A 448467-nucleotide genomic window follows, 5' to 3' on the forward strand; every position below is an offset into this window, starting at 1 on the left:
TGGATGTGCCCTTGAAGCGGGTTGAATTGCTATCCATAACTTGCGCCGATAATCCGTTTGGCTTTTCGGGCGTCACTGATGGAGTGGGGTTTGTTTCTTGTCCCCAAAGTTCGATCAGGGCAGCTTTGTCGTTTGAGGTGTAATCATTGGGCCAGCGTCCATTGGCTGGGTTTCTATAGGCCATCACAGTGTCCTCTGGATAGAGACTTTTCCAGGGATCTGTGATTCCGTCTACCACGTCCCCGTCATTGTCTTCAAATGGATGCTCTAAGCCAAGCGTGTGGCCAATTTCGTGAATTAAGGCATAACGAAAATAGTCTTGATCACCATCAAACTTGGGCTCATTGAGAAAGATTTCCCAAAAATATCCATTGCTATTGTTCCGGTTGCTCACGGCCAATCCCAGCGTGTCTCCTCCGTCGTCCAAAGAAATCTCAGTGTCTAGAAATATTGCAACATCTGCTGTTGACTGATTCGACGTAAAGTTGAAGTCAAGATCAATGCTTTCGTCTATCCCTTCGACTACATCTCTCAAGAATTGTTCGTCTTGAGGGTCCCATTTGACTGTATTTATGTCTTGTGATCCAAAACTTCCACCCGATATGGTGACAGGTCCGGCATCATTATGGATATAAATATCAAGGATATCGTCTTCTTTTAGGATTTCTTTCGTGATGTTTGCGAGGTCTTCGCTGATCAGGAATATTGGTTCAATTATTCTCATTTCAATTTGTTAGTCTACTCAACTGATCTTACGTCTGCAAAAGCTAGTTTTGCTAAGAATTGTCTGAGAAAGGAAGGTGTCAAGCAGTTTTCTGTTGATCTGTGCCAGGTAGTGGGAGAACTTTTCCGCCGGTGTGCTCTTCCACCATTGACCGGGTCACGGTGAAGTCTTTCACCGATGATTGGGATGGAAGGTCGTACATCAAATCGAGCATGATTTCCTCGATAATTCCTCTCAATGCGCGAGCTCCTGTTTTACGGCGGTGTGCTTCCTGAGCAATGGCCGTGATCGCATCATCAGCGAACTGCAGCTGCACATTGTCCATGCTCAGCAGCGTGCGGAACTGCTTCACGAGTGCATCGCGTGGCTCAGTGAGGATCGATTCCAATGTCTTTTCATCCAATGGTTCAAGCACTGCACTCACTGGAATACGTCCAATAAATTCAGGGATCAGTCCGTATTTCACCAGATCGTCGGGTTCGAGATTTCGCAGCACTTGAGCGGCTTGCAGATCTCGGTTGGCGCGACTGCGGCCGCGGCTATCAGCGGGCGGCATGAAGCCGATCGCGTTTCGCCCCATGCGTTTTTGAACAACGTCTTCTAAACCAACAAACGCGCCACCGCAGATGAACAAAATCTGACTGGTGTCGATCTGAATGCAGTCTTGATAAGGATGTTTCCGGCCGCCTTGAGGTGGCACATTTGCCACGGTTCCCTCAAGCATTTTGAGGAGGGCTTGCTGTACCCCCTCGCCTGATACATCGCGGGTTATTGAGGGGTTCTCGCTTTTACGCGCAATTTTGTCGATTTCGTCGATATAAATGATGCCTCGCTGGGCTTGGTCCACGTCCATATCGGCTTTTTGGAGGAGCCGCAGAAGAATGTTTTCAACGTCTTCTCCGACGTAGCCCGCTTCGGTGAGAGTGGTGGCGTCAGCTACCGCAAAGGGAACATCGAGCATCTCGGCCAGGGTCTGAGCGAGCAGTGTTTTCCCGCAACCCGTTGGACCAATGAGAAGGATGTTGCTCTTGTGCAGACGCGTGGCGGTTTCTTCCGTCTCTCCTTTCCCATCCCCCTGCCAAGCAAGACGTTTGTAGTGGTTGTACACCGCTACAGACATCACCTTTTTGGCTGCGTTTTGACCAACCACCTGTTGGTCGAGAAAACTTTTGATCTCGAGTGGTTTGGGGATTGAAGCCAGCGTGGGAGCTGGCTTGTTGCTCTTGTGAGCCGCTGGGGTCGCTTTGCGACTTGGCTCGGCGCCTGCACGGGGATTGCCCTGGCTATCGACCAATTCCTCATCAAGGATCTCATTGCAGAGATCGATGCACTCATCGCAGATGTAGACGCCAGGACCGGCGATCAACTTGCGCACTTGATCCTGCGATTTACCGCAGAACGAGCACTTCAGATGGGCATCGAATTTGGCCATCGAACGCCGGTCACCTCAATTGGGAACTTCAGGACACGACCTGATGGATTGTCCTGGGTCCACAGCATCGAGAGCGGACGGCGTTCTGTCAGCCGTCCGTAACGATTCCTTCGTCCCCGGAACTGTCCACCACCCGATCGATCAATCCGTATTCAACCGCTTCTGCCGGGGAAAGGAAGTAGTCGCGATCGGTGTCTTCTGAAATTTTGTCGAGAGGTTGGCCTGTGTGTTCCGCCAACAGCCCATTGAGGGTTTCTTTCAGAAAAAGAATTTCCTTGGCCTGGATTTCGATATCAACGGCCTGTCCTTGAGCTCCTCCGAGGGGCTGGTGGATCATGATTCGAGCGTTTGGTAGGGCAAGACGCTTTCCTTTGGTGCCGCCAGAGAGGAGAAAGGCACCCATGCTGGCTGCCAAGCCATAACAAATGGTCACCACGTCTGGTGCGACCTGCTGCATCGTGTCGTAGATCGCCAAACCTGCGGTGACAGAGCCACCGGGGGAGTTGACGTAGATCTGAATGTCTTTTTCTGGATCTTCTGCCTCAAGGAACAGCATTTGAGCCACGAGGGCATCGGCGACCGCGTCGTCAACGCCAGTTCCTAAAAAGATGATTCGTTCACGGAGCAGCCGTGAATAAATGTCGAAGGCGCGATCGCCTCGACCGGACTGCTCAACAACGGTTGGTAAGGGGCCAGGGGCCGAGATAGGCATCTCGGACCGCCAGCGGTTTTGGATGGGGTGGTGACTGCGGGCGTCGATCACGCGCTCGGTGTCCAAGTGAGTGGACACAATCTATGGGTGCAGCTCAGCTCTTGGTGTCCGATTCCGGTTCTGGGGCTTTTTCGGTGAGGGTGCTGTTGGTTTCAAGCCAGCTCATCAGCTGTTCCTGCATGAGGTCGTCCATCACGGCCTGCCGAAGCCGCTCGGGATCCACCTTGGCGTCAGCAGACAAGTCTTTTTTCACCTCCTTCAGCTTGGTGTCGATAGCGCTGTCGTCCAACTTGATGTCTTCCGCCTCTGCTAGCGCGGTGAGCGCGAAGCTGCGACGGAGGCGCTCCTCGGCTTCAGGTCGGGAGTTCTGCATCAGATTGCGGATCAAGTCAGGTGTGAAAAGCGATTTCACATCCATGCCCTGTTGGGCAAATTGAGCCGCTGTCTGCTCCACCAAGTTGCGACTTTCCTGCTGGATTAGGGCTTCAGGTAGGTCTACCTCGAGTTGCTCTACCAATGCTTTGACCAAGCCATCGTTGCGATTGCTGGTTTGGCGGCGTTCGGCATCGTCCTTGAGGCGTTGCTCGAGATCTTTGCGGAGGTCAGCCATCGTGTCCTGCTCGCTGGCTTGCTTAGCAAAGGCATCGTCCAGTTCCGGTAACTCCCGGGTTTTTAGATCTTTGAGCTCAATCGCAAAGGCTGCCTTGCGGCCTCGTGCATCTTCCTTTGGATAGTCGTCAGGGAATTGGCAATCCACAGACTTGCTCTCGCCCACCTTCATGCCAATCACGCCTTCGATGAAGCCGGGGATCATGCGGCCGTTGTCGAGATCCACGTCCATCGAATCGGCGCTTCCTCCTTCGATTTCGGACCCGTCATCGCTGTAGGTCCCTTTGAAACCAAGAACAGCGATATCACCCTTCTCTGCTGCGCGTCCTTCGACGGGTACAACAGTGGCGAGTTGCTTGCGGGAGTCTTCAATCATGCTGTCGACCCGCGAAGCGTCATAAACAACGGCTTCGTATTCCGCCTTCAGGCCTTTGGTGCTTTTCAGCTTTGGCGTTGGGGCCACATCGGCCTCCAGCGTGAACGTCAATTCATCGCCGGGGTTGAAGCTTTCCAACAATCCATCGAAGCCACTGCTCAGGTCGGGCTGGCTGATGGGCTCAAGCGATTCCTGCTTAATGGCGTCACGCCAGGCGCTATCGATCAGCTTTTCTAAGGCGGTTGCTTTGATCCGGACGCCACCAAGCTGTTGCACCAACACCGAGCGAGGCACTTTTCCTTTACGGAAGCCCGGCAGGTTGATGCTGCGGCTCAGGCTTTTGATGGCCTCTTCATAGCTGGCTGTACAGCGCTCCCCAGGCACGGTCACCGTCACCGCCAAACGGCTGCTGGGGCGGGATTCGGTGGACACCTTCAGGGTGGCAGCGCTCATGGTTGTGTTGACGGCGGTTCTTGGCAGCAAACCAGCTTAAGAAACTGCCGCTCCAGCCTCTGCCCGGTATGGTGAAGGAGTGATGAATTGATGCACCGCCCTCTCTACAAATCGGCGGTAGCGATCAGTTGAGCCAACAGTTTTCAGTTCAGACGTTCGCATTACCGCTTGAAAGCAACTCTCCCTAATCGTCCGCTCAATGTTGCTGTCCTTGGCGCCAGTGGGGCTGTTGGACAGGAGCTGTTGCTCTTGCTTGAAGAGCGACAATTCCCAGTTGGCGAGTTGAAGTTGTTGGCTTCAGCCCGTTCCGCTGGGCAACAGCAAACTTGGAATGGCCGCCACCTTGTCGTGGAGGAAGTCACGGCCGAAGCCTTTCAAGGCGTGGATCTTGTTCTCGCTTCAGCGGGGGGTTCGGTGTCACGTCAATGGCGTGAAGCGATCACCAGTGCGGGAGCTCTGATGGTGGATAACTCCAGCGCCTTTCGTATGGAGGCGGAAGTTCCCCTCGTGGTTCCGGAGGTCAATCCCCAGGCGGCCCATGGGCACCAAGGGGTGATTGCTAACCCCAACTGCACGACGATTCTGCTCACGTTGGCGTTGGCTCCCCTCGCGGCGAAGCGAGCGTTGCGGCGCGTTTTGGTGAGCACCTACCAATCGGCGAGTGGTGCGGGTGCCCGCGCCATGGACGAACTCAAAGACTTATCCCGTGTGGTGCTGGATGGTGGTGTCCCCAACAGCAAGGTGCTTCCTTATTCCCTTGCTTTTAATTTGTTTCTCCACAACTCCCCTTTGCAGGACAACAGCTATTGCGAAGAGGAAATGAAAATGGTGAATGAGACACGCAAAATCATGGATCTGCCTGATTTGCGTTTTTCAGCCACATGTGTCCGGGTTCCCGTTCTCCGTGCCCATTCTGAGGCGGTGAACATTGAATTTGAACAGCCCTTTCCTGTGGATGAAGCCCGGCAACTGTTGGCTGCGGCCCCTGGCGTGGAACTGATCGAGGATCAGGCTGTTAATCGTTTTCCGATGCCCACGGATGTGACGGGAAGGGATCCCGTTGCCATCGGTCGAATTCGTCAAGACATCAGCGACCCCAATGCACTTGAACTTTGGCTTTGTGGTGACCAGATCCGAAAAGGAGCTGCTCTGAATGCCATCCAGATCGCCGAACTGTTGATTCAGAATTGATGACTCTTTCCGCCTCCTTGTCCCCTCAACCATTTGGCCGCATCGTGACGGCGATGGTGACTCCATTTGATTCCAGTGGAGCGGTTGATTTTCAGCTGGCGGCACGTCTAGCCCGTCATCTCGTGGAGCAAGGATCTGATGGTCTGTTGGTGTGCGGAACTACGGGTGAATCCCCCACCCTCAGTTGGGATGAACAGCTGAAGTTGCTGGAAGCCGTCCGAGAGGCTGTTGGTTCGAGTGCTCAGGTTTTGGCGGGTACTGGCAGCAATTCCACCTCTGAGGCCGTGAAAGCCACGCGAGAAGCGGCAGCCGTTGGTGCCGACGGCGCTTTGGTGGTGGTTCCGTATTACAACAAGCCTCCCCAGGAGGGCTTGGAAGTTCATTTCCGCGCCATTGCTGAGGCGGCACCCACGTTGCCTTTGATGCTTTACAACATTCCTGGACGAACGGGATGTCACATCGAGGCTGAAACGGTGGCCTGCTTGATGGATTGCCCCAACATCGTCAGCTTCAAGGCAGCGAGTGGCACGACCGAGGAAGTCACAGCCCTGCGCTTGGCCTGCGGCTCACGGCTCGCGATCTACAGCGGTGACGATGGACTCACCTTGCCGATGCTGTCGGTTGGTGCCGTAGGTGTGGTCAGTGTGGCCAGCCATGTGGCCGGTCCGCAGATTCGGGCCATGATTGATGCCTATGTCGAAGGCGAAGTCGGCGCTGCCCTCGCCCAGCACGAGCAACTAATTCCTCTGTTCAAGGCCTTGTTTGCCACAACGAATCCCATCCCTGTCAAAGCTGCCCTCGAGATCAATGGGTGGTCTGTCGGTGCTCCTCGTCCTCCTTTGTCCTCCTTACCTGAAGCCATGAGAACCACGTTGTCCAACACCCTGTCTGCCCTTCGTCAGACCTGACGGGTCCGGCTTAACGGCTTACGCAAACAGTTTTCCCTTACGTCTTTTTTTCATGGCTTACAACGCAAGATCCGGCAAAGAACAAGAGCCCTGCCTACGGGTGATCCCCCTGGGTGGTCTGCATGAGATCGGCAAGAACACCTGCGTGTTCGAGTACGGCGACGACCTGATGCTGGTGGATGCCGGATTGGCGTTTCCCAGTGACGGAATGCATGGTGTGAACGTGGTTTTGCCCGACACCAGCTTTCTGCGTGAGAACCAGAAACGCATTCGCGGGATGATCGTGACCCATGGCCATGAAGACCACATCGGTGGGATTGCCCATCACCTGAAGCACTTCAACATCCCCGTGATTCACGGGCCTCGACTGGCTCTGTCGATGCTCACCGGAAAGATGGATGAGGCGGGCGTCACCGACCGCACCACGTTGAAAACGGTGGCTCCGCGCGATGTGGTGAAGGTGGGACAGCATTTCTCTGTGGAGTTCATCCGCAACACCCACTCGATGGCCGACAGCTTTTCGCTGGCGATCACCACACCGGTGGGCACTGTGATCTTCACCGGTGATTTCAAGTTCGACCACACGCCGGTGGATGGTGAGCACTTTGATATGGCTCGCCTCGCCCATTACGGCGAAAAGGGTGTTCTCTGCTTGTTCAGTGATTCAACGAATGCCGAGGTGCCTGGCTTCTGTCCTCCAGAGCGCTCGGTGTTTCCCAACCTCGACCGCCACATCGCCAATGCCCAGGGTCGGGTGATCGTTACCACCTTCGCGAGCTCAATTCATCGCGTGTCGATGATTCTTGAGCTGGCCATGAAAAATGGCCGGAAGGTCGGACTGTTGGGCCGTTCCATGCTCAACGTGATCGCTAAGGCCCGTGAATTGGGTTACATGCGGGCGCCCGATGAGCTGTTTGTACCGATCAAGCAAATCAATGATGTGCCTGATCGTGAAACGTTGTTGCTGATGACCGGTAGCCAGGGTGAGCCCCTTGCTGCTCTAAGCCGGATCTCCCGCGGAGACCATCCGCAAGTGAAGGTGAAAACCACCGACACGATCATTTTCTCTGCCAGCCCGATCCCGGGTAACACCATTTCTGTGGTGAACACGATCGACAAGCTGATGATGCTTGGCGCCAAAGTTGTCTATGGCAAGGGCGAAGGCATCCACGTGTCTGGCCACGGCTTCCAAGAAGACCAAAAGCTGATGCTGGCTCTCACCAAGCCCAAGTTCTTTGTTCCCGTCCATGGGGAGCACCGGATGCTTGTGCAGCATTCCAAAACGGGCCATTCCATGGGAGTGCCCGTCAACAACACCTTGATTATTGAGAACGGCGATGTGGTGGAACTCACCCCCGACTCATTGAGAAAGGGAGATCCGGTGAAAGCTGGTATCGAACTGCTCGACCAATCCCGAAACGGCATCGTCGATGCCCGCGTTCTGAAGGAACGTCAGCAGTTGGCGGAAGACGGCGTGGTCACGATTCTTTCTGCGATCAGCACCGATGGCGCGATGGTGGCACCGCCTCGGGTGAACCTGCGTGGTGTGGTCACAACGGCGGATGCCCGCAAGATGTCGCTTTGGACTGAGCGAGAAATCACTTGGGTGTTGGAAAATCGCTGGAAGCAGCTTTCTCGCAATACCGGCGGTAATGCCCCTGAAGTGGATTGGATGGGTGTTCAGCGTGAGGTCGAGGTGGGCCTCGGCCGTCGCATGCGTCGTGAACTGCAGGTGGAGCCACTGATTCTTTGCTTGGTCCAGCCAGCCCCCGGTGGAACCCCCACTTACAAAGGCCGAGCCGATGCAGAGCCGGATGATCGCCCTGCCTCCCGTAATCGTGGTGGTGGTGCAGGCCGTGGTGTTGTCCGTCGCAATGGCGCTCCACCAGCGCCGGTGCGTACGAACGGCAGTTCGGTGGCCGCTCCTTCCAAAACTGCTTCCGTTGTGATTTCTTCGGATGTCGCAACGTCCACGGCTGTTGCAACACCTGCTGTGGCGGTTGCTGCGCCTGCAGCCACAACAGCTGTGGCCACCAAGGTGATATCAAAGGCTGAGAAAACTGCTGAGCCCGAGCAGGACATGCCAGCCGGCCGCACTCGCCGCCGTCGTTCAGCTGCGGTTTAGGCCCTGCCACAGTCGCTTCAATCGTGATTAGGGTTTGGCTCGATCCATGGGGATTGAGTCAGACCTTGTTCTGTTTGGAGTGATCGAAACCCTTAACCAGGCTCTTTCAAGGCTTTCCTCGGGGATGAGCAGAGGTAAGGGTTGCTCTTTGTGCGATGGCTCTTCATGTGCAGAGATCACCGGTTCTGAAGTGTCTGGGTTCGAACGAACCGATGGATCGGTTTGTTTTGGCTCAGGTGCTGGTGTCTCCCTGACTTGTGGAGGGGAGTTGACTTTTGTGAGCCATGGCATGGCCGTGGATTGGCTTGGGGCAGACGTAGATACAGGCGGAGTGTTGGTGAGGAAGGGATCTTGCAGCATCGATGGCAACGATCCAGTGGAGGATTCGCCATCGGATGAGGGTGGAGTTGTGGGCTCGTCAACGTTGGCGTTGAACGTTTCTTTTCGAGCGCTTTTGCTGCGTTTGAGGCCTTGTCTTGCCAATTCCGCCAGAGTGTCCTTGGGCTGGCAGTCCAGGGTTAGTTGGTAGTAGTTCGCTGCCTGATCGGGCCGCTGTCGGCCATGCAGTTCGATGTGTCCGAGCAAGAGGGCTACGAAGGCGCGCCAACCGAGAACGGCATCACGCAGTTGATCGTCATCGGCTCTCTCTTCAGTTTCCAGTTGTTTGAGAAGTCCGCTGGCCAGGTGGTGCGCCGTTTTGTAATCCCCTCCGCCATAGGCGTGCTCTGCCGCTTGGTAGGTCTGCTGGAAATCGGCGTCCAAGTCAGAACGTTGATGGTTCTCCTTTGTAATCGGGCCTTAGGTCTTTTCAAGCGGTGAGGCACTGCCTTGGGCTTGATGCCGTTCGTCGCCACCCAGTCCGAAGCAGGCATGCACCACCTGCAGGGCTTGAACACCGTTTTCCTCCGCCACCACACAGCTCGTACGGATCTCACTGGTGGCAATGAGGCCAATGTTGATTTGAGCGTCGGCGAGGGCCCGAAACATACGTCCCGCTGTGCCAGCGGTGGCTCGCATTCCGGCACCCACGGCACTCACCCGTGCAATGGCATCGCCGTCTTCCAAAGCTGCGCCTGGCCATTGGGCGAGTAGGGGGGCGAGAGCAACGTCAGCCCGGGCACGGTCTTCTTTGCGCAGGATGAAGCTGATGTCGCGGGAGTCATCGGCGTGTTGACGTTCCGATTGGACAATTGCGTCGATGCTGATGCTGTTGTCGGCCAACGAGGAGCAGAGGGCAGCAGCGGTGCCAGGGCGGTCGGGGACGTGACGCACGGACAATTGCACTTGATCGCGATCGAGGGCAACACCGCGAACTTCGGGTTCGTTTTCGCCGCTCAATGGGGGATTGATGGCGACCTGTGAGTCCGCCACTTCAAAGGCCTCACGGACGGCTTGCAAAGCCTTGCGTCCAGAGCTGGCTGCAATCACGCAGCTCACCTTCACTTCACTTGTGGCTATGAGGCGCAGGTTGATCCCTTGCTGGCAAAGGCAATTGAACAGACTCGCCGCAATGCCGGGTCGACCCATGATGCCGGCGCCGCTAATGCTCAGTTTGGTGAGGCCGCCCTCTGAGGAAAGTTCACCCCCCAGGCTGTTGAGGACGCGTTGTGTCACCTCACGGGCCTGGTCTAGGTCTGGTTCGTTCACGGTGAAGGTGATGTCGTTGCTGGTGCCTTCATGGGTGGCCTGAATGATTAGGTCAACATTGATCCCAGCATCTGAAAGGGTTTCAAACAGGCGGGCGGCAATGCCGGGTTGATCAGGTATCCGCGATAGCGCCAATATCGCCTGACCATCCACCTGCTCAACCCCGTCCACGGGGCTCCCGAGTTCCAGGCCGCCATGGCCAATTGGGCGAGCCGTGCGGCTGGTGAGTTTTGTGCCAGCAGCATCACTCCAACTGGATCGCACCACGAGATTCACCCCGTAATTACGAGCGATCTCCACGGCGCGTGGGTGCAACACCGAGGCGCCCAGACTGGCCAGCTCGAGCATTTCATCGCAGCTGATGCTGTCCATCAGTTGGGCATCCGCCACCTTGCGCGGATCTGTGCTCAGCACTCCAGGCACATCGGTGAAGATCTCGCAGGCATCGGCACCCAGGGCTGCGGCTAAAGCCACAGCCGATGTGTCGGATCCGCCTCGGCCCAGCGTGGTGATTTCATGGATGCCATCACTGCTGGTGCTGGTGCCTTGAAAGCCAGCCACCACGATGACTTTGCCCTCGCTGAGGCGGGTGCGGATCCGATCAGTACGGATTTCAAGAATTCGGGCTCGGCCATGGGTGGATTCCGTGGCGATGCCCACCTGGGGCCCCGTCATCGACACGGCAGCGACGCCTTCGCTGTGGAGAGCCATGGCGAGCAAAGCGCTGGACACCTGCTCACCGCTAGCCAGCAACATGTCCATTTCCCGTTGGGCGGGGGAGTCGTTCAAGGCGTTCGCCAGTCCGGTGAGTTCATCGGTGGTGTGCCCCATGGCGGACACCACCACCACGACGTCGTCTCCGTTTTCGCGGCAACGGGCAATGCGCTGAGCCACAGCCTGAATGCGTTCGACACTGCCGACGGAGGTGCCGCCAAATTTCTGCACCAGCAGGGCCATTTCAGCAGTCTCTAACAGCAGGGGATTGTCTCACTGTGACGGCTAGCCCAGCAGTCCGTCTCGAAAGGCATTGCCTGGAAGGGCACCCCGCTTGAGCAGCGCCTCCACCTCTAAAAGTCGTCCCAGCAGCGATAAAAACCGTTTTGGTTGGCGGCTTTGAGCTTCATGTAGTGGCGCAGCATCGGCGTGAGCTGCAGGGGTTTAGCTGGCTGTGGTGGGCCCAGGCCGGCTCGTCGCTCTTGGGTTCGGTATCGCTCGCAGCTGGGGATTCGCTGGTGGTCTCGCTTGGCGCGGCCGGCACTGGCGGGGTCGGACCGCGGCATCGGCTGCCTTACCTAGCTTTTGGGGTTGCTCCCTGCCTCAGCGGCGCAGCACCATCAACTGCTGGGGATTCGCATCTTGGAAACGCAGTTGCTGGTAACGGCCGGTGATTTTTGGTGGTTATCAGATAAACCCTTTCAACTCCAACCACGGGTGGGGTATGCAGGAGTTCTTCGATCACCCGGAGGCCAAATATGGCCCTGGAGATCGCCGGCCATTACTAAGTGCTTCGGCACGGCTGAAGCCATCGGAAGTTGCCCGGTCGAAGCCCTAGCCATTTGCCGCGCCAGAGTCTTACCACGGCGTCGTTGCCGACCGGCAACGGCCTCAACTAACAAAAGCTGCGGCTGCGGGCACAAAGCCATAGCGAACTTACAGTCTTTGCAGCTTCAGAATCGTACCCCAAAAGTTGAAAATCAACTGAACAAATTATTGATCATAAACCCTTCTGCAGGGGGAATTCCATTATACTTTTTCCAAATTTCATGGTACATATTTATCCTTTGTTTGTAAAAGTCCTGAAATCTTTCTGTATCTGAATTAATTTTTTTGAGAACAAAGTCATGATGCCATGCCATTATTACATGGGGGTACGAATATTCAAATTGCCAAAAATCTGATAAAGGGTAGTCCACCAAATTGGAAATTTTAGTATACCTATTTGTAGCTATAAAGTAAGAATTAATTGGCATTTGATTGATAAAGTTAAAGTATTTATTTAATTCGCTAGGAGGCATTTCCATCATTGATTTGAAGTTGAGTACAGCATCTACCTCCGTGTGGATATTTTGTATTTCAGTGCTATGAAAAAGGTTGGACGGGACAATTCTAACCCTTTTTAAAGTAGGTTCTGATTTCTCGTTCAGAGGGAATTTTATCCACTTTTCTTCTTCAAGAAGAACTTCAATGTCACAGCCCAGAATGTCTTGAATGCTTAGTAGTACAAAAAGTTGTATGCAAGATGCTTCAGGTAAATCGACCAATACATATTCAATTTCCTTGTTGTGGAGGAGGTTTAAGCAACATAGGCCGCCATAACCGCCACCGATTTCGACGATAGAGCGCTTTTTGTCATTATACTCTAATGTTTTGTTAAGTGTAAAATGACATAACGCAAAAGAGTAGAAGTTGTGCACATCTCTATTTCCAAACATTGTCGTTACTATCCGTTTATCTTTGAATCTCTGGTGCATTTTTATCCTTGTGTCATCATAATAAACCGGGTACTGTGGATCTCCCGGAAATATTAAAGGAAAATTGCTATTGAGCGCAGAAAATAAATCAAGTAACATTGGGCAGGCCTCAAAATTGTTTTTGAAAAAGCCCGAGAGTATTGTTTGCGTTAAAATGGAAATCGTTCTAAACAGATTAATTTGAGCTTGGTAATTCCCTTTTGAATATTTAATATAAAAAGGATTGTTGTGGTCACAAAATTCTTTGACATTCCATCTTTCATGGTCAAAAAATGATAAATAGAATTCAGGATCGCAAAATATTTCTTTGTTATTATTCCAGTATCTTCCCCAAAATTCTCCATATTCCATGTTGTTAGAATTAATCGCTTGCTTGGCCCAATCTTTATAGATTGAAGCAGCAATTTTAGACTCCCTTTGAAATAGCATTGTGATTGATAATGTTGTATTTGCTGATATTTGTTATTCTTAAAGAAGTAATCTCTTTTGCGTAAGTTTCGGTTTATTGAATTGCCATAATACTTGGCAGGCCTTTGTTGATCGGCCTGAGACGCTGACCGCTGCATCGATTGATCTGACGAATTTGGTTCCGCTGGGCCCTACAGGATTGAGGTAACTCATTTCCGCTGCACCATTAATTGCTGGGGATCGGCGTCCGGAGAGATCGTTGGTGGTAATGGGTAGGATTTCAGACTGTTTTAGTTAGACCCGTTCAACGCCGTCAAAGGTATCCGACTAATTGTTTCAGGTCGCCCATCGGCCATAGCAACTTGCGATCGCCAGTCCGGTGAGTTCATCGGTGGTGTGCCCCATGGCGGACACCACCACCACGACGTCGTCTCCGTTTTCGCGGCAACGGGCAATGCGCTGAGCCACAGCCTGAATGCGTTCGACACTGCCGACGGAGGTGCCGCCAAATTTCTGCACCAGCAGGGCCATTTCAGCAGTCTCTAACAGCAGGGGATTGTCTCACTGTGACGGCTAGCCCAGCAGTCCGTCTCGAAAGGCATTGCCTGGAAGGGCACCCCGCTTGAGCAGCGCCTCCACCTCTAACAGTCGTCCCAGCAGCGATAACAACCGTTTTGGTTGGCGGCCTTGCAGCTGTTTCCGCATCACATAGATCCGTTTGGGATTGCCGATGCCGGCGGCTTTGGCAATGACGGCCACATCGCGTTCTCCTTGTTGTTCGAGCAGGCTCACCCAAAGCCAGCCTCGGAGTTGCCCGGTGAGGGTGGCAACGATGCGTAAGGCCGGTTCGCCCGCATCGATCAGCGCATCCCAGCGGGCGATCGCTTCCCCAGCATTGCCATCCAGTAGGGCATCACCCACCGCAAGGGCATTGGTGGCTCGTCCGCCCACTAGCTCTTTGACGAGGGCGGCAGTGATCGTTGTGGTGCGCAGGGAGAGTTTGCGAAGCTCTGATTCCAATCGGGCGCTGTCGGTTCCAATCGCTTCCACCAGAGCATCAATCGCATCTGGTTCCACCGTGAGCGATAAAGCGTCCGCTGTGCGCTGCACCAGCTGGCGTTGGCCAGCGCCATCCCAAGCCGTTGGTAACGGGAAGCTTTGCTCCAGATCCAGCCCTTGTTTGATCCGCTTTTGCAGCGTTTTGGTGGTCCTCAGCCGTCCATCTGGCTTGCTGGGATTCACCAGCACGAGATGACTGCTGTTGGGAATCAGCTCAAGGGCGGCTTCGAAGCGGTCGGCGAGTTCGCTTGGGCAGCCATTGCAGAAGGGGCTGCGCTGTAGCAGCACCAAGCGTTCACCCGTGGCGAACGGTGGGGTTCTTGCCTCTTCAAGCGCTTGGATGGCCTGGCCCGTTTCGGCGCCATCGAGGCGGCTGAGGTTGAGGCTGCTCCAGCTGGGATCCACGCAGCTTTGGATCAAGCCATCGATGGCTCGATCCCGCGCTGCAGCGTCATCTCCCCAGATCAAATGGATCGGCATGGGTTGATGATGGCCGGGATGGCCCAAGACCACCCGATTTTTACCGAAAGCATCCGCAGGATTCGCGCGTTGCTGGGGGACACCGGGCTGCAGCCGTTGGAGCAGGAGGTGTTGGAGCGCCTCGTCCACAGCAGTGGTGACCCTTCCATTGCTGAGTTGCTCCGCTTTAGTCAGGGCGCCTGTGAGGCTGGCTTGTCTGCTTTGCAATCTGGCGCGGTGATCCTCACGGATACGGAGATGGCGGCCGCGGCGATTCGACCGATGGCGCAGCGAACGTTGGGCGTTCCCGTGCGAACGGTGCTCGAGTGGGCCCCAACTTTGGCTCCGTCAGGGTCGACGCGAACAGCGGCAGGGCTGTTGTTGGCTTGGCAAGAGCTCGCTGCTGAGCGACCTGCCCCTCTGGTGCTGATTGGCAGTGCTCCCACTGCGTTGGAGGTGTTGCTCACGCAGGTGGAGGCCGATGCACCGAAGCCCAGCCTGGTGATTGGCATGCCCGTGGGCTTTGTTGGTGTGCCCGAGAGCAAACGCCATCTAGAGCACAGTGGCTTGGCGCAGATTCGGCTGGAGGGCACCCGAGGCGGTGCAGGACTCGTCGCTGCGGCCGTTAACGCTCTGCTGCGGGCGGCTGCAAGATCAGATCAGAGCCCTGCCAGCTAACAATCCAGCCTTGGGGAAGGTGGGCTTCGCCGGCTGGGGCAGCTTGACGAAGCCGATGGCCTAGCTGTTCCAGGGTTGGCGCATCCAGGCCAGGAACGCCTTGCTGATTCAGCCATTGGGCCAACAGTTGCCGGCGCGTCGGCTGGGGCAATCGCCCGAGGGCTTTGCGATCCAGTCCTGCCTTGTTTTGCAGCGTTGTGAGGGCTAACGCCGCCAGGTTGTGTTGTGTGTCCCGCAGTTGGGACATTCGTTCCGCAAAGTCGGCGAGGCGACGGCTGCAGCCGGGGTTGAGCTCCTCCAGCACAGGCATCACCTCGTGGCGGATTCGATTGCGGGCGAAATCCGGGGATTGGTTGCCCGGGTCATTCCAAATGGGCAGCTGCAGATCGCTGCAAATTTGGGCTGTTTCTTTGCGTCTGAAACCCAAGAGTGGCCGACGCAGCTGGGGTCCTTCCGGAGCATGGGCTTGAAGCGGTCGCACCGCGCGCAGGCTGCCGAGACCGGCCAAATCACTGCCTCGGCTCATTTGCATCAGCAAGGTTTCCGCTCGATCGCTGGCGGTGTGTCCGGTCACCGCATCAGCTCGGTGGGTGTGGGTCAACTGAGTGAGGCAGCGGTAGCGCCAGCTGCGTGCATCCGCTTCCGTTTGGGGTACATCTTCTGGGGCCGTATCGATCTGCAATGGGAGGGTCTGGCCGTCACACCACTGATTCAGCTCTGAGGCGATTTGGCTGGAGTGTGGATGCCAATGGTGGTCGCCATGCCACAGCACCAACCTCCACTGATGCACGGGCATTAGATCCCGCAGCAGGCCCAATAACGCCATCGAATCTTGGCCACCCGATACCGCTACCACCAGTGTTTTGCCCTGGGGGAGCAGGTCTGGGGTGGTGAGCAGCTGCTGGTGCAGCCGGTGATGCCAGGGAGTCCAGGACAACGATTGAAGGTGACTTTCCTCCACGGTGTGAGAATTAGGGCATCGCTGTCCAGTCCCATGTCCCGTCTTCAGCAACTGCCCGTCGCTCTACAGCGCAGCCTCGAGCAGCGATCGACCCTCAAGGTGATCGCCGGCCTGATGAATTTTGATCCCGCCAGCGTCGGTCGTGTCGCTCGTGCCGCAGGCCACGGCGGGGCCGACCTCATCGATGTGGCTTGTGATCCTGCCTTGGTTGCCCTGGCCATCGAGGCGTCCGGTGGCGTGCCGGTTTGTGTGTCATCGGTGGAGCCTGAGCTTTTCCCCGCAGCGGTTGCAGCTGGAGCCGCAATGGTGGAGATCGGTAATTTCGATGCGTTTTATCCCGAGGGCCGCATCTTTGGTGCAGCTGAGGTGATCGAACTCACTCGCCGCACCCGTTCCCTCCTCCCCGAGGTGGTTCTGAGTGTCACCGTGCCTCACGTGTTGCCGATGGACCAGCAAGAGCAGCTGGCGATTGATTTGGTGGCGGCTGGTGCGGATCTGATTCAGACCGAAGGCGGCACCAGCGCCAAGCCGTTCAGTGCCGGCAGCCTTGGCCTGATCGAAAAGGCGGCCCCCACCTTGGCCGCAGCCCACAGCATCAGTCGTGTGTCGACAGTGCCGGTGTTGTGTGCCTCAGGGCTCTCCGCCATCACAGTGCCGATGGCGATCGCTGCCGGCGCCGCCGGTGTTGGTGTTGGATCTGCGGTGAACCGCCTCAACGATGAGCTGGCCATGGTGGCCGTGGTGCGGGGCTTGCGGGAAGCCCTCAGGTCCTCTGTGCGGGTCAGCGTCTAAACCACGCCTAGCCTGGCTTTAACGCTGTTAGGAGCTCCATGGGTCCGATTGGCTGGCTGTTTCAGTGGCCGGTTCGGGCTTTGGTGCTCCTTCTGGTGGCGGCGATGCCGTTGGGGGTGGAGTTTTCAGGCTTTTCAACGGCCCTCGGTTCTGCAGCGCTGATTGGTTTGTTGGGGACGCTGCTGATTGTTCCGTTAAAGCTTTTGTTGGCGTTGCCCTGGGCTGTGGCCAGCCTGGGTGGATTGCTGGCTCCGGTGAGCTGGCTGTTCAATTGGCTGATCACAGTGATCCTGTTCAGCTTGGCGGCGGTGTTGATTGACGGGTTCCGGCTTAAAAATGGCCTGTCCAGCGCTGTATTGGGGGCTGTGGCTTACAGCGTGTTGAGCACCGTGTTCATTCGTTTGCTTGGTTTGGGCGATGTGAACCTGATCCGAGCAGCGCTGGCCTGAGTGTTTTTTGAACCCCGATGCCGCTGTTGGTGGCTTTAACCTGACCAGCCGGCATTAAGGCTCGCCCGTTCATGCCCGCCTTCGATCTCACGGCGCCCTATTCCCCAAAAGGGGACCAACCCACGGCAATCACCCAACTCGTGGATGGGGTGAATGGTGGCGAGCGTTATCAGACCCTCCTTGGTGCGACGGGGACAGGCAAAACCTTCACGATGGCCAATGTGATTGCCCAGACCGGGCGACCGGCGTTGGTGTTGGCCCATAACAAGACGTTGGCGGCTCAGCTGTGCAACGAGCTGCGGGAGTTTTTTCCCGAGAATGCCGTTGAGTACTTCATTTCGTACTACGACTACTACCAACCGGAGGCCTACGTTCCGGTGAGCGATACCTATATCGCCAAGACCGCGTCGATCAACGAAGAGATCGACATGCTGCGCCACTCCGCCACCCGCTCCTTGTTTGAGCGGCGCGATGTGATCGTGGTCGCGTCGATCAGCTGCATTTATGGCCTGGGGATTCCGAGTGAATACCTCAAGGCGGCGGTGAAGTTTGAAGTGGGAGCCACCCTCAACATTCGCGGGCAGTTGCGGGAGTTGGTCAACAACCAGTACAGCCGAAACGACACCGAAATCGCTCGGGGCCGTTTTCGGATGAAGGGTGATGTTCTGGAAATTGGTCCGGCCTACGACGACCGGTTGGTGCGCATTGAGTTGTTTGGCGATGAGGTGGAAGCGATCCGCTACGTCGACCCCACCACCGGGGAGATTTTGCAGAGCCTGGAGGACATCAACATTTATCCGGCGAAGCACTTCGTCACTCCGAAAGACCGTTTAGACGACGCGATTAAGGCGATCCGCATGGAACTCAGAGATCGTCTTGAGTTTTTGAATGGCGAAGGCAAATTGTTGGAGGCGCAGCGGCTGGAGCAGCGCACCAAGTACGACTTGGAGATGCTCGACCAAGTTGGGTATTGCAATGGCGTGGAGAATTACGCCCGGCATCTGGCCGGTCGAGAGGCGGGCACACCGCCTGAATGCCTGATTGATTACTTTCCGGACGATTGGCTGCTGATCGTGGATGAAAGCCACGTCACCTGCTCGCAATTGCAGGCGATGTACAACGGCGATCAAGCCCGTAAAAAGGTGTTGGTAGACCACGGCTTTCGGCTGCCCAGTGCCGCCGATAACCGGCCGTTGAAGGGCTCAGAATTTTGGGAGAAGGCCCGTCAAACAGTGTTCGTGAGTGCCACGCCGGGCAATTGGGAATTGGAGGTGAGCACTGGTCAGGTGGCGCAACAGGTCATTCGTCCCACTGGGGTGTTGGATCCACTAATTGAGGTGCGGCCCACCACCGGCCAGGTGGACGATTTATTGGGCGAAATTCGGGATCGTGCTGCGAAGAATCAGCGGGTCTTGGTGACCACCCTCACCAAGCGGATGGCAGAAGATCTCACCGATTATTTGGCCGAAAACGGCACACGGGTGCGTTATCTCCACTCGGAGATCCATTCGATTGAGCGGATCGAGATCATTCAAGATTTACGGCTCGGTGAATACGACGTTCTGGTGGGAGTGAACCTGCTGCGGGAGGGTTTGGATCTCCCCGAGGTGTCGCTTGTGGCGATTTTGGATGCCGATAAGGAGGGTTTCCTGCGGGCTGAGCGTTCCTTAATTCAGACGATCGGTCGGGCGGCGCGCCATGTGGAGGGCAAGGCGCTGCTTTACGCCGAGAACATGACCGATTCGATGCTCAAGGCGATTGATGTCACCGAGAAACGGCGCAAGATCCAGCACACCTACAACGAGGAGCACGGCATCGTTCCGACGGCTGCGGGCAAGAAGGCGAGCAATTCGATTTTGAGCTTCCTGGAGTTGTCCAGGAAGCTGAAGCAAGACGGCCCTGATGCCGACCTGGTGGAGGTGGCGGGTAAAGCGGTTCGGGCCTTAGAAAAAGATGCCGATGCGGGATTGGCACTCGAGGCCTTGCCCGAATTGATCGATCAGCTCGAAAGCAAGATGAAGGATGCCGCCAAGAAGCTCGACTTTGAAGAGGCGGCCAACTTGCGTGATCGGGTGAAGCAACTGCGCCAAAAGATGGCCGGCAGCCGCTGATAAATAGGTAGAGGTTTAAAATTTTATGCTTTTATGAGATTAATTTCTTTCGGATTGTCCCTTGCAAAATGTTGTCAGTTCTTTGTTTTGCCTTTAATTCAAATCAAGGCCATTTTGGTAAGTCAGGCATATCATGATTCGTAGTTTTTGGCCTCTATTGATTCCATTCAGTGTCGCTTTGATCGGCAGTTGGAGGCTTTCTGCTGAATCAACGATTCCGACAGGAGGGCAGCAACAAGTCTTTTCCCGTCGCGATAAGCAAAGTTTCCCTAATTACACATTCCCGCCTTCTGGCAATCTCACAACATGCCAGCAAGATCCATCGCTGGATGAAGCGCTACTACGACAAGGGAAACGGCTTGGAGTTCGTGTGCTCGCTGGCCAGCCTGAATTAGTTAGCAAAGATGCAACCTATCGGGCAGAGCATGGCCGTCTCGGAACGATTACCTTGAAGCAGCGATCGATGAGTGCTGCCGTTCGCTGTATGTTAATTAGTCATGAATTTATTCATGTACTTCAGCATTTGCATGGCAATCTGAAGGGTGTGGACTCCTTGGAGTGGCAAATAGCCCCAGAGGATATACAGCGTTTCGGATCGATCCAGGAGGCGGAGGCTTATCGCTATCAGAATCGCGCTGGTCATGTGATTCACCTCTTGCGGCAAACGCCGATCCCGCAGTGATCAAACTTTTACAATTGAAAATGTTTGCTCATTTTAGATTTTATTCTGGGAAATTGTTAATTTTTCTCATTATGCTGTTTTCGCGAATAAGATTCAACTGCAAAATTAGTTTGCCCAACTCTCGTTTTGTTCAGCGGCGTAGCACCATCAACTGTTGAGGTTCAGCAGTCTGAAAGCCCAGTTGACTATAAAAACCTGCACTATTTGTCGTCATTAAATAAACACGTTCCACCCCTATTACGGCGGGCGCATGCAGCAGTTCTTCCAGCACGCGTCGACCCAAGCCATGGCCTTGTAAGTCGCCTGCCACCACGATGTCCCAGAGGACGGCTCGGCTGAATCCATCGGAGGTGGCTCGCCCGAAACCCACCAGACGCTTGCCGCGCCAAACACTCACGACTGCGTCACTTCCTGATAAAAGCCGCCGCAACTGCTCGAAGCTCCGGCCTCGGGCCCAGAAGGCATGGCGATCTAATAGCCGCTGCAGTTTGAGCAGTGCGCGGGATGGGATGAAATTCGGTCCTAGTCCAAAAAAACGGAGCCCGGGGGCACCTGGCGCGTGGTGAACCAACCGGATTGGAGCCATGGGTTTGGTGGATGGATGTTTGATTGCGTTCCTCTCCAAATCTCAAGGGGCTAGTGCCTGTTTCAAAAGGTTTGTTAGTGGCAAATTGCTAGGGGAAGCGACTGGGATGCTCAGGAGTGCCTCAGGGTTAGCAAAAAGATGTTGAACGAGAGCTTCTAGTTCGTCCAGTGAGTTGGCCCAGAACACATCAGGACGATCAGCAAGTTGGTGTAGGTCTCCCATCAGATTGCGGTCCCCGACAATCACCTGAGCGACTCCTGCGGCCATCACCTCAAAAAAGCGATGGTTGAGGTCGTTGTTGAGGGGCACATTCAGGACAAGAGCATGTTGGGCATAGAGGGTTGCTGCCTCTTCTGCACTGCGTGTTGTGGCATGTCTGAAGGGCACAGACTTCCTGTCGATTAAGGCTTCTACAAGCTCGCGACGATGGGGGTGATGGGGGCCAAGACTTCCCACATGCAGCAATTCCAAGCGACGTTGGCTGATCGGGGTGGGGGTGGCTGTCGGGTAACGAAAAAAGGTTGGAGCGAGGCAGCGCACCGGAACCTTGAGGCGTTGTTGAACGCCGTCGACCGATGACGGATTGAATGTGAGGAGTACGGCGTCGTGGGGTTCTTTCCTCAGATAACCCTCAAGGGTCTCGATCGGTGCTGGTCCGTGATGGAGATCTCCACATGCCAGCAACGTTGGCCCAGGCCAGGCGCGTACATCGCGCAATGGAGCGCTTCGCATAAGGAACGGGTCGCTGTAATGCAGCAACACGCCACGACTGTCCCAGCGCCGTCGAGCGAGAGCTTCGAGGAGTCTTGGCACTGTCGGCTCGTTCAGGTGGAGTGACTCAGGCCCATCAGGAATCCGGGGGCCGGCCTGCAGTAGTGATGCCTGCTGCCATAGCGGCTGGAACGTGCCGTAATGAAACAGCACGGTGGTGATGGGGTGTTTCAAGACGGCTCAATCTCCCAGTTGATCCAGCACTTGCTGAGCGCGCTGCACCACCGCCATTGGAACACCAGCGAGACGTGCGGCTTCGATGCCGTAGCTTCGGCTGGCTCCGCCTGGCCTCACCTGGTGCAAGAAGAGCAGATTGTCACCCGTTTCTTCCACCATCACCTGAAAGTTGGCCACGTTGTCGCGTTCGCCAGCCAAGGCGTTGAGCTCGTGATAATGCGTAGCGAACACGGTGCGGGCCTTGAGGTCGCCGGCCAGATGTTCACTCACAGCCCAGGCGATCGAGAGGCCATCGAAGGTGGCGGTGCCTCGCCCAATCTCGTCGAGCAACACCAGAGAGCGTGATGTGGCGTGATGCAGGATGTTGGCTGTTTCGGCCATTTCCACCATGAAGGTGGATTGGCCAGCGGCGAGATCATCGACGGCACCAACGCGGGTGAAAATCCGATCGGCAATGCCGATTTTCGCCTCTTTGGCGGGCACCCAGCTGCCGACTTGAGCGAGCAGTTGGATCAGACCGATTTGGCGCAAATAACAGCTTTTGCCACTGGCGTTGGGTCCAGTCAGCACGACTAAATCTCTGCCGTTGCCGAGGGCTACATCGTTCGGTGTGAAGGGAGTTTCCACCAGCAGCTGTTCCACCACGGGGTGCCGCGCTGCCGAGAGAGTCAGCTCACGGTTGTTGGTCAGTTCAGGCGCACAAAAGTTGCTGGTGGCGGCCACGTCCGCCAGGCCAGTCAGAGCATCGAGCCCGGCCACCGCCCGAGCGGCTTCGCGGATTGATGTGGCCATCAGTCCCACCTGCTCCCGCAACTGCACGAACAGCTCGTACTCGCGCTGGCAGGCACGGGCACGCAACTGGAAAATGTGTCCTTCCCGCTCCTTGAGCTCGGGGGTGATGAAGCGTTCTTCATTGGCGAGCGTTTGGCGTCGGATCCAGTGGTCCGGCACGCTTGATGTTTTGGCTTTGCTCACCGCGAGGAAGTAGCCGAAGGTGCGGTGGTGTTGAAGCCTCAGGGTGCTGATCCCGCTCCCCTGCCGCTCCTGTCGTTCTTGCTGCGCGAGCCAGGCGTCTTGATCATCGAGTTGGTTGCGCAGACCGTCGAGAAGAGGGTCGACTCCATCGTGGATGAACCCCCCTTCGCTGAGGGACAGTGGCGGCGCTTCCTTCAGTGTGTTGCTGACGGTTGTTGCCAGCTCCTGTAGCTGTGGTTGTGGATCAAACAGTGCCTGGAGCCATGCAGGCCCATCTGTGAGCTGGCCGTTGAGTTGAGCGGCGAGTTGCGGCAGTCGTTCCAGCCCGTCGGCGATGGCCACTAAATCTCTAGCACCGGCATGGCCGGCTCCGGCGCGTCCTGCCAACCGTTCGAGATCGCCCATGGGTCGCAGCAGTCGGCGCAGCGTTTGGCGCAAGGGCCGCTTCTCCACAAGGCGGCTCACCACGGTTTGGCGTTGCTGGATCGCAGAACGATCCATAAGCGGGGCTTCAATCCAGCGGCGTAGGCAACGCCCTCCCATGGCGGTGAGGGTGCGATCGATGGCCCATAGCAACGATCCCTGCAGTAGCCCATCCCGCTGGGTGGCGGTGAGTTCCAAGTTGCGGCGGGTTTGGGCATCTAGAACGAGGCTGTCGCCGTTGTGAACGATTGCGGGCACGTCCAGGGGAACTCGAGCGTTGTCTTCGAGCGGTTGGGTGTCGCCGACGTACTGCAGTAAACCGCCGATGGCCTGCAGGGCGAGCGGTACTTCCGGTAGACCGATGCCATCGAGACTGGCCAGGTTGTAGTGCTCCAGCAGCACAGCCTCCGCTTCAGGGCGGCTGAAGGGGGTGCTGCTCATTGGCGTGAGTCCGACGCGATCTGGGCACCAGGCCGGAGCAGGATCGTCGCCACTCCAAAGCAGTTCGGAGGCCTGAAGCCGCGCCAGGTGTTGATGTAAGCCATCACTGCCTTCCCGCTGCAACACCTGCACATCACCGGTGCTCACATCCGCTTGGGCCAATCCCCAGCGAAATGGCTGGTGTTGGGTGGCTGGCTCCACCACCACCGCGGCAAGCCAGTTGTTGCGTCGGGCCGTGAGCATGCCTTCCTCAAGCACCGTGCCGGGGGTGAGCACGCGGGTGATGTCCCGCTTCAGCAGGGCGCCTTTGGTGGGGGTGGTTTCGAGTTGATCACAGAGCGCTACGGAATACCCGAGGCGAATCAAATCGCTGCAATGCCGTTCGGCGGCGTGATGGGGAATGCCCGCCATCGGCACCCGCCCGATCGCTTTTCCGGCATCTTTTCCCGTAAGGGTGAGCTCTAGCTCACGCGACAAGGTGATGGCATCTTCAAAAAAGCATTCAAAAAAGTCGCCTAACCGGTAGAGCAGCACCCGCTCCGGGTGCGCCATTTTGAGTTCCACGTAATGGCGCAGCACCGGTGTGAGCTGCTCAGGTTTGAGTTGGCTGTGGTGGCCCCATGCCGGCTCGTCGGTGGACGTGGTGTCGTCACGGGTTTCATCTGCTCGGTCGTCTGGATCAACTCCGGCCGTTGGTGTTGATCCGCTGGTTTCGTTGCGTCGGCGCGGTCGAGCCAAGGCGTCTTTGCTTAGGTCTGCATCGCTGAGGTTGTGATCGGAGTTGAACGGGTTCGGCAGATCGCCAGTTGATGGTCTTGTGTTTGGGGCATTGACCGTTGGCTCAGGCGCGCCAAAGAGGCTGCCTTGCAGGGATAGTTCCATGGAGCTGTCGATGGATCTCGGCACAGGCTCCTGATCGAGGCTTCAAATCGTAGGGGCCACAGCGTGTGAAGACATCATCACTTCCTCGTCCACTCAGCAGTGCTGTTGTGTGAGAATTGCGGCCAGACTTACAGAATCATGCAGTTTCTAAACACTCTCACTGTATTAGCCCTGGTGGTGACGTCATTCGCGTTAATTGTTGCTGTACCTGTCCTTTACGCCTCTACTGAAGACAGTGGGCGCTCTAATCGTCTTATTCTTTTAGGGGGTGGTGTGTGGGTAGCGCTGGTATTACTTAATTGGGGCATGAGCTTTTTTGTCGTTTAATTCAGCGGAACTAGTACTTGGCCGCAAGCGTCATCGATCTCTTTGAAATGCTGCCTGCCTGTAGTTTTGTCTTGATTATACCACTTAACTTAGTGCAATAATAGCTGGTTCGACATGCAAATATTTTAAAAAAATTTTATTTATCACTGCATCCGCGCTGTTTGTTTTCATAAGAAAACGACATTAAAAAAATTTTTTGTTAAGATAATTCATTGGGATAATATAAGCCTCTTTGATATTGAGAGTTAAGAGGAATCCCTCAAAAAAAAATTTGAGACTCAGACAAATAAGCGGATGAAGAGATTCGAACTCTCGACCCTCTCCTTGGCAAGGAGATGCTCTACCACTGAGCTACATCCGCAAGGAATGGAATCAACCATTCACAGTTCTCATAATGCACCATGAGAGGCCTTTTGGTCAAGGCAACCGCTGCAGAGAAAACAATTACTTCACCTTGCAAAAATTTATCAGTGTAAATCTAGTAAAAAAGAAATAAAAGAAGACTCTACTCAAGATCAAGCATAGTTTAACCTCAGAATGAAAAGATGATCCGAAATGACTTGTTCCAACCAATCGCGGCCTAACTACGATATTTACATTGGAAATCTTATATTGCATGAGTGATGCTAAAATTGAAATAGAAGTTCCCAGACTATCGAAATTAGGTGATAGTCTGAGTAATTGTTCGATATCTTTGGAATAACATTTCATTCCAGATGTAAGGTCGTTGATACCAAGGAGATAATGAGATAGAAATGAAAAGAATAATTCTGAATTTCGCGGAAAAGACTTCCTACACCCAATTACCATGTCAAAGTTATTATCTTTCAGACGAGAAGCAAGAATTGGAATAAAGTCAACTATGTGTTGACCATCTGCATCTAGAGTTATCACAAGATCCGCAGAGTAAATATCAAATGCATATCGAATTCCCTTCATTATTGAATAATGATATCCAATATTTTTTGAATTTGAAATCACAACTGCTCCCGCTGTCTCTGAAATAAATGCGGTTTTGTCCTCACTGAAATCGTCGACTACAATTACATGATCGACATGACACAGTGCCTGGGAGACAACTGAATAGATAGTCTTTGCTTCGTTAAAAGCTGGAATTACAGCAACTTTCATAAATTAAAAAATATATTCTAATTTAATTGTCTCTCCTTTTGGAATAAATATAGATGTACGGTGGCCTACAACCAAAGACGATGAACTCGGTGCAAGAGCATCTTTAGGACAAGGACGAAGAAATTCAACCATTGATTCTTGAATTATCGAATTAGCTTCAATATCACAATTTGCTCTTATGGCCCGTCGTTGAACAATAGAAGGATTAATTTCGTTATCTTCTATACGTTTAACGCCATCTCCAATTGAACGATGGAGTAAATAAGAAGCTTCCACCATGCTTTCCCACGCAGAAGGAGACATTGAGAAGGAATGATCAGGACCTTTGCGGTTGTTATCATCAGTAAAGTGTTTTTCTATAACCTGAGCACCAAGTGTAATAGCTCCAAGCACTGAAATATGACCAGGTGTATGGTCAGAAATCCCAAGAGTAATTCCTGGAAAAGAATTTTTATATGTTGTCAATACTGAAAGGTTTAAGTAATCAAAGTTACTTAAACATCCTGTATAATTAGTATTGCATTGCATTAATATAATTTTTTTAGTATGTTGAAGTACGGTATTAACTGCTTGACAAACCTCCGTAAAGTTTGATGCTCCAGTAGCTATAGCTATTGGTTTACCTAGCTGTGACACCTTTGATATTAAATCAAGCCAAGTAATATCTCCGGAACCAATTTTCCAGCAAGCAACATATTGATTCAGAAATTCTAAAATTGATATATCATATGGAGTTGTCATATAGCTGATACCGCATTCCTTACAGTAAGAATGAAGTTCTTCAGTCCATTCGAGAGACAAAGATGCTTTGTCATATACGTCAAAAACAGACTCTGTCCATTCAGCTTGATGAGATAAAATGCTATTTGGTAGTTGTTTGAATCCTAAATCGGAAACAATAGAATGCGCAAAGAAATTTTGAAATTTTGCAGCATCTGCACCTGACTCAGCAGCAGTTTTGATTAATGCTTTTGCTCTTTTGAGAGAAGAATCATGGTTGGCACCAATGTCAGCTATGAAATATAAAGGATTATCAGAATCAAATAAATACATATTATTCAATCAGGAGAAATATTTGAAAAGGTAAGCGATTTTAACACATCGATAGTGTCTGGCATATTCTTTTTGAGAATACTTTCAATAAATGAACAGTCTAGGCCCAAACTATTTGATCTTCGTGGCAATAGCTTTACAACTGATCCAATAGAGACATTAGTGAAGTCAAGATTTAGGAAATTCGAAAGCTCAAGACCAAATTCGTATTTGGAAATACATTGATTGCTTGATAAGTTCAATAAACCTCTGAATTCACACTCTAACAAAAGAAGAGAGTTATGTACAAAGCAATCTGCATCAATGGTGGAGGTAAAGAAATCATCAAACAGTATAATTGGCTCATTATTCATCAGTGAAAATAGCAACCATTCAATAAATGTTGATGATGAACCGTTTCGATAGCCTGTTACGTTAGTTCTTAATACTATTGTGTTAGGAAATTTAAGAGCATTAAGTTCACCTAAGTGTTTTGAGTAAGCGTAGTTGTTATTAATTACAATTGGATGATCTTCAGGATGAAGATAATTACCGTCACCTGAAAAAAAATGATCTGTAGAAATATGCATTAGAATAGATCCTACTTTTTCACATATAGAAGCCAAACATAACACCAGATCTGAATTTACTCGCATAGCCAGAGATGGAAATCTTTCACAATAATCTAGAGAGACGATTGCTGCACAATTAATTACAGCACTATATTTATTGTCTATTATAAGTTTCTCTATCTCAGCAAAACTATGAAGCAAGTCAATGCAGTAAGACGATCCAATGTTGCGAGATATTGTATGGTAAGGTATATTATTTAAAGAGAGATGCCTAACATAAGAACTTCCTAGCATTCCCGTAGATCCTATTACAAGTATCATAATTAAAATAGGTACATGCTATAAAAGGCGTTATGCTATCATAATAAAACCAACTTATAGAATGTTGTGAGAGTTTTGCATATTGGTGCGGGGACTATTGATGATGAGATAAGAGATTATCAAAGATGTGGCGTAACCGATATTACTTATGTAGAATGTGAAGAAGAGCTAATTAATAAGTGCTTAGTGCAGTTTCAATTACTAAGAGACGAGTGTCTAAATATTGAAGGACGTGTCATTCCTTATGCATGTTCAGAATACTCATGGGAAAAAAAAATTTTCTACACTAATGGATTTGGACAATCGTCGTGTAAAAAACCAACTGATCTCACAAAAAGTTGGGCAAAAAGCAAAGATTTTCAAATCAAGGAAGTATATACTATTAATATAGCAAAATTAAAGTCAAAAGATCCATATGATTTTCTATCGATTGATATTCAAGGCGGTGAGCTTGATCTTTTGAGAGGCTTGAAAGATTTCGAACTCAAAACTCTTTCGCAGATAGTAGATATAGAAATACAAACGACCAACATGCAATATGATGTCACAGAAAAAGCATCGAAAGAAATCGAAACTATTCTTGAAAATCAGGGTTTTATACCATTAATTCATGGCTGCGGGTTGACGGAGTCATTTATTTTTGTGCATAAATCACTATTATTAAATAACTATATAAAATTTAGGAATATAGTCAAGCACGCAATAAGTGAAAATAATTTATTGGTATTACACCCTAATATTGGCAGATTAGGTTCAATACATGAAGATAACGCAGAGAATATTTTAAAAAATCGAGAAAATTTTCTGATTTCAAATTTTACTCCTGGATTAATCAAAGGTTCACATTATCCAAGAATAAGAGACAAGTTAATTCAGTTAATCTTAAAAGATATTAGCAGGAGTCAAAATGAAAATAAAAAATAATTCAATGCAGAGGATAACTTCACCATTAATGCATGAAAATGTTCAGTTGATAACTGATATAAATTTAGCTAATCGACAAAAAACTCAAAAAATAAATATTGTAGGCAACGGACCTTCACTTTTAAGTAGTTTTGATCTACTAGATCAAAGCAACGATACTTTGGGCTTTAGTGCTTTGATCTATAGTAAAATAAAGTTGCGATACTTTATATTTGAGCCATTATTTGCCCTTAATAATGATGATAAAGAGAGTTCAGAGTTCAAGAGGGTCAATAATTTATTGGATACTATATTCTGTTCACAAATAGGATCAATAATTGACAAGCATGAGGCTACAGACGTGACATACTTCGTAAATAATCAGGTCATTACTAATCAATATGGATATATATCCTTCCCAAAGAAGAAAAAACTGTATCTCCCTACGTATTTTTATATTAATGAATCTACTGATTCGGCAATGCTTTATTGTCTTAAAAAGTATATCGAAAGTAAAACTTCAGACCCATTAAATTTCCGAGGCAGCATGAATAGAGCTATCTCAATTGCCTATTTAATGAATTATCAATGCATAAATATTTTTGGTCTAGACCCAAGTACACCCCTTTCTTGGTATCACGAAGACGAAAGAGACAAAATCTTACAAAAGGAGATTGTAGTAACCGACTATTTTAATGCTTGGCGAGACATGCGCATTAAAAATCTAAAAGAGTTTGATGTTAGAAAATCCGAATTTAGTCTAATTAAAAGCTTATTTTATACAATATATGTAATGAATAAGCTATTCAAAGCAAAAGGTTTAAATATTCCAAAGATTAACATTGTAACCTCTGATCCTATCGTTATAAATTGCTGTTCCTTCTTTTGCGGTGATATTAGTAATGTGTCGATTAACCGTTTGTAGAAAAATGTTAAATCCTATATTAGATGACATGTTTTTAGGGATAGTACATTATACAAAATTATTGAGTCGAAAGAAAAACATATCTATTCTTGCTGAAAGCCTACTCTATAAAGACTATATGATCTCTATTGAACAGGAAGTTGACAATAAATCGGCTTTGAATTTAGATAATTTAAAAAAACAGACCCTCTCGCAAACAAATGATATCAGAGATTTACTATATAAAAATCTTGCGACAATCAATTTCTTTGAATGTACGTATATCGAGCAATTATACCAACAAGATTGGAAACTCGAATTGATAAAAAAACATCTAAATGGTATAGATTGGGGGAAAATAGCACTAAATAGTTTGTCGCATAAGAATATTGATCTAACACATCAGCATTATGCTATATTTGAAGCCTTTTTAAGAAGCAATTGTAATTACTGTTTGGTTTTAGAAGATGATTCTTATATAAACACAGGAATATCACATATCAACGAAAGTCTTTATCAGGTAGTTGAACATGCTGAAAATAATTTATATAATGAACCATTCTTTATTGATCTCAGTCAATCACTTGGTATTAAGCCACTCAATAAACCACCAGATACTTATATTTGGCAAGCTACACCGGGATTTTCGCAATGCACATCTGCATACATGATAAATAGAAATTGCTCACAAAAATTCCTAAAAGAATCAAAAACAAAGGTTTTACCAATTGACTGGCATATAAGCAGAATAATGAAGAAAAATAATATTTTGTGTTATAGTGTATGGGAATCTCTGTTTTTGCAAGGATCTATGACAGAAGTTTATCGAAGCAATTCACAATATAGGGCTAATGATTAGATCTAATATTATAAAACCTGGTGTTGATCCAAGTGGACGTCTCGGACATCAATTTTTTAATATCTTGCCAGCAATAATTTTAGCCGAAATAACCAATTCACATTTTAATGCATCTTTTCTAGGTGTTTGCACCCATTGGAACAATATTTTTAGTTTTCAACGCCTTAAGAATTTTTCAGAGATTGATAAGAAATATAATACTGTAAGTCTTCAAAAATTTGATCCTTTCGACATAAAAAAACTAAAAACATTGCTTGATAACTTTATATTTTTACCACCTCAGAAAATATATGAATTGCAATTAAATCAAGACCCAGGCAAATTATTAGCATTAGTCCCGTCGTTTCATGATGAAATTAAGAAATGCCTCAAAATTAGGATACCAAATAGTCAAGATGTTGTTGTACATATGCGAAGGGGGGATGTAACTCTTGATTATGCCAATAGCCTGTATTTAGACGATAAATTTTATCTTAAGATTATTACTACTTTGATTAATCAGGGCGAAAAAGTGACAGTTTTTAGTCAGGGTGAAAGAATAAGGTTTAATTTCTTGGACAAGCTAATAGAGACTGGAAAAGTTAAACTCGAACTTACAGAGAGTTTAATTATTGATAATAGAGATATTGACACCTTCATACGCTTTCTTGGTGCAAAGACATTTATTGGTTCGTATAGTTGCTTTTCAATACTTGCTATGATTCTCAGAGACCAATCAAAAAGGTCAATATTTCTAGAGGATGAAAGAAGTCTGTCTTCTCACCATTTTATTGAGATGCGTAGAATGCTAAGATTGATTGGTGTTAGTTTTTTAAAATATGATTTCGCATAAATATAAATGCATATTTTTGCATATACCTGGAACAGCTGGAACTCTCATTGAACGGTTAATTGTCGGACAGGATTGGTATAATATAGATCCCAATTCTAAACATCTAAACTATAAACAAAGTAAGCAACTATATCGTGATTATTGGGATCATTATTTTAAATTTACCTGGATTAGGAATCCTTCTGATAGACTTTTAAGTCTGACTAGATTTCCCAACGCATATTTTAATATTCAAAAATTTGATGCAGACTACCTATCAGAAGAGAATATTTATCAGTACTATAACTATTGCAGATCACATATGAACATTTCCTCTGAATATCCTCTAAGAGAATTAAGAGAAATATCTGTATATGAAGACTTTCTTGGTGAAGACTTCGATTTTGTTGGAAGATTTGACAAGTTGAATCTTGATATAAAAGTACTTCTTAACTTGCTTAATATCTCCACCTGCGGAATTAGTCAAATTATTCATTCAATATCAATTTCAACGCCTAAGAGTCGCAATAAGAGATTATTGCGATATAACAAATCTTCGCTACAGTTATTTCGATCCCTTTTCTTGCCTGATTATCTTTTATTTGAGTCATTCAAATAACCTATGAAATTATCTATCGGAACAGCTCAATTTGGAATGGATTACGGGATAACTAGTACTATCGGCCCTGTAAACATTAAAGAAATAAAAGAAGTTTTCTCGTTTGCACTAGAACATAAAATTATATCTTTGGATACTGCTTATTCATATGGAGATTCTGAGTACAAGATTGGTCAATGCATCGGTAAAGATAAGAGGATTAGGATAACCACAAAGCTCCCTTCTTTGCCAGCTATCGATCCAGTTCACTCAGCAACCATATATTTTCAAGAAAGTTTGGATAGGCTTGCAACCTCATCAGTCGATACATTATTGGTCCATAATCCGTCAAATCTTAAGGGCAAACACCCATCATCAATTCTAGATTGGATGAAAAACCTCAGATCAAATGGTATTATAAATAATATTGGTATATCAATCTATGATCACTCTGACTTGTCAGGCATTAATTTAGATGATATTGATATTATTCAACTGCCATTATCTCTTTACGATCAAAGGAATTACAAGGATATGCTTATTAGCAATCTTAAAAGCGAAGGCAAATATATTGTGACTCGAAGTTCTTTTCTGCAAGGCCTAATTCTTACTGAAGCAGAGAAATGGCCCACATTTCTTAGCCGAAGCTTTATCACACATCACCATAATTTTTTAAATTTAATTCAAAAAATGACAATTCAAAATCCTCTTTTCTATGCTTTAGACTTCATTTCTCGCATCAATGAAGTCGATCAAATTGTTGTGGGAATTCATTCATTAGACCATCTAAGAGAAATTTATAATTATTATTCAATGATCGAAAAATCTTGTGCTAGCAGGATAGATTATTCAACATTAGCATGGGATAATATGTATGATATAGACCCAAGATTCTGGAGATCAACATGAGCTCTGCATCTTATAAATTAACCGTATGTGCAATTGTACAGGCTCGCAGCAAATCAACTCGATTCCCAAATAAAGTCCTAAAAAATATCGGAAATGGAAACAATGTTATTGAATTTCTTGTACACAGATTAAAACTTGCCCAGTTAGTTGATGAAATAATCATCGCCATTCCAGATTCTGAAGAAGAAACTTTCTTGACTCAAATTCAATCAATAATGGGCATAAGTATTGTACTTGGTAGTGAGGATGATGTACTTGAGCGTTATTATCAATGCTTAGATGCAACAAATGCGGATATAATAGTACGTATAACTGCCGATTGCCCTTTAATCGATCCTGAAATACTTGACAACTGTATCAATCAACATATAACTACTCACTCTGAATTTACTTGTAATACGCATCCTCCCACCTATCCTGATGGTATGGACGTTGAGGTTTTTAATAGATCTTTACTCTCAGATGCATATAAAAATGCAGAAGGAAGGCATGAGAGAGAACATGTGACGCCTTGGATGAAAGCCAACGCTAAGATTTTAAATGTTACGCATTCTACTGACCTTAGCGATTTCAGGTTGACTATAGACGAGAAAGAAGATCTTTTACTTATTAATAAGCTTCTTGAGCATCTTCAATATAATATTCATGCAGATTTGATCTCTATTATTGATATTTTTGATAAATATCCCGAATTAAAATCTATTAATAGCATGCATAGTCGTAATGAAGGTAGCATATTGCCTAAGAGTTTGAAATTATGGAGACGCGCATTAAAGGTTATTGGTAAAGGTAACTCATTATTATCTAAAAATCCTGATATGTTTTTGCCGCAAGGATGGCCAACTTATTTTAGCAAGACTGAGGGTAAGTATGTATGGGGTATCGATAATCATAAGTATAAAGACATGGCATTAATGGGTGTTGGCACAAATCTGCTGGGATATTCTGATCCTTACGTTGATGAATCGGTATACGAAATAATTTCAGAGGGTAATATGTCCTCTTTAAATTGCCCCGAAGAGGTTTATTTAGCAGAAAAAATGGTTAATCTACATTCGTGGAGTGATAAAGTAAAATTTGCTCGTTCTGGTGCAGAGGCAAATGCAATAGCTGTTCGATTAGCGAGAGCGTGTACTGGAAAGGAAAAAATACTGTTTTGTGGTTATCATGGATGGCACGATTGGTACCTTGCGACAAATCTTACCTCTACAGATAATCTTGCCGGACATTTATTGCCTGGCCTAAATCCAACTGGCGTTCCTAAATCATTATTAGGATCCATTGATTCATTTCAATATAACGATATCGAAGAATTTAGAAAACTAGTCTCCCTTAATTCATACGCAGCTGTTATAATGGAAGTTGAGCGTAATTTCAAGCCTACTAATAATTTTCTTGAGACTATTGCATTCGAGTGTAAAAAGTTTGGAATAATTCTAATATTTGATGAATGCTCTTCTGGTTTTCGTGAAACATTTGGTGGTCTTCATAAAAAGTATCAAGTAGAGCCAGATATGGCTATGTTTGGCAAAGCATTAGGCAATGGTTATGCGATCACGTGCGTTATTGGAAGAGATTATGTTATGGAGTACTGTCAGGAAAGTTTCATAAGTAGTACCTTTTGGACAGAACGCATAGGTTTTACTGCTGCTTTGGCTTGTCTGGAACGAATGGAAATGCTTCGTAGTTGGGAAGTTGTTACTCAACTTGGTGAATATTTTAGGAGCAGACTTAACGATATTTCTACAAATAGTAATCTTCATATAACTAGTTCAGGGATTTCCGCACTCTCAAGTTATTCAATCATTTCTGATGATTGGTTGAAGTATAAAACATATATTACACAAGAATTTCTAAAGCAAGATATCCTCGCAACAAATTCCATCTATTTTTGTACTAAACATTCTATGTCAGATATTGATCAGTATATCGAAATTCTTGATAATTTATTTTCAGTAATTTCCGAGTGTGAATATGATCAAAGAGATATTTCATGTCTATTGGAGTTCCCTATTTGTTCAGCAGGTTTTCAGCGTACTAATTAAATGAAAATCGGCGCCATTATTGAGGCTAGAATGGCTTCCACAAGATTACCTGGCAAAGTTCTTATTCCAATCGAAAAGAAACTTGTCATTGAGCACCTATTTGATAGATTGCGCCATGTATCTCTTTTGGATGATATTATTGTCGCAACAACTACAAATAAACTTGACGATCAGATTGAAGATGTTTGTAGATGCAATGATGTCAACTTCTATCGCGGCAGTGAAGAAGATGTTATGTCCCGTGTATACGAAGCGTCAAAACATTTTCATGTCGATATAATCGTTTCTATAACTGCTGATTGTCCGTTGCTAGATCCTGAGATTGTATCTCAATGCATAAGCTTATTTGTGAATAATATTTGTGATTATGCAAGTAATACTGATGTTAGGTCTTTTCCTGATGGAATGGATGTGCAAGTATATTATCGTACAACTTTAGAGAACTCCCTTCGTCTTACAGACGATATACTTGATCATGAACATGTAACACTACATATTCGTAAACATCCTGAGTTATTTTCTATAATTCACTTCGTTGCTCCGCCTTCTTTGACATGGCCAGAATTAGCTGTTACTTTAGACGAAATACCCGATTTACAACTTATTGAAATATTGATAAAAAGACTTGGGACTTGTAATTCAATATTTGGATGCAGAGAAATTATTGAGCTGATTAGGAGTGATATGCAGCTCTATGAACTTAATTCAGATGTTAAGAGAAAGGGTGATACATAATGCGGACCGTTGGTATAGTTTGTCACGATGCTGGGGGAGCAAATGTTATTAATTCTTGGCTAATACGTCAATTAAACGCTATTTATCCGGTTTTTTTCCTTAGTGGACCAGCTAAAGATATTTTTTTTACAGATTCTTATCCTTCTGTGGATACAATTGAAGAACTTATTGCATCTACCGACTTTATTTTGACAGGAACCGGTTGGCAAACAAAATTCGAAATCGAGGCAATATCAAGATGTATTCAATGTGATCATTATGTTATATCTTTTTTAGATCATTGGATCGATTATCAATCAAGATTTATGATTAACGGTAGGATGGTTCTTCCTGATGAACTTTGGGTTGTTGATGATTATGCTTTTAAGCTTTGTCAACTCAATTTTAGTCATGATGTAAAGATCAAACAGATCGAGAATTACTATCTTCTTGATTGCACAAAAAATCTAATTATTGTTGATTCTTGTCCTGAACAAAAGAATGATATCGATCTTTTATTTTTACTTGAAAATCTTCAATCATACCTTTCTTCTAGGTCGATTAGTAATTCAATGTCTGAGATCGATGTGCTTCTCTGTTGGATATCACATTTAGAAAGCTCGGGCTATCATATTTCAAATATTCTTGTGCGTCCACACCCTTCTTCTCCATGCTTTTTATTATCTAAACAAGATAGCGATAAACTTGCCAATTATAGTGTTTCTGTCTCAAAAGCAACTTCATTAGTAAATGATATTAATAGCTGTGATTTCATTGGAGGTATAAATACAATCGCCTTGATTATAGCTGCTGAATCAAATAAGCCGGTTTATTCAATATTGCCTTCAGAATTAAATTCATTACTGCCGCGTGATAAGCTAAAAATGCTTTATTTGTAATACATTCAGTGTCCAGAAAAATCGGGATTGTTGTTATTGGATTGGGCTCCATAGGTATGTCTTACGACTACGATAATCATTCTAAACACATCATATTATCTCATTCTAAAGCAATATTCAACAGTTCCTCTTTTGAGCTACTGGGCGGTGTTGATCCATCTGAGCTCCTACGAAATAAATTTGAAGCTGCCTATGGTTCGCGTGCATTTGCTTGCACTGAGGATCTCTTGAATTCTATGCATCCGGATGTGGTGACGATTGCAACTCCATCAAATGTAAGAAGTGAAATTTTTAAAATAATTGTCAATATAAAATCTGTAAAGATAATCTTATGCGAAAAGCCAATATCCTTAAGTCTAGAAGAAGGGCAAGAAATTCTGGATATCTGCCATTCTCATAATATTCTATTGTTCATCAATTATATGAGGAGAGCTGATCCAGCTATATTTTCTATTAAGAATTTATTAGATTTTCACACAACAAAATTTGCTTTCGCAAATTGTTATTTCACGGGGGGACTTCTTAATAATGGCTCCCATCTCATTGATCTTAATTCCTACTTATTTGGACCAATAGAGAAAATCACTTCTATTCAACCTTCTTCCAGCATGCAAGGTAGTAGTCATTTTATATGTCAACATAAATCAGCAAGCATCTCTTATTGTGAACTCAAGCAAGAGCATTATTCTCACTTCACACTTGAAATACATTCTGATTTAGGCATGATTTATTATGGCTCCGAAGGTCATGATGTCAGTCATTATATCCCTATAGTCGACTCTTTGTATCCTAAATATTATGTACTTAGCCCTACAAAGACCGAAATTCCTAATCAAATGACATCTGTATTACTTCTTGTTTATGATGATATATATAAAAGTTTTTGTAACCGTTACTATGAATCCCCTCTCTGTACTGGTAAAGAGGCTTTTGCAACCCTCAAGGCTGTTAAAATAATTCAAAGTAAAATTTCTTCAATTCGTGAATAATTCTTCAGAACTTGCTATTAATGGCGGATCACCAATTATAACTCCCTCGCATAGTTTTTTGCCTTATAATACTATTGGGCATGAAGAGAAATGTGCAGTAAATGATGTCTTGAAAAGTGGAAATCTTTCAGGGTTTGTTGCATCGTCGGGCAAACAATTTTTCGGAGGTCCCCAGGTTCAACTTTTTGAGAACGATCTTCGAACCTTTTTTAATGTTAAACATGCAATTACAGTCAATTCTTGGACCTCTGGCCTAATTGTCATGCTCGGAGCTCTTGGTCTTGAGCCTGGTGACGAAGTTATCACTACACCTTGGACCATGTGTGCTACTGCTACAGCAATACTGCACTGGAATGCAATCCCTATATTTGCAGATATTAATTCTAAAACATTTTTGCTGGATCTAGATCTAGTAGAGTCTTTAATTAGTACTCGTACTAAGGCAATTTTAGCTGTTGATATATTCGGTCAATCTTGCGATATGGATAAATTGAAGTATTTACAGGATAAATATAATGTTTTTATTGTTTCTGACTCTGCACAAGCACCATATGCTCAGCAAAATCAAAGATTTGCTGGCACTCTTGGTGATTGTGGTGGTTTCAGTTTTAATTATCATAAGCATATCCATACCGGTGAAGGGGGTGCAATAGTAACTAATAATTCAGAGATTGCTCTTAGATGTCAGCTTATTCGCAACCATGCTGAAGCTGCTGTTGAATCGATGAATATACACAATCTCTCTAATATGATTGGCTACAATTTTAGACTTGGTGAGATGGAGTCTGCCATTGGCATTCAGCAACTTAAGAAATTACCTTCCCTTGTTAAAAATCGTCAATTAATAGCCTCACGATTAATAGATGGTCTTCGTAATTTAAAGGGTTTGATCCTACCAGAACTTCTTGATTCTAATACGCATGTCTTTTATATATTACCGCTCTCTCTTGAATTATCGATGTTGTCCTGTACTAGATCCGATTTGGTTGAGGCTTTGAGGTTTGAGGGTGTTCCAGGGCTGGAAGAAGGCTACTGTAATATTCATCTCTTACCTTTATTTCAGCAACGAATCGCTTATGGCTCTAAAGGATTTCCTTGGTCTTCACCTGATATCTGTTCCCATGTTCCAAATTATGAGAAAGGTTTATGTCCTGTTGCAGAATACCTTCATGATTCAAGCTTTTTCATGATTGAGCTTTGTCTCTATTCTTTTACAGATTATGATGTAGATTTAATTATAGAAGCTTTTCATAAGGTTTGGTCTAATTTGACATAACCGTATCGATTATCTGCTTCTCTAAGTTTTTATTTTAACTGTGGCCTTCATTCCATCCTCACTAAATCTAAAATTAACTTCGAACAGGGTATGTATAACCCCTTTTCGTTTATATAATATCAATCTAAAATATCTTTCTTGGCTGAATGATCCCAAGCTCATGTGTTATAGCAATCAGCAATTCACAACTCATAACATTTTTACTACACTTAAATATTTCTTTCGAATGCGCATGGAACGAAATCTCTTCTTGTCTATATATGACATAGATTCTACGACAATGATTGGTACTGCTACTATTTATTTTGATTTTAATCATCGTATTTCCGATATTGGTATTCTTATTGGTCATAGTAGATTCCTCGCTCGGGGTTACGGGACTGAAGCTTGGAATCTGCTAATCCAATATCTACTCTCTGATTCTTTCACTAGAAAGATTACTGCTGGTTGTGTTGAGTCTAATCTTGCTATGGTTCGAATTATTGAACAATCTGGCCTTTTGTTTGAGGCTAGACGTCATGATCATTTTTTAATATCGAACAAGCCAGCTTCTATCTGTTACTATGGTTTACTTACTCATCAGAGTCATCTCCACTAGTTATACCAATATAACTCTTTTCTAAGCATATACCTATAATTACTTGAAAGCTTTATTCGATTCAAGTATTTAACTCTAATGTGGTTGTTGAGCATAAAAGCATATTCAGCTGCAAGCTGTTGATGATTCTTACTTGGTGTTGTTTCAAAAATTTCCTTATTTCCTTTTCTAATTTGACTCGATAGCTCATGATTTTTTGTTAAACAAAAGTCTGGTATAAATGCTGAATAAAGCGATGGCGTCGTCGTAATTACTTTTTTTCCAATATGTATCGCTTCTATTAGTGCTAGGCTAAATCCTGAAACCACTATTTTACTATCCCTTATTAGGTTATACGTATTAGTTGTTGATGCTGGCTCATATATTTTTATGGAAGGAATCAGTTCGGTAAGTTTCGAACATAACTTTTGAATATATTCTTCATCTCGATTGCTACTGTTAGGATGTAGTCTAACTGCATAGCTTGCGTTAGGAAATTTTTCTGCAATTTCCATATATGCATCTAATTGTGTTCCAAGTGGACCTTTTGAGATCTTATCAAAACCTGCATACTCAAATTCCGACGTTGGCAATATCAGGAAGTCATACTTTTCATTCACTTTAGCTTTTGTATTATCTGATTTTTCAAATCTGCCACTAAACTGCGGATAGCTTCCTACCTGTTTTAAGGAATACACTCTATTATCTAGCCATTTACTAGCCCATTCTCTCGCAAATTTTTTCTTATCATCTGTAAAGCTGTTAAATTCATCTCTATATATTGCACTTCTTTCATCCAAATCCTGAATCATCGTATTCACCGCAAATGAATAACTTTGACTCTCTAAACCCCATTCCTCAGAGCATTCATATGTGTATACTTTCGAATTATTTTGAAGAAGTATATTCATTGGTATGTGAACGTTATGCATCCTTCCATTGAAGATAAATCCGGATGAAATATTTTCGATTTTGATTAGTTCTTTGTACTTCAGAAGTAGATTTATTGCGTCTTTCAGTATTATTGCTAGCTCTCTTTTATGTTTCGCTGGTGAGAACACATCGTAGTACGTTGTTATTATTGATGATTTTGATGCAGCAATACAGTATTCTACTTCATTTGAATTTATTTCACCAAAGTTATTCTTCTTGTGATTATTTCTATTCCACTTTTCATTTACTATTAATTCAACTAACTTATCGATCCACACATGACTCTGCATAATTTTGCTGGTGACATTTGCTATGACTATATTTACTTTTATTTCCTTAAGAAGATAATATAATGCAATCTGATTTTTATTACAAATTTTGCATGGATCTATAAATTTTGATATGTTTGCACTAGCCACTTCCTTTGAATGATGTAGACCTTTTCCTGTCAAAGGACGCTCTCCATATATATTTTCATAAAGACGATTGTATACAAAGCAGTATTCTAACTGGCCGCTACAAATCGCGTATACAAATCTATCATTAGCAATATCTGTATTTTCGATTATCAGCTCCGCACATCCTTTGTTTATATGCTCATATTGTGAACCAATTATTAGATGTGTTTTCATAGTAGATTCTCCAATTTTTTCAAATCAATTCTATTATTTACGTCGGATTCAATTATTTTGTAATCCAATGAACAATGTTTCGCTAAAGCAAATTCATGCAGTGGACAATATTCTTTTGTAAAAAGCTCAATCACTGAACCACTTTTCATATAAAGCATATTTACAAATGCTGAACCGTGTACTCCTACGACTTTTGTGCTTTTTCTAAATACCTCTATTTGTTCGAGTAGACTCATTTCTCCAGGATCAATTACACTATATCCTTTATCAATACATAGTAATTTTACTTCTTCGATATTATCAATTGTACGATTATTCTTTGCATTTCCTCGTTTAATGAATAACTTTTCTCCGACTTTTCCATTTTGTACTTTTTCTATATTGGACAACCCTGATAATCCCAATTGTTGATCTAACGCTGACTTAACAAGTTTTATTACTTCCTTTGAATTACTTATCGGCGATGGCAGAGAGATATTTAGTAATTTTTTGAATTTAACCTTTCTATTGCTAAATATAACCTGAGATCTTTTGATTCCGATTAAATCTAGACCGTCCCACTGAAAATTTTTCAATTCCGTATAACCTATCACATATAATCTTAGTTTGCTTATTTTTACTATTCCTAATTTTTTTGCAATTATTAGCTTTGTTAGACAATCAAAAGTCCAGTGCCAGTAATTAAAATGATCCACATGATTCATTAAAATTATATTATGACAATCATCATCAATCTCCATGATTTCCTTATTTGTAATTTCACGAATACACTTCTTATGCTTATTAATCTTTTGATTTTTAATTCTGATTCCTCTATTAGGGTATGAGAATCTATTTAATGAACCATCTTTGTTGAAGTAGCCATGCGTATCTTTATCAACAATAACTTCATGTATATAGCAACTATATAGTGATGTTGGTTCATATATTAACTCATCTGGTTTGCTTTGGATTATGTTTTTATCTAGGATATATCTTTCCAAGTAAAATTTAAAATCTCTTGCCCTACCATTTATATGTATTTGTAGATCCGAAAAATTTCTGTTACTCATCGATCAAGAGGGTGTCAAGGTCTTTAATGGACTCTAACCATATTGACTTTTCCCTAATATTGTCTCTCCCATATCCCCATTCTGCATGTATAAATGCAGTATGTGCTCTCTTAGCGCATTCATGATCGTAATCTGTGTCACCTATATAGATTGTCTGCGATGGGTCTACTTTTAAGTTAGTACAACACTCTAATAGAAAGTCTGGTGCTGGTTTTGGTCTAAGTTTATTTTCTTTTTCTGTTGCAGAAATATAGTCAAAATACTGAATCAAGTTATTCCTTCTAAGTACCTCAATAGTACGTTTTCGTGATTTGGATGTACATATACTTAATCCGAAGCCTGCATTTTTTAATCTTTTTAATACCTCTCTTGTGTTATTATAGACTTTAATTTTATATGAATTATTTAGAGATACCTCATTATAAAGTTTATAGATATCATCATGCAAATTTTTTTTAATTTCAATTTTTTTCAAAATTTCAAAAAATTCGATTCCTAAATGTGTGAAATATTCTTCGAATGTTTGTTCCAATTCAAATATTCTCATACACTCCTCCCATGCTATCTTCATCACAATCTTTGAATCTATCAAAACACCATCTAAATCAAAGCATATATGACTAATGCTTTCTTTCAAATTTGATTCTGGACTTATTCTTTTGATTAGATCAACAAAGTATTTCGAAGTCAGCTCATTTTCTGTTATATTATTATCATATTGCAACTTTGTCGCTAGCTCAAAGTCTTCAGGATTGTCAATATCTACTGCTTCTGATATGGGTATCTCTACTTTGAATGCAGGTTCAGTAGTCCTTGTATTACTTTCCAAAAAATCTCTTTTCCTAAAAACATAAAATCCTGATGTTTCATACAATACTGGTGATATTTTTTGAGTTTGTTCAAGCTTAGAAGGTGTAAAATTGACTGGTTTTCCATCACACCACGAATACTTTTGTATTTTATGTACACTATATGCCGATCTATATTCCCCTGAGATTACTGCTTGTAATCCTCTTTCTATTGATTCTGAATGTATCAATGGCGATGTAGCATGTGTAATTATCACAATATCCGTATCTATTGATTCTATTGCGTATCTAAATAGTTCAGTTGCCTCTATATTATCCCCATCTAGGTACGAAGGTCTCTGAAGGTACTTGACTGATTTTGGTAAAAAATTTAGTGGGAGACTTGAACTTGCATAACAATAAATGTTATGAATTCCTTCGACTTGTGTTAATGTTTGAAATATATATGAGCATAGTGGCCTTCCATTAAGATTCAGGAAATTTTTGTTCGGAAGTCTTCTCGAATTAAACTTAATCGGGACAATCGCTGAGATTTTCTTGTACATTATTTCTTTGTCAGTATTTTTATATTGGTGTGAAATCATGATCAATATTACTTCTGATTAGGGCTCTTATTTCACTTATATTGAGATATTGTTTATTATCTAATGAATTGTATGTAAATCCTTCTTTTACTCTTTCATAAGGCCTATCTTCTTTTTTATATTTTTCAATTACTCCACCTCCAGCAGGCGTAATTGCATAATATTTACCTAAGTCAAGTGTCGTTGTGCTGTCTGATGTTGTTATCATTTCTTCGTGAATTTTCTCTCCTGGACGTATTCCTATTACTTCGTGGTTCAACGAAGGTGCAATAGCTTCAGCAACATCAACAATACGATAACTTGGTATCTTAGGCACAAATATTTCCCCACCCATGCTTTGCTTTATTGCCCAATGTACCATCTCTACGCCTTCCTTTAGCACTATGTTGAACCTGGTCATCCTGGTGTCAGTTATGTTTAGTTTTCCTGAATTTTTGGCTTCTTTTAAAAAATATGGTATCACCGAACCTCTTGACCCCATTACGTTCCCATATCTTACTACTGAGAATTTTGTATTTTTTCCGCCTCTGACATTGTTTGCTGCGATGAATAACTTGTCTGAGCACAGTTTTGTGGCTCCATATAAGTTAATTGGTGCAGCAGCCTTGTCAGTGCTTAGGGCTACAATGTTTGATACTTCAGTATCTAGACATGCTTGAATTAAGTTGTTTGCACCAATTATGTTAGTTTTCACAAATTCGAAAGGATTATATTCTGCTGCTGGCACTTGCTTTAATGCTGCTGCATGAACTACAGTATCTATCCCTTCTAGTGCTCTTCGTAATCTGTTTTCGTCTCTGACATCTCCCAAAAAAAATCTAATTTGTGGATATTGTTTCTCTGGATAGATTTGCTGTAGTTCCCATTGTTTCAGTTCATCTCTACTATAAATGACTAATCTTTCTACATCTTGATATTTTGTTATTGTTTCTTTAATAAAAGCTTTCCCAAAACTTCCGGTTCCGCCAGTTAAAAGGATTTTTTTCATACCTATGTTCATCTAGTCTTATTCTACATTATTAGTTCTCTTAGGCATGCTTACGGCAATGCCCACCGCTTATTTTATTCTTCTCCAATGGTCTAGCTTGCTATGCCAGAAATCAGGGTATAGCACCAATCCCCTCGATAATATTCCAGTGCAGTATGAAAATGAACTTCTTGACAGCACTAATATATTAGACTCGACTAATGTATGAAATGATTTAAGTACATCCTCATTTAGCAAATAGTCTATATTATTATACCCTTGAAATTGCTTGAAATCCTCTTTGTTCCCTTCACTTACAATGCAAATATTTAATTTTTCACATCCTTTGCTTATATTGTCCAAAATTTTCTTGTAAAACTCGTTTGGTACATATCTAAACTTTTCTTCTGTCATGTTTTCATTCACATCTCCTCGTCGAATATGAATTGCAACATCATAATTTTTAACACCTGGTTTTTCTGTGCTGTAATACATTTTTCTTATCTCTTTTATTACTGCTTCAGTATAGTATATTGATGGCCTTTTTGACCACTGTACTTCTTTTATCATATTGTATGAGCTTAATTCAATGTTATTCGCCTCTTTGTGCCATTCGTCGGATTTTAGTCCAGTAAAAGCATTCATTTTATTTGGACATAATCCGTGTTGTATTTTCGAGAATGGTGTATGAATGTATTTTATTCCAATATTTCTTGCATATGAAAATCCACTTAAACACGATTGATACTGTGCACCAAATCCATCCTCCTTTCCAGCGATTGTTAACCCTTTTAATTGCGTTTCTTTCATTCTTTTTTTTAATAACTTAGCATATTTAAGAAGCCTATACTTCTTTTATACCTTGCTTATTTTCATGGCATTCACTAACGAACCCATTTCTAATGCTTGTAGAGCATAACCCCATCCAAGATTATTTTTAATTCCAGCCCTTTCCAATGCTTGCTGCATTGTATCTGTTGTCAGCACACCAAATATAATTGGGATTGATGTGTCCCTTGTAACCGACGCAATCCCCTTACTGGCTTCTGAGATTACTACATCAAAATGTGGCGTGTCTCCTCTGATCACTGCTCCTAGTGTAATAATTACATCGTATTTTTTCGTACGTGCCATCAGTTGAGTAATCAACGGCAGTTCATATGCTCCTGGTACCCAAGCTATATCCACTTTATTTTCATTCGTTTCTACATTCACACCATGTCTCTTCAGACAGTCAATACAGCCACTTAGCAGTTTATTTGTTATTAAATCATTAAACCGTGATACTACAATACCTATATTCAGGTCTTTACTATTTTCAAAATTTCCTTCGAAGACAGTCATGATGTTTCGAGCCAGCAACTTTATATATTGTACACCTTTTGATGCTAGGGTCACCCGTAGTGATTGTTGCTTGTTTTATATTCGTTCTTATTATGCTTTTTAAATACTACTTGTTAGCGTCTTCTCGCCTTTGCTTTCTTACTGCCATTATCTTTATTGTTATCATTTGTTTAGGGCAATTATGTCTTCTCTATCTGTATTCATGAATGGTTGTCTACTAATCTTTTCAAGTCTTCTTTCATTGTTTGTATAACATCTTCCCAATTTCCCCTTCTGTTTTGCCTATATAACTTCATATCCTCATACCACTCTGTTTTTTCATTTTCCAATCCCCAACGCCATTCAGGAACATAGTTCAATGCTAACCACACTTTTGTACCTATCGCTCCTGCTAGATGTACTACGCTGCTGTCCGCACTTATTAATAGGTCACAGTTTTTTAGTACAGCTCCCGTATCCATGAAGTTGTATGTTTGATCAAATTCCTTTTGTCCTTCGACCATTTTCAGCTTATTATTTTGCTCCAATTGTTCACTACCATAACCCTTCTGTATTGATATATATTCTACATTATCGATCTCTGCAAGATTGTTGAGTAGCTTGAATTTCATTGATCTTTCTTTTGTATATAATTTTTTTTCGAAGTTCGGATTTCCCTGCCAATGTATTGCTACTAATTTGTGCCCCGTTTTTCTTTTTAGAATTTTTTTCCATTTTTCTACGTCTTTCCCATTTATATTTATATATCTTTTCCTTTTTAATTTTCTTTTTTCCTCAATAGCCAACATATGTGGCAGACTCATGAGCGGACACCATCTCATATTTTTACTACTCGACGCTATTGATGATGTTACTTCTCCGATGCTATTAGATTCTCGAAGTAAATGCTTCAATTCTTCTTGGCAAAATAACGTTGTCGAATATCCTTTGTCTTTTAGATCTTGTACAAACCTACAGAATTGAAGTGTATCTCCGTAACCTTGTTCTGCCACTATTATTAATTTTTCACATATTCTAGTATCCTTTTCGCCTCTCCATCGTTCTCCATATAGCTTATTATATTGTTGGGACATTTTTTGAGATCTCCTTAATCTCTCCTCATAAATTTCAAATCCTTCTTTCCATTCTCCAGCCAGCAGCAAATCTTGTCCGAGATTATTTATTGCATCATCAAACGGTTCTTTGCTTAACTCTATAGCTTTTCTGTACGCTTTTATAGCACTTCTGATTTTTCTTTGCTGATGTAGTGCTATCCCTAAATTAAACCATGCTATTTTTTCTTCTGGAATATATTTAATGGCCTCTTTGATTATTGTCTCTGCTACATCTGGGTTTTTCTCTATTTCTTCTGACCCTTTATTTAATAAATTTCTTTTTTGACTATCTTTTATCATTTGCCTAATTGTGATCCCTGCTATCATCGCATTCGATCTAGCTTTAATTCTGCAATTTAGTTTTTATTTAATTATCTGTTTTTTGTTTATTAATTTTTCCGCTGTTGTGTTGGTTTTTATTTTTACTTCTATTTGGCTTAATTTCTCTTTTTTTATCCATTTTTTTTGAATGGTATTCTGTTGTGGTTTTCGTATTATTCTTGGTCGTTCATGACCTATAATTTCCGCTTCTTCCTTTTTTTCGTAATTTCCTCTTTAATTCCGTGTTATGTCTCTAAAGATTCTTGTTATTACTAATCTTTATCCTCCACAGGAATTAGGTGGTTATGGTCGTTGTATTTCTGATTTTGTTTCTGGCCTTTTAAAGCTTGGTCATTTTGTCCAGATCCTCTCAGCTGATGCGCCTTATCTCCATAATCATACTTGTTCCACTTTTGGACTTCATGGTGAGCCCATTTCCCGTATTTTAGAATTAAAGGGTAGTTATAAATCTGGTGTTTCTTTAATTAAGAATAGATCTACTTGTTCACATATTGACTTCTTTAATATAGATTCTCTCCGTAATCATTTAAATTGTGGATGGGATGCTGTTCTTTTGGGCAATATTGATTTAATTGGTACAGAGATTCTGCCTTTTTTATTAAAATATCAAATTCCAATTTTGCATCATATAGGTTTTATTGATCCACCTTATCCTGTTACAGAGTTTCCCTTTTCCCCCTTCTATCAAATTCTTCCTGCAAGTTGCGCTGTTCGAAAAAGTTTGGTCTCAGCTGGATTTCCTGTCTCTTCAGCCCCCGTAATATATCCTGGTGCTAGATGTGACCTTTTTAGACCTGCCTACGGAAACGTTTCACCTTCTCTACTGTCAGCAATTTCAACTCACAACAGTGGTTTTAGTCTTGGCTCCTTTGAAAACCCCCTTAAGGTGGGTTTTGCAGGTCTCCTTATGGGGTCTAAGGGTGTTCATACAATAGTTCTTGCACTTCTTCTGCTTTTTAAAAACGGTATATATTTCAATGTTTCTTTCGCAGGCTCTGAATATCAAGATTCCTATCGGTCTAGACTCGAAAATCTATTTGTTAATGCAGGTCTTTCTGATTCGTATTCTTTTGTTGGTCAATTAGATCGTCATCAGCTGTCCACCTTTTGGAGTCATCATCATGTTGGTATTTTCCCTTCTATTTATCCTGAGGCCTTTGGCATCTCTGCAGTCGAAATTATGGCAAGTGGGGTTGTACTTGTATCTTCCTGCGTTGGTGGTTCTGCTGAATTGTTTCAGCCAGGTTTGAATGGTCTACCGTTTACGCCTGATGATCCCGTTTCTTTAGCCAATGCCTTAATGGGACTAGTTCGTAATCCATCATTTATGTTTTCCTTGGCCTCTTCTGGTTCTGATCGAGCTTTTAGTAGTTTTTCAGTGGACTCGTCCTCTGCACGTATTGCTTCTCTGATCTACAATTTTAACATCAACTAGTATTTTTATGAATATCCTTATCGCTATTGTTCATTATTGGAATCCTGATGGAGGCGGTAGGCATCAATCTTTGCGTTCGGATCCTCAACCTCGCATTGATGCACTTCAACATCAATTAATGAATATTCTTCGAATTGGATCTAATCAGTCTGTTTTACATCTAGCGGACCGAGCAGTTTACCGTGCTAATGATTCATACCGAAATAACGTAGATATCAAAATTATTACTGATGGTACACATCATGTGCTGGATTATCTCGATCCTAGTTTTATGCATGCTTTTGAGGAAATACCAACTACACCATCTAACCCAAAGTTTTTAGGATTTGAAGTTCACAAAGTTCTTGCCGACCATCTTAACTCAAATTATGATTTATATTGTTATCTAGAGGATGACTTATTGATTCACGATCCAACCTTTTTTTCTAAGATTGCGTGGTTTAGTGGTTTCATGGGTTATCACTCCATTCTTTTGCCTCAAAGATTTGAATTCTCACCGTTGCCCCACGCTGTTGATCGTTTTTATATAGATGGTCCTTTGCCAGAAGATGAACTTCGAAAACTAGTCTCCTCCTCTCCGGTTCGTCTTGTCCAGTCTCTAGGCTTTAATATTCCCTTTGCTCCACCAGATAATCCTCATGCCGGATGCTTTTTTCTTTCACACCAGCAGTTGTCCTATTGGGTATCTCAAGACTATTGGTTAGATCATGATGTCAGTTTTATATCGCCCCTTGAAAGTGCTGCAACACTAGGCATAGCAAAGTGTTTTAGTATTTTTAAACCCTGTTTTTCTCATGCCTCCTGGCTCGAAATTCAACATCATGGAACCGTTTTTCATGAGTTAATCGGTGATAGTTTTGCCTAATTCCTCTCTTCAGCTTCTTTGGGGTTGTAACCCAGCTCTACAGTTCGAGAAAGCTTGGTTGCTTCACTTGCTTCGACACAATGTAAGCAGTCAGCTCGAGTGTTGGAGTCAACCTTCTCAGATTTTACTTCGCAATAAGTCCCTCTTTCCTGTACTTGTTGAGTCTGGTCTCTTGCGATTACATCGTACTCCTAGTGCTTCTGCTCTTGCCGCAGAGCAATCCAGCAGGATCTTTAGGATTAGTGCTCTTAAAGAATATGGTGAATTTGGTGTCATACACCTCTCTGACGAGGAAGGTTTGGATGCACTTACTTGGTATCATCTATGTCCTCATGGCACATCTATATGGCGTAATTTTACCCACCACTACTTTTCTGCTTCTAGTTATATCCATTCCTTTCCTATCGGACCACGTGATATTTTTCTATCTTCCGAATCTCCCTTGTTAAATAGTTCACTTTCTTCTACTAGACCTTATCCATGGACTTTTATGGGTACTCTTTGGTCATCAGGTTCTAGATGTCTTGCAGCATCTTTGTTCTTGCGTGCTCTTCCAAATGGATTTTTTTTCTCAGCATCATCTTTTAGCTGCGGTTTACCTCTTGATAAGTACCGAGATTATCTCTCTCACAGCGTTTTTTCACTTTGTCCTGATGGTGATCGTCATTTTGACACATTTCGTCTTTGGGAAAGTTTATCAACCGGCACTATTCCTTTAGTTATAGATAATCGTCATTCTCTTTCACTTATTTTTCCAGATGGACATCCCATCCCGACTTTCTCGTCTTGGAAGGATGCACTTTTTTTTGCTTCTTCTTATCTTGCTCGTCCCACGGCTCTTAATGCTCTTCAGTTTTCTATCTCATCCTGGTGGACTTCATCTCAACATACCCTTAGTCGTTCCCTGTCGTCATCTTTTTCTTTTAAGAGTTAATCTTTAATATTTCGCTTAATTTATCTATTGGTTCTTTCCAGTCACCATATCTTACCTGCTTTATTACTCTACAGTTTTTTCTGTATGATGAATTTGTTGTTAGCAAAACTTCCCATCTTTCATCATGATACTTATTTAACATTAGATTTGTTTGTACATCCATTGTTGCGCTCAAGTGAGCCAAAGCTGTGTCTATTGTAATAATATTTTGCGACTTAGTTATTAAATCGTACATATCCTTGATGTCACCTATCATGGGATTATACGTTTTTATTCCTTGTTTGCTTAAGTACTCTTTTTCCCAGTCCTTCCAAGCACTAATGTCTAGTATTTCTTCCCCTTTTATTCCATTTCTAAGGCATTTTTTATAGATCTCTATTGCATAGCTGAATTCTATTGATCTGCACCACCCTGATAGTTTATCTCCTTCTCCTTTCGCTGTCCAGCAGCACATAAGATTGTATTTCTTCCTGTCTTTCATTTCTCTCTTTTTAATTATTGATTTCGCGTATGGCAGCTCTTGCCCAAGCGCTCCTAAGAGTAAGTGGCTCGGTACAGATCTTTCGTTATGTCTTATTTTCATTATTGATTTAATGTTTAATTCATTCTCTTCTGCAAAACGCCTTAGTTGTGCATATCTTTCTCTCTCTACTATATATACCCCATTGTGTCCCTCGCGAGAGAACCATGGCTTTATTGTTGATATAATCTCAAGGCAATCTCCTATTCCTCCCGTTATGTATACGCCTTTGCTTAGTGCATCTTTTTTGTAACGTTCCTTTTTTATTTCTGACAGCTTTAATATTTTCTCGTATGGGTTTATATTCCTCATTTTCCTTGCCATTCGAAATCTTAATCCATTAATTAATTCGCCTTCTAGATTCGTCAATTCGCTCGAATTTAATGCTTCCGAGACTCGTGTATAATCTCCTAAGCTCATTGACCAATGCAAATAGGTCTTTTCTTTTTTCACTATTTCCCTAACCATAACCCTTGCCATTTCAAGGTCATAGGTAAATAGGCTTGCAATCATTTTTTGATTCTTCACTTATTGCTTTCCATGCGAATTCTGCTCATACACCAAAACTTCCCCGGTCAGTTTAAGCATCTTGTTCCATATTTATCTTCTTTTGGCCATGATATTATGTGTATATGTTCTCATGATAGGCCTTTTGCACATTGGATTCAAGGTTGGCGTTATAAACCACCCGAACCTCCTAAGGAACCAATGCCTCTTAGTCAGCATCTTTGGTTCGAGAGTCTTCAGAGAGCTGCTTCTGTCGCTGACATCTGTCATAAATTAAATACTCAGGGATGGGTGCCCGATCGTATTCTTGCTCATTCAGGATGGGGCGAGACTTTAGGTATCGCTGAGACATGGCCAAACATACCCCAAATAGTTTGGCCGGAGTTATGGACCCTACCTCAGCACGGTGGGTATGGATTTGACCCTACTTTGCCTGAAGTGTCTTTTTCCCAAACTATTGAGCAACTCGGTCGTAACTTAATGACTCGTTTAGCTCTAAATCAAGCAGCTGCCTGGGTTATGCCTACTCATCACCAAGCTGATAGTCTTCCAGCTTGTTTTCAAGATTCACGTCTCAATATTATTCATGAAGGGATTAATACCTCAATCGCTTCTCCCAATAAAAATGTTTCTTTCTATGTCAGAGGTCGGCATGTAGATGCTTCAGTACCGTCAATTACTTTTGTTAATCGTAATTTAGAACGTTTACGAGGCTTTGATTTATTTATGCAATCCCTACCTGAATTACAGAGAAATTGGCCAGATTTGTGCGTCTTCATCGTTGGTGATAATGGACCTGGCTATGGGAACGGACATCCAAGTGGTAAGACACTGCGCGAAGTCATGATTAATGAATTAGCCTCTGAACTTGATTTTAACCGGATTTTCTTTTTAGGTAGAGTACCTTATAATCAACTCATTACATTATTTCAAATTTCCTGGGTACATGTTTATCTAAGTTACCCTTTTGTGCTCAGTTGGAGCTTATTAGAGGCTATGTCCTGTGGCTGTTCTATTGTTGCTAGTGAAGGTATGCCTGTTGAAGAGGTGATCACTGATAATGTGAACGGCTTGCTTACTTCTATGGATAATCCTAAATTATTATCTGCACGTATTTCTCAGCTCCTTAGTGATCCTGAGTCTCGCACACGTCTTAGTAAAGCAGCACGTATTTCTGCGCTCTCCTATGATACTTCAATCACACTTCCCAAGCTTTACAAACTTATTATCGATTTATGATTAAGTATTCTTATTTGTCTCAATTTCGTCACTTTGTTGTTCTTAGTCATTGGAAAAGATGGCTCCTTCCTTTTGTGTGTTCGCTCCCGTACTTTTTATCCTTAATTTGGCTCTGCTCACAGAATGAACTTTGGATTGCTCAAATAATGTTAGCGCCAATATTTATGTCTCTTTCATTAGCCTTCCTTACTTTTCTTCTCGCTCGCTTTGAGTTCCGTCGTTAGCCCTTTTGACATTTGAACCCTTCTGGTTTATTTTTGTCATACAGCTTTAATTCCATGGTTCCTACGTCTTCCTGGTCACTGTCGGTTATCAATTCATCTTCAAGAGATTCTTTAGTCAACTTTTGGTTGTTTGCGCCTGAGGATCAGTTAGAAACTTTGTGGAACTCTGGATATGGCGAAGCAACATCACAGTTAGTTCGAGATTTGTCCACTGATTTTGTTTTTACCTCTCATCAAATCGAAGTTCGAACTTCAATAGGTAACTTCTTTAACATCCATGGTCTTTCTCATTCACTTAGTCCACAACTTATGATTGCAAATTTCTTGCTGTCTCCACCTGGACTTTTAGAAATCAACAATGTTGACTCCTTCTTTGATACTTGGTTGGTTAGTGTATATCATAAACTTTATTCTTCAACATCCGCTGCGTCTTCCACTAACGACGATTCTATAGGTGTTATGTCACCTCCTTCCCTTGATACTTTGGACTTTGGTCCTTTTCCTAATTCGCTACACGATTTAGTTAACAATCGTATTCATCTAAACCGCCTTTTAGGACTAGCAAATCTTTATTACATTGATCCCGACGATAGAGAAATCTTTTCAGAGTTGTCGGAAATTCGCTCCGCACTCTCTCAACTTATCCTAAATACTAATGAATCAGATTTACAGCAACTTTGGGCTTCTGACTTTGGAGAACGCTATTGGGCATTAGTCCGTTCCGGTATTCAAGCAGAGTCTTTGTCTGAATCTGATCAACATCTTAAAAGCTCTGTCGTCGAACATTTGTCTCCAACAAATGGTGGTTTTGGATCACCTCGTTCAACTAATGCATTTTTAGTTGCAATGCTATTTTTCCTTCCCGGCTCAATGAAAGTTGATGATGCTCAGTCTAAGATACCTTCCTGGCTGTATTCTAATTATTCTCAAATTTTTGCAAGTACGCAGCCTGGATAGTGCGCATACTCGTTTCTCACGTTAATTATCCAGCTCAATTTCGCCGGCTTATTTTTCACTGGTCACAATCTGGTCATGATGTAGTTTTTATTGCTCGTCAATCTGAATGGCATTCCCCTTCGCCGAAAGGATTCCGCGTTTATTTTTATGAGAATACCAGAAGTTCCAATACGATATCCTTACATCCTTACTTGAATAGATTTGAGTCCGCTATTCTTGAAGGCCAGTCTGTCTTTAGAATTGCACGTCAGCTTCGCGATAGCAATTGGATTCCTGATATTGTAATTTCTCATTTAGGTTTTGGTAATGGTCTTTTTTTAAGTGATTGTTTCCCGCATGCAAGGCGCATTGGTTACGCGGAATGGTTTTATAATTCTTACAATTCTGATGTTGACTTCTTATCCTCTGAGGTTGTTTCTGATGATCATAGGCTAAAACTTCGTTGTTGGAATTCGGAGATACTTTTAGAAATGTCTACGCTTGATTACTTGATTGTTCCCACCTGTTGGCAAAAATCTCAGTTTCCTTCAATTTATCATAATCAAATTTCCGTTATAAATGATGGTTTGAATTTGCCTTTGCTTTCAAATATTAAACATGCTAATTCTGTGGATTTTAATTTCCTTCCAAATGATCCTAATTTGGAAGTCTTGACCTTCGTTAGTCGTTGTTTTGAGGAGTACAGGGGCTTTCCTCAAGCCATCAGAACTATTTCTGCGTTGCAGAAGTTGAGACCTAATTTACATGTCATTATCGTTGGAGAAGACGGAGCAGCATATGGTCATCCCAGGTCTGATGGTGTCCCATGGTCTGTATGGGCTATTAAAACTTTGAACTTAGATCCTTTAAGAACCCACTGGCTTGGTCTTGTGCAAGAAAATGTTTATTTACAAGTGTTATCAGTGAGCGACGTTCACTTTTACCTTACTGTTCCTTTCATTCTCAGTTGGAGTCTACTTGAGTCAATGGCGGTAGGTTGCTCCATTGTGGCAAGTTCTACACCTCCAGTTATGGAGTTTTTAGAGGACGGGCTATCTGCACTTCTTGTCGATTTCTTCGATGTGGACGCTCAAGTTCAAGCTATTAATACGCTGCTTTCAAATCGAAAACTCGCATCCCGCTATGCTGATGCTGCTATGAACCGTGCCGAAGCACTATCCTTCGACAAGGCGACCGAATCGTGGGATACCCTGTTGAACGCTTGACTTGTTCCAGTTCCGATATCAGCATAAATCGGCACAACCCCCTATCCTGCAACCTTTCTTTCTGCTATAAGTTGTCTGCAGGGCTTTCTCTGCGCACACCGCCCCCTTGGTGGGTGCGGTAGTGAGGAACATCCACACCCACCACTCTCTTCCCTTAATGGCTGACTACAACGTAATCCTTGGAACTAGTACTGCCGATTCAGTTCTAGTAGGAAATACAACCGGTAATGATTCTCTCGCGTTACTCGCTGGTAACGACATTGTTACCGGTTCAGGCTTGAATGACGTCATCGATTTCGGTGCTGGTAACGATCTACTAACTAAGCCTGGTGATTACACTGCCGCAACCGTTTTGGGCGGCACGGGTAATGACTCCATCTTTACAGGAAGCAAAGTTTCGACATCTCTTTTAGATGGTGGAGGAAACAATGACTCCATTACTCTCGCTAAGAGTGCTACTTACACTTCCGTCACTATTAGTGGTGGTCTGTCTAACGACACTATCAGTCTGAACGGTTCGTCGAGTCTTGTCTCTTCGTCTGTTTACGGCGGATCTTCATCAGTTTCTTCTACTGACTCTCAGGACAGCATTGCTCTTGGAAGCCTCAGTGCAAGTTACATCCAGGGTAATGCTGGTTCAGATACCATCTCAGTTGCTGGAACTGTTTCTGACTCATCTGACGTAAAAGGTGGTCGCGGTTCTGACAGTATCTCCATCACCAAATCTGTATCTGCTTCAAATGTCACTGGTGGTCTTAATTCTGACACCATCAATTTAGTTGCAACCGCAGCTTCAGGTACCTCAGTTTATGGCGGTAGTCTACGAGACACTTCATCTGATTCTGCCGATAACATCCGTTTAGCTGGCGGTACAGCCGGGGCTTTCGTCCAAGGTAATGGCGGGAATGACACTCTCGATCTCGTTCTAACTACAGCTAACGAGTCAACTGTCAAAGGTGGTAAAGGTAACGATTACATCACTGCTGGTGGAATTGTTTCTCAATCAATCATCTCTGGTGACTTGGGTAACGACACCATCACCGTTCTGAGCGCTTCAAGCCAATCTTCAATCTATGGAGGTAATCTTCGCGATACTTCCACTGATGGTTCCGACTCCATCTTATTTTCAGGTGGTGCTACCCAGGGATACATCCAAGCCAATGCTGGCGCTGACACCATCGTCGTCTCAGTAGCTTCTAAGCAGTCAACCATTCTTGGTGGTGGTGGTGCTGACTCCATCGTTGTCACAGGTGGTACTCAGTACACTGTTAACTCCAATAAAGGTGCTGACACACTTAACTGGGCTGCTGCAACTGATAACTCATCATTCAATACTGGTGAAGACAACGACTACATCATTGGTACCGCAGCACTGACTTCAGGTTCTGTGTTTGGTGGTGCTGGTAATGACAGTCTTGGCATTACTACAAACGCTGGTAAGTATTACGGTGACGCTGGTAATGACAGCTTCACTGTTGTTATGTCTTCCACTTCATCAACTGTTTACGGTGGTTCTTCTGCTGGTGACACCGCCGCTGGCAACGACACACTTTCACTTACAAGCATGGCCGCTGGTCGTGTAGATATGGGTGGCGGCGCTAACAGAATGATTGCAGCTGGTGCAATCTCTGCTGGCACGATTGTTTCTGGAGCGGGTACCGATACCTTCTCTACTACCAGCGATATCTCCGCTGCTCGTCTTAATACTGGTGCTGGCAACGACAGCCTTAACTTCGGCGGTATGGTTTCTGCCACTACCATCATTAGTGCTGGTGCTGGTAACGACACCCTGACCTTCTCTAATGTTGTCTCTAGCGCCTCCATCGTTGGTGGTGCTGGCAACGACTCGTTGGCCTTCACAATGGGCGCTTCGATGCAGGGCTTTGTTGGAGCAGGTAGTCAAATGTTGGCTAACCAGTACTTCTACGAAGGTGGTTCTGATACCTTGTTCTTCAAGGGCACAACGACGCACACTGGCTTGTTGTTGAACATCAACGTTGCCACTGGCTCCTTCGATAGTCTCTCAGCAACTGCTGTAAGCGGTGGTCAGAACATCATCGGTTCGACAACCTCTGGCGGTACGACTACATCCACTACACTCGCTTATGTACTGGGTGCCACCAATACCGCCAACATCACTTCTGGATTTGTCAACCAGTCTGTGATTGATGGCGTCACCGCTATCGGCTGATCAGTCAAGGTTCATTACAAATAACCGGTGGGAGAGAAGCTTAGCTTCTCTCCTTTTTTTATGTACGAAATTCTTTTTGATTGGCCCGACCGTCTTATTAACTATGAGTACAAGGACAGTTTATATATCGCAGCTCGTCACTTGCGTCTTCAACAATTCTTAGAAGCTGAATCTATATTGTTGGCAAGACTCTCTCTTGATTTCGACAACCAGGATATCCATTTTTTGCTTTCATATTTATATTTACGACTATCTCGCTACGAGTCTTTTTTATATTCACTTTCTGAATTGAAGAGGCTTGATAAACCCGACGGAGCTTATTATTGTTTTATGTACTCTCAGTATCTTTTGCAGATAGGTGATATCTCTAAATTAGGTGAAAATCTTTCTTGGTTAATTTTAAGATCTAGTCAATTTTGGCCACTGCAGCTCATCGAAATTTCATATTATCTTAAAATTAATGATTTATCGAATGCTTATAAATTAGTATGCTCTTTATCGCAGCATCCCGCAACAGTTCTTGAATCGGTTCGTCTCAAAAGTAGTATCTTGGTCTTGAATGGCCAGTTTAATGATGCACTAGCTCTTCTATCAAATGCATCACTTCGTTTCCCCTCACATCTTCCTCTTCGAATTCAACTCCTGGATTGTGCTGTACTAGGCCGCTCTCAATTACATACTCTTCCTATATTAAATCAACTTCTGCAAGATTTTTCCTTAACGAAGGAGTCTCTTGCATCTGTTAGTCAGGTTCGTCTTATCCAGAATAGATCTGCAGAGTCACGCCAACTAATCCTCAAAAATCGTGTATGGAATACAATTACCCCTAATACTGAATATTATTCAACGAATCTCTATAATTGCTACGATCGCCTGGGTTTAGGTGACTGGCTGCTTCATAGCCCATTCTTTACTGATCCTTCTTCTTTTACGCAAATACTTGCTGTTAAAGAGAATTTGTGTATGTCAGCAGCAAGTCTTGAACACTATGATTATTCGTCTTCGGTCTCATCTGTTATGCAGGAATATTCTAATCGAATCGAGGCTTCTCCTATTAATAAATCTCCAGATTTTGTCAAAGTTAAATCGGTTTGCCGTATTCAAGAACCATTAACTATATTATGGCTTAGTTCTGATTTTTCGTATCACCCAGTTGGTAGATTTCTTTATGGATATTTTAGTGCACTCTCCTCCCCGATCCATAAGCATATTATTGTTGATTTAAATGATCATGGTGTTGAGTCTACTCGTTATTTGTTCGAGCCACTTACTTCTGTTGAATCTATATGTATACCTCGTTTAGATTTGCCTGATCGTGTTTCAGATATTCGAAATTTAAATGCTGATATTGCAGTTGATTTGTCCGGTTGGACATCGGGACACTTTATGCCGGGCTTCCTTTCCAATTTATCTCCTATCCAGGTTACCTACTTAGGTTATTTTGCATCTACTTTTAATCCATCAATTGATTATTGGTTAGGGGATTCCCAACTTTTTCCGGATACTATGCAGGAATCCCACACCGAATCAATCTGGCGTCTTGGTCGTTGTTTCTTGGCTTGGCAGCCGCCTTCTGCTTTGGTTGAATCATCTTTAGATGTGCCATCATCTCCATTTACTTCATCCACTGGCATTCGTTTCGGCAGTTTCAACCACCATCGTAAGTTATCAAATGAAACTCTCCAATTATGGGGAAAAATTATAAATTCAGTACCAGGATCCTCCTTAGTCTTAAAAATGGGTGAATCTGATGATCCAGGAACCTTTACTTTGTTATCAAAACGTATGCGTCGTGCTGGTCTTGACCCTGAGCGTATCACTTGGATTCCACGACCACGCGATACTGTTCAGCATCTAAATCAATACTCTTTGGTTGATGTTGCTCTAGATTGTTTCCCTAATGGTGGTTGTACCACAACTTGTGAGGCTTTATGGATGGGAGTACCAGTCATCACTTCTACTGGGAACTCGTACGTGAGCCGTATGAGTTCCGCTGTTCTACATGGTGCAAATCTCCCCAACTGGTGCTTGTCCTCAAAATCCCAGTATTTTGACTTTGCTGTTCTTCAAGCCGAAAATTTAAGCTGGTTACGTGCCAATCGGCATTATTGGAGACAGAAGCTGATTAACAGTCCACTTGGTAATGCTTCAGATCTCATGACTCATATCGAATTAGCCTTTTCAAAAATGGTCAAGGCTTCTAGATAAGCCTCCTCAAGTTGTTTTGATAGTCTTTTCTGGTTTGTTAGATCTGTTTTACTAAGTTTGGCTTTTAGTTGAATCCTTTTTTTCTCATCTCTTTTACCCTCTTTTCTTAATTTTACGCTTATATTTATATATTCTGTTTCGTTATTCCCAATCCACTCTTCACAACGTCCGTATTTTAAAATACTCGAACTTAGTCTTCCAACCATCCCTTCACCTTTCAAAGTTATTACCGGAACTCCCATCTCCAGTGCTTCACATGTGGTGGTTGCACCTCCATAAGGTATAGGATCTAGTGCTACATCTATTTCGTTATACTTTTCTTGATGCTTTATTTTGTCTGTTATATAAGGCATTAGTATAACTCTTTTTTTTGATATTCCATTTTTATTTAGCAAATTTATGATTCTTTCTTGTTCTTCTGTTTCACTGAAACTTATGCTTTTTAGTGCAATCTCAGATTCTGGATTTTCTTTCATCACCTTCGCGAATAGCCTGATTGTTTCGTATGTTAGTTTTCTCGAGTGATTGAAGCATCCAAATCTAAATTTCCTATTTAATGGCGTGTTTTTGATTACCGCCTCTGTCTTTAGTTCCATTGCCATATATCCATCTCTTATTTTGTATAGCTTGTGCACATCTCTTTGTGTCTTGTTTAACGATTCAAAAAGTATATCGTCACCTATCCAACCATCGATAGATTTTAGATACGTAGGTGCAAAATAGCCTAAATAACTCAATTGAATTTTTCCTGGTTTCTCTATTAATATCCCTAATCTGTTTTCTGCAGTGTATCCTCCTAATTCAATTAAAACATCTATTCCATGATTTGCAATTTTCCTTGCTGCTTCTTGGTCTGATAAATTGTTGACATCTATCCATCCATTGCACATTTCTTTTATTTCTCTATTATTTGCATCTTTTCTTGAACCACAGTCTATACCAATTACTTTTACTCTTTTTCTATCATGTTCTTTTATTATTGGTTTTATGAATCTTCCTACAGGATGATCGCAGAAATCTGCTGACATATATCCTACATTTATCCTTTCTTTATCTTTATCCTCTATCCTGTCACCCCACAAGGGTCCTATTCTCTTTTTGATTTTTATACTTTCCCAATCTTCTGCCATACACTTGAGTTTTTCGCTGTCAATTATTTGATACCCTTCTCCTATAAACTGTAAGTTATACAAATTTTGCTCCGATATCTTTTTTTCTCCTTCTATTTCTTCTCGCATTACTTTAATTGCTAACTCTGGGTTCCCTGTTTCTGCTAAACATTGACTCATTGCATGTCTTAGATTGTCATTAGATGGATTAATCGACAATCCTTTCTTTGATATCTGTAATGCTTCTATATTTCGCTTTAACTTTCTTTTGCAAGCGCACCAATTTAGCCAGTATATTGGTTGAAGTGGATCAATTCTGCATAATTCTGCATAGTCTATTGCTGCTTCGTATATTTTTTCTTCTTTTAGTTTTAAATATGCTATTGCTCCCTTTATTGCTAATTCCTCCTTTAGATTACATTCCGTTTTTTCTACTTCCTTATTTGCCTCCTTAAATCTTCCTTTCTCGCTTAGTATTGTAATTATATTTGCGGTTGGTCTTGGGTCCTTGTTATTTATTTCTTTTGCTGTTCTAAAACTAACTAATGCTTCATCTATTTCACCATTGCTGTTATAGGCTCTACCTAGTTCAATCCATGTATTTGCTTTTGCATCCTTTTGTGATGTGAGTTCTTTTAGTAATTCTATTGCTTCAACTTTTTTCTCCATTGCTTGGTATAGCCTTGCCTTAGCTTCTGTTAACCTGATATCATTGCTATATATCTCTGAAGTCTCTATTAGCCATTTATTTGCTTCTTTCAAACTATTAATTTCTATTGCTGCATTTACTGCATTTAAGCAGATATTAGGTGTTATCTCGACTCTTCCCCACCATGTCTTATACAACTTCATCGCTTCTTTTATTCTCCCTTGACTTCTTAGTAATGCCCCAAGATTTGCTATATCTTCCTCCTGAGCTCTCTCTTCTATAAGTTCCAAATAAATTTTTTCTGCCTTTATTAATTCGTTTTTCCTATGGTGCGTCCATCCCCTCTCTCTCTTTTGAATTCTATCTTCCATGACCTTTTCTAATTTTCAAAATTCTAAGACCAATGTGCGCCCTTTGATCTTTGAAGCCGAAAAAACTACAGATCCTGAACGTTTAGTTTCTTTGTTATCTCAGGTCTCTCTTAAATCAGAGCCAGTATACCGTTTTGTAGAAGCCCTTTTACTTTGGAAGCTGAATTATCTTGACGAATTATGTAATCTTTTGTCAACACTCCCTACATCCTTCCACTCAGATCCTCAGTACTGGATTTTTCTTGGTATGTACGAAAATGCGCAATCTAAAGGTTCTTCTAGATCTCTCTTTGCATATCAGAAAGCACTTTTACTTTCCCCTGGTAGAGCAGATATACATTTCAACTTAGCTAACTCATATTCGAGCTTTGAATCTTCTAAAGCACTTCATCACTATCTAGTTAGTTTGTCTATTGATTCACTTCAGAGCAATGTTTGGCATAATCTTGGTAATCTTCTTCGTGACGCTAAGTTCTTTTCTTGTTCGCTTACAGCTTTCAAGAATGCTCACTTCCTTTCCCCCTATGATGTAGATATTCTTTGTAATTTTGCGCTTTCACTTATTTTGAATGGTTCCTATAAGTCTGCTGAACTCACGTTAGTGCATTGCCTTACCCTTAATCCAAATCACTTTCAAAGTCATTTAAATCTTGGCTTTTTGTTTATTAAGCTTCGTCGCATTAATGAAGCAATTATAAATCTTCAAGAAGCTCTTCGCTTAGAGGGTTGTTCTCTTTGTGCTGATTTAAAATTTAATTTATCGCTATGTCATCTTCTTCTTTGTAATTATGTTATCGGTTGGGATCTTTATGAGAATCGTTTATATACCTCCATGGTGCCTTTATCATTACACCCAAGTCATGGACCGTTGATTGAATCACTAGATCAACTGTCAACTAATTCTTCTCCACCACTTCTTATTTGGTCCGAACAAGGCCTCGGTGATTGTATCCAGTTTTGTAGATACCTTTTGCTACTTGATGCGTTGTTTATTGATTATGACTTCTTGTGCCCACTTCCTTTAATAGCACTTATCAAAAACTGGCTTAACCCCAAAGGTAATGTTCTTGAGTTGGAAACATTCATGTTTTCATCTGATCGTTTACATTGCCCTCTTCTTTCTCTGCCTAGTCTCTTTTCTACAACACTTGATTCTATACCTTCCACATTGCCTTATTTCAGTACGCCTAAGAACATCCCTGGCCATTTAATTGCAGGAGATTCATTAGGGGGCTTGTCTGTTGGTATCGTCTGGTCAACAAGTCCTTCGAATCCAATTATGTATAAGAATAAAAGCATTCCGCTTAAACTTCTTATGCCACATTTAGTTAAGTTGATGGATCTTGATCTTGTTAATTTGCATACTCTTCAGGTTGGTCCCGATGCGTCACAGGTTAATCCATGGCTTCATCACCCCCGTCTGATAGATTGGTCCTCTAAACTTTCAAATTTCTCTGACACAGCGTTTGTGATTAGTCAATTCGATCTCGTCATATCAGTTGATACAGCTGTTGCTCACCTTTCAGCTGCTCTTAATATACCTACTTGGTGTTTGCTTTCTCATGACGCTGATTTTCGTTGGCTTATCGATCGATCTGATTCTCCTTGGTATCCAGGTGTTATGAGATTATTTCGTCAAGACACCCTTGATGATTGGTCTAGTGTTGTTAAATCTGTTAATACTGTTTTTGATGATTTATTCTTGCTTGATATTAGTTCTGTTTCCTCATCTATTTGATACCTTCTTGTCTTGACTTTTATGCATTCCAATCAAGTACATTTGTTTTCTGACGGTATTGATTCTGCCATTGAGTGTCAGAATCTTGTCCGCCGTATGCAAATTTTTCCCAAGCTTGTTCGGTTTCAGCAAGAAGAGTTAATTGCTTCGCAAATGAATATTGGTAGAGACTTTCTTGATCAAGAGCGACAAAAACGCCTTAACAACTTGTCCTTAGATGATTTCTTGCGAAGTAGTCATCTGAAGGAAGATGACCTGGATATTTGTTTCGCGCGGGAAGAGGCCTTGCTTCGTTTTGCCGAGAAACAGTTCGGTCCAGGTCTTGAGGAAGTCTTTCTGTCTTCCAAGGGCGCTCACGATCAAGTTATTTATTCCATTTTGAGGGTACGTGATGCCGGCTTGGCTCAGGAACTTTGGATCCGTCTCGAAGAGAATGAAGGCCCTTTTACGGAACTTGCCGCCTCTTTTGGTGAGGGTCCTGAGGCTTCGCATAAAGGTTTAATGGGTCCTACTGCCATGGGCAGTATTTATCCACAAGAGCTTGCTCAATTGCTTAGATCTTTACGTCCTGGTGAGATTCATCCGCCTCGTCAACTTGGTGAGTGGCTAATCCTTATTCGGTTAGAAGTGCTTACCCCTGCTAGATTCGACAAACAAATGCGTACATTTTTACTTCATAAGCAACTCGACACCTTTTTAGATGCCAGGGTAAAGCGTATTATGTCCGGTGAGACTGTCGACGAGCTCAATTTCGATTTTTAGTTATGTCTAGTACCTCAGAAACACTCTCCGCTCTTCTTTCGCGCTTTTCTGCCTTCCAAGATATTGATGATGCAGACTTACAGTGGTTAGCAACTCATTCTAAGCCCTTTCATTGCAGTGTTGGTCAAGCTCTTTTATTCAGTGATCGCTTGCCAGAATATTGTTATTGCATCCTTGAGGGGCGTGGACGTGTTCTACATCATGATCCTGCTTTACGTCGTCCCGTTACTCTTGCCTATGCACAACCTGGCGATCTTATCGGGTGGGCAGGTTTAGTTCGACGCAGCCCTTGTGAATGGATAACAGCCGCTATGCCACTTAAGCTTGTCGGTTTTCCTGCTGATATTTTTTATCAACTAGAGCTGCGTAGTGAACCTTTCAGAAATTGGTTAGATACTAATAATTCTCCTGCAGAGTTGATGACTGTCCTGTCTCATTCTCTCCGTTCGAGACCTTTGGCAGAACCTAACGAACGAGAGGTTTTACGTAGACTTCTTCCTTCTATGAAGTTGCATCCTGCAAGATCTTTGCGCTCCATAGCAGATTTTTCTGCTGAAGATACCTTATTACTGTGGAACTCAAAGCCACCCGGTTTCACCGTTCCTGTCGGACAACCTATAGATTCCGAAATATTAGATTCTATCCCTTCTGGTTTTCCTCTTCGTTTAATATCAGTTGATAAATCTTGTTGGTCACGTGAACTCTACCCTCCTTTAAAAGCTCCTCCTGATTCCGATATATCCCCCGCTAGTGACTTGTGGGGTAATGATCGTTATTCTGAGCTGCTGGTTCCAGACCCTCAAGGTAGCAAAGAATCACTTCCTGAAATAAACGCTACTCCATTATCAAATAAAAGTTCAAAATTCTTCTGGCGCGGACGCCAAATACCAGTTGTTACTGGTGTTGGTCCTATTGAGCAGACCATGGCATGTCTCGAGATGTTGTCTTTATTTCACAATGTTCCCTTCCGTCGGGATGTCATTGAGCGTGCTTGTAAGGGTTCCTTGAAAGGTGATAAGCCATCACTGGAGCTTACTGGTGATCTCTCTACCGTAATGGGTTTTGTCGGGACGATTAGTGATATTCCCACTGCTCAACTTCCTCGTCTTTCTTTTCCATGTTTTGCATTGCTTGATAAGCAATTAATTATGATTCATGATATCTCTCGTGATATCGTCCAAGCTGTAATTCCTGAGTATGGCCGTGTTGTTTTTCCATTAATTGAGTTATTGGAAAATAATCCTGGAGTTAGAGTATTGTCTTTGTCTCCAGGTCGCGATTCACAGCAAAAAAAGCTTACTTTCAAATGGTTTGTCCCTCAACTTAAGAAGTACCGTCGCAGTTTGCTTGAGGTATTAGCAGCTTCTCTTGTTTTACAACTCCTCAATCTTGCTCAGCCTCTTGTTATGCAACAGATTTTCGACAAAGTAATTGTTCAGCAGAATCTTGATACTCTTTATACTTTAGGCTTTGTTTTACTTGGCGTAAGTCTTTTCCAAGGCCTCATTGGTGCTGTGCGTACTTATCTTTTTGCTGACACTACTAATCGCATAGATATAGCACTTGGTGCTCAAGTTATACAGCATTTACTTCGTTTGCCATTGCGATATTTCGATAAGCGTCCTGTTGGTGAGTTGCAGACCCGTATTGCAGAATTAGGTAATATTCGCGGTTTCCTAACTGGTAGTTTGCTAACACTTGCCTTGGATTCAGTTTTTTCTGTTATCTATATTGCCGTAATGATCGTGTACTCCGGAGTTTTAACTGCTGTAACTCTAGGTGTTGTTCCTTTATTTCTTGGCCTCACCATTGTTGCTTCGCCCATTATTCGTGGTCAACTTAGAAAAGCAGCAGAAAAAAATGCTGTTACTCAAAGTTATCTCATCGAGTCCTTGAATGGTGTTCAGACCATTAAAGCTCAGAATGCAGAGAATAACGTTAGATGGCAGTGGCAACGACGGTATTCCGGTTATATGAGTGAATCCTTTCGAACTTTAATGATCGGTGTCTCCACTGGCACAATCGGAAGTTTTCTTAATCAGTTGACTGGTCTTCTTACATTGTGGGTTGGTGCCTATCTTGTCATTAAGGGTCAATTAACTATTGGTCAGTTAATTGCTTTCCGCATTATTTCCGGATACGTTGTTGGACCTCTTCTCAATCTCGCTACAAGTTGGCAAAGTTTCCAGGGAGTCGCACTTTCCATGGAGCGCTTGAGCGATGTTATTGATACTGAATCTGAGGGTGGCGAAGTTGACTTGGATTTACTTCCACTACCTCCTGTTGCTGGTGAAGTGGTTTTTCAAGACGTGGACTTTAGGTTTAATGATCTCGCACCATTAGTTATTAATCGGGTATCTTTCTCCGTAACTGCTGGCTCTTTTGTCGGAATCGTTGGTCGAAGTGGTAGTGGTAAAAGTACGATCATGAAATTATTACCCCGCTTATATGAAACTGTTAGTGGTAGAATTTTAATAGATGGTTATGATATCTCGAAACTTCAGCTTGGTTCTATTCGTCGACAGATTGGAATTGTTCCTCAGGAAAGTCTATTATTTGAGGGATCTATTCGTGACAACATAGCACTCACTACGCCTGAGGCGACTCCTGAAGAGATTGTTGCAGCTGCCAAAATTGCATGTGCACATGACTTCATTATGGAACAGCCTGATGGGTATGCTTCTCGTGTAGGTGAACGAGGCGCTGGCTTATCTGGAGGTCAAAGACAACGCATTGCTATCGCCCGTGCAGTCTTACAAGCTCCCTCTTTACTAATACTTGATGAAGCCACAAGTGCTCTTGATTATTTAACCGAACGTCAGGTTTGCGTTAACCTTAAAAGGCATTTTGAAGGTTCTACTGTTTTCTTTATCACTCATCGTCTTTCTACCATTCGCTCATCAGATGTTATTATTATGCTCGAATCGGGTCGTTTAGTTGAGCGTGGTACTCATGATGAGTTAATTAAGATGGAAGGTCGTTATTTCGCGCTTTATTCACAACAGGAGTCTGATCTTGACTGATAAAAAGTTACCGTCTGCTGATTCAAATAAGTTCAAAGTTTGGGAAGGTAGTTCTGTTTTTGTTTCGCAGGGTCGTCACTGGTCATCCGCATTTATCTGGCTATCTGCCGGTTTGTTAGGTGTAACTGTGATTTTTGCCTTCAGTTCAAAGATTGACCAAACTGTTAGCGTTCGCGGTAAACTATCTCCATCAGGAAGTGTTCAGGATATTGAATCTCCTTCTAGTGGCGTAGTACTTGATGTTTTTGCATCTGATGGTGACTTTGTTGAAGCTGGTGACATATTACTAACTGTAGAATCCAAGTCTCTATCTAGTCGTCTATCAGAGATTAATGAAAAAATTCAGCTTCTCTCTCTTGAAATTTCTGGCCTCAAGGACATTATAGAAAGCGGTGGAAAACCAAGTCTCTTTAAACCTTTGCCTCCTCTTCCGACAGGTATAGATGATGCACAGTTGGTTTCTCGAATGCTTACTGCACGTAATCAGGTCAATCAGATAAGGTCTGAACTCATTAAGGTTGATATTCGTCTTCAAAGTAAGAGTTCTTCACTCAACTACCAAACACAAATTACTAACGATTTGAAGCCTTTGTATGACAATGGTGCTATGGCCCGTAACGCTTATTTAGATCAAATAAATCGCCTTCAGGAAAATAAAGCAGAGTTTTCTACTCTGGTTACTGAACGTTCGCGCATAGTTGGATCTGTATCTTCCCGTGTCAATTCACTTAATCAGCAGCTTTTGTCTTTGCGCACCCAATTAACCTCTGTTAATGAACAAATTGGCTATCGCAATGTTAAGGCTCCTGTCTCTGGTAGGGTTTTTAACTTGATGGCTTCCCCTTATTCCGTTGTTTCCAGTTCGGAGAAACTACTCACAATTGTTCCTTCTAATAATCTTCAAGCTCTAGTTGAAATTCCCAACTCTGATATTGGTTTTATAAAAGTCGGTCAAGCTGTTAGTGTGTCGGTCGACTCTTTCCCTTCCGGTGAGTTTGGTTATATCCGTGGTTCACTCATCAGTATTGGTTCTGATGCTCTACCTCCTGATCAAGATTCACCTCAGCGCTATTTTCCAGGAACTGTTAAATTAGTACAGCAGTCTGTTGTTTCTGGTGATACTAGTCTCAACTTACAAAGTGGTATGAGTATTACTGCCAATATCAAGCTTAGGTCAAGACCAACTATTTCTATTTTGACTGACATCTTTACTCGTCAATTGGATGGTGTTAAGCGTTTTCGATAGCCTTTATGTAGATTTTTTCTGTCTGGTCTGCAGTTTTTTCCCAGTTGAAATCTGACAATATCCTTTTTTTTAGATTTTGTGATCTTTTATTGTTTCGACCAGCCGCCCAAGCGTCTAACACTGCTTCTTTAATACTTTCTGGATTACCAGGGTCGGCTAGCCACGCATCGTCCTTGAGATATTCGAGTTCATGACCAAATGTACTCCCTACAATTGGGGTTCCATTTATACCCGCCTCCAAACTTACCAAGCCACATGTATCCATCCAACTTGGTAAACAATGTACTCTTGCCGCAGCATATCCTGATGCCAAGACTTCTTGTGGCATATGCTTGATTAGCGTCAATTTATCTCCTGCAATTTGTTTGCACAACTTTGCATATGACGGCCAATGTTCATCTTTTCCTACTAGTACAATTGGGATGTCACAGTCTTTTAGTGCCCAGCAAAGCATCGCTTGATTCTTTCCTGGCTCTACTCTTCCAGCTTGTATTATAAAATCTCCTTTAATCCCTGTGTATTTTCTGAATATGCCTGGGTCAGCATCCATAAATTTTTGTGGATTAACTCCGTAATGCGCTACTCCATAATTTTTCCCTCTCCAATTTAGATCACTTTGTATTGCTTTCAATTCTAGCCAACTGTTTGGTAAGATTCCATTGCATGTTTGCAGTAGCTTACCTGCTTCCTTTATCCACTCTAAATTCATTGACCCGTTTCCCATCGAGTCAATAGTTCCTTCTGGTAGGTGTACTTTCAGTTCTCTATTACTAAGTAGCTTCAGCTTCTCGCTGATACTATTTTCACCGTTGTTTATTGCCTCTTGTAACAACATTGTTGTTGCCCTGCTCCCCCATAATGCTCTTCCAATTGAAATCCATATTGGTGATACTATTGCCGGAATTCCAGACTGTTGACATACTGATATTTGTTGTTTGAACGAATTAAATACTCTGCAATTGAAGATGTGTACGACATCCGCTCCTCTTATGTCGGGCCTATCACTATTTTGTATGCTTACTTCCCAACCTCTTGCTGCGAGTACTCTACCCGTCTCCTGTATTTGAATACTATCGCCCCCTCCCCACTCTGATGCAGTTCCATGGTTTACTAAGACGACTTTCATACTTTAAATCTTATCTTTGTTATTCTCTCATACCCCCCCCCTTTATAGATTCAGATTATTTCTATATTCCTTAACATGAATGTCGTTTCTCTTGGCATATGATTTTTAATTTCAATCAAAACTCCTCTTGCAATTATATTACCCTTTATTATGCAACATGAATTATGTCTTGATTCATCCATTTCTGCTGAATGACATGTTATTTTTTTCTCATTAAATAGCATTACTTTCTCTGCCATAACAATTTTTTTTGCATCGATGTATCCTTCGTCAATTCTCTCTATTGCAATGATAATATTTTTTATTTTGTAATGATTTAGCATGTCGATTACTATTGTCATCTTTTCTTTCTCTTTTAACTTTATCGATTTACTTTTGACAAAACACAGCTCTTCATTTATGTAAATCCCTGTATCTGATTTATCAAATACTATTGCGTATGGCTTGCCTTCAGCATAGTTTCTTTCTCTTTTTGCATAATTTTTAATCTTCTTTCTTTTCGAATATATATCTTTTATGAACTCCCCTATTATCATTCCTTGTACTATTTTTGACCCTTGCGGAAAGTTATCCAAATGTCTCCCATCTTTACTTAATTTCATTTCAGGTTCATACATATCATTTGTTACGATTTTATTTATACTACCAAAGTATACTCGCTTTTCTGTGCTCAAATTTTTCTCTATTTGCTCATTAAAATTCCTCATTATTCTATTTCTTTCTTCTTGTGTTCCGTGTGAATTGAAAGAAAACCCACTAAGCGCTGGTCCGTACACTAGTACTGTGTAACCTTCATTCTTGAGATTCCTTATATACTCTGTATACTTTACTGCCAGCTTTGTTGTTATTTCATCTATATTCTTATCCTCTCTGTATGAATTTTTCATTATATGTTCCATGCAATCTATTTCGCCATATACAAGTAGTATCGCATATTCATCTTTGTTTATATTTTCCAGTACTTTTTTAATCCTTTTGCCGCTTCCTGAAGTGCTTTTATCATTATTTAAATTATATGCAGTACCTGATCCTGTGTTATAGCAATTTATTTTCTGTATGTTGTTAAATACACTCCTATGCGAGTCTCCAAAACATACTATCCCCCTTTTGTTAATACTTTTTAGAAGAAGATCTAATATAATTTTTATTTTGTCATTTGATTCATGCTTCTCTATTGCTCTTTTTCTCATAACTTCACCAAATGTAAAGATATCGTCTGGTGTTATTAATGGACAATTTAGCTCAATTCTCTTTTTAATTATATTAACTGCTTCCTCTTTTCTATTATTTCTTGTTAATGCTTCGCATAAGTAGTAGTATGCCCTGCTTATTTCTGGATTAAGGTTTAACGCATCTTTTAGATACTTAATAGCTTTTTCATCTTGATTTTCCTGTAAATATATAAATCCAAGATAGTACTGAGCTTCACTATTCTCTTTATTTATTTTTGTTGCTTTTTTATAGTACTTTATTGCAATATTATGCTTTCCTAGATTGTGATATGTTAATCCCATCTTGCAGTATATTTTATCGTTCAACTTGTCTATTCTTGTTCCTATTTCATAGGCTCTTATTGCTTTTTCGTATTCAGCTTTTACGTGGTAATCGAAACCCATGTCTAGATAGTTTTCCGGTTTCAAAACTTCTTCCTCTTGTCCCTCTTTTATCCTGTTGTATATACTTACTTTATTCGAATTCATGATTCTTCCATAATTCATCTTGATGTCTAACCATAAAAAATCTATAATCCTCAGGGACTGTTTTAAATATTTTAAAATTCATTATTATCCTGCCGCTTGCTGCATGTTCTAATGGTCCAGATAGTTGATATTTGCTTTTCCAATTTTTTCTTGACCAATACTCATATAATATCTCGGCTTGTTCACTACCTATAAAGAAACACCCCGAATGAGGATTCGTCGCTCTGTAAATTGTTTTTTGTCCTGTTGGCCAATTTATATTGATTTTTTCTTTTGTATCCCAAAATAAATCTGGTCGCCCTCCATCAGGATCTCCTGAAAGTATAACATCTCCTTTATTTTTAATGTATTCGCACCTATGTGGTAATACTACATATTCTTTATCAAGGGACTTCAAAAAGAATCTTATTTTATTGAAAAATTCACCATCTTCTATTAGTATGTCGTCTTCTATGTAGCCTAATATATCATAACCTTTCCGTTGTTCTATCAATCTTCTTGATGCTATTGCTGGTACTTGCATGTAATCCTCTGTGTTTATATTTATAATTTCTAGTCTTTCATTCTCTTCTATCTTATTGCACAGACTTGCATTGCTATTTGTATATAGCTGAATCTTTATTTCAAAGGCATCTTTGACTTCAGATTTTCTGTTTACCACCTTACCATTTATTCCTAGCGATGAATGTATCCAGTGTTCTTTATTGTGCCTACATAAATTCTCAATTGTTGATTTTTTTAATGCAATCTCTTTTGATTTTCTTTTCTCCTCGTTCTGTGACGAATATTTCCCTTTTTCTTTTGGATGAAATATATGAGGTATGACGATCAAGCATTTCATTCCTTGCCATAACTATCGAATACTCTTGTATTCTACATTGCTTCTTGGGCTTCTTCCCTTTTATTATTGCTATTATTACTAATTTTTCGCTGTTCTCCTGATCTTCTTTCATGTTTCGTTCAACTAATTTTCAAGATGATGCTCCTGCTGCGCGTGTTCTATTCTCTCTTCGCAAATATGGTCTTTCTTCAGCCATCCGTCAATTAGATATTGAGATTTCTAATAATAATTCAGGTTTGCTTCTTGCTGAGCTCAATTTTCGACTTCGTGGCCACTCTTCTCCTAGGCTTATTATAGATACTATATGGCTTAAGTCTCAATATGGTGGTATCTCTAGGGTTTGGTTTAACTTGCTTAATTCGTTATCTCTTCCTGGTTTAGTTACTGATCAATCTCCTGTTGCGTTGATTTCGCGTTCCCCTAATTCTGCGAAATTTGTTGGTTTTGATATCTTTCATGGCTCTTCTATTAACCCTTTAGATTTTGCATCCTTAGACATGGCTTCATCTGAAAATCATACTTTTGCTTCTCATTGGAAGGCTGATGTTTTTTGTTCAACATGGATTACAAGGTCCTCTTCAGCCAGTCCTTACTGCCCCGAGATGGTCCTTTTCCATGACTGTATCCCTGAACTCTTCTCTTCTACATGTCCCAGCATGTTAGAGACACGAAGACGTTGGATCCTCTTCGCTAAATCCTTTCTTACTGTTTCATTAGATAGTAGCTTAGCAATTCAGTCTTTTTATGATGTGCCAGCTTCTAACATTCGCTGGTGTCATCCTTCCTACTTCTTTGATTACTTACCTCTCTCGACTTCTGTTCCTAGTTTTACTTCTCTTCAACAAAAATTGCTTTTAAGACTACCTTTTATTGTCCTCCCTGGTTCTGGGTCTGTTGGTTCATATAAAAATCCTGAGTTATTAGCCCGTGCTCTTTGTAGTCCTTCCCTTCTTCACTGCCAATTGCTCGTTACAGGCGTTAATGCACGTAACGTCTGTAATAGCATTTTAGAGCATTTTCCTTCATTGCATGGTCGTGTTTTTGCTGCAGGTTTTACTGATTCTGAGCTGTCTTCAGTCTTTAGGCATGCCACCGCTGTTGTTATTCCCAGTCTTGTAGAAGGTTTTGGCTTGCCTGTGCTTGAGGTTCTTGCGTCAAATGGTTTTCCCATCATTTCTGATGTCCCTGGTCTACGTGAAGCTGGTTCTGAGTGCGTCTTGAGATTTAATCCTTATGACGTTGATGAACTTATTTCTCTTCTCAATCTTATCCTCGACAAAAGTTCCCGGCAAATGATATCTCAATATCTTCTTCCCCGAAAAATACGTCGTCTTTCCAGGCTCAATCCTGATTTATTTTGTTTGTGTTTTCTGGCTCAGGTCCGTTCAGCATCTGACTTTTAATTTTTTATTCTACTGGCTTTTCGTATCCTTATTTTCGCTTTTCTTGTATTTTCGCTCTTTGGTCTTCCTTCAGTTACTATTGGTCTTACATTTACCTCATAATCATGCTCAAGCTCCTGCTGGGTGACCCTAATGCCCGCAAGCTGAAGCGTTATTCCCCTATTGTCAGTGATATCAACCTATTAGAAGAGGATATTTCCCCTCTGTCTGACGATGAACTTCGCAGCAGAACTTCTGATCTACGTCAGCGTCTATTTAATGCTGGTGACTTGCATAATCAGATTCCAATATTAGATGAGCTGTTACCTGAGGCTTTTTCCATTGTTCGTGAAGCCTCCAAGCGTGTTCTTGGTATGCGACATTTTGATGTTCAATTGATTGGAGGGATGGTGCTGCATGAGGGTCAGATTGCTGAGATGAAAACTGGCGAAGGCAAAACACTTGTTGCCACATTACCGAGTTATTTAAATGCTCTTACAGGTCGTGGTGTTCATGTGGTCACAGTTAATGATTATCTTGCTCGTCGTGATGCCGAGTGGATGGGTCAGGTTCATCGTTTTCTCGGATTATCTGTTGGTTTGATCCAGCAGGATATGCGTCCTGAGGAAAGACGTCGCAACTACGCTTGTGACATCACCTATGCGACCAATTCTGAGCTTGGCTTCGATTATCTTCGCGACAACATGGCTGCTGATATTTCTGAAGTAGTACAACGTGAATTTCAGTTTTGCGTGATTGATGAGGTGGATTCGATCCTCATCGACGAGGCGCGCACACCATTAATTATTTCTGGCCAGGTCGAGCGGGAGCAAGAAAAGTATCAACAAGCTGCCCAGTTGGCCGCCTCCCTTGAACGCTCTGCGGAGATGGGCAAAGACGGCATCGATCCTGAGGGTGATTACGAGGTGGATGAAAAGCAGCGCAGCTGCACCCTTACGGATGAAGGTTTTGCAAAAGCTGAGCAGACTTTGGGTGTGCAGGATTTGTTTGATCCCCAGGACCCCTGGGCTCACTACATCACCAACGCTCTTAAGGCGAAGGAGTTGTTTGTGAAGGATGTGAATTACATCGTTCGCGATGATGAAGCGGTGATTGTCGATGAATTCACGGGTCGCGTGATGCCTGGCCGACGTTGGAGCGATGGGCAGCACCAGGCGATTGAGGCGAAGGAAAGCTTGCAGATCCAACCGGAGACCCAAACCCTCGCTTCGATTACCTATCAGAACTTCTTCCTGCTCTATCCGCGATTGGCCGGCATGACCGGCACGGCCAAAACAGAGGAAGTTGAGTTCGAGAAGACCTACAAACTGCAGACCACGATTGTTCCGACCAATCGCATTCGTGCACGTCAGGACTGGGCCGATCAGGTTTACAAAACCGAAGTAGCGAAGTGGCGGGCTGTTGCTAACGAAACCGCCGATATCCACAAAAAAGCGCGTCCGGTGCTGGTGGGCACCACGTCGGTTGAAAAGAGTGAGTTGTTGAGCAGCTTGCTAACGGAACAAGACATTCCCCACAACCTGCTCAATGCCAAACCCGAAAATGTGGAACGGGAATCTGAAATTGTGGCTCAAGCAGGCCGCGCCGGTGCTGTCACGATTGCTACCAACATGGCGGGTCGTGGCACCGACATCATCCTTGGTGGGAACAGCGATTACATGGCTCGCCTCAAGTTGCGAGAGGTGTTGCTCAGTCGCCTGGTGAAGCCTGAAGATGGTCCACTTCCATCGCTCCCTGTCCAAGATTCAGCCACTGCGTCCGGGTTCTCTGAGGCGTCCGCGACTGTTGCTCCTCGGGTTAGTGCCAGCCTTTATCCTTGTGAACTTTCGGGCCCAACCGATCAACTCCTCGCGCAGTTAGCCCGTGATCTGGTGAAGGCATGGGGTGATCGCGCCCTCAGCGTGCTCGATCTTGAGGAGCGCATTGCCACCGCTGCTGAAAAAGCCCCCACCGATGATGCTCAGATCCAATCGTTGCGGGAAGCGATTGCTTTTGTGCGCGGTGAATACGACGCAGTTGTGAAGGAGGAGGAAGCCCGTGTGCGCGATGCCGGCGGGTTGCACGTCATTGGTACCGAGCGACATGAGTCGCGCCGAGTGGACAACCAGCTTCGCGGTCGTGCTGGACGTCAGGGCGACCCCGGTTCCACACGCTTTTTCCTCTCGCTGGGCGACAACCTGCTGCGCATTTTTGGTGGCGAGCGTGTTGCCGGTTTGATGAATGCATTCCGGGTTGAGGAAGACATGCCGATTGAGTCGGGCATGCTGACACGCTCTCTTGAAGGGGCTCAGAAAAAAGTCGAGACGTACTATTACGACATCCGTAAGCAGGTGTTTGAGTACGACGAGGTGATGAACAACCAGCGCCGTGCTGTGTATTCTGAACGCCGTCGTGTGTTGGATGGCCGTGCGTTGAAGAAGCAAGTGATTGGGTATGGCGAGCGAACGATGAATGAAATCGTGGAGGCTTATGTGAATCCGGATTTGCCCCCTGAGGAATGGGATTTGGATCAACTGGTCGGCAAGGTAAAGGAATTTATTTACTTGCTTGAAGATCTCACCCCTGCCCAAGTGAATGGTTTGGGGATGGACGAGCTCAAGGCTTTTCTCCAGGAGCAATTGCGCAATGCTTACGACCTCAAAGAGGGTCAGATTGATCAGCAACGTCCTGGTCTGATGCGGGAGGCCGAGCGCTTCTTCATTCTTCAGCAAATCGATACCCTTTGGCGCGAACATCTCCAGGCGATGGATGCGCTTCGGGAATCCGTTGGCCTAAGAGGCTATGGACAGAAGGATCCGCTTATCGAATACAAGAATGAGGGGTACGACATGTTCTTGGAGATGATGACCAATATGCGTCGCAATGTCATCTATTCGATGTTTATGTTCCAGCCTGCTGCACCTCAGAACCAGAATTGATTCCTTTGATACGTAGGATTTTGAATTCGCGGCTGAAGCTCTCGGTTGTAGTTATTGCCTACAATATGGATCGTGAGATGCTTCGGACAATTTATTCGCTTTCTCCTGCTTATCAGCGTGGTGTTACCGGTTCGGAGTACGAAGTAATTGTTGTCGACAATGGTTCTGAAAGTCCTCTAAAAACTGATCATTGGATTTCTAGGCCCGGATGGAAGATTCGATTTTTTCGTCTCCCTCCCGGTGATGTCTCTCCCTGTTCTGCGATTAATGCAGGTGTCGAAAATGCCCGTGCATCTCACGTTTGCGTCATGGTTGATGGAGCTCGCATGTTGTCGCCTGGAGTTATTGATGGAATTTTGCAGCAGATTCGAATATCTTCTGACTCCTTTGTCTTCACATTGGGCTGGCACCTAGGTCCCCAGCCTCAAAATGTGTCAATCACCCAGGGCTATTCCCAAAAATTAGAAGATAAAATGTTGCGCCAAGCTCGTTGGCGAGAAGATGGTTATCGGCTGTTTGACATTGCCAGTTTGGCTGCTTCCTCCAGAGGGGGTTGGTTTTCATCCATTAATGAGAGTAACTGCTTTGCTATTTCTCGTGCTCAATTTAAAGTGATGGGTGGTTTCGATCAGCGTTTTGTCTCTCCCGGGGGTGGCTTGGTTAATTTAGATTTTTTTAAACGGGCTGTGGAATCAGCCTTGTTGAAACCTTGTGTGCTCCTTGGCGAGGGTAGTTTTCACCAGGTTCATGGTGGTGTTGCGACGAATGTTCCGATGGAAGATCATCCTGGATCTGTTTTCGCTGAGGAGTATCAAAATATTCGTGGATTAGCGTATCAATCACCAATCTATGAGCCACTCTATGTAGGAAGATTGTCCCAATCGGCTCGTCGATTTCTCTCGTAAACCTTTTTGACTAAAAGAATTGTTCTTTCTTTGTATTTATGCTTTTCAGAAGTTTCTTAAGAAGGTGCCTATCATCTTCACAACAACTTTGGACTTTTCCCCAAAAAGTCATGTTGCGATTATGCCGGTTGGCTTCAAATAGGGTTCTTAATGGTGGGCCAGCCGTCTTCATTTCTGGTCCTATTCCTAAAGCTGATTGGAGGCGGAGTCAGGTTGTGGTGATTTTGGGTATGCATCGCAGCGGTACAAGTTTATTGACTGGAACACTTCAGGAAGCTGGACTCGTGCTTGGTGATGTCGTGACCTCTGCTCCCCATAACCGTAAAGGCAATCGAGAGGCTCTTCCGATTCGTGCTTTGCATGATGATCTGTTGCATTCTTCTGGTGGTTCTTGGGATCATCCTCCGTCGCAAGTGATCTGGAAGCCTAGTCATCGTGCTCTGAGGGATGACATTGTTGTCGGCTATCAACACGAATGTTTCTGGGGTTTCAAAGATCCGCGTAGTTTGTTTTGTTTGGAGGGTTGGCTTGAGGTATTGCCGGAGCTTCAGCCAGTTGCTATCTTTCGGCATCCTGAAGCCGTGGCTCGATCTCTTAGGGCGCGTGAGGGGATGGCCTTAGCTGATGGCCTTGTTCTTTGGACGTTGTACAACCAACAGCTGCTGTACTGGATGGATCAATTGGATGTGCCCCTTTTGCATTTCAGTTCAGATCTCAACGCTTTTTGTACTGATGCCGTTGCGTTGATTGATCGATTGAACTTGCCACATAGAATGAGTGCAAATTCGCTCCAGTTTCCCGATGCAAAATTGCATCATCAGAGCTCATCTAAGCTGCCTCTGCCTCGGGATGTTCAAGATCTCTATGATCAGCTTTTAGATCGTAAATTCTCTACTCTTTCTATATAATGTTGGCATCGGATTTGGATTGTTTGGACACAATAGTATTTCTTAAGTAATTTTTTACCCATTCTGCATGTTAATATTTGCATAAATTTATATGCTTTTACCTGTCTTGCAGTGTCGCGCTCTCCAATCGCTTAACGCTTGTGATTCATGCTAAATTAGTATAAGTATCCTCCTCAATTAGCTATAGTTGTCTAGCAGTTTGATTGAGTCTGCTCCCAGTTTCAAGGTCTTTTATCGGACCTCGTCAAAATTTGGACGTCATCCGATTGACTCGGTTGACAGTTTTCTGACAATTAAAACTATATTGCAGAGTTTCTCAAAACATGAGGTCGTTTGTATCTGTGATAATACATCTAATTTTCAGAGTGCTTTCTTTTCAGACCAGTTCCCTCATACTTACATCACAAAATTAGGTAATTGCGGCTCATTTCGTTTGGCAGTTAAGCTTGCAATGGCTTCTTTGCATCCTGCCTCGATTTACTATTTTGTGGAGGATGATCACCTTCACTTGCCTGATCAAAAAAAGTTTCTTATAGAAGGTCTTAAGCATTTTGATTTTGTAAGCCTATATGATCATCCTGATAAATATTTTGACCCTGGTTATCAGCAATTGCGTCGACGTATTGTTTGGACATCTATGGGTCATTTTGCTGAATCTCCAAGTACCGTCATGACCTTTGCTTGTAGTGCAGAGACCCTTAAACGTGCTTCGCCGATTCTCTTGGACGAACGCTTGACGGGATCCGATTTGAAGATTCCACTCGATCATTCGATGTTTATTGCCCTTGGTGAGGCAGGTTTTTCACTTGGAACAGCTTTGCCTGGTCGGTCAACGCATTGCGAGCAAAATTTCCTCTCTCCAGGAATCGATTGGCTCACTTATGCCAAACAAATTGCATTAGATTGCTTCACTTCTTCTAACGCATGACGGACGTTATTTGTATTCCAACTCTAAAACGCTATGATCTGCTATGTAGACTGTGTTTGGCATTAACTCAGGGTAAAGATCCTGTAGATTCATCTAATATTATTATTATAGATAACGGTGGTAGTTTGTTGGAATCGTTATGCTGGCGGCAAATTTCTTCTTTTTTCACGCTTAAAAAACCTGAAGTAATTATTCCATCTGAAAATCTTGGTGTGGCTGGTAGTTGGAATTATTTTGTTAAAAATTTCGGGCGATGTGTCATTGCTAATGATGATGTTGTCTTTTCTCGCCAGGTTTTGCAATGTTTTCGCTGGGCTTCTATGGCGTATCCGAATACTGTGATTTTCGAAAATGACGATCCTGTTGGTGGGTTTTCTACTTTTCTTGTCAATCGTCCGGAGCTCTGGTTGGAGATGGGTGGTTTTGACGAGCTTTTGAATCCTGCATACTTTGAAGATAACGATTGTCGACGTCGTCTTTTATTGGCGGGCAACCCCTCTAGGACTATTCCTTTAACAGGTTGGCGACACGACAATTCTTCAACGCTTCTTGCTTCTGATGAAAGCTATAAGCGGATGCATTGGTGTCTCTATAAACGTAATAGGGCCTATTATCACTTGAAGTGGGGTGGTTATCCTGGGCATGAGATTTATCAAACTCCTTTTGGGATTTAAATTGATAACTGTATCTATGGAATTTTAATGGGTGCTGATAATTGCTTTATTGTTGCCAATTGCTCTCCTTAGATTTGCCTGCTAAATCTACTTTAATGTCCTAAGATTTATTCTTGACGTGTTTTTGGCTTTGACTCCTTCTTGTTAATAAGCCTTATCGTGATTGATCCAGTTTTTGCAATCCCATCCCAGTAGTTTTTCTAATTTTTTAATTTCGCCGTCATAGATTTTAAAAAGTGCTGAAAAGATATTTTCGGGAATTGCTTTTGGTATGTCAGTGGGGTTCGGCAAAAAGTTTCCTTGGTCTTTGGATGGATGTGATTCCCATGAATCAACTAAAATTTCTTTTTCAAACCCCCTTGGCTCTAATTGAAGGTGATGGTAAACAATTTGAAGTGTTTGTACTGGATGGTATAAAAGGTCATCCTGTTTTATCGCTAGAAATTGCTCGCGTGGAAAATATCTCCAGACCCTTCTTATCTGTTCTGTGTAAAAGCCTCTGCTTAAATACGAGCAGGTTCTGTCTTGTAATGGAAGGGATTTGCGGCAGTTAATTTCTTCTTCTTCAAGGGTTAGCGGTATCTCTTTATTGTCTCTCCCCCTTAACTGCTCCATTCGCCAATTCGCGTATGCGCGTGTGATGGGATTTCTTAGGACTGCGATTAGTCTTATTTCTGGATTATATCGCCAAATTCTTTTCATGGATGGTTCCCACCACATGCTATTTGGGGTGGCTTCCCCGCAATGTTTTGTCTTGCTCTGTCGCTCGTAGTGTTTTTCTATCCTCCTATCAATTTTCTCTATCTCTTGATCAGACCAGTCTGAGAGTTCGTTATCAAAAATATGAAGTTCTTTTGTTTGGGGAAGATTGATTTCAGGGTGGTTTCGTAGGTATTGATGCAATGCACTTGTTCCACTCTTTTGGGCACCACATATAAGAAATGATAATCGACGTCCCATTGTTTATCTGTGCAAAGTCTTGCGTCTATAGTAAGGCATCGTTTTGATTGGCGCTCAATGCGATTTTATTTAGGCAAACTTAATTGTTCGATTTTATTGTCTTGTGGAAGTTTTTCGGAAATGATCTATCGATATATTGCCTGATTGTTCTGTGTAGTTCTTTTTATTAAAAAATATTTTCAACTCGTTTGAGTTTTGTTCCTTGGTTCTGACCCCATTTAATAGCTGCTCGACTAGCTGCTCTCCCCGAGAAATTCGAGAATCTCTCGGTCTTTGAGGCTCTGCGCTTCGCCGCCTCGGTCGTCTTGCAAGGCACAATCTGTCGCCACGTCATCGAGGCAGCTCCGGAGTGCGTTCACCGTGTTCTCCAGCTCGTCGATGCGCTCCATCAGGTTGCGGATCACATTCGCCTCCGCATCGGGGAGGGCGGAATGGGCCAGGGGGTTGATGCGGACGCCGCTTTGGTGGATCACCCGGCCGGGAATGCCCACCACGGTGGAATCTTCTTCCACATCGCGCACCACTACGGATCCAGCTCCAATGCGCGTGTTGGGTCCGATGGTGATCGCCCCCAGCACCTTGGCTCCGGCCCCCACCACAACGTTTTCCCCCAGCGTGGGATGGCGTTTGCCGTGGTCTTTGCCGGTGCCCCCCAGGGTGACGCCTTGATACAACAAGCAGCGGTGTCCGATTTCGGCGGTTTCCCCGATCACCACACCCATGCCGTGGTCGATGAACACGCTTGTGCCGATGCGGGCGCCGGGATGAATTTCAATGCCGGTGAGTGCACGCCCCACTTGGCTGATGCAGCGTGCCAGGAGCTTGAGCGGCAAGCGGCTGCGCCAAAGCCGATGGCTGAAGCGGTGCAGGCTGATGGCGTGGAGGCCTGGATAGCAGCACAGCATCTCCACCCAACCGCGAGCAGCCGGGTCGCGCTCGCGAATGATGGCGAGATCGGCTCGGATCTGATCAAGCATCGGCGGGGGTCAGCTGGCGGTCGCGGGGGTCTGAAGGCCGATCTCCTTGCGGAGCAAATCGATCGTATCGGTGCTGAGGTAGCTCTCGGCGCAGTGCAGCTGCGGCATGCGCATCAGTTGCGACCGGTTTTGGCGCAGGCTCTGTTCAACCAGGGGCAAACTTGGGCGATCGCAGAGCACGTGGCTAGAGGCCCGGAGTAGCGCCAACAGACGACTCCCCACATCTGGTGTGGCGGTCATCAACAGAAGGTCATTGCCACGCATCGAGTGCAGGATCACTTCGGCGGCCCGCAAGATGCCAGGGCTGATGCTCACGAGGCCAACACAACTGCCGGGGCGTAGCTCTTTGAGCATGGCCAGCTCATTGCGGAAATCGTTGAGATCCACTGCTACAGCACGAACGCTGTGTTTTTTTGCTAACTCCTCTATGGGCTGGAGGAAGTAACGGCTCGTCACCACCGTTCCATTGCTGGATGTTTCGAGCACGTTTTCCAATTCCTCCATCGGCACCACTTCCACGGGTACGTCGAGGCAGGGTTCCAATTCCTCGGCGATCAGCATCGAAGCGCCAATGTCTTCCCTGGGAGTGCTCACCAACACCCGGGCGCCACAACGCAGCCGCCAGTCGATCTCCCGGGTAAGCAGCTCACGCGTTTGCTGAAGTGTGCAGCCGGCGTTCAGCAGACCATCCACGCATTTGCGCACTTCCCGATCGAGATCGGTGACGCCGCGGTTGCGGATGTGCGGTGGAGTTTTGATTTCACGCGGTTTCTGCTGGTCGCGCACATAGATGCCCGATCCAGCCATGGCTTCTACGACACCGTCGGTTTCGAGCTGGCGGTACACCTTGCTGATCGTGTTGCGGTGCAGTCCGGTCTGCATCGCCAGCTGTCGCGTACTCGGTAAGCGGTGGCCAGGCGGGTAATGCCGGGCAGCGATGGCGAAACAGATTTGGTTGTACAGCTGGGTCGACGCGGGGATGTCGCTTTCCTGCTGGATATGAAATCGCACTCCGGTGGGCCAGGTTGTAATGCGGCCACCATACGGAGCGAATCCGCTGGTGACAATTGGTTGTGTGTCCCTGAGCTTGTGACAATCTCCAACTCTCCAAGCGGCGACTGGGTCGATTTGACCCTGGGAGCTGTGCCACTTAGCTCTCGGTGGTCGCCCGTCGCATCAGGCTTGAGCGATATGGATCATACTTCGTACCAAAAACGTGTATTTATCGTGTTCCGTGAGGTGTTTGGCGTGAATGCCTAAGTGCGCAGCGTTGCCGATCGACTTGCGGCGGCGGGGGTGTCGGCTGAGGCGATGCAGTTATTGCAAGAACGGCACCAGGTCTTGATTTGTTTTATTCGGACCAGGATCTGGCCGAGGGTCGACGCCACAGAAGGGCCATGAATGACTGTCGATCAGACAAGTCGAGCCCAACGGAGCCGACCACGGCTTTTTGGATTAGGAGCGCAGCAACTTCAATCCTTAGGCCTCATCCCAGGGTTGGTAACTCTTACTAGAGGGGTACTTATCAGGCCTGAGGGGCCGCCACTTTGGCGGCAGTGGACCGTGGAGGTGCAGGGATCGTGCGGATCGCTTGGTGCACGCTTGAATCCTTGTCGTCTTTTTTCAGGAGGGGGGTCTTACGAGGCGTCAGGAACATGATCATGTTGCGTCCCTCTCGCTTTGGGGATTGCTGGATTTCGGCCTTTTCTTCCAAATCTTTCGCCATGCGCCGCAACAAAACTTCTGCTAATGCGGTGTGTTGAATTTCCCGGCCACGGAAAATCACGGTGCACTTCACCTTGTCGCCGGCTTTGAGGAAGCGTTGGGCTTGGCCGATTCGCACGTCGTAATCATGGGAGTCAATTTTGTATCGCATTTTTACTTCTTTAACTTCGGTCTGGTGTGACTTCTTCTTCGCTTCCTTGGCTTTCTTTTCCTGCTCGAATTTGAACTTGCCGTAGTCCATGATCCGGCACACCGGCGGATCGGCCTTTTCGCTGACAAGCACCAGATCCAATTCACGCTCTTTGGACACTTCCAGCGCTTCTTCCCTGCTGATCACTCCGAGTTGGCTGCCGTCTGAATCAACAACCCGCAACTGGGGGTAACTGATTCGGTCATTGATGTTTGGAAGCTCCCTTACTGGAGCGCGACGGTCAAAACGGGGACGTGGAGCCATTCAGAGGGAAAAGGGAACAGGTGCAGACAACACGAAAAACAAAACGTCTGCTCAGTTCAGCCTAGGTGTTGTTCGATCAGCGTCATCGCTTCCGTTAACAGATCCTGTTCACTGAGCCATTGGGGAGTGTGTTGGCGCCGAAACCAGGTGCGTTGACGTTTGGCGAATTGCCGTGTGCGCTGGCAGGTGGTGGCGATCGCCGCCTGCCTTGTGATCGATCCATCGTTGATTTGCAGTGCTTCTCCGTAGCCGATCGTTTGCAGCAGCGGTAAGTCGGCTCCGTAGCGGTCGGCCAAGCGTTGGGTTTCCTCCACTAATCCGTCTTGATACAGCTGTTCAGTGCGTTGGTTGATGCGTTGGCGCAGGTTGGTGGGATTTAGGCCGAGTTCCAAAATTCTCCAGGGGGGAGGTTCCACGCTGGCCTGACCACTCATCGGTTGGCCTGAGGCGTAGAGCACCTCAAGGGCGCGCTGGGTGCGGACCACATCCGCAGGGGAAATTTTTGCAGCGGCTATTGGATCCGCGGCGGCCAAGAGCGGATGGCAGACGGCTTGTCCCATGGCACTGAATTGCTTACGCAGCTCTGGTTGCGGGCCCACAGCTGGTGGTTTGAGACCGCTTGTTAAGGCTTTCAGGTACAAACCGCTGCCCCCCACAAGTAGAGCGATGCCCCGTTCGCTTAGTTCACGCTCAATGCAGGGCGTGGCTTCCGCTTGAAACTCCTGCAGCGTGATCGGCTGGTTGGGATCGCGCAGGTCGAGTAAGTGGTGCGTCACCCGGGCCTGTTGTTCGGCTGTGGGTTTGGCGGTGCCCACGTCCATCTCCCGATACAGCTGGCGGGAATCCACGTTGATCACTGGCAGCCCGAGCCGTTCGGCCAGCTCAAGGGCGAGGGCGGTTTTGCCGCTGGCGGTGGGCCCCAGCAAGGTGATCACGAGAGGTTGTGTGGACATCGCCGCAGTTAGAAGGGGTTGGAGGCCAATTGGAGATAGCGCTTCAGAGGCCTCTGCAGGACGCTGTAGACACCCGGTGTAAAATTGAGAATGTCAGATCGTGGTTCAGACCCGTTGCGGCCCCATAGAACCCAGTTTCCTGACTTGAGAGCTTCTGAATGAGCGACGCTTCCAAGGTCCAGAACGAATACGGCGCTGAACAGATTCAGGTGTTGGAGGGGCTTGAGCCCGTCCGGAAACGCCCGGGCATGTACATCGGCACCACCGGACCCCGGGGTCTGCATCACCTGGTGTACGAGGTGGTGGACAACGCGGTGGATGAGGCCCTGGCTGGGCATTGCGACCGAATCACTGTGATTCTTGGTGCTGATGGCTCGGCTTCCGTAACCGATAACGGTCGCGGCATCCCCACGGATGTGCATCCCCGCACGGGCAAGAGTGCCTTGGAGACCGTGCTTACTGTTTTGCACGCCGGTGGAAAGTTTGGAGCTGGTGGATACAAGGTGTCCGGTGGCTTGCACGGCGTTGGTGTGTCCGTGGTGAATGCCCTGAGCGAATGGGTGCAGGTCACCGTGCGTCGTCAAGGTCAGGTGCACCGTCAACGGTTCGAACGGGGCGCTGCGATTGGCACTTTGTTGTCAGAGTCTCAGCCAGAGGCTGAGCAGGGTGAAACCGGCACCACGGTGTGTTTCTTGCCGGATACGCAAATTTTTACCGGCGGCATTGTTTTCGATTACGCCACCCTCTCAGCTCGTTTACGAGAGCTGGCCTACCTGAATGGTGGAGTCCAGATCGTGTTTCGCGACGAGCGCGAATCCTCCCTTAGCGATGCCGGTGATCCCCATGAGGAGATCTATTTCTACGAAGGAGGAATCAAGGAATACGTCGCATACATGAATAAGGCGAAGGATGCCCTTCACCCAGACATTATTTATGTGAATTCTGAGAAAGATGGTGTTCAAGTGGAAGCTGCATTGCAGTGGTGCGCTGATGCCTATTCCGACAGCATTCTTGGTTTTGCCAACAACATTCGCACAGTCGATGGTGGAACGCATATTGAAGGCTTAAAAACGGTCCTCACCCGCACCTTGAATGCTTTTGCTAAAAAATTAGGTAAACGCAAGGAAGCTGATTCCAACTTGGCCGGTGAAAACATCCGTGAGGGTTTAACGGCGGTTTTGTCGGTAAAAGTGCCGGAACCGGAGTTTGAAGGGCAAACAAAAACCAAGCTCGGCAACACCGAGGTGCGTGGAATTGTTGATAATTTAGTTGGCGAATCTCTCAGCCAATTTTTAGAATTTAATCCTTCAGTGATCAGTCTGATCCTGGAGAAAGCGATTCAAGCCTTTAATGCTGCTGAGGCAGCCCGTCGTGCCCGGGAATTAGTGCGACGCAAGAGTGTTTTAGAGAGTTCAACCCTCCCTGGAAAGTTGGCGGATTGCAGTTCCCGCGATCCCAGTGAGTCTGAGATCTACATCGTGGAGGGCGATTCGGCTGGTGGTTCGGCCAAGCAAGGACGCGACCGTCGTTTCCAAGCAATTCTTCCGTTGCGGGGCAAGATTCTCAATATTGAGAAAACAGACGATTCGAAGATTTATAAAAACACAGAAATTCAAGCTCTAATTACAGCTTTAGGCCTGGGTATTAAAGGGGAAGAATTTGATCAAAAAAGCCTCCGTTATCACCGTGTTGTGATCATGACTGATGCTGATGTGGATGGTGCCCACATTCGCACCTTGATCCTTACATTCTTCTACCGCTACAAGCGGGAGTTGGTGGAAGGTGGATATATTTACATAGCCTGTCCGCCTCTTTATAAGGTTGAGCGCGGTAAAAATCACACCTATTGTTATAACGAATCAGACCTCCAAAAGACGCTTAAAGGGTTTGGTGAAAATGCCAAATACACGATCCAGCGTTTTAAGGGTTTGGGAGAAATGATGCCCAAGCAATTGTGGGAAACCACGATGGATCCCAGTACGCGGATGATGAAGCGAATTGAGATCGAAGATGCTTTGGAAGCTGATCGAATTTTTACGATTCTGATGGGCGACAAAGTAGCTCCACGCCGTGAGTTCATCGAAACTCACAGCAAAGAACTCGACATGGCAGCACTCGATATTTAATGGGTCCGATGTTGCGATGGAGTTGGCTGCTCGGCGTGGCCTTGATGGCCCCAGCCGCCATGCCAGCCGGTGGTGCAGATTTTCGGCAACCTCAAGTGCGACGTCGCGTCGGTATTGGTGGTCATCTGCATGTGGCGTCTGATGCACCTCTGCGGTTGAGTCCGATGGCTGTTGCCCCGCGTCTGAGCACGCTTAGGGCTGGAACCTCATTGCGATTGCTTCGACGTTGGTCTGCTGCGGACGGCAACGATTGGTTGCACGTGCAACCAATCGGTGAGGATCAACCCCGTGGCTGGCTCCGCGCTTGAGGCGCTCTTAGTAGGGATAGGGGCGATCCCTGGAGCCTGGCTGCGCTTAAAAGCGGTCAATCATTTTGAGCCGATGGTGCCCAAAAAGCATTGGGGCACGTTTGCTGTGAACGTGATCGCCTGTTTTGGTTTGGGCTTGGTGTTGGCGCTCTATCAAAGCTGCAGTGCCAAAACAGGACTCGCCCTGTTGATTGGGGTGGGATTCTTCGGAAGCCTCAGCACTTTTTCCACCTTTGCGGTGGAGCTTCTCAATGAATTGCGGGCTGGTCGCCCCTTCGTATCGCTTGTCTTAGCGCTCGCTTCGATTGCGGCTGGGCTATGCGCGGCAGGGGTTGGTTATGGCCTGGGGGCTTATGGCTGAGCAGCAGCAACAGCGATCACTATCTGCAGAACTGCAGGAGCTAGTTCTTGTGGCTCTTGGCGCTGTCCCTGGAGCACTCTTGCGTTGGCAGGTGGCGCTCCATTGGGCCGATCGCCATCTGCTGGTGAATGTGCTGGGTGCTGCATTGCTGGGATTACTGGCTGGCTTGCCCGCAGCGCCACGTCGTCAGCTCTTGGTTGGCATTGGTTTTTGTGGATCCCTCACCACTTTCAGCAGCTGGATGGTCGACGCGATGCAATTGATCAGCGCTGGACAAATCGCTGAGGCTTTTGGTCTCATCGGCCTAACCCTCGGGCTGGGAGTGGGTGCCGCAGCCCTTGGGTTTTGGCTTGGCCAGAGGCTCAGGCTGCTAAAGCTGCCTCGATCGGAGCCTTAAGCGCTTCGGGAGTGGCATCGCTCTTGTAACGGGCAATCACAGTTCCGTCTTTGCCCACCAAAAACTTCTCGAAATTCCAGGCCACGTCTCCGGCTGGTTCAGCTTTGTTCAAGGTTGTGTAGGGCTCAGTGGTGCTGCCCTTCGCGTTCACTTTGTCGAAGAGTTCGAAGTCTGCTCCGTAGGTGGTGGAACAGAAGCTTTTGATTTCATCCAAGCTTCCAGGTTCCTGGCCGCCGAAGTCGTTGCAAGGAAAACCGAGCACAGCCAATCCCTTACTTGCGTAGGTTTCGTTGAGCGCTTGAAGCCCGGCGTACTGCTTCGTGAAGCCGCATTTGCTGGCCACATTCACGATTAGCAGCACTTTCCCGGCGTAGTCGCCCAGAGATTTGGTGGTGCCGTCTGGGGCCGTTACGGAAACACCACTGATGTTGATCGTCATGCCTAAAGCCGGATATTTCGAAAGATTAACCGGCATAAACGGCCATACTTGAAATCCCTGCCGGAGAAGGATGAAGGAGGCAGCGGGGAGCGAAGCAGGCAATGTCACGGTTGAGCTCGAGTTGGTGGCGGAAGTGGTCAGCCAGCAACTGGAGTCGATGCTGTCTGTCGGGAACTACGACGCGGTGAAGCTGTTGTTGAAGCCGGTGCAGCCGGTGGATATCGCTGAGGCGATCGGTAATTTGCCCACCAACCTTCAGGCCCTTGCGTTTCGTTTCCTTGGGAAGGATGAGGCGATCAGTGTTTATGAATATCTCGACAGTGCAACCCAGCAGAGCCTGTTGCGCCTGTTGCGTTCCGGTGAGATGCGCGACGTGGTTGAGGAAATGTCCCCAGATGACCGGGCACGGTTATTGGAGGAGCTGCCCGCCAAGGTGGTCCGTCAGCTCCTGAGTGAGCTCAGCCCGGAGGAGCGCAGGGTTACTGCCCAATTGCTCGGCTACGAGGCGGAAACGGCTGGTCGTTTGATGACGACGGAATACATCGCATTAAAGGAGAACCAAACCGCGGCAATGGCACTGGAGATAGTTCGCCGTCGCGCCCGCGATACCGAAACCATCTATTCGTTGTACGTCACGGATGCAGAACGCTGCCTCACCGGGATCCTTTCCCTTAGGGATTTGGTGACGGCGGATTTGAAGGCGCGCATCGGTGATGTGATGACGGGTGACGTGCTCAGCGTTGCTACCGACACCGACCAAGAAAAGGTGGCTCGCACGATTCAGCGTTACGACTTTTTGGCTGTGCCTGTGGTGGATTCCGAGCAACGTTTGGTGGGCATCGTCACCGTTGATGACGTCATCGACGTGATTGAGCAGGAGGCCACTCGTGACCTCTACGCCGCTGGTGCGGTGCAAGCCGGCGATGAAGACGATTACTTCAGCAGCAACTTGTTCACCGTCGCTCGTCGCCGGATTGTTTGGCTGTCGGTGCTCGTGGTGGCGAGTTTCTTCACTTCGGAGGTGATTGCCGCGAACGAGGCTGTGCTCAAGCAGGTGGTGCTCTTGGCGGCGTTCATTCCCTTATTAGGAGGCACAGGTGGCAACGTCGGCGCCCAAAGCTCCACCGTGGTGATCCGCGGATTGAGCACCCAAAGCATTTCAGTCTTGAAGCCTCTGCAAGCAGTGCTGCGGGAAGCAATGGCCGGCGCCCTTCTGGGGGTGTTGATGATGATTGTGGTGTTGCCCTTTGCCTGGTGGCGTGGTGGGGGCGCGTTGGTGGGGGTGTCGGTGGGGATCAGCTTGTTGGCGATTACCACCCTGGCGGCAACAGCTGGAGCAGCGTTTCCGCTCTTGTTCGACCGGATGGGCTTGGATCCAGCCCTGATGTCTACGCCGTTTATCACCACGTGCACCGACGTAGCCGGAACGCTGATTTATTTGAAAACGGCGGAATGGTTGCTGATCAACTTGCCGCAACTGGGTCAAGTAGCAGGTATTTCTACCCAATTCTTAGCGGCTTCTGCTTTCTGAGAGCTTGTTTACGTTTCTTAGGGGTACGCTTTACATAACTCAACGAAGCGCCATGGCACCCGTCGCTACCGCTGCTTCAAAACCAGCGACCTCTACCCGTTCCGTCAGTGTTGACGTCGATTTGGTGCGTTCTTATCTCCGGGATATTGGACGGGTGCCATTGCTCACCCATGAGCAAGAAATCACCTTGGGCCGCCAGGTCCAGCAGCTGATGGAGATCGAAACTCTCGAAGCTGAGCTGGAAAGCAGAGATGGAGCCAAGCCCGCTCGCGATCAACTAGCCAAGGCTGCCGAGCTTTCCACGGTCCAGCTCAAGCGCAAGTTGCAGCAGGGTCATCGCGCTAAGGAGCGGATGGTGGCCGCCAATCTTCGCCTCGTTGTGAGCGTTGCTAAGAAATACACCAAGCGAAACATGGAGCTCCTGGATCTGATCCAGGAAGGAACGATTGGTTTGGTTCGTGGAGTCGAAAAGTTCGACCCCACCCGTGGTTACAAATTCTCTACTTACGCCTACTGGTGGATTCGTCAGGGCATTACTCGTGCCATTGCTGAGAAGAGCCGCACAATTCGCCTGCCAATTCACATCACCGAGATGCTGAATAAGCTGAAAAAAGGCCAGCGAGAGCTCAGCCAAGAGCTAGGTCGCACTCCTACCGTCACCGAATTAGCTCAATTCGTTGATTTGCCCGAAGACGAAGTGAAAGATCTGATGTGCCGTGCTCGCCAGCCAGTGAGCCTTGAGATGAAGGTGGGTGATGGAGACGACACTGAATTGTTGGAGCTTCTTTCCGGAGATAATGAGCTTCCCAGTGATCAAGTCGAAGAAGATTGCCTGAAGGGTGATTTGCGCAGCTTGTTGGGCCAGCTTCCCCACCTGCAAGAACAAGTGCTCCGCATGCGTTTCGGCATGGATGGAGAAGATCCGATGAGCCTCACAGGGATTGGTCGCATTTTGGGGATGAGCCGCGACCGAGTTCGCAATTTGGAGCGTGATGGCTTGGCTGGATTGCGTCGCGTTAGCGATCAGGTTGAGGCTTACGTTGCCTGCTGATCATTCACCTATTGATTCTTCAATCAGTTTGGTGAGAACTGAGTTCACTTCATTTGGTGCTTCGTCGTGAGCACAATGACCTGCTTGTTCAATGACATTCATTGATTCAATACAAGCAATAGTGGATTTCCAGTTTTTGGCTTCTGCAATTGGTTCCCAAGGATCTTTTTCTCCCCAAATTAGATCGACAGGTACTTTTAAATTCTCCATCAATTGAGGGGCTAAGTGGTCGTCGAAGAGGTTGATAAAGCCTCGAAATGCTTCTGTTGCTCCCTTCCTTTTAGTTGGTTGATAAAGCAAATCGACTAGTTCATTGTCGATGTTTTGACCACTTGGGTAGGCCTGTTTCAAAACGCTGCGAATCACGCCTGGGCGAGCGGCATTACGGAAGAGTGCGGTGCTTAGCCAACGTTGGCTCACCATGGTTTTGAGTAACGGCCGGATCCAACCCATCCATGCTGGTTGTGTTGCTAATTGCTTGTCGTCCATGAGGCGTTGGGCACAGTCGATCAGCACCACCCGCTTGCACAGATCGGGGCCAAGTAGTTGGGCTGCCCGAAGTGCCACTACGCCACCGATTGAGTTGCCAACGAGTATCACCGGTTTGTCGATAACCTCACGACAGAAATCAGCCACCTGTTCGCCCCAGAGATCAAAGCCGTAGTGCACGGCCATGTCGTTTGGTGGTTCCTGTTTCAGCCTTGCTCGAGGTTGATCGCTGCGGCCGAAGCCCAGTAAATCGATCGCATAGGTGGGCGTGAGTTCAGCGAGCACTGGTTGGTTGAAGCGCCAATGGTTAGTGTTAGCCCCAAACCCATGGATTAAGAGCACCGCCTTCGGTGCCATTGGGTCCCCAACCAGTGACCATCCGATCTGGTGTGATTGCCATGCCCATATGTCTTGAATTAGAGGGAGTTTTCTATTCATTTAGGATTCGGGAATGAGTTAAAATGCATTCCTTAGTAAGTTTCAAGGCTGAGAAAGTTACTTGTAAAATTCCTATATAAAAGTTTGGAAACATTGATATAAACGGTATCTAAATGGTGTTCAATTGGTTCTAAGCTGGAATTTTAGCAAGGCTCAATTTTGCAGGATCCCATAAAAGGAACTTTGAACATTGCAACATGGTTCCGAGTGTCAGCGTCGGCACATTTTGTAGAAGGTGTTGATTCTGCTGATGGCAAGCTTCCAAGTTGTAGTTAGGTATCCGCTCACAGAGGTGATGAATGTTGTGGAAGCCAATGCTGGCAGTAAACCACTGGAGTAATGGTGGAAGAACGAGCAGGCTCGAACCTTCTAGAGCACCTCGTATCGGACTCCAACCTTCGCTTGGATTGGCGTAGCTGTTTTCAAAAATGTGCTGCACGTAGAACACATATATCAAGCTGCTGGCCGTTAAACAAAGAACAATGCTGTAAAGGCTGAGGAATAATCCGAAGCCAATCCACCACCCCAGGCAGACCACAGTAATCAAGCTAAATAAATTGCTCAGGCAAAGGTCATTTAATTCCTCTCTTGAGCCCCACATGCGATTCTTTGGGCTGATGAGCCCAACCAAAAGGTCTAGTCTTGGTTTGATCGCTAAGTAGTAAAAACCACCCGGAATAGCCATCAGTGGGTGGTGGGTCGTTTCGTAAATCCTCTGTTCTTTTCGGCTGAGTTTTTGAAATTCGTCCAGGCTCAGGAAATCAGCCACCCCTCGATAGCGTTCCCAGTCGCCGTTAGTTTTGTGGTGATAAGCGTGATCGATCGACCAAGACAGCTGCGGAATCGCATTAACGACGCCCAGTAGGAACCCGAAGATCCGGTTCAGTCTTGCTGTTTCGAACAACGATCCATGACCGCAATCGTGCATCAGTGAAAAACTCCTCAGCGAGAACAAGCTGAGAACGATCAAAAATGGTGGAGTGAGCCAGAGAGACACCGCTGCGGCTTGAAGCATGAGCCACCACAAGAACCCATACGGAATCAATGTGTTGGCAATTTGAAGGAGAGCTCTTGTGTTGCTTCGTTTGCTGAAGGGCTTCAGCGTGAATTCTTGGTATGAGGGTGTTGTCATCACTGTTAAATCGGGGAAACGAATTCAAGAGTCCGGTGTTCCACGAGTCGAATGGCGTCTTGGGGGAACGTTGCTTGAGAATGGAGAGCTACACCTTGGATTGCTGATGTGAGAGCGTCGGCCAACAATGTGTCGTCGGGTTGGTAGGCCTGAATCAGGTGATTTCTGTGCTTAAAAATTAAGCGTTCAGAAGAAGTCCCAGAATGTAATTTCAATAACGATAGAACGGTTTTTGTTGAACCGTTTCGTTGCTCCATCGCTACGCACCGATCACGGCTACGTCTGAGCCGCTTCTGAGCTGGTGGCAGCACCATGGCCGTCAAGAGCCAGCTCAGAAGCCCTGGATGTTCAAATTCGACGGCACTTGGCCTTTGCCTGACGACAGCTTGTCTCCCTATGGCATTTGGGTGGCCGAGGTGATGTTGCAGCAGACCCAGCTGTCGGTGGTGTTGCCTTTTTGGCAGCGCTGGATGGAGACGTTCCCCACTGTCAATGCCTTGGCCACCTCGTCGTTGGAGGAGGTGCGCTTGCAGTGGCAAGGTCTTGGCTACTACTCCAGGGCACGTCGACTTCACGAGGCAGCCCAGCTGTTGGTGGAACTGCCCTGGCCAAGGGATCTCGATGGCTGGATGGCGTTGCCGGGCGTCGGTCGCACCACCGCTGGGGGAATTTTGTCGAGCGCCTTCAACGCGCCAACGCCGATTTTGGATGGAAACGTCAAGCGGGTTCTGGCCCGTCTCCATGCCCATGGGCGGCCGCCGTCCCGCGATCAGCCACGGTTCTGGCATTGGAGTGAGGTCCTACTCGATCAGTCGCGGCCCCGTGATTTCAACCAGGCGCTCATGGATTTGGGGGCAACGGTGTGCACACCGCGCCGGCCGGGTTGTCACCAGTGCCCGTGGAGGGATTCATGCGCTGCTTACGCTTCTGGCGATCCCAGCGACTGGCCCGTGGTCGAAGAGCGCAAACCCCTTCCGTTTCAAGTGATTGGTATTGGTGTGGTGATCAATGAGGCTGGTGACGTCTTGATCGATCAACGCCTGGAGGAGGGACTTCTTGGAGGGATGTGGGAATTCCCCGGTGGAAAGCAGGAGCCGGATGAGCCGATAGAGGCCTGCATCGTCCGGGAGCTGATGGAGGAATTGGGGATCAAGGTTTCAGTGGGGGAAGGCCTAATCACCGTTGACCATGCCTACAGCCATAAGAAACTTCAATTTGTGGTGCATCTTTGTCGTTGGATTTCGGGGGAGCCTCAGCCCCTGGCCAGCCAGCAAGTGCGATGGGTTCGACCGGAGCAATTGAAGGACTATCCCTTCCCCGCTGCGAATGGACGCATCATTGAAGCGTTGCTTGGCAGATTGAATAAGAGCAATCAGCTTGAAGGATCTGGCGAAGGCAGCTGATGGCCGATCCCAATGGTGTGATCTGTTTGGGAGAGGCCTTGATCGATCGCCTTGGTCCCCTCGGGGGTGATTCGGCGTGTGATCAACCTGTCGATGATCGCTTGGGTGGAGCACCCGCCAATGTGGCTTGTGCTTTGGCGCGTCTTGGGACCGCCGTTGCGTTTGTTGGGCGTGTTGGGGGCGATGCAATCGGCGCAGAGTTTCAGCGTCTGTTTGTTCAGCGGGGCGTTGATAGCTCCACGCTTCAACTCGACCCATCGCGTCCGACGCGAATTGTGTTGGTGCGGCGATCTGGCGATGGGGAGCGCCAGTTCCAGGGTTTTGCCGGTGATCAAGGGGATGGGTTTGCCGATCAGGCGCTTCAACCGGTTGCACTGCCCTCCACCGCCTGTTGGCTGTTGGTTGGCACGATCCCCTTGGCATCGCCCCAGTCCGCCCAAGCACTCTTGGACGCTGTGGCCCGAGCGCGATCGCATGGCATTGCGTTGGCGCTGGATGTGAATTGGCGACCCACGTTTTGGAATGCCACCGCGGATCCCGATGCCGGACCCACGCAGGCGGCACGGTCTGCGATTCGTCCCTTGCTGGAGCAGGCGGCGCTGATCAAGTTGGCGCGGGAAGAGGCCCTTTGGTTCTTTGCTGGAGATGATCCCGGTGTGATCTCCTCCGGATTGCCCCAGCGGCCGGATGTGGTTTTGACGGATGGGCCCGCCCCGGTTCGCTGGTGCATTGGCGGTGAAAGCGGAACCCAACCAGCGTTGTCCCCTCCACAAGTAATTGACACCACGGGCGCAGGCGATGCCTTCACCGCTGGGCTCTTGCATCGTTGGTTGGCTCCAGTGACTGAACGACTGCGTTTTGCAGCCGCTTGTGGTGCTTTGGTGTGTGCTGGCGCGGGGGGCATTGATCCCCAGCCCACGGAGGCTCAAGTAGAGGCGTTTTTGGGAGGCGTCAGCTGAGCCCGTCGACCTCCATCGTTGGTGAGAGAGAGCTGTAGCTGCCAAGCCTCCGGAAGGTCCAGGCTGAGCCGTTCTGGCCATTCCACCGCCATGAATGCACCAATGGCTTTGGCTTCTTCGTCTTCCTGCAGAAAGAGATCGTCCGCTGCAGTGGATTGTTCGAGCCGGTAAAGATCGAGATGGATCAGCGGCGGATTCCCGTCCGTGTAGTGCTGAGCCAGGGCGAAGGTCGGGCTGGTGATGGGCTCGCCAATGCCCAGTGCCAATGCGATCCCTTGCACCAACGAGGTTTTGCCCGCTCCTAGGGGCCCTTTCAGCAGCAAAATCGCTTCTGCCGGAAGTCGTTGGGCCAATTCTGCCCCGAGGGCCTGGGTGGCCTCGAGATCAGACAAACGGATGGTCCCATCAGTAAGTTGGCTCCATCGCGAGCCCGAAGCCTCGGGGCCTCTGCAGAGATTCCAGTTCACATTCTCCCTACGGAGCTAGAAAACCATGGTGGCAGCGCCCACAACCGCGACCGAGCTGAAGCTTGGTACTGACTGCGTTATTGCTGATATCAACCTTGCAGCTTTCGGTCGCAAGGAACTTGATATCGCCGAGACCGAGATGCCGGGTCTGATGGCATTGCGAGCGAAGTACGGCAACGAGAAGCCCCTCAAGGGTGCTCGGATTGCTGGTTCTCTCCACATGACGATCCAAACGGCTGTTTTGATCGAAACCTTGGAAGAACTCGGCGCTGATGTGCGCTGGGCCTCTTGCAATATTTTTTCCACTCAAGACCATGCAGCCGCTGCGATTGCAGCGAATGGCACCCCAGTGTTTGCCGTTAAGGGTGAAACGCTTGAGGAGTACTGGGCTTACACCCATCGCATTCTCGAGTGGAGCGACGGTGGTGCTCCCAACATGATTCTCGACGACGGTGGCGACGCCACGGGTCTTGTGATTCTTGGTACCAAGGCGGAGCAGGACATCACCGTTCTCGACAACCCCTCCAACGAAGAAGAAACCTTCCTGTTTGCTTCGATCAAAAAGAAGCTTGCCGAAGATTCCAGCTTCTACAGCCGCACAAAAGCAGCAATCCAAGGAGTCACGGAAGAGACCACTACAGGTGTGGCAAGGCTCTACAAGATGCAAAAGAGTGGGGAGCTGCCCTTCCCGGCGATCAACGTCAACGATTCAGTCACCAAGAGCAAGTTCGACAATCTCTACGGCTGTCGTGAGTCGTTGGTCGACAGCATCAAGCGCGCCACAGACGTGATGGTTGCTGGTAAGCAGGCCCTGGTTGTTGGCTACGGCGATGTGGGCAAAGGTTCTGCCCAGTCATTGCGTGGCCTTGGTGCCACCGTTTGCATTGCAGAGGTGGATCCGATTTGTGCACTTCAGGCGGCGATGGAGGGCTATCGCGTTGTCCGTTTGGACGATGTGGTGGATCAGATGGACATCTTCGTGACGGCCACTGGCAACTACCAGGTGATCCGTAATGAGCACCTGGTGAAGATGAAAGATGAGGCCATTGTCTGCAACATCGGCCACTTCGACAATGAAATTGATGTGGCGTCACTCAAGGATTACAAGTGGGACAACATCAAGCCCCAGGTGGATCACATCACCTTGCCCAGCGGCAACAAAATCATCCTGTTGGCTGAAGGCCGTTTGGTGAATCTTGGCTGTGCCACGGGCCACCCAAGCTTCGTGATGAGTAACTCCTTTACGAATCAGGTGTTGGCTCAAATCGAGCTGTTCACCAAGGCCAACGAGTACGGCAAAGAGGTGTATGTCTTGCCCAAGCACCTCGATGAAATGGTGGCCCGTCTCCACCTTTCGAAGATCGGCGCCAACCTCACGGAGCTCAGCAAAGATCAGGCCGATTACATCAACGTGCCCGTAGAAGGTCCTTACAAACCCGACCACTACCGCTATTGATTTATGTCAGACCCATGGAAGACTTGCGCGGTCACACGCAAGTTCCATGGGATTTTCTGATCTCGTCACCCAGTTGCCGGAACTCATCGGGCAAGCCGTTGAGGCCAACCAGTGGCTGGGATACACCGCAATTTTTGCGGCGATGTTTTTAGAAAACCTGTTCCCACCAATCCCCTCAGAGCTGATCATGCCTCTGGGGGGTTTTTATGTGCAGCAGGGTCAGCTTCAGTTGGTGCCGGTGGTGCTGGCGGGCCTGCTTGGCACGGTGCTGGGCGCCCTGCCTTGGTACGGCATCGGCCGATTGGTGAATGAAGAACGCATCGAGCTCTGGTTGAGCCGCTATGGCGGTTGGATCGGTATTCGTCCGGAAGAGCTGGGCCGTAGCCGAAAGTGGTTTAGCCGCTACGGCACCGCGTTGGTGTTTTGGGGACGGCTCGTCCCTGGCATTCGCACGCTGATTTCGGTGCCTGCGGGTATTGAAATGATGCCCATGACGCCGTTCTTGCTCTGGACAACAGCCGGAAGCTTGATCTGGACGGCCCTCCTCACCGTGGCAGGCATGGTGATGGGAGAGGGTTACAGCAACGTTGAGCTCTGGATCGACCCTGTGTCGAAGGCCGTCAAGGTGATCCTTGTGATTGCAGTGTTGGGTGGCGCCACATGGCTTGGTTTGCGCATTTGGCGCCGCCGTAACTCAGCTGATTAACGCGTTTGAGGCCTCAGAAGGGGATGTCTTCGTCGGAGGCTTGTCCGCCGAAATTACCTCCCGACTCTTGGTTGTCCCGCTTTGAGCCGAGAAGTTCGAGGCGGTCGACACGAATCACTGGTTTGCTGCGCTCTTCGCCGCTGCTGCGGTCGGTCCAGCGATCAAGCTTGAAGCTTCCGATGATTCCCAGCAACGCCCCTTTCTTCACGTAGTCGGCGGCCACTTGGGCTTGTTTCCCCCAGATTTCGAGGTTGAACCAGTCAGGTTCATCATCGCGGCTGCGACGGTTTACAGCCATGGTGAGATTGGCCACCATGCTGCCGGATTCGAAGTAGCGAACTTCGGGGTCGCGGCCAGCACGGCCAACGAGGGTGACGGAATTTACGCCCATTGAAAAATCATCTCCTGATGATGGTTGTCATGATGCGCCACAGATGAAATGGCTGCATTCAAGGAGTTCCACCCGAGCCTCTGGTTGTAACAGGCAGCACCGGATACCGCTCCTATGATCCGTCGACCTTGGCCCCGGTGTCTGTGCTGTTTCGTCGTTTTCAGCTTTCACGTGATATCGGCATCGACCTCGGCACGGCAAACACCCTGATCTATGTATCTGGTCGGGGCATCGTGCTGCAGGAGCCCTCTGTGGTCGCGCTGGATTTAGAGCGTGGCACCACCTTGGCGGTTGGGGATGAGGCCAAATTGATGTTGGGCCGCACCCCCGGAAACATTCGCGCTGTTCGCCCCTTGCGCGATGGGGTGATTGCTGATTTCGATGCGGCCGAGCAAATGCTCAAGACCTTTATTGCCAAGGGCAACGAAGGTCGTGGAATTTTGGCGCCTCGCTTGGTGGTGGGCATCCCCAGTGGAGTCACAGGCGTGGAACGCCGTGCTGTGCGCGAGGCCGGCATGGCTGGCGCCCGGGAAGTGCACTTAATTGATGAGCCCGTAGCGGCGGCGATTGGGGCTGGGCTCCCCGTCACCGAACCCGTAGGAACCATGATTGTTGATATCGGTGGTGGTACCACTGAAGTGGCCGTGCTCAGTCTTGGTGGAACGGTTCTGAGTGAATCCGTTCGGGTCGCGGGCGACGAGATCAGCGATGCCATCGGCGTGTATTTGAAAAAAGTCCACAACATGGTGGTGGGCGAACGCACGGCGGAAGACATCAAGATCCGTATTGGCTCGGCCTTCCCCGATGACGAGTTCGATCAACAATCCATGGATGTTCGTGGCTTGCACCTGCTGTCTGGACTGCCAAGAACGATCAATTTGAAGGCGGGGGATTTGCGGGAAGCCATCGCTGAACCCCTCAACGTGATTGTTGAAGCGGTAAAGCGCACCTTGGAACGCACGCCGCCTGAATTAGCTGCCGACATCGTCGATCGCGGAATCATGCTGGCCGGAGGAGGCGCACTTGTTCGGGGCATCAGCGATTTGATCAGCCACGAAACAGGCATCTTTGTCCACATCGCTGAAGACCCGCTTCTCTGCGTGGTGAACGGATGTGGTCAGGTTTTGGAAGATTGGAAGCGCTTCCAGCGCGTCGTGGATACCCCGGAATTCGTCCGGTCCATGGCCAGCCTCTGAGGAGATGGCCCCTTCGCTCCGGCCTGGTAAAAGCCGTTGGCGCGGGCTTGGTCAACTCAGCCCATGGTTGCTCTTGGTTGCAGGCTTGTTGCTTATTCGATTCAGCAAAGGAGCTGGTTTCACCGATGCCTATGCCCTGATCACGCGTCCTTTTTGGCCCGGCTCAGCCCAGCGTGAATGGATTGTTTCTGCACGAACCGTGGAGGATCAGTCGCGCATGCAATTGCTGGAACAAGACAATCTCCGCTTGCGGGACTTGTTGGAGCTTCAGCGCAATGGATCGCGCCAAGGTGATGTAGGTGCTCCTGTGATTTCCCGCTCCCCTCGGGGTTGGTGGCAACAGCTTGAGCTCGGTAAGGGTGCGCTTCAGGGATTTCAAGCCGGCGATGCAGTGCTCGGTCCTGGCGGCTTGGTGGGTCGAATCGCCAGTGTTACGCCGGCAACGGCACGGGTGCGGTTGCTCACGGCCCCGGGGCATGAGATCGGGGTGTGGCTTCCGCGCTCTCGCAGCCATGGATTGTTGGTGGGCCGCGGCAGTAGTCGCCTTACCTTGCGGTTCATCGATAAAGACCCCAATGTCAGCCCTGGAGATCTCGTCACCACATCTCCAGCGAGCACGTTGCTTCCCCCGAATGTGTCGGTGGGCGTGATTCAGTCGGTGAATGAGCAGGCTGTGCCGGCACCGACCGCGATCGTTCAGCTGATCGCAGCGCCCGAGGCGATCGATTGGGTTCAAGTGCGCACCCGTTGAAGATGGCTCGATTGCATCGACAACCGATTTGTGCGGCCTCGGCCTTGCTCGTGCCCTTGCTGGTGTTGGGTTCCCCTGAGTGGCTCAGCATGAATGGTGTGGGACCAGCCTGGGTGTTGCTTTGGTTGTTGCCCTGGGCGCTTACTGATGGACCGATTTCGGGGGCATTCGCGGGGTTGGCCTTGGGATTGGTCCTGGACGGACTCAGCCTTGAGGGGGTCACGCAGGTGCCAGCACTCTTAGCGCTGGGTTGGTGGTGGGGTCGACTGGGGCGTCGGGGCAGTCAGATTCAACGCAGCCTCAATTTGGGTTTATTGGCCTGGCTTGGTTCGGTGGGATTGGGTCTGAGTGTGTTTTTGCAGGTGTTGATCCGTGAAGGGGGCACCCTGGATTCGTTCACCCAAGCCTGGGGCTGGCAGACCCTTTGGAGCCAGGCCCTGATCACGGGGCTTTTGGCTCCAATGTTGGTGTCTTTGCAATTGTTGTTTTGGCGTCGGAGGGTGCCGTCATGACCTTTCAGCTGACGCGTCGACGGTTGTTGTTGGCTGCCGTGGCGGCTGGCTTGGCGGCTTGTGGGCGACGAAGCCCTGGACCAGAACTGAATTTGTGGACGTTGCAGCTTGCGCCCAAGTTCAACCGCTATTTCGCCGATTTGATAGCGGCTTGGACAACGGTGCATCCCGAGGATTCGGTGCGCTGGACGGATCTGCCTTGGGGGTCGGTGGAACGCAAATTGTTGGCTGCTGTCTATGCCCGCACAGCTCCCGATCTGGTGAATTTGAACCCACCTTTTGCGGCGAATTTGGCCAGTAAAGGGGGGCTCACGGATCTCACGCCCCTACTGCCATCGGATGCGGCTGAGCGCTATTTGCCATCGGTGTGGCAGGCCTGTCGCGACCCAGATGCCGGACAGATCGCTGTGCCTTGGTATCTCACCGTTCGGCTCAGTTTGGTGAATCGAGAGCTGTTGGATCAGGCCGATATCGCGGCACCGCCGACCCGATGGGATGAGATTCCTGCCTTTGCCCGGCAGATTCGGAAGCGGACGGGGCGGTATGGCCTCTTCCTCACCACGGTGCCAGACGATTCTGCTGAGATGTTGGAAACCCTCGTCCAGATGGGGGTCTCGTTGTTGGATTCGGAGCGACGCGCCGCGTTCAATAGCCCAGCTGGCCGCAGGGCGTTCCAGTTTTGGACCGATTTATATCAAGAGGGATTGTTGCCGCGGGAAGTCGTCAGTCAGGGCCAACGGCGGGCGATTGAACTGTTCCAGAGCGGGGATTTGGCGATGGCGGCCACAGGGGCTGAGTTCTTGCGCAGCATCCAAACGAATGCACCAGGGGTGGCCGCGGTGACGGAGTCACATCCGCCCGTAACGGGTGCTGATGGCATGGCGAATGTCGCCTTGATGACGTTGGCGGTGCCTCGGCAAAGCAGCAAGCAGGCCCTAGCCCTTGAGTTGGCTCTGTTCCTCACCGATGCCACCAACCAGGCGCGTTTTGCCACCGAAGCACGGGTTCTTCCCTCGTCTGTGGAGGCTTTGGCCATGGTGAGGTCCCAACTGGAGCGAGAGAAAACCCGCACGCCTCAGCAGGATCAGATTCGTCAAGCGCGGTTGCTGTCGGCGATCACGTTGGAGCGGGCTCGTGTTTTGGTGCCGGCTTTGCCAGGAATTAAACGATTGCAGAAAATCCTCTACACCCAGTTGCAGCGAGCGATGCTGGGCCAAGTGGACAGCGCTGAAGCACTCGGGGCTGCGGCCATGGAGTGGGATCGATATGCCGCGTCGCGTTGGCCCCTGGATGGAAGTAATTCTTAAGAGAATCGGTAAACCACCTGTGCATCAGGCTCCTGGCTCCTGTTCTCATCCCCTGACCGGTAAAGTTTCAACTCGTTAAGCAAGGTGCTGATGACGGGCGAGTTGCCGTCACAACCAAAAGCAACGGTTCTTGTTGTGGATGACGAAGCCGCGGTTCGCCGTGTCTTGGTCATGCGTCTACAGCTCTCGGGCTATCGCGTCGTTTGCGCCGAGGATGGCGAACAGGCGTTGGAGTTGTTCCATAGCGAGTCGCCGGATCTCATCGTTCTGGATGTGATGTTGCCCAAGCTCGATGGCTTTGCCGTGTGCCGTCGTCTTCGGGCTGAATCATGCGTACCGATCATTTTTCTTTCGGCTGTTGAAGCCATCTCCGAGCGCGTCGCCGGCCTCGACTTAGGAGCTGACGACTATCTTCCAAAGCCTTTTAGCCCCAAAGAGCTCGAAGCCCGCATCGCAACGATTCTTCGTCGCGTTGGCCGTGGCAATGCTGTTGTTGAAAGTCGCGAACTTCCCACTGGTCAGGGCGTGCTTCGTCTAGGTGAATTAGTCGTCGATACCAACCGCCGTCAGGTCACCCGCGGCAGTGAGCGCATCAACCTCACCTACACCGAGTTCAGCCTGTTGGAATTGCTCTTCCGCGATCCAGGCCATGTTGTTCCACGGGCTGAAATCCTGGAGCAATTGTGGGGATATCCCCCTCGCCGGGCTGCCGATCTTCGCGTCGTTGACGTCTATGTGGCCCGTTTACGCGGCAAGCTCGAACCGGATCCACGCAATCCTGAGCTCATTTTGACGGTGCGCGGCATCGGTTATTCCTCACAGCGTGTGGGCGAAGTGTCCGCGACGGCCTAATCCAAGCAGCCTGAAGTCCTCTGGCCCGGCAAGATATGGCCGACTGCCCTTGCTGCATTGTCTGAGCTGCGCGATACCCGCCTCGAGAAGGCAAATACTTTGGAGCAGCTAGGGCAGGGGCCCTACGCGCTCACGTTTGACCCCAGTCATCGGATGGCGGAGTTACAGGCAGACCATGCTGATCTCCCCAATGGTGAGGAGCGTGAGCTGAGTGTGGCCGTCGCCGGTCGCGTGATGACCCGCCGTGTGATGGGGAAATTGGCTTTTTTTACCCTCGCGGATGAAACGGGAACGATTCAGCTCTTTTTAGAAAAAGCGGGCTTGGAGGCCCAGCAGGAGGGATGGTTCAAACAGATCACTTCCCTCGTGGATGCCGGGGACTGGTTGGGTGTGAGCGGCACTTTGCGTCGAACCGACCGCGGTGAGTTGTCGGTGAAAGTGCGTGATTGGCGCATGCTGAGCAAGTCGCTTCAGCCCTTGCCCGACAAATGGCATGGACTTGCCGATGTTGAGAAGCGCTACCGCCAGCGCTATCTCGATTTGATTGTCTCGCCGCAGTCGCGTGAAACCTTCCGTCGTCGGGCCTTGCTGGTGAGTGGCATTCGTCGCTGGCTCGACGAGCGACAGTTCCTCGAGATTGAGACGCCCGTACTGCAGTCGGAGGCGGGTGGCGCCGATGCGCGGCCGTTCATCACCCACCACAACACCCTCGATCTGCCTTTGTACCTCCGCATTGCGACGGAGTTACACCTCAAGCGGCTTGTGGTGGGTGGATTTGAGCGGGTGTACGAGCTCGGTCGGATCTTCCGGAACGAGGGAATGAGCACCCGCCATAACCCGGAGTTCACATCCGTTGAGGTGTATCAGGCTTACTCCGACTACATCGGAATGATGGAGCTCACGGAGGCGATGATTGCCGAGGTGTGCCAGCAGGTGTGCGGTGGTACACGGATTCATTACCAGGGCACCGATATCGATCTCACGCCGCCTTGGCGTCGGGCCACGATGCATGAGCTGGTGGAGGAAGCCACCGGGTTGAACTTTGAAGCCTTTACAACCCGTGCTCAGGCGGCTGAAGCGATGGAAGCCGCCGGTTTGGAGGTTCCTGGCGCTGCCGACAGTGTGGGTCGCCTGCTGAATGAAGCCTTTGAGCAACGGGTGGAAGCCAGCTTGATCCAACCCACCTTTGTGACCGATTACCCGATTGAAATTTCTCCGCTGGCCCGTAAGCACCGCAGCAAGCCTGGGCTCGTGGAGCGCTTTGAGTTGTTCATCGTCGGTCGGGAAACGGCGAATGCCTTTAGCGAGTTGATTGACCCTGTCGATCAGCGGCAGCGGCTTGAGGCTCAGCAAGCGCGAAAAGCCGCAGGAGACTTGGAAGCCCAAGGCTTGGACGAGGATTTCGTCCATGCGTTGGAAGTGGGGATGCCCCCCACGGGCGGCCTCGGGATTGGCATCGACCGCTTGGTGATGTTGCTCACCGACAGCCCCTCAATCCGTGATGTAATTGCATTCCCGCTTATGCGCCCAGAGTCGCGCCCTGATGAGGCCCCCTCAGTGGGATAATGAATCCAAAGGCATGGTCCAATCCTCATGAGTGGTGAGCGCGTAGGTTTCCGCTTCAAGCACGCTGACGCGGTGGTCAAGCGCAATCCACAGGGTCGTTCCCGTCGGGGATGGGTCATGGAACCTGTGGAACAGACCACGAGTCGCGGTACCAAAATGCCGGCATACCGCATTCGCTGGCGCGATAGCGAACGTCCGGAAATCGTTCTGCAGCACATGCTGATCGCTGATCCTGATCCCACGCCACCGCCCGAAGGTGTCAGCCTTGAGCCACCCGCACCCAAAGCCTGATCAGCTCAAAGCCCAGCCTTGTTGCGGAGCTCTCTTAGCTCCTGTTCGGCTTCAAAAAGCGCCCAGTCCTTCTCCAGATCGGAGCGGCTGGGCGTTTTTTGTTGGATTTTTAACTCCAACAATTGTTGCTCCACTTCGTTGAAGCGGCGACCAAGGTCATCGAGGTCGTTCCAGAGCTGACGTCCCTGGTCCATCAGTCCATGGAGATGTTGATCAGCGCGGTTGGCCAGGTCGCTCGCATTGGCCTGTCGGGCTTTGTCGGAGCGCTGTCGCCAAGCCCGTACGTCTTCGGCGAGGTGCAGGAGCTGTTGACGTTGCAGTTCGGCTTCCTGTTGCAGCTGCTGCCGTTGGCGTTGAAGTGATTGAGCGCGGTCGCGGCTGTGCTGTTCTTCAAACAGCTGATCTTGCAGCGGGTTGTTGCGCAGGAAGCCGGAGAGGCGTTGATCCAGCTCTCGCTCCAGCTGCTCCAGCCAACTCATGCCTGATCGCCCGCAGCAGGGGTGGTGATTAAGGGCTTTTCGATTTCTTTGAGCAGCGGCTCGAGGGCGGCCAATTTTGAGTTGAGGATCATTTGAGTGAGTTGAGCCGCCTTCACTTCGCCCACCTCTCCCTCGAGGGTTCCGAGCCGATCAAAAGCAGCTAAGTAGAGGGCCTCGAGATCTTGGATGAGCCGTTCGCGTTCCTGTTTGATTGCTTGGCGCCGTTCGTCCTGTTTCATGACGATGGAGGGTCTTTGTCGATTTCAGTTTGACGGTACTAAGAGGTGAAGGGAGATCTGATCGTGATCGTCATGCCAACGTTGTTGGATCTGCCACCCCGCTTGCGCGGCCAAGTCTGCGGCGGCGTCTGGGCTGTATTTCACGCTGTGCTCGGTTACCCAGCGTTCATTGTGGTCGAACGACCATGCTGACTCCGCCAGCTGGATGGTCTGGGCGCAGCGACTCACGAGAGCCATTTCGATGCGCTGCTGATCGGCTTGCCAACGTGCCTCATAGCGGAAGTTCTTAGCTTCAGCATTGCCATGTAAATCGCGGTTGAGGCGTTTCAGCAGGTTGAACGCGAAGGCCTTCGAAACTCCAGCGGCATCGTTGTAGGCGGCTTCCAGCAGAGCTGGATCGCGGGGTTGGTCCAACCCCAGTAGCAACGGCCCGCCCGCTAACAGATGCCGAAATCGTTGGAGCAGCAGTACGGCGTCTTTTGGTGTGAAGTTTCCGAGTGAGCTGCCGGGGAAGAAACCGATACGGCGCTCCCCGATGAGCCAGGGATGTGTGGGTAAGCCCTCGAGTTGGCTGTGGTCACAGCAGATGCCCAACATCTGGATGGCGGGATGCTGGGATGCCAGACCTGTGAGCGAGTCTTCCAGTGCGGATCGGCTGATGTCCAAAGCCACGAAGGTTTTGGGCCGCAGGGCTCTCAGCAGCGGGTCGACTTTCTTGGCATTGCCAATGCCGAATTCCACCACCACACCAGATCCAACAGCGCTAGCAATGTCGGACGCATGGGATTCGAGCAGGGCGATTTCGGTGCGGGTGAGGCTGTATTCCGGCTGATCACAAATCGCCGCGAACAACTGGGAGCCCTCAGCGTCGTACAGCAGCCACGCCGGCAATTGACGAGGTTGTCGCTGGAGTCCTTCCAGCACAACTCGTTTGAGATCCGTCGGGGCGGGGTGGAGGTCGATGACTGCGATGCTCATCGGGCGAGCCGCACTCCCGCCGCCATCCAACGGCTGAAGGGGGGGAAGAAATTTCGGTAGGTGTCTCGGCTATGGCCTGGGGGGGTAAGCCAGCAGCTCCCCCGCAACACCATTTGTGAGCTCATGAATTTGCCGTTGTATTCACCGATGGCTCCCGGAGGCGGACGGAAACCGGGATAGGGACGGTAGGGACTTGCGGTCCACTGCCACAGCACCCCATGGGCATGGTGCATCGCTGGGCCATGGAGAGCGCAGGCATGCTCCCATTCCGCTTCTGTTGGCAGACGGCACGCACTCCAGCGGGCGAAGGCATCGGCTTCGAACCAACTCAAATGCCGCACAGGTGCTGCAGGATCTCGCCGCTGCCGTCCGGCAAGGCCAAATTCGTCGTGCGCGTCGCGCCAATAGCGTGGTTGTGTCCAGCCGTGTTGGCGCACCAAGCCCCATCCATCACTCATCCAGAGTTCTGGACGCTGGTACCCGCCGTCGTCGATGAAGGTTTGGTACTCGGCATTGCTGATGAGTTCATCGCTGATCTGAAATGGATCGAGCCAAACCCTGTGCCGTGGGGTTTCGTTGTCGAAATGAAAACTGTTGTTCTGGGCACCGATCTCCAAGATGCCTCCTTCAAATGCCAGCCACTGGCGTGGGTTCGTACGTGTTTTGAGGTCTGCATCACCGCTGTAGGTGGGCTCCAGGGGTTGCCGGCTGAATCCATCCAGCAGATCCATCAGCAACAACTCTTGGTGCTGTTGCTCGTGCTGCAACCCAAGCTCCACCAGGGTTCGGAGTTCCGGCGTTGGTTCTTGGCCGAGCAATTGCGTCAACCCAGCGTCAACGTCGGCACGCCATTCGAGAATTTCGCGGATGGGTGGCCGGCTCAGAAGGCCCCGCTCCGAACGGGGGTGTCGTTCCCCCACTGAGTCGTAATAGGAATTGAATTGGTAGCTCCAACGGGGATCGCAGGGCCGATGGCCGGTGAGATACGGCTGAAGAACAAAGGTGTCGAAGAACCAGGTGGTGTGCGCCAGATGCCATTTCGGTGGGCTGGCGTTTGCCATCCCCTGCAGGCCAAGATCTTCTGGTTCAAGACCTGCAATCAGGGCTTCACTGCGACGCCGCACCTCCATCAGGGTGTCAAGCAGCAAGGTGTGAAGGAGAGCTTGCGAGACCCTAAGAGTTGAAGGCGTCTAGTTCAGCCTCGGTAGCATCACCCCAATGATGCAGCGTGGATTTTGAGCGTTACCGGCACAGTGCTGGTGGAGCGCTACCGATTGGAGGAGCGCCTCTCTGGGCCTGATCCGGTTCAGGGGTCCCTGTGGCGCGGTGTGGATCTTTTGGCGGGGGAGATCCCTGTAGTGATCCGTCAGCTGGAGAGCCCCGCGTCCAAACAGCGCCTGCAGAGGCACTGGCCTCTGTTGCAAGCGATCTTGCATCCCCAAATTCCGCGATGTGGTGAGCAGTTGGAGGTGGACGGGGTCCTCTGGACCGTTCGTGATTGGCAGGAGGGTGTGAGCTACGCGCAATTGCTCCAACAGCGGGAGCAACGTCAGATGCTGTTTGGCCCTGGGGAGGTGCTGCTGTTGCTGCGTCAGCTGTTGCCTGTGTTGGCTGTGGTGCATGGCCGGGGCTTGGTGCACGGTGATGTGAATCCCCGCAACCTGTTGCGCCGTAGCGCCGATGGGTTGCCCGTGCTCTTGGATTTTGGCTTGGTGCAGGCGGAGGGGGAGGAGCCCTTGGCGGGGGCCACGCCTGGCTATGCCCCCCGAGCCCAAGGCCGCGGAGAAGCCTGTGCGGCGTGGATGGATTTGCACGGTCTTGGGGTTTCGTCCCTTGTGCTGCTCACAGGACGACCGCCGGAACAGTTGATCTCCCCCTCTGAAGATGGGTGGTGCTGGCCTGAGCAGCTCCAGCTGAAGGATGTCTTTAAAGAGGTGCTGCAACGGCTCTTGAGCGAAGATCCGCAGCGGCGTTTTGCTGATGCGGCATCGGTCCTGGCAGCCCTCAAATCGGTGCCGATGCCTGAACAGTCGGGTCCAATGGCCCGGGCGGATCGAACTGTCCCGCTGGCTCCCTCGTCGATCACTGCAACTGAGCCAGCACTTCCATCGTTGACGCCAGCGGCCACGCCCTCGCGTCGGCTGAGCCGTCTTGAAGAACGGGAATTGGGGGCTGAGGGCCGTTTGTGGCCTGTGGTGGCTGCCTTGGCACTGTCTGCCCTGGTGGGTTCCGCGATCGGTTGGTTTCTGTTGTCGCGTCAGGCCGCCCCTGGTAAGGCGCCCTCAACGGCAACTGATGTGGTGGGACAGCCCCAGACCGCAAGCCTTCCACCGGCGGAAGTGGATGAACGCCAGCAGTTGCTGAGTCGTCTGAGGGCCCTTCAGGTGGACCGCACTTGGTTCTTGAAGTTGGCGAACACCGCCGTTTTGGATCGTTTTCCCGAGCGAGGGGGACGTTTGCCATCCGACGATTTGGAGGATGCACCGCTGCGTCGGGTTTGGAACGATCTGGCCGAAGATTGGTTGGCGCGGATAGAACAGCTGCCTCCAACGTTGCGCTCACGGCTGGGGAGCCTCAAGCAGGCCGATTGGAGTGAGCAGCGCGCAGCGTTGGTGAAACAGGGTGTTACCCCTCGCGCAGTGGAGCAGCTGGTGAGTGCCGGTGCCCGAGACCTCTTGCCTGGCGATGCCCGAGGGCGGCAACCGCAAGAGCCCTATCGCCAACTTTGGTATGCGGCAGCGATTGAGAGCCTTCGCGATGTTCAGATTGAGCAGGTGAAAGCTCGGCCGCGGATTGCAACGAATCTGTCGTTGCGGATTCCAGCAGGGGGCGCACGCTTGATCTCCGTTGTTGTGCCTGCTGGTGCAGGCCTTGTGCTTGGCATCAATGGCACTCCACTGATGGAAATGACCGTGTTCGGCGCTGACGGCGAGGTCAGGGCGGAGCGGGGACCCTTGCGGGTTTCAACGCTTCAGCCGGACCTTGGTTCTCCCGTTCAGGTGTTGATCACCAATGACGGAGTCTCGTCGGGATCTTTCACGTTGTCTTGTCGGGCTGATCAACCGCGGTCGCGCCAACAAAAGCCTGTACTCGAGCGGCGCCGGCGGGTGCCATTGCCTGAAGTTGAGGCTGAACCAATTCCAGACCCAGCAACGGGGGAGTGAGTCGAATCGTTTCCGTTTTGGAATCGATTTCTTCAGGAATTGAATTGTAAAAATTAAAAATAGATCTAAAAATTATTGATATTTGGCCATGGCAGAACGAACCTCTTTTTTTGATTGTTTTTCCTTATCAGCGGCGCGTTTGTCGTGCAACTTACGGCCTTTGCCAACCCCAATTGTGATCTTGATCCAGGAACCTTTCAAGTGAATGTTCAGGGGGATGAGAGCGAGTCCTTTTTTGTCTAATTGCCCCCGTAGCTTGTCGATCTCACGACGGTGGGCGAGCAGCTTTCGCGTTCGTAAGGGGTCGTGATTGAAATAAGCGCTCGCGTGGCTATGGGGGGAGATGTGCACGTTGTGAAGTTGCAGTTCTCCGTTGCGAATCAGGCAAAAACCATCGCGGAGATTTGCTTTGCCATTGCGGATTGATTTCACTTCAGTGCCAACGAGCTCGATGCCTGTTTCAAGGGTTTCGAGGATTTCGTACTGATGCCGAGCCTGGCGGTTGTCGGCCATGAGCCGGTTTGCGGCGGCCCTGGCGGCGGCAGCGGCGGCTTTTTTGACTCCTCCTTTTGCCATGACATTGCATGCGTCTACCGAGGCTATCCAGGCCTGGGTAGCCTTGCCCCATGGCGATTGTCTCTTCCAGCTCCGGTCGCAAGTCCCCTTGTCGCGAAACAGCGTTGGTGGATCCGCAGCCAGCTCCTGAAGAACAGGTGATTCGACCGGAAGACAGCTTGCGGCCGAAACGCCTATCGGAGTACATCGGCCAAAGCGAGCTCAAGCAGGTGTTGGGCATCGCTGTTGAGGCGGCGCTGGGCCGTGGTGAAGCCCTCGACCACGTGCTGCTCTATGGCCCGCCTGGGCTGGGAAAAACCACCATGGCATTGGTGCTTGCTGAGGAGCTTGGGGTGAACTGTCGAATCACCAGTGCCCCAGCGTTGGAGCGACCGCGCGACATCGTTGGTTTACTCGTGAATCTCCAGCCGCGAGATCTGCTCTTTATTGATGAGATCCATCGGCTTTCGCGGGTAGCCGAGGAGCTTCTCTATCCAGCGATGGAGGATCGTCGCCTGGATCTCACGGTTGGGAAGGGCAGCACGGCCCGAACCCGCACTTTGGATCTTCCGCCCTTCACTCTCGTGGGTGCCACAACGAGGGCAGGTTCCTTGAGCTCTCCGTTGCGTGATCGCTTTGGCTTGATTCAGCGTTTGGAGTTTTACGGCCAAACCGATCTTGAAGCGATTGTGGCTCGAACCGCCGAGTTGGTGTCGGTGGATCTCACGTTTGATGCCTGTGCTCGTATTGCCGCCTCATGCCGAGGGACACCGCGGATCGCGAACCGTCTGCTGCGTCGCGTCCGGGATGTGGCCAGTGTGCGCCAGGGAAAGGGAACGATTGATGACGCGATGGTGGCGGAAGCGCTCAGCCTGCATCGCGTGGATCACCGTGGCCTTGATGCCAGTGACCGTCGCTTGCTCGCCATGTTGATGGATCAGCATGGAGGAGGCCCCGTTGGGCTTGAAACACTGGCGGCGGCCTTGGGCGAAGACCCCGTCACGTTGGAAACAGTTGTCGAACCATTTTTGCTCCAGCAGGGCTTACTGGTTCGTACACCGCGGGGACGCATGGTCACCGATGCTGCGCGTTCGCATATCGCGGAGGCCGCATGAAGCGGTGGTTGGTTGGCTTTCTGGCGGTGAGCTTGATCTGGCCCTGGTCCGCCCTCGCATTGGATCTAAAGGGTCTTTATGAACAGGCTTTAAATGCGAGCCGATCGGGTGATTTTGTTCAAGCTCTACCGCTATGGGATCGGGTGTTGGAGCAGTCCCCTCAAGATGCGGCGGCCTTGAGCAACCGTGGCAATGTGCGGCTGGCGCTTGGCGATCTTGACGGCGCGATTGAGGATCAAACTCGATCGATTGAGTTGGCCCCAGATGAGGCCGATCCGCATCTGAACCGCGGCACTGCGGAGGAAGCATTGCGAGATTGGTCAGCTGCTGCTGCCGACTATCTCTGGATCCTTGAACGGCAGCCGGACGATGCGTCCGCCCTGTACAACCTCGGCAATGTTCGTGGCTCCGAAGGGGATTGGGATGGAGCTCGCGATTTGTATGGGCAGGCTTCCCTTGCTCGGCCGGGCTTTGCGATGGCCCGTTCCAGTGAGGCCTTGGCTGCCTGGCAACAGGGTGATCTGGCCTGGGCGGAGCTGGAGTTGCGCAAGTTGATCAGGCGTTATCCCCTCTTTGCCGATGCCAGAGCTGCCTTAAGTGGTTTGCTGTGGCGTCAGGGTTCTGCCGGAGAAGCCGAAAGCAATTGGGCCGCGGCGGCGGGGCTGGATCAGCGCTATCGCCAGGCAGATTGGTTGGTGGATGTGCGTCGCTGGCCACCCCAGCCCACCCAAGACCTGATGGCTTTTTTGGCTTTGGAGAAGTCTTGAGATGGATGTGTTGAGCTCTCCTTTGGATCGTTTGGGGCAGGAGTTGCCCGAGTTACTCGAATTGCGCCAGCACTTGCATGCGCATCCGGAACTCAGTGGAGAAGAGCATCAGACGGCAGCGTTGGTGGCTGGAGAGCTGCGGAGCTTGGGTTGGCGGGTTCAAGAGGGCGTCGGCCGCACAGGGGTTGTTGCCGAATTGGGGCCCAATCAAGGGCCCATCGTTGGATTGCGCGTTGATATGGATGCCCTTCCTGTGGAGGAACGCACGGGCTTGCCCTATGCCTCTAAGTCTCAGGGGGTGATGCATGCCTGTGGCCATGATCTGCACACTTGTACGGGGCTGGGGGTGGCCAGGCTCTTGGCGGCCTTGCCGTCATTGCAGGCGCGAGTGCGCCTCCTTTTTCAACCGGCTGAAGAGATAGCTCAGGGGGCTATTTGGATGCGGGATGCGGGGGCGACCAAGGGATTGGATGCTCTGTTTGGCATTCACGTGGTCCCCAATTTGCCGGCTGGGATTGTGGGGATCCGTCGCGGTTGTCTAACGGCCGCGGCTGGAGAGCTGGAGATTCTTGTGCGAGGAGAAGGGGGCCATGGGGCCCGACCCCATCAGTCGGTGGATGCCATCTGGATGGCTGCAAAGGTGGTCACCGAGTTGCAGCAGGCGATCAGCCGTCGGTTGGATGCTCTACAGCCGGTGGTAGTGAGTTTTGGAAAAGTAGAAGGGGGTAGGGCTTTCAATGTGATTGCTGACCAAGTTCGCTTGTTGGGCACGGTGCGTTGTTTGGATTTAGATCAGCACGCGATGCTGCCCGGTTGGATTGAAGACACGGTTCAAGCCATTTGTGCGGGTTGTGGAGGCAGTGCTGAGGTGCGCTATCGCTGCATTGCGCCGCCAGTGGATAACGATGTTGCCCTCACCAACCTTCTCGAACGCTGTGCGATCGATCGACTGGGTCGAGATCGGGTAGTGCCTGTAGAGCAACCATCCTTGGGTGCGGAGGATTTCGCAGAGTTGCTGCGAGATGTGCCTGGAATGATGATGCGGCTGGGGGTGGCAGGTCCGGATGGCTGCGCCCCCCTGCATAACGGAGCCTTTGCACTCGATGACACAGCCCTTGCCGTAGGTATCGAGGTGTTGGCCGCAACACTCTTGGCCTGGATGGCGGAGTACGGCGGCTGATGAAAGTGGAGCGTGTGGTGGCTTGGCTGTCATTGGGAGCACCGTTGTTGATCGTGCTTGCTGTTGTTGCTGCACAGCAACGCGATGGGAATGACAGGGTTCAGGCTCTGCCTGTCGCGGTCGTGGGATCGGCCCTCATCGTGAGTTCTGGCCTCGGACGACGTCGTCGACGCGCCAGGCTGTTCGCAAATTTGAAGCGGTCGCGTGTTCAGGATGGTGATGGATGACTGAGGCCAGCCCACAACCCGATCTAGGTGCCCTAAGGGATGCAATTGCCAGTGGAGATCCAGTCAGGGCAATGCCAGCGCTAACCCAGCTGCGGTTCTGCGAAGCGGAGGATGCAGTGCCGTTGTTAGTTCTAGGCACAGAGCAAAAACCCTTCCTTGTGCGTTCTCTTAGTTGTAGTGGCCTGGGTTACAAACGCACTGAACAGGGTTGGGATGTTTTAAGTCGTTTGCTGGGTTCGGACGAAGATCCAAATGTTCGAGCGGAAGCCGCGAATGCCTTAGCCAGTTATGGCGTCGAGCGTTCCTGGCCTTTGCTTCAAGCGACGTTTACAGCAGATGGTGCCTGGCTGGTGCGTTGCAGCATTCTTTCGGCCTTGGCGGAACAGCCTGAGATCAAGCTCATCTGGTTACTCGAACTAGCTCAAGCGGCGATTACCGATGGTGATGGCACGGTTCGGGTGAGTGGTGCGGAGATTCTTGGTCGAATTGTGCGGGATGGCATCAACAAACCGATTGGTGCAGAAGCCCGAGCTCTTTTACAGCCGCTGCAGCAGGACGTTGATCACCGGGTTGTTGCGGCAGCATTGAACGGTCTTCAGGTCAGCTAAATATTTCATTGCGGGGCTGTTGCTAGTTTTTAAGAACCACTAGGGGTGCCCCACACATTTTTATGTGCGGGGCTGAGATCACACCCTCGGAACCTGATTCGGTTAACACCGGCGAAGGGAAGTGAACGATGTGATCTGCGGCCGTTTGGCTGGCTCCTGGCAATTCAGTTGCAGCCAATCACATGCGTACTCAATGGGTTTCTGCTCGCAAGGGCCAAGCGAATGTGTCTCAGATGCATTACGCCCGCAAGGGTGTGGTCACTGAAGAGATGGCCTATGTGGCCAAGAGGGAGAACCTGCCCGAATCGTTAATCATGGAGGAGGTGGCGCGTGGTCGCATGATCATCCCCGCCAACATCAATCACACGAATTTGGAGCCAATGGCGATTGGCATCGCCAGTAGCTGCAAAGTGAACGCGAATATCGGTGCTTCCCCGAATGCTTCCGATGCCGCGGAAGAGGTGAACAAGCTGAAGCTGGCGGTGAAATATGGCGCTGACACCGTCATGGATTTATCCACAGGTGGTGTGAATCTCGACGAGGTACGTACCGCAATCATTGGTGCATCTCCCGTTCCGATTGGAACAGTTCCTGTTTATCAAGCGCTGGAAAGTGTGCATGGTTCGATTGAAAAGTTGGATGAAGATGATTTTCTCCACATTATTGAGAAGCACTGCCAGCAGGGAGTTGACTATCAGACGATTCATGCGGGTCTGCTAATTGAACATCTACCTAAGGTGAAGGGTCGAATCACAGGCATTGTGAGTCGTGGTGGTGGGATTTTGGCGCAGTGGATGTTGTACCACCACCGTCAAAATCCTTTGTTCACTCGCTTTGACGATATTTGCGAAATTTTTAAGCGCTACGACTGCACGTTCTCTTTGGGGGATTCACTGCGGCCCGGTTGCCAACATGATGCTTCTGATGCTGCGCAACTGGCCGAGCTCAAAACTCTTGGAGAGTTAACGCGGCGGGCTTGGAAGCACGATGTACAGGTCATGGTTGAAGGGCCAGGTCATGTGCCTTTGGATCAGATTGAATTCAACGTGAAAAAACAAATGGAAGAGTGCAATGAGGCACCCTTCTATGTTCTTGGACCATTGGTGACTGATATTGCACCTGGTTATGACCACATCACCTCTGCGATCGGTGCAGCAATGGCTGGCTGGCACGGCACTGCGATGCTCTGTTATGTGACTCCAAAAGAGCATCTTGGTCTTCCGAATGCAGAGGATGTTCGTGAGGGACTGATTGCTTACAAAATTGCTGCGCATGCGGCAGATATTGCCCGTCACCGCCCTGGTGCTCGTGATCGCGATGATGAATTGAGCCGCGCACGTTATGCCTTTGATTGGAACAAACAATTTGAGTTGTCATTAGATCCAGAAAGGGCGAAGGAGTATCACGACGAGACGTTGCCTGCAGACATCTATAAGCAAGCAGAGTTTTGCTCGATGTGCGGTCCGAAGCACTGTCCGATGCAAACCAAGATCACGGATGAAGATCTCGAAGGGCTTCAAAAAGTTCTTGAGTCACAGGGTGCCGCTGAACTTGCCTCAGTAAAACTTGATAAGGCTGAATAAATTATTCGGCCTTTTGTACGATTCTTATAGGCGTCCCGGCTTCGTTATTAGGAGCCGGGCTTTTTTGTTGATTGACGCATCAAGCCAAATGGCCAGTTTTGATATGGGCTTTCATAGAAAAAGCCCTTCGATTTGAAGGGCTTATATGTGTATTTATCGAAGCCTGGTTGTGTAACTCAGCCCAGCAGCGCCTTGGATTTGGCGACAACATTGTCCACAGTAAACCCAAACTCCTTTAAACAGGTTCCGCCTGGAGCTGAAGCACCAAAGCGATTCATGGTGATGCTGTCGCCATCGAGTCCGATGAAACGGTGCCAACCGAACGATTCAGCTGCTTCTACCACGATCCGTTTGCGAACAGCGTTGGGGAGCACCTCTTCCTTGTAAGCATCGGCCTGTTCGTCGAATAGTTCGACACAAGGCATTGAAACGACGCGGACCTTCTTGCCATCAGCGGTGAGCTGCTTAGCGGCCTGGACGCAGAGGTCCAGCTCGGTGCCGGTGCCGATCAGGATCAGATCGGGGGTCCCAGCGCAGTCTTCGAGCACGTAACCACCAAGTGCAACCTTGTCGATCGACGAGTTGGCTTGGTTGGCCATGCCCTGACGGCTGAGGCACAGTGAGCTGGGACGTTTGCGGTTTTGAATCGCCAGCTTGTAGGCGCCGCTGGTTTCGTTGCCGTCTCCGGGGCGGAACACCAACATCCCAGGCATCGCCCGCAGTGAAGGGATCGTTTCGATTGGCTGGTGGGTCGGGCCGTCTTCTCCCACACCGATTGAGTCGTGCGTCAGCACATAGATCACACCCAGCATGCTCAAGGCCGAAAGGCGCATGGAGCCGCGCATGTAGTCGGCAAACACCAAGAAGGTGCCGCCGTAGGGGATCAAACCACTGTCGTGATAAGCAATGCCGTTGAGGATGGCGGCCATGGCATGCTCGCGAACACCGAAGTGCAAGTAGCGCTTCTCCGGTGATTCAGGTTGATAGGAGCCCGTTTCGCCCTTGATGTCGGTGTAGTTGGAGTGGGTGAGGTCCGCGGAGCCTCCAATTAACTCAGGAATGTTCGGACCTAAGGCACCCAAGCAAATCTGCGAGTGCTTGCGGGTGGCAAGTCCACCGTCGTCTGGGGTGTAAGTCGGCAAGCTCTTCTCCCAACCTTCGGGAAGTTCACCGCGAAGCATCCGCTCGAATTGGGCGGCTTCTGTGGGGAATTTAGTGCGGTAGGCGGCGAGGGTTTGGTTCCACTCGGCTTCTTTGCTGGCGCCACGCTCGATTGCACTACGGAACTGGTCGTAGGCTTCCTGCGGAACCTCGAAGGGGCCGTAGCTCCAGCCCAACTGCTTGCGGGTGAGCTCAGCTTCTTCTGCGCCAAGAGCAGCACCATGAACACCTGCGGTGTCGGCTTTGTTGGGGGAGCCGTAGCCGATGGTGGTGGTCACCTTGATGATCGATGGCTTATCTGTCACTGCCTTGGCCGCTGCGATTGCCTTGGAGATGGCATCGACGTCGGTGTTTCCGTCCGCTACGTGCTGCACATGCCAGCCATAGGCTTCGTAGCGCTTCAGCACGTCCTCGGTGAACGACACGTCGGTGCGGCCGTCAATCGTGATGTGGTTGTCGTCGTACAGGGCGATCAGTTTGCCCAGCTTGAGGTGTCCTGCCAGGGAGCAGGCTTCCGAGGAAATGCCTTCCTGGTTGCAGCCGTCGCCCATCACCACATAGGTGTAGTGATCGACGAGGGTGGCGTCGGGCTTGTTGAACTTGGCGGCGAGGTGGGATTCAGCAATCGCGAGGCCCACAGCGTTGGCGATACCAGCACCCAGGGGGCCGGTCGTCACTTCAACGCCGGGGGTTTCAAAGGTTTCGGGGTGCCCAGGGGTCTTCGATCCCCACTGACGGAACTGCTTGATGTCGTCGATGCTCACCGAGTCGTAGCCGGTGAGGTGCAGTAGCGCATACAGCAGCATGCAGCCGTGTCCGGCCGACAGCACGAAGCGGTCGCGGTTGAACCATTTGGGGTTCTTTGGGTTGTGATTCAGGAACTTGTCCCACAACGCATAGCCCATCGGTGCACAGCCCATGGGCAAGCCGGGGTGGCCGCTGTTGGACTTGTTGATCGCATCGACCGCCAGCATCCGAATGCTGTTGATGCAGAGGGTGTCGAGGGATGCGGGCGCAGCGACCATGGGGTTAAAGGGAAAAGTTGGGGAGAGTTTGATGCATAAACGGGAATCCCGTTCAGCTGAAGCGTCGGAACGCAAGGCAGACGTTGTGGCCGCCAAACCCGAAGGAGTTGGACAACACAGTTGCCAATGTCTGATCTCGGGCGGTGTTGGGCACGACATCCAAATCACAATCGGGATCTGGAGTTCTGTGATTGATCGTCGGTGGGACGATTCCGTGCTGCAGAGCTAGCACGCAAGCGACGGCTTCGATACCACCGGATCCACCAAGAAGGTGGCCAGTCATCGATTTCGTCGAGCTCACGGGAATTTGCAGGGCACGCGATCCGAGGGCGCTTTTGATCGCCGAGGTTTCGTTTTTGTCGTTGGCGGGGGTGCTGGTGCCGTGGGCATTCACGTAATCCACCGCGTCTGCAGTGATGCCGGCATCGTCCATGGCCAAGCGCATGGCTTCAGCACCACCGACTCCGCCTGGGGTTGGAGAGGTGATGTGGTGGGCATCGCAGGTCATCCCGTAGCCGATCACTTCGCCAAGAACATTGGCACCACGGGTTTGGGCGTGCTCCAGGGTTTCCAGCACCAGAATGCCGGCCCCTTCGCCAATCACAAAGCCATCCCGCTCTTTGTCGAACGGGCGACTCGCGGTGGTGGGGTCGTCGTTGCGGAACGACAGGGCTTTGGCGCTTGCGAATCCAGCGACCCCAAGGGGGGTAATCGCCGATTCCGCGCCACCGCAAACCATCGCATCGGCTTTGCCGAGCTGGAGCAAACGGAAGGCGTCGCCAATGGCATTCGAGCCGGCGGCACAGGCCGTCGCCACGGCAGAGCTGGGCCCCTTGGTGCCAAGCGCAATCGCAGCAAGCCCTGAGGCCATGTTGGGAATCATCATCGGCACCGTGAACGGACTCACCCGTCCCGGTCCTTTGCCCTCCAAGACGTGGGCCTGGGTTTCCATCGTCAGCAAGCCGCCAACGCCGGAGCCAATGATCATGCCAATCCGGTGCGCGTTGGCATCCGTGATCTCCAAACCTGCGTGGGCGATGGCTTGCTTGGCGGCCACCACTCCAAATTTGCAGAAGCGATCCCAGCGTTTGGCGTCCTTGGGCTCGATCAAGCCAGCGGGATCAAATGCTTTCACTTCTGCTGCAAAGCGACAGGCGTGGTTTGAGGCATCGAACAGGGTGATCCCATCGACGCCGTTGCGTCCTGAGGTCAACCCGTTCCAGTAGTCCTGAACCGTGTTGCCGATCGGTGTAACCGCGCCGAGACCGGTGATGACGACGCGATGGAGACCCTCCACCATGCCGATCCTCAGGCCTGCTTGTCTTCGATGTACTTGACGGCGTCGCCGACGGTGAGGATGCCTTCAGCGGATTCGTCGGGGATCTCGATATCGAAGGCTTCTTCCAACGCCATCACGAGTTCAACGGTGTCGAGCGAGTCAGCACCCAGGTCGTTTTGGAAGTTGGATTCCGGCTTCACTTCTCCGGCATCGACGCTGAGCTGCTCCGCGACGATCGATCGGACTTTCTCAAGGATCGCTTCCTGGGACATGGCCGTGGCAACGGGTCAACGGGACGCTGCATCTTACGAGTAAGCCCTCTGATTCCCTCGTCTTGGATGCCTCGGTCGTTAACAACGGTGACGGCTGCTGTCTATGGGGGATGAGGGGCAGGTACGTTTTGCACAAGTGTTTGTTCGCACCGGGCACATGTCCCACGCCGTCAAGATCTACGACACCTGCATTGGATGCACTCAGTGCGTGCGGGCTTGTCCCCTCGACGTGCTCGAGATGGTGCCCTGGGATGGCTGTAAAGCCGGCCAGATCGCATCCTCTCCTCGCACAGAAGACTGTGTGGGTTGCAAGCGTTGTGAAACCGCTTGCCCCACAGACTTCCTCAGCATTCGCGTCTACTTGGGCGATGAAACAACCCGCTCCATGGGCTTGGCCTACTGATTTTTTGGTTTTGAAGCCATAAGCTCAGCCCGGCAATCGCCGGGCTTTTTTTATATGTGCGGAATTGTTGCCCTTATTGGTTCCCGTGAAGCGGCACCGCAGCTGCTCGACGGATTACGTCAGTTGGAATACCGGGGTTATGACTCTGCAGGGATCGCCACGGTGGATGCCAAAGGGCGGCTCACCTGTTTGAAAGCCAAGGGAAAGCTCGTCAATCTCACGGCTCGAGTGGAGGCCCAAGGTGCTTTTGGCCAGTGCGGCATTGGCCATACCCGCTGGGCCACCCATGGCAAACCGGAAGAGCGCAACGCCCATCCCCATTGCAATGGGGATGGATCCGTGGCGGTGGTGCAGAACGGCATTATCGAAAACCACCGCAACCTGCGGGAGGCGCTTGAGGCGGATGGGGCGGTGTTCCTGTCAGAAACCGACACCGAGGTGATCCCCCATTTGATCGGTGTAGAACTGAGTAGACGGCTGGCTGTCGGCGAAACCCCCAGTGGAGCTGTGTTGCTTCATGCGGTGCAAGCGGTACTCCCCCAGTTGCAGGGGGCCTATGCCCTGGCCGTGATTTGGGACCAAACACCGGGTGCTTTGGTTGTGGCCCGAAAGGCAGCGCCATTGCTGATCGGCTTAGGAGAAGGCGAGTTTCTCTGTGCCAGTGATACCCCTGCATTGGCCGGGTTTACGCGCACGATTCTTCCGATGGAAGACGGTGAAGTGGCCCTGCTATCGCCGTTGGGAGTGGAGCTCTACGACGCGCAAGGTGAGCGTCAGCAGCGGATGCCAACCCTGCTCACCGGCACCGATCACGTCGCGGATAAGCGCGAATTTCGCCATTTCATGCTCAAGGAGATTCATGAGCAGCCAGAAACAGCCGAGCTTTGGGTGGCCCGTCACTTGCCTCAAGGGCTGACCGAGCAAATGCCCGTGGCCCTTCCCTTCGAAGCTTTGTTTTACGAGGGCATCGAGCGAATCGAAATCCTGGCCTGTGGCACCAGTCGCCACGCCGCCATGGTGGGCGCCTACCTGCTGGAACAGTTCGCCGGTGTGCCAACGGCGGTGTACTACGCCAGTGAATTTCGCTACTCCCCGCCGCCCTTAGCGCCCAACACGCTCACCATCGGTGTCACCCAGTCGGGGGAAACCGCCGACACCTTGGCCGCTCTTGCTATGGAGGCCAAGCGTCGCGTAGCCCATGGCGATCCGGCCTATGCCCCACGACAGCTGGGAATCACCAACCGAGCCGAAAGCTCCCTCTCCCGTCAGGTGCCCCACATCCTCGACATCGGTGCTGGCATTGAGGTGGGGGTTGCCGCTACTAAAACATTCCTGGGGCAGCTCTTGGCCTTCTACGGCCTCGCGATGGCTTTCGCAGCCAATCGCGGCAGCCGTTCAGCATCAGAGATTGAGGCATTGGCTGACGAATTGCGCGCGCTTCCAGAACACTTGCGGACACTCGTCGATCTGCATGATCAGCGGTGTGCTGCGTTGGCCTATCGCTTTGCCACCACCCAGGCCGTGATTTTCCTGGGTCGGGGCATTAACTATCCGATTGCCTTGGAAGGTGCCCTCAAGCTCAAAGAGATCAGTTACATCCACGCCGAGGGGTATCCCGCTGGCGAGATGAAACACGGACCGATTGCGCTGTTGGATGCCCAGGTCCCCGTGGTGTCGATTGCCGTTCCTGGCCTGGTGTTCGACAAGGTGCTCAGTAACGCTCAGGAGGCCAAGGCTCGCGATGCCCAGCTGATTGGTGTGGCGCCAGAGGGACCCGATACGGCGTTGTTTGATGAGCTGTTAAAGGTGCCCGCGATGAGTGAGTGGATCAGCCCCCTACTCACCGTGATTCCGATGCAGTTGCTCAGTTATCACATTGCTGCCCATCGCGGTTTGGATGTGGATCAACCCCGCAACTTGGCCAAGAGCGTCACCGTTGAATAACTAGCTACGTAACAGCCCCATCGAGCGTCGCTGTCTGAAGTCTTCGATGGCTAAGGGCAATCCCTGTTCAAGGGGGATTTTTGGCGTCCAACCAAGATTGGTGAGCCGGCTCACATTCAGTTGTTTTTTGGGCGTTCCGTCGGGTTTGCTTGCATCCCATTCGATGGAGCCTTTGTATCCAACAATTCGAGCAACCTGTTCAGCCAATTCTTTGATTGATAGATCAAAACCAGTACCAACATTCAAGAATGCCAGAGGTTTTCCTTGGTCGTCTTTTGGGGCACTTGGGTGGGAAGGATCCCAATTTTCTAATGCAAAAAGGCAGGCGGATCCAAGATCATCAGCATGCAAAAACTCTCTAAGTGGTGTCCCGCTGCCCCAGCAGGTCACGCTCTTCAAATTCTGATCAGTAGCTTCTTGAAAGCGACGAATCATTGCAGGTAGAACATGGCTCCCGGTGGGGTCGTAGTTGTCGCCAGGGCCATAGAGATTGGTTGGCATCAAGCTGATGACGTCAAAGCCGTGCTGCAAACGCAAGGCCTCTCCTAATTTAATTCCGGCAATTTTGGCGATGGCATACCACTCATTCGTAGGTTCGAGCGAGCCGTTCAAGAGAGATTCCTCTCTGATTGGCTGTTCTGAGAATTTTGGATAAATACAACTGCTTCCCAAAAACAACAGTCGCCTCACCCCATGCCGCCAAGCTGTTTCGATGACGTTCGTTTCAATCTGAAGGTTTTGCAGCAAGAAATCGGCAGGCCGAGTGGTGTTGGCTTGGATCCCTCCAACGGTTGCAGCAGCCAAAACCACAATTGTGGGTTTGTTGGCCTCGAACCAGTTATTGACAGCTCGTGCATCAAGGAGGTTGAGGTCTGTCCTGGATGGGGTCAGGAGTGCTCCGTCTCGAGCTGATTTCCCATAACCAGCGTTTGCTAGCGCTCGAGCAATGGCTCCACCAGCCATGCCGCGAGCACCCGCTATAAAAATTTGGTCATTTGAGTTCAGTAGTGCCATCACTCTCTAGGCCCAACCACATCAAAACCTTTCTTAAGGAGATAGGCCTCCTTGCGGGCTTCGTTGCGATCATGGCCAATCATCTCAGCGACGAGTTGCTCCAAGGTTGTAACTGGAGTCCAGCCAAGTTTTTCCCTGGCTTTCGTGGGGTCGCCGAGAAGTGTTTCGACTTCTGCTGGTCGGAAGTAGCGGGGATCGATTCTCACCACCACAGCACCAGTGTCGCGCCGTCGTCCAAATTCTTCGAGCCCTTCGCCTTCCCATAGCAACGCTGATTCATCGGGCTTAATACACCAGCCGAGTTCACGAGCGGCGAGTTCAATGAATCGGCGCACCGACTCCTGTCTCCCTGTTGCTATCACGTAATCCTCAGGTGAGTCTTGTTGCAGCATTCGCCATTGCATTTCGACGTAATCGCGAGCATGACCCCAATCTCTGAGGGAATCGAGATTTCCCATGAATAAACATTCTTCAAGTCCAGCATCAATACGGGCAAGTCCACGTGTGATTTTTCGGGTGACAAAAGTCTCACCTCGACGTGGTGATTCGTGATTAAACAAGATGCCGTTGCAGGCATACATTCCATAGGATTCTCTATAATTAACGGTAATCCAATAGGCGTAGAGTTTTGCGACGCCATAGGGACTTCGCGGATAAAAAGGTGTTGTTTCGCTTTGTGGTGTTTCTTGCACCATTCCGTAAAGCTCTGAGGTTGATGCTTGATAAATTCGTGTTTTATTATCCAGTCCTAAGAGTCGAACGGCTTCAAGAATTCGTAGTGTGCCAAGAGCATCTGAATTGGCGGTGTATTCAGGGGCCTCAAAGCTCACTGCTACGTGGCTTTGTGCGCCCAAGTTGTAGATCTCATCCGGTTGAATGTCTTGAATAATTTTAATGAGATTGCTGCTGTCGGTGAGGTCTCCATAGTGAAGAACGAGATTTTGGTTTTTCGCGTGGGGATCTTGGTAAAGATGATCAATGCGACTCGTATTGAAACTACTGGCCCTGCGCTTGATGCCATGCACGATGTATCCCTTCTCTAAAAGGAGTTCTGCTAAGTAACTGCCGTCTTGTCCTGTGATGCCCGTAATCAGAGCGACCCGTTGAGTGTGCTTTGGCATCGTTAATTTTGTAAGAGGCTTAGATCACTGCGGCCATAGCGGTCTTCGAAGCGCAAGATGTCGTCTTCACCGAGGTACTCGCCACTCTGCACTTCGATGAGCTCCACTGGGATGCGGCCAGGGTTGGAGAGACGGTGCCGGCATCCCATTGGGATATATGTGCTTTGGTTTTCACCCACCAGTTGCTCACTGCCGTCGCGTTCCACAAGCGCCGTGCCCTTCACGACCACCCAGTGTTCGGCTCGATGGTGGTGCATTTGCAGCGACAAACTGGCTCCTGGTTTTACGGAAATGCGTTTCACCTGCCAACGGTCCCCTTCTGTCACCCCGGTGTAGTGGCCCCACGGGCGGTAGATCTTGCGGTGCGCTTTTCCCTCTGGACTGCCGTCGGCCTCGAGTTGCTTCACCACGGTTTTGATCGCTTGGGCCTGGGATCGATCTGCGATGAGAACGGCATCATCCGTTTCCACCACCACCAGGTTCTCCACGCCCAGCCCCACCACCAACCGGTGCTCGCTGCGGAGATAGCAGTTGCGGCTGCCTTGGGAGATCACCCGTCCCTGTAGAACGTTGCCATCGCCGTCGCGATCGGATGTCTCCCAGAGGGCACTCCAACTCCCCACATCGCTCCAGCCCGCATCCAGGGGCAGCACGGAGCCCAGTTCTGTCTTTTCCATCACGGCCACGTCGATGGCCACATTTGGGCACTTAGCAAAGGCTTCCCGTTCCAAGCGCAGAAACTCCAGGTCGGCGGTGTCCTGCTCCAGGGCCGCCCGGCAACAACTCACCACCTCGGGGTTGAGGCGGTCCAGTTCTGCCAGCATGGCGCTGGCACGGAACAGGAACATGCCGCTATTCCAGGTGAAACGGCCGGTCGCTAAGAACTGCTCTGCGGTTGCTTGATCCGGTTTTTCGACAAATCGCGCGATCGGAACATCCTTCAGCTCTCCAGCGTTGAAGTCTTTGGCTGCTTCGATGTAGCCGTATCCGGTCTCCGGAGCCGTAGGCACGATGCCAAAGGTCACTAAACGGCCCGCTTCTGCGGCCGGCCTCCCAGCGGCAACGGCGGCGCGGAACTGTTCGGCATTGCGGATCAGATGGTCCGCCGCCAGCACCAGCAAGAGGGGGTCATCGCCATCAGCGGTGGCTTGTAGTGCTGCCACGGTCACTGCTGGAGCGGTGTTGCGTCCCATTGGCTCCAACAGGATCGCGTTGGGTTCAATGCCCAGTTGGCGCATTTGCTCCGCCACGATGAAGCGGTGGTCTTCATTGCAGATCAGCAAGGGAGCCGCCAGTGCCTCCAGCCCCTCGAGTCGCTGCTGGGTTTGCTGCAGCAAGGTGGCGTCGCCATCACCACTCAACGGCCAATACTGCTTGGGGTAACTGGCGCGCGACAGCGGCCAAAGCCGAGTACCGGTTCCGCCGCAGAGGATCACAGGAATCAGGGGTGTGGCAGCCAAGATGTCCTGAGCGTGTCTCTGCTCCAGATTCGCTTGCTTGGGGTGAGTGTGTCGAGGCCTGGTTAAAGATCCATCAGCCCAGGCGGTGGGGTCAGCAAGAGCCAGCCGTCCTTGAGATGAACCTCGGGAACAATCGCCTCCACGAAGGGAATGAGCAACTTGCTGCCATCGGTTCGCTTGATCTCCAGCAAGTCGTTTCCTCCACTGATCAGATCGGTCACGGTGCCGATGGGGTCGCTGTCCGGGCTGAGGCGTGCCTCGAGACCAACCAAGTCCAGCAAGTGGAACTCCCCCTCACCGAGTTGTGGTCGGTCGTCGGCGGGAACCATCCAATCGCTTCCCACCAGGGCTTCTGCCGCATCGCGGTTGTCAACGCTGTCGAGGCGCACCACAAACAGGCTTTTGCCTGGCAGCTGACGCCCTGTTTTCAGTTGCATTTCCCGTGGAGGGGAGCCTTTGCTGCGCACCCAGCGAGGACCCGGCACGGTGAAGCGTTCTGGGAAGTCGCTGGCGGGATTCACCCGTAGTTCCCCTTGCAACCCTTGAACCCCCACAATTTTTCCCACCGTGAGCCATTCTTCGAGCCATTCCTCGCTGTCGGCCATGCCATCGGGGGTTGCTTTGTTGATAATGGCGCCAGACCCGTCCGTGATCGAGCCATGGCGTCCGCAGCTGCTCCAATTCTTCCTGGCTCCACGGTGACCGTGCAAGACGTCACCTCGATTTACAACGGCTACACCGGTTTTGTGCAGCGGATCAGTGGCGATCGCGCAGCCGTGCTGTTTGAAGGGGGCAACTGGGACAAGCTGGTGACCTTGCGGCTGAAGGACCTTCAGGCCGCCTGATTTTGATGGCGTCTGACCGCAGTTTTCGGCAACGGCTTCGCGCCACGGTTCTGGAGGCCAATACCCCGGCCGGAAAGATCTACAACCTGGTGATCTTCGGGGCGATTTTGCTCAGCGTGGTGGTGTTGCTCCTTGAGCCCAATCCCCTCGGCAATTCAGCGTTGCAGCAAACCGAGGTGCTTTGGATCGATCTGGTTCAAGACAGTTGTTTGGCGGTGTTTGCTGCGGATTTTGTGCTGCACCTGGCGGTGGTGCCCAGTCCGCGCAAGTACCTGTTCAGCTTCACCGGCTTGATTGATCTCAGCGCCGTGTTGTTCTTTTTTGTGCCTCAGGTTCGCAGCGAATTGCTGCTGTGGGTGTTCAAGTTTGGCCGCATTTTGCGGGTGTTCAAGCTGCTCAAATTTATTGATGAAGCCAAAGTGTTGGCTCAGGCGTTGCGCGGCAGTGCACGCACCATTTGTGTGTTCCTGTTCTTTGTGTTCCTGCTGCAGGTAGTGCTGGGCTACGCCATCTTTGTAATCGAGAGTGCTGGTCCGAACTCTCAGTTCGACACGGTTTCGAAAGGGGTGTACTGGGCGATCGTCACGATGACCACGGTTGGCTATGGCGATGTGGTGCCGCAGACGGCTTTGGGTCGGTTGTTGGCCTCGGTTGTGATGATGCTCGGCTTTGGCATCATTGCGATTCCAACGGGGATTCTCACCGTCTCAGGGGTGAAGCACCACCAGAACCAGCTGGCTGGAGTGCCCTGTCCTCAATGCGGTCGGCAAGGTCATCGACGCGACGCGCAGCACTGTGATCAGTGTGGAGTGTTGTTAGGAGATTCGGAGTTGATCTCAGAACCGACGTCTTGAAGCCTTTGTACGGCTTCCGTGGCGGCGTTTTGCTCCGCTTCTTTTCGAGATCGGCCGAAGCCATTGGCGCTTAATCGCGATCCCACTTCTACGCGGCTTTTGAAGCGTTCCGGATCGCCGTGGCGAGAGCTCTGCTCAGTGGTGGTGTAGTTCGGCAATCCCAGGCCTTCGGCTTGGCTCCATTCTTGAAGCATGGTTTTGCCGTTGAACAGATGGGGCCTGGCCAGAACGTCGGCTGTGGTTTGTTGCCAATGGGGCGTGAGCCAGTGATGGATGGGCTCTAAGTTGTTGCCGCTGCCGCTGTAGATCGCACCGATCAGCGCCTCGGTGGCATCGGCCTGGAGGGTTGCTTGTGCGGCCGCATCCCCCAGTGCTTTAGGTCCCAGCACAAGGAAGGATTCCAGCTGAAGCTGCTCCCCCAGTTGTGCCAGCCAACGGTCACTCACCAGTTGAGCCCGCAAACTCGAGCAGCGGCCCACAGGGAGGTTGGGGTATTGCTGGTCGATGAACTCCGTGGCAGCTAGGCGCAGCACGGCATCGCCGAGGAATTCCAGCCGTTCAAAGTTTTTGCTTCGGCCGGCAGATACGTGGATGAGTGCTTCGTCCACCAGGCTCAGCAGCTTGGAGCTGTTGAGCTCTTGCAGGCCAATCGTCTGCAGCAGCTCCAGCAGTTTGTTTGTTCGTGTGCTGTCCAATGCCTGACTGGATTAGGGGTGAAAGCAGGACATAAGCCGGGTTCTGTTCACACCACCACAGAGGTTGGTCTGCAGAGGGTGGGTGGTTATCTATCTGGGACCGCCGTTGCCGACGGCCTCGAGCGGCGCATAAAGCGGAACGGGGCAGATGGCCAGCCATCGTTCCTTGGCCTTGCTCCCAGCCGGGGTTTACCGAGCCAGCACCTCTCGATGCTGCTGGTGCGCTCTTACCGCACCTTTGCACCCTTGCCTGTGCCGGCGAACCGGCCATCGGCGGTGTGTTTCTGTGGCACTCTCCTCACGGTCACCCGCACTGGGCGTTACCCAGCAAGCCTGGCCATCGGGGAGCCCGGACTTTCCTCAATTGAATCGCGAACGATTCAATTGCAACCACCTCGCCTGCTTTCAGCCCTCATCATGCCTCGTTGGCATAATTAAGGAATCTGGGGCTGTAGCTCAGCCGGATAGAGCAACGGTTTCCTAAACCGTAGGTCGTGGGTTCGAGTCCCGCCAGCCCCGTCACGAGCTTTTCTGCCGGTAGCCAACGCTACATCTGGTGGGGTGGCCAGTTCGCTCACCACCGCTAGTGTTAGTCCACTCAGGCGGGCGCCATGACCCAGCTTCACGACCTTCGTTTGCGTCTTCTTGTTCAGCAGGAAAGCGAACAGATCGCTGATTCCCAGCCTGCAGACCTTGATTTGTCGGTGGTTCAAGCGCGCTGTCTTTGTTGGTTGGCATTGCTGGCTGAAGCCCATGAAGACCAAGCCAGTGATGCTGAAGGGCGCGGTGATACGGAGCAGGCCATGGGCTGGTTTGCGGATTCCATGCGTCTCCGGGATGTAATCGGGGTGGTGTCGTCGATTGAAATCCCTCTCCCTGGGGTGCTCGACGCGGATCAATCCGATGCTGGCGACAACCGCGGCGCTGAGGCGGCTTGACGGGTGTCATAGTGGAGAACGACTAAGAGGGACTGCGGTGCCGGACGAGCCCTGCCAATGCCCGGACTGCCAGAGGTTTTACAGGGAGCACGATCGGCTCATCCGTGAATCTCCAACCCTGCGTCAGCAGCAAGAACTGAACTGGGCGGCGTTGCAGTCGTTTCGGACCTTGTCCGGTCGTGTCTTGGAAGAACTCCAGAAGCAACAGGTTCCCAGGCAGGCCGCTGAATCAGCAACGCCTGCACCGTTGAGTTCTTCGGCGGCACCTGACGAGGCCACAGACACCATCCAGCAGGCCATTGCTGATCTGGAGAACATCAATGCTCACTTGTTCTCCATTGAGGCCTTGATGGAGCGCGTGTTTGATGTCCGAGTTCCGGAGGACATCGAGCAAAAATTCCGTGAATTGGCCGGCGAGTTGGCACCCGATCCTCTGAATGTGGATCGTTTACGCCTCAATCGTCTTTTGCATCAAACCCCCGACTTTCCAGATCGCGGCTGAAGGACGATCCGATCTTGAGGTTGAAATGGATGGTTGAAAAAGCCCTGGTGTTGAACCAGGGCTTTTTTGATGGATCAACGCGCGTCGCAGGTGATTTCCAAGTTGAGCGGATCGACGTTCCAAATGTTTTGGCAGTACTCCCTGATCGAACGGTCGGAGGAGAAGAAGCCTGAACGGGCGGTGTTCAGCACAGACATGCGCTGCCAATGCATCTGATCACTCCAGGCCAGACTCACCGCGTCTTGGGCTCGTACGTAATCAGCAAAGTCGGCCATCACATAGAAGGGGTCATGCCCCATGAGGTTGTCCAGGAGTGGGCGGAACAGTTCTCCGTCGCCGTTGCTGAAGTGGCCCGTCTCCACGAGGCGGATCGCTTCCTGCAATTCCGGCATCGCTTCGATGAAATCCCGAGGGCGATAGCCGCTCTGCTGAAGCGCGCTGATCTCTTCAACGGTTCTGCCGAAGAGGAAGAAATTGTCTGCACCCACTAAGTCTCGGATTTCAACGTTGGCGCCATCGAGGGTTCCGATGGTGAGTGCGCCGTTCATGGCAAATTTCATGTTGCCGGTGCCGGAGGCTTCCTTGCCAGCTGTGGAGATTTGCTCTGAGAGATCCGATCCCGGATACACCTGCTCACCCAGCTTCACGCTGTAATCCGGTAGGAACACCACCCGCAGTCGTCCGTCCATATCTGGATCGGAATTCACCGTTTCAGCGATGCCATTGATGAAGCGAATAATTAGCTTCGCCATGTAGTAGCCGGGAGCGGCTTTCCCGCCAAACAGCACTGTGCGCGGTGCCATGTCACCCGCTTGTCCATTTTTGATGCGCAGGTATTGGGTGATGATTTGCAGCGCATTTAAGTGTTGGCGCTTGTATTCATGAATGCGCTTCACCTGCACATCGAAGAGGGAGGAAGGATCCACCAAAACACCGGTGTTGCGGTGGATGTAGCTGGCGAGCTTGCGCTTCACTGAGAGCTTGGTGCTTGCCCAATGCTCAAGAAAAGCGTGATCATTTTGGCGTTCTTCCAATTTGCGTAGGTTGTCCATGTTGGACATCCAGTCGCTGCCCACGTGCTGATCCAGCAAGGTGGACAGCTCTGGATTCGCGAGGGCCATCCAGCGCCGGGGGGTGACACCGTTGGTGACGTTGGTGAATTTGTCTGGCCACAGAGCAGCGAATTGCGGCAGCAAATCGCTCTTCACGAGATCGGAGTGAAGCGCAGCTACGCCGTTCACATGGTGGGCACCAATGGTGGCGAGGTGGGCCATCCGGACAGCTTTGTTTCCCTCTTCATCAATGATCGAGAGCCGACTCAAGATGGCTTCATTGCCCGGGTAGCGCAGTCGCACCTGTTGCAGGAAGCGTCGATTGATTTCATAGATGAGCTCCAGATGACGGGGTAACAGGCTTCTGAACATGTTCAGATCCCACTTCTCCAGGGCTTCTGGTAGCAGGGTGTGGTTGGTGTAGGCCACGGAGCGGGAGGTGATGTCCCAGGCCCGATCCCATTCCAGATGGCGATCATCGATCAGCAAACGCATCAGTTCCGCTACGGCGATCGCTGGGTGCGTGTCGTTCAGCTGAACGGTCCAATACTCCGGAAAGTCTTCGGCGCTCAGGCCGCGATGGTCGAGGCTGCGCAGCATGTCCTGGAGCGAGCAGCTCACAAAGAAGTGCTGCTGCTTCAAACGCAGACGCCGCCCTTCATCAGTGCCGTCGTTGGGATAGAGCACCTTAGAGAGGGTCTCGCTCCCCACCTTTTCTTCCACAGCACCGGAGTAATCGCCGATGTTGAAGGCATAAAAATCGAAGCTTTCAGCCGCATCAGCGCGCCACAAACGCAGCCGATCGCAGATGTTCACCTTGTAACCAAGGACTGGCACGTCATGGGGGATGCCAATGGCGTGTTCAGCAGGAATCCAGCGGGATCGGTAGTTGCCCTTCTCATCGACGTAGCTCTCGGTGCGGCCCCCAAAACCCACAAAGCACGACTCATCGGGTTGGGGTAGCTCCCAGGGCCAACCTCCTTTCAACCATTTGTCGGTGATTTCCACCTGCCATCCGTCACGGATCAGCTGGTCAAAAATTCCGAATTCGTAGCGAATGCCATATCCCGTTGCTGGAATCTTCAGGCTTGCCAACGAGTCCATGTAGCAGGCTGCTAGCCGCCCCAAACCACCATTTCCAAGACCAGGCTCTTCTTCTACATCGAGGATTTGCTGGAGCGATTCGATGCCGAAATTGCGGAGAGCCTCTTCTGCTTCCTGTTGAATCCCCAAATTGAGCAAATTGCTGTTCAGCTGGGGGCCGATCAAGAATTCAGCGGAGAGATAAGCCACCGATTTCTGCGGTTTGGCGCGCAGCGCTTCGGTGGTAGCGAGGTACCGCACCATCAAGCGATCACGGACGGCGTAACTCAGCGCCATGTAGAGATCGTGACGACTGGCCGTCGATGCAAGTTTGCCGAGGGTGAAGAACAAATGTTCCGTCATGCCATCGAACACGCCCTTGGCATCGAGCCCCACACGTTCAGGATCGTTATGACAACCGGGGGTTGGCAGGCGTAGATCGAAGGGTTGGGAGGCAGTCATGACGACAGATATCTGAGAGAGCGGCAGCCCCCATGGGCAGCTGATTACACAGATGTTGATGAGCTATCGCCAGACGTGCAGCACTAATTGTTGATATGCGGAGGATTCAGCCAATCGTTGTTGGGCCCCTGAGCGAAGCCGTCAAGTCCGGAAACGACATCACACCCGAGATTCAGCCCAGATTTCATCACTGACCCGCTTCAAGTTGTTTCCGTTCAAAACGGACCACCCGATGGACAGTCTGTTGGGTCATTCACCATTAATGTCGGCTCAAATCACCCGGCACCGATGCTGCTCCCCTCACTGCTGAGCGAAATCAGCAGTCATGACCTGGAGGTCGCCGAAACGCTGATCGGGATTCTCCGTTTTGTCTTGATTTTCGTGGGTGCACGCACTCTGTCGGAGATTTTGGTGCGGCTTGAACTGCCCACAATTCTTGGTGAACTGCTGGCTGGCGTGATCATTGGTGCCTCAGGGCTCCACTTGTTGGTTCCTCCTGAAACGCAAGTTCAGCTCAGCGGTGCTTTTGCTGATGTGATTGCCGGAATGGCGCACATCCCTGCGGAGGAAGTGCCTGTTTTGTACAACGAGAGTTTTGGGGCGCTTCAGTCGGTGGCCACCCTTGGCCTCTATTCACTGCTGTTCCTTACGGGACTGGAAAGTGAGCTGGATGAATTGATGGCTGTTGGGAAGCAGGCCTTCTCGGTGGCCGTGGTGGGCGTAGTGCTCCCCTTTGCCCTGGGAACCCTTGGCCTGATGAGCCTTTTCCATGTCGATGCCATCCCGGCCATTTTTGCGGGGGCATCGATGACAGCCACCAGCATTGGTATTACGGCCAGCGTGTTTGGAGAACTGGGCTATCTGCGCACCCGCGAGGGTCAGATCGTGATCGGCGCCGCTGTTCTAGATGACATCCTCGGCATCGTGATCCTTGCGGTGGTGGTGTCGTTGGGTGCAGGTGGCAGTCTCGATATCGCTCCGATTATTCAATTAGTCGTCGCCGCAGTGTTGTTCGTTGTTGTTGCCCTTGTGCTCAGTCGTAAGGCAGCGCCAGCCTTCGATTGGGTAATCGATCAGCTCAATGCTCCCGGCGGCAAATTGGTGGGCTCCTATTTGTTGTTGGGTGCTAGTTGCTTTGCAGCCACAGCCATTGGTTTAGAGGCGGCCCTCGGCGCTTTCGCCGCTGGTTTGATCGCCAGCACGTCGAAGCACCGGCATGAGATTCAAGCGGCGGTGACGCCCATCGTTGGCTTGTTTGCCACTGTCTTTTTCGTGCTGGTGGGAGCCGGAATGGATTTGTCGGTGATCAATCCTTCTGATCCAGAGGCTCGTTCGGCTTTGGTGATTGCGGCCTTCTTATTTGTTGTTGCCGTGATCGGCAAGGTGGTTGCTGGGTGGGCCGTGTTTGGCAAAGAGCCCACCAATCATCTGGTGGTGGGGCTGGGCATGATGCCCCGTGGCGAGGTGGGCTTAATTTTCCTTGGCCTTGGCACGGCGTCTGGATTGCTTAGCCCAGGGTTGGAAGCAGCGATTCTTTTGATGGTGATCGGCACCACCTTTTTGGCCCCAGTTCTGCTGCGATTGGTGCTCAAAGACAAGCCGCCAGAGGATGGCAATCAGGTGCCCGAGGAGTTCGCTGCAGATCCCCTTGGTGGGTCGTCATGACCTACCCGTTGGAGTTTTGATTATTCCGCCCGAGAAGCGGCGATGATCAACAGACTCCAGCCAATCGCAATGAATCCCAGGCTTGAGGCCCAGCCTGGGCCAAGGGCCCAGCTTGCGATGAGCTGGGTGACCACTCCAACGCCAAGGGCCAACAGCAGGCTGCTGATCACCAAGGTGATTTGACGCCACTTCTCTGAAAGCCGACTATCCGTGAGGCTGGCCTCAAAGGCAGACAAGGGGCCGCTCAAGGGGACGTAGAGAGCGATGGCCCAGAGCAGAGCACCGCGCCACACCGATGGATCGGCGAGTGGTCCACCAAAGGCGATGTAGTCCTGCATTCGAACTTTGGCGTGGGCTTCCTAGCATCGCGCCACTTGCCTTTTGTTGTGGAGATCAGTCCCTGGAGCCATCTCGGCCATGCCGTCCATACGGTGTGTCAGGAACCGGATCAGCCGATTCCCTCCGATCGTCCCGCTCTTTTGCTGGTCCACGGCTTTGGAGCCTCCACGGACCATTGGCGGTACAACATTCCCGTGTTGTCCCGCAGTCATCCGGTCCACGCGATCGATTTGCTCGGTTTTGGTCGGAGTGCCAAGCCCGCCACTCTTCAGTACGGCGGTGCCCTCTGGCGTGACCAGCTCGTGGCCTACGTGCATGAGCGGATTGGGCGACCAACGGTGATCGCCGGTAACTCTCTTGGGGGATTCGCAGCCCTTGCAGCGGGTGCGGCCCTTGGTGAGGACTGCGCTGGTGTGGTGTTGCTCAACGCAGCGGGCCCCTTCAGTGACGAACAAAGACCTCCCAAGGGATGGGGTGCCATCGCTCGGCAGAGCATTGGGACGGCCTTGTTAAAGAGTCCTGTGGTTCAAAGAATCCTGTTCGAGAACCTCCGCCGTCCGGCCACGATCCGTCGCACCTTGAACCAGGTTTATGTGGATAAAACCAATGTGGACGACTGGCTGGTGGAGGCGATCCGACGTCCGTCGATGGACCCTGGGGCCTTCGGGGTGTTTCGCACCGTGTTCGATATTCCGAGTGGTCAGCCCCTCGATGAATTGTTTGCCGAGCTCACGGCTCCCTTGCTGCTGCTGTGGGGCATCCGTGACCCCTGGATCAATGCACCGGGGCGCCGATCCACCTTTCAACGCCATGCCCCAGAAGCCACCAAAGAGGTGGTGTTAGACGCCGGACACTGCCCCCACGATGAGGTTCCGGAGCAGGTGAATGCGGCTTTACAGGAGTGGCTGGCTGAACTCAATTAAGAGATCTGCTGCCAAAGGTTCATCCCGGCGCTAGGCCGGTTAGTGCAACCTCTCTCTGTTTTGGCGGACGCCGATGACTCTGACGCAGCAATCCTCGCCCTATGCGCACTGGGAGTTTGTGCATCCTGAAACAGGAGATCGCCTTCGGATCATTCCCGAACGCGGCGGCATTGTGAGCGAGTGGCGCTGCAAGGGGCGTGAAGTCGTTTATTTCGACCAAGAGCGTTACGCCAATCCAGCGAACAGCATTCGGGGTGGGATCCCTGTGCTGTTTCCGATCTGTGGCAACTTGCCGGGGGATCTGCTCCGGGTTGATGGTCAAGACCACACGCTGCAACAGCATGGTTTTGCTCGCAATTTGCCTTGGCAGTTGCAGGTTCTTGACGACCAGCAAGGGGTGCGGGTCAGCCTGTCCAGCACGGAAGACACGTTGAAGGCCTATCCATTTGCGTTTGAGGTCGCCATGGATGTGCGTCCAACACCGGCGGCGTTGGAGATCACAACCACCATTCAGAACCGCAGCTCTGCGGAGATGCCCTTCAGCTTTGGGTTGCATCCGTACTTCAACATCAGCGACCTCTCCCAAACCCGTTTGACAGGTTTGGCAGACCGCTGCCTGAATCACTTGGAGATGGCCGATGCGGAGACTGCCGCTCAGCTGACTCGGCTTCCAGAGGGCGTGGACTTTTTGTGCCGGCCGGCCGGTCCGGTCACTTTGATCGACGATGCAACGGGCGCGCAGCTCCAGCTTCAGCATCAAGACCCGATGGACCTCACCGTGGTTTGGACGGAGCCTCCCCGCAAAATGGTGTGCCTGGAACCCTGGACTGGCCCGCGTCAATCCCTCGTGAGTGGTGATCGCAAATTGGTCTTGCAGCCTGGGGCGGAGCAGACCCTCTCCTGTCGCTATGCCCTGGTCTGATGCTGATCAACCCCAGGTAGCCGTCCTCGGCTGAGTTGCTGGAGGGGATCAAACTGACGTTTGACAGCTTCAATCACCGGCCGAGCTGGTGTATCCCTCCAAGCCACCAATGGTTGATCTCTGGTTTGCACCAGCACCATCAGCTGTCCTCCGAGGGATTCCACTTGGCGTCGTAGGGCTTCGATTTGGAAGGTCGGTGCGGCGTCGCTGCACCAGCCGTCGCCGCAGCCGGCTCCGGCTGCCAGCTCCCAAGACCAACCCTTGAGTGAGGCCAAGGCCTCGCTGGTGATCAGTTGATGCATGCTTGCTGCTGGCAGCACCAGGCGCAGAACCTGGGATGGCTTCTGGCACCGCATCGCCACATCGAGTGGCGATGCACATGGTTTGGGATTGGCTTGCAGCCCATGCTCTGTGGCGAGGGACTGAATCCGGTTGAGCTGATCCTGAACGGCTTGATCCGACACGCTGCTCAACACGAGGCGCAGTGCCCAGCTGCCATTCCCTGAGCATTGCCAATCACAGCGTTCTGGAGTGAGGGTTGACAGCAGTAGCGCAGCCCGGAAGCGTTCTAAATCTGCGAGTGCGCCGGTGAGCAGCAGGCCCGCATGGGCGGGTCGGATCGGTTGCACCCGCAGGGTGACCTCCGTAATCAGCGCCAGGCTGCCCCAGCTGCCGCAGAGCAGTCGCATCAGGTCGTAACCAGCCACGTTTTTGACAACGCGACCGCCGGCTTTGGCGGCTGTTCCATCACTTCGCAGTAGCCCAATCCCGATGATTTGGTCGCGGATGCCGAGGTGCCGTTGCCGCAGGCCACCGGAGAGCCCGCGGGCGATGAGCCCGCCAATGGTTCCGGCCTGAGATTGGGATTCATCGTCCGATCGATCCGTTGTCGTCGGTTCCCCGCCGCGGGGCCAGTCCACCGGTAGCCACTGACCTTGCGCCGCCAGTAAACGTTGCAGGTCCACAAGGGGGAGTCCCGCCTCCACGGTGATCGTGAGATCGTCCACGGCATGGTCGATCACCTGATTGAGGTGCTGGCAGCTGAGCACCGCATGGTCGGGATCCAGTGCTGGTCCCCAGTCCAAACGGGTTCCTTGGCCACTGGGGATCCAGGGGGTGGAGTCTTGATGCCACTGGCGCACCAGGGTGATCAGCTCGGCTCGGGTTGCAGGGGTATGGCTCACGGCACGATGGTGCCATGAAGGTTGTGGTGATCGACGACGACCCCACCGGCTCGCAGGCGGTGCATAGCTGTCCTTTGCTGCTGCGCTGGGATGTTCAAGCTCTGCGCCGTGGTTTGCGCCATGGCTCGCCGTTGCTGTTTGTGCTGGCCGATACCCGCTCCCTCACACCAGATGCCGCAGCGCAACGCAACCGGGAGATCGTCACCAACCTTGAAGTGGCTCTTACGGAGGAAGGCCTCGACCGCTCGGAGATTCAGCTCGTAAGCCGCGGCGATTCAACCCTGCGTGGCCATGGGGTGTTGGAGCCAGCTGTTTTGGAGCGTTGTTTTGGTCCGTTTGCGGCCACCTTGCACGTGCCGGCGTTCATTGAGGGGGGGCGCACCACGGTGAATGGTGTGCATCTGCTCCATGGGGAGCCCGTCCACACCACTCCTTTTGCCAAGGATCGTTGGTACGGATTCAGCACAAGTGATCTCTCCCAGTGGCTGGAGCAGAAGAGTGCTGGTGCCATCTGTGCGGCTGATGTGGTGAAAGTCAGCCTCGAAGACCTGGATCAGGCTTCAACAGGGGGGATGCCCCACTTGATCCAACGGTTGGCGGCCCTGCAAGGGAATGTCGCCGTAGTGGTGGATGCGGAGCATCAATCGCAGCTGTCTGCCCTCGCGGCTGCTGTGCTGGCCTTGAAAGGCGAACGGCGGTTTCTCTTCCGCTCAGCGGCAAGTGTGGTGAAGGCCCTGGCCGACCCCGGTCCCCAGCCGTTGGATTCGGATGGCTTGGCCCGCTTGCGACGACGCGGCCTCAACGGGGAGGAGCTTCCTGGGTTGGTGATGGTGGGTTCCCATGTTCCGCTGGCTGATCAGCAGCTCATGCGGTTGCTGGCGGATCCCAGCTGCATCGGCCTTGAACTGCCTGTACGGCGCATTGCCCGGGTTTTGGAAGGTGGAACGCCAGACCTGCTGTTGCTGGATTTAGAGCGGGAGTGGTGCGAGCAACTTCAAGCCCTGTTCCAGTCGGGTCGAACGCCGGTGTTGTTCACCAGCCGCGGTGAGATCAGATTGGCCAGCGCGTCGGCGGGACGCTTGTTGTCCCAAACCATCGCGCGTCTCATGGGGCGTCTTGCCAATGCTGTGGCACCCGGTTTGGGCTACCTGATTAGCAAGGGGGGGATCACCTCCCAAACCTTGTTGGCGGATGGGTTGGGTCTGGAGGCGGTGGAGCTGGAAGGTCAGTTGATGCCTGGGCTATCGCTTGTGCGTCCTTCGGAGGGTGTCGCGCAAGACTTACCGATCCTCACGTTTCCGGGAAACCTCGGTACTGAAGGCACTTTGTTCGAGGCTTGGCAGCGGATGCAAGCCAGCTGATGCTGCTAACAGTTCCATCGGGTGGTGCACCGGCTGACGTCCCTGGAGATGCCGGCGTAGTTGCAAGGTGCAACCGATGTTTGCGCTGGCCACGAGCGCTGCCCCAGTGTTGCTGAGGTCGTTCGCCTTGATCGTTCCCAGCTCTGCGGCCTCCTCCGGTTGTACAAGGTTGTAGATACCGGCGCTTCCGCAACACACGCCGGCTTCCATCGGTTCTCTCAGTTCGAGATCAGGGATGGCGGCGAGCAGGGTGCGTGGCTGTTGCTGAATGCCTTGGCCATGGATCATGTGGCAAGCGTCATGCATGGCCACTGCCTTGGCGATGGGCTTCAGCTGGGCGGAAAAGCTGTCGCTCAACCCCACGTTGGTAAGGAATTCATGCACGTCCAAAACCGGCGCCCGGAAGCCGTTGCTGTTTTGCAGGATCTCGCCATAGGCCTTCATCGTGTGGCCGCAACCGGAGGCTGCTACCAGCACCGCGTCGAGCTCTCCTTCGATCGCATTCATGCTGTCAACAAGGGCTGAAGCCAGTTGGCGGGTGAGCTCCATCTCCCCTTGGTGGTGACTCACGGCACCGCAGCAGCCCTGATCAGGGGGGAGAACCACCTCAAACCCATTCGCTTGAAGCACGCTCACCGTGGCCGTGTTCACGGATGGATCGAAGCAGCGTTGGACGCAGCCCAACAGCAGCGCCACCCGGCCGCGGCGGGGGGCGCTGGCAGGGTTCACCGTTGGCAACGCATCGTCGAAGGCAGTGGCTGCCAGGGATGGCAGCAGCTGTTCCATCGCTTCGATCCCTGGGCCAAACAAGCGGGTCAGGCCACTGCGGCGGGCAAGGGCCTGGATGGGGGTGCCGGCGTAGAGCCGCAGCGGCTGGAGTAGAGCCCGAAGCCGGCGTGGGTAGGGCAACACCTGCAGGAGCAGCTGACGAAAACTGATTTGCCAGCTGCTGCGCAATTTGGCGTTGTTCAGTTTCGGTCGAGTGGCTTCGATCAGCTGGTCGTAACGGACGCCAGAAGGACATGCCGTGACGCAGGCATAACAACCCAGGCAGGTGTCGAAGTGGCTTGCAACGGTGGCGTCGAGTTCCAGTTCACCGGCTTCGATCGCCCGCAGGGCATGGATGCGGCCACGGGGTGAGTCCATCTCACTGGCCAGAACGCGATAGCTGGCACAGGTGGGTAAGCAAAATCCGCAATGCACACAGGGATCGGCGGCTCCGGCGGGTAAGCCTGGGAGAGATGTGGATGACGTGGGGTCGGCGCTGAGTGGCTCGCTCATTGAGGAAGTCTGGCTTCCTCGGTACGTGAACGGCTGTCCTGGACAAGGAAATGTTGTTGATTGACCCGTTGCGAGAGCTTCATTGCCGAATAGCCGTGATTCTGCGGATAACCCCGGTTCGTTCGCTGGGATTGTGCTGGTAGATCAGATCTGTCTCGAGATTCTTCAGGATTGGCTCAATCAGGCTGATTTTTTTGTCAAGGTTCGCAATTAAATCGCCAACCTTCGGGGTGTAGTTAGAGCGTTTGTAAGCACCATCTTTGACGATAAATTTCTCTTTATTTGGGATGTATTCAATCAAAGAAGTGTAGGGAATTCGATTCAAATGGCGATGGGCTGAAAGTCTTGAATTTGTGTTGATGATGATGTTCACATTGTCACCAGATTCGCGAATTGTTCGGGTAACTTCGTCGAGCTTTTCGTACGTCAGCTGGACGTATGATTGTTCAAATTTTTGTTCTGAAATGTTATTGATGAATGTATCTTTAGCTGTCCCATGTTCAGCTCCAATAACGATTGCAGATGCTAGAGCGGCTCCAACAATCTTTTTTCTTCCCTTAATATTTTGATTGCTGCCTTTCTCTGCGATTGCAATCCATGCCCACGCAATATTAATAGTCGCAATTAGTTGAAAAGGGAGTGCAAGGTAGCTGCTTGTATCCAACTCATATGTAGCAGCTAGAGCGAAAGCGTATGCAAAGCCTGAGAGGTTGATAGCGTCGAGGAGATTGAAATGGGTCTTCTTTTTGGCAATGCTGATTGCTCGGACTGTTGAGATGAGTGCGAAAAGATAAAAGCGTAGGTCAAGAACGATGTTGAAAGCAGAGTTAGCGTTGTAAGCCCCTTCGGATGCATAGCTGCTGGGAATCAAGGCTAAAATGATATAGCTAGTGATAAAAACTAGTGAAAGGCTGCAGAGCCAATATTCGAGTGGTTGGTCCCTGCTAAAAGATGGAAGAAAATGACTAAAATGTTTAGCTTTGTGCCGCATGTTGATTGTATCTGCTGCCCAGATGCTTGCCGGCGGGATGATGAATAGCAGAATAGCGATGTCCTTTATATAGATCCCAATCAGGGCCCACAAAAGTGTGGTGTAGAAGGTTGAATTGCTTCTTGTTTTTAGGTGTAGAAGGTATGCATTGATGTAGAGCATGAATGCCAGGCATAGTAGTCTTTCGCAGTAAATGACTTGGAAAAAAGCTGTTCCCGTTGAGGGGTGAATGAGCAGTAGTGATGTGATCAGTAACACTGTTGATGCCCTCGCCCATGGCTGTTTCCCCAGGTTGTTGAGGAATCGCACGCTCAAAAGAATGATGCCGATGAGCTCTGCTGCGCTGAAGAGCATCCAGGTTTTGATGTGAATGCTGAACCAACTCAGAATGTGAAGATCTTGATGGGCTAAGGGAAAGAAGCGATAGTCCGTGCGGCGCATTGTTGCTTCAATGAAGCTCTCTCGCACAGAAAAATGATCGAGAAAATATCCTTTAACTAAGTCTGGATACCAGCCGAGCATATCTTTGTAGAGATATGTCGTTCCTGAAATCATCGCCACGGTGTAAGCGATGAGCAGCACTGTTGTGACTGGGTTGTTGTGAAGGAACTGCAGACACGATTCCACCGGTCGTGGAGAAGTTTGATCGCTTTTATGAGCCTCTCGTTTTTTGCTGACGTAAATCCTGTTGATCAGATATCCCACTGCAAGCAGAAGAAGAATCAACCAGATGTCATGGGTAAGCCCCTGGTATTGGCGTAGGAGAGCTCTGCCGGCTTTTGAGTCGGGTAGGGGAAGAAGTGGTCTGTTGTGTTGCAGCCAGACCCAGCAGCCCATGCCCAATGTGCTGATGCTGCAGAGTGCGATCAACAGTCGTTTCAGCGCTGTATCGCCGCCCAAGCCTTCGACAGCGTTCGATTGATCGCTCATGGCTGCTAAGGGTGGATATGACTAATTTTTGAACTGCGAGTCGGCATTCTTGCGGAGCGAGAGCGCTCGTTCGGCCTGAATTAGAAGTGACGAATCACGGCGTCAGCGAAGCCGCTGCAGCTCACGGGATCCACTTGAGGCTCCATCAAACGTGCGAGGTCGTAGGTGACTTCACGGTTGGCAATGGCGGCGCTCAGCCCTTTGGTGATCAGATCGGCTGCCTGTTGCCAACCCAAAAATTCGAGCATCATCACGCCGCTAAGGATCACTGAGCCCGGATTGATGCGGTCGAGGCCGGCATGCTTCGGTGCCGTGCCGTGTGTCGCCTCAAAAATGGCAGCTTTTTCTCCGATGTTGGCTCCCGGTGCCATGCCCAATCCACCCACCATCGCTGCGGCGGCATCTGAGATGTAGTCCCCGTTCAGGTTGAGGGTGGCCAGGATCGAATACTCCTGTGGTCGGGTTTGTATCTGTTGAAAAATGCTGTCGGCGATGCGGTCGTCAACAAGCACCATGGCCTTCCACTTCCCCTGGCCATGGCTGCTGCCGATGGCGTCGATCACAGCTTGCACCTCTGCATCGATGTCGGCTTTTTTCTCTGGAGTGAGGCTGTCGTATCCCGGCTCGATCATGCGGGCGTTGGCCTGCACGCTCAGGTCGGTGTCCTTCTCGAGGTTGCCGAGGATCCAGCTCTCGCGTTCAGTGATACAAACATCACGGAACTCACTGGTGGCGAGCTCGTAGCCCCAGTCACGGAAGGCCCCTTCCGTGAACTTCATGATGTTGCCCTTATGCACCAGGGTGACGTGACGCTTGTTCCCCTCGAGCCGCAAGGCATGTTGGATTGCCTTACGAATATGGCGCTGGCTACCGTGCTTGCTCACAGGTTTGATCCCGATGCCTGATCCTTCTGGGATTTGGCGTTGACCCAACTTTCCGTTGGCAGGGATCACGACGTCGTTGAGGTATTGGCGCAGCTCTTGGCCAACGGCATCGTCGGCTTCCCACTCGATCCCCATGTAGATGTCTTCGGTGTTCTCCCGGTAAACGATCACGTCCAGGTCTTGAGGACGCTTATGGGGGCTGGGGGTGCCTGCGTAGTAGCGGCAAGGCCGCACGCAGCAATAGAGATCAAAAATTTGTCGAAGGGCCACGTTCAGGGAGCGGATGCCGCCTCCCACTGGGGTGGTGAGGGGCCCCTTAATTGCCACGCCGTAGGTGCGGATCGCGTCAAGGGTGTCCTCGGGGAGGTACTGGTAAGTGCCATACAGGTCACAGGCCTCGTCGCCGGCGTACACCTTGAACCACTCAATGGATTTAGTGCCGCCATAGGCCTTGGCTACAGCCGCATCGAGCACCTTTTGCGTCGCGGGCCAAATGTCCACCCCCGTTCCATCACCTCGGATAAATGGAATGATCGGATTATCGGCAACCACGGGTTGACCGTTCTCGAAGCGGATCGCAGTGCCTGTGATGGGGGCAGTGAGCTTCTCGAACTTGACCATGACGGGTGATCGTGCTTCAGCCCTTGGAGCCTATGACTGAGCGGGGTGGCTCTACGGTTCAGCCGGAACCGGAGGCGTGTGATGGCTAGCAATGCTCTCTGGGTCGTTGCGGCCTGCTTCAACGAAGAGACGGTGATTCCTCGGTTTATCGAGCGGGTGATCGCACTGCCGGAGGTGGATCGTTTGCTGTTAATTGATGACGGTTCATCCGATGCCACGGTGACCGTTATTCGTCAGTGGCAAGCGCAGCACCCCAATGCTGGGGTGGTTCTCCTTGAGCTCACAAGGAATTTCGGGAAGGAGGCAGCGATGCTGGCCGGCCTCGACCATGTTGACGGCGAGTGTTCTGCAGCATTGCTGATTGATTCAGACCTGCAACACCCGCCTGAACGCATTCCAGCGATGGTGGCGGCCTGGCGTGACGGGGCTGAGGTGGTCACGGCTGTTCGTGACGATCGTGATGAAGAATCCCGGCTGAAGGTGGCAACAGCCTCATGGTTTTATCGGGTGTTCAATCGACTGGTGGATTCCATTCAGTTGCAGGAAGGAGCGGGTGATTTCCGGCTGCTGTCCGCCCCAGTGGTGGCCGCTATCACGCAAATGCGTGAGGCCACGCGCTTTTCCAAGGGTTTGATGCCCTGGACTGGGTATCGCAGCGTGGAGATTCCATACAGCCGGGTAGCCCGTGCTGGAGGGCAGACCTCTTGGAATTCGATCAAGCTTTGGCGTTATGCCTTAGACGGCATCTTCTCGTTCTCGGTACGACCCCTAAAAGTGTGGGGAGTGATCGGTGTGCTGATTTCTTTTTTGAGCTTTATCTATGCCGCCCTGATTGTGTTGCGAACGTTGGTGTTGGGTGCGGACTTGCCAGGCTATGCCTCATTAATTGTGGCGATTTTGTTCCTCGGTGGAATTCAGCTCATTGGTATTGGTGTGTTGGGGGAATACATCGGTCGGATTTATGTCGATGTCAAGCGACGGCCGCATTATTTTGTTCGAGGTATTTATCGATAGATCTTTTCGAGAGTATTTGATTTGAGGAATTTTGCGTAATAAAGAGGATATTGATTGCCTGACTTCCTAGAAGTAGCGCTGTCAGATTTTCAAGTTCTTTATCGCTTGCCATTCTTGCTGTCGCTGAGGCGACGAGAAAAACGCGAATGATTCAGTGAATTGGTGTTCTTGCATAACATCACCGCCACCTGGTTGAGCGGGGTGGATCAGCAGCATTGCTCTCGAGCCGTTTTCGGAGGTGTTTTGGAAATGGTTGGTGTGCCAACAGCATTCCAGAGCTGCTCCGGTCATCCGACCGGTGAACAGCACCCCGGCAAAGCTTTGGTTTGTGCCCATGTTGGCGGCCCGTAATTTCGGTCTGGCGAGACTGGTGAGGCACTGCAGCACCAACCACTTCAATGCTCCGCCTTGGCGGAAACAATCCCACCACAGATGGAGGGGCAGGTTGGTTGGTAGGGGCTCCGCTGTCGTTCGGATCCAGGTCACCTGTTCGCGCTGGGCCAGCCCCAGCACGGTATCCAGCACCATCGGGATCAGATGGACGTGCTGATGGCCATCAAGATGAATTTCGTTCGTTCCAGTGAGCTGCTGGTAGCGACTGATTTGCTGGCGGAGGCTGCGCCGAATTTGTGGCTTCAGTCGGCGTCGTTGCCAGGGCAACCATGAGGCTAGGAGTAAGCGTCCAAAGCTTGTTGGTAGGTCCACATTGGCGGAGTCTCCAGGACCTTCCGTGAGGCAGAGATGGAGGTAAAGCGCTGGAGGATTCGGTAGTTGTCGCCAGGTGTCAGTTGCTGTCTTGGCGGAGGGCCCATTCACCAACAAGCTGGCCCCATCGAGCCGGCCTGATTGATTGAGATCGAAAATGGCGTGATCAACTCCAGCCGCAAGGCCGAGGTCATCGGCATGAAGTAATGGTGGCGTGCCGCTTTGAAAACGTTGTCGGGCGCTGAACCGCGCAGCGCGGCTCCAAATCAGGGCATTGAGAACTGTGGGCGTGAACACCAAAATGACCGTGCGAAGGATGGGTTGCATCCATGCCCCAAGGATCAAGGGCAGCAAGGCGCACACACTCAGGTTCACCGCGTACTGGAGCGCCAGCCAGCGGCGGGCAAAGCGTTTGCCACCGGTCTCCTCCCGGAAGGTCACCAACGCATGGCCCACATAGCCAGCCAGAGACGCCGCTAGAAAAGCGATCGGGTTGGCCAGGCTGAGGGAGATCCAATTGCTGAGCAGCAACAGAATTACGGCGTGAACGGCCGCGGCAACAATCCCAACGGCTCCATAGCGACCCAACCGCCCCAACAACCTCGTTTTGTTCATCGCTTAGGTGCCAGCTCCACCCGTGACAACAGTGCCTGAAGAAGACACCAAGCCCGGTGGTCGTACATCTGGATGAAGTCTCCGAAGCTTTGGGCTGCACTGGCATCGGCACCATCCGAAATCACCCGCAGCACGAGCCATGGCATGCCCTCCTGTTCCGCCACCTGTGCAACGGCAGCACCTTCCATTTCCACGGCCTTGAGTCCAGGTAGCGCCTCGCGCAGGGCATCCAGCACGTCGGCATCGCCGATGAAGCGGTCCCCCGTCGCGATCAGTCCGGTGCTTGGCAGTCCAAATCCGTCGAGTTCTCCCTCTTGAGCAGCCTGGGCCAAGGCTGTGGAGGCCCATCTCAACCAGCTGGTGTCGGGGTTGAGTTGGGCCCGGTTTAGGGCTGGCAGGGTGAAGCGCGGGAAGAGCGGTCTTGAATCCATATCGTGTTGCACGACGGCATCGGCAAGCACGACATCCCATTGCGTGAGGGCTGGATCGGCGGCGCCGGCGACGCCCGTAAATAGCAGGAGATCAATGTCAGGCGCAGAACTCAGCAGCCGCGTTGCCGCTCGAGCGGCGCTCACCTTGCCCCATCCGCTCCAGGCGAGGCTTAGGCGGATGCCCTCTGCCCAAGTCCCGTGATGGATGGTGAGGTCGCCATGCTGTTCACTCTCAAGCAGCTGGAGATGGCTCAGGTCAGAGCCGATTTCTTCGGGCATTGCACCCAGAACACCGATATGCAATGCGCGTGCCATGGATTTATGAACCTGGCGCAACCGTAACGGCGGCCCCTTGCCGCCCCCTGCAAGATGAGCCCAATTGATCAGTGTGTTGTGAACGCGGGCGAGTCAGTGAGGAGCGTTGCCCAAGTGCGGGCCGTTGCCTCCACGGTCAACTTGGTGCGTGAACAGTTCCCAGCAGCGAAGCCGAATCTGCGGCCTTGGCGGGACGACGCCCAGACCCGTCAGTGGGATGAACCCGAATCGCTCGACCTCTCGTTTCATTTCCCTGGTTGGAGTCCGCGCCTTCAGTGCCGAAGCCTGCTTTTACAACTTCGTTTTCAGAACCATGAAGGCGATGAGGTTCAGAAATTACTCGGTGTGTTGATTCGCGGGATGACCTACGACGGTGAGCGCTGGCGATTAGCCACGGTGGGGGACTGGATCCCAGAGGGCTCCCACGTACCCCAAGCGGAGCAGGCAGCACAACTGCGTCAGATGTGTCGCGATCTGTTCCTTTTGTTCGATTTAAAGGTTCATCAACGCGAAGACCCGTAACCCTTCGCAACGCTCGTGACTACAGCGCCAAAACTCCTTATAGGGTCTTGGAATTGGTGATCTCGATAGCATTCATGTCCGTCGCACTTGCTGCTCAGCTCAGGGAAGGCACGAAAAAGGCCCACACGATGGCCGAAAACACCGGTTTTGTGAGCTGCTTCCTCAAGGGTGTTGTTGATAAGTCCAGCTACCGCAAACTCGTTGCCGATCTCTATTTCGTCTATGAGGCGATGGAAGAAGAGATCGACAAGCTCGCAGAGCATCCAGTCGTTGGTCCTGTGGGGAAGAAAGAGCTGAATCGAGTTGAATCCCTCTCGCAAGACCTTGCCTATTACTTCGGAGAGAATTGGAAGGAAGAAATCCAGCCATCGCCATCTGCTGCACTGTATGTGGAGCGGATTCATGCCCTTGCGAAAGAGTCTCCTGAATTATTGGTTGGGCACCATTACACCCGCTATATGGGAGATCTTTCCGGTGGTCAGATTCTGAAAAATATTGCTCAGAAAGCAATGAATATGGATGGAGACGATGGTCTTCGTTTTTATATTTTCGACGATATTGCTGATGAGAAAGGGTTTAAAACGATGTATCGCTCCACGATGGATGAGCTACCCATCGACCAAGCGATGGCTGATCGGATCGTTGAGGAAGCCAACAACGCTTTCCACCTCAACATGAAAATGTTCCAGGAACTTGAAGGCAACCTGGTTGCAGCAATTGGCAAGGTGCTGTTTGGTTTCCTGACCCGTCGTCAGCGGACAGGTAGTACTGAGGCTGCCACTGCTTGATCTGTCACTGCTTGATCTGTGGTCACAACGCTGATTCGCTTTCTGGTTCCTGGCACCAGCAATAGGTTCCGATGTGGCGGACTCAGCGTTGAGTTGCAAACAGCTCGTCTTGTATCCGGCCTCTGTGCAACTGAAGTTGTCACGTATCGGCAGCGCCAGTTGGATTCTCCCTTTTTAGACGACTGTCTAAAAGCTGAGAAGCCGGATCCAGGTGTTCTTTGGATTGTGAGTTGGGGCTTCGATGTCCCGGGTTTAATTCGACGACTGAGAGGACATCGTGTCGCTTATCACGCCCACAGCAGTGGGTATGGATTCTCTCTTCCGCCAAATGTTCCGGTTTTGGCAGTCAGCAGAAACACGCTGGGTTATTGGGGAGCACGGGCCCCTCGAAATTCGCTCCATTTGCTTCCTAATGCCCTGGATGAGGCTTGGTTGAAGCGTGGAGCTCGTGGGAGTACTGAGCTGCGCCCCATAGACGTTTTGGTGCAAGCACGGAAGTGCAGCCCATATGTGCTGAATCAGTTGGTTCCAGCGTTACGCAGTTCAGGTTTGATTGTTGAAGTTCAGACTGGATGGGTAGAGGATTTAGTTGATCTTTTTAATCAATCAACTGTTTATATCTACGATTCGGCTGAGTATTGGAGAAGCCGTGGCGTGTCGGAGGGTTTTGGTCTGCCGCCGCTTGAAGCCTTAGCCAGTGGCTGTGTGGTGTTCTCGAGTTTTAATCATGCTCTTTCAGATTACGCAAATCCGGGATTCACTACACATCAAATCGGTTGCTCAAGCCTTGTCTTTGACCAACAACGCATTATTTCTGCGGTGAATGCGCCTCAACAATGGTCTGCAGATCCATTTGCGATTGATCGGCTGTTGGATGATTGTTCTGAAAAAATTCTGATATCACGTTGGAAGACTTCACTGACCAATCTGGATGCTTTGAATGCATTGCAAATGGACGGCCATCCTTATCTCAAAACTATTCCTGGCTGGCGCTTACGTCTTCGTGATTGGTTGGGAAGAGTAGCAACAGTGGTCAATCGGTTGCCTGTCTGGCCTGCGTCATCAAAGCGAAAGGGGGCTTAAGACCTTATGGTCAGGGTGCTGTTCAAATCTGGTGCAAATGAATCGCCGGGTGCAGCAATTTTCATTAAAAAGTCAGACTTGGACTGAACTTTCCGCTCTTCTTGGAAAGCTTCCAAGACGTCGGAAGCGTCTGCTTGGACTTGTTCTTCTGGCTTCGTTTTTTCAGGGCATTTTAGATATTCTCCTGATTGCCTTTTTGGCACGTTTTGTTGGTTTATTTTCTGGCGCAAAGCTCGACGATCGATTACCAGGTGTTTTGGTTTTTGGAGGTGGATTACTAGATCAGGCGGGATGGCTTTTGGCTCTCTTAATCGCATCATTTTGGCTGACATCAGGACTTCGTTTTGCAGTCGCTTATATGCAAAGTATGTTGAGTGCGGAAATATGGAATGATCTGGTTAATCAGGTTTATATGAACGTTTTGAGGCAGAGGTATGAGTTTTTTGTGCAAAATAAAACAGCCAATTTGTCTGAGCAATTTAATAGAATTCTAAATAGTGTTTCGACAAAAGTTGTTAGTCCGTTGATTGCAATTTCTGGCAATGCTTTGTCAGTGTCTTCGTTGATGATAGGTGTTGTTTTTGTTCTTGGTTGGAGCGCCTTTTTTATCTTCAGCCTGATGTTGTTGGCCTATGCATCGGCTTCGCTTCTGATTACTCCATACTTGCGTTTAGCGACAAAGCAGCGTGTTCGCTATGGTCGCCGAATCAATTTATTGCTGATGGAGTCATTGCGATCAATTCGTGATGTTCAGCTTTATTCTGTAGATCAATATTTTATATCTCGTTTTTCCAGTGATGGTGTTATTGCTAAGCGATACGATCGTTTAACTCGGTTGCTGCCAGATGTCCCGAGATTTGTCATTGAGCCTGCAGGAATTACCATCCTATTCATGATCGGTTTGGCGCCAGCAGTTCTTGGCGGAGATGCTTCGGATGTTAGAAATGCGATCCCATCTTTATTCGCAATCATGTTCACTCTGCTGAAGGTATCAGGGCCTTTGCAAAATACTTTCAGGAGTTTAAATCGTCTTAGAGGGGGGCTTCCAGAGATCAAAGATGCTTTGGAGTTGCTTGAGCTTCAGTCAGAGCGGATGGTGTTGACGTCCCCTGGTGTGCCAACAACCGATGGTGTAATGCCGAGGCGTTTAATTCAACTTAAAGATGTAAGTTTTTCGTATCAAGGCAGTGATAAAAAAGTTGTTAATGGAGTCAATTTATCGATTCCCGTCGGATCAAGAATTGCACTGGTTGGTCGTACTGGAAGTGGCAAAACAAGCTTGGCCCATCTTCTCTTGGGACTATTGCAGCCAACATCCGGAGAGCTTGTATTGGATGGGATCCCAGTCAACAGTCTTGATTTGCCAGCTTGGCAAGCGAATTGCGCATTAGTTCCACAAGATATCCGATTACTTGATGGCAGTATCCGCGATAACGTTGCATTTGGTGTAAACCCTTCTCAAATCAACGATGATGATGTTTGGGCTGCACTGGCAATTGCTCAATTTGACGAAGTTGTTGCCCAGATGAATTATGGCCTTTACACCATGATTGGTGAAAATGGAATCAAGCTTTCTGGAGGCCAGCGCCAGCGCTTGTCCCTTGCAAGATCCTTTTATCGCGGCGCCAAGGTTCTAGTCCTGGATGAAGCAACCAGTGCCCTCGATAACAAAACTGAATACGATCTAATGCAAGGACTTGATCTTGTTGGTCGTCGTTGCACGACAGTTGTGATCGCACACCGTTTAAGCACCGTTAGAAAATGCGATCGCATTTATGAAATTAGTGACGGCCAAGTTATTGCCTCTGGAAACTTCGATGAGCTCTACGCTGGCTCATCATCCTTCCGTGAGATGAATTTGCTTGGGGAAAGTCATTAATCCCCGCTGTGGCAGACATCATTCTTTTGTCGACTGCCGATTGGGACCATCCCCTCTGGACCAATAAGCAGCACACTGCTTTGGCGCTGGCAGAGCTGGGTCATCGCGTCCTCTATGTGGAGTCCCTCGGTTTGCGTGCGCCTCGGGCAGGCGGACGTGATGCCCGTCGGATTCTGCGTCGCTTGTGCCGGATGGTCCGTTTGCCACGTCAAGTGGCTCCACGGGTTTGGGTATGGTCTCCGCCGGCTTTGCCTGGTGGGCAGTCCGGTTGGCCTCTAGCCCTGAATCGACGCCTGATTCAGCGTGGTTTAGAGCAGATGGCCTGGTGGCTGGATTTCAAACACTGGATTTTGTGGACCTACAACCCTCTGACGGCGCTGTATTTGGATCTGCACAGTCACCCAATCAGTGTTTATCACTGCGTTGATCGCATCCAAGAACAGCCGGGGATGCCAACGGAAAGGATCGATGCTTGGGAAGAACGCCTGTGTCGCGCCGCGCAGGTGGTCTTCACCACCTCACCGGATTTGCAGGCCAACCACTGCCGTTGGAACCATCACACCTATTTTCACGGCAATGTTGCTGATTTTCAGCACTTCAATCGTGCTTTGCATCAGCCCTCGCTTGCGTGTCCCAAGCCATTAACTCTCATATCTCGACCGAGGTTGTTGTTTACAGGGGCGATCGATGCCTACAAGCTCGATTTGCCCATGACGGTCTCATTGGCAAGAACCAACCCCAATTGGTCGTTTGTGTTCGTTGGCCCCGTGGGTGAAGCCGACCCGAGCACGGAATTGGCTGCCTTGAGGGCGTGCCCCAATGTGTTTGTCGTCGGTTCTCAGCCTTATCAGGATCTACCGGCTTGGGCGGCCCATTCCGATCTTGCGTTGCTGCCTCTCCAGCAAAACGGGTACACGCGTCACATGTTCCCGATGAAGTTCTTCGAATATCTGGCCGCAGGGCTGCCTGTGGTGGGAACGGCGATCCCAGCGTTGAAAATCCATTCGGATGTGGCGTGGCTCTGCGAACCGGATCCTGTCGCCTTTGCGTCTGCGATTGATCGTGCACTTCAGGGGCAGGGGCCGGCTTTGAATGAGCGTCTGGCGCGGGCACAGGCCCATACCTACGCCACTCGTACTAAATCCATGCTGACTGTGCTGCGTCGCGTCGGCGTGTTGGCTGAGGCTGAACAGGGCAATCCTCAACGTTTTCGTTTGCATCGTTCGCGTTGGAATCGCGGCAAAACTTGGCTGGTGTCACCACTGCTGAAGTGGGTTGGCTTGATGGCCGATCAACTGGTGAGCGCTGGATGTGGCAGGAGTTTCACTCGGTTGTTTTGTTTTTTGCAGAGCCGCGGTTGGCTTGCACCCGATCTTCAGAGTCGCCTGGCGTTTCTGCTGGTGCAGAACGGTGACTATCCCCAAGCACTCGCTGTTCTGGAGCAGCTCTGGAGGGTGCATGGTCGCGTGGATGCGATTAAGCGTTTGTTGTTCCGCCGAGGCTCTCGTCCCCAAGATCGCTACGAGGCCTTGCAGATGTTTGCGGTGTTTGCCACCAGTAAGCATCTTCCCGAGCATTTCACTGGGTATTGCTGGATTGTTTTTGCTCATCGCAGTGCTGATCTCGAGGATGCAGTCTTGATGCGTCAGGCCTTGGTGGGTGTGGTGGCCTTGGCGGAGCGGTTGGAAGCGGATCCAGACACGGTGGTGTGCCTTCGGGACAACCGCCGCAATCGACTCAAAATGCTGGTGTCTTGTTATGCAACCCTGCTGCGTCTCCAGTTGGCCCTCGGTGACGCGACTGCTCTTAAAGCCGTTGGTCGTGCCGGGCTGGCGTTGATGCAGCGTCTTGATCCAGCGGCTATCGATCCGAACACCTCATACCGCTTGACGCGCAACAGTTTGCGGGTGCTCAGTATTGCGGCATTGGAGGCGGTTGAGTCCAAAGATTCCGCTTTGCTCGATGCAGTTGCCGATGCGATGGCGGTGCAGCACCGGCACATTCATCAGCCCTGCTTCGATCACCAGGCTGCTCAAGAAGATCATCGGGGTTTTTCCTCCTTGATGCTCGATGCGGCACATTCGATGGTTCCCACCCTGAGGACGGGTCTTGATGCCAGCGGTTGCGATGCTTTGGAGAGATTGCTGGTGCTGGTGATCAAGAGCGAACGCGACCTGGACGATCCGCAGCGTCAGCTCCGCGCTTTGGCGAAGTCCAAGGCACTTTTTGCTTCGTTCTGGTCCGGATCGCCTCCGTACTCACCATGGTCGTGAGGCCTGAACTCAGCCGTGGACGTGTGGTGCTCTACATCGACAGCCTCAAGTTGGGTGGAGCTGAACGGGTGACCCTGCGTTTGGCTAGTTGGTTGCACGCTGCCGGGTGGGAACCGTTGTTGCTCACCCGCAAACCCATCAGTTGGGATTTCTACTCCGTGCCTACTGGGGTCTCCCGTCATGTTGAGCCGGTAGACCCAGCCTGGATGCGTTGTTTGGGACCGCTGGCTCTTCCGTTTCGTCTGCTGCGTTTACGCGCTTGGATGAAGCATCAGCAGGTATGCCTGGTGATTGGGATGACCACCATTCCTGCGATCAAGATGCTGTTGGCGCGCAGAGGACTCGGGATGCCCTGTGTGGTTTCTGAGCGCAACTACCCACCGTTGAAGCCCCTCGGTCTGCCCTGGCGTGTGCTCCGGCGTCTCACTTATCCCTGGGCTGATCTTCATTTGGTGCAGACCGAAGCGGTAGGTCGCTGGTTGCGCCGCCATCTTGCGGCCGAGCCCCAGTTGTTGCTGCCCAATCCAGTGATCTGGCCGTTGCCGGATGGAGAGCCCCGCCTGGATCCACAGGAGTGGTTGAAGAAAGCGGGCGTACGTGCCGACGATCCGGTACTGCTGGCGGTTGGGACGAAAGCGCGGCAAAAGGGCTTTGATCGCCTGGTGGATTGGTTCCGGGAATTGGCCCCACGGCATCCACGGCTGCAGTTGGTGATCGTTGGGTTGGCTGCTGGTAGCTATCACGGCCGGGATCAGCAGCAGGATTTGCGGCAGCAATTGTCGTTAGACCCCTTGTTTCGTAGTCGCCTCCACTTCCCTGGCCAGGTTGGGAATTTGCAGCAGTGGTACGAACGGGCTCAAGTGTTCGTTTTGTCGTCTCGCTACGAGGGGTTCCCGAATGTGCTGCTGGAGGCCATGGCGAGTGGATGCTGTTGCATCGCAGCGGATTGCCCTCAGGGGCCGGCGGAACTGATCAAGGATGGCCTGAATGGTCGATTAATTCCGGAGCAGGCATCGCAGCAGATTTGGGTGGAGGCGATTGATGGGCTTCTACAGACGCCGTTCCAATGCCAACGCTTTGGTAGTGCGGCACGAGCCGTTCGAGAGCGTTATGAGCCAGGTCAGCTGGCGAGGTCGTTCGTCGATGCGATGGAGACCCTGCGGAGATGAGCGACGATCTTTGGGTGGTGCTCCCGCATCTAGGGGCAGGAGGGGCTCAAAAAGTGGCCCTGCTCGCGGCTGAGCGGTATCTGGCCATGGGCTGGAGGGTGCGGTTGGTGACGTTGTTGCCAAACCAGCCGGTTGTGCATGAATTCCCCGTTGGTTTGGTCCACACCGATCTTGGCCCGGAGGTCGCGTCGCGATGGGCGCTGTTTTTTACCCCCCAGCGAAGACTGCATCGGCTGGCGGTGAAAGCGATCTTCAGCCTGGGTTGGCCCCTCGTCGCCTTCGCGCCATGGCCGGTTTGGCGTTGGTGTGTGGAGGCGATTGGAGGGCCTCAGGCCGAATTGTTGCGTCGCCGCTGCGCTGCCGATCGGCCTCAACGGGTGCTTTCGATGCTTAGTCGCACCAACATCATCAGTTGCAGCGCGCTTTGGGATCAGCCCTGTCATCTGGTGGTCTCCGAACGCAATGATTTGCGTCGTCAAACCTTGCCGTTCCCCTGGCCGCTGCTGCGGCGCTTGCTGTATCGCCGGGCTGATGTACTTACGGCTAACACTCTTGGAGTGCTGGAGAGCCTGGCTGCTCTTGATGGGCTTCGCGATCCGGTGTTGCTGCCTAATCCTTTACCCCAGCGCTCCGGGGTCGAGATGGCCCATGCTGAGATGCCACGTCAGGGCTTTATTGCTGTGGCGCGCCTTGTGCATCAAAAGGGATTGGATGTGTTGATCGATGCCCTCGCCATGGCCGGTGGAGTAGCGCGAGATTGGCCGCTCACGCTTGTGGGCGAAGGCCCGGAGCGAGAGGCACTCATGGCCCAGGTGGCGCGCCTGCAGCTCGGGGATCGCGTTCGCTTCCTTGGACACCGCTCCGATGTGCCGCACTTGTTGGCAGAAGCAGCGGTGTTCGTGTTGCCGTCTCGTTTTGAGGGAATGCCCAATGCCTTGCTTGAAGCCATGGCGCAGGGCCTCGCAGTGGTGGTCAGCGATGCCTCCCCCGGTCCGCTGGAGGAGATCGACCATGGTCGAAGTGGATGGGTTGTACCCAGTGAGGATGTCGGCGCTCTCGCCCAAGCGCTCGAGTATCTGGCGGCTGATCCATCCCAACGTCAGAGGCTTGGTGGAACGGCACGGGACCAGGTGTTGTCGCGTGATTGGTCGCAGTTGGCACCGGTCTGGGATGAGGTCTTGGGCGGAACATGACCCTGCAGCGTGTGCTGGTCTTGGCTCCAACGCGTCGGGCGGCTTCCGAGACCTTTGTGCGCGCCAATCTTGCCGGTCTTCCCTTCGCGACAACGGCCTACTTCGGTGATGAGCGACCGCTGGGTCAGCCATGGCGTCTTGTCTATGGCGTTGCTGTGCTGATGAGCAAAGTCCTGACCCGTCTGGGTTGGCTGCGGCTGGCTGGCTGGCCGGCCGCCGTGGTGACCAAACTGCTACTGCGACGACATCAGCCGGATCTTGTATTGGTGGAGTTCGGCTTCCATGCATTGCGAGTGATGGAGGCTGCAGCGGAATGCCAGATCCCTTTGGTGGTGCATTTTCGAGGTTCGGATCTTTCGGCCTGGACCAAGTTCGGTGCCCAGAAGATGCGCTACCGCCGCTTGATGCGGATTGCTTCTGGAGCGATCGTGAAATCTCAGCCGATGCGGCAGACCCTGCTGGATTTGGGGATGGAGTCTGAGCGGATCTTGATCAGTGCGTCGGGTGCTAATGCCCAGTTGTTTCACTCCAGTGCTCCAGGGTCGGCGCCTCCCGTCTTCCTGGCTGTGGGGAGGTTTGTTGATAAAAAAGGCCCTCTGTACACGATTCGGGCCTTTGCACAGTTGGTGGGGCAGCATCCCAGAACTGATTTGGCGTTATGGATGGTTGGGGAAGGACCCCTACAGCAGCAGGCCGAAGCGTTGGTCAGGGAGCTGGGCCTCGAGTCCGTCGTCAGATTTTGGGGTGCCCAGCCCCAGCAGAAGGTTGCTGAACTGATGCGGGAGGTGCGGGGGTTTGTGCAGCACTCAGTTGTGGCTCCCGATGGAGATAGTGAGGGCAACCCGGTGGCGGTGATGGAGGCTCAGCTCAGCGGTTTGCCCGTGGTAGCTACCCGGCATGCGGGGATTCCTGAGGTGGTGCGGCACGGAGAGAGCGGTTGGCTTGTTGCTGAAGCGGATGTGGTGGGGATGGCGGCAGGGCTGCTGCGCCTCGTCGAAGATCCTGGGTTGGCGCAGCGTTGGGGGCAGGCTGGCCGGCGCCGGATTCAAGAGCGGTTCACGATCGATCACCATCTACGGGATGTGGCGCAGTTTTTACGCGGCATCTCGCCAAGATCCCGTTTTCAGACGTCCGACCGATGACGACTCGCCCGAAGCTGTTGTTGATCCGTGGGCTCGGACATAGCGGCACCACGATTCTGGATCTCGCGCTTGGAGCTCATCCCTCGATCATGGGCCTGGGGGAAGCGGTCCGGATCCTTGAACGTCCTCGACCGGATGAAGCCCAGCGAGGTCCTGCCCAGCTCAGGGGAGATCTGCGGTACGAACGTTCCTGCACCTGCGGAAAGTTGGCAGCGGACTGTCCTGTTTGGGGGCCTCTTTTGGATTGGCTGCCAACCCACGACGACTTGCCACTCAAGGCGAAGTTGAAGCACCTCCTGGCGACGTTGCCGAGCGCGGATCAACCCCGTTGGGTGGTCGATTCCTTCCAAGACGACCGCCTTTTGCCGTTCTGGACAGAGAACGATCTTGAGATTCGAGTGATTCATCTCACCCGTGATGTCCGCAGTTGGGTCCATTCCCGATCGCGCAAAGAGCGTCAGCACGGGCGTTGGCTTCCAGAGCTGCGCCCACTCCTCCGCTGGTGGAGGCTGAGTGCCCGCGATTCCTATCAGTTCAAGGCCCTTGGCAACAGAGTCTTGCGTCTGGGGTATGAGGAGCTGGCCTTACAGCCTGATGTTGCTCTGCGTCGCGTCTGCGCTTGGCTTGAGCTGCCTTTTGTGGAGACGATGCTCCAGCCCGGAGATCACTCCACGAGCCATGTGCTGTCCGGTAATCGCATGCGTTTTGATCCGAACCAGCGTCAACGCATTCAGTACGACGGCAGCTGGATGCAGGCTGCTTCGGGATTAACTCACCTGGCGCTCTGCATTCCGGCTTTATCTCGTCTGAACCGGAGCTTGGTTTATTCCGGTTTGCCACCCAGGGATTGACGTCCCCTGTGGCGGTAAATCTTGCCATTATCGATATTCGGATTTAAGTCGAAAATTAAGTCGTAGTCCGAAAGATCAATATCAAATTTCTTTAGTCGGCGTCCCGTGTCGATATTAAGGAAAAAGTCTCCTTTTTTTGGATTGTAAGAGTTTCCCTTGCCAATGCCGTCTTGGATTCTGATTTCCTTTGTGTCTTCATTGAGGTAAATCAGTCGGTCGTATTTAAGCCGTCTGAGATGGTTATTGTTCCGAAACCAGCCTTTGGTGAAAATCAGATTGATTTCTTCTCCATGAAGACGTGCTGTTTCGGTTACGTCGTCTACGGCGGCCAGGCTGGCTGCCCATGAATCGTGGGCTGAAGTGATGTCTTTAACCCGATGGACGAATGTATTAGGAAGGCCATCTTCGATTGCCACTAGCGCGATACTGCACCCGATGCTGAGGCCGGCGGCAACTCGTTGCGTTGTTGCTTTCCGGGGGAGTCGAGGTGCCAGGGTTTCTGTGCAAAACACCATCAAATTCACGATCGCGATGAACTGCACGGGTAGGGCCATGTAGTTGCTCGCTTTAAATCCAACGAGGTAAAACAGAACTCCGATGTAGCTCCATGCCGCCAGGTTTATGGCATCGAGCAAGCTGAATGACCACCGTCTTCGGGCGATCTGTAATGCGCGCAGACAGGAATACCCCAGTAAGAACAGCAAGCGTGGGTCGAGTTGGAGGGCGGCGAATCTCAGCTCTGAGTCATACCGCTGTTCACCCACGTAATGGCTTGGAAGAACGCTGAGATAGACGAAGCTAAGAAGGAAAAAGATGCTGACCCCAATTAAATGGATTTCAAGTTGAAATCTGTTGCGACAAAAGATCCCTATCTCGCGGAGTGAATGAAGCCCTGTTCTGCGCTGCTCTTGGATTAGCCCATGGCCCATCACCCCGAGAGCTGGAATCAAGAACAACAGAATCGCCGTGTCTTTTGTGAAAGCGCCGATCAAGCTGGCGATAATGGCGGCATAGTGATTCTGAACCCGTTGCGTTTGCTGATAGCGCAAGTAGTTGTAGGTAAAAATTGCAAACAGCAGGACAAGAATCCGTTCGCTGTAAATGAACTGGAAGTAGTTATAAGCGCTGGCAGGTGTAAATAAGAATAGAATTCCTGTAACTGCTAGTAGTGATGGTATCTGTTTGCGACGAGTTAGCAGTTCAATGATCTTTGTAAGCAGCACTACAGTGGCTGCTAATTCGATGCAGTTAACGAGTGCCCAGATTTTGACGTAAGGGGTAAACCAGCTGAGGATATGAATATCTTGATGCGCAAGCGGAAAGAATCGGTAGTCATTCCTCGACATTGTCTCGATTAGGAATGTCCAGCGCAGGGAGAAGTTGTCGAGCAGAAAGCCGCCGACAAGATCGTCGTACCAGCTAATAATTTCTTTGTAAAACCAGCTGCTCTTGTGGACCACATAGCTGGAGTAAAGGGTGAAGAGTCCTGTGCTAAATGGATATTTTTGGATGGCATTCCAAAGTCGTTGAGTGATTGTCTTTGAATGGCTTGTGGGATGACTGATTCGATCGGTATGTTCAGCTTCGACATGGTTGGCTTTGCGGATTCTCCAGCTCATCCAGCCCACGGCGATGATTAGAATGCTGATGAAGATTGCATGGGAAATGATGTTATAAGTGAGTGCTAGATCACGGCCAGCATCTGTCGTTGGGATCGGAAAAGATGCTCGGTTCTCGTCGATCCAGATCCAGGCGATTGCAGCGAGGATGGTTAACACTCCACTGAGTGTTAGGGCTAAACCCATCCGCCGCACGACTATTTGAGAGGACATTAAGTGCACCATTGTGTAGCGGTGGGCCAATGTCGATCGAGATTCAGCTGAGGCTGCTCTCTGAGCAATGTTCTGTAGGTAGTTGCCTGAGTTTTTCCGATTCGCGCCAGGATCTCTTCGGGCACAGGAGTAGTCGAGCTGCTGGCATTCACCTTTTTGGCGATGTCCATCGGCTGATAGGGAAGTGTTAGCTGTTCGTAGAGATGTTGGTGGCTAGATGCATCAAAGAGTTGCTCGAACAGCATTAGGCAGATGTCCTCTTTGGCGAAGCTTTCGTTGAGGGATCGCAGGGTCCTGACGTAGTCGCTCCGTAAGCTCGGAGTCCGCTCCAATTTCTCGGCAAGTTTGTGAAATGCCCGCAGTTCATCGGCCGGGTTGAGCTGCTTTTTCTTGCGGAGCTGCATCCGTTGTTGGGAGAGCAGGCGCTCAATCGGGTCACGCAGGATGAAAACTGGGCAAGTGCGAACGGAGCGTTCCCTGAAGGCATTGCGAATCCATCGAAGTGTGTTGGCGCTTAGGCAGGAATAGGAGGGTGTGATGTCACCGCTGAGTCGGTACCCAGGTCGATTCAGTAGCCCGGTGAAGTAGTCGAAATACCGAGTTGGATCTTGAAAGAAGCGCTCGCGACGCCACGTACGCCAGCGCCAGAGAGGAGGTTTTTGGGGGCGGTAGCGGGCGAAGGCGTCCAGGGTTAGCGCATCGAAGACGTGATATTCCTTGCAAAAGCCAAAGTCCGCGTCTTTGCGGCGGTTGAGCTGATCATGAAGCCAGGAAGTTCCTGCTTTCTGGGCACCCACGCCCAGTAAGAAAGTGGGATCAGAAGTCAAGGCGTTTTGTGGGAGGGATTCTCATCACTTGATCTGGAGCATTGGCATGCCCTTCACGAGATCGTCGATGGCTTTGACCTGGGTGAGGAATGGTTCGAGCAGGTTTAGGGGCAGGGCGCTGGGACCGTCGCAACGAGCTTGTGCTGGGTTGGGGTGCGCTTCTAAGAACAGGCCTGCCAGTCCGATGGCCATCCCAGAGCGGGCCAGATCGACAACTTGGGATCGACGACCACCCGATGCGGCACATCCGGGATCGCGACATTGCAGAGCGTGAGTCACGTCGAAAATCAGTGGGATGTCTTGGCAGGTTTGCTTCATGACCCCAAAACCGAGCATGTCGACCACGAGGTTGTCGTAGCCAAAATTGCTGCCGCGTTCGCATAACAACAACTGCTCATTGCCGCACTCTTTGAACTTTTCAACGATGTTGGCCATCTGTTCCGGGCTTAGGAACTGGGGTTTCTTGATGTTGATGACAGCCCCGGTGTTGGCCATCGCGGTGACCAAATCCGTTTGGCGGGCCAGGAACGCTGGCAGTTGAATGATGTCGGCAACCGCCGCTGCAGCCACAGCCCCCTCGGGGGTATGGACATCGGTGATCACTGGGATGCCGTGGGTGTTTTTGACGGCTTCAAGGATGCTTAGCCCTTGTTCGAGGCCAGGGCCACGAAAAGAATGGATGGAGGATCGGTTGGCTTTGTCGTAGGAGGCTTTAAACACCAAGGGAATGCCAAGGCGTTCACAGACGGTTTTGTAATGGCTTGCGCAGTGCAGTGCGAAGTCCAAGTCTTCCAGAACATTCACGCCGCCCAGCAGGACAAAGGGTCGGTCGTTCGCGAACGTGATGTTTCCGAGTTGAACCTGGCGCGCCACGATTGTGTTCCCAGTGATGAGTTAGGTGAGCTTACGCGGTTGAACTAATTATTATTCAAAATTTAACTTTATTGAGTGTTGAAGTGATCCCTTGTTTAGAGATTGATTAATGATTGCGTATGGGCTGAATTCCTAAAGTCGAGCAGCTGACTTGTTCAGGTACAAAATTATCCTAAGCAATCGAAGTGATTATTCATGGCTTTGGTGACGCGTCTAAAGTCGTCAACACTAAGAGGCAGTTTTTCTTGACAATGCAACGTTTTTGGGCTCATAATTTTGAGTTTTGCGTTTTAACAAAAAGGTGTAAATGTTTCCCTTCTCCTTGATTTCGATCTTTCGTCTGCGGCGTTACTACGTTGAATTAAAAGCATTGCAGCCACCCTATTGGGTGCGTTTTGGTGACTGCATGTGTCAGGCTATTTCCTCCTCTGTTGTGTATTTTCCCCTGACATTTTGGCTTGGTGTTTGCAGCGAAGCCCTACGCACAGCCCTCTGGTGCGTATCGCCTCTTGTTTCTTCGCTCTAACGTTCTGATCATGAGCTTTTTGGCCGGCCTCAACGACGCCCAACGCCGGGCGGTGGATCACCACCAGGGGCCTTTGCTGGTGGTGGCTGGTGCAGGGAGTGGGAAGACGCGTGCTCTCACCCATCGCATCGCCCACCTCATTGGAGAGCACGGAGCCGATCCAGGCCAAATCTTGGCCGTCACCTTTACGAATAAGGCGGCTCGGGAAATGAAGGAGCGGCTGGAGCTGTTGTTGGCCCAACGCCTGGCCCAGAGTCAATTTGGTCAGCCTTGGAGCACACTGCCGCCGGTGCAACAGCGGCAGCTGCGATCTCGGATTTATCGGGAGATCACGAAGGAGCTTTGGATCGGAACATTCCATGCCTTGTTCGCCCGGATGCTGCGCTTCGATATCGACAAATTCCGGGATCCAGACGGACTCACCTGGACCAAGCAGTTTTCGATCTACGACGAAGCCGACGCCCAAAGCCTGGTGAAGGAGATCGTTACCCAGGAATTGCAGATGGATCCGAAGCGCTTCGAGCCCAAGAAGGTGCGCTGGGCGATCAGCAATGCCAAAAATCAGGGTTGGTTGCCAGACCAGCTCGAAGCGAATGCGGAAGGTCAGCGCGGCAAGCTCACGGCGGATGTGTATCGCCGTTACCGCAAAGCCTTGGCGGCAAACAATGCCCTCGACTTTGACGACCTGTTGCTGCTACCGGTTCAGTTGCTCCAGCAAAACGAACAGGTTCGTCGGTACTGGCATCGACGTTTTTGTCATGTGCTGGTGGATGAATATCAAGACACCAATCGCACCCAGTACGACTTGATCAAGTTGCTGGTGACGGATGGCAAGGAGCCGCAGGCCTACGACGACTGGTCTGGTCGTTCGGTTTTTGTTGTGGGCGATGCCGATCAGAGCATCTATAGCTTTCGTGCCGCCGACTTCACGATCCTGATGGGCTTTCAGGACGATTTCGGTGATCAAGCGCCGGATGATGCCACGCGCACGATGGTGAAGCTCGAGGAGAACTACCGCTCCACGGCCACGATTCTGGCTGCGGCGAATGCTCTGATTTCCAACAACAGTGAGCGGATCGACAAGGTGCTCCGCCCCACCCGCGGTGAGGGGGAGTTGATCACGCTCACACGCTGCGACGACGAAATTGCCGAGGCGGAGGCGGTGGTGCATCGGCTCCGCATGATGGAAGCTGCGAATCCCGATCTGAGCTGGGGTGACATGGCGGTGCTCTACCGCACCAATGCCCAGTCGCGGGCCATGGAGGAATCGTTGGTGCGCTGGGGCATTCCCTACATCGTTGTGGGTGGACTTCGCTTTTACGACCGCCGCGAGATCAAGGATTTGTTGGCGTACCTGCGCCTTTTGGTGAATCCTGCCGACACGGTCAGCTTGCTTCGGGTGATCAATGTGCCCAAGCGTGGGATTGGTAAAACCACCATTCAGCGCCTCACCGATGCGGCTAATCAGCTCGGCATTCCCCTTTGGGATGTGGTGAGTGATGCGGAAGCAGTGCGTTCACTGGGTGGACGCTCGGCCAAAGGATTGCTGCAATTTTGCGAGCTCGTGAATGATCTGAAAACTCAGGTGCAAACGGCTGCGCCATCGGAGCTGCTCCAGCAGGTGATGGAAAAAAGTGGTTATGTCAGCGAGTTAATCACCGAGGGAACTGACGAAGCCGAGGAACGCCGTCGCAATCTTCAAGAACTGGTGAATGCTGCTTTGCAGTACCAGGAGGAAAACGACGATGGCAATTTGGAGGGATTTTTGGCTTCTGCTGCGCTGTCGAGCGATGCCGATAACAAAGACACTGCAGCGGATCGTGTCACCTTGATGACCTTGCACAGCAGCAAAGGTTTGGAGTTTCCTGTGGTCTGCCTTGTGGGGTTAGAGCAGGGCCTCTTCCCGAGTTATCGCTCCTTGGATGACCCTGCATCCCTGGAAGAGGAGCGGCGGCTTTGTTATGTCGGAATCACCCGTGCCAAGGAGCGTCTTTTCCTCTCCCACGCCAGCGAGCGTCGTCTTTGGGGTGGCATGCGTGAGGCGGCCGTTCCGTCCGTTTTCCTCTCTGAGTTGCCCGAGGCGTTGGTGCAGGGTGATCTTCCGCAAACGGGCGGTGCGGCTCTAAGGCGCGAGCGCCGCTTGGATCGACTCACCCGGGTCGATCGCGGCCAACCCTCATCGGCTCCTGCAAACGCTGTGCGTCGTCGTCAGGCAGGACCAGCCCCTGGCCGTAGTTGGTCTGTGGGGGACAAGGTCACCCATTCCAGCTTTGGTGTTGGAGAGATCACTCACACCTTCGGTAGTGGTGAAAAAATCTCGATTGCGGTCAAATTCGTGGGAATGGGGCCGAAAATTTTGGATCCACGCCTAGCGCCGATTGAGCCACTCCCCGACAGTGATGGCTAATCCCTTGGCTCTGAATCAAGTTCGCTCTTTGGAGGCCATGAATCGTCGTCTTATTGACAGTCATGGATTCCTTGGCGCGACCAGGCCAGCGGCTTAATCTCCCCCCAGCAACCAACGGCCCGTGTCGACCGCCCAGCTGCCGATTCCGATTTTCATCGGCTACGACCCGCGTGAGCGTGCTGCCACCAACGTTTTGATCGACAGTTTGTACCAGCACAGCAGTGTGCCGCTGGCGATTACACCCTTGGTGACGCCGCAGTTGGAAAACCAGGGGTTATTCCAGCGTGAACGGGATCCCAAGCAGAGCACCGCGTTTTCTTTCACGCGTTTCTTAGTGCCCTATTTGATGGAGTATCAGGGCTGGGCTCTGTTCATGGATTGCGACATGCTCTGCCAAGCCGACATCAAGGCGTTGTGGGATCAGCGTGATGATCGTTATGGCGCCATGTGCGTACAGCATGAGCATGTTCCTGGAGAAACGGTGAAGTTCCTCGGCGAAGTGCAGAGCGCTTATCCGAAGAAGAATTGGAGTTCTCTGATGTTGCTGAACTGCAGCCGCTGTAAAAACCTCACTGTGGATTACGTCAATACGGCTTCGGGGTTGGAGCTGCATCGTTTCCATTGGTTGGAGGGTGATCACGAGATCGGAGCCATTGAGGGGGGATGGAACCACTTGGTGGATGTGCAGCGCCCTCCAGCACAGGAGGAGCCGGCGCCAATGCTGCATTGGACCCTCGGTGGCCCTTGGTTTCGCGAACAACGCACGATGGGAGGCCCGCTGGCCGCTCAATGGTTTGCTGCCCGCGATGAAGCCATCAAGCTCTGGGATTAATGGCAATTCAGAAATGTGTCGTTGCTGTTCCAGCTCGTTTGCAGTCGTCGCGGCTGCCCAACAAAGTGCTGGCCGATATCGGTGGAAAACCGATGATTCAGCGGGTTCTCGAGCGTTGTCGTGAATCCACGTCGGTAAATGCCGTAGTGCTTTGTACCGATAGCCAGGAGCTTCAGCAGCGGGCCGCGGTTTGGGGATTTCCCGTCTTGATGACTGCTGAATCCTGCAGCTCTGGAAGCGACAGGATCGCTTCAGTAGCCGACGCGCTGATGGCCCTCGCCTGGGGGGATGCAACTCCTGCGGCAGAGCAAACCGCTGTGATCAATGTTCAGGGGGACCAGCCGTTTATTGATCCCCAGGTGATTGACGCGATGGCGGCTGAGTTCCGCCGACTTGACCCCGTCCCAGCAGTTGTCACTCCGGTATATGGCTTGAAGCCAGAGACAGTTCACAACCCCAATGTGGTGAAAACGTTGTTGGCTCACGATGGGCGCGCGTTGTATTTCTCGCGGTCCGCGATTCCCCACGTGCGTGATGTGGATCCCTCGCAATGGCATCGCCACACCACCTACTGGGGACATGTAGGGATGTATGGCTTCCGTGGAGATGTGTTGGCGGGTTGGAATCGACTTCCGGCGTCACCCCTCGAAGATTTGGAACGCCTCGAACAACTTCGTTTGATTGAAGCTGGCCTCACCATGGCCACCTTTGAAGTGCAGGGAACCTCCTTGTCGGTCGACACCGCTGAACAGCTGGAACAAGCAAGGTCAATGGTTTGAATGAATTGGCGCGACCCAAAATCAGCGGCCAAACATGAACTAGATCGGTGTTGTCACCTCAGTCATGGTCAACATCGATTAATCATTTCGATCGCGCCACCCATCCCGCTTCAGGTTTTGCCAACGTCCACGGTCTTGAAGGATCGTTTCTGCGAGTTCCCGGATGGCGCCGTGGCCTCCTCGTTTTCGCAAAACAGCATGGGCTCCCAACCGCACCGGCGCGCATGCATCGGCTGGAGCGATTAGGAGTCCAACAACTGGGCGCACGGCTAAGTCATTGAGGTCGTCACCGACGAAGGCCGTTTCCGAACTGTCGATCCCGAGTTGTTGTTGGAGCTGGAGCAGCGCCTCAGGCTTGTCTTTGATGCCCACAAGACAGTGTTGGATTCCCAGTTGGTGGGCCCTCACCTCAGTCGCGCCCCCTTGCCCTCCGCTGAGAAAGGCGATTTCGACTCCTGCCTGTTGCAGCAAGCGAATGCCGAGACCATCCCGCACATCGAAGCGTTTGGTTAGCTGCCCGCTTGCATCAAACCAAAGTCCTCCATCCGTGAGCACGCCGTCGACATCGAGCACGAGCAACTTGATCTGTCTCAGCCGCTTTCCGATTCGCCACCAGCGCCATCCCCTCATGCCAGGCCTGCTTGAACGAGATCATGGAGACGCAACAGACCGATGAGCTGTTTGTTGTCTCCAACAACTGGGAGCACTGAAATCGCTTTGCGTCGGTTGTTTTCCATCTGCTCTAAGGCTTTCACCACCAACACATCGGCACGGACTGTGATGGGGTCGGCTGTCATCAGATCGGCGGCCGTCAGGCTGCTCCAGGTGTTGGCGTTGTGGTCTTGAAGGGCTCGTCGCAGGTCTCCATCCGTGAGGATTCCCATGAGAGAGCCTGGAGATGTGGGGTCTTCGACCCAGCCGCTGCCAATCCCATCTCGGGTTAATCCTCCGATCACGTCCGGAAGGGATGTGTCCGGTTGAAGGGGGTGCAACTTGCTCACGGGAACCATCAGGTCTGCAGCGGTCATCGTGAGTTGCTTTCCCAAGGAGCCGGCTGGGTGATTCAGGGCGAAATCGGCGGGCGAGATGCCTCGACGCTCCATCCACACCGCCGCCAGCGCGTCGCCAATGGCCATGGCAACAGCTGTGCTGGCGGTAGGAGCCAGATTGAGCGGACACACCTCGCGGTCGATGCTGGCCTCCAGCACCACATCGCTGCCACGACCAAGGGATGACTCGGCTCGGCCAACGATGGCGATGCGGCCGGTTCCCCGTCGTTTGAGATGGGGCAGCACTTCGAGCAATTCAGTGGTTTCTCCACTGTTGGAGAGCATCAAACAGACATCTTCTGGTGCCACAACACCCAGATCTCCATGCAAAGCATCAAGAGGGTTGAGGTACAACGCCATCAAGCCAATGGATGAAAACGTGGCGGCGATTTTTCGGGCCACGATGCCGCTCTTGCCTACCCCAGTAATCACCAGCTTGGCTTTTCGATCAGCGCAACGTTCCAGCAGCTGGATCGCGGCCTCAACCTGCTCACTACTGAGTCGTTCTGCTGCGGTGGAGATTGCTGAGGCTTCCTCTTGCAGGCAACGGGTCAGAGCAGACAAGACCGAGATCCACGATGATCGGCCCATTGTCATGCACGTCATGCGATGAACCTGACCGGTGTGCCGTCCTCTTTGCTGGCTGAGTTGCGATCGGCGGCTGTGGGTGCAGGTGTGAAGCGGTTGGCGATTGTCGGTGGTGCTGTGCGGGATGGCCTGCTCCATGAGCGCTATGGCCGGGTTTGGACAGGTGTGCCTGATTTGGATTGGATTCTCGAAGGTGACGCCATGCGCCTTGCCGCTGAGCTAGTGAAACGGTGTGGAGAGCAACGGGTGACCGAACTTCAGAACTACGGGAGCTTTGGCACGGTTGCCCTGCAGCTCGATGGCATTGCCTTGGATTTCGCGATGGCGCGCAAGGAGACCTACCCCATGCCAGGTGAGAACCCCGTGGTTGAACCAGGCTCGTTGGACTCTGATCTAGTGCGTCGCGATTTCACGATCAACGCGATGGCTCAGGATCTGCTGTCTGGACAGCTCATCGATCCGCACCGAGGTCAGCAGGATTTGGCCGAACGACGTTTGGTGTTTCTCCATGATGAGAGCGTGTCGGATGACCCCACCCGTGTGATCCGTGCCAGTCGTTATGCGGCTCGGTTGGGATTTGTTCTGTCGCCGGAGGCGCTGCAGCAAGTGACTGCCACGGTGCGGCGTTGGCCATGGTCTTGGCAATTGCACGATGCACCGGATCAGGCTCCACCGGCATTGGCGAATCGACTGCGGATGGAGCTCGATCGTCTGTTTGCGGGTGAGCCTTGGGCTTTGGCACTCGATTGTTTAGAGGAGTGGCAGGCAATGGCGTTGTTGGATCCGTCCTTGCAGCACGATCGGGGCCGAAACCGTCGAATTGCTTGGGCGCAACGGCTTGGACTTCCCTTGCTACCGGCCTGGCTAGCGGGTGCACCGGATCCCGAGGCGGTTGCCCGTCGCTTGGGTGTGCCTGGTCAACAGCAGCGGTGGCTCAAGCAGCTTCTGCAGCTTCAGGATTGGTTGGTGTCTACAGATGCACCTGACGTTCATGCGGCCCCAGACGTCTGGACTGCTGCTCTGGAGAACCAGGGCTGGATGCCAGAAACAGTGGCCTTCATGGTGTGCTCACAACCCCCGCAATGGAAACCGTTGTTGCGCTGGTGGGGGCGTTGGCGACATCTGAAATCACCCAGAAGCGCTCGGGATCTCATCGCCGATGGTTGGTCGTCTGGTCCCGCATTAGGGAATGAATTGCAGCGTCTACGCCTGGAGGCGCTGAAGCGAAGCCGATGATTGGGTCCCGTTCGGCTTCGATCGTCCTGGTCGTGGCTTTGGTGTGTGCAGGATTTGCCTTGAAGGCTCTCTGGCTCATCGATGCCACGGCGCTCTGGAGCGACGAGTTGTACAGCGTGGGTAAGAGTTTTCAAGCCAGTCCGGCGGCTTTGCTTTCAATGCTTCGCCACGACACCCATCCACCTCTTTATTACGCCGTGCTTTGGGGATGGGGCCAGCTGGTGGGGCAAAGCCCGATCACCCTGCGGTTGCTCTCATGGCTCGCCTACGGCGCGGGTGGGGTTGTGATGGTGGCCCAGGCAAGGGCCTTGGCTGTGCACAAGCGTCTGGGCTGGACCGTCTCATTGGCGGCGCTGATGGCGTTTTGTAGCCCCTATCCCATCCGTTTTTCGATTGAAGGCAAGAGCTATGCCCTGCTGGTGTTGTTTGTGGCTTTGGCTTGGTGGTGGCGCAACCAAGGCCGTCTTGTCCCCTATGCCTTAGCGGTGGCCCTGGCTTCACTAACTCATTTTTATGGTCTCTTTTTGCTGGTGGCTGCTGGGGCTTGGGACGGCTCGCGCCGTCGCTGGGGATTGTGCTTGGCTGCTGGCCTGGGGGTAATCCCAGCCCTGGCTTGGATCGCCTACGCCTCCGACTATCTCTTCAGCTCGAAGGCCGGCAGCTGGATTGGCGGCCCAAGCTTTGCGTTGTTGGAGGACACCTTGGCTCGAGGGCTTGGCGTTTGGCCCCTGCCCAAGTTGGCCCTGCTGCTACTCACGCTTGTAATCCTGCGTCGTTGGGGTGGTCTGAAGCCAGTGCGCTGGCTCGATGTTGATCTGTTGGATCGCACTGGTGTGATCCCATCGGGCTTGATGGTGGTTGGGGTGGTGCTGATCTCTTTCTTCAAGCCCCTCGCCTTTGGTCGTTATTTCGTTGTGCTGATTCCGGCTCTTGTGCCTGTCTTGGCAGTTCTGCTTGGAGATGCTCAGTTGAATCGCGGGGGGCGCTTGTTCGCTGGCGTTGTTTTGATGATGGTGATCGGCAGCTGGTGGGGGCCAGGGTTTGCTGAGCTCGACTCGGGATTGGGCGGAGTGCGCGAACAGGATCAGTTTCGAATGGTGAGCCGGTATACGGATGGATTGGTTGAGCGATATAGCCCTCGAGCGCGCCTGCTCAACCTCAGTGATCGGATGGAGCAATCGATGGGGCGAATGGCTCCTCCCGTCGCTGCATGGGGAGATCGCAGTGCCTTGCATCAACGGTTGTCGATCACCCCACATCCCTCCGTGATTTGGTTGGCCAGTAGTGGGCCCGAACAGGCGCTTTTCCGCAAACTGAACCCATTGCACGAAGAGGTTGAGCAGCTGGGCTATCGCTGCGTTGACCGTTCACAAGGTCTTAGCCATGGCCGGATCCTGCAATGCCAACTTGAATCCAAGCTGAATCCTGTGCCATAAGACATTCGGCAGCTGCTGCGGTGCAGGCCAAGAGGAGTGGTCCACAGGTTTGTGGGTCCACCAGTAGTTCCAGACAGGCCTGGGATGGTGACGCGTTGAGTTGAACTGGCCCCTCAAGCCAGCTCCAGGCATCACGATTTGCGGGGGCCAGGCTGCTGGCTATCCCTTGGTCGAGTAGGTCCAGTGCACCTGGATGGGCTTGAATTCGATTGGGCCACAGTTGGATGGTGATGGGCTCGCTTCCCTGCAGCATCTCTCCGAGATGTCCCAGTAACCCAAAGCCGGTCACGTCAGTACAGGCATGAATGTCGGCGCCATGCTTCTGCAACCCATCCACCAAGCGATGTTGGCTTTGGTTCATCGTGCGCAGGGCCGCTTCGACATCCTTGGGCTTGGCGACCCCTGCCATAGCTGCAGCGAAGAGCACGCCGACGCCAAGGGGACGGCTCAGCAGGAGCGCATCTCCAGGCTGAATACCACCCTTGGGCCAGGGTTTTGAAGTTTGGCCATTCACGGTCAGGGCGACTTGCAATCCCAGGGTGGTCGGGGAAGGCGTGGGACTGCGCGACTCCAAGGTGTGACCCCCGATCAGTGACGCTCCCTGTTCGATCAACACCGACTGAACCCCAGCCAAAGTTTGATGGAGAAGTTCTTGCTGTTCGGTGGAGTGGATGGACGGCAGGGTGACGACGGCCATCGCACTGGTGACCTTGGCCCCACAAGCCCAGAGATCAGAGCAGGCGTGCAAGGTGGTGAGCCGACCATTCAGCCAGGGATCACTCACGAGAGCAGGAAAGCCATCAACGCTTTGCAGTAGTGCTGGCGTTCCGCCGAGGTTGGCGGCATCTTCCGCTTGGGTTTTGAGTCCCGCCTGCGACAACGCTGCGTTGAGGGGGCGCGCGGGAAGCTTGGCGGCACAGCCACGGCAGGCCATTGGTTCGGCTGCTCCCATGGGGGCGAGTTGGCTGAAACCGGCCATGAACGAATGATCAATTCGTTGTTTCAGGCTCCAGAGCAGCCTGAATGCTCCGGTATGAGCATGGCCTCGCAGCATCCAGGCCGCGTTGTTCCCGGTCCCAATTAACTGCAGGGCATCGCGTTGTGGTGTCCATCGCTTCAGGCTTTGGCCGTTGCAGATCGCCTCAAGGTTCTGGGCCAAGGGCACGGCGGAACGCACAGCCCACACCCCTGAGGCGGGCCGCGGTTGGGCCTCCATCACGGCGCAATCGCCGCTCGCAAACAGATGGGAATATCCCTCGAGCTGGAGGAAAGAGTTGGTTAGAACCCGTCCGTCGTGGTCCACCGCAAATCCACTGTTGGCCAGCCAAGACGGTGCGCGACTTCCCGTGCAGAGGAGGGATGCGTGGGCATTGGCGTCGGTGACGCACTGAATGTGAGCACGACTGAGGATCGACTTGGTGGTGGCGTTGAGTTGGCCTGCACGGATCTGTAATTCCAGTGGGCGACGGGGCCAGCGTCGTCGCAGTGCCAGGGCCACTTCGATTCCGGCGGGTCCCGCACCCACGATGCGAAAGGGTTGTGGATCTTCAGGGTCTTGTTGAGATAAAAACTGAAGGGCTTCCTCCAACGGCTTGACTGGAACACCAGAAAGGTGTTCAAGGTTTCGCGTCACCGCTCCAACATCAAGGCTGAGCACACCAAAGCTCAGGGCTGGTCGCTGGTGGAGCAGGAGATCTTGGCGTTGGGAATCAATACCACTGATTTCGGCCTGCACAAAGGCCACCCCCGCTCGATCGCAGAGGTGCGGAAGATTGATACTCAGCTCCTCCCGCCGATAGATCCCGGCGATCAAGCCGGGCACCATGCCGGAATACAGGGCAGTCGGATGCCGATTGATCAGCACAATGCTGCGCTTGGGCCGCAACCTCGGCGTCATTGCCCAGCGTTTGAGCAGAAGAGCATGGCTGTGCCCTCCTCCAGCGAGGAGGAGAGATCCCGATGGGGTCATGGGACGCTGCGGTACCCCAGCGGATTGGCCTGTTGCCAAGTCCAGCCGTCTCGACACATCTGTGCAAGATCCCGCTTAGCGCTCCAGCCCAAAATGTCTTTGGCTTTTTGAGGACACCCTTCAAGCTTGGGCACATCTCCTGGTCGTCGTGCCACCACCTCGTAGGGAATCGGCAGTCCGGTCGCCTTTTCAAAGCCGCGCACCACGTCGAGAACGCTGAGTCCGCAGCCGGTCCCGATGTTCAGTGTGAGTTGGTGAGGGGCTGTGGAGTGGAAGAGGTGATCCAAGGTGACGCTGTGGGCTTCGGCGAGGTCCATCACGTGCAAGTAGTCACGAATGCCGGTGCCATCGTGTGTTGAGTAGTCCTGGCCGAAGATCCGGAGTTTGTCGCGTCGTCCTGCGGCGACTTGGGTGATAAATGGAAACAAGTTATTGGGAGTGCCGAGGGGGTCTTCTCCTATCCGTCCACTGGGGTGGGCTCCGACGGGGTTGAAATAGCGCAAACAGGCCACCCGCCAGTCTCCAGAACGACAGAGGGCACTCAGCATCTGCTCAACGGCCAACTTGGTTTGGGCGTAAGGATGCACTGGCGCTGTGGGCATCTCTTCGTGGAGTGGAAAAACCTCGGGCTCTCCATACACGGTGGACGTGCTGCTGAAGACGAGGGTGCGGCACTGGTGCTGCTCCATTGCGGTAGCCAAAACCCTGCTGCCATTGAGATTGACATCCCAGTAATGGAGAGGGTTGGCTACTGATTCGGCCACGGCCTTGAGACCGGCGAAATGAATGACGCCATCAACAGGACCACCACGATCAAAGGCGCGATTCACAGCGTCTAAGTCACGGACATCTCCTTCAACAAGTTCCAACGCATTGGAGTTCGCAAGCGTCTTCACTCGCTTCAGAGCCTCTGGACTGCTGTTGTCGAAGTTGTCGAGAACCACCAGCTCATACCCCTGCTCCAACAGAACAAGAGCGGTGTGGCTCCCGATGAAGCCAGCGCCTCCAGTGATTAGGACGCGGCGAGCCATGGCGCTGAAGGTACGAACTGAGTTTGATTCTGAAGGACCTCTCCATAACTCGAGTCAACGTGCGTTTTCGTCCCTACGTTTTGCGGACTGAGTACTGACGTGTGAATTGCCCTCAGGTCTTGCCTGATTTGAAGCGAGTGATTGGGGGAGAAGGCCGAGCTCTTTTGCAACGCTTCGATCTGCTTCGTCCTCTTGTAGAGCAAATGGTGACGCAGACCGTTCTTGCTGATGTGGAGATTTCGGATCAAGACCTCGATCAGGCCCGTCTGGAACTCCTGGAACAACGGGGCTATGAGCGGCTTGATCAATGGTCTGAGCTCTTGAATGAGATTGGGCGTTCCCATCAAGAGGTTGTGGATCGCATGGCCGTTGTGATCCGCCGCCAGTCGTTGATGCATGAACAATTTGGTGCGAAGGCGGAGGCGCGGTTTTTAGACCGCAAACACGAGCTGGATCAGGTGGTGTACAGCCTGCTTCGACTGGAGAGCAGTTTTCTTGCGCGCGAGTTGTATTTGCAAATTGAATCGGAGGAATCCAATTTCGCCGATTTGGCCAAGCGCTATGCCGAGGGGCCAGAGCGCAACACCAACGGCATTGTTGGTCCCGTATCCCTGACGCAGGCTCACCCTGACTTGGTCGAAAAATTGCGAGTTTCTCAGCCGGGTGTGCTGCTTGAGCCCTTCAAAATTTCTGATTGGTGGTTAGTCGTTCGGCTAGAGCGCTACTCCCCGGCCACCTTCACAGCTGAGGTGTCAGACCGAATGTGTCGGGAAATGTTTGATGCCTGGGTGAGCGAGCAGGCCGATTCGTGCCTCGAGCAACTGCAGAACGCATCGCATGAAAACAAAGAATCCATCGATTCCGAGCCGATGACGGCGTTCAGCGACTTCAGCATTTCCAAATGACCCAGGCTTCATCCTTCCCGTTGCTGACCCATCCAGCCTTTAACGGTCTGAGTGAAATCGGGTCCAACGACCTTCAACAGGCCACGCGGCTGTTGAAGTTTGAACTTGGCCAGCAGATGTGCGATGCCGAGGTGATCCCTGCACGGGTGCTTGTGCTGCTGAGTGGCCAAGCCCGATTGGTGGGGAGACAAATGGGTCGGCTGACCACCGTGGGCAAATTTGGCCCGGGCAGCGTTATTGGAGCAGCCAGTCTCCTAACAGGATCGGCCTGCGAGAACGTCATTGCTTCCGATGACGTGGTCGCTTGCGCGATTCCGGATCAGGTTTGGTCCGAGTTGTATGCGTCGGAAGCGTCATTTCGCGCCTGGTGTGACCAACAAGTGTGGCCTCAGGAATTGCTGCAACTTCTGGAACGGTTGGATCGCGGATCGGCTGATGCCGACGAATCTCCGTTGGAGCAACTTGAGCAGGCATTGCAGGGGGCTTTGCACTGTGCCCCCACCCCGGAATCGGTGGGTGCGGCGATCGCCGTTGGCCAGTTGGTGTATGTGACCAGCTGTTGGGGTGAGGCGCGGGTTGGCCAACAACTCGATGCGGCGAGTGTTTTGCCTGAGAGCGACCGATTTGCGTTGCGCTTGGTGGCCTTGGCTGCTCCGGAGGCCGCTGATAGAGAGGATTCTCCAGCACCCCTTGTGCACGCTGATGCGGTGGAGTCCGCGGAGCTTCTGCCCCCTGTCAGCCGTTTCAGCCCAGAGCGCAATGTGGTGGACAGCCTTCATCTCATTCGCGCCGACGGTCCGTTGGCGGAAACGCTCGCTTGTTTTCAAATGCTCTCGCAGCTGATGAAGTTGCCGTTTCGTCGGGATTCGATCGAAAAGGTCCTTCAAGACAACATTCGTCGCGGCTTGACGCCGAATTTGCAGCTCTGTGGCCAGTTAGCGGCAAGTCTGGGTCTTCATGTGATGGCGGCCAAGGTGCCTTCGCTGGCCGGCACACGCTTGCAAGTGCCGTCCCTGTTGCCGTGGCAAGGCGGCTTCGCCCTGGTGGTGGCCAGCAATGAGATGGGGTTACGCCTGGCATCTCCGAAGCATGGTTTGGTGGTGCTTGGCCCGCAGGAGCTTCAAGCGAGTTTCCCGGAGGGTATTGATCTGCTTCTGATGGAGCGGTCGAATGCCACGCCCGACCAGAAGTTTGGGCCCGGTTGGTTTTGGCCTGCATTGAAGCGTTATCGCAGCGTCTTGATTCAGGTTTTGGCGGCCAGTTTTGTGGTTCAGCTCTTCACCCTGGCCAACCCTCTATTAATTCAGGTGATCATCGATAAGGTGATCACTCAGCGCAGTCTTGACACCCTTCAAGTTCTGGGAATTGCTTTGGTGGTTGTCACCATTCTGGAGGGAATTTTAGGCAGTCTGAAAACATTTTTGTTCGCAGAAACTACCAATCGCATTGATCAGCGCCTTGGCGCGGAGGTGATTGATCACCTTCTTCGCTTGCCGTTGGGGTATTTCGACCGTCGTCCCGTCGGAGAACTGGGGACGCGTGTTGCAGAGCTGGAAAAGATTCGGAATTTCTTGACTGGACAAGCTCTGACAACGATTCTCGATGCCGCTTTTTCAGTGATCTACATCATGGTGATGTTGGTGTACAGCTGGCTGCTCACCTTGATCGCCCTTTCGGTGTTGCCGATTCAGATCGGCCTCACGCTTCTTGGGGCGCCATTATTTCGCCGGCAATACCGGGCCGCGGCAGAGGAGAATGCCAAGACCCAGAGCCATCTAGTGGAAGTGCTCACTGGGATCCAAACGGTGAAAGCACAGAACGTCGAAATGGTGAGTCGTTGGCGCTGGCAGGAGTTTTATTCCAATTACATCGCTCGCACATTTGAGAAAACGATTACTGGCACGGCTCTCAATCAGACCAGCCAGGTACTTCAAAAGATCTCTCAGCTAATGGTGCTGTGGATCGGTGCCTCCATGGTTCTGAGTGGGGATCTAACTCTTGGTCAATTAATTGCTTTCCGGATTATCTCCGGTTATGTCACCCAGCCTTTGCTTCGTCTTTCCACGATTTGGCAGAGCATTCAGGAATTAAGAATTAGCTTCGAACGACTCGCTGATGTGATTGATACTCCCCAGGAATCGGATGAGGTTGATAAAACAAAGGTCATGCTCCCTCCGCTTCAGGGGCAGATTCGATTTGAAGATCTCAGCTTCCGATTTCGGCCTGGGCAGCCTGAAGTACTGAAGGACATCAATCTGGAAGTGAAGTCTGGAACTTTTGTTGGGATTGTTGGACAGAGTGGGAGTGGAAAGAGCACGCTAATGAAACTTCTGCCAAGGCTTTATGAGCCTGATAGAGGACGAATATTGATTGATGGTTTCGACATTTCTAAGGTGGAATTGTATTCACTCCGTCGTCAAATCGGAATTGTTCCCCAGGATCCTTTGCTATTTAGCGGCACGGTGAGTGAGAACATTGCGCTCACCAATCCGGATGTGTCGAGTGAGGAAATTGTGCGAGCGGCGCGCCTTGCGAATGCTCATGACTTCATTATGGAATTAGCCAGTGGTTACAGCACGCCTGTTGGAGAGCGTGGAGCCAACCTCTCGGGAGGCCAGCGCCAGCGTGTGGCCATTGCCAGAACGTTGTTAAGCAACCCAAAATTGTTGGTGATGGATGAGGCGACGAGTGCTCTGGACTATGAAACAGAGCGGAAAGTTTGTGACAACTTGCATGGCAATCTGAAAGAGCAAACAGTCTTTTTCATCACCCATCGTCTTTCTACGATTCGTCAGGCCGATATGATCGTGATGATGCACCAAGGTGCCGTGGTTGAGGTGGGTTCCCACGATGATTTGATGAAGCATCGTGGGCGTTATTACGCTCTTTATCGCCAACAGGAGAGTTTGTAATTATGAAGTTCAATCCTTTTAAATTTCTTTCTCCGGTGCCTGATGATGTTCAGCAAGGAGTAACGAATTTCGATGAATCTGTTTTGCAGCAGGGGCGGTTCTGGATGCGAACCGTCACCTGGACTCTGATTGGTACCACCGTTTTCGGTGTGGGTTGGCTGGCCTTGGCTCGAACGGAAGAAATTGTTGTGGCCAAAGGTCAGTTGGAACCCATCGATTCTGTTCAAGATATTCAGATGCCCGTGGGAGGGGTTGTTGAGGAGATTTTGGTGAAGGAAGGCGATTCGGTGAAGGCGGGTCAGGTTTTGATAAAACTCGATACCGAAGCGAGTGAACAGCAACGAAAAAGTTTGGAGACCTCGATGATATTGAAGCGAGAACAGCTCAATCTCAAGCAGATTGAGCGCCAAAGATATGAGCAGGTGAATAATGCTGAAGTTCGAATGTTGGAAAATAATTTGGCATTGCAGACCGAGATCCTCTCTCGTTATATGCAGTTAAAGGCTGCTGGTGCCTTTTCGGAAGTGCAGCTTCTCACCCAGAAGAACACGGTTGAGGGAACTCGTGGTCGCTTGATGCAAACCAGGGCCGACCGGCTTCGACAGTTGGCCCTCTTGGATCAGCAGATGGCTCAACTGAATTCTGAGGTTGCTGATATCAGTAGTCGGTTGGCTGAGGCCAGGGTGACGTTGCGTTACCAGCAATTGAAATCACCCCTTGATGGTGTGGTGTTTGATCTGCAGCCCACGTCGGCTGGTTACACAGCCCAGTCCACTGAGACCGTCATGAAGGTGGTGCCCTTTGGCTCTTTGGAAGCCAGTGTTGAAGTGCCGAGCAACAAAATTGGTTTCGTGAAGGTTCCCGTGGGATGTCCGAAGCAACTTGCAAATTGTATGAATGCAGATATCAGTATTGATTCTTATCCGGCTACTGATTTCGGTATTTTGCCAGGAAAAGTAACGCGAATTGGATCCGATGCTTTGGCTCCTAATCCTCAGGAGCAGCGCCAGGAATTGAGTTACCCAGTTACGGTCAAGCTTATACAGCAACAATTGCAAATGAAACGTGGTGCGAAGCTTCCACTTCAAGTTGGTATGAGTCTGACAGCCAATATCAAGTTGAGAAAAGTGTCTTATTTGCAGTTATTGTTGGGCGAGTTCCAGGATAAGGCTGAGTCCTTGCAGCGACTCTAGAGGGTATGAAAATCTTATTTGTCCATCAAAATTTTCCCGGCCAGTATCTTCATATTGTCCAACGCTTGGCTAAACTTGGTGGCCATCAATTAGTGGCCTTAGGGATTAATCCATTAGATCAAAGTCGTGAACTTTCAAGCAGAATTCAGTATTTTCAGTATTCGCTAAGGCGAGGTAATGCCAAAAATGTTCATCCTTTAGTTATGGAAACAGAAGCTAAAGTGATTCGTGCCGATGCGTGTGCAATGGCAGCTGAGCAGCTTAAGAGTAAAGGTTTTATGCCTGATATTATTTGTGCTCATCCAGGCTGGGGCGAGCCGTTATTCTTAAAAGCAATTTGGCCCGAAGTCTCTTTACTTTGCTATCAAGAATTTTTCTATAATAATATTGGTTTTGACATTGGTTTTGATCCAGAATTTCAAGACGAATGTGGTTGGTGGAATCAGGCAAAGCTTGAAATGAAAAATGCTTATTTACATTTAATTCTTGAACAAGCGGACTGGAATATTACTCCCACGCATTTCCAGGCTAGTAGCTTTCCTGAGAATTGGAGAAAAAAAATAAGCGTGATTCATGATGGAGTCGATACGCAAAAGGCAACTCCAAATCCCTTGGTAAAGCCATTAATGCTCCCTGATGGTGTTGTAATTAAACGAGGAGAGCCTGTCATTACATTTGTGAATAGGAGGCTCGAGCCGTATCGCGGATGCCATACTTTCTTGCGCGCAATTCCTGAATTGTTGCAAAGATGTCCCGAGGCGCGAATTGTCATTGTTGGAGAAACAACTGGTGTTAGTTATGGTGCGGCTTGTGAGGGTGGTGAGTGGAAAGACCGTTTCTTATCTGAAATCGAAGGTCAGTATGATCCTTCCAGAGTTCATATAACCGGTTCTTTGCCTTACCACCAATTCATACCGTTGTTGCAAATTAGTGCTTGTCATGTTTATCTCACATACCCTTTTGTGATGAGCTGGAGCCTTCTAGAAGCGATGGCCTGTGGTTGCGCAGTGGTCGGTTCCGATACGGCTCCAGTGAGAGAGGTGGTCCGCCACGGAGTGAATGGTTTGCTAATTGATTTTTTCTCTTCTGATGATCTTGCTCAAGCAGTGGCTGAGCTTCTTCAAAATCCCGAACGTGCACAAGCTTTTGGAACTGAGGCCCGACGCACCGTTCAGCGCTCCTATGAGCTTGAAGGGTGTGTGACTCGTCAACTGGCTTTGATGGATTTAGTGGCAAGTCGGAGTCTCAAGTGATGACCTACCCGGCAGACTGACCTGTTGATGATGAATTCAGCACCGTGACGCAGCTGCAGAGCCTGAGGGGAATGGTGGATTTATTGCCTCAAGCATTACAGCGTTGGCAGGCTGTTGAATCAGTTGCGCGAACACACTTTCAACGGTCGGGTTTTGGTGAGATCCGTACACCGGTCATGGAACCCACGGATTTGTTTTGTCGCGGCATCGGTGAAGCCACAGATGTTGTTGGCAAAGAGATGTACACCTTCAACGATCGTGGGGATCGTTCATGCACCTTGCGTCCAGAGGGCACGGCATCTGTTGTCCGCGCTGCTTTGCAACATGGGTTGTTGAGCCAAGGGCCTCAAAAGCTTTGGTATGCAGGCCCCATGTTTCGCTATGAGCGACCCCAGGCCGGACGCCAACGTCAATTCCATCAGATCGGTGTGGAGTGGTTAGGGGCAGCAAGTGCACGTGCCGATGTTGAAGTGATTGCGTTGGCCTGGGATTTATTGGCTTCCTTAGGCGTTGGTGGTTTGGAGTTGGAATTGAATAGTCTCGGTTCTACGGATGATCGGTGCGCTTATCGCACTGCTTTAGTGGCCTGGTTAGAGCAACGCTCAAATCTTTTGGATGAAGACTCGCGGGCTCGCTTGAACACCAACCCGCTACGAATTTTGGACTCTAAAAACAAAGCAACTCAAGCTCTGCTTGATGGGGCTCCAACCTTGGCAAATTCTCTCGCTCCTGAGAGTCGGGAGCGTTTTGAGGTTGTGCAGCAGGGGCTTGCTTCACTTGGAATTCCATTCCGCCTTAGCCCTCGATTAGTTCGCGGTTTGGACTACTACTGCCATACCGCTTTTGAGATCACCAGTGACCAGCTTGGTGCCCAGGCCACGGTCTGTGGCGGTGGTCGATACAACGGTTTGATCGGTCAACTAGGAGGACCAGATACCCCAGCTGTGGGATGGGCGCTGGGCATGGAGCGTTTGCTGTTGGTTGTTGAGGCTGCCGCCAACGCTGATCCTGATGGGGACTCTGCTCGGCTTACAGCTGTGGTCCCACCCAATGCTTATTTGGTGAATCGTGGCGAACAAGCTGAAAAAGCCGCCCTCATTCTTGCTCGGTCGCTGCGTTGTGCCGGATTAGTGATTGAACTCGACAACTCTGGAGCATCTTTCAGCAAGCAATTCAAGCGTGCTGATCGTTGCGGTGCACGTTGGGCTCTGGTGCTGGGTGATGAAGAAGTTGAAAAGGGAGAGGTTCGGATTAAGCCTTTGAGTGATGAGAGTGACGATTTTTTTCTTGGACTCCATGATCTGACAGGGTTACTTGCCAAGCTAACTGCCATGTAATCCAGTCACTGTCCTTGCAGCGCATGGTATTTTCATATGCGAATAGCAACTAGTCGTTGATTAATTTAGTGACTGGGGGAGCTGGATTTGTAGGCTCGCACCTGACCGATCGTTTGATGCAAGCTGGTGAAGAGGTTATTTGTCTTGACAACTATTTTACTGGCAGAAAGACGAATATCAGCAAGTGGATAGGCAACCCTCGATTTGAATTAATTCGGCATGATGTGACCGATCCAATTCAACTAGAGTGTGATCGAATTTGGCATCTAGCCTGCCCTGCATCGCCGGTTCACTATCAATTTAATCCTATTAAAACTGCGAAGACTAGTTTTTTGGGAACGTACAATATGCTCGGACTAGCTCGTCGCGTAGGCGCGCGATTACTCCTTGCAAGTACAAGTGAAGTGTACGGTGACCCTGAGGTGCACCCGCAGCCTGAATCCTATCGAGGTTGTGTAAATACCATTGGGATTCGGAGTTGTTACGATGAAGGGAAGCGTATTGCCGAAACACTTTGCTTTGATTATCAACGGATGCATGAAGTTGAAATTCGCGTGATGCGGATTTTCAATACCTACGGACCTCGAATGTTGCCAAATGATGGTCGTGTTGTCAGTAATTTTATTGTGCAAGCTTTAAGAGGTTCGCCGCTCACTCTTTATGGTGATGGATCGCAAACTCGTTCTTTTTGTTTCGTTGATGACCTCGTCGAGGGAATGATTCGACTAATGAATGGAAATCATACTGGCCCAATGAATATTGGTAACCCTGGAGAATTTACGATTCGCCAACTCGCGGAATTGATTCGAGCAAAAGTCAATCCTGATCTTCCTTTAATAGAACGGCCTCTCCCGGCAGATGACCCATTGCAGCGACAGCCTGTGATCGACTTGGCTCGAAAGGAACTTGATTGGGAACCAAATGTTGCGTTAGAGGATGGCCTTGCCGTAACTATTGAATACTTTCGTCAGGCGCTTCAGCCTTCTGGATTTCAATCAACTGAGGTGTCAGTATGATGATTAAGAACATCTGTTGTATGGGGGCTGGTTATGTAGGTGGCCCGACGATGGCAGTCATTGCTGATCATTGCCCAAATATCCAGGTGACGGTTGTTGATCTTAATCAGCAAAGAATCGATGCTTGGAATGATTCAGATTTGAGTCGCCTTCCTGTTTATGAGCCAGGTTTGGACTTTGTTGTTGATCGTGCTCGCGGTCGTAATCTGCATTTCTCTACTGATGTTGATTCTGCAATAGCAGCGGCCGATATTGTTTTCATATCCGTTAATACACCTACTAAAGTAAAAGGCTTAGGTGCTGGCCAGGCGAGCGATTTGCGATGGGTAGAAGCCTGCTCTCGCCAGGTCGCGAATGCGGCTCAGGGTCACACAATCGTTGTCGAAAAAAGTACGTTACCAGTGCGCACTGCGGAGACAATTCGCACCATTCTTGAGGCTTCTCAAGCTCCGCTCCAAGAGGGAGAAGTCCCTAAATCTTTTGCAGTTCTTTCAAATCCGGAGTTCTTGGCAGAAGGTACAGCGATTCGAGATTTAGAATGTCCTGATCGTGTTTTGATTGGTGGAGAGGACGACGACTCTATTAATGCTTTGGCTGATGTTTATATGCATTGGGTTGAACCAGCAAAGATTTTGCGAACCAATCTTTGGAGTAGTGAATTGTCAAAATTAACTGCCAATGCTTTCCTGGCTCAGCGCATCAGTTCGATTAATTCAGTTGCTGCTCTATGTGAGTCGACCGGTGCTGATGTTCAGGAAGTGGCGCGTGCGATCGGGACTGATAGCCGAATTGGACCAAAATTTCTGCAGTCGGGTCCAGGATTTGGAGGGAGTTGTTTCCAAAAAGACATTCTCAATCTTGTTTATCTTTGTAGGCATTTTGGCCTCCCTGAAGTTGCAAGTTATTGGGAAAGTGTCGTCGAACTCAATACGTGGCAGCAGCATCGTATCTCCCGACTGATTGTGCAGCGTTTGTTTGGAACCGTTACGGGCAAGCGTGTGGCGATTCTTGGTTTTGCTTTTAAGGCAGATACAAACGACACACGCGAAGCTCCGGCGATTCGTATTGCACTTGATTTGTTGGAAGAAGGGGCGCAGCTTGCGATTCATGACCCGAAAGTTGAGCAGGCCCAGATTGCGCGTGATTTACGTGAGGCACCCGTTGAGTTAGATCCTGCGACTGGTAAATCTCAAGGCCTTAGTGGTGTTGGTAGTTGGTTGAGTGCTAATAGCGTTGAGGAGGCTGTAGAAGGTGCAGATGCCGTGGTGCTCTTAACAGAGTGGTCTCAATACAAATCTCTTGATTGGCAAGATCTCTCTCGTCGTATGCGGCGGCCTGCATGGGTTTTCGATAGCAGAACTATCGTCGACCCCGATCAAGTGCGTTCAGCTGGCCTCAGGCTGTGGTGTGTTGGGAACGGATCCCTTTGACACGCACTGTTCTGGTTACCGGCGCGGCGGGATTTATTGGTTCCGCGTTGTCCCAGCGCCTCCTTCAGCAGGGCGACCGCGTTGTGGGTGTCGACAATCTCAACAGCTACTACGACCCAGCGTTGAAGCAAGCGCGGCTGCGCCAGATCGAGGCAGTCGCCCAAGAGGGGAACTGGCGGTTTGAGTCTGTTGCGCTCGAACATGGTGAGGCGCTGATGAAGCTGTTTTCAGCTGAAAAGCCCCAAGTTGTGGTGAATTTGGCGGCCCAAGCGGGGGTTCGCTATTCGATTGAGAATCCTGCTGCTTACATCCAGAGCAATCTTGTGGGATTTGGGCACATCCTTGAGGGATGTCGTCATCACGGCGTGGGCAATTTGGTGTATGCCTCCAGCAGTTCGGTGTATGGCGGTAACCGCAACCTGCCTTTTGATGAACGCCAGCCGGTGAATCATCCGGTGAGTCTTTATGCCGCCAGCAAGAAGGCCAATGAGTTGATGGCGCACACCTACAGCCATTTGTATGGTCTTCCCGCAACAGGATTGCGTTTTTTCACGGTCTATGGCCCTTGGGGACGCCCAGATATGGCGCCGATGCTGTTTGCGCGGGCAATTTTGGCGGGTGAGCCGATCAAGGTGTTCAACCACGGCAAGATGCAGCGCGATTTCACCTACATCGACGACATTGTCGAAGGCGTGCTCCGTTGCTGCGATAAGCCCGCCACGATCAACCCCGATTTCGATCCCCTTCAACCTGATCCGGCAACGGCAGCAGCACCGCATCGGGTGTTCAACATTGGAAATAGCCAACCCACGGAGTTACTGCGCTTTATCGAGGTGATGGAGCAAGCACTGGGGTGTGAAGCCATTAAAAATTTCCAGCCGATGCAGCCTGGTGATGTGGTGGCCACCGCAGCGAATACCGCTGCCCTTGAAGACTGGGTCGGCTTTCGTCCTTCAACGCCGATTCAAGTTGGAGTCGACCGATTTGCTCAGTGGTATCGGTCGTTCTACAGCGTTTGAACGTTGTGAAACCCATAAAAAAAGCTGGCCTTGTAGCCAGCTTGTCGAATGAATTGCAATGTGTGATTCAGGCGGAACCGACTCCGGTATAAGCCCCGAAGAAGAACAAGCCCACAACAAAAAACACTGCCATGCCACCAGCCGTAGCGACAAGCCAAAGTGGCAATACACCTTCAGTCCAGCGGGAGCGCCAAGCCACTGCAGGGCGTCCGTCGGGCAAACGATCAGGGATTCGACCGTCTGGATAGAGAGATTTCTTACTGCTCATAATTCAGTCGCTCAGTTGAAGAAGTAGCTGGACATCAGCACTCCGGTGACGAAAACAAATAGCAACCCCAGGTACAAGCTGGTGCGGTTGAGTTCGACTGGAAGATTGTTGGGGTTGGTGTTGCGTTCCATGATTAAGGGTCAGCGACGGATGAACTGCATCGCGGCAAGAGCGCCGAGGAAAAACACCGTGGGAATACCGAGGGTGTGTAAAGCAAGCCAGCGCACCGTGAAGATCGGGTAGTTGCGCGGCGTTGTGGCCATTGGAGCTTGTGACATGGGTTATTTCAGGCGAACGTCGAGTTGAGCTTTTCCTTCGTAGCGCTGGCTGACGACGGGAGCTTTGGTGTCTGTGGCTTGGAAATAGGCATCAGGACGAGGAGTTCCAAATGCGTCGTAGGCCAAGCCTGTGTTGACGAAAAGAAATCCGGCAAGGAAGATCGACGGCAGCGTCACTGCGTGAATCACCCAATAACGGATGCTGGTGATGATTTCGAAGAACGGACGTTCCCCGGTAGAGCCTGCGGCCATGGCTTCGGCGTTTCAGATAAGTGATCTTAAGAGGTGATGACGGGTTGTTGAGCCCGTCTTTTCATCTCGGTTACACAGCGTTGCCGACCCAGCGCAGCAGATTGCCCCGCTCTCCCAAAACGAAGGCATGGTCGTCGTCAAAGACGAAGCGTGTGAAGTTGCTCGGTTGCTGATCGCCAACGGGATCGGTTTCCCAGCTATCGCCACCGTCATGGCTTACCAGGAGAGTGCCATTGCCACCGCCGGCCCAAATGCCACCATCGTCATCCCAAGCCATGTCCATGTAGCCATAGCCATTTGTGATCGGGATAATCGCTTTGCTCCAGTCTTCAACGTTGCCGTCGCCATCGTTGAGACGAATTTGAGCGCCGCGGGCGACCATCCAAAGATTGCCATCAGGTTGATAGCCGATGCTCTGCAGGCGTTGGCTGCTCACCCGCTGATGAACTTTCCAAACCGTTTCTCCTGGTTCCCAGGTGGCATAGAAATTGCCAAGACCACTCACACTGACGTAGCTGCCATTGCTGCTTCGGCGTAGATCACGCACCGCGCCAGCTGCGTCGGTCACGCTGGCTTCCCAACTCTCACCACCATCATTGGTTTTGTATACAGCTCCAACATTTGTTGCGAGCTCGGCAGAGCTTTTGCCTAGGGCGGTGATCAGGTAGGGCTCGCCAGGGAGCTTGGTATCCAGGAAAAGACGGGTCCAATTTTGGCCACCGTCGGTGCTGTGCATTAGCAGGCCTGGTTGTCCGGCAATCCAGCCTTCTTGGCCCTCGAAATCGATGCTGATCAGCCTGAAATTTTCTTCGTCGGGTAAATCGAGACTGCGATCGTTCCAATGGGCACCGCCATCATCGGTTTCTCGAATCATCCGGTTGCTGCCCACCAGGAAGCCATGGCTGGGATCGGTGAACGACACATCCAAGGGATTCGCCTGGGTTTCCAGGTCGATCGCTTTCCAAGGGCTGGAACTGGCCGTTGGGACGCGCGTCGAAACGCATCCACTCAGGCCTACGCCGAGCACGAGCACCAGTAAAAGATTGACGGCGGATGACAGCAGTCGATTCATGACGAATGAGCTCAGCGCAGGGAGTAAAGAGAAAGGAAGAAGGCAAAGCCCAAGGCAAGGCTTCCGAAGATCAAAACGTTCTTCTGACCCGGAGTCATGCGGTTAACGCCAAGACCGTAATTGAGGTTTTCCTCAAAACCGCTGGCTTTTGTTCGAGGACCGATGTCCCGAAACGCTGCCACTTTGCTGCGGCAAACCGGGCAACGAAAACTGAGGGGGTCAAGATCGCTGAAAGCTGTGCCCGCATCAATGCCTACCTTCTTGACCCCTTCTTCTGGGTCATAGACGTATCCGCAGCTGCGACATTCGAACCGGTGGGTTCTTGGATCTGTTTCAGCTGATGCTTCAACAGCCGTTTCAGGAGCAGGTTCGCTCTGTTTGACGGACTCAAGTTCGTCGCTCACCGCTGCTTTCTCAAGCGTTTCGGCCGCTTCAGCGGCAGGTTCGCTCTGTTCGACGGACTCAAGCTCGTCGCTCACCGCTCTACTGCTGGGATGCACGACTCTATCGGCGACAACTCCCCACGGCGAATGCCAGACTGTTCTTATGTACTTGGACGTCCATGTTCGCCCTGCCCGGCTATGACGCCTTTTTGGGGTTTCTGCTGATTGCGGCAGCCGTTCCGGTGCTGGCGCTTGTCACCAACAAGCTTTTGGCTCCAAAAAGCCGCGCTGGTGAACGTCAACTCACTTACGAATCAGGCATGGAGCCGATCGGTGGTGCGTGGATTCAGTTCAATATTCGCTACTACATGTTTGCGCTGGTCTTCGTCATTTTTGATGTTGAGACGGTGTTTCTGTACCCCTGGGCCGTGGCTTTCAATCGGCTCGGTCTGCTGGCGTTCATCGAAGCGCTCATTTTTATTGCCATCCTGTTGGTAGCCCTTGCCTATGCCTGGCGCAAAGGCGCCCTCGAGTGGAGTTGAGTTATGCCTGAATCACCATCGATTTCCGCCGTTCGCGACCTGCGGGAGGCCACTTGCGGCCCCATCGGTACCCCTGAGGTAACCAACGAGCTGAGTGAAAACATCATTCTCACCAGCCTTGATGATCTCCACAATTGGGCACGACTCAGCAGTCTTTGGCCACTGCTTTACGGCACTGCCTGTTGCTTCATCGAGTTTGCAGCGCTGCTTGGCTCACGTTTCGATTTCGATCGATTCGGTTTGGTGCCGCGCAGTTCACCCCGTCAGGCGGATCTACTCATCGTGGCTGGCACAGTCACCATGAAAATGGCTCCTGCTTTGGTCCGTCTCTACGAACAGATGCCTGAGCCGAAGTATGTGATTGCCATGGGTGCATGCACAATTACCGGCGGCATGTTCAGCGCTGATTCCACGACGGCCGTCCGCGGCGTTGACAAGTTGATTCCTGTGGACTTGTACCTCCCTGGATGTCCTCCACGGCCGGAAGCCATTTTTGATGCAGTAATCAAGTTGCGCAAAAAGGTTGGCGATGAGTCTCTGGCTGAGCGCAGCAAGCACCAGCAGACCCATCGTTATTTCACGATGACTCACCAAATGAAAGCGGTGGAACCTCAAGTCACCGGTGCATATTTGCGCGCTGAAAGTCAACAAGCAGCTTTGGCGGCAGCCCCTGCTGGACAAACATTGGCGACGGATGCCGCCGTTTTGAATCCCGCTCCTGAAATGGTTCAGCCATGAGTGATTCCGCACCAACCAACCCAACGCCAACCAATCCAGCTCCAGAGGAATCCGCGTCTGCAGTCGCGACGCTTGAACCTGGTCCTGTCAGCCAGTGGTTAAACACTCAGGGGTTTGATCACGACGTTCTCGATCCCGACCACGTTGGTGTCGAACAGATTGGTGTTGAGTCGGCCGTGTTGCCGATCATTGTTGCAGCGATCAAAAGCCATGGTTTTGATTATTTGCAGTGCCAAGGCGGGTACGACGAGGGTCCTGGAGAGAGGCTTGTTTGCTTCTATCACTTCATTGCCATGGCCGAGCAAGTGGAGGCGATGACCGCAGGTCGGCCCCATGAGTTGCGCGAAGTTCGCCTGAAAGTTTTCCTCAGTCGTGAAGGGACACCATCACTGCCATCAATTTATGGATTGTTCCGTGGCGCTGATTGGCAAGAACGTGAAACATTCGATATGTATGGCATCGAGTTTGAAGGTCACCCCCATCCCAAGCGTTTGTTAATGCCGGAAGATTGGAAGGGTTGGCCACTGCGAAAGGATTATGTGCAGCCCGACTTTTATGAAATGCAGGATGCTTTTTAAGGTATTTAATTATCTGTAAAGATTGAATTACTGCGATTGTTCTCTTTTGTGCTTTCGGTAAAAGCGCATCACGGCCAGGGCAAGACTGCGAGGATCATGGCGCAATGTTGATGTGGGACGTGCTCCTTGAAGGGGGGCTTGGGTAACGTCGTAGCCATCTTTTTTCAAGCCTTTTGAATCGCAAACGACCGGTTCGGCTCCACGGGATTGGTAATGCTTGATTAGGGCTGAACTAGGCAAATCATCTTGAGCTAAAACGGCAGGAAATAGCCGTTGATTGAGGCCAAGGCTGGCGAGTTGCGCTTCGATCGCCCTGAGATGACCGCGCACATCAAGGCCATCCGTTTCTCCCGGTTGAGTCATCAAGTTGCAGATGTAGAGCCGAGGGGCACGGCTGCGTCGGATCGCTGAAACCAGTTCTGGCACAAGCAAATTCGGAAGCAGTGAGGTGTAGAGACTGCCAGGGCCCAACACAATTAAATCCGCATTGGCGATGGCTTCCAGGGCTCGGGGAAGAGCCGGAGGACGCTCGGGAATACAACCAAGCCTCACAATCGGACTTGGGGCATGGCCAATGTTGCTTTCGCCTTCAATGCGTTGGCCGTTTTCGAGTTCTGCCCACAAACGCACGTCGACGTTGGTGGCTGGAACCACCTGGCCTTGTACAGCCAAGACGCGACTTGAGGCGGTGATCGCAGTTTCGAGGTTGCCGGTAATAGCCGTCAGCGCTGACAGGAACAGATTTCCGAAGCTGTGCCCCTCAAGTCCGCTTCCAGCGGAAAACCGGTATTGAAAGAGACGGGTTAGGAGTGGTTCTTCCGTGGAGAGAGCTGCGAGGCAGTTGCGGATGTCGCCAGGAGGTAAGACGCCGAGCTCCCGTCTTAAAACTCCGCTGCTGCCGCCGTCATCAGCCACTGTGACGATGGCGGTGATGTGGCTGCTGTAGCGCTTTAGGCCGCTCAACAATGTTGATAACCCGGTGCCTCCACCGATCGCAACGATATTTGGACCACGGTTTAAGCGGCTTTTGGCTCGCAGTGCATCAATGAGCACCGTGTCTTTGTCGGGAGCTAAGGCCTGTTGAATCGAGCCAAAGCTTCGGCTTTGTCCCCATAAAACGAGGGCTACGCCCACAAGTACTACTAAAGGGCCGGTGAATTCCCTCGGAAGGATTGTGGTGAGTGCTCCCAGAAGCCAGCTCAGGGTTTCAAGAATCCAATAAATCGGTTTGAGATCGGCCCAAACGGCTCCTCCGATTAAGGCCAGTAGTAGGCCCAGGCCAGAGGTGAGAACCCAGCGCTTCACCACCAAGCCAGGCTGTAACCAGCGCACGGCGCGCTGGGAACGCGTCATAAGTTCTTGTCGCCGGTGCCCCCGGTTGGCTCTGGCCTGCTGGCGTCTGCTTTGAGGAGATTTGGGCGCCAAGGGGCGACTCATCCAGTCATGTCAGAACTGTACGGAGACTTTTCGAGCGCGGCAGGATGGTGACATGTTTCGGCCTTTGATGTGCCTCAGCTCCAGTCCGTGGTGGAGATGGACAACCTCACCATGCAGTGGGGGGCCAGGCCTGTGCTGGACAGGGTGAGCCTGACGATGCAGCCCGGAGAGCGGCTTGCTGTGGTGGGGCCCTCGGGGGCAGGGAAGTCAACGGTGCTGCGACTGTTGGCTGGTTTGCAGCTGCCGACAAGCGGGCAACTGCGCTTGTTTGGTGAACCCCAGGACTATCTGCGGCTGGATCAAACGAACCCCCCTGATGTGCGTTTGGTTTTTCAGAATCCCGCGTTGCTGGCGTCCCTCACGGTTGAGGAAAATGTTGGTTTCTTGCTCCGGGAAAAAGGGACTCTGTCCAATGTTGAGATCCGCGAGCGCGTTGAAACGTGCTTAGAAGCTGTTGGCCTGTATGAGGTGGCGCATCTCTATCCCGGGGAATTAAGCGGCGGGATGCAAAAGAGAGTGAGTTTTGCCCGCGCCTTGATCGATGACCCCCAGCGGGGAGATCAGTCGATGCCTCTCTTGCTGTATGACGAGCCCACCGCAGGGCTCGATCCTGTGGCATGTACACGCATTGAAGACTTGATTGTCAAAACCACAACGGTGGCTCGGGGCTGTTCCGTTGTGGTTAGTCATGTCCGCAGCACGATTGAGCGCTCGGCGGAGCGAGTGTTGATGCTCTACGAGGGCCATTTTCAGTGGCAAGGATCGGTGGATGAATTCCGCAGTTCTACGAATCCCTATGTGGAACAGTTCAGGACGGGTAGCCTGCGCGGACCCATGCAGCCTGCGGAGCACTGATCACCATGCGACGCAGTGTGCGTGATGCCATCGTCGGATTCACTGTCCTGGGTGGCCTGGTGGGTTTTGCTGCCACGGGGATGTGGATGCGTGGCATTCGATTGGGCTCGAGCGAGTGGAGACTGACGGCGAATTTCAATGATGCGTCAGGACTGGCCGAGCGTTCGCCGGTGACCTACCGCGGCATTTTGGTTGGCTCGGTGCGCTCGATCAAAGTCACCTCGAGTGCGGTGGTTGCAGAGTTGGAAATCACCAAGGGTGACCTGCGTCTGCCCTTACCGGTCACAGCCACCATCGGCTCAGCGTCGTTGCTTGGAGGCGATGCTCAGGTTTCATTGATGAGTCGTGGCAAGCCCTTGCCAGAGAATGCGCCGTTGCCGAAAGCCGTTACTTGCCAGCCAAAAGCTCAGTTGTGTGACGGCGCCACGGTGATGGGCCAGGAAGCCTCAAGCATCACAACGGTGACCGAAACCCTTCAGGAGTTGTTGACACAAGCCAAAGCTGAGAAGTTGATCCCGAATGCGGCGGCTTCGATGGAGCAGATCGATGAAACCGCAAAGTCCTTTGAAGCCCTGACGGTTCAGCTGCAAGCAGAGTTATTAAAAGTGGATCCGGTATTGCGCAATCTCCAAGCAGCGACGGCCCACGCCAACAACATTGTGGCTTCGTTGGATAACCCAGAAACCTTGACGAGCTTGCAACAGACGGCGACAAATGCGGCAGAGCTCACCGCCAAATTGGATGCCGTGGGAGGTGACGTAGAAACTCTTACGTCCGATCCAGCGTTTATGGACGGCCTGCGGAATGTGACTATTGGCCTTGGAGCTCTGTTCTCAGAGGTGTACCCCGCCCAAACAAGCCGGTAATCACGATATTCGCGCAATATCGTGATTGTTTAGTGTTTAGATCGTGCCAATTGCCTCCATGGCGATCGAGGCAATCGCTTGATCGCTGGCCTTTGGTAGCTGGACGTATTTGCCACCGGCGGCTTCGGCGAGGTCTTTGCCCATGCCGCTACCGATGAATTTGCGTTCGGTGTCGATCACGAGCAACTTGATGCCGAGCATCCGATAACGGGCCGCCACATCCAGCACCTCCTGCTTTAAATCGGGCTTCTCTTCTCCGTCCAGCTCGGGTTGGCCAAGCGATTTGCTGAGCGGTACGTTGCCCCGGCCGTCGGTAATCGCCACCACCACGACTTGGCCGAGGTCGCCGGTGGCCAGAGCATTGGCTCCCACCCTGGCCGCTTGGGTGAGTCCGTGGGCGAGCGGTGAACCGCCCCCGCAGGGCATGGATTCAAGCCGTCGCCGTGCGGCTGTGATTGAACGCGTTGGCGGCAATAACACCTCGGCTTGCTCGCCTCGGAAGGGAATCAACGCCACTTCATCGCGGTTTTCATAGGCCTCGGTGAGCAGTCGAATCACGGCTCCCTTGGCACTTTGCATGCGGTTGAGCGCCATCGAACCACTGGCATCCACCAGAAACACCACGAGGGCGCCAGCTTTGCGCTGCAAAAGCTTGGCGCGCAAATCGCCTTCCTCCACGATCACAGCGCGGCCGGGCTGTCGTTCACGCCGCGCTTTTTGGTACGGGGCCGCTGCCCGCAGCGTTGCATCCACTGCAATCCGGCGAACGGGGCCCCGGGGCAGCATCGGCTTGACGTAGCGGCCTCGGCTATCGCTTAACACCACCGAGCGACTGCCGCTGTTACCGGCTTTGCTCTTGGCTGCGTTGAACAGAAGGAGATCTGGATCCACATCAATCGCCTCTGGATCGAGCATGAATTCTTCGGGTACCGACGGAGGGGCTTGGTCCTCCGGACTGTCGTCATCGGTGTTGTCGTCGTCGGAGTTGTCCTCGTCCGCGTTGCTGTCGTCTGGTGTGTCGTCCTCCTCTCCAGATCCCTCGGGTGGGGGAGGTGGATTGTCCTGTTGATCTTGCTGATCGCCTTGGGACGGAGGGGGTTCTTGCTCCTGTGGTGGTGGAGGCTCCATCTGCTGATCCGGTGGAGGCAGCTGCGATGCCCGTGGGGCGATCACCAGCGCGACCGCCACTTGTAGGTCGTCTGCTTCAACTTGGTCGCGACCGCTTAGGGCGGCATGGGCTCGAGCGACGCGGACGGCATACAACTCGGATCGGTGGCCTTCTACTCCGCCCCGAATCGCTTCGGTCACGAGATATTCGATTTGTTCACGGCTGATTCGCACATCGGGCAGCCATTGCCGGGCCAGCAGCAGTTGGGTGGCTAGAGCGTCGGTTTCTTCGCTCCAGGTTTCGGCAAAGGTGCGGCTGCATTGGCCGTGGGCCAGTACGGCATTGGTGATTTCTACCCGTTGTTCGGTGCTCACCAGCTGATTGGCCGAAAGCGCGATGGCAAAGCGGTCCAGCAAGTGATCGCGAATGTTGCCTTCTTCGGGGTTGTAGGTAGCGATCAGCAGCGGTCGACAGGGGTGGCTGAGGCTGAGGCCTTCCCGTTCCACACGATTCTCGCCACTGCCAACGGCCGCCAGCATCAAATTCACGATGCCGTCATCGAGAAGATTCAGTTCATCTACGTACAGCACCCCCCGGTGCGCATCGGCCAGGAGGCCCGGCTGAAACACAGCACTGCCACTCGACAGCGAGGCGGCTACATCAACGGCCCCCACGAGACGGTCTTCGGTAATCCCGAGGGGGATTTGCACAAATGGTGCCGGAATCACCTTGGAGGGGGCATCGCCTGAGATTTGCTCATGGGTGGCGTTGTCCCACTCCTCTTCATTTTGAGGATCGAGGTTCCGTCCGACCCCTCCGTCAATGTCGAGGATGTCGATCGGAGGTAGCAGGGTGTGAAGCCCACGGGCCAACACGGATTTACCGGTGCCACGTCCTCCTGCTATTACCACGCCCCCTAGGCCTGGATCGACTGCTGCCAACAGCAGCGCAAGCTTGAGCGTTCCATGGCCGGTGATCGCCGCCAGAGGAAAGGCACGGGTTGCTTGGTCGTTTTTTGCGACTACACCGCTTGCCACCATGGAGGCTTCTCATCCCGCTCGTCCACGCCAGTCTCGCTGATGCTCCGCAGTGACGATCTTCCCCTCGCGATTGCCCTCGGTGCGAACCTGCCGTATGCCGATGCTGGGTCGCGACAAACCCTGTTGATGGTGCGTCCGTTGTTGACCGTTGTGGTGAACGATTGGGCTGCGGTTCCACTGCGGTTCAGTTGGTCGCCGTTATTCGACACCACCCCGATCGGTGGTCCACCGGATCAGCCGCGCTATTGGAACGCTGTGGTGGTCGTGCATGGGCTCGTTGCAACTCCATCGAATGAGGCGGCGATGAGGTTGTTGGGCGAATTGCACCAGCTGGAATCGCAATTTGGGCGGCAGCGATCCTCGGAACAACGTTGGGGGCCGCGCACCTTGGATCTCGATTTGTTGTTTTGGGGAGAGCACCGGATGGAGCATCCCAACTTGGTGCTCCCCCATCCGCGTCTTCATCTCCGCGGCTTTGTCCTTGAGCCGCTGTTGGCCGCCATGAATCAATCCTCCGACTGGATCGCCTGACCCCAGCGGATGAATGCAATGACCCGCCATGCTGGTGACTCCTAAAGCCTGATCCGATGGCACCGTTGCCGGCTCCGGAGCCTTTTGAGTTGCTCGAAACCGTCGAAACGGTGGATGTGCGCAAGCTTCGGTTCGAACGCAACAGGATCAGGTTGCCAATGGGTGTGGAAAGCACCTTCGGCATGGTTCGTCACCCCGGTGCCTCCTTGGCGGTACCGATCACCGATGACGGTCGGGTGGTGTTGTTGCGGCAATACCGCTTTGCGGTGCAGGCCCGCTTGTTGGAGTTCCCCGCCGGCACCCTTGAAGCTGGAGAGGATCCGCTTCAATCGATGCAGCGGGAGCTGGGGGAGGAAGCCGGCTTCAGCGCTGCCCGTTGGGATGCGCTTGGTCCGATGCTTCCTTGCCCTGGGTATTCCGATGAGGTGATCCATTGTTTTTTGGCCCGGGAGCTCACGGCTTTGGAGAATCCACCGGCTGGGGATGACGACGAGGATCTGGAGGTGGTCACGATGACCCCCGTTCAATTGGATGACGTACTGGCGTCTGGAAATGAGTGGCTGGATGGCAAGTCCGTCACGGCTTGGTTCCGAGCCAAACAGCTGTTGGGTCTCTAATGACAGCCTCCCGCGTTCTCTTTTGGCATCGCCGCGATCTGCGCTTGGCCGACAACCTCGGCATTCAGGCCGCTGTTGAGATCAGTCCTGCGGTGACTGGGGTGTATGTGCTGGATCCAGCCCTGATCCAGCCTCCCCAGTCGTTGCCACCCATGGCACCGGCCCGGTTGTGGTTTTTGTTGGAGAGCCTGATCGAACTTCAGCAGCGTTGGCGTGCTGCTGGAAGCCGGTTGCTGATCTTGGAGGGTGATCCCGTGCAGGTGCTGCCGCCGTTGGCAGAACGGCTTGGTGCCGAAGCTGTGGTCTGGAACAGGGATGTGGAGCCTTACAGCCGTGAACGGGATCGGCAGGTGGCGAAGCGGTTGCAGGCTGATGGTCGAAAGGTGGTGGTGGATTGGGATCAGCTGCTGATCCCCCCGGAGTTACTCAAAACGGGTGCTGGCGATCCGTATCGCGTGTATGGACCTTTCTTGCGCAACTGGCGGGGCAAGGTGCAGGCTCAACAGCCCATCACCATTGAGGCTCCTTCAGGCCTTGTTGATCTGCATTCCGACTTGGTGCCGGATAGGGATCCCTTGGCTGCGCTACTCCATAGACATGGATTCCAAGGCACGGAGATCTGCCCGTGTAGGCCTGGCGAATCGGCAGCCCTGGAGCAGCTCACCCTTTTTGCGGATGGGCCCCTCTCCGGCTACGAACCCGATCGGAATTTCCCCAGCGTGGTTGGTACGTCGTATCTCAGTGCGGCGTTGAGCGTTGGCACGTTGAGTCCCCGGCAAGCGTGGTGTGCGGCACAACAGGGTCGTGACCATGCCCGTAGCGATGAACAGCGCACGGCGATTGCTGTGTGGGAGCAAGAACTGGGCTGGCGTGAGTTTTACCAGCAAGCCTTGTTTCATTTTCCTGAGCTGGCGGATGGTCCTTACCGGGAGCAATGGCGTCGATTCCCTTGGGAGAACAACGAAGCGTGGTTTTCCTCTTGGCGGGAGGGGATGACGGGCATGCCGATCATTGATGCGGCGATGCGTCAGCTCAATGAGAGCGGTTGGATGCACAACCGTTGCCGCATGATCGTGGCGTCATTCCTGGTGAAGGATCTGATCTGTGATTGGCGTTGGGGCGAACGCGCCTTTATGGAACTGGAGGTGGATGGCGATTTGGCGGCGAACAACGGTGGTTGGCAGTGGAGTGCCAGCAGTGGCATGGACCCCAAGCCGCTGCGGATTTTTAACCCCGCCACCCAGGCCACAAAATTTGATGCCGATGGCGAGTACATCCGCCGTTGGGTGCCTGAACTACGGCACGTGAACACCAAAGATCTACTTACCGGTGAAATTGGTGGTCTCGAGCGTCGTGGTTATCCCGAACCTTTGATCACTCACAAAACCCAGCAGGCACTGTTTAAGACGCTTTACGCCACTATCCGGTCTTGAATAACAAACAATGGATAAGTAATTTATGAATTTAGCAGGTGTGCTTTAATAAGTGTTTAAGACGATATTAATTGGCAAGAATTTCATCACTCTCTAAGTCGGACCAAAGGCTTTTACGCAGGATGTGGAAGGGGAAAGAAGTTCGACCCAAAAAGATAATCCGTTTGCATGACGAAATCCGATCAGATTTTTATGAACAAAGTGATTTAAGTCCTGAGGGTTTGGATTGGAAAAAGCCAACAAAGAAAATCAATGCCGAGGTGCCCAAGGGACGATTAAAGCCAATGGAGGAAATTTCGGATGGTTTTATTGATGAAATCGTCAATTTTAAAGGGACTAAGCGTCATGTAATTGCAAATTTAGGAATTCGCAAGGCAGGCACGCGTGTTGGTATTCATGTTCATGAGAATGATGGAATTACATTTGTGCTCAAAGGTAAAGGAGAGATCACCGATTTTGTTGAAGGAAGCGAAAGGTCTTTGAATAAGCAAGGCGATTATTATTTCATGCCTCGAAATGTGCCAATGTCTGCATCGAATTTATCGGGTAGTGACATGACTTTGTTGGACTTATTTGTCACTGATATCTCAACTCCGCTCATCACAATCATAGAGCCTGGCTATCCTGGATACCGCAATCCAGTTTTGTAATTGCACGGAACTTTAAGGAGTAGGGTGTTTTTTAAAGTATTGATAATTGACAGCTGTAGGAACAGCTATTTACTTGTAGGACTTTTCTAATAAGGCTGTGTTGGCCTGGTGCCAGTTCCTGAAGGCTGATAGGTGAAATTAATATCTAAGATTGTTGATCATTTTTAGGGTTGATGTGCAATTGTTTTGATAGCAGCTCAACTTCAAGGCGCTTTGAGCTTCGGTTTGTAATAGGAGAGATTAGTGTTTGATGAAATATTCGGAGGGTGCTTTGTATGTCCTGTTAAATCAGGTTGTCGGAAGTCCAGATAAAGAATGTGCCACTTGCTAATGTCTGATCAATCACGCCACCTGGGAAGTCTGTCAATGCTTTGACTCCCGCATCATTGTGGCGGCAATGCCGATTCATCGATGTTGGCTTTAGTAAATTGATTTGAACTAATCAGAATTTTGGCCGACTTACGATGTTTCTGATGAAAATCTCTTCCTGATTTTTGTCCAATTAGTTAAGACTATTGTGATCGCAAATTTCACGAATTTTGGTGCTCTTTACGCCACCATTCGATTTTGAGTCACGTTTTTGACTAAAGGGTCGTGGCTGAGGAGATTCTCCAAAGCCTTCACGACTTGGTCTTGTTGCGTGGCCGTTAATTCAGGAAAGATCGGCAAGCTCAGGACCTCACTACACAATCGTTCTGTGACAGGAAAAGTGCCTTCTCCATGTCCGAGGTGGGCGTATGCCGGTTGGCGATGAATCGGAATTGGGTAATAAATAATCGTGCTCACCCCTGCATCCTGAAGCGCTTGCTTGAACCAATCCCGGCAACGGCTCTCGGGCAGGCCGTGGGTGGCGCTGGTGGCGGAGGTTGGGCAGCTACCTGCACAGAGTGGGGAAGCATTGGCACATGGACCCACGCGCACAACGAATTGATTCCAGCTGTGCCCGTTGTCTCCCTTGGGTAAAACGATGCCGGGTAATTCGGCCAGCCGCTCTAGGTAGCGGTTTGCAATGGTGCTGCGGTTCTTGATCCAACCCGCCAGTTTTGGCAATTTCACATTGAGCACCGCTGCCTGGATCGCGTCGAGGCGGCTGTTGTATCCGAGGGCCGTGTGGAGATAACGCTGTGGCATGCCATGCACAGCAAGCTCTCGCATGGTTTGGGCGAGCCCAGCATCGTTGGTGGTGACGGCACCACCATCACCAGCCGCACCAAGGTTTTTGGTGGGGAAGAAACTAAAGCAGCCCACATCACCGAAGCTTCCTACAGGCTGACCAGCCCAGGTGGCGCCAGTCGCCTGGGCGCAGTCTTCGACCACCTTGAGGTTGTGGGTGGTAGCAATGGCCATGCATCGGGTCATGTCCACCGGACGACCGAACAGATGCACTGGAATTAGTGCCTTACTGCGTGGTGTGATCACCGCTTCGATTTGATCGAAGTTGATGAGGTACGTGGTCGGGTCGACATCCACAAAAACGGGAGTGGCGCCAACGGCACTGATCGCTTCCGCTGTGGCGAAAAAACTAAAAGAGCAGGTAATCACCTCATCACCAGCCCCCACCCCTAGGGCTCGCAGCGCCAGGATCAGGGCATCAGTGCCGCTATTGCAGCCCACAGCAAAATCCACACCCGTGGCAGCAGCAAATGCTGTTTCGAAGTGTTGGATTTGAGCGCCGCCTATGTATTGGCCGCTCTGCAGCACAGATAGCACTGCCCTCTCGAGATCGGCACTCAGATCATTGATCTGTTGGCTGAGGCTGAACGGAGGAACCTGCATGAAGGAAATCTTAAGCGGTTTAGCCAAACCACTCGGGCTCTTGGCCGGGGTTCCACTTCACGTTGCATCCCACTGAGGCCACCTGTTTTTGGCTAACTGATGTTCCTGTCAGCACCGCATTGAGCGCGGCTCGGAGGTCGGATCCATTCAAGGGTTGGTTGTTGCCGGGCCTACTGGAATCCAGCTGACCCCGATATTGCAGGGTTGGACTGCTGTCCTTGCTGTCCTGGCTGAACAGATAAAACTCTGGTGTACAGGCGGCTTGGAGGGATTTTGCGAGCACCTGTTGATCGTCCAATAGATACGGAAATGCCCAGCCATGGCGTTGAGCCTGCTCTGCCAGTTGTGCTGGTCCGTCCTGGGGATGGGTGATCAAGCTGTTGCTGCTGAGGCCAACGAATTGCACCTGAGAAGCGAAGTCGTTCTCCAGGCGAGTGATCTCAGGTTCGATGTGCTTTACGAAGGGGCAATGGGCACAAAGCACCATGAGCAGGATTGGCTTTTGCTCAAAGTCCGTTGAGGCGAACGTGTCAGCTTTGACCTGGACGCCGTTGACCTTGTCTCCGTTGACCCTGGCCAAACGAAATGCTGGCAAAGGTGTTCCAAGGGCCAGCATTGTTGAAGCTGTACGAGCCATCGCAGCACTGCAGATCCAAACGGTCTCCATCAGGATGGCGCCAGATGGCATGGATGGATGCGGCGGGTCTTGTTGCTCTCAGGCCTCGTCATCGGCCTGGTGAGCTGCGGTGTTTCGTCTGAACCCCCAAGTTGGCGGATCTTTGCGTTGCAGCGGCATGGTGCCCATGACGGCCTCGCAGTGGTGAACCAGCCGGATGGCTACGGCATCCACATTGTCTTAGAAACCGACACCAGTAATCCGGAGGTTTGTCAGCCCCGTTGGTTGCCGGACGCGGCTCGTTTGTTTAATGGCAACGGATCAACCCCATTTAGCTCTGGCCTCGCCAGCCGCACGGAATTTTTTCAGTCCGTTGCCCGCCGCGACGTCTTGCGGGCGCTTCAGGGTGAGCTCCAGCAACTGTGTGCTCTGCGTGCACCCCAAGCGCGGTGGACCTGGACCAAGCCTCCGCGGTCAGAAGCGGAGGTGATCCCGGTGGAGTTACCGGCTTTGGAGGAGGAGGACCTCCTGACAAATCCCTTGGAGGAGCTGAAACGGCTCAAACAACTGATGAAGAATCAATCCGACGGCTTGAAGAGCTCCCAGACCACCGGCTCTGCTTCGCGCCAATAGCGACTGAATCGCCCGAGACGAGGAGGACGCGGTAAGTCAACAAAGGGCTCCCCATCAAGAATCCAAAGGGGGCAATCACGGTTGATGGCTGCCCCATGGCGTTGCAATCGCGGCTCAATGGCACCACTACTGATCACGCCATCAGCTCCATGACGTTCGGCAAACGCCAGCACCTCCGCGACAACATCGCCTTTACGAAGGGTGACCGGGAGATCTAAACAGCATTCGTAGAGAAAGCCCAGGCGCTTGCGGCTGATGTGCTTCGTACGAATCCAGTCTTGATCGAAAACAAACAGAGCCGGGGCGTCTGGGTAATCCTCGAGGGCTGGGTTGGTGCTGCCGAGCGACTCCTCATGCACCCAAACAATCGGTCGTTTTAGATCCATCAGAAGCGCTGGGTGCTGGGGTTTGGACGAGCCGTCGACTTGTTGCGGTGGTTTTGTCGACGGGCCGGAATGTCACGTATTGGTGCCCGCTGAGTGAACAGGGTGGTCTCGAGCTGTTCGTAGCTGGCATCGAAGGGGCACTGATTTGCGCTGGAACAGGTCTTGCAGAAACGCCCTTCGCTGTAGCGCTCAAGATTGTCGCGATTGAAAAAGTAGGGCTTGTGGCTGAAGGTGCTGGCGATCCATTGCCAACTCAAATGGTTGCTGGCGGGATCTCCATCAAGCAAGTGCTCGAGGAACCAATCCGCGCCGGCTTTCCAATGCACATGTCGCCAGTGCACCAGCCATGCGGCCATCCACATCCGGGCGTGGTTATGGAGCCAGCCCGTGCTGACCAGTTCCTCCCGAAATCCATCCATGCAGGCCAATCCTGTGCAGCCATCACGGACGTCGTCTGGGAGCTCTCGGCTGTAGCTGGCCGCGCTGTGGCCGGTTTTGAATGCTTCTTGGTCGTCGTCGATGCGATCACCGAGGTCTTGCCACATGCGTTGCCAAAAGTCGCGCCAGCCCAACTCATTGATCAACTTGCTCCCGTCATCGCGTTTGCTGATGCCTTGAAACACCGCATCACGCACCTCCGCAAGAGTGAAAACACCGTGGCGAATGTAAGGAGACAGACGGGTTACGGCGCCGTTGACGTGATTGCGGCTGCGGGCGTACCGCTTTACATCCATTTTTCGGATTTGCTTTTCGGCTGCTCTCCGACCGCCACGGATCGGGCTGATCGCACCACTTGCTTCTGGAAACTCTTGTTCCAGCAAGGTATTTAGAGCTTCTCGAGAACTTATATCTCTTGGCAAATCACCGGCGATTGGAGGCGAAGCAGGGGCTGGCACCGGCTTTCTGAAGCATCGGGCGTTTGATCTTGGCGGGGGATGGGGGAGAATCGCGCGAATTCAACCCTGTTCCGGTTCGTTCTGATGCTGCTCGATCTCACCGGCAAAAAAATCTTGGTTACCGGCATTGCCAACAACCGCTCGATTGCCTGGGGCATCGCTCAGCAACTCAAAGCGGCAGGTGCTGACCTTGGCATCACCTACCTCCCCGACGACAAAGGCCGTTTTGAATCCAAGGTGCGTGAGCTCACCGCTCCTTTGGAGCCCAGCTTGTTCTTGCCCCTGAATGTCCAAGATCCAGAACAGATGGCGAGTGTGTTCGCCGAGATCAAAGAAAAGTGGGGCGTCCTTGATGGTTTGGTCCACTGCCTGGCTTTCGCCGGCAAAGAGGAATTGATTGGTGATTACAGCGCCACCACGGCGGAAGGTTTTGCGCGCTCCTTGGATATCAGCGCCTATTCCTTGGCTCCACTCTGTGCCCATGCCAAGCCGCTGTTCAGCGAGAAGGCTGGTGTGATCACCCTCTCCTACCTGGGCGCTGACCGCGCGATCCCGAACTACAACGTCATGGGTGTTGCTAAGGCAGCCCTAGAAGCGTCAGTTCGCTACTTGGCTGCCGAGCTCGGTCCGGACAAGCAGGTTCGCGTCAATGCCATCAGTGCCGGCCCCATCCGCACGCTGGCCAGTTCAGCCATCGGCGGCATCCTCGACATGATTCACCACGTTGAGGAAAGAGCTCCTTTGCGTCGCACCGTCACTCAGATGGAAGTGGGAGGCACTGCTGCGTTTCTCTTGAGCGACCTGGCTAGCGGGATTTCGGGGCAAACCATTTATGTGGATGCCGGCTACTGCGTGACTGGGATGTGATTCCCGATCCCTAGCCCATGGGGATCGTTGGCTTGGCTGTTGAACCACAACAGATTGGTCCGAGCGAAACATCCCCTCTTGCCGGGGTTTGGGTTGAGTGGTTTGGCGAATGGGCCAATGCTTCGCCATGATCAGCGCACAGCAACGGTCGATGGGAATTCAGGAGCATGCGCACGGGTGAAGTTCACCGCCATACCGGCGAGACCGACGTCAAGGTCAAGCTCGACCTCGATGGAAGTGGTTGTTGCGAGGCTTCTACCGGTGTGCCCTTCCTCGATCACATGCTGAATCAAATCAGCAGCCATGGATTAATCGATCTGACGATTACTGCGGTGGGTGATACCCACATCGATGATCACCACACCAACGAAGACGTGGGCATCGCGGTGGGTCAGGCCCTCAGTCAAGCCTTAGGTGATCGAAAGGGGATCCATCGGTTTGGTCATTTTGTGGCGCCCCTCGATGAAGCCCTTGTGCAAGTGGCATTGGATTGCTCTGGTCGGCCTCATATCAGCTATGGGCTAACCATTCCTACCCAAAAGATTGGCAGTTACGACACAGAATTGGTCAAAGAATTTTTCGTCGCAGTTGCGAATAACAGTGGGCTCACCCTGCATATCCGCCAGTTGGATGGTGTGAATTCCCATCACATCGTGGAGGCCTGCTTTAAGGCTTTTGCCCGTGCTCTGCGTATGGCCACTGAAATTGATCCCCGTCGAGCCGGCGCGATCCCGAGCAGTAAAGGTGTTTTAGAGCAGGCTGGCGCCAACTAAATCACCTGTCATTGGCCGCGTTTCATGGCCGATTACGAGATGATGGTTTGTATCAGAGTCGTTATTCGTGACTGTTGCACCCACCCGTCCATACAGCCGCGAGGACTGGTCGAGTGCCTTCGTCAATGTGGATGAAGAGCTCACCGATGTGGCGCTCATCCCTGTGCGTGGCACCATTCCCTCCGAACTCAAGGGCACGCTCTATCGCAATGGTCCTGGCCGCCTAGAACGCAATGGCCATCGGGTTCACCACCCCTTCGATGGCGACGGAATGATCGCCGCGATGCGGTTTGAGAATGGCGCTGTTTCCCTCACCAATCGTTTTGTCCGCACGGAAGGTTGGCTCGCCGAGGAAAAGGCCAATAAGGTTCTTTATCGCGGTGTCTTTGGGAGTCAGAAGCCCGGTGGGCGCCTCGCCAATGCCTTCGATTTACGGCTGAAAAACATCGCCAATACCAATGTGGTGCGGCTTGGGGATCAGCTTCTAGCTCTCTGGGAGGCTGCAGAGCCCCATGCCCTTGACCCCGTCAGTTTGGAAACGCGTGGCTTGTCACGGATGGATGGTGTGTTGAAAAAGGGAGAGGCGTTTAGTGCTCACCCGCGCTTCGATGCTGGGCACCACGACCGCCCGAGGATGGTCACATTTGGGGTGAAAGCTGGCCCCCGCAGCACCATCCGCTTAATGGAGTTCGCCACCGATGGCCCAGATGCTGGTGTGCTTTTGAACGACCGATCCGACAGCTTTCCGGGCTTCGCGTTCTTGCACGACTTTGCGATAACACCCAACTGGGCGGTGTTTCTTCAAAACGCTATTTCCTTCAATCCGCTGCCGTTTGTCACTGGAGAAAAGGGCGCTGCGCAATGTTTGGCGTCCCAGCCGGGTGGGAAAGGACGCTTCTGGTTGATTCCTCGAGATTGTGGTCGTTTCGCTGGTCAAAAACCGCGCATCCTTGAAGCTCCAGATGGATTTGTGTTCCATCACCTCAATGCCTTTGAGGATGGAGATCACGTGGTGGTGGAGAGCATCGTTTACGACGACTTTCCATCGATTGGTCCAGACGATGATTTTGCCCAGGTCGATTTCGACAGCATTCCAGAGGGGATCCTGCATCGTTGCCGGCTTGATTTGAGTCGTGAGATGGTTCAAACCGAGCGGATTGCCAACCGCACCTGCGAGTTCGCCATGGTGAATCCTCAGCGCCAGGGACTTTCAGCGCAATATGCCTGGATGGCGGTGGCCGAACGGGATATCGGTAATGATCCGCTGCAGGCTATCCAGAAGCTGGATCTGAGCTCTGGCGACACCAGCACATGGAGTGCTGCGCCCCGTGGTTTCGTTAGCGAGCCCTTGATGGTTGCTCGCCCTGGTGCTTCCGCAGAGGATGATGGTTGGGTGCTGGATTTGGTCTGGAACGGAGCGCGCGGAGCGTCCGACCTGGTGATCCTCAATGCGGCTGACTTATCTGAAGCGGCCGTACTCGAATTGCCCTTGGCGATTCCCCATGGACTGCATGGCAGCTGGGCAGCATCGGTCTGATTCGGTTCAGTCACATCTAGGCAGATTTCAGTTCGCGTCTGGTTGCTGATTGCAATCCGTTCAGTCTCAAGCTGGTGGAACTGAACGGTGAGTTTTGATGCGGAGTTTTAGAGCTGTTGTGATCGTTGGCTTGCTGTTGGGAGCGGCAACTCCGATGCATGCGCACGAGGTGAGGTGTGACGGAACTCTGTTGGAGCTTGCCGTCGTCGAGGAGGGCACCAGCCACACAGATCGTTTTCAATTCGCCTTGCGTTTGGAAGCGAAAGCCAGTTCGAAGAACGATGCTTTGAACGAATTGAATCGTCGGCTCGGCACGGTTCGCCGAAAGATTTCTGGCTTGGCGATGGGGGGACTCATCGTGTCGGCCCCACGCACTTATACGGTTGGCAGCACAACTGCAACTCAGCAGCGTCATCAGGCCACCTCCAGCATCACCGGTGAGGTGAGCCGTTCCAACTACGACCCCTTGATTCAGCAGGCTGGACGTTTGCCCGGCGTCAGTCTTCAGGGGATGACGTCGCTGTCCTCCACGGATGGTGCACGTTCTCTGCAACAGCAATTGCTTGAGAGAGCCTTAGCCACAGGGCGGCGACAAGCGGAGTCCACACAGCAGCTGTTGGGACTACGCCAACTTCGGTTGATCCGGATTGATCAGCGCAGTGGGGGAGGTGCTCTACGCATGAGTGCCCTGTCTCGCAAGGAAAGGAGTTTTGACCCAGCTGAAGCGCCCAAACCCCGTCAATCCATTCGACTCAATCTCGACTATTGCTTGAATTGATCCCTATGCCGTTGTTGTGACTGTTGAGCGGAAGTGAATTCGTTGGTAAGACCATATTTCTAGCGTGATAATTTGATGATCATCGTTGATCCTTTGTGCCCACTTCATTTGCTCTTCCGCAGATCAATAGCGATGAGCGGATGTTGTGGATTCATGCTGGGCCTCATAAGGCAGCCAGCAGTTATGTAACTGAACGGTTGCGTAAAAATCGCAGCACCTTGGCGGCACAAAGAGTATTAATGGATGGAGATAATAATCTCCTCGCTAATTCTATTGCCGAGAAAAATTATCAGCCTTTGGAACAGGCCCTTTCAGGATTGCCGAGTGATTTTCAACGTATTTTAATTAGCAGTTCATCCCTTGATACGCGAATTCTGAAACGGAGTGTTCTGACTATTCTCCGTGATATGGCATCATCATATGGATTTAAACTTGGCATTAGTTATTTTATTAGAGACCAGCAATCCTGGCTGAATTCGGTATATTGTCATCGTGTCCGACGCTTTCGTTCAACGCAAGATTTTCCTGATTATTGTCGATATATTATGAATAATCCAAGCTCTTGGGATATTAGTTATCCGTCAAAATTTAGCCCCCTGAAGGATTATCCAGAGATTGTAAAAATGTTTCTGCCTTTGTCCCGGCAAGTGGAAATAACAGATCCTTTTCTTGCCTTGACGTCCGCTTTAGGCTTAAAGGAGCCCCCTGGAATTGGCTGGCTAAAGGGAGAGCCTTCGAAAAAGAATATTCAGCCCGGTGCCAAAGGGATTTGGATGTCTCGGGTTTGTTATCAGCTTATGGAATCTCTAGGTTTTGATCCGGATGTGTTGAATCGCAAGGGGAAAGTGATTCGTGATCTTGCGATTGAGCGAGGTTGGGATCAGGAGAAGTTTGATGGTTTTGATCAGCCACTTCTGGATCGCGTGGCCGGTTTTTATGCGTCATCCAATGATGCCTTTTCGCGTGAGCATTGGGGTGTTTCTTGGAATGAATTGTTTCCGGTGAAGGCGGCTTCTCAATTTGTTTATTCGGGGCCGGACTCTGAACAGGAGAAGAAAGAAATGCGTCGTTTGATGGTTCGTGTGTTGCGAGAGCTTCACTTCCCTTGGCCTTTGCGCAAGAGATTTTTTAAGGGCTATGACTCCATCGTTGCTGGATGAGCTAATTCTCATATCATCCAGATGTCATTTATGCATAAAATGTTAATTGATTCAAAAATGAATAGTGTTAATAGCCTTCTATATTCTCTAGTTTCGGGAATTATCCGAAGCTGGTATTTTCATGTTTTGCAAATAGCTTTTTAAATTATATTTTATTGAGCTAGTTAAATATATGTTTGGATTAATTTGATCTGTTTTGCTTTAAGGATTCTTTCCAGGCGAGGCGCGGTGCACTCCAAAGCGTGAACAGCACTAAGGGTGTTACCGGAACAGCTGTAATCACGATGAAGGCTTGCAGGGCATCGATCGAGGTGCTGTCACCAAGCCCGGTTCCGATGCGCAGCAGCACCAGGGTGAGGCTGCCGATCATTAGGGCCCAGAACAGGCGCAGGGCTGGAGGTGGCTCGTTGCGGCCACTCACCACCATGGCCGCGGCATAACTCATTGAATCGGCACTGGTGCACATAAACAGCACCACAAGAATGAGTCCGACAGGGATGAGTAGGCCAGAGAGTGGAAGCGCGCTGAGAATTGCGAGCAAGGCTGCTGCTGCTCCGTTCTGTGCAAGGGCGTCCGTAATCCCAGCGCCGGCAAGCTCAAGATGCATGCCAGTTCCACCGAGCAACGTGAACCAAAGGTTGGTCACGATCGGGCAGAAGATTGCGACGGCCAACACGAGTTCTCGCAGGCTGCGTCCACGGCTCACTCCCGCCGTAAATAAGCCCATGAGTGGTGCGTAACCAAGAAACCAACCCCAATAGAACACCGTCCAACCATTGACCCAATTGTTCGCAGAATCGTTCTGAGCCAGGGCCATCTGGGGGAGATGGATCAAGTAGGTGAGGAAGCCGCTGAAAAAATGCTGAATCAACCAGAGGCCAGGGCCAAGCAGGAGTAGTGCTGCTGCCATCCCGATGGTGAGCCACACATTGAGCTCAGAGAGCCATTTGATGCCCTTTTGTATTCCGCTAACTGTCGATGTAGCGAACACAGCTGTAAGCATGAGCACCACGACAGATTGCAATCCAGCGCTATCGCTTAACCAGGGGAGCTGACCGGCGGCATTGCTCAGTTGGAGGGATAGGAAGCCCAAGGGGCCCACAGTTCCTGCAATGGCAGCCACCACTGATAGGCCATCTGCCAAGTCACCCAGCGGACCATCAACGAGTTGTCTCGGCAGGATATTGACCAGCAGGGTGCGAGGGCGGAGTGGTTCTCCACGTCGTTCCAAAATGGAATAGGTAATGGTCGTGGTGGTTGCCACCAACGCCCAAGCCAAAAAGCCCCAGTGCAGGAAGCTCACGGCTAATGCTGGGTCGACCGCTGCGGCAGTTCCTCCCGTTACCCCCTCGAAGGTTGGTGATGGTGTTTGGAAGTGAAAGAGCGGCTCAGCTGCCGACCAAAACACCCCACCTCCTGCCAACAGCGTGCAGATCAAAACTGCACACCAGTCAAAGAATTTCAGGCTTGGCTTCGCATCTTCTCCGCCGAGGCGGAGGCGGCCAACCGGACTGATGGCAATCGCGATTGCGATCAGAAACAGCAGCAACACCATCCATTGCCAGATTCCTCCAAGCGCATTGCTCACAATCGCCTTGCCTGTTTCGGTGAAGTGCTTTGCCAGAGCTAAATCGATAGCGGAGACCACCAGGAAGATCAGCAGTGGTCCAGCACCCACCCAGAGCGGGGGTTGTTTCCACCAGGAGCGAGACGTTGTTGGAATTTCAGACACAGTTCAAAAACGATGGATTCTTCGGTGCGGACTTAGGCGCAGACGGCAGAACGCTTGTGGTTCCAGCAGGAAATATCGACGGCGGGTGATTCTCCTCTGGCTAAGCGTGCGAGGGAGTCGCCAATCAAGGGTGCGAATTTGAACGATTGCCCAGATCCGCCGCAGAACAAACTCAACTTGGGGCTGAGGCGATCAAGAACGAAGTTCACATCGCTGGTCATCGAATACGGGCTGATGACAGTTTCGACGCGCTCCTGAATCCCACTCACGTTGTTGAACAGAAAATGGTCGAGCAATTCGACTAGCCGTGCCGGTGGTTCGCTGCACATGGCATTGGGTTCTTTCACCCGCAACTCTTTGGGGGCCCAATCGATGCCAGCTTTGATGCGAGGACGTCCATCGCTGGTGGTGCTGAGGACAGGAAAGCCGTAGTACAAGCCACCGTCATCACCCCGTTCCTTCTGGAAGCAGAACCACTGGGGATACCGATCGGCAAGGGCTGGATCCACGGTGTAATGTGCCCAAAGCATTGGCCACACCTCAAGTTTGGGCGCTAACCCCAAAGGTGCCAAGAGCAACTGGCTCCAAACGCCGCAAGCCACAACAACTTGATCGGCGGCAATGTGCTGACCGGATTCCAGGAGAACACCACCGCCATCGTCATCCAAGCTGCGCACCGGAGCATGTTCAACCAGCCGGTGGCCGGCTTGTTCAGCCGTTTTTCGCCAATGGGCAATGACTTTGTCACTGCGAACCGCACCGGCAGTGGGTTCAAACAGGCCAGTGAAGTCTGCTTTTGGCTTTAAGGGGAACCGCGCTGAGATCTCCCCAGCATTCAGAGCTTCATATGGGATGCCTTGGTCGTCCATGACGCGCCGGGCGCCAGGAATTGATCCTTCAATGGTTTCTTCATCCCAGCTTTCTCCATAAAAGAGCAAGCCATGGGTTTCACGCAGGGTCTCACCGGCGTGAACTTCCTCTTCCCTCCAGAGCCGATTGGCTTCTTGGGCCAGCTTGCAGAGCACTGGGTCGGAGTACATCTCCCGGAACATTCGGGTTTCGCCAAAGCTGCTGGCTTGGGCGTGAGCCAGAGTTTTGGCCTCTAACAGCACAACATCAGAAACGCCCTGCCGGGCGAGCGATGCGGCGCAACTCAAGCCGGCCATTCCTCCGCCGATGATCACCACGGAGGCTTGATCGGGGAGGGATGAAAGGTTGTTGCTCATGGGGTGTCTTTAAAGCTCAGGCCGATGGGATCGGTGGCGGTATCTGCTGCGACTTCGGTGAGCGCATCTCCTACTGATAGCCCTTGTTCGCGTTGCGACAAGTATTCGGTTGCCCTTCGGCGCACTTCGCTACGAACGAAGGCGTAAACGTCTTCAGCGCCGGCACCTTTCCAGGCTTGTGGTGAAAAACGCTCGATCGAGTCGGCAATCACCGCACCAGCATTCACCAGAGGATCGGGGAGAACGGGGATCCCACGCTGGCGAAGTTCGTCGGCGAGTTGAGGGTTCTGGAAGGGAGCATTGGCCGCCGGCACCACGGCCTTTGTTCGCATTCCTTCAGCAATCTCGGAGTTGATCAATCCGGAGATTGAGCAAGGAAGCATCAGATCCACTTTCACTTCCCACCAGGGGCAGCTGGGAGGCAGAGGAGTGGCACCGGCCAAGCCAGCACGCTCCCGGTTGAGATCCACGGTGAAGACTGTCCAGCCTTCCTCCACCAGAGTTTTTGCGACGGTTCCCCCAACGGCTCCACAACCATGGACGAGGGCTCGTCCGGGGGTGGCATCTTTAAGGTCGCTGCTCAGTACGGCTTCGACGGCTCCGAGGGTGCCGTGGGCCGTGGCTGCACTCGCATCGACGGGGCTCCCAACGGCTGCAAGAACATGGGGTGTGAGCGACATCAGCCGCTCCATGTCTTCCAAGCTTGTGTTCAGGTCACATCCTGTGATCATCGAGCCATCCAGCGACTCCAGCAGACCTGCGGTCACGCTGATCAGTTCGTCTTTAACCGCAGCGGGCTCTTGCGCGCGTGCCACGATTTTGCCGCCGGCGAAACCGGTGCCATAAAGGTCGTGCTTGTGGGTCATTAAACCCGCCAACCGTTGACCATCAGCGATGCAGGCTTCATCGCTTGGGTAATTCAAAAGTCTTAATCCACCATTGGCTGGTCGTTTCGAGTCGGTGTTTTCTGCGACGACAAAAACTGAAAGATGCGCTGAGACGTGTTGAGCCAGAACCGACACGCTCGGCTCTGGCTTGGTTGCATTGGCCATCAAGCAACTTTCTCCATCATCTGGTGATGCTCCACGTAATCCAGGCTCCACTCATCCGGGGCAGCGGCGATGCGCTGTTCAAGACGGTCATACACCTGATCCGCGATCGTGTCCCCAGCGACGGATGCAAAGCTGTGGCGGCTCCAACTCCGGATGGTGGCCATGAGGCCAGCCGCGAAGGTTGCCGTGTCGCCGTCCTCATTCCAACGGCGGCGGTATGGGCACTTCACATACACCGTGCGTTCATCCACCAAACGGAGTCCGTTGCGGTATGCCGCTGAATTGGTGTCTTTCAGCGGTGTCATGAATTCTTCAGGGGATTTGTAGAAATTCAGGACAGTTCCTTTTTTATAAATCTCCTCAGTAATGACGCCTTCATCGGCAAGGCCACGCCAGATCTGATGCAGTTGGTCGTGCACATTGCGAGTTTCGCCTCCGTTGTGGCCCAAATAGCGACCTTCCTCATCCCGGGAGAGGTTCACCGTGAGGAGTCGGCCGCCAACTTTGAGCTCCAAACTGCGCAGTTCGAGGACGTAAGCCCAATCCTTCAGTGCTTGGGTTGTGAATCGCGTCAGAGCCTCTGAATCTCCAGATGCCAACACGTGCGTGTGGGTTTCAAGGGGACCAGGGGATTCACTCAGCCAGTGCATTGCAGTGGCTGAGAAGCCAAAACTCACCGTGTCTGGCGCGACGGAGGGTTCATAGAAGCTGCGCTCACCAAAACAGTTGGTTTTGGTGTTCGTGCAATTTGTTGGGCCAAGTTTTCAGCCAGAGCCACGTTGTCGTTGCTCGGCAGGTCGTTGCCGATCAGCGTGAGGTGGGCCTTGGGTTGATTGGCGTGCAACCGGTCCAGCACCTGGCTCCAGAGACCGACTGCAGTGCCTCCATCAGCAGCGCCGTAATCGATCAGCACGTAGCTGGATTGGGCAGGAAGTTGGTCTACACAAGTCAGGGCCCAGTCCGAGGCGGCGTTGATGCAGAGCAGTGCGCCTTCGGTCTGTGCGCTGTAACCCGTGGTCATGGCGATGGCCATTGACCTCGTCAGCGTCAGATCGCACCGTACAGGGTTTAACCCTTGCCGTCTTGAACTGATGTGCGCTCGTTGTTAATCAACGGCAATCAGGTTTTTTAGCAGTGGTTCCAGGAGAGCGAAGGCTCGCCCTCGGTGGCCGTAGCTCTTTTTTTCAGCCAGGGACATTTCTGCAAATGTGCGCCCAGTGTTGTTGACCTCAAAAATGGGGTCGTATCCAAAGCCTTGATCGCCGCGGGGGGTCTTCGTGATTTGGCCTTCACAACGGCCTTCCACTTCGAGCAACACTGCACCATCAGGAGCGGCAACACAGAGCGCTGCACTGAAGTGAGCGGAGCGCTCGTTGCACTGGAGCAAAGCTGCGAGCAATTTCTCGATGCGCTCAGGATCCGTTGGTGCGTAACGCGCCGAGTGCACTCCTGGGGCGCCATTCAAGGCTGAAACGCTCAGGCCCGAGTCGTCGGCGAGGGCCCAATGTCCTGTGGTTTGCGCCACAGCAAGGGCTTTGATTCGAGCATTCGCAGCGAATGTGGCGCCGGTTTCTTCCACGTCGAGGCCTTCTGGCTGTGGTTTTACCTCCAGAGGTAATCCGCTCAAGAGCCCTTGAAATTCATGAATTTTGCCTTGATTGCCACTGGCGATCACGAGCACCCGGTTCTCTGTCATGCCGCCTCAGCAAAGTGTTGTGCCCAGGCCAATACGGCGTGCACGCGATCGACGTCGGGTGCTTCGCAATACAAGCGAAGCAACGGTTCTGTTCCTGAGAAACGCAGCATCAGCCAGTGGCTTGGTCCCATACGAAGTTTGATGCCGTCAGTCCGAATCACCTCTCGTACATCTTCGCCAGCCACTGTCTTTGGAGTGGCTGTCGCAAGGGTCTGCTCGAGGCGTTCGCGGGCCTCCATATTTGCGAGTCGTAAATCCAGGCGGTCGTAATGACTAGCCCCACCGTGTTGGTCTTGAAGTGCGGTCAGTCGAGCGCCAAGTGGTTGTCCGCCTTCCACTAAAGCTTCCAAAACAAGAACGGCTGCATACAGCGCATCCCGTTCGGGCAGGTGCATGCCAAAGCCCACTCCTCCCGATTCTTCGCCTCCGATCAACACATCTCCCGCGAGCATTTCCGCCGCGATGTATTTGAAACCCACAGCTAGTTCCAAAACGTCTCGACCTTGCGCCTCGGCCACCAATCGCATGAGGTCCGATCCGCTGACGGTTTTCACGATTGAACCGGGCAGCGCACGGGCGCGGGCCAGATGATCGATGAGGAGGGGCATCAAGAGCTGGGTGCTGCAAAACTCACCGGCCTCGTCAATGGCGGCAATGCGATCCCCATCGCCATCGAACACGAGCCCGACCGCTGGCGTGCCAGCAGCCGTGGAGGCGCGCACCGCTGTAATTAACTCCTGCAGGTAAGGCGCAAGAGGTTCCGGAGGATTCCCTCCGAAGAGTGGGTTGCGCTCACTACGGATTTCTTCGATCCATCCAGTGCCAGCGGGTCCGAATAAATCCGAGATGCAGCCCGCCGCGGAGCCGTGCATGGGATCAACGATCACCTTGAGGTTCATTGCTTTCAGCCCCGCCATGATTGGGGCCAGATCCAGTTTTCTGCGCAGCCCATTGAGGTGTTCGTCCCGCCCTGGGAACCGTGCAACCTCGGTTTGGATTGGCGTTGTGATTCCGCCGGCAGCAAGCCGGCGTTCCACTGCTGCGGTGAAATCCCCTTCCACGGAGCCTCCGAAGGGGCCTTTGATCTTCAGCCCGAGCCATTCCGGGGGGTTATGGCTCGCAGTGATCACGAGGGCTCCAAGGGCCTGACGCTCGACGACGGCCCAGCTACAGGCTGGGGTTGGGACGGGTGTGTCCGTTAACAGGGGCTCTAACTCGCATCCACGTACAGCGGCGGCGATGGATTCCGCTAGCTCAGGGGCAAGAAAACGGCGGTCATAGCCGATTACCACTGTGCGGCTTTCAAGGCCTTCTGGGGCGCGGTGTGCGAGTTCTTGGGCGGCGGCGGCAGCCACGGGAAGAAGACGCTCCACTGTGATGTCGACCCCCAGCACTCCGCGCCAACCATCCGTGCCGAATTGAATTGGAGCTGGGCCGAGCGGTAATGGAGCCGATGCCATGGGGACACCCTGCAGTGAAATTGATCTAGCAGCCCATGGCCGTAAGGTCAGCGGATGGGTGCCACCCCGCTCGCCGACAACGTCCTGACGGATCGGCTGCTGCGCAGCTGGTTGCGTTGCCGCCGAAAGGCATGGCTGGATCGCCATGGAGATGCAAATCAGCGGCGATGGACCGCGCATCGCAACCTGCTGCTTGACGATCAGCAGAGATCATTTGTTGCGTTGCTTCCCCATAAGCCAGGTCATGGCCTAGCGGCCTGTGCTGCTGGTGATGAAGGGGTGGTGGGGTTGCGTTTTAAAGGGGAAGGTCCTTCCGGTGAGCCCGTGGAGGCGCATCCACCGCTGTTGCTTCGGGTGGCGGGTCAAAGCCGCTGGGGCCCGTTTGCTTACCAACCTGTGTTGGCGCGCCAGGGGAGGCGGATCACGAGGGAACATCAACTGCCCCTTGCCCTAATGGGCCATTTGTTAGAGGCCTATCAAGCTGGCCCTGTACCTGAGCTTTTGGTATTGGGTGGCGGTGGGCGTCGCCTGGAGCGGGAACGGATCAGGCTGACGAGTGGGCTGCGAAAACAGCTCAGCGAAGCGCTTCGGAAACTCAATGCAGATTTAGAACGGCCTCAACCACCAGCCTTGGCGGCGGATCGTCGCAAGTGCACGCTGTGTAGTTGGCGTGAAAGCTGTAGCCGTGTTGCTTCGGCGGATGGCCATCTCAGTGAGGTGAGTGGCATCGGCGCAAAGCGGCGAGAGATGCTTCAGGAGCTTGGGGTCCATGGCCTCAACGACCTCGCGTCGGCCAATCCAGAACGTTTAGCCGTTGAGATGGAACGGTTTGGCGAACAACATGGGGACGTCGCTCGAGTTCTCGTTGCCCAGGCCGTTGCCCAGCGCGATGGCCTGGTGGAACGGTTGGATAGCACCTTCGCTTTGCCTGAACTGCAGGGGGCGCCTGGGGTTCTGCTCTACGACATCGAGTCCGACCCCGATGCGCGACACGATTTTCTCCATGGTTTTCTGCGTTTGCCGCGTCAGAGCGATGGTCGTTGGGATCTTGCGGCCGCCACCTATCACCCGCTTCTTGTCATGGCTGAGCATGGAGAACAGCGCAGTTGGCTTCGACTGCAACGTCTGTTGAGTCGGTACGACGGTTGGCCGATTTTGCATTACGGCGAAACAGAAACCCTGTCCCTTCGTCGCCTGGCCCAACGGCAGGGCGCGTCAGATGCGCAGTTGCGTCGATTGAAGCGACGTTTAGTGGATGTGCACGCCAGGATTCGGAGCCACTGGCGATTGCCACTCAGCAGCTATGGGCTCAAGTCGGTTGCGGCTTGGCGCGGGTTCCGTTGGAGCCAGTCCGGTGTGGATGGTGCGCGGGCTTTGCTCTGGTGGCGCCAATGGTTGGGGGAAGGGCCGAAGCGTCGAGGCTCGCGTCATGGTTTGGCGTGGATTTTCCGGTACAACCAAGACGATTGCCGAGCCACTTGGGCTGTGGCGGAATGGCTTCTTAAAGAAGATGATCGGCTCAAAACAGGGTCGGATACGGATCAACCGACCGCTGGGCCCTGATCAGCGGGCAGGAGGTTCATTTGCACGGTCTCGCCGTCTGAGCCATCCAGGGTTTCCGCTGAAAGATGTCGACGACGCACCAAGGCAAGGCCGATGGAACCTTCCGAGGTGTCGAGCACGCTGGTGATCGTTCCTGCTCGTTCGCCGTTGGCGCGCAAGGTGTCGCCCACAGACAGCACCTGGTTGCAGATCCATCCCCTGAGTTCCTGCTTGGCTCCGCCGAGGTTGGCGAGTTTGGCCACGGTTTCCTGGCCGAGATAACACCCCTTGCTCAGGCTCACGTGATCAGACAACCCCAGCTCTAGTGGATTGGCATCAGCGTTCAACTCTCCAGGGCCAAAGACCAGTCTTTGTTCAATCCGCCAGCGCTCAAATTGCTTTGGGTTAGCAGGATTGCTGGTCCAGTTCGGCGGCAATTGGGAATCATCGTCGAGCCACAGCGCGGCACTGGATGTGCTGAGGCGTTGAACACGGCGTTGTTCCGCTATGGGTTGCAAGCGCACTCGGTCTGCCGGAAAAATCACTTGATCGAATCCCCTCGCCACGGCCGTCGCGTCGCCAGCCAGAACGAGCACATCCGCACCGTTGGCCCGTAGGCGAAGTTCCAACAGGGCTCGCAATCGACCCGTCGCGGTGAGCCAGCAGGTTTGAACCAAATTTCCCTCAGGGGTATCGGCCACATCTGCGCTGGTTTGGCCCTGCAGAAAGTTGCGGGTTCCTTCTCCCTCGAGCTTTAGCAATGGGAAGGTTGCATCCCAGTGAAGAGCCCCATTCATTGGTTGAGTTCGGCTGCAAAGGCTGAAATCTCGGATAAACGGAACAGGCTGATGAGCTCGAGTTCCGCGGCGTCCATGGCTGCCGCTCCTCCCTCTTCGCGATCCACGATCGTGATCACACGGTTCACGACGTAGCCAGCTTCGCGCAGTTGGTTCACGGCTTTGAGGGATGAACCCCCGGTCGTCACAACGTCTTCCAGCACCGTGATCAGAGCACCGGGCTGCGGGAGAGGTCCCTCAAGCCAGGCCCCTGTTCCATGCCCTTTCGCGGCTTTGCGCACGATCAATGCGTCCAGGTCGCGGTGGGCCAAGGAGCCCGCCACAGCCACTCCGCTTACGAGAGGGTCCGCCCCAAGGGTGAGGCCAGCCACGGCAACGGACTGATCCTCCACGTGGCTGAGCATTGCCGTGCTGATCAGGAGTAGCCCTGTCCCACTGAGGCTCACCGGCTTGCAATTCACGTAGTGCTCGCTCTGGCGTCCAGAGGCGAGGGTGAAATTGCCGCGTTTGTAGGCCGATGTGGCCAAGCGCCGCATCAAGTCGCTGCGCTGCTCCTCGGTGAGTCCGGGCGAGGTGGGCATGGGACTGGCCAGTGGTCACAGATGTCCTTAGTTTGCGCTGAGAAGGGACAGACGTTTGCCTCGCCGGGTATGAGGAAATTTTCAGCGTTGCTGACGGCCTGCATGGCCACGGCGGTTTCGGAGATGGCGCTTTCCCAGATGGCTGTCCCTGTCATGGCTGGTCCGGTGATGTGTACGACCACCCTTGAAGCGCCGGATCCTTCTGCCGGTTCTGGCTTGGTGCCTGTGGAAGTCACCACCTGTGGCCCTACCGAAACGACATCCGCATTGCTCAACCGGCGGATGTTCACCTGGACAGCGCCCTTTGTTCGGGGCATTGATGTGACCCATCAAATCACCGACCTTTTGGGAATTGCGGTGGCTGGCACGGGTGGTAACCAGCTGATGGGCTTTGGTTTCCCTGATCAAACGATTGTTTGGGACGCTTCCGCGATTGAGAACACCGTTGAGGCGTTGATCGAAGAGCAGAGCCCCCTGAGCGCATGGCGAACCCAAGACATTTCCAATGGCTTTGGCTCCAGCCTTTCAATGGAGCAGGGGCAACCTCCGGCACAAATGGAGATTCCATTGGTGACACCCCTGTGGTAACACTCCTGGGAGGGGGGTCTAGCAATCTGGTGAATGCAGCGAACTCATAATTCGCCTAAGGCGGGTTCGATCCCCGCGACCCCCATTGACGTCACTTGATGCGGCTTTTCTTACTAGCTGTTTTGTTGGTTTTGCCGGCATTCTTCGCTGCGGCGGAGGTTTCGCTGCTGCGCTTACGGCCGAGTCGGGTCGAGTTGCTCGTTGAAGAAGGCCATGCAGGGGCCCAGGCGATCCAGCGATTGCAGAGAAGGCTGCGGCGGGCGCTCATGGTGTCTCAGCTTGGAGCCACCTTGGCTTTGGTCTCTCTTGGCTGGGCCGGTCGAGGTTTGGGTGGGCGTCTTTGGTCCGATGGATCGCTCGGTGTGGCTTGGCGGGACGCCTCGTTGTTTGTGCTGATTGTGTTGCTGGCCACATTCCTCGGGGGGCTGTTGCCAAAGGCGTGGGTGCTGAATCGTCCGGAAAAAGCAGCTTTGCGTCTGGCGCCGTTGCTCGAAGTGGTGATGCGCTGTCTGGCGCCGTTGCTCAATCTGCTGGAGGCTGTTGCTGGCTTGCTGATGCGGCTTTTAGGACTAGCGCCCCAATGGGATGTGTTAGTGCCAGCCCTATCAGCTGGTGAGTTGGAAACCCTCGTCGAGTCCGGCCGGGTAACGGGATTGTTCCCTGATGAGCGCAACATTCTTGAGGGGGTTTTTGCGCTTCGGGATACTCAGGTGCGAGAAGTGATGGTGCCGCGTTCCGGCATGGTGACGCTGCCCGCTAGCGTTTGCTTTGCCGAGCTGATGGAGGCGGTGCACCACACTCGTCACGCTCGTTTCCCTGTGATCGGTGAATCTCTCGACGATGTGCGTGGGGTGCTGGACCTGCGGCAGATGGCTGAACCGATTGCGCGGGGACAGCTCGAGTCCAATTCGCCCTTGGAGCCCTATCTCCAACCCGCCGTCCGGGTTTTGGAAACCTCAACCCTGGCCGAGTTGCTTCCCATGATTCGCAGCGGTCAGCCCCTGCTTTTAGTGGTGGATGAGCATGGCGGCACCGAAGGGCTTGTGACCGCCGCTGATCTCACGGGGGAAATTGTTGGCGATGACGTTCAAGACGAAACCGATGAACCGGAATTGCAGGCCGAAGAGGGTCGATCTGGTTCCTGGTTGGTGGCTGGAGAACTTGAGATCTTTGAGTTGAATCGGCAGCTCGACTTAGACCTGCCTGAAGCCGATGACCATCACACCTTGGCGGGCTTTCTGTTGGAACGGCTCCAGCACATTCCTGCACCAGGAGAGGCCTTGAGTTTTCAGGGTCTGCAGTTTGAGATCACCGTGATGGCAGGACCACGGATTGATCGTGTTCGCTTGATTCTGCCGAACTTGGACGAGGTTTCTGACTGAAGGCCGATAGTCTTCCCACATCTTTCTTGGCTAGCCGATGTCTGCCGACCCCATCGTTCCGGTAAAGGTCGGGGTGATCGGCATCGGCAACATGGGCTGGCATCACGCCAGGGTGCTCAGCCTTCTTCGCGACGCTGACCTCATTGGTGTTGCTGATCCAGACCCTGAACGTGGCCACATGGCCACCGAACAATTCGGTTGCCGTTGGTTTGCGGATTACCGCGAGATGTTGTCTGAGGTTGAAGCGGTCTGTATTGCAGTGCCGACATTGCTGCATCACCCGGTTGGTTTGGCCTGTCTCCAAGCCGGGCTGCACGTTTTGATCGAAAAACCGATCGCCGCCAGCCAAGACGAAGCCACGGCACTGATCAATGCGGCCCATCAAGCCCATCGCCTCTTACAGGTGGGGCATATCGAACGGTTTAACCCCGCCTTCCGAGAACTCATCAAGGTGGTGGCGAATGAAGAGGTCGTGGTCTTGGAAGGCCGTCGTCATAGCCCCCATTCCGATCGGGCTAACGATGTGTCGGTGGTGCTCGATTTAATGATTCACGACATTGATTTGGTCTTGGAGCTGGCCCAAGCTCCAGTGGTGCGATTAGCGGCTGCTGGAGGTCGTAGTGCCGAGGGGCCTATTGATTACGTGAATGCCACGCTTGGTTTTGAGAACGGGGTGGTGGCAAGCCTGACGGCTAGCAAGATGAGTCATCGCAAGATCCGCAGTTTGAGTGCGCACTGCCGTTCGAGCTTGGTGGAAACGGATTTTCTCAATCACACCTTGCACATTCACCGTCGTGCCCATGAGTGGGTCTCTGCCGATCACGGAGAGCTGCTGTATCGAAACGATGGATTCATTGAAGAGGTCAGCACCACGTCGATCGAACCTTTGTATGCCGAACTGGAACATTTCCTCCAGTGCGTGCGAGGACGGGAAACTCCAGCGGTGGATGGTCTTCAGGCTTCAAGAGCGCTCAAGTTGGCTGATTTGATCGAGCAGGCTGTCGAACACCCCGACTCTGGTCATCCGCTTGCCGCACCGATTTAATGCGGACTTGATCGGCCCCGAATCAGACCAGGCTGTTTTGCTCAGTGAGCTCCTTGAGGGCAATCACCTGCCAGCGTCGACAATCTCCAGGTGAGGCCAGGTAGAACTGATCCCAGGCTTGAGCTTTGTGCTTCGCATATTCATCGACATCCATCGATGGATGTGAGTGTTGCCATCCCACCCGCACCGCATGGCCAATCACCACATCGAGTGCCAGATCATCATCGAAGCGCACGTCAGCGTTGGCTTCCACGAAAGCCATGAGCGACAGCAAACATTCACAGCACAATTGGCGGTATTCCGGAGCCTCGATTCGGCTTAAGAGGTGATCGACCAGGGTTGCGAAATTACGTTCCCCTGCCGTCTTTTCAAGAACAAGACGGCTATTCAGTCGGTTGCGGCGTTCCAATTTGTCGCCGATCACGAGGCCGCGGCAGTGCTGCAGCAAGGACCAAATCCCCGCGTAGAAATCGCGCGGCACTTTTTGGAGTGAGCCGAGACGAATTCGATGTTGCAGCCAATCACCGTTGCCAGGACGGCGTTCCAGGGGATCGGGCACCGTCCATTGCACACGCCCGCTCACATGGAGCTGCTCACTGCGTTTGAGAGCGGCTTTGGCATGGTCGACATCGGTGAGCACGGAGCGAAGACGGCTGCGAATCCTGTGGGGCGGTTCGCAGCAGAGGATCTCAAAAGCCTCGTCCTGACTCAGGCTTTGTTCCCCTGAAAGTTCGGATGTGAGCAGCAACAGGAGTTGTCCGAGCTGCAGGGTGAGGCTCCCGTCGAGCAGCGTTGGCTCGCGTCGGACCATGCTGTCCAGGGCGAGCAAGAGCTCTTGCTCCAGCATTCGCTCGCGGGCATCAATGCCGCTGGTGCGTTCGATTCGTTCCGCGATCGCGGTGCTGTCTTGCGGTTGGCTTAGACGGGACTCTCCTGTGTAATTGCGACCAACCACGACTTGTTTTTGGCGAACAAGCAAATCGGTGAGGGCATCTTCGAGTTGGGGGTGCACCATGCCCATGGCGCCCGCACAACGACGCACCACATTCCAGTCTTGGCAGCGCAGGCCGTGTTGATACACCTCCGCCAGTAGCTGCCGCAGCTCGATCGGGCGCTCTCCAGGACGGAGCTGCACTTTTTGTGAGCCCAGACGGCGTTGGAGAAGTTCCAGCACCTCCGCTTGTTCATGCAACAAGGAACTTCTCGATAGCCGCTTCGTGAGCTGCTCAATCGAGGTGTCATCGAGTTCTTGCTCTTCTGCTGCGGTGAGGTCGCGAAGGTCCGTGGCATCGCGGAGCACGATGGATGGAGTGATGTTTGTCGAATTAAGGGGGGCTTGGTTGTTTGGCAAATCGACCCATTGCCCCTGTGCTGCTAGTCGACTGAGGCAGTCGCATTGCACTGAGATGGTCTCGAGGGAGCCGCTCTCAAGCTTTTGACAAAGTTGGAGGTAGATCTCGGGATCTTGGTGGAAGAGTGCGCTATTGACGGGAATCACAAGCAGAGGCAATCCGCTCCCTCTCCAGTGGCGTTGCAGTAAGTGCAGCTCATCGACAACGCTCTCGAGTAGTTGCTGCGTGTCATCCGCGAGGTAGCTGTTGCTGTCTTCTAAAACAGTCGGCGTGAACACTAGTTGTTGGCCGTTGTGTCGGTAAAACCGAGCGGTCTCTTCGGTTTCGACTCGATGTCCTGGGCGGCCGCTGAGGCCGAGGCGTTGGTTGTTGCCCGCTGATTTCAGGTGGTTTTTGAGGGCGGAGGAGGAATGGATGCTGATTGTTTCCTCCGCATCGACGGGACAGCCAGCGGCGATCAGCGCCTCCCGCACGTCGGCTGTTTGAGGCGCAAAGGCCACCAGCACTGAATCCGCACCGAGCGCTGCGGGTGTGCGTCGGTTGCAGGGATCGATATCAGCGGGGGTGATTAAGCGTTCCAGCAGCATTTCTCCGAGCCAGGCCAAGCTCTGGGTCCAGATCAAGGGAAGGTTGGTGTTGGCGATACGGCGTTGGCTGCCGGGGGTGCGGCGCTCGTCTTCGATGGCACTCCTCTCCACCAGATAAAGCTCGGGATACAACGCGTCTCCGTTTGTTTGAACGGCCAGCGTTTTTAACTTGGCGTGCCAGGTTTGCGCGTCATCCCAACGCTGTTCACAGCAGGCTGTGACCAGTTCGAAGGCGAGGAACAGGGGCCATTCCGACTCAATTCCTTCGAACTCGGAAAGCTCTTCAGGCTCGTAGTGCAGTCGGCTCGCATCTTCCACGACGGTTTGATGGCCGTCTCTGAGAAAGCGTTTGTAGCCGTAATGGCCTCCAAGTTCCCGCCGGATCCGCCGCAGGGTTCGATCCACCAGGTCCGAGTCCTCCACGGCCCATGCCGGATAGCCCACCACCGATAAGCAGGCGCTATCGGCTTCTTTGCTGGCGGATTCCCTTGGCAGCAAGCCCACCAAGGCCCGCCGTAGACGCACGATCGCCCCTTGTGGAACCAGAACGCGGCAAGATCCATTTCCATGGGGTCCATAAAGATCAAGCCCATCGAGGGCTTCCAGGGCGGCTTTTGCCATGCCGATCGAGCTGGCATTGCGCTCGGGGCAACCATGGTTGGCCTTATCACCCCGCTCCCAAATGCCGTAATCCGGGATGCGGTACGCCCGAGCGATGTAGTGGATCAAGTTTTGAATGAAATCGGCTTCGTCCCGACTCCGGATCACGGCACATCCGCTCCGCGTCAGCTGAGCCAGCTGGAGAAGAAACAGCGATGTGGCATCGAGCTGCAAGTGACCCCAAGCGTCGTCGACGACGACGGGATCCCCCGAGCATCCGTCGTATTTCGCATGGAGTGCATCCAGCGGATTCAGGCTTGTTTTGAAGCGTTCAACCTTGTTCGCCTGGCGCAGCATGGAGCGCAACAGACCGCGCATGAGAGCAACGACGTGCTGCTCCAATTCCCAGGCTCTGGGGCTACTGCTCCCATCACGCCGACGGTGGGCGAGGGTGAGTCCCCAGACGCACTGGATGGAGTACACACAGTCGCGCACCCAGGCATCGCCGTAGTTGCCATGGATGGTGTGTGCCGTACTGGCGGGCAACAAGCCACTAATGGGATCCTGTCGTTCAAGGACCACCCTCTCGATCGCTCGATCGAGTCGTTCAAGAACCTCATCGCGACGGCTGTTGTCTTGGGGGAGTTCCGTCGTCGACAAAACCATGCCTGGCTCGATCACCACTTCTAAATTCTCCAACGCGGAAGGATGACCATGGATTCAGTCACGACAAGTCCTTATGACCATCGGCGCTGTCACGTGCTTGGTGTTCCAGTGGATGCTTGCCGCGATGTGCAAGCGGCTGCCTTAGGTCTCCATGCCAATGGAGGCGGACGCATTGTCACGCTCAATGCGGAGATGACGATGGCAGCCAGGGATGATCAGCAGCTTGGTGCTGCGATTCAAACGGCTCAGCTCGTGATTCCTGATGGCGCAGGCGTTGTTTGGGCCCTCTCCAAACAACGCGTGCATGTGGTGAAAAGTGCAGGGATTGAATTGGCTTGGAGCCTGTTGAGCTATGCGGCCTCCCATGGCTGGCGCGTGGCCTTAATCGGTGCATCCCCCGCGGTGATGGAGTCGCTCAGAATGTCCTTGCCTCAGAAGTTTCCGGGCCTCAACCTGGTTTTCGCCGTTGATGGTTATCAATCGGATCAGGCATGGCCCGGTTTGGAATCAGAGCTCAAGATTCTGCAAGCCGATTTGGTCTTAATTGCTCTGGGCGTGCCTCGCCAAGAAACCTGGTCACAACGGGTCCAGCAAGGACAATCCGGGTTGTGGATGGGAGTTGGTGGAAGCTTTGATGTTTGGGCCGGTACCAAAAAAAGAGCACCCAACTGGATGTGTCGGATGCAAATCGAGTGGCTTTATCGACTGCTCCAAGAGCCAAGCCGATGGAAACGCATGTTGGCGTTACCGGCCTTCGTTTGGCAGGTCGTCAAAACTGGCTGAAGAATTCAGCGGAAACCAACGGATGCTTGCCACACAAAGGCAAGCAGCAGGAAAAACACCGGGATCAAGGGAAGGATGTCGATCAGCGGTGAGAAGGCTTGATAGGCCTCGGGCAGCTGAGCCATCAAATCGAGGGTAAAGGCGGCCATCCCTAGCGTTAAACAGGCATTGAGGTTGGACGCTACCACGTGTGATGGGCTGGTGAGTCCTCTTGCCAGGGAGCGAAATCCTCTGAAAAACAGCCGTCTTGGATGGCTTGAGCCATGGCATTGGTGAATCGCACCAGATGCGTGATGTTGTGCAGGCTCAGCAGTGTGAGTCCCAGGAGCTCGTCGCTGCGAATTAGATGGTGGATGTAAGCGCGGCTATGGCCCGTACAGGCCAAACACGAACAGCTGGAATCAAGGGGCGTGTGGTCATTCCTGAAGCGGGCATTGCGGAGGTTCCAGCGTTCTCCACCCACCAGTGCTGTGCCATGGCGGCCCAGGCGAGTGGGGAGTACGCAATCGAATAAATCGATGCCGTTGGCGACGGCAACGGCCATCTCACGCAACGTGCCAATCCCCATGAGGTAACGGGGTCGATCCAGCGGTAAGAGCGGACCGATGTCGCGCACGATTCGATGCATGTCGTCCGTCGGTTCGCCCACGCTGACGCCGCCGATGGCGATGCCAGGAAGGTCGAAGGCGGCGACGGCTCGAGCGCTTTCGCGACGGAGGTGGGGGAAGCAGCCACCTTGAACGATGCCGAACAGGGCTTGGTCGGATCGGGTATGGGCATTGACGCAGCGTTCAAGCCAGGCGTGGGTGCGTCGACAGGCATCTTTCACATCGTTTTCTGTTGCTGGGTAGGGCGGACATTGGTCAAAGGCCATCGCCACATCAGCGCCAAGGGCCATTTGAATGTTGGTGGCATGCTCTGGCGTCATGTCGATAGTGCGCCCATCTCGCGGGTTGCGAAACACCACCCCTCGTTCATCAATCTTGTTCAGATTCCCGAGGCTGAAAACTTGGAATCCCCCTGAATCGGTGAGCATGGGTCCATCCCACCCCATAAACCGGTGAAGGCCTCCAGCCTCTGCGACGACTTGTTCGCCGGGTTGAAGATGCAGGTGATATGTGTTTGACAGCACCATCTGGGCTCCCGTGCGGGCCAGTTGCTCTGTGCTGATCCCTTTCACTGTGGCCAGGGTGCCCACAGGCATGAACCGCGGGGTCTGCACCGGGCCATGCGGGGTGTGGAAGCAGCCACATCGCCCCTTCGTGTGGGGGCAATGGGCGCTGATCTCGAAGTTGAACACGGCGGTCATCCCGCTTTTGCTGAACCTAAGGTTCAGCCGATCCAGGCTTACCGCTAAACGTCATGGCAGATCGGTGGTTTTCTGGTGTCGACGAAGCGGCTGATTAAATTTTTTGGAATCGCATGAAGGCTGGGATCGTCAGGATTGTTTTCCCTTGGTTGTCGGATTTGGCGGGAGCCTGGATTTTTTATTCGGTGTTGCCGGCCTGGCCTTGGCCACGGCCTCGTTTTGAACGCATTGCCCGTTTTGCTCCATGGATTGGTCTGTGGATCGGGGTGCTGCAGGCCTTGCTGTGGTGGGGCCTGAGTGGACTGGGTTGGAGTGATGTCGCCTTGGCGCCAGTCGTGATGGCAGTGGGGATTTGGCTGGGGGGTGGTCTGCATCAAGACGGCTTGATGGATACCGCCGATGGCTTGGCTGCTGGGGCCGCGAGACGCCTTGAAGCCATGGAAGACAGCCGGGTGGGAGCAAGTGGTGCGTTGGCCTTAGCTGTTGTGTTGTTGCTTCAGCTCGCTGCCTTGTTCCAGCTCCAGGAACAAGCGCCTTTGGCTTTGCTCTTGGCGGGATTTTGGGGGCGCGTTTCGCCCCTATGGGCGATGGCACGATTCGACTATCTCCGCTCCGATGGCACGGCGGGTTTTCATCGGCGTTATGGACAACCGTTGTGGGATGTGGTGCCAACGGTGGTTGCTTGTTTGGCATTCGTTCCTTTTGTCGCTCCCCTGCCCCTGCTGATCGGTGCTCCGGTGGCCGTCGGCGTTGCAGAGCGTTTGGGACGACGTCTTGGCGGCCATACCGGCGATAGCTATGGCGCCGTGGTGGTGGTAAGTGAGGCGATCACGCTGTTGCTGCTGGCAGGGCTGGCTGCGGCCAACTGAGTTGAAATGCATTGCCCTGTGCCGGCAGGTTGGTTTGGATCCGCCATGGCTCAACGCTCAGGGTGAGATGGCCACCATTGCGCTCAGCCAAGGCTCGAGCCAGGGCCAATCCAAGGCCGGTGCCAGGTCGATCGCGGCTGCTGGTGCCCCGTTCGCCGCGGTGGAAAATCAGCTCTCGTTCTTCGCTTGAAATTGGCGGGCCGTCATCCCAAACGCAAAGACCATCGGGAAGTAACGCGAGGCCAATGGCACGTCCTGGCGGGCTGTAGCGGAAGGCGTTCTCGAGCAGGTTGGCAACGATCTCAGCTGTGCTGCCATCTCCAGCGGAGTGGGTGCTCCATGCAGGCCACTGCGAGGGGCCATGCCAGGGACGGCCCTGAAGGCTGGCTGTTGCGCTGGCCCGCTCGATGAGGGGAAGCAGGAGTTCCTTCAGGCTTTCCCGCTGTGGAGCAGCGCCAGGAGGGAGCAAGTAAGCCGTTGAAGGATCAGGACCATTCGGGAGGCTTTGTCGCCCTAGGTTTTCGAGCGCATCGATGTAACGCCCCAGTTGATGCTGCTCCGTCAGGATTCCATCGACGAGGGAGAGATGGGCGCTATCCGGTTCCAGGCGGCGCATCATCAGCTGGGCATAGGTGCGCAGAGCCGCTAGGGGGTTGCGGAGCTGATGCACCAGGGTTTTGAGCTGATTGCGTTGCTGGTGGAGCTCCTCCTGCAGCTGAATGCACTCCAGATCGCGTCCGAGGGCGTGGCTAATCGCTAAGGCGCATCGCCGCATCTCTTCTTCGAGGTCTGCGGTCCAGCTGAGGCCTGGCTCGAGTTCGACGCGCAGGGCACCAAGAATCAACCCAGCATCCTGAAGCGGGTACCAGCGGCGCTCTTCACTGGCTTGCCTGAGCTCTGGATCCACATCTGCGGCGGGTAAGGCACGGTTCGTTGACGACCATTGCTTGATCAGGATCAGCGGAGGTCCTTCTTGGCCTGGTGGCGCGCTTAGGTACAGCCCGAGGTGGGTAAAACCCATGAGCGACACCACAGGAGTCAGCTGCTGGTCTGCAAAGTCGAGGAACCGATCAGTTAGTTGCATGGGCTTCTGACGGTGAAGTGGGTCAGGCCCATCGCGCTGGCCGACTTGATAAATCTGAGAAAAGTCTTAAGATCTTGGTATCGACCGAGGCGCAGCTCGTCAAGAGCGAATGCCCGCCAACGCGCATAAAAGTTGCATTCTTGATGCAATCGCGGCTACAGCAGAGACAGATGAGTTCTCCGCTGGATATCCACTTTGGCATTGCTGAGGTGTTGGTGTCCTTTTGACGGTTGGGGCTTTGCCTCTCTGTCCTGATGCGGTCCACCCCCAGCGTCCGACGTTTTCCGTCGACCCACTTGCGGCGAAGAGATCGAAACAGTGATTTCACTTCTTTGATTTCCGGCTGCCATTGCGTCCATCCCTAAATCGTTCTCCTTGAGGGGATTTCTCTATGTCCAAGAAAAGAAAGCGCATTAGCCGTCGCAGGCTTGCTGGACAACGCGTTCTTGCGCATGTTCAAACGCATCATTTAGAGACTGGCGAATACAAACCTGTTACCGCCGCACGCCGTTATATCGCTGAAGGCGGTCTCGTACCACCTGCTCTGTTGAATGTGCGCCGTAATGAGCACACCACAGACCGTTTCTTCTGGGGTGAGAAAGGTTTGTTTAGTGCTCAGTACGCAGAAGAGAACCACTTTCTCTTCCCCTCTTTAAGAATTATCGTCGACTCTGTTGGTGAGGACACCCTGTTTGAGGGTCTGGATCTCACCTCCGATGACTGGGAGGAAATGGAGGAATATGAATACGCCTTCGTCTGATCAAGGCAACTTCAACATTGTTTGAAGTGTGACGTTTAACGGTTGCATCATCTCCAAAGGGATGGTGTGGCCGTTTTTGAATAGGAGGGCTTCGCAGCGCTCAGAATCAAGACGTCCCTTGATCAACTCGAGTGCACCGGGTGGCACAATTTCATCCTCACTCCCATGCATGGCGAGAACGGGGGGATGGTTGAGCGGTGGCTGCCAATCGGGATGAGGGTAGCCACTGCAACTAATGACGCCAGCGAGCGGGAGGCTGCAGCCGCAGCTCAGGGCCATCGCTCCACCTTGGGAAAAGCCAAATAAAACGGTGCGCTCGAGCGGAATGCCATCCCTTGAGAGGCCGAGTAAGCGAGTCGTGAGCTGTTGAACAGCGTTGGGGACTGCATCCCAGTCCGATGGAAAGAGTCCGTACCACTGGCGCCCCCCCGGTTGTGGATGTGGTTCTGGTGCTTCGAGGCAAACAATGTCCAGTGGCTCTGGGTGTTGGGCTGCTAACTGCTCGCCTAGGGGTTGTAGGTCAGCTGCTGTTGCGCCCCATCCATGCAGCAGCACAAGGCGTTGAGGCATCCGGATGTTTGGTCAACTCATGCGTAGGTTGGCTCAAGACTTAGTCATGTCGCCTGATGGCTCCTGTCGCTCTGCTGAGTGTGTCCGACAAATCTGGGCTTTTGCCGTTGGCCGAGGCTCTGCATCGAATCCATGGCTATCAATTGCTCTCCAGTGGTGGCACCGCCAAGGTGCTTGAGCAGGCTGGCCTTCCGGTAACCCGTGTTTCCGAGTACACCGGGGCCCCTGAGATTTTGGGTGGCCGCGTCAAAACGCTGCATCCCCGTGTTCACGGTGGAATTTTGGCCAAGCGTGGTGATGCGGCCCATCAGAACGACCTTGAACAACAGAACATCAACTTCATTGATGTGGTGGTCGTGAATCTGTATCCCTTCCGGGAAACAGTTGCCAAGGCTGATGTCACTTGGGATCAAGCGATTGAAAACATTGATATTGGTGGGCCCACCATGGTGCGCTCTGCCGCGAAAAATCATGCCGACGTTGCTGTTCTGACCAGTCCAGATCAGTACGACCGTTTGCTTGAAGCGATGGCTCAAGCCGGTGGTGAGGTGCCGGCGGCATTACGCCGTCAGCTTGCTCTTGAAGCCTTCCAGCACACTGCGGCCTACGACACCGCCATTAGCCGCTGGATGGACCAGGCGGTGGCCGCAGATGGATCCCCTTGGCTTGAGGCGGTTCCTCTGCGTCAAACCTTGCGCTACGGCGAGAACCCTCATCAGAAAGCCCGTTGGTATAGCCATGCCCAGCAGGGATGGGGCGGTGCGGTTCAACTGCAAGGCAAGGAACTGAGTACGAACAATCTGTTGGATCTCGAAGCTGCTCTCGCCATGGTTCGGGAGTTTGGCTACGGCTCTGATGGCGCTGAGCCGGCTGTTCAGCCAGCCGCGGTGGTGGTGAAACACACCAATCCCTGTGGTGTTGCCATCGGATCGGATGTGTCAACTGCACTCACGAGGGCCTTGGATGCTGATCGAGTCAGTGCCTTTGGGGGAATCGTCGCCATCAATGGCGTGGTGAGCGCCGCAGCGGCAGGGGAACTGAAAAGCTTGTTTTTGGAATGCGTCGTGGCGCCAAGCTTTTCTCCAGAAGCCAGAGAGATTCTTGCGGCCAAAGCGAATCTGCGTTTGCTGGAGCTCCAGCCTGCCGCGATCGATGCGGCGGGCCCCGACCACGTCCGCAGCATTCTTGGTGGATTGTTGGTTCAAGACCTAGACGATCAAGCGATCACACCAAGCGAGTGGACAGTGGCAAGTCAGCGGCCTCCCTCATCCCAGGAACAGCAGGATTTGGAGTTCGCTTGGCGATTGGTGCGTCACGTGCGTTCCAACGCCATCGTGGTCGCCTCCAAGGGGCAGAGCTTGGGCATAGGGGCCGGTCAAATGAACCGGGTTGGCTCGGCTCGCCTCGCGCTTGATGCGGCTGGGGATCAAGCCACAGGGGCTGTGCTGGCCAGTGATGGATTTTTCCCGTTTGACGACACCGTGCGTCTTGCGGCGAGCCACGGAATTACAGCTGTAATTCATCCAGGTGGCAGCTTGCGCGATGCGGATTCGATCAAGGCCTGTGACGAACTGGGGCTCGCAATGCTGTTAACAGGCCGTCGACACTTCCTTCATTGAGATGGGGGGGGTCCATGGACCCCTAGCCTCGCGGCAGAGCCGTTACACCTCCAATGCTGGCCACCCTTCCTTTCACGCTGAATTTCGCCCACCCATTGATGGAGTGGAGTTTGTTGGCAACCGGTGGTTGGGCGCTTTATCTCGGCATCAAGGTCAAACGAACTCGAACGGGAACTCCTGAGCAGCGCAAGCTTCTCGTGCCCAAGAAGTTTGCTCAGCGCCACTACCTCTGGGGAAGCATTTTGTTGGCGTTGATGACGCTGGGAACCCTGGGTGGCATGGCGGTCACGTATCTCAACAACGACAAGTTGTTTGTTGGCCCTCATCTCCTGGTCGGCTTAGGGATGACAGGAATGCTGGCGGTCGCGGCTTCGCTTTCCCCCCTGATGCAGCGGGGAAATGTGATTGCTCGCAAGGTCCACGTCGGCCTGAACATGGGAATGCTCACCCTGTTTCTTTGGCAGGCCTTCAGTGGCATGGAGATCGTCAACAAGATTTGGACGAGCCGTTAAACAACCTGGCCTTGGTTGAGTCCCCTCTCTAGTTAGAAGGCTGCTCGTCGTCGAGGCGGGCAGTCCAAGTCGTGGGACGCGTGGAAGTCTTCTTGCACTTTCCAGGTCAGCCGTCGCGAGATCTGACGCACGATCTGCTTGAGCAAATGGTCTCCGCTGGACTGGACAAGATTGTCCGGAAGCATGGTGATGACTTTTGGCAGACGAATCCAAACGGATAAATCAAGATCCCATTGAACCGACGTGCCGACTTGCCCCTTGGGATTGGGTTCATCACCACTCTCCTGCATGGGAATGAGGTGCATGCTTGCTTGAAAGTCGACGTCGTAGTGCTCCCTCAGGTCTTGCGCTTTGGGGGTTGATGGGATGGTTTCGATTCGATAAATGCCCTTGTGTTGGGGGAGGAGTCGTAAGGCAATGGTGGGTTCAACTTCAAACCCGAAGTTCCCAAATTTTCCGAGGGTGAGGTCATAGGACTGGGCGTCGATCGGATGCACTCGCATCGGAGCGGCACAGCGTTCGAACCAACCCTGATGGCGATCTAAGTACTCCTCGACTTGATCGCTTGCCAACATCATCTCCATCTGATCGGAGAACTGACTCCGGTAGCAGCGCACCTGAGGGTCATTTTCATGACGCAAATTAGCGGTGTCGGTGCGCGACAAGAGCAACAAAATCGGGAGTTGGCTGGTGCAAGACCAGGGAAAGATGAACCAATGTAAAGCTGATTGGCGTCAGTTTTCGCTGAGGCGCATCAACTTTTCGATCACAGCTTCCACGGCTCGATCTGGAGTGGATGCTCCAGACGTAATTCCTACGGTGACAGGCCCAGCTGGCAGAAAGACCTGATCGCGTTTCAAGTCCTCGGACAGAGGTTTGTGTTCAATTGAGTTGGTCGTTTCGTCGATCCTGTCGGGTGTATCGATGTGGAACGATCGGATGCCGCGACTGACGGCTATTTCCTGCAGATGGGTGGTGTTGGAAGAATTGAAGCCCCCAATTACCACCAACAGGTCTAAGGGCTCGTCAACGAGGGAGAACATGGCGTCTTGACGTTCTTGTGTGGCATCACAAATGGTGTTGTACGCCAAGAAATGCTCGTTCAGATCAGCGGGGCCGTACTTGCTCAGCATGGTGCGCTCGAACATTCGGCCGATTTCTTCGGTTTCACTCTTCAACATGGTGGTCTGGTTGGCGACACCGAGACGCTCCAGGTCTCGGTCTGGATCAAATCCTTCTGAACATGCTTTGGCGAAACGCTGCATGAATGCTTCTCGATCCCCTTTGCCAAGGATGTAATCAACGACGATCTGGGCTTCTTCGAGATCCAAAACCACAAGGTAGGTTCCGGCAAATGAGCTCGTCGCCAGGGTTTCTTCGTGTTTCACCTTGCCGTGGATCACGGAAGTGAAGGTGTGCTTTTTGTGTTTCTCCACGGTGTTCCATACCTTGGAGACCCATGGACAAGTGGTGTCCACGATGTGGCAACCCCTCTCATTGAGCAGTTGCATTTCCTGAACGGTGGCCCCGAAGGCGGGAAGAATCACAACGTCGCCGGATGTGACTCCTGAAAAATCCTTCACCCCCTCCTCAACCGGAATAAACAAAACGTCCATCTCGCGCAGATGATCGTTGACGGAGGGGTTGTGGATGATTTCGTTGGTGATCCACAACCGCTCGCTGGGGTAATGACGTCGCGTCTCGTAGGCCATCGCGACGGCACGTTCGACACCCCAGCAGAAGCCAAACGCTTCGGCTAGATGAACATTGAGGCGTCCATGCGTGAGCTTGTAGCCGTTATCGCGAATCGTGCCGATGAGCCCGCTTTGATAGGCCTGCTCAAGATTTTCGGCCACTTCTTCGGCTCGCCCGAACCCGCGCCGGTTGTATCGCTCTGAGTGGTGGAGGGAGCGCTTGAAGGCGTGGGTGTCCATGACGTGCGCTTTGATGTACTAACTCTATGGGGCCTGCGGAGGAAGCAGGGCATAAAAAAGCCCGGCCGGTGGGCCGGGCTGAAGGAAAGCGTCCTTGAGGACTTAATTCGTAGTGGAGAAACCGGCGTAGGCCTCCATTCCATGTTCGCCGATGTCGAGACCTTCGGTTTCTTCTTGTTCGGTGACACGAATGCCGCCGAAGAGTGCGCCGATGATTTTCCAAGCAACGAAGCAGGTCACCACGGTCCAGATGGCGTAAGCACCAGCGCCCAAGGCTTGGATGCCGAGCTGCTCAATTCCACCACCAACGAGAAGGCCGAGGGGGGAGCCGTCGCCCTGAACATCAAAGCCCCAAAGGCCGATCACAACGGTGCCCCATACGCCACAAACGCCGTGAACTGAGAAGGCACCAACAGGATCATCAATCCCTGCATTGTCGAGCGCCGAAACAGCGAACACCACGATGATGCCGCCTACCAATCCAGCCACCCAAGAGCCTGGAAGGGTGAGGTTGCCGCAACCGGCGGTCACGCTCACCAGTCCGGCCAAAATGCCGTTGATGATCATGGTGAGATCAGGCTTTTTGGAAGTGATCGTGGAGATCACCGTCGCGCCAATGGCGCCACCAGCTGCACCAAGAGTTGTGGTGACAGCGACGTAGGGCACCCACTGGTCCATCGCGAGTTGGGAGCCTGGGTTGAAGCCATACCAGCCAATCCAAAGGATCAGGCAACCAAGGGTGGCAATCGACATGTTGTGGCCAGGGATGGCCTGGGCCTTGCCGCCTACGTATTTACCGATGCGGGGGCCAAGCAGCATGGCGCCGACGAGACCAGCCCAGGCACCAACGGAGTGGACGATGGAAGAACCAGCGAAATCGATGAACTCTTTGTTGCCAACGCTGTTGAGCCAACCACCATTCCATTCCCAGCTGCCGGCAACTGGGTAGATGAAAGCGGTCAGTACGAGGGCGAAAATCACAAACTCGCCAAATTTGATTCGCTCAGCTACGAGGCCGGAAACGATGGTGGCAGCTGTGCCAGCAAAGGCGGCTTGGAAGAGGAAATCAACCGTTGGCACAAGGCCAGCTTCACTAATGGTTTCAGCAGTAACGGCTGGATCGAAGAAAAATCCTGCGAAGTACAGCCAGCCGTCGATCGCAGCATCGCCATACATGAAGGAGTAGCCAACAAACCAATAGGCGGTCACCGCGAGGGCAAACACGAAGAGGTTTTTGGCAAGAATATTGACGGCGTTTTTCTGACGGCACATGCCGGCTTCGACCATGGCGAAGCCGGCATTCATGAAGATCACCAGGATCGTGGCGACCAGCAGCCAAAGGTTGTTGGCAAGGAAAGCGGCTGATAGCTCGGGAAGCTCTTCAGCCTTGGCCGACAACGTAAAGATGCCAAGACCAAGCAATGCCAGCGGTGCGCAAGCGAGCCAGATGGCGGCGCGGTTGGAGCTGAATCCCCTGATGCTGTTGAGCAGCAACATGGGGCCGTTTAAAAGACTTGCTTCTTGAAGCGTTTTACGCCTTCGCAACGGTGGCGATTGATAGGCAGTTGTCATGAGCGAGAGAGCAGAACTGCAAAAAACGCGTGAGGATGTATCCCCACGAACTTGTACAAGTTGTCGCCTGCCTTTGCCATCAAATGTTTCTATTGCTACAGATTTTGAAATTTCTTGAGCGGACGTAACCCTTGCCAGCTGATTTCGTTGGATTGGTAACGAAAACAGCATGGAAGAACTTCAACGCCTGCCTCTAATGCGTCGCGAAATAGCGACCCGTAGCGCGGGTCTGCTTCGTCGCCCGGAGCGAAATCCATAACATCAGGACGACTCAGGCAAGGAACTAAAACGGCTCGTGCCTCTGGAAGCACGCCCATTAATTCAATTAGATGCTTCTGCCCTCGCTCCGTCACGGTGTCTGGGAACAGTGCCGTGGTTCCGTCGGTCCAGGTTGTGTTTTTCACTTCGAGGTAAATCAAGCGCTGATCGGGATTGCTCTCCCCTGGAGTCAGCAATAAGTCAATGCGGCTTCGACGGTTTGTTCCATAGGCGACCTCAGCACGAATGTTGCTGATGGCTCCCAACTGCTCCGATAGGCATCCAGCTTCGATGGTGGCTCGAATGAGTCGATTCGGAAGGGCTGTATTAATGCCTGCCCAGCACGGCTGACCATCAGCACCAGGGACTTCTGCTTGCTCCCAGGTCCAGGCCAGTTTTCGTTTGGGTGAAGGCGCATGCCGCAGGCGAACCCGTTGGCCTGGGATCAGAACACCTGTCATCGGGCCTGTATTGGCACAGTGCGCTGTGACGACCTCTCCATTGCTGAGCTCAATATCTGCCAGAAAACGTTTGTATCGCTTGATGAGGACGCCCTCTTGCAGCGGTTCAAACTCCAGCAAGGGCATGTCCAGGGGGGGAAGGCCGGTCATGGCGCTAGCCGATGGCTCCCCATGCTGACCCGCTGTGCCCCCACAATGCGGCCATCGCTAGAGCCCCATGGCACGTTCACTGAAGGGCATTGCAGTGGTTGTCACCCTTGGCACCCTGCTTAGCAAGATCGGTGGGTTGGCCAGGCAGCTTGTGATTGCAGCCGCTTTTGGGGTGGGTGCTGCCTACGACGCTTACAACTACGCCTACGTCTTGCCGGGCTTTTTGTTGATCCTCCTAGGGGGCATCAATGGGCCGTTTCATAGCGCCATGGTGAGTGTTCTTAGTCGGCGACCACGGGAGGAGGGGGCCCACATTCTTGCTGCGCTGAACACCACCGTTAGTGCTCTGCTTCTTGTGGTCACTGTGTTGTTGGTGCTCGCAGCGGATCCGTTGATCTCGTTGGTCGGCCCCGGACTGAATCCGCAATTGCATGCGATTGCGGTGGTGCAGTTGCAAGTCATGGCACCGATGGCGCTCTTGGCCGGGCTGATTGGCCTTGGTTTTGGTTCGCTCAATGCCGCCGATGAGTTTTGGATCCCGGCGATTTCGCCGCTGATGTCGAGCCTTGCGCTGATGGTTGGTGTTGGCCTCCTCTGGTGGCAACTCGGAGGAGAGATCGGTGCACCGTCCTCCGCCATGGTTGGTGGTCTTGTGTTGGCTGCTGCAACGCTGGTAGGAGCCCTCGCGCAATGGCTCATCCAGCTGCCGGCGTTGATGCGGCAAGGATTGGCTCGGTTCAAGTTGGTGTGGGACTGGACCCATCCGGGCGTTCGTGAGGTTTGGCGGGTCATGGGGCCTGCAACGTTGTCGTCTGGGATGTTGCAAATCAATGTGTTCACCGATCTTTTCTTTGCCTCAGGCATCGTTGGTGCGGCCGCGGGTCTCGGTTACGCGAACCTGCTGGTGCAGACACCACTTGGCTTGATCTCCAACGCGTTGTTGGTGCCCTTGCTGCCCACATTTGCGCGCTTGACTGCTCCAAAGGATCAGCCTCAGTTGCTGGCCCGTATTCGACAGGGGTTGATGCTTTCGACCGCTTCGATGGTCCCGATCGCAGCGTTGTTCATCGCTCTGGGTACTCCAATCGTGGCCTTGGTGTACGAACGCGGCGCGTTTGATTCAGCCGCCGCACAATTGGTGGCGGCATTGCTGATGGCCTACGGCCTTGGGATGCCCGCCTATCTCGGGCGCGATGTTTTGGTTCGAGTGTTCTATGCCCTTGGAGATGGCACAACACCATTTCGCCTGTCTTTGGCGGGAATCGGTCTCAATGTGATTTTTGATTGGCTGTTGGTGGGAGGGCCTACTCCATGGGGGAATCAGTCGCCCTTCAATTTCGGCGCCTCAGGCTTGGTGCTGGCCACCGTTGCCATCAACGTTCTGACCTGCTTGGCGTTGTTGCTCGTGCTCAAACGCCGCATGCCAGCGATGACGCTGATCCCTTGGGGACTGGATACGACGCGTTTGCTTTTGGCGGGGGCTCTGACCGGTTGCATCGTTTGGGGGCTGTCCCTTTGGGTGGACTGGCCCTTGGGCTGGTTTGGTTTGCTGGCACGCGTCGGGATACCAAGCCTGTTGGGTTTGGCCTTCTTTGGCCTGATCGGTTCGGCGTTAGGGGTTGCCGAGGTCCGGGAGATCGGAACGATGGTGCTCCGTCGCATGCGATTGCGTTGAGCTCTCAGTTTGGATCTGGCCTGTGGGTTAGGCCATTGGGGGGATGGGTCTCGACAGATTCAGGGCCTTCGATCTCTCCGCTTAAGTTGCCTGTAGTGGCATCGAGGCGTTGGCTCAGCAGCAAGGTGGCGACCTTCGTCATGCGCGGACTGGAATCGAATTGAGGCCTGGTTTGGATGGCGTGCCCGCCACCAAGTCTGCGATTTGCGATATCGATGGTGATCAGGGGCTTCTCACCTACCGCGGCTATCCGATGGAGGATTTGGCCGTTAACAGCAGTTTTTTAGAGACGGCGTACTTACTCATTTGGGGTGAGTTGCCCACCGATGACCAGCTTCAAGCCTTTGAGCATGAAGTTCAAATGCATCGAAGAGTGAGCTTCCGGGTGCGAGACATGATGAAGTGCTTCCCGGCCAGTGGTCATCCCATGGATGCCTTGCAGTCCAGTGCTGCATCCCTGGGGCTGTTTTATTCCAGGCGGGCCATCGATGACCCCGGATACATCTACAAAGCTGTTGTTCGGTTAATCGCCAAAATCCCGACGATGGTGGCGGCGTTTCAGTTGATTCGCAAGGGTCAGGATCCGATTCAGCCTCGCGATGATTTGGCCTATTCGGCCAATTTTCTCTACATGCTCACCGAGCGTGAGCCTGACCCTCGCGCGGCACGGATTTTTGATCGGTGCTTGATGCTCCATGCGGAGCACAGCTTGAATGCCAGCACGTTTAGTGCTCGGGTGACTGCCAGTACCCTCACTGATCCTTATGCGGTGATTGCATCTGCCGTTGGCACCTTGGCGGGTCCATTGCACGGTGGAGCGAATGAGGATGTGTTGGCCATGCTCGAGGAGGTGGGCTCCCCCGCGCAGGCTGGCGCTTTCCTTGATGAGGCAATTGCTGCCAAGCGCAAGATCATGGGCTTTGGTCACCGCGAATACAAGGTGAAAGATCCTCGGGCGGTGATCCTTCAGTCGCTTGTGGAGGAAATGTTTAACGACTTCGGCCACGACGACTTGTACGACGTTGCACGAGCGATTGAACATGAAGCGATGGCTCGCCTGGGGCCTAAGGGCATTTACCCAAATGTGGATTTCTATTCCGGTTTGGTGTACCGAAAACTCGGTATTCCGCGCGATCTATTCACGCCCGTGTTTGCGATCGCTCGTGTGGCTGGTTGGCTTGCTCATTGGCGAGAACAACTGGGAGCGAACCGCATATTTCGCCCATCACAGATCTATTCAGGAGCTCAACCGCGTCGTTGGACTCCGATGGAGAAGCGAGCTGTGTCTACGGCCGATTAAGTTGATGAGACTTCAGTCGACACCATGGTGAGCCCAGGACTGGACCTGGAACTGAGTTTTAGCCAAGCAATGCAGGGTTTTGGCCTCTCCCCAGAGGTGGCTCGGTTGCTCTGGTTGCCCCTGCCAATGCTGCTCGTCCTTGTGGCGGCGGTTGTTGGTGTGTTGGTGTCGGTGTGGCTGGAACGAAAGATTTCTGCTGCCGTTCAGCAGCGTGTTGGTCCTGAATATGCCGGCGCTCTTGGCGTTCTTCAGCCTTTGGCCGATGGCCTGAAGCTGCTCGTCAAGGAAGACATCATTCCTGCGCGAGCCGACAGTATTTTGTTCACTCTTGGTCCGATCCTCGTGGTCGTTCCGGTGATCGTGTCCTGGCTGATTATTCCTTTCGGTCAGAACCTTCTAATCAGCAACGTTGGTGTTGGGATCTTTCTTTGGATCGCCTTCAGCAGTGTGCAGCCGATTGGTCTATTGATGAGTGGGTATGCCTCCAATAACAAGTATTCGCTCTTAGGGGGGCTGCGCGCTGCAGCGCAGTCGATCAGCTACGAAATCCCTCTGGCCTTGGCTGTGCTGGCCATCGTGATGATGAGCAATTCCCTCAGCACGGTCGACATCGTCAACCAGCAAACCGGAGCCGGCATTCTGAGTTGGAATATTTGGCGTCAACCCGTTGGTTTTCTGATCTTTTGGATCTGTGCCTTAGCCGAATGTGAGCGTCTTCCCTTTGATCTTCCGGAGGCAGAGGAAGAGCTTGTAGCGGGCTACCAAACCGAATACGCCGGGATGAAGTTTGCCCTGTTTTACCTGGCGGGCTACATCAACTTGGTGCTCTCGGCCGTCTTGGTATCGGTGCTTTATCTGGGAGGTTGGGGTTTCCCAATCCCTGTGGAGTGGTTGGCGGACTGGCTCCATCAACCCATTGATGCCCCTGTTGTTCAGGTGATCACAGGATCTGTTGGCATCATGATGACGATCCTGAAGGCCTACCTCCTGGTTTTCATTGCGATCCTGCTCCGGTGGACCACGCCTCGGGTTCGGATCGACCAGCTGCTGGACCTGGGCTGGAAGTTCCTGCTTCCACTTGCGCTTGTGAATCTGCTGGTTACGGCAGCTCTCAAGTTGGCTTTCCCTGTGGCATTCGGCGGCTGAATCCGCCTTCTATGCCTCGACTCCGCCATCATGGGGTTGAGGACTGTTTTCACACTTCCCCTGGTTCCTGTCGATGTTCGGATTCCTCAAACAGGTTGGTGACTACACCCGGGATGCTGTGGATGCAGCCCGGAATCTGGCGCAGGGATTTGCGGTCACCTTCGACCACATGCAGCGCCGTCCCGTCACGGTGCAATATCCCTACGAAAAGCTCATCCCTTCAGAGCGTTACAGGGGCAGGATTCACTACGAGTTCGATAAATGCATTGCCTGTGAAGTGTGTGTAAGGGTTTGCCCGATCAACCTTCCTGTGGTCGATTGGGTGATGAATAAAGCAACGAAAAAGAAAGAATTAAGGAATTACTCCATCGACTTTGGTGTTTGCATTTTTTGTGGAAATTGTGTCGAGTACTGCCCGACCAATTGCTTGTCGATGACTGAAGAATATGAGTTGGCAGCCTTCGATCGCCACAGTCTCAACTACGACAACGTTGCGCTTGGTCGTTTGCCCACGAGCGTGACGACCGACCCATCGGTTCAGCCTTTGCGGGAGCTTGTGTACCTGCCCGCTGGGGAAATGGATCCCCACACTGTTTCAGCTGATCGTCCCCGTGCTGGCAAGCTTCCGGCTGAAGTGTTGGAAACCCTTGCTCCAGTTAAGGATGAGGGACAATCCTCCAAGGCTGTCTTGAAGGAGGACGCATGACTATTGCGACAAGCACGGAACTGATTTGTTTTCTAGTGCTGTCCGCTGTCGTCGTGACCGGCGCGCTTGGTGTTGTCCTTCTCAGCAACATTGTTTATTCAGCCTTCCTCCTTGGTGGAGTGTTTATGGCAGTGGCTGGTCTTTATCTGCTTTTGAACGCCAGCTTCGTTGCGGCGGCACAAGTGATGATCTACGTCGGGGCTATCAACGTTTTGATCTTGTTCGCGATCATGCTCGTGAACAAGCGGGAAGATCTCAAAGCGATCGCCAACCTCACCACCCGTCGGATTGTGTCGGGTGGAGTTTGTTTAGGACTTCTAGCTCTCTTAGTGCGCGTGGTGGTCACGACACCCTGGTCCCTGCCTGGACCAGCTGCGGTGGGGGAAGAAGCCACTGCGCGCATTGGTGAACACCTCTTCACGGATTACTTGCTCCCGTTTGAGTTGGCGTCTGTGCTGTTGCTCATGGCCATGATTGGAGCCATTGTTTTGGCCCGTCGTGATGTGTTGGCGAACGACGTGGTCACTGGTGAAGCGGCCGATCAGGGCTTGATCGAAAAAGCACGAACTCCCCTCCTCCTAGAGCGGCGCTCCTCTTGATTGCCATACCCATGAACGATCTTCTTTCCACACTTCCTTCTCTTCAGGCCTACCTCTTGGTGGCGGCGATGCTGTTTTGCATCGGTGTTTGGGGGTTAATTAACAGCCGAAACGCCGTGAGGGTGTTGATGAGCATTGAGCTCATGCTCAATGGGGTGAACATCAATTTGATGGCGTTCTCCTCCTATGTCGATGGTGATCTCATCCGCGGCCAGGTGTTTGCGGTTTTTGTGATCACTGTTGCAGCTGCAGAGGCTGCCGTTGGTTTGGCCATCTTGCTGTCGCTTTACCGCAACCGAGTTACCGTCGATATGGAGCAGTTCAATCTGCTGCGCTGGTAGTTGCTCCCCTAAAGGGTCATGCGTCTCGACCGGGTCTGGGTGATCTATCGGGCTGACAGTCCACCGGCCCAACGTGAAGCCCGCCACTGTGCAAAACAGTTAGAGGCCTTAGGTGCCAAGGTCGTTTCGGCGATGTCTGGTCCCCGTGCCAATCCTTTCCCAGGGCTTCTCGCGGTAGAGGGGGAACTTCCCAATTTGGCGGTTGTATTAGGAGGGGACGGCACGGTTCTTGGTGCTGCCCGCCACCTAGCCGTCCACGACATTCCCCTCCTCAGCATCAATGTGGGTGGTCATCTTGGCTTCCTCACCCATGACCGACTGGTGTTGCAGGGGGCTGAGGTTTGGCAGCGTTTGCTCGACGATCAATTTGCGATTGAGCGGCGGATGATGTTGCAGGCGATGGTGGACCGTCGTTGTGCTGCGGAGCGTGCTGAGGGCCCGGCGCTGTTACAGCAGCCCGATGTTGAAGACGATGAGGAACACCATTGGGCTCTGAATGATTTCTATCTGCGGGCTTATCGCGATGAAATTTCTCCGACTTGCACGCTTGAGCTTGAGATTGATGGAGAGGTGGTGGATCAGGTGCGGGGCGATGGACTGATCCTGGCGACCCCAACAGGCTCGACGGGTTATGTGATGGCAGCTGGAGGACCGATCTTGCATCCAGGTATTGACGCCATCATTGTCACGCCGATTTGTCCGATGAGCCTCTCAAGCCGCACCGTGGTGGTGCCACCCCGTTCCAGGCTTGTGCTTTGGCCCTTAGGGGATGCAGGCCATCAAATCAAGCTTTGGAAAGACGGAGTGGGATGCACGGTTTTGCAACCGGGAGAGTGCTGTGTGGTTCAACAGGCACGCCATCACGCGCAGATGGTGTTACTGAATCAAAGTCCGTCGTATTACCGAACTTTGACCCACAAACTCCATTGGGCTGGAAGCCTGACGGCCAGTCAGCCTTCGCCCAATTAACGGATCTATGGCTCTCGAGATAGAGCGTCGCTTCTTGGTGTCTGGGGAGGCCTGGCGAGCTCATGCCGGGTGTGCTCAGCCTTTGCGGCAGGGTTACTTGGCTGCAAGTGCTGAAGGGGTCACGGTGCGCTTGCGCATCCAGGACAACAACCAGGCCTGGCTCACCCTGAAAGCTCCCGCTGGTGTCAGCGGCTTGGTGCGGCATGAGTTCGAATACGTCATTCCTGTGGAGGACGCCGAGGCCATGTGGAAACTGGCACCGCATCGCTTGGAGAAGACCCGCTGGCTTCTTGATCTCCCTGGGGGCGAATGGGTTGTGGATTGTTTTGCTGGGACGAATGCTCCTTTGGTGTTGGCGGAAGTGGAGCTCCCTCAGGTGGATCAATCCGTAGTGATACCGCCATGGTGTGGCCTTGAGATCACCGGAGAATCACTCTGGTCGAATGCTGTCCTGGCTCAACATCCTGTGCAGTCATGGCCTCTGCAGGAACGGGTGCGGCACGGACTGGCTTGACCCCTGGACCAATTTATAGATTTCCTTTAGATTCGGGCCAGGCGAGCGGTGCTCTGACAGTGGTTGGTCTATACGACGCAACAGGAATGCTTCGCTTCGTTGGAAGCAGTATCGAAGCCTGTATGGAATACGCCAATTTGTTTGAGCTTGCGTTACTTCCGTCCTCGCTTCAAGCCTTGCCGGAACCCGTCGTTCCTTCGATCAAGGTTCGTGGGGATCGGCATCTGGAAGAGCGCAGCAGTTAAAACCGTCACGACAAATCTTTCCGTTGTCCATAGCCCAATTCAGCAAAGCCACCCGGTTTTTTGAACCTGTTTTGGTGAACACATTGCTCACATGGTTGTCCACGGTTCGTTTGCTGATGGTCAAACGATCGGCGATTTCTTGATTGGTGAGACCCTCTGCCACCAACTGAATGATCTCGATCTCCCTGGCAGACAGAGAAATGTCCAAGGGATCAGTTGTATCGACGGATGACATAGTCAACCCCTTTGAAAACATGTTAGTCCCGACCCAAGTCCAATCCTGCATAGTGGTGCGTTGAAGCGATAAAAGGCTTTGAAGACGGCGCTCCAGTGCGCAATTGAGGCCGGCAAGCAGGCACTCACGGCAGAGGTCATGCCGCCAAGAGGTGCTGATCCTGCTCACATGCTTGCTATGGCGGCTCATTTGCAGGGGCGCGTGCACGCTTTGAACGTCACGGATGGCAGCCGTGCTGTCATGCGAATGAGCAGTGTGGCCGCCTGCAAACTCCTGATCGAGGCAGGTGCTGAACCTGTGTTGCAGTTGGCCTGCCGTGATCGCAATCGGATTGCTTTGCAGGCGGATTTGCTCGGTGCCCATGCTTTGGGGATTCGCAATCTCCTTTGTCTTACGGGCGATCCCGTTCGCAGTGGGGATCAGCCTTCGGTGCGGCCGGTAAACGAGTTGGAGTCTGTGAAATTGCTGCAGCAAGTGGAGGCTTTGAACCGAGGTGAGGATCCCGTGAAGGGCAGTCTTCCTGATGGTGCTACTGCTCTTTTTCCAGGGTGTGCAGCCGACCCTCACTCGCGGAGTTGGAGTGGTTTACAACGTCGATTGCAGCGGAAGGCTGGAGCCGGTGCTCGATTCGTGCAAACCCAAATGGTGATGGACCCGCAGGTGTTGGACCGGTTTCAGCGGGAGCTGGCGGGGCCGCTTCAGCTTCCAGTTTTGGCAGGGGTGTTTTTGTTGAAATCGGCCAAAAATGCCCTGTTTATTAACCGTGTGGTGCCAGGGGCATGCATTCCCGAGCACTTGATCGAGCGTCTTGAAGGCGCATCAAATCCCGCGATGGAAGGCGTTTCCATTGCCGCTGAGCAGGTGCGGCAATACCTCGGCATTGTTCAGGGTGTGCATCTCATGGCGATTAAGGCAGAGGAGCGAATCCCCTTAATCCTTGATCAAGCGAACATCAGTTCACCGACGACATGAGATCTGTGCCAAGCAGCTCGGCCATCGCTTTTTGTTGAGGTGATGGTTCCACAAGGTCTTGGCGTCGTGCATCGGTGATCAACCAATCCAGGGAGGCTTCTTGAAGATCGAAGTGGTCGCCATCTTTGCCAACGCAATAACGGCCAAACACAAGTTTTTCAACAAGTTGAACGCCCGCTCCAATTCGGGAGTAGTCGAAAATAATCGAATTATCAACCGTGGCTCCTTCGCAAATATGACAACTAGGCCCAATCATTGTGGGACCAATAATCGTTGCACCGTCTTCGATTTTGGTCATCCCTCCGACATATACGGGCCCAGTCACATTGATTTTGTCCCAATTAGCGGCCACGTTCAGGCCGGTGTAGACGCCTGGACGGATCTCTTTGCCAGGAATACCCACTTGGCGAACATCACCAGATAAAACGCTACGAATGGCCTGCCAATAGTCGGGAACTTTGCCAATATCAACCCACTCAAAATCCATTGGTATGGCATAGAAGGGAGCTCCAGAGGCCGCCAGCTTTGGAAACAAATCTGAGCCGATATCGAAGGACACTCCTGAAGGGATGTGGTCAAATATTTCAGGCTCAAAAATGTAAATGCCAGTATTAATCGTGTCGCTCAGGGCCTCATCGATACTGGGCTTTTCTTGGAACGAGGAAATCCGACCTTCGTCATCAGTCACGACAACGCCGTAGCTGCTCACCTGATCTTTGGGAACGCGTTTGGTGACCAAGCTGGCGATGGCCCCTTTTTCTCGGTGCCGCTTCAGCGCTTCGGTGAGATCGAGGTCGATCAGTGCATCACCGCAGAGCACAACAAAGGTGTCATCAAAAAAATGTTGAAAATCTTGGATTTTCTTCAGGCCACCGGCAGAACCCATCGCACTGCCAATGAGTTCTCCATCTTCAATGCGTCCTTCGAAGCTGTAGGCCAGTTCAACGCCAAAACGTTGACCATCTCGGAAATAGTTTTCAATTTCTTCTGCTAGGTGCGACACGTTCACCATCACTTCGGTGAAACCGTGCTCCTTCAAAAGTTCCAGCAGGAATTCCATCACTGGCTTTTGCAGGATTGGAATCATCGGCTTGGGGATCACATGTGTGATCGGCTGCACCCTTGTCCCCTTGCCAGCCGCCAGAATCATCGCCTTCATTGGCGTTTCGGGCTCCTGAATTGGCAGCACATTAGACCAAATTTAGGCAGCAACGGCTGTTGGCGCTGGTATTGGGGTCGCAACCTGAAGGCTGCTGATCGGCAATTGCGTTGGGATGCCAGCTGCTGGGATCCGTTTGAGCCGAAGTGGTCCGTGCAGCCATTGCGATTGTTCGAGCTCCACACTGCCTTGTGAGGACAGAAATAGAAGGGCCCAGAACACGCCCACCCTGTCTTGATCAAGATCAGCTGCAGCCACCTGGCCCCAGCGTTGGACGAGGCCTTCAAAATCTACCCAATCCAGGGCGTCTTCCCAGCCGTTTAGAAACACGCCGAGGGCTGCGGTGGTTTCCGGTAACTTTTCGCGGTGCGCCAAGTTGGCAACTTGGTTGATGGCGTCACGGGTACTGAACCGCTTGCGGCGTTGACGGCGGCGCATCTCCAGTTCGTCGGACTCGAGCTGTCCGGCAATGCTTTCGAGCTGTTCAATGAGTTCTCCGAGCGTTACCGGCCGACGGAGTGGTGGAGGTGCCACTGGACGCCGAAGCAGATGACGTTCAGGTCGTCGGGGTAAATCGAAGCTGGGATCCAGCCATCCCTGATCATCAAAGTCGGTGTCGAAATACTCCTCCACTTCTGGGGGCGGTGGAAGCATGCTGGCTTCGAGAACTTCTGCTTTTAGACCCACAAGCACTGAAGCGGCCAAAAAGGCTTCACTGCTCTCTGCAAGATCACGTTCGTAGCTGCCACCGCGTCCTGCCAAAGCCGCTGCAATTTGACGCGGAACTTCGATGCGTTGCCTGAGTTGATCAAGAAAACCGTCTACGACGGCAATCACATCCACGTCCCAAGGATCGAGATCGCCCCGCTCGGCAGCATCTTGCAGAAGTCGGATCGCAAGGCGGGCACCGGCATCAGCACCTTCGTTGGGGACCGCCTGATGCAATGGACTCCCTCTTCTAGTCAAAAGGTATCGACCCCATCGCTGGTCGGCTAGCCCCGCATCACGATCGTCTTCAGGTGCTGCTTATGGGTGAGTCGACTTCGCTGGTGCTCACGGTCGTGCTCACGGTGGTGGCAGGGAGAAGGCCAAGCTGCGTTTCGACCGTGGAACGATATCGATTGAGATCGGTTTCCAGCTCTTGAATGCGAACCTGTTGTGCCTCAAATTCAGTCGCTTTGCTCAGTTGATCCACGTTGTTCAGCATTCCTGTCCATGTGGCGAAAAACCAGGCGGATGCCGCACCGATTCCGGCGACAAATAGAAGAAGGCCAGCCAAGGGCAAGGTGTATTGCATCCCTGGTAAGACGTGGACTGTTGTAGCTGCCGTATTTTCAAGCGTGAAAAAAACGGTAACGAGTCCAAAGCCGAAGATCAGTCCGAAATTGATCTGGCGCATAGATGTGGCGTCTCAGCGGCACGAACTTAAGAAGTTTCAGCCCCAAGACCACCGCATCGATACGTCACTTAGGAGTTGGCGTGCCGAGGTTCGGAGCGCGCAAGATGGCTGGAACCGTTGATTGACCTCGAATTAAAGGGGCGGTGGGTTTCGTGAGTTGCTCCATAGCGGTCACATCACGGCTCACCAAAGCCTCGATGGAGCTGCTGAAGCTATCGGTCATCAGGCGTGGATACAAACCGATGCCGATAATCGGAACCAGTAAGCAGCCAATGATGTAAACCTCGCGAGGCTCGGCATCCACCAGGTTGGTGTGGGAAGCCAGCTCAGCTTTCTCTTTGCCAAAGAATATTTCTCGCAGCATTGAGAGCAGGTAAACCGGTGTGAGCACAACGCCTACAGCGGCTAGACCGCAAATCACCACGCGGAAAGGAAGGGTATAGGCCTCGTCTGTGGCGAACCCTGCAAAAATCATCAGCTCGCTCACAAAACCGCTCATCCCTGGCAGGGCAAGGGAGGCAAGGGCGCAAACGGTCCAAAGGGCGAACATGATTCGCATTTTTTGGCCAATGCCGCCCATCTCATCCAGTAGCAACGTGTGGGTGCGGTCGTAGGTCGCTCCCACGAGGAAGAACAGGCTGGCACCGATCAATCCATGGCTGATCATCTGCAACATCGCGCCGCTGCTTCCAAGAACACTGAAGCTGCCGATGCCAATCAGCACAAAGCCCATATGGCTGATGGAGCTGTAGGCAATTTTTCGTTTGAGATTGCGTTGGGCGAAGGATGTGAGGGCGGCATAAATGATATTGACCACTCCTAAAACGATGAGCAGTGGTGCGAACTGGGCATGGGCCGCTGGCAGTAGCTCACAGTTGAATCGCAGTAGGGCGTAGCCACCCATCTTCAGAAGGATGCCAGCCAGCAGCATGTGCACGGGCGCTGTGGCTTCTCCATGGGCATCCGGTAGCCAGGTATGCAGGGGCACAATCGGCAGCTTGACCCCGAAGGCGATGAGTAGTCCCGCGTAACACAGCAACTGGAAGCCACTGCCAAAGTCTTTCGCAGCCAGTGCTGTGTATTCGAAGCTTGGCGTTCCTCCTCCGAAAAACCCCATGGCAAGAGCAGCCAAGAGGATGAACAGGGAGCTCCCTGCGGTGTAGAGAATGAATTTGGTGGCAGCGTATTGGCGTTTTTTGCCGCCCCAGATGGCAAGTAGCAGGTAAACCGGGAGAAGTTCGAGCTCCCATGCCAAGAAAAACAGCAGCATGTCTTGCACGGCAAAAACGGCGATTTGGCCGCCATCCATTGCCAGTAACAGGAAGAAGAACAAACGCGGTTTGAACGTCACCGGCCAGGCCGCTAAGCAGGCCAGGCTGGTGATGAAGCTTGTTAGCAGGATGAGGGGCATTGATAGCCCGTCGGCTCCGACGGTCCAGGTCAGACCGATCTCTGGCAGCCAACTAACGCGTTCAAAGAGCTGCAGACCGCTAAGGCTGGGGTCATACCCCGTCAGATACGCCGCAACCGTGATCAGAAAGGTGATCAGGGTGACGATCAGGGCGTACCAGCGAATTTGCTTTCCTTCTCCCTGGTCGGGAATGAAAGGGATGAGCAGCGCTCCGCCAATGGGCACCAAAATCGACAGGCTCAACCACGGAACTGTCGCTTGCACGGGGTCGCTCAGCCCGGCGACTGCAAACTCGATCACGGACTACCCAGCTCTCCACTGGCTGGATCGTAGAAATCACTGGGCCTGTGTCATCACCTCGATAGGCGATGACACACATGCCGATCTTGATCAGCTGATCGGTCCGCCGATCACACCGAATAAAACAACCATCGCAATGACGCCGCCAAACACGATCAAGGCATAGAACTGAGCACGGCCAGTCTCCAGGTATTTCAAGCCTTCTCCGCTACCGAGGGTGAGCAAACCGGTGAGGTTCACCACCCCATCCACCACCTTTGCGTCCACCTCAAGAACCTCTCTAGCGAGCTTCCGACTACCGCGAACAAATAATTTTTCGTTGATCGAATCGAGATACCACTTGTTCGCCAGGAAGGCGTTGATCGTGGGGAAGCGACCAGCGACCAGCTGACCTAGATCGATCCGGCGCAGGGCGTAAGCGAGAACGGCAAGGGTGATGCCCACCAGTGAAATGGCAACTGAGGCTCCTGCGAGAGGTAGGAACTCCGCCCAGCTGAAATGTTCGGCCATTTCCGCTGCTTCTTCAGGGTTCAACAAACCGGCAAAGCGACTATTCCAAGGCGTTCCTAGCAAACCAATCAGCACGGATGGAACAGCCAAAACAGCCAGGGGAACTGTCATGGGCCAGGCCGACTCATGCACGCTGGTGGCGTGGTCGCCATGCTCCTTGTTCTCTTTTCCCACGGCGGCAAGCAGCGATGTTTGCATCGCCTTGTCGTTGCCACGGAACTCCCCTTCGAAGGTTAGGAAGTAAAGCCGGAACATGTAGAAGGCCGTCATGCCGGCGGTGAGGAACCCGACAAGCCACAGCACTGGGAAGGCATTGAAGGCTTGGCCCAGGATTTCATCTTTGCTCCAGAAACCTGCCAAAGGAGGGATTCCGCTGATCGCGATGCAACCGATAAAAAAGGTGATGGCGGTAATCGGCATCTTTTGGCGCAAGCCACCCATGAGGCGCATGTCCTGAGCCAAGACGGGTTCGTGACCCACCACTTCTTCCATGGCATGGATGACGGACCCTGAGCCCAAAAACAGCATTGCTTTGAAAAAAGCGTGCGTCACCAGATGGAACATTCCGGCAACCGGAGCACCGCAGCCCATGGCCAACATCATGTAACCGAGTTGCGACACGGTGCTGTAGGCCAAACCTTTTTTGAGGTCCATCTGGGTTAGGGCGATGGAGGCTCCAAGGAAGCAGGTGATCGTTCCAACCACTGCAATAACGGTTTGAACAACTGGGAATTGGGTATAAAGCGGATCCAAACGCGCGACGAGAAAAACCCCAGCCGCCACCATCGTTGCGGCGTGAATGAGAGCTGAGATGGGCGTTGGTCCCTCCATGGCATCGGGTAGCCAAACGTGGAGGGGGAATTGAGCCGATTTCGCCATCGGACCCATAAACACCAGGAGGCAAAGCAGTAGTGCAGCCCATGGAGCGACGCTGCCATTGGCTAACCCTTGCTGCAAACCATCGGCAATGCCTTGGAAATCAAAGCTTCCAGTGGCCCAAAACAGGCCAAGGATTCCCAAGAGAAGTCCGAAGTCGCCAACGCGGTTGACTACAAATGCTTTTTGGGCCGCGTGGGCAGCGCCGTCTCTGTCGTACCAGAAACCAACGAGTAGATAGGAACACATCCCCACCAGCTCCCAGAACACGTAGATCTCGAGCAGATTGGGACTAATAATCAGCCCAAGCATCGAGCTGCTGAAGAGGGCGAGATAAGTGAAAAACCGAACGTAACCCTTGTCGTGGGCCATGTACCCGTGGGAGTACACCATCACCAATAAGGCAATGGTGGTGACCAGCGACAACATCACTGCGCCCAACGGGTCAACGACATACCCCATGGGCAATGTGAAGTCGCCTGCACTTGCCCAGATGAAGAGATGCTCAACCGGCGGAGAACCAGCTAGTTGACTCGCCAAAATGGCGTAACTCAACACAGCAGCTGCGCCAACGCAGGTGATGAGAAGCAGTGCAACGGGCTTGCGCAACCGATTCACTGTTCGGTTAAAGCTGATCAGCCCAAGCCCGGTTATTACAGCCCCAAACAGGGGAAGAACAGGAATCAGCCAGGCCAGTTCCGCTGCCGAGGGCATCCACTTCAAGCCAATTGAGATGAGTGTAGGCAGCTCAGCTGAACAGGGACTCGAGTGCGGAGTTGCGCACCAACTCGCCGGCTTGGGGAATAAAGCGATGGGCCCACCAAAACACGCCTACTGCGATGGCAATTCCCAGTTGTGCCGGACGGACAAACTCGCGCCAATCCAGGTTCTGGCGACCATCGAGTACGGCGACAAAGGGCACCGATGAGGTGGAGTTTTTGAGTTCATCGAAGGCATCTCCAAAGCGCAACTTCAGGCGGCGATCCCCATGCCAAACAGCGAAAAGGTGGTGGGCAATAAGTCCTGCGCAGGTCACCAGCATGAAACTGCTCCCTATCCACAGAGCATGGGTGAAGCACCACAGAATTTGCCCAACTGCCTGTGGATGGCGGCTGATCCTGATAATTCCTGTGGCATAAAGGCGCACCTGAGGCTTCAACACTGCAGGGATTTCCAGCAAGTTGTAAGTGGCTGGGTAGAGAAAAAGAAAACTGATCGCGGTGCCAACCCACACCATTGGCACCATCCCAGGAACGCCTTGCAGGTTCCAAAGCCGGAGACCGTCGTAGCGGTGGGCCAGAAAGTAGCCAATCACCACCACCGCTGAAGGAATGCTGAGGGCAGCAAAGATCAAACGCCACGCTCGTGCTCCGATGACGGCTTCAGCTCGAACGCGTAGGGCTGCACCTCCGCTGTGAATCACCGCGAAGAGCACCAGCAACACCAGCATGACCAAGCTGCTGTGGTGGGTGGTTGCCATGGAGGGGCCTCGTTAGGCCGTGATTCTGGCGGTCTGTCATCCCGGGCTTAGATTTCAGTTTTTCCGACGGGTGCATCGCGGTGGCTGATCTGCCGTTCACCCTTGATCAGCTCCGCATCCTGCGAGCGATCGTGAGTGAGGGAAGCTTCAAGAAGGCTGCCGACAGCCTCTATGTCACGCAGCCTGCCGTCAGTCTTCAGATTCAAAATCTCGAGAAACAACTCGAGGTGTCCCTCTTCGATCGCGGTGGGCGGAAAGCGCAACTCACCGAAGCGGGACATCTGCTCTTGAGTTATTGCGACCGCATCCTCAGCCAGTGCGCAGAAGCCTGTCGTGCGCTGGATGACCTTCACAACCTCAAGGGCGGATCGTTGATTGTTGGTGCGAGTCAAACAACAGGCACTTATTTGATGCCGCGGATGATCGGATTATTTCGGCAGAAATATCCAGAAGTGGCCGTTCAGCTTCAAGTGCACAGCACCCGGCGAACCGGTTGGAGTGTTGCGAATGGCCAGATTGATTTGGCCATCATTGGCGGGGAATTGCCACCGGAGCTGAACGAGCTCCTGCAAGTGGTTCCGTATGCCAGTGATGAACTTGCCCTGGTGCTTCCGGTGAAGCACCCGTTGGCTCGTTTGACCGAGCTAACGAAGGAAGATCTGTATCGGCTTGGTTTTGTTTGCTTGGATGCCCAATCCACCACCCGAAAAATGGTGGACCAATTGCTCGCCCGCTCCGGGCTGGATGTGCAACGTTTGCGCATCGAGATGGAGCTCAACTCCCTTGAGGCGATCAAAAACGCTGTACAGGCCGGATTGGGAGCAGCCTTTGTGCCTGTGGTTTCGATTGATCGTGAGCTCGCTGCAGGCACGATCCATCGCCCCCAGGTGGCTGACTTGCAGGTGAAACGACAGTTGAAATTGATTACCCATCCAGCGCGGTACTGCTCGAGGGCATCCGCTGCGTTCCGCCAAGACGTATTGCCTGTTTTCGCGAGCCCCGACAGTCCGATCCGACAAAAAGTAGCGACGCCAGTGGTGCCGCTTTCATCAGCCGATCAGCTGACTCAGAATTGATCCGCTTCCGGGGTGATGCCCACGGTGTCGTCGGCGATTCCTTTCGTGAGGAAGCGATTTTCCGAAATGTCTGTTTGATAAACGCAGCGCACCACTGGTTTGTCTCGCACTGATCCGATGTAGGCAAAGGTGTTCATGCGTTGCTTGCATTCCCGTTCCTGATCCCCTGTGATGGCGCCCTCTTTGCGCAGCACAGACCAGTTTTCCCGACGAATGACGCAGCCTGGCTGAAGGGTTGGCTGGGTGACGAAGCTGCTGGAGGGATTCAGTGTTGTGTACATCTCGATATCCATCACAAAGGCGCTTGCACCCCATTGCCGACAGAACTCGGGGTCTGGCACGGCCATGTCGAGTTGCTGTGAGCTAGCGATATTGCCTTGATCTCCCTGGGTGGTGCTGGTGACGGCACTCCCAATGCCAATACCCACCACAAGAACTCCTGCGAGCACCGCCACGGTGCGTGAACTGAAATTGAAATCAGGTCCGCCACCTTCTGGCGGTGGGCCTGGGGGGCGATTCCCACGACCGCTGTTACGCCGATCGTCGTAGCCGCGCTCATACCTTCCTCCACTTTGGGGGCGGTCATAGCTGTCGTAGCGGGAACGATTCACAGCAGTTCTGGTGTGCGCGGGAGACCCATCGAAAAGTTCTGAACGCGAGCCTCCGGGTTGTAGCTGAGCTCTCCCCGTTGAAGGAGTTGCCGGATGAACCCTTCCAGGTCCGTTCCAATTCGCCGCAAGGTGTAGTCGCTGAGTTCGCCGCCTGCGGCAGCGTCTACGAGTTGCTTGAAGCGTTGCTGCACTTGGGAAATGCAGCTTTCACTCCAGATGAATTCATTGTCTGGATCGAGGTCCAAGGTGAGCTCATTCGCACTTGGCACGAGGTCATCGTTGTCCACCCGAGCGGTGAACAGGCGTACATGCCGCGTTGTGCACTTCAGCAGGGTGTCGGCCATGTCGCACCGGAGACGTTTGCCGAGTTTAAGAAGCGGTCGGGGTGGTGGCTCTCTTAAGGTTGGTTTCACTATTCAGCTATCCGCATGCGCGTCGCTATCGCCGGAGCAGGACTTGCGGGTTTGTCTTGCGCAAAATATTTGGCGGACGCTGGCCACACTCCAATTTTGGTGGAATCCCGTGATGTTCTTGGCGGGAAAGTGGCTGCCTGGAAGGATGAAGATGGCGACTGGTACGAAACCGGGTTGCACATCTTTTTTGGTGCTTACCCAAACATGCTGCAGTTGTTCAAGGAATTGGACATCGAGGACCGGCTGCAGTGGAAAAGCCACTCAATGATCTTCAACCAGCCTGAAGAGCCCGGTACCTACAGCCGCTTCGACTTTCCCGACTTGCCCGCGCCAGTGAATGGTGTTGCGGCGATTCTGGGCAACAACGACATGCTCACTTGGCCAGAAAAGATCAGCTTTGGTCTGGGGTTAGTCCCAGCCATGCTGAGGGGGCAGGGATATGTGGAGCAGTGCGATCAGTACTCATGGACTGAATGGCTTCGTTTGCACAACATCCCTGAGCGGGTCAATGACGAGGTTTTCATTGCGATGAGTAAGGCATTGAATTTCATCGACCCAGGTGAAATCTCTGCCACGGTTCTGCTCACAGCATTGAATCGCTTTTTGCAAGAGAAAAACGGTTCACGCATGGCTTTTCTCGATGGAGCCCCTCCAGAACGTCTGTGTCAACCAGTGGTTGAGCACATCGAATCTCTCGGTGGAGAGGTTCACTTGGATTGTCCTCTTCGTGAAATCAAATTGAACGACGATGGAAGCGTCGCAGCCTTTCAAATTGGTGGAGTGAAAGGAAAGGAAGGGTTTGATCTCGTGGCTGATGCTTATGTCAGCGCGCTACCCGTTGATCCTTTCAAATTGTTGTTACCCGAGCCTTGGAAGCAAATGGATGTTTTCCAAAAGCTTGAGGGTCTTCGTGGTGTGCCCGTGATCAACATTCATATGTGGTTTGACCGCAAGCTCACGGACATCGATCACTTGCTCTTTAGCCGGTCGCCGTTGCTCAGTGTCTATGCCGACATGAGCATCGCTTGTAAGGAGTACGAAGATCCTGACCGATCAATGTTGGAGCTCGTTTTTGCACCTGCCAAGGACTGGATCAGCCGTAGTGATGAAGATATTATTGAAGCCACAATGGGAGAGCTTCTAAAGCTATTCCCAATGCACTTTGGTGGGGATAATCCAGCAAAGTTGCGTAAATCTAAGGTCGTTAAAACTCCATTATCAGTTTATAAAACTACTCCTGGCTGTCAGCAGCTTCGTCCAGATCAAACGACGCCAATTAAAAATTTCTTTTTGGCTGGCGATTACACAATGCAGCGCTATCTGGCCTCGATGGAAGGTGCTGTTCTGAGCGGCAAGCTTTGTGCCGGTGCGGTTGATGCCAAGACAGATCAATTGTCCAAGTCGTCTTCCGTTGGCGAGCCTGTGACAGCCTGAAGCGATGCCAATCGCATCTATGGCCACGGATCTAGACGAAGCTTTTGAAGCGTGTCGTCGCGAGACAGCTGAGTGGGCAAAAACGTTTTATCTCGGAACGCTGCTGTTGCCTCTTGAAAAACGTCGGGCGATCTGGGCGATTTACGTCTGGTGTCGCCGCACCGATGAACTAATGGACAGTGCCGAAGCACAATCACGTTCTGTAGAGGAACTAGCTGAGCGCTTGGATCATTGGGAGCAACAAACGCGAGATCTTTTTAATGGTCATGTTTCCAATGATCTCGATGCCGTGATGGCACACACGCTGGAGCGATTTCCGCAAGATATTCAGCCCTACTTAGACATGATCGAGGGTCAACGTATGGATCTCACGTGGACGCGATATCCCACGTTTGAAGATCTGAAGTTGTATTGCTATCGCGTCGCGGGGACGGTGGGTTTGATGACCCAAGGTGTGATGGGTGTGGATCAGGCCTATACCTCTGCTCCGTGGAGTGACAGTCCAGACACCTCGGATGCGGCGGTTGCCTTGGGGATCGCAAACCAGCTCACGAATATTCTTCGAGATGTTGGTGAAGATCGTGGCCGTGGTCGTATTTATCTTCCTCAAGAAGATTTAGATCGCTTCGGTTATTCAGAATCCGATTTGATGGCTGGGAGACTGAATGAAGCTTGGCGTGAATTAATGGCTTTCCAGCTTGAACGGGCAAGAGAATGGTTTACTCGGTCTGAGTCCGGGGTGCGCTGGCTTTCGGGGGATGCCCGCTGGCCCGTGTGGACATCTTTGAGGTTGTATCGAGGCATCTTAGATGCCATTGAGCGCATCGATTACGACGTCTTTAATCGACGTGCTTACGTCGGCAAGGTGAATAAATTGCTTGACTTACCTCGTTCCTATGCATTGGCACAATTTCGCTAAATCGATCAATAGAAATTCCAATAAAAAACCCTGTCAGGGTTTTCCTGACAGGGCTTAAGTGCGTTTTTGATTGATTCAAACGGCTGTTTTCTGATTGCCAAGTAAATCTTTCAACTTGGAGAGTTCTCCGGCCCAGCGTGGGTCGGGTGCGCCTTCTCCAGGAGCATCGCTGTGAACCACCTTGTTAACGGTTTTCCGTGCCACTTGAGGTTGCCCTGCACCCATGGGAGCGGGAGCTCCGCCACGACGGTTATTGCCACCAGATTCGCGGCGTTCGGAACGCTCAACACGAAGGGTGCTGCCGCCAAACTCCTTTCCATTGAGTTGCTCGATCACTGCATCGGCAACCTTGGGGTCGTCAACGTTGGCGAAGCCAAAACCACGGCAGCTTCCGGTGTCTCGATCAAGCACCGACTTAAACCGGATCCCTTCTCCAATGCCTTTCAAAAGAGCCGCAAGCTCCTGTTCTTCAAAGGTTTGCGGCAAATTGCCGATGTAAAGGCGGATGCTCATGAAGGAGGGGAGGCGATCTGTCGGTGTCCGATTGTCATCATTGACACATGCAAAGTTAATCACAGACCGCCTCGATTTCGGCGCATAGGCGATGGGCCGTTTTGAGTGCTTCGTCGCGAGTCTGGATCCGTCCAAAGGCTCGCTCAAGGCGAAGTTGGGCGAGCACTTTCCCCATGGTTGGTCCAGCCGACAACCCCAGTTCCTTTTGAAGGCTGCCTCCATCAAGGGGCATGGTGGGGTGAAACAACGGATCGCTTGGATCACGCCAGCGTTTCAGCCATTGCGGCTGCAGCTCCTTCGGTAGATCAAGGATCAAAGCGGCAAGATCGCCTTCGAGCTCCAGATGCAGTTGGAGTCGTTCCTGTTCCGGTAAGGCCTCCGGTTGCTGTTTCGCTTGCAGACCCCAGTGGCGCAGTCGTGCACAGCGCTGTTGCAGGATTTTGCTGGCCTTGAGCCGCTTGAGGCCGTCGTCGCTGATGAGCTTTGTTAAGCGAGCCAGGGGAAGGGCATTAGTCGCCTCTTCGGCGTTCAACAGCGTTGTGTCGTACGAAGCGACTGTTTGTGATGTTGTGGCCCATGGTTGGAGCAATGGCCACTGCTCCAGGAGGTGAAGGGCTTGGTCGGCATGGGGGCCTTTTACGAGCCGTTGCAGTTCAGCCAGGATGCGTTCAGGGGCGGACTGCCCTAAAGCTTGGTGATGACGCTGGATCCACTCCCCCGTTTGGGCATCGAGCACTAGGGGGATCTCCGCCAGAAACCGCAGGCCGCGGAGGAGGCGTAGTGGGTCGTCGATCAGGTTCTGTTCGCGGACAGCGCGCAAGCGTCCCTGCTTGAGATCCCCTAAGCCTCCCGTTGGGTCGCATAGCGAGGCCATCGGCTGGAGTGGGAGTGCAATGGCATTAATGCTGTAATCACGCCTCCACAGGTCGTCTTCAAGGCCATCACCCTCCTGTCGGGCTACATCGATGGTCCATCCGTTGAGAACGAGACGGGCGATGTCTCTCTGCTCATCCAGCACCACATGTTTGCCCCCGAAAATCTTCGCAAGACGTGCGGAGTGTCGTAGAGCATCGCTGCGCACCACGAGATCAAGATCGGGATGTGGGTTGTGTCGACCAAGCAATGCATCCCGTACAGCCCCGCCCACCAAAGCTGTGCCTTCAGGCAGCTGGTCGATGGAGATCGGCCAGGCGTCTGGATCGAGCTGTTTCAGCAGGAGCCGTGCCTGCTCGTCGGGAGCAGCATCAGCCATCAGAATGAAATCTCTGCCGACATCGGGAGGCATGTGCATCTGCGTGGATTGCCGCTGGGTCGACCGTTGTCAGGCCTATCACGCAGTCGAGCGTCAGCATGGCGTTGCCCATCTTTCTGCTGAACCAGACCTGGAACCGAAAGCTCCCAAAATTCATATTTCTGTGGTGGATCTACCCGATGGCCAGGTGGGGGTTGAGTGGGATGTCAGGGCTTGCGACAGCTTTGAGGCTGACGCCGGCCGCTGGCAGCGTCTACGACCTGGTGAGGTGGTGCCTACATGAGTGGTAACTCCCTTTTGATGGCGTTGCACAGCTCCACAGAGCGATTTGGTGTCGCAGTGCACGATCCGATGTCGTCGTCCGAGCCCTCCGCCGTGCAGGTGTTCGATGACGGTCGTGGTTTGTCCAACACCCTGATCACCCGAGTGTCGGCGATGCTTCCGCGGGAGCGTTGGACCCAACTCAGCGGTCTGGCCGTTGCGACTGGACCCGGTGGGTTTACCGGAACGCGTTTGTCGGTGGTGATGGCCAGAACTCTGGCGGAACAGTTGCGCTGTCCGCTTTTAGGCATCAGCAGCTTTGCGTTAATGGCACCACGCCTTCACAACCAGTTACCCGTAGATCAACGCGGTCAACCGTTTTGGATTGCTCGGGAGCTGCCGCGACGAGGCTTAGTGGCCGGTTGTTATTGCCTCGATGCCAATGATGTCAACGAATTGGAGGAGCCCCATCTGGTAGCGAAGGGACGCTCGTTGGGCCCAATCGTTGAGGCCGCGGAGGACGTGCACGCCGATGTTCTGCGCTTATTGGAGCTTTTGCGCTGCGCCCATCTGGCTGGCAAGGCAATGCCATGGTCGGAGGTGTTGCCGATTTATCCCACCTCACCCGTCGGCCAGGTCTAATGGCAGGCCTCAAAACAGGCATGGTCTTGGGGGTTGCCCTAACGGTTTGGTTGCTCGGTCCTGGCCCGATGGCCCCGTATCGCCGCGCTTTGCTGAATCGCAGCGCACCTCAGATGGTCCTGGTTTTGGGTGGTGATGTGGATCGAGAACGGATGGGAGCGCGTTTAGCGCGGCAGTTGGATTTGCCCTTATTGGTGAGTGGAGGCAGTAATCGGGAATATGCCACCTGGCTATTGCAGGAGGAGCGCTTGAACCCTGAGCGGGTCACCCTCGACTACCGCGCTCGCGACACCCTCAGTAACTTCACGTCCCTCGTCGACGAGCTACAGAGCGACGGTATTCAACATGTGTTGCTCGTTACGAGCGAAGACCATCTGGCCCGTTCAATGGCGGTGGGTCAGGTCGTCGCAGGCAGTCGTGGGATTCACCTCACTGGTGTGCCGGTGGCTTGTTCCCCGGATTGTGATGAGGAGGGCCGTATAAAGCAGATCAGCGACTGGCTCCGAGCGATGGCTTGGGTGATCACTGGCCGTGATCTCAGGGATGCTGCAAACCTTGGTCCAGAAGCGCGTTGATCCGTTCTTGGAGGAGCGCGGTTGTTGCGTCGAGATCAGCACGACGCCGGCTGACTGGAGGCGGAATAGGCGTGCCGATCAGCAACTGAATCGGAACGAGGCGTGGCCAAAATTGACGGCTACCGAGGGCACGATGGCTGTTGAGAATCGCGACCGGCAGCAGTGGAGCTCCGCTGCGAGCAGCGAGTAGGGCAGCCCCGGGTAATGGGGCGTTCACCCGTCCATTGGCTTGTCGGGTGCCGTCAAGGAACACCCCAGTCGCCCAACCTGCCTCCAGGGTGGCCGTTGCGGTTCGAATGGCCTCCCTGTCGCTGGCACCCCTTCGGACGGGGTACGCCCCGAGGGCTCGAATCAGCCGTCCAAGCAACGGCACATCGAACAATTCAGCTTTGGCCATAAAAGCCACGGGTCGCCCTAGGGCATGCCCAAGGATTGGCGGATCAAGATGGGAACCATGGTTGGCTGCCACCACGAGAGCACCCTGCTTTGGAACATTTTCATTGCCCTGGGTTGATCCTCGGAAAAGCCCCCGAAAAATTGGGAAAACCAAGAGTCCGCTCACCAGCCGATAGGTGAGGCTTGGCGATGGTGCGGTGGAGATGATCTGGACGCTGTTGCTCATTGGCCGAGATCACCTGATGAACTGATTTGCGCTGTAGTGACGCCCGCCATGCTTCGTTTCGCCAAGCCGCTGAGCACGTTGCCAGGGCCGATTTCCACCAGGCTGTCGACGCCCTGTTCGGTCATGGCAACCATGGTTTCCCGCCAGCGCACGCCTGTGGTCATCTGTTGCTTGAGCCGTTCCTTCAGATCCACCCCTGTGTTGGAGGCACTGGGGTCGCAGTTGCTCAACACCGGGATGCGCGTGTCATGGAAGGCCATGGCATCCAGGGTGACTGAGAATTGGTGAGCGGCTTCTGCCATGAACGGCGAGTGGAAGGCTCCCGACACCGCGAGGGGGATGGCACGTTTGCAGGTGAGTTGATCGCTTACCGCGGCGACCGCATCAGGACGACCAGAAATCACCACTTGGGCGTCGCTGTTGTCATTCGCGATGCTCACACCGTCCGTTGCTCGCACAAGCTCTTCAAGCTGACTGCGGTCAAAACCAATGACCGCTGTCATTGCGCCTCCACCAGCTCCAGCCATGAGCTCGGAACGCACCTTCATGAGTTGGAGACCTGTCTCCAAGTTGAAGGCCCCTGCCGCATAGAGAGCCACGAGCTCTCCCAGGCTGTGACCGGCCACCAAAGAGGCATCTCTGCCCTGCTGGATCAAATTGTCGACCAGAAGTGACTCGATGACAAAGAGAGCCGGTTGAGTATTCCGGGTGTCGTTGAGGTCATCTGGACCCTCTCCACGGCCACTTTCTCCCTGGCAGATGGCGAGTAGATCGCGTCCGAGCAGCTCTGAAGCCTGGCTGAACCGTTCATTAGCCCCGCTCATGCTGAGAAGGGGATCGGCCATGCCCACTTTCTGCGAGCCCTGGCCAGGGAACACCCAGGCGATTGCCATCGTTGATTAACGCAGATAGTGCCGGAGGTTAGGCGGGCCCGCTCCATCGGAGAAGCGCTGCTCCCCAACTCAATCCTGCACCGAAGCCACTGCTGGCGATGCGATGCCCCGGTTGGATTCGACCATCTCGTACCGCCTCATCCAGCATCAGTGGAATGGTTGCAGCAGAGGTGTTGCCGTAAAAGGCGAGGTTGCTGAGGACCTGTTCGTTTGGAATCTTGAAACGCTCCGCGACGGCGTCGAGGATGCGTTGGTTGGCTTGATGTAACAACAACCAGTCGATGCTTTCTGGGCTGGTCCCAGTGCTGTTCAGCAGCGACGCCAGAATCGCCGGCACTTCTCGAACAGCGAATTTGTAGACCTCTTGGCCGTTCATTTGGATCGGTTCAAATCCTCCGCGTTGATGACTGGCATCGCCGATCAGTTCGCGTCGTTCTGTCACCTGTGGGAGTTGTAAGACCGCTCCACGACTTCCGTCGGATCGCAATAAAAATCCTTCTAGATCGTCTTTTCCGTCGTTCGATGCCTCGATCACAAGGGCTCCGGCGGCATCCCCGAAGAGCACACAAGAACGACGGTCATCCCAGTCCACCCAACGGCTGAGTTGATCAGCACCGACGACCAAGATGCGGCGCATGGCACCGCTGCGGATGTACTGAGCTGCGGTGACGAGGCCAAACAGAAAACCACTGCAGGCAGCGGTGAGATCAAAGGCCACGGCATTGATAGCTCCAATGCGGGCTTGCAGACGCGGGGCGGAACCGAAAAGATCGTCAGGGGTTGAGGTGGCAAGAACGATCAAGTCGAGGCTGTCCGCTTTCCAGCCCGCCATCTCCAGGGCTCGCTCTGCCGCTAAACCACTCAGCTCTCCTAAAGATTCTTCGGCACCTACGACCCGACGGGCGGCAATGCCAGTTCGGCTGCGGATCCATGCATCGTTGGTGTCCACGCGTTTGCCCAATTCGTCATTGCTGATCGATCGGGTTGGTGTGGCACTCCCGCATCCCCGGAGCAACACACCGCTGGTGTTGTGGAGCGGCTCGACCAAAGCGATGGGATCCAAGTTGGCGTCAGTCAATCACAGCCGCTCTGCAATGCAGCCAGATCATCCATAACGCCATGGCTTGCGGCGGAGTGGGCGATGCGTAGGGCACTCACGACAGAAAGAGCTTTGCTGCTTCCGTGCCCGATCACGGCGATCCCGTTCACTCCCAAGAGAAGAGCACCACCGTGTTCGGCGTGATCAAGGCGTTTTTTGATGCGTTTCAGGTTGCTGATGAGAAACGCTGACCCAACCTTGCCCCGACGTCCTCGAGGAAGTTCTGACCGCAGGACCCCGAGCAAAACGCTGCCCACCGACTCCAGGAATTTCAGGAGCACATTGCCGGTAAACCCATCGCAAACCACCACATCAAATTCACCCGACAACACATCGCGGCCTTCGCAATTGCCAGCGAAGTGAAGTCTGGACTCTTCCTTAAGCAGTTCGAAGGTTTTTAAGGAGAGTTCGTTGCCTTTGCATTCTTCTTCTCCAATGTTGAGGAGACCAACCCTTGGCTGTTCCACCTGAAGGACATCTCGGCTGTAGATGTTTCCCAGCAGGGCGAACTGATGTAGGTACGTCGGTTTGCAATCCATGTTGGCCCCCACATCGAGCACAAGCACGGGCTGTCCGGGATCTTTGGTGGGAAACAAGGCACCAATGGCCGGCCGGTCGATTCCTTTGAGTCGTCCAAGACGGAAGATCGCAGAGGCCATCACTGCTCCTGAGTTGCCAGCCGAGTAGACGGCTGTGGCACGACCTTGCTTCACCAGGTCCATCGCCACATTGATGCTTGCGTCGCGTTTTCGACGAACGGCTGTCGCTTCGTCATCCATGCCAATGGAAGGGCCGCTGGGCACTAACTCCAAGTGGCCTGATGCTTGAGCTTTTTCCAGAATGGCTTCGAGTTCTAGGTCGGCAGCAGCAGCTCGCACCCGATCCTGCTCGCCAACAAATCGAATTTTTAAGGGCAGGCGCTCAATCGCTTGGAGACACCCCTCGAGAATGGGGCCTGGTGCGTCATCGCCACCCATCCCATCGACGGCAACCCACAGGCGATCTTCATCTTTGATCTCGTCTTCGTCATTCCCACCCTGCAGGCGGCGCAGAGGATCAAAAACCAGGGGCTGCAGAACACTGCTGGCAACGGTGCCAGCACCAGACACAACAGTGCCTGCAACGGTTCCGGCTGCAGACGCTGAGCTGGCCGCACTATCAACAATTGTGGTCACGGCGGAATTCCGCCGGTACCAAATCACAAGACGGCGGATTGCCCGCGGCCTTGTGCTTTTACTCCTGGGCTCGGGGGCCTGGGAGGGATCAGGGTCCTTCGGAAGCAACGGAGTCGATGATGCGCTGGAACAGGTAGCCGGTACCGCGAGCCGTGAGGATTAACTCAGGGTTAGCAGGATCATCTTCCAGTTTGGAACGAAGCCGGGAGATATGAACATCAACCACACGAGTATCAACGTGGCGTTCTGGGGTGTAACCCCACACTTCTTTCAGAATTTCCCCACGGTTAAACGGTTCTCCGGAACGCGAGACCAGCAATTCCAGCAGGCTGAATTCCATGCCTGTGAGCCGGATGCGCTCATCGTTGCGGAACACTTGGCGTTTGTTGGTGTCGATGCGTAGGTCGGAGACCTGGATCACACCAGAGTTGGGTATCCCTGCAATGGCCTCCTTCTCCACCCTGCGAAGAACGCAGCGGATCCGTGCTTCCAGCTCCTTCGGGCTGAATGGTTTCACCACGTAATCGTCAGCGCCGAGCTCCAGTCCGGTGATCCGGTCGGCGACATCGCCCAGGGCTGTCAGCATCACGATCGGAACATCCGATTCCTTGCGGAGCTCTTGGCAGACGCCATAGCCATCCAGCTTTGGCATCATCACGTCGAGCACCACGAGATCCGGCATGCAGTTGGGGAACAACTCCAGAGCCTCAGTGCCGTCGCAAGCGGTCACGACGTTGTACCCGATCATCGAGAGCCTGGTTTCCAGAATCCGTCTGATCGAGGCCTCGTCATCGACCACGAGAATTGTTTCCTTGGAGGGAGCCGTGGCCGTCATGAAGCCTGTGGCGCAGCGTGGGTCTCGTCACACTTAAAAGAGAAGCCCCCCTTTAATTCACGTAACAGCAACTTTCTTCACAGTTCGCATTGCCTAAGCCCACCGCCATTTTTGTCTGCCAGGCCTGTGGCGCTAAGGCTCGACAGTTCTTTGGACGTTGTCCTGAGTGCGGGAGTTGGAATTCCCTTGTTGAGCAATCACAGCCATCCACCGATGGCCGCCGCCGCCGTGCTGCTCCAGACCAGAAGGATGCTCCTTCGCCCCGACGCTCGACGGCAATGGCCTCGTTGGACGATCAACCGCTGCAGCGTTTGCCGACGGGCTCTTCTGAGTTCGATCGGGTGTTGGGGAGCGGTTTGGTGCCCGGTTCACTCGTTCTTGTGGGGGGTGATCCTGGTATTGGCAAAAGCACCCTTCTTTTGCAGAGCGCTTCGGCCATGGCGGCCCACAGCTCTGTTCTCTACGTGAGTGCAGAGGAATCTGCGCAGCAAGTGAAATTGCGATGGCAGCGACTGGCGGGGGAGACCTCCGATTTGCAATTGCTGGCCGAGACGGATCTCGACTTGGTTTTGGAGGAGCTTGAAGCGCTTCGACCGGCGGTCGCGATCATTGACAGCATCCAGGCGTTGCATGACCCCAACCTCACGAGCGCCCCTGGATCTGTGGGACAGGTGCGGGAATGTGCCGCATCACTTCAGCGTTTGGCCAAGCGCCAGAACACGGCTCTCCTCCTCGTGGGACATGTGACCAAAGAGGGGATGTTGGCGGGCCCCAAGGTGCTTGAGCACTTGGTGGATGCGGTGCTCACCTTTGAAGGTGACCGATTTGCCAGCCATCGACTGCTGCGTGCTGTGAAAAATCGTTTTGGTGCCACCCATGAATTAGGCCTGTTTGAAATGCAGGCCGGCGGCTTGGCAGAAGTGGGCAACCCCAGTGAGCTTTTCCTCAGTGATGCCCGTGCATCAGGGGTTGCGACCATCGTGGCCTGTGAGGGTACCCGCTCCCTGGTAGTGGATCTTCAGGCGTTGGTGAACGTCACCAGCTATGCCAGTCCGCGCCGAACAGCTACGGGCATCGGCACCAATCGTTTGCACCAGATCTTGGCGGTGTTGGAGAAGCACATGGGCATTCCCCTGTCCCGTTTCGATTGCTACCTCGCTGTAGCTGGAGGGCTGGATGTGGAGGAGCCAGCTGCCGACCTTGGAGTGGCAGCTGCGGTGGTGGCAAGTTTTCGAGACCTCACACTCCCCCCGGGGACCGTGTTGATCGGAGAACTCGGGTTAGGAGGGCAACTCAGGCCGGTCGGTCAACTTGAGCTGCGTTTGCAAGAAGCGGCTCGGCTGGGGTTTCGACGCGCAGTCGTCCCATCCGGTAGTGGTTTAGGGGCATTAGCCTCCGGGTTGGATCTGGCCTTGCTTGAGGCCGCCAATGTCACCGAGGCGCTTGTTTTAGCGCTCGGTGATGAGGTGCGGACTGAGCCGAATTAGTTCACTAGAAGTACACGTCGACATTGCTGCGACCGGTGGATTTCAACCAATTTTCGATATCGAGGTAACCGCCTGGATTGAGACGTACCGCTTGAGTCCAGACGTCTGCAGCCTGGTCAAACCAGCGATCTGCATCATCTTGTTGACCACTTTCTTCAGCGATTCGGCCCCATTTTTCAAAGATCAGTCCCATGTTTTTGAGGCATGAGGGTTGTTTTGGGTTTTCATCTAAAGCTTTTTGGTACGTCTCGATCGCCCGTTCCTCCTCACCGTTCGACATGTAAATAATCGCCATGTTCTTGAGGGTTTCACCGCGGTCGGTGGGGTCTGTTTCAAGCTTTAGGGCCTCGTCGTAGTTTTCGAGTGCTTCGGCGTAGTCGCCATCATTTTGGGCGGATAGTCCGTCGCGGTAATAGACGTAGGCCTCTTTCGAACGGGCATTAATCGGCAGCAGTTTGACGATTAAGTCCGCCATCACCGTGAAGCTTTTGTCGATGAAGTTGTCGTTGCGGTTGCTGCGGGGCACGGCGCGCCGGTTGATGTCACTCCATCCTGACGGGCCTGTCATCCGACCTAGCGTGCTCGTAACGATTGATCGCTTGTGAGTTCTGCGATGCAGACCGTCGTCCTGGATGTGGAAGGGATGAAGTGTGGCGGTTGCGTGTCCGCGGTGGAACGCACGTTGCTTGAGCAGCCGGGTGTGCAGCGGGCTGATGTGAATTTGGTGAGTCGTGCAGCTTGGCTGGATTTGGCTGAGTCCGACGGCAATGTCGACGAGGTGCTGGCGGCTTTGGCGGCGCGGGGATTCCCAGCCCGTGAGCGTTCCTTGGAGTTTCAGCCGGGTCTTAAGGGGGCGACTGGATCCACCGGTCTGAGTTGGTGGCGTCAGTGGCGTCAGTTGATGGTGGCGCTGGTGCTGTTGCTGCTGTCGGTGATGGGACACCTCAGCGAAGCCGGGCAATTGTCAGTGCCGGTGATTGGAAGCCTCCCGTTCCACGCGGGATTGGCGACCGTCGCCTTGTTTGGTCCAGGTCGCCAGATCCTGTCTGGGGGCATAAAAGCAGCCCGTGTTGGTGCCCCGAGCATGGACACCTTGGTGGGGCTGGGGGTGGGCAGCGCCTATCTGGCGAGCTTGGCGGCCTTGGTGTGGCCCACGGTGGGTTGGCCGTGCTTTTTCAACGAGCCGGTGATGTTGCTGGGATTTGTGCTTTTGGGGCGCTTCCTCGAAGAACGGGCTCGTTTCCGAACGGGGCAGGCCCTCCAGCAACTAGCTCAATTGCAGCCTGAGACGGCTCGTTTGGTGTTAACGGATGGTGAGATTCGTGAGGTCAGAGTTGGAGCTCTGCGGCCAGGTGAACGCGTCCAACTTCTGGCCGGGGATCGCATTCCTGTTGATGGAGTTGTTCGTGAGGGGCTTTCGGCGGTGGATGTCTCGAGCCTCACCGGAGAACCAATGCCTCTCCAAGTGGAGCCTGGTACTGAGCTGTCGTCCGGCAGTTTGAATTTGGAAGCGCCGCTCGTTCTTGAAGTGAGCCGGGTGGGTTCCGACACTGCTCTTGCTCGCATTATTCGGCTGGTTGAGCAGGCCCAGGCACGCCGAGCCCCCATTCAAGGGTTGGCGGATCGGGTGGCAGGACGGTTTTGCTACGGCGTGATGGCCTTGGCCCTAGCCACCTTTTTGTTTTGGTGGCTCTTTGGTGCGTCCCATTGGCCCGAGGTGTTGCAGGCCAATGCTCCTGGTCTGCCCCATGCCCATGGCATGGTTCATGGCGCTCAGACCCATCACAGTGGATTGGGCAGTGGTGCCACCACGCCGATCGGCTTAGCGCTCCAGCTCACCATTGCCGTGCTTGTGGTGGCCTGCCCCTGCGCTTTGGGCTTGGCAACTCCCACGGTGATTACCGTCTCCACCGGTTTAGCGGCGAGACGCGGTTGGTTGTTTCGAGGTGGTGATGTGATCGAAACCGCAGCTGCTCTAGATCAGGTGGTCTTCGACAAGACCGGCACGCTCACATTGGGGCGGCCGCTGGTCACCGACGTTTTTGGTGAAGATCCCAATCTTTTGTTGCAGTGGGCAGCGAGCCTGGAGCAGAGCAGCCGCCATCCGCTGGCCTATGCCCTGCTGCAAGAGGCGCAACGGCGCGACTTGGCCTTGATCGATGTAACCCGTGTATCCACTGTGTCTGGGGAAGGACTTTGGGGTGAGCTGGACGGGGTGGTCGGTGACCTTCGGGTTGGAAAGCCCGCTTGGCTGCAAAGTTTCGGTGTCGACTTCTCCGCTGGAGCAACGGCCTGGTTGGCCGCGGCTCAGGGATCGGTGGTTGCGGTCTCGGCTGGACAGGTATTGGTTGGATTACTGCAAGTTGAAGACAAGCAACGGCCTGATGTCGCCCCTTCATTGGAGAGGCTCCGCGCCTCCGGTCTCAAGCTCGCCATCTTCAGTGGTGACCGTGAAGTGGCAGTACGTCGCCTCGGGGAGAGGCTGGGCTTCGCCGAAGCTGACCTCGGTTGGCAGATGCTTCCTCAACAGAAACTCGAGCGATTGGAGCAGCTCCGTCAAGAAGGGCGGGTGGCGATGGTGGGTGATGGCATCAATGACGCACCTGCTTTGGCCGCGGCTGATTTGGGCATTGCCATCGGTACAGGTACCCAGATTGCGCAGGACACCGCCGATATGGTCTTGCTCGGCGATCGTTTGGACAACCTTCCCGAAGCGCTTTCATTGGCTCGGCGCACTCTGAATAAAGTCCGCCAGAACCTTTTTTGGGCTTTTGGGTACAACCTGATTGCTCTTCCGGTCGCGGCCGGTGTTTTGCTGCCGAGTCAAGGCGTGTTGCTCTCACCGCCTTTCGCGGCCCTGTTGATGGCTCTGAGCTCGATCACAGTGGTTGTGAATGCTTTGGCTTTACGGATATGACTGGCCGCTTCATCGTTCTCGACGGGATCGACGGCTGCGGCAAATCCACTCAAATTCGTCACCTTGCTCAATGGTTGCCCGCGAGTGGCTTAATGCCTTCCACGGCCCAACTGATCTGTACCCGTGAGCCTGGCGGGACTCCCTTGGGCCAGTCGATTCGCGAGTTGTTGCTGCATACCGAAGCCGATCAGGTGCCATCTGTCACAGCGGAGCTCCTTCTCTATGCCGCGGATCGTGCACAGCATGTGGATACGGTGATTCGCCCGGCTCTTCTGCGGGGAGATTGGGTGTTGAGCGATCGCTTTGCTGGATCCACCCTTGCGTATCAGGGCTATGGCCGCGGCTTGGATCGACAGTTGATTACCCGTCTGGAATCGATCGCGACCACTGGTTTAGAGCCGGATCTCACCGCTTGGTTGATGGTGCCGGTGGAGGTGAGCTTGCAGCGTCGTCATGGTGAGAAAGAGGATCGAATCGAGGCCGAAGGGCGTGCCTTTTTGCGTCGCGTCGCTGATGGTTTTGCTGTCCTTGCCGAGCAACGCAATTGGTCTCAAATTGATGCACAACAGTCCGTGTCGAAACTCAGCCAGGTGTTGGAACAAACCCTGCGGGAGACCCTGCAGTGAGTGAATTGTTTGATGGCTTGGTGGGGCAGCCGTTAGCCGTTCATTTGCTTGAAGCGGCCCTGCAACAGAACCGACTTGCCCCCGCTTACCTGTTCGCTGGGCCCGACGGGGTAGGACGACGTTTTGCGGCCCTGCGTTTCCTCGAGGGAGTGTTGAGTGGGGGGGTGGGTTGTGATCGTGCAAGGCGGCGTCTTGAGGAGCGCAATCATCCAGACCTGATCTGGGTTGAGCCCACCTTTCAGCATCAAGGTCGTCTTCTCACGCGCGATGAGGCAGTTGATGCTGGAATGAGTCGTCGAACGCCACCTCAGTTGCGGCTCGAGCAGATTCGTGGCGTGAGTCGTGCACTTGCTCGCCAGCCTGTGGAATCCACTCGTGGAATGGTGGTGATTGAATCTGCCGAAGCAATGGCGGAAGCCGCGGCGAATGCTTTGCTCAAAACGTTGGAGGAGCCTGGCCACGGATTGTTGATCCTATTAACGGCTGCGCCTGAACGCCTTCTCAGCACGATCCGTTCTCGTTGCCAGTTGATTCGGTTTGTCCGGCTCGATGTTCCGTCGGTTTCTCAGGTGTTGCATCGTTTGGATGCTGTCGAACACGATCCGCCGGAGCTCTTGGCTATGGCGGCGGGTTCTCCTGGGGCGTTACTGGAGCATCGGAGTCGCTGGGCAGCTCTCCCGACGGAATTGATGCCTCGTCTGCGGCATTTGCCCAATGAACCGATGCATGCCCTCGCTTTGGCACGGGACGTTTGCGAGGCGTTGGATGGCGAACAGCAACTGTGGCTCATCGATTGGTGGCAACAAGCGTTATGGGCGACTTCTGGAGACGTTCACTCCCTGAAACGCCTGGAGACATTGCGGCGTCAGCTGTTGTCGTTTGTCCAGCCGCGACTGGCCTGGGAAGTTGCCTTGTTGGATCTCACTGCAGATTCAACAGCTGCCCCGGCCTGACCAGGTGAACGGTTCTAAGCGGTAGCGCGGTCGCCTTGCTGTTTGCGCTCTTCCCGCGCAAGCGAGACCACATCATCAAGTTGTCCACCAGTGGGAAGCTCTAGGCAATAGCCGGCCCCATACACCGTTTTGATGAACCGAGGTTTGCGGGGATCGGGCTCGAGCTTGGTGCGTAGGTGTCTGACGTGTACGCGGATCGTTTCGATATCGTCGTCGGGTTCGTATCCCCAAACTTCCTTCAGAATCAATGATGGGGCCACTGTTTGTCCGTGGCGCTGAAGGAGGCAATGCAGCAACTCGAATTCCAGGTGAGTTAACCGAACTGGACTATCGAACCAGATCGCTTCAAACCGCTCTGGCACAAGAGTGAGAGGGCCGTAGCTGAGGATTTCGTTCTGATTGCTGGCACCCAATGGAGCACGATCACTCCGGCGAAGCAGTGCCTTGATTCGAACTTGAAGTTCTTCGAGATCGAACGGTTTGGTGAGGTAATCGTCGGCACCAGAGTTGAAACCGCTCACTTTGTCTTTGGTTCCACCAAGAGCAGTGAGCATCAAAATTGGAATGCCTGCAGTTCGTTCGTCTCGACGCAAGCGTTGACACAGGGTGAGGCCGTCCACTTTGGGCAGCATCAAGTCGAGAAGGATTAAATCTGGTGTGTACTGAAGTGCCAGTGCTTGGCCTTTGATGCCGTCGTCTGCGCGCTGAACATCGAAGCCGCTGTGCTCTAGATGGCCGCTCACCAGGTCGCGCATGTCCTGGTCGTCTTCGATCAACAGGATGCAGGGCTTCATCGGTTCAGCAGAGGAACAGTTGGACGATTGCGAGCGTGGTTCGGATAGTTGAGCAACGCTGAGCAGATTCTCTCAAGCTTTTCTGGTTTCTGCAGATTTCAGTCGGATGCGGCTTTGTCTTGTCAGGAGATGAAAACCATTGCGCTGCAAAGCATGTTGTCGTTTCTGCTCTTGGGCCTGCCGTGGGATCTGTTCAGGAAGTCTTCCGCTTCCAGCAACCAGCTGTCATGAAATTTCTTTTGCCGTCAATAAAAAAGCCACAGCGTGAGCTGTGGCTTTGAAAAAAAACTCCCCGGGCGGGATTCGAACCTGCGACCAATCGATTAACAGTCGACCGCTCTACCGCTGAGCTACCGAGGAATGAGACTCGAAGAACTTACCTGTCAGACCTCCCAGACTGCAAGCGTTGGCGAAGTTCTTTCCCAGTGTTCCAAGGGCCAATACGTCCATGGTGCATTTGCGCTGCACCGTCGGCCTCATTGAGTTCCTCCAGTCGATGGGTAATCCAAAGGGCGGTGATTGGTCTGGTCGGGTGATGGCAAAGGGTATGGACTGCCGAAAGGACGGCGCGCTGGCTTTGTGGGTCAAGCAGAGCGGTGGGTTCGTCTAAGAGGAGAAGGCCTGCGTTGCTGGCCAGGGCGCCCGCGATGGCCAGCCGTTGTTTCTGCCCACCGCTGAGGGTATGGATGGGTCTGGTTGCTAGGCCATGGAGCCCCAATTGATTTAGGCAGGCTTCCACCCTCTGCCGCCGTTGATCCATCGATTGATTGGATCGGATCCCCAATAAAAGGTCGCTACCGCAACTGGGTAGGAGTAATTGGTGATCAGGGTTTTGAAAAACCAACGCAGCACGCTGTTTGCATTCAATGGATCCAGCTTGCGGCTCAAGCAAGCCAGCGATCAAGCGAAATAACGTGCTTTTGCCGCTTCCATTGCTGCCCACCAACATCCAAAGGCCAGGCCTTTGGATTGTCAGGTTGCAGCGATTCAGAACACGATCACCATTTTGCCAGCGATGGCTGACTGAATCGACGTGAAGTTCGGCGTGTCCTTGATCAGGACTCAAGGGAGAAACCAGGCCGTTTGCTGCCACCTGCCGCTGAAGCTTTTTCATAAAGCTGGACAGCGAGAACTTCACTGATGAGGAGCGCTGCTTTTTTCCCCTCTACTTTCTCGCAAGTGAGATCAAGGAGCCGGGGCTGCCCGTGATCGATGGCTTGGCGAATCTCTTGATAAAGCGCCTCTGCATCGCTTGGTTCTTTGCGTTGAACAGAAACTGGAATTGGGCTCATCCGCAGAGTTAGCTCGATGACGTACACAGCGATCCGTTCAATGTGTATGCATCTTCGCCAAGGAAGCGCAGCTTCGGCTGTTCACACGTAGGCATTTTCACTTATCCCGTCGGATCAGCGCAAAAAGCAGTCCCCATTTCGCATTTCTGCCCCTAGGCTCGCAGATGTAACGCTTCATGAAGCGCCTCTCTCATGACAATTGCTGTAGGACGCGCGCCTCAGCGGGGATGGTTTGACGTCCTCGATGACTGGCTCAAGCGCGACCGCTTCGTATTCATCGGCTGGTCTGGCCTACTTCTGCTCCCGACGGCCTACATGGCTATCGGTGGCTGGCTGACCGGCACCACATTTGTCACCTCCTGGTACACCCACGGCATCGCGTCGTCGTACCTCGAAGGTTGCAACTTCCTCACCGCTGCTGTTTCGACCCCCGCTGACGCGATGGGTCACAGCTTGCTGCTGCTCTGGGGCCCAGAAGCCCAGGGCGATTTTGTCCGCTGGTGTCAACTCGGCGGCCTCTGGGCTTTTGTTGCCCTGCACGGTGCTTTCGCACTGATCGGCTTCATGCTGCGTCAGTTCGAAATTGCTCGTCTCGTCGGCATTCGTCCCTACAACGCCATTGCCTTCTCCGGCCCGATTGCGGTGTTCGTCAGTGTTTTCCTGATGTACCCCCTCGGCCAGAGCAGCTGGTTCTTCGCGCCATCCTTCGGTGTGGCAGCGATCTTCCGCTTCCTCCTCTTCTTGCAGGGCTTCCACAACTGGACGCTGAACCCCTTCCACATGATGGGAGTGGCCGGCATCTTGGGCGGCGCTCTGTTGTGTGCCATTCACGGTGCAACCGTGGAAAACACACTGTTCGAGGATGGTGAGCAAGCGAACACCTTTAAGGCGTTCGAACCCACCCAGGAAGAAGAGACCTATTCCATGGTCACCGCCAACCGCTTCTGGAGCCAAATCTTCGGAATTGCGTTCTCCAACAAGCGCTGGCTGCACTTCTTCATGCTGTTCGTGCCAGTGATGGGCCTCTGGACTAGCTCCATCGGCATCATCGGTCTGGCCCTCAACCTGCGCGCCTATGACTTCGTGTCACAGGAAATCCGCGCTGCTGAGGACCCCGAATTTGAGACCTTCTACACCAAGAACATTCTTCTGAATGAAGGTCTGCGTGCCTGGATGGCACCGGCTGACCAGCCGCATGAAAACTTCGTCTTCCCTGAAGAGGTTCTGCCCCGCGGTAACGCTCTCTAATTTTTTAGAAGTCATTACAACTTTAAAAACCTCCCCTCGGGGAGGTTTTTTTATGGCGATTGTTGATTTATAAATAATATGAGGCACTCATTCGGTAATTGTTGCGCGTAAATAAATAGCTCCATTCTTTTCGATTAAATGGTTTGCAAGGGCAGTTAGGAATATGATGAGTCCTAGAAGTTCGAGTAATTCTTCTAAGCCTGTAATTGATCCGTACCAGATGCTATGCAATCGAATGATTCCAGCTCGAACTAAGTAGCTTCCCACCATTTCCATCCCGATGGCGCCACTTAAAAAGATGCCGGCGGATTGTAGAAACTTTTGACGCGTGTATTTTTCGAGAGAGCGTAAAAATTTGCTAAACCTCCAGCCCAGGTAGATCACAAGGGCTGTATAAGGCATCACCCAGGTTGATCCCAATGCTGGCGACAGATAAGGCCTTAAGTCTGGAATGATGAAAATCTCATGGATTTGAAAGAATTCATCGATGGCAAGAAAGATAAAAATCTTGCTAAGAAGTCGCCAATCTTTGGATGGTAGTTTTTCTGAGACTTTTTTGATTTCGTTCAGTATGTATGCACAGGCCAGCATGATTGTGCTGGAAAATAAAGTCGGTATGTTGAACTCGCGGTCCATGTTGAATGGAAGAAGCCAGTTTTTATCGGCATCAAAGGCATAGATACCAATCTCGCCCACCAGGTGAGCGGCAAAGAGAGTGCCACTGATGTAAAGCAGGATTGCTCTGAGTTTGTGTGTCGTCATGGCCCCAGGGCGATTGGCGCGAAAGGCCCGTGTTTAAATCCAAGTTAAAGCTTGGTGCATGCTGGATCCATGGGTGAAGTCGGTGAGGTGCATGCGCTCCAGTCGCCGAATGCGGCGATGAGTCGATTGGCATTGGTGGAAGAGCGAAAGCATTTTTTGGCTCAAGCATTTGGTGTTTTTATTGCATTGCTGGGCCTTGCAATGCTTGGTGTTCTCGTAGGAAATGTGCTCGGGAATGGTACTGCTGGTGTGCGAAGTGTGTCGTGGGCGCAAATTCTTCAGGGGTGCATTGGGGCGTTGTTTGTTGTGCTTGTGTTCCGCGGGGATGTTGCACGTGCTGTGATGGCATTGGCGAATGACTCCTCAAGGCGACTTAATATATTTTTAATCCCCCTAATAGTTTGGCCCTTTTTTCTGCTTTATAGGGTGCAAATCACTGATCTGAAGAGCTATTTGAGGCGAATATCGGAAGGAAGTTTGGTTGAATGGTTGGGCTTTCTTTTCCTGCTAGCTGCCGCGTGTTTGTTGTGGAAAGCCGCTGCTCAGGCTTCTAGTACTGGATTGAAGCTGTTGATTCGATCCGGAAGTGTAGGGCTATTTGTATTGTCGATGGAGGAGATGAGCTGGGGGCAGATGATTTTTAACTGGGGTACGCCAGCAACTTTAAATGAGCACAACGTTCAGCATGAAACGAATATCCATAACCTTTCTTTTTGGCACTCTCATACATGGACTGTTGCAGCCTGTGTGTTCACTCTTTTGTTCTTTCTTTCCGTTTGTGGATTTTTAGTTCGGCGCTCGGACTCAATCCGATTGGGGTCTTGGATAGATGTCGTTTTGCCTCTTGGTTGTACGGCTAGTTACTTCGGAGTTGCTGCTTTGATGTATTGGGGTGTGGTCGCTGAGAAAAATGGCATCGATCTGATTTATCTGCACACGCGAGAGCAGGAAATCGCTGAATTCTTATTTGCTGTTGGTGTGTTTATACATGTTGTTTATTTATATCTAAGTCTGCCTGAACTGTCCTGTGCTGGCTCGAATTCTTCATCCGATCAGACCCATCAAGTTGTCTAGTTGTGTTGGTAAGGGGTGGTTCTTGGTGTCAGGTCTCATCGTTTGGAGATGTTTGGCTCAGTCTCAACTTTTTGGCAGATGCTGAGGCTTGAGGGCCAGTGTTGGCAGCTCCATCCATTGGCTTGGGCTTGGTCAAGGAGTGATCGTTGCACCCGCGCCGATGATCCCCAGCCCGGGTCTTTTGGATTCAGGAGTAGAACCGACCAGCTCGTTTCGGCGAGAGGGCCTCGGGAGGATCGTTTTGGAAATGCGATGGTTGAGCGTTGGCTGAGCTGGGGAACCAAGTAACTGGTGGTTAGTACGGAATCGTTTGGTTTGATCAGTGCAATGGCATCTCTGACGTCTTCAAGATCAGATTGCCGCTCAAGATATGGACCGGTGAAAAACCAAGGTTTTGCCAGGGCGAGCCAGCAGGCTGTGGCCCAAATCAAGCCCCAAGTCGGAATACCGCGACGAGAAGGTGATTGGAGCCCTCCTCGGATGGCTGCTACTACAGCAATTAGGGCCAAGGGCAAGCTGTAGTGGTGCACCAAGGTGCGATAACTTGCCGATGCTGAGAGCAGATTCACCAGTAGAAGTGGACTTCCGATCAGCAAGGTTGATCGTGACGACCGGCGCCATAGCCAGCCCAATGGCAGGCTGAGAATCAGCAGATAGAAGGCGATTTCTCCCCATTCAAGGCTGCTGAGAAGGCTTAAAAATCCATCGCCGAGATGTCCGAACATGCGTTCGGCAGCCTTCGGGCCGCTCCCACCTCGGAGCAAGGGATAAAGCCTTTGGCTCAGGATGAAAAGCCATCCGGTGGATAGTCCCCCTGCAGCTGCGCACCAGCGCCAGCGTTGACGCCATCCCAAGTCAAGGGCCATACCGGCGATCACCAGGATGAGACCGTCTCGGGCGCCCAGCATGAGTAGGAGTAGGGCGAACCAGAGCCGTGGTTTTTCGGCGCGTTCAGCCCAAAGCGCAAGGGCAAAAGCGGGCATGACCCATGTTTCAGGGTGGAAATCAAACAAGATTGTGTTGAACACAACCGGTTGCAGCCACCAAAGTGCACAAGCGAGCCAACAGTGTTTTGGTGAGAGTCCCGCTTGCTGGCCGAGCCACCAGATTGGAATTGCGGTGAAACTCAGGGCGATGGCTTGTGAGGCGAAGAGCCAATGCACGCCCGGCAGAAGGCCATAGGCCGCCCCAGCTCCATAAAGCAGCCAAGCGCCATGGTCAGCTAACACATGCACGTGTTCCATGGACGACACAGGCTCGAGTCCACGCCCAATCAGCCAGGCCCATTGATCAAAAAGACCAAGGTCATAGGCATTGCTCTGAAGTAGGTGATGGCGCAGTGCAGAACAACCCCAACCCAATAAGCCCAGGACTGCGGAACACCACCAAAGTGCTGTTGGAGTGCTGCGATGGGGTGTCAATCGCACTGCCAAAGCTGCCATCCCCCTTCGACGATTTGATCATGTCGTCGACATCCAGGAATTGGACGGTTGCTCACCACCCAATGCTCTTCATCTGGACGATCGTTTTGGCGAAACCGGCCGAGCTCTTTGTTGGCATACCAACCGAGGGAGGGACGGGTTGGCCCCTTCAAGAACACCTTCGCTTCTGAGGGCAAGGTTTTGATTGCTGCGGCCACAGGCCTGGGATCCCAGCTTTCATTGAGTTCCCATAGCCAAAGTTGGCTGTTCCACAGCGCTAGCAGCGCCAACCCCCAGCCGATCACAAGAAGCCCCAACCCTTGAAGGCGGCGTCGTTTTGCTTTGGCTTGCAGCGTCCGTCCGCCAGCTGCGATCCCAAGGCCAGCAAGTACAAGGCTGAGGCCAGGGATTGTGCTGCTTTGGTTGACGATCACAACGCAGCCGATGATGACGAGAATGCCTCCCATCACCTGCCAAGTCTGAGAGACCCAACGGGGACGTCCCTCGTCCAGCAGCTTGTGCAACCCTTCGGCACACATCAAGGCGATCGGTGGCCATAACAGATGGCTGTACCAGGGGAGCTGAGTGCGTAGAGGTAACACCATCACTGCGCTACCGATCAGCAGGACCAATTGCCAGCGGCCTGCTTTTTCTTTTCGATGAGTCCAAGCCCAACTGATCCCAGCGGGAAGAAGCAGCAGCCAGGGCCATCCACCCTCTAGGAGTTCTGCCCAGGGCGTCCACCAACCGAAGCCATCTCCCACTGTTGTGGTGAGTCGGGCAAAACCCTGTCCTCCCCACATCAAAAAAGCTTCCTCACCGCGAGCGAACCAATGCCAAAGGTGCCAGCCCGCGCCGGGTAGGAGCCCAACGATCAATGCCCACCATCGACGTCCTGTGGGGTGGAGGCGGCAACCTCCCGCCAACAGGGCGATCACACCGAATCCCAAAAGTGCGGGGGGCTTCAGCAGAAGGACGCCGCTACATGCCAATCCTGCGGCTAACGCTCGACCGGACGATGCCTTGCAGCCCAGCCAGCCCCACCAGAGCAAAAGACTGCAGCTGACCAAGGTGCCATCGAGCATGGCGAGTCGTCCATGGCGAGCCATCGGCAACAGCGTCATCAGCACCACCCCTGCCAGCAGGGCGGATTGATCATGCCCCTGTCCCCCCAGGTTCCGTCGAAGTAGCACGATCAGGGGGATCGCCAGACTGGATGTGAGGGCTGGTAAAAGCCTCACAACGCTTTCCTGCTCACCCTTGCTTCGAATGAGTTGGCCCATCGGCCAATGCAGGCCTGGCGGTTTGTTGAGATACGACCGCTCCCATTTCATCGGAAGCAACCCTGTGGTGGAACGTGCCACCGTCGCGACCCGTCCTTCATCCCAATCCCGGAGTGGCAAGTTGCCGAGACCCGGCAGCCAGAGGCAGAGAGTGATGATCCACAGAAGAATTGGCGTCACCCAGCGCCGGCCTTGCAGCGGACGTTTCATCTCCTGGACACTTCCGTTAGTGTTCAAGAGTCCTGATCGCAGTGATGTGGTGGCATCTTCGGACCTTCGGGTCCTGGACACCACCGAATGCATCGCCGGCGCTCAACAATCCACTTAGGAGGAGGTGTCCATGATTTCCAGTTCTTTGATTCAGGGTCTGCTGATCGCGGAGAACGCCGGCTGAACGGCGCTTTCTGATTGATCATCCGGTTCCGCGACAAAAGTGGACCCGGCGAGAGCCCCCGGCCAGTCTTCTGGTCGGGGGCATCGTTTTGGTTGTCTTTCATGGTTTGGAACGCCGTTTGGGATCGTTGGGAAGTGGTGCTGCCAGAAGATCGTCTAGAGCGTTTTCAAGCTTCAGGTTGTGGTCTGCTTCAGGGTTGGTAGTCCGTTTCATCACAACAACGCCATCGTTCAAAGCTTGAACGTTGTGAGTGTCTCGGTTGTTTTCGATCCAGCGTTTGCTGTTGCGAAGTTGCTTCCAATCTCCCCGGAAAGCGACGCCATAGCGGTTTAAAAAATCAAGATCAATTGCGATCCAATCCACCGCTTTCACCGTACCTTCTCTGTCTTGAAAGTCTGTGCTGAAGGGAAATCGCACCACGACCGACCGCCGAGCAATCAGCGGAATCAGTGGTGTGTTTGCTGCAACAGAGGCCGTAGCAGGAATCACTTGCAGGGCTTCTCGAGCGGCCTTGCCGTGAGCCCACTGGTCTGACCAACCACTGTGAACCCACGGATCAATGCTGTCGGGGATTAAGGCGGACAGGCTTCTGTGGGGATTGCTGCTAACCGTCAGCAGAAGCGAGAGGGTTAACGCACAACCCCAGGCCAGACGAACCTTGGACCCAAGGTTTGGATTCGGCCGACGTGCCCACCAAAACAGGGCTCCTAGGGCAAACCCTGGCACCACAAGCAGGGTGTAGCGGATCGTGATCGATAAGGGATCGTTGGCCCCTTGGGCAAGGAAGAGACCGAGCAGGCTTGGCCCTGCTAACAGCGCCGTATCCAGGCTGATTAAGGGGATGAACAGAAAGGGCAGCCCTTGTCCGAGCAGATAAAGAAGGGTTTGACCCGGCGGGTCTACTAACTGTTGAAGCAGCAGGGAGGGCTGGCTTAAAACCTGTCGCAGTGTTCCAAGGCTGCTACTGCCTTTTGCATGGTCTGCACCGAGGTACTGGCCAAAGTTCTCCACCATGAAGCGCTTGGCATTGTCGTCGGAGAACATCGGCATCAGCAGGTTGGTGCATGCCATCACCCAACCTCCACCCCAGGCGATCAAGGCCAAAGCAAGCGGCCAACGTTGTTGCTCACGCACTAGGAGCCAGGCTCCAATGGCTACCAAAAGAACCCCGGTGTCTTCGCGGATCAGGGGCATCAACAAGGCTGAAAGCACCACCAACCACCGCCGCTTTTCCTGTAAGCCGAGCAGAAGTGAAAACACCGCCAAGGGCAATTGGCAGAGGTCCGTAAAATTGCCGAGCGTCGGGCCGATTAAGGCATTACCGGCGAAATAGCCGTAGGCGATCCAATCGGCTGTGCGTTCTGGGACAAGCTGATTCGCCAGCCGATGAAGCACAAGTCCAGCGGCCGTGATTAGGCCCACCTGAACCAAGGGAAGGGCCGCGCCGCCGATGAGCCCCACCAAGGGAGCCCAAATCAACAAGGTTGGTGTGAAATGTTGACCAAGGCGTGCGTAGCCGATCGAAGGCAGGGCGCCGTCATGGATCACGTTGGTGGAGAGCTGAGAGGAGAGGGTGCTTTCAAACCAGTGCCCATGCAGGCTGTTCCACAGCACTTGTTGAAAGATTCCCTGGTCGTAGCTCGCGAGTAGCACCCATGAACGCCAGCCCTGCAGGGCAAGCAGACTCAACGAAAACACTCCTGCCACGAGAAGAATCCGTCGAGATATGAACGGCCGTTGATGCACAGCAATCAGCGTGCGTATTAACCCAAATATTGTTGCCGTTCGAACCAAAACTGCCCATTTTTGGCGGTCGTGCCGATCTCTGCTGTTCAAGGCGCCTTTCGGAAGGCGAATGTCACTTGATGATATGTATCAGGCGAAACATTTATTGTGGTTTTATGTTCAGTTAGCTACCAGTGTCTGATCGTTTTTAAGGCAAGCGCCCCCCACGATTGCTCGAAATAGTGCTTCGGAAGCCATTCAAATGTCCTGGCTATTGGTGCCTCCTCGAACAGTTTTCCCCTCTTTTTGTTGTATCTGATACCAGACATAAGTCCTTGTGTCACATCTCTTGGTGAAAGTTTGGTTGAAAAATGACTTATTGATATGCGGGCCTATGTGCCCATTTCCTGTGTGAGGAACCATTCAATGAAGCTTTTCCAGCAAATGCTGGTGGCTCCTGCCGCCCTGGGCCTTCTGGCCTCCGGCGCCAATGCCGCCGAGCTCAACATCAACGGCGTTTCTGACTACGCGGCTTCTGCCGACCAAGTCACCAGCGTTACCCAATTCTCCGACGTTTACCCAACTGACTGGGCCTATCAGGCGCTCAGCAACTTGGTTGAGCAGTACGGCTGCGTCGCTGGTTACCCCAACGGCACCTTCCGCGGCAACCGGGCGATGACCCGTTACGAGGCTGCAGCACTGCTGAACGCATGTCTCGACCGCGTCACTGAAGTGACCGACGAACTGCGTCGCCTTCTCAAAGAATTCGAAACCGAACTCGCCATCCTCCGCGGACGCGTTGACGGCCTCGAAGCTCGTGTTGGCGAACTGGAAGCAACCCAGTTCTCCACCACCACCAAGCTCAAGGGCAGCACGCACTGGGTTCTTGGCGCTGCCAAGTACCACGGCGAAGGAAGCAAGGCCGAGGCAACTGCTAACGGCGGTACATCCTTCAGTTACGACCTCCGTCTTGCTCTTGAGACCAGCTTCACCGGCAAAGACAGCTTGGTAACGCGTCTGCGCTCCGGCAACATGAACAACATCTACGGCGGCAACGGCGTCGGTTTGTTCGGTCAGGAGTACGGCGTTAACACTGATAACGCTGTCGTCATCGACCGTTTGTTCTATAGCTTCCCCCTCGGTGACGAGTTCACCATCGTTGGTGGCCCTCGCGTCCGTATGGACAACATGCTGCCTGTGTGGCCAAGCGCCTATCCGTCAGATATGACGATGGACTTCTTCACCTACGCCGGTGCGCCTGGTGCTTACAACCTCGCCCTCGGCGGTGGTGCAGGTATCTACTGGCAGACCGAAGGTGGTTTCAGCGTTTCCACCAGCTACCTTTCAACAGATGCTGAACTCAGCGACCCCAATGCGGGTGGTTTGCTGACAGATGCGGCAGGTACAAGCGCCACAACTCAGATCGCTTATGCGCCTGAGAATTGGGGTATTGCTGGTGCATTCACTTATGCCTCCGGTGGAGAGGGCGGTGGTGCCCTTTATGGCGGTAATGGCACTCCTGGCGCTGTTGCTCTTTCTGGTTCCGGCAACACATACAGCTATGGCCTAAGTGCTTGGTGGATGCCAGAGGATTCTGGATTGATTCCTTCCATTAGTGCTGGTTGGGGCTTGACGGATATTCCTGATCCCTCCATCAGCGGAGTGAAGGAGGCAACCACACAGTCCTGGTATGTCGGCTTGGAGTGGAGTGATGTGTTTGTTGAGGGCAACTCCCTCGGTATGGCGGTTGGTCAGCCCACGTTTATCTCCGACGTAGACACCAAGAAGGGCGTTGATGATTTCGTCGCTGGCTCAGGCTACGCCTGGGAATTCTTCTACAAGTTCCAGGTCACCGACAACATCACCGTGACTCCTGCCATTCACTATCTGAGCAAGCCTTACGCAAGCCAGGATTCCGATGGCCTCAACGCTATGAGCGGCCTGATCAAAACTACCTTCAAGTTCTGATCATGACTGCCTGGGCAACTTCGGTTGCTCAGGCACTTAGCCCGCAACGAACATCTTTGAACGTTGCGGGCTTCTCCCTAAGAAAGACAAATATGTGCATCAATTGATGCATAGCCGTTGTGCTTTCTGTCACATCAGTAGTGGGTTATACCGTTCGGGTCTTCCAATATTCACAGGTGGCGTAGTTGCGCCCATTTCCTGTGTGAGGAACCATTCAATGAAGCTTTTCCAGCAAATGCTGGTGGCTCCTGCCGCCCTGGGCCTTCTGGCCTCCGGCGCCAATGCCGCCGAGCTCAACATCAACGGCGTTTCTGACTACGCGGCTTCTGCCGACCAAGTCACCAGCGTTACCCAATTCTCCGACGTTTACCCAACTGACTGGGCCTATCAGGCGCTCAGCAACTTGGTTGAGCAGTACGGCTGCGTCGCTGGTTACCCCAACGGCACCTTCCGCGGCAACCGGGCGATGACCCGTTACGAGGCTGCAGCACTGCTGAACGCATGTCTCGACCGCGTCACTGAAGTGACCGACGAACTGCGTCGCCTTCTCAAAGAATTCGAAACCGAACTCGCCATCCTCCGCGGACGCGTTGACGGCCTCGAAGCTCGTGTTGGCGAACTGGAAGCAACCCAGTTCTCCACCACCACCAAGCTCAAGGGTGTAACCAACTGGGTTCTTGGCGCTGCCAAGTACCACGGCAACGGCAGCGACGCTGCAGCAACCACCGCCGGCGGCACCTCCTTCAGCTACAACCTTCAGCTGAACCTGGAAACCAGCTTCACTGGTAAGGATCTGCTGTACACGCGCCTGCGTGCCGGCAACATGGACAACGTTTACGGCGGTAACGGCCTGTTTGCTCAGGAGTACGGCTTCGACTCCGACAACGCAATTGTTGTCGACCGTCTGTACTACAGCTTCCCTGTCGGTGACGAGTTCACCGTTGTTGCTGGACCTCGCGTCCGTATGGACGACATGCTGCCCGTATGGCCTAGCGCCTATCCGTCAGACATGACGTACGACTTCTTCACCTACGCCGGTGCGCCTGGTGCTTACAACCTCGCCCTCGGTGCTGGTGCTGGTGTCTATTGGCAAACCGAAGGTGGTTTCAGCGTTTCCACCAGCTACTTGTCTGTCAACGGCAACAACAGCTGCCCAAACAATGATTTCTGTGGCGACAGCGCCGGCGGCATCGGCACCGACGCCGCTGCTTTCAGCGCCACCACTCAGATCGCTTATGCACCTGAGAGCTGGGGTGTCGCTGCTGCCTACACCAAGGCTTCCGGCGTGAACGGTGTTGGCCTCTACCAGGGCAATGCCACCATCCCTGCTGCGGCTCTCTCCTACCTCGACGATCAGTCCAACTCCTTCGGACTGAGCGCCTGGTGGACTCCTGAAGAGTCCGGCTGGATTCCTTCCATCAGCGTCGGTTACGGCGGCTCATGGTTGAGCTTCGGCGGCGACGACGCCTATACCAACTCTTGGTATGTCGGCATGGAGTGGGACGACGCCCTCATCGAAGGCAACTCCTTCGGTATTGCCACTGGTCAGCCCACCTACATCGTCTCTGTTGACGACGATGACTACAACGCTGGTGCTGGCTACGCCTGGGAATTCTTCTACAAGTTCCAGGTCACCGACAACATCACTGTGACTCCCGCAATCCACTACCTCAGCAAGCCTTTTGCTGAGCAGGATTCCAATGGTCTCAACGCCATGAGCGGCTTGGTCAAAACCACCTTCAAGTTCTGATCAACTCTCGTTGGGCAACTTCGGTTGCCCTCACGTTGTTTCAGCTACCCCCCCCCAACTGGGGGGGTTTTTTATGGTGAATACGATCTCAAGCTGCCTCCATGGCGATCGCTGCAGACATCACGGCTTTGATCGGCGGAACACCGTTGGTTCGGCTGAATCGTCTGCCTCAGGCCTGCGGTTCACAAGCTGAGGTTCTGGCCAAATTGGAGAGTTTCAATCCTTCCGCTTCAGTGAAAGACCGCATCGCAAGCGCCATGGTGCTTGAGGCGGAGCAGGCCGGCACGATCGCCCCTGGCCGCACTGTGCTGGTGGAGCCCACAAGTGGTAATACCGGTATTGCCCTGGCGATGGTGGCTGCCGCAAGGGGGTACCGCTTGATTCTCACCATGCCCGAATCCATGAGCACCGAGCGTCGGGCCATGCTTCGCGCCTATGGAGCTGAGTTGCAGCTCACCGATGGATCCGAGGGGATGAAGGGTGCGATCGCTTTGGCAAAAGAACTCGTGGCTGAGATCCCTGAGGCCTATCTCTTGCAGCAGTTTGATAACTCCGCCAACCCAGCAGTGCATGAACGCACCACCGCGGAGGAGATTTGGACCGACTGTGATGGTGTGCTCGATGTTCTTGTTGCCGGTGTGGGTACCGGAGGCACAATCACGGGTTGTGCCCGCGTTCTGAAGCAGAGAAATCCTCAGCTGCAAGTGGTGGCCGTCGAGCCAGAGGCGAGTCCGGTTTTGTCTGGCGGGTCGCCTGGGGCCCATCGGATCCAGGGCATCGGTGCCGGTTTTATTCCAGAGGTGTTGGACCTTGATCTGATTGATTTAATCGTCGCCGTCAGCGATGACGACGCCATGGAGATGGGGCGACGTTTGGCGAGAGAGGAAGGTTTGCTCTGCGGGATTAGCAGTGGTGCTGCCATCGCGGCCGCTCTTCGGTTAGCGCAACAACCAGGGATGGCTAACAAGCGAATGGTGGTGATGTTGGCCAGTTATGGCGAGCGATATTTATCCACGCCGATGTTTAGTCGGGGCTCAGTTCTGCCAGCACGACGCGATGGACAGGTGTGAGGACTGAACGATGAATGATCCCTACACCGTGCTCGAAGTCAGCAGCCACGCATCAGCGGCCGAAATCAAGGCCGCTTATCGACGTTTGGTGAAACAGCACCACCCGGATGCGGGTGGCGATGATCAAAGGATGTTGGCGTTGAACGCTGCCTGGGAGGTTTTGGGCGATCAAGACCGTCGTCGCAAGTTTGATCGCACTCGGATTTCCCCACCCGCGGCATCCCGACAACCTGATCTTCGTCGTGCCAGATCGGCCCACGGTCGTGCGGTTGCGGCCGATGATGCCTTGGTGGAATGGCTGCGTCGGGTGTATGCCCCGATTGATCGCATGCTTGGAGAGGTGATCAATCCCTTTCCCGCACAGTTCAAGGCCTTGTCGGCGGACCCCTACGACGATGAGCTGATGGAGGTTTTTTGCAATTACTTGGAAGCGAGTTCTCGCAAGATGGAACGGGTCAAGACGTTATTTCAGTCGCTACCAACTCCAGCTTCGGCGCGTGGTTTCGGTTTGAGTGTTTATCACTGTTTATCGGAGGTTGAGGATGCCCTGGCTGAACTCGAGCGATACACGATGGGGTATGTGGACAATTACCTCCACGATGGTCGCGAGATGCTGAGGGAAGCCAAACAGCGCCGAAAACGGCTGCAGGACGAACGTCGGCGACTGGACATTCTGTGAGCCAGCGTTGCCGCTTTTGGGGAGGTGTTGCCCTGATTTGGCTCCTTGCCACCCTGGCAGATCGGCTGTGGTGGACCTTGCAAGGTGGTGTTCCCGCCTGGGATCAGGCTGACTATCTCAACAGTGCCCTGGACCATGGTCGTGCACTCGGACTGCTTCCAGGAGGTGTCTGGCAAGGGTGGAATGCGTTGTTGGATCTGTCTCCAAAAATTCCGCCGCTGGCCTCCTTGGTGAACGGCAGCGTGATGGCCGTGAGCGGCGGAGCGCCTGATCAGGCGGCGTGGAGTCTCAGCCTTTGGCATGGCCTGCTGTTGATGGCTGTTGCCGGGTGGGGCCGCCGTTTGTATGGCCCAGGTTTTGCTTGGCTGGCCTGTGGTCTCACCGCAATGGTTCCGGCGTTGCTGGAGCTGCGAACGGATTACGTCTTGGAGATGCCTCTCGCAGCTGTTTGCACCCTGGCGCTATGGCGGCTGGATGTGTGGTGTGACCCCTCCGATGGAGGACGTTGGAATCAGGTTTGGGGTTGCACGCTTGCCGCCGTGGCGGCGTTGTTGGTGAAGCAAAGCGCTTTTTTGGTGCTCACTCCAGCTGGTCTGGGGGCCTTGTATTTCGTGTTTCGCCGCCGGGGCCACTGGTTGCGGCAAGCCATGCTTCTGCCGTTGATGGTTGCGGCCCTGCTCGGACCGTGGTTGCGTCACAACTGGATTACGAGCTTGGGAGGCACCAATCGAGCCGTGTTCGAATCGGCTGCGCGGGAGGGGGATCCCGGCGTTTTCAGTTGGGCAAGTTGGCTTTGGTATCCCCGCTTATTGCCCGAGCAGCTCGGGGTGGTGCTCCTCGCTGTTGGTGTCTCCGGACTGATGCTCTGGTGGCTCCACCGACACGATCCCACTACTGATCGCACTTGGTCTTGGCGCTGGTTGGTGATCAATCTCTTGGCAGCTTGGATTCTCACCACGTTGAGTCCGAATAAAGGAGACCGCTACATCGCTCCGCTGTTGCCAATGCTGGTGCTGTTGTTGGCCCGTGGTTGGTGGCAGTGGGGCCTGTGGTGGCAACACAAGGGTCTGCGTTGGATACGCCCGTTACTAGCCGCAGGCTTGTTGGCGAGTAGTCCAGCCGGTGTCTCGACCCAGCTGGAACGCTTGGGGGATCGACCTCGAGGACCCCTTCAGGCGCTGGTGGATGCCGCTGGTGGTGCTGACGCTGCCGTGCCATCGCGCACTTTGATTGTGGTGCCGAGTACGCCAGATCTCAACCAGCACAACGTGTCTTACTACGGTCGCCGCAATGGAGGGCATGTGGTGGGTCGCCAATTGGGGGGCAATGATGCAGACCGCGACCCTGTGTTGGAACGAGCCGATTGGGTCGTTCTCGCCGAAGGCGATCAGGGTTCGGTGCGAAAGTCCGCCCGTCGTCTCGATCGCGCTGTCCGTCGCAGTGGGGTCTTCGAGCAGGTGAAGCAATTTCAGCGCCCCCAAGGAGGGAGTTATTCCCTGTGGCGTCGGCGCGGCAATCAGCCTGTGCAGGGGCCAAGTTTTGCCGAACGTTTCCCATCGCTTGCCCTTGGCTTGGCCCAGGGGCCTGGGGGTCTCGATCCTGTTTTTAGTGCTGTTGCGCTGGAACACATGCTGGATGGCCATTTCAGTTATCGACAACCGGTGTCTCTGGAGGCGACCAGGCGTTTACAAATCAACCCCAACGATCAACAAGCCCGTTGGAGCTTGGCCTTACTGGCTGTTTTGGCGAATCGGCCGAAGGAGGCTTCAGAGCAATTTGCTCAGCTTCAGACGCTGATCCCCGATAACCCCTGGCCTGCGGCGTACCGCAGCGTTGTGAATCTCGCTGGATGGAATCCATGGGCGGCAATGTCTGTCGCTGATAGCGCCGGTCAACAGCACCAGGAACCGGTGCTTCGGGCGCTCGGCGATTTGAGCGGTGTGTTGTCCGGAGCTGTTTGGAGATTTCCCGCTGCTTTGATCAGTGTTCCCGCCGCTGTGACGTCCGTTGAAGGGGGCTTGGAGAGCTCCGATCAGGAGTAGACCTCCAACTGATCCATGCGCAGCCATACGTCCGGTACGGGGCGATTCCAGCGCACTTGGCCGTAGTCACCCTTCACGACAAGTAGTTCTCCAGGACCATCAAAGATGTAGTCCGGTGGCGTGGGATCACTGGCAGCAGCTTCGATACTGGCGGAATAGGCCTTCCGGTTCACTTTCACCAGCGCACCTTTTCGTAGGGCTGCCGGTTTGGCTTTCGCGGGTGCGCTGGTGTCGGAGTCGGCCATTTCAGGTCCAGAAGACATCAGCAGGCTAAAACCAACGGGATGAAGCCACCAACCCTGTGCACGATCACGTAGCCCTCTACTTGATGGCATTTGGCGGTCTGCTCTTGGCGGCAGTGCTGCTGGATGACCTGGCTGATCGCGTCAAATTGCCAGGAATTCTTCTGGTGTTGGCCTTGGGATTGCTGGTCGACAACGACTTGCGCTCGACCAGTGAGCCATTGCTGTCGCTCGTCAGGGCGGATCGGATCACCCAGTCAGCTTTGGTTCTGGTGCTCTTTTTTGGAGGGCTCACCACCAATTGGACGCGGATGAAATCTGTGATCCGACCAGCAGCTCGGCTCGCCAGTCTCGGTGTGTTGCTGACGGCTGGGTTGCTCACGCTGATTGGAGTGGGGGCGCTCATGGCCCAGGGGACATGGCAGGTGGGATTGCTGGCTCAGGTGTTGTTTGTTGGGGCCATGTTGAGCAGTACAGATGCTTCAGCAGCCCTGTCACTTTTACGACCACTGGCCGGTCGATTGCCTCAGCGGGTCCTCGATTTGATCGAAATGGAATCCACCATTAACGATCCAATGGCGGTGGTTTTGGCCAATGTTGCCTTGGCCTTAGCCGGTGGGACGGGTTTGGCCACAGCCGATTTGGTGACGGATGTGATTCGGCAATTCCTTTTGGGTGGACTGCTCGGATTTATTGGCGGCAGCATGATTTCCCAGCTGCTGATGGGTAGTCAATCGCTCACTCGGGGCTCCATGCTGCCGGTAGTGAGCTTGGCTCTCCTGTTGGTGTTGTCAGGGGGCACAACGTTGATGGGTGGAAGTCCTCTCTTGGCTGCTTATGTGGCAGGCCTTGTGCTGGGCAATAGCCGTGCTGCCGCGCAAGAGGTGCTCGAAGAAGCCCATTCCAGCTTCGCGAAGATGGCTGAGCTGATGCTTTTTTTATGTCTGGGCTTGGTTGTCGCTCCCCAAAATGTTGTTGAGGCTGCCGGTTGGGCACTCCTGCTGGTGCTGGCAATGCAGCTTGTGCGCTGGCTGATGGTGCAGCTGTTACTGCTTCGAGCAGATTTTCAAAGCAGTGAAAAACGCTTTGTGTCATGGACGGGTTTACGAGGGGCGGTTCCCATTGCGATGGCAATTCAGGCTTGGGCATCGCCCGTTGCCTGGGGGAAGTTGATGCCACCCCTCGCCTTAGCGGTGGTGTTGTTTGGCTTGCTGCTTCAGGGATTTGCCTTGGTGCCAATCGCGCATCGTTTGGGGCTGGTGTTGCCGTCGGAAGAATCGGAACCCACTTAGCCTTTCGACCTGTGCAATTCCCGCCCCATGCGTCTGTTGCTGCTTGGCTGCACTGGCTTTGTTGGCCGTGAGCTGGTTCCTGCCTTATTGGAGGCGGATCATCAGCTCACGTTGGTAAGTCGACGCTTGGCTTGGGGCTATGAGGCAGAACGCGCCGATGGTCGAGTCAAGTGGTTGCAGCTAGACCCCGCTAAGTCTGTTTCGTGGCAAACACCTGAGCTGGTTGAGGCCCTATCCACCTCGGATGCCGTCGTGAATCTTGCCGGTGAGCCCATCGCCGAAAAACGTTGGACAGCAGTTCATCGCAAGGTGTTGGAAGACAGCCGCTTGGACACAACGCGCTTGCTCGTTGATGCGTTGGCGGTCTCCAAGTCGCCACCGTCTGTTCTGATCAATGCATCGGCGATCGGCTTTTTTGGCACCAGCCCCACCGCAAAATTTGTCGAATCCAGTCCGGCAGGGGCCGATTTCCTTGCTTCGTTATGTCAACGCTGGGAGACGGCTGCTGCCGCCGTACCCGATTCCGTCCGACAGGTGAGCCTTCGAATCGGCATCGTTTTGGCGTCGGATGGTGGCGCACTCGGAAAAATGTTGCCCATTTTTCGTACTGGCTTCGGTGGGCCGATTGGCACTGGCAAGCAATGGATGAGTTGGATCCATCGCAGCGATCTTTGTGATCTGATTCAAACAGCGCTCACTGATCAGACTTGGTCTGGTGTGGTGAACGCGGTGTCGCCGGAGCCTGTGTCGATGGCAGCGTTCTCGAAGCAGTTGGGCCGAAGCCTCAATCGCCCCAGTCTTTTGCCTGTGCCCGGACCCATCTTGCAGCTGCTCCTCGGAGATGGTGCCAAGGTTGTGCTTGAAGGTCAGCAGGTGACCTCTGAGAGGTTGGACTCCTTGGGATTTAGTTTCCGCTACCCGACCCTTGTTTCAGCCCTCGCCGCTGCCACCAGCTGACGATTCCGCTCAAAACAGCCGCCATGATTAACAAGCTGATCGCTGGGGTGAATAAGGGCTGCCATAGCCGTTGAAAAAGATCCATCGGACCTGACTGTCCCTGGCTTTGGGCAACCACCGCCGCCACAAAAAATCCTGCGCCAAGAATCACCACCAGCACATTCAGCATCAAGAGCCGATCCAGCCAGCGTTTCCAAGTGGGTTCCGTTCCTGCCGTCATGGTGCTGTTGATGGGCAAAGGCCGCCAATGGCTGAAGCCATTCTCAGACCACCTCCGCTGCTGCCCAACCTGCGCTGTGCTTCGGTGCGGCACTGCTTTTGGAAGTCGAGGTCGTGATGGATTCGTTTCAGCAGCTTCAGGGCTAGTTGTGCAGAGGCAAAAAGGTTGTCCTGGCTGCCGCTGTCGCCAGGGGCGCAAAACACTGTGGGCCCCAGGAGGCGCCGCTGCGCTTCAGCAAAGGATGCTGTGAACTGGGGGCCCTGGCCTGCAAGTTGCAACACTGGCTTGGCAAGGCCAACGGCCTGCTCGGCTGCGGTGCCGGCCATGCTGATTACAAGATCGCTCTGTTGTAAAACCGCCTGAAAGGCTCCGCGACGAACCCGAACGGCAGGAGATCCCTGGCGCTGAAGCAGACCATCGCGAAGTTGCCAGCCAACACCATTCGCACAACGCTCTAAACCCGTGTCATCAAGGCTCGAAACGAGGGCTAACTCAAGCGAAATCCCAATGTTGTCTGGGAGTTGATCACTCAGCCTGAGAAGCAATTGCAGATTGGCCTCTAGCTCTGGGCGACGGCTGCCAGGTAGAAGACCGATTCGCGGTTGGGTGTTGGTCAGCAACGATGTTGGTGGCAACACCGGGTCCATAAAGGGATTGCCGAGAAATTGCACCGGTCGTGCCAGCTGGTTGCTCAGATCGTCTGCAGTGAGTTGATCCCGGCTGAAAATGGCTTGAAAATTTTTGCCAGACAGCATCGGCCCACAGGGCCATGGAAGTCGAAGTTGGCCCTCGTAATGACTGGAATAAGCCACGAGATAGGTCGCCACTGGACGACGGGTGAGCCACGCAGCAATGACGGGAATCACGTCGCCCACCACCACGATCAGATCGAACCGATGGGCGTGTCGTAGGAGGCGGAGCAGACGACGCAGCAGATACAGAAGTTGACCTTGGATTAGTTCTGTGAGACGTCCCTGCAGGCTCGTGTATCCGATCCCGCCTGTGCTGAATTCGTGGCTGCTGCCCAGCAGAGGAATCGTGGCTTGGGAATAAGGGCGCCCCAGGCCGGCTAGTGGCAGAGCTGTGACCTCATGGCCGAGGGTTCGGAGCACACTCCCCAATAACGATCCGGATAGGTCTTCCCCGTGGCCATTACTGAGTAAAAGAATGCGTCCCATTCACCACATCCAGGTGGAAGGATCCGGAATGCCGTTGGCTTCCCTTGTCATTTTGATCCGTTGGGCTGCCTGGGCCAAATGTTTGTCGCGACGTTGATTGGCCCGTTCTTTTGCTGCGTGGCGGCTGGCCTCGGAAGGAAGTCGGGTGATCGTCCACATCCCGACCATTCTGCCAAGACTGCAATCAAATCAGTTCAGTACTCGTATCCAAAGACGATGTAATCACTGGAAAAACGAGTGCGCTGGATTTAGAAATCGAGCCAGGCTTTGACTTTTTCAAGCGCTTTCCATCCCGGTTTCCGTTGTAAGCCGTCGTCAATGGATGTTTTGAGGTCGCCGGCAGCTTCCGGCGCAAAGGCGATCACCTGTTGAACTACCTGAATGTGGTCGCGCACTCCCTTGGATTTCGTTTCGAGTAGCGCCAGGCTGAGATTGATCCTCGCTTGAGGGTCTTGGGCATTGAATTTCACGGCGAGCCGAGCCGACCGCAGGGCGTCCTCTGGCTGGTCACAAAGCAATTGCAACCACGACAAACAAGTCCAGCCCGCTGATTGCCCTGGTGAAGCTTCGGTGATCTGAAGAAAGTCAGGCAGCACCTCAGATGCTGCCGCACCCGCCTGATAGCGAGCCATGGCCTGATCGAACAGGTTGTCCGCGGAGGACTCCATCGACGGTGAAGAGGTGTTGGATCTACTCAGATTCCCATGCGACTTCGTCGTTGCAATCAAACAGCGAACGAGCTTCCACAGCCGCAGGTTTGCGTGGCATTGGGATTGGTGAAGTTGAAGCCACCGCCGATCAGTGCGGTACTGAAGTCCAACTGCATGCCGTAGATGTAAAGCAAGCTCTTTGGATCACAGATCACACGGAAACCTTGGCCGTCGGATGATTCGTAGTCGTAGCTCTCGTCGTCGTCCAAGGTGTCGGAGGCAGGTACGAAATCCATCGTGTAGCTCATGCCGCTGCACCCACCGGAGCGCACCCCAACGCGCAGCACCTGATTGGTTCCCTGCTCTCCGCAGAGCTTGGCCAGCTGTTGCATCGCCGGTTCTGTAATCAAAATGCCCTTGCCGTCCTTAGCGGTATGGGCCGGCATCGTGGTGGGTGTGGTGGTCATCGTTGCCGCGTGCTCGACCCCCACTCTATGGAGGTTCATACATAGAGTCGACTGAGTTGAACGTCTCAAGGTGCGGGTCGCGATTGTCGGTTCCGGTCTCGCTGGCCTTACCGCTGCGGTAGATCTTGTCGATGCGGGCCATGAGGTGAACCTCTACGAGGCACGCCCATTTATGGGCGGCAAGGTGGGCAGCTGGGAAGACCCCGATGGCAACCACATCGAAATGGGGCTCCACGTCTTCTTCTTCAACTACGCCAATCTCTTCGCCTTGATGAAGAAGGTTGGGGCCTTCGAAAATCTTTTGCCAAAAGATCACACCCACTTGTTCGTGAATGAGGGAGGTGACTTGCGTGAACTTGATTTTCGCTTCCCGATTGGCGCCCCGTTTAACGGCTTAAAGGCGTTTTTCACGACACCTCAGCTCAGTTGGATCGACAAGCTGCGCAACGCCTTAGCGCTTGGCACCAGTCCAATCGTGCGTGGGCTGGTGGACTACGAGGGCGCGATGCGTACGATCCGCGCTTTGGATTCAGTCAGCTTCCAGGATTGGTTTGTGGGCCATGGCGGGAGTCCTGAGAGCATCCGTCGCATGTGGAATCCGATTGCTTACGCGCTGGGATTCATCGATTGCGAAGCGATATCGGCCCGCTGCATGCTCACGATTTTCATGATGTTTGCTTCGAAAACCGAAGCATCGAAGCTGAATCTGCTCAAGGGGTCACCCCATCGCTGGCTCACAGGTCCAATCCTGGATTACATCCAGGCCCGTGGCGCCAAATTGCATTTGCGCCATCGAGTGAAGGATGTTCAGTTCTCGGATGGTGAAAATCCTGTCGTGACGAGTCTTCTGTTGGGAACACCTGAGGGTGATACCACTGTTGAAGCCGACATCTATTTAGCTGCGTGTGATGTTCCGGGTATCCAGAAGCTATTGCCTGAGGCTTGGCGCAAATTCCCTCAATTTGAGGCGATTCACCAGCTTGAAGCCGTACCAGTGGCCACAGTGCAGCTGCGTTACGACGGTTGGGTAACGGAACTCAATGATGAGCATGAGAGCCAACGTCGGGATCTCAAGAACCCCACCGGTTTAAACAACCTGCTTTACACCGCAGATGCGGATTTCAGCTGCTTTGCTGATCTCGCACTCGCTAGCCCAGAGGATTACCGCAAAGAGGGTGAGGGGTCGCTCTTGCAATGTGTTCTCACACCAGGTGATCCTTGGATCCCTAAGTCGGTGGATGAAATTGTTGCCCATACAGATCGCCAGGTGCGGGCTCTTTTCCCATCAGCCCACAACCTCAAGCTCACCTGGAGCAATGTTGTGAAGCTGGCCCAATCGCTTTATCGAGAGGCTCCTGGGATGGAGCCCTATCGCCCCGACCAGCGCACGCCCATCGGAAATTTCTTTTTGGCTGGCAGCTACACGAAGCAGGACTACATCGATTCCATGGAAGGGGCCACGATGAGCGGCCATTTGGCGGCTGCTGCCATCCTTGATCAGCCGGTCAGGTTGGCGACCAACGCAGCGGTGGCCTAGATGGGACGTTGGCTAGAGAACACAGTGACAACGGAGGTCCAGGCTTCTGCAGACAAGGTTTGGGCGGTATGGAGCGACCTTGAGGCAATGCCGAAGTGGATGCGTTGGATCGAATCGGTGAAAACCCAGAAAGATGATCCGGATCTCACCGATTGGATTTTGGCTGCCCAGGGTTTTCGATTCACCTGGAAAGCGCGGATTACCCAGCGGGTGGAAGAGCAACAACTCCATTGGGCATCGGTCGGCGGGCTGCCCACCAAGGGTGCGGTGCGCTTTTATCCCCAGACGCCCGACTGCACCGTTGTGAAGCTGAGCGTGAGTTACGAACTGCCCAGGGTCTTGGCACCGTTGATGGAGCCAAGCATCTTGGGTGGGATTGTGACGAAGGAGCTTCAGGCGAACCTTGACCGTTTCCGTGATTTGGTGGAAGTCGTCGACTAATGCACGCTTGATGCATTCTCTTGGATGGCTGGTGCTTGCCCTTGGCCTTTCGTCCTGTGGAGACCAAGCGTCCATGGCCCCCTCTGCTGAACAAAACGTCCCACCTTTGGCTCTGCAGTCCCAGCAGAGCAGTGCAGCATCACCGCTGCCGCCGTTGATTCCCGGGGCGACCGGTTTAAAGCCACTACCGACAGCTCAGCAAGTTCAAGCTGCGGTCCCTTCGGGCCGTGCTGATCCTTTTAGCCCCCTACCGCTTGCAACTGGAGCCGACCAACCTTCGTCTGGTGGTTCCCGTTTGTTGGGTGTTCTCACTGTTGGCAAGCAAACGCGTGCGTTGTTCTCCTTTGGGATGAGTCGTGGTGAGATCTGTGTTGGTCCCCGCGGGCGATGTTCTCAGGATCAGCCCCTCGTTTTGCCTGAGGGTTGGTCGGTGTTGAACATTGATGGTCAAAAAGGGTGTATTCAGTTGGCTGAGAATGGAAAAGCTCAAGACTTGCTCTGTATCGCTTGAGTGCAGGCCTCCACTAATCCCTCAAGGTCGTGCGGGTCGGCTTCAGCATCCACTCGGCCGAAGTGCTCACGGCAGCTTCGGCTGGTTTGAGGACCGATCGACACCACGGCCACTCCGTTCAAATGTTGCTTCCATTCGCTTCCGAAGCGCTTCTCCATGAGCTGGGCGGTATGCGTTGCGGTTTTACCGCTGGTGAAAGCGATCGCATCCACAGCACCATCGGCGAGGGCCGTTGCGGCTGGTTCTGCCATGTGTTCTGGGCAGCGAGAGTCGTAGGCGGCAACCTCCACGACGCGCACCCCCGCTTCGCCGAAGGCATCTGCCAAGACCGTTCTGCCGCCCTGTTGAACCCTGGGCAGAAGCATGGTTAACCCCCAGCCGGATACAGGGAAATGATCAATCAAACTTTCAGCAACAAAGCTGGGAGGCACGAAATCGGCGGGGGCTCCTAGCTCCTCGAGAAGCCTTGCTGTTTTACGTCCAACGGCTGCAATTTTTAGGCCTCTCGGCAGCCGGCACAGGTTGCGCTGCTGTCGTTGAAGTCGTTGTTCAACGGCCAAAACACCATTGGCACTGGAAAACACCAGCCAATGAAAATTGTCGAGGTCTGCCAAGGCATCGTCTAGAGGCCCCCAGTGGTCTGGTGGAACGATCACCAGTGCTGGCAAGTCAAGAACGTTGGCCCCCTTGGCTTCCAGGAGTTCTTTGGCTTCTCCTTGCTGTTCGGCCGCGCGGGTGATGACCACGGTGCGGTGTTGCAATGGCTGGTCCGATCTCGAGGCGGGGAGGCTCACATCACCAGCTCCGCATCAAGTTTCACGATTCCTTGAACGTTGTCGCGCAGTTGGCGGGCCTCCTCGCTGCGACCTTGGGCCGCTAGGAGTTCTATCGCTTTGCGAAAACCGTTGCGGGCGGCTTCGATATCACCGCCGAGCAACCTGGCCACGGCATGGTTTTGATGGCATGCGGCGTTGTTGGGATCCAAGGCAAGGGAACGGCCATAGGCCTCGAGGGCCGAGGCGATCTCGCCTTTTTTGCGGAGCATTAAGCCGAGGTTGTACCAACCCAAGGCCACTTCCGGTGCCCGTTGCGTGGCGGTTTGCGTGAGTTGGATCGCCTCATCGAGTTGGTCTTGTTCCATCAATCGGGCTGCCAGGTTGAGGCGAGCACCAAGGGTGATGCGGGTATCAAGCGGGATATCTAGGGCTTGGCGATAGAAGGCAACGGCTTCGTCTGGGTCGGATTCGTTGAGCGCTAAACCGAGATGCAAGAGCAGTTCGTAACGCTCGCTGCTCTGGGCGGTTGCACCTTCAAGGCCTTGTCGCAACAGCGGGATGGCCTCAGACGCGCGGCCTTCGCTGATCAAGAGTCCCCCGAGCTTGGCGCTTGCGTAGGGATCCCCAGGGTGTCGTTTGAGGTCGTCCTCCATCGCTTCACGCAGCCGATCGGCTTTGTCGGAGCCAGAGAGAAGTTCGGGTCTGTAACCGTCATGAAGGATGGCGGGTTCGCTGCAATTCGCGATACGCCACTGAGGCTCAGACGTGATGAGCGCCTGAACGCTCTCATCGATCATCGAGTGATAAGGGCGACTCCACTGGATGCTGGGATGACGTCGAAACAACCGACTGACGCTGGAGTAAGGAGCCATGGCCGCCCCGATCTCATAGCGAAGCAGGTTGATAACCAATACATCGGGCTGGGCCATCAGGGCTTTTAAAGACGGAACCACTTCAGGCCGAAGTTGTTCATCCGCATCCAGCACCAGCACCCAATCGCCCGTGAGGAATTTCAGGGCATGGTTTCGGGCAGGGGCAAAATCCCCAGGCCATTCCATCTGCTCGACGCGGGCCCCAGCTTGTTCGGCGATCGCCACCGTGCCATCAATAGAACCGGTGTCCACCACGACCATTTCATCGGCGAACCCCTTCACGGAGGCCAAGCAGGTTGCCAGTCGTGCCTCCTCGTTGCGCACGATCATGGAAAGGCTGAGCATCAGTTAGGGCCCTTGGATCGGCCGAGGTTAAAGCGGTTAGTCGGTGAAATCAGCGTTACAAGCTGCGGTGTGTGAGCGGTTCAGCAGACTTTTCAGCACTTGTTGTTGTGCTTCAGGCATTTGTCCTGGGCTGTAAGCAGCTGGTATGTCGGGCTTCAGAACGGTTCTTAACTGCTCCCATAGGTAAGGGCTGCCGTAGACGACAAGACCAGCCAGCCGATGGAGCTTTTGGAGCTGCTGCACTGCTGCCGACCATGGCTCGATGCTGTCTTGCGTGCCGCGAAAAGGATTGCCCCGCATAAAGAGTTGCAGAAGCACCGGACCCTGCCCGAGGCGTTCCAAGGCAAGGGGGGAATCCTGGTCTGGCTGCCAAGGAGAGGGGCCTTGACTGTGGATCACCAGGCTCTTGAATCCTTGCCCCTCGGGTAGGCGAAGCGCAGGCGCTGTGCCACTGAGAACAGGGCAAGGAACGATGCCATCCACCCGAATCAGATTGATTCCTTGGCTGCAGTTGATGCCTGTGCTGGGTTGGAGATGAAGACAGGCAGCGACGAGCTCCTGTTCCAGTTGTCGTTCCGACTCAGATGGAAGTGGGGTGTCCTGTGCTGGGTTGAGTGGTTGGTGCTTGTCGATTCGCTTCAGCGCTTGCCGCCGCCGTTGTAGGGAGTCCTCTAAACGCTGCATGGGCAGCCGTCCGCTGCGAAAGGCATCGCATAAACCGTCGATCGCTGCATCGGCATCGGCGGGCATCAAGATCAGATCCGCTCCAGCCTCAAAGGCCAACACCGCGGCCTCAGCAGCGCCGTAGCGCTTGGTGATGGCTTCCATCACTAGGGCGTCGGTTACAACCAAGCCGTCAAAGTGCAAGTCGTGTCTCAACAGGTTGGTGAGCACAGTTGTTGAGAGCGTTGCGGGATGGTTTTGATCCAGCTCTGGGAGTAACAGGTGGGCTGTCATCACACTGTCGACCCCCGCAGCGATCACCTCCTGAAAGGGCGGGAGTTCAACCGCGGCCAATCTCTCCTTGCTGTGGGGAAGGACAGGTAGGTCTAAGTGGGAGTCGCTGCTGGTGTCTCCGTGGCCTGGGAAGTGTTTGGCACAACCCAGCACACCGGTTCGGCTGAGTCCGCGTTGGAATGCTGCAGCAAGTGTTCCGGCAGTGGCGGCATCTTCACCCCAAGCCCGCACATTGATTACCGGGTTGGCAGGGTTGTTGTTGACGTCGCAAACCGGTCCAAGTACCCAGTTCAGTCCGCACCGGCGCGCTTGGTCTCCAGTGCAACGGCCGTAGCGCTCGGCCAAGTCCAACGCCCGCTGAGGGTCGTTCTGGTACAACCGGCCGAGTGCTAACGGTGGGACGAGCCAGCTTGCTCCTTCAAAGCGTTGGCCAACGCCCTCTTCAACATCGGCACAGAGCAAGAGGGGTTGAGCACTCCATCGCCGCAACATTTCAGTTCGCTGCTGTAATTCCACAGCGCTTCCCCCCAAAAGGATCACGCCCCCGACGCCCCGATGCAGGAGACGTTCCAGGGTTGCGTTGTTGAGTTCCCAGCGCGGGTAGCGACGTTGTGGATCGGAGAGGTGGCCACTGGCTCGGACCACGATTAGCTCGGCAATCTTTTGCGCTAGTCGATCAATCGGGCTGCAGCTCATCGCTTCCCGGGGGGATTTCGCCGCGTTCTTGGCGTTGATCTTCGAGTTGGTTTAGGAGCCCAAGCACGGACGTTCCCTTCTCTAGGCCTCGATCCAATTGAAACTTCACCTCGGGTGCGCGACGCATTTGTAGACGACGCCCCAGTTCACCTCTCAGGAAACCACTAGCGGCTTCGAGCCCTTCCATCACTTCATTTTGGTCGTTGGGTTCACCAAAAATGCTCACAAAAATCTTGCAGTGTTGAAGATCCCCAGCCACTTCAACCGATGTGATGCTCACCATGCCCTTGTGCACCCGTTCATCGCGGATGCCATTGATCAGTAGTTCGCTGGTTTCTTTGCGGATCAGGGCTGCGACCCGCTCTACCCGTCGCCCCTGAGCCATTACGCCATCGGTACTCCATTCACCATGGCACGGAGCACGAACGAGAGGCTGATGAAACCACTGATGAGGGCTCCGATCATGGCCACCGCCGTCACCGGATTGCTACGTCTCTGGGCGAGGGGTTCAGCTACGGAGTTCATCACCCCGAGCGTGAAGGTCACCAAATAACGCGGATAACGGGTGACATTGAGGAAAAACTCCCGCATGGTGCTGGCGAGCTCTGGTTTCTGATAGCTACTCTGCCGGGCTTATGGGACCTTCGGTGATGATGGAACTGCACCAATTTCGCCATTCCGCTTTCTGCCTGAAGGTTCGGATGGTGCTACAGGCCAAAGGGCTCAGCTACCGGACGGTTGATGTCACGCCGGGGATCGGCCAGGTCGCAGTCTTCCGAATGTCTGGCCAGCGCCAGGTTCCTGTCCTGGTGGATGGCGACATTGTCTTGGCCGATTCGTCTGCGATTGCTCGGCACCTTGAACAACGAGAACCCAGTCCAGCACTAATACCTGGCGACGTGCGTGAGGCGGCTCAGGTGCAACTGATTGAGGATTGGGCCGATACAACATTGGCCGCAGCTGGACGCTCTGCCCTCGTTCAGGCGGCGGCCATGGATCCATCTCTGCGTGTTGCACTACTCCCCGATGATCTCCCTGATCCGGTGCGCACGGTGATGGGTGCGATCCCCGGTGGCTGGGTCGGCAGCGTTACTGAGTTGGTGAATCAGAACGAGCGTGCGGATTTGCTCACCAGCCTTGAGCAGTTGTCTGCATCCGTTCAACAAAGTCCCTGGCTTGTGGGAGATGAAATGTCCATGGCCGACTTATCTGTGGCCGCTCAACTGTCGCTGTTGTGTTTCCCCTCCTCTGCGGGTGCAGCATTGGCAGGGAAAGGGGTGCCTGGCTTGAGTGATCACCCCAAACTTCAGCCCCTCTTCCAGTGGCGAGATCAACTCGAGCTCAAGTTGATGGAGCGGACGCTGGAAGAGGTGTGAACCGCAGCTGGTAGTGGTGGCTGGCCTTGATGGTGTCGCGCAAATTTTCTCCTGGTGGGGGGAATATCCCTTGCCACTGCTCGGCACAGATGTCTAAACCGCAGCGTTGATATCGGCTCAAGGTTTCCACCTGACTCAATCTTGGTGGCCCGGGTGCGTGGAGGATTTGGAGAACTAACTCATCGGCTAAAAACGTGTCGGCATTGGGAGATAGCTGCCGCCTGCCAGTCACGGTGGTTTCCAACCTTCGATCACCTGTTAGCTGTGCCATCTGACGATTGGATGACCTGGGGTCGTCTTCGACCCGCAGCAGCTGTTCACCGAGTAGGGCGCGACCGATGGCATTGGCATTGAAGGCGCGATCCCCTACAAGTCTGTTTTGGTTGTCGGAAATGAAGCGCGCTTCGTGGCTGAGGGCGGGTTGGTCAAGGGCGTCGAGGTCGACACTTTCCACCTGCCATCGGCCCTGGAACCATTGCGGATAGATCAGGTCATCACGGCTGGAGGGGCGGCTGAGAGGTGCCGGCAACGTCCAGTTAGGCCAAAGCTCAAGCCTTTGCTCCAAAGGCGACGCCCATGCGGGGGATCCACCGAGCAGGATGGAGAACCCGATCAGAAGCGCAAGCAAGTTACGGCCCATGTCTGATCCCTTGATTCGTGCTTGTGATGATTACGTGGTGTTGGAACCGGGCAAGCCAGAACAGCTGCTCGATGTCCCAAATACCCTGGCATGGCTGAGTCGCTGGTTGCAGACGATGGATCAGTTGCCAGCCGACTTGGCTGGTTTGTCGAGTGTGGAGGCTGCTGCCCAGCGATTGCTCGACACAGCCTGTGATTTGGAGCTCAGTCCGGGAGTTTCGATTCAGTGGTTTGCGGTGCGCTTGGAGCCACCCTCAACGCTCTGAGATCAAGGCTCCATCAACGCTCGCGTTGTTCGGTTGGATCTTTGATGAGCGTCGGAAGGAGTTGCAGGATGCCATCCGCGACGGCATCCGGTGATTCGTCCTTGATCACCACCGTGAGATCCGCTTCGCCGTAAAGAGGCCGTCTTTCCTGGAGGAGGGTGTCTAAGGCTGCTTCGGGGTTTGGTTGTTGCAGCAGCGGTCTTTGGGTTGAGTCGTCCCGCAGGCGTTCGATGAGCTGGGCCCGATTCACATCAAGCCAAACCACGATGCCGCTGTGCAGTTGTCCCCAGTTTTCTGGTTTGGTTACCACTCCACCGCCTGTGGCCACCACCAGGGAATGGCGCTGACTGATCGCATTAAGCACTTGGCTTTCGATGGAGCGGAAGCCTGCTTCCCCATCCCGTTCAAAAATTTCTGGAATCGTGCAGCCGGCCACCTGTTCGATCACAGCATCGGCATCGACAAAGCCATACCCCAGTCGTTTCGCAAGGGGGCGTCCAGTACTCGTTTTTCCACTCCCCATCATTCCGATGAGGTAGATGCTGCGTCCGCTTAAGCGCTCTTTGAGGGAAAGAATGGGATCTGTCATCGCTCGAAATTGCCGCTAGCTCATTAGGATGCTCCTCGGCCGGAATGTCACATGACTGAAACGAAGTCGATTGCCCGGCATGGCCAAGGCCGTTCCTGCGTGATCACACGTCGGGCCTGCTTCAGTGCCAGCCATCGCTACTGGTTGCCAGAGCTGTCAGCAGACGACAATGCTGCTCGATTTGGTCCTTGTAGTTTCGCGCCAGGTCATGGTCACAACTATGAGCTGATCGTTTCGATGGCGGGCGATCTTGATGCCGATGGCATGGTGTTGAACCTCTCCGAGGTGAAGCACGCGATCCGCTCCGAGGTCACAGGGCAGCTCGACTTTCGCTTTTTAAACGAAGCTTGGCCGGAGTTTGATGTGTCGAGTTCGGAGGGTTGCCTCCCCACCACTGAGGCACTGGTTCGAACGATTTGGCATCGTCTTCGTTCCCACCTTCCAATTACGGCTTTACGCCTCTACGAACAACCGGGCCTCTGGGCCGACTATCTCGGAGATTCCATGGATGCATTCCTCACCATTCGTACCCACTTCGCAGCAGCGCACCGTCTGGCCCGTCCGGAGTTGAGTCAGGAAGAAAACGAGCAGATCTACGGCAAGTGCGCTCGGCCCCATGGCCATGGGCACAACTATTTGGTGGACATCACGGTCCGTGGGGCTATCGACCCCCGCACCGGAATGGTTTGCGATTTGTCGGCCCTGCAACGGTTGGTCGATGATCTTGTTGTTGAGCCGTTTGATCACACCTTTTTGAACAAGGATGTGCCGTTTTTTGCTGAGTGCGTCCCCACCGCAGAAAACATTGCTCTCCACATTGCTGATCGCCTCTCCAGTCCGATTAAGGCCATTGGAGCTCAGCTGCATAAGGTGCGCCTCCAGGAGAGTCCGAATAACGCAGCCGAGGTGTATGCGGAAGTGCCACAGCTAGAAATGCTTCCGGCATCGATGGATGCCGTTGCAGCCATCTGACGACTGCGCTGCTCCAGCGCTCGAGCGGCCTGAAACACGGCTTGTTTTGGCTATTTCGCTAGACGGTCGTTTGGCGCCTGCTGAGGGTGGTGCAGCCCAATTGGGAGGGAAGGGAGATCGTCGTGTTCTTGACACAGCACTGGCCTGGGCTGACGCCTGTTTGATGGGTGCAGGGACGTTACGGGCCCACCAAAGCACTTGTTTAATCCGGGATCGGGCCTTGCTTCAACAACGCGTCGATCAAGGTCGATCCGCCCAGCCCACGGCGGTGGTGGTGAGTCGATCTGATGCGTTCCCCCTGCAGTGGCAATTTTTTCGGCAGCCTTTGGAGCGATGGTTGTTGGCACCGAAAGCTCCCGCTGAAGGTTTTGATCGCTGGATTCCGTTAGGCCACTCTTGGCCCGAGCGCCTTGAAGCTCTGTATGCCTGTGGGGTGCGACGCCTCGCGCTGTTGGGGGGTGCGTCTTTGGCGGCGGAAGTGCTGCAAGCTGATTGCGTAGATGCCCTTCAGCTCACACTGGTGCCGACATTGCTTGGCGGGCCACACACATGGCTGCCTGTTGATGCGAAACCACTCCCACTTTCAATGCTGGGAGCTGGGGCCTGGAGCTGCGATGGGCTCGAAGACTTGGGTGAGGGTGAAATGGTGCTCCGCTACCGAAGGCAACGAGTGCATTAGTGCATCCTTGATTGGCTTTCCTTCGAGCTTCCCTCGGATGTGGGCAGAGTTCGGGATGATGATTAATGTGAGAGTAGAGCTAGTAAAGTTATCTTTTGATGGGAAAGAAAAACAAAAAAAGAAAACTTAGGGGCACGTCTGGCTCGGATGAGCTCACAGGTTTAATTAGCAATCAGCGTATTTATGGACTCGCCGGAGATGATATTATTTCTACTGTGGAAGGTAAATTTAAGGTTTGGGGCGGTAAGGGCCGCGATACTTTTGTCACCCTCAATGGAGGGGATGGGTATTTGCAGGTGATGGACTTTGAGGTGGGAGATAAGATTCAATTTTGTGGATGTGCATCTACTCGTATTGAGCAGAAGGGAAGAAATGCATTGATCGTAAAGTCCAACGATGTGAAAGCAGTTTTGAGGGGGGTTGATGCCGATGAGCTTCACCTTGATTTCACCCAGGGTTTGATTGCGTTTGCAGCGGACTCCTGACTTGATTGGAGCTGGGAGCCTTAGCTCGGTCTCTTTCGTTAGCGTTAATCAATTCGGATGGCGGGGGTTACACCTATGACCTCTCTCACTGCGCGCTGGCACCGTTCCGTTGCTGAGATCTCTCCACAGCAATGGGTTGAGATGATCGGGAAAGATTCCTTGCCCTTTTATCAATGGGAATGGCTTAATGCCCTCGAAAGTTCAGGAAGCACAATTCCTGATCAGGGTTGGCAACCGCTTCACCTCGCCCTATGGCGCGACGAAACGCCCATCGCTGTAGCCCCTTTATTTGTAAAGGGGCATAGCTATGGCGAATTTGTTTTTGATCAGGCCTTCGCTCGATTGGCAGCAGATCTTGGTTTGCGCTACTACCCCAAGCTTTTGGGCATGAGCCCGGTGAGCCCGGTTACGGGCTACCGATTTCATATGCTTCCTGGGGAAGATGAGGTTCAGCTAACGATAGTGTTGTTGCAAACAATCGATCGTTTTTGTGAAAATAATGGGATATTGAGTTGTAATTTTCTATATGTCGATCCTTCTTGGCGCCCTTTAGCTGAGGCGGCAGGTTGTGCGGTTTGGCTGAATCAGCAGAGTCTTTGGAGCCGTGGTAATGATCAATCTTTTGACGATTACCTTCAGGGTTTTAACGCTAATCAACGCCGGAATATCAAGCGAGAGCGTAAGGCTGTTGCTAAAGCCGGTGTCATGGTGACGCCCCTCACTGGTGATCAGCTTGATGGTGAACTTTTAGAGATCATGTATCAATTTTATGAGCAGCATTGTTCTCAGTGGGGGCCATGGGGGAGTAAGTATTTGGAGCAGGGGTTTTTCGCCTCGTTAGCTGACCAATATCGCGAAAATATTGTGTTGTTTTCGGCTCATCGAGGCGATCCCCGTGATCCCGTAGCGATGTCGCTCTGCGTGCGTGATGCCACCCGACTATGGGGCCGATATTGGGGGACGCACGAGCAAATTGACTGCTTGCATTTCGAGGTTTGTTATTACGCTCCAATCGAATGGGCTCTTCAGCAGGGGATCAAATCATTTGATCCCGGCGCAGGTGGTAGTCACAAGCGGCGGCGTGGATTTGTGGCTCAGCCGCATGCCAGTTTGCACCGTTGGTATGAACCACAGATGGATGCATTGATTCGCGCTTGGTTGCCCAAGGTGAATGGCTTGATGTTGGAAGAAATCGATGCGATCAATGCCGAGCTGCCCTTCAAGGCAGAGTCCCCCACCTTGGGTTTGTAAATTCAATCCATGGCGAAGCTTTCCGACGTTGTTCCGCGATCCGAAGCTCGTGAAGAGCTGGATGAGCGTTTGTCGCAGCGATTCATTGCCCTCGATCCCAAGGGCTACTTCTTGATCAAGGTGGACTCTGGCTCAGCGGAGCTGGTGCTGGAGCATTACGGCAACACCATCGACGACAAGGGGCTCGCCCATGATCCTGAGACAGGGGAAGTGTTGAGTTGCAAGGGCGGTAATGGACCAAGGCAACCGTCCGCTGTCTATCGAGGTTCGACTGCGAAACAAGTCGGAATCCAGCTCACTGAAGGTGATGGCCCCCATCCGCTGAGCTGTCTGGATCACGCTTTGTACTTAGGGCGTGAGCTTCAGAAAGCGGAGGCTTGCCTTAATGAGGGCACGGCATACGTTCAAGATTGAACGGTGTCTGTTCCATCCTGAACCTTTTTTCGAGGTTCGGCTGTCATGGATCTCTGCTGTGGACGAATTCCCCTCTCAGCGATTGAGGTTCGTCCGTGAGTTGTTCGTTGCGGGAGGTTGGCCAACGTCTGAGATACAAACGTCGCAATTTCACAAAGCCTGTCGGCTCTGTCCCTTCAGCTACTGAATCTCTGATCTAATAGTGAGGACTTCCTTATTTGCTCATGGGCGTTGGTATCTACCTCGGACTCGTTGGGACTGGTCTCGTTGTTGCCTTCGTGCTCACCAAGCTTCTGAAGGGAATCAAGTTGATCTGATCGGTTCGAGTGTTTTCTGGCCGCGGGTCAGGATCCAACGAATCGCCACCACAAGGCTGATTCCTCCGCATAGGGCAAAGGCTGTTGAAAGATTGGTTGCTACAACCACTCCTGCCACCAAGAGGCCACTGATCCCACCCCCGCCGAGAAAGGCGATTTGGCTGAGTCCGGCCATGCGCCCCCGCATGACTGGATCAGACCCGATTTGAGTGATTAGGTTGCAGCTGCTCAAGAGGCCTGCGGTGCCGGCCCCGATCAGAAAGGCCATAGCCAAGCTGAATGCCACCCCAGGACTTCTGGACATGCCCAGTTGGGCAATGGCCGTAATCATTCCAAACCCTCCGAGGGTGAGGAAAGGTCGATGGCTGAATTGGACGCTGTTGCGTTGCAGCACCACCCCACCAGCAATGCTGCCTGCAGCCAGCACGCTGGTGAACAGGCCAAGGTCCGTGGGTTTCCCTCCAAGCACTTCAAAAGCAATCAGCGGGGCCAGTCCGGGATGGAAAAATCCCACCAAACACATCACCGCTGTGAGCGTGAGCACGCCTTGCAAGGTGGGGCCGCACTGTCGCCAAGCACTGCTCAAACTGGCATTCTTTACGTTGGTGCTGCGCACTTCCCTTGTGCGATCTGGCTGCAGAAGAAACATCACGCTGGCGATGGGCAGTAAATAACTGGCTGCATCGATACCCAAGGCCCAAGCAGGTCCGGTTGCCGCTAGCAGCCAGCCGCCGATCGGTGGCCCCACGAGTTTCCCAACGTTGAACACCACGGAGAAGCTTGTGAGATAGCTCCCCAATTGATTCGGCCCCACGAGGATTGAACAGTACTTATTTCGGGCTGTGAGTTCATAGGCTCCTGCGATTCCAACGAGCAGTGTGCTGCTGAGGAGTAAAACCACCTGCGCCATGCCTTCAAAGAGGGGTATGGCCAGGGCCCCAAGTCCAGCTGCGGCCAAGAGGGCCCATTGCGACTGCACAAGCACCCGTTCACAGCCAACACGATCGGTGCGCACCCCCGCGGGGCCACTAATGATGAGCGTCGGTAGCGCCAGCGCTGCAAAATTTAGAGCGAGTAGAAATGGATCGGCGCTGCCATCCATCAGGATCCAGCCTTTGGCAGTGATCCCTGCAAAAGACCCCGCTGTACTCACTCCAGAGGCGACTAAAAACAGCCGGCGTTGCTGCTCGGGCTGCAGTTGAAGAACGGTCAATCCTTCACTCTGGCTTCCGCCACCATCGAGCGAGCACCAACGATGTGTCCGGTTAGGTCGTAGATATCAGCACCAGTAATTTTGACTGGAACAAAACTTCCTGGTGCGGCTTGTTGTCCGTCATCGCCAGGTTGAACATGCACTTCGCCATCCACTTCTGGTGCAAAGCGAGCGCAGCGTCCGATCATCTCGCCCGTTTGTGGGTTGTGCTGCTCGATCAACACGTCAACCGTTTTGCCCACCCAGCGTTGGTTGCGCTCTGCTGCGATGGGTTGCTGCAACGCCATAAGAGCATCTTTTCGGGCTTGAGCCACATCAGGGTCCACGCGATTCGGAAGATCGGCTGCGGCAGTTCCGTCTTCTGGTGAAAACGTAAAAATCCCCACATGATCAAAGCGTTGCGTTTCCAAGAAGTGCTTCAGGTGTTGGAAGTGCTCTTCTGTTTCACCTGGGAATCCCACGATCAATGTGGTGCGTAAAACGGCATCAGGTAGTTGCTCTCGGATCTCATTGAGCAGCCGTTCATTCACATCCGCTTGCCATGGGCGGTTCATGGCCCGAAGCACATCAGGGTGGCTGTGTTGGAGAGGTAAATCCAGATAAGGAACCACGTTTGGCACGTCGCGATATGCGGCAACAACCGAAGCTGTCAGTCCTGTTGGGTAGGCATAGTGAACTCGAATCCAGGGAATCTCCACTTCGCCAAGGGCCCGCAGTAGCTCTGCCAACTTGGGTTTGCCGTAAAGATCTAGTCCGTAGTTGGTTGTGATTTGGCTGATCAGAATCAGTTCTTGAACTCCTTGCTCCGCCAGTTGGTGGGCTTCGGCCACGATCGATTCGATCGGTCGGCTGCGCTGGTCCCCTCTTAATTTCGGAATGATGCAAAAAGCGCAGCGGTAATCGCAGCCTTCAGCCACTTTGAGATAGGCCACGGCTTGATCTGTGGTGCGCTGGCGGGGCAGATGTTCATCGCCAACAAAGCTCGGAACTGCGCTGACGCGGTTGACCCGTTCGCCTGCTTCTACCCGCTGCAACACATCCACGATGTGCTGGTAGTCGCCGGTGCCAACAATCGCTTTCGCTTCTGGAATCGACTCGAGCAATTCCTCCTGAAAGTGCTGGGCCAAGCAGCCCGCGATAATCAATTCTTTTCCTTGTTCAGCAAGCCCGACAAGGGTGCGAACCGATTCCTCTCTTGCGTCCTGAATGAAACTGCAGGTGTTCACGACAACAACAGAGGCATCCTCCTCATCGGTACTGACGCCATAGCCCGCCTCAGCAAGGAGTCCCACCATGTGTTCAGTGTCAACACGATTTTTTTCGCAGCCCAAGTGGGCGAAGGCGACCTTGGGTTTCGCCATTGGTTGAGTAGTGGGTTGAGTCGTTGTGCTCGTCATCTCTGCGTCGTCAAGCCTTCTATCAGCCTAGGGAGAGGACGAATCGGTCTCTAACTGACAGAATTTGCTCACTTGTAGGTCATGGATGGGCAGCACCCGTCTCGTTAGTCGTCGTCGTCAAGACCCTGGAGCCAAGTGGGCGCGCATTGCGATGGCAGTGCTGGCCACGATCGGCGTCATTGATACGGGGTCGATCACGCTGAAGCGTTGGGGATTTCTTGGGGATCTCACCTGCCCGATGGGTGCTGACGGGTGCGACAAGGTGCTCAACAGTGCTTGGGGTTCGTTGGCTGATGGCATTCCGCTCTCGTTAGTGGGTCTCGTGGCCTATGGGGTTGTGGTGTTGATGGCCTTGGTGCCCTTGTTGCCAGGGCTGCAGGAAAACAAATCGGAGTTGTCGCGTCGCACTTGGTGGGGACTCTTCATGGTCTCCACAGGAATGGCGGTGTTCAGCGGGGTTTTGTTGGGCCTGATGGTCTTCAAGATTCAGGCATTTTGTTTTTTCTGTGTTCTCTCAGCAGCGCTGTCCCTAATTCTTTTAGTGCTCTCGGTGGTTGGTGGTGGCTGGGACGACCCTGGCACCCTGATTTTCCGGGGTGTGCTCTTGGCCCTTGCCGTGCTGTTAGGGGGATTGATTTGGGCGTCGGTGGTCGATCCAGACCGTCCTGAATCCGTTGAAACGGGTGCCGGCATCGCCCCAGTGGTGACGCAGGAGAGTTCTCCTGCGTCAGTCGCATTGGCGGACCATCTCACCGCTGGAGGTGCCGTGATGTACTCCGCCTACTGGTGTCCTCACTGCCATGACCAGAAAGAGATGTTTGGGAAGGAGGCAAGTCAGCAGTTGCAGGTTGTGGAGTGTGCTGCTGATGGCCAGAACAATCAGGCTGATTTATGTCGCAGCAAGGGGTTGGAGGGTTTCCCAAGCTGGGAAATCAATGGAGAGATTGATTCTGGTGTGAAATCGCTCGACAGCCTCGCCGACCTAAGTGGCTACAAGGGAGATCGCGACTTTTGAATTAGCGCCGTACGGCTCGGGTGCGGATCCCATGCTGGAGGCATTGGCGTGAGTGGCACTGCCATTGAGGCAGTGCCACTGGTGCATCAATTCGAAAATGGCCTCCTCGGCTCTCGCGACGGAACAGCCCTGCTTCCAGCATGAGGCGACTGGTTAGCAAACGGTGATGAAGGTCGAGCAGCAGATTGAGATTCCTGCGGCTGCTGTCTCCGAGTTCAAGGGTCTCTGCATGATCAAGATCCTTCACCAGCTGCAAAAGCGGTTGCTTTTCTAACCAGCTTTCTTCTGCTTGGACTTGTTGGAGCGCCTGGCGTAATCCCTGCACAACTCGATCGACACCGGCGGTTTGCCAGCACAATTGCCGCAGATGTTCAATCCTTGCCATCAGCCCGGTGCTGCTCTCTCCACTACTGAGATCCAGATCACAGCGATCGGGTTTGGATCGTTTCACCGGCGTTTGTTGCGGCCCCAGCTCGATCGATTTCAGTTGGTGTGCAAACACCAAACACTCCATCAGGGAGTTGCTGGCGAGGCGATTGGCGCCGTGGAGTCCTGTGCACGCCACTTCACCAACGGCAAAGAGCCCCGGCAGGTTGGTTGCTGCTTGCAAATCGGTGGCAACACCACCCATCCAGTAGTGCGCGGCTGGCGCTACGGGGATTGGATGTTCCAAAGGATTGAGCCCAAATTCACTGCACCGGTCCAGGATTGTTGGGAAGCGTGCTTCGGCTTGTTCCCGGGGAATTGCACTGAAGTCAAGCCAGATTTGTCCCACCCCTTGCCGTTTCATCGATTGCACCAGGGCCCGACTCACTTGGTCGCGGGGAGATAGATCTCCCCGCGGCAAGTGCGCCACTGGGCTGCAACCGAGATCATCCACGAGAACACCGCCCTCCCCGCGGACCGCTTCAGAGATCAGGAAGCATGGTGCGTCGTCGAGACGTAAGGCAGTGGGATGAAATTGAACAAATTCGAGGTCTTCGACGGCTGCTCCGGCTTGCGAGGCCAAGGCAACACCTTCACCACACGCCTGGGCCGGATTGGTGGTGTTGGCGAAGAGATGTCCGCCGCCCCCACTGGCTAGTACTACCGCCCGCGCTTGCACGGTGTACAGCAGCCGTCCATCGAGCACTTGAACGCCACTGCAGCTTCCGTTTTCCACCGTCAGTTTGGTGACGCGAACACCACGGCGATGCAGCAAGCCTTCCCGTTCTTCGACGCGTTCCCGGAGCACATCCACCAGCGCACGTCCGGTTTGGTCTTGGACGTGTAAAACCCGTTTATGGCTGTGGGCAGCTTCAAGCGTTGTGGCGAGATTGGGACCATCTCGGTCAAAAGCCATTCCCAGTCGTTGCAGCCGCTCGACGCAATGGGGAGCTTCATCGACGAGAAGCCGAACGGCATCCCCATCACAAAGGCCAGCGCCTGCATGAATGGTGTCCTCGGCGTGGCTACTGGAGTTGTCTTCAGGCCGCGTCACCGCTGCTATGCCCCCCTGGGCCCAGCGGCTGGAGGAACGGCGTCCGGTATTGCGGTTCAGCAGCAAGACACGCAAGCCGGCCGGTAGATCGAGGCAGGTCATCAGGCCTGCTGCTCCTGCACCAACTACCACCACATCCCAAGGACCTGGAGGGATTGGATCAAGCGGACGGGGCTGGGCCATGGAGGCAAAAAAACCGCCGGCAATTCCGGCGGTTTAAACGATCACAGCAGGTCTGTGTTGGACGTTTGTTTTAGCGGTACTAACCGTCGTTAATCCTGTCGTCACCTTCATTCAGGGCGATGGATGGCGGGGTCACAGTGAAGTTGTCGCGATACTTGGCGAACAGTTCTTTTTGACGCTCGCTCAGGTCAAGCTCCAGGACGTCGTCAACATTGTTGTAAGGGCCGCCCAGGACGATTTTGCCGGCCATCGTGGGATACATCCCAGGAAACTGCTGGAATCGGCGGACGGAGGAGTTGTTGAGGTCAACCTTGCCTTCTCGTTCAGCAATTTTGTCATCCACAACGTTGCGGATTTCGCTTCCCGAATATTTCCCGAGAAGGTCCTCTTCCGCGTAAACAGCGGATGGGAGCACAAGGCTTGATAACAAACCTGCCATTACTAGGGCGCCGGTCAGCCAGCTCAGAAGCCGCTTCATCACTACTCTCGATCAGGGGACGGAACGGGACGGCCGGCAATGCCGGTTTGCAAAGACTACAAGTCGAATTCCCGATCTAGTCCTACAAAACCCAGAGGTTTTGCAGTTCGTTTCACTCGATCAATCCACTGAGGCCTGGCTGAACGACTGCTGCAAGGAGAAAAAGACCATCTACCCACAGGGTTGTCATCAGAACGGCTGCCGACATGGCCAGCGTGTCGTTGCTTTTGAAAACAGCCGTCTCACGTTTCGACAATGTTCCTGCAAGCCAAATGATGGAGCTGGCAGCTAAGACCAGTGCTGTGAGGGGTAAAGGATGAAGAAGGTGGAGCCCTGCCTCATGCAGAAGTTGTGGAGCGGTATCCATGGATGCGGTCACGACCCCAGGCCAGAAGCGCATCACTCCGGTAATGGCCATCATCAAATCGGTGAAGGCTGTACCCACCAAAGACGACAAGTAAAAGGCAGAGGCCAACCGCCAACGCGTTCCAAAGCCGGCCAGTGCAAGCGGTAAAGCAAAGGCCTCTACTGGAAGGTGCAAAACAGGATGGGCCCTCAGCCAACCCCAGAACACACATCCAGCCAGCCAACTGCCGCTAAAACCAACGATTAATGAACCGAAATCGGCTTTTTGTTGATTGTCGCTGCGATTTAAAACAACGCCTATGGCCACCAGCAAAGCGGTGAACAGGGTTGCAGAGAAGGGATGAACGCGAACCCAGGGTGCCTGTAGAAATACCGGGAGCACCACCATGGCCGCAGCAGCCTTGGGGACCGAAACGAACCACTGTCGGTCGGAGGCTGTGGATTGCCAGGTGCCTCCGACCAAGTGCTCCTCGTTACAAAGTCACGAAACCATAGAAGACATTCTCGATGCCTGTGCCCGACATAGGGTCGCCTCAATGTTTGATCCCGAATGATCGATACCACAGCTCCTCTGAGTCTTCTGGAGGCGTTGGTGCTCGGAATCGTCCAAGGACTCACCGAGTTTCTTCCCATTAGCAGTACTGCTCACCTCAGGGTTGTTCCCGCGTTGCTTGGTTGGGACGACCCTGGAGTGTCCGTTACGGCTGCCATCCAGTTGGGGAGCGTCGCGGCAGTCATTGCGTATTTTCGTCGAGATCTCACTCAGGTCCTCACGGGTATCAGCCGTGCTGTGCGTCATGGACAGTGGCGTGACCCCGATGCACGTTTGGGAGTTGCCATGGTGATTGGAACCTTGCCCATTTTGGTTCTGGGGCTTGGCATCAAGTTTTTTTGGCATGCGGGCTATGCCAGCTCGCCACTGCGCAGTGTTCCGTCCATTGCCATCGTTTCAATTGTGATGGCCCTATTTCTTGCAATGGCTGAATGCATGGGGCCGCGGCTTAAACAGCTTGGGGGTGTCACCGGACGTGATGGCTTTGTGGTGGGTTTGGCCCAAGCATTAGCTGTGATTCCAGGTGTCTCCCGATCAGGAAGCACCCTTACAGCGTCGTTATTTGATGGCTGGAACCGGGCGGATGCCGCCCGTTTTTCTTTTCTGCTGGGGATCCCTGCCATTTCCATTGCTGGTTTGGTGGAGCTGAAGAGTGCTTTGAGCACAAGCGCAGGGGCTGGGCCATTGCCTCTCCTTGTGGGGATTTTTTCCGCTGCAGTGGTGTCTTGGTTGGCCATTGATTGGCTGTTGCGTTTTCTTCAACGCAACAGCACCTGGATTTTTGTGGGATATCGATTGGTGTTCGGTGCAGGACTTTTGGTCTGGTGGGCATTTAAAAGCGCAAACTGATAAGCAGTTGATGCTGGCTTGTGTGGAATGAGCCATCCACTGGAGTGGCGATTGCTGCTCTGGATCCCAAGACTTCGGCACGGCAACCACAGCCCGCAGTGGTGGCGACCGTTGAACCTGGCTCCATTGGCGAGGAGCTGGGTTTTGAACCCGGTGATCAACTCCTCAGCATTAATGGGGTTCGTCCCAGGGACTTAATTGACTATCGCTATCTCTGTGTTGAAGAAGAACTCAGCCTTCAAGTCCTCGACACCGCTGGTGAATTGCACTGCGTAGACCTTGAAAAAGACGCGGATGACGGCCTTGGTTTGGCCTTCACTGAAGCGTTATTTGATGGGCTGCGTCAGTGCAATAACAACTGCCCGTTTTGTTTTATTGATCAGCAGCCCCCCGGGCATCGCGACAGTCTTTATTTGAAAGATGACGATTTCCGCCTCAGCTTTCTGTATGGCTCCTACCTCACCCTGACCAATCTCACGGATGTGGATTGGCAGCGGATTGAAGACCAGCGTCTATCACCGCTCTTTGTGTCTGTTCATGCCACCGAGCCTGAGCTTCGCTCACGGTTGCTTGTGAACCAGCGCGCTGGATTGTTGATGGATCAACTCGCTTGGTTTGATCAACGTGACCTTCAAATTCATGCCCAGGTTGTTGTTTGTCCTGGGCTGAATGATGGAGCCGCCTTGGAACGGACTCTCTCCGATTTGGCACGCTTTGCAATCGGAGAGTGGCCAGCGGTTTTGTCTGCGGCTGTGGTGCCGGTGGGATTGACCCGCTTTCGCCCCGAGCAGGATGGGTTGATCCCCGTCGATAGCCGGTGTGCTCGCACGGTGATTGCTCAGGTGGAACAGATCCAGTCTGAGTTTCAAAGCCAGCTTGGATCACGTTTTGCCTGGTTGTCGGATGAGTGGTACCTGATGGCCGGACTCCCCCTACCGCCCCGCGCTGATTACGAGGACTTTCCGCAGCAGGAGAATGGTGTTGGCAGCATTCGCGCCTTTTTGGAGTCGCTTGATGAGGCGTCGACCGAACTGCCCAAAGCCGTCGACCGTCCCAGGCATTGCAGCTGGGTGGTGGGAAGCATCGTGGAGAGCGCCTTGCAATCGGTTACCCAGCGGTTGAATGCTGTGGAGGGTGTGAGCCTGCAGCTGTTTGGCTTGCCAAGTCCGTATTGGGGGCAAGATCAAGTGGTGACGGGCTTACTTACGGGTCAAGACCTTCTGGATGGCTTGAACGGTCAAGATTTGGGAGATGAGCTGTTGCTTCCCTCCGTGATGTTGCGTCAGGGCCAGCCCGTGTTCCTGGATGACATGACGCTTGAGACTGTGCAGTCTCAGATTCCTGTTCCAATTCGAGTCGTGCATGGGGCGGCTGACATCGTGGCCTCGGTCTTGAGTGCGAACGAAAAAACTCCTTAAACTCCGCGAAAGTTTTATAAGTGCTGTGCACCGGTTTTCCGCAAGTTTGTTGTTGATTGCGGGGGTCATGGCAACCGGAGCTTCACCGGTGTTGGGACAGGCCAGCTCATCAAAAGACTCCACTTCTGCGTTAACTGATCAATCCACGTTGCCGACAGCACCTCAGCTGAAGGGTGGGCGACCCAGGCTCAACGATGACGCTGTAGCTCCTGCGGCTACTGAATTAACACCGTCTCTTCAGCCGTTGAAGGCCCCCCCAAGCCTGGCGCTGCCGAATCAAAAACAGCAAGTCAGCATTCATGAACTTCGCCCTCTCACCCTTGAGGATGCGTTGCTTCTGGCAGAGGTAAATAGTCCGGTCTTGAAAGCTGCGGCGAGTCAGGTCGAACAAGCCAAATCGTCTTTGCGTGCAGCAATTTCATCCTGGTATCCCACGGTTGACCTTTCAGCGAGCGGTCTACCTGAATATTTCAAGTCTTACTCCTTCCAAAACCCTGATTTCGTTCCGGATCGGCTGGTGCAGAAGAACACCGGTGAAATCAATCCCTTAACCGGTGCACCCCTCACTCGTAACGAGACGCGCGATGGATACAACGAACGGTATGGCCGGGAATGGCGTGTCAACGCCAGTCTCCAGGTGAGTTGGGACATTATTAATCCAAGGCGTGTTCCGCAGATCGCTGCTGCCCGAGATCAGTACGAGCAGGCTCGTGATTCGTATGCGATTGCTCTGCGCGATCTACGGCTGAATACGTCCACTGATTACTTCAATCTTCAAGAAGCAGACGAGGGCGTTCGGATTGGCCAAGCATCGGTTCGTGCTTCGTTGGTGAGCTTGAGAGATGCCCGTGCTCGTTTTAATGCCGGTGTGAATACCAAGCTTGAAGTTCTTGAAGCCGAAACTCAGTTAGCGAGAGACCGCAACATCCTCACTTCAAAATTGGGAGATCAGGACACGTCGCGTCGTCTTCTGGCGTCGAAGTTGGATTTACCCCAAGACGTCACTCCCACTGCAGCAACACCCGCCAGACCACTTGGTAGCTGGCAACCCTCGTTGCAAGAAAGCATTGTTGCCGCCTTCAACTTCAGAGAAGAGCTCGACAGTTTGTTATTGAGCATTTCGATCAATAACAGTGAAGCCAATGCATCTCTTGCAGCTGTTCAGCCGGTTCTCAGCTTCGTCAACACCAGTAGTACCAGCCGACGTGAGGGACAGAGTGGGAAGACCTCGCTGGGGGATATCGACATGGATGACTACGTATGGAGTGTTCAGAATTCCACCTCTTTAAGGGCAACCTGGCGGTTGTTTGATGGAGGGAGGGCTCGCGCTGAGTATCGCCGCTCCAAGCAAGCTGCTGAGGAGAGTTCTTATCGCTTTGCCCGAGCGCGTGATTCCATCCGCCTTGAGGTGGAGCAAAGCTTCTTTGGGCTTCGAACAGCTGTCCAAAACATTCAAACCACTGGGAGCGAAGTTCTCTCGGCTCGAGAATCTCTTCGTTTGTCCCAGCTTCGTGTTCAAGCCGGTGTGAGTACCCAAAGGGAAGTGGTGAACAACCAGAGGGATCTCACTAATGCTGAGTTGCGTTACGCCGGTGCGATTCGCGACTACAACACCAGCCTTGCTCAATTGCGTCGTCGTACCGGCTTAGATGCATTGGTGTCCTGCAGCAATCCTGTGTTGCCATCCTCCAAAACTGTCGAAACGCAAACGTCGATTCCGATTGAGCCCACTCCGTTGAAGTCGGTTTGTCCGGCGATGGCCATCTCCACCGCATCCACCGATCGCGCTGAATCAGTTCGGTCGTTGTGGTGACAGCGGTTCTCACCGCTGATCAACTGGCCGCTGTGGAGCAGTTGATCGACCGCGTCTCAGAGCGACAGCGCCAAGATTTTGGGCATATTTCTTCGGACCTGAAAGCGGATGGAACCCTGATTACGGCTTGTGATCGTTGGAGTGATGCGGCGTTTGTCGAAGGTCTTGCAGAGATCGCGCCAGGCGAAGGGGTGTTGAGTGAAGAAGGCTCAAAACATGTTCCTGATTCCCGGGCCTATTGGGTTGTAGACCCCCTCGATGGCACGACCAACTTTGCGGCGGGTATTCCCTACTGGGCGATCTCCGTCGCTCGTTTTGTCGATGGTCGTCCCAGTGAAGTGTTTTTGGATGTCCCAGCGTTGCGACAACGCATCGTCGCTTTGAAGGGTCGCGGTGCATTTCGCAATGGAGAGGCGCTGACGGCTGATACACGGCTCTCGGCGAACAGCGCTTGTGTGTCTCTATGCAGTCGCTCGATTCGCGTCTTGCAACGAAAACCGGATCAACCCTTTCCTGGAAAGATTCGTTTGTTGGGGGTGGCCAGTCTCAATCTCGTCAGTGTGGCGATGGGACAAACCGTCGGTGCGCTCTAAGCGACGCCCAGAATTTGGGATTTGGCGGCGGCTTGGTTGGTGTTGGAAGAGCTTGATTGTCCGATCCGCTGGCTTGGTGCCGATCCGTCTCGTTTGATGCCAGGGGAAGACCTTTCCCAGGCCCCTTTTCCGATGTTGGCAGCTGCTTCCGTGCCTCAACTCAATCGGTTGTTGCCATGGGGTGAAGCGCTCTCGGAAGGCTGAACGCCAAGCAGTTGCGTTGAGGGTGCGAGGGGTGTTATGTTTTTGTCTTGCGCGGGAGTCGAGAGACGAGCGCGCAAGACCGAAGCGCTGAAGGCGAAGGCCTTTAGATGTTCTGAGGTCGGCTTACGAGGCCGCGGGAGAAATCCGACGGTGTTGTAAGTTTCAAAAGCGGTTGGAAACGACCGCGTTGATCAGCCGTCAGCTTCCGAGAGGGAGTGATACGAGTTGGTCGCACCTGGACAATTGAAAAGTTTAGGAACTGACGCTTTTATCGCGTTTGAGTTTGAGTCGCGTCGCGAGATGTGATTTGGATTCAAATGAAATTGCGATAAAGGTGTGAGGTCCCGTCAAAAATTTAAGTTGCAATGAAGCATTGCGCTTACAACAAGGAGGTTTTCACGAGCCTTTGCGTTGTCGGTGTGCGCAGTGTGGAGCAACGACCGGATCTGAGATCCTGGAAAGTCACGATGAGAAATCAGAAGTGCACTCTTAAGAACCCTTGATCTGTCAGAAGACAAGGTGGCGACAACTGCAGTAAGTACGCCAGTGCTTATGTGTGGGTGAAGCAAGTCAATCTGAGGTGAAAGCCAAAAGGGGTTGATCTACAACGGAGAGTTTGATCCTGGCTCAGGATGAACGCTGGCGGCGTGCTTAACACATGCAAGTCGAACGAACCTTCGGGTTAGTGGCGGACGGGTGAGTAACGCGTGAGAATCTGCCCTCAGGAGGGGGATAACAGCTGGAAACGGCTGCTAATACCCCATATGCCGCGAGGTGAAATGAATTTCGCCTGAGGATGAGCTCGCGTCTGATTAGCTAGTTGGTGTAGGTAATGGCTCACCAAGGCATCGATCAGTAGCTGGTCTGAGAGGATGATCAGCCACACTGGGACTGAGACACGGCCCAGACTCCTACGGGAGGCAGCAGTGGGGAATTTTCCGCAATGGGCGAAAGCCTGACGGAGCAACGCCGCGTGAGGGATGAAGGCCTCTGGGCTGTAAACCTCTTTTATCAAGGAAGAAGATCTGACGGTACTTGATGAATAAGCCACGGCTAATTCCGTGCCAGCAGCCGCGGTAATACGGGAGTGGCAAGCGTTATCCGGAATTATTGGGCGTAAAGCGTCCGCAGGCGGCCCTTCAAGTCTGCTGTTAAAAAGTGGAGCTTAACTCCATCATGGCAGTGGAAACTGAGGGGCTTGAGTGTGGTAGGGGCAGAGGGAATTCCCGGTGTAGCGGTGAAATGCGTAGATATCGGGAAGAACACCAGTGGCGAAGGCGCTCTGCTGGGCCATCACTGACGCTCATGGACGAAAGCCAGGGGAGCGAAAGGGATTAGATACCCCTGTAGTCCTGGCCGTAAACGATGAACACTAGGTGTCGGGGGAATCGACCCCCTCGGTGTCGTAGCCAACGCGTTAAGTGTTCCGCCTGGGGAGTACGCACGCAAGTGTGAAACTCAAAGGAATTGACGGGGGCCCGCACAAGCGGTGGAGTATGTGGTTTAATTCGATGCAACGCGAAGAACCTTACCAGGGTTTGACATCCTGCGAATCTCTTGGAAACGAGAGAGTGCCTTCGGGAACGCAGTGACAGGTGGTGCATGGCTGTCGTCAGCTCGTGTCGTGAGATGTTGGGTTAAGTCCCGCAACGAGCGCAACCCACGTCTTTAGTTGCCAGCATTTAGTTGGGCACTCTAGAGAGACCGCCGGTGATAAACCGGAGGAAGGTGTGGATGACGTCAAGTCATCATGCCCCTTACATCCTGGGCTACACACGTACTACAATGCTACGGACAAAGGGCAGCAAGTTCGCGAGGACAAGCAAATCCCATAAACCGTGGCTCAGTTCAGATCGTAGGCTGCAACTCGCCTACGTGAAGGAGGAATCGCTAGTAATCGCAGGTCAGCATACTGCGGTGAATACGTTCCCGGGCCTTGTACACACCGCCCGTCACACCATGGAAGTTGGCCACGCCCGAAGCCGTTACTCCAACCCTTGTGGAGGAGGACGTCGAAGGTGGGGCTGATGACTGGGGTGAAGTCGTAACAAGGTATCCGTACCGGAAGGTGCGGATGGATCACCTCCTAACAGGGAGACAAAACAATGATTTTGATGTCTGAGTAATTTATTCTTAGGCCGAAATCCTGTCACCTTAGGTCGATCGGTACCTCAACATTTTTTCAAAGAATGATGAGCAATCATCAAGAGATTGAAAGAGATGTTCAGTTCCTAAACTTTGTCTAGGTCACACCCCGCAAGGGAAGAGTCCCCTGGGCCATTAGCTCAGGTGGTTAGAGCGCACCCCTGATAAGGGTGAGGTCCCTGGTTCAAGTCCAGGATGGCCCATTCGGTGTTGGGGGTTTAGCTCAGTTGGTAGAGCGCCTGCTTTGCAAGCAGGATGTCAGGAGTTCGAGTCTCCTAACCTCCACTGACCGAACTCAATCTCCATTGTCCGGTTACCCGGAGGATGAACTCGAGGGAATGTGATTTAGATGTGTCCACTAGATTGGACCCCAGCTTCCTGTCATGCCAGATAAGCAATTTTTGCTTGATTGGTTGATAAGATGCTGGGCTCAGATTAATCGAAAGATTAATTTGATGTCTAGTAGAACCTTGACAACTGCATAGGTAAGTCTGGAAAAACAAAGCATCTTACAGATGCATTGTTTTAAGCCTGAATTCTCGAAAGGGAATTTAGAATTAGAACAATGAAAATTCTTTTGAGCAAGAGCCGAGACTCTTAGATGTTCTTTGATTCGTGTCGAGCGAATCAGAGTTTGATTTTGTTTTTATGAGCAACGAAAGTTGTTGATGAAACCAGAAGAATCTGCTTTCAACCGCAGTAAGCGTTTAAGAGGTTAATTGGTCAAGCTACAAAGGGCTCACGGCGGATACCTTGGCACACAGAGGCGATGAAGGACGTGGTTACCTGCGATAAGTCTCGGGGAGCTGGAAGCACGCTTTGATCCGGGAATTTCCGAATGGGGCAACCCTTTTATACGGCCAGCTGAATACATAGGCTGGCGCGAGCCAACCCAGCGAACTGAAACATCTTAGTAGCTGGAGGAAAGGAAAGTAAAAACGACTCCCTAAGTAGCGGCGAGCGAACGGGGAAGAGCCTAAACCGATGGTTTCGACCATCGGGGTTGTGGGACAGCAACGTGTATCAGGAATGTTAGGAGAAGTGTTTGAATGGCACGCCACAGAGGGTGAAAGCCCCGTATCTGAAAACTGAACTGAGCTAGCTGTATCCCGAGTAGCACGGAGCACGTGAAATTCCGTGTGAATCCGCGAGGACCACCTCGTAAGGCTAAGTACTACTGTGTGACCGATAGCGAAACAGTACCGCGAGGGAAAGGTGAAAAGAACCCCGGGAGGGGAGTGAAATAGAACATGAAACCGTGAGCCTACAAGCAATGGGAGCCCTACTCATAGGGTGACCGTGTGCCTGTTGAAGAATGAGCCGGCGACTTATAGGCACTGGCGGGTTAAACCGGAAATGGTGGAGCCATAGCGAAAGCGAGTCTGAATAGGGCGTTTGTCAGTGTTTATAGACCCGAACCCGGGTGATCTAACCATGGCCAGGATGAAGCTTGGGTGATACCAAGTGGAGGTCCGAACCGACTGGCGTTGAAAAGCCAGCGGATGAGCTGTGGTTAGGGGTGAAATGCCAATCGAACCCGGAGCTAGCTGGTTCTCCCCGAAATACGTTGAGGCGTAGCGTCTCGTGCTCCAGCAGGGGGGTAAAGCCACCATTTCGGTACGGGCTGCGAGAGCGGTACCAAATCGAGATGAACTCTGAATACCCTGTGTGTAGCGAGGCAGTCAGACTGTGGGGGATAAGCTCCATGGTCGAGAGGGAAACAGCCCAGACCGCCAGCTAAGGTCCCCAAATCAACACTAAGTGATAAAGGAGGTGGGATTGCATAGACAACCAGGAGGTTTGCCTAGAAGCAGCCATCCTCAAAGGAGTGCGTAATAGCTCACTGGTCGAGCGATCCTGCACCGAAAATGAACGGGGCTAAGTGTTGTACCGAAGCTGCGGATTTTATGGTAGGGGAGCGTTCTATGTGGGGCGAAGCATTAGCGTGAGCGGATGTGGACTGCATAGAAGTGAGAATGTCGGCTTGAGTAGCGAAAACATGGGTGAGAATCCCATGCACCGAAACCCTAAGGGTTCCTCCGGCAGGCTCGTCCGCGGAGGGTTAGTCTGGACCTAAGGCGAGGCCGAAAGGCGTAGTCGATGGATAACAGGTCAACATTCCTGTACCGGTCATGTTTTGGGAAGAGGGACGGAGAAGGCTAGCCAAGCCAGATGTTGGTTACTGGTTCAAGCGTTCGAGGCGTTGAGGAGCGGTGAAAACGTTCCGAGCTGAGGCGTGAGTACGAGCTGCTACGGCAGCGAAGTTGGTGACGTCATGCTTCCAAGAAAAGCTCTATACCCGTTAAGACATGATTGCCAGTACCCGAAACCGACACAGGTGGGGTGGTAGAGAATACCGAGGTGCGCGAGGTAACTCTCTCTAAGGAACTCGGCAAAATGGCCCCGTAACTTCGGGAGAAGGGGTGCCACAGCAATGTGGTCGCAGTGAAGAGGCCCTGGCGACTGTTTACCAAAAACACAGGTCTCCGCTAAGTCGCAAGACGATGTATGGGGGCTGACGCCTGCCCAGTGCCGGAAGGTTAAGGAAGCCGGTCAGCGTAAGCGAAGCTGGCGACTGAAGCCCCGGTGAACGGCGGCCGTAACTATAACGGTCCTAAGGTAGCGAAATTCCTTGTCGGGTAAGTTCCGACCCGCACGAAAGGCGTAACGATCAGGGCGCTGTCTCGGAGAGAGGCTCGGCGAAATAGAATTGTCTGTGAAGATGCGGACTACGTACACCTGGACAGAAAGACCCTATGAAGCTTTACTGTAGCTTGGTATTGTGTCCGGGCTCTGAATGCGCAGGATAGGTGGGAGATGTTGATCTCGTGCTCGTGGGTACGAGGGAGTCAATGGTGAGATACCACTCTTTCAGAGCTAGGATTCTAACGTTCACCCGTTATCCGGGGAGCGGACAGTATCAGGTGGGCAGTTTGACTGGGGCGGTCGCCTCCTAAAAGGTAACGGAGGCGCGCAAAGGTTTCCTCAGGCTGGTTGGAAATCAGCTGACGAGTGCAAAAGCAGAAGGAAGCTTGACTGTGAGACCTACAAGTCGAACAGGGACGAAAGTCGGCTTTAGTGATCCGACGGTTCTGAGTGGAAGGGCCGTCGCTCAACGGATAAAAGTTACTCTAGGGATAACAGGCTGATCTCCCCCAAGAGTTCACATCGACGGGGAGGTTTGGCACCTCGATGTCGGCTCATCGCAACCTGGGGCTGAAGTCGGTCCCAAGGGTTGGGCTGTTCGCCCATTAAAGCGGTACGCGAGCTGGGTTCAGAACGTCGTGAGACAGTTCGGTCCATATCCGGTGTACGCGTAGGAACATTGAGAGGATTTCTCCCTAGTACGAGAGGACCGGGAGGAACGCACCTCTGGTGTACCAGTTATCGTGCCAACGGTAAACGCTGGGTAGCCATGTGCGGAGTGGATAACCGCTGAAAGCATCTAAGTGGGAAGCCCACCTCAAGATGAGTGTTCCCATGGGGTAACCCAGTAAGGTCACGGGAAGAACACCCGTTGATAGGCTCTACGTGGAAGTCCAGTAATGGATGCAGCGGAGGAGTACTAATAGACCGAGGGCTTGACCAACATTTTGGTTCTTGCCTGAAGACAAATTCTTTGTTGATTCAGACGCGCAACGTAAGTTGTAATCCTATGCAGTTCTCAGGGTTCACCCTCTGAGAATGTATCTATCCTGGTGTTCATGGCGGTGTGGAACCACTTCGATCCATCCCGAACTCGGTTGTGAAACGCATCAGCGGCGACGATATTTGGGGGGTAGCCCCCTGAGAAAATAGCTCAATGCCAGGTAAAACATTCTCAAAAAAAAATGATCTGAAGGCCATCACGGTCTGATTATTTTTACGAAGAAACCACCTCCACGGAGGTGGTTTTTTTGTGCCCCTACACTTGGATTTCAGTCTTTATTGCAGTAACTTTTAGATGTATTGGTCAAGCTGAGGTGCTGAAACAAAAGGCATTCCGCTGGTTTGTGCTCAGCCTCTGGCGTGCATCCCAGCGTTGGAGCGATGCTGCCTGCGTTGATCTCAGTGCTGCATTTGCTTATTTCACTCTTCAGTCTTTTTTCCCGCTTTTATTAATTGCCCTTTCCGTTGCAGCCCGCGTTTTTGGGCGCACAGATAGTCTCGATAAATTAATCACATTTGTTGCCCAGATTTTGCCCCCATCTGCAGTTGATTTGGTTGATTCCACGTTGCGTGGTTTGGTGGCTCAAGGATTTGGTGCCGGGTTATTTGGTGTGGTTGTACTTATTATTACTGCAAGCAATGCTTACCTAACGCTACAGCGTGGTGCTGATCGATTGTGGAGTGAAATCCTTCCTTCTGCTTCAATTAATTCTCCCTTGTCAACTCAGATTTATCAATTTGTACGCGCACGTGTGGAGGCTTTTGTCATCATTTTGGCGATTGCAGTTTTGATTTTGGCTGATCAAATCGCGGCCGGATTTAGGTGGTTGCCAGAGGCATTTATTGGCAATTTAGATTACTATATTCCGTCGTTAATGTTGCTTGTTCGAGAAAGTCCAATTGTATCGATCGGTCAAATTCTTCTCCCTGCTTTAGCGCTTTCGTTGATGGCATTGTTGTTGCAAAGAGTTCTTCCTAGTCGCAGAGTGCCAATTATGCCTCTTATCCCTGGCTCGATTCTGATCGGGCTAGGCCTTTCGTTTTTGAATGCTGCTTTGAGCCTGAGTCTTGTCTCTTTAGGGAATCGTTTTCAGGCCTATGGTGTTATCGGTGGTGTTCTTGTTTTAACTCTCTGGGTGTGGTTGGTCGGTGTCATTCTTTATTTTGGTCAGTGTTGGAGCGTTGAACTAGCAGCTTCTCGGATGAGGAGGTTGTCCCAAGGAGATCCGAACAGTTCAGTTGCTTGATTCCCATCATTATTCTGCAAAAATAACTAATCTTTTTTGAGGCTGATATCAAAATGAATCGTCCTCCTCTCTTCGTTTTAATTGCGATTGGGCTACTCCTACTGCTGCCCGCTGGGGCCGGTCGCGTATTGCTTGATTTGGCGGGTGGTCTGTTGGCTGTGTTGCTGGTACTTCCCATCCTCTTAGGTGGACTGGGATGGGTTGGCTGGAAGGTATTGCAGTCGCGATTGCAACCCTGTCCTGCGTGTGGTGCTGTTGGTTTTGGAGCCAATCTCCAGTGCGGCGTTTGCGGCACCCCCTACAGCTCTCGCACTGAAGGAGAAGAATCGACAGCTGTTTCTATTCCTGCCAGTGATTTAACGATCGATATCACGGCTCAAGATGTGGATTCTGATTCTTGAGCTTGGAGATGTCGTTCTCGTAAAAATAAGAAAAATGGCGCGCCACAGGCGAAGGCCACACCAAAACTCAACAGGATGGCGATCCACCACCCTTTTATTTTTTGTTTTGGACCCTCAATGCAAATCCAAATGCTCACCGCGGTGGCACCGATTAATAAATCAGCCCCTAACGATCGGGCAGCTGCTGTGGCCGAAGCATCGGCTACAAACTGTTGAATGTCGAAGTTGCCAGTGCTTTCTGCCATGAACTCTAAGTTCGCGCGCCAAGGCAGAACGGCTCCAAGGATTGCGAGAATTAAGTAGATCCAGGGAAGGGCCTTACGCATTGCTCGATTCGTTAGTGGTGATGGATTCAGTCAAATTGTTGGTTTCAATCATGCTGTCTGGGTCGAGTTGTAGCACCGCTTGCTCAACGGATTTCAGTAAGGCCTCGCAATGATCCAAAACCACTTCTCCGTGCAACACACGATTCTGTAGATCTGCGATGGGAACGGAGTCGCTTTGAAGTTCGGCCAAGATGAGATCTAAGGCCTGAGTTGCCTCCTCGTAGGACAGTCCAGAGATGTCCTTTTTCCAGGCTTTGATCTGAGTGGCTTTGGTTTTAGCCCTAGTCATGACATGGATTGGTGTGAGGAGGGGCGAACAACTTTGACATCAGTATCGAGCTCACCATCGTTCATCTGAATAACGACGCGATCTCCCACTTTGATTGATGTCACGCCACTCAGTGTTTCGCCCGCATCGTTGGATAGCAAAGCCAACCCCCGCTGGAGCCAGCGACTGGGAGAGAGGGCACGCAGCAAGTCACGTTTTCGGTTCAAGTCGTCCTGCAATTGCTGTAGTCGCCGTAATGGCGATTGTTGCCGTAAGAAAGCCCGTCGATCGTTCAAACGTTGTCGATCCCTCTCGATCCGCCAGCCGACGACGTCTTTCATGCGTTGACGACGGTCTTGGAGGTTGCGCTTGGCGCTATCCCGATCCGGGAGGCAAGCCACCATGGCGGCTGTTGGTGTTGCTGCGCGATGGTCAGCAACTAGGTCGGCGATGGTGAGGTCATCTTCGTGGCCGATGCCGGTCACAACAGGACGTGGGAACTGGGCTAAGCAACGGCATAAAGCCTCGTCATCAAAGACGGCGAGGTCTTCCCTGCTGCCACCACCCCTTGCCAGCACGAGGCCGTCGACTGCGAGAGCCTCACATCGTTCAGCGAGACGGTTCAACACTTTGATGATTTGATCAGCGACAGCCCCTTGAACAGGGATCGGAATGACCAATAAGCGGGTCATGGGCCACCGTTCGCGACCGGTTCGCAGCATGTCGGCAAGAGCAGAGCTTGGAACACTCGTGAGCAGGGCAAGAGTGGCGGGTTGTGATGGGAGAGAACGTTGACGCCCTGGGTTGATCACGCCCTCGTCTTCGAGGCGCTGACGCACCTGCTCAAATTGTCGAAGAACAGTGCTCAGGCTTGGGCGGATATCGAGGGCCTGGACGGTGATGCTGGCCCGTGCTGCCCAGAAATTCAGCTTGCCGACAACGGTGACGCCATCACCGTCTGTGGGGCGGTAGCTCAATTGAGCCAGTCGTGAAGCCCAAACCACCCCGGAGATGCTTGCAGTCCCATCGGTGAGGGTGAGCCAAAGATGCCCCTTCTTCACTTGGGGGCGAGACACGGTGGCTTCTAGAAGAAAACGTGGTGCGAAACCGCGTTCAAGCAAGCTGCCGATTGCTGTATTTAGTTCTCCGACCGAATAGGTCGGGACCCGATCAGCGCTCAAGGTCCAGTTTGCGGTAGGCGAAACCCCAGTAAAGGCAGACCAAAGCGCTGATGGATGCCACGACGACGCCCCAGGTTGTTTGGTGCTGTGTGATGGCAATCGTGAAAATCACCAAGGCGCTGCTGAGCAACCGAGAGCCATCGCGTCGATTTTTGACGTAGAAGGATGCCAAATCAGCAGCAGCTAGTAGGTCCACTGTGACCCATCAGTGTGAGCGGCGATATGTCATTAAAAAACCCCCCAGCGGACTGGAGGGTTCTTGTTGACCAAGGTTGGTCTGATCGATCAGCCGAGGCCGATTTGGGTCAGGATGCCTTGGCCGGTCAGCAGCTCGGTGCCGAGGCCGATGACGAAGCCGAGCATGGCCAGACGACCATTCCAGGTCTCAGCGAAGTTGACGAAACCAAAACGTGCGTTGTCGGACATTGGGTTAAACCCGGTTGAATGCGCACAATGTAACAAACCATGGAGTTTTGTTGCCAGTCGTGACGGCTACCGAAATCGGGACAGGTGTCATGAGCCCTTTTGCTGCAGCTGTTTACGTTTCGTGAAAGCAGTTGGCGTCGCTCGGGTGGGATCGTCGGGCCATGGATGTTTCGGGTAGCGGCCCCGCATTTCTCGGCGTACATCGGCATAGCTGCCCGTCCAAAACCCTTCTAAGTCCCGCGTTCGTTGCAGAGGTCGCCCTGCAGGGGAGAGCAACTCGAGGGTCACGGGTATCTGCCCTCTCAGCACATGAGGGCCTGTTGTTTCACCAAACATCTCCTGCAATTTCACGGCTAAAACAACCTCCTCGTCGTCGTAACGCAATTTCGCTTGCCGTCCGGAGGGAATCGCAATGCGCTCCGGTAAAACCTGATCGAGGCGTTGTCGTTCAGTCCAACTCAACGCTCCCCACAAGGCTTCATCCAACATCGCTGGGGAAAGATCGCGCCAGCTTTGGCAGCTCAGGAGGGTGGGTGCGAGCCAAGTGGTGTCTTGGAGAAGCGTTTCCTTATCTCGCGGCGGCCAGGGGGGGCCGTCATGGCGGTGCATCCAGCTGAGCCGTTGTCTCAGTTGCTGATTGAAAGCAGTCCATGGCAACGCTTCGAGGGTGCCTGCCTCGTGCAAAGCGTTCAGGAGCAGGGCTTGGCATTGTTCAGGACTGGGTGCGCTCTGGGGTGTCCGGCGCAAGACCAACTCTCCAAGTTGCAGACGCCGTTCTGCTTTGACTTGTTGTCGAGATGCATCCCAGCTCACGCTCTCGACCCAGGTGCCCTCTCGCTCCCCGAGCTCTTCGAGGGTGGAGGAATCGAGGGGAAGTGCGAGCTGAATCAAGGTGTCACGACCTCCTGTATCCACGCGAGCGACAGCGAGGGCAGGACTTCCTCGCAGTTGGTCTAGGGGCGGCAGGATTGCTCCTCGTCCCTGGCGTAAGAGGTAACGACCCGGTTGGCCAGGACGCTCTTGGGCTAACCATTGGGGGAAAGCCCGTAAAACCAGTGCTGCCGCGTTGGCGGAATCAGTTTTTTCGGGTGCCGTTACACCCAGGCGATCGAGTTGCCGCCGGAGTTGGCGACTGCGTACCCGAAGGGTTCGATGTTGGCCAATAACGGAGAGTCGTGCTTCAAGATCGCAGCCTGCATCGCGACCGGCTAAGGGATCACGCTCGCTGAGCAGCACCGCCAAGTCGCAGCCGAGTTGGGAACAGCCGTGTTCTCGGGCTTCCAGCATCAATAGGCCGAGGCGCGGGTGCACTCCCAATGTGGACAGCTGTCGCCCCATCGAACTGAGCTGTCCATTGGGCTGCAGGAGTCCCAAGGCTTGGAGGTCTGAAAGGCCCTCCTGCATGGCGGCTTGCGGGGGGGCGTCGAGCCAGGGCAGATCCTTCCCCAAGCCTGCTCCCCACTGGGCTAGCTCCATCAAGATCGGTTGGGGATCCGCCAGAAGAAGCTCAGGAGGGCTGAAATTGGGTCGGCGTTGTTGCTCGGCGGGAGACCACAGTCGGACGCATTGTCCGGCGCTTTGACGGCCAGCACGGCCTCGGCGTTGTTCGGCGCTCGCCAGGCTGCTTGGCACGGTCTCTAGGCCTTCCATGCCGGTGTTCGGGTCGTAGCGGAGCTGTCGACTCAGTCCGCTGTCGATCACAAGCCGAACGGCGTCGATCGTGATCGAGCTTTCGGCAATCCCACTGGCCAAGATCACCGTGCCGTCATGCTCCGGCCCGCAACGATGCAAGGCAGCGCTTTGGCTGTCGAGGGGGAGTTGTCCGTGAAGGATGGCAATGCGCCAACGTTGAAGCGCTTTGGCATCACTGAGCAGGGTGCGGCAGCGTTCGATCTCACGCAGGCCTGGGAGAAAAACCAATGCACCACTGCCTTTGGATAACGTCAGAGCATGGTTTTCGAGGGCACGCAGCACCTGTCGGGGGAGGGATTCGTTCTCCCGAGCTCTTTGGTGATGGGTTTCAACGGGATAACAACGCCCAGCACTCTCTAAAACATCGGCTTGGGGCAGCCGGTCGCGCAAATCGGAAAGATCCAGGGTTGCCGACATCAGCACGAGGGCCAAGTCGGGTCGCAGGACTGGGGCGGCTTCCCTCAGAAGTGCAAGGGCGAGATCGGCATCCTTGCGCCGCTCATGAAATTCATCAAAGAGAACGCACGACACCCCTTCAAGTGATGGATCTGCTTGAAGACGACGGAGAAAAAGCCCATCCGTGACCACCTCCACCTGGGTCTTGGTTGAACGTTTTTGCTCGCCACGCATGGCGTAGCCGATCCGTTGGCCCAGCGGTTCATCCAGGGATTGAGCGAGTCGTGTAGCTGCTGCTCGGGTGGCGAGTCGTCGGGGTTCCACCATCAACACACGCCCTGCTCGGGTGATCTCAGCAGCGATGGGGGTCAGGGCGCCAATTAAGGCCAAGGGCACCCGCGTGGTTTTTCCAGCTCCTGGAGGTGCCTGAAGCAGCAAAGTGCTTCCGGGTTTGATCTGCTGGCAGATCGTTGGAAGCAGCGGATCAATGGGGAAATCCTTCAAGCCGTCTGGGGAGCCGTCAGTGGTGCAGGTTCAGCAGCGCAATCATGGCGACGCTGCTGAAGGCGCCGATGGCCGAGAGCAAACGAACCAGGGGACCGATTGACATGGAGAAATTGCCCATGAACGATGCCTCAGCGGACAGATTTCGATGGTTTTAGGCCTCGGCATGACCGCATGTCTGTTGTGATTCGCACGCCTTTACGCATGCGAATTTGTTCCTCCAGCGCGCTGTTGATTCGTTGGGCGCGTTACCGAACGTGGCGGGTGCCATCCACAGGGTGGTACTCCTCTCCGGTGAGTTCCTCGAACACAATCGCTGGAAGGCCTGTTTCAAACATGGTTTGAAGGGCTTCTTTGAGATACGGGTTCCAGCCACCGGTGCTGACTTGGCCATGGCGCACGGTCCAATCCCAAGTGCCCTGCAGATCCCGAGGAATCCGACCTTCCCGGTCACGTCTTGCCACCAGGTCAAGCGATTCGACAAGTCCCACGATGATTGGGTCTTTCCCGTAAGCCGGCGTAACGCTCAATTCGAGGCGAACCGGATCTTCTTTGACCAGTCGCAATCGGAACCTAGGGGGCAATTTCATGCCCTTCATCACTGCGGCAACGATGCGTGTTCTCTGATCCACTCGGACGTCCCCTGATCAACTCTTGTTTACCAACTTATTCAGTGCCGTGCCCATGGGTCTCGGTTTCCCCGTCATCGTTGCCGCTAAAGCGCACGGTCAGTAGGTCTTCGCCGGTAATGCGCCCATCGCTGTCCAGCAGTTCGGGATGCACCGTGATGCGTCCAGTGCGGTCATTGGGTTCGCTAATCGGGCCGCTTGCAGCTCGGAAGCCCTTGCCCATCACCCGAAAGGCTTGCCATAGCAAGGCCACCAAAACTGTTCCGTAGAGCAGGGGAAACAGAGCGCTGAGCATCGTTGAGCCAGATCGTTCCGACCGTCTCATCCTGGCCTGACTTGGGCACGGGTTGCACTCAGTCACACGTCAAATTTCATCTTCTCTGGCTTCCCCTCGCCGAAATGCGTAGCGTCAGCTCAACGTCAGTCAGGGATGTTCGGGATGTCAGATCGCACGCGCTCTTTTGTTACGTCTGCATTGGTCGGAGGTGCATTGGCGGGCGGGATGTCAGTACTCCCGCTGCTTCTGCCGCAACCTCCTGTCAGTGCCCGTTCGGTTTTACCTCTGACGTCGTTCGTGGCATCTGCGGTGAAACGCAGTGGACCTGCCGTTGTCACCTTGGAAACGTCGCGGACGATGCAAAGCCCAAGCTTGTCTGGGTTGCCGAAGGGGATCAGGCTTAATCCCTTGTTTCGCAATTTCTTTGGAGTTCCTGGAGAGTCTCCACCTCGTCCACGCGTTCAGCGAGGCCAAGGCAGCGGAGTGTTGTTTGATGCTCGGGGTTTGCTCCTAACGAATGCCCATGTTGTTGAGGGGGCAGAGGAGCTGACGGTTGGTTTGTCGGACGGACGTCGTGTGAAGGGACGGGTGATTGGTACGGACAGCCTCACTGATCTGGCAGTTGTTCGCTTGGAAGGAGAGGGGGTCTGGCCGGTCGCAGCTCTCGGAAATTCCGACCGCCTCAATGTTGGCGATTGGGCGATTGCCGTGGGGAATCCTTATGGATTGGAAAACACCGTGACGCTGGGCATTATCAGCAACCTGAATCGAAACGTTGCTCAGCTTGGGATCTCAGGCAAGCGTCTCGATCTCATCCAAACGGATGCTGCCATTAATCCAGGAAATTCTGGAGGCCCGCTGCTCAATGCTGAGGGCGAGGTGATTGGCATCAATACCCTTGTGCGTTCAGGGCCTGGCGCCGGTTTGGGGTTTGCGATCCCGATTAATCGTGCCAAGGCCATCGCCTCGGAATTGGTGGCCACGGGTAAGGCACGCCATCCTGTGATTGGAATTGGTTTATCGCGGGTTCCAGCAGATCGTCCTGGCAGGCCTGCCCCGAAGGGTGCTGTGATTCGGTCGATTCAAAAGACGGGTCCAGCTGACAAGGCAGGACTTCAGGTGAACGATGTCATCACTGCAGTTGATGGACTAGCTGTTGATGGACCGGCGGCAGTGGTGAGTGCGATTGAACAGCGTGGTGTGGGAGAAACTTTGACCCTTCAAATTCGTCGAGCCAGCGAGTCGAAGGTTGTTCGACTCAAGCCTGTTGATTTGTCGTTTTTCGATCGGAGCTGATCGGGACGTCCTTGAAGCGGCCAACGGAAGCGATCGCTATCAGTCGTCGTCGGAATCGCGTAGCTGGTCAACGCAGCGCGTGATGCACTCACCGTCGTCCAAGGAGCACGTTGTGATGCACTCGAAATAGGTTTCAACTGCGTCCCAGGTTTGCTCGTGGGGTTGCGAAGCCGTCATGGATGAAGCAATGCCGGGGGTGGAGGAGCCAGGACCTAGAGCCATTGCCATCGCGTCTACGGTTGAGTTTTGTCAGCTTATGCACATCATTTGATTCGGTAAACACAAATAAGTCTTCCTGCCTAAGGGTCTGTGAACTTTTCCCTCAGGCGGGCGAGACCCAAGTTCAGGTCGACTTTTTCTTTCGGGCGGTACGGGCCTTTTGCTTGTCTTGATTGGCTTTTTTCTTGGCATCGCGTTCAGAAGCCAATTCTTTTTCCCGGGCTTCAGCTCTTTCCTCTTCTTTTTTCTCGAGGTAATAGTTGTAATCGCCCCGATAAAGAACGAGTTCACCATCACGCAATTCGACGATCCTGTTGGCGACTCGGGAGATGAAATAGCGATCGTGGGAGACCAGCAGTGCAGCGCCTTCGTAGGCCATCAAGGCATCTTCAAGCATCTGTTTGGCTGGGATGTCGAGGTGATTCGTTGGTTCATCCAGCACCAAAAGATTGCATGGGCTCAGCAGCATTAACGCCAATGCCAAACGTGCTTTTTCTCCACCGCTGAGTTGGCCAACATCTTTAAAAACGCTGTCGTTGCTGAAGCAGAAATTGCCCAGCAAGGAACGCACCTGGGTTTGCGTCCAGTCGGGAACGGCCTCATACATCGTGTCGATCACGGTTTTGTTGAGGTCGAGGGCTTCCGCCTGGTTTTGCTCGAAATAACCAGCCACCACATTGTGTTCACCGAGTTGGGCGATCCCTTCATCGGGGATTTCTGCTCCCATCACCAGCCGCAGCAGGGTCGATTTCCCCGCACCATTCGGGCCAACGAATGCAATCCGGTCGCCGCGCTCGACCTCTAAATCCGCTCCCAGGAACAGGATTTTGTCGCCGTAGCTGTGGGTGAGATTCTCGAAGAGGGCAACTTGTGCGCCAGACCGCGGAGCCGCTGGAAAGCGAAAGCTTGGCCCCGAAACGCTTTCCACAGGGGCTTCAACGAGCTCGACTTTGTCGAGCTGTTTTTCACGGCTTTTGGCCTGCGTGCTCCGGGTGGCGCTAGCTCGGAAGCGATCGATGTAGGCCTGTTGGGTGGCGATTTCTTTTTGCTGGCGTTCAAAGGCCGCTTGGGTCGACTGCTGCTCGAGTTGTTTGAGCTCAAGGTGTGAGGTGTAGTTGCCGAGATAAGAGCGGGAGATGCCGCGCTCCGTTGAAACGATTTGATTGCAGACCCGGTCCAAAAAGGTCCTGTCATGGCTGATCACGACCAGGGCAGCGTTCTGCTCCAGCAGATATCCCTCGAGCCATTGGATGGTCTCCACATCCAGATGGTTGGTGGGTTCATCCAGGAGCAGTAAGTCAGGGTCTTGTAAAAGAATTTTTCCCAGGGCAATGCGCATCTGCCACCCGCCCGAGTAATCCTTCACTGGCCGCTCGGCACCCGCGGCGCTGAAGCCAATGGTTGGGAGCAATTTGTCGATGCGGGCATCAAGTTCGTAGCCATGTAGGCCCTCAAATCGGCTTTGGAGCCGGCCGAGCTCATGAATGAGTTCATCGAGATGATTCGGATCCTCGGCCGCTTTCTCAGACCCCATCTCTTCCTCAACTTCCCGCTGGCGGTTGAGGACCGTGGCCGCCTCACCAAAGGCCTGAAACAGCTCTTCGCGGACGCTCCTCTCTAGGTCGACATCGAATTCCTGTTGGAGATAAGCGATGCGTGGGGAGCCTTGGCGAACCACCTGTCCGCTGCTGGGTTCTTCAAAGCCAGCGATGAGCCGCATTTGCGTGGATTTGCCGGCTCCGTTCACACCAACGAGGCCGATGCGGTCGCCAGGCTTGACCTCCCAGGTCACATTGCGCAGCACTTCGCCGGTGGGATAAATCTTGCTGACTTGCTCGAGTCTCAGCAACGGTCCGGAGCGTGATGCATCCATCATCCCTGTCGGCAAACTGGAAACGTTTCCATGGCGTCGACAACGTGCTGAAACTCGAGCAGTTCGTGGCTCTGGTCGTGGCAGCGGGTCTTGCCATCGTCAGTTACATGCTGTTTTTCAGTTGGGCTGGCGGCGGTGGCTATGAGCCGCGCCAACCCCGACGTGATGAGCTGTCGCGGTTGAAAGCGTCCTCAGAGGTGGCGCTAGGGACAACCCCTCGGGGCAGGTTCGAAAATGGACGTGCAGCAGCACACAACTGGTGATGATTTTCTGTTGGGAAAAGCTCTTCACCCTTCCCTGAGAGGCTTCGCGTCTAGAGACCGCCGCGGGCTTTCACTAACCATCGATTGCTGTCGTCGTCGTCAAGGCTTGCCAGATGTGTTCGCACGTCTTCTGGGGTAACGGGTAGCCCTAGTTGCTTCCCCAATCCGCAGATCGACTCCATCGCACCGCTGGGGTCTTGCAAAGCCTGGCGGAACAGGGCTTGTGTTTGCTCTGGATTGCTGCTGATTTGGGCGTAAAGGGCTGCGGCATTTGAACTCATCGCGGAGCTGACCACTGCTGGAACGCTATTCAGATCTATCCGATTCGTCAGGCAGCTTGTTCAAAGCTTTCATCGCGTTGCCCAAGGGCTGACGCGTCTTCCATGCTCCGTGCGTCCATGCAAAGCACTTTTCTCAGCTGGGCGTAGTTCGCGGCCTGTGAGCCACGACCTTCCTGAACGGCGGCGTACTCCGCTCGCTGCAAAACATGGTGGAGATGGGTGAGCAAATAGGTGCTCACTACAGCCGACACGAGCACATCGCTGTTTTCAGGGCTGCGTCGAGGACTGCGTGTCCGACTGCGCCGAGGGGCGGTGCTGCGCCGGGATTGCAGCGTGGGCTTGGATTTTGGTGTGGACTGGGTCATGCGCGGAGCACTCCGAGGAGGACCAGTGCCCTCAACATAAGCATGGATACTACCCTTGACCACCTCTGTACACTTGCGGGTAACTGAAAGTCGTTCTGACGATCCGGTTGTGCCCACTCGACAGACGTCAGCTAGCGGGAAGCCCAAGTCCCCCAGGATCCAGGTGGTCCTTCCGGAGGATTTGTGTGCCCGGCTGACGGCCCTTGCTGAGTCGGAGTCGCGAACGGTCAGCAACATGGCGCGTGTGCTGATCCAGCAAGGGGTTCAGCGCCAAGAACAAGGTGAGGCCCCTGCAGAAAAGCCCCTCAGTCGAGAGGAACGCTTTCGTTCAGCCCTTGAATCCCAGCAACCCCGTCGACTGCGGGGAGCGCCTCGTCGATTGCGGCTGTATCGGCCTAGTTAGCCAGGGTGCACCAACACGCCGAGAACGCTCTCTCGCGTGGCTCCGGTGATGGATGGTGAATTACCGGGATGTTTGCGCTGATGCCACCAGGCCAGCAGTGCAAATACCAAAGCCTCCCGTGCTTCCACCGGCAGACCCATCTCTTGGCTGCTGCTCAATTGGAGGCCGCGGCAGCGTTGTTGCAGTTGATCCATCAGCACTGGGTTGTGGCGGCCCCCTCCAGCCACGATTAACTCCAGTGGACGAATTCGATCGCGTTGCATCAGTTGCTCCAGGTCTTGGGCCACCACTGCGGCGCTGAAGCTGGTCAATGTGGCGACGGCATCTTGGCTGGAACAGTCCCGGCCTAAGTCGTTGAGACGCTGCTGCAGGTTGGCGCGTCCAAATAACTCCCGACCTGTTGATTTTGGTGGTGGGGATTGAAAATACGGCTCTTGAAGCCAGCGACGAATGCTTGTTTCATCGCTGTGGCCGGCCTTCGCCATGGCACCGCCGCGATCGAATAGCAGTGTTCCGTTGCTGAATTGTTGAACAGCGAGGTCGATCAGGCTGTTGGCGGGTCCGCAATCCCATCCCTGCACCGATGCATCACGGTCGGGGCCACAGCAGGGAGGGATCAACGTGAGATTGGCAATGCCGCCCAGATTGAGCAGGGCGCGCCAACCCTTTGTTCCGCCCAAAAGTGCTGCATCGGCCTTCGGAACAAGAGGTGCACCTTGACCGCCGAGGGCAAGGTCGGCCGCACGAAAGTCGTGTACTACAGGACGCTCTAACAGTTGGGCGAGGAGGGGAGCCTGGAGAAGTTGCCAACTGGCACCCCGCTGTTGGGATGTGGGGGGGCGGTGCCAAATGGTTTGGCCATGGCATCCCACTAGGACGGCCTCTGCATGGGGATCACAGGATCGTGCGGCCATGGCTTGGGCTTCTGTAATTGCTTCCGCTAAATCAAGCCATTGATCCGCACGGCTCGGCTCCCCTTGCCCAGCGCTGACCACCCTGTGGCGTAGAGCCTCGGGGTATGGATGATGCACATGCCGAATCAGATCCCATTGCGGGTGGTTCGGCGACCCTCGAAAGTCGGCCAGAACGGCATCTACTCCATCGGCACTGGTGCCACTCATTAGGCCAAGACAGCGCATGGCTTACATCTTTGGAAGGCGCTGAAGGTCGTCGATCAGGCCCATCACAACGAGCAAATGCCCGAGTTCGAGCACATGGGACGCCGGTGGATTCACCGTGAGGCTGCTCTGAGGGCCAGCAGCCAAAACATTCACCCGGAAGTTTTTACGAAGGTTGAGGTCCCGCAGGGAGCGCCCAACGAACAGTTCCGGAACTTTGATTTCTTCGATGCAGTGCTGCTCGTCCAGGGCGAGTCGCTCCATCAGGTTGGGGCGGACGAGTTCCAGTCCCAGTCGTTCCCCTTGCATTCTTGAGGGGAAGATCACGCGATCGGCACCAACCCGTTTCAGCATTTTTTCGTGCAGATCACTGGTAGCCCGAGCGATCACTTGCTTGACCTGACTCCCTTCACTGTCTTTCGCAATCAACGTTGCGGTGATGCTGGCTTCAATCGGTTCGCTGATCGCCACGACAACGGTTCCCATATCCAGCACCCCGGCCTCCCGTAGGGATTCTTCGTCGGTGCAATCGACTACCCGGGCTTCCACGCTGGGCTCCACCTGTCGCAGCTCCTCAATGGCCCGAGCAGATCGATCCACGGCCAGAACGTCCGCACCGTTTTGCAGCAATTCTCTGCAGACCGCGATGCCAAAACGTCCCACGCCAATGATTGCGAAGCCAAGGCGTTCACTGCCTTGTAACGGGCTCCAATGCCACCACTCATTCATGACGTTGAGGCGTTTGGGCTTGGAATGCACTCAGACATAAAGGTCTTCGCGGGGGTAACCAACCCGATTCTGGCGTTGGATGTGGATTTGCTCCCGCGTTGCAGCTTCCCAGATTGCGCTGAGCAGCAACAGGATGCCGAGACGTCCCACAAACATGCCCACGAGGAGCACGCCTTGGCCAAATCGACTGAGTTCTGCGGTGACCCCTAGATCAAGGCCCACCGTTGCGAACGCCGAGATGCAGGTGAACAGCATCTCCAAAAATGTGAATGGGTCTTCGCCATTGAGGTTGCTGCCAATACTGATTAGTAGTGCCATCCCTAGTACGAACAGCAGCGACGCAACGGTGATGCCAACTGCGCGCAGCACCACTTTGTCTGCAATCTCGCGGTTGCGAATCACCACCGCGTCCCGTCCTCGCAGGGTGGAGCGGGTGGCGGCCATGAGCGCTGCCACCGTTGTGGTTTTAATGCCACCGCCCGTGCCGCCAGGACTGGCGCCAATGAACATCAAGGTCATCAGCAGCAACAAGCCGGATTCGGTGATGTTCTCCAAAGAAAGCGGAATGGTGGTGAAGCCAGCCGTGCGGGCCGTAACGGACTCAAAGAGTGCTGTCATCCAGCGTTCCGACCATGTCATTTCAATGAACACCCCGCCTTTGTTCAGCCACTCGGTCATGGCTAGGCCCAGGGCCCCAAACCCAATGAGAAGAAAAGAGGTGCGCAACACCAGTCGGGAATGCAGGCTGAGGCGTCGGCGGCTGCGACCACGGCGCAACGCCTGGGTGGCGAGGTCACTGGTGACTCTCCAACCCAGGCCTCCCGTGATGATGAGCACCATGACCACGCCATTCACAACGGGATTGGCGTGGTAACGCTCCAGACTGTCCGACCAGAGTCCAAATCCAGCATTGTTGTAGGCAGAGATGCTGTGGAACACCGCTGCCCACAACCGTTCCCCACGATTGGGAATGTCGTCGAATCCGTAGTTGTAGAGCACCAAAGCGCCCAACAAAATCACCACCAGGGCGGTAATGATGATGGCGCGAAAGGTGCTTCCGACTCCTCCCACGCCAAATTCGTCCAGGGTTTGACCTCGGTCCAAGCGGCGGCGTAGGGCTGTGCCATGCATCACAAAACCCTGAAGGAAGGTGGTGATGGCCATCAATCCAAGTCCCCCCGTCAGGATCATCAGCGCCAAAACCGCCTGGCCAAAGGCGGTGAGGTCAACACCGATATCGATGATCGAGAGTCCGGTGACGGTGATGGCCGATGTTGCTGTGAACAGCGCTTCCCAAAGCCCAACGCTGCTGTTGGAACACAGCGGTGTGGCGAGCAGCAGTGTGCCGAGAAACACCACCAGCAACCCGGTCACCACTGTGAATTGCGGCACGGTGAGGCGAAGGCGCCAGCTCTGGCTTCGCTCAATAGCCTTTCGGATTGGCAAGGGCTAGGCCTCAGTGCGACCAGTGTTAGTCAGGATCAGCCGTAATGCCAAAGGATCAGCGCAGGGATCAATGCGGTCATGATCAGCGTCAGTCCTAAGCCATAGCGGGTGACATCGAGAAATCGATACCTGCCTGGGCCGAACACCATCAAGTTGGTTTGATATCCCACGGGGGTGAGGAACGATTGACTTGCCCCAAACAACACGGTGATCAAGAGGGCGAAAGGGGAGAGTCCGAGGGCTGGAGCTAGTTGCACAGCCACTGGAGCTAAGAGTGCCACCGAAGCGGCATTGCTCATGACTTGGGTTAGAAGGGTGGTGCCAAGGAAGATCGCCACGAGGGCGTAGTACGTGGGCCAGCCGTTGAGCCACTGCTGGACTCCAGCGGCTAGGGCATCGGCAAGACCTGTGGTTTGCAGCGCCACACTGAAACTGGTGAGGGAACCGAGCAGCAAAATCACATCGAGGCGGATCGAACGTTGGAGTTCCCCAAGCCGCAGACATCCCGTCGCCACCACCGACACCATTGCTAGCAAAACAGCTGCGACCAGTGGGATGGGGGTGATCGTGGGCAGCAGCAGCATGGCAATGGCGATACTGACGGCCACGGGTTTGCGCCCCACCGTTGGGAGATCGTCTTCCAGCCTGTCGAGCACTAGTAGGTCATTGCTTGCTTGCAGGCCGCGGATCGAATCGAACGGTGCCTGAAGAAGCAACACGTCGCCTTCACGGAGCACCACTTGACCCAGCCGTTCTTGAACGGTTTCTTGGCCGCGGCGCAGCGCTAAAACCGTGGCGTTGTGCCGTTGCCTAAACCGTAGTTCTCGCAGGCTTGCTCCGGCGAGGGTAGATCCTGCTGGCAGCAAAACCTCCACGGTTTTCTGGCCACTGACCTGGCTTGTATTCAGGCTGGAGCCAGCGTTTTGCCCTTGGGTTGTCAGCTGCACGGTGTGGTCTTGTTGGAGTCGCAGTAGGTCGTCTCGGGTGACTCGCAGCAAGAGGTGATCGCCTGCTTCCAAGCGACGATCGGCTAGAGGCGGAAGAAGGCGTTCTCCTCCGCGTTGGATTTCAAGGACATCGACATCAAACCGGCGTTGGAGCCGACTATTCAAGAGTGATCGACCGACCAATTCTGAGGTGTCAGGGATGGTGACCTCGGTGCAGTACCCGCTCCGTTGGGGGCTCAGATCATCCAGATCATTGCCGCGATCTGGGAGTAGGGAACGGGGCGCCAGAACCAAATAGAGCGCCCCAACAAGCCAAATGGGCAGGCTGATCAGCGTGAAGGTGAACAACTCGAATGATCCGTAGCCCAGTTGCTGACTGATGTCGCTCACCAGCAGGTTCACGGAGCTGCCCAACAGCGTGAGCGTTCCCCCTAGCACCGTGGAAAACGACAAGGGAAGTAGCACCCTTGATGGCGAAATCCCATGGCGATGGCACCAGTTCTCAACCAACGGAAGCAAGGACGCCACCACGGGTGTATTGGGGACGACCCCGGAAACGGGTGCAATCACAAAGGCCATCAGCGCGATCAGTCGCCTTGGGGACCGGATTCGCTCTGAAGCAATTAAGCCTCGCAATCGATCGAGGGCTCCACTTTTGAACAGTGCAGCTGAAACGGGGAAGAGTCCGAGCAGCGTGATCAAGGCCGGACTCCCAAATCCAGCAAGGGCTTCTTGGGGACTGAGGACCCCACAGGCCAGTAACAGTCCCAGGCTTAGCAATCCGGTCAACTCTGGAGCCAAAGCTCCAGTGATGAACAGAATCACTGCGAGTCCGAGGACCGACAAGGTGATCAAAGCGTGCGGTGTCTGAAGCGCGCTGATCAACTCCGTCATTGCGCCAGATCGCTTGTCGTCATCGCTGAGGATTCTGCATCGGAATCAAAGAATTGACTGCGCAGCCAGTCTTGAAGGCCCTGTAGGCCATCTCCCCGGACAGCAGAGAGAAACAGTGCATCGGGTTCCTGGTCGCGAATGGAGTGAATCGCTTCGAGCTCACAGCGGTCGATTTGATTGGCCACCACGCGACGAAGAGCCGAACTCCCCAAGGAATCAAGCAAGCGATGCACGGTGCTGAGCTGACCAACCCAGTCTGGATCAGCAAGATCAACCACGATTAGCAGTAAATCCGCATCCAGGGCTTCTTCGAGGGTGGCGCGAAAGGCTTCCACCAAAGGTTTGGGAAGGTCGCGAATGAATCCCACCGTGTCGGTGAGCAACATGCGCTGGGGCCGTTCTCCAGGGCGTGGCAGATCGAGCTTTCGAGTCGTGGGATCGAGCGTCGCGAACAATTTGTTTTCGGCCAAGACGCGATCGCTTTCCCGTTGTCCGCAGAGGGCATTGAGCAAACTGGACTTTCCGGCGTTGGTGTAACCAACCAAGGCAACCCGTGGCAGGCCACGACGTTGATCGCGGAGGCGGCTGCGATGGGCTTGCAATTGTTGTTGATCCCGCAGAAGACGTTCAATTCTTCGACTGATCGCTCGACGGTCTTTTTCCAGCTGGGTTTCACCAGGCCCTCGGGTGCCAATACCGCCCCCTTGGCGCGACATGCTTTGGCCTCGGCCTAAGAGCCTTGGGAGTCGATAGCGCAATTGGGCAAGTTCCACCTGCAGACGCCCCGCAGCACTGCCTGCCCTCTGGGCAAAGATGTCGAGGATGAGCTCGCTGCGGTCTGAAACCGGGCAGTTCACGAGGCGCTCGATGTTGCGCGCTTGAACCGGGGTGAGCTCGCGATCGGTGATCACGAGCGAAGCACCGTTTCGCCGAACTTCTAGGGCAGCCTCTTGGAGTTTTCCTTTCCCCCAGAGGGTTTGGGGATTCGTGCTGCCGCTTTTTTGGCTCATCACAGCGACAGGTTGACCGCCTGCACTGCGAACGAGCCCTTCCAGTTCCGCGAGTTCACGTTCGCTTTCACATGAATCGTGGCCGATCAGCGTGAGTAAGAGCACTCGCTCCATACCCTTGGCTGCCTCGGCGATGGGTTGGGAGCGCTCGTCTTCTAACTCGCGTTCGCAGAGGTCCCGCAGGTCTCCTGATTCTTGGTGGAACCAGCCATCCGATTCATTGGAATCGGGGTAAAGAAGTTCGGCCGTTCGGATCCCATCAGCGCCTGGTTTTGGGGCAAAGCGCAACCACTGCCGTGGGCCGATGTCCAAAGCCACAACGGCATCGGCTGGGTCTGAATTCAAGCCGTCTCTGCAAAAAGGGCAGCTCACCAGTCGCCAGCCGCCGCTTTGGCGACGGGGCGCCTGGGGCAGATGGTTCAGGGGGGAGTCGCTGCCTGAGAGGGGGCCGAGCCAAAGCAGTCGGCACAGGCCCCGTCCATCAATGATCAGGTGCAGTGGGGTTTTGAGTTCCAACACAAGCTCACTCAGGCGCTCCAGGGTGAGCAGCTCAAGCCCGTCCTCTGGATGGCGGCGTTGACTGAGGCGATCGAGCTGACGCTCTTGGCTGCGACGCAGGCCTTTGGTGCGGCCACCGAGATGGGCTTGTTTCAACGGTTCAGCAACCAGGCACCGGCGGAGCGAACACCAACTGATAGGCCGGGCATGCGTGTGAGATAGGCCGCTCTGCGCAGTTGAAAGGCGAGCGGGCCTGCAAGGGTGATTCCAAGCCCAGTCAAGGTGGCATCTCCGATGCCGAGGCTGAGCATTTCTCCTCGATCCTTGAATTCAAAGGTCTGGGGCTCTTCGCCAGCTCGCAAAGCAGCAATCGCATCACCCACGGCTTCCCCTTGCTGCATCGCGACCTGGGCATTCGCTGGGGCTGGGTCTTCGCCGTTCATGGCTGTATCACCGATGGCGAAAACATCAAAACTGTCTTGGAGTCGCAGATCAGCGCGAACGGCTAGGTGGCCTCGATGCAATTGGGGGAGGGGCTGAACAGAGGGCACTTTGGCCTGACTGCCTGCCGTCCAGATCAAACCCTGGTGCTCAATCTCCTCTCCTTCGGCGAACACAACTCGATCGGCTTCAACCCTCGCCACATTTGCATTCAGATGGAGGCAAACGTCTTTCCGCTCCAGGGCAGCAGTGGCGCGTTCTCGATTAAAAGCCGAGCTATTCGGAAGGATGCTGTCTCCCTTTTCAATGAGATGAATTCTGGCGCTGCCGTTCAGGAGGTCTGCCAGCTTGCAGGACAGCTCCACTCCCGTGGGGCCTGCCCCAACAATGGCGAGGGCTGCATTGGCCCGTCTCTGGTGGAGCAAATCCTGGATGCGTTGACGCAGCTCTCGCACATCGCTGAGGTTGCGGAATCCACGGCTGTGTTCCTTCACCCCGGGAATGCCGAAATCGTTGGGTTGTGATCCCGTTGCAAGCACCAATTGCCTCCACGGGATGCAATCCCCGGAACGGGTTTGTAGGGAGTGATTCGAACGATCGATGCTTATTACCTCATCTTGCAACCAACAAATGCCGTGGTGACTCACGAGTTCGTTGTATTGCGGAGCTACTTCCCACTCCTGCAGCTCATGGCTGAGAAGTTCATAGAGCAATGGTTGAAACAGAAACTCTCTGCGGGGTTCGATTAGCACCACACGGCAGTGAGGCAGTCGTTTTTGAATTGCGAGAGCCGCAAACCATCCACCAAAACCGCCTCCGACAATCACCACGGCATCCGCCGAAGAAGTTGGTGATGTCATGGTCGAAACGAGCTTTGTTCAACGATAGGCAAACAGCGAGAACCGGCGACAGGGGAGGATGGCCGCATGACGGAGGGTCCTGACGGAATGGTGCGCACGTCGGCAGAGGTCGAGGCGGCCCAGCAGGCTGATCTGCGGTCTGAATTGCTGCAGCAGAACCGTTTGGCATTGGACGGTCTTGCTCCTCAGGAACGCTTGGCCTGGGCACATCAAACATTTGGTGAGCAGTTTGCGCTCACCACCAGCTTCGGCATCCAATCATCGGTGCTCTTGCACATGTTGAGCCAGTTGCCCGGGGGGCATGCGGTCCCGGTGATTTGGGTCGACACCGGTTACCTCCCTGCTGAGACGTATGCCTACGTTGAGCAGCTCATGGGGTTGGTCGATATCCGTCTCGTTGTGGCACAGAGTGTGATGTCTCCAGCACGGATGGAAGCCCTACATGGTCGCCTCTGGGAAACGGGTGCGGTGGCTGATATGGAGCTCTATCACCGGATTCGCAAAGTGGATCCGTTGGAAGAATCGTTGGACCAGCTGGATATCAAGTGTTGGGCCAGTGGGGTTAGGCGTGGCCAGACCGACCATCGCCGCTCGATGACGTCGCTGGATCCAATTCGGGACAGGCTCTCACTCAGACCAGTCTTGGATTGGACCAAAAAGGATGTTTTCTATTACATGAACGACAACGACTTACCGCAACATCCTTTATTCGAACAGGGCTATTCCACCGTGGGGGATTGGCATTCCAGTGGTCCGGATGGTGGGGATCTCAACGGCCGGGATACGCGTTTTGGTGGTTTAAAGCAGGAATGTGGCATTCACCTGCCTCAGGAGGAGGTGGAAGGACTTTTGGGAGAAGGCATCTGACGTTGACACCCCAACACTGCAAGCAGGTGTTACTGATCGGCAACAGCCGATGGCACTGGGGAGAACGGGATGCTTTCGGTATGCGCTTCCACCATGGTTTGCCAGATCTGGCTCGTCTTGACGGGGAACTGGGGGGATGGGCGGCAGTCGGAGCTGTTCCAGCGCAGTTGATGTCAGCGGCATTGGAACGGCGCATCACGCTTTCGGATGTTCCCTTAAAGGGTTGTCCTCCTTGGTTGGGAGTGGATCGGGCGATTGGTGCATGGGCTGGATGGACCCGCAGTTTGGACTTGTCGTTGGATCTCAGTTCCGGACTGCTGCTGGTGGATGCCGGCACGGTGTTGAGCATCACGGTGCTCTCGCCAGATGGAGAGTTTGTCGGTGGTCAGCTCATCCCTGGCTACAGGCTTCAGCTGCTGGCGATGACGCAAGGGACAGAGGCTTTGCCTGAGATGGTTTTTGCCGCCCCTGGGCAAGAACGCTTTCCAAAAGACACCGTGGCAGCGATGCGTCGTGGCGTCCTTCAGTCGATGGTCAGCCTGGTTCAGGAGGCGCAGAGGGCCTGCGGTGGAAGGCTTTGGCTCTGTGGCGGCGATGCGGAGCTACTCGCCACAGAACTGCGGAGCTCGTCTCCACAACTGCAACTGGATCCGGAGTTGCAGTTGCGGGGCTTGTTCGACTTACTAGACGCGTCGGGTTAATCGAGTCCGAGGTCGCTCAGAAGAGTGTCGGCCATTGTGGCTGCCTTCACCTTGAGATAAAGGCGCTCGATGCGTCCTTCGGCATCGATTACAACGGTGTGACGCATCATTCCCATATATTCCCGGCCCATGAACTTTTTGAGGCCATAACTGTTGTAGAGGCTTGCCACCGCGCAGGGTTCTTCGTCTGTCAGGAGCGTGAATGGGAGCGAGTGCTTGCTGATGAATTTGGTGTGGGATGCAGCGTTGTCTTTGCTGATGCCGAACACCTTGATGTTGTGCTCTTCGAAGCGCCCCCAGCGGTCCCTGAAATTGCAGGCTTCTTTCGTGCAGCCTGGGGTGTCGTCTTTTGGATAGAAATAAAGAATCACCCGTTTACCTTTCAGCGAGGAGAGTTGAACAGATTCACCGTCTTGATTGGGAAGTGTGAAATCTGGAGCGGGATCTCCAACTTGTAGGGCCACAGGTTTTTGAAATTTGATTGATGAATTCGAGCGTACGGCCTATCAAATCGTTGCTGTTGAGCGCTCTCAAAGTCTCAACGGTTGAAGTCAAGAGTTTGGTGGTCCAAATCGAGCATAATTTGCAAGTGAAGTGCAGTTCAGCACTGCGTTTAGGGGCATTTGTTGTGCAGCAAATCTCTAACTGACCAACGGCTGTTGGCGATTTTTCTCTTGACGGCTAGTTTTTTAAATGACATCCCCTATTTGTCGTCCGTGTTTACTCGTCTCGCCGCCGGCATCCTTGCTGGCGCATCCCTGGCCGCTCTGGCTGCACCCGCTGAAGCCGGCACTAGCCGCCCTGTGCGTTGGAACACCGGTGGTGCTGTTTGGACCACCACCTCCAGCGAATTCAAGACTTTCTTCGAAACCGGTGAGGTCACCGACCGCGCTCTTGATGCCGGCATCAACAACTCTGGTTGGACTGCCGAAGAAATTCAAGAAGGCATGACCAAGAGCTACAGCGTCGACATCATCGGCGTATCCCGCTTCTTGAACTCCGATGACGGTGTCAAGTTCCTCAAGGACCAAACCGCGTCTTACTTCCCCTACTGGCGCATGAAGAAGACCGCCGTTGTGGCTCTTCGTTCCGCGATCATTGCCGACTCCATCGACGGCGAGATCTCTTCAGCCAGCATCATGGCTGCTCTGCCTGTCGACTTCCGTCTGGCTGACACCTGTGGTACTTACACCGGTGCCCAGAACGTCTGTGCTCCCGACAAGTGCGAAGGCGACGCCCAGTGCACCTCCTTGCTCTCTTGGTACGTGTTCCTCCCCGCTTGTGTCCAGGCCAATTCACAGCTGCCTGAAGCTCCGGTTCGCACCGTGGCTCCTGCTCCTGCACGCCCCCTCTGGTGATCAGGCGATAAGCCTTGTTCCTGCAGCCCCGGCATTGCCGGGGCTTTTTTTATGCCTTTTCGGTTGACGCGTTGCGCTGATTGACGGACGCGTTGCGCCGTCCGATGAAAAGTTCGTGACGCATGGGAAGGCGTAAACCGCTGCGTCCGATCCCCTCAAGACGTTGGCGAAGCAGGGTCAGAACCGTCGGATCAATGGTTCCCATCGCGACGCGGTAAGAGGAACCCTCCGCGAGCCAGCGGTCTGCCAAGTCAGGCCCCCATGGAAGGTTCAGGGTTTCCAACCAACTGTCTTGTGATCCACTCCATCCTTCCGCTTCGAAGACGTGATGGGCTTGTGTTTGTGCGGCCAGCCATAACTGCTCCTTTTGAAGGAGTGTCTCCAGCTCTGCATCGCTGCTGCTGGCTTGAAGTAGAGCTCCTGCCGGTCCGGCTTCTGCCCTTGTTGTGAGGAGACGGAGGGTGGTGTCGCCATGGGAGTGGTTTTGAATTTGGTGCTCTAGGTCAGTCCAATTCAGCTGTTGAAGGTCGGTGGTGCTGAAGCGACCACCGATCCACTCAAAGGCCTGGTTCGCCTGCAACGTTTCGAGTCCACCGCTGAGGAGTTGGGGGCGAAGTTCGGGGTCAAGTAGTTGGATCTGGGCTTCGATGCGGTGGCGATCGTCGGTGCTGTTGCAGAGCATGGTGACGCCCCCCTCAGGAACAGCCTGTAGGGGATCAAGGGCCCAGATCAGCGACCGGGCTCCAAGGATTAAAACGCGATCGTGGCGTTGCCAAGAGACGCCCTCCCAAAGACGTTTGCGGAGTTGATGCAACCGTTCTCCCTCTTGTCCGAGTTGACGCTGAATCCAGCGCTCTAGGCCGGGACTGTCGGGTCCACTGCTGAGCAGAAGTGGTTGATCAGACGCAAGTTCAGCGGCGGCTGCGAGCTGGGCTGCACGGCGAGCACCCATTCGTTCGCGCCGTTGTCCTTCCCAGCCCAGAGCCCCAGGCTGCCAAAACACTTCGCCTTGCAGCGCTGTGGGCAGATATTGCTGTTCCACCCAATGGTCCGCATAGGCATGGGGATAGCGGTAACCCACGCCATCTCCGAAGGCGTCGCCGTCTCGATTGGCATCGCGTAGGTGGGGGGGGACGTCCTGGCGGTTGGCGTCACGGACGCTCTTAAGGGCATCAAAGAAGCCCAGAATGCTGTTGCTTTTTTCCGTTCCGGCTAGGTATAGAGCTGCTTGTGCGAGGGGGTAGAGCCCTTCTGGTAGTCCGACCCGTTCAAAGGCTGCAGCGCATGCCTCCACCACCACCATCGCTTGGGGGTCTGCTAGGCCGATGTCTTCTCCAGCGGCGATCAACATTCGTCGGAAAATGAATCGGGGATTTTCACCGGCTTCCACCATGCGTGCGAGCCAAAACAACGCTGCATCGGCATCTGAGCCTCGCAACGACTTGATAAAGGCACTGATGGTGTCGTAGTGGGCGTCACCTTGTTTGTCGTACAGAACAGCGCGCTGTTGGATCGACTCCTCGGCCGTGGCGAGGTTGATAGCGATGGTTCCGTCCGTCGTTGGCTCAGAACTTTCCACCGCCAGTTCGAGAGCGTTGAGCAGGCTGCGGGCGTCTCCTCCTGCTACATCGACAAGATGGTTGGCGGCATCTGTGTCCAGCACCACAGAGCGTTCGCCATAGCCCCGGTCTTGGTCTGTGAGTGCTCGTTGCAGGAGCTGGTGAAGGTCTTTGGGTTCCAGGGGCAAAAGCCGGAACAGGCGTGAACGGCTCACGAGGGCTTTGTTCACTTCGAAGAAGGGGTTTTCTGTCGTAGCGCCAATCAGGGTGACGGTTCCGTTTTCCACCCAAGGCAGAAGGGCATCTTGTTGGGCGCTGTTAAATCGATGCACTTCATCGATAAACAAAATTGTGCGCAGCCCGTGCCGCTCAAGCCGCTGTTGTGCGGCATCTACTTCGGCACGTAGATCCTTCACCCCCGCGAGCACCGCATTCAGATTGCTGAAATGAGCGCGGGTGTGGTTCGCCACAATCCTGGCCAGGGTCGTTTTGCCCACCCCAGGCGGGCCATGCAAGATCAAATTTCCAACTCTGTCGGCTTTGATCGCGCGTTGGAGGAGCCGACCTTCCGCCAAGATTCCCTGCTGCCCCTCGAATTCCTCCAGGGTGCGAGGCCGCATGCGATCAGCCAGTGGTGCAAGCCGACGGCGCTGTTGTTCTCCGTGGAAGGCGAAAAGATCCTGATTCACCACAGAGTTGTTAACAAGAAGGGTGTTTGCTTCACCAACGTGATCCTCCTAAGAATGGCGCGCTGAATCACGTGGATGGTCCGAATCGGACATTGATTTAGTCGTTAATCTTTTCAGTTTCTCGATTTCAGCGTTGTTTTGATCAATCTGTTGCAACAGCCTGCATAATCCGTTGAAAAGCTTGAACATCGTGCGTCATCCGCAGCGACTGATTTTTTCCATCGCCGCTTTGATCACCGTGGGGGCTTGTAAAGCCGAGGGCCCTGCAGCACCACCCCCGCCGAAAGTGCAGGCTGTGTCAACGCGCATGGCTGAGTTCACCGAGGGCGTGGATACGGTGAGCACCCTGGAAGCCAGCAATCTGGTGGAGCTAGCAGCGCAGTCTGCTGGTCGGATTCTTGAATTGAAGATTCGCCAGGGAGATGAGGTTGAACCTGGTCAATTGTTGGTGGTTCTTGATCAAGCTCAGCTTCAAGCCCAGCTGGCTGAGGAGCGGGCGAAGGCTGAAACAGCCAAGACCAACTGGGAGCGTTATGAGTACCTCGCGCGGGTCGGAGCGTCATCTCAAAAGCAGCTTGATACCTATCGGACCCAGTATTTCTCAGCCATGGAGCGGGTTAAGGCCACAGAAGCCAATGTCAGTTACAGCAACCTCAAATCACCGTCTGCAGGAACTGTTGCAGACGTGAAAGCAAAAGTTGGTGATGTGCTGCAGCAGGGACAAGTGTTCACCAGTTTGGTGCAAAACAACGAGCTCGAAGCTCGTGTGGAAGTTCCAGCTGTATTCGCGTCACGGTTGGCGTTGGGGCAGCCGGTTCTGCTGAGTGCACCAGGAAAGGATGCAGTCATTGCGACCGGTCAAGTGCAATCCATTGACCCTCGGATTAATTCGCAGACGCAGGGGCTATTGGTGAAAGCGGTTTTTGCTAACACCGATGGCACATTGCGCGATGGTCAACGCTTGCGCACTCGCGTACAAATTGAGGCCAAACAAGACTTGTCTGTTCCATTTGCTGCTGTCACGCAAACCTCTGGACAGAGTTTTGTGTTTCGACTTGGCAGCTTGGATGAGCTCAAGGCCAATCCTGGTAAAGCTGATTTGGACGTTTTGGATAAGGCAACGAAAGCAGGGAAACTTCCGCCAAATGCTCAATTCGCACTTCAAACCCCAGTGGTTGTTGGCGAACTGGAAAATGATCTTTATCCGATCAATAAAGGTTTGAAACCCAATCAGAAGGTGGTGACAACCAATTTGCTCAATCTGAAGCACGGAATGCCTGTTCAAGTGCAGCCTGCAGCCGGTGCATCCGCAACACCTTCCCAAGCAAACTGAGGTTGAACGATGTCTGCTTCTAATAATTTCATCACCAGGCCTGTTCTTAGTACGGTCTGCAGTCTTCTGATTGTGATCGTCGGCCTGATCGCAATTCCAATTCTCCCGATTGAAAACCTGCCGGATATCGCGCCGCCCACCGTGAAGGTGCAGTCCACCTATGTGGGAGCAGATGCCGTTGCTGTTGAGCAAGGTGTCACCTCTGTGCTGGAGCAGCAGATCAACGGTGTGGAAAAGATGGATTACATCACATCCACGAGCTCATCTGATGGTGTGAGTTCTATTTCAGTGTCATTTGACAGTGGAACCGATGGAAATATCAATCAAGTGAATGTGCAAAATCGGGTGTCTTTGGCGGAGCCCCAACTGCCGGAAGAAGTGAGAAAATCAGGGGTTACTGTTAATAAAGCATCAAATTCAATTCTGCTTGTTTATAATTTTGTCAACGAAAATCCAGACCAAGCTCAGTATTCTGTTGAGACGATCAGTGGTTATCTTGATAAAAATCTAACGGACAATGTTAAGAGAGTAAAAGGAGTTGGTGACGTTACCTATTTTGGTAATCGCAAGATTGCTTTTCGTCTTTGGCTTGATCCTGACAAATTGGCGGCGAACAATCTCTCTGCCATAGACATTGTTAATCAATTAAAGAGTCAAAACCGATTGGTTCCTGCTGGAAAGATCGGTGGATCCCCTGCCCCTGAAGGCCAAGAGTTCACCTTTACTGTGCAGCTTCAGGGCCGTTTAACCACTACCCAGGAATTTGAAAATATTGTTCTTCGTTCTACAGGTGACGGTGGACTTGTCCGTTTGAAAGATGTTGGCCGCGTTGAACTTGGTGGTGAAACCTATGGTATCGACGCTATGGATATCAATGGAACACCTTCTGTTGGTATTGCTATTTATCAGCTTTCGGGAAGTAACGCGATTGAAGTTTCCAATGGAGTGAAAGATGTATTGGAAGAGTTTGAGAAAACTCTTCCAGTAGGCCTTGGTGTGCAGAAGATCTACGACACAACCGACTTCATTAGTCAGTCGATCAAAGGCGTGACGAATTCCCTGCGGGATGCCGTGATTCTGGTGGTGTTGATCCTGTTCCTGTTTTTGCAGAACTGGAAGGCAACACTTGTTCCCGCCATTGCGATTCCAGTGGCCTTGATCGGAACGTTCGCCTTGGTTCTTGCCTTTGGCTTCTCGCTAAACCAGCTCACCTTGTTTGGTTTGGTTCTCGCGACTGGCTTGGTGGTGGACGACGCCATCACCGTTGTGGAAGATACCTCTGCAAAAAAAGCGGAGGGTATGACGTCGGTCCAGGCCGCCATCGAAACGATGGATGAGTTGTTTGGCGCCGTAATTGCTACGTCGTTGGTAAAGATGGCAGTGTTTTTGCCAGTGTTGTTTTTCCCAGGTGCGACGGGAACAATTTACAAACAGTTCGCTGCAACGATTTTATTTTCGATCGGTATTTCCACATTTAACGCCCTCACATTCTCTCCAATGTTGTCGGCGTTGTTGTTGTCGCGTGAAACAAAGGAGCTCACACGTCATCAGTACGCAATCGCTGGGGTCACGCTGGGCTTTGTGTATGGCCTCTTAAGTGCTGGTAATGGTGCAATCGCTGCCTTAATTCCCATGGCAGTGGGTGCATTGGTTGGTTTTATCGCCTCAAAAATCACGGGGCTTCCATTGCGGCTTCCCGTTGCAGCTGGTGGGGCAGCCGTTGGGTTGATGTCCACTGGGGTGATTGTCTCCAGTCCAATTCCCGTGGTGTTGTTCACTGTGATCGGTTTTGTGGTGGGAGGCTTTGTGCCGGTGATTTTCACCAATTTCAATCGCTTTTACAGCGGATTTGAGAAGCGTTACGCCACGGTGCTCGACATGGTTCTCAAGGCACGTCCCATCGTGATGGCTGCCTTGGGTGTTGGCATTTTGCTGACAGGTTTTGCCTTCACGCGCATTCCTGGTGGCTTTGTACCGATTGAGGATCAGGGCTATGCCATCGGATTTGTTCAAGCACCTGATGGTGTTTCAAACGAAAAAACTTTGGCGATCAATCGCCAAGTTGCTGAGGTAATGCGCTCCGAAGAGGATATTTCATCTGCTGCATTATTTAGTGGTGCCAGTCTTGATGGCAACGCTCCAAATAAGGGCCTTTTCTTTATCGGCATGAAGCACTGGGATGAAAGGCCTGGAAAGGACCATTCCGTAGCCGCCATTGTGAAGCGCCTCAATCAGAAAATGTATGGAGCTATTGATGCAGGACGGGTTTTTGTTGTGGAGCCTCCCTCCATTCCTGGATATGGCACGGGTGGTGGATTTGAGTTCCAGCTTCTCGACCAGAGCAGTGGTGTTTACTCACTGAATGAATTCTTTGGCACAGCCCAACAGATCATGCAGGCGGGCAATAGCAATCCGATTTTGAGTCGGGTCTATTCACTCTTCTCCCCGCAGGCTCCTCAATACAAAATTGATGTAGACCGCGACCAGATGGCTTCTGTCGGTGTCGACTTTGGAACGGCCATGTCGGCCTTCAGTGTCAATTTTGGTGGGGCCTATGTGAATGACACATTCCAGGAGGGCAAAGTGCGTCGCGTCTATGTCCAGGCGAACGATGTCAGCCGGGCGACTCCCCAAAAGCTGTCGTCGATTTATGTCGGCAATAGCAAAGGCGAGCAGGTTCCGTTGTCTGAGTTCTTCACCGTGAAGCAGACCGTGGGTCCAAGTGTGATTCCCCACTTCAATCTGTATCGCTCCATCAAGGTGGAAGGAACACCGAATGCGGGTAATAGTTCTGGCCAGGCGATTGGTGCCATGAAGCAGATCTTTAACCAGGGAAATTTCCAGGGCTTGGGCTTCGACTGGACCGGTATTTCTAGAGAGGAAGTGAAAGCTGGTTCCCTGGCAGTCGTGATCTTTGCCCTTGGAATCTTGGCGGTGTTCTTGGTTCTTTCAGCGCAATACGAGAGCTACAGCGATCCAATCATCATCTTGCTCACGGTGCCCACAGCTTTGCTCGGTGCCCTTGTGTTCCTCGGTGCTGCAGGACAGGTTCTCAATATTTATGCACAAGTTGGTTTGGTGATGTTGATCGGACTTGCTGGCGGTAATGCCATTTTGATCGTGGATCTGGCCAATCAAAAAATGGGTGAAGGAGAGTCGGCCTTAGAAGCGGCGAAGTTCTCGGCGAAGTCACGACTCAGACCAATTTTGATGACGGCCATCTCCTCCCTCACAGGCTTCCTCCCTTTGATGTTGGCCAGTGGTGCCGGTGCTCAAAGTCAGTCGTCCTTGGGTTTGGTGGTGTTTGGCGGATTGTTGGTGGCCACATTCCTATCCACCCTTGTTGTTCCCGTGTTTTACGTGGTGATGAAATCCCTTCTCGGGCAGGCCGATGCCAAACCTCCCGAAGGAGGTGATGGCGATGGTGGCCAGACCGTTCAGGTTCAATCCACTCCCTTGCCCAGCTAATGCCGACTTCAAAAAGTGAGTTCGAGACCCGCAAGCCTTTCAGTGGCTCCCGCGCCCTGGTGGCCTTGGCGATCGGTTGCACCCTGGGTGCGGCTGTGGCTTACTTCCTCAAAGTTTTGATCGAGAACACCCCCGCGGAGATCGATATTCTTCGCCTCAGGCTTTTTTATTTAATGGTGATTACGTCTGGTGGTCTCGGCGGTTTTGCGATCGAGTCGATGCGTCAACTCCAGGAGGACGCAACGGATCCGATGTATCGCCATCAAAAAGCCCAGCGCGTGAAACGCTGAGCTTGTTGGATGACTTGATCAGGTTCATGTCATCAGATTCAAGTCATCACGGCCAAGTAATCACGGTCAAGTAATCACGGTGGGTTGCTTCATCCCAGTGCGTTCCTCGATTTCCGCAAGAGCGTTGATGGCACGAATCATCTCGCCAAGGGCCACTTGGGGGTCTTGGTTGAGGTCACCGTTGTTGGCCACGTAGCTCTCGAGGTAAACCCGGATCGTTGCCCCTTTGGTGCCGGTGCCCGAGAGGCGAATCACAACGCGACTTCCATCCTCCAAAAGAATCCTTAGGCCTTGGCCCTGGGTGACCGAGTTATCGATGGGATCGGTGTAACTGAAGTTGTCCGCATCCCGGATGGTTCCTCCAGCGAAGGGTTGCCCCTTCAGGCTTGGCAGCATGGCCTCGAGCCGGTCATACAGCCCGTGGGCAGCTTTGCTGTCAACGGCTTCGTAGTCATGACGGGAGTAGTAGTGCCGCCCAAAGCGTTTCCAATGATCCGCCATGATTTCAGCCACGCTGCACTGTCGTTTGGCCAGGATTTGCAGCCAGAACAAGACCGCCCAAAGCCCATCTTTCTCTCGCACATGGTCGCTTCCAGTGCCAAAGCTTTCCTCTCCGCAGAGGGTGATCTGTCCCGCATCGAGCAGATTTCCGAAGAACTTCCAACCGGTTGGGGTTTCATAGCAGTTGATGCCCAACTCCTTGGCCACCACATCCACGGCAGCGCTCGTGGGCATCGAGCGGGCCACCCCGGCTAATCCCTTCGCGTATGCCGGAGCCAAGGTGGCATTCGCGGTGAGAACGGCCAGGCTGTCGCTGGGATTCACAAAACAGTGATGCCCCAGGATCATGTTGCGATCACCATCGCCGTCACAGGCCGCGCCAAAGCGATACCCATCACCTTGGAGAAGGAGCTCTGCCAGGTCGTGGGCGTAGGTGAGGTTTGGATCGGGATGACCCTTGCCAAAGTCCTCCAGTGGAACGCCGTTGCGGACGCTGCCGGCAGGTGCATCTAAGAGACCTTCCAAGATGCGTGTGGCGTAGGGACCCGTCACTGCGTGCATGGCATCGAAGGCGAGCGGGAAATTGTTGCGAAGCAGCGCCTTGATTTCATCAAAATTGAATAACTGCTGCATCAAGGCCACGAAGTCATCCACGCCGTCGATGACCTCCACCGACATGGCACCGATGGAGTGCTGCATGGGCCCATCCAGCGAAACCGGCGTCGCGTCGACGATGGAATAGTGGCTGAGGGTTTTGGTGCACTCAAAAACAGCATCCGTGTACGACGCTGGGGTTGGCCCCCCATTGGCACCGTTCACCTTCACGCCAAAGTCACCATCGGGGCCGCCCGGATTGTGGCTGGCAGACAGGATGATTCCTCCGATGGCGTTTTTGCTACGGATCAGATGGGATGCCGCCGGTGTGGAGAGAATCCCGCCGGTGGTGACGATCACCTTTCCCAGCCCATGGGCTGCCGCCATGCGCAGGATCACATCGATCGCACGAACGTTGCCGTAACGACCGTCGCCGCCAACTATCAAGGTGCCGCCATCTGTACCAGGCAGGGTGCGTAATGCGGCTTCGATGAAGCTTTCGAGGTAGTTCGGCTGTTCAAACTGCTTGCTGCTTTTGCGCAAGCCAGAGGTGCCGGGCTTTTGATCGGTGAATGGCTTGTCGAGACGAACCTGACGTTGGGTCGGTTCCGCAGGGGTCGAGCTGGTCATCTCTACGGGTATGGCGTTAGGGGGAACGTAAACACAGGATCGGCCTTGTCTGAGGTCGAGCCGACCAGTTAACGCCGCTACCCTCAAGACTTCGAAATTTTATTCAGCTATGTCCCGATCGCTTCTAATGTTGCTGTTGGGATGTGTGGTCGCCGGTTCTGCGGTGCAGGCATCGTCGCAGTCTTGGAAGCGGGTCATACCGTTCGAGCAAGCATCGAGTGATGCTGCTACGGCTGCCAATGCCGTGTTGAAGCAGGCGGGTACGGAGGAGTGCCTCAGGGGCAAGCTCTCCAACGCCATCGTGCAGTTGTCCAACAGCTGTGACGTTGCGGGTCTTTCGTCGTCGGTTTGTTTAATGGCGTCCAGCATTGCTGGTGAAGAGAACGAGCTAAGCATGGGGGAGATGATGACCACCTCGAAGCAACTGCTGTTGATGCTCGAGCCATCGACCACAACTCCTTAACTCCAACTCCAACTTCTACGAGATCGAAGACACGCTTTTGTTAAAGAAGCTTGTTCAAGACGACGTTTTTAAGGGATCTCCATAAGACAAGCCACGAGTGTTGACGCTGATGCACTTCTGGATCGTGGATGCTCGATTAAGTGCGTGTTGGAGCCTTTTTCTTTGTTGGTTTGACGGGTTCGCTGCACACTCGCATCAGCCTGCGTGCGGGTTGATCAATGGCATCGCGTCGCCTGAAGCTGTTTGTGGCTGCAACACGTGCTTCTCCCACAAGGCTCCAAAGAACGTCTTTGCAAATGGCAGGGAGACGGGGGTGATCCATCAGTTCGTCTGCACGTTTGCGTGTGCGGTCGCAGGGATCTGTGCTGTTGTTCAGCGAGCAGAGAAAGGCTTCCTTTTGCAGAGTGCTGAATGTGTCTTGGCTTGGCCAAGGCACATAGGTTGAAGCCGCTGGCAGGGGCGCCGCTAAGGCAAGCAGTAGCAGCGTTCGAGTTGGAATCATGACGTTCATGAGCTCATTCTGCCCTGACTATTGTCGAAATGAATGGTTTCTAATTGATGGGATTCGCCCATTGTTGTGAAGGTTGAGCACAAATGGTTCTTGACAGATTTGGCTAGTATTTATGTGTCATGAGCAGTATTTAGTTTAGATTAATTCTTTGCGATTTAACTAATGCGGCCAGAGGTAATATGATTTCAGCCTGCATGTTTCCAGGAATTTGTATGATTTAGCGGATAAGATTGGATGGCTTTTGGGTTTTGACATGCTGTTGTGTCCTTGACGCATCTCCAAGGCCTTGCCGACGCTGATTGCGAATATCAGCAGAAGCGCAGCTTGGCTGATTGGGCTGCTATTATTTTTTCTCCTTCTAAATCTTTATTGTTATCTTGAAATAGATTTTTTAAGATATGTCAGGAGGTCGTCTTCTTTGGCGACTTGAAATATATCGCTGCACTCATTCATTGTCCAGTGATAATCAATGCTTCCTAGATTTTCAAAACAGCTTCTTAGATATCGCATGTCTTTAAAGGTTTTGAAGGGTTTGGGATTCTTTTCTCGGCTTTGGCCGGATGTCAGTGATTTGCTCCAGACAATTGTTTGTGGATTGTCTTCGCAAACAGTCGCATACTCATACTTGACATGAAAAAGTTTTAAGAGGAACAAAATTTTAAATACATCTCCATGCCAGTCTCTGGAGTCCGAAGTTGTTAAAGTACGCCTTGTCGTGACTGCAAAATTTTGATTTCTCATGGCACTATAAACGTCTGATGGACGTGTGTCGTCTATGAGGAAAATCGTTTTTTCGTGAGAGTGAAGAATAGCGTTCACGAAGTCGCGATATGTCTGTTCGTACGCGTGAAGACCATCTAAAAATATTAAATCAAAGTCTGGTATGTCGACAACTTTTGTAAAATAATCATCGCTGGTTTGCTGAAAAAAGCTGATGCCTTTCCTTTCGTGATCCTTTGTCTCGAATCTAAAATTGGGGTCGACGGCATGTTTTTTCGGAAAGTCGACATGATTGAAGGTATGGCCTTGGCTGACGCCAACTTCTAGGTAGCGTGAAGAAGATGTTAGTTCTTTTAAGGCTGTAAGGCGGCGCACGGAATGCCTTGACATCTGAAACTTTGTGATATATCTAATAGTAATACATGATCAATCAGCCAAAGCTTTTTGGCTCTTATGAAGCTCTGAGGTTTTTTCTTGAATCTGGTGGTGGTAATTATCTGCGTCGTCTTTAAGTATCAGCGCTTTGGCGCAGTCTTTTTTCTCTTGTGTAAACAGCCGTCTGTCTATATGCCTTTTTGGATTTGTAGGATGGCTCCGATATTTTGGGTGCAAATAGATGGTCGTTCTAGTTGTTTTTAGGCCCTTTGCGAAATGGCCGTATTGCTTGTTTGCCGCTATTGAGATTTTTCCGAAATGCTTGGCAATTGAGATAAAATTTGCTGAATACTTGGTAGTTGTGGGAATTAGGAGGTGCGACAGTTGAGCGTACTTACTGGCAATTATTTAACGTGTGCAGGATTTGATTTAGAACTGGGTTATTCCCCGGTCTCAATCTGCTTAACCCCTCTCCACGCCATCGCCGCAACGGATCCGCTGACGGTCGAGTTTGCGTTGGATGTGCGGTGTGATCCCTAGCTCTGCGGTGTCCCAGAGGCGATCCATCTCACGAGTGAAGTGTTTAGCGAGGAGATCTGAATGAATCACCAGCAGTGTTTCGTCGTTGGTGTGGGCAGCTGAGGGGCTCCAATTAAATGACCCTGTCAGCACTATTTTGTTGTCGATTACAGCGAATTTGTGGTGGAGCTTGTCGCCGCGGGCGAGGCGTGGGGTTCCCACGCCCTTGTGGCCTTTGTTGAAGGGTTGATTGTCTTGTTCAAGTTTGCAGTTGCGATCCGGTAGAGCCACGCCAAGAAGATCGAGCACTTCTGAAAATGAACGGCTCGCGAAGCTTGGATCGGCAATCAGTCGAATCTGCACCCCAGCATTCACTCTCCGTTGAAGTGCATCAGCCAGTTGTTGTGCCGTAAACACAAACAAGGCCATGTCGATGCTTTTGCCTGCCTCGTCCAACTGTTTCTCGACCCAGTTCAATCCATGCTTTGGGTTGTGTTTTCGGTGGGGAGTGAACAAAACGTCCACGCGGCTTTCACCCACCATCACTGTGCTGACGCCAGTGGATTCTTTTTGGAGGCCAAAGCGGCTGTTTTGCTTTCCCCCCGGTCCATCTCCCCACATGGTTCCGAATTCTTGCCGAAACAGTGCTGCCAACGCATCGCTCTGGAATCGCAGGATGTGATTCACATTGCCGCGTGTTCTGGGTCGGTTGGCATCGCCGTGTATGCCTGAACTGGTGAAATTGGCGCTGCCTGTGAGAACGATCGTTCGATCAATCACCACAAATTTGTGGTGCATCAGGCCACTGCCGCGACTTCCATCTTCCGTGTCGTCAATGATTGGGATGTGATGGTCTCTCAGCAACCCAATGGCGTCACCCCGTTTGGCTTCCTCTGGGGTGGTTGTGCCATCCCTATTTTGATCAGCAAGCTGTTCAAGCTGATGCCAGCGTTGGCGTTGATGGGACTTGAGTTGGCTTGGTGTTTGTTCCGTCCAGGGGGTGCTGTAGTTGTTTTCAAGAATCACCTGAACCGTCACCCCGCGATGCTGGGCTGCGATCAGTGCCTCTGCAATCGTTGGCGTTGATAACTCTTGGACAGCGACCAGAATTTCGTGTTGGGCAAGCTCAATGGCTTGGACCAGCATCTGCTCAATGTCGTCACCGTCGCGCCACTCCCCTGAGAGGGGTGACTGGTAACGGTTGCGCTGATGGTGGTTGAATCCCACCGCGATTTGGTCTGGAACGTCGAGCTGATCTACTGAAGCGGCTCCAACCAACTCGCCGCGTTGGCTGCAGCCGCAAAAAACTACCAATCCAAGAAGCAGCGGGCTGAGTTTCAGCACATCCTCTAGGCACACCATGGAGGGTTCCCCTCCCGGAATCTGATGGCTCCCCTCTAGTGAGGCATTTCAGATGTTTTCAGCATGGCGATGAACCACAAGGAGCTCAGAGCAAGGGCAACGCCAACACCAGCTCCGATGCCGACGCGGGTCATCACAATCGGAACGAGGATCGGGAAAATCATGGCCCCTGCCAGAGGGGTCAGGGCAACAAACCAGCGCAGGCCAGAGGGAGCTTTTGGGTCTGAGGAGTTGTTCAGAACCATTCGGCGCGTGCTTCGCTAGCAGGGTTGCTGTTGTCGTCTGGGGTTTGACGCTCGAAGTTAAGGGTGATGTTGCGCTTCTGATCGCCATCTGCCGCCGTGGCTTCGATCGGGTACAACTGCTCACCATCCCGAAATGGCACTTGAATACGGAAGGTGCCATCGGATGAGAGGGGCACTTCTTCTCCGCCAATGGTGAGGCGAGCGGATGGATCAGTGGCTCCGTAAACGATTAGCTCGGCATCGGCGACCAGCCAGAACGAACGCTGACGTGAGGCAACACCGCCGAGGCCGGACTCGTTGCGTCCGCTGGCCCAAAGACCAATGCCAGAATCGTTGAGTCCAGAACGGCTGGAATCAGAGGCGTCGTGGAATGCCTCTTGGAATTCCTCCGAGCCCACGCGGCGGCGACGGAAATGAACAGTGGCGCTTTGATAGAGACGCTCGTGAAGACCGCTGTCGCTGGTTTCGTTCGCCGGTGCTGTTGGCATGGGAGCAGCGGAGGGTGCAGGTGCAGGTGATGCATCCAGGCTGAACGGCACAAACTGATCAAGAATTTGCTCGCTGGGATGGAGAGCCGGAACCCGGGCAATGGAGGAGTAAGCCAAGGACATCCAACTGCTCGCAATGCGATATCCCAACTCAACCCGGTAGTCGCGGTCGCAAAGGGGAACTGGGAGATACCACTCGGTGCTGTGGCTGTCGACGGGAACTTCCTGAAGGGTGTGGGGGTGAGCGTTCCCGTCTTGCATGCCGGTCACGTCGGCTAAGCGCAGGCACAAGCGATTGGCGCCTTCCTTTTGTGCCCGCTGGCGGTCGCTATCGGAGATCTCCCAGAACACATAGGCCCACTGGGGATCGCGAGGTAGAAACACGACCCGTGTTTCGGTGGTGGAGATGGCGGGAGCATTCAGCTCCGCTTCAATCGCCTTGAGATCTCCACCGCGTTTTTCTTGGCGGACTGCCACCTCGTCAACGAGGGTTTCTTTGCTCTTGCGGCTGTAGAGCGGTACCCCCAAGTCACTAGCGATTTGACGGAGTTGACGAAGGGTTAGACGTGCCAGTGATGAAATAGTTGGGGACACGTCCAAAGCTCCAGGTTTAGTTCGGGATCAGTGTGACCCCAAAATTTCCGTTTCAACCATCGCCACCGTCACTGGTCAGTGGATGCTGACTCCAATTCTTGGGGATCACAGTCAGAGCCATAAAAAAAGCGGGGCTGAAGCCCCGCTGTCCTTTGGATTTCCTCCGCTCTTAGCGGCCAATGCTGCGGAAAGGAACTTTGGCCATGTAATCCATTTCTGTGCTGCTGACGTTGCCACGGGTGTTGGGGATCGGCATGTCTTTGAGCCAGTCCAAGTAGTCGCTTGGGGATCCACCGCGTTTGATTTTTGCCCTCGCTGGGAGCGCTTTGCCTGGACCTCCCATGAACACGACTTGTGGGAAGCCAAGGATGCCCCGGTAGTACTCGTCGTAGCGGGGGCTTGTGATGTTGAAGGGTGTATCACCGAGTGCGCGTCCCGGCAAGACTCGGTTGCGCTGGAAAGGGACTGTGTCGTATCCGAAGGCGTCTAGGTATTCGGTGCTGTCAAGCAACACGTCGACGAGGCCAACAAGGCCTTTGGTTGCAATCACGATGGACCAAGACAGCTCTTCGCCTTTGCCGTTCACCTTGCGGCCCAGGATGCGCTCCGTCAGGTGACGGACCACTTTGTAATTGCTGTTGAAACCGTAGAAGCTGCGCTTAAACGTGTCGGAGAGCAGCAGGCCACGGATGAAGTCACGAACCGTGATTTGGCCGTCTTTGAGTTGGGACTCGAGGTTCGCGTCTCGATCGGACTTAAACGCGTGGAAATAAATCTGGCGGTAGGCGCTTTCAATCACCGTGTCCAGGTTGTCCCGGTCATCTGCGATCGCAAAGGAATAGGCCCGGGATCCTTCGTCGGAACCGACTCGAATGTTCGGCACGCCAGTTCTCAATGAGTTCTGGGTGATCGGTGCATACTCCAGAAGAGGAATGGCCACTCGAGCTTCAACATCCACTGAGGGCGATCGTAAGGGGGGCGCCGGTTTCTTCGACTACCGCCCTGGCAGCGATCACAACCCGTAATAGTTCGGATAAGTAGTATTACTTACCAGCCAAATGGGGCGAGCTGGGTCGCGGTAGTGGCAACTCTCGAGGTTTTGGGCAGCTCGTCATCGAGTTGGCGGGTCTCCATGCAAAAGGATGCGTTGTTCGACAGCCCTTGGACGGTGCTGGTCCGCAGTCGCAGGTTCGGCCCGGCGAACCAAAAGCGTTCCAAGGAACTCATCATTTCGTAGTCCGTCGTGAGGATCAGTCCGTTTTCGTCATCCATGCGGAATTGGCCAGCGACTGGGGCTTTTTCGGCATATCCCCGATCGCGCAACAGCAAGCCTTGGCGCCCAGCGTCATCGCTTGGGATCAATCCGAACATGGTTTGGTCTTCATGGGATTCTCCGGCCCGATCCCAGGCCATGGACCCACTCCAACGAACCCAGCAGCCGCCAATAATTTTGCTGACGTCTTCCCCATTCCGTATGGCGATTTCGGCAAGGCGTTCATCGCCTTTGAGCAGTTCTTCCACAACGATGAAGGACGCCCCGGCTTCGGCACGACGGTGGAGTAAGTGATGCTGGCTGCGCTGAGACTTCCAGCGACCGCAGCTCAGACGGAAAAAATTGAGGGCGTCGGAAATCTCGAGTGTCATCGTCGCAACTCCTTTGAGCTGATGATGGCAGTCTGCTGGTGCTAGTTAGGAGCGACAGCGACGTTCGGCTGCGGCGATGAGGTCGTCGAGGCTTAGCGCTAGCGGTGCTTTGCTGCACGTGTCGGCCACCTCTTCCAGCTGTTGCGCTGCATTGTTGAGCTGGTCGAGAAGCAAGGTTAAAAACTGGGGATCATCCGCCACGACAGGCTGTTGCTCGCACCACTGCCGTCGCAGGGCAGCGTTCGGCAGAGCTCCATCCAGGTCGGGAGCCATCATGCGAAAACTTGCGAGGCAATGGGCCAGCAACCGCAAGTGGTGACGATCGAGCTGCGGGAGCAACGTGGCATCGATGCGAGCGATCGTTTCGGCGTCAATGTTCATGCGGTTTCGATTGGCGTAATTCGAAAGCCACAGGTGTGTCCGCCTTCGAGTCGCCAGTGCACCCGTTCCACTCGGCAGTCCGGAACGGTACGGCGAATGAGAAGAAGCTCCTGGTCGCAGATGGTCGGGAATTCTTCGGCAATGCGCTGGACGGAGCAGTGCGCTTCTTGGAGGTTCCAGCTGTGGCCGTCTTCATCGAGGCTGCAGACCGTCACATATCCCTCTTCTCGACGTAGGCCAGCGAGTTGATGGAGTCGATCTTCAAGAGGAGCATCGCCGAGTTGGAGTCGGTACTGCTGTGCTTTCCCTTCTGCCTGACGTTGCAAGAGTTGTTGGAAAGCCTCCTCTGAAAGGCTGGACCGCAGTGAATCGAGTAACCCCAACGCAAATCCCCCGCTTCCATCGGGGAAACGTTCGCGTCCGCCTTCGGTAAGGAACCAGCGATTGCTGGGTCGTCCGGGCCCGCTCGTACAAGTGATCGAGGCGACAAGTCCCTCGTCGGCCAGGGCGCGGAGATGTCGGCGCATCGCTTGCACTGAAATCTGCTGCGTTTCCGCGAGGTCGCCGGCGTCCATCTCGCCGCGCTCAAGGAGCAGGGAGAGCACGGCATCGCGGGTGCTGGGCTGGGCCGAAGCGCTCATGAGGAGCCGGAATCCTCCACACCATGACAGTGGATCGATCCCATTGGCAGTCACAATGGTGTCCCCCGCCAATGAGTGGCCTTCTGGATTAGGCTTCTCATAAGGAAACCGTGGGGTTTCGTAACTCGCTGTTCTCTCCATGTCCGACACCGCTCAAGAGCCGACAGCTGAAAGTCTTGAGGTCATCCGCAAATTCGCAGAGACCTACGCCAAGCGCACCGGTACTTATTTCTGCTCTGAGCCAAGTGTCACGTCAGTGGTCTTGAAGGGACTTGCACGTCATAAGGACGACCTTGGTGGTGCCCTGTGTCCATGTCGTCATTACGAAGACAAAGAGGCCGAAGTCTCCCAAGCCTTTTGGAATTGCCCCTGTGTCCCCATGCGCGAGCGAAAGGAATGCCATTGCATGTTGTTTCTGACGGAAGACAACGCTTTCGCTTGCCCTGAGAAAACCCAGACCATCACGACAGAAACGATCCAAGCCACCGCAGGCTGACCTGAATGACCAGCACCTCCACACGCGATCTCGTCAGTCAGCCGTACAAGTACGGCTTCGTGACTGAAATCGAGACCGACAAAATTGATAAGGGTCTTAGTGAGGAGGTTGTGCGGCTTATTTCATCCAAAAAAGATGAGCCGGAGTTTTTACTTAATTTCCGATTGAAGGCCTTTCGCCACTGGCTCACCTTGGAAGAGCCCGATTGGGCGGCCTTGGGCTACGAACCGATCGATTATCAAGACATCATCTATTACGCAGCTCCAAAGCAACAGGCGAAAAAATCAAGTCTTGATGAAGTCGACCCCAAGCTGCTTGAAACATTCGACAAGCTTGGAATCCCCTTAAGTGAGCAGAAGCGTTTGAGCAACGTGGCTGTTGATGCTGTATTCGACAGTGTTTCCATCGCAACGACTTACAAGGAAAAACTGGCCGAGCATGGAGTGGTGTTTTGTTCTTTCACCGAGGCTGTTAAAGATCATCCTGAGTTGATTGAGAAATACCTCGGTTCAGTAGTGGCCAGTAATGACAATTACTTTGCAGCGCTGAATTCTGCTGTGTTTAGTGATGGATCATTCGTGTTCATTCCGAAGGGGGTCGAATGCCCCATGGAGCTGTCGACTTACTTCCGAATCAATTCAGGCGATACCGGGCAATTCGAACGCACCTTGATCGTGGCTGAAGAAGGCGCCTCCGTCAGTTATCTCGAGGGATGCACAGCGCCAATGTTTGATACGAATCAGCTTCATGCTGCGGTTGTTGAACTCGTGGTTTTAGACGACGCATCGATCAAATATTCAACGGTTCAAAACTGGTATGCCGGAGATGAGAATGGCGTCGGCGGTATCTACAACTTCGTCACGAAACGGGGTCAATGCCGTGGTGCTCGCAGTCGAATTAGCTGGACGCAAGTTGAAACAGGTTCAGCCATTACCTGGAAGTATCCAAGTTGCGTGTTGCAGGGGGCGGATTCTGTTGGAGAGTTTTATTCCGTTGCCCTTACGAATAACTGTCAGCAGGCGGATACGGGAACCAAAATGATCCATGTGGGGCCTCGTACTCGCTCAACCATTGTGAGCAAGGGCATTAGTGCTGGCCGTTCCAGCAACAGCTATCGAGGACTGGTTCAGATGAGCCCAGGAGCCAAGGGCGCTCGTAATTACAGCCAGTGCGACTCGATGTTGATCGGGGATCAGGCAGCCGCGAACACATACCCCTATATCCGCTCGCAACAGCCCCAAGCTGCGATCGAACACGAGGCCAGCACCTGTCGGATTTCAGAAGATCAGCTGTTCTACCTCCAAAGCCGAGGCATTGGTTTTGAAGAGGCAGTGTCGATGATGGTGAGTGGCTTCTGCCGCGACGTGTTCAACCAGTTGCCCATGGAGTTTGCGGCGGAAGCCGACAAATTGCTGGCTCTCAAGCTCGAGGGGTCTGTGGGTTGACCACCACCCCTTGATTTATTGCACTTTTTTCCTCGTTTTCTTTAAGTGATTCGCCCCGACGCCGAGCTTCTTCTCGACATCACTGATCTCCACGCGTCCGTGGAGGATCAGCCGATCTTGAAGGGTGTGAATCTTCAGGTGCGGTCTGGCGAGATTCATGCCGTGATGGGTCGGAATGGCAGTGGCAAGAGCACGCTTTCCAAGGTTCTAGCCGGCCATCCGGCATATCGGGTCACCTCCGGAACTGTGCGTTATCGCGGCGAGAATTTGTTTGAGCTTGAAGCTGAGGAGCGGGCTCGTCTTGGTGTGTTCCTCGGGTTCCAATATCCGGTTGAAATACCTGGCGTGAGCAACTTGGAGTTCTTGCGGGTTGCTACCAATGCGCGGCGCCTCAAGCAGAACCTCGAGGAGCTCGACACATTTGACTTTGAAGACCATGTGCACGAACGCTTGAAGGTGGTGCAGATGGATCCCGCCTTCTTAGAGCGAAGCGTTAATGAAGGTTTTTCCGGTGGCGAAAAAAAGCGCAACGAGATCCTTCAGATGGCGTTGCTTGAGCCCGTTGTGGCGATCCTCGATGAAACCGATTCAGGCTTGGATATCGATGCCCTGCGCATCGTCGCCGGTGGTGTGAATCAGTTGGCCAATGCAGACAACGCCACGTTGTTGATTACCCATTACCAACGATTGCTCGATGAAATCACTCCGGACTATGTCCATGTGATGGCAGCGGGTCGCATCCTTCGGACTGGAGGTCGCGAGTTGGCCTTGGAGTTAGAACAAATCGGTTACGACTGGGTGGACAAAGAGCTTGCAGCCCAAGGAGTGGCTTAGCTATGGCTGCTGTGTCCACCGGCGAGCATGTGCTGGCACCGGTCCAGCAACGTGGTCAAGCAGCGCTCGGCCGCCTCGGCTTGCCGACGCGGAAGCAGGAAGCTTGGCGACTTACCAACCTCAGCCGACTGGAAGCTGTGGCTCGGATGCCTGTCAATGGCGTGGCCACCGCGTCTGATGCTCCGCCTTGTTTGGATGGTGTTGTGCGCTTGGTGCTTGACGGCGTCAATGACCCTCTGGAGGGTGTGACCTTGCCGGAGGGGCTTACGCACCTTGAGCCGAAGGAACTGGAGCTTGCCCTTGGCCACACCCTCGATCGTTGTGGATCGTCTGACGATTGGTTGGTCGAGTTCAACCATGCCTCCGCTCAACAGCTATTGGCATTACGGGTCCGTGGCACGGTTCCACCACTCGAAATCACTATGGCGGCCGCGTCTGGCCTCATCCCGACACGGGTGTTGCTGGTGGTGGAAGAAAAGGCGCAACTCGAGCTTCTGCAAGTGTTTTCGGGACGGGGTGAAGCTGCCCATAGCCACCTCATGGAGGTTCATCTCGGTCAAGAAGCGCAGTTCAATCACGGTGTTTTGGCGTGTGCCGATGGCGTGGCGGCATTGTTCGCTCAATTGGCCGTTGAGCAAGAGCCCCGCAGTACCTACAACTTCACATCAGTAATTCAGGGTTGGTCGTTGGGACGGATCGAGCCGCGCGTGGTTCAGGTGGATGGACAAGCCTCCACCACGTTGAAGGGTCTGGCCGTTGCCGATCTTGAGCAGCAACTTGCTGTGCACACATCGGTGTGTTTTGAAGGACCCGATGGTGAGCTTGATCAGCTCCAAAAATGCTTGGCAGCAGGGCGCTCCCACACAATTTTCAACGGTGCGATCAATGTGCCGCGTAAGGCGCAGCGCACCAACGCAGCGCAACTCAGTCGAAACCTGTTGCTCTCGGATCGGGCACGCGTCGACACCAAGCCAGAGTTGGAAATCGTGGCCGACGACGTTCGTTGTGCCCATGGAGCCACGGTCTCCCAGCTACAGGAAGACGAGCTTTTCTACTTGCGAAGCCGTGGGATTGGAGCTTCCGATGCTGCGGCACTGTTGTTGCGCGGTGCATGCCAAGAAGTGGTCGACAGGCTTCCAACCCATGCGCTTGCTTGGCGACCGCTGGAACGCGTGCTCGCGGGGTTGGCTTCATGACCACCCTGAATCCATTAATCGCACGATCTAGTGCAAATTCAGGAAACTTATCGTCACGATTTCGTGCCGATTTTCCGATCCTGGCTCAAAAAACGCCAGATGATCGGCCACTGATCTATCTCGATCACGCTGCGACTAGTCAAAAGCCGCAGCAGGTAATCGATGCGATGCAGCGTTACTACAGCTGCGATAACGCCAATGTGCATCGTGGTGCTCACCAGCTCAGTGCCCGGGCAACGGAGTCGTTTGAGTCGGCGCGAACCACAGCGGCTGGCTTTGTTGGTGCCCATAGCCCTCGCGAGATTGTGTTCACCCGCAATGCAAGTGAGGCGATCAACCTTGTTGCCCGCAGCTGGGGTGACTCCACCCTCCACGAAGGCGATGAGGTGTTGCTCACGGTGATGGAGCACCACAGCAACTTGGTGCCTTGGCAGCTACTGGCGCAGCGCACCGGTTGTGTCTTGCGCCATGTGGGGATTACGGACGATGGCCGCCTGGATCTAGAGGATTTCCAAGAGAAGTTGTCTGAGCGCACTCGACTGGTGAGTTTGGTGCATATCAGCAACACGTTGGGATGCTGCAATCCACTGGAGTCTGTGATCCCTGCGGCGCATGCCGTTGGTGCCTTGGTGTTGGTGGATGCTTGCCAAAGCCTGGCGCATCAGAGCATTGATGTGGTGGCCCTCGAAGCCGACTTCTTGGTTGGCTCCTCCCACAAGCTGTGTGGCCCTACCGGGATGGGATTCCTTTGGGCGCGGGAGACGTTGCTCGAGGCGATGCCTCCGTTCCTTGGCGGTGGAGAAATGATCCAAGACGTGTTTCTGGATCACAGCACTTGGGCCGTATTGCCCCACAAATTTGAGGCTGGCACGCCAGCGATTGGCGAAGCCGTAGGGATGGGCGCGGCCCTTCACTATTTGCAGGAGATTGGCCTCGATGCGATTCAAGCTTGGGAAGCCCAGCTCACTCAGCATCTTTTTGCTCGATTGCAAGCCATTGATGGGCTGCGGATCTTGGGGCCAACGCCTGAGCAGCAGCCTGGTCGTGGAGCACTCGCCACGTTTTTAGTCGAGGGCGTGCATGCCAACGACATTGCAGCCTTGATCGATGCCTCTGGCATTTGTATCCGCAGTGGTCATCACTGTTGTCAGCCGTTGCACCGGCTTTACGGGGTCTCTGCTTCGGCCCGCGCCAGCTTGAGTTTCACCAGCACCATGGAGGAAATCGATGCCTTCGCTGAGGAGCTTTCTTCCACGGTGTCTTTCCTGCGGGAGCACAGCTAGCAGCTGTTTGTTCCAAGCCCTAGGTGAAGCCTGAAAAAGGCCTCCGTTTCCTCAAGCACTGTGATTTGGGTGGCTTGGTTCCGGAAGCCATGGCCTTCATCTTCAAAGAGGCGAACGTCCACCGTGATTCCGTTGTGGCGTAGGGCGGCGGCCATTTGCTCGGTTTGTTCTGCTGGCACCACCTTGTCTTGCAGGCCCTGGAAAAACAGCACTGGGCAGCGAATGCGGCCGGCGTGTTGCAAGGGAGATCTCTCGTTGTAGGTGGAGCGCTCTTCTGGCCAGGCCCCCACAAGATTGTCGAGGTATCGGGCTTCAAAGCGATGGGTGTCTGTCGCCATGGCGGTGAGATCACAAACGGCATAGCGGCAGGCACCAGCGCGGAACACATCCGTGAAGCACAGCGCTGCCAGGGTGGTGAATCCCCCTGCGCTGCCCCCTTCGATCGCCACTTGATCGGGATGGGAATGTCCTGAAGCGATCAATGCCTGGGCAGCGGCGGCGCAGTCGGCCACATCGACGACGCCCCAGCCATGGTTCAACCGTTCCCGATACGCACGTCCGAAACCGGTGGACCCGCCGTAATTCACATCCACGACACCCCAGCCGCGGCTGGTCCAGTACTGAATCGCCAGGCTTAGGCCGCGGCGGGCCATGGCTGTTGGGCCGCTGTGGCTTTTCACCAGGAGGGGGGCTGGTCCATCCCCTGCTCCGATGGGCGGGTAGTACCAGGCATGGGTGCGTTGCTGCTGGTGACCTTCAAACCAGAGAGGTTGCGCCACGCTGATCTCCCGATCGGGCAGCGGCAGCGGTACGGCAGGGGTATGGATCCAGGCCGGGGTGTTAGGTCGAAGGTCAAGCTCGAGGAGCCCGGCCCCACAGCGGCTGTTGCTGGCGACGGCCACCGCCCTGCCGTTACAGGCCCTTAGACCGGCAAGATCATCAAAGGGTTGCTCGAGCTTCAGCACTGTTCCATCGAGTCCCAGGCGTTGCAATGTCCACGTGCCGTCTGAGCAGGTCGCTGCCAGCAGCCGTTCTCCATCCCAGGCAGTGGTGCTCATGCCATAAATCCATTGGGGCATGGCCGTTTCCGCTGCCATTGGCCAAGGCCGTTCCCACGATTCAGTGGCTGGATCCTCCAGCATCAAATTCCACCAGCCGCTGCTGTCTTCCGCCACCAGTAGTCGGCCATTTGGAAGCCATTGGGGCTGAAACACAGAAATGTCAGGTCCTCCGGCCCGTTGGGTTGGCCTGATCAGCTGTCCTGTTTTGGTGAGCTCCGCGCACCATAGGCTGCTGCTGTCCCAAGGCATCGATGGTTGCGTCCATTCCACCCAGGCCAGACGGTCTCCTTTGGGATTCAGTGAGGCATACCCGGCAAAGTCCGCTGGCTGATGGAGCAGTTCTGGTTCTTGATCGGTGCGCTGAAGGTTGACGCTGACGAGTTGATCCTTTCCCTGTTGTTCGCGGATGCCGATCCACTGGTTGTGCTGAAGATTCAGCAGACCATCCGCTAGTTCCCAGGGCCCTGGGCATGTGAGCCGTTGTGGAGGGGTTTCGGCTTCCGGGACATTTGTGCCTGGGCCTGCTTCTCCCCAACACAACCGTTGTTGCCACAAACATCCGGCATCGATCCAAACCAGATGCAGGTGGTGGTCATCTGTGGCCGTGGCCAGGACTCCCCCGCCATAGTCATGCACCCGACTGCGCAGGTTGATCGGTGCTGGAGTTAGCTCGATCTGAGGGCTCGTTGGCTCGCCAAAGCGGCGCATGATTGCGGTGGTTCGTCCTTTCTCCTGCGGACGTTGTTCAAGCCAGATCAGCCAAAGAATGTTTCCTGGCCCTTGAACCAGCTTCGGTTCCTTCAGACCTGGGAGCCGGCCAACGGCGGTTTGTGCGGAGAGTGGCGTGGGTCCCATGGCGGTCGAATGATCCCGATTACCATGCTGGATCAATAGAGGAGTGGTCTTGGCGGGAAGCTTTGCGCAGTTGGCACGGGCGGCTGACAAGGCCAGGGACACGATGTTGGTGCCGAAGACGGCCCTGGAAACCCCTCCGCTAGAGATCCATACCCTTGGTGCTGATGCGTTGCGTCAGCCTGCTCAGCGGATCGGCAAGGTGAACGATCAAGTGCGAGAACTGGCCCGAGACATGCTGCGCAGCATGTATACCGCCAAGGGCATCGGATTGGCCGCTCCTCAAGTTGCTGTTTATCAGCAGCTTTTGGTGATTGATCTTGACCTGGAAAACGCAGCGACGCCCCCTCTGGTGCTGATTAATCCAGAGATCACGGCCGCAAGCGCTGGTTTGGACACCTATGAGGAAGGCTGCCTCAGCATCCCTGGGGTGTATCTCGATGTGGTGCGTCCCACTGCCATCGAATTGAGTTATCGCGATGAGATGGGTCGGCCACGAAAAATGAAAGCCGATGGATTAATGGCCCGTTGTATTCAGCATGAGATGGACCATCTCAATGGTGTTTTATTTGTGGATCGGGTGACGGATCAAGCCGGCCTTCAGAAAGAATTAAAGGAAAATGGGTTCCAGTCCAAGCATGTCCAAAGCGTGTCCTGAGCCATGCCCATGAAACCTTTGGCTGGACTGTTTCTTGCGCTTGCTTGCATTTTGGGGATTGCCAGCACCGGATGCGTTTTTGAGCTTGCCTATGGCGATCCTGATCTTGGTGTGTCCACCACCAGTTGGATTTTGGCCGTCGCTGCCCCAGCCACAGTTGGAACACTTCTTGTCGCGATTCGGTTGAACAAACCGGCCTGATTGGGCGGGCTTGAAGTGGTTATGACTTTTACGATCCCAGTAACTCAGCTTTCGGCCGTGATTCCTCGCTTTTTGCCTACCGCTGCTGGACTCGCCGTTGCTTTGACAGGGACCGTGCCGGTGATGGCCCAGGGCTCCCTCTTCACAGCTGTTCCTGTGGAAGAAGCCAACTTCATTTTGGTGTCGGCTCCAATCGGTCAGGGCGAAAGATCTCAGCTGAATATCTATGAGCAGCGCACCAACAAGCGTCCCTGCTTTGCCGTAAGCGCTGGTATGCCTGCGGCGGTGGATCCGTTGCTCTCAAGCTTTGACTTCACAGGCGTTTGTAACCGCTACATCGATGGCAATGGTTATTCCTTACGCCTTGGTGGCGACGACCTTGGAACCCGTTATCGCTTCACCGTGGTGAAAACCGGAAGCGATATAGAACTGTTGGCAGCCCCCACCCGTAATCCTTCTGCACCTGTCTATCTGGTGGCCAAGGCTGGTGGAGTGGCGAGTGGTTTTGTTCAACTCAATCTGCAGCCCGGCTGGACGCTCATGCGACGGGCGTATGGAACGAAAACTCTGGGTCACCTCTACGTCTATCGGGATACAGCGCCTGCGGAGTGATCTCCCATGAGATCCGTGCAGCGGTACCCACTCGCGTCGGCGATCGCTTCGGCTTGCACAGTCTCTTGACCGTTCAGGTCGGCGATGGTTCGGGCGACCCGGAGTAATTGAAGGCTGCTACGGGTGGTGAGTCTGCGTTGTTCGATGACCCGCTCCCACAGCGTGAGCCCATCGGCCTTGAATTGGCCATAGCGGCGCAGATCCGCTGTTGTGAGGAAACGGTTGCTGCAGCCACGGGGATTTCGAGTGCGCATGCGCACTCGAGCTGCCTTTACCCGTGAGGGCTCCAGCCATGGCGAGTGGGTTTGTGGCGATGGGGTTGCTTCGAGGTAACTCCGCATTTGCCTCGAAGATCGACGCTCTAATCGCAACTGCAGATCAATCCGATCGAGGAGAGGGCCCGAGAGCCGTTGCCAGTAGCGCTGTCGTTGTGCGCTGGTACATCGACAGACCTGGTCGCTGTCGCCATGCCATCCACAAGGGCAAGGGTTTGTTGCGGCCACTAAGGTCACAGCCGCTGGAAAGACTGTGGTCTCTCGCGAACGGCTTAAGCGCACGTTGCCGTCCTCAAGGGGTTGGCGGAGCAGGTCGAGCACCCGGCGCGGGAACTCCGCTAACTCGTCGAGGAAGAGAACGCCCCCGTGGGCAAGGCTGATTTCGCCTGGTTTGGGGGTGTGACCTCCGCCGAGGAGGGCGGCCCCCGAGCAGCTGTGGTGTGCGCAGCGAAAGGGCCGCTGATGGAGCAGTGGCTCACTGGTATCGAACTCTCCTGCTACCGAGTGAATTCGAGTGATGGTGAGCGATTCAGATGTGGTGAGGGGTGGAAGTAAGAGTGGTAATTGGCGAGCCAAGTGGGTTTTTCCGCAGCCCGGTGGGCCCACCATCAACAGGTGATGTCCCCCAGCTGCCGCTAGCGCGAGAGCATGGGCGGCCCGATCTATGCCCTCGATGCCAAGACCTAGGGGCTTCAAGGTCATGGCGGCAGGGATGGCCGGTTGCGGCGATGGGTTGTGCTCAACGCGCACAACCGGGCATTCCCCTTTGAGCTGTTGCACCAACTCCTTCAGGTTGTTGGCTGTCCAAATCGTGAGGTTCGGGATGAGGGCGGCTTCAGGGGCATTGCCAGGGGACACGATCAGGGCCCTGGCGCCCTTCTGCCTGGCCAAATCAGCGAAGGCAATCACCCCGCGACAGGGGTGCAGGCTTCCGTCTAGTCCCAATTCACCAGCGCACCAAAGGCCGTCGAGCTTGGGGCGGTCCAGTTGACCGCTGGCGACGAGCAGCCCAAGCGCGATGGGTAGATCAAAGGCTGGCCCTTCTTTGCGACGGTCGGCCGGTGCAAGGTTGATCACCACCCGCACTAAGGGGCCGCGGAAGCCACTGTTTCTGAGGGCTGAGCGCACCCGCTCCCGGGATTCTTGAATGGCCTTATCCGCAAGACCCACCAGCTGAATTCCTGGAAGGCCTGGCGCCAGATCCACCTCCACGGTGACGGGTTTGGCCTCGAGGCCGTGGAGCGACGCGCTGAGACACCGTGCCAGCATCAGGAAAGAGGTTGTGAAGTATGGGATTTATGCCCGGGCTGTCACACCCCCTCTGGCGTTTCATTCCTCGTTACCTCCCTGTTGCTTGCCATGGCGGACGACACGATTTTTGGAAAAATTCTGCGTGGTGAAATCCCCTGCGATGAGGTGTACAGCGATGAGTTGTGCCTCGCTTTTCGCGATGTTGCCCCCCAGGCACCAACCCATGTGTTGGTGATTCCGCGTCAGCCGATTGAAAGTTTGCGATCGGCTGGGGACAGCGATGAGGTTTTGCTGGGCCATTTGTTGTTGGTGGCAGCTCGCGTGGCCAAGCAAGAGGGCTTGAACGACTGGCGCACTGTGATTAACAGTGGAGCTGGCGCCGGACAAACGGTGTTTCACCTCCATGTGCATGTGATTGGTGGCCGTCCCCTGGCTTGGCCCCCTGGTTAAGCCGTATCTGGTCAGAATGGGGGGATGACAACACCCTCAAGGCGTCCGTTACAGGGCTTCGGTCAGCAGCTCGGCCGGCTGCAGCGCCTCGCACAGCCATATTTTCTGCCCGTTGAAGAGAGTCGTTCTTGGCAGTTTCTGCTGCTGGTGGTTGCGCTGCTGGTCGTTGTTGTTGGTGTCACCCTTTTGCTGCTGACTGCAGCGGTGCAGATCAGTGGAGCGCTGATCCCCAATTTGCAGGAACGCTTCTTGCCGGGGATCCCTGAGCGGGTCGATGCGATCTGGTCGGGTTGGATTGGTCCATTGGTGAGTGGGTTCACCCTGGTGGGTGGCGGTTGTTTTGTCGCCTTTCGGAGCAAGCTTCGTCAGGGGCGCTGGTTGCCTTGGTTGCTCCTGGGTGTGATTGCTCTGTTGATCCTGGTGATTAACGGGATCAATGTGGGGATTAGTTTTATCGCCCGAAATATCGAAAATGCTCTGGTCGGGTACGACGAGAGTAGTTTCTGGAAAATTGTTGCCATCTATGCGTTTTGTCTTGTTTTGGCATTGCCAATCCGAGCTATACAAAGTTACTTAATCCCCAAGGTGGGATTGATGTGGCGCCGATGGTTGAGTTCGCGTTTATTGGGACGCTATTTATCGAACCGTGCCTACTACGTTCTGAACCCGAATGATGAAAATGCGTCTGATATTGATAACCCAGACCAACGGATCTCTGACGATACGAGGAGCTTCACGATTACAAGTTTGAGTGTTTTGGTGGAGGTGATCTCAGCGTTGCTGACATTCCTCAGTTTCATCATCGTTCTTTGGACAATTAACGGGCGTTTGGCGTTGCTGTTGTTGGTCTATTCAGTTGTCGGAACTGGGTTAATTGTTTTTGCAAGTCGCAAACTTGTGTCGTTGAACTATCAGCAATTAAAGCTGGAAGCCGACTTTCGCTACGGCCTTGTTCACATTAGAGATAACGCCGAATCAATTGCCTTTTACGGTGGTGAGGGGCAAGAGGGTAAGGAGGCGAATCGCAGGTTGGATGGTGCCATCCAGAATTACAACAGATTGATTGTTTGGGAGGCGTTGATCAGTGTGATTCAACGTTCTTATGACTATTTCTCTCGCTTTCTACCTTGGCTGGTAATTGCACCAATTTACTTCGCTAAGGAAGTTGATTTTGGTGTGTTTGGTCAGGCCAGTATTGCATTCTCTCAAGTGTTGTTTTCGGTGAGTTATATCGTGAACAATATTGATCGTTTGGCGGCATTCTCTGCCAGTATTTCCCGCCTTGAGGGCTTCCAAGGGCGCGTTGATGAGATCAGCGCCCAGCGGGACGATGGCCCCCAGACCACTGGTTCAGCCGCGCAAATCACCGAGAGCAACCGTTTGCTGTTGAAGGGTGTCGACTTAGTGCCGCCCTTCAGCGACCGAGTCTTAATTCAAGATCTCAATCTAAGCCTTGAGCCTCGACAGCGATTGCTTGTCGTGGGCCCTTCCGGTTGCGGTAAAACTTCGTTTTTACGCCTGGTGAGTGGTCTTTGGCCAGTACAGGGCGATGGTCAAATTCAGCGCCCAGCAACGGGAGATTTGCTGTTTATCCCACAAAAGCCCTACATGCTCTTGGGCTCTTTGCGCGAGCAACTGGCTTACCCATTGGAGTCTGATCGGTTTGCCGATGACCAATTCAGGGCTGTATTGGCCGAGGCCTGTTTGCCTGATTTGCTCAACCGGTATCCCGATCTGGATGTGAAGCAAGATTGGCCAAGGCTGTTGTCCTTGGGCGAGCAACAACGGCTTGCTTTCGCGCGGCTTTTGCTGAATGCACCTCAAATGGTCGTTCTTGATGAAGCCACCAGCGCGTTGGATGTTGCAACGGAGCGCCATCTTTATGAGTTGCTCTGTCGCCGTGAGATGTCGTTCATCAGTGTTGGACACCGCCCCACCCTGACTGAATTCCACGACACGGTGCTTGAGCTGGATGGAAAGGGAGGATGGCGACTGTTGCCTGCGGCAGGCTATGAATTCGGCCGCGTCTGATCGACCCGATGACTTCTGAGACCACCAGTGCTGCTGACGCCAGCCAAGAGCAGGCTCGATCTGCTACCGCCACCACAACCGATGCTCCTGCCTTTGGTTGGAGTAGTTATGCCGAGCGGGTGAATGGCCGGTTCGCCATGGTTGGCTTTGTGGCTGTCGTCTTGGTTGAAGTGTTGAGTGGAGACACGTTTCTGTCTTGGGCAGGCCTGTTGCCTTAATTACGGCAAACGGATGAGATCAACATCCCAGCGTCCGTTTCGACTCACTTGCACGGCCAGAAGCCTTCCTGAGCCATCAAGACTCACCGATCGAGGCACGCCAGGAGGATCCAAAGGGAGTCGCTGCAGGGCTGCTGCATTACGGCGGTAGAGAAAGAGCTCGGTGCGATCCTCCCGTTGCTGCACAACAGCGATTCGGCCGCCATCACCGCTCACGCTGAGGCTGATGGGTTGGGAGTCTGCGCGATTAAGGCCCGGTAGTGGCACCGGTCGGCGAGTTCTGAGGTCGATCAGTTCGATCCTCTCCCGACCGCCCCGCGTGCCAAGGCTCGCCAACCAGACCTGGGCAAGAGATGGGTCGCGGCGGCTACTCACTGATTGACGCAGGAGTCCATTGAGCTCGGGCCGGGGACGCGGTCGCTCGCCACTGCATCCAGCCATCAAAAGGAGCACACCCAAGCTCAGGCTGAGCCTCTTCATGGTGTTGGCGAGAGCGGTGGAGTGCTCAAGGCTTGTCCCGCTGGTCGGTCGATTTCCAACACATCGCTTAGGTCAAAAATCTCAACGCGCCAAAGACCTTGATCGGTCACCTGTAGAGCCATGGTTTGGGCATCGGGTGACAGGCTGACTTGGATCGGATCCCGGCCGCCAGGGAGCTGAATGGGGTGCAATCGCCCGTTGAGACGGTCAGCGATGACTGCCATCCGCCGCCGTCCCTGTTGGGTGATCAGGGCCAGGTATCGACCATTCCAGCTCAGCGATGGTGAGCTATGGGGCTGATGACGTTTGAGTTGAGGCAATGCCTGGATCGATCCATTGCTCACATTGCGCAATTGAACGGTTTGGCGCCCCCGCAGGTCGCTGATCACGGCAAGCCATTGCCCGTTACCACTCAGAGCAGGATCCTGTTGGCTTTTGGCCAATAACCCACCGCTGGCTCGGTCCACGCGGCCGCTACAGCCCACCAGGCCCATGGCGATGAGGGCCGTCAGTAGCGGCGAGAGGAGACGGTTCAGTCGTCAAAGCGGGAACTGTTGTCCCGGGCCCGAGGGCTGTTGTCGCGAGCGCTGCTATCCCGTTGGCTGTTGTCACGAGGACGGGAGCTGCGTGGCGCTGACCTCCCGCTTTCAGCATTCGATTGAAACTGGCTTGTCGGTGCGTTCGCGGACGGATTATTCGACCGGGGCCTGCTGCTCATCGGGCGGCTTGTGGCCTCTCCCCCCCTCTCTCTCCCTGAATTGGGGAATGGACTTTTGGATTGGGGTGCGGAGGCTGATGCGGTAGTCCTCCCACTCCGACTGGTGCTGAAGGCGGCGTCTTCCGCCTCAGGGCGCACTGGCGATCCAGTGGGGCGTTCTTGGCGACCCGTAGGCCGGCTACCGCGTCGTTGCTCCTCACGATCAGAGCGCCGTTCGCCGAAATTGGGTCGCCGCTCATCTCTGGCTTCACCGGCGCGGAAACGTGCCATACGACGGGAGCGTTCGTCAGGCTGATCCCAGCCCTGGGTGTCCTGGTCGCGTCCACGCCCGCGGCGACTTGCGGCTTCTTCTGGTATGGCGGCTCGACTGGTGCGGCGTGGGCGATAAAAATCGTCTTCGGGACGGTCCTCTGTGCCGGTGTTGCGTCCGCCGAAGCGACGTTGGACTGTCTGAGGTTCGTCAAAGCGGTCGTAATCCTCATCCCAACCGCCGCGGAGGCCTCCGGAGCCCGACTCTCCCCTTGGCGCTGCTGGTTCATCGTCGAAGTAGGCGGAGCGTCGTGCTTGCTCCGTCGCGACACCCCTCAGACGAACGCTTTCGTATGCGAAAAACACTGTGGTGCCGGCCAACAGAAATTGGCCGAACTGAAGAATCGGATCAAGGCGCCAGCCTTGAAAAAACAGAATTCCTCCGCAGAGAAGTCCGATTGCGGCAAAGAAAACGTCGTAATCCCTTGCAAGCGCAGGCTTGAACGTGCGCATGAAATAAAGCAGCGCACCGCCGACGGCCAGCACAATTCCGACAATGCTGGCCCAATTAAGACTGGCATTAACCAAAGGTGCGCTCCCGCTTGAGGCCTAGTTTACGAGTGGCGCCAGTTGTTGATCAGAGCTTGCGATCGAGGCGGTCGGTCTGACTCACCAGGATCAAAGCAATGGTCGCGGGCACAACAATAATTACAGCTCCCCACACGAGGCTGCTTAAAAAATTGGAGAGGGAGGAGGTCATCGGAGCGTTGCCGTCTGCATCATGGCCAGCGCGATCCTAATGATCAAAGTCCTGTTTCTACGATGGTGGCTCGATTGCTTTGAGGTTTGTGACGCCGCTGCTGCTTCAGGCCTTGCCGATTATCCATGTTTTGTTGGGTGTCCTCCTCGCTGCTTGGACCCTCGCATTTCTGCTCCGCATTGTTCTCACCTGGTATCCCCAGGTCGATATGACGAAAGGAGCTTGGCCTTTGATCGCTTGGCCCACGGAGCCCGTCTTAGGCCTCACTCGAAAAGTGGTCGCTCCGATTGGAGGTGTTGATGTCACCCCTGTGATCTGGGTGGGATTGATCAGCTTGTTTCGGGAGCTGTTGGTGGGACAACAGGGTGTTCTCTCGCAAATCCTGCTGCGTAGTGCCCAAGCAGTGGCCTAGGGCAGCATTTCTTGCTCTACAAATTTGGTGTGAATGTCGCCGTTGATGAATTCGGGGCGGTCGAGCATTTCCAAGTGGAATTCAACAGTGGTGGGAATTCCCGTGACAGCACATTCATTCAGGGCCCGTTTCATCCGGGTCATGGCGTGTTGTCGGTCTTTGCCCCAAACAATCACCTTTCCAATCAACGAGTCGTAGAAGGGGGGGATGTCGTACCCCGTATACACGTGGCTATCGACACGCACCCCAGGCCCGCCAGGGGGTAACCAGCCGGTGATGCGACCTGGAGCAGGTCGGAAGTTATGGCGGGCGTCTTCTGCATTAATCCTGCATTCGATCGCATGACCATTGAGTTGGATTTCGTCTTGACGAATGCTGATGGGCTCACCTCCAGCAATGCGGAGCTGCTCGGCGATCAGGTCGACGCCTGTGACCATCTCCGTCACGGGATGTTCAACCTGAATCCGTGTGTTCATCTCCATGAAATAGAAACCGCCGCTGCGGTCGAGGAGAAACTCAACCGTGCCAGCACCCTCGTAATTGATGCTGCGGGCTGCGGCGATGGCCGCCTCACCCATCTTTCGCCGCAGCTCGGGATCCAAGGCAGGGCTTGGTGCCTCTTCAAGCAGTTTTTGATGGCGCCGCTGAATGGAGCAATCCCGCTCGCCGAGATGCACAACATTGCCGTGACGATCAGCAAGCACCTGCACTTCTACGTGGCGAGGGCGGTCAATGAATTTCTCCATGTAGAGCCCTGGATTGCCAAAGGCCGCTTCCGCTTCCCCTTGGGCCGCTTTGTAAAGGCTTTCGAGCTGATCGGGGCTCGGCACGAGACGCATGCCTCGACCACCGCCACCAGCGGTGGCTTTGATCATCACGGGATAGCCCATTTCAGCCGCGAGCTGAGCGGCCTCCTGGGGATTGGATAGCAATCCTTCACTGCCTGGAACGGTGGGGACTCCCACCTTTTGCATGGTTGTTTTGGCAGTCGATTTATCACCCATGGACCGAATCGCATGGGGGGATGGTCCAACAAATGTGAGCCCGTGCTCGTTGCACATCTCGGCAAATTTGTCGTTTTCTGCCAGGAAGCCATATCCCGGGTGAATGGCATCGGCACCGCGTGACGTGGCTGCGGCAAGGATGTTGGGAACGTTGAGATAGCTCTTGTTGCTTTGGGCTTCTCCAACGCAAACAGCCTCATCCGCTAGCTGAACGTGCAGAGCGTCTTTGTCCACAGAGCTGTACACCGCAACGGTGGCGATGCCGAGCTCCCTGCAGCTCCGCAAAATTCGAAGAGCGATCTCGCCGCGGTTGGCGATCAGCACTTTGCCGATGGGCATCCCGCAGTGTCATTAGGCCTCAGGTCGGATCGTATCAGCGGCGACTGATCAGGGCCTCTAAACGCCAGCCTGAGTTACCCCGGCCGGTATGATCACTCATCGATGAAGCCCGAGGGGCGGAATCGACCACGCGGATGTGGTGGAATTGGTAGACACGCACGTTTGAGGGGCGTGTGGCTTCGGCCTTGCGAGTTCAAGTCTCGCCATCCGCATTTCATTCTTTTGGCAAGTCCCCAAAACGCTGACCCAGGACTGGCGATCGTCTTGGTTTCGAACGGTCCAGGGGAGTTGAGCACCTGGGTTCGGCCCCTTGCGGAACGGCTTCACAGTCTTCAGCCGTTACGGCCGCGTGTTCCTAGTTCTCCCGCCAGCCTCCAACTGGTCTTAGTGCCATGTCCAAATGCCACGGGCCAAGAGCATCGAGCTGCTCAGCCTTGGCAGCTGTTTGATCGGATCGTTCCGGCTCGATCGTTTTGGTCACTGCTGTTGCGCCCCCAGCGCTTTGGGTTGTGGCCCCAGAAAGGAATCGTGGTGTTTTTGGGGGGTGATCAGTTTTGGACTGTGCTGTTGTCTGCCCGTCTGGGGTACCGCCACATCACCTATGCGGAGTGGGTGGCGCGTTGGCCGCAGTGGAACGACAGTATTGCTGCCATGTCAGATGCGGTGCGCCGCCAACTGCCGGTCCGTTATCAGGGCCGATGTCGGGTTGTCGGAGATTTGATGGCCGACCTGTCGTCGTTTGCGCGTCGAGAGGCTCCGCTATCCGACGGAGAATGGGTGGCGTTACTGCCAGGTTCGAAAGCTGCCAAATTGAGCGTCGGGATGCCGTTTTTTCTCGAAACCGCAGATCTAATTGCCCAAGAACGTCCTGAGTGTCGGTTCTTGCTCCCGTTGGCCCCCACCACCAGTGTTGAAGAACTCCTGCTGTTTGCGGGCCCGACCAACCCGATTGCTGCTCGTTATCGATCGGCGGTGGTTGATGTTGATCACGATGTGTTGATTACGAAAGCTGGAACGCGCATCCAATTGATCCAGGAGCATCCAGCCCATGGCCCTTTAAGTCAGTGCGATTTGGCGCTGACCACCGTGGGTGCCAACACCGCTGAACTCGGTGCATTGGCGGTTCCGATGATCGTGATGGTGCCCACCCAGCACTTGGACAAGATGCAGGCTTGGGATGGTGGTTTTGGCTTGTTGGCGCGGATTCCTGGTTTACGACGTCTGCTGGGAGCGTTGTTGACGTTTTGGAGACTGCGCAACAACGGTTTTGTAGCTTGGCCCAACATCACGGCGGGTCGAGGCGTGGTTCCCGAGCGCATTGGCGAGATCACACCGCAACAAATCGCGACGGAAGCGATCGAATGGTTGTCATCTCCAGAGCGTTTAGAGGGGCAGCGTGACGACCTTCAGGCCCTTCGTGGTGAGCCCGGTGCCGTGATGGCCTTGGCCGCCGAGGTGCGTGATCTGCTCCCCCGAACGCTTCCCTCTGCCTAGGGTGCAACCCCATAATTTTCCTCGTCATGCCCAGCCTTGATCGGATTGATCGCAGCACCGACGAGTGGAAGCAATCTTTATCTCCAGAGCAATACCAGGTGGCGCGTTGTGGAGGAACCGAACGGGCCTTTACTGGCAAATATTGGGACAACAAGGCGACGGGTGTTTATCACTGCGTTTGTTGTGGAACGCCGTTGTTCAGTTCAACCACCAAGTTTGAGTCGGGCACAGGCTGGCCAAGTTTTTGGGATGGCATCTCTCCAGAGGCGATTACCACCAAACAGGACGTGACCCATGGCATGGTGCGGACTGAGATCACCTGCTCCCGCTGCGATGGTCATCTCGGCCATGTGTTTTCTGATGGACCGGCACCAACAGGCCAGCGTTATTGCGTGAATAGCGCCTCGTTGGACTTCAAAGCGGCTTGATGGTTATCGGTTCCAATTGAGCCGACTATTGCCGTCATTGCAGAAAATGGTGGCTTTGTTGATCTCACTCACCCCTGATGTGCCGTTCAATCAACGCGTTGAATCGCGCCTACCAAGGATCGTCGAGGTCGTCTTGAATCGGTTCAACATCGAGGGGCTCGCTGATCTTTTGGACAGGACGCCTGGACGCCGGCATTGCTCGTCGCGGTGCCGGTTCATCGTTCAGGCTTGAGTCGTCGAAGCTCTGCTCCTGGATCCGGGGCTCGGTCAATCGAGATTCTGTAAAGCGAGGTTCTTCGAAGTTGGGCTCATCATTCGACGCTGCATTGAAACGGGGCTCATCCCGATACCGCCCATTGTCGTAGCGGGGAGATTCGAAGGAATCTGTGGGTTGTTCTTCGAGATAACGGCGTTGGGGCTGTGCATCGCGGCGTTGATCCTCAAGCTCCACGTATTCCATTTCTTCTTCCGCTTCAAAGCGTTGTGCTTCGGACGCCTGCAGCTGCCGTTGCTGTTGTTCAACGGGTTGTCCGGAGCTGAGTTGGTTCTCGACCGGCACAAGATTCACGCGGTAGCGCTCTCGCTCTTGCTCCTCCCAGCTGGGGCCGCCGACCCCTAACTTCTCGAGCACACCGCTATTCAGTTGTTTGAGTTTGTCTTCAGCTCCTTCATAAACAATGATTCGATCGGGGCCGCTGCTCACGATCTCTTCAACAGGCATTTCCCACGTGCTCAAGACGCCCTCACCCAAGAGCGGAACGCCCAGGGCACCCATCACAAGGGTGGACAGTTCACCAGTTTCAATGTCGAACGCGAATCCCAGAACGCGACCAAGTTGGTCACCGGATTCGGTGATCACCTGGCAATTGATCACACGGCTGTAGCGCTCGGGGTTAAAGCCTTCGCTGAGGGAATCAGCGGAGTCCACCAGGATCACATCTCCCACCTGACGGATGCGGTCGAGGGGCATCCAGCGCGGTAACCCCGGCAAAAAGCGAGTGAGAGGGTTATCTCGAAGACCGACTGCCACCACCTCACGGCGGTCGATATCCACAATCACCTCCCCCACGACGCCAAGACGACGGCCGGAGTCGCGCGTGATCACCTGCGTGCCCATGAGCTCTGACCGCAGCCAGAGTCGGTCACTGGGAACACCCGTCAGGGTGTCATTAGCTGAAGGGGTCGGGGTCAAACGGTCCCTCGGCCATGCACAATTCGACCCATTCTGGCGCAGTGGATCCGTTGTGGCAGTTCGTTCTGCATCTGTTCAGGCTGCATCGGGAAGTCCAACCACTTGGGTGTGGGCCCCGCGGGCTTGGGTGACGCCAATCGTGCGCTCTGAGGCGCCGATCATCGGACGCCTATGACTCACCACCATGAATTGGGCATCTTTGGCTTGTCGGGCAATCAATGCTGCTAATCGCTCCACATTCACGCCGTCAAGGAAGCTGTCGACCTCGTCGAGGGCATAGAAGGGAGAGGGACGGAAGCGTTGTAAGGCAAACAAAAAGCTGAGGGCTGTAAGCGACTTCTCCCCACCCGACATCGACGCCAAGCGCCGCACGGTTTTTCCTTTCGGATGGGCCACAAGCGTGAGGCCCCCCTCGAGCGGTTCATCGGCGTTTTCCAACTGCAGATGCCCATCGCCTTCGGAGAGCGAAGCAAAAATTTCACGGAAATGACCATCCACTGCGGTGAAAGCCTCCATAAAGGCGTCTTGGCGCAGGGTGGCGACGGTCTCAATGCGAAGCAGCAGTTCTTCGCGTTCACTATTCAAAACATCGAGTCGTTCGTTGAGGTCACCCAAGCGTTGTTCCAGGGCTTGCAGTTCCTCAAGGGCGAGCATGTTCACGGGCTCCAGCGCTTCCATGCGTCGTTGGATTGCTTGGAGTTCTCCCTGGAGAACCTCTAACCCTTCGAGTCGCATCGACTCAGGGATCTCTGGACGCGGGTCTGGCAGTGCTTCTGCCATTTCCCTTAAGCGAATCGCTCCGCTGCGCTGTTCCTCGATTAAGCCCTCGCGGTCTTCCTTCAATCGTTCAAGGTTCCATTCGGCTTGCTGGAGGGCTTGGCGTTGACGGGCCACCTCCGCTTCCGCGGCATCGCGGGCTCGTCGTTGGGTGCCGAAACGCTCTTGGAGGTCTTGTTGCTGAGCCTCTAATGACGTTCGCTTGTTTTGAAGTTCCGACTGTTGATCGCGCCACGCGCCATGGGCTTTGGCCAGGGCTTGAACAGCCTCCTGGAGCCGTGTTTCTTCTGCTGCAAGGGCCTTCTCTTGGTCCCCCAGACGCTCGAGGGCGAGCTGCCGCTCACGCTGTGCATTCAGAAGAAGATCACGCTCATGTCGCGCGGCTTCAAGACGATGATCAGCCGCCTCGAGGTCGTGTTGAAGCTGTTGCCAGGCCGCGGCATCGTCGTGATCACCGCTGTTGCGTTCCGCTTCATTCAATTGTGCGAGTTCCGCTTGTAGTGGTTTGAGTGCTGCATCGATCACCTCCAGCCGTTGCCGTTGGGTGGTTTGTTCGTTTTGAAGGCGCAATAACCGTTCCGCCCGCTGTCGGTTGCGCTCAAGTAATGGGCCATGGTTCCGTTGGGCTGCGTTGCGTTCGGCGATGAGGCCGGCCTGGCGTTGTTCCATCTCCCGCAGCTGTGGTTTCTGCTGCTCGAGCAGTTGCGTCAATTTGGATTCTTCGCGCCGACAGGCTGCCAGGGATTCCCCAATCTCCAGGAGCCTGCGGCGGTGGGGTTCGGCTTCATCTTGATCCTGGCTACGTCCAAAACTCAGGCCTCCGCTGCGTTGTGACAAGCTCCCGCCCGTCATCGCACCGCTTTTTTCGAGGAGTTCTCCGTCCAGGGTTACGGCCCTCGATCGACCGAGTTGTTGCCGGGCGGTGGCGAGATCCGCAAACACCAGCGTGTCGCCGAACACATAGGCAAAGACCTGGTCGTAAACGGGTTCAAAACGCACGAGTTCCACGGCACGGCCGATTAATCCGCCGCCCGTATCGCCGCTCGGCCGCGCCCCGCGGGCGAAGGCTGCTGCGGTGCTTCCGCTTCCACCGCCTGGTGCACGAATTTTGTTGAGGGGCAGAAACGTGAGCCGACCGGCGCGACGGCTTTTCAGCAGTTCGATCGCCCTTGCTGCAATGCGGTCGTCGTCGACGACGACTTGGCTGAGACGTGCGCCTGCAGCAACTTCCAAGGCCAGGCGGTGTTGATCCTGCACTTCTCCAAGTTGGGCGACCGGCCCATGAATGCCATCGAGACCGGCCTCCAACAGCAGCCTTAACGCACCGGTGCCACGGCTTTCTTGCAGGGCATCACGGCGGCTTTCAAGACGGGCAATTTCCCGTTCCAGTCGGGTTTGTTCTTGCTCTAAGCGACTGCGGGTTCGTTGTTGGATGGCAAGGGAGTCCACGGTTTGTTGCAGGGCTTGCTTGCCTTCAGACAGCCCATGGATCAGCGTTTGCCAGCTCTCCTCCAGGGTGGTGAGCTGCTGTTGAACATCCTGTTCATCAGCCCCGTCTTGCTGCTGTTCCAGATGGAGTTCTTGCAGCCGTTCCGACTCCTGACGCAACCGTTCTTGCAGTTGCTGTTGTTCTTCAAGTTTGGGATTCACGCTGCTTTGCAGCTCTTGCCGCCGAGCACTACGTCGTTTTTGCTCGTCTAACCAAGCCCCAGAACGGCCTGCAACGTCGGCTAGTCGGCGACGGGACACCTCAACGGCAGATTCAGAGGCACGGCAGGTGTCTTCTGCAGCGGCTAAGGCGTCTTGATGGGGATCCTTCTCTTGGGTTTTGGATTGGTGCTGCCACTCCTGCCGACGGACGGTCAGGTCATGACGCAATCCTTGCAGCCGCTGCCCTTCTTCTTGGTGTTGTGAGGCCTGACGTTCCAGTTCGCGGCTGCTGGTGTCGAGTCCTGCGAGTTCGGCTTGAACCGCCAGGAGCTGGTCTTCTCCAAGGGCTTTTACCTGGTCTTGAAGAATTTGCAGCTCGGCGCTGGCTTTGCTGAGGGCTTCCCGTCCATTGGCGATGGCGACGCCATCCCGTTGCTCTTGGGCTTCGAGGGCCTGTTGGCGCGTGCTGAGGTCTTTGAGAGCTTGTTCGGCAGCCTCAAAGGCCAGCACCATTTCCTGCTGGCGGCCGAGCTTCAACCGTTCACGAAGATCTTGGTATTGACGGGCTTTGGCGCAGTCTTTCTCCAGGCGCTGGCGGCTGGCCAGCAGCTCTTGCTCAATGATTCGGCAGCGGTCTTGCCGCTCTTGAACGTCGTCGAGTTTGCGTCGCGTTTGTTCGATGCGCGTATCGAAGAGAGCGACACCGGCAAGTTCATCAATGAGCCCACGGCGATCGCGATTGCTCATCGACACGATGCGGGTGACATCGCCCTGCATCACGACGTTGCTCCCCTCCGGATCGATGCGCAAACGGCGCAATTGGGTTTGGAGCTGCTGGAGGTTGCAGGGCACCCCATCAGCGGAATAACTCGAGCTGTAGGAGCCACCTGGCATCACCCGCAACTTGCGCGTCACGGTCCATTCCTTTTGCCCCGGTTGAATCCAGGGACCTTCTGCTGGAGCCTCGAGACCGTCTTCCGCCGTGTCGGGTGCCCAATCATTGAGGTCGAACCTCACGCTCACCGAGGTTTCGGCTGCTTTTCCGGTTTTAAGAACCCCGCTATTGATCAGGTCTGGTAGCCGATCCGCTCGCATTCCGCGGCTGTTGGCTAGGCCCAGGCAAAACAACACTCCATCAAGGATGTTGCTTTTGCCGGATCCATTGGGACCGGTCACAACGGTAAATCCCTCTTCAAGAGGGATCGTCATCGCCCCACCGAAGGACTTGAAGTGCTTTAAGCCAACCTGATTGATGTAAACCAACAGGAAAACGGGCTGTCAGCAGCCTGAATTTAGCGGAGCTTTTGAAAATCTCAAGGCTTGGAGAGCCGGCAACGACCTTGGACGATCTTGAGTTGTCCGCTGAGATCGCCATTCATCAAGGTGATCTCTAAGGGCTCGTTCGCGACGCTGGGCAGGCTGCCTTGATATCGACCCGCGCGAATGCGCTCGGCCCATCCCCGTCCCCCTGACACGGCAGCACTGCGGGGTTCCAGCCAAATCAAACGATGTGCAGGCAACGGGATGGCGTCTTGCTCTGCAGCGTTGAGGATCGGGATGTCGGCCAAGCGCCAGGTTCGGCAGCTCGCTCCGTCCTCCAATAACAGATCGAAATGACAGCCACTTGGATCGTCAGGGGCTCCCGTATGCCGCAACAAGGCGTAGCGAGGCATGGAGTTTCCTAGACGCTGCAGGCTCCCTAGTCTCTAGCCATAACTGTTCATCGGCGTTTTTTATGGACTCGACCACGCCGCAGCCCAACGGCAACTTCGAGCACCACTTCCGCGACCGTTTCGAGAGCTTGCTTCCCACCATTCAGAGGCGATGGCCTGAGTTGGCTCATCACACCCTCGAAGCAACCCGTGGCAGCGTTGAGGAGCTGGTGCGTTTGATTGAACGGAATACGGGCCTCACTCCCCAAGGGGCACGGGAGCAACTGGAGGAATTGATGCATAGCGCCGGAGATCGCAGTAAGCATTTGGCCGACACCCTTGATCCGCTTGAGGAACAGTTAGAGCAACTTTTGGATGAGCTGAACAGCACGCTTCGGCCGAGGATTGAACGCCCCGTTCGCCAGCGACCCCTGTTGGCCGTTGGTGTTGCCCTCGGTGTAGGCGTGTTGGTTGGCGCGATGCTTCGTGGGGGTCGTCACTCCTGATGGCTGAATCACAATCTCCACGGGGTTTCGGAGCTGCGGGACGGGTTACTGCCTTGGCCGCATCGGTGATGGATCTGCATGTGCGGATCGCTCTGCAAGAAGTGGATCGCGAGAAGCGTCGTCTGATCAGCGGCGGCTTGTTTTTGGCGATGGGTGGCACCGCCATGTTGCTGGCCCTGTTGGCTGGCGAGGGTGCCTTATTGCTTTGGATTCAGCAGCGCTGGAGCCTCGATCTGAGCCAGGCGCTGATCGCCTTGGCCGTGGGCAATTTGCTGTTTGCTGGAATCAGCTTGCGGATCGGCGGGCAGGTGCTCAAAGGGCCGTTCCTGCCACAAACGCTGGAGGGTGTGATGAAAACAGTTCGAGCGTTGATCGGTCGGGCTTGATCGCTTGCTAGCGAATGGCGTAGTGCAACCAGCGGCAATCGATCCCACCATTGCTAACCGGGATGCGCCTTGAGGCTTTCATGCGCAGCCCCCCCGTCAGCTTTGGATTGCCACTGAGCAACCAGAGTTGCCAACCCGAGGCTTGTTCACGCACGAATCCACCCAGGGCGCTGTATAGGTGGTCGAGTTCCTCCTCTTCACCAATGCGTTGTCCATAGGGGGGGTTGCACACCAAAACGCCCGGACCTTCCGGTAGGTGGTGCTCTGTGAACGATCCATCTCGGATCTCAATCACCCCCTCCAACCCCGCGGCAGCAATGTTCACGCGAGCTTGTTCCGCCACCAGTGGATCTTGTTCGATTCCTAGTAGAGGAGGCAAGTTGAGGTTTCTGCGGCGGCGTTGTTGAGCTCTTTCGCACTCCTCTTGCCAGAGTTCGGATTGAAAGTCTGCCCAACCCTCTAAGCCAAAGTTGCGACCGAGTCCTGGTGCTTGTTGAAGAGCCATGAGGGCGGCTTCGATCAGCAAAATTCCGGAGCCGCAGCACGGATCAACCAGCGGAACGGAGCCGTCCCAGCCGCTGAGTTGGATCAGACCAGCAGCGAGGTTTTCCTTGAGGGGAGCGATGCCCATGGCGGCCCGATAGCCCCGACGATGCAGGCTTCCACCGCTGCCATCCAAGCTCAAAACTGCTGTTTCGCGGTTGAGATGGAGGTGTAGCGAAAGATCGGGTGCCTCCAAATCGATGGAGGAACGTTGTCCCCAAATGTCTCGCTGCTGATCAACGAGAGCATTTTTCACCTGTAAGGCCGAGTAATGGCTGTGATTTAGCCCAGGAGCTGATCCAGTGACATCGACGCGAAAGCTCATGGAAGGGTGCAGCCAGCGCTCCCAGTTGAGGGCGCGGCGAACGCCGTCATAGAGATCGTCCCTCCCTTGGCAAGGAAAGCTGGCCATCTCCCGAAGCAGCCGAAATGGCAGTCGAGCTTGGAGGTGGAGGCGATACAGGCAAGCCATATCGGCTTGAAATTCGGCGGCACGACGCAGTGGTTGTACGTCATGGGCGCCAAGCTTGGAGAGTTCGTCGCAGCCAGCGGCCTCCAGCCCCTGAGGAAGCACTGCTACCGCCGACAGCCGGTTCTCACGACCCACGGTTTGTTGTGCTCCAGACGACGAGTGCTGTCAGAATGACAGGGTCCGGTTTACCGGACTAGGTGATTCACACCAGTGTTTCGGACAGCGGTTCGATTCCGCTCAGCTCCATTCCTCCCCTCTTGGGGCTGCAATGGTTTCGACGGGACATAAGGAGGGTGACTGAAGCCTGCTCGGTTAGAGCAAATCTCGTAACTGCGAACAACATCGTACGTTTCTCCCGTCAAGCAGCCCCTGTTGCTGCCTGACCCTTTTAAGGGAGATGGGGTGAAGTCAGCCTTATCACCCAAATGACTGCTTGGGGGTGGAAGCCCCCCTTCAACAAGCCACAGACAAGGTTTCAGCGATTACGCCAGTAGGGCAAAATCGCACTCCTGACAAATTTCCTGACAAGTTGCCTCCCGTGCTTTCTGGCATGGATAAGGCAGAAGCTTTGGCGTTCGTAAGTCGACTGTTTGACGCCGCCAGCAACGGTCATTCCCTTTGGGGTGATCGATTGCTTTTGAGGCGATTTCTTGGTCAATGCTCCAGAACGAACAGTCAGGAGACACGCGACGGCTACATGCGCGATTTGCGGCACCTAACAAGGTGGCGTGACAGGCACTATCCCGATCTTTTGATTCGAGAGCTGGACCCACCAATGGTTCAAAACTGGATTGATGATCTGCGCGGCCAGGTTGATGCTGGCGAAATCAAACCCAGGACTTTCAACCGCAGGCTGTCTGTTGTGTCAGCACTGTTCCGATGGGCTTCTGAGCCATCAAGGTCTGGTGTGACTGGAATTGGGCGAAACCCTGTTCCAGGCAAATCTCATCTTGTTGGCGGCAAGGAAGGCAAAGCCATGTCGGAAGACGATTTATCCAAGCTGTTGGGCGTTGTGGCTTCCAGCCGTGATCGATCAGCCAGGAACAACCGTGATTTTGTTTTGATCCGTGGCTCCTATTTGCTTGGCGCAAGGGTTAGCGAGGTTGCACGGCTTCAGTGGTGTGACGTTGAACCGCTAGCTGACGGCGGACAAATTCATTTGCTGGGTAAGGGCAGCAAGGCCAGGACAGTTCGGGTTAGTGCCGACACGCTCCAACTCTTTGAGTCATTGGGACGTGCAGGCGAATCTGATTATTTGTTCCCGTCATCAAGAACCAAATCGCATCTGACGCGTCAGGCGATCAATTACACGATGCGGAAATGGGGGGAAAAGGCTGGAGTTGATGTTCACCCGCACAAGCTCCGCCATTCACATGCCACACACGCCATAAGGCGCGGAACCAATGTTTTCTGCTTGCAGCACACATTGGGGCATAGCTCCACTGACACCACCAGTGGCTACGTCAAACAAAACCCAGACGATTCATCTTCTTTGGCGTTGGGGTAAATACGCCTGCTTTCAAAATTAATCCCGACGAAAAGTGACGCTTTCGTTGGGATTATCAACTCAATCTTCCCCGCATGCGCGGGGAACTTTCCTTTCAAAAGCAAGGTTCGGGGGCTCGGACAATGCTTTTTTTGCCTTAACGCCTTCTACAACACAGCAATCCCATATGACTACGGGCAAAATGCATATTGCGTAAAAAAGTCGCGAAGTATCTTCAGCCTCCACCTGCTTTCAAAAGAATTATGAAAATAATCATCTCCGCTATAATTAGTTAAAATACGAAAACCTGGATCGCCTGCTTTTAACCTTTCTTTCCTGATGGTTGATGAATGATCTCTACCGATCTGCTCAGGGTGACAATTTGTCTTGCATCAACACATCGCAGGCATCCAGAAATGCTTTCAAGTTTGGTGCCGTTGTTCGCAGGAGTTGTGGCAATGACCCAGCGCGATCTCATCACTTACTTGCTCAATACGGAGGCTGATTGGCCATGGCACGAGCAACAGCAGCAGAGACCTCCGACCGCATCGATGCCCTTCAGGGAATGATCCTGGCCGGCACTCCAAATACCGAGTGTCTTGCTTTTGCCAGAAAGGAGTGGGGGATCAGCAGGGCTCGTGGTTACGAGCTAATGAAGCGTGCCTGGATTCAGATCAAGGACGATGTTGATGAAACAGGGATTGATCGACTTGAACTGCTGGCTTGGTCAATACAGACGCTGATGGCCGCTGCTGGTCAGGCAAAGCAACAAAAGAATCCTGGAGCTGTTGTTGCATGCATTAAGCAGCTCGACTGGATGACGGGGTTGGGGATTAATTCAACTGCTGGGCAAAGAGGACAGAGAGGTCATCGCTGATATGGACTTAGATCCTGAATCGCTAGCGCAGGCCGAAGAATTATTTATCTATACAGGACTGCTGTGAAAGCCGCTTGATCCAGAGGAAAGCGATCAACCTGCTTAGCAGCAAATTTTCATGACGAACATTACAGGCTCTCTTATAATTGTTGCTTGTAACTCAATTACTTATGTTCAAAGCATCTGCATTTTTAGCAACGACAGGTTTATTGCTTTGCTCGATTCCAGGGACTCCAAGTCTTGCAAAGCCTCAGATCATGCAGGAAACAATCACTGTTGGAGATGTAAAGGCAGCACAAGATGGTTGGTGTAATGCAGTAACCGCCCTTAGCAAGACTTACGCGGAAAGCGGGTTTGAGGCATCGAAGCGCCTGGCTAGTGAAGTTGTTGACTCGGCGTATGGCTATCAGTTTGGTCCAGTCTCATTCAAGCCAACCTGGGCCTATGGGGAAACAACTTTCCGTCCGACAAAGGAAGGTGCAGTGTCTTACTTCGTTGGTGGGAATCCTAAGTACAGAGATCCCGGCTTTACGATTGCCTCGCCTGGAGATGGAAACTATCCAAACCTTCAAAACCGAAGCCAATGGGTAAAATGTACTCCTGAAATTGTTACTATCCAAGTTTTCGGGAATACTGCGACAGCAATGGGTTGGGTTCGTTTTGAAGCTGCCGATGGTTATCAATCAAAAGTTGATAAGACGTTCGGCTATGTGCGTGATGATTCTGGAAATCTTAGAATTGTTGTTCATCACTCTTCCACACCCTACAAATGGTGAAATGATAGAAACCTCAACCAGTCAACTTTACGTTTCCTGGTCGGCGTAACACAGTAAATATGGGCTGCTTCGGTGGTCCTTATTTAATTCAGACGCTGATGTCCGCGGCAGGTCAAGCGAAGCAACAAAAGAATCCAGGAGCTGTTGTTGCATGCATTAAGCAGCTCGATTGGATGACTGGGTTGGGGACTAACTCAGTATCTGGAAGTAGCAGTCAGCGCAGGCGCTGAGTCTGTTGGCATTAATGCTAAGGCAAACGCATAAACGGGCTGCAACGAGACATCAAATTCTCGTACGCATCTCAGTAGGTCTACGCGAAAGAATCGACGCCTAAATTATTTCAACACTGAAGTTGCGTAGTGATGCGAGATCATTCCCTGAATCATCTTGGATGATATTTGAGGACTGATCACCTCTGAGATCTTTGTAGGTCAGAGAAAGAGAATTGGCTGATGCAGGTATTTGAGATTTCAACATAAGAATGGCAGTTGAGTCATCGTCTTTTGGTACAACAGCAGACGCAACACGAACACGTTTTTTCCCTGCTCTTAATTTAAAGCGTGAGGGACTGACTTTTCCTGTTTGAAGCGACTTATCAAATTCAAGGATCAGTTCTTTGCCATCAAGATAGGCATCTTCTAGGCTTGGTGGATTGTTGTCAGTGATCTCATCAAAGCTAGATGTGTCATTAATAGGAGAAAGATTTTGGAAGGAGGCAAGGTCATTGCCATCAGTATCTTCTGCAACGCCTGAACGTTGATCACCTTTGAGATCTCGATATGAAATTAGAATATCTTGTTTTGGATTAATTGATTTCTTAAGGCTAAGCGCGATGATTCCATCTGATGGACTTGTGCTTACCGAGCCTATTTTTTGTTTTCTTTTATCAGCAGTAACGCGAAAGCGTGCAGCTTTTGGAATGGAGGAAGAGAGACTATCGGTGAGGTAGAGATTAATGATTTTCCCATCAGCATCGGCATAGTCAACCTCAAATCCCTCGGATGACTTTCGTGTGTTGTTGGTGAGTTTGAAATTGCTAATTGTGGCGAGATCATTGCCGTCGACATCCTCAATGACGTTGCTTTTTTGATTGCCCTGTGCGTCTGTATAAGAGAGGGTGACGTTGTCTCCATGGGCGACAGGGGAGGCGATCTTGAGAACTGCTTCTCGATCGTTCGGAGAAAGAGTGATCGAGTTGACTTTGATGGCTTTGTTATTCACTCTGAGCCGAAAGGTGCCTGTTGAAGGCGTTGTCGTACTTAGCTCTCGGTTAAAGGCAAGAACAATTTCATTGCCATTAATTTCAGCTGTATTGAGATCGAGAGGATCGCTCGATCGAATGGTTTGGTTCTCGACGCTGAAATTGGTGAACGATGCAAGGTCATTACCAGCAAGGTCTTGGATGACATTGGCTTTTTGATCACCGCTTATATCTCGGTAGGAGAGGGTGATGTTGCTGCCACGGTCAACCGCTGTTGAGAGTGTGAGGTCAAGTTGAGCAGAACTGCTATCAACAGAAGCTGAGGTAATAGAGATGGCTTTTCCGTCTTCTTTCAGCGTCCAAGAACGATTAGATGGAGTGGCCTTGGCAATCGCTTCATCGAAAGAGAGTGTTAGGGCTTTTCCATTGATCGTTGCGTCTGTAACTGTCGGTGCAGTGCTGTCAGAACTGTTGTTGGATACAGCAGTTGAAAAAGAAGAAAGATCAGTGCCATCGGTGGTCTGCAAGACACCTTTGGATTGATCGCCTTTGAGATCGGTGTAGGTGAGCTTGACGGTTTGCTTGGGATTGATTGCAGAAGCAAGGTTGAGCTTGAGGCTGCCTGCATCAGCGTTTAACGATGCCGAGCTAACACGGATGGATTTGCCATCAGCAGTTACTTTGAAACGCTGAGTAGCTGGCTTGGTGTTACTCAGTGATGCATCAAAGTTGAGCGTGATTGTTTTTGTGCTGATAGAGGCTGAAAGGAGTGCCGCTGATTGCTTACCTTTGGACGTATCAGTAATAGTAACTTTTGCACTTGTTGCAACTGGGAGCGTTCGTTTTGAGTCGGAGTACAGAAAGACTTGGGCAGACTCTGAACCTTCCTTGAGAAGATCTTTTGTTGTACGTCTTGTAAAAGATCCTGTCCCTTTTGAGTTGAGAAGAATGCTGCCAGTTAGAGAAGATGTGAAATCATTAGAGTCAATATCACCTTTAATTGTGTAGTAGAGCCTGGTTTTGGCTATGGGATTTTTAGTTGATACAGACGCACGGAAAGCATCGCCTTCATCGATAGATGATGGTGAGATGGAAAGTGAGTAGGAGGGAGTTTTGGCTTTTGTTGAAGTATCAGCAATAGAGACAGAAGATGATGTGGCAACTAAATTTGTGCGCTGAAAGTCGGAATAGAGCTTGATGTTGAAGGATTCAGTACCTTCTGTTGTTTTGTCAGCAGTAGCAGAAAGAACAAAAGTTGCCTTGCCGTCAGACCCGATCAATCTTGAGCTCTTGATATTGCCAGAAGAGAAGTCAGAGGTAGTAACTTCTGAACCAGAGAGTGGAGAGAGTGTGTAATAGAGCCGAGTATTGGTGTCTACATTTGTTGTTGAGATATTAAAGCGAACGGAGGATTGAGATTTCTCGTCGATGGATGAGGTTGAAGGAGTTATTGAGTAAGTGGGAGTACCACCGAGGGGTATCTCCGCTATCCCAGAAGTCGGTAATAGACCTAATCCTCCTTGAATGTCATTCCAATAGTCATCCCACTCCCCAGAGAAATGGGGATGAATCCATGCATGATTCTGCGTTCTTCCATCATCTGGATGCGAGCTGTTGCTTGGTTGAGCTCGAGATGCTGCCCAATTGGTATAGAGAGAATTAGTACCACTACTCCACTTCCAGTTACCTTCTGATCCCTCGTCTGTGAATCCAATCCAATGCCCGCTTCCAATTGTATTTACTACATATGTATTCTCTGCATTATTATTAATCGTTATGAGATTACCGCCAAGGCTTTTTGCTTCTGTCTCCGCTTGTGTCCAGTTTGGACCATCGACAATCGTGTAAAGGCTATTTCCCCTTTCATAGTCATCAGCTTTGATGGTGACCGTTGCTGAACCATCAGTGATTTGTGGAGGAACGTCGTCGGATCCCTCTGCTGTCATTGTCAGCGAGAAGGATTCATCACTTTCGATATTAAGATCAGCTGTGGTTGAGATTTTGATTGTCTTTGATGTTTCTCCTGCTGCAAAGGTGACTGTCTTATTGACTTGTGCATAGTCATCATCACTCAGAGTTGCACTTCCATCACTTGAAATGATCTTCAGTGTCTGTGATGTTGTCGTACCACCAGTTCTGGTAATCGTGACATCACCACCCTTTCCTTCTCTAAAGGTGGCATCTGATATTGAAAAGTAAGAGAGAGGGATTTCGACTATACCGACTTTATTTGAGTAGCGCACATTTGCACGACCATATTGTGCATTTTTTGTGTCTGTATTTTCTTGATCATCCCATCCCCATTTTATTGCTGTTACATAGCGAAGTGCGACATAGTCTTGAATCCCATTGTCGTCATATAACTCGTTGGTTTCGATGTAACTAACTGGCTCTCCTGAATGCCACAAATACTGTCCTTCGTTAGCCTTATCGTTAAGACCGATCCATACGTCTGAAGACTGCTCCTCGCTATTTCTTGAAAAGTAAACCTGGCCTCCGTCGCTTATTTTATTTAGTCCTGAGAAATATGATTCTAGAAAATCTTCGACAAATTCATCTTCTGCTTGCGTGTTAATTGTGACTAGATGTCCACCATTCTTTACGGCATTTGATGCAGATTCTTCCCATGTCGGTCCATCAACGATCTTGTAATAGCTGCTGCCGTAGATAGCGCCCATGACTCGACCCTTTGTGGCGGCTAGAACATTACGTAAATCTTAAGACGCTGATGGTTCGGAGGGTCCTGGCCGGTAAAAAAACGTTGCGCTGCAGATGTTTTAAGTATTTACAACTGGTGATACGCCCGTGAGATTTCATGCTGCCACTATGCCTCCGGTCTCCATATCTGACACCGAAGACCAGTACTTGCACTGCTTGGTGAGATGTTCACCCTGTTGCAGCTGACCTCTGCGGAGGTTGCAGCCAAGGACCGTGCGGTAATGCTGGTCAGCGCCGTAAGTGAAGTGTTGGCAGGTCATGCAGATGCATGCCCCTGATGGGGACGCGGAAGACTGGCATCGCTTACCGGCATAACTCTCCTTCAGACGGGTAAGTAATCAGCCGCCCTTGCAATACCTGACCCTTTCTGGAGACAACGGTGGATCCCAGCCGGTTTTGGGGGTCAATACGCAGATTGCCGAAGGGATGGTCTGAATCAACATGCAGAACGCAATGACTAACAGAGCAAAGCCAGTGCCGGGAGCGTGGATGTTGGCTTGGAACCAAGGTTTGTTTGGCATGCAGGGAAATTTGGGTTGGTCAACCGTTGTCGCAATCGCAGATGTTCGCGATGACGTTTAACTCAGTAAGTTCTACACATCAGCAATGATGAAGCATGGATTGCTGAAAATGTGATGGTCAATTGCCAACGATGACCGGTGGGGTTCCACCCTGAATACCAGGAACAACTTTAGTTGTACCGTCCCATTTGTCTAGAAATAACTTATACAAAACCTGATTATTTAATCCCCTATTGAGGGTTTCAAACTTAAGGGCTTCTTGCTCTGCAATTTTCACTTCAGTTTTCGCTCTTAGTAATTGTTGCTCTGCAATTTGTTTTTGCTCAATAGCTGATCGGTATTCTTCCGCAATCTTTAGGCCGGTAAGATCTAATCCCTTAACCGCAACATAGTCAAACTTATTGAGCTCTTTTGCTACACTTTTTTCAACCAAGGTAGATATCGTATTCCAATCGGTAGCGATCGTATTTAGTTCATATTTCGAAAACACCGACTTCAAGGATTTAAGGAGAGATGGCTGAATAACGCGGCCATAAATACTATCGTCGTTGCTGGCAATCGTGTTGTAGATACGAGGCGCTTCGTCTGGTTTTACTGCAAATTTAACCGTAGCAGTCGCCTCAATGACCTGAAGATCCTTGGTGAGTGTTGAGAATTTCTCAGGTACAACTTTTGTCCTTACGCTAAAGAGATGTGAGCTCTGAATAAAGGGCAGTTTAAGATTTAGGCCTGGAAGCCTAGGGGTTTTTGAGACCTTCCCAAGGGTAGTAACAACACCAACCTTTCCAGCAGGAACAACAAATACACTCGAAAGAATCACAATCCCACCTACGGCCAGCACGGTTATTCCTAGAAGGCTTTTCGACATCTGCTGGCTTTGTCCTTGAGGGAACGATCTCATTTCAAATTTGATTTTTCAAATCCTAGCCGCGCAAGACCATATGGTGGTAGAAAGCTGAAACCCTTAGTATTTTAATGAATTTCTCTGCTGTCGATATAAATTTCTTCCAGTTCTCGATTTAAGCACCAACGAAATTCATTTAAAAAATTTAGATCAACATTGGCACATTTTGCATGCGCTTTATCGAATGTTTCATTAAAGACTTTCTCGGATACATAGGCTGCGTCAGCCTTGGTGGTGTCGAGGAGTGAGTGTGCCCCCAGAACCAGTGTGATCAGTAGAAGATGTTTCATCGGGGTTCTCTGGATTGATCCAGTGTGACCCATGTGAGATACCAACTCTGATCTTTGCTCCCAAAATGGAAAAGCACTAGCGATTGATGCCGAACGGCCGTAAGGCCATTGCCTCAAGCATCCTCAGCTAAGCCAGCGGTCAGCTATCTGGCTGTACTCAATTCAGCAATCACCTCGACACCATTTTTTGCTGGGTGGTTGAACGGATATTTGGTTCGCAACTGTCGGTCTTATTTCTGGTGGTGGAGGTGGTAGCAGCTGTGGGAATGGAGCAACTGGAAGACGACGAGACCCCCAATTTGCGTCGTATGGAATAACGACAAGACGGATGGGTTCAGCAGCCTGAACAGCTCCCGCCGAGATAAGCAAGAAAGCGCAAAGCGGGTACAGAGCTTTTCTCATTGGTGAATGATCTTCTGACGAATTCTTCGCTGATGTCAGCTTTGAACACTTTGGGGTATTCAAAACGTGTTATCGCAGCTCGACACCCTTGCCGCGGTAGAAGGCAAAGCGTTCACGGATCGACTCAGCGTCGGGCTTGGGAGTGTCGTAGGCCCAAACGGCATTGCTGATCTCTTGATCTCCAACCACCACATTCCAGTAGCGGGCTGTTCCCTTCCAGCCGCAAACGGTTGTGAGATCTGACTCGCGAAAGAAATCCGTCGCCATTGACGCGTGAGGGAAATAAGGATTTCCATCGACCATCACGATGTCATCGCTGAAAGCCAGCACAGTTCCGTTGAAGATCGCCGGCATGGCTTGGACCTGGTTTCATTGGGCGAAAGGCTAGGAAGCTGTCCGACATTCATGCGTCGACCCAACGTTGCGCGGTGCATGAAGCAGCAGGTTGGGATGGAGCACTTGGGGCGTTGTTGAGTGTCTGCAGGGATATCACTTCAGTGCTAAGACCCTCACCGTTGCAGGCTCACAACGCCAGAAAGTGACGGCTGATGCCATCAGGCACGAATAACATATTCATTTAACGACTTTTGCATAACTGCTTGATAGGGTTAATTTGTTAGTTATTTAGTCATGACAGACATCACAGACAAGTACGAAAAGTACAAGGTCCCCTACAGCACCAACGAAAAGCATTCTCCTGATGAATTTGATCCTAAGGAGAATGGTGGTTTAGATAATCCAGCCAATCGTCACAAGGATAAGTTGCTTGACGATATCTGCGATACGCATCCTGGTTCACCCATGTGCAAGGTCTTTGATTGCTGATCAAATTTTATAGTTTTTTCTCTATAAAATTTCAAGAATATTGAAGCAAGTTCTTGCATGTCTTAATTCTTGTTAGATCTTTATATTTCCAGTTGCAATTAATTCTGCAGCTGGAATTTTTTTTCGAGTTTTTAAAACCATTTGTCAAGCTCAACGCGTAAAGCCTTGCTCTAGATCGCGAGATAACACGACTAGTCCTTGTCCTTGCCTCCTTGATTGGGCTGGCGATGAAGCATCAAACTTTGATCGTCGTGGCATGACCTTAAGGAATGAATGGCTTTGAAAATTTAAGAATCAATTCCACACGCTACCGCTTGTAGATCTAAAAATAAATATAGATGTGAGCTCTCTCATTGGAAACGCAAACAAGGAAGGCAGAAGTTGCACACAAGATTATTGAAACTGGCGAAGGCTTGCTCAATATTTTTTGGTATGAGGCTGATGAGCGAAGGGCAGCATCGCTTGAGATCATCGCTCGGACTGCATACACAGCCGAAGAGAGTGCTTGTCATTACTTAGAAACCATCGGCCTTGATAGACAAGGTCGTATCCGAGAAACATTGGAGCTGGCACGATATCAAGATACAAATGAACAAACACATGAAGATATTTTTGCAAGAGATCTCAACGGCCTGAAGAACTGGGGCGACAGATTTCTGGCGCGACATATTGCTGTCATTATTTATTGGGTTTTTGCTATTACAACCCTCATCGACCATGAACTGGCTGCTCTTCTGGGTGAAGCGGTCGAGGTTGAGGCAGTGAAGACCTATAGGAGGATGTTGGTTGAGCAGTCGGATGAGTGGTTGAACCAACCAGCAGTACCCACTGCCCTTCGTTATTGGAATAAGCCGAACAGCATGTGGAGAGTAAGAGGTGATCAGCAACCTCACTCAATGAGGGAAGTTGTTGAAGCCATAGTGAAAGATGAGTCGGATCATGTGCATGCGAATGCTCAGAAAGCCATCGCATTCTGAGGGCGGCTTTCGTTGTGATAGGCATTGATTGACTGTGGATCGAGTCTGGTTAAAGGTTTAACTTTCTTTGTTCAGATTTATTATTCGGGCGAAAAAATACGAATATAGCTGTTATTTGTTTGGACAGATTCATTGCAAATGGATCCTGCAACGAAGTCGTTGTATGGCGTTAGATCTATCGATTTAAATCGCTAGATGAATGTTGTGAAAGAGGTTTTGTCTCTATGCCTTGGCAACGTTCTTTTTAGTGGTGATTGTTTTATGGCCATAGGTCTGAAAGGGATTCGAGCTGTCCGGTGTTGTCGTAGCGCCGCATGATCTGTTGCTGCTGCCCGTTGGCGTCAAGCCATCGCAATCCACAAGCTGTGCAGTCATTCATCTGTCGATCTCGTGCATCAAGCAACACCTCCACCCCAGGCTCCGGCATCCAAATCAGCCAGTTTCCGCAGGGCACTGCTTCGCATTGAATGGGCTGTGAAGGAGGGATGGCTTCGCCCCCACCTTTGGTCTCAATGATGTAAACCACCTGATCAACACCATGGTGTCCATAGCGGGCAACAATTCGCCGACGTTCTTCACCAGAAACAACGCTCAGCTCTCCGACCCAACCAAAAGGTGTGACAGAGCTAGGACCCAGTGACCATGCACCTGCGGCGCTCACCTGCATGGTGAAAGGCACTGTTTCGAAGTTCATCGACCGCTGTTGCCCTGTGCGTTTGTAGGTGAGGCAGCTTTCGATCACACCATTTTGTTCTTGCACATCCAGCGACGTGAGAAATCGATCGTCTTCGATGCCATTGCTATTGAGACGCATAAAACATCCCTGCCATAGCCCCTTGTTGTGCAGCAACAAGGCAGTGCGGGGATCATGCATGGCCTGATGGTTGTGTATCGACTGCCAATGGTGGCGGTTTTAATCAACGGTTGTGAACGGGGCTTCTGCTTTCTTGACGGTTTTCTTTCTCTCTATGATATTCCAGCCTTGGTCTGAGGGGTCGTTGATCACAAAAGGGCTCGGAGATCAGACTCCTTGGTTATTCAACAGATGGGTGTGAAGCTCGCACCGAAGCCTTTGGATTACCCTGTCTTCAGGATCATGTGTGCGAGCCGAAAGGAGGTGGTGATGAATCTCATGAAGTGTTTTCAATTATTCCCCCATAAAAATCATTAGCTGTAGAGCTTCTGACTACTTGCGTCGCAAAGTTAAAAAGACTGGGTTAAACCTCATTGTCAAAATCCTGCGAATATCGCCTGCAAGGCCTATGAGATCTAGCTCAATACCTTTGTGACTCAATGCATTTTTAGTGTCAGGAGCGACGAGTTGCATGACTCCTTGATTATGCAGTTATTTCAAACATCAGAATTATTCCTTCAGCAACCATGCTTTGCAACGCAGTATGACGATGGGCATGAAAATACTTAATTCCGTTAATTTATAGATCCCATTTTTGGACAGTGTTATTTGCTTACAATCTTGAAACGTCGTTTCTTGGTTGATACTCTTATGCGGCGACGTGTTCTTTCTTTTGCTTTGGTTGGCTGTGTGGTGATTGTTTCGTCACCTTGAGCTCTTTTGGTGGCATTGATTTTTGTCTTTCGTTTGCGGCTGAAATTGCGTCTTTTGCTTGCTCTAATAAACTTGCTTGCCTTAAAGATGTAAATTTACTTACAGAAAGCGACATGGATATTGTCGATCGACTAACAGATTTAATAAATTTTAATTTGAATTCGTCTCTATATGATCGGTGCGACAGCGGAGTTGAAAATATTTTTGTGGATAACCATAAAAACAACTACGAGTTGTTTCAATGACCCGCATTCTTGCTGTTTGCATCCCTATGCAGGGTGGGGGGTGCTGTTTCACGCCCTGCAGAAAGCACGTGCTTCCCTAAGGCTTGATGTGCTTTGGAGGCGAAAATGCAATGGCGAATGGTGGCTTGAACTCATTTTTTATTGTCTTTATGCAATATAGTTATTTGCTTTTTTGGTGCCTTGATTTAATAAATCATCGTATTTAGTATCTTGTGAGTCTATTATTTTCGGCTAAACCCGAGTGTCTGATGTGGTTGTTGGGGAATTGAGGTCAATGTAATCTTGCACTTCTGGATTCATCTCCCAGCTTCCTTCGTATAAGCCAGCGCCGCATGCTGTTCTGTGTTTGCAGGCAAAGCATGGGTGACCATAGCAATTCTTAGAAACCCTCTTATCTGTTTTTACTCCACGGAAAGTCAATAGCGAGTTGATGTATCCACAGCATTCAGAATGTTTATGAATATATGATCCGATAGCTTCATACATCACTTCTGACATGGTCATGTCCCATGCATTCGCGTAGTCCTTGAGGACAGCATGGAATTGGTCAGGCATTTGAACTTGTACCTTCTTCACGTTAATTCGGTCGACATTTAATTCTTCCCATTTGTAGCAAATGATTCATTGTTGATTGTCTTGCCTGATACCAATTCATTGGTTGCTCTCTTGGAAGCCAGGTCCGAATTTCGATTCACGCGGTTGAGATCAATGCATCTCTACCGGTGGAGTGGTTCTGGTTCTTTCGATTGCTGTAGTTGTTAGCAAACTTGGCATTGTTCTGTTGTTCGGTCTCCTGACGGTTGTCTCCCTCACAGTGGCGAGGAGTAGTTGCGAGATTGGTGAAAATAATACATTGAACAATGACAACTGAAATCCGTAATTGGGCCGTTGTTGCAGCAGCAATGGAAGCGAACGGCGCTACCAATAGTGAAATGTATCGCCGTGCCAAAGCCCTGGCTCAAGGCCAAGCCGATCCGATGCCAACAAGCGATCCAGCAGCGCCCTTCAGTATTACAACCGCCTGATTGATCCGTCTCATCGACGAAGCCCCAATTCGCCCTGAGAATTCAAATTACTTTCTTGTTATGACTAATCATCATTTATCAGTCGAGCAAAGGTTTCACCTCGAAGCAGCATTTCGCGAGATCGATGCCTGCGATGATATCGAGAAGCTTCGCTCTCTCACCAAGCAGATCATCACCGCTCAGGAAAACGACAAAGCGTTTGCACGTGAAGCCATGGTTCAAGTCCGGAAGGAAATGGAGGCTGCAGCAAGTCAGCGCTTCGGTTTCAACTGGGGGCAGTAGCCATTGCCTGGCTTGTATGAAGTCGTATGAGCTCGAATGGTGGGGCCGTACGACTTCTTGAGCATGAGCCTGTGAGGCTCTGAACTTTCGGATATCGACGCCGTTAGGCCATCCATCAACCTTGCGAAGCTTTTGGCTTCACTTCAATTACGACGCTGACGTGTCGTCTGGCTGATTGGAGTGACCTTGGTCCTGTCCAACCTGGCGCTTCAGCCACGCAAGCCATTCCTGGTATTCAGCTTCAGCCTGATTTGCCCGCCGATACATCTCCATGAGTTCTGCCAAAGATTCCCTCGGGATGCCAATGGTCTAGTTGTACTGGTTCTAGCTCTGTCAAACAGGTTGAAAACCTAAAGGTCGGCAGCTCTTCCACCTTGCCCGTTTTTCCAAGTTTCACGTTCCACGGTTGAACTAATCAGCTGCCTTTAGCTATAGGCAGCTGGATGTCGAGGAGTTCATAGAAGCTTCGCTATGTCGATGTCAGAAATTGATTGATCGATTGTTTGAGCTATTTTTATTTATTGTTGTTGTGATGCGCAAAAAAATATGATCAGAGTTGAGTTGCTAGCGGCAAGAATCCCAGGTATCACCGGAATGATTGCTGATCACTATTGGTGTGTTGTTTTGCGTGGTTGCAAGGCAAAACCTCACCACACTTTTGATCGTTGGGAGGTGTGGCAACATCCGTACCAGAATGATTCAAGTTGGGGATATCTTCACAAGAATCTTTTGCCTCCCTATCAAGGAGTTGGGAGCGGACCCTCTCGATTAGTACGCCAATGGTTGGATAAAGAGGCTTTATTCATTGCGGGGAGAATTGAATCATCCCCAAGCAACTACCCATTGATTCAACAATATGCATACTGGCCTGGCCCCAATAGCAACACCTTTGCGCAATGGGTTGTTCGAGATCAAATGACACTCGGAAGCCGAGCTATTGGAAGAGGCTTTCCTGTGCCAAATTCGGGCTGAGCAGCAGATCGCTCCATTCAGAGATCACGTCACTGCGCTTGGTTCGGTGATTGTGTTAGTTATGGATCACGCCAAAGCGCCCGATAAAGGGACCACTGCGCGAGAACCGATAACCGTTTTTTCAATGAACAGAAGATCACTCACTCCAGAGCGGGGAGACTCAGCTTCGCGAGTTAATGCCGCCAAGCCAACCAAAAAGCAACCAGAATTAATCACCTGGGAAGAAATTATTGGCAAGCGCTAGATGTAGCTCTTAATTTGAACCGATGGCGCTAGATGTGGCGTCTATAAAATTGCCTGCTTCATTTCAGTGGATTTTGCGATGTCTTGCTCGTCTGTCGTTTGTCGATCTTCAGCTTTTTGGCATCGTTGAAAAGCTCATAATCCTGTTTGGCGTGTCTAGGGCATGCCGGGATAAGAGGCATGAAGCCTTTGCTTCTCCTGAGCAAATCAACCTCATACTGCGAAACCGTCAGGTCTTTGCATGAAGCTCTCCCTTACCCTCCCTCTGATCGGTTGCACGATCGCGATGGCAAGCATGGTGATTTGGTTCGCAACCAAGGCGTCTGTCGTGTTCTGACGATCAGGATTTTCCAAACAGCTTCTCCAAGGCATTCCGTTCGTTTTGAAGTGAATTGGCCCGCATCGGTTTGCCGATGGGTCGTGGCTGCCGAGGACGATTCAAAAAAACTTTGCTGAGCCACCAAACCTGAAGACCCACAAAAAGGATTGCCACCAGCCCTAGCTCAAATGCTCCCTGCATCAGTAGTGCTTGCCCCTGTTCTCAAGGGCATCACGTTTGAAGCATTCCAATTCCGCCGGTGTATGGAGCGGTGGCTTCTGATGTCCGCCTGTTAGGCGCTGAAGCAGAACGAGGAGTCGTTTCATTGCACCACTCTGCCTCTGCTCTTCAGGTTTGGCACTGCCACCTTTTTGACTATCCCCTCAACCCATGGGCGGACATGAAAAAAACGCTCCTTAAAGGACTCTTTGATGCGGTTTTAAACGATGTTTCTGGCCATGTCGACGTCCATTTCTGCTCTAAAAAAGAATTGATGGCACGAGAGAACAGTCAGTTCTCGTAAACCTTGCAGCCAGGCGCTGTTGGAGAGGCTTCACGCTTTTCATCTCAGTCCATGTCGCTGCTTTTTGATCCATCGTGTTTCAGCTGATTGTCCTGGGTTGTTATGAGCTCTGCTCAACAGTTTGAGACTAAAGCCGAATTGGGTTGTGGGTTTTTCTCATTCAGTTCGTTGCTTCGCGTTGTTATAGCAAGCATCGGAGCGGCTAGAGATGGCCCTTTATGCATCTGCCCGAGTTGTTTCAGACGATCCAACTTCTGAATCATTGGTTGAAGGTCATATCGAAGTGGCGCGACTGTCTCTCTAATGCACGAATTTTTCGCATCCAAGGCATTTTGTTTTTTTTCTATATAAAAAGCAAAATGTGATCATGCTGCTTAAGAAATAGTCACTCCTGGGCATTATTTGCGTAAACATGTATGTCTTTATCTTCTTTTTGCTTGCAGAGCGGTTTTCTATTTCTTGCATACTTGATAAATAGAGTATTATCAATCTTGCTTTAGTTTAAGCGGTTAATGATTTCTTCTCAGTCGATAATTACGAAGTTTGGTGGAGAGCGGACCACAGGTCATCCCGCTAAGTTTGATCGAAAGTCACCGATCAAAGTCGCATCCACGAGCGCTGAGTTCCTACAGGCTAGCTGTGAAAAAATGAGTCTTCCCATGGGGCCAAGGCTGCATGAGGAATGTGAGACCAAAGTGCCAAGGGGAGAGCTTGCTGATTCTTCCACTGAAGCTTGCCAAAAGGCTATCGAGGCTGCTTATGCCCATGTATATGGCAATGCTCATCTCATGGATTATGAGCGTTCAGTTGAGTTGGAATCCCAACTTTTAAACGGTGAAATAGCCATAAAAGACTTTGTTAAAGGGATCGCAAAATCCGAGTTTTATCAGCGTAATTTTTATACTAATTGTTCTCCAATGCGGACCATTGAGCTGGATTTTAAGCATCTGCTTGGTAGGGTTCCTTATAGTCAATCAGAAATTTCCAGCCTCATTGCTCTCCAGGCTGAATCTGGGCATGGAGCTGTGATAGATGCAATGGTTGATTCTGCTGAGTATTTGGAAACGTTTGGTAAGCATACGGTCCCATATATGCGTTCATGGAAGTCATCTGCTGGTGCTCCCCAGGTTACATTTAATCGAACAGCTGCTATGTCGCTCGGTTATGCCTACTCGGACAAGGCGATTGGTGCTGCGAGTCAATTGAATCAGTCATTCTCATCGCAGCCCAATAATATTATTGTATTTCCGAATGGAAGTGATCTGGAATACATGGAAATGTCGATGGCATGGTCTGGTGGTAGGCCGCCTAAGATTGCCACCAAGATTGCTACGGTTCTAACAATCGCTGGCCTGATTGAAGTGACCCGTGTTGTTGCGATTGTGGCTTTCTCTGCGGTCGCAAGTTAGGAAAGTTCTTGCAAATTCTTGTTTAACTCCACAAGAATGATCGGTGTCAACTCTCTGGGCTTTACTCCATCATTACGTTGCTTTGGTCCAACCCACGTGACTAGAAGTGAATACTCCGTTCTTTAGTGCAAGAGGGTTTGATTAAGCCCTGTCGTAAGACAGGGCTTTTGATGAGTTAATGATGAAGCCCATTGCTTGGCATGATCAAGCTGGAATGTCGATGATACTTATCGATTCTCGAAAGACGACTGCGAGTAAATATTGGCTAATAAGTTCATTTCCACATAAGTTTAATTGGGTGTCATTTGATGCACAGCCAAAAACTTGATTCGACAAAATATTCGAAAGATGATTTCCAAATGATTGAAGAAATCAAATTGCCTTGTAGTGAGTTGCCTATCCAGCAGACGCAGGACGGAAAGTTCCTTGTTTGCCTCTCTGAGGGTGTCTGTCTGGAGTTTCTAGGCCTATGGGAGGCCCAAGATCATTTGAGAAGCCTTGAGCTCTGTGGACTAACGATCAAGCGATGGACTACTGAACCGTCTTGGTGAAGCTATTGGATGGGATTGACAGGCTTTGTCTTATGCAGTGATCAAGGTCGTGAGCCTTCATGAAGAAGGAATCTTGGGAGTAACCATGGTGATTGGTGATTTACGGCCCTCATATTTTCCTTTTGATATGTTTCATTTGAGGATGCAGAGGACACGCAAGCGCATGGAATGGCTTGTGCTTACCGTCGAGAATGAGAGTTCCCATCGGTTCAGCATTCATCGGGTCAAACTTCATCGGAATTTCTGCTCAACGTTTATCTGTTCTAACCAGATCGATCCGGTAACGGCTGATGACTGACCTTCAGAAGTTTGTATGGACCATCGCCTTCGGTGGGCTGTATCTCATCGCTGGTATTCGTGCGTGCAACTGGCTGACCAGTCTGCTTGGCGACCTCAACGTCGTTGCGCAATTTTTGATGTTGCCCTTTATAGCTTTGCTGATCGCAGCACCTGGAAGCTTTCTCGTATTCAAGCTCTGGGAAAAAGGTTGATGTTGAAGTCGAAAATAGCGATTGGTCTATTCATCTTGGTTGTTTGTCCTCTGCAATTGGAGGCCTCCACCCTCCTTCGTGTGATTGATGGAGACAGTGTGATCGCAAGGATTCATGGTAAGCAAACCAAGATTCGTCTGGCCTGTATCGACGCACCTGAGATAGGCCAGTCTCCCTATGGACGAATTGCTAGGAACACATTAATCGGTCTTCTACCTAGTCATTCAATCATCAAAGTCCAGCCGATTAATTATGATAAATACGGTCGACTTGTTGCTAATATTTTCACTATTGGCGGAATCAATATTGGCGAAGAGTTAATTCGTCTTGGGTTAGTTTTTGTGTATCAAGCGAATGAATCTCACTGTGATGGCCCGAAGCTTCTTTTGATAGAGGATCAAGCTCGTCAATCGCGGATCGGCATATGGAAGGATGCTCCACAAGGGATAACGAGGCCATGGCTCTACAGATAATGAATGAACTATCTTGAAGCCCGCTTGAATGAGAATTTTAGATTAACTTTTCACAAAGAATGACCATGTTGTGTCGCCAACATTGTGATGTGTTGGCCTTATGAAAGACCCAGCACTAAGGCTGGGTCCAACTTTTACAGCTTCTATCGCGGTGGCGATGGTCGCCAATTCCGGCACGAAATAGTGCCTTATTTGAAGGCCAGCTGTCCCCCGGACATCGAGTTATGCATCAGGTCTGAAGCGTAACGACGACCTGCCTTTTGAGCATCACGAATCGACTTATAATTACCGACAAAGTCGTACTCAATTCCGTCAATTGTTGCAGCCACGGCATACATTCTGTCGGCGACCTTTTGGACGGTCCAGCGTAAGTAACAGGCCGGAGATTTTGATTGGCCAGACATGTTTTCCTCCGTTTATGTCTGGCAAATTTAAACAGAACAGTTGAATGATTTCCTAATCTTATTATTTTGAAAATAGGTAATTATATTTGCTTTAGCTTTTGTTCGTTCGTTGATCGCATCTTGAAGAGATGGCGGTGGATCGACGCATTGCTGGGTGTCTGAAGTGTGGGGCTTACCCGATGAGTTGTGTGAGTAGTGCCGCGGAGGCCAAGCCCCCAAAGAAAAGGAACGTTGGCAGTAAAGCTGGCCAAATGGCAGTCTGCGACTGATCAGTCATTTCTTTAGCCCATAAGTTGGGTCAATTTAAAAGAAAAAACCATCGCGCTGCGCAAGCATGTGACGGTCCAGCCGCAATCTCCTTGGCTGCCGTTCGTGGAGATGTTCAGTTTGTTCTCCATTAGGAGAGATGACCCATTGACTCGACTGGTGTTAGACGCTCGCATGAGCCAGTGGGGAAGGTCGTTCTGGGTTTCCACCCTTTTCCATCACTGTCGCCAGACCCATGTCACTTATGCCATTAGACGAGGTGTCGATTGAGGCCTACGCCAGCCATCCTTCGGATCCTGTCGACTTAAAGCGCCAGGCGATCACGTTGTTGCTGAGCTTAGGGACCATTGTTCTTTGCGGTTGGGCGAATGGCCGCTTCTAATGAAGAATTGGCTCGTCTCTTTCCTGGAACGTTGCACACCCACTGGCGAGGTGGAGGCTTTATCGGTATCGATGCTGATTACGTTTGTATGTGTATGCAGTGTTGTGCTGAACGTCGAGAAGCGGAAACCGACTACAAACAATCAGCATGATGTGTTTTTGTCCGCTCTAATCCAGTTGGTGTGACTCTGATGATCGTCTGCGGCTATGTGAGGTATCAATCCATTGGGCATAACATCCATGCCATGAATGCATTAGAAGATTTCGTCTGTGGATTGTTAAGGGGCTGATGCTGGCGTTTATGTCATAAGTCAGCGTTGTCGTGTTCTTCGCTCTCCCTGTGTTGATCGATTCGATGACTTTCTCCAGTCACTTCTTCGTTGTTGTGATGAGGCATGGTTAGTTTTTGCCTTTTGACCCGGCCGTGCTGATTGAGAAGGTCGGCGTTGGCGTTGCCCGCCTTGCTTCAGCGGTTCAGCTTTCAAAATCTTCTGTTCAAATCCAACAACATCAACTTTTGGGAGTGGATTGCCTATAAATTTTTCAATCGCCTTGAGTAATAAGGCTTCTTCCGCTGCAACTAAAGAAATGGCATGTCCAGCCTCACCGGCCCGACCTGTTCGTCCAATACGATGAACATAGTCTTCCGCGACATTTGGCAAATCAAGATTGATCACATATGGCAGTTGATGTATATCAATACCCCGTGCGGCAATATCTGTTGCGACCAATATTTTGATGTCACCATTTTTAAATCCTTCGAGTGCCCGGGTTCGTGCTCCTTGGCTTTTATTTCCGTGAATGGCTGATGCCCTCATGTGTTGATGGCACAAAATTTTGACGACTTTATCGGCACCATGTTTTGTTCGTGCAAACACAAGAACCTGCTTCCATTTGTTGGTTTTGATGAGATGGCAGAGCAAGTCAACTTTGCGAGCCATGTCGCAAGGATGAACAAGATGTTCAATTGTGGGAGCGGCTTGATTTTGTACTGAGGCTTTGATTTCAACAGGATCGTTGAGTAATCCGAGGGCAAGCTTTTTGATTGGGGTGCTAAATGTTGCCGAAAACATCATATTTTGGCGGTTTTTTGGCAGGTACTCAATTACTTTCTTGATGTCCCTAATGAATCCCATATCAAGCATCCGGTCTGCTTCATCGAGAACTAAAACTTTGAGATTGTCAAATCGGATCATTTTCTGATTGATCAGATCGAGTAAACGGCCTGGTGTCGCTACAAGAATGTCGACCCCACCTTGTAGGCGTTTGACTTGCGGGCGAATGCTAACCCCACCAAAAACGGCATCAGATCGTAAGGCTAGATATTTTGTGTACGCCTTCGCGCTGGCCTCAACTTGTGCAGCTAACTCCCTTGTTGGTGTGAGAACAAGAGAATGAACTTGGTATCGTTTTGGCTTATCTTCTGCTCGAAGTAACTCGATAATAGGTAAAATGAAAGCCGCAGTTTTTCCTGTTCCAGTTTGGGCTGATGCCATAATGTCCTTTCCCTGGAGTACCTCCGGAATCGTTAGGGCCTGGATTGGTGTTGGTGATAGATATCCTGATTCTTTTATCGATCTGACTGTTTCAGCACAAAGCTCTAGCTGCTCAAAAGTCAATGTGTTGTTGTTGTCGTTCTTTAGATTTGAAATAATTGGTGAATGATCCTTTGCTGATACTACACCCATCGACACTGGTCTTTCTTCAATGAGCATTTTGTTGCTCAGGTGTTTGAAATGAATCGAGTTGTGTTTTTTTTATGGGGTGTTGACCATTATTTGCAAAGTTTTCAGTTGTGAACTCTGTTGCAGGTGGGGGTGGCGGAGCGTGGGTTCAGCAGGTTGACTGGTTTGTTATCGACACGGTTATGACTCGCGTTCTCAAAGATCAGTGGATTTCGATCACCATCGCTTCCATGTCCCTGATTGGGTTGTTTTGGCTCGAACTGGGTATCTGGTGATTTCCAGTCGGTTAAGGGTGTCAGACGCTGTTATCAATGCTTTACGAAATCCGATGTTGATCTTGGTATCAGCGTTATTTTGGTGTTCCCTGTGTTCGTAAAATGAGCAAGCTCAAAGAACGTTTGATTGCCTTCTTGAAAAAAGTCAATGCATACGTGGATGCGTCGGCTGCTCAGCTTTACAAGGAACGGGGATATTGAGGTGATTAGACAACAGTTTATGGTTGTTAATAACTTTTTTAAACCCAGGCATAGTGGTCATTTATTGATCAGACTTGTGAATAGGTGATTTGATATTTACCTTCGAATTAAACTCGTTTTCTTGAGTCACAAGAAAATAATATCTTCCGAAGTTGTTATCTTTTGTCCAGAAACCCATCGTTGCATGACATCACTTGCCATTTAATTACTAATTCCCATGTATTAAGTCGATTAATCCAAGTTGACTGGCATTTATTGGTATTCCGTTGCATCGCTTCAATTTTAAGTTTTGGGTCGCCAGACTTCTCCGATGTGGAAGCAATCAGAAGACCCGAGCAAAGCTGCCGATCCTCAAGACGGTGAAGGTTGGCTCGTGAACGAACAGCAGGGGTTGGTCTGTGAGTTCAGCGCTGATGCTCCTTCGGCCCAAGCCCCTTGGGTCACGATTCGAACCTTCCGATGGAGAAAACCTGACTACCCAATCCCGCAGGCGCGTCGGCGCATGCTCAGGGATAGCGCTGTTATGGAGTGGAAAACGATGCAAGCCGCTGGCTGGAGGCGATGTTTGCCTCCAGTGCGTTAGGCCGTGTTCTTGCAGAAAAGCCGAAGATGTGTATGATGTTCGATACGCCGAAGAATCCTCAAGAAAAGGGTCCATTGCGCGAGAACCGATAAACACGACCACATGAACAAAACAGACCTCACCGCCAGAAGGGAGATCAAACAGTCTGGAAGCCAATCCAACGCTGGTCAACTCACCGGATATGAATCTCCTCAGCGCCGTCGTTTTTTACGCGAATTAGCGGAAGAAGAACGTTGCAGCGAATAATTCGTTTTCACGCTGATTAATAGTTTTCAGCTGTCTAACAAAAAATTTTTTCCTTGTTCGTTTTCGATGTTCTTTCTTTTGTTGGATTGATAGTGGCTTTTTAAGGGCACCGAGTTTTCACGAGTCTTTTTCTGTACGCCTTCGCAAATCGTTTTGATGCAGTATCAAGTTCGTGTTGACGATGGCGAAAGTTCTGTCGTTGTCGAATCATTTGATGATTTGGGTCAGGCTGTTGACTGCTATGTGCTTCAGATTTTGGCTCTGACGCAAGCCTTTGTAGACATTCAACTAGTCCAGTTGATTGGAGAAGATGATGAATGCGTTCCGATCACCTCCCATTCTTTTATTTGATTACACCCATAGACATTCAATCCGTTTGGCTCACCTCAGTGGGTTTCTAGTTGTTCCTAATGCTGTAGGGACTGGCTTTTTACCCTCAAGTTCGACAAGATTGGGCAGTGATCTCGTTGTTTATCTTCGGCATGCCTCTCCCCAAGTGGTCCACCATGACTGATGAGAGTCAGGCAATGGTCAAAAAAACTGGTGTTGGCTTTGGTGTTGGGATCCTTGTGGTTTGGATTGCCCTCGGCTTCGTCAAGGCTGTTTTGCCCCTTGTTCTTCTTAGTGGTGCAGGATATGTGGCTTGGAAAGTGCTGAAAAAGCAATGACCCGCTACAAAATGATTTTGTGATGCTGACTTCTCCTTGCGCATCTCTCCCGTTGTCCTTGTAATTCTCAGCAATGAGCCTTATTTCCGTGGACCAGGCTGAAATCAACAACTGGGCAAGGATTGCTGTTGATCTGGAGGTCGCCGGCGAAATTGACAGCGTTTTATATGAACGGGCACGAGCCATAGCCCTTGGGCAGGTTGGTCCAAGGCCCAACTATCCGCTGGTGTTATCAGATGAACTACCGCTGGCTGCTTAAAAGGTTTGCCAGGTGCTTGTAAGCCATTGAGGGGCAATGGACCACCAGATCGCACATGACACAAAGATGGCTGCGAGCCCAATAAGTGAGGTGATCAACTGATCGTTGGTTTCCGTCGACAGCTTTTTAGCTTTTCCCATGAAGCGTTCACAATCCCTCTTCTCGTTGTAGTGCTCTCACTTCAATAGAACTACCCGTTGATGTACTTAGCCATTCGTCGCGCAAGAACGAGAAATCTTCCTTCAGGGTTCCAGCGATCGACGCGTCTTTCCGCGACCCAATAGTTTTCCTGCTTTCTGCTTTTGGTGGATCTGGCTCCAAGGCCCACGGATGCTCCCGAAATCGCGTAACGTTTCTTCATAAGAAGAATCTGTCATGGGCGACTACTCCTCTGCCATCCTCGCTTTGATCGCTGTTACGGCTGTCCTGACAACGGGTGTCGTTTACGTGTTAGCTCAACCAACCGATGTCCCTGTGGCCAAGCGGGAGGGGTGATCCGATGTTGTCATTCCTTTTCCCAATAGTTTTTGCCGCTGTATTTGTCTTCCTTCTTGTTCAGGCATTTCGCATGATGACTCTCGGTTTCAACATGAACGGAGCTGCTTCAGTGTCTCGGCGTCAGGACCGTACAGGCCTACTCACGACTCATCCAGAGCTTCTTGATCAAAACGGCGACATCACGTCCGAAGATTTGCTCGTTGTCAAATTTCCAGAGATTGGTGAGTCTGAAGCTGCACCTGCTTGATCAGATATTCCTTTTTGATCGGTTGTTTGCACCATGAGTACAATAGATTTATTTTCAGTTAATATAACTGATTTTATTAGATTGTTGTTTTAACTCATATTTATTTGCTTCAATGCTCATCTTTCATTCATCATTTTCTAATTTTGGCGTTTTTAACGGAGAACTTGCAGCCTGCCATAATTGATCGTGTTATTGAAATGGCATGGGAAGATCGCACCTCGTTTGAGGCGATTCATTATCAATTTGGTTTGTCTGAAAAAGAAGTCATTGAGCTAATGCGAAAAGAAATGCAGTCATCTTCATTTCGTATGTGGAGAAAAAGAGTTTCTGGTCGTAAAACAAAGCATGCTGCGACTAACCCTTCCTATCGGTTTAGGGCTCATTGCCATAAGTAAATATTGAACGTCTTAGTTTCGTTGCGATTATCTATTGATTGAAATAATTTCAATTATAGATTCGGTTACATGTTCACTGTCTGCAGAGAATAAAGCTAGATTAGTCCCATTGCCAGGTATTCTTTGGCCAGTGAATTGTTTTCAAAAACTCTTCGCTATCTGGCTGAATGAGTTCAATCGTCCGCTTTTTTAGTTCAGCTGTCCATTGGGGAGGCTCAACATTGCGTCGTCCCTTTGATCCTGCTGGATTGGTAAGAGGTAATGATCCCTTGAAAAGGAGTGAAGAGGCGTTGGCGGGTTGGCCCAGAAATGTCAAAACGTCATTCAGGCTTTTGATGGGATGTGCGGTGAGTTCTTCTGTCGATAGACAATGAACTGATTCGGCGGGAAACCACTGGCGGTAACGCATGAGTTGCTTGTAGTAAAGCGATCCCTCCACTACGCGTTGCTTCAATACCTTTGACTTCAGGAGTTGGTGAAAGGGTGGACAATTGTTGATTCTCCCCCGCCAATGACGCCAATGGGATTCAATGCGCTTCAGGGGGTGACGTACGAGATATATCAGCGGAATGATTCCGAGATGGTGGCGAATGAGTTGTGGTGTGTGCTGATAGGAGCGGTAAGAGGAGGTGTACATCGTGCTTGCTTCCCCACGTAGAAGATAGTGTTCTCCACCGGGGAACTGCTGCCCGTACCATTCCCAACCACGTCTGTAATTTCGGCCGAAAAACTTCGGTTCCATCGATGCACTAATTTGAATTTCTGGGTGCTTGCCAAGCACGGTCGCCAACGTGGTGGTGGCAGACTTTGCTGATCCAATAATGATGAAGTTAGGCCATTGTTGTTGATAGGCCTTTGCAATGTGGTCGTGCCGACCATCAATGCTGCTTTTGATGGCTCGATAACAACGTAAATCGCTAATCCAGCCTTCTGTCTCAGCTATCGAAAACATAAGTCCGAAGCCAACTTGATAGTTTTAGGGAGCGTGATTGCAACGGTGTTATGTGCGGTAGTGGTGAATTATTAATCAGGTTGTCAATGCTCGTATCGTTATAAAATAGATTAACGTCGTCGCCATAAAGTCGAAGTACTTTGTCAATGAGTGCGTCATTATGGAAATACTTCTGTAAACCGCTTTTCTCGCTCCGGCGTACATTTTTCTGAGGTAGCGATTCCATGACATCGATACCTTGTCTTAGCAGGATGTCTCGGAGAATGCTCCAATGTTCATCGATTTGTTCGACTCGGCCGATGAATTTTGGAATCACCTGTCGTCCGAGGCATAGTAAATGGCTTTGTGGTAAGACATGAACGTCATATCGGTGTATGGGCGTATCAATCAAGACGTCGAGAAATGATTCAAATGACATATCATGATGAATCCCCATGTGCTGCATAGGCAGGGGTGGTTCTTCTATTTCGATGACTTTGTTGTTGTATGCGGCGATCAGGCGATCAAAGGGATTGCGAACAAAGCTGAAGCTAAAGTGACTGCGTCGATATTTACGAGCCTTACGTAAAGTGATTAGTTCGGTTTCATTATTTGTTTCATGTTGCCAGAATTTGTCTGATGTGGTTTTCGTTCCTTTAGGTGGTCGTTCGCTCAGCAGCCGACATAAGGCAGCTTTAATCGAGGAGTTTGCGGCTTTTGGTACGCGTCCATAGAGCAGCTTGCACTGCTTCATTCGAATGAAGTGATGAGGTTGTGCCATGGGTTAAATGCTCTTGATAAAGTTTTTTTCTAAAAATCTACGAAACAACTTCCATTCTTGTTTCGTGAATAGAGGCCTTGCTTGTCTTGCAATTTCAATCCCTCGTTCGCTGATCCCAGGATTGATATCTTTGTGGAGATTCTTTGAATTTGTTTCGCTGATTAGAGTAGATCGAATCTGTTCTGCTTGTTCTGGTAAAACAAGATTAATAAAATTGTTTAGATAAATAGTTGGATCGGATCGATCGCTATTGTGGTCGTAACTAAAGGGAAGGATATTAATCTTTTTATTTTTTTTCAGGCTGCTTAATTCATCAATTAGTTTACTTGGATCGGCATATGAAAAATTGGAGGTTTGCATAAATTCTTCATTGCTTAGGTTTGTGATCTCGTGCCCTTCTTTGATTAACTGAATATGGCATGAACGAATGAAGTCCACCCTTTGCCTGCTGGCAAAGCAGATAGTCCAATCGATTTCTTCTGTTCCTAGTGTGCATTCCAGCCATCGCATTAGTCTTTTAATTCTTCTTTTACTGTACCGATAAAGACCTAATTTATTTTCACGATTGGAGTTTTTTTTGCGATTTTTTTGAATCAAGCCCGCTCGAAGTGTTCCGAAAATAGCTTCGAAAGATATGAAGATTGTATGAATCCTTTCTGGTGCTGGTCCTGCTTCTTGAATTAAAGCTTTTAAGGTTGAGTCTGTCAGTTTCTGAGACGGTTCCTTCTTTGATTTTTCCCATTGGAGATGTTTCCAAAGATAGCGGAATTGTTTTTTAAATGTTGTTGGTCCTAGGTATAAAATTCCATGACTAAGCAAAGTTTCGCGCTTGTTCTTGAAATTACGTTGTAGATAGGTACTTCCGGTTTTGTGTAAACCGCAATGCAGAATGATTTGCTTGGGTTTGAGTTGGCTCACGCGACAGAAACACTATTTTTGCTGGCTGAGGAGTAATGTTCAAGGCGCTCAAGTGCTAGCCAGGCTCCTTCGCCACGGTTCTTGTGACCCTGCCAGATTTCAGGAATAAAAGATGCCTTCGGGCAGTAAATGTTGATTAGGTTGAAAAGCTCGATCCAATCAATTTCACCCTCTTTGATTTGGAGCCCTTCGCCATCAACTCCTTGCGCATCTGCTAGATGTAAATGTGCGGTGAACGGTAGAATTTTTTTCAAGAATACACTGAATGATGCGTCCAAGTGAGTGCAAGCTAATTTTGAATGGGATACGTCAAGACACACACGCATTCCGGTGTCGTTGTGAAAGGCGCGAATAAAGTCGGCATCAACAAAAAGATTGTGATATCGCTGTCCACCAAAATGCCATGGGAATGGTGGCATTGTTTGAGGGATGATTTCAACCTCATTGTTTGTCGATATCTTGTTGAGGCTTTGGATTAATCGGTCACGTAGGGGGCGCTTTTCCTGATCGTCGAGATGATGGTGCTCAGAGAAGCCGCCCACATTGGTGACAAGAAGCACGGGCTCATCGCATTTAAAGCGTTTGCGAAGATCTTTTGAAATATCAATGACTCGTTGAAGTTCCTGAATCGAATGGTTGCGGTAGTTATCGTCGGCAGTCGATAAATCGAGCGTATGATCACCGGCGAATAATTCAGGGGCGTGGATAACAAGCCCCATAGGTTGTTTCTCGGGTATCACTATATCGAGATCAACCTCGAGATCTTTGTAGCTGAGGTGAATTTCAACAAGATCCAGATTGCTTACTTCTGAAAATGTACTGATGTCGTGGTAACGAACAGGTAACCCAAAGGGTTGTACGAAATTAAATGCACGCGGCGTAGCTGCTTGTTCTTCAAGATCTGAGGGAAAGAAAATGTCGCCTTTCTTTTTGCTGATCGGAAGCTTTTGGCCAACTAATTCGTGAAGTCGGTTCGGTTGCAGCCCTTGCCCAGGGCTCTGGATTCGCACCATCGCCTCTGTGATTGTGGTTCCGGCATCGATGTCGCAGGATGCCACAAGACTCTTGGCGAGTACTTCGCGATTCATCATTTCGCCCTGGCTAATACTCCGCTCGCCGCCTTGTCCCATGGATTCTTCAACACGGCGTATGCCAAGAATCATTTGGCTGAATTCATCCGGAAGAAGGCTCACCTTGTGATCGTTTCCTTCCATCCCCCTATCAAGTGTGATGTGTTTTTCAATCACCACAGCTCCTAGTGCTGCTGCCGCCAGAGGGATTTCGATACCCCGTTCATGGCCTGAATATCCAACAGGCGCATCTGCTAACTCACGTAGTCGTTCTAAATAGCGAAGATTGACGTCTTTGAAAGGGGTTGGGTATGTGGAGTTGCAGTGCAGCAAAACATAGTTGGCTCCTGCTTTCTGGAGGTGGCGTATGCCAGAACGAATTTCTAGTTCTGATGCCATTCCGGTAGAGCAAATAAGAGGCTTTCCAGTGGCTGCAAGTTGAGTGATTAGGGCGTGATTTGTGAAATCAGCAGATGCAACTTTGAAGCCTTCCATCCCCCACTGATTCAGCTTCTGCAGGCTTGTTTGATCCCAGGGGGTACATAGCGGTACCAGCCCTTTGCTGGCTGAGTAATCAAAGCAATGGAACAACTCGTCATCGCTGAGTTGAAATCGTTCAAGAAGATCGAGGGTGTACTGCGTCCCGAGGTCGGACGCCATATCGCTGCTCTTTCCTGAATTGCTGTACAGCTGGCCCATATCGCGCATTTGGAATTTTGCGCAATCCGCTCCAGCGGCATGGGCTGCATCAATAAGTTGCAGTGCGGTGTTGATATCGCCGTTGTGATTGTTGCCAATTTCTGCAATCACAAAACATGGATGTTCTGCCCCTATGGGGTGCTTTCCAAGTTGTAGTGCGCCAGTCCCAAGCCGTGCCACAGCCACGATGCGTCCGTGACTGTCGAGTAAGGGCAGCGCAATAATTCTGGAATTCAGCAGTGCGCCTAGCTCAGCCGTTGAGCTGCCTTCCGAAGCTGATCGGCAGCTTGGATTCATTGCTGCGGTGACAGGACGGTTGAGGTCGATCTCTCCGCACGTTGCAATCCAGCGTCGAAAATCTCCGTCGGTGAGAACACCTTGGAGGATGCCGCTCTCGGACACCACGAAGATCAGCCTGGACTGGTTGGCTGTGATCTTGCTGAGCGCCGAAAGAATGCTGTCTTCTGCAAAGACAACGAACTGGGTGAAATTGCGTTCAATCAGGATGCCTTTCACCGTGCTCGCTTTAACCCTCGATTTCAGTCCAGCGCTGACATTACCCCAGATCTCGATACGACAGGATCAGCCCAATCCTTCGCAGCAAGGGGTTTCGGCACGACACGGCTGCGACGCGACGCGCTACCCCTCGGTGTTGTGGGCGCATTTGTGCGGCCTGAGTGAGCAAGTCAGCGGCTCCTCGCCAATCGCCAGTGCAAATCGCCGCTTCTGCTCCAACCCTGAGTTGATTGAAACTGGACTGGGTATTGGTTGGATAGCCACAGTGGGTGATGCCTGTTGTGCTGGCTGGCTTGAGGTTTTCTAGGGCTTCGAATAAATCCCCAGCGCCATACCGCTCGCCGTACCCCATCCAGTCCAGCCATTCAGGATTCGGCTCTGGAAGCTCTTGTTCAAGTTCATCAAGATTCGGAACATCTCGCAGGGAACGCCAGACACCGCTGCCGGCAAACACGTGGCTGCCATGGCTGGCGTGGAGTCCGAGATCGTTCATTGCGATCGGACGACAGCCGAAGTCCAGAGCGTCAAAAAATGCCGTCGATGAAATCGTCGCCATGAGAGGCGCTTTGCGCAGTAAGTCGGGTAGAGGGCGGTAGTCGAGCTTCAAGTTGACCGGCGGAACTCCCAGGGTTTGGCTCAGGGTGGTGCCGATGTGGGTGTCTACGTCGTGAAACGTCGCATCACCAGGCGTAATCCGGGGTTTGATCAGCACCTCCCAGTTAGGTGATCGGGTTGCCAGCTCCGCCAAAATCTTCACCATTTCTGCTCGATCCCTGGAGGAGGAGGGCATCACGACTTGCTCCGCAAAGACCAGCCGTTTCGGCCGTTGCCCTGCGGGGCTGAGCGCTTTGATCGTTCCATTGCGCTGGAGTCCTGTCAGCACCGTCTGCTGGTGCGCGAAGGGGGTCTTGGCTACCAGCTGATTCAGGGCATCGCGGTCGCGCGGACCACTCAGGCAAATCAGGTCGTAACCCAAGCGCCAGCTGATGCCTTCAACAAAGTGCTCCAATACAACGCCATTAAATCCACAAAACAACTTGGGTCGTTGTTGGTGCCGTTCGAGGGCGATGCGGATGTCGTTCAGCTTGCTTCCTGTGAGGAACACACCAACGGCGTCGAACTGCAAGAGCTTTGGGTTGTTGAGCAGTCGAGCCAGGTTTTGGCGCCAGAGCGCGCCCAGGTGCCCCATGCGTTGAAGGATGTGTTGGGGCGTTCCATCCCTGGGAATGACGTTGATGGTGAACTCCACAGGCCGCGCCGTTTGGCATCGACAGAGCGCTTCACAGGCCAGAAGTTGGCTGTCGCTATCGGCGATCAGCAGGATCTTCAGCGGACGGTTCATGGGGCTGTGCTCCCCGAGCTAATGCTGTCGAGGGAGATCAATAGGCGGAGTGGACCGTCCTGAATGCCCCCCCCAATGGCCTCAAGCCAGTCTTGGTTCACCAAGGGAAGCTCCTGCAGTTTGTGCAGTCCCCCCAAGTCGCGGAGACGATGCATCGCCCCACAGCCGAAGAAATTGGTCGTGTGCTGCTCGGCTTGAATGCCGTAATCCCCCACCACAATTGGTATTCGGCCCCACATCATCGCCGCCAGGCTCCAGGGTGAACTGACCGATAGGCATGCTGTGCACCGACTCAGAAGTCCCAGCATTTGTTCCGGTGCCGCGTCCACCACATTTGTTGGATTGTTGATCTGGTTTTCTGCGAATGACCGGGCCGAGCTCCAGGGGTGATCTGGCTGCAGAACGACCGTCCAATCGGTTTGTTCACGGGCCCAACGTTGCAACAGACGAATCAATTGCTCTTTGGCGCCTAAATGCGTTGGTATCTCGCGTTGTAGAAGCGCCACAAGCATCGGTTTTGGGCTTGGCGGCGTTGGGGGGATCGCCGGAAACCAGAATCCCGTCGCGATGAGTCGTGGTTTCTTCAGCTCAGCGGGCCAGAGGCTTGTCATGGCCTCCAGCTGCCTCAACTGATCGTCGCCGCTAACGATCATCAGATCACAACTGAGGCGCCGCAGAAATGCATCGATCAGTTCGTCCCCAGCGAGAGGCATCAGAGGGCCGCTGAAGATCGGGGCAGTCCATAGGCCTCGGCTTCGGCGAAGGGCTCTGTAGCCCGCCGCAATCGCTTCGATGTCAGCGGGATTGCGTAGAAATAACCCAATGGCACTGGCGTTTTCCAACACCGTGTTGCCAAGCAGTTCCTTTGGATTAATCGTTAGATCACAAGAACGATGGGGCAATGGCTGGTGGTCTGCCATTGAGGGGCCCACCACGAGGCAACTCCGACCCGCCTGGCGCCAAGCGTTCGCGAAGTGATGGCAGATGTACTGCTCGAGTGCACCATCGCCAACCAGAACGATGCTCACTTACTTGCGCAGCAGCTTGGACAACCAGCCAAAACCCACAACACTGTCTCGGACCGTTCGAATGATTCGACGGGTGTGGTGGCGTTTTCGTTGACTGGAGCGGGCCCCTCCACTGCTCAACATCCTGCGGCCGCCATTGCTTAGAGCCGTGCGTTGCCAAGCTTCACTTCCCCAGCTGGTGGGGCCTAGATCACTGTTCGAAAGCGGAGTCGGCGCAATTTGCAGCCGGCTGGCGAGAGCTTCAATAAAGCGACTATCTCCCTCTGGGTTCCAGCCCTGGGCCTGAAGCCAGCGGTTGTTGTGCAGTACCTCAAAGGGGTTGTCGCGAATGGCTGCAAAGTTGGCGATTGCACCGGAATCGGCAAAGAAGTGGTTCCCCAATGTTTCGGTCACTCCCAGATCACCGACGATGCGGGTGCTGATGCCCATGGCCATGGACTCCAGGGCAGCCGTCGATGACACCGTGATGGCGCAGCCGCACTTGCGTAACAGTTGCGTGGCTGGCTTGAAGCTCAGCTTCAGGTTGGTCTGTTGATGCGACATGGTGTCGATCACGCTGGCCATCTCGCCGTGGCGACGATGCAGGGTGCTCTCGATGCTGGAGGTGCGCGGCTTGAAGATCACGGGATGGTTAGGCCAGGCTGCCGATAAATCCCTGAGTTGTTCACAGACAAACCGTCGCTGGAGGGGATGAACAGGGATCGAGGGCTGTTCAAAAAAGACGATCGATGGATTTTCAGGGAATTCCGCTCGGGGATGGGTGCGCCAAAGGATCGGTAGGCCGGTGACCACGGCGTTGCTGCTATCGAGTCCCAGAGCGGCGCAGCCCTTCTGATAGGTCGAGAGATCTTGTTGGCTATTGAGGCACAACAAATCAGCACCGGAGCGATCGAGCATGCCCTCCAGGGCGAAGCGAAAGAGAATGCCCGGATAGGCACTGATCAGGCGTGGCCTGGTTGTGCTGTGGCCCCAGGCGCCATGGAGTTGTAGTAGGGCATCGCGACTGCGTTGACCGTCGAGTCCAAGGATGAGGGCATCCACGTCTCCAGCCATCGGACTGCAAAGGTTGTGCAGGTCGCTCCAATTGTGTTTTTCGATGGGTGTCCGCGGGTCGATCCGGCGGATTTCCAACCGTTGGCGGCGTGAGAGGGCTCGATTGTTGAGCTCCAGGAGATGCAGCGTGGTTTCGGCTCCTTCCCTGCGGCAGGCAGCGAGGAGCGTCATCGCCAACTTTCCGAATGAATCGAAACAGGTCACCGCCGCGACTTTGCGACCTTCAAGGCGCTTAGGAGCGACAGGCGCCATCAAGAAGAAGTAAGAATCCCCCTGAAATTAGCCGGACAACCCTGAAGCAAGACTTCGACAAAGGGCGAGATCATTAGGAGTGTCGATTTCGGGACCGGGATCGGCCAGTACGACGGGTTGCCATGGAGGGCAGAACCGTTGTCCCAACGCGCGAAAGTTAGCGGTGCGCATCGCATAGATCGCACCAGTTTCTAGATAACTGGGATTGAGATCTTGGCGGCGTTGCCGTGGTGCATTCGGGTCATGGTTGATGCCTTTCCCATCAGCTCGCCAAAGGAAGCCATGCCAGGGAGCAACGGCAAAGCTGCTGTTGATCTCCGGTTGGTCGAGGGCTGCGAGAACCTTGTCGATCTCGGCGCCAGTGGTGAACGGTGATGTGCACTGCAGAAACACCAGATTGGCCTGGAGTCCATTGGGGGATTGACTTGGACATGCCAGGGCATCGAGGGCATGCAGCAGAGCCGATTCAGAACTGGCGCTATCCCCCGCAATGCTCTGCGGGCGTTGAACGACGTCGGCCCCAGCGTCACGGGACAGCTCTGCGATGGCTTCGTCATCCGTACTGACCACTACACGGGTGACGCGATCGCTTGCCTGAGCCGCATGGATGGAGCGCACCACCAGAGGCAGGCCTCCCACCTCTTGCAGGTTTTTGCCTGGGATTCCCTTGGATCCTCCGCGGGCGGGGATCAAGGCCAGCGCTGCTGCATGGGCCGCCATCGAAGAGAATTCGGTATGCCCCGTCTTACCCGATGACCAGGCTTGTTGCTGCGCGACTCGGTGTGCCGGCCCGGGGAATGCTTGTGCATCAAACCCTGCCGTGTTTGTTGGCGCCGGCTCAATTGCTGCCGGGTCGTCGCCGTGATGTCGATGCGTTGTTGGCCTGGGGGCGCCGTCCCAGTGCGCGGCGGGTGGAACGGCTCGGTCAGCACTGGGGGCTTCCCGTGTGGCACATCGAGGATGGCTTCCTCCGCTCCTTCGGTAAGGGAAGAGCCGATCCACCGCTAGCGCTTCTCATTGATGATCTGGGGGTGCACTTCGATGCAACGGCCCCAAGTCGGCTCGAGCACTTGATCGCAACGCCGCTGTCGCTAGAGCAACGTTGTCGCGCGCAGCAGGTCCAGGCGCTGTGGTGTGAGCAGCGACTGAGCAAGGTGAATCCTGCACAGGAGTCTCCGGTTCCTGAGGAGCGCTTTGTGCTGGTGGTGGATCAATCGGCCGGTGATTACTCGATCCCCCTCGGTGGGGCCAGCCCCGATTGTTTTGGTCAGATGCTTCAGGAGGCATTGGCGGATCATCCAGCCTGCACCGTTGTGCTGAAGGTGCATCCCGATGTCATTCATGGCCGGGCGCGCGGGCATTTCAGTGCCAAGGATCTGGTTCATCCCCGCATTCGTGTCAGTGCGGATGGTTTGCATCCGGCTGGTCTGCTGCAACGGGCCGAAGCGGTCTATGCCGTCACCTCTCAGATGGGATTTGAAGCCCTGCTCTGGGGGAGACCTGTCCACTGTTTTGGGATGCCGTTTTATGCCGGATGGGGCCTCACCCACGACCGCCTGGCAGCGCCTGATCGCCGTCAACAAGGCGTGTCGTTAGAGGCGTTGGTGCATGGAGCACTCATCGCGTATCCCCATTGCATTGATCCCCATCAACACGAACCTTGCTCGATTGAAACCCTGATGCGCGCCATTGGCTTGCAGCGTCGGATGCATGCCTTGGCCCCCCGGAGCGTGCAGGCGTTTGGGTTCACGCCTTGGAAACAACGCAACCTTCGCCGTTTCTTGGCCGGGAGCGAGGTGAGATACCCGATGCCATGGATGACTCCCGACACGAACATTGATGCAGTAGCGGTGTGGGGTCGCCGTGGCAAACCACGGGTTCTGAGCGCCGCGGACCGTCGCCGGTTACCGACTTTGCATGTGGAAGATGGCTTCCTTCGATCGGTGGGCTTGGGGGCGGATCTCATTGATCCGATCTCTTGGGTGGTGGATGGACGCGGCATGTACTACGACGCCACGGGGCCGAGTGACTTAGAAATTTTGTTGGCCCATGGCGATTGGTCGGTCTTGCAGCTGGAGCGTGCAGCACAACTGCGGCACCGATTGGTGCGTGCAGCGATCACCAAATACAACCTTCAATCGACCCCCTGGCAGCGCCCCACCGGGATTCAACGGGTGGTTCTGGTGGTGGGTCAAGTGGAGAGTGATGCCTCGATTCGGTTTGGTGCCCCTGGTGTTTGCACCAATCTCGGTTTGTTGCAGGCGGTGCGGGCCGCTGAACCTGAGGCCTATCTCGTTTACAAACCGCATCCAGATGTTTCGGCTGGCCTCTGTCGTGCCGGAGAGGGGGAGGAGATCGCTCAGGAGTGTTGCGATGAGGTCCTGACCTCAGGGTCGATTGATCAGCTTTTTACCCAGGTCGATGCGCTGCACGTGCTCACATCCTTGGCGGGATTCGAGGGGATTCTGCGAGGTGTGGAAGTGCATTGTTGGGGTTTGCCTTTCTATGCGGGTTGGGGCTTGACCCGTGATCGTGAGACCTGCTCGAGACGCGGTCGTTGCCTGGAGCTGGATGCGCTCCTACATGCCGCCTTGATCGAGTACCCGAGATACGTCAGTCGTGGGAGTGGTTGGTTCATCACACCTGAGCAGGCCATTGATGAATTGATCGCCTGGAAAGATGGGCCTCCCCCACGTCGCACGCTGGTGCAGGGCCTGTTTCGCCACTGGGGTCGGCTCCGCCGTCGTTAGGGCATGCCAGGATTTCGTTCTGATACACCCGATGGTGAGCGGTTTGGGTAGGGGACGGGCGCCGGCACTGGTGCAAGTGCGCATTGATGGTCCAGTCCTCCTCTTGATGGGTCCGATTGGTCTGTTTTTTGCGCGGTTTTGCAATTACCTCAGGGGCTGTGGCATTCCCGTGACCAAAGTGGCGTTCCCGTTACGGGAATTTGGTTTCTCGTCTGAGGTGACGGTGCCGTTTCGCGGCGACATGGAGGCGTGGCGTCCGTTTGTCCGACGTTTGCTCCAGGACCGCGGCATTCGCCACATTTTTATGTACGGGGATTTCATCATTCCCCACCGAATTGCGATTGAAGAAGCACAGTCGCTCGGCATCGAAGCGTGGGTGTTTGAACTCGGCTATCTACGCCCGAACTACATCACGTTGGAGCGTGATCGAGTGAATGCTCGATCCAATCTGAATAAGCCAGTTTCGTTCTATCAGAATCTCCTCCCTGTCGATCAACTGCCGCAAAACATCGTGCTGGATCCGGGATCGCGATGGCGCAAAGCCTGGAAAGCACCCACGTTTATTCAGCATGCTTTCACCGATTACCCAATTATCGAAGGGGAGCACAAACTTCAGCCCTCTCCCCGTTTTTTGTGGTGCCAGGTGCGCGGCAGCTGGCGCTACTGGCTGTATCGCTGGACCGAGAGAGAGGTGAAACGGCGACTGCTGGAGCATGAGTCTTTTTTCCTGTCTGTCCTGCAGGTGTCGAGCGATTCTCAAATTCAGATGGGTTCCCCCTACCGGGGCATGCACGATTTCATCGAGGACGTGATTCGCTCATTCTCCGAGCATGCCCATGCCTCGGATCGACTGGCTTTTAAACATCATCCGCGCGATCGGGGCTACAACCACTACGGCCTCTTGATTGCCCTGTTGTCCCGCCGTTATGGCGTTGTCGGTCGGGTGCACTATTTCCACGATGGCCCCCTAAGCCGGTATCTACGCACGTGTCGTGGGGTGATCACGGTGAACAGCACGGTGGGCTTGCAAGCCCTGTTCCATGCGGTTCCCACCAAGACGATGGGCAACACCTTTTACAACTTGGAAGGACTCACCGATCAGAAGCCCCTCGACGACTTCTGGCGTGATCCTCAGCCCAGTGATCGGCCGCTTTTTTATCGCTTCTACAACCATCTCGTGATGAGCACGCAGGTGAATGGCAATTTCGATGGGGACTTCCCCTTTCGCACCACCTTTCCGATCGGTCCGGAAGCCCGCCAGCTGGAGTCGCCTTCCCCGTTGCCCGCGTTGAAGGCGCCTTTGATTCGGAATCCCTTGGCTTTGGGTGCCCGCATGGTGTCTCGCATGGCATGGGCTGGCCTTGGCTTTGGGTTGTACGGCTTGCAACTACCTGCAGTGCTGCTCGGCCGACCGGACTGGGCGGCCCAATTGATGACTTTGGCGTCTGCTGTCGCCCTAAGGGCCTTGGGTGTGCAAGTGGTCGTGGATGACAGCCAACCCTCTGAAAACCCTGGCACTCCCTTGGTGCATATCTTCAATCACCGCAGTCCGTGTGATGGCTTGGTGATTCAGGCCGTGCTCAAAATACCTGGCCTCACCACGGCGCAATTGCATCTCAAATGGGTGCTGCCTGGTTATGCGGCCGCGGCGCGGAATGCCGGTTCAGCGGTGCTTGATCATCGACAGCCCCAGTCCCGTCTGGCGGGGCTGATGAGTGCTTCCACGTTGTTGAGGGATCACGGTGAAATCATGATTGCCCCAAACGGATCGTTGGTGACCCCGATTGAAGAGCGAGTCTCGTCTAGCGCTTGGATGCTGGCCCAGCATTACGGCGGCAGCATTGTTCCATGGGTTTTTCGCTACGAGGGATTGGATGGCGCTGTTGGTGCTCGCTACAAACCGCTGCGTTTGCTGTTGCGTCGTCTAACGGCACCTCTGGGAACGATTCACTGCCGTCGAGGGCGCTCTTCTGATCTCCAACTTCCTCCAGATCCCCGTGATCGTGATGGCTTTAGTCGAGCCGTGCAGCAGTACTACAGGGCACAGCAAGAATCAGGCTGATGTTGTGACCGCCAAAACCAAAGGCATTTTTGAGCATGAAACGCTCTGATGGATGATCTGGAAGCTTCACTGGTCCTGATGTAGTAACCGCTAAGTCCACGCCTGGATCAAGAGGATCGGCGTTGATGCTTTGCGGCAAGATTCCTTCTCTCAAAGCCTGGAATCCCAAGATCGCTTCGACGGATCCGGCGGCTCCTAGGAGGTGACCCAGCTGCCCTTTCGGTGCGTATACCGGTAGGAAATCTGCCACTGGCCCCAAACTGCGCCGCAAGGCTCTGGCTTCGGCGAGATCACCGAGATTTGTGCCCGTGGCATGGGCTTGAACGGCGCAGAGATCTGCAGGATCGACGTCCGCCCGTCGGAGGGCATCGTCAATCGCCCGACTGGCCTGGATTCCCTGCGGCTCTGGAGCCACAATGTGATGCCCATCGCTGCTGCTGCCACTCGCGAGCTGCCAGCCGAGGGCTGCACCGGTAGGAACATCGCAATCGCGCATCATCGCCAGCACTCCTGCGCCTTCCGACAACACAAAGCCGTCACGGTCTGTGCTGTACGGGCGAGAGGCCTGCTCTGGTGCGTCATTGCGGGATGAGAGCGCGCGCATGGCGGAAAATCCCACGAGCCCAAGCCTGTTCACTGGCGCTTCAGTTCCCCCCGCGAGCACCAAATCGGCACGGTCGTCGTTGAGCAACATTTGGGCCAGCATCATCGCTTCAGCCCCAGATGCACAGGCCGATACGGGTGCATGGGCACCGCCATGAAGCCCTAAGTCGATGGCAACTTGCCCCGCAGGAGCGTCGGGAATCAGCATCGGCACCGTGAGCGGATTCACCCGTGATGGCCCCCCTTCGGAGAGTTGCATGTGCTGTTCATGCATGGTGGAGAGCCCACCAATCCCAGTGCCGATCACGACGGCAACCCGATCGGGATCCAGCCCTGGTGCTCGTTCTAAGGCCATGCCCCAAGCCTGTCTTGCCGCCAATAAAGCAAGTTGTGCACAGCGGTCAGCCCGTCTGCGAAGGATGGGCTCTAGTGGTGTAAATGCTGCGTCCTCCACACGTCCAGCAATGCGTGTGGCCAGGTCGCTGCTCCAGGGGTCGTGCAGCGCTTGAATCCCAGAACGTCCGCCAAGCGCTCCCTGCCAGGTGGTGTGCGGATTTGAGCCGAGTGGGGTGACTGAACCCCAGCCAACAATGGCCGACCGTTCAGGTGTTTTCGGCATTGGCTTGGGTGAGCTCTAGCGACTCGAGATGGGCCTGAATATCACCGACAGTTCGAAATTGCAGCAAGGTTTCCTCTGGGATGCGAATCCCGAAACAGGTATCGGCTTCGATCAGAATTTCGTAGAAGCCCAGTGAATCAATACCGATATCTTCCATCAAACGGGCATCTGCCGTTATCAGGGCAGGGTCGGCTCCGGAGATGCGATGCAGGATCTCCACAAGGCGTCCCTCTAGCGCATGCTTGTCAGGGAGTACCTCGGCCAATACGAGCACCGGACGATTGTTTGCTCAAGTTACCAGCGACAGCCGTTTCAGCCTTGTCCTCGGTACCAGCTGAAGTGCTGGTAGACCGGTTGGTGGGGGACGTCAATGAAGTAGTTCAAGCGTTCCTTCGGCAGGCTATTGAGCTCTGCAGCCATCAAGATTTCAGTGATTTGGTTGAAATCTTTCGCCAGAGAAAGATCGCAAACCTGTGCTCCCATCAAATTGAAGTACTGCCTTAACAAAACCGGTAGGCGGAAATCTTTGTCGTAGTCGTTGCGCAACGCCAATTCCAGGGCTTGAACGTTGTCGATCGGATGAGTCTGATCGCTGCTCTGGATCGATGGAACAGGGTGACGGGGAACGGGCAATGCGAGATCTGTTCGGCGATAAGGCGGTTGCATCAGTGCGCTTAAAAAAGCGTTGTTGACGCTGTCGGAGAACGCGAAATGGTTGTAAGACACCAAGCCATGCAGGGTGCTGTATCCAGACAGGGACGCAATGAGCAAGCCCCCACGGAACAACGCCATCAGGGAATGGGGCTGGCGTTGGAACCGCTGCGCAAGAGCAACGCGTCCAATTTCGACATGATGTTGTCGCTGGGCTAGCAGCGCTTTGATGCCGGGATAAACGTGCTCGAGGTAGGAGGCTTCGCTTTGCGGTAGATCCGAGCTCGGCGCGCCGAACGGAATGAATTGCAGCCTTGCTGATCCCGCGAGAGCACCACTCTCGACATCGAGCAGTAAGAGATGGTCGTAGAAGGGGTCGCGTCCATCCAAGTCAAGGCTGCTGCCTGAACCGGACAACTGTTGTCGGTAGGTGGACTCCCGCAGCGTCCCAACGGCTTCGGCCACTGGACCAAACTGGCTCCCTGCGATGAGATGCAGCTCGAGCCCGTCCAGAGTGAACAGACGACTGCTGTCTGGATCGGAGCCGTTCCAACCCCTTGGGAGAAGAACGTCATCCTGGGTGGCAGATCCTGTCAGTGCCATGGGCCCCGCTCATAAACGGCATTATGCGGGAAGATTGGGTACAAATTTTCAGCAGATCACACCTTTTTTCTCCAATGCTCTTCATCCTTCGGTCCGGATTGTCTGCAGGCATTGCCGCCGTTTGGATGTTGACCCTGTCGCTCACCTGGAGCGGGAGCGTGCGGGCGGAAGAACGACGGAATTGGCTGAAGGTTCCATCCCGTCCAGCACCGACGGCTTTGCCTAAAACCAGATCTGTTTCGGTCAGCCCTTTCCCAGAAACCTCCTATCGCTATCGGCTCGGCCCTGGCGACAAATTGGTCATGTCGGTGTTCAAAATTGACGGCTATGAGGCCTCTGTCCAGGTGCTCAGCGACGGCACGATCAACCTGCCTCGATTGGGAACTATGGACGTGTGGGGATTGACGATGGATGAGGCACGTCAACGCATTACGGACGGATACCAGCAAATTCTTCGCCGTCCGATTGTTTATCTCGACCTTGTTGAGCAGCGTCCTGTTCGCGTCACGGTGACCGGTCAGGTTGGTCGCCCCGGAGTCTTTACTCTCCCCGTGAATAGCCCAGGGAGCATCCCCAAGGATGGAGAGCTGGGAAGTGGTGGTGGCTGGCCCACCATGGTGGATGTGATCCAGCGGGCTGGAGGGGTTTCCGCGATGGGCGATCTTTCTCGGTTGGAATTGCTGCGGCCATCCCATCAACGGGGAGCGAGTGCAAAGCGATATGTCTTCGACTACCTCACCGTTTTGAAACAGGGAGGCTTTGCCCCCAATCCTTTGATTTACGACGGCGACAGCATTCGGGTTTTAAAGGCTGATGCTCCGATCAACGCTGATTTAATTACGACTGCGTCATCGAATTTCGCTCCCTCAACGATCGCTGTGAAGGTGATTGGTGAAGTTGTTTTGCCGGGGTTGGTGGAGATTCCTTCCAATGCTCCCCTTTCGCAAGCGATTCTTGCTTCGGGTGGCTTAAGCAACCGGGCCAGTGTGTCGCGGGTTGATTTGATTCGGATGGATGGAGAGGGTCGCACCACGATCAAACAAATGTCGTATAAACCTGGGTCGGAGTTGAGCAGCACCAACAACCCTCCCTTGCGGAGTGGTGATGTTGTGGTGGTGGATCGAAATGTTCTTGCCAAGTTCAGCGATGGCATGAACCTCGCCCTGGAGCCCCTAGACCCAATTGTGGATGCGGCATCCGTATTGCGAATTTTGGGGCTCCCCGGCGTAGGAAATTAAATCCCCAGGCGTTGCCAAATCACGTTGAGGTTGTCTTGGTGAACGTCGGTGCTGAAGCACGCGGCTAATCCATCTCCTGAGAGATGGGCCTTCACATCCGCATCGTTTTCGAGGTTGGCGCGGAAATCGCCTCCCTCCGTATTCCATGCCGTGTGGGCGTTGCGTTGGACGAGCCGATAGGCCTCTTCTCGACTCATTCCGGTGCTGACGAGGGCGAGAAGGACGCGCTGACTGAAGACCACTCCGCCATACACATTCATATTGCGGCGCATGTTGTCGGGGTAGACCCCTAACCCCTGAACGACCGCGGTCATCTCCCGCAACATGAAGTGCAGGGTGACGGAACAATCCGGCAACATCATCCGTTCGGTTGAACTGTGGCTGATGTCGCGCTCATGCCAAAGGGTCACATTTTCGAGGGCTGCAATCGTGTAGCTGCGAATCACCCGGGCGAGTCCGCTGATCCGTTCGCTACGGATTGGATTGCGTTTGTGGGGCATGGCGGAGCTGCCCTTTTGTCCTTTGGCGAAGTTCTCCTCCACCTCGAGCACATCGGTGCGCTGGAGATTGCGAATTTCCGTGGAAAACCGCTCGAGGGATGCTGCTACGAGGGCCAGGGTCTGCACGTAATCGGCATGACGATCACGAGAGATCACTTGGGTGCTGGCTGTGTCTGGGGTTAATCCGAGGATGTCGCAACTGATCGCCTCCACCTGTGGATCGGTGTTGGCATAGGTGCCCATCGCGCCACTGATTTGTCCGACGGCCACATCAGCTTCCAAGCGTTCGAGCCGGCTGCGGTTCCTTTCGGTTTCAGCCAACCAGCCGGCCACTTTGAAGCCAAAGGTGATCGGTTCGCCGTGGATGGCGTGGGAGCGTCCGATCATCTCCGTGCTTTTGTGCGCACGGGCCAACGTTCTGAGGGCATCGGCGAGGGCATCGAGCTCGATGCGCAGCAGTACGACTGAGCGCTTCATCTGCAGGGCCAAGCCCGTATCCAAAACATCGGAACTGGTCATGCCGACGTGGATATGCCGGCCTGCATCGCCGACATGCTCATTCACATTGGTGAGGAAGGCGATCACGTCGTGACGGACTTCTGCCTCAATTTCCAGAATCCGCTTGACGGAAAAGGACGCTTTGTTTTTGATCGTTTCGAGGGCCTCTTCAGGCACACGGCCGAGGCGGCAGTTCGCTTCGGTGGCTGCAATTTCCACATCGAGCCAACTTTGAAATTTGGCTTGCTCACTCCAGATGGCTCCCATCTCGGGGAGGGTGTAGCGCTCGATCACCGGCTCGCTCGCCCATACGAATTAATGAATCTATGGGGCGGTGGGCGGCCAACTCCAGCTCTCAGCGTTGAAGTTGAAGCGATTGCTCCATCCAGGCGATGGCTTCGAGCATTTGATCCCTTTGCTTTGGGGGAACAACGCAGCGATTCAGAACGTTGGTTGCCCAAACTTTTGGTTTTGAAAACCGTTGTGTTGGCGCCGCGTTGCTCTTTGTTTCTCAGCTTTAGAGGGCTGTGCCGTCGCGATCTCCCGTGCGGATGCGAACCACAGACTCCACAGATGAAATGAAGATCTTGCCGTCGCCGATCTCTCCGGTGCGGGCTGCATCAGCGATGGCGGTGACCACCTCATCGACACGGTTGGATTCAACGACCACTTCAATTTTCAGCTTTTGAAGGAATTCCACAGTGAATTCCGAGCCGCGGTAGCGCTCCACTTGCCCTTTTTGACGGCCAAAACCACGGACTTCGCTGACGGTCATGCCGATGATGCCGGCTTCCACTAACGCCACCTTGACGTCTTCCAATTTGAAGGGGCGAATAATTGCTTCAACCTTTTTCATGCTGTTGGATCAACTGAATCCAGGATGGCTCGGAACACACCCAGGGGTGTCATCGCTGTTACAGAACACTGCCGTGTCTGTGTTGCTTAAGGTCGATCCAGATTGATTCCTTTTGAGCATTGACTGGAGCCGCATCTCAACAACAGACCGAGACGCCCCTGTATGGAGAACGGGCGATTGACGAGGCTGAGCTGATTTGTTTTGACAACCCTCGGCCTGGTCGTGCCTATGAAGTGAGCATTGAGTTGCCGGAATTCACCTGTAAATGTCCCTTTTCCGGCTACCCAGACTTTGCAGTCCTCCGGCTCATTTACCAGCCGGGTCCCCGCGTGGTGGAGCTCAAGGCGATCAAGTTGTATGTGAACAGCTATCGAGATCGATCGATCTCCCATGAGGAGGTATCCAATCGGATCGTTGATGATTTGGTGGCCGCCTGTGATCCTGTTTGGTTGCAGTTGGAAGCAGACTTCAATCCAAGGGGCAACGTCCATACGGTCGTACGCGTTAGCCATGGCACCCGTCAGCCCTGCTGATGGGCCAATGCTGTTTGCCTGAGCAGGCTTGGTAATTCCTTGGAAAAGGCGGTGAGGTTGCGATTGCAAAGGCCACCTACGTGCAGCTGACCTTCACTGGCAATAGCCCACAGTTGACGCGTTGCAATCAAACTGAGTCCGCCTCCGATGAGCATCACGGCGAAGCCCAAATACACCAATGGCACGCCTGGATCACGCTTGAGTAACAAGCCACTTGCTGGAAGAACAGAATTCACCCGCATCGGTAAACCCTTCACGTCCACGGCTGGCCCGCCGGGGCGTAGCAGCGTGAGCAGTGTGCCGTCAGTGTCAAAAATATTGATCGGTCCCTGCTCGTTTTCAACACTCAAAAACACGGGTTCGCTTCCATCCGGTCGAGTCGGTAAGACGAGTCCCCACACTTGTTCGCCGAGCTCAGGGAAGCTGCGGAGCGCAAGCTGTAATTGTGGGCTTCGGCCGATTTGAAGGGTGATCGCGGCGAGCGACCAATCCGCTTGATAAATGGTGATTCCCCGATGTCGCAGAGGATGGTTCACGCTGATTTCGCGATCGAGCGAGTTTCCGTTTTCCTCGAGGTGCAACTGAGAGCGAAATTGTTCAGCCCGTCCAGCAGGGTCGCGGTCCACTTGAAAGGCTTCCAAGAGAATCGATACCTGGGAGTCACCATCGCGGCTTAGTAGGTCCAGGGTGCGGCCTGGGGCGAGGAACCGTTCCAGGCGATTTCCTGCCAGGACTCCCCAAACAGCCCCCAGCATCAGCAGGATTAAACCGGTGTGCACCAGCAAGGGACCAACCCGTCCTGCGGTGCCTTTACGGGCTGCAAGGCGGTTGTCTTTGCGCTCGAGGCGCCAGCCCTGTTGGCTTAAAACCGTTGAAAAGGCTTGAAGTGCTGAGTTGGAATCTGTACAAGGAAGGCTTTCTGCAATGGCGAGTTTGCTGAGCTGGCGAGGGTTGCTGTAATCAATCCATCGCCTTGCAGCCTGCAGAGCCGGCCATTGGCGTCGCCAGCTGCACAGAATCAGCGCCAAGCCGAGCCATGCGAGGAGAGACAGAAACCAAACGCTGGAATACACATGGTCGAGCTGAAGCTGAAGGACCTGCTCTCCGTTGAGTAATCCGAGCCAAGGCCGCGTGGCGTAGGCCTCCACATAGCTGCGTGGAGCATCCCCTTGTGGAATTGCGGTGCCAACGGCGCTGGCGAGAGCGATCAAGAACAGCAGCACGATCGCAACCCGAAGGTCCGAAAGCCAGGCAATCAGGCGTTTCATCAGCTCCAGCGTGCAAGCAGAGTGAGCAGACCTGTTGTGAGAAGAACGACTCCACTGATGGGAGGCACCCATCGTCCAATGGGTCGAAGTTTAAGCAGGTTTGGAACGCTGGCCGCGAACGTTCCTGCAACGAGTAAGGGCAGTACTTGACCGATGCCGAAACTTGTCAATAACGCTACCCCCACTAACGGTCGACCGCTCTGGGCAATCCAACCAAGAAGAACAGCGACCACTGGTGTGGTGCAGGGTGAGGCTGCAACGCCGAAAGCCAGGCCCGCTGCCACTGGTGCAAAAGGGGCAGGAACTTTGTTGCGCCAACTGTTTGGATCAGGTCCAGCAGGAAGGGGAATGCGTAGGAGGCCCAGCAGATTTAAGCCCATGGCAACCGCAAGAATGGCCACCAGACTCGGCACCAACGCTGGCATTTGGCCGTAAATCTTTCCTAGCAGTCCACTCAAGCTCCCCAGCACAACGAGTGCGCCAACGATTCCACAGCAAAAAGCCAAGCTGCGTTGCCATGGTGTGCGTCCGTCTTCGAAACCCGCCAGGTATGCCAGCGTTACGGGAAGAAGCGAGAGCGAGCAGGGTCCCAAGCTTGTTAATGCCCCGCCGCCGAAGACAAGCGCGATGGTGAGTGGGCCAGGGTTCGCTAACGCACTGCTCAAAAGCGCTTCACTGCGCTGGGCCATTTCGGAGAGCAGCAACCAGTCCACAGACACCTACCACGCAATACGAGCCTATCCAGTTCTGGGACGTTGCGATTGGCTTTGCTCGTTGAATTGCGATTGTTTGGGCCTAAGGCTTGGTCTAAATCGTTCTAAGTGGACCGTTTGAACGGCGTCCGATTAATTCTGTCGATTCCAAGGAGCAGCGGATCAACAGCCCCATGATCACCAGGCTGGACATCAGCGAATTGCCGCCGTAGCTAATCATCGGTAGCGGCAGGCCTGTGGTGGGCATGGCTCCAGAGGCCACGGCGATGTTGAGGATCGATTGCCCCACCAAGATCGTGCAGCAGCCAATGGCCACCAGTCGCGCTTGGTTGCTGCGGCAGCGCAACGCCACCCGTAGGCCCACCCAGGCCACCAGCATCAGGAACAGCAGCAACATCAGCGATCCCACGAAGCCGAATTCTTCTGCAAAAACCGCATAGATGAAATCAGTGCTTTGAATTGGTAGGTATTGCAGTTTTTGGGTGGACAGCCCGTAGCCCTGACCCATCACCCCGCCGGAGCCGATGGCCAAAAGGCTTTGTACCAGTTGATAGCCATCACCCATCGGGTCGTTCCAGGGGTCGAGGAACGACACCACCCGCAGCCGTTGGTATTCATTAATCAAGATGCTGGCGGTGCCGAGCGCTCCGCCGGCAAAGGCAGTTCCCAGCAGGCTGCGCCAACGCAGCCCAGCCGCAAGGGCCACCATCCAAAGGGTTAAGCCCATTAGTGCAGCGGTGGACAGGTTGGGCTGTTTCAAGATCAGCAACAGCAACCCCCCGAAGCTCGCCAGCCAGAGCAACTTCTGGTCGATGTTCATCCGTGTCCAGGGGGCAAACAGGTTGGCGGCCTGCAGCACCACAAAGGGTTTCACCAGTTCCGAGGGCTGGATCTGCAGCGGGCCCACCACCAGCCAGCGGCTAGCTCCATTCACGGTGGTGCCCATTACGAGGGTGGCGGCGATCAGGATGCAGCCCATCCACAGCCCTGGCCCCGCCCACTTCAGCAGTCGCCGCAGATCGATGCTCACCGTGAGGCCTAGCAGGCTCCAGCTGGCGAGCAGCCAGATCGTTTGGCGCTTCACGTAGAAAGCGCCATCGCCCATCTCCCGCAGCGCCACCCACCAGCTGGCGGATGCCAACACCACCAAGCCTGCCACGCTCCAAAACGCAGCCAGACCAACGAGTAGCCGCGCTTCTGCTGGCCACAGTTGCCAGGGAAGTGGCATCAAGCGTTGAAAGAGTCCAACCTGTTCTTGCTTCACCCGCTGGCGCGATACAGAACGACGACGTGAGGCAGAAGCGTTCAGCAACGGGTTGGCAGTTTGGAAAGTTGTCCTATTGAGCCGCGATCTCGCGGTTTTGCCAAGGCGTTGTTGTTAAAAAACAACAGCTGAATTATTGATTGTTTGCAGTCGATATGGGCGTCTTTAGGCGGCGTTTAAACGTCCATGTTCAACTTCCCACTGGATGTGACGTCCCCAAGCCTGTTGCCTTACCCAACAGCGTCCCCCACGGCAATGCAGCACTTGGAATGGTGGAAGATCAGCCGGTTGATTTTCCAGGGTCACGAATGTTCCCGGCCGAAGCAGAGGAACCACCTGGGCAAGTTGAAGAGGGTGGTTGGACACGTCGTGACGGTCGATTGAGGCGATCCTCCCGTCGGAATTCGATTCGAGGCCTAGATGTCCTGTTTTCTTTGGGATCGGGTCTGCTTTTATGACGGAATGGCGTCAAAACAGCGTCTCGATTTAGAACTTGTGGCCCGAGGTTTGGTGGCCTCCCGGCAGCAGGCGCAGCAGCTGATCCGTGCTGGCAAGGTGCGCGATGGAGCGGGCACTGTTTTGGATAAGCCCGGTCACGACGTAAAGGACACGCTGCAGCTCCAGGTGGAGCATCCGCCACGGTTTGTGTCGCGCGGTGGTGAGAAATTGCTGGCGGGGCTAGCTGCATTCCCGATTTCGGTGCAGGAACGCATCTGCCTGGATGGCGGTATCTCTACCGGTGGTTTCACCGACTGTTTGCTGCAGCACGGTGCCAAACGGGTGTATGGCGTGGATGTGGGGTATGGACAAACGGCTTGGAGCTTGCGCACCGACGATCGGGTGGTCTTGCGGGAGCGGACCAACCTGCGTCACTTACAGCCCGAGGCCTTGTACGGCGAGGCAGATCCTTGGCCCACGCTGGCGGTGACGGATGTGTCGTTTATTTCCCTGCGGTTGATCCTGCCGGCTTTACGTCGCTTGCTTCACGGTTCTGATGCAGAAGCGCTCGTGCTGGTGAAGCCGCAATTTGAGGTGGGCCGTGATCGGGTCGGACGGGGTGGGGTGGTGCGTGATCCGGTGGCCCACTGCGATGCGATCGAGATGGTGATCACCGCTGCAGAAGAGCTTGATTGGTTCGCCCAAGGGATCGTCGCCTCTCCGATTACGGGTCCGGCTGGTAACCATGAATATGTGCTCTGGCTCGGAGCCAACCGCACCGCTCCTGAATACGATCTCCAGCGCTTGGTGAAGTCAACGCTTCAGTGAGTCGTCGAGTGAAGGATGCAGGGGTGAGGTTGGCCAAACAAAAAGCCCAGCCTTGAAGCCGGGCTTTTGCATCACCGAAGGTGAGTGATTAGTTGCCGACGTTTACTTGTCGGCCTCCGGTGCAGAGTTCCACCTTGATAATGCGTCCCCCTTGCTTTTGGATGCGCTGTTGTTCAGCGAACCAGCTGTCGTAGGGGACCCACTTCGTAAAGAAGGTGTTTTGTAGTTCTCGCTGCGCCCGAACCTTTTCAGGGCTGGGGATGCAAGCGGTGACTTTGAACAACCGCATGGGCTTCAGTTGCCGAGGCCGGAACAGATGTAGTCGAAGTACACACCCATCTCCTTGCCCGCATCGGGGCCGACTAGGCCTGCGGTGACCTCTTTCATGGCCTGAATGGCCTGAACGGTGGCACCAATGGGAACGCCGAGGGAGTTGTAGGTCTCTTTGAGGCCATTCAACACACGCTCATCGAGGATGGAGGTGTCGCCGGCCAGCATGGCGTAGGTGGAGTAGCGCAGGTAATAGTCCAGATCGCGAATGCAAGCTGCATAGCGACGGGTGGTGTACATGTTTCCACCCGGACGGGTGATGTCTGAGTACAACAGCGCCTTGGCGACAGCGTCGCGAATGATCGCGGAAGCGTTGGCGCTGATCGTGGCAGCAGCCCGAACCCGCAGCTCACCGCTGGCGAAATAGGACTCGAGATTGGTCATCGAGGCCGTGTCCAAGTACAAGCCTTGGACGTCGGACTTATTGATGACGTTGGTGATGGCGTCTTGCATGGATGCGTGGGGAGGCGTGAAGGAAAGTCAGCAGCGTGTTCAGGCGAGGGCGCCCACCACGTAGTCGAAGTAGGTACCTGCTTCATCGGCGTCAGAGCCGGTCAGAAGACCCATGGCGACATTCTTCATTTCACGCACGGCCTCTGCCATTGCTTCTAAAGGCGTGCCCAAAGAGCGGTAAAGCTCCTTGGCGCCAATCACACCGATCTCTTCGATCGGTGTGACGTCGCCAGCAACGATGCCGTAAGTCACCAGGCGCAGGTAGTAATCCATGTCGCGCAGGCATGTGGCAGTCATTTCTTCGCCGTAGGCGTTTCCGCCGGGAGAAATGACGTCAGGACGCTTCTGGAAAAGCTGGCCGCCGGCCTGCTTAACAATGCGCTCGCGGCTTTCGCACAGAACCTGAGCTACCCGTAAACGGCGCTGACCGCCAGTTACGAAAGCCTTGATCTGGTCGAGTTCGCCAGGGCTTAGATAGCGGGCTTCGGCGTCCGCGTTGATGATCGAGTTGGAGACGATGCTCATGCAGTTCTGCCTCGAAGCAAGCGGCCGCCCGTAGGAGACCGATATCCGGTGAATAGGTGGAAGATCCCGAAGGATCAAGTCTCAGAGTAAAGGCTGAGACAGGGTGTCGAAGCGTTTTGCATCGAGGTGTTCACAACGATCAACAAGAATCGGTGTGGCTCTCGAGCGCAACGTGTCGGCTGAGGCATTCTGCTCTGAGCTGGCCCAATGCCCTGGGCTTGGGTAACAGTTCTTCATGGCCAGGCTCCGTTTGTGAAATCCATTGGGCCGCAGTGGATTCCCTTCCTTACATCCTTGTCAATTTCCAACAAGAAAACGTTCCGATGAGGAGCCTCATCGGAACGTTTTAGACACAATTTTTGAGCAGCGATATTGCTTGGTTAATCGTGAATGATCCGACCTTGTGGGGCCTTAGATCGCGTCCTCCGTGGACGGATTGATCGCGGCGTTACCGCGATACAGCGCAGCTGTTCGCTGCAGAGTTGCTTGGCTCACGCCTGCACGGGTATTCATGCCATCCATGCGTGGAACGGTGTCCCCATCAGGTCGCTTCTCGAGTAGTTCCTTAACGGCAGCGGGTTGACCCGCTTGAGCTCGGATCGTGAGAAAACGGCTCACCTCTGCAGGGGCCGCGGCTCGACCAAGCAGAGCCAACGTTGCCGCTGACGCTGCTCTCAGGGGCGCCATGTTGAACAGCCTCGTCTGGAAGGCATCACTCATGGCGATTTCTTCAACGAATTGATTCAGCGATGTGTCGCTGTTGCGGAGTCTTGATTCCGCTTCAATCAAACGCTCATCTTGTAGCGGAACTCGGTTGAGAACTTGCTTGTAAGTGGCATCAATGATTGATCGCAAATCACTTTCGGAGCAAGGCCGATTTAACCGAAGATTTGTTGGCAGGCTTGAGCGGAGTCGGTAGCCATCTGCGCCGGAGATAGCAGATAGAGCCCCAGTCATCGGGGTGAGTGGTGGTGCTGAGGATGTCGATCTCGTTTTCGAGAGCCCAAAACCACGCGTTGATCGGCCACCTCCAATCGGTTCGCCGAGGCGAATCAAGCGAAGGCTTGACTGCAGGTCTTCGCCTTGCCTGAAGTTACGGGCAAGGCTCGTCCAATCAGCGCTGGAACTTTTGGCTGCGCTGGCCAAATTCCGTCGTGTGACGTCACCGCTGCCTCGAAACACTTGTGTGGTGCTCGCATCAGGGCGACTTCCCAGGACGAACGACGAGCTGTCGTAACCGAATTGCTTCACGTCGCGCGTGAGCGTGGCGGTTCGTCTCACATTCAAGTCTTTCGGGGTGATGAAGCGTTCGTACGGAACGGTGTCTTCCCCGAAGCAATCCTTGTATTCCTCGCCGTTGACGAGTGCATCCACCACGCCATAGAACCCATGGCGTGCGGCTGTATCAAACAAGGCATCAATTTCCCAGCGTCCAAAGGTTGGCCGTCCGAGGAGGCGCCGATGCATGACTTCAATCGCCTTGATGATGTAGAGGCCACTCCAGTAGCGGCGCCGGAATGCATCAGAGCGGGCCACGCTTCGGACAAACTCACGAAGACAAATGTCTCCGTTTTCAAGGCGAGCTTCCGCTGAAGTCAGCCGTTCGCCGGCGTAACCAGCATTTCCTAAAACCTGGACGTACACCGCATTGATCACGGCTTGGGTGCTGGACTCCGTATTTCGAACGCTGGGTTGCCCTCCACGTTTTGGATTGACGGAACCACCGGTGGCAATCTGTTGGAGACGCATCACCCGTGGGCCAACCTTGCGGGGTCGGCTATTTCGGAACTGGGTGCTGTTCATCTGCCCGGGAGAGGCCATGCCGTTGCTCACCAGCAGGCGACGGCTGTCATAGCCATAGGGCGCGGGCCGTGTGCGGACCGACGCTGTTCCACTGGGGAAGATGGCGCCGTACTGATTCCCGACAGGATCGTTGCTGCCTCCGTAGACGTGCTGATCGGCGAAGGGTTGGCGGTAGGACGCGTACAGAGTGATGTACTGCGGTGCCCCTTCAAACGGTGCACTGAAGTTGAACAATTTGCGGTTAGAGCCCCAACCAGCGCTTTCCTGGGCTTCCTCGCCAAGTTCGCGAAGGTAAGGAACCATTTCTTCGCCAAAATTTTGGGCGTATTCGGCGGAGTTCACCAAAACATCGACCAAACCATTCAGGCCCTGGGCGCTGAGGATTGCAAAGGATTTTCTGAACTCTTCGATCGAGCTAATCCCACGACCGAGGAAGTGGCGATAGGCCAGCTCCACCACACGGCTGTTCACAAACCGATCGTGAAATTGCTGTCGATATTCTTTGCTACGACCAAGGGCGCGTACGTATTCGCGCATGGAAATCTGGCCCTGGACAACCTGGCTGGCTTCCACAGAGCAAGGATTTTGGGAATATCCCTTGGCGATATCCCGCTCAAACACTTGGCGGAAGGCCGCACGGATGATCTCCGCCTTTTCTGCTCCTGATAAGCCAGGCCGCATTTCGAAACGTTGGCTTCCTTCGGAGGCCAACGCATAGATGGCAGGTAGTTGTAATCCCTGCTGAACCTTGCTTCCCAGTCGCTGCCGGGTGCTCGGTGTGGCAATCGATAGCTCTTTCAACAACACGTTGAAACAGTCGATCGCCAATTGGCGTGCTTCTGGCCGATCTTTCAAAAGAAGCGCTGATGCAGCCCGCATCTCCTGAAGGGCAACGTTGGTCGCAGCCAACGAGCAGTTTGCCTGCAGGATGTCGCGCAGCCCCCTGGTGTTCACCGCAAGGATGCTGGGATCTCCAGCCACGAGGGCATAGCCCAGGTAGCGCAGGAACCAGCCCATATCCCGCACGGATTTGCGCATGAAGGCGGGACCGTACTTCGCAACGCTGATGGCGTTGAAACCAGTGGGCAGGACGACGCGCACATCCGCATCTCCCCCGGCGCCATCGAGTAATCGGCTGAGAAAATTCCCACTTTTCGTGCTGTCGCTATCGCCCGTAAAGGTGCGAACTGAGTCTTGGAATGCGGCTTGGTCCGAGGCAAGTGGGGTTGCATCGGTGGTTCGAATGGCCTCACCCGTGGTGAGAGGTGAATCCAAAAACGACAGTGGTGTGCCGCCAACAAAAATGCGATTGGCTGCTCGCGCCACGATCGCTTCTGCATTGGCCGCCATGATTCGGGCGGCTTCCAGCCGGTCTTGGCCGCTCCGGAAAAAGGTCACCAGCGTGGACAGCTCGACTGAATCAGGGAAGCGGTCCTGCTGTTCAGCCTGACGAACGCTGGAGAGCGGCAGGGTGTCGAACAGCTGAGGAGACACGCGCGGGCTGCCGCTGCTGGCGGTCACTGTCATCGACGGAAGCAAACCAGATCGGGTCAGGTTACGGCTCGTGCCTTGTTGGTTTGCCTCCCTATGAACAAATGTTTGCAGGCCCCTCTGCTGTCGAGATGGGTCGTGGCATCGCCATGAAATGCTCGGCAGCATTGCTGAATGGCTGATGAAAGAAGTCCAACCCAGTGATGCCGCCACTCCAGTGGTGAGTGCTTTTTATGACCGCTTCCCCTTCCCTGGGGATCCGCTTCAGGATGGTCCACCTCCTGGGTACAACTGGCGTTGGTGCCACCGCAGCGTGTTGGCCTCCGTGCATGGCGTGATCCCAGCGGGGCAGCAGCAGCCACGCATCCTTGACGCGGGTTGTGGCACCGGCGTCAGCACGGATTATTTGTGCCACCTCAATCCTGGCGCTGAGGTTGTTGCTGTTGATATCAGCGATGGAGCCTTGGCGGTGGCGCGGGAGCGCCTGGAACGCTCCGAAGCTCGTCAGGGTGTTCGTTCGTTAAGGCAAGAGCAGCGCAGTCTTTTGGATTTGGGAGATGAAACGCCCTTCGATTACATCAACTCTGTTGGCGTGCTGCACCATCTTCGGGAGCCAGAAGCAGGGCTTGCCGCCCTTGCAGACCTCCTCGCTCCCCAGGGACTTCTTCATCTATTTCTATATGCCGATGCAGGGCGCTGGGAAATCCACCGCACTCAAAAAGCACTGACACTGCTTCAGGCCGGAACCGGCGGAGATGGCCTGCGTTTGGGCCGGAACTTGTTCGAGACTTTGCCTGAATCCAATCGGTTGCGTCGTCACCATGAGCAGCGCTGGTCTGTCGACTGTGCTCCCGATGCCAATTTTGCCGACATGTATCTCCACCCACAGGAGACCAGCTACAACCTCGAACGTTTGTTTGCGTTCATCGAAACCGCAGGCTTGCAGTTCGCTGGTTTCTCGAATCCAGAGCTTTGGGATCCAGCTCGGTTGCTGAACGGTGAGCTGTTGGAGAGGGCCCAAGCGTTACCCGTCTCTCAGCAGTGGTGCTTGATCGAGCAACTCGATCCAGACATCAGCCATTTCGAGTTTTTCCTGTCGAAGGCTCCCATCACCAAGAGTTCTCGAACCGACGACGAGCTGGCTGCAGCAAAAGGCCTCCGGCAGCCTTGCTTGTGGGGAGAGCCGGATCCCATTCTTGGCCGGAATATGGAACCAATCCAGCTCAGCGATGCAGCGAAAGATTTGCTCCGCTGTGTCGATGCTCAGCCCGATGCAGCCCTGGGATCGATGGGGTCGCCAGACCTTTTAAGAGATCTTGTTGATCGTCAAATTCTTTTGTTGCGGGAGTAGGGGCGAAAGACGCGTGATAGATTCCGCGCGCCATTTCAGGTGTCGTCTGGAGGATTTTTACCGTCTTCAGCGCCGTCTGCTGTTAGCCACCGTTCTGGTGTCGCTCGTCACGGTTCCGATCGTGGCCTTCACCATGAATCTTTCAGTTGCTAGCAGTGTTCTTGTGGGTGCATGCGCCGGACTTTTGTACGTGCGTCTTCTTGCCCGCAGTGTGGCCAGGCTCAGTGACCAGTCCCGTGGACTGGGGCGTTTTCAGCTCATCGTTCCAATCCTGCTTGTGGTTGGAGCGGCCAAGCTGCCCCAGCTCGATCTGCTGCCTGCGTTCCTGGGATTCCTTCTCTACAAGCCCGCCCTGATTCTTCAGCACGTCTTCGACAGCTGAGGCTGAGCACTTTTCTCTGCACCCATGGCTTTAATGCCCCTCTCACTCCCGTTTGCCGAACTGGAAGTGGGCCACCACCTGTACTGGCAGATCGGTGATCTGTATCTGCATGGCCAGGTGTTCCTGAGCTCCTGGATCTTGATCGGCATTCTTCTGGCCTTTGTGCTTGTTGGCACCCGTGGCATGAAGCGTGACCCGATAGGTCTGCAGAACCTGTTGGAGTTCCTTTGGGACTTCATCCGAGATCTGGCCAGGGATCAAATCGGCGAGAAGTATTACCGCGATTGGCTTCCGTTTATCGGCACTCTCTTCCTGTTCATTTTTGTGAGCAACTGGGGCGGAGCGCTGATTCCTTGGAAAATCATCGAGCTGCCTGAGGGTGAGCTTGGTGCCCCAACCGCGGACATCAACACCACAGTGGCAATGGCTCTTTTGGTGTCGTTGGCGTACTTCTATGCGGGTCTGAGCCGCAAGGGATTGCGATTCTTCGAGCTGTATGTGGAGCCAACTCCAATCATGCTCCCGTTCAAGATCATCGAGGAATTCACCAAGCCCCTCTCCCTCTCCTTCCGTCTGTTTGGAAACATCCTTGCTGACGAATTGGCCGTGGGAGTGCTGGTTTATTTGGTCCCCTTGATCGTGCCCCTGCCAGTGATGCTTCTTGGTCTGTTTACCAGTGCCATTCAGGCTCTGATCTTCGCGACCTTGGCTGCCTTCTACATCGGTGAAGGTCTTCACGAGGCCCATTAAAAGGCCCACCCCCTTTCGCTTTTACCTGGCGATCTGCTAAACACATCCGCGCGTAGGTCCGGACTGCAACCGGGCCCTCTCTTCACAAGAGTGTCCCTGCGCGGGGGGAACCGATCCCCAACCCAATTCAGTTCAGCGCTCCGTAGCGCTTCCCCTTATCCCACCCAACATGGATTCCATCACCTCCGCCGCTTCTGTTGTGGCTGCTGGCCTGGCCGTCGGCCTCGCCGCAATTGGCCCTGGTATCGGTCAGGGCACCGCATCCGGCGGCGCTGTTGAGGGCATCGCCCGCCAGCCCGAAGCCGAAGGCAAGATCCGCGGCACCCTGCTGCTGTCCTTGGCATTCATGGAATCGCTGACCATTTATGGCTTGGTGGTTGCTCTGGTGCTCCTGTTCGCCAACCCCTTCGCCTGATCAGACCGGGGGACTTCAAGTCCCCCTCACTGATACCCACGTTTCGATTCCTTCCCAGCGCACCCTTCCATGACCTGGCTTCTGCTCGCTGAAGCAGGTGTTCCGGAGGGAGGTCTTTTTGACCTCGATGCCACCCTTCCGCTTATGGCGGTTCAGGTGGTTCTCCTCACCTTCCTTCTCAATGCTCTCTTCTTCCGTCCGGTCGGCAAGGTCGTGGAAGATCGAGAGGGCTTTATTTCCACCAGCCGTGCTGACGCCAAGCAAAAGCTTGCCCAGGTTGAACGTCTGGAAGCTGATTTGGCTGAACAGCTGAAGGGTGCTCGACAGGCCGTTCAGTCCGTGATCGTCGATGCGGAACAGGAGGTCGATGGCCTCTACCGCGAAGCGCTCGCTCAGGCCGAAGCTGAAGCCAATCGCACGAAGGAAGAGAGTCGCCGCGGTATTGAAGCCGAGCGTGAATCTGCGCGAGCTCAACTCAAGGGCAAAGTGGATCAGCTCAGCACCACGATCATTGACCGATTGCTGGCTGCCTGATGAATCTCAATTTCAATCCCCTCGAGACCAATCTGGTCAACCTGGCCATCGTCATCGGTGTGCTGTTTTGGTTCCTTCGTGGATTCCTGGGTGGAATTCTTGAGCGTCGTCGCTCTGCAATTCTCCAGGACCTTCAAGATGCTGAAGCACGTTTAAAAACGGCATCTGAAGAGCTCACCAAGGCGCAATCTGAGCTTGCTGCTGCCCAGCAAAAAGCGGAGCAGATTCGAATCGATGGCCAAAAGCGTGCAGCAGCGATTCGCGCTGAAGGCGAGAAACGCACGATTTCCGTGATGGCTGCCATCAAGCAAGGCGCCGCTGCCGATGCCGATGCCGAAGCGTCTCGGATCAAAGATGCCTTGCGTCGCGAAGCCGCTATGGCCGCGATCGACAAGGTGCTGACTGATCTGCCTGGCCGTCTCGATGACGCAGCGCAGTCTCGGTTGATTGATTCCACCATTCGCAATCTGGAGAACGCCTGATGCCTCTCCTTAATTCCCTAGCGACTCCCTACGCCGAAGCTTTGCTTCAGGTGACTGAAGCCCGCAGTGAATCCCAAACGGTGGCGGAGCAGTGCAAGCAGCTCTTGAGCGTTTGGGACAGCTCAGCTGAATTTCGTGACGCCATGGTGTCGCCTGTTCTTGAGCCCTCTTCCAAGAAAAAGGCCCTTCAAGGTCTCTTGGCTGAGCAGGTGACGCCGTCTCTCATGAACCTTCTGAAGGTTCTGGCGGATCGTCAGCGACTACAGGCCTTTGAAGCGGTGATGAACCGTTTCCTTGAGCTGTATCGCGAACAGCAGGGCATCACCTTGGCTCAAGTCCGTTCCGCCAAGCCACTCTCCGAAGCACAACAGGCGGCACTGTCCAAGAAAGTGCAGGCCATGGCCGGTACTTCCAAGGTCGATATCGACCTCAGCGTCGACCCCGCCTTGATTGGCGGTTTCGTTGTCAGCCTCGGCTCTCAAGTGATCGATGCCAGCCTGGCTGGTCAGGTCCGTCGCCTCGGTCTGGCACTCGCCAAGGCGAGCTGAACCCACCACCTCTTTTACCGCCCCTCTTTTCCTATATCCCCGCTGGGATCACAAGCCATGGTTTCCATCCGTCCCGACGAGATCAGCGCCATCCTCAAACAGCAGATTGAGGATTACGACAAGTCAGTTTCCGTCAGCAATGTCGGTTCCGTTCTGCAGGTGGGTGATGGAATCGCCCGTGTTTATGGCCTCCAACAGGCCATGGCAGGTGAGCTTCTCGAATTTGAAGACGGCACCGAAGGGATCGCTCTGAACCTCGAAGACGACAACGTCGGCGCGGTGTTGATGGGTGAAGGCCTTGGTATTCAGGAAGGCAGCACGGTCAAAGCCACCGGCAAGATTGCTTCCGTCCCCGTGGGCGACGCCATGTTGGGGCGCGTGATCAACTCCCTCGGACGTCCGATCGATGGCAAAGGCGACATCGCTGCCTCGGAGACGCGGCTGATCGAATCGATGGCCCCTGGCATCATTCAACGGAAATCGGTGCATGAGCCGATGCAGACCGGCATCACCGCGATCGACGCAATGATTCCTGTGGGTCGCGGCCAACGGGAGCTGATCATTGGTGACCGCCAGACCGGCAAAACCGCCATCGCGATCGACACGATCCTGAACCAAGCAGATCAGGACATGATCTGCGTCTACGTGGCCATTGGCCAAAAGGCTGCGTCCGTAGCCAACGTCGTTGAAGTCCTGCGTGAGCGCGGCGCCCTCGGCTACACCGTGATTGTTGCCGCTAGCGCTTCAGAGCCAGCAGCACTTCAGTACTTGGCTCCATATACCGGTGCTTCGATCGCTGAGTACTTCATGTACAAGGGCAAAGCAACCTTGGTGATCTACGACGATCTCTCCAAGCAGGCGGCTGCCTACCGCCAGATGTCCTTGCTGCTGCGCCGTCCGCCCGGTCGTGAGGCCTATCCCGGTGATGTTTTCTATTGCCACAGCCGTTTGCTTGAGCGTGCAGCCAAGCTGTCCGACGCGATGGGCAAAGGTTCGATGACAGCGCTGCCCATCATCGAAACCCAAGCCGGTGACGTTTCCGCCTACATCCCTACCAACGTGATTTCGATCACGGATGGTCAGATCTTCCTCAGCTCAGACCTGTTCAACTCCGGCCTTCGCCCTGCGATCAACGTGGGTATTTCCGTGAGTCGTGTTGGTGGTGCTGCGCAAACCAAGGCGATCAAAAAAATTGCTGGCACCTTGAAGCTGGAGTTGGCTCAGTTCGATGAACTGGCCGCCTTCTCCCAGTTCGCCTCCGATTTGGATGCTGCAACACAACAGCAGCTCTCCCGCGGTAAGCGTTTGCGTGAACTGCTCAAGCAGCCTCAATTCAGCCCGCTGATTTTGGCTGAGCAGGTCGCCATCGTTTACGCCGGTGTGAAGGGTTTGATCGATGCTGTTCCCGTGGATCAAGTGGTCAACTTCTCCCGCGAACTGCGCGAGTACCTCAAATCCAACAAGCCTGAGTTCATTAATGAAATTCAGGAGAAGAAGGTGCTGAGCCCTGAAGCTGAGAGCGTTCTGAAGGCCGCTATCAGCGAAGTCGTGTCCACCATGGTCGCTTCGGCCAACTGACGGAGCAGCCGACATGGCAAATCTCAAAGACATCCGCGACCGGATCAAATCTGTTAAGAACACCCGCAAGATCACTGAGGCCATGCGCCTCGTGGCAGCGGCCAAGGTTCGTCGTGCCCAGGAGCAGGTTCTAAGGAGCCGGCCCTTCGCTGATCGTCTCTCTCGCATCCTGGAAAATCTTCAATCCAGGATGCGCTTTGAAGAGGCTGATGCTCCACTCATGGAACAGCGCACCGTTGAAACGATCACGCTTGTTGCCATCACTGGCGACCGTGGTCTTTGCGGTGGTTACAACGCCAACATCATCAAGCGCACTGAGCAACGGTTCGCTGAGCTGAAGGGTAAGGGCTTCAATGTGAAGCTCGTGGTGATTGGCAGCAAAGCGATCAGTTACTTCTCCAATCGGGATTACCCAATCCAGGCCAAAATCACTGGTTTGGAGCAGGTCCCTACAGCGGATGAGGCCAACACGATTGCAACCGACATGCTGGCTGAATTCATGGCAGCCGGGACGGATCGGGTAGAGATGGTGTTTACCAAGTTCATCAACTTGGTGAGCTGTAAACCCGTCCTCCAGACGCTGCTTCCCCTCGACCCGCAAGACATCGCTGATCCCGAGGATGAGATCTTCAATCTCACCACCGATCAGGGTCGTTTGACGGTGGAACCCGGTACGAGTTCTGCTAATACCGCTCCCAAAATTCCGTCTGACATCGTTTTTGAGCAAAGCCCTGATCAGCTGCTCAATGCTTTGCTGCCGTTGTACTTGCAAAACCAGCTCTTGCGCTGTTTGCAGGAATCGGCTGCGTCAGAATTGGCGAGTCGGATGACAGCCATGAACAACGCCAGTGATAACGCCAAGGAATTGGCCAAGACGCTGACCCTTGATTACAACAAGGCGCGTCAGGCAGCGATTACTCAAGAAATTCTGGAAGTGGTGGGTGGCTCCGCTGCTGCCGGTGGTTAATCGTTCCCTTTGATTGTGTTGATGGCCGGTTCCTTCGGGGGCCGGCTTTTTTAATGGGGTGATGACAATGCAGCTTCATCAGCTCTTTCCCACTGCCATCGCAACGGTGCAGTTGGCCTTGGATCCTTTGGATGTGGCAGGGCAGCTTCAGGTGCTGTTTGCCTTGCGAGGGGATGCGACCGGAAATCCCGCAGATGGATGTGCCTGGACTGGCGATCTCCATGGCGCGTGGCAATTGCATCAGCACCCAGATTTCGCGGCGCTGACGCAGCAGGTTGTGGATCAGGTGTGGACTTATCTCGAAGCAGTGGGCTTTGAGCGTTCTCAAGTGGCCTTGCACCTCCAGCGATGTTGGCCCGTGCTGAGCGATTGGGATCAGGTGGTCGGTCGTCATCACCATCCCAATGCCCATCTCAGCGCTGTGCTTTACCTCACCGGAAGCGGTTCAGGCGAGGAGGGAGTGCTGCGCCTTCAGGCGCCGCATCGGATCAATGAACTTGTTCCCGGACTCGCTGTTGGCCATGGAGGCCCCATCGCTGAAGGACATCCGCTCAATGCCGATCACTGGGACCTTGCGCCTCGGGCCGGGCTGTTGGTGCTGTTTCCCTCCCGTTTGGACCACAGCGTTTTGCCCAACACGGATCCAGAGGCGTTGCGTTGTTCGATCAGTTTTGATTTTGTGCTCACGGCCCCAGATGGCGACGATCCGGCGGAATACTTGGCGCCGCATCCGAACGTGTGGGTCCAGCAAATCCCACCCGCTGCCTGAGAGAATCACTTGGAGAGCAAAGTTTTGACGGGATGTCTGACCCATCGGCGGCCGTGGCCACCTATTCCGTGTCTGCTGAGATTGAGGGTGAAGTCCATCAATTCAAATGTCGGGCTGACCAGACGGTGCTGAACGCGGCGGAAGCCGCAGGGATCAATCTTCCAAGCTCCTGCTGTACAGGCGTTTGTACTACCTGTGCAGCGGTGATTTCA

The 448467-nt window shown here is 53.3% G+C and carries 444 protein-coding genes, 7 tRNA genes, 3 rRNA genes, 1 other RNA gene, 4 pseudogenes and 1 riboswitch (2 of these 460 running past the window's edge); of the genes and pseudogenes, 243 read left to right on the forward strand and 216 right to left on the reverse strand.

Going from position 1 to position 448467, the window contains the following annotated elements; all coding sequences use genetic code 11:
- From SYNCC9902_RS12835 to tig, 4 genes are all read right to left on the reverse strand, one after another.
- Positions 1-724: the 5' portion of a peptidase, metallopeptidase gene (locus tag SYNCC9902_RS12835; protein WP_011358902.1), read on the reverse strand. Its footprint begins 542 nt before the window's first position; the window shows 724 of its 1266 coding nt (coding positions 1-724); it begins with the start codon at positions 722-724; its stop codon lies off the left edge, out of view.
- A gap of 79 nt (positions 725-803) precedes the next feature.
- Positions 804-2156 carry an ATP-dependent protease ATP-binding subunit ClpX gene (gene clpX, locus SYNCC9902_RS00310; protein ID WP_011358903.1) on the reverse strand — a complete coding sequence of 451 codons (1353 nt, stop codon included), beginning with the start codon at positions 2154-2156 and terminating at the stop codon, positions 804-806.
- Between the two features lie 88 nt (positions 2157-2244).
- Entirely contained in the window at positions 2245-2919 is a 675-nt protein-coding gene (clpP, locus tag SYNCC9902_RS00315; protein WP_041425257.1) for an ATP-dependent Clp endopeptidase proteolytic subunit ClpP, read from the reverse strand.
- Between the two features lie 43 nt (positions 2920-2962).
- The gene (tig, locus tag SYNCC9902_RS00320; RefSeq protein WP_011358905.1) at positions 2963-4306 is read right to left on the reverse strand and encodes a trigger factor; all 1344 of its coding nucleotides are present in this window, start codon (positions 4304-4306) and stop codon (positions 2963-2965) included.
- A 168-nt stretch (positions 4307-4474) separates the two neighbouring features.
- Between tig and SYNCC9902_RS00325 the strand changes: the two genes are divergently transcribed.
- From SYNCC9902_RS00325 to SYNCC9902_RS00335, 3 genes are read left to right on the forward strand one after another with little or no spacing between them, the layout of a single operon-like run.
- The gene (locus SYNCC9902_RS00325) at positions 4475-5497 is read left to right on the forward strand and encodes an aspartate-semialdehyde dehydrogenase (protein ID WP_011358906.1); all 1023 of its coding nucleotides are present in this window, start codon (positions 4475-4477) and stop codon (positions 5495-5497) included.
- Positions 5497-6405 (forward strand): 4-hydroxy-tetrahydrodipicolinate synthase, encoded by a 909-nt coding sequence (gene dapA, locus SYNCC9902_RS00330; protein ID WP_011358907.1) that lies wholly within the window; start codon positions 5497-5499, stop codon positions 6403-6405. Before SYNCC9902_RS00325 ends, dapA begins: the two co-directional genes overlap by 1 nt.
- A gap of 52 nt (positions 6406-6457) precedes the next feature.
- Positions 6458-8530 carry a ribonuclease J gene (locus SYNCC9902_RS00335; protein WP_011358908.1) on the forward strand — a complete coding sequence of 691 codons (2073 nt, stop codon included), beginning with the start codon at positions 6458-6460 and terminating at the stop codon, positions 8528-8530.
- Positions 8531-8557: 27 nt separating this feature from the next.
- On the opposite strand, the gene SYNCC9902_RS00340 is transcribed toward SYNCC9902_RS00335, so the two are convergent.
- From SYNCC9902_RS00340 to holA, 8 genes and pseudogenes are all read right to left on the reverse strand, one after another.
- On the reverse strand, positions 8558-9292 hold the full coding sequence (locus SYNCC9902_RS00340; RefSeq protein ID WP_011358909.1) for a hypothetical protein: 735 nt from the start codon (positions 9290-9292) through the stop codon (positions 8558-8560).
- Between the two features lie 36 nt (positions 9293-9328).
- Entirely contained in the window at positions 9329-11134 is a 1806-nt protein-coding gene (locus SYNCC9902_RS00345; protein ID WP_011358910.1) for an aspartate kinase, read from the reverse strand.
- A 42-nt stretch (positions 11135-11176) separates the two neighbouring features.
- Positions 11177-11299: pseudogene (locus SYNCC9902_RS12840) on the reverse strand (DNA polymerase III subunit delta); the annotation flags it as partial.
- Positions 11245-11457, reverse strand: coding sequence for a hypothetical protein (locus SYNCC9902_RS00350; RefSeq protein ID WP_041424683.1), 213 nt, complete (start codon positions 11455-11457; stop codon positions 11245-11247). The pseudogene SYNCC9902_RS12840 and the gene SYNCC9902_RS00350, both read right to left, overlap by 55 nt.
- 135 nt (positions 11458-11592) lie before the next feature.
- Positions 11593-11820, reverse strand: coding sequence for a hypothetical protein (locus tag SYNCC9902_RS12845; RefSeq protein ID WP_232179230.1), 228 nt, complete (start codon positions 11818-11820; stop codon positions 11593-11595).
- Between the two features lie 51 nt (positions 11821-11871).
- Complete coding sequence (locus SYNCC9902_RS00355; protein ID WP_011358912.1) at positions 11872-13077, reverse strand: hypothetical protein; 1206 nt, start codon at positions 13075-13077, stop codon at positions 11872-11874.
- A gap of 342 nt (positions 13078-13419) precedes the next feature.
- Positions 13420-13587, reverse strand: a pseudogene (locus tag SYNCC9902_RS00360) (hypothetical protein); the annotation flags it as partial.
- A 42-nt stretch (positions 13588-13629) separates the two neighbouring features.
- Complete coding sequence (holA, locus tag SYNCC9902_RS00365) at positions 13630-14595, reverse strand: DNA polymerase III subunit delta (RefSeq protein WP_011358914.1); 966 nt, start codon at positions 14593-14595, stop codon at positions 13630-13632.
- Between the two features lie 9 nt (positions 14596-14604).
- Between holA and SYNCC9902_RS00370 the strand changes: the two genes are divergently transcribed.
- A complete protein-coding gene (locus SYNCC9902_RS00370) occupies positions 14605-15252 on the forward strand; it encodes a precorrin-8X methylmutase (RefSeq protein WP_011358915.1) in 648 nt (215 codons plus the stop codon).
- Here the strand turns inward: SYNCC9902_RS00370 and tilS are convergent.
- Positions 15200-16213 carry a tRNA lysidine(34) synthetase TilS gene (tilS, locus tag SYNCC9902_RS00375; RefSeq protein ID WP_011358916.1) on the reverse strand — a complete coding sequence of 338 codons (1014 nt, stop codon included), beginning with the start codon at positions 16211-16213 and terminating at the stop codon, positions 15200-15202. The two genes, SYNCC9902_RS00370 and tilS, sit on opposite strands and share 53 nt — an antisense overlap.
- 33 nt (positions 16214-16246) lie before the next feature.
- Between tilS and SYNCC9902_RS00380 the strand changes: the two genes are divergently transcribed.
- The 4 genes from SYNCC9902_RS00380 to SYNCC9902_RS00395 all read left to right on the forward strand — a co-directional run bounded on the left by SYNCC9902_RS00380 (position 16247) and on the right by SYNCC9902_RS00395 (position 20247).
- Positions 16247-17005, forward strand: coding sequence for a DUF561 domain-containing protein (locus tag SYNCC9902_RS00380; RefSeq protein ID WP_011358917.1), 759 nt, complete (start codon positions 16247-16249; stop codon positions 17003-17005).
- A 38-nt stretch (positions 17006-17043) separates the two neighbouring features.
- On the forward strand, positions 17044-17454 hold the full coding sequence (locus tag SYNCC9902_RS00385; protein ID WP_011358918.1) for a phage holin family protein: 411 nt from the start codon (positions 17044-17046) through the stop codon (positions 17452-17454).
- Positions 17455-17525: 71 nt separating this feature from the next.
- Positions 17526-19565: an excinuclease ABC subunit UvrB gene (gene uvrB / locus SYNCC9902_RS00390; protein WP_011358919.1), complete on the forward strand. Its 2040-nt coding sequence runs from the start codon at positions 17526-17528 to the stop codon at positions 19563-19565.
- Between the two features lie 133 nt (positions 19566-19698).
- Positions 19699-20247, forward strand: coding sequence for a hypothetical protein (locus SYNCC9902_RS00395; RefSeq protein WP_011358920.1), 549 nt, complete (start codon positions 19699-19701; stop codon positions 20245-20247).
- 130 nt (positions 20248-20377) lie between these two features.
- Here the strand turns inward: SYNCC9902_RS00395 and SYNCC9902_RS00400 are convergent, their stop codons facing one another.
- The 3 genes from SYNCC9902_RS00400 to mutS are packed head-to-tail and all read right to left on the reverse strand — an operon-like array spanning position 20378 to position 24502.
- Positions 20378-20833, reverse strand: coding sequence for a GNAT family N-acetyltransferase (locus tag SYNCC9902_RS00400; RefSeq protein ID WP_011358921.1), 456 nt, complete (start codon positions 20831-20833; stop codon positions 20378-20380).
- 42 nt (positions 20834-20875) lie between these two features.
- A complete protein-coding gene (locus SYNCC9902_RS00405; RefSeq protein WP_011358922.1) occupies positions 20876-21778 on the reverse strand; it encodes a glycosyltransferase in 903 nt (300 codons plus the stop codon).
- A gap of 6 nt (positions 21779-21784) precedes the next feature.
- Positions 21785-24502: a DNA mismatch repair protein MutS gene (mutS, locus tag SYNCC9902_RS00410; RefSeq protein WP_011358923.1), complete on the reverse strand. Its 2718-nt coding sequence runs from the start codon at positions 24500-24502 to the stop codon at positions 21785-21787.
- Positions 24503-24640: 138 nt separating this feature from the next.
- On the opposite strand from mutS, the gene psbZ reads away from it, so the two are divergent.
- Positions 24641-24829, forward strand: coding sequence for a photosystem II reaction center protein PsbZ (gene psbZ / locus SYNCC9902_RS11845; protein WP_011358924.1), 189 nt, complete (start codon positions 24641-24643; stop codon positions 24827-24829).
- 289 nt (positions 24830-25118) lie between these two features.
- On the opposite strand, the gene SYNCC9902_RS00415 is transcribed toward psbZ, so the two are convergent.
- From SYNCC9902_RS00415 to SYNCC9902_RS11860, 4 genes are all read right to left on the reverse strand, one after another.
- A tRNA-Gly gene (locus SYNCC9902_RS00415) sits at positions 25119-25190 on the reverse strand.
- An 83-nt stretch (positions 25191-25273) separates the two neighbouring features.
- On the reverse strand, positions 25274-25960 hold the full coding sequence (locus tag SYNCC9902_RS11850) for a glycosyltransferase family 2 protein (protein WP_011358925.1): 687 nt from the start codon (positions 25958-25960) through the stop codon (positions 25274-25276).
- Positions 25961-25963: 3 nt separating this feature from the next.
- Positions 25964-27013 carry an N-acetylneuraminate synthase family protein gene (locus SYNCC9902_RS11855; RefSeq protein ID WP_011358926.1) on the reverse strand — a complete coding sequence of 350 codons (1050 nt, stop codon included), beginning with the start codon at positions 27011-27013 and terminating at the stop codon, positions 25964-25966.
- Between the two features lie 5 nt (positions 27014-27018).
- The gene (locus SYNCC9902_RS11860; RefSeq protein ID WP_011358927.1) at positions 27019-27885 is read right to left on the reverse strand and encodes a dTDP-4-dehydrorhamnose reductase family protein; all 867 of its coding nucleotides are present in this window, start codon (positions 27883-27885) and stop codon (positions 27019-27021) included.
- 75 nt (positions 27886-27960) lie between these two features.
- Here SYNCC9902_RS11860 and SYNCC9902_RS00420 point away from each other — a divergent pair, with 75 nt between their 5' ends.
- From SYNCC9902_RS00420 to SYNCC9902_RS13000, 12 genes are read left to right on the forward strand one after another with little or no spacing between them, the layout of a single operon-like run.
- On the forward strand, positions 27961-28809 hold the full coding sequence (locus SYNCC9902_RS00420) for an FkbM family methyltransferase (protein WP_041424686.1): 849 nt from the start codon (positions 27961-27963) through the stop codon (positions 28807-28809).
- Complete coding sequence (locus SYNCC9902_RS00425; protein ID WP_011358929.1) at positions 28793-29713, forward strand: hypothetical protein; 921 nt, start codon at positions 28793-28795, stop codon at positions 29711-29713. The genes SYNCC9902_RS00420 and SYNCC9902_RS00425 overlap by 17 nt, the downstream gene beginning before the upstream one ends.
- A 28-nt stretch (positions 29714-29741) precedes the next feature.
- Positions 29742-30551, forward strand: a complete 810-nt coding sequence (locus tag SYNCC9902_RS00430) for a glycosyltransferase family 25 protein (RefSeq protein WP_198001743.1) — start codon at positions 29742-29744, stop codon at positions 30549-30551.
- The gene (locus SYNCC9902_RS00435) at positions 30544-31383 is read left to right on the forward strand and encodes a hypothetical protein (protein WP_011358931.1); all 840 of its coding nucleotides are present in this window, start codon (positions 30544-30546) and stop codon (positions 31381-31383) included. The genes SYNCC9902_RS00430 and SYNCC9902_RS00435 overlap by 8 nt, the downstream gene beginning before the upstream one ends.
- Positions 31370-31981 (forward strand): sulfotransferase family 2 domain-containing protein, encoded by a 612-nt coding sequence (locus SYNCC9902_RS12995; RefSeq protein ID WP_011358932.1) that lies wholly within the window; start codon positions 31370-31372, stop codon positions 31979-31981. Before SYNCC9902_RS00435 ends, SYNCC9902_RS12995 begins: the two co-directional genes overlap by 14 nt.
- Positions 31982-31984: 3 nt before the next feature.
- Positions 31985-32869 (forward strand): aldo/keto reductase, encoded by an 885-nt coding sequence (locus SYNCC9902_RS00440; protein ID WP_011358933.1) that lies wholly within the window; start codon positions 31985-31987, stop codon positions 32867-32869.
- On the forward strand, positions 32866-34914 hold the full coding sequence (locus SYNCC9902_RS00445) for an aminotransferase class III-fold pyridoxal phosphate-dependent enzyme (protein WP_011358934.1): 2049 nt from the start codon (positions 32866-32868) through the stop codon (positions 34912-34914). Before SYNCC9902_RS00440 ends, SYNCC9902_RS00445 begins: the two co-directional genes overlap by 4 nt.
- Positions 34915-35649 (forward strand): glycosyltransferase family protein, encoded by a 735-nt coding sequence (locus tag SYNCC9902_RS00450; protein ID WP_011358935.1) that lies wholly within the window; start codon positions 34915-34917, stop codon positions 35647-35649.
- Complete coding sequence (locus SYNCC9902_RS12295; protein ID WP_011358936.1) at positions 35649-36527, forward strand: hypothetical protein; 879 nt, start codon at positions 35649-35651, stop codon at positions 36525-36527. Before SYNCC9902_RS00450 ends, SYNCC9902_RS12295 begins: the two co-directional genes overlap by 1 nt.
- Before the next feature lie 8 nt (positions 36528-36535).
- The gene (locus SYNCC9902_RS11870; protein WP_011358937.1) at positions 36536-37516 is read left to right on the forward strand and encodes a Gfo/Idh/MocA family protein; all 981 of its coding nucleotides are present in this window, start codon (positions 36536-36538) and stop codon (positions 37514-37516) included.
- Positions 37509-38792, forward strand: coding sequence for a DegT/DnrJ/EryC1/StrS family aminotransferase (locus SYNCC9902_RS11875; RefSeq protein ID WP_011358938.1), 1284 nt, complete (start codon positions 37509-37511; stop codon positions 38790-38792). The genes SYNCC9902_RS11870 and SYNCC9902_RS11875 overlap by 8 nt, the downstream gene beginning before the upstream one ends.
- 40 nt (positions 38793-38832) lie before the next feature.
- Positions 38833-39390, forward strand: coding sequence for a GNAT family N-acetyltransferase (locus SYNCC9902_RS13000; RefSeq protein WP_011358939.1), 558 nt, complete (start codon positions 38833-38835; stop codon positions 39388-39390).
- Here SYNCC9902_RS13000 and SYNCC9902_RS00460 read toward each other — a convergent pair.
- The 7 genes from SYNCC9902_RS00460 to SYNCC9902_RS00490 all read right to left on the reverse strand — a co-directional run bounded on the left by SYNCC9902_RS00460 (position 39387) and on the right by SYNCC9902_RS00490 (position 47111).
- Positions 39387-40934 (reverse strand): hypothetical protein, encoded by a 1548-nt coding sequence (locus SYNCC9902_RS00460; RefSeq protein WP_011358940.1) that lies wholly within the window; start codon positions 40932-40934, stop codon positions 39387-39389. The two genes, SYNCC9902_RS13000 and SYNCC9902_RS00460, sit on opposite strands and share 4 nt — an antisense overlap.
- Positions 40931-41986: a glycosyltransferase family 61 protein gene (locus tag SYNCC9902_RS00465; RefSeq protein ID WP_011358941.1), complete on the reverse strand. Its 1056-nt coding sequence runs from the start codon at positions 41984-41986 to the stop codon at positions 40931-40933. The genes SYNCC9902_RS00460 and SYNCC9902_RS00465 overlap by 4 nt, the downstream gene beginning before the upstream one ends.
- On the reverse strand, positions 41979-43379 hold the full coding sequence (locus SYNCC9902_RS11885) for an HAD-IA family hydrolase (RefSeq protein WP_071818388.1): 1401 nt from the start codon (positions 43377-43379) through the stop codon (positions 41979-41981). Before SYNCC9902_RS11885 ends, SYNCC9902_RS00465 begins: the two co-directional genes overlap by 8 nt.
- Entirely contained in the window at positions 43360-44379 is a 1020-nt protein-coding gene (gene pseB, locus SYNCC9902_RS00475) for a UDP-N-acetylglucosamine 4,6-dehydratase (inverting) (RefSeq protein WP_011358943.1), read from the reverse strand. Before pseB ends, SYNCC9902_RS11885 begins: the two co-directional genes overlap by 20 nt.
- Positions 44380-44436: 57 nt before the next feature.
- Complete coding sequence (locus tag SYNCC9902_RS00480) at positions 44437-45156, reverse strand: alpha-1,2-fucosyltransferase (RefSeq protein WP_011358944.1); 720 nt, start codon at positions 45154-45156, stop codon at positions 44437-44439.
- Between the two features lie 45 nt (positions 45157-45201).
- On the reverse strand, positions 45202-45690 hold the full coding sequence (ribH, locus tag SYNCC9902_RS00485; protein ID WP_011358945.1) for a 6,7-dimethyl-8-ribityllumazine synthase: 489 nt from the start codon (positions 45688-45690) through the stop codon (positions 45202-45204).
- Positions 45691-45890: 200 nt separating this feature from the next.
- The gene (locus tag SYNCC9902_RS00490; RefSeq protein ID WP_011358946.1) at positions 45891-47111 is read right to left on the reverse strand and encodes a tetratricopeptide repeat protein; all 1221 of its coding nucleotides are present in this window, start codon (positions 47109-47111) and stop codon (positions 45891-45893) included.
- Between the two features lie 241 nt (positions 47112-47352).
- Here SYNCC9902_RS00490 and SYNCC9902_RS12235 point away from each other — a divergent pair, with 241 nt between their 5' ends.
- The 3 genes from SYNCC9902_RS12235 to SYNCC9902_RS12300 all read left to right on the forward strand — a co-directional run bounded on the left by SYNCC9902_RS12235 (position 47353) and on the right by SYNCC9902_RS12300 (position 50360).
- A complete protein-coding gene (locus SYNCC9902_RS12235; protein ID WP_011358947.1) occupies positions 47353-48561 on the forward strand; it encodes a glycosyltransferase family 4 protein in 1209 nt (402 codons plus the stop codon).
- Positions 48562-48568: 7 nt separating this feature from the next.
- Entirely contained in the window at positions 48569-49426 is an 858-nt protein-coding gene (locus SYNCC9902_RS11895) for a hypothetical protein (protein WP_011358948.1), read from the forward strand.
- Positions 49427-49598: 172 nt separating this feature from the next.
- The gene (locus SYNCC9902_RS12300) at positions 49599-50360 is read left to right on the forward strand and encodes a hypothetical protein (RefSeq protein WP_156771025.1); all 762 of its coding nucleotides are present in this window, start codon (positions 49599-49601) and stop codon (positions 50358-50360) included.
- On the opposite strand, the gene SYNCC9902_RS00495 is transcribed toward SYNCC9902_RS12300, so the two are convergent.
- Positions 50350-51393: a hypothetical protein gene (locus SYNCC9902_RS00495; RefSeq protein ID WP_156771026.1), complete on the reverse strand. Its 1044-nt coding sequence runs from the start codon at positions 51391-51393 to the stop codon at positions 50350-50352. The two genes, SYNCC9902_RS12300 and SYNCC9902_RS00495, sit on opposite strands and share 11 nt — an antisense overlap.
- A 27-nt stretch (positions 51394-51420) precedes the next feature.
- Here SYNCC9902_RS00495 and SYNCC9902_RS11900 point away from each other — a divergent pair, with 27 nt between their 5' ends.
- The 5 genes from SYNCC9902_RS11900 (at position 51421) to SYNCC9902_RS12240 (ending at position 59411) form a co-directional block, all read left to right on the forward strand.
- Positions 51421-52626: a glycosyltransferase gene (locus tag SYNCC9902_RS11900; protein WP_011358951.1), complete on the forward strand. Its 1206-nt coding sequence runs from the start codon at positions 51421-51423 to the stop codon at positions 52624-52626.
- A 278-nt stretch (positions 52627-52904) separates the two neighbouring features.
- Positions 52905-53807, forward strand: coding sequence for a hypothetical protein (locus tag SYNCC9902_RS11905; RefSeq protein WP_071818424.1), 903 nt, complete (start codon positions 52905-52907; stop codon positions 53805-53807).
- Positions 53807-55012 (forward strand): glycosyltransferase, encoded by a 1206-nt coding sequence (locus SYNCC9902_RS00500; RefSeq protein WP_011358953.1) that lies wholly within the window; start codon positions 53807-53809, stop codon positions 55010-55012. Before SYNCC9902_RS11905 ends, SYNCC9902_RS00500 begins: the two co-directional genes overlap by 1 nt.
- A gap of 157 nt (positions 55013-55169) precedes the next feature.
- Complete coding sequence (locus tag SYNCC9902_RS00505) at positions 55170-57203, forward strand: beta strand repeat-containing protein (RefSeq protein ID WP_011358954.1); 2034 nt, start codon at positions 55170-55172, stop codon at positions 57201-57203.
- Positions 57204-57230: 27 nt separating this feature from the next.
- Positions 57231-59411: an O-linked N-acetylglucosamine transferase gene (locus SYNCC9902_RS12240; RefSeq protein ID WP_011358955.1), complete on the forward strand. Its 2181-nt coding sequence runs from the start codon at positions 57231-57233 to the stop codon at positions 59409-59411.
- Here the strand turns inward: SYNCC9902_RS12240 and SYNCC9902_RS00510 are convergent.
- Entirely contained in the window at positions 59366-61540 is a 2175-nt protein-coding gene (locus tag SYNCC9902_RS00510; protein WP_011358956.1) for a hypothetical protein, read from the reverse strand. The two genes, SYNCC9902_RS12240 and SYNCC9902_RS00510, sit on opposite strands and share 46 nt — an antisense overlap.
- On the opposite strand from SYNCC9902_RS00510, the gene SYNCC9902_RS12305 reads away from it, so the two are divergent.
- Genes SYNCC9902_RS12305 through SYNCC9902_RS11915 form a run of 4 tightly spaced genes read left to right on the forward strand, consistent with a single transcriptional unit; the run spans position 61539 to position 68309 of the window.
- Positions 61539-63278 (forward strand): tetratricopeptide repeat protein, encoded by a 1740-nt coding sequence (locus SYNCC9902_RS12305; protein ID WP_011358957.1) that lies wholly within the window; start codon positions 61539-61541, stop codon positions 63276-63278. The genes SYNCC9902_RS00510 and SYNCC9902_RS12305 overlap by 2 nt on opposite strands.
- Positions 63279-63299: 21 nt before the next feature.
- On the forward strand, positions 63300-64040 hold the full coding sequence (locus tag SYNCC9902_RS00515; RefSeq protein ID WP_011358958.1) for a peptidylprolyl isomerase: 741 nt from the start codon (positions 63300-63302) through the stop codon (positions 64038-64040).
- 2 nt (positions 64041-64042) lie between these two features.
- Positions 64043-67063, forward strand: a complete 3021-nt coding sequence (locus SYNCC9902_RS00520) for an ABC transporter transmembrane domain-containing protein (protein ID WP_011358959.1) — start codon at positions 64043-64045, stop codon at positions 67061-67063.
- Entirely contained in the window at positions 67056-68309 is a 1254-nt protein-coding gene (locus tag SYNCC9902_RS11915) for an HlyD family efflux transporter periplasmic adaptor subunit (RefSeq protein ID WP_011358960.1), read from the forward strand. Before SYNCC9902_RS00520 ends, SYNCC9902_RS11915 begins: the two co-directional genes overlap by 8 nt.
- Here SYNCC9902_RS11915 and SYNCC9902_RS00530 read toward each other — a convergent pair.
- The 3 genes from SYNCC9902_RS00530 to SYNCC9902_RS00540 are packed head-to-tail and all read right to left on the reverse strand — an operon-like array spanning position 68293 to position 71976.
- On the reverse strand, positions 68293-69435 hold the full coding sequence (locus SYNCC9902_RS00530; protein ID WP_011358961.1) for a glycosyltransferase family 4 protein: 1143 nt from the start codon (positions 69433-69435) through the stop codon (positions 68293-68295). The genes SYNCC9902_RS11915 and SYNCC9902_RS00530 overlap by 17 nt on opposite strands.
- 50 nt (positions 69436-69485) lie before the next feature.
- A complete protein-coding gene (locus SYNCC9902_RS00535; protein WP_041424700.1) occupies positions 69486-71135 on the reverse strand; it encodes a tetratricopeptide repeat protein in 1650 nt (549 codons plus the stop codon).
- On the reverse strand, positions 71122-71976 hold the full coding sequence (locus tag SYNCC9902_RS00540; protein WP_071818391.1) for a hypothetical protein: 855 nt from the start codon (positions 71974-71976) through the stop codon (positions 71122-71124). The genes SYNCC9902_RS00535 and SYNCC9902_RS00540 overlap by 14 nt, the downstream gene beginning before the upstream one ends.
- 110 nt (positions 71977-72086) lie before the next feature.
- Here SYNCC9902_RS00540 and SYNCC9902_RS12245 point away from each other — a divergent pair, with 110 nt between their 5' ends.
- The 6 genes from SYNCC9902_RS12245 to SYNCC9902_RS11925 all read left to right on the forward strand — a co-directional run bounded on the left by SYNCC9902_RS12245 (position 72087) and on the right by SYNCC9902_RS11925 (position 79712).
- Positions 72087-73379: a glycosyltransferase gene (locus SYNCC9902_RS12245; protein WP_011358964.1), complete on the forward strand. Its 1293-nt coding sequence runs from the start codon at positions 72087-72089 to the stop codon at positions 73377-73379.
- A 104-nt stretch (positions 73380-73483) separates the two neighbouring features.
- Entirely contained in the window at positions 73484-76297 is a 2814-nt protein-coding gene (gene secA / locus SYNCC9902_RS00550; RefSeq protein WP_011358965.1) for a preprotein translocase subunit SecA, read from the forward strand.
- Between the two features lie 20 nt (positions 76298-76317).
- Positions 76318-77202, forward strand: a complete 885-nt coding sequence (locus tag SYNCC9902_RS00555; protein WP_232179233.1) for a glycosyltransferase — start codon at positions 76318-76320, stop codon at positions 77200-77202.
- A gap of 215 nt (positions 77203-77417) precedes the next feature.
- On the forward strand, positions 77418-78110 hold the full coding sequence (locus tag SYNCC9902_RS00560) for a sulfotransferase family protein (protein WP_232179234.1): 693 nt from the start codon (positions 77418-77420) through the stop codon (positions 78108-78110).
- A 187-nt stretch (positions 78111-78297) separates the two neighbouring features.
- Entirely contained in the window at positions 78298-79038 is a 741-nt protein-coding gene (locus SYNCC9902_RS12310; protein ID WP_156771027.1) for a hypothetical protein, read from the forward strand.
- A complete protein-coding gene (locus SYNCC9902_RS11925) occupies positions 79035-79712 on the forward strand; it encodes a glycosyltransferase family 2 protein (RefSeq protein WP_011358969.1) in 678 nt (225 codons plus the stop codon). Before SYNCC9902_RS12310 ends, SYNCC9902_RS11925 begins: the two co-directional genes overlap by 4 nt.
- 144 nt (positions 79713-79856) lie before the next feature.
- Here SYNCC9902_RS11925 and SYNCC9902_RS00575 read toward each other — a convergent pair whose 3' ends face one another.
- The 3 genes from SYNCC9902_RS00575 to SYNCC9902_RS00585 all read right to left on the reverse strand — a co-directional run bounded on the left by SYNCC9902_RS00575 (position 79857) and on the right by SYNCC9902_RS00585 (position 82660).
- Positions 79857-80672 (reverse strand): sulfotransferase family protein, encoded by an 816-nt coding sequence (locus SYNCC9902_RS00575; RefSeq protein WP_011358970.1) that lies wholly within the window; start codon positions 80670-80672, stop codon positions 79857-79859.
- A gap of 233 nt (positions 80673-80905) precedes the next feature.
- Complete coding sequence (gene cysE, locus SYNCC9902_RS00580; RefSeq protein WP_011358971.1) at positions 80906-81649, reverse strand: serine O-acetyltransferase; 744 nt, start codon at positions 81647-81649, stop codon at positions 80906-80908.
- Positions 81650-81658: 9 nt separating this feature from the next.
- The gene (locus SYNCC9902_RS00585) at positions 81659-82660 is read right to left on the reverse strand and encodes a GntR family transcriptional regulator (RefSeq protein WP_011358972.1); all 1002 of its coding nucleotides are present in this window, start codon (positions 82658-82660) and stop codon (positions 81659-81661) included.
- A gap of 249 nt (positions 82661-82909) precedes the next feature.
- Here SYNCC9902_RS00585 and SYNCC9902_RS12315 point away from each other — a divergent pair, with 249 nt between their 5' ends.
- Positions 82910-83050, forward strand: a complete 141-nt coding sequence (locus SYNCC9902_RS12315) for a hypothetical protein (RefSeq protein WP_156771028.1) — start codon at positions 82910-82912, stop codon at positions 83048-83050.
- Positions 83051-83174: 124 nt separating this feature from the next.
- On the opposite strand, the gene infC is transcribed toward SYNCC9902_RS12315, so the two are convergent.
- A complete protein-coding gene (infC, locus tag SYNCC9902_RS00590) occupies positions 83175-83828 on the reverse strand; it encodes a translation initiation factor IF-3 (RefSeq protein WP_011358973.1) in 654 nt (217 codons plus the stop codon).
- Between the two features lie 56 nt (positions 83829-83884).
- The gene (gene miaA, locus SYNCC9902_RS00595; protein WP_011358974.1) at positions 83885-84781 is read right to left on the reverse strand and encodes a tRNA (adenosine(37)-N6)-dimethylallyltransferase MiaA; all 897 of its coding nucleotides are present in this window, start codon (positions 84779-84781) and stop codon (positions 83885-83887) included.
- A gap of 158 nt (positions 84782-84939) precedes the next feature.
- Between miaA and gyrB the strand changes: the two genes are divergently transcribed.
- Genes gyrB through SYNCC9902_RS00615 form a run of 4 tightly spaced genes read left to right on the forward strand, consistent with a single transcriptional unit; the run spans position 84940 to position 87973 of the window.
- Complete coding sequence (gene gyrB / locus SYNCC9902_RS00600) at positions 84940-86907, forward strand: DNA topoisomerase (ATP-hydrolyzing) subunit B (protein ID WP_011358975.1); 1968 nt, start codon at positions 84940-84942, stop codon at positions 86905-86907.
- Positions 86907-87215, forward strand: coding sequence for a hypothetical protein (locus tag SYNCC9902_RS00605; protein WP_011358976.1), 309 nt, complete (start codon positions 86907-86909; stop codon positions 87213-87215). The genes gyrB and SYNCC9902_RS00605 overlap by 1 nt, the downstream gene beginning before the upstream one ends.
- A complete protein-coding gene (locus tag SYNCC9902_RS00610; protein ID WP_011358977.1) occupies positions 87196-87576 on the forward strand; it encodes a FluC/FEX family fluoride channel in 381 nt (126 codons plus the stop codon). The genes SYNCC9902_RS00605 and SYNCC9902_RS00610 overlap by 20 nt, the downstream gene beginning before the upstream one ends.
- Complete coding sequence (locus tag SYNCC9902_RS00615; RefSeq protein ID WP_049749468.1) at positions 87569-87973, forward strand: fluoride efflux transporter FluC; 405 nt, start codon at positions 87569-87571, stop codon at positions 87971-87973. The genes SYNCC9902_RS00610 and SYNCC9902_RS00615 overlap by 8 nt, the downstream gene beginning before the upstream one ends.
- Here SYNCC9902_RS00615 and SYNCC9902_RS00620 read toward each other — a convergent pair.
- Positions 87939-88412 carry a glutathione peroxidase gene (locus SYNCC9902_RS00620; RefSeq protein ID WP_041424704.1) on the reverse strand — a complete coding sequence of 158 codons (474 nt, stop codon included), beginning with the start codon at positions 88410-88412 and terminating at the stop codon, positions 87939-87941. The two genes, SYNCC9902_RS00615 and SYNCC9902_RS00620, sit on opposite strands and share 35 nt — an antisense overlap.
- Before the next feature lie 70 nt (positions 88413-88482).
- Here SYNCC9902_RS00620 and mgtE point away from each other — a divergent pair, with 70 nt between their 5' ends.
- Both mgtE and SYNCC9902_RS00630 read left to right on the forward strand, forming a co-directional pair.
- Complete coding sequence (gene mgtE / locus SYNCC9902_RS00625) at positions 88483-89943, forward strand: magnesium transporter (RefSeq protein WP_011358980.1); 1461 nt, start codon at positions 88483-88485, stop codon at positions 89941-89943.
- Positions 89944-89995: 52 nt separating this feature from the next.
- Positions 89996-90994, forward strand: coding sequence for an RpoD/SigA family RNA polymerase sigma factor (locus SYNCC9902_RS00630; protein WP_011358981.1), 999 nt, complete (start codon positions 89996-89998; stop codon positions 90992-90994).
- Here SYNCC9902_RS00630 and SYNCC9902_RS00635 read toward each other — a convergent pair whose 3' ends face one another.
- Entirely contained in the window at positions 90995-91840 is an 846-nt protein-coding gene (locus SYNCC9902_RS00635; RefSeq protein WP_011358982.1) for an alpha/beta fold hydrolase, read from the reverse strand. It abuts the gene before it with no gap.
- Between the two features lie 211 nt (positions 91841-92051).
- A complete protein-coding gene (locus SYNCC9902_RS00640) occupies positions 92052-93053 on the reverse strand; it encodes a fatty acid desaturase (protein ID WP_011358983.1) in 1002 nt (333 codons plus the stop codon).
- Here SYNCC9902_RS00640 and SYNCC9902_RS12635 point away from each other — a divergent pair.
- From SYNCC9902_RS12635 to SYNCC9902_RS00655, 3 genes are all read left to right on the forward strand, one after another.
- Complete coding sequence (locus SYNCC9902_RS12635; protein ID WP_198001783.1) at positions 92998-93165, forward strand: hypothetical protein; 168 nt, start codon at positions 92998-93000, stop codon at positions 93163-93165. The two genes, SYNCC9902_RS00640 and SYNCC9902_RS12635, sit on opposite strands and share 56 nt — an antisense overlap.
- A gap of 136 nt (positions 93166-93301) precedes the next feature.
- Positions 93302-94456 (forward strand): 8-oxo-dGTP diphosphatase MutT, encoded by a 1155-nt coding sequence (mutT, locus tag SYNCC9902_RS00650; protein ID WP_041424708.1) that lies wholly within the window; start codon positions 93302-93304, stop codon positions 94454-94456.
- Positions 94456-95415 (forward strand): carbohydrate kinase family protein, encoded by a 960-nt coding sequence (locus tag SYNCC9902_RS00655; protein WP_011358986.1) that lies wholly within the window; start codon positions 94456-94458, stop codon positions 95413-95415. Before mutT ends, SYNCC9902_RS00655 begins: the two co-directional genes overlap by 1 nt.
- On the opposite strand, the gene tsaE is transcribed toward SYNCC9902_RS00655, so the two are convergent.
- Positions 95382-95882: a tRNA (adenosine(37)-N6)-threonylcarbamoyltransferase complex ATPase subunit type 1 TsaE gene (gene tsaE, locus SYNCC9902_RS00660; protein ID WP_011358987.1), complete on the reverse strand. Its 501-nt coding sequence runs from the start codon at positions 95880-95882 to the stop codon at positions 95382-95384. The genes SYNCC9902_RS00655 and tsaE overlap by 34 nt on opposite strands.
- A gap of 25 nt (positions 95883-95907) precedes the next feature.
- Here tsaE and ahcY point away from each other — a divergent pair, with 25 nt between their 5' ends.
- Both ahcY and SYNCC9902_RS00670 read left to right on the forward strand, forming a co-directional pair.
- A complete protein-coding gene (gene ahcY, locus SYNCC9902_RS00665) occupies positions 95908-97338 on the forward strand; it encodes an adenosylhomocysteinase (RefSeq protein ID WP_011358988.1) in 1431 nt (476 codons plus the stop codon).
- A gap of 46 nt (positions 97339-97384) precedes the next feature.
- Complete coding sequence (locus SYNCC9902_RS00670; RefSeq protein WP_011358989.1) at positions 97385-98044, forward strand: DedA family protein; 660 nt, start codon at positions 97385-97387, stop codon at positions 98042-98044.
- Between the two features lie 13 nt (positions 98045-98057).
- Here SYNCC9902_RS00670 and SYNCC9902_RS00675 read toward each other — a convergent pair whose 3' ends face one another.
- Positions 98058-98435, reverse strand: a complete 378-nt coding sequence (locus tag SYNCC9902_RS00675) for a single-stranded DNA-binding protein (protein ID WP_009788437.1) — start codon at positions 98433-98435, stop codon at positions 98058-98060.
- 143 nt (positions 98436-98578) lie between these two features.
- On the opposite strand from SYNCC9902_RS00675, the gene SYNCC9902_RS00680 reads away from it, so the two are divergent.
- From SYNCC9902_RS00680 to SYNCC9902_RS00710, 7 genes are all read left to right on the forward strand, one after another.
- On the forward strand, positions 98579-99631 hold the full coding sequence (locus SYNCC9902_RS00680) for a rod shape-determining protein (protein WP_011358990.1): 1053 nt from the start codon (positions 98579-98581) through the stop codon (positions 99629-99631).
- 4 nt (positions 99632-99635) lie between these two features.
- Positions 99636-100382 carry a rod shape-determining protein MreC gene (gene mreC, locus SYNCC9902_RS00685; RefSeq protein WP_011358991.1) on the forward strand — a complete coding sequence of 249 codons (747 nt, stop codon included), beginning with the start codon at positions 99636-99638 and terminating at the stop codon, positions 100380-100382.
- Positions 100383-100384: 2 nt separating this feature from the next.
- Positions 100385-100894 carry a hypothetical protein gene (locus SYNCC9902_RS00690; RefSeq protein ID WP_041424712.1) on the forward strand — a complete coding sequence of 170 codons (510 nt, stop codon included), beginning with the start codon at positions 100385-100387 and terminating at the stop codon, positions 100892-100894.
- Positions 100891-102201, forward strand: a complete 1311-nt coding sequence (locus tag SYNCC9902_RS00695; RefSeq protein ID WP_011358993.1) for an extracellular solute-binding protein — start codon at positions 100891-100893, stop codon at positions 102199-102201. The genes SYNCC9902_RS00690 and SYNCC9902_RS00695 overlap by 4 nt, the downstream gene beginning before the upstream one ends.
- 90 nt (positions 102202-102291) lie before the next feature.
- Entirely contained in the window at positions 102292-103053 is a 762-nt protein-coding gene (gene rpaB / locus SYNCC9902_RS00700; protein WP_011358994.1) for a response regulator transcription factor RpaB, read from the forward strand.
- A 57-nt stretch (positions 103054-103110) separates the two neighbouring features.
- Positions 103111-104619: a lysine--tRNA ligase gene (gene lysS, locus SYNCC9902_RS00705; protein ID WP_011358995.1), complete on the forward strand. Its 1509-nt coding sequence runs from the start codon at positions 103111-103113 to the stop codon at positions 104617-104619.
- Positions 104620-104646: 27 nt separating this feature from the next.
- Complete coding sequence (locus SYNCC9902_RS00710) at positions 104647-104910, forward strand: hypothetical protein (RefSeq protein ID WP_006851112.1); 264 nt, start codon at positions 104647-104649, stop codon at positions 104908-104910.
- Positions 104911-104915: 5 nt separating this feature from the next.
- Here the strand turns inward: SYNCC9902_RS00710 and SYNCC9902_RS00715 are convergent, their stop codons facing one another.
- From SYNCC9902_RS00715 to egtB, 4 genes are read right to left on the reverse strand one after another with little or no spacing between them, the layout of a single operon-like run.
- Positions 104916-105389 (reverse strand): hercynine metabolism protein, encoded by a 474-nt coding sequence (locus SYNCC9902_RS00715; protein WP_011358996.1) that lies wholly within the window; start codon positions 105387-105389, stop codon positions 104916-104918.
- Positions 105386-105628: a hercynine metabolism small protein gene (locus SYNCC9902_RS00720; protein ID WP_009788429.1), complete on the reverse strand. Its 243-nt coding sequence runs from the start codon at positions 105626-105628 to the stop codon at positions 105386-105388. Before SYNCC9902_RS00720 ends, SYNCC9902_RS00715 begins: the two co-directional genes overlap by 4 nt.
- 24 nt (positions 105629-105652) lie before the next feature.
- Complete coding sequence (gene egtD / locus SYNCC9902_RS00725; RefSeq protein WP_011358997.1) at positions 105653-106606, reverse strand: L-histidine N(alpha)-methyltransferase; 954 nt, start codon at positions 106604-106606, stop codon at positions 105653-105655.
- The gene (gene egtB / locus SYNCC9902_RS00730) at positions 106603-107754 is read right to left on the reverse strand and encodes an ergothioneine biosynthesis protein EgtB (RefSeq protein WP_011358998.1); all 1152 of its coding nucleotides are present in this window, start codon (positions 107752-107754) and stop codon (positions 106603-106605) included. The genes egtD and egtB overlap by 4 nt, the downstream gene beginning before the upstream one ends.
- An 87-nt stretch (positions 107755-107841) precedes the next feature.
- On the opposite strand from egtB, the gene SYNCC9902_RS00735 reads away from it, so the two are divergent.
- Positions 107842-109770: a serine/threonine protein kinase gene (locus tag SYNCC9902_RS00735; RefSeq protein WP_011358999.1), complete on the forward strand. Its 1929-nt coding sequence runs from the start codon at positions 107842-107844 to the stop codon at positions 109768-109770.
- Positions 109771-109842: 72 nt separating this feature from the next.
- On the opposite strand, the gene smpB is transcribed toward SYNCC9902_RS00735, so the two are convergent.
- Positions 109843-110346 carry an SsrA-binding protein SmpB gene (smpB, locus tag SYNCC9902_RS00740; protein WP_011359000.1) on the reverse strand — a complete coding sequence of 168 codons (504 nt, stop codon included), beginning with the start codon at positions 110344-110346 and terminating at the stop codon, positions 109843-109845.
- Positions 110347-110396: 50 nt separating this feature from the next.
- On the opposite strand from smpB, the gene ruvB reads away from it, so the two are divergent.
- The 6 genes from ruvB to thiC all read left to right on the forward strand — a co-directional run bounded on the left by ruvB (position 110397) and on the right by thiC (position 115805).
- Complete coding sequence (ruvB, locus tag SYNCC9902_RS00745; RefSeq protein ID WP_011359001.1) at positions 110397-111440, forward strand: Holliday junction branch migration DNA helicase RuvB; 1044 nt, start codon at positions 110397-110399, stop codon at positions 111438-111440.
- Complete coding sequence (locus SYNCC9902_RS00750) at positions 111437-112207, forward strand: tetratricopeptide repeat protein (protein WP_011359002.1); 771 nt, start codon at positions 111437-111439, stop codon at positions 112205-112207. The genes ruvB and SYNCC9902_RS00750 overlap by 4 nt, the downstream gene beginning before the upstream one ends.
- Position 112208: 1 nt before the next feature.
- Positions 112209-113387 (forward strand): amidohydrolase, encoded by a 1179-nt coding sequence (locus tag SYNCC9902_RS00755; protein ID WP_011359003.1) that lies wholly within the window; start codon positions 112209-112211, stop codon positions 113385-113387.
- Positions 113387-113614, forward strand: a complete 228-nt coding sequence (locus SYNCC9902_RS00760) for a DUF3188 domain-containing protein (RefSeq protein WP_011359004.1) — start codon at positions 113387-113389, stop codon at positions 113612-113614. Before SYNCC9902_RS00755 ends, SYNCC9902_RS00760 begins: the two co-directional genes overlap by 1 nt.
- Positions 113611-114222, forward strand: coding sequence for a HEAT repeat domain-containing protein (locus tag SYNCC9902_RS00765; RefSeq protein ID WP_011359005.1), 612 nt, complete (start codon positions 113611-113613; stop codon positions 114220-114222). The genes SYNCC9902_RS00760 and SYNCC9902_RS00765 overlap by 4 nt, the downstream gene beginning before the upstream one ends.
- A 31-nt stretch (positions 114223-114253) precedes the next feature.
- Positions 114254-114359: riboswitch (TPP riboswitch) on the forward strand.
- 45 nt (positions 114360-114404) lie between these two features.
- Positions 114405-115805 carry a phosphomethylpyrimidine synthase ThiC gene (gene thiC, locus SYNCC9902_RS00770; protein WP_011359006.1) on the forward strand — a complete coding sequence of 467 codons (1401 nt, stop codon included), beginning with the start codon at positions 114405-114407 and terminating at the stop codon, positions 115803-115805.
- 176 nt (positions 115806-115981) lie between these two features.
- Here thiC and tkt read toward each other — a convergent pair whose 3' ends face one another.
- The 3 genes from tkt to acpP are packed head-to-tail and all read right to left on the reverse strand — an operon-like array spanning position 115982 to position 119542.
- Complete coding sequence (gene tkt, locus SYNCC9902_RS00775) at positions 115982-117991, reverse strand: transketolase (protein ID WP_011359007.1); 2010 nt, start codon at positions 117989-117991, stop codon at positions 115982-115984.
- A gap of 52 nt (positions 117992-118043) precedes the next feature.
- The gene (fabF, locus tag SYNCC9902_RS00780) at positions 118044-119291 is read right to left on the reverse strand and encodes a beta-ketoacyl-ACP synthase II (protein WP_011359008.1); all 1248 of its coding nucleotides are present in this window, start codon (positions 119289-119291) and stop codon (positions 118044-118046) included.
- 8 nt (positions 119292-119299) lie between these two features.
- Entirely contained in the window at positions 119300-119542 is a 243-nt protein-coding gene (acpP, locus tag SYNCC9902_RS00785; protein ID WP_009788395.1) for an acyl carrier protein, read from the reverse strand.
- Between the two features lie 157 nt (positions 119543-119699).
- Here acpP and psaC point away from each other — a divergent pair, with 157 nt between their 5' ends.
- On the forward strand, positions 119700-119945 hold the full coding sequence (psaC, locus tag SYNCC9902_RS00790; RefSeq protein ID WP_006850103.1) for a photosystem I iron-sulfur center protein PsaC: 246 nt from the start codon (positions 119700-119702) through the stop codon (positions 119943-119945).
- Between the two features lie 54 nt (positions 119946-119999).
- Entirely contained in the window at positions 120000-121889 is a 1890-nt protein-coding gene (gene glmS / locus SYNCC9902_RS00795) for a glutamine--fructose-6-phosphate transaminase (isomerizing) (RefSeq protein ID WP_011359010.1), read from the forward strand.
- Here the strand turns inward: glmS and SYNCC9902_RS00800 are convergent, their stop codons facing one another.
- The 4 genes from SYNCC9902_RS00800 to rimM form a co-directional block, all read right to left on the reverse strand.
- Entirely contained in the window at positions 121890-122903 is a 1014-nt protein-coding gene (locus SYNCC9902_RS00800) for a GDP-L-fucose synthase family protein (protein ID WP_041424717.1), read from the reverse strand.
- Positions 122903-124024 carry a GDP-mannose 4,6-dehydratase gene (gene gmd, locus SYNCC9902_RS00805; RefSeq protein WP_011359012.1) on the reverse strand — a complete coding sequence of 374 codons (1122 nt, stop codon included), beginning with the start codon at positions 124022-124024 and terminating at the stop codon, positions 122903-122905. Before gmd ends, SYNCC9902_RS00800 begins: the two co-directional genes overlap by 1 nt.
- A gap of 2 nt (positions 124025-124026) precedes the next feature.
- The gene (locus SYNCC9902_RS00810) at positions 124027-125484 is read right to left on the reverse strand and encodes a mannose-1-phosphate guanylyltransferase/mannose-6-phosphate isomerase (protein WP_011359013.1); all 1458 of its coding nucleotides are present in this window, start codon (positions 125482-125484) and stop codon (positions 124027-124029) included.
- A 62-nt stretch (positions 125485-125546) separates the two neighbouring features.
- Positions 125547-126089, reverse strand: coding sequence for a ribosome maturation factor RimM (rimM, locus tag SYNCC9902_RS00815; protein WP_011359014.1), 543 nt, complete (start codon positions 126087-126089; stop codon positions 125547-125549).
- 54 nt (positions 126090-126143) lie between these two features.
- Here rimM and SYNCC9902_RS00820 point away from each other — a divergent pair, with 54 nt between their 5' ends.
- Positions 126144-126329 (forward strand): NAD(P)H dehydrogenase subunit NdhS, encoded by a 186-nt coding sequence (locus tag SYNCC9902_RS00820; RefSeq protein WP_011359015.1) that lies wholly within the window; start codon positions 126144-126146, stop codon positions 126327-126329.
- A gap of 5 nt (positions 126330-126334) precedes the next feature.
- Positions 126335-127183: an ion transporter gene (locus tag SYNCC9902_RS00825; RefSeq protein ID WP_011359016.1), complete on the forward strand. Its 849-nt coding sequence runs from the start codon at positions 126335-126337 to the stop codon at positions 127181-127183.
- On the opposite strand, the gene rnc is transcribed toward SYNCC9902_RS00825, so the two are convergent.
- Both rnc and rnpB read right to left on the reverse strand, forming a co-directional pair.
- Positions 127129-127878 carry a ribonuclease III gene (gene rnc / locus SYNCC9902_RS00830; RefSeq protein ID WP_011359017.1) on the reverse strand — a complete coding sequence of 250 codons (750 nt, stop codon included), beginning with the start codon at positions 127876-127878 and terminating at the stop codon, positions 127129-127131. The genes SYNCC9902_RS00825 and rnc overlap by 55 nt on opposite strands.
- 16 nt (positions 127879-127894) lie before the next feature.
- Positions 127895-128285, reverse strand: an RNA gene (gene rnpB / locus SYNCC9902_RS11825) — RNase P RNA component class A.
- Positions 128286-128323: 38 nt separating this feature from the next.
- On the opposite strand from rnpB, the gene SYNCC9902_RS00840 reads away from it, so the two are divergent.
- The 3 genes from SYNCC9902_RS00840 (at position 128324) to SYNCC9902_RS00850 (ending at position 129318) form a co-directional block, all read left to right on the forward strand.
- Positions 128324-128397: transfer RNA gene (locus SYNCC9902_RS00840), tRNA-Arg, on the forward strand.
- A gap of 92 nt (positions 128398-128489) precedes the next feature.
- Complete coding sequence (locus SYNCC9902_RS00845; protein ID WP_011359018.1) at positions 128490-128816, forward strand: hypothetical protein; 327 nt, start codon at positions 128490-128492, stop codon at positions 128814-128816.
- Between the two features lie 37 nt (positions 128817-128853).
- On the forward strand, positions 128854-129318 hold the full coding sequence (locus SYNCC9902_RS00850) for a hypothetical protein (protein WP_011359019.1): 465 nt from the start codon (positions 128854-128856) through the stop codon (positions 129316-129318).
- A gap of 74 nt (positions 129319-129392) precedes the next feature.
- Here the strand turns inward: SYNCC9902_RS00850 and SYNCC9902_RS00855 are convergent, their stop codons facing one another.
- The gene (locus SYNCC9902_RS00855; RefSeq protein ID WP_011359020.1) at positions 129393-131915 is read right to left on the reverse strand and encodes a glycogen/starch/alpha-glucan phosphorylase; all 2523 of its coding nucleotides are present in this window, start codon (positions 131913-131915) and stop codon (positions 129393-129395) included.
- Between the two features lie 288 nt (positions 131916-132203).
- Between SYNCC9902_RS00855 and SYNCC9902_RS00860 the strand changes: the two genes are divergently transcribed.
- Positions 132204-133580 (forward strand): cation:proton antiporter, encoded by a 1377-nt coding sequence (locus SYNCC9902_RS00860; RefSeq protein WP_011359021.1) that lies wholly within the window; start codon positions 132204-132206, stop codon positions 133578-133580.
- Between the two features lie 20 nt (positions 133581-133600).
- On the opposite strand, the gene SYNCC9902_RS00865 is transcribed toward SYNCC9902_RS00860, so the two are convergent.
- Complete coding sequence (locus tag SYNCC9902_RS00865; RefSeq protein WP_011359022.1) at positions 133601-133918, reverse strand: hypothetical protein; 318 nt, start codon at positions 133916-133918, stop codon at positions 133601-133603.
- A 12-nt stretch (positions 133919-133930) separates the two neighbouring features.
- Here SYNCC9902_RS00865 and SYNCC9902_RS00870 point away from each other — a divergent pair, with 12 nt between their 5' ends.
- A complete protein-coding gene (locus tag SYNCC9902_RS00870) occupies positions 133931-134842 on the forward strand; it encodes an alpha/beta fold hydrolase (protein ID WP_011359023.1) in 912 nt (303 codons plus the stop codon).
- Between the two features lie 73 nt (positions 134843-134915).
- Positions 134916-135764, forward strand: a complete 849-nt coding sequence (locus SYNCC9902_RS00875) for a galactose mutarotase (RefSeq protein WP_011359024.1) — start codon at positions 134916-134918, stop codon at positions 135762-135764.
- On the opposite strand, the gene SYNCC9902_RS00880 is transcribed toward SYNCC9902_RS00875, so the two are convergent.
- The gene (locus SYNCC9902_RS00880; protein ID WP_011359025.1) at positions 135749-136948 is read right to left on the reverse strand and encodes an FAD-binding oxidoreductase; all 1200 of its coding nucleotides are present in this window, start codon (positions 136946-136948) and stop codon (positions 135749-135751) included. The genes SYNCC9902_RS00875 and SYNCC9902_RS00880 overlap by 16 nt on opposite strands.
- Positions 136949-136962: 14 nt before the next feature.
- Here SYNCC9902_RS00880 and SYNCC9902_RS00885 point away from each other — a divergent pair, with 14 nt between their 5' ends.
- Positions 136963-138309 (forward strand): four-carbon acid sugar kinase family protein, encoded by a 1347-nt coding sequence (locus tag SYNCC9902_RS00885; protein WP_011359026.1) that lies wholly within the window; start codon positions 136963-136965, stop codon positions 138307-138309.
- On the opposite strand, the gene SYNCC9902_RS00890 is transcribed toward SYNCC9902_RS00885, so the two are convergent.
- From SYNCC9902_RS00890 to SYNCC9902_RS00900, 3 genes are all read right to left on the reverse strand, one after another.
- Positions 138229-139590 (reverse strand): (Fe-S)-binding protein, encoded by a 1362-nt coding sequence (locus SYNCC9902_RS00890; protein WP_011359027.1) that lies wholly within the window; start codon positions 139588-139590, stop codon positions 138229-138231. The two genes, SYNCC9902_RS00885 and SYNCC9902_RS00890, sit on opposite strands and share 81 nt — an antisense overlap.
- Positions 139591-139669: 79 nt before the next feature.
- The gene (locus SYNCC9902_RS00895) at positions 139670-141511 is read right to left on the reverse strand and encodes a hypothetical protein (RefSeq protein WP_011359028.1); all 1842 of its coding nucleotides are present in this window, start codon (positions 141509-141511) and stop codon (positions 139670-139672) included.
- Between the two features lie 80 nt (positions 141512-141591).
- The gene (locus tag SYNCC9902_RS00900; protein WP_011359029.1) at positions 141592-143016 is read right to left on the reverse strand and encodes an NADP-dependent isocitrate dehydrogenase; all 1425 of its coding nucleotides are present in this window, start codon (positions 143014-143016) and stop codon (positions 141592-141594) included.
- A gap of 81 nt (positions 143017-143097) precedes the next feature.
- Between SYNCC9902_RS00900 and SYNCC9902_RS00905 the strand changes: the two genes are divergently transcribed.
- Positions 143098-144030 carry a glycosyltransferase family 2 protein gene (locus tag SYNCC9902_RS00905; RefSeq protein ID WP_011359030.1) on the forward strand — a complete coding sequence of 311 codons (933 nt, stop codon included), beginning with the start codon at positions 143098-143100 and terminating at the stop codon, positions 144028-144030.
- Positions 144031-144111: 81 nt separating this feature from the next.
- Here the strand turns inward: SYNCC9902_RS00905 and SYNCC9902_RS00910 are convergent, their stop codons facing one another.
- Entirely contained in the window at positions 144112-145350 is a 1239-nt protein-coding gene (locus tag SYNCC9902_RS00910) for a ChbG/HpnK family deacetylase (RefSeq protein WP_011359031.1), read from the reverse strand.
- Entirely contained in the window at positions 145347-146096 is a 750-nt protein-coding gene (locus SYNCC9902_RS00915; protein ID WP_011359032.1) for a 5'-methylthioadenosine/adenosylhomocysteine nucleosidase, read from the reverse strand. The genes SYNCC9902_RS00910 and SYNCC9902_RS00915 overlap by 4 nt, the downstream gene beginning before the upstream one ends.
- A 54-nt stretch (positions 146097-146150) precedes the next feature.
- On the opposite strand from SYNCC9902_RS00915, the gene SYNCC9902_RS00920 reads away from it, so the two are divergent.
- The 9 genes from SYNCC9902_RS00920 (at position 146151) to SYNCC9902_RS00960 (ending at position 156996) form a co-directional block, all read left to right on the forward strand.
- On the forward strand, positions 146151-146618 hold the full coding sequence (locus SYNCC9902_RS00920; RefSeq protein ID WP_011359033.1) for a hypothetical protein: 468 nt from the start codon (positions 146151-146153) through the stop codon (positions 146616-146618).
- 74 nt (positions 146619-146692) lie between these two features.
- Entirely contained in the window at positions 146693-147406 is a 714-nt protein-coding gene (locus SYNCC9902_RS00925; RefSeq protein WP_041424720.1) for a heme oxygenase (biliverdin-producing), read from the forward strand.
- Positions 147407-147424: 18 nt separating this feature from the next.
- Complete coding sequence (locus SYNCC9902_RS00930) at positions 147425-148489, forward strand: glycosyltransferase (protein ID WP_011359035.1); 1065 nt, start codon at positions 147425-147427, stop codon at positions 148487-148489.
- Positions 148490-148526: 37 nt separating this feature from the next.
- Complete coding sequence (locus tag SYNCC9902_RS00935; RefSeq protein WP_011359036.1) at positions 148527-150368, forward strand: ABC transporter ATP-binding protein; 1842 nt, start codon at positions 148527-148529, stop codon at positions 150366-150368.
- 8 nt (positions 150369-150376) lie between these two features.
- A complete protein-coding gene (locus SYNCC9902_RS00940; RefSeq protein WP_011359037.1) occupies positions 150377-152641 on the forward strand; it encodes a glycosyltransferase in 2265 nt (754 codons plus the stop codon).
- Entirely contained in the window at positions 152632-153810 is a 1179-nt protein-coding gene (locus SYNCC9902_RS00945) for a glycosyltransferase (RefSeq protein ID WP_011359038.1), read from the forward strand. The genes SYNCC9902_RS00940 and SYNCC9902_RS00945 overlap by 10 nt, the downstream gene beginning before the upstream one ends.
- Positions 153807-155003, forward strand: a complete 1197-nt coding sequence (locus SYNCC9902_RS00950) for a glycosyltransferase (RefSeq protein ID WP_011359039.1) — start codon at positions 153807-153809, stop codon at positions 155001-155003. The genes SYNCC9902_RS00945 and SYNCC9902_RS00950 overlap by 4 nt, the downstream gene beginning before the upstream one ends.
- The gene (locus tag SYNCC9902_RS00955; RefSeq protein WP_011359040.1) at positions 155000-156145 is read left to right on the forward strand and encodes a glycosyltransferase; all 1146 of its coding nucleotides are present in this window, start codon (positions 155000-155002) and stop codon (positions 156143-156145) included. Before SYNCC9902_RS00950 ends, SYNCC9902_RS00955 begins: the two co-directional genes overlap by 4 nt.
- Positions 156142-156996: a sulfotransferase family protein gene (locus SYNCC9902_RS00960; RefSeq protein WP_011359041.1), complete on the forward strand. Its 855-nt coding sequence runs from the start codon at positions 156142-156144 to the stop codon at positions 156994-156996. The genes SYNCC9902_RS00955 and SYNCC9902_RS00960 overlap by 4 nt, the downstream gene beginning before the upstream one ends.
- Here the strand turns inward: SYNCC9902_RS00960 and SYNCC9902_RS00965 are convergent.
- The 3 genes from SYNCC9902_RS00965 to kdsA are packed head-to-tail and all read right to left on the reverse strand — an operon-like array spanning position 156969 to position 160531.
- Positions 156969-158801: a hypothetical protein gene (locus tag SYNCC9902_RS00965; RefSeq protein ID WP_156771030.1), complete on the reverse strand. Its 1833-nt coding sequence runs from the start codon at positions 158799-158801 to the stop codon at positions 156969-156971. The genes SYNCC9902_RS00960 and SYNCC9902_RS00965 overlap by 28 nt on opposite strands.
- A gap of 26 nt (positions 158802-158827) precedes the next feature.
- A complete protein-coding gene (locus SYNCC9902_RS00970; protein WP_011359043.1) occupies positions 158828-159655 on the reverse strand; it encodes a sulfotransferase family protein in 828 nt (275 codons plus the stop codon).
- 24 nt (positions 159656-159679) lie between these two features.
- Complete coding sequence (kdsA, locus tag SYNCC9902_RS00975; RefSeq protein ID WP_041424723.1) at positions 159680-160531, reverse strand: 3-deoxy-8-phosphooctulonate synthase; 852 nt, start codon at positions 160529-160531, stop codon at positions 159680-159682.
- A 533-nt stretch (positions 160532-161064) separates the two neighbouring features.
- Between kdsA and SYNCC9902_RS00980 the strand changes: the two genes are divergently transcribed.
- The 3 genes from SYNCC9902_RS00980 to kdsB all read left to right on the forward strand — a co-directional run bounded on the left by SYNCC9902_RS00980 (position 161065) and on the right by kdsB (position 165072).
- Entirely contained in the window at positions 161065-163461 is a 2397-nt protein-coding gene (locus SYNCC9902_RS00980; RefSeq protein ID WP_011359045.1) for a UvrD-helicase domain-containing protein, read from the forward strand.
- Positions 163462-163582: 121 nt separating this feature from the next.
- Entirely contained in the window at positions 163583-164293 is a 711-nt protein-coding gene (locus tag SYNCC9902_RS00985; RefSeq protein WP_011359046.1) for a glycosyltransferase, read from the forward strand.
- Positions 164293-165072 (forward strand): 3-deoxy-manno-octulosonate cytidylyltransferase, encoded by a 780-nt coding sequence (gene kdsB, locus SYNCC9902_RS00990; protein WP_011359047.1) that lies wholly within the window; start codon positions 164293-164295, stop codon positions 165070-165072. Before SYNCC9902_RS00985 ends, kdsB begins: the two co-directional genes overlap by 1 nt.
- 78 nt (positions 165073-165150) lie before the next feature.
- Here kdsB and SYNCC9902_RS00995 read toward each other — a convergent pair whose 3' ends face one another.
- Together SYNCC9902_RS00995 and SYNCC9902_RS01000 are read right to left on the reverse strand one after the other, a co-directional pair.
- Entirely contained in the window at positions 165151-165702 is a 552-nt protein-coding gene (locus SYNCC9902_RS00995; RefSeq protein ID WP_011359048.1) for a KdsC family phosphatase, read from the reverse strand.
- Positions 165699-166727, reverse strand: a complete 1029-nt coding sequence (locus SYNCC9902_RS01000) for a KpsF/GutQ family sugar-phosphate isomerase (protein WP_011359049.1) — start codon at positions 166725-166727, stop codon at positions 165699-165701. The genes SYNCC9902_RS00995 and SYNCC9902_RS01000 overlap by 4 nt, the downstream gene beginning before the upstream one ends.
- A gap of 3 nt (positions 166728-166730) precedes the next feature.
- On the opposite strand from SYNCC9902_RS01000, the gene SYNCC9902_RS01005 reads away from it, so the two are divergent.
- The gene (locus tag SYNCC9902_RS01005) at positions 166731-167945 is read left to right on the forward strand and encodes a CCA tRNA nucleotidyltransferase (RefSeq protein ID WP_011359050.1); all 1215 of its coding nucleotides are present in this window, start codon (positions 166731-166733) and stop codon (positions 167943-167945) included.
- On the forward strand, positions 167942-169381 hold the full coding sequence (locus SYNCC9902_RS01010) for a glycosyltransferase family 39 protein (protein ID WP_011359051.1): 1440 nt from the start codon (positions 167942-167944) through the stop codon (positions 169379-169381). Before SYNCC9902_RS01005 ends, SYNCC9902_RS01010 begins: the two co-directional genes overlap by 4 nt.
- Here SYNCC9902_RS01010 and selD read toward each other — a convergent pair.
- Positions 169323-171350 (reverse strand): selenide, water dikinase SelD, encoded by a 2028-nt coding sequence (gene selD, locus SYNCC9902_RS01015; RefSeq protein ID WP_011359052.1) that lies wholly within the window; start codon positions 171348-171350, stop codon positions 169323-169325. The genes SYNCC9902_RS01010 and selD overlap by 59 nt on opposite strands.
- Entirely contained in the window at positions 171347-172381 is a 1035-nt protein-coding gene (gene galE / locus SYNCC9902_RS01020) for a UDP-glucose 4-epimerase GalE (RefSeq protein ID WP_011359053.1), read from the reverse strand. The genes selD and galE overlap by 4 nt, the downstream gene beginning before the upstream one ends.
- A 119-nt stretch (positions 172382-172500) precedes the next feature.
- Here galE and SYNCC9902_RS01025 point away from each other — a divergent pair, with 119 nt between their 5' ends.
- From SYNCC9902_RS01025 to SYNCC9902_RS01060, 8 genes are all read left to right on the forward strand, one after another.
- Entirely contained in the window at positions 172501-173286 is a 786-nt protein-coding gene (locus SYNCC9902_RS01025) for a peptidylprolyl isomerase (protein WP_232179236.1), read from the forward strand.
- Entirely contained in the window at positions 173283-176198 is a 2916-nt protein-coding gene (locus tag SYNCC9902_RS01030; RefSeq protein WP_011359055.1) for a peptidase domain-containing ABC transporter, read from the forward strand. The genes SYNCC9902_RS01025 and SYNCC9902_RS01030 overlap by 4 nt, the downstream gene beginning before the upstream one ends.
- A gap of 236 nt (positions 176199-176434) precedes the next feature.
- The gene (locus SYNCC9902_RS01035) at positions 176435-177391 is read left to right on the forward strand and encodes an HlyD family secretion protein (RefSeq protein WP_369776181.1); all 957 of its coding nucleotides are present in this window, start codon (positions 176435-176437) and stop codon (positions 177389-177391) included.
- 5 nt (positions 177392-177396) lie between these two features.
- Entirely contained in the window at positions 177397-178644 is a 1248-nt protein-coding gene (locus tag SYNCC9902_RS01040; protein WP_011359057.1) for a glycosyltransferase family 4 protein, read from the forward strand.
- A 44-nt stretch (positions 178645-178688) separates the two neighbouring features.
- Positions 178689-179981 carry a histidine--tRNA ligase gene (hisS, locus tag SYNCC9902_RS01045; protein WP_011359058.1) on the forward strand — a complete coding sequence of 431 codons (1293 nt, stop codon included), beginning with the start codon at positions 178689-178691 and terminating at the stop codon, positions 179979-179981.
- A gap of 56 nt (positions 179982-180037) precedes the next feature.
- A complete protein-coding gene (locus SYNCC9902_RS01050) occupies positions 180038-180997 on the forward strand; it encodes a UDP-glucuronic acid decarboxylase family protein (protein ID WP_011359059.1) in 960 nt (319 codons plus the stop codon).
- Positions 180994-182427, forward strand: a complete 1434-nt coding sequence (locus SYNCC9902_RS01055; RefSeq protein ID WP_011359060.1) for a nucleotide sugar dehydrogenase — start codon at positions 180994-180996, stop codon at positions 182425-182427. Before SYNCC9902_RS01050 ends, SYNCC9902_RS01055 begins: the two co-directional genes overlap by 4 nt.
- Positions 182424-183446, forward strand: coding sequence for an NAD-dependent epimerase (locus SYNCC9902_RS01060; protein WP_011359061.1), 1023 nt, complete (start codon positions 182424-182426; stop codon positions 183444-183446). Before SYNCC9902_RS01055 ends, SYNCC9902_RS01060 begins: the two co-directional genes overlap by 4 nt.
- A gap of 67 nt (positions 183447-183513) precedes the next feature.
- On the opposite strand, the gene SYNCC9902_RS01065 is transcribed toward SYNCC9902_RS01060, so the two are convergent.
- From SYNCC9902_RS01065 to SYNCC9902_RS01090, 6 genes are all read right to left on the reverse strand, one after another.
- Positions 183514-183714: a photosystem II reaction center protein J gene (locus tag SYNCC9902_RS01065; protein ID WP_009788331.1), complete on the reverse strand. Its 201-nt coding sequence runs from the start codon at positions 183712-183714 to the stop codon at positions 183514-183516.
- An 11-nt stretch (positions 183715-183725) separates the two neighbouring features.
- Positions 183726-183845, reverse strand: a complete 120-nt coding sequence (locus tag SYNCC9902_RS01070) for a photosystem II reaction center protein L (protein ID WP_009788330.1) — start codon at positions 183843-183845, stop codon at positions 183726-183728.
- 9 nt (positions 183846-183854) lie between these two features.
- A complete protein-coding gene (gene psbF, locus SYNCC9902_RS01075; protein ID WP_011359062.1) occupies positions 183855-183992 on the reverse strand; it encodes a cytochrome b559 subunit beta in 138 nt (45 codons plus the stop codon).
- A gap of 3 nt (positions 183993-183995) precedes the next feature.
- Positions 183996-184244: a cytochrome b559 subunit alpha gene (gene psbE / locus SYNCC9902_RS01080; RefSeq protein ID WP_011359063.1), complete on the reverse strand. Its 249-nt coding sequence runs from the start codon at positions 184242-184244 to the stop codon at positions 183996-183998.
- 70 nt (positions 184245-184314) lie between these two features.
- Positions 184315-185316 (reverse strand): photosynthesis system II assembly factor Ycf48, encoded by a 1002-nt coding sequence (locus tag SYNCC9902_RS01085; RefSeq protein WP_011359064.1) that lies wholly within the window; start codon positions 185314-185316, stop codon positions 184315-184317.
- A gap of 11 nt (positions 185317-185327) precedes the next feature.
- Positions 185328-185795: a rubredoxin gene (locus tag SYNCC9902_RS01090; RefSeq protein WP_041424726.1), complete on the reverse strand. Its 468-nt coding sequence runs from the start codon at positions 185793-185795 to the stop codon at positions 185328-185330.
- 83 nt (positions 185796-185878) lie between these two features.
- Between SYNCC9902_RS01090 and SYNCC9902_RS01095 the strand changes: the two genes are divergently transcribed.
- The 3 genes from SYNCC9902_RS01095 to SYNCC9902_RS01105 are packed head-to-tail and all read left to right on the forward strand — an operon-like array spanning position 185879 to position 187557.
- Entirely contained in the window at positions 185879-186241 is a 363-nt protein-coding gene (locus SYNCC9902_RS01095) for an NAD(P)H-quinone oxidoreductase subunit 3 (RefSeq protein ID WP_011359066.1), read from the forward strand.
- 3 nt (positions 186242-186244) lie between these two features.
- Positions 186245-186979, forward strand: a complete 735-nt coding sequence (locus SYNCC9902_RS01100) for an NADH dehydrogenase subunit K (RefSeq protein WP_011359067.1) — start codon at positions 186245-186247, stop codon at positions 186977-186979.
- Positions 186976-187557 (forward strand): NAD(P)H-quinone oxidoreductase subunit J, encoded by a 582-nt coding sequence (locus tag SYNCC9902_RS01105; RefSeq protein WP_011359068.1) that lies wholly within the window; start codon positions 186976-186978, stop codon positions 187555-187557. The genes SYNCC9902_RS01100 and SYNCC9902_RS01105 overlap by 4 nt, the downstream gene beginning before the upstream one ends.
- Before the next feature lie 27 nt (positions 187558-187584).
- Here the strand turns inward: SYNCC9902_RS01105 and yvcK are convergent, their stop codons facing one another.
- Positions 187585-188910, reverse strand: a complete 1326-nt coding sequence (gene yvcK / locus SYNCC9902_RS01110; RefSeq protein WP_041425265.1) for a gluconeogenesis factor YvcK family protein — start codon at positions 188908-188910, stop codon at positions 187585-187587.
- Positions 188911-189090: 180 nt separating this feature from the next.
- Here yvcK and SYNCC9902_RS01115 point away from each other — a divergent pair, with 180 nt between their 5' ends.
- Together SYNCC9902_RS01115 and SYNCC9902_RS01120 are read left to right on the forward strand one after the other, a co-directional pair.
- A complete protein-coding gene (locus tag SYNCC9902_RS01115) occupies positions 189091-189849 on the forward strand; it encodes an ABC transporter ATP-binding protein (RefSeq protein WP_083756840.1) in 759 nt (252 codons plus the stop codon).
- Positions 189850-189854: 5 nt separating this feature from the next.
- Complete coding sequence (locus tag SYNCC9902_RS01120; RefSeq protein ID WP_011359071.1) at positions 189855-190715, forward strand: MlaD family protein; 861 nt, start codon at positions 189855-189857, stop codon at positions 190713-190715.
- 36 nt (positions 190716-190751) lie between these two features.
- On the opposite strand, the gene SYNCC9902_RS01125 is transcribed toward SYNCC9902_RS01120, so the two are convergent.
- Positions 190752-192863 (reverse strand): magnesium chelatase subunit D family protein, encoded by a 2112-nt coding sequence (locus SYNCC9902_RS01125; protein ID WP_011359072.1) that lies wholly within the window; start codon positions 192861-192863, stop codon positions 190752-190754.
- A 39-nt stretch (positions 192864-192902) separates the two neighbouring features.
- Between SYNCC9902_RS01125 and folK the strand changes: the two genes are divergently transcribed.
- From folK to SYNCC9902_RS11780, 4 genes are all read left to right on the forward strand, one after another.
- Positions 192903-193394 carry a 2-amino-4-hydroxy-6-hydroxymethyldihydropteridine diphosphokinase gene (folK, locus tag SYNCC9902_RS01130; RefSeq protein WP_011359073.1) on the forward strand — a complete coding sequence of 164 codons (492 nt, stop codon included), beginning with the start codon at positions 192903-192905 and terminating at the stop codon, positions 193392-193394.
- Between the two features lie 56 nt (positions 193395-193450).
- The gene (locus tag SYNCC9902_RS01135) at positions 193451-194011 is read left to right on the forward strand and encodes an NUDIX hydrolase (RefSeq protein ID WP_011359074.1); all 561 of its coding nucleotides are present in this window, start codon (positions 193451-193453) and stop codon (positions 194009-194011) included.
- Positions 194011-195444 (forward strand): FAD-binding domain-containing protein, encoded by a 1434-nt coding sequence (locus tag SYNCC9902_RS01140; protein ID WP_011359075.1) that lies wholly within the window; start codon positions 194011-194013, stop codon positions 195442-195444. The genes SYNCC9902_RS01135 and SYNCC9902_RS01140 overlap by 1 nt, the downstream gene beginning before the upstream one ends.
- Before the next feature lie 122 nt (positions 195445-195566).
- On the forward strand, positions 195567-196094 hold the full coding sequence (locus SYNCC9902_RS11780; RefSeq protein ID WP_011359076.1) for a cupin domain-containing protein: 528 nt from the start codon (positions 195567-195569) through the stop codon (positions 196092-196094).
- 549 nt (positions 196095-196643) lie between these two features.
- On the opposite strand, the gene SYNCC9902_RS01150 is transcribed toward SYNCC9902_RS11780, so the two are convergent.
- Together SYNCC9902_RS01150 and SYNCC9902_RS01155 are read right to left on the reverse strand one after the other, a co-directional pair.
- Entirely contained in the window at positions 196644-197870 is a 1227-nt protein-coding gene (locus SYNCC9902_RS01150; RefSeq protein ID WP_011359077.1) for a DegT/DnrJ/EryC1/StrS family aminotransferase, read from the reverse strand.
- A 19-nt stretch (positions 197871-197889) separates the two neighbouring features.
- Entirely contained in the window at positions 197890-198558 is a 669-nt protein-coding gene (locus tag SYNCC9902_RS01155) for a thioredoxin family protein (protein ID WP_011359078.1), read from the reverse strand.
- 6 nt (positions 198559-198564) lie between these two features.
- On the opposite strand from SYNCC9902_RS01155, the gene SYNCC9902_RS01160 reads away from it, so the two are divergent.
- Positions 198565-199119 (forward strand): hypothetical protein, encoded by a 555-nt coding sequence (locus SYNCC9902_RS01160; protein WP_041424729.1) that lies wholly within the window; start codon positions 198565-198567, stop codon positions 199117-199119.
- Here SYNCC9902_RS01160 and SYNCC9902_RS01165 read toward each other — a convergent pair.
- Together SYNCC9902_RS01165 and SYNCC9902_RS01170 are read right to left on the reverse strand one after the other, a co-directional pair.
- The gene (locus SYNCC9902_RS01165; protein ID WP_011359080.1) at positions 199065-199505 is read right to left on the reverse strand and encodes a hypothetical protein; all 441 of its coding nucleotides are present in this window, start codon (positions 199503-199505) and stop codon (positions 199065-199067) included. The two genes, SYNCC9902_RS01160 and SYNCC9902_RS01165, sit on opposite strands and share 55 nt — an antisense overlap.
- A complete protein-coding gene (locus SYNCC9902_RS01170) occupies positions 199505-200401 on the reverse strand; it encodes an FAD-binding domain-containing protein (RefSeq protein ID WP_011359081.1) in 897 nt (298 codons plus the stop codon). The genes SYNCC9902_RS01165 and SYNCC9902_RS01170 overlap by 1 nt, the downstream gene beginning before the upstream one ends.
- Before the next feature lie 84 nt (positions 200402-200485).
- On the opposite strand from SYNCC9902_RS01170, the gene fabI reads away from it, so the two are divergent.
- The 5 genes from fabI to SYNCC9902_RS12320 all read left to right on the forward strand — a co-directional run bounded on the left by fabI (position 200486) and on the right by SYNCC9902_RS12320 (position 205516).
- Positions 200486-201268, forward strand: a complete 783-nt coding sequence (gene fabI, locus SYNCC9902_RS01175; protein WP_041425269.1) for an enoyl-ACP reductase FabI — start codon at positions 200486-200488, stop codon at positions 201266-201268.
- 167 nt (positions 201269-201435) lie between these two features.
- Positions 201436-202041 (forward strand): imidazoleglycerol-phosphate dehydratase HisB, encoded by a 606-nt coding sequence (hisB, locus tag SYNCC9902_RS01180; RefSeq protein WP_011359083.1) that lies wholly within the window; start codon positions 201436-201438, stop codon positions 202039-202041.
- A 67-nt stretch (positions 202042-202108) separates the two neighbouring features.
- Positions 202109-203578 carry a carotenoid oxygenase family protein gene (locus SYNCC9902_RS01185; RefSeq protein WP_011359084.1) on the forward strand — a complete coding sequence of 490 codons (1470 nt, stop codon included), beginning with the start codon at positions 202109-202111 and terminating at the stop codon, positions 203576-203578.
- Between the two features lie 97 nt (positions 203579-203675).
- Positions 203676-204356 (forward strand): SIMPL domain-containing protein, encoded by a 681-nt coding sequence (locus tag SYNCC9902_RS01190; RefSeq protein WP_011359085.1) that lies wholly within the window; start codon positions 203676-203678, stop codon positions 204354-204356.
- Positions 204357-204451: 95 nt separating this feature from the next.
- Positions 204452-205516: a hypothetical protein gene (locus tag SYNCC9902_RS12320; RefSeq protein WP_156771031.1), complete on the forward strand. Its 1065-nt coding sequence runs from the start codon at positions 204452-204454 to the stop codon at positions 205514-205516.
- 181 nt (positions 205517-205697) lie between these two features.
- Here SYNCC9902_RS12320 and SYNCC9902_RS01200 read toward each other — a convergent pair whose 3' ends face one another.
- From SYNCC9902_RS01200 to SYNCC9902_RS01225, 6 genes and pseudogenes are all read right to left on the reverse strand, one after another.
- Positions 205698-207248 (reverse strand): BCCT family transporter, encoded by a 1551-nt coding sequence (locus SYNCC9902_RS01200; RefSeq protein ID WP_011359087.1) that lies wholly within the window; start codon positions 207246-207248, stop codon positions 205698-205700.
- A gap of 32 nt (positions 207249-207280) precedes the next feature.
- On the reverse strand, positions 207281-208474 hold the full coding sequence (locus SYNCC9902_RS01205) for an FAD-dependent oxidoreductase (RefSeq protein WP_011359088.1): 1194 nt from the start codon (positions 208472-208474) through the stop codon (positions 207281-207283).
- Positions 208471-209526 (reverse strand): Glu/Leu/Phe/Val dehydrogenase dimerization domain-containing protein, encoded by a 1056-nt coding sequence (locus tag SYNCC9902_RS01210; protein ID WP_011359089.1) that lies wholly within the window; start codon positions 209524-209526, stop codon positions 208471-208473. Before SYNCC9902_RS01210 ends, SYNCC9902_RS01205 begins: the two co-directional genes overlap by 4 nt.
- Positions 209526-210559 (reverse strand): annotated as a pseudogene (locus SYNCC9902_RS01215) (SAM-dependent methyltransferase). The gene SYNCC9902_RS01210 and the pseudogene SYNCC9902_RS01215 overlap by 1 nt, the downstream one beginning before the upstream one ends.
- 72 nt (positions 210560-210631) lie before the next feature.
- The gene (gene rdgB / locus SYNCC9902_RS01220) at positions 210632-211222 is read right to left on the reverse strand and encodes an RdgB/HAM1 family non-canonical purine NTP pyrophosphatase (protein ID WP_011359090.1); all 591 of its coding nucleotides are present in this window, start codon (positions 211220-211222) and stop codon (positions 210632-210634) included.
- Complete coding sequence (locus tag SYNCC9902_RS01225; protein ID WP_011359091.1) at positions 211219-212682, reverse strand: phosphoglucomutase/phosphomannomutase family protein; 1464 nt, start codon at positions 212680-212682, stop codon at positions 211219-211221. Before SYNCC9902_RS01225 ends, rdgB begins: the two co-directional genes overlap by 4 nt.
- Before the next feature lie 54 nt (positions 212683-212736).
- Here SYNCC9902_RS01225 and SYNCC9902_RS01230 point away from each other — a divergent pair, with 54 nt between their 5' ends.
- Positions 212737-214245 (forward strand): TM0106 family RecB-like putative nuclease, encoded by a 1509-nt coding sequence (locus SYNCC9902_RS01230; protein ID WP_011359092.1) that lies wholly within the window; start codon positions 212737-212739, stop codon positions 214243-214245.
- On the opposite strand, the gene SYNCC9902_RS01235 is transcribed toward SYNCC9902_RS01230, so the two are convergent.
- Together SYNCC9902_RS01235 and pyrE are read right to left on the reverse strand one after the other, a co-directional pair.
- Positions 214224-215021 (reverse strand): YgfZ/GcvT domain-containing protein, encoded by a 798-nt coding sequence (locus tag SYNCC9902_RS01235; protein WP_011359093.1) that lies wholly within the window; start codon positions 215019-215021, stop codon positions 214224-214226. The genes SYNCC9902_RS01230 and SYNCC9902_RS01235 overlap by 22 nt on opposite strands.
- Positions 215018-215602 carry an orotate phosphoribosyltransferase gene (gene pyrE / locus SYNCC9902_RS01240; RefSeq protein WP_011359094.1) on the reverse strand — a complete coding sequence of 195 codons (585 nt, stop codon included), beginning with the start codon at positions 215600-215602 and terminating at the stop codon, positions 215018-215020. Before pyrE ends, SYNCC9902_RS01235 begins: the two co-directional genes overlap by 4 nt.
- Before the next feature lie 21 nt (positions 215603-215623).
- On the opposite strand from pyrE, the gene SYNCC9902_RS01245 reads away from it, so the two are divergent.
- The 4 genes from SYNCC9902_RS01245 (at position 215624) to SYNCC9902_RS01260 (ending at position 218617) form a co-directional block, all read left to right on the forward strand.
- Entirely contained in the window at positions 215624-216190 is a 567-nt protein-coding gene (locus SYNCC9902_RS01245; protein WP_011359095.1) for a hypothetical protein, read from the forward strand.
- Positions 216191-216202: 12 nt separating this feature from the next.
- A tRNA-Ile gene (locus SYNCC9902_RS01250) sits at positions 216203-216275 on the forward strand.
- Between the two features lie 13 nt (positions 216276-216288).
- The gene (locus SYNCC9902_RS01255; protein ID WP_011359096.1) at positions 216289-217572 is read left to right on the forward strand and encodes a hemolysin family protein; all 1284 of its coding nucleotides are present in this window, start codon (positions 216289-216291) and stop codon (positions 217570-217572) included.
- A 37-nt stretch (positions 217573-217609) separates the two neighbouring features.
- A complete protein-coding gene (locus tag SYNCC9902_RS01260) occupies positions 217610-218617 on the forward strand; it encodes a Gfo/Idh/MocA family protein (RefSeq protein WP_011359097.1) in 1008 nt (335 codons plus the stop codon).
- Positions 218618-218639: 22 nt separating this feature from the next.
- Here the strand turns inward: SYNCC9902_RS01260 and SYNCC9902_RS01265 are convergent, their stop codons facing one another.
- On the reverse strand, positions 218640-221822 hold the full coding sequence (locus SYNCC9902_RS01265; protein ID WP_011359098.1) for a glycoside hydrolase family 15 protein: 3183 nt from the start codon (positions 221820-221822) through the stop codon (positions 218640-218642).
- A gap of 48 nt (positions 221823-221870) precedes the next feature.
- Here SYNCC9902_RS01265 and SYNCC9902_RS01270 point away from each other — a divergent pair, with 48 nt between their 5' ends.
- Complete coding sequence (locus SYNCC9902_RS01270) at positions 221871-222605, forward strand: WecB/TagA/CpsF family glycosyltransferase (RefSeq protein ID WP_011359099.1); 735 nt, start codon at positions 221871-221873, stop codon at positions 222603-222605.
- Positions 222606-222610: 5 nt separating this feature from the next.
- Here the strand turns inward: SYNCC9902_RS01270 and SYNCC9902_RS01275 are convergent, their stop codons facing one another.
- Together SYNCC9902_RS01275 and tgt are read right to left on the reverse strand one after the other, a co-directional pair.
- Positions 222611-222754, reverse strand: a complete 144-nt coding sequence (locus tag SYNCC9902_RS01275; protein WP_037987809.1) for a photosystem II reaction center protein K — start codon at positions 222752-222754, stop codon at positions 222611-222613.
- 32 nt (positions 222755-222786) lie between these two features.
- A complete protein-coding gene (gene tgt, locus SYNCC9902_RS01280) occupies positions 222787-223905 on the reverse strand; it encodes a tRNA guanosine(34) transglycosylase Tgt (protein ID WP_011359100.1) in 1119 nt (372 codons plus the stop codon).
- A 122-nt stretch (positions 223906-224027) separates the two neighbouring features.
- On the opposite strand from tgt, the gene SYNCC9902_RS01285 reads away from it, so the two are divergent.
- Positions 224028-224783, forward strand: coding sequence for an adenosylcobinamide-GDP ribazoletransferase (locus tag SYNCC9902_RS01285; RefSeq protein ID WP_011359101.1), 756 nt, complete (start codon positions 224028-224030; stop codon positions 224781-224783).
- On the opposite strand, the gene SYNCC9902_RS01290 is transcribed toward SYNCC9902_RS01285, so the two are convergent.
- Positions 224743-225867 carry a sensor histidine kinase gene (locus SYNCC9902_RS01290; protein ID WP_011359102.1) on the reverse strand — a complete coding sequence of 375 codons (1125 nt, stop codon included), beginning with the start codon at positions 225865-225867 and terminating at the stop codon, positions 224743-224745. The two genes, SYNCC9902_RS01285 and SYNCC9902_RS01290, sit on opposite strands and share 41 nt — an antisense overlap.
- Before the next feature lie 391 nt (positions 225868-226258).
- Between SYNCC9902_RS01290 and SYNCC9902_RS01300 the strand changes: the two genes are divergently transcribed.
- Complete coding sequence (locus SYNCC9902_RS01300) at positions 226259-226627, forward strand: DUF3155 domain-containing protein (RefSeq protein WP_011359103.1); 369 nt, start codon at positions 226259-226261, stop codon at positions 226625-226627.
- Here SYNCC9902_RS01300 and SYNCC9902_RS01305 read toward each other — a convergent pair whose 3' ends face one another.
- Complete coding sequence (locus tag SYNCC9902_RS01305) at positions 226628-227197, reverse strand: alpha/beta hydrolase (protein WP_011359104.1); 570 nt, start codon at positions 227195-227197, stop codon at positions 226628-226630.
- A 56-nt stretch (positions 227198-227253) separates the two neighbouring features.
- On the opposite strand from SYNCC9902_RS01305, the gene purH reads away from it, so the two are divergent.
- A complete protein-coding gene (purH, locus tag SYNCC9902_RS01310; protein ID WP_011359105.1) occupies positions 227254-228816 on the forward strand; it encodes a bifunctional phosphoribosylaminoimidazolecarboxamide formyltransferase/IMP cyclohydrolase in 1563 nt (520 codons plus the stop codon).
- A 53-nt stretch (positions 228817-228869) separates the two neighbouring features.
- The gene (locus SYNCC9902_RS01315) at positions 228870-229328 is read left to right on the forward strand and encodes a DUF4079 domain-containing protein (protein WP_011359106.1); all 459 of its coding nucleotides are present in this window, start codon (positions 228870-228872) and stop codon (positions 229326-229328) included.
- A 32-nt stretch (positions 229329-229360) separates the two neighbouring features.
- Here SYNCC9902_RS01315 and SYNCC9902_RS01320 read toward each other — a convergent pair whose 3' ends face one another.
- The 4 genes from SYNCC9902_RS01320 to sfsA all read right to left on the reverse strand — a co-directional run bounded on the left by SYNCC9902_RS01320 (position 229361) and on the right by sfsA (position 233703).
- The gene (locus SYNCC9902_RS01320) at positions 229361-230002 is read right to left on the reverse strand and encodes a DUF1997 domain-containing protein (RefSeq protein ID WP_011359107.1); all 642 of its coding nucleotides are present in this window, start codon (positions 230000-230002) and stop codon (positions 229361-229363) included.
- A 60-nt stretch (positions 230003-230062) separates the two neighbouring features.
- Positions 230063-231262 carry a 4-hydroxy-3-methylbut-2-enyl diphosphate reductase gene (locus SYNCC9902_RS01325; protein ID WP_011359108.1) on the reverse strand — a complete coding sequence of 400 codons (1200 nt, stop codon included), beginning with the start codon at positions 231260-231262 and terminating at the stop codon, positions 230063-230065.
- Between the two features lie 102 nt (positions 231263-231364).
- Positions 231365-232834, reverse strand: a complete 1470-nt coding sequence (locus tag SYNCC9902_RS01330; RefSeq protein WP_011359109.1) for an ammonium transporter — start codon at positions 232832-232834, stop codon at positions 231365-231367.
- Between the two features lie 95 nt (positions 232835-232929).
- Positions 232930-233703 carry a DNA/RNA nuclease SfsA gene (sfsA, locus tag SYNCC9902_RS01335; protein ID WP_041424740.1) on the reverse strand — a complete coding sequence of 258 codons (774 nt, stop codon included), beginning with the start codon at positions 233701-233703 and terminating at the stop codon, positions 232930-232932.
- A gap of 67 nt (positions 233704-233770) precedes the next feature.
- Between sfsA and murJ the strand changes: the two genes are divergently transcribed.
- Positions 233771-235378, forward strand: a complete 1608-nt coding sequence (gene murJ / locus SYNCC9902_RS01340; protein ID WP_011359111.1) for a murein biosynthesis integral membrane protein MurJ — start codon at positions 233771-233773, stop codon at positions 235376-235378.
- 4 nt (positions 235379-235382) lie between these two features.
- On the opposite strand, the gene SYNCC9902_RS12640 is transcribed toward murJ, so the two are convergent.
- Positions 235383-235520, reverse strand: coding sequence for a hypothetical protein (locus SYNCC9902_RS12640; protein ID WP_198001744.1), 138 nt, complete (start codon positions 235518-235520; stop codon positions 235383-235385).
- Here SYNCC9902_RS12640 and SYNCC9902_RS01345 point away from each other — a divergent pair.
- The 8 genes from SYNCC9902_RS01345 to SYNCC9902_RS11930 all read left to right on the forward strand — a co-directional run bounded on the left by SYNCC9902_RS01345 (position 235488) and on the right by SYNCC9902_RS11930 (position 241198).
- A complete protein-coding gene (locus SYNCC9902_RS01345; RefSeq protein WP_011359112.1) occupies positions 235488-236678 on the forward strand; it encodes a citrate synthase in 1191 nt (396 codons plus the stop codon). The two genes, SYNCC9902_RS12640 and SYNCC9902_RS01345, sit on opposite strands and share 33 nt — an antisense overlap.
- A gap of 27 nt (positions 236679-236705) precedes the next feature.
- The gene (nuoH, locus tag SYNCC9902_RS01350) at positions 236706-237824 is read left to right on the forward strand and encodes an NADH-quinone oxidoreductase subunit NuoH (protein ID WP_198001764.1); all 1119 of its coding nucleotides are present in this window, start codon (positions 236706-236708) and stop codon (positions 237822-237824) included.
- A gap of 73 nt (positions 237825-237897) precedes the next feature.
- A complete protein-coding gene (gene ndhI, locus SYNCC9902_RS01355; protein WP_011359114.1) occupies positions 237898-238530 on the forward strand; it encodes an NAD(P)H-quinone oxidoreductase subunit I in 633 nt (210 codons plus the stop codon).
- Complete coding sequence (locus SYNCC9902_RS01360) at positions 238527-239129, forward strand: NADH-quinone oxidoreductase subunit J (protein WP_009788273.1); 603 nt, start codon at positions 238527-238529, stop codon at positions 239127-239129. Before ndhI ends, SYNCC9902_RS01360 begins: the two co-directional genes overlap by 4 nt.
- Before the next feature lie 11 nt (positions 239130-239140).
- Positions 239141-239470, forward strand: coding sequence for an NADH-quinone oxidoreductase subunit NuoK (gene nuoK / locus SYNCC9902_RS01365; RefSeq protein ID WP_009788272.1), 330 nt, complete (start codon positions 239141-239143; stop codon positions 239468-239470).
- Between the two features lie 18 nt (positions 239471-239488).
- A complete protein-coding gene (locus tag SYNCC9902_RS01370; protein WP_011359115.1) occupies positions 239489-240439 on the forward strand; it encodes an NAD(+) kinase in 951 nt (316 codons plus the stop codon).
- Positions 240440-240446: 7 nt separating this feature from the next.
- Complete coding sequence (locus SYNCC9902_RS01375; RefSeq protein WP_011359116.1) at positions 240447-240953, forward strand: CYTH domain-containing protein; 507 nt, start codon at positions 240447-240449, stop codon at positions 240951-240953.
- The gene (locus tag SYNCC9902_RS11930) at positions 240914-241198 is read left to right on the forward strand and encodes a hypothetical protein (RefSeq protein ID WP_083756832.1); all 285 of its coding nucleotides are present in this window, start codon (positions 240914-240916) and stop codon (positions 241196-241198) included. The genes SYNCC9902_RS01375 and SYNCC9902_RS11930 overlap by 40 nt, the downstream gene beginning before the upstream one ends.
- On the opposite strand, the gene SYNCC9902_RS01380 is transcribed toward SYNCC9902_RS11930, so the two are convergent.
- On the reverse strand, positions 241155-241433 hold the full coding sequence (locus SYNCC9902_RS01380; protein WP_011359118.1) for a helix-turn-helix domain-containing protein: 279 nt from the start codon (positions 241431-241433) through the stop codon (positions 241155-241157). The two genes, SYNCC9902_RS11930 and SYNCC9902_RS01380, sit on opposite strands and share 44 nt — an antisense overlap.
- 78 nt (positions 241434-241511) lie before the next feature.
- On the opposite strand from SYNCC9902_RS01380, the gene SYNCC9902_RS01385 reads away from it, so the two are divergent.
- Positions 241512-242405, forward strand: a complete 894-nt coding sequence (locus tag SYNCC9902_RS01385) for a methylenetetrahydrofolate reductase (protein WP_011359119.1) — start codon at positions 241512-241514, stop codon at positions 242403-242405.
- On the opposite strand, the gene SYNCC9902_RS01390 is transcribed toward SYNCC9902_RS01385, so the two are convergent.
- From SYNCC9902_RS01390 to SYNCC9902_RS01415, 6 genes are all read right to left on the reverse strand, one after another.
- Positions 242386-243564, reverse strand: coding sequence for a nucleotidyltransferase family protein (locus SYNCC9902_RS01390; RefSeq protein WP_011359120.1), 1179 nt, complete (start codon positions 243562-243564; stop codon positions 242386-242388). The two genes, SYNCC9902_RS01385 and SYNCC9902_RS01390, sit on opposite strands and share 20 nt — an antisense overlap.
- A gap of 42 nt (positions 243565-243606) precedes the next feature.
- Positions 243607-244509 carry a segregation/condensation protein A gene (locus SYNCC9902_RS01395; protein ID WP_041424742.1) on the reverse strand — a complete coding sequence of 301 codons (903 nt, stop codon included), beginning with the start codon at positions 244507-244509 and terminating at the stop codon, positions 243607-243609.
- Between the two features lie 70 nt (positions 244510-244579).
- Complete coding sequence (locus SYNCC9902_RS01400) at positions 244580-244963, reverse strand: lipopolysaccharide assembly protein LapA domain-containing protein (RefSeq protein WP_011359122.1); 384 nt, start codon at positions 244961-244963, stop codon at positions 244580-244582.
- Between the two features lie 64 nt (positions 244964-245027).
- Complete coding sequence (locus SYNCC9902_RS01405; protein WP_011359123.1) at positions 245028-246674, reverse strand: NAD(P)H-quinone oxidoreductase subunit 4; 1647 nt, start codon at positions 246672-246674, stop codon at positions 245028-245030.
- Positions 246675-246764: 90 nt separating this feature from the next.
- A complete protein-coding gene (locus SYNCC9902_RS01410) occupies positions 246765-248774 on the reverse strand; it encodes an NAD(P)H-quinone oxidoreductase subunit 5 (protein WP_011359124.1) in 2010 nt (669 codons plus the stop codon).
- Between the two features lie 34 nt (positions 248775-248808).
- A complete protein-coding gene (locus SYNCC9902_RS01415) occupies positions 248809-249540 on the reverse strand; it encodes an NnrU family protein (protein WP_011359125.1) in 732 nt (243 codons plus the stop codon).
- 80 nt (positions 249541-249620) lie between these two features.
- Between SYNCC9902_RS01415 and SYNCC9902_RS01420 the strand changes: the two genes are divergently transcribed.
- Positions 249621-250616, forward strand: coding sequence for a LysR family transcriptional regulator (locus SYNCC9902_RS01420; RefSeq protein ID WP_011359126.1), 996 nt, complete (start codon positions 249621-249623; stop codon positions 250614-250616).
- Here SYNCC9902_RS01420 and SYNCC9902_RS01425 read toward each other — a convergent pair.
- Both SYNCC9902_RS01425 and SYNCC9902_RS01430 read right to left on the reverse strand, forming a co-directional pair.
- The gene (locus SYNCC9902_RS01425) at positions 250607-251227 is read right to left on the reverse strand and encodes a DUF3172 domain-containing protein (protein WP_011359127.1); all 621 of its coding nucleotides are present in this window, start codon (positions 251225-251227) and stop codon (positions 250607-250609) included. The genes SYNCC9902_RS01420 and SYNCC9902_RS01425 overlap by 10 nt on opposite strands.
- A complete protein-coding gene (locus SYNCC9902_RS01430) occupies positions 251224-251571 on the reverse strand; it encodes an NAD(P)H-quinone oxidoreductase subunit M (protein ID WP_011359128.1) in 348 nt (115 codons plus the stop codon). The genes SYNCC9902_RS01425 and SYNCC9902_RS01430 overlap by 4 nt, the downstream gene beginning before the upstream one ends.
- Positions 251572-251655: 84 nt before the next feature.
- Between SYNCC9902_RS01430 and pds the strand changes: the two genes are divergently transcribed.
- Complete coding sequence (pds, locus tag SYNCC9902_RS01435) at positions 251656-253074, forward strand: 15-cis-phytoene desaturase (protein WP_011359129.1); 1419 nt, start codon at positions 251656-251658, stop codon at positions 253072-253074.
- Positions 253075-253078: 4 nt separating this feature from the next.
- Complete coding sequence (locus tag SYNCC9902_RS01440) at positions 253079-253993, forward strand: phytoene synthase (RefSeq protein ID WP_011359130.1); 915 nt, start codon at positions 253079-253081, stop codon at positions 253991-253993.
- A gap of 75 nt (positions 253994-254068) precedes the next feature.
- Here the strand turns inward: SYNCC9902_RS01440 and SYNCC9902_RS01445 are convergent, their stop codons facing one another.
- Both SYNCC9902_RS01445 and SYNCC9902_RS01450 read right to left on the reverse strand, forming a co-directional pair.
- Positions 254069-254506 carry an RNA recognition motif domain-containing protein gene (locus SYNCC9902_RS01445; RefSeq protein WP_009788255.1) on the reverse strand — a complete coding sequence of 146 codons (438 nt, stop codon included), beginning with the start codon at positions 254504-254506 and terminating at the stop codon, positions 254069-254071.
- Between the two features lie 55 nt (positions 254507-254561).
- The gene (locus SYNCC9902_RS01450) at positions 254562-255758 is read right to left on the reverse strand and encodes a tRNA nucleotidyltransferase (RefSeq protein WP_011359131.1); all 1197 of its coding nucleotides are present in this window, start codon (positions 255756-255758) and stop codon (positions 254562-254564) included.
- Positions 255759-255789: 31 nt separating this feature from the next.
- On the opposite strand from SYNCC9902_RS01450, the gene SYNCC9902_RS01455 reads away from it, so the two are divergent.
- Genes SYNCC9902_RS01455 through SYNCC9902_RS01465 form a run of 3 tightly spaced genes read left to right on the forward strand, consistent with a single transcriptional unit; the run spans position 255790 to position 257236 of the window.
- The gene (locus tag SYNCC9902_RS01455; RefSeq protein ID WP_011359132.1) at positions 255790-256041 is read left to right on the forward strand and encodes a Ycf34 family protein; all 252 of its coding nucleotides are present in this window, start codon (positions 255790-255792) and stop codon (positions 256039-256041) included.
- Positions 256038-256661 (forward strand): tRNA (adenosine(37)-N6)-threonylcarbamoyltransferase complex dimerization subunit type 1 TsaB, encoded by a 624-nt coding sequence (gene tsaB / locus SYNCC9902_RS01460; RefSeq protein WP_011359133.1) that lies wholly within the window; start codon positions 256038-256040, stop codon positions 256659-256661. The genes SYNCC9902_RS01455 and tsaB overlap by 4 nt, the downstream gene beginning before the upstream one ends.
- Entirely contained in the window at positions 256661-257236 is a 576-nt protein-coding gene (locus SYNCC9902_RS01465; RefSeq protein WP_011359134.1) for a YdcF family protein, read from the forward strand. Before tsaB ends, SYNCC9902_RS01465 begins: the two co-directional genes overlap by 1 nt.
- Here the strand turns inward: SYNCC9902_RS01465 and SYNCC9902_RS01470 are convergent.
- From SYNCC9902_RS01470 to rpaB (SYNCC9902_RS01490), 5 genes are read right to left on the reverse strand one after another with little or no spacing between them, the layout of a single operon-like run.
- Entirely contained in the window at positions 257199-257858 is a 660-nt protein-coding gene (locus SYNCC9902_RS01470) for a lysophospholipid acyltransferase family protein (RefSeq protein ID WP_011359135.1), read from the reverse strand. The two genes, SYNCC9902_RS01465 and SYNCC9902_RS01470, sit on opposite strands and share 38 nt — an antisense overlap.
- Complete coding sequence (fabD, locus tag SYNCC9902_RS01475; protein WP_011359136.1) at positions 257855-258751, reverse strand: ACP S-malonyltransferase; 897 nt, start codon at positions 258749-258751, stop codon at positions 257855-257857. The genes SYNCC9902_RS01470 and fabD overlap by 4 nt, the downstream gene beginning before the upstream one ends.
- Before the next feature lie 28 nt (positions 258752-258779).
- The gene (locus SYNCC9902_RS01480) at positions 258780-259829 is read right to left on the reverse strand and encodes a beta-ketoacyl-ACP synthase III (protein WP_011359137.1); all 1050 of its coding nucleotides are present in this window, start codon (positions 259827-259829) and stop codon (positions 258780-258782) included.
- Positions 259826-261133, reverse strand: coding sequence for a phosphate acyltransferase PlsX (gene plsX / locus SYNCC9902_RS01485; RefSeq protein ID WP_011359138.1), 1308 nt, complete (start codon positions 261131-261133; stop codon positions 259826-259828). The genes SYNCC9902_RS01480 and plsX overlap by 4 nt, the downstream gene beginning before the upstream one ends.
- Positions 261114-261860 (reverse strand): response regulator transcription factor RpaB, encoded by a 747-nt coding sequence (gene rpaB / locus SYNCC9902_RS01490; RefSeq protein WP_009788247.1) that lies wholly within the window; start codon positions 261858-261860, stop codon positions 261114-261116. The genes plsX and rpaB (SYNCC9902_RS01490) overlap by 20 nt, the downstream gene beginning before the upstream one ends.
- An 89-nt stretch (positions 261861-261949) precedes the next feature.
- Between rpaB (SYNCC9902_RS01490) and radA the strand changes: the two genes are divergently transcribed.
- The gene (radA, locus tag SYNCC9902_RS01495; protein WP_011359139.1) at positions 261950-263347 is read left to right on the forward strand and encodes a DNA repair protein RadA; all 1398 of its coding nucleotides are present in this window, start codon (positions 261950-261952) and stop codon (positions 263345-263347) included.
- A gap of 4 nt (positions 263348-263351) precedes the next feature.
- Here the strand turns inward: radA and SYNCC9902_RS01500 are convergent, their stop codons facing one another.
- Positions 263352-263915 carry a photosystem I assembly protein Ycf3 gene (locus tag SYNCC9902_RS01500; protein WP_011359140.1) on the reverse strand — a complete coding sequence of 188 codons (564 nt, stop codon included), beginning with the start codon at positions 263913-263915 and terminating at the stop codon, positions 263352-263354.
- A gap of 45 nt (positions 263916-263960) precedes the next feature.
- On the opposite strand from SYNCC9902_RS01500, the gene SYNCC9902_RS01505 reads away from it, so the two are divergent.
- From SYNCC9902_RS01505 to SYNCC9902_RS01515, 3 genes are read left to right on the forward strand one after another with little or no spacing between them, the layout of a single operon-like run.
- Positions 263961-266264: a heavy metal translocating P-type ATPase gene (locus SYNCC9902_RS01505; protein WP_011359141.1), complete on the forward strand. Its 2304-nt coding sequence runs from the start codon at positions 263961-263963 to the stop codon at positions 266262-266264.
- Positions 266261-266890: a dTMP kinase gene (tmk, locus tag SYNCC9902_RS01510; protein ID WP_011359142.1), complete on the forward strand. Its 630-nt coding sequence runs from the start codon at positions 266261-266263 to the stop codon at positions 266888-266890. Before SYNCC9902_RS01505 ends, tmk begins: the two co-directional genes overlap by 4 nt.
- On the forward strand, positions 266887-267843 hold the full coding sequence (locus SYNCC9902_RS01515; RefSeq protein ID WP_011359143.1) for a DNA polymerase III subunit delta': 957 nt from the start codon (positions 266887-266889) through the stop codon (positions 267841-267843). Before tmk ends, SYNCC9902_RS01515 begins: the two co-directional genes overlap by 4 nt.
- A 14-nt stretch (positions 267844-267857) precedes the next feature.
- Here SYNCC9902_RS01515 and SYNCC9902_RS01520 read toward each other — a convergent pair whose 3' ends face one another.
- From SYNCC9902_RS01520 to SYNCC9902_RS01535, 4 genes are all read right to left on the reverse strand, one after another.
- Positions 267858-268637 (reverse strand): response regulator transcription factor, encoded by a 780-nt coding sequence (locus SYNCC9902_RS01520; protein WP_011359144.1) that lies wholly within the window; start codon positions 268635-268637, stop codon positions 267858-267860.
- Positions 268638-268925: 288 nt separating this feature from the next.
- Positions 268926-268997 (reverse strand) — tRNA-Asn (locus tag SYNCC9902_RS01525).
- 16 nt (positions 268998-269013) lie between these two features.
- Positions 269014-269703, reverse strand: a complete 690-nt coding sequence (locus tag SYNCC9902_RS01530) for an ABC transporter ATP-binding protein (protein WP_011359145.1) — start codon at positions 269701-269703, stop codon at positions 269014-269016.
- The gene (locus SYNCC9902_RS01535; RefSeq protein WP_011359146.1) at positions 269693-269956 is read right to left on the reverse strand and encodes a hypothetical protein; all 264 of its coding nucleotides are present in this window, start codon (positions 269954-269956) and stop codon (positions 269693-269695) included. Before SYNCC9902_RS01535 ends, SYNCC9902_RS01530 begins: the two co-directional genes overlap by 11 nt.
- Positions 269957-270121: 165 nt before the next feature.
- Between SYNCC9902_RS01535 and psbD the strand changes: the two genes are divergently transcribed.
- Positions 270122-271177: a photosystem II D2 protein (photosystem q(a) protein) gene (gene psbD / locus SYNCC9902_RS01540; RefSeq protein ID WP_009788239.1), complete on the forward strand. Its 1056-nt coding sequence runs from the start codon at positions 270122-270124 to the stop codon at positions 271175-271177.
- An 87-nt stretch (positions 271178-271264) separates the two neighbouring features.
- Here the strand turns inward: psbD and SYNCC9902_RS01545 are convergent, their stop codons facing one another.
- Entirely contained in the window at positions 271265-271939 is a 675-nt protein-coding gene (locus tag SYNCC9902_RS01545; protein ID WP_011359147.1) for a membrane protein, read from the reverse strand.
- Positions 271940-272008: 69 nt separating this feature from the next.
- On the opposite strand from SYNCC9902_RS01545, the gene SYNCC9902_RS01550 reads away from it, so the two are divergent.
- The gene (locus tag SYNCC9902_RS01550) at positions 272009-273013 is read left to right on the forward strand and encodes a hypothetical protein (protein WP_011359148.1); all 1005 of its coding nucleotides are present in this window, start codon (positions 272009-272011) and stop codon (positions 273011-273013) included.
- A 35-nt stretch (positions 273014-273048) separates the two neighbouring features.
- Here SYNCC9902_RS01550 and SYNCC9902_RS01555 read toward each other — a convergent pair whose 3' ends face one another.
- From SYNCC9902_RS01555 to SYNCC9902_RS01565, 3 genes are all read right to left on the reverse strand, one after another.
- On the reverse strand, positions 273049-274446 hold the full coding sequence (locus SYNCC9902_RS01555; RefSeq protein ID WP_011359149.1) for a DUF2079 domain-containing protein: 1398 nt from the start codon (positions 274444-274446) through the stop codon (positions 273049-273051).
- Positions 274431-275927: an ArnT family glycosyltransferase gene (locus SYNCC9902_RS01560; RefSeq protein ID WP_041424754.1), complete on the reverse strand. Its 1497-nt coding sequence runs from the start codon at positions 275925-275927 to the stop codon at positions 274431-274433. Before SYNCC9902_RS01560 ends, SYNCC9902_RS01555 begins: the two co-directional genes overlap by 16 nt.
- Positions 275928-276210: 283 nt before the next feature.
- Positions 276211-277857, reverse strand: coding sequence for a DUF2079 domain-containing protein (locus tag SYNCC9902_RS01565; RefSeq protein WP_011359151.1), 1647 nt, complete (start codon positions 277855-277857; stop codon positions 276211-276213).
- 405 nt (positions 277858-278262) lie between these two features.
- Here SYNCC9902_RS01565 and SYNCC9902_RS01570 point away from each other — a divergent pair, with 405 nt between their 5' ends.
- From SYNCC9902_RS01570 to SYNCC9902_RS01590, 5 genes are all read left to right on the forward strand, one after another.
- Entirely contained in the window at positions 278263-279804 is a 1542-nt protein-coding gene (locus SYNCC9902_RS01570; RefSeq protein ID WP_011359152.1) for an iron uptake porin, read from the forward strand.
- 217 nt (positions 279805-280021) lie between these two features.
- The gene (locus tag SYNCC9902_RS01575; RefSeq protein ID WP_011359153.1) at positions 280022-281554 is read left to right on the forward strand and encodes an iron uptake porin; all 1533 of its coding nucleotides are present in this window, start codon (positions 280022-280024) and stop codon (positions 281552-281554) included.
- Between the two features lie 101 nt (positions 281555-281655).
- A complete protein-coding gene (gene cysK / locus SYNCC9902_RS01580) occupies positions 281656-282624 on the forward strand; it encodes a cysteine synthase A (protein ID WP_011359154.1) in 969 nt (322 codons plus the stop codon).
- Positions 282625-282634: 10 nt separating this feature from the next.
- Positions 282635-283303, forward strand: coding sequence for a J domain-containing protein (locus tag SYNCC9902_RS01585; protein ID WP_011359155.1), 669 nt, complete (start codon positions 282635-282637; stop codon positions 283301-283303).
- The gene (locus SYNCC9902_RS01590) at positions 283300-285345 is read left to right on the forward strand and encodes a glycosyltransferase family 39 protein (RefSeq protein WP_011359156.1); all 2046 of its coding nucleotides are present in this window, start codon (positions 283300-283302) and stop codon (positions 285343-285345) included. The genes SYNCC9902_RS01585 and SYNCC9902_RS01590 overlap by 4 nt, the downstream gene beginning before the upstream one ends.
- Here the strand turns inward: SYNCC9902_RS01590 and SYNCC9902_RS01595 are convergent.
- Positions 285336-285590 (reverse strand): NAD(P)H-quinone oxidoreductase subunit O, encoded by a 255-nt coding sequence (locus SYNCC9902_RS01595; protein ID WP_011359157.1) that lies wholly within the window; start codon positions 285588-285590, stop codon positions 285336-285338. The two genes, SYNCC9902_RS01590 and SYNCC9902_RS01595, sit on opposite strands and share 10 nt — an antisense overlap.
- 83 nt (positions 285591-285673) lie before the next feature.
- Between SYNCC9902_RS01595 and SYNCC9902_RS01600 the strand changes: the two genes are divergently transcribed.
- Positions 285674-286879 (forward strand): cation:proton antiporter, encoded by a 1206-nt coding sequence (locus SYNCC9902_RS01600; protein WP_011359158.1) that lies wholly within the window; start codon positions 285674-285676, stop codon positions 286877-286879.
- 27 nt (positions 286880-286906) lie between these two features.
- Positions 286907-287836 (forward strand): TIGR01777 family oxidoreductase, encoded by a 930-nt coding sequence (locus SYNCC9902_RS01605; protein ID WP_011359159.1) that lies wholly within the window; start codon positions 286907-286909, stop codon positions 287834-287836.
- Here SYNCC9902_RS01605 and SYNCC9902_RS01610 read toward each other — a convergent pair.
- The 5 genes from SYNCC9902_RS01610 to SYNCC9902_RS01625 all read right to left on the reverse strand — a co-directional run bounded on the left by SYNCC9902_RS01610 (position 287784) and on the right by SYNCC9902_RS01625 (position 290351).
- Positions 287784-288056 (reverse strand): hypothetical protein, encoded by a 273-nt coding sequence (locus SYNCC9902_RS01610; RefSeq protein ID WP_011359160.1) that lies wholly within the window; start codon positions 288054-288056, stop codon positions 287784-287786. The genes SYNCC9902_RS01605 and SYNCC9902_RS01610 overlap by 53 nt on opposite strands.
- Positions 288053-289234 carry a lipid-A-disaccharide synthase-related protein gene (locus tag SYNCC9902_RS01615; protein WP_011359161.1) on the reverse strand — a complete coding sequence of 394 codons (1182 nt, stop codon included), beginning with the start codon at positions 289232-289234 and terminating at the stop codon, positions 288053-288055. Before SYNCC9902_RS01615 ends, SYNCC9902_RS01610 begins: the two co-directional genes overlap by 4 nt.
- Positions 289235-289393, reverse strand: a complete 159-nt coding sequence (locus SYNCC9902_RS12645; RefSeq protein ID WP_198001784.1) for a hypothetical protein — start codon at positions 289391-289393, stop codon at positions 289235-289237.
- Between the two features lie 89 nt (positions 289394-289482).
- Positions 289483-289902: a hypothetical protein gene (locus tag SYNCC9902_RS01620; RefSeq protein ID WP_011359162.1), complete on the reverse strand. Its 420-nt coding sequence runs from the start codon at positions 289900-289902 to the stop codon at positions 289483-289485.
- Positions 289903-289958: 56 nt separating this feature from the next.
- A complete protein-coding gene (locus SYNCC9902_RS01625) occupies positions 289959-290351 on the reverse strand; it encodes a HesB/IscA family protein (protein ID WP_009788219.1) in 393 nt (130 codons plus the stop codon).
- 70 nt (positions 290352-290421) lie between these two features.
- Here SYNCC9902_RS01625 and zds point away from each other — a divergent pair, with 70 nt between their 5' ends.
- The 3 genes from zds to SYNCC9902_RS01640 are packed head-to-tail and all read left to right on the forward strand — an operon-like array spanning position 290422 to position 292840.
- On the forward strand, positions 290422-291888 hold the full coding sequence (zds, locus tag SYNCC9902_RS01630) for a 9,9'-di-cis-zeta-carotene desaturase (protein ID WP_011359164.1): 1467 nt from the start codon (positions 290422-290424) through the stop codon (positions 291886-291888).
- Positions 291889-292329, forward strand: coding sequence for an SRPBCC family protein (locus SYNCC9902_RS01635; RefSeq protein ID WP_011359165.1), 441 nt, complete (start codon positions 291889-291891; stop codon positions 292327-292329).
- Between the two features lie 10 nt (positions 292330-292339).
- Positions 292340-292840: a hypothetical protein gene (locus tag SYNCC9902_RS01640; protein WP_011359166.1), complete on the forward strand. Its 501-nt coding sequence runs from the start codon at positions 292340-292342 to the stop codon at positions 292838-292840.
- Here SYNCC9902_RS01640 and SYNCC9902_RS01645 read toward each other — a convergent pair.
- Genes SYNCC9902_RS01645 through SYNCC9902_RS01665 form a run of 5 tightly spaced genes read right to left on the reverse strand, consistent with a single transcriptional unit; the run spans position 292816 to position 297077 of the window.
- Positions 292816-293634 (reverse strand): uroporphyrinogen-III synthase, encoded by an 819-nt coding sequence (locus SYNCC9902_RS01645; protein ID WP_011359167.1) that lies wholly within the window; start codon positions 293632-293634, stop codon positions 292816-292818. The two genes, SYNCC9902_RS01640 and SYNCC9902_RS01645, sit on opposite strands and share 25 nt — an antisense overlap.
- Positions 293631-294833: a glycosyltransferase gene (locus SYNCC9902_RS01650; protein ID WP_011359168.1), complete on the reverse strand. Its 1203-nt coding sequence runs from the start codon at positions 294831-294833 to the stop codon at positions 293631-293633. The genes SYNCC9902_RS01645 and SYNCC9902_RS01650 overlap by 4 nt, the downstream gene beginning before the upstream one ends.
- A 36-nt stretch (positions 294834-294869) precedes the next feature.
- Positions 294870-296486, reverse strand: coding sequence for a glycoside hydrolase family 3 N-terminal domain-containing protein (locus SYNCC9902_RS01655; protein ID WP_011359169.1), 1617 nt, complete (start codon positions 296484-296486; stop codon positions 294870-294872).
- A complete protein-coding gene (gene rbfA, locus SYNCC9902_RS01660; protein WP_011359170.1) occupies positions 296467-296871 on the reverse strand; it encodes a 30S ribosome-binding factor RbfA in 405 nt (134 codons plus the stop codon). Before rbfA ends, SYNCC9902_RS01655 begins: the two co-directional genes overlap by 20 nt.
- Positions 296871-297077 (reverse strand): DUF751 family protein, encoded by a 207-nt coding sequence (locus SYNCC9902_RS01665; RefSeq protein ID WP_011359171.1) that lies wholly within the window; start codon positions 297075-297077, stop codon positions 296871-296873. Before SYNCC9902_RS01665 ends, rbfA begins: the two co-directional genes overlap by 1 nt.
- 59 nt (positions 297078-297136) lie before the next feature.
- Here SYNCC9902_RS01665 and SYNCC9902_RS01670 point away from each other — a divergent pair, with 59 nt between their 5' ends.
- Positions 297137-297862, forward strand: coding sequence for a glutathione S-transferase family protein (locus SYNCC9902_RS01670; RefSeq protein WP_011359172.1), 726 nt, complete (start codon positions 297137-297139; stop codon positions 297860-297862).
- On the opposite strand, the gene SYNCC9902_RS01675 is transcribed toward SYNCC9902_RS01670, so the two are convergent.
- Positions 297828-298502 carry a DUF6816 family protein gene (locus SYNCC9902_RS01675; protein WP_011359173.1) on the reverse strand — a complete coding sequence of 225 codons (675 nt, stop codon included), beginning with the start codon at positions 298500-298502 and terminating at the stop codon, positions 297828-297830. The two genes, SYNCC9902_RS01670 and SYNCC9902_RS01675, sit on opposite strands and share 35 nt — an antisense overlap.
- Between SYNCC9902_RS01675 and SYNCC9902_RS01680 the strand changes: the two genes are divergently transcribed.
- Positions 298501-298767: a chlororespiratory reduction protein 7 gene (locus tag SYNCC9902_RS01680; protein WP_011359174.1), complete on the forward strand. Its 267-nt coding sequence runs from the start codon at positions 298501-298503 to the stop codon at positions 298765-298767. The two genes, SYNCC9902_RS01675 and SYNCC9902_RS01680, sit on opposite strands and share 2 nt — an antisense overlap.
- Positions 298768-298780: 13 nt before the next feature.
- Here SYNCC9902_RS01680 and SYNCC9902_RS01685 read toward each other — a convergent pair whose 3' ends face one another.
- Positions 298781-299356 (reverse strand): shikimate kinase, encoded by a 576-nt coding sequence (locus SYNCC9902_RS01685; RefSeq protein ID WP_011359175.1) that lies wholly within the window; start codon positions 299354-299356, stop codon positions 298781-298783.
- Positions 299357-299407: 51 nt separating this feature from the next.
- Here SYNCC9902_RS01685 and SYNCC9902_RS01690 point away from each other — a divergent pair, with 51 nt between their 5' ends.
- From SYNCC9902_RS01690 to SYNCC9902_RS01715, 6 genes are all read left to right on the forward strand, one after another.
- Entirely contained in the window at positions 299408-300328 is a 921-nt protein-coding gene (locus tag SYNCC9902_RS01690; RefSeq protein WP_011359176.1) for a 6-carboxytetrahydropterin synthase, read from the forward strand.
- A complete protein-coding gene (locus SYNCC9902_RS01695) occupies positions 300309-301007 on the forward strand; it encodes a RibD family protein (protein WP_011359177.1) in 699 nt (232 codons plus the stop codon). Before SYNCC9902_RS01690 ends, SYNCC9902_RS01695 begins: the two co-directional genes overlap by 20 nt.
- Before the next feature lie 98 nt (positions 301008-301105).
- Positions 301106-301492 (forward strand): hypothetical protein, encoded by a 387-nt coding sequence (locus tag SYNCC9902_RS01700; protein WP_011359178.1) that lies wholly within the window; start codon positions 301106-301108, stop codon positions 301490-301492.
- A 75-nt stretch (positions 301493-301567) separates the two neighbouring features.
- Positions 301568-302743, forward strand: coding sequence for a GNAT family N-acetyltransferase (locus tag SYNCC9902_RS01705; protein ID WP_011359179.1), 1176 nt, complete (start codon positions 301568-301570; stop codon positions 302741-302743).
- Between the two features lie 9 nt (positions 302744-302752).
- Entirely contained in the window at positions 302753-303157 is a 405-nt protein-coding gene (locus SYNCC9902_RS01710) for a DUF4346 domain-containing protein (RefSeq protein WP_011359180.1), read from the forward strand.
- 224 nt (positions 303158-303381) lie between these two features.
- On the forward strand, positions 303382-303474 hold the full coding sequence (locus SYNCC9902_RS01715; RefSeq protein ID WP_009788201.1) for a cytochrome b6-f complex subunit PetL: 93 nt from the start codon (positions 303382-303384) through the stop codon (positions 303472-303474).
- On the opposite strand, the gene SYNCC9902_RS01720 is transcribed toward SYNCC9902_RS01715, so the two are convergent.
- Positions 303461-304687, reverse strand: a complete 1227-nt coding sequence (locus SYNCC9902_RS01720) for an MFS transporter (protein ID WP_011359181.1) — start codon at positions 304685-304687, stop codon at positions 303461-303463. The two genes, SYNCC9902_RS01715 and SYNCC9902_RS01720, sit on opposite strands and share 14 nt — an antisense overlap.
- Positions 304684-306084 carry a 30S ribosomal protein S12 methylthiotransferase RimO gene (gene rimO / locus SYNCC9902_RS01725; protein WP_011359182.1) on the reverse strand — a complete coding sequence of 467 codons (1401 nt, stop codon included), beginning with the start codon at positions 306082-306084 and terminating at the stop codon, positions 304684-304686. Before rimO ends, SYNCC9902_RS01720 begins: the two co-directional genes overlap by 4 nt.
- Before the next feature lie 85 nt (positions 306085-306169).
- On the opposite strand from rimO, the gene SYNCC9902_RS01730 reads away from it, so the two are divergent.
- Positions 306170-307099, forward strand: coding sequence for a vitamin K epoxide reductase family protein (locus tag SYNCC9902_RS01730; RefSeq protein WP_011359183.1), 930 nt, complete (start codon positions 306170-306172; stop codon positions 307097-307099).
- Between the two features lies 1 nt (position 307100).
- Here the strand turns inward: SYNCC9902_RS01730 and nadB are convergent, their stop codons facing one another.
- The 3 genes from nadB to SYNCC9902_RS01745 all read right to left on the reverse strand — a co-directional run bounded on the left by nadB (position 307101) and on the right by SYNCC9902_RS01745 (position 310069).
- The gene (gene nadB / locus SYNCC9902_RS01735; RefSeq protein ID WP_011359184.1) at positions 307101-308762 is read right to left on the reverse strand and encodes an L-aspartate oxidase; all 1662 of its coding nucleotides are present in this window, start codon (positions 308760-308762) and stop codon (positions 307101-307103) included.
- A gap of 79 nt (positions 308763-308841) precedes the next feature.
- The gene (psbU, locus tag SYNCC9902_RS01740; RefSeq protein WP_011359185.1) at positions 308842-309240 is read right to left on the reverse strand and encodes a photosystem II complex extrinsic protein PsbU; all 399 of its coding nucleotides are present in this window, start codon (positions 309238-309240) and stop codon (positions 308842-308844) included.
- A gap of 112 nt (positions 309241-309352) precedes the next feature.
- Complete coding sequence (locus SYNCC9902_RS01745) at positions 309353-310069, reverse strand: DUF3120 domain-containing protein (RefSeq protein ID WP_011359186.1); 717 nt, start codon at positions 310067-310069, stop codon at positions 309353-309355.
- Positions 310070-310156: 87 nt separating this feature from the next.
- On the opposite strand from SYNCC9902_RS01745, the gene SYNCC9902_RS01750 reads away from it, so the two are divergent.
- The 11 genes and pseudogenes from SYNCC9902_RS01750 (at position 310157) to SYNCC9902_RS01800 (ending at position 322477) form a co-directional block, all read left to right on the forward strand.
- Positions 310157-311008, forward strand: coding sequence for an undecaprenyl-diphosphate phosphatase (locus SYNCC9902_RS01750; protein ID WP_011359187.1), 852 nt, complete (start codon positions 310157-310159; stop codon positions 311006-311008).
- A gap of 20 nt (positions 311009-311028) precedes the next feature.
- Positions 311029-312426, forward strand: a complete 1398-nt coding sequence (locus tag SYNCC9902_RS01755) for a TIGR03279 family radical SAM protein (RefSeq protein WP_011359188.1) — start codon at positions 311029-311031, stop codon at positions 312424-312426.
- Positions 312427-312493: 67 nt separating this feature from the next.
- Positions 312494-314239 (forward strand): TolC family protein, encoded by a 1746-nt coding sequence (locus SYNCC9902_RS01760; protein ID WP_083756841.1) that lies wholly within the window; start codon positions 312494-312496, stop codon positions 314237-314239.
- Positions 314233-315036 (forward strand): annotated as a pseudogene (locus SYNCC9902_RS01765) (inositol monophosphatase family protein). Before SYNCC9902_RS01760 ends, SYNCC9902_RS01765 begins: the two are co-directional and overlap by 7 nt.
- A 604-nt stretch (positions 315037-315640) precedes the next feature.
- Positions 315641-317126, forward strand: a 16S ribosomal RNA gene (locus SYNCC9902_RS01770).
- Positions 317127-317310: 184 nt separating this feature from the next.
- Positions 317311-317384 (forward strand) — tRNA-Ile (locus tag SYNCC9902_RS01775).
- 9 nt (positions 317385-317393) lie between these two features.
- Positions 317394-317466 (forward strand) — tRNA-Ala (locus tag SYNCC9902_RS01780).
- Positions 317467-317902: 436 nt separating this feature from the next.
- Positions 317903-320770, forward strand: a 23S ribosomal RNA gene (locus SYNCC9902_RS01785).
- A gap of 105 nt (positions 320771-320875) precedes the next feature.
- Positions 320876-320992, forward strand: a 5S ribosomal RNA gene (gene rrf / locus SYNCC9902_RS01790).
- The 16S, 23S and 5S rRNA genes sit together here with 2 tRNA genes alongside, the layout of an rRNA operon.
- 136 nt (positions 320993-321128) lie before the next feature.
- Positions 321129-322076 carry a YihY/virulence factor BrkB family protein gene (locus SYNCC9902_RS01795; RefSeq protein WP_049749470.1) on the forward strand — a complete coding sequence of 316 codons (948 nt, stop codon included), beginning with the start codon at positions 321129-321131 and terminating at the stop codon, positions 322074-322076.
- A 53-nt stretch (positions 322077-322129) separates the two neighbouring features.
- On the forward strand, positions 322130-322477 hold the full coding sequence (locus SYNCC9902_RS01800) for a hypothetical protein (protein WP_011359191.1): 348 nt from the start codon (positions 322130-322132) through the stop codon (positions 322475-322477).
- On the opposite strand, the gene SYNCC9902_RS01805 is transcribed toward SYNCC9902_RS01800, so the two are convergent.
- From SYNCC9902_RS01805 to SYNCC9902_RS01840, 8 genes are all read right to left on the reverse strand, one after another.
- Positions 322453-322803, reverse strand: coding sequence for a DUF2834 domain-containing protein (locus SYNCC9902_RS01805; RefSeq protein WP_011359192.1), 351 nt, complete (start codon positions 322801-322803; stop codon positions 322453-322455). The two genes, SYNCC9902_RS01800 and SYNCC9902_RS01805, sit on opposite strands and share 25 nt — an antisense overlap.
- Positions 322796-323092, reverse strand: coding sequence for an exodeoxyribonuclease VII small subunit (gene xseB, locus SYNCC9902_RS01810; protein WP_011359193.1), 297 nt, complete (start codon positions 323090-323092; stop codon positions 322796-322798). The genes SYNCC9902_RS01805 and xseB overlap by 8 nt, the downstream gene beginning before the upstream one ends.
- Positions 323089-324252, reverse strand: coding sequence for an exodeoxyribonuclease VII large subunit (gene xseA / locus SYNCC9902_RS01815; protein WP_011359194.1), 1164 nt, complete (start codon positions 324250-324252; stop codon positions 323089-323091). The genes xseB and xseA overlap by 4 nt, the downstream gene beginning before the upstream one ends.
- On the reverse strand, positions 324242-324448 hold the full coding sequence (locus SYNCC9902_RS01820) for a hypothetical protein (RefSeq protein ID WP_041424759.1): 207 nt from the start codon (positions 324446-324448) through the stop codon (positions 324242-324244). The genes xseA and SYNCC9902_RS01820 overlap by 11 nt, the downstream gene beginning before the upstream one ends.
- Positions 324449-324537: 89 nt before the next feature.
- The gene (locus SYNCC9902_RS11935; protein ID WP_009790628.1) at positions 324538-324678 is read right to left on the reverse strand and encodes a chlorophyll a/b-binding protein; all 141 of its coding nucleotides are present in this window, start codon (positions 324676-324678) and stop codon (positions 324538-324540) included.
- An 87-nt stretch (positions 324679-324765) separates the two neighbouring features.
- Positions 324766-327270, reverse strand: coding sequence for an ATP-dependent helicase HrpB (gene hrpB / locus SYNCC9902_RS01830; RefSeq protein ID WP_011359195.1), 2505 nt, complete (start codon positions 327268-327270; stop codon positions 324766-324768).
- 248 nt (positions 327271-327518) lie between these two features.
- A complete protein-coding gene (locus tag SYNCC9902_RS01835) occupies positions 327519-327902 on the reverse strand; it encodes a hypothetical protein (RefSeq protein WP_009790625.1) in 384 nt (127 codons plus the stop codon).
- Between the two features lie 34 nt (positions 327903-327936).
- The gene (locus tag SYNCC9902_RS01840) at positions 327937-328194 is read right to left on the reverse strand and encodes a DUF2973 domain-containing protein (protein ID WP_011359196.1); all 258 of its coding nucleotides are present in this window, start codon (positions 328192-328194) and stop codon (positions 327937-327939) included.
- Between the two features lie 144 nt (positions 328195-328338).
- Here SYNCC9902_RS01840 and SYNCC9902_RS01845 point away from each other — a divergent pair, with 144 nt between their 5' ends.
- Complete coding sequence (locus SYNCC9902_RS01845; RefSeq protein WP_011359197.1) at positions 328339-329472, forward strand: trypsin-like peptidase domain-containing protein; 1134 nt, start codon at positions 328339-328341, stop codon at positions 329470-329472.
- Positions 329473-329511: 39 nt separating this feature from the next.
- On the opposite strand, the gene SYNCC9902_RS12325 is transcribed toward SYNCC9902_RS01845, so the two are convergent.
- Positions 329512-329694: a hypothetical protein gene (locus SYNCC9902_RS12325; protein WP_156771033.1), complete on the reverse strand. Its 183-nt coding sequence runs from the start codon at positions 329692-329694 to the stop codon at positions 329512-329514.
- A 121-nt stretch (positions 329695-329815) separates the two neighbouring features.
- On the reverse strand, positions 329816-331567 hold the full coding sequence (locus SYNCC9902_RS01850; protein WP_011359198.1) for an ABC-F family ATP-binding cassette domain-containing protein: 1752 nt from the start codon (positions 331565-331567) through the stop codon (positions 329816-329818).
- Positions 331568-331608: 41 nt separating this feature from the next.
- Between SYNCC9902_RS01850 and SYNCC9902_RS01855 the strand changes: the two genes are divergently transcribed.
- Positions 331609-331827: a hypothetical protein gene (locus SYNCC9902_RS01855; RefSeq protein WP_011359199.1), complete on the forward strand. Its 219-nt coding sequence runs from the start codon at positions 331609-331611 to the stop codon at positions 331825-331827.
- A gap of 50 nt (positions 331828-331877) precedes the next feature.
- Here the strand turns inward: SYNCC9902_RS01855 and SYNCC9902_RS01860 are convergent, their stop codons facing one another.
- Together SYNCC9902_RS01860 and SYNCC9902_RS01865 are read right to left on the reverse strand one after the other, a co-directional pair.
- The gene (locus tag SYNCC9902_RS01860) at positions 331878-332108 is read right to left on the reverse strand and encodes a hypothetical protein (RefSeq protein WP_011359200.1); all 231 of its coding nucleotides are present in this window, start codon (positions 332106-332108) and stop codon (positions 331878-331880) included.
- A gap of 47 nt (positions 332109-332155) precedes the next feature.
- Positions 332156-332473, reverse strand: a complete 318-nt coding sequence (locus SYNCC9902_RS01865) for a hypothetical protein (RefSeq protein WP_011359201.1) — start codon at positions 332471-332473, stop codon at positions 332156-332158.
- Positions 332474-332582: 109 nt separating this feature from the next.
- On the opposite strand from SYNCC9902_RS01865, the gene SYNCC9902_RS01870 reads away from it, so the two are divergent.
- Entirely contained in the window at positions 332583-332876 is a 294-nt protein-coding gene (locus SYNCC9902_RS01870) for a ribbon-helix-helix domain-containing protein (protein ID WP_011359202.1), read from the forward strand.
- Here SYNCC9902_RS01870 and SYNCC9902_RS01875 read toward each other — a convergent pair.
- Genes SYNCC9902_RS01875 through SYNCC9902_RS01900 form a run of 6 tightly spaced genes read right to left on the reverse strand, consistent with a single transcriptional unit; the run spans position 332873 to position 340819 of the window.
- Complete coding sequence (locus SYNCC9902_RS01875; RefSeq protein WP_011359203.1) at positions 332873-334015, reverse strand: anhydro-N-acetylmuramic acid kinase; 1143 nt, start codon at positions 334013-334015, stop codon at positions 332873-332875. The genes SYNCC9902_RS01870 and SYNCC9902_RS01875 overlap by 4 nt on opposite strands.
- Before the next feature lie 3 nt (positions 334016-334018).
- Positions 334019-334723 (reverse strand): potassium channel family protein, encoded by a 705-nt coding sequence (locus SYNCC9902_RS01880; protein ID WP_011359204.1) that lies wholly within the window; start codon positions 334721-334723, stop codon positions 334019-334021.
- Positions 334724-334753: 30 nt separating this feature from the next.
- A complete protein-coding gene (locus SYNCC9902_RS01885) occupies positions 334754-336169 on the reverse strand; it encodes a TrkH family potassium uptake protein (RefSeq protein WP_011359205.1) in 1416 nt (471 codons plus the stop codon).
- A gap of 35 nt (positions 336170-336204) precedes the next feature.
- Positions 336205-338010 carry an SLC13 family permease gene (locus SYNCC9902_RS01890; protein ID WP_011359206.1) on the reverse strand — a complete coding sequence of 602 codons (1806 nt, stop codon included), beginning with the start codon at positions 338008-338010 and terminating at the stop codon, positions 336205-336207.
- A complete protein-coding gene (hflX, locus tag SYNCC9902_RS01895; RefSeq protein WP_011359207.1) occupies positions 338007-339674 on the reverse strand; it encodes a GTPase HflX in 1668 nt (555 codons plus the stop codon). Before hflX ends, SYNCC9902_RS01890 begins: the two co-directional genes overlap by 4 nt.
- Positions 339671-340819, reverse strand: a complete 1149-nt coding sequence (locus tag SYNCC9902_RS01900; protein ID WP_011359208.1) for an NAD(P)/FAD-dependent oxidoreductase — start codon at positions 340817-340819, stop codon at positions 339671-339673. Before SYNCC9902_RS01900 ends, hflX begins: the two co-directional genes overlap by 4 nt.
- Positions 340820-340885: 66 nt before the next feature.
- On the opposite strand from SYNCC9902_RS01900, the gene SYNCC9902_RS01905 reads away from it, so the two are divergent.
- A complete protein-coding gene (locus SYNCC9902_RS01905) occupies positions 340886-341686 on the forward strand; it encodes a phosphoadenylyl-sulfate reductase (protein WP_011359209.1) in 801 nt (266 codons plus the stop codon).
- Positions 341687-341688: 2 nt separating this feature from the next.
- The gene (locus SYNCC9902_RS01910) at positions 341689-342387 is read left to right on the forward strand and encodes a type III pantothenate kinase (protein ID WP_232179243.1); all 699 of its coding nucleotides are present in this window, start codon (positions 341689-341691) and stop codon (positions 342385-342387) included.
- Here SYNCC9902_RS01910 and bcp read toward each other — a convergent pair.
- The gene (gene bcp, locus SYNCC9902_RS01915) at positions 342384-342851 is read right to left on the reverse strand and encodes a thioredoxin-dependent thiol peroxidase (RefSeq protein WP_011359211.1); all 468 of its coding nucleotides are present in this window, start codon (positions 342849-342851) and stop codon (positions 342384-342386) included. The two genes, SYNCC9902_RS01910 and bcp, sit on opposite strands and share 4 nt — an antisense overlap.
- A 195-nt stretch (positions 342852-343046) precedes the next feature.
- Here bcp and SYNCC9902_RS01920 point away from each other — a divergent pair, with 195 nt between their 5' ends.
- Positions 343047-343745, forward strand: coding sequence for a protein phosphatase (locus SYNCC9902_RS01920; protein ID WP_369776165.1), 699 nt, complete (start codon positions 343047-343049; stop codon positions 343743-343745).
- Positions 343746-343794: 49 nt separating this feature from the next.
- On the opposite strand, the gene SYNCC9902_RS01925 is transcribed toward SYNCC9902_RS01920, so the two are convergent.
- A complete protein-coding gene (locus SYNCC9902_RS01925; RefSeq protein ID WP_011359213.1) occupies positions 343795-345996 on the reverse strand; it encodes an AAA family ATPase in 2202 nt (733 codons plus the stop codon).
- 169 nt (positions 345997-346165) lie between these two features.
- Here SYNCC9902_RS01925 and SYNCC9902_RS01930 point away from each other — a divergent pair, with 169 nt between their 5' ends.
- From SYNCC9902_RS01930 to SYNCC9902_RS01940, 3 genes are read left to right on the forward strand one after another with little or no spacing between them, the layout of a single operon-like run.
- Positions 346166-347326: an efflux RND transporter periplasmic adaptor subunit gene (locus tag SYNCC9902_RS01930; RefSeq protein WP_041424767.1), complete on the forward strand. Its 1161-nt coding sequence runs from the start codon at positions 346166-346168 to the stop codon at positions 347324-347326.
- A 9-nt stretch (positions 347327-347335) separates the two neighbouring features.
- Complete coding sequence (locus SYNCC9902_RS01935; RefSeq protein ID WP_011359215.1) at positions 347336-350794, forward strand: efflux RND transporter permease subunit; 3459 nt, start codon at positions 347336-347338, stop codon at positions 350792-350794.
- A complete protein-coding gene (locus tag SYNCC9902_RS01940; RefSeq protein WP_011359216.1) occupies positions 350794-351084 on the forward strand; it encodes a hypothetical protein in 291 nt (96 codons plus the stop codon). The genes SYNCC9902_RS01935 and SYNCC9902_RS01940 overlap by 1 nt, the downstream gene beginning before the upstream one ends.
- Positions 351085-351150: 66 nt before the next feature.
- On the opposite strand, the gene SYNCC9902_RS01945 is transcribed toward SYNCC9902_RS01940, so the two are convergent.
- Positions 351151-352809, reverse strand: coding sequence for an alpha-D-glucose phosphate-specific phosphoglucomutase (locus SYNCC9902_RS01945; RefSeq protein ID WP_011359217.1), 1659 nt, complete (start codon positions 352807-352809; stop codon positions 351151-351153).
- 109 nt (positions 352810-352918) lie between these two features.
- Here SYNCC9902_RS01945 and SYNCC9902_RS01950 point away from each other — a divergent pair, with 109 nt between their 5' ends.
- Positions 352919-353272, forward strand: coding sequence for a hypothetical protein (locus SYNCC9902_RS01950; protein WP_011359218.1), 354 nt, complete (start codon positions 352919-352921; stop codon positions 353270-353272).
- Between the two features lie 136 nt (positions 353273-353408).
- Here SYNCC9902_RS01950 and SYNCC9902_RS01955 read toward each other — a convergent pair whose 3' ends face one another.
- The 9 genes from SYNCC9902_RS01955 to sufR form a co-directional block, all read right to left on the reverse strand.
- Positions 353409-353774, reverse strand: coding sequence for a hypothetical protein (locus SYNCC9902_RS01955; RefSeq protein WP_232179244.1), 366 nt, complete (start codon positions 353772-353774; stop codon positions 353409-353411).
- Positions 353775-354155: 381 nt separating this feature from the next.
- Entirely contained in the window at positions 354156-354878 is a 723-nt protein-coding gene (locus tag SYNCC9902_RS01960) for a class I SAM-dependent methyltransferase (protein WP_198001745.1), read from the reverse strand.
- Between the two features lie 462 nt (positions 354879-355340).
- Positions 355341-356759, reverse strand: a complete 1419-nt coding sequence (locus SYNCC9902_RS01965; protein ID WP_011359221.1) for a phospholipase D-like domain-containing protein — start codon at positions 356757-356759, stop codon at positions 355341-355343.
- Between the two features lie 35 nt (positions 356760-356794).
- Positions 356795-357004, reverse strand: a complete 210-nt coding sequence (locus tag SYNCC9902_RS01970) for a hypothetical protein (protein ID WP_011359222.1) — start codon at positions 357002-357004, stop codon at positions 356795-356797.
- The gene (locus SYNCC9902_RS01975; RefSeq protein ID WP_011359223.1) at positions 356995-358086 is read right to left on the reverse strand and encodes a DUF4912 domain-containing protein; all 1092 of its coding nucleotides are present in this window, start codon (positions 358084-358086) and stop codon (positions 356995-356997) included. Before SYNCC9902_RS01975 ends, SYNCC9902_RS01970 begins: the two co-directional genes overlap by 10 nt.
- A gap of 169 nt (positions 358087-358255) precedes the next feature.
- Positions 358256-359044, reverse strand: a complete 789-nt coding sequence (locus SYNCC9902_RS01980) for a phycobilisome rod-core linker polypeptide (RefSeq protein WP_011359224.1) — start codon at positions 359042-359044, stop codon at positions 358256-358258.
- An 89-nt stretch (positions 359045-359133) separates the two neighbouring features.
- Positions 359134-359730, reverse strand: coding sequence for a phycobiliprotein lyase (locus tag SYNCC9902_RS01985; protein WP_011359225.1), 597 nt, complete (start codon positions 359728-359730; stop codon positions 359134-359136).
- Positions 359731-359775: 45 nt separating this feature from the next.
- Complete coding sequence (locus SYNCC9902_RS01990) at positions 359776-360111, reverse strand: hypothetical protein (protein WP_011359226.1); 336 nt, start codon at positions 360109-360111, stop codon at positions 359776-359778.
- Complete coding sequence (gene sufR / locus SYNCC9902_RS01995) at positions 360108-360752, reverse strand: iron-sulfur cluster biosynthesis transcriptional regulator SufR (RefSeq protein ID WP_011359227.1); 645 nt, start codon at positions 360750-360752, stop codon at positions 360108-360110. The genes SYNCC9902_RS01990 and sufR overlap by 4 nt, the downstream gene beginning before the upstream one ends.
- Positions 360753-360891: 139 nt before the next feature.
- Between sufR and SYNCC9902_RS02000 the strand changes: the two genes are divergently transcribed.
- From SYNCC9902_RS02000 to SYNCC9902_RS02020, 5 genes are read left to right on the forward strand one after another with little or no spacing between them, the layout of a single operon-like run.
- A complete protein-coding gene (locus SYNCC9902_RS02000) occupies positions 360892-361248 on the forward strand; it encodes a ferredoxin-thioredoxin reductase catalytic domain-containing protein (RefSeq protein ID WP_011359228.1) in 357 nt (118 codons plus the stop codon).
- Positions 361249-361253: 5 nt separating this feature from the next.
- Entirely contained in the window at positions 361254-362693 is a 1440-nt protein-coding gene (sufB, locus tag SYNCC9902_RS02005; protein ID WP_011359229.1) for a Fe-S cluster assembly protein SufB, read from the forward strand.
- Positions 362694-362738: 45 nt separating this feature from the next.
- Positions 362739-363527, forward strand: a complete 789-nt coding sequence (gene sufC, locus SYNCC9902_RS02010) for a Fe-S cluster assembly ATPase SufC (protein WP_011359230.1) — start codon at positions 362739-362741, stop codon at positions 363525-363527.
- 2 nt (positions 363528-363529) lie between these two features.
- Positions 363530-364723: a Fe-S cluster assembly protein SufD gene (gene sufD, locus SYNCC9902_RS02015; RefSeq protein WP_011359231.1), complete on the forward strand. Its 1194-nt coding sequence runs from the start codon at positions 363530-363532 to the stop codon at positions 364721-364723.
- Entirely contained in the window at positions 364720-366006 is a 1287-nt protein-coding gene (locus tag SYNCC9902_RS02020; protein ID WP_011359232.1) for a SufS family cysteine desulfurase, read from the forward strand. The genes sufD and SYNCC9902_RS02020 overlap by 4 nt, the downstream gene beginning before the upstream one ends.
- Here the strand turns inward: SYNCC9902_RS02020 and SYNCC9902_RS02025 are convergent.
- Entirely contained in the window at positions 366003-367922 is a 1920-nt protein-coding gene (locus SYNCC9902_RS02025) for a S9 family peptidase (protein ID WP_011359233.1), read from the reverse strand. The two genes, SYNCC9902_RS02020 and SYNCC9902_RS02025, sit on opposite strands and share 4 nt — an antisense overlap.
- Before the next feature lie 49 nt (positions 367923-367971).
- Between SYNCC9902_RS02025 and def the strand changes: the two genes are divergently transcribed.
- The 3 genes from def to SYNCC9902_RS02040 all read left to right on the forward strand — a co-directional run bounded on the left by def (position 367972) and on the right by SYNCC9902_RS02040 (position 369390).
- A complete protein-coding gene (def, locus tag SYNCC9902_RS02030; RefSeq protein WP_011359234.1) occupies positions 367972-368577 on the forward strand; it encodes a peptide deformylase in 606 nt (201 codons plus the stop codon).
- A 3-nt stretch (positions 368578-368580) separates the two neighbouring features.
- The gene (locus SYNCC9902_RS02035) at positions 368581-368778 is read left to right on the forward strand and encodes a hypothetical protein (RefSeq protein ID WP_011359235.1); all 198 of its coding nucleotides are present in this window, start codon (positions 368581-368583) and stop codon (positions 368776-368778) included.
- A gap of 123 nt (positions 368779-368901) precedes the next feature.
- Positions 368902-369390, forward strand: coding sequence for a DUF3747 domain-containing protein (locus tag SYNCC9902_RS02040; protein ID WP_232179287.1), 489 nt, complete (start codon positions 368902-368904; stop codon positions 369388-369390).
- Here the strand turns inward: SYNCC9902_RS02040 and SYNCC9902_RS02045 are convergent.
- Entirely contained in the window at positions 369363-370934 is a 1572-nt protein-coding gene (locus SYNCC9902_RS02045) for a YifB family Mg chelatase-like AAA ATPase (protein ID WP_011359237.1), read from the reverse strand. The two genes, SYNCC9902_RS02040 and SYNCC9902_RS02045, sit on opposite strands and share 28 nt — an antisense overlap.
- Positions 370935-371024: 90 nt before the next feature.
- Between SYNCC9902_RS02045 and SYNCC9902_RS02050 the strand changes: the two genes are divergently transcribed.
- Genes SYNCC9902_RS02050 through SYNCC9902_RS02060 form a run of 3 tightly spaced genes read left to right on the forward strand, consistent with a single transcriptional unit; the run spans position 371025 to position 373615 of the window.
- Positions 371025-371366: a histidine triad nucleotide-binding protein gene (locus SYNCC9902_RS02050; RefSeq protein ID WP_011359238.1), complete on the forward strand. Its 342-nt coding sequence runs from the start codon at positions 371025-371027 to the stop codon at positions 371364-371366.
- 24 nt (positions 371367-371390) lie between these two features.
- Positions 371391-373397: an ABC transporter ATP-binding protein/permease gene (locus SYNCC9902_RS02055; protein WP_011359239.1), complete on the forward strand. Its 2007-nt coding sequence runs from the start codon at positions 371391-371393 to the stop codon at positions 373395-373397.
- A gap of 8 nt (positions 373398-373405) precedes the next feature.
- Positions 373406-373615, forward strand: a complete 210-nt coding sequence (locus SYNCC9902_RS02060) for a chlorophyll a/b-binding protein (protein ID WP_009790579.1) — start codon at positions 373406-373408, stop codon at positions 373613-373615.
- Here the strand turns inward: SYNCC9902_RS02060 and SYNCC9902_RS02065 are convergent, their stop codons facing one another.
- The 4 genes from SYNCC9902_RS02065 to psbX are packed head-to-tail and all read right to left on the reverse strand — an operon-like array spanning position 373616 to position 375822.
- On the reverse strand, positions 373616-374095 hold the full coding sequence (locus SYNCC9902_RS02065) for a TolB family protein (RefSeq protein ID WP_041424768.1): 480 nt from the start codon (positions 374093-374095) through the stop codon (positions 373616-373618).
- A complete protein-coding gene (locus SYNCC9902_RS02070; RefSeq protein WP_011359241.1) occupies positions 374092-374589 on the reverse strand; it encodes a hypothetical protein in 498 nt (165 codons plus the stop codon). Before SYNCC9902_RS02070 ends, SYNCC9902_RS02065 begins: the two co-directional genes overlap by 4 nt.
- A 38-nt stretch (positions 374590-374627) precedes the next feature.
- The gene (locus SYNCC9902_RS02075) at positions 374628-375650 is read right to left on the reverse strand and encodes a Ycf66 family protein (protein WP_011359242.1); all 1023 of its coding nucleotides are present in this window, start codon (positions 375648-375650) and stop codon (positions 374628-374630) included.
- A 49-nt stretch (positions 375651-375699) separates the two neighbouring features.
- The gene (gene psbX, locus SYNCC9902_RS02080; protein ID WP_009790575.1) at positions 375700-375822 is read right to left on the reverse strand and encodes a photosystem II reaction center protein PsbX; all 123 of its coding nucleotides are present in this window, start codon (positions 375820-375822) and stop codon (positions 375700-375702) included.
- A gap of 88 nt (positions 375823-375910) precedes the next feature.
- Between psbX and SYNCC9902_RS02085 the strand changes: the two genes are divergently transcribed.
- Positions 375911-376234 (forward strand): YggT family protein, encoded by a 324-nt coding sequence (locus tag SYNCC9902_RS02085; RefSeq protein WP_049749410.1) that lies wholly within the window; start codon positions 375911-375913, stop codon positions 376232-376234.
- Here SYNCC9902_RS02085 and accC read toward each other — a convergent pair.
- The gene (gene accC / locus SYNCC9902_RS02090) at positions 376231-377577 is read right to left on the reverse strand and encodes an acetyl-CoA carboxylase biotin carboxylase subunit (RefSeq protein WP_011359244.1); all 1347 of its coding nucleotides are present in this window, start codon (positions 377575-377577) and stop codon (positions 376231-376233) included. The two genes, SYNCC9902_RS02085 and accC, sit on opposite strands and share 4 nt — an antisense overlap.
- A 130-nt stretch (positions 377578-377707) precedes the next feature.
- Between accC and SYNCC9902_RS02095 the strand changes: the two genes are divergently transcribed.
- The 3 genes from SYNCC9902_RS02095 (at position 377708) to msrB (ending at position 379499) form a co-directional block, all read left to right on the forward strand.
- Positions 377708-377789: transfer RNA gene (locus SYNCC9902_RS02095), tRNA-Leu, on the forward strand.
- A 10-nt stretch (positions 377790-377799) separates the two neighbouring features.
- Positions 377800-379071 carry a hypothetical protein gene (locus tag SYNCC9902_RS02100; RefSeq protein ID WP_011359245.1) on the forward strand — a complete coding sequence of 424 codons (1272 nt, stop codon included), beginning with the start codon at positions 377800-377802 and terminating at the stop codon, positions 379069-379071.
- Between the two features lie 26 nt (positions 379072-379097).
- The gene (gene msrB, locus SYNCC9902_RS02105) at positions 379098-379499 is read left to right on the forward strand and encodes a peptide-methionine (R)-S-oxide reductase MsrB (protein WP_009790571.1); all 402 of its coding nucleotides are present in this window, start codon (positions 379098-379100) and stop codon (positions 379497-379499) included.
- A 109-nt stretch (positions 379500-379608) separates the two neighbouring features.
- Here msrB and SYNCC9902_RS02110 read toward each other — a convergent pair whose 3' ends face one another.
- From SYNCC9902_RS02110 to SYNCC9902_RS02120, 3 genes are all read right to left on the reverse strand, one after another.
- Positions 379609-380691: a PRC-barrel domain-containing protein gene (locus SYNCC9902_RS02110; RefSeq protein WP_011359246.1), complete on the reverse strand. Its 1083-nt coding sequence runs from the start codon at positions 380689-380691 to the stop codon at positions 379609-379611.
- A gap of 75 nt (positions 380692-380766) precedes the next feature.
- A complete protein-coding gene (smc, locus tag SYNCC9902_RS02115) occupies positions 380767-384381 on the reverse strand; it encodes a chromosome segregation protein SMC (protein WP_011359247.1) in 3615 nt (1204 codons plus the stop codon).
- Positions 384382-384431: 50 nt separating this feature from the next.
- Entirely contained in the window at positions 384432-384791 is a 360-nt protein-coding gene (locus SYNCC9902_RS02120) for a hypothetical protein (protein WP_011359248.1), read from the reverse strand.
- A gap of 62 nt (positions 384792-384853) precedes the next feature.
- On the opposite strand from SYNCC9902_RS02120, the gene SYNCC9902_RS02125 reads away from it, so the two are divergent.
- Together SYNCC9902_RS02125 and SYNCC9902_RS02130 are read left to right on the forward strand one after the other, a co-directional pair.
- Positions 384854-385276, forward strand: a complete 423-nt coding sequence (locus SYNCC9902_RS02125) for a DUF883 family protein (RefSeq protein ID WP_011359249.1) — start codon at positions 384854-384856, stop codon at positions 385274-385276.
- Positions 385276-385662, forward strand: a complete 387-nt coding sequence (locus tag SYNCC9902_RS02130) for a phage holin family protein (RefSeq protein ID WP_009790566.1) — start codon at positions 385276-385278, stop codon at positions 385660-385662. The genes SYNCC9902_RS02125 and SYNCC9902_RS02130 overlap by 1 nt, the downstream gene beginning before the upstream one ends.
- A gap of 7 nt (positions 385663-385669) precedes the next feature.
- Here the strand turns inward: SYNCC9902_RS02130 and SYNCC9902_RS02135 are convergent, their stop codons facing one another.
- Positions 385670-386812 (reverse strand): THUMP domain-containing class I SAM-dependent RNA methyltransferase, encoded by a 1143-nt coding sequence (locus SYNCC9902_RS02135; protein WP_011359250.1) that lies wholly within the window; start codon positions 386810-386812, stop codon positions 385670-385672.
- A 415-nt stretch (positions 386813-387227) separates the two neighbouring features.
- Here SYNCC9902_RS02135 and SYNCC9902_RS02140 point away from each other — a divergent pair, with 415 nt between their 5' ends.
- From SYNCC9902_RS02140 to SYNCC9902_RS02150, 3 genes are all read left to right on the forward strand, one after another.
- Positions 387228-388184 (forward strand): tyrosine-type recombinase/integrase, encoded by a 957-nt coding sequence (locus tag SYNCC9902_RS02140; RefSeq protein ID WP_071818427.1) that lies wholly within the window; start codon positions 387228-387230, stop codon positions 388182-388184.
- Positions 388185-388674: 490 nt separating this feature from the next.
- A complete protein-coding gene (locus SYNCC9902_RS02145; protein WP_011359252.1) occupies positions 388675-389040 on the forward strand; it encodes a hypothetical protein in 366 nt (121 codons plus the stop codon).
- A gap of 170 nt (positions 389041-389210) precedes the next feature.
- On the forward strand, positions 389211-389816 hold the full coding sequence (locus SYNCC9902_RS02150; protein ID WP_041425279.1) for a hypothetical protein: 606 nt from the start codon (positions 389211-389213) through the stop codon (positions 389814-389816).
- Between the two features lie 330 nt (positions 389817-390146).
- Here the strand turns inward: SYNCC9902_RS02150 and SYNCC9902_RS11945 are convergent, their stop codons facing one another.
- From SYNCC9902_RS11945 to SYNCC9902_RS02170, 4 genes are all read right to left on the reverse strand, one after another.
- A complete protein-coding gene (locus SYNCC9902_RS11945) occupies positions 390147-393695 on the reverse strand; it encodes a SwmB domain-containing protein (RefSeq protein ID WP_071818393.1) in 3549 nt (1182 codons plus the stop codon).
- Positions 393696-393830: 135 nt separating this feature from the next.
- Positions 393831-393995 (reverse strand): hypothetical protein, encoded by a 165-nt coding sequence (locus SYNCC9902_RS11950; protein ID WP_232179245.1) that lies wholly within the window; start codon positions 393993-393995, stop codon positions 393831-393833.
- A 379-nt stretch (positions 393996-394374) separates the two neighbouring features.
- A complete protein-coding gene (locus SYNCC9902_RS02165; protein WP_041424772.1) occupies positions 394375-395157 on the reverse strand; it encodes a prohibitin family protein in 783 nt (260 codons plus the stop codon).
- Positions 395158-395228: 71 nt separating this feature from the next.
- Positions 395229-395450 (reverse strand): hypothetical protein, encoded by a 222-nt coding sequence (locus tag SYNCC9902_RS02170; protein WP_232179246.1) that lies wholly within the window; start codon positions 395448-395450, stop codon positions 395229-395231.
- 194 nt (positions 395451-395644) lie between these two features.
- Between SYNCC9902_RS02170 and SYNCC9902_RS12920 the strand changes: the two genes are divergently transcribed.
- Positions 395645-395767: a hypothetical protein gene (locus SYNCC9902_RS12920; protein WP_255346180.1), complete on the forward strand. Its 123-nt coding sequence runs from the start codon at positions 395645-395647 to the stop codon at positions 395765-395767.
- A 154-nt stretch (positions 395768-395921) separates the two neighbouring features.
- Here SYNCC9902_RS12920 and SYNCC9902_RS02175 read toward each other — a convergent pair whose 3' ends face one another.
- On the reverse strand, positions 395922-396206 hold the full coding sequence (locus SYNCC9902_RS02175; RefSeq protein WP_011359257.1) for a DUF427 domain-containing protein: 285 nt from the start codon (positions 396204-396206) through the stop codon (positions 395922-395924).
- Between the two features lie 276 nt (positions 396207-396482).
- Between SYNCC9902_RS02175 and SYNCC9902_RS02180 the strand changes: the two genes are divergently transcribed.
- Together SYNCC9902_RS02180 and SYNCC9902_RS02185 are read left to right on the forward strand one after the other, a co-directional pair.
- Positions 396483-396677: a hypothetical protein gene (locus SYNCC9902_RS02180; RefSeq protein WP_009790555.1), complete on the forward strand. Its 195-nt coding sequence runs from the start codon at positions 396483-396485 to the stop codon at positions 396675-396677.
- 353 nt (positions 396678-397030) lie between these two features.
- A complete protein-coding gene (locus tag SYNCC9902_RS02185) occupies positions 397031-397654 on the forward strand; it encodes an alternative oxidase (protein WP_011359258.1) in 624 nt (207 codons plus the stop codon).
- Positions 397655-397913: 259 nt separating this feature from the next.
- On the opposite strand, the gene SYNCC9902_RS02190 is transcribed toward SYNCC9902_RS02185, so the two are convergent.
- Positions 397914-398528, reverse strand: coding sequence for a DUF3598 family protein (locus SYNCC9902_RS02190; protein ID WP_041424774.1), 615 nt, complete (start codon positions 398526-398528; stop codon positions 397914-397916).
- Between the two features lie 628 nt (positions 398529-399156).
- Positions 399157-399336, reverse strand: coding sequence for a hypothetical protein (locus SYNCC9902_RS12330; protein WP_156771036.1), 180 nt, complete (start codon positions 399334-399336; stop codon positions 399157-399159).
- Between the two features lie 990 nt (positions 399337-400326).
- Between SYNCC9902_RS12330 and SYNCC9902_RS12650 the strand changes: the two genes are divergently transcribed.
- The 5 genes from SYNCC9902_RS12650 (at position 400327) to SYNCC9902_RS02205 (ending at position 402233) form a co-directional block, all read left to right on the forward strand.
- Entirely contained in the window at positions 400327-400491 is a 165-nt protein-coding gene (locus SYNCC9902_RS12650; RefSeq protein WP_198001746.1) for a hypothetical protein, read from the forward strand.
- Positions 400492-400773, forward strand: a complete 282-nt coding sequence (locus tag SYNCC9902_RS02195; RefSeq protein WP_011359261.1) for a hypothetical protein — start codon at positions 400492-400494, stop codon at positions 400771-400773. It begins immediately after the preceding gene.
- 594 nt (positions 400774-401367) lie between these two features.
- Positions 401368-401745, forward strand: coding sequence for a DUF3750 domain-containing protein (locus SYNCC9902_RS02200; protein WP_011359262.1), 378 nt, complete (start codon positions 401368-401370; stop codon positions 401743-401745).
- Positions 401711-401989, forward strand: a complete 279-nt coding sequence (locus SYNCC9902_RS12655; RefSeq protein ID WP_198001785.1) for a hypothetical protein — start codon at positions 401711-401713, stop codon at positions 401987-401989. The genes SYNCC9902_RS02200 and SYNCC9902_RS12655 overlap by 35 nt, the downstream gene beginning before the upstream one ends.
- 22 nt (positions 401990-402011) lie before the next feature.
- Entirely contained in the window at positions 402012-402233 is a 222-nt protein-coding gene (locus tag SYNCC9902_RS02205; RefSeq protein ID WP_041424778.1) for a hypothetical protein, read from the forward strand.
- Positions 402234-402328: 95 nt separating this feature from the next.
- Here the strand turns inward: SYNCC9902_RS02205 and SYNCC9902_RS02210 are convergent, their stop codons facing one another.
- Positions 402329-402508, reverse strand: a complete 180-nt coding sequence (locus SYNCC9902_RS02210; protein ID WP_041424780.1) for a hypothetical protein — start codon at positions 402506-402508, stop codon at positions 402329-402331.
- A gap of 70 nt (positions 402509-402578) precedes the next feature.
- On the opposite strand from SYNCC9902_RS02210, the gene SYNCC9902_RS02215 reads away from it, so the two are divergent.
- The 6 genes from SYNCC9902_RS02215 to SYNCC9902_RS12340 all read left to right on the forward strand — a co-directional run bounded on the left by SYNCC9902_RS02215 (position 402579) and on the right by SYNCC9902_RS12340 (position 406958).
- Positions 402579-402830, forward strand: a complete 252-nt coding sequence (locus tag SYNCC9902_RS02215) for a hypothetical protein (protein ID WP_156771037.1) — start codon at positions 402579-402581, stop codon at positions 402828-402830.
- Positions 402831-403342: 512 nt separating this feature from the next.
- Positions 403343-404239 carry a phycobilisome rod-core linker polypeptide gene (locus tag SYNCC9902_RS02220; protein WP_011359263.1) on the forward strand — a complete coding sequence of 299 codons (897 nt, stop codon included), beginning with the start codon at positions 403343-403345 and terminating at the stop codon, positions 404237-404239.
- Between the two features lie 841 nt (positions 404240-405080).
- Positions 405081-405281: a hypothetical protein gene (locus SYNCC9902_RS02230; protein ID WP_041424789.1), complete on the forward strand. Its 201-nt coding sequence runs from the start codon at positions 405081-405083 to the stop codon at positions 405279-405281.
- A 56-nt stretch (positions 405282-405337) separates the two neighbouring features.
- Entirely contained in the window at positions 405338-405754 is a 417-nt protein-coding gene (locus SYNCC9902_RS02235) for a thermonuclease family protein (RefSeq protein ID WP_232179247.1), read from the forward strand.
- A 906-nt stretch (positions 405755-406660) separates the two neighbouring features.
- Positions 406661-406807, forward strand: a complete 147-nt coding sequence (locus SYNCC9902_RS12335) for a hypothetical protein (RefSeq protein WP_156771038.1) — start codon at positions 406661-406663, stop codon at positions 406805-406807.
- On the forward strand, positions 406794-406958 hold the full coding sequence (locus SYNCC9902_RS12340) for a hypothetical protein (protein ID WP_156771039.1): 165 nt from the start codon (positions 406794-406796) through the stop codon (positions 406956-406958). Before SYNCC9902_RS12335 ends, SYNCC9902_RS12340 begins: the two co-directional genes overlap by 14 nt.
- 159 nt (positions 406959-407117) lie before the next feature.
- Here the strand turns inward: SYNCC9902_RS12340 and SYNCC9902_RS02245 are convergent, their stop codons facing one another.
- Positions 407118-408521, reverse strand: coding sequence for a DEAD/DEAH box helicase (locus SYNCC9902_RS02245; protein ID WP_071818395.1), 1404 nt, complete (start codon positions 408519-408521; stop codon positions 407118-407120).
- A 756-nt stretch (positions 408522-409277) separates the two neighbouring features.
- On the opposite strand from SYNCC9902_RS02245, the gene SYNCC9902_RS02250 reads away from it, so the two are divergent.
- The 7 genes from SYNCC9902_RS02250 to SYNCC9902_RS11955 all read left to right on the forward strand — a co-directional run bounded on the left by SYNCC9902_RS02250 (position 409278) and on the right by SYNCC9902_RS11955 (position 411863).
- The gene (locus tag SYNCC9902_RS02250) at positions 409278-409550 is read left to right on the forward strand and encodes a DUF1651 domain-containing protein (protein ID WP_011359268.1); all 273 of its coding nucleotides are present in this window, start codon (positions 409278-409280) and stop codon (positions 409548-409550) included.
- 102 nt (positions 409551-409652) lie between these two features.
- Positions 409653-409796, forward strand: coding sequence for a hypothetical protein (locus SYNCC9902_RS12345; protein WP_156771040.1), 144 nt, complete (start codon positions 409653-409655; stop codon positions 409794-409796).
- Between the two features lie 156 nt (positions 409797-409952).
- Entirely contained in the window at positions 409953-410147 is a 195-nt protein-coding gene (locus tag SYNCC9902_RS02255) for a hypothetical protein (protein WP_041424794.1), read from the forward strand.
- A gap of 155 nt (positions 410148-410302) precedes the next feature.
- Positions 410303-410464, forward strand: a complete 162-nt coding sequence (locus tag SYNCC9902_RS02260) for a hypothetical protein (protein WP_232179248.1) — start codon at positions 410303-410305, stop codon at positions 410462-410464.
- Positions 410465-410537: 73 nt separating this feature from the next.
- Positions 410538-410723 (forward strand): hypothetical protein, encoded by a 186-nt coding sequence (locus SYNCC9902_RS02265; protein ID WP_041424798.1) that lies wholly within the window; start codon positions 410538-410540, stop codon positions 410721-410723.
- A gap of 499 nt (positions 410724-411222) precedes the next feature.
- Positions 411223-411468, forward strand: a complete 246-nt coding sequence (locus SYNCC9902_RS02270; RefSeq protein WP_041424800.1) for a DUF2973 domain-containing protein — start codon at positions 411223-411225, stop codon at positions 411466-411468.
- A 143-nt stretch (positions 411469-411611) separates the two neighbouring features.
- Positions 411612-411863: a TIGR03643 family protein gene (locus SYNCC9902_RS11955; RefSeq protein ID WP_255346181.1), complete on the forward strand. Its 252-nt coding sequence runs from the start codon at positions 411612-411614 to the stop codon at positions 411861-411863.
- A gap of 100 nt (positions 411864-411963) precedes the next feature.
- Here SYNCC9902_RS11955 and SYNCC9902_RS02275 read toward each other — a convergent pair whose 3' ends face one another.
- From SYNCC9902_RS02275 to SYNCC9902_RS02310, 8 genes are read right to left on the reverse strand one after another with little or no spacing between them, the layout of a single operon-like run.
- Positions 411964-412815: a sulfotransferase domain-containing protein gene (locus SYNCC9902_RS02275; RefSeq protein ID WP_011359274.1), complete on the reverse strand. Its 852-nt coding sequence runs from the start codon at positions 412813-412815 to the stop codon at positions 411964-411966.
- Entirely contained in the window at positions 412799-413575 is a 777-nt protein-coding gene (locus SYNCC9902_RS02280) for a sulfotransferase family protein (RefSeq protein ID WP_011359275.1), read from the reverse strand. Before SYNCC9902_RS02280 ends, SYNCC9902_RS02275 begins: the two co-directional genes overlap by 17 nt.
- Positions 413576-413578: 3 nt before the next feature.
- Entirely contained in the window at positions 413579-414493 is a 915-nt protein-coding gene (locus tag SYNCC9902_RS02285) for a hypothetical protein (protein WP_011359276.1), read from the reverse strand.
- A complete protein-coding gene (locus tag SYNCC9902_RS02290) occupies positions 414490-416778 on the reverse strand; it encodes an N-acetylneuraminate synthase family protein (RefSeq protein ID WP_011359277.1) in 2289 nt (762 codons plus the stop codon). The genes SYNCC9902_RS02285 and SYNCC9902_RS02290 overlap by 4 nt, the downstream gene beginning before the upstream one ends.
- 40 nt (positions 416779-416818) lie before the next feature.
- The gene (locus SYNCC9902_RS02295; protein ID WP_011359278.1) at positions 416819-418120 is read right to left on the reverse strand and encodes a DUF6716 putative glycosyltransferase; all 1302 of its coding nucleotides are present in this window, start codon (positions 418118-418120) and stop codon (positions 416819-416821) included.
- Positions 418117-419148 (reverse strand): DUF6716 putative glycosyltransferase, encoded by a 1032-nt coding sequence (locus SYNCC9902_RS02300; RefSeq protein WP_041424803.1) that lies wholly within the window; start codon positions 419146-419148, stop codon positions 418117-418119. Before SYNCC9902_RS02300 ends, SYNCC9902_RS02295 begins: the two co-directional genes overlap by 4 nt.
- Positions 419149-420453, reverse strand: coding sequence for a DUF6716 putative glycosyltransferase (locus tag SYNCC9902_RS02305; RefSeq protein WP_011359280.1), 1305 nt, complete (start codon positions 420451-420453; stop codon positions 419149-419151).
- A 27-nt stretch (positions 420454-420480) separates the two neighbouring features.
- The gene (locus SYNCC9902_RS02310) at positions 420481-421173 is read right to left on the reverse strand and encodes a cytidylyltransferase domain-containing protein (RefSeq protein ID WP_011359281.1); all 693 of its coding nucleotides are present in this window, start codon (positions 421171-421173) and stop codon (positions 420481-420483) included.
- A 32-nt stretch (positions 421174-421205) separates the two neighbouring features.
- Here SYNCC9902_RS02310 and SYNCC9902_RS02315 point away from each other — a divergent pair, with 32 nt between their 5' ends.
- Together SYNCC9902_RS02315 and SYNCC9902_RS02320 are read left to right on the forward strand one after the other, a co-directional pair.
- Entirely contained in the window at positions 421206-423203 is a 1998-nt protein-coding gene (locus tag SYNCC9902_RS02315) for a capsular polysaccharide biosynthesis protein (RefSeq protein ID WP_011359282.1), read from the forward strand.
- 31 nt (positions 423204-423234) lie between these two features.
- On the forward strand, positions 423235-425265 hold the full coding sequence (locus SYNCC9902_RS02320; protein ID WP_041424806.1) for a capsular biosynthesis protein: 2031 nt from the start codon (positions 423235-423237) through the stop codon (positions 425263-425265).
- Here SYNCC9902_RS02320 and SYNCC9902_RS02325 read toward each other — a convergent pair.
- The 3 genes from SYNCC9902_RS02325 to SYNCC9902_RS02335 are packed head-to-tail and all read right to left on the reverse strand — an operon-like array spanning position 425216 to position 427741.
- Entirely contained in the window at positions 425216-426487 is a 1272-nt protein-coding gene (locus SYNCC9902_RS02325) for a beta-ketoacyl-[acyl-carrier-protein] synthase family protein (RefSeq protein ID WP_011359284.1), read from the reverse strand. The genes SYNCC9902_RS02320 and SYNCC9902_RS02325 overlap by 50 nt on opposite strands.
- A complete protein-coding gene (locus SYNCC9902_RS02330) occupies positions 426471-426761 on the reverse strand; it encodes a phosphopantetheine-binding protein (protein ID WP_232179250.1) in 291 nt (96 codons plus the stop codon). Before SYNCC9902_RS02330 ends, SYNCC9902_RS02325 begins: the two co-directional genes overlap by 17 nt.
- A gap of 38 nt (positions 426762-426799) precedes the next feature.
- Positions 426800-427741 carry a GNAT family N-acetyltransferase gene (locus SYNCC9902_RS02335; protein ID WP_011359286.1) on the reverse strand — a complete coding sequence of 314 codons (942 nt, stop codon included), beginning with the start codon at positions 427739-427741 and terminating at the stop codon, positions 426800-426802.
- 74 nt (positions 427742-427815) lie between these two features.
- Here SYNCC9902_RS02335 and SYNCC9902_RS02340 point away from each other — a divergent pair, with 74 nt between their 5' ends.
- Positions 427816-428979, forward strand: a complete 1164-nt coding sequence (locus SYNCC9902_RS02340) for a polysaccharide biosynthesis/export family protein (RefSeq protein WP_011359287.1) — start codon at positions 427816-427818, stop codon at positions 428977-428979.
- On the opposite strand, the gene purB is transcribed toward SYNCC9902_RS02340, so the two are convergent.
- Both purB and SYNCC9902_RS02350 read right to left on the reverse strand, forming a co-directional pair.
- A complete protein-coding gene (gene purB / locus SYNCC9902_RS02345; RefSeq protein WP_011359288.1) occupies positions 428976-430271 on the reverse strand; it encodes an adenylosuccinate lyase in 1296 nt (431 codons plus the stop codon). The two genes, SYNCC9902_RS02340 and purB, sit on opposite strands and share 4 nt — an antisense overlap.
- Positions 430272-430494: 223 nt before the next feature.
- Positions 430495-430833: a P-II family nitrogen regulator gene (locus SYNCC9902_RS02350; RefSeq protein WP_011359289.1), complete on the reverse strand. Its 339-nt coding sequence runs from the start codon at positions 430831-430833 to the stop codon at positions 430495-430497.
- Between the two features lie 119 nt (positions 430834-430952).
- Here SYNCC9902_RS02350 and queF point away from each other — a divergent pair, with 119 nt between their 5' ends.
- Complete coding sequence (gene queF, locus SYNCC9902_RS02355; RefSeq protein ID WP_011359290.1) at positions 430953-431366, forward strand: preQ(1) synthase; 414 nt, start codon at positions 430953-430955, stop codon at positions 431364-431366.
- Here the strand turns inward: queF and SYNCC9902_RS02360 are convergent.
- The 4 genes from SYNCC9902_RS02360 to SYNCC9902_RS02375 all read right to left on the reverse strand — a co-directional run bounded on the left by SYNCC9902_RS02360 (position 431354) and on the right by SYNCC9902_RS02375 (position 434977).
- Positions 431354-432634 (reverse strand): cytochrome c biogenesis protein ResB, encoded by a 1281-nt coding sequence (locus tag SYNCC9902_RS02360; RefSeq protein ID WP_011359291.1) that lies wholly within the window; start codon positions 432632-432634, stop codon positions 431354-431356. The genes queF and SYNCC9902_RS02360 overlap by 13 nt on opposite strands.
- Positions 432634-433323, reverse strand: coding sequence for a cytochrome c biogenesis CcdA family protein (locus SYNCC9902_RS02365; RefSeq protein WP_198001767.1), 690 nt, complete (start codon positions 433321-433323; stop codon positions 432634-432636). The genes SYNCC9902_RS02360 and SYNCC9902_RS02365 overlap by 1 nt, the downstream gene beginning before the upstream one ends.
- A 118-nt stretch (positions 433324-433441) precedes the next feature.
- Positions 433442-434659: an FtsW/RodA/SpoVE family cell cycle protein gene (locus SYNCC9902_RS02370; RefSeq protein WP_011359293.1), complete on the reverse strand. Its 1218-nt coding sequence runs from the start codon at positions 434657-434659 to the stop codon at positions 433442-433444.
- Between the two features lie 117 nt (positions 434660-434776).
- Positions 434777-434977, reverse strand: a complete 201-nt coding sequence (locus tag SYNCC9902_RS02375) for a hypothetical protein (protein ID WP_011359294.1) — start codon at positions 434975-434977, stop codon at positions 434777-434779.
- Positions 434978-435073: 96 nt separating this feature from the next.
- On the opposite strand from SYNCC9902_RS02375, the gene SYNCC9902_RS02380 reads away from it, so the two are divergent.
- Positions 435074-435877 (forward strand): TlyA family RNA methyltransferase, encoded by an 804-nt coding sequence (locus SYNCC9902_RS02380; RefSeq protein ID WP_041425288.1) that lies wholly within the window; start codon positions 435074-435076, stop codon positions 435875-435877.
- Between the two features lie 88 nt (positions 435878-435965).
- Here SYNCC9902_RS02380 and SYNCC9902_RS02385 read toward each other — a convergent pair whose 3' ends face one another.
- The 5 genes from SYNCC9902_RS02385 to SYNCC9902_RS02405 all read right to left on the reverse strand — a co-directional run bounded on the left by SYNCC9902_RS02385 (position 435966) and on the right by SYNCC9902_RS02405 (position 440515).
- A complete protein-coding gene (locus SYNCC9902_RS02385) occupies positions 435966-436166 on the reverse strand; it encodes a phycobilisome linker polypeptide (RefSeq protein ID WP_011359296.1) in 201 nt (66 codons plus the stop codon).
- 5 nt (positions 436167-436171) lie between these two features.
- The gene (apcB, locus tag SYNCC9902_RS02390) at positions 436172-436660 is read right to left on the reverse strand and encodes an allophycocyanin subunit beta (protein ID WP_009790505.1); all 489 of its coding nucleotides are present in this window, start codon (positions 436658-436660) and stop codon (positions 436172-436174) included.
- A gap of 39 nt (positions 436661-436699) precedes the next feature.
- Positions 436700-437185 carry an allophycocyanin subunit alpha gene (locus SYNCC9902_RS02395; protein WP_011359297.1) on the reverse strand — a complete coding sequence of 162 codons (486 nt, stop codon included), beginning with the start codon at positions 437183-437185 and terminating at the stop codon, positions 436700-436702.
- An 81-nt stretch (positions 437186-437266) separates the two neighbouring features.
- The gene (locus SYNCC9902_RS12350) at positions 437267-437422 is read right to left on the reverse strand and encodes a hypothetical protein (protein WP_156771041.1); all 156 of its coding nucleotides are present in this window, start codon (positions 437420-437422) and stop codon (positions 437267-437269) included.
- Positions 437423-437596: 174 nt separating this feature from the next.
- Positions 437597-440515, reverse strand: coding sequence for a phycobilisome rod-core linker polypeptide (locus tag SYNCC9902_RS02405; protein ID WP_011359298.1), 2919 nt, complete (start codon positions 440513-440515; stop codon positions 437597-437599).
- Between the two features lie 118 nt (positions 440516-440633).
- On the opposite strand from SYNCC9902_RS02405, the gene SYNCC9902_RS02410 reads away from it, so the two are divergent.
- The 11 genes from SYNCC9902_RS02410 to SYNCC9902_RS02460 all read left to right on the forward strand — a co-directional run.
- Positions 440634-441830: a class I SAM-dependent methyltransferase gene (locus tag SYNCC9902_RS02410; RefSeq protein ID WP_011359299.1), complete on the forward strand. Its 1197-nt coding sequence runs from the start codon at positions 440634-440636 to the stop codon at positions 441828-441830.
- A gap of 46 nt (positions 441831-441876) precedes the next feature.
- Positions 441877-442212: an ATP synthase gene (locus tag SYNCC9902_RS02415; RefSeq protein WP_041425292.1), complete on the forward strand. Its 336-nt coding sequence runs from the start codon at positions 441877-441879 to the stop codon at positions 442210-442212.
- A 24-nt stretch (positions 442213-442236) separates the two neighbouring features.
- Positions 442237-442962: a F0F1 ATP synthase subunit A gene (gene atpB, locus SYNCC9902_RS02420; protein WP_011359301.1), complete on the forward strand. Its 726-nt coding sequence runs from the start codon at positions 442237-442239 to the stop codon at positions 442960-442962.
- 169 nt (positions 442963-443131) lie between these two features.
- The gene (gene atpE / locus SYNCC9902_RS02425; RefSeq protein ID WP_009790499.1) at positions 443132-443377 is read left to right on the forward strand and encodes an ATP synthase F0 subunit C; all 246 of its coding nucleotides are present in this window, start codon (positions 443132-443134) and stop codon (positions 443375-443377) included.
- A 69-nt stretch (positions 443378-443446) separates the two neighbouring features.
- Positions 443447-443911: a F0F1 ATP synthase subunit B' gene (locus SYNCC9902_RS02430; RefSeq protein ID WP_011359302.1), complete on the forward strand. Its 465-nt coding sequence runs from the start codon at positions 443447-443449 to the stop codon at positions 443909-443911.
- A complete protein-coding gene (locus SYNCC9902_RS02435) occupies positions 443911-444393 on the forward strand; it encodes a F0F1 ATP synthase subunit B (RefSeq protein ID WP_011359303.1) in 483 nt (160 codons plus the stop codon). The genes SYNCC9902_RS02430 and SYNCC9902_RS02435 overlap by 1 nt, the downstream gene beginning before the upstream one ends.
- A complete protein-coding gene (atpH, locus tag SYNCC9902_RS02440; protein ID WP_011359304.1) occupies positions 444393-444941 on the forward strand; it encodes an ATP synthase F1 subunit delta in 549 nt (182 codons plus the stop codon). The genes SYNCC9902_RS02435 and atpH overlap by 1 nt, the downstream gene beginning before the upstream one ends.
- 57 nt (positions 444942-444998) lie before the next feature.
- A complete protein-coding gene (gene atpA, locus SYNCC9902_RS02445) occupies positions 444999-446519 on the forward strand; it encodes a F0F1 ATP synthase subunit alpha (protein ID WP_011359305.1) in 1521 nt (506 codons plus the stop codon).
- Positions 446520-446532: 13 nt separating this feature from the next.
- Entirely contained in the window at positions 446533-447486 is a 954-nt protein-coding gene (locus SYNCC9902_RS02450) for a F0F1 ATP synthase subunit gamma (RefSeq protein WP_011359306.1), read from the forward strand.
- 67 nt (positions 447487-447553) lie between these two features.
- Positions 447554-448255 carry a putative 2OG-Fe(II) oxygenase gene (locus tag SYNCC9902_RS02455; RefSeq protein ID WP_011359307.1) on the forward strand — a complete coding sequence of 234 codons (702 nt, stop codon included), beginning with the start codon at positions 447554-447556 and terminating at the stop codon, positions 448253-448255.
- A gap of 32 nt (positions 448256-448287) precedes the next feature.
- On the forward strand, positions 448288-448467 hold the 5' portion of the coding sequence (locus SYNCC9902_RS02460; RefSeq protein WP_011359308.1) for a 2Fe-2S iron-sulfur cluster-binding protein. It continues 162 nt past the right edge of the window; the window shows 180 of its 342 coding nt (coding positions 1-180); it begins with the start codon at positions 448288-448290; its stop codon lies beyond the right edge, outside the window.

It is taken from the genome of Synechococcus sp. CC9902 (assembly GCF_000012505.1).
GTDB lineage: Bacteria > Cyanobacteriota > Cyanobacteriia > PCC-6307 > Cyanobiaceae > Parasynechococcus.

Coding starts and splice junctions, on each gene's coding strand:
- nuoK (WP_009788272.1), top strand. CDS start 239,141: ATGAACGATCTTCTTTCCACACTTCCTTCTCTTCAGGCCTACCTCTTG.
- SYNCC9902_RS02385 (WP_011359296.1), bottom strand. CDS start 436,166: ATGCGGTTGTTCAAAGTCACCGCTTGCATCCCCAGCCCTGAAAAGGTT.
- SYNCC9902_RS02170 (WP_232179246.1), bottom strand. CDS start 395,450: ATGAAACATCTTCTACTGATCACACTGGTTCTGGGGGCACACTCACTC.
- SYNCC9902_RS00535 (WP_041424700.1), bottom strand. CDS start 71,135: ATGAATTCGAATAAAGTAAGTATATACAACAGGATAAAAGAGGGACAA.
- SYNCC9902_RS02220 (WP_011359263.1), top strand. CDS start 403,343: ATGATTTCTTCTCAGTCGATAATTACGAAGTTTGGTGGAGAGCGGACC.
- SYNCC9902_RS02455 (WP_011359307.1), top strand. CDS start 447,554: ATGCAGCTTCATCAGCTCTTTCCCACTGCCATCGCAACGGTGCAGTTG.
- SYNCC9902_RS00495 (WP_156771026.1), bottom strand. CDS start 51,393: ATGATTGCAAGCCTATTTACCTATGACCTTGAAATGGCAAGGGTTATG.
- SYNCC9902_RS00845 (WP_011359018.1), top strand. CDS start 128,490: ATGACCCAGCTTCACGACCTTCGTTTGCGTCTTCTTGTTCAGCAGGAA.
- SYNCC9902_RS00865 (WP_011359022.1), bottom strand. CDS start 133,918: ATGCAGGACTACATCGCCTTTGGTGGACCACTCGCCGATCCATCGGTG.
- SYNCC9902_RS00895 (WP_011359028.1), bottom strand. CDS start 141,511: ATGAGCGATCAATCGAACGCTGTCGAAGGCTTGGGCGGCGATACAGCG.
- SYNCC9902_RS00575 (WP_011358970.1), bottom strand. CDS start 80,672: ATGGGACGTCGATTATCATTTCTTATATGTGGTGCCCAAAAGAGTGGA.
- cysE (WP_011358971.1), bottom strand. CDS start 81,649: ATGCTTGATCAGATCCGAGCCGATCTCGCCATCATTCGCGAGCGCGAC.
- SYNCC9902_RS01615 (WP_011359161.1), bottom strand. CDS start 289,234: ATGGGACGCATTCTTTTACTCAGTAATGGCCACGGGGAAGACCTATCC.
- SYNCC9902_RS00980 (WP_011359045.1), top strand. CDS start 161,065: ATGAGCTTTTTGGCCGGCCTCAACGACGCCCAACGCCGGGCGGTGGAT.
- clpX (WP_011358903.1), bottom strand. CDS start 2,156: ATGGCCAAATTCGATGCCCATCTGAAGTGCTCGTTCTGCGGTAAATCG.
- SYNCC9902_RS00715 (WP_011358996.1), bottom strand. CDS start 105,389: ATGAGTTGGCTGGAGCAGCTGGAGCGAGAGCTGGATCAACGCCTCTCC.
- SYNCC9902_RS01230 (WP_011359092.1), top strand. CDS start 212,737: ATGGGTGCCACCCCGCTCGCCGACAACGTCCTGACGGATCGGCTGCTG.
- SYNCC9902_RS01545 (WP_011359147.1), bottom strand. CDS start 271,939: ATGACGACACACAAACTCAGAGCAATCCTGCTTTACATCAGTGGCACT.
- SYNCC9902_RS00520 (WP_011358959.1), top strand. CDS start 64,043: ATGTCTAGTACCTCAGAAACACTCTCCGCTCTTCTTTCGCGCTTTTCT.
- SYNCC9902_RS12645 (WP_198001784.1), bottom strand. CDS start 289,393: ATGTGGACGATCACCCGACTTCCTTCCGAGGCCAGCCGCCACGCAGCA.
- SYNCC9902_RS01265 (WP_011359098.1), bottom strand. CDS start 221,822: ATGGTTTTGTCGACGACGGAACTCCCCCAAGACAACAGCCGTCGCGAT.
- SYNCC9902_RS01505 (WP_011359141.1), top strand. CDS start 263,961: ATGCAGACCGTCGTCCTGGATGTGGAAGGGATGAAGTGTGGCGGTTGC.
- SYNCC9902_RS02145 (WP_011359252.1), top strand. CDS start 388,675: ATGGCACGAGCAACAGCAGCAGAGACCTCCGACCGCATCGATGCCCTT.
- SYNCC9902_RS02200 (WP_011359262.1), top strand. CDS start 401,368: ATGATTGCTGATCACTATTGGTGTGTTGTTTTGCGTGGTTGCAAGGCA.
- psbZ (WP_011358924.1), top strand. CDS start 24,641: ATGCAGTTTCTAAACACTCTCACTGTATTAGCCCTGGTGGTGACGTCA.
- SYNCC9902_RS12305 (WP_011358957.1), top strand. CDS start 61,539: ATGACCTTTTCTAATTTTCAAAATTCTAAGACCAATGTGCGCCCTTTG.
- SYNCC9902_RS00335 (WP_011358908.1), top strand. CDS start 6,458: ATGGCTTACAACGCAAGATCCGGCAAAGAACAAGAGCCCTGCCTACGG.
- SYNCC9902_RS01005 (WP_011359050.1), top strand. CDS start 166,731: ATGAACCTGACCGGTGTGCCGTCCTCTTTGCTGGCTGAGTTGCGATCG.
- SYNCC9902_RS00400 (WP_011358921.1), bottom strand. CDS start 20,833: ATGGCTCCAATCCGGTTGGTTCACCACGCGCCAGGTGCCCCCGGGCTC.
- SYNCC9902_RS00425 (WP_011358929.1), top strand. CDS start 28,793: ATGAAAATAAAAAATAATTCAATGCAGAGGATAACTTCACCATTAATG.
- SYNCC9902_RS00820 (WP_011359015.1), top strand. CDS start 126,144: ATGGCGTCCGCAGCTGCTCCAATTCTTCCTGGCTCCACGGTGACCGTG.
- SYNCC9902_RS01570 (WP_011359152.1), top strand. CDS start 278,263: ATGAAGCTTTTCCAGCAAATGCTGGTGGCTCCTGCCGCCCTGGGCCTT.
- fabI (WP_041425269.1), top strand. CDS start 200,486: ATGCTGCTCGATCTCACCGGCAAAAAAATCTTGGTTACCGGCATTGCC.
- holA (WP_011358914.1), bottom strand. CDS start 14,595: ATGCCGATCCATTTGATCTGGGGAGATGACGCTGCAGCGCGGGATCGA.
- SYNCC9902_RS12350 (WP_156771041.1), bottom strand. CDS start 437,422: ATGAAGAACTGTTACCCAAGCCCAGGGCATTGGGCCAGCTCAGAGCAG.
- SYNCC9902_RS00720 (WP_009788429.1), bottom strand. CDS start 105,628: ATGAAACAGGACGAACGGCGCCAAGCAATCAAACAGGAACGCGAACGG.
- SYNCC9902_RS01705 (WP_011359179.1), top strand. CDS start 301,568: ATGACCTCTCTCACTGCGCGCTGGCACCGTTCCGTTGCTGAGATCTCT.
- SYNCC9902_RS01650 (WP_011359168.1), bottom strand. CDS start 294,833: ATGCTCAGCCTTTCCATGATCGTGCGCAACGAGGAGGCACGACTGGCA.
- smpB (WP_011359000.1), bottom strand. CDS start 110,346: ATGGCAAAAGGAGGAGTCAAAAAAGCCGCCGCTGCCGCCGCCAGGGCC.
- SYNCC9902_RS01465 (WP_011359134.1), top strand. CDS start 256,661: ATGGCAGGCCTCAAAACAGGCATGGTCTTGGGGGTTGCCCTAACGGTT.
- SYNCC9902_RS01625 (WP_009788219.1), bottom strand. CDS start 290,351: ATGACCACCACACCCACCACGATGCCGGCCCATACCGCTAAGGACGGC.
- SYNCC9902_RS01410 (WP_011359124.1), bottom strand. CDS start 248,774: ATGCCCTCGGCAGCGGAACTGGCCTGGCTGATTCCTGTTCTTCCCCTG.
- SYNCC9902_RS00465 (WP_011358941.1), bottom strand. CDS start 41,986: ATGAGTAACAGAAATTTTTCGGATCTACAAATACATATAAATGGTAGG.
- SYNCC9902_RS00435 (WP_011358931.1), top strand. CDS start 30,544: ATGATTAGATCTAATATTATAAAACCTGGTGTTGATCCAAGTGGACGT.
- SYNCC9902_RS01610 (WP_011359160.1), bottom strand. CDS start 288,056: ATGACGGCAGGAACGGAACCCACTTGGAAACGCTGGCTGGATCGGCTC.
- SYNCC9902_RS00900 (WP_011359029.1), bottom strand. CDS start 143,016: ATGGTCAAGTTCGAGAAGCTCACTGCCCCCATCACAGGCACTGCGATC.
- SYNCC9902_RS01990 (WP_011359226.1), bottom strand. CDS start 360,111: ATGAACATTGACGCCGAAACGATCGCTCGCATCGATGCCACGTTGCTC.
- rimM (WP_011359014.1), bottom strand. CDS start 126,089: ATGGCCGACAGCGAGGAATGGCTCGAAGAATGGCTCACGGTGGGAAAA.
- SYNCC9902_RS00445 (WP_011358934.1), top strand. CDS start 32,866: ATGAGCTCTGCATCTTATAAATTAACCGTATGTGCAATTGTACAGGCT.
- SYNCC9902_RS00345 (WP_011358910.1), bottom strand. CDS start 11,134: ATGGCCCTGCTGGTGCAGAAATTTGGCGGCACCTCCGTCGGCAGTGTC.
- SYNCC9902_RS00905 (WP_011359030.1), top strand. CDS start 143,098: ATGGCTAGCAATGCTCTCTGGGTCGTTGCGGCCTGCTTCAACGAAGAG.
- acpP (WP_009788395.1), bottom strand. CDS start 119,542: ATGTCCCAGGAAGCGATCCTTGAGAAAGTCCGATCGATCGTCGCGGAG.
- galE (WP_011359053.1), bottom strand. CDS start 172,381: ATGGCTCGCCGCGTCCTAATCACTGGAGGCGCTGGCTTCATCGGGAGC.
- SYNCC9902_RS02245 (WP_071818395.1), bottom strand. CDS start 408,521: ATGCTCATTGAAGAAAGACCAGTGTCGATGGGTGTAGTATCAGCAAAG.
- SYNCC9902_RS01635 (WP_011359165.1), top strand. CDS start 291,889: ATGGGACGTTGGCTAGAGAACACAGTGACAACGGAGGTCCAGGCTTCT.
- SYNCC9902_RS01700 (WP_011359178.1), top strand. CDS start 301,106: ATGGGAAAGAAAAACAAAAAAAGAAAACTTAGGGGCACGTCTGGCTCG.
- SYNCC9902_RS00935 (WP_011359036.1), top strand. CDS start 148,527: ATGAATCGCCGGGTGCAGCAATTTTCATTAAAAAGTCAGACTTGGACT.
- sufB (WP_011359229.1), top strand. CDS start 361,254: ATGACCAGCACCTCCACACGCGATCTCGTCAGTCAGCCGTACAAGTAC.
- SYNCC9902_RS00915 (WP_011359032.1), bottom strand. CDS start 146,096: ATGGCACGCGCATTGCATATCGGTGTTCTGGGTGCAATGCCCGAAGAA.
- SYNCC9902_RS01605 (WP_011359159.1), top strand. CDS start 286,907: ATGCGTCTGTTGCTGCTTGGCTGCACTGGCTTTGTTGGCCGTGAGCTG.
- SYNCC9902_RS02055 (WP_011359239.1), top strand. CDS start 371,391: ATGACAACACCCTCAAGGCGTCCGTTACAGGGCTTCGGTCAGCAGCTC.
- tsaB (WP_011359133.1), top strand. CDS start 256,038: ATGAGTGGTAACTCCCTTTTGATGGCGTTGCACAGCTCCACAGAGCGA.
- SYNCC9902_RS01380 (WP_011359118.1), bottom strand. CDS start 241,433: ATGTCATCCGTCGATACAACTGATCCCTTGGACATTTCTCTGTCTGCC.
- SYNCC9902_RS02175 (WP_011359257.1), bottom strand. CDS start 396,206: ATGCCGGCGATCTTCAACGGAACTGTGCTGGCTTTCAGCGATGACATC.
- sfsA (WP_041424740.1), bottom strand. CDS start 233,703: ATGACCGGCCTTCCCCCCCTGGACATGCCCTTGCTGGAGTTTGAACCG.
- atpB (WP_011359301.1), top strand. CDS start 442,237: ATGGCTTTAATGCCCCTCTCACTCCCGTTTGCCGAACTGGAAGTGGGC.
- egtD (WP_011358997.1), bottom strand. CDS start 106,606: ATGAGCATCGCAGTCATCGACCTCCACCCCGCCCCGACGGATCTCAAA.
- SYNCC9902_RS01030 (WP_011359055.1), top strand. CDS start 173,283: ATGACCCAGGCTTCATCCTTCCCGTTGCTGACCCATCCAGCCTTTAAC.
- fabF (WP_011359008.1), bottom strand. CDS start 119,291: ATGGTGGAGGGTCTCCATCGCGTCGTCATCACCGGTCTCGGCGCGGTT.
- SYNCC9902_RS11900 (WP_011358951.1), top strand. CDS start 51,421: ATGCGAATTCTGCTCATACACCAAAACTTCCCCGGTCAGTTTAAGCAT.
- SYNCC9902_RS01750 (WP_011359187.1), top strand. CDS start 310,157: ATGATCGATACCACAGCTCCTCTGAGTCTTCTGGAGGCGTTGGTGCTC.
- SYNCC9902_RS00875 (WP_011359024.1), top strand. CDS start 134,916: ATGACTCTGACGCAGCAATCCTCGCCCTATGCGCACTGGGAGTTTGTG.
- SYNCC9902_RS00430 (WP_198001743.1), top strand. CDS start 29,742: ATGTTTTTAGGGATAGTACATTATACAAAATTATTGAGTCGAAAGAAA.
- SYNCC9902_RS01105 (WP_011359068.1), top strand. CDS start 186,976: ATGAGTGATTCCGCACCAACCAACCCAACGCCAACCAATCCAGCTCCA.
- SYNCC9902_RS02150 (WP_041425279.1), top strand. CDS start 389,211: ATGTTCAAAGCATCTGCATTTTTAGCAACGACAGGTTTATTGCTTTGC.
- SYNCC9902_RS00890 (WP_011359027.1), bottom strand. CDS start 139,590: ATGAGCGAGCCACTCAGCGCCGACCCCACGTCATCCACATCTCTCCCA.
- psbF (WP_011359062.1), bottom strand. CDS start 183,992: ATGTCACAAGCTCCAATGGCCACAACGCCGCGCAACTACCCGATCTTC.
- SYNCC9902_RS02305 (WP_011359280.1), bottom strand. CDS start 420,453: ATGGCGCCTGTCGCTCCTAAGCGCCTTGAAGGTCGCAAAGTCGCGGCG.
- tkt (WP_011359007.1), bottom strand. CDS start 117,991: ATGGTCGCTGCGCCCGCATCCCTCGACACCCTCTGCATCAACAGCATT.
- SYNCC9902_RS00750 (WP_011359002.1), top strand. CDS start 111,437: ATGAAGCGGTGGTTGGTTGGCTTTCTGGCGGTGAGCTTGATCTGGCCC.
- secA (WP_011358965.1), top strand. CDS start 73,484: ATGCTCAAGCTCCTGCTGGGTGACCCTAATGCCCGCAAGCTGAAGCGT.
- SYNCC9902_RS00640 (WP_011358983.1), bottom strand. CDS start 93,053: ATGACAACACCCTCATACCAAGAATTCACGCTGAAGCCCTTCAGCAAA.
- SYNCC9902_RS01120 (WP_011359071.1), top strand. CDS start 189,855: ATGCGACGCAGTGTGCGTGATGCCATCGTCGGATTCACTGTCCTGGGT.
- SYNCC9902_RS01095 (WP_011359066.1), top strand. CDS start 185,879: ATGTTCGCCCTGCCCGGCTATGACGCCTTTTTGGGGTTTCTGCTGATT.
- SYNCC9902_RS01160 (WP_041424729.1), top strand. CDS start 198,565: ATGCGGCGGGTCTTGTTGCTCTCAGGCCTCGTCATCGGCCTGGTGAGC.
- SYNCC9902_RS01135 (WP_011359074.1), top strand. CDS start 193,451: ATGGCACCGTTGCCGGCTCCGGAGCCTTTTGAGTTGCTCGAAACCGTC.
- SYNCC9902_RS01125 (WP_011359072.1), bottom strand. CDS start 192,863: ATGGTGGCAAGCGGTGTAGTCGCAAAAAACGACCAAGCAACCCGTGCC.
- SYNCC9902_RS01290 (WP_011359102.1), bottom strand. CDS start 225,867: ATGCAACTAACTGATCGGTTCCTCGACTTTGCAGACCAGCAGCTGACT.
- SYNCC9902_RS12345 (WP_156771040.1), top strand. CDS start 409,653: ATGAACAAAACAGACCTCACCGCCAGAAGGGAGATCAAACAGTCTGGA.
- SYNCC9902_RS01560 (WP_041424754.1), bottom strand. CDS start 275,927: ATGAAACGTCCGCTGCAAGGCCGGCGCTGGGTGACGCCAATTCTTCTG.
- SYNCC9902_RS02210 (WP_041424780.1), bottom strand. CDS start 402,508: ATGCAGGGAGCATTTGAGCTAGGGCTGGTGGCAATCCTTTTTGTGGGT.
- SYNCC9902_RS02125 (WP_011359249.1), top strand. CDS start 384,854: ATGGACTCGACCACGCCGCAGCCCAACGGCAACTTCGAGCACCACTTC.
- SYNCC9902_RS00825 (WP_011359016.1), top strand. CDS start 126,335: ATGGCGTCTGACCGCAGTTTTCGGCAACGGCTTCGCGCCACGGTTCTG.
- SYNCC9902_RS02320 (WP_041424806.1), top strand. CDS start 423,235: ATGGTGAGCGGTTTGGGTAGGGGACGGGCGCCGGCACTGGTGCAAGTG.
- SYNCC9902_RS01850 (WP_011359198.1), bottom strand. CDS start 331,567: ATGATGGATGCATCACGCTCCGGACCGTTGCTGAGACTCGAGCAAGTC.
- atpA (WP_011359305.1), top strand. CDS start 444,999: ATGGTTTCCATCCGTCCCGACGAGATCAGCGCCATCCTCAAACAGCAG.
- SYNCC9902_RS00960 (WP_011359041.1), top strand. CDS start 156,142: ATGACGACTCGCCCGAAGCTGTTGTTGATCCGTGGGCTCGGACATAGC.
- SYNCC9902_RS00440 (WP_011358933.1), top strand. CDS start 31,985: ATGAAATTATCTATCGGAACAGCTCAATTTGGAATGGATTACGGGATA.
- SYNCC9902_RS02120 (WP_011359248.1), bottom strand. CDS start 384,791: ATGCCTCGCTACGCCTTGTTGCGGCATACGGGAGCCCCTGACGATCCA.
- SYNCC9902_RS02270 (WP_041424800.1), top strand. CDS start 411,223: ATGTTGTCATTCCTTTTCCCAATAGTTTTTGCCGCTGTATTTGTCTTC.
- SYNCC9902_RS00615 (WP_049749468.1), top strand. CDS start 87,569: ATGGCTGAGCAGCAGCAACAGCGATCACTATCTGCAGAACTGCAGGAG.
- SYNCC9902_RS00655 (WP_011358986.1), top strand. CDS start 94,456: ATGGCCGATCCCAATGGTGTGATCTGTTTGGGAGAGGCCTTGATCGAT.
- SYNCC9902_RS01585 (WP_011359155.1), top strand. CDS start 282,635: ATGAATGATCCCTACACCGTGCTCGAAGTCAGCAGCCACGCATCAGCG.
- SYNCC9902_RS01455 (WP_011359132.1), top strand. CDS start 255,790: ATGTGCATCTGCGTGGATTGCCGCTGGGTCGACCGTTGTCAGGCCTAT.
- SYNCC9902_RS01115 (WP_083756840.1), top strand. CDS start 189,091: ATGGACAACCTCACCATGCAGTGGGGGGCCAGGCCTGTGCTGGACAGG.
- SYNCC9902_RS01970 (WP_011359222.1), bottom strand. CDS start 357,004: ATGGTTCTGAACAACTCCTCAGACCCAAAAGCTCCCTCTGGCCTGCGC.
- SYNCC9902_RS01805 (WP_011359192.1), bottom strand. CDS start 322,803: ATGCGTAAGGCCCTTCCCTGGATCTACTTAATTCTCGCAATCCTTGGA.
- SYNCC9902_RS02045 (WP_011359237.1), bottom strand. CDS start 370,934: ATGCTGGCACGGTGTCTCAGCGCGTCGCTCCACGGCCTCGAGGCCAAA.
- SYNCC9902_RS00510 (WP_011358956.1), bottom strand. CDS start 61,540: ATGGAAGATAGAATTCAAAAGAGAGAGAGGGGATGGACGCACCATAGG.
- accC (WP_011359244.1), bottom strand. CDS start 377,577: ATGCCCATCGGCAAAGTGCTGATCGCCAACCGCGGCGAGATCGCTCTT.
- SYNCC9902_RS00945 (WP_011359038.1), top strand. CDS start 152,632: ATGGTCGTGAGGCCTGAACTCAGCCGTGGACGTGTGGTGCTCTACATC.
- SYNCC9902_RS01955 (WP_232179244.1), bottom strand. CDS start 353,774: ATGATTCCAACTCGAACGCTGCTACTGCTTGCCTTAGCGGCGCCCCTG.
- SYNCC9902_RS00460 (WP_011358940.1), bottom strand. CDS start 40,934: ATGAAAACACATCTAATAATTGGTTCACAATATGAGCATATAAACAAA.
- mgtE (WP_011358980.1), top strand. CDS start 88,483: ATGAAGGAGGCAGCGGGGAGCGAAGCAGGCAATGTCACGGTTGAGCTC.
- SYNCC9902_RS00765 (WP_011359005.1), top strand. CDS start 113,611: ATGACTGAGGCCAGCCCACAACCCGATCTAGGTGCCCTAAGGGATGCA.
- SYNCC9902_RS01325 (WP_011359108.1), bottom strand. CDS start 231,262: ATGGACACCCACGCCTTCAAGCGCTCCCTCCACCACTCAGAGCGATAC.
- SYNCC9902_RS12650 (WP_198001746.1), top strand. CDS start 400,327: ATGACAACTGAAATCCGTAATTGGGCCGTTGTTGCAGCAGCAATGGAA.
- SYNCC9902_RS01685 (WP_011359175.1), bottom strand. CDS start 299,356: ATGACAGATCCCATTCTTTCCCTCAAAGAGCGCTTAAGCGGACGCAGC.
- psbE (WP_011359063.1), bottom strand. CDS start 184,244: ATGGCCGCAGGCTCTACCGGGGAACGTCCGTTCTTCGAAATCATCACC.
- SYNCC9902_RS02275 (WP_011359274.1), bottom strand. CDS start 412,815: ATGTTTTCGATAGCTGAGACAGAAGGCTGGATTAGCGATTTACGTTGT.
- pyrE (WP_011359094.1), bottom strand. CDS start 215,602: ATGCCCACCTCGCCCGGACTCACCGAGGAGCAGCGCAGCGACTTGATG.
- SYNCC9902_RS01140 (WP_011359075.1), top strand. CDS start 194,011: ATGACAGCCTCCCGCGTTCTCTTTTGGCATCGCCGCGATCTGCGCTTG.
- SYNCC9902_RS01470 (WP_011359135.1), bottom strand. CDS start 257,858: ATGAGCAACAGCGTCCAGATCATCTCCACCGCACCATCGCCAAGCCTC.
- SYNCC9902_RS01010 (WP_011359051.1), top strand. CDS start 167,942: ATGATTGGGTCCCGTTCGGCTTCGATCGTCCTGGTCGTGGCTTTGGTG.
- atpH (WP_011359304.1), top strand. CDS start 444,393: ATGCCTCTCCTTAATTCCCTAGCGACTCCCTACGCCGAAGCTTTGCTT.
- SYNCC9902_RS02035 (WP_011359235.1), top strand. CDS start 368,581: ATGCCCATGAAACCTTTGGCTGGACTGTTTCTTGCGCTTGCTTGCATT.
- tmk (WP_011359142.1), top strand. CDS start 266,261: ATGACTGGCCGCTTCATCGTTCTCGACGGGATCGACGGCTGCGGCAAA.
- SYNCC9902_RS02360 (WP_011359291.1), bottom strand. CDS start 432,634: ATGAAACGCCTGATTGCCTGGCTTTCGGACCTTCGGGTTGCGATCGTG.
- SYNCC9902_RS01305 (WP_011359104.1), bottom strand. CDS start 227,197: ATGCCTCAACGCCTTGTGCTGCTGCATGGATGGGGCGCAACAGCAGCT.
- SYNCC9902_RS01845 (WP_011359197.1), top strand. CDS start 328,339: ATGTCAGATCGCACGCGCTCTTTTGTTACGTCTGCATTGGTCGGAGGT.
- SYNCC9902_RS01065 (WP_009788331.1), bottom strand. CDS start 183,714: ATGAGCAGTAAGAAATCTCTCTATCCAGACGGTCGAATCCCTGATCGT.
- SYNCC9902_RS00515 (WP_011358958.1), top strand. CDS start 63,300: ATGCATTCCAATCAAGTACATTTGTTTTCTGACGGTATTGATTCTGCC.
- SYNCC9902_RS01285 (WP_011359101.1), top strand. CDS start 224,028: ATGAAGGCTGGGATCGTCAGGATTGTTTTCCCTTGGTTGTCGGATTTG.
- miaA (WP_011358974.1), bottom strand. CDS start 84,781: ATGTCCACACAACCTCTCGTGATCACCTTGCTGGGGCCCACCGCCAGC.
- SYNCC9902_RS00995 (WP_011359048.1), bottom strand. CDS start 165,702: ATGAGGGGATGGCGCTGGTGGCGAATCGGAAAGCGGCTGAGACAGATC.
- SYNCC9902_RS00855 (WP_011359020.1), bottom strand. CDS start 131,915: ATGACTGCCTCCCAACCCTTCGATCTACGCCTGCCAACCCCCGGTTGT.
- psaC (WP_006850103.1), top strand. CDS start 119,700: ATGTCCCACGCCGTCAAGATCTACGACACCTGCATTGGATGCACTCAG.
- SYNCC9902_RS02295 (WP_011359278.1), bottom strand. CDS start 418,120: ATGAACCGTCCGCTGAAGATCCTGCTGATCGCCGATAGCGACAGCCAA.
- rdgB (WP_011359090.1), bottom strand. CDS start 211,222: ATGACAGAGAACCGGGTGCTCGTGATCGCCAGTGGCAATCAAGGCAAA.
- SYNCC9902_RS01710 (WP_011359180.1), top strand. CDS start 302,753: ATGGCGAAGCTTTCCGACGTTGTTCCGCGATCCGAAGCTCGTGAAGAG.
- SYNCC9902_RS02255 (WP_041424794.1), top strand. CDS start 409,953: ATGCAGTATCAAGTTCGTGTTGACGATGGCGAAAGTTCTGTCGTTGTC.
- SYNCC9902_RS12245 (WP_011358964.1), top strand. CDS start 72,087: ATGTTTCGTTCAACTAATTTTCAAGATGATGCTCCTGCTGCGCGTGTT.
- SYNCC9902_RS01620 (WP_011359162.1), bottom strand. CDS start 289,902: ATGGAGTCCTCCGCGGACAACCTGTTCGATCAGGCCATGGCTCGCTAT.
- SYNCC9902_RS01600 (WP_011359158.1), top strand. CDS start 285,674: ATGGCATTTGGCGGTCTGCTCTTGGCGGCAGTGCTGCTGGATGACCTG.
- SYNCC9902_RS02205 (WP_041424778.1), top strand. CDS start 402,012: ATGGCGCTAGATGTGGCGTCTATAAAATTGCCTGCTTCATTTCAGTGG.
- SYNCC9902_RS01360 (WP_009788273.1), top strand. CDS start 238,527: ATGACTATTGCGACAAGCACGGAACTGATTTGTTTTCTAGTGCTGTCC.
- SYNCC9902_RS01890 (WP_011359206.1), bottom strand. CDS start 338,010: ATGACGGAGTTGATCAGCGCGCTTCAGACACCGCACGCTTTGATCACC.
- SYNCC9902_RS01865 (WP_011359201.1), bottom strand. CDS start 332,473: ATGACCCAGTCCACACCAAAATCCAAGCCCACGCTGCAATCCCGGCGC.
- SYNCC9902_RS02230 (WP_041424789.1), top strand. CDS start 405,081: ATGACTGACCTTCAGAAGTTTGTATGGACCATCGCCTTCGGTGGGCTG.
- SYNCC9902_RS01085 (WP_011359064.1), bottom strand. CDS start 185,316: ATGAATCGACTGCTGTCATCCGCCGTCAATCTTTTACTGGTGCTCGTG.
- SYNCC9902_RS00530 (WP_011358961.1), bottom strand. CDS start 69,435: ATGAAAGTCGTCTTAGTAAACCATGGAACTGCATCAGAGTGGGGAGGG.
- SYNCC9902_RS01330 (WP_011359109.1), bottom strand. CDS start 232,834: ATGACAACTGCCTATCAATCGCCACCGTTGCGAAGGCGTAAAACGCTT.
- SYNCC9902_RS01520 (WP_011359144.1), bottom strand. CDS start 268,637: ATGAAGCCCTGCATCCTGTTGATCGAAGACGACCAGGACATGCGCGAC.
- SYNCC9902_RS01155 (WP_011359078.1), bottom strand. CDS start 198,558: ATGCCATCTGGCGCCATCCTGATGGAGACCGTTTGGATCTGCAGTGCT.
- SYNCC9902_RS01940 (WP_011359216.1), top strand. CDS start 350,794: ATGCCGACTTCAAAAAGTGAGTTCGAGACCCGCAAGCCTTTCAGTGGC.
- SYNCC9902_RS00380 (WP_011358917.1), top strand. CDS start 16,247: ATGTCCCGTCTTCAGCAACTGCCCGTCGCTCTACAGCGCAGCCTCGAG.
- SYNCC9902_RS02065 (WP_041424768.1), bottom strand. CDS start 374,095: ATGAAGAGGCTCAGCCTGAGCTTGGGTGTGCTCCTTTTGATGGCTGGA.
- psbD (WP_009788239.1), top strand. CDS start 270,122: ATGACAATTGCTGTAGGACGCGCGCCTCAGCGGGGATGGTTTGACGTC.
- SYNCC9902_RS01255 (WP_011359096.1), top strand. CDS start 216,289: ATGCGGCTTTTCTTACTAGCTGTTTTGTTGGTTTTGCCGGCATTCTTC.
- SYNCC9902_RS00385 (WP_011358918.1), top strand. CDS start 17,044: ATGGGTCCGATTGGCTGGCTGTTTCAGTGGCCGGTTCGGGCTTTGGTG.
- SYNCC9902_RS00925 (WP_041424720.1), top strand. CDS start 146,693: ATGTCCGTCGCACTTGCTGCTCAGCTCAGGGAAGGCACGAAAAAGGCC.
- SYNCC9902_RS11860 (WP_011358927.1), bottom strand. CDS start 27,885: ATGATACTTGTAATAGGATCTACGGGAATGCTAGGAAGTTCTTATGTT.
- SYNCC9902_RS11935 (WP_009790628.1), bottom strand. CDS start 324,678: ATGTCCGACAACGCACGTTTTGGTTTCGTCAACTTCGCTGAGACCTGG.
- SYNCC9902_RS02410 (WP_011359299.1), top strand. CDS start 440,634: ATGCTCGGCAGCATTGCTGAATGGCTGATGAAAGAAGTCCAACCCAGT.
- SYNCC9902_RS00635 (WP_011358982.1), bottom strand. CDS start 91,840: ATGGCACCGAAGGCGGTGCTCTTAATCCATGGGTTTGGGGCTAACACT.
- yvcK (WP_041425265.1), bottom strand. CDS start 188,910: ATGACGCGTTCCCAGCGCGCCGTGCGCTGGTTACAGCCTGGCTTGGTG.
- SYNCC9902_RS02060 (WP_009790579.1), top strand. CDS start 373,406: ATGACTTCTGAGACCACCAGTGCTGCTGACGCCAGCCAAGAGCAGGCT.
- dapA (WP_011358907.1), top strand. CDS start 5,497: ATGACTCTTTCCGCCTCCTTGTCCCCTCAACCATTTGGCCGCATCGTG.
- SYNCC9902_RS00920 (WP_011359033.1), top strand. CDS start 146,151: ATGAGCCCAATTGATCAGTGTGTTGTGAACGCGGGCGAGTCAGTGAGG.
- SYNCC9902_RS02180 (WP_009790555.1), top strand. CDS start 396,483: ATGACAGACATCACAGACAAGTACGAAAAGTACAAGGTCCCCTACAGC.
- SYNCC9902_RS02025 (WP_011359233.1), bottom strand. CDS start 367,922: ATGGGACCCACGCCACTCTCCGCACAAACCGCCGTTGGCCGGCTCCCA.
- SYNCC9902_RS12845 (WP_232179230.1), bottom strand. CDS start 11,820: ATGGCTTTGTGCCCGCAGCCGCAGCTTTTGTTAGTTGAGGCCGTTGCC.
- SYNCC9902_RS01760 (WP_083756841.1), top strand. CDS start 312,494: ATGGCAACCGGAGCTTCACCGGTGTTGGGACAGGCCAGCTCATCAAAA.
- SYNCC9902_RS00395 (WP_011358920.1), top strand. CDS start 19,699: ATGATTCGTAGTTTTTGGCCTCTATTGATTCCATTCAGTGTCGCTTTG.
- SYNCC9902_RS01300 (WP_011359103.1), top strand. CDS start 226,259: ATGTCCAAGAAAAGAAAGCGCATTAGCCGTCGCAGGCTTGCTGGACAA.
- SYNCC9902_RS00620 (WP_041424704.1), bottom strand. CDS start 88,412: ATGACGATCAACATCAGTGGTGTTTCCGTAACGGCCCCAGACGGCACC.
- SYNCC9902_RS01415 (WP_011359125.1), bottom strand. CDS start 249,540: ATGGCAACCACCCACCACAGCAGCTTGGTCATGCTGGTGTTGCTGGTG.
- SYNCC9902_RS02435 (WP_011359303.1), top strand. CDS start 443,911: ATGAATCTCAATTTCAATCCCCTCGAGACCAATCTGGTCAACCTGGCC.
- SYNCC9902_RS01190 (WP_011359085.1), top strand. CDS start 203,676: ATGCGGAGTTTTAGAGCTGTTGTGATCGTTGGCTTGCTGTTGGGAGCG.
- mreC (WP_011358991.1), top strand. CDS start 99,636: ATGGCCCCTTCGCTCCGGCCTGGTAAAAGCCGTTGGCGCGGGCTTGGT.
- SYNCC9902_RS12295 (WP_011358936.1), top strand. CDS start 35,649: ATGCGGACCGTTGGTATAGTTTGTCACGATGCTGGGGGAGCAAATGTT.
- SYNCC9902_RS12340 (WP_156771039.1), top strand. CDS start 406,794: ATGGCCGCTTCTAATGAAGAATTGGCTCGTCTCTTTCCTGGAACGTTG.
- SYNCC9902_RS01275 (WP_037987809.1), bottom strand. CDS start 222,754: ATGGCCGCCTTTACCCTCGATTTGATGGCTCAGCTGCCCGAGGCCTAT.
- SYNCC9902_RS02190 (WP_041424774.1), bottom strand. CDS start 398,528: ATGCATGATCCCCGCACTGCCTTGTTGCTGCACAACAAGGGGCTATGG.
- SYNCC9902_RS01390 (WP_011359120.1), bottom strand. CDS start 243,564: ATGAAGGCGATGATTCTGGCGGCTGGCAAGGGGACAAGGGTGCAGCCG.
- infC (WP_011358973.1), bottom strand. CDS start 83,828: ATGGCTCCACGTCCCCGTTTTGACCGTCGCGCTCCAGTAAGGGAGCTT.
- murJ (WP_011359111.1), top strand. CDS start 233,771: ATGGCACGTTCACTGAAGGGCATTGCAGTGGTTGTCACCCTTGGCACC.
- SYNCC9902_RS02365 (WP_198001767.1), bottom strand. CDS start 433,323: ATGGCCCAGCGCAGTGAAGCGCTTTTGAGCAGTGCGTTAGCGAACCCT.
- SYNCC9902_RS00505 (WP_011358954.1), top strand. CDS start 55,170: ATGGCTGACTACAACGTAATCCTTGGAACTAGTACTGCCGATTCAGTT.
- cysK (WP_011359154.1), top strand. CDS start 281,656: ATGGCGATCGCTGCAGACATCACGGCTTTGATCGGCGGAACACCGTTG.
- nadB (WP_011359184.1), bottom strand. CDS start 308,762: ATGGCCCAGCCCCGTCCGCTTGATCCAATCCCTCCAGGTCCTTGGGAT.
- SYNCC9902_RS01225 (WP_011359091.1), bottom strand. CDS start 212,682: ATGGCATCGGCTCCATTACCGCTCGGCCCAGCTCCAATTCAATTCGGC.
- glmS (WP_011359010.1), top strand. CDS start 120,000: ATGTGCGGAATTGTTGCCCTTATTGGTTCCCGTGAAGCGGCACCGCAG.
- SYNCC9902_RS02070 (WP_011359241.1), bottom strand. CDS start 374,589: ATGGGCCTGGTGGGCTGTAGCGGCCGCGTGGACCGAGCCAGCGGTGGG.
- fabD (WP_011359136.1), bottom strand. CDS start 258,751: ATGGCAATCGCCTGGGTGTTCCCTGGCCAGGGCTCGCAGAAAGTGGGC.
- SYNCC9902_RS12235 (WP_011358947.1), top strand. CDS start 47,353: ATGTCTCTAAAGATTCTTGTTATTACTAATCTTTATCCTCCACAGGAA.
- SYNCC9902_RS02250 (WP_011359268.1), top strand. CDS start 409,278: ATGTGGAAGCAATCAGAAGACCCGAGCAAAGCTGCCGATCCTCAAGAC.
- SYNCC9902_RS01945 (WP_011359217.1), bottom strand. CDS start 352,809: ATGACCAGCTCGACCCCTGCGGAACCGACCCAACGTCAGGTTCGTCTC.
- SYNCC9902_RS00670 (WP_011358989.1), top strand. CDS start 97,385: ATGGGATTTTCTGATCTCGTCACCCAGTTGCCGGAACTCATCGGGCAA.
- SYNCC9902_RS02340 (WP_011359287.1), top strand. CDS start 427,816: ATGCTCTTCATCCTTCGGTCCGGATTGTCTGCAGGCATTGCCGCCGTT.
- SYNCC9902_RS02405 (WP_011359298.1), bottom strand. CDS start 440,515: ATGACAGTGACCGCCAGCAGCGGCAGCCCGCGCGTGTCTCCTCAGCTG.
- purH (WP_011359105.1), top strand. CDS start 227,254: ATGGCTCCTGTCGCTCTGCTGAGTGTGTCCGACAAATCTGGGCTTTTG.
- pds (WP_011359129.1), top strand. CDS start 251,656: ATGCGCGTCGCTATCGCCGGAGCAGGACTTGCGGGTTTGTCTTGCGCA.
- SYNCC9902_RS12995 (WP_011358932.1), top strand. CDS start 31,370: ATGATTTCGCATAAATATAAATGCATATTTTTGCATATACCTGGAACA.
- SYNCC9902_RS02335 (WP_011359286.1), bottom strand. CDS start 427,741: ATGGCACTGACAGGATCTGCCACCCAGGATGACGTTCTTCTCCCAAGG.
- SYNCC9902_RS00630 (WP_011358981.1), top strand. CDS start 89,996: ATGGCACCCGTCGCTACCGCTGCTTCAAAACCAGCGACCTCTACCCGT.
- SYNCC9902_RS01695 (WP_011359177.1), top strand. CDS start 300,309: ATGCCGTTGCAGCCATCTGACGACTGCGCTGCTCCAGCGCTCGAGCGG.
- SYNCC9902_RS01655 (WP_011359169.1), bottom strand. CDS start 296,486: ATGAGCTGCAGCCCGATTGATCGACTAGCGCAAAAGATTGCCGAGCTA.
- pseB (WP_011358943.1), bottom strand. CDS start 44,379: ATGAACATAGGTATGAAAAAAATCCTTTTAACTGGCGGAACCGGAAGT.
- psbU (WP_011359185.1), bottom strand. CDS start 309,240: ATGAAGCGGCTTCTGAGCTGGCTGACCGGCGCCCTAGTAATGGCAGGT.
- SYNCC9902_RS11905 (WP_071818424.1), top strand. CDS start 52,905: ATGGTTCCTACGTCTTCCTGGTCACTGTCGGTTATCAATTCATCTTCA.
- SYNCC9902_RS00800 (WP_041424717.1), bottom strand. CDS start 122,903: ATGGCACTACTGAACTCAAATGACCAAATTTTTATAGCGGGTGCTCGC.
- hisB (WP_011359083.1), top strand. CDS start 201,436: ATGCGCACGGGTGAAGTTCACCGCCATACCGGCGAGACCGACGTCAAG.
- SYNCC9902_RS02350 (WP_011359289.1), bottom strand. CDS start 430,833: ATGAAAAAGGTTGAAGCAATTATTCGCCCCTTCAAATTGGAAGACGTC.
- SYNCC9902_RS00755 (WP_011359003.1), top strand. CDS start 112,209: ATGGATGTGTTGAGCTCTCCTTTGGATCGTTTGGGGCAGGAGTTGCCC.
- SYNCC9902_RS01040 (WP_011359057.1), top strand. CDS start 177,397: ATGAAAATCTTATTTGTCCATCAAAATTTTCCCGGCCAGTATCTTCAT.
- SYNCC9902_RS02000 (WP_011359228.1), top strand. CDS start 360,892: ATGTCCGACACCGCTCAAGAGCCGACAGCTGAAAGTCTTGAGGTCATC.
- SYNCC9902_RS01500 (WP_011359140.1), bottom strand. CDS start 263,915: ATGACAGGCCCGTCAGGATGGAGTGACATCAACCGGCGCGCCGTGCCC.
- SYNCC9902_RS00480 (WP_011358944.1), bottom strand. CDS start 45,156: ATGAAAGAAACGCAATTAAAAGGGTTAACAATCGCTGGAAAGGAGGAT.
- SYNCC9902_RS00955 (WP_011359040.1), top strand. CDS start 155,000: ATGACCCTGCAGCGTGTGCTGGTCTTGGCTCCAACGCGTCGGGCGGCT.
- psbX (WP_009790575.1), bottom strand. CDS start 375,822: ATGACCTCCTCCCTCTCCAATTTTTTAAGCAGCCTCGTGTGGGGAGCT.
- SYNCC9902_RS00450 (WP_011358935.1), top strand. CDS start 34,915: ATGAAAATCGGCGCCATTATTGAGGCTAGAATGGCTTCCACAAGATTA.
- SYNCC9902_RS11850 (WP_011358925.1), bottom strand. CDS start 25,960: ATGAAAGTTGCTGTAATTCCAGCTTTTAACGAAGCAAAGACTATCTAT.
- SYNCC9902_RS01210 (WP_011359089.1), bottom strand. CDS start 209,526: ATGGCCAATGCAACCAAGCCAGAGCCGAGCGTGTCGGTTCTGGCTCAA.
- SYNCC9902_RS01235 (WP_011359093.1), bottom strand. CDS start 215,021: ATGAATGGGGCTCTTCACTGGGATGCAACCTTCCCATTGCTAAAGCTC.
- SYNCC9902_RS01550 (WP_011359148.1), top strand. CDS start 272,009: ATGGGTGAAGTCGGTGAGGTGCATGCGCTCCAGTCGCCGAATGCGGCG.
- SYNCC9902_RS01370 (WP_011359115.1), top strand. CDS start 239,489: ATGCGTCTCGACCGGGTCTGGGTGATCTATCGGGCTGACAGTCCACCG.
- SYNCC9902_RS02310 (WP_011359281.1), bottom strand. CDS start 421,173: ATGGCGGCCCATGCAGCAGCGCTGGCCTTGATCCCCGCCCGCGGAGGA.
- SYNCC9902_RS12640 (WP_198001744.1), bottom strand. CDS start 235,520: ATGACGAAGGTCGCCACCTTGCTGCTGAGCCAACGCCTCGATGCCACT.
- SYNCC9902_RS11855 (WP_011358926.1), bottom strand. CDS start 27,013: ATGTATTTATTTGATTCTGATAATCCTTTATATTTCATAGCTGACATT.
- rimO (WP_011359182.1), bottom strand. CDS start 306,084: ATGACGAGCACAACGACTCAACCCACTACTCAACCAATGGCGAAACCC.
- SYNCC9902_RS12330 (WP_156771036.1), bottom strand. CDS start 399,336: ATGTCGCTTTCTGTAAGTAAATTTACATCTTTAAGGCAAGCAAGTTTA.
- SYNCC9902_RS00885 (WP_011359026.1), top strand. CDS start 136,963: ATGAAGGTTGTGGTGATCGACGACGACCCCACCGGCTCGCAGGCGGTG.
- SYNCC9902_RS00370 (WP_011358915.1), top strand. CDS start 14,605: ATGGCCGGGATGGCCCAAGACCACCCGATTTTTACCGAAAGCATCCGC.
- tig (WP_011358905.1), bottom strand. CDS start 4,306: ATGAGCGCTGCCACCCTGAAGGTGTCCACCGAATCCCGCCCCAGCAGC.
- SYNCC9902_RS00605 (WP_011358976.1), top strand. CDS start 86,907: ATGGGTCCGATGTTGCGATGGAGTTGGCTGCTCGGCGTGGCCTTGATG.
- SYNCC9902_RS01670 (WP_011359172.1), top strand. CDS start 297,137: ATGATGGAACTGCACCAATTTCGCCATTCCGCTTTCTGCCTGAAGGTT.
- SYNCC9902_RS11950 (WP_232179245.1), bottom strand. CDS start 393,995: ATGACCTGCCAACACTTCACTTACGGCGCTGACCAGCATTACCGCACG.
- SYNCC9902_RS02450 (WP_011359306.1), top strand. CDS start 446,533: ATGGCAAATCTCAAAGACATCCGCGACCGGATCAAATCTGTTAAGAAC.
- SYNCC9902_RS01730 (WP_011359183.1), top strand. CDS start 306,170: ATGGGCAGCACCCGTCTCGTTAGTCGTCGTCGTCAAGACCCTGGAGCC.
- rbfA (WP_011359170.1), bottom strand. CDS start 296,871: ATGGCTCAGGGGCGACGGGTAGAGCGGGTCGCAGCCCTGATCCGCAAA.
- SYNCC9902_RS00490 (WP_011358946.1), bottom strand. CDS start 47,111: ATGATAGCAGGGATCACAATTAGGCAAATGATAAAAGATAGTCAAAAA.
- ribH (WP_011358945.1), bottom strand. CDS start 45,690: ATGACTGTCTTCGAAGGAAATTTTGAAAATAGTAAAGACCTGAATATA.
- SYNCC9902_RS01000 (WP_011359049.1), bottom strand. CDS start 166,727: ATGACGTGCATGACAATGGGCCGATCATCGTGGATCTCGGTCTTGTCT.
- SYNCC9902_RS01715 (WP_009788201.1), top strand. CDS start 303,382: ATGGGCGTTGGTATCTACCTCGGACTCGTTGGGACTGGTCTCGTTGTT.
- SYNCC9902_RS02260 (WP_232179248.1), top strand. CDS start 410,303: ATGACTGATGAGAGTCAGGCAATGGTCAAAAAAACTGGTGTTGGCTTT.
- SYNCC9902_RS02165 (WP_041424772.1), bottom strand. CDS start 395,157: ATGAGATCGTTCCCTCAAGGACAAAGCCAGCAGATGTCGAAAAGCCTT.
- SYNCC9902_RS01070 (WP_009788330.1), bottom strand. CDS start 183,845: ATGGAACGCAACACCAACCCCAACAATCTTCCAGTCGAACTCAACCGC.
- SYNCC9902_RS00950 (WP_011359039.1), top strand. CDS start 153,807: ATGAGCGACGATCTTTGGGTGGTGCTCCCGCATCTAGGGGCAGGAGGG.
- SYNCC9902_RS00710 (WP_006851112.1), top strand. CDS start 104,647: ATGAGTGGTGAGCGCGTAGGTTTCCGCTTCAAGCACGCTGACGCGGTG.
- SYNCC9902_RS02315 (WP_011359282.1), top strand. CDS start 421,206: ATGACCAGGCTTGTTGCTGCGCGACTCGGTGTGCCGGCCCGGGGAATG.
- SYNCC9902_RS01270 (WP_011359099.1), top strand. CDS start 221,871: ATGGATTCAGTCACGACAAGTCCTTATGACCATCGGCGCTGTCACGTG.
- SYNCC9902_RS01440 (WP_011359130.1), top strand. CDS start 253,079: ATGCCAATCGCATCTATGGCCACGGATCTAGACGAAGCTTTTGAAGCG.
- SYNCC9902_RS00355 (WP_011358912.1), bottom strand. CDS start 13,077: ATGCTATTTCAAAGGGAGTCTAAAATTGCTGCTTCAATCTATAAAGAT.
- SYNCC9902_RS12335 (WP_156771038.1), top strand. CDS start 406,661: ATGTCACTTATGCCATTAGACGAGGTGTCGATTGAGGCCTACGCCAGC.
- SYNCC9902_RS01905 (WP_011359209.1), top strand. CDS start 340,886: ATGACGGAGGGTCCTGACGGAATGGTGCGCACGTCGGCAGAGGTCGAG.
- SYNCC9902_RS01450 (WP_011359131.1), bottom strand. CDS start 255,758: ATGGCTGATGCTGCTCCCGACGAGCAGGCACGGCTCCTGCTGAAACAG.
- mutS (WP_011358923.1), bottom strand. CDS start 24,502: ATGGAACTATCCCTGCAAGGCAGCCTCTTTGGCGCGCCTGAGCCAACG.
- SYNCC9902_RS02325 (WP_011359284.1), bottom strand. CDS start 426,487: ATGCCGAAAACACCTGAACGGTCGGCCATTGTTGGCTGGGGTTCAGTC.
- atpE (WP_009790499.1), top strand. CDS start 443,132: ATGGATTCCATCACCTCCGCCGCTTCTGTTGTGGCTGCTGGCCTGGCC.
- SYNCC9902_RS01400 (WP_011359122.1), bottom strand. CDS start 244,963: ATGCGCCAGATCAATTTCGGACTGATCTTCGGCTTTGGACTCGTTACC.
- thiC (WP_011359006.1), top strand. CDS start 114,405: ATGCGTACTCAATGGGTTTCTGCTCGCAAGGGCCAAGCGAATGTGTCT.
- SYNCC9902_RS02020 (WP_011359232.1), top strand. CDS start 364,720: ATGACCACCCTGAATCCATTAATCGCACGATCTAGTGCAAATTCAGGA.
- ruvB (WP_011359001.1), top strand. CDS start 110,397: ATGGCGATTGTCTCTTCCAGCTCCGGTCGCAAGTCCCCTTGTCGCGAA.
- SYNCC9902_RS01640 (WP_011359166.1), top strand. CDS start 292,340: ATGCATTCTCTTGGATGGCTGGTGCTTGCCCTTGGCCTTTCGTCCTGT.
- SYNCC9902_RS01880 (WP_011359204.1), bottom strand. CDS start 334,723: ATGAATGAGTGGTGGCATTGGAGCCCGTTACAAGGCAGTGAACGCCTT.
- SYNCC9902_RS02395 (WP_011359297.1), bottom strand. CDS start 437,185: ATGAGCATCGTCTCCAACTCGATCATCAACGCGGACGCCGAAGCCCGC.
- xseB (WP_011359193.1), bottom strand. CDS start 323,092: ATGACTAGGGCTAAAACCAAAGCCACTCAGATCAAAGCCTGGAAAAAG.
- kdsB (WP_011359047.1), top strand. CDS start 164,293: ATGGCAATTCAGAAATGTGTCGTTGCTGTTCCAGCTCGTTTGCAGTCG.
- SYNCC9902_RS02380 (WP_041425288.1), top strand. CDS start 435,074: ATGGCGTCAAAACAGCGTCTCGATTTAGAACTTGTGGCCCGAGGTTTG.
- sufD (WP_011359231.1), top strand. CDS start 363,530: ATGGCTGCTGTGTCCACCGGCGAGCATGTGCTGGCACCGGTCCAGCAA.
- SYNCC9902_RS11930 (WP_083756832.1), top strand. CDS start 240,914: ATGGCCTCTGCAGGAACGGGTGCGGCACGGACTGGCTTGACCCCTGGA.
- SYNCC9902_RS01965 (WP_011359221.1), bottom strand. CDS start 356,759: ATGGTGTGCCTAGAGGATGTGCTGAAACTCAGCCCGCTGCTTCTTGGA.
- SYNCC9902_RS01430 (WP_011359128.1), bottom strand. CDS start 251,571: ATGGCCGACACCCTGCTGAAGTGCACAACGCGGCATGTACGCCTGTTC.
- SYNCC9902_RS01595 (WP_011359157.1), bottom strand. CDS start 285,590: ATGGCCGACTCCGACACCAGCGCACCCGCGAAAGCCAAACCGGCAGCC.
- ndhI (WP_011359114.1), top strand. CDS start 237,898: ATGTTCGGATTCCTCAAACAGGTTGGTGACTACACCCGGGATGCTGTG.
- SYNCC9902_RS01150 (WP_011359077.1), bottom strand. CDS start 197,870: ATGCAGGTTCCTCCGTTCAGCCTCAGCCAACAGATCAATGATCTGAGT.
- SYNCC9902_RS11885 (WP_071818388.1), bottom strand. CDS start 43,379: ATGATTTCACACCAATATAAAAATACTGACAAAGAAATAATGTACAAG.
- SYNCC9902_RS11925 (WP_011358969.1), top strand. CDS start 79,035: ATGACGGACGTTATTTGTATTCCAACTCTAAAACGCTATGATCTGCTA.
- apcB (WP_009790505.1), bottom strand. CDS start 436,660: ATGCAAGACGCCATCACCAACGTCATCAATAAGTCCGACGTCCAAGGC.
- SYNCC9902_RS11780 (WP_011359076.1), top strand. CDS start 195,567: ATGTGGAAGGGGAAAGAAGTTCGACCCAAAAAGATAATCCGTTTGCAT.
- SYNCC9902_RS01860 (WP_011359200.1), bottom strand. CDS start 332,108: ATGAGTTCAAATGCCGCAGCCCTTTACGCCCAAATCAGCAGCAATCCA.
- msrB (WP_009790571.1), top strand. CDS start 379,098: ATGCCCAGCCTTGATCGGATTGATCGCAGCACCGACGAGTGGAAGCAA.
- selD (WP_011359052.1), bottom strand. CDS start 171,350: ATGACCCCATCGGGATCTCTCCTCCTCGCTGGAGGAGGGCACAGCCAT.
- SYNCC9902_RS02265 (WP_041424798.1), top strand. CDS start 410,538: ATGAGCCTTATTTCCGTGGACCAGGCTGAAATCAACAACTGGGCAAGG.
- folK (WP_011359073.1), top strand. CDS start 192,903: ATGCTCCGCAGTGACGATCTTCCCCTCGCGATTGCCCTCGGTGCGAAC.
- SYNCC9902_RS01900 (WP_011359208.1), bottom strand. CDS start 340,819: ATGACATCACCAACTTCTTCGGCGGATGCCGTGGTGATTGTCGGAGGC.
- SYNCC9902_RS02040 (WP_232179287.1), top strand. CDS start 368,902: ATGGCCCAGGGCTCCCTCTTCACAGCTGTTCCTGTGGAAGAAGCCAAC.
- SYNCC9902_RS01840 (WP_011359196.1), bottom strand. CDS start 328,194: ATGCTCAGCGCTCTGTTTCCCCTGCTCTACGGAACAGTTTTGGTGGCC.
- SYNCC9902_RS01665 (WP_011359171.1), bottom strand. CDS start 297,077: ATGCGGGAGTTTTTCCTCAATGTCACCCGTTATCCGCGTTATTTGGTG.
- SYNCC9902_RS01935 (WP_011359215.1), top strand. CDS start 347,336: ATGTCTGCTTCTAATAATTTCATCACCAGGCCTGTTCTTAGTACGGTC.
- SYNCC9902_RS02430 (WP_011359302.1), top strand. CDS start 443,447: ATGACCTGGCTTCTGCTCGCTGAAGCAGGTGTTCCGGAGGGAGGTCTT.
- SYNCC9902_RS00675 (WP_009788437.1), bottom strand. CDS start 98,435: ATGGGCGTAAATTCCGTCACCCTCGTTGGCCGTGCTGGCCGCGACCCC.
- rpaB (WP_011358994.1), top strand. CDS start 102,292: ATGACGGGCGAGTTGCCGTCACAACCAAAAGCAACGGTTCTTGTTGTG.
- SYNCC9902_RS01985 (WP_011359225.1), bottom strand. CDS start 359,730: ATGACACTCGAGATTTCCGACGCCCTCAATTTTTTCCGTCTGAGCTGC.
- SYNCC9902_RS00760 (WP_011359004.1), top strand. CDS start 113,387: ATGAAAGTGGAGCGTGTGGTGGCTTGGCTGTCATTGGGAGCACCGTTG.
- SYNCC9902_RS02130 (WP_009790566.1), top strand. CDS start 385,276: ATGGCTGAATCACAATCTCCACGGGGTTTCGGAGCTGCGGGACGGGTT.
- SYNCC9902_RS00350 (WP_041424683.1), bottom strand. CDS start 11,457: ATGCCGCGGTCCGACCCCGCCAGTGCCGGCCGCGCCAAGCGAGACCAC.
- SYNCC9902_RS00965 (WP_156771030.1), bottom strand. CDS start 158,801: ATGGGTTTAGCCCTAACACTCAGTGGAGTGTTAACCATCCTCGCTGCA.
- SYNCC9902_RS00910 (WP_011359031.1), bottom strand. CDS start 145,350: ATGAACAAAACGAGGTTGTTGGGGCGGTTGGGTCGCTATGGAGCCGTT.
- sufR (WP_011359227.1), bottom strand. CDS start 360,752: ATGAGCGCTTCGGCCCAGCCCAGCACCCGCGATGCCGTGCTCTCCCTG.
- SYNCC9902_RS01875 (WP_011359203.1), bottom strand. CDS start 334,015: ATGCGCTGTCTTGGCCTAATGAGTGGCACCAGTGCCGATGGAGTAGAT.
- SYNCC9902_RS11895 (WP_011358948.1), top strand. CDS start 48,569: ATGAATATCCTTATCGCTATTGTTCATTATTGGAATCCTGATGGAGGC.
- gmd (WP_011359012.1), bottom strand. CDS start 124,024: ATGCCAAAGCACACTCAACGGGTCGCTCTGATTACGGGCATCACAGGA.
- SYNCC9902_RS02280 (WP_011359275.1), bottom strand. CDS start 413,575: ATGGCACAACCTCATCACTTCATTCGAATGAAGCAGTGCAAGCTGCTC.
- SYNCC9902_RS01950 (WP_011359218.1), top strand. CDS start 352,919: ATGTCCCGATCGCTTCTAATGTTGCTGTTGGGATGTGTGGTCGCCGGT.
- gyrB (WP_011358975.1), top strand. CDS start 84,940: ATGAGCGACGCTTCCAAGGTCCAGAACGAATACGGCGCTGAACAGATT.
- SYNCC9902_RS00540 (WP_071818391.1), bottom strand. CDS start 71,976: ATGAAATGCTTGATCGTCATACCTCATATATTTCATCCAAAAGAAAAA.
- SYNCC9902_RS01260 (WP_011359097.1), top strand. CDS start 217,610: ATGTCTGCCGACCCCATCGTTCCGGTAAAGGTCGGGGTGATCGGCATC.
- SYNCC9902_RS01315 (WP_011359106.1), top strand. CDS start 228,870: ATGCTGGCCACCCTTCCTTTCACGCTGAATTTCGCCCACCCATTGATG.
- ahcY (WP_011358988.1), top strand. CDS start 95,908: ATGGTGGCAGCGCCCACAACCGCGACCGAGCTGAAGCTTGGTACTGAC.
- uvrB (WP_011358919.1), top strand. CDS start 17,526: ATGCCCGCCTTCGATCTCACGGCGCCCTATTCCCCAAAAGGGGACCAA.
- SYNCC9902_RS01035 (WP_369776181.1), top strand. CDS start 176,435: ATGCCCGTGGGAGGGGTTGTTGAGGAGATTTTGGTGAAGGAAGGCGAT.
- SYNCC9902_RS00695 (WP_011358993.1), top strand. CDS start 100,891: ATGACCTTTCAGCTGACGCGTCGACGGTTGTTGTTGGCTGCCGTGGCG.
- SYNCC9902_RS01205 (WP_011359088.1), bottom strand. CDS start 208,474: ATGAGCAACAACCTTTCATCCCTCCCCGATCAAGCCTCCGTGGTGATC.
- SYNCC9902_RS02140 (WP_071818427.1), top strand. CDS start 387,228: ATGGATAAGGCAGAAGCTTTGGCGTTCGTAAGTCGACTGTTTGACGCC.
- SYNCC9902_RS01800 (WP_011359191.1), top strand. CDS start 322,130: ATGAATCGTCCTCCTCTCTTCGTTTTAATTGCGATTGGGCTACTCCTA.
- SYNCC9902_RS01165 (WP_011359080.1), bottom strand. CDS start 199,505: ATGGATCTAAAACGACCGATTGTTTGGGTGCATGAGGAGTCGCTCGGC.
- SYNCC9902_RS01675 (WP_011359173.1), bottom strand. CDS start 298,502: ATGGGCCGTAACTTGCTTGCGCTTCTGATCGGGTTCTCCATCCTGCTC.
- rpaB (WP_009788247.1), bottom strand. CDS start 261,860: ATGACGGCCACGGCTCCCTCCAAGGAAACAATTCTCGTGGTCGATGAC.
- SYNCC9902_RS00690 (WP_041424712.1), top strand. CDS start 100,385: ATGGCTCGATTGCATCGACAACCGATTTGTGCGGCCTCGGCCTTGCTC.
- SYNCC9902_RS01100 (WP_011359067.1), top strand. CDS start 186,245: ATGCCTGAATCACCATCGATTTCCGCCGTTCGCGACCTGCGGGAGGCC.
- SYNCC9902_RS01375 (WP_011359116.1), top strand. CDS start 240,447: ATGGCTCTCGAGATAGAGCGTCGCTTCTTGGTGTCTGGGGAGGCCTGG.
- SYNCC9902_RS01680 (WP_011359174.1), top strand. CDS start 298,501: ATGTCTGATCCCTTGATTCGTGCTTGTGATGATTACGTGGTGTTGGAA.
- SYNCC9902_RS01445 (WP_009788255.1), bottom strand. CDS start 254,506: ATGAGCATCCGCCTTTACATCGGCAATTTGCCGCAAACCTTTGAAGAA.
- SYNCC9902_RS00860 (WP_011359021.1), top strand. CDS start 132,204: ATGCTGCTCCCCTCACTGCTGAGCGAAATCAGCAGTCATGACCTGGAG.
- SYNCC9902_RS01690 (WP_011359176.1), top strand. CDS start 299,408: ATGACTGAAACGAAGTCGATTGCCCGGCATGGCCAAGGCCGTTCCTGC.
- SYNCC9902_RS12325 (WP_156771033.1), bottom strand. CDS start 329,694: ATGGCTCTAGGTCCTGGCTCCTCCACCCCCGGCATTGCTTCATCCATG.
- SYNCC9902_RS11945 (WP_071818393.1), bottom strand. CDS start 393,695: ATGGGCGCTATCTACGGCAGCAGCTATTACAAGATCGTTGATGGACCG.
- SYNCC9902_RS01245 (WP_011359095.1), top strand. CDS start 215,624: ATGTCCTTAGTTTGCGCTGAGAAGGGACAGACGTTTGCCTCGCCGGGT.
- SYNCC9902_RS01055 (WP_011359060.1), top strand. CDS start 180,994: ATGATGATTAAGAACATCTGTTGTATGGGGGCTGGTTATGTAGGTGGC.
- SYNCC9902_RS01575 (WP_011359153.1), top strand. CDS start 280,022: ATGAAGCTTTTCCAGCAAATGCTGGTGGCTCCTGCCGCCCTGGGCCTT.
- SYNCC9902_RS02050 (WP_011359238.1), top strand. CDS start 371,025: ATGGCGGACGACACGATTTTTGGAAAAATTCTGCGTGGTGAAATCCCC.